Source organism: Candidatus Ponderosibacter sp. Uisw_141_02 (assembly GCF_048087665.1).
In the GTDB taxonomy this organism is placed as follows: Bacteria; Pseudomonadota; Alphaproteobacteria; order Puniceispirillales; family Puniceispirillaceae; genus UBA3439.
Genome location: NZ_CP159807.1, coordinates 572,521 through 1,033,893, shown reverse-complemented (window position 1 = coordinate 1,033,893; position 461,373 = coordinate 572,521). Strand labels below are relative to the sequence as shown.

The following is a 461,373-nucleotide window of genomic DNA, read 5'->3' as shown; positions in this document are numbered from 1 at the left end:
AAATTACCGTGGCTATAAAGGGCCGGTTGACGGCATTGCCGCTGATCCACAATATCTGGACATCACCCTTCCCCCACGTTGTTTCAAACGGTTTCCGTTTGATACGCGGCGACAGGGCTTTGCCTATATTTTTGAAGGTAGCGCGCGCTTCAAAGATGCATCAAACCCGTTTGGCATCAAAGTCGAGAAAGAATTTCAGGGTGAAGAGCTGGAAATTCGTGATTTATCGGGCAACCGTACATTGGTGGTTTTTGGAGCCGGTGATGAAGTTGCCGTCACCTCGGGCGATGAAGGCGTTCGATTCCTATTGATTTCGGGAGCGCCACTTCGCGAGCCTGTTGCCTGGCACGGGCCGATTGTGATGAACACACAGGCCGAGTTACAAACTGCCATGCGCGAGTTAAACAATGGTACCTTTATCAAAACCGGTGCCGCTGGCTGGTAAGCCAGCGCGGTTTGAAAACGGGTCATGCAAGATCATTCACCGCATTAAACAGATATAAAAGATCGGGCAATTTCGATGCGTAAAATTCAATCCCAAGGGGTTCATCACATCACTTTAGTTGGTGCAGACCGCCAGACATCCATTGATTTTTGGGATGGCGTTCTTGGGATGGCTTTTGTGTTTGAACAGCCAAATCTAGATAACCCAAACGAAGGCCATCTGTATTTTGATCCGGGTGATGGCCGATTAATCACCATTTTCACTGATGAGACCCGCACCACGAAAATGATCCGCCTTCCCCAGAATCCGGGTCAGGTGCATCACATAGCCTTTGCCGTGTCTCAGGCAAGTTTCTGGCAAGCGGTTGACCGGCTTGACCAACGCAAGGTCAAACATTCGGGGCCAAAAGATCGTGGTTTTATGGATTCAATCTATTTTCGCGACCCGCTTGGCCTGTTGATTGAATTGGCATCATACCGGTTTGAACCGCCAGCCGGTGCGACCCATACCGATGTCTTGACCGCAGCGCATCATATCCGCGTTGCCGCTGGTGCTGCAACGATTGACCAAAATCATATTGCCGATGCAATTGAACAAATTGCCCATGCCAAGGCGCAATCATTGTCATCAGACCGCAGCGCCAAAAACCCATTTTAGGCATTTTGGATGCCCTACACCGCGCCATGAGTCGGGTTATCAATGGTCAGGTTTATCTTTGGCCGGTTTTTGCTGTGCCGATCTATTATGGGCACGCGCAAATTGACGGCCCGTGCGAAGCGCCTCAATCCCCATTTTGCCATGGAGTTGATCAACCGCCGCTTCAAGCCGGTTGCGCTTGTCATCATCACCACCTTCAAGATCAAAAAGCCGCGCCTCAGAAGGTTCGCCAAGATTATCAACACCAATTCCTATTAATCTGTATGAATTCGATTTTTTAACTTCAGGACGCAAAAGTTCACGTCCAATATCAAACAGATGATAAGCCTTGTCGATCCGGCTTGGCACGGTCCGGCTTCGGCTGATAATTCGGTGGTTTGACCGCTTTAATTTAAGCGTCACCGTACTGCCTGCCAGCTGCTTTGCTTTCAACCGTGCCGACAGTTTCTGGCATAGAAATTCAAGTTCGGTTTCCAGCGCAGCAAGATCGGACAAATCTTTGGCAAAGGTGGTTTCATTCGAAATTGATTTTGTTTCGCGTTCGCTTACGACGGGGCGCGGATCAATGCCTTTGGCGAGATTCATCACTGTTATTGTCTGGCTGCCAAGCGCCGTTGAAAGCGCCTTTGGATCGCCCTCGGCCAGATCATGGCAGGTAAAAACACCAATCGCATCCAGTCGTGCAATTGCCGATTTGCCAACCCCATACAAAACCGAAACTGGCTGCGGTGCAAGCCATGCCGCTGCTTCCCGCGTGCCAATGACAAAAAACCCATCAGGCTTATCACGATCAGATGCCATTTTGGCAAGCGATTTGGTGCCACTCAGCCCAACCGAAACCGAAATGCCAATATCACGTTTAATTTCCTGTTGAAGCCGGTGCAGCGCCTCGGCCGGACTGGCACGATGCAGCTTTTGCGTACCAGCAAGATCAAGAAAAGCCTCATCAATTGACAATGGCTGCACCAAGGGTGTTAAAGACAGCATTTTGTCGCGCACCTGCTGGCCAATATCAACGTAACGGCTCATTCTTGGCCGGATCACCACCGCATCAGGGCATTTTTTCAAGGCTTGCCATGCTGGCATTGCCGAACGCACACCGAATTGACGGGCGATATAGCATGCCGCTGCAACAACCCCGCGATCACCGCCACCAACAATCACTGGCCGATCAGCAAGCGCCGGATTATCCAGCTTTTCAACTGACGCAAAAAACGCATCACAATCAATATGCGCAATGGTCAGGGTAAATAGATCAGGATGGGTGCGAATATGGTTTGACTGGCAAGACGGACAGGCGGTTAATGGCACCGCGCTGCCAACATGCCCAGCAGTTCCGCAATTGCGGCACAACATGGCATAGGCTGCGGTTTCCTGAAGACCGGCCATGACGCCAGCACCCCTCCTTTTGCCAGAATTAGTTTTCTATTCTGGCATGTTTTAACCAATCACCAGCGCCAAGCCACCCCCCGGACGAGGCCAATCACGATCACAAGGCCGATGCCCAGCTATTCTCTAGCTAAAGGTCACGGCGCGTGCATATTGATCTGGCACTGATGATGTGCTGCGAAGCGCCTTTGCCGCGCGCCATGTCCAATGCGGATCTCGCAAAAACTCACGCGCCAAGGCAACCATATCAGCCTGTCCAGTGCGGATAATCGTTTCAGCCTGAACGGGGTCGGTAATCATCCCAACTGCAATGATTGGCATTGCCACCTCATCACGAATTTGTTTGGCAAGATCGGCCTGATACCCATAGCCAATATTGATTTTCTGCGCCAATGAATTGCCACCGCTCGACACATGAAGCGCGGCACAGCCAACCGCATCAAGTGCCTTGGCAAATTCGATGGTCTGTTCAACATCCCAGCCGCCATCAACCCAATCAGAGGCCGACACACGAACCAGAACCGGCATATCGGCAGGAACAGCCGCTTTGACAGCGTCAAATATTTCCAGCGGATAACGCAGTCTGTTTTCCAGTAAACCACCATAGGCATCATCGCGTTGGTTGCTGATCGGTGACAGGAATTGATGAAGAAGGTAACCATGGGCAGCATGCAGTTCAATCGCGTCAATGCCAAGCTTGACTGCGCGTTTTGCCGAATCAACAAAGGCCTGTTTGATCCGTGCCAAACCTGCATCATCAAGCGCCTCAGGCGTATGCCAGCCATCGGCAAAAGGAATCGCTGATGGGGCATAGGTTTGCCAAACATCCTGTGACAAGGCATTGCCGCCTTCCCATGGCCGCTGTGACGAGGCTTTACGGCCAGCATGGCCAAGCTGGATACCGATCTTGCTTTGACCAACTGATTTGCAAAAATCAACAACCCGCTTTATCGCGGCTTCATTTTCATCTGAATAAAGCCCTGAACAGCCATGCGTGATGCGCCCTGCTGCCTCAACACCAGTCGCCTCGATAATGATCAGCCCCGGGCCACTCATCGCAAACTGGCCAAGATTTGCCAGATGCCAGTCATTAATCGTTCCCTCATTTGCCGAATATTGGCACATTGGCGCGACCACAACCCGGTTGGCAAGCGCCAGACCGGATAGTTCAATCGGGGTAAATAAACAGCTAGACATAAATTTGCTCCTAGAAATAACAGTAACCGGACAGATAATCAGACCAGTTTAGCATGAAACGCAACGGCGCTTTGGTACGAGGATTCCTTTGAATTGACTAAGCAGATTGCCAGTCGAATAGATAGTCAGATCGTCAACGATATCATATCGCCGTGAGCCCGATTGTAGCGGCGTCACAAGCATAATACCACTAAATCCGGCGCATATTTTGGGCATAGACAATGGCTAATTGACACTACGCTGCTGATGCTCACGATAAAATGAATAAAGACCGCTTAGAACAACAAGGATTGTGCCAAATCCGGTCCAGCCATCTGGCCATTCGCCGAATAGCAACGCCCCCAATAAAACCGCCCAAACCAGCCCGATATATCGAAATGGCGCGACAAAGCTTAGATCGCCAAACCGCATGGTCATCACCTGAAAGAAATATCCCGCAGCAACGCTAAGCCCGCAGAATGACAAGATCAGCCAGTTAAAGGCAGAAATTGTCTGCCACGGTATGGTCGCGGTCATCGCGCCACTAAACAGGCAGACGCCGATTGCCGTAAACAGCGCCGCAAACAGGGCTGGCACACGATCCTGCAAATGGCGCGTCACCGCATCATTGACTGTGGCAAAGGCCACCGCCCCAACGGCAAGCGTTGAATAGCTATTGAAATCATCGGTTCCCGGGCGGATCACCATCAACACCCCGCAAAACCCAATCACAACCGCGCTCCAGCGCCGCCATCCAACCACTTCACCCAGAAACAGGGCCGCCACCACAATCAGCGATAATGGTACGATCTGCATAATGGCTGAAACATTGGCAATTGGCATATGGGCAAGTGCCGTCAAAAAACAGCTGGCCATACCAATTTGTGCCGCAGCGCGGATCGACAAAAGGCCAAAATCAACCATACTTGGTCGAACCAATAGGCAATTGCGATACCATGCTAGGCCAGCAATGATTGGCACTGCCACCGTGCCGCGCAAAAACATCGCCTGAAACACCGACATATCAACAAACAGAAATTTCATAAAAACGTCATTCGTGACAAATGCAAAACGCGCAATTGTCATCAAAATGGCGCCCTTAATGTTGGCAGATACCATCAAAAGACCCAGTTACCTCGTTAACGCGGCTCATTAAGCCGTGCAATCGGCGTTAGGGCAATAGCTTTTCGATATAGCGCGGCAGGCTGAAAGCGGCTTTATGAACCGATGCGTGTAATAGTCAAGATCAAGACCAGCCGCTTCAAGACACTTGGTTAGAACGGCAACATCAACATCCCTTGCTTTGCTGCTATCACTGCCCCAGCCAAAGGCCATTGGACCACCTGCATAGGTTGGTATGCTGGCAATATAGGATCCCCAATCGGCAAAAAGCTGTTGAAAGGCGCACATCGTGCCGGTCAATTCGCTTGGCTGCATGAACTGAATGCAATATTGTTGATATTTTTTATAATGGAATTTCACCAGTGCGATTCTATCTGTCCCGATCGCCTGATTACGGCGCCTTTCGCAAAAGAGACTTGACCCCAAAGGCTGGATATGGAAAAGCCTGAGGCCAACGATGTATTCGCCTTGGTTTATGGCTATTGTCATGGGTACCGCCCGACATGGTTGAACATTGCAGAACGAGGATAAGATGGAAAATTTGAAAGCGCTTGGTCAAGCCGCCAAACAGCCAAACAGCCCAGAAGAGGCCGAACTGGAACGCGTTCCCAATCCTCATCCTGACAGCAATTTTGTTGCCCGTTTTACCCAGCCCGAATTCACCTCGCTTTGTCCGGTGACAGCGCAGCCAGATTTCGCGCATCTGGTGATTGATTATATTCCCGATCAATGGATGGTCGAATCAAAATCGCTGAAACTTTATCTTGGCAGCTTTCGCAACCATCAGGCGTTTCACGAAGCCTGCACCGTTGATATAGCGAAAGAACTGATCGCACTTTTATCGCCAAGGTGGATTAGGATTGGTGGCTATTGGTATCCGCGTGGCGGCATTCCGATTGATGTGTTTTGGCAGCATGGCACCATTCCTGAGGGGACTTGGGTGCCTGATCAAGGTGTGGCTGGCTATCGCGGACGCGGCTAGGCCTGTTGACGCCGCACCACATAGCTGCACAGCCGGTCAACCGACGTATGCAGCAACAGGGTCAAAACCGCCAAGACGATCAATGCGGCAAACATTAAATCAATTTTGGCGCGGCCATTTGCCAATAGCATTAGATAGCCAAGCCCCTGTGACGCGCCAACCCATTCGCCAATGATTGCGCCAATCGGCGCATAAACCGCAGCCAACCGTAATCCCGATGCCAATGCCGGAATGGCGGCTGGAATACGGATATAACGCATAATCTGCCATGGCCGCGCCTGCATGACCTTTGCCTGATCAAGCATGCCGCGCGGCGTTTGCATCAAACCGTCAAAAAAGGCCGACGTCACCGGAAAATATATAATCAGCAAGGCCATGATGATTTTAGGCCATAAGCCATAGCCAAGCCATAGCGTTAAAACCGGTGCCAAGGCAAAAACCGGCAAAGCCTGACTAAGAACCATCATCGGCCGCACAACAACGCGGGCGATCGGCGACTGCGCCAGGCTGATCGCCGTTGCCACCCCAAGAACCGCACCAAGAAGCAAGCCGATCATCACTTCGGCCATGGTGACGCTGGCGTGATGCGCAATCAATCCAAGATTGCCAGCCAAAGCCATGCCAACGCGTGCCGGAGATGGCAGGATAAAGGCAGGCAAGCCCGTCAAAACAACAAGAAGATGCCATAAAGACAGAATGAACATAGTCACCCCGATGATGCGAAGCGCGCGCATCATGACGTCTCACGAAGCAGCCGCAAAAGCTGACCCTGACAGGCCAGAACATCCGGCGCATCATAGGGGCGTATCACCGGCGATGATGGCGGGGTAACGCTGTGTAATCCGGTTGCATTCATCACGAAAATCACATCACCAAGCCGTGCCGCCTCTCCGGGGTCATGCGTAATCAAACATACGGTTTTGCCAGCAAACAAACCTGCGGCCAATTCCTGCATTTCCGCACGAATTTTGGCGTCAAGCGCCGAGAAAGGCTCGTCAAGCAAGACAATCGGCCTGCCTTCCATCAAGGTGCGCGCCAAGGCCACCCTTTGACGCTGGCCACCCGATAACGCATTTGGCTTTTTATGTCGGTGCGCGGCAAGGCCAACCTGCACGATCAGCCTTTCAGCCCGATCACCATTAACCGCATCCCCACGAAGCCGACTGCCAATCACGATATTTTCGAAAACATCAAGCCACGGCATCAGATTATCGGTTTGCGCCATCAAGCTTATGCGGCCAGTAAGCGGTTGACCATCGCTTGTCTTGATAGATCCAACATGATCAATATTATCGCCCAGCCCTGCCAGCAGGCGCAAAATAGTTGTTTTGCCAACGCCAGACGCGCCAAGAAGGCAGGTCCATTTCCCCGCGGCAACATCAAGATCAAGTGGGTCAAAAACAGACGTTCCGGCAATTGCGGCACTGCCATGAAAATGCAACGCCGGGCTGTTGGACATGAATGCCCCCTGCCCCATTTTTTGCATCTCGGCCAATTTTGCCCTGCTGCCTGTCACCTGTTAAGCCCCATTTGCCAAAAGCCGGCCTCAAGCCTTGTGGCTGTGGCAAAACGCTGGCAAAGCCCAGCCCAACGCGGACTTTTTGTCGGTTGATCACCAAGCCGGCGTAAAACCGCATTATCAATCAATGTTCCTACATCGCGGCAAACCTGCTGATAATCCTCGCCACCATAGGTTTTGATCCAATCAGCATAGGTGGCGTCATGATGTGCGGCCAGCAGCCTTGCGCCAATTTCACCATAACCAAGAACGCAAGGTGCCAAGGCAGCCATCAGATCCAGAAAATCACCTGAATGGCCAGCATCAAGAACATAGCGCGTATAGGCCAGATTGGCGGTTTCTTCGGTGGCGGAAAATAATGTGGCCTCGTCAATGCCTGCCGCGGCGCAAATGCGGATATGCAAACCGATCTCGTCATTGACAAGCGCATTCACTGTCGCCGCGCAGGCGCGCATTTCAGCAACATCATCGGCCTTGGTAACGGCAAGCGCCCATGCCCGAGAAAAATGGATCAAAAACAGATAATCTTGAACCAGATAATGCAGAAAGGCCGATTTGGGCAGCCTGCCACTGCCCAAATCAGTTACAAATTCATGGCAAACATAATCGTGCCATGCTGTCCTTGTTGCCTTACGCCAAGCGGCAAAGCTATGACCATATTCCGTCATTGTGCCCCCAGATCAATCGCCAGTTCCGATACAGGACGAATATCCTTTAACAGACCCGCCTCTTTCAAAAAGCTTTCAAAGCGGCTGTAACGGCCTTCATCCAATGCCTCGGGACGCAAGGCAAAGCGTGGCAGAGTGTCTTTCCATGCGCGGGCATTCAATTCATCGTCCAATTCCTTGGCGGTGCCTTTGAAAATTTCCCAGCTTTCCTGCGGATGATTAACGATGAATTGCGTTGCAAGCTCGGTTGCCTGCAAGAAACGGCGGACAACATCCTTATTCATACGATCGGGATTGGCGACATAGATCAATTCGTCATATGCCGGAAGACCTTCTTCTTCAAGATAGAAACAACGTCCCGGAACCCCTTCGATATCCATCTGATTTAATTCAAAATTGCGAAAGGCGCCGATCACTGCATCAACCTGTCCTGACATTAATGATGGCGACAAGGACCAGTTCACATTCACCAGTTCAATATCCGTCATCGACAGGCCGTTCCGTGCCAAAATCGTTGTCAACAGGGCTTCTTCAACACCAGCAACGGAAAATCCAACCTTTTTTCCTTTTAGATCAGCAATGGATTTGATCTTGCCGTCTTTTAGCACTAGCAGACAATTTAGCGGTGTCGCTACCAAGGTTCCAACCCGAACAAGGGGCATGCCCTCGGCAACTTGAAGATGCAATTGCGGCTGATAGGAAACGGCTAGATCAGCCTTTCCAGCTGCCACCATTTTTGGCGGATCAGCTGGATCGGCCGGCGCGATCACCTCAACCTCAAGGCCGGCATCGGCAAAATAACCCTTTTCCTGAGCAATGATAATTGGCCCATGATCAGGGTTGATAAACCAATCCAGCAAAAGCGTTATCCGATTTTGCGCCTGCAACGGTGTGCTTAGCAATAAACAAAATAAAACAATAAGATACTTTTTCATCTTCAACCTCTTTTTTGCATGAAATTTGGATCGCCAGCCGCGATCAGTGAAATGGATCCAGACCAGAATCCGGAAAGCTTTTCTGCCGCGGCCCATGCACGTTGGCCAGACCGACAGCAAAAGACAACATGTCCAACGCCCGTAAGCGGTAAATCGGGTGTGATCTGATCAAGGCCAAGCCGCTGCGCATCAGCCGTAATCAAATCAGCCTCACCCGCGGCGCGCAAATCAATGACAAGATCACCACTTTTTATTTGTTGCGAGCTGATAAATGCCAGCGAGGCATCGGGTTCTTCGACCTCATCAAAGCGGAACCCACCAAACCGGTTTCCAATGGCCTCATAAGTCACAAGCTGGCCAAGTGGTGATGAGAGTTGTTTCGTGATCACAGCAAGCGTCATTTGCGCCTGAAGCGATCCTATAATGCCAACAATTGGCCCCAAAACACCATCTTCAGCACAGCTTCCAAACCGTTGTGGCAGATCAGGGAAAACCGCACGAAGGCTTGGCGCCTTATAACAAAACCCGCCAACATAGCCTGCCGTTCCGACAACTGATGCATGGATCAGTGGTAACCGGTTTAAGCAATAATCGGAAAGACTATAGCTAACGGCAAAGCTATCGGCACAATCCAGCACCAGATCGACATCACTGGCATATGTTGCAATATTATCAGGCGTCAACGGCTCGATAATCGGCGTAATCTGGCAATCAGGATTCAAGCCGCGCATATTTGTTGCAGCCGCAACAGCCTTAGCCAGCCCCAGATCATCCGTACGGAAAATCGTTTGCCGGTGCATGTTGTTCACACTGACAATATCGTAATCCATTACATTTATATGACCAAGGCCAGCGCCTGCCAGATATTGCAAAACAGGGCTTGCTAGCCCCCCAGCCCCAACAACAAGAATTTTGGCCGTAGCCAGTTTTTTCTGACCATCAACCCCAAATTCAGCAACGCTGATCTGTCGGTCATACCGGTTCATCTTGTTGCCTTTACCCAGCCTTTTAGGCGGTCTTCAGGATTTTCATTCAATGTGATATCGGTCACAACCGACACGATATCAGCACCAGCTGCATAAACCCCTGCGGCGCGATCAATCGTCATGCCGCCAATGCCGACAAGCGGCAAATCACCAATATGGTTTTTCCATTGCTGAACCCGATCCAGCCCCTGTTCAACCCATTTCATTTTCTTCAAAATTGTTGGATAAACCGGCCCAAGCGCAACATAATTAGGCTGTTCGGCCAAGGCACGGTCAAGTTCTTCCTTATCATGCGTGCTGATGCCTATTTTCAAGCCAGCACGCCGGATTGCCGCCATATCAGCATCGGCAAGATCTTCTTGACCAAGGTGGATCCAGTCACAATCAAGATCAATCGCCATTTCCCAAAAATCATTCACCACCATGATGGCACCCGCCGCATCGCATAATTGCTTTGATCGTTGTAAGGCCGCGCGGGTTTCATCTGCTGGCAAATCCTTGATCCGCATTTGCACAAGCTTGACCCCTAATGGCAACATACGCTCCAGCCAGTCAGGATGATCAAAAATGGGGTAGAACCGATCAAGATTCATTGTAAAAACGCCTTTCCAATTAGCGGGGTAGATGGCGCGGCCATATCGCGCGGATCCATCGGGTCGGCGTTTCTGGCAAGCTTGCCAGCCTCAATCGCCTTGGCAAACGCAATGGCCATCGCCACCGGATCACCAGCCTTGGCGACTGCGGTATTCAGCAGCACCGCATCAAACCCCATTTCCATTGCCTGCGCCGCCTGTGACGGCAGGCCAAGTCCCGCATCAATAACCATTGGCACATCAGGATATTGCGCGCGCAAGCTTCGTAATCCGTAGGGGTTAACCAGCCCCAATCCGGTCCCAATTGGCGCACCCCACGGCATCAGCACCTCGCAGCCAGCATCAAGAAGCCGGTCAGCAAGAACCAGATCTTCGGTCGTATACGGAAACACTTTAAACCCGTCACGGCAAAGGCTGGCCGCCGCTTCGACAAGGCCAAACGGGTCGGGCTGCAAGCTATCGCTATGGCCGATGACTTCAAGCTTGATCCAGTCGGTTTCAAATAATTCGCGTGCCATTTTTGCCGTGGTGATCGCCTCGCTTGGCGAATGACAACCGGCGGTATTGGGCAATACATGCACGCCAAGATCGCGAATAAGCCGCCAGAACCCCTCGCCTGCCTGTGCACCAGCAGCCTCGCGCCGAACCGAAACCGTCGCAACTGATGCCGCCGACTCGCCAAATGCCGCGCCAAGAATTGCTGGCGATGGATATTGCGCCGTCCCAAGCATGAAGGCGGTTGGCAATTCAACTCCGTAAAATGCTGTCACATCACCCTCCTTGCCGCGGCGCGACAATTTCCAACTGATCACCAGCCTCGATCGGGCATGATTCACGCTGGCCAACCGGAACAAATTGGCCATTCACCGCGGTCGCCACACGCGCATCACCATAGCCAGCCTCATGCAAAACGGCCGCTAGATTGGTGCTGGTGACGTCTTTTGCCACGCCGTTAATTGAGATTTTCATCCATAACCTCTGGAATCTGTCCTGAAAGAAGATAATCGGCTGCCATCCGCGCCATCGCTGGTGCCAGCAAAAACCCATGCCGAAACAGACCATTGACATAAAGCCGGTCGCCACGGCGTCTGATACGCGGTAAATTATCGGGAAAGGCAGGCCGCGCATCGACGCCAATTTCCAATATCTCGGCCTCGCCAAAAGCCGGGTGAAGCGCATAGGCAGCGCTTAGCAATTCAAGAACCGAACGCACGCTTGCCGCATGCCGGTTCCCCGACTCAATTTGCGTTGCGCCAAGCATGAAAACACCATCGCCGCGCGGCACAAGATAGATCGGAATTCGCGGATGAAGCAACCGCACCGGCCGTGATAAACGAATATCAGCTGACCGGATTACCAGCATTTCACCTTTGACCCCTCGCAAATCATGCATGGCATCCGATGCTGACAGGCCGCGACAATCAATTTTACGAACCTCGGTTGGTAGCGCTGCTTGATTATCATTATCTGGAAAATCCAGACCATCGGCAGTTTCAATCGTGATATTGCGGCTTTCTAATTCACCAACAAGACAGGCCAAAGCATCACGCGGTGATAAATGCGCTTCGGTTGGAAAGAACAGGCCGCGCCGCGCCCGGCCAGCCAAATCAGCCTCTAGGGCCGCCACATCATCAGCATCAACCCATTCATGCTGGTCGGTTCGGCGGGCAAAGCGATCCAATTCGCCACCATCACGGCTAAGCGCCAGCACCAACGAGCCATTGCGCTGAACATTCACATTATGACGCTGCCACCATCCAGCGGCTTCTTGACCAAGCCTGACAACCGGCTCTTCAGCCGCCTCGCTTTCACAAAACGGTGCCAACATGCCACCAGCCCACCATGAACAGCCATGTTCGGCAGGGCGGCCATAGCGGTCAAAAATCCGCAAAGAAACACCGCGTTCTGCCAATTCAGCAGCAAGGCAAAGTCCGGCAACCCCGCCACCAACAATGGTAATCTGTGGTTCCGTCACGCGCTATCTCCAGAATTGGTGAAAATGATGCACCGGCCCATGACCTTGCCCAATGCCAAGCTCATCGGCAGCCTTGATTGCGCCATGAAGCCATTGATGCGCTGTGCCAATGGCGTCATCAAGTGCTAAATTTTTAGCAAGACCCGCGGCAATCGCCGATGACAGCGAACATCCCGTGCCATGCGTATTGCCGGTATTAATGCGCGGCGCGTTGAAACCGATGATTTGCGACTCAGTCACCAAATAATCATGGCAAACCGCGCCATCGGCATGGCCGCCTTTCATTAAAATCGCCGCGGGCCCCAGCGCCAAAAGCGCTTTGCCCTGGTTTTGTGGCGTCAAATCACCCTTGCCCGACAAAAGCCGATGTGCTTCGGGGATATTGGGGGTTAGCAGGCTGGCACGCGGCAGCAACCTGTCAATCAGGCAGGATACGGCATCATCTTGCAGCAATGCATCGCCTGATTTTGCCACCATGACCGGATCAAGGACAATCGGCCCACGAAAATCGGCAAGACCATCGGCAACAGCGTTAATTACCGCAGGCGTTGCCAACATCCCAATTTTAATAGCGTCAATCCGGATATCCGACAGCACCGCGTCAATCTGCGCCCTGATCATCGCTGGTGAAATCGCTTCGACCTTTGTGACCAATCGGGTGTTTTGCGCCGTGACCGCAGTAACAACGCTTGCGCCATAAACGCAATGCGCGGAAAAGCTTTTCAAATCAGCCTGAATCCCCGCGCCGCCGCCACTGTCCGAACCGGCAATGGTCAATGCGGATGCAACTGGCTTTTGTTTGTCTGATTTCAACATGCGACGCGTCCCAAAAACAAATGACTTGCTTGGGAACAGGAGAGATAGCCGCTACGATCTGGTATGATCTCCGTTCCCTACGCCAGTTTTAACTGGATCAGGTTCTATGAGTTAGCTCTCGCTTCTCAGCCTTGGCATCACCTAACTGGTCAAACCAATGCACCCCAACAGATATCTCATCCTAGCCAGCCACAGCACCAATTTCAAGCACGAAGATCACTGCCGCGACGACGGCTCGATTAGGCATTGTCTCAAACCCCACATTTTCAAAAAATATTTCCTAAATTTTCAATCGACGAGCATTTATTTTCTGTATGAGCGGATTATGACTTTCCAAAAGAATAAAAAATGCTATCTGGAGTGCCTTACAGCTTTTGACTGAGGTGCGGTGTGGAAACAATTTTCGAATGGCGCGACATTTATGGTGTCACGACGCTTGTTCTCGCAGCAAGTCTGCTTGTTGGCGGTCTGTTTGGTTGGCTTGCCGAACGAAGTGATTATTGCGCTCGCTCGGCCTATGACGAGATATTTTCATTGGCCAGCCGCCAAGGACGCGGCCAGCTCAACCAGCTTTGGCAAGTTGCTATTGCTGGCATATCGGCGATTATTGCAATTTTGATCGCACGCCAGCTCGAATTGTTTGACATTGAGCAGGCGCGGCAATTTAAAGCGCCCCTAAATCTGGTTGGTTTGTTTTTTGGAACATTGCTTTTCGGGGTTGGTATGGGGCTTAGCCGTGGTTGCGTGTCGCGGCTGATCATCTTATCGGCCCGCGGAAATATCCGCGCCTTGATCACATTGGTGTTTTTATCGCTTTTCGCATGGTCGGCAATCAGCGGCGTTTTGGCAGTGCCGCGGATCACCCTTGCCAGCCTTGGGCAGATTGAATACAGCTCGGCTTTCTCCCACAGCCTGTTTGCAATCTGGGTTCTGTTATTGCTTGCAGCTATTGTTTTGGTCGTGCGGCGCGATGGTGCCGACCAGCTAGTAAAACGCGCCCTCATGGCAGCCTCTATTGGCCTACTGGTGCCAGCTTGTTTCTTTATCACTGCCGTTATTGGTGCCGATGAATTTGATCCGGTTCCGGTCGAGGGCCTGCGGTTTATCCTGCCTGTCGCTGATAGTCTTGGCTATTTTGTCTATTCAACCGCCCTCACCCCGAAATTTGGTCTCGGGCTGGTTGGCGGTGCCTTTATCGGCGCGATTTTATCGGCAAAATTATCTAGCCGCATTGTTATTGAAGGCTTTAACAATGCACCACACCCGCTTCGCTATATCCTTGGTGCATTTTTCATGGCCTTTGGCGGGGTGATTGCTAGCGGTTGCACGGTTGGTTGGCTTCTAACCGGCGGCAGTGTTTTGAATGGCGGCGTACTAATTGCCTTTGTTGGTTTTGGCCTTGGCAATTTGTCATTGCGTTTGCCCTTTATTAGTGGCTTTCTTAACAGCAAGACGGTGACCAGTAGCGTTTAATCTGATTTTAATTCAACATCAGTTTGATCGGCGCAAGTGACCGCCACCAGTTACCAGATGCTTGAGACTAATCATGATTAAAGCTGTTCTATTCGATACATTTGGCACCATTGTTGACTGGCGCTCGTCAATTGCACGCGAAGGCGCGGCTGTTGCCCTACAAAAGGGCCTTTCCGAGTTTGATGGTGATGGATTTGCACGTGCCTGGCGTGCCGGATATCGGCCGGGTATGGCGCGCGTAACAGCTGGCGAGCGGTCATGGGTTTCTATTGACTTCATTCATCGTGAACGGCTGGATGAAATCTTGCCTCAATTTGGTTTGCCGATGCTCGATGAAGCAGAACGCGACCATCTAAACCGCGCATGGCACCGCCTAACCCCATGGCCTGACAGTGTCCCCGGTTTAAAGCGGATCAAATCAAAATTCCTAATCTCACCTCTATCGAACGGATCGGTCGTTCTGTTGTCGACCATAGCAAAACGTGCTGGGATTCCATGGGATTTTATTTTCTCAAGCGATATGCATCGCGCCTTCAAACGCAATCCGGCTGTTTATCAAAACGCCATCCGTCTTTTGGGCATGGCACCTGATGAAATCATGATGGCAGCAGCGCATAATGATGATCTAGAGGCCGCGCGCAAAGAGGGTATGCGCACCGCCTATATCAATCGGCCAACCGAATATGGCATTGACCAAAAAGTCGATTTTGAAGCCGCCAGTGACTGGGATATTATCGCTGATACGGTTGAAGGCGTCGCTGATGAACTGGATTGTCCAAAAATTTGACACGTGCCAAGGACGGTTATAATGAACGCAGATAAACCCGCCTATATTCTGGTCGACACGAAAATAACTGACCCTGTTGCCTATGAAGATTATAAAGCTGCGGCCAAACCGATTGCCGAACATTATGGCGGTGTCTACCTGACCCGCGGTGGTAAAATGGATATTATACAGACTGAATTATGGGATCCTGCCCGCATCGTATTGGTAAAATTTCCATCGATGGCAGCAGCCCATGCCTTTTTAGACAGCCCCGAATATGCGCCCGTTAAATCAATCCGGCTGGCAAATTCCAAAGCGACATTGCTGGTTCTGGAGGGACTCTAGCTTGTAGAAGCTTTTACCAGATTCTTTTGGGCAATCTGGCAATGGGCAAGCTTGGCAAAACGGTAATTGGCAAAACGATTATAAACCATCGCGGCAATCTGGTGGATAATGGGCAAACCAACCAGAACTGCCAAAAACCGCCAGTACCGAAGCTGCTGCCAAATGACCAAAAAGGCCGCGGCACCAATATGCCAATTACCTCCTGAATCGCGAACATGAAGATGGCGCAAAGCATCGGCTTGCGAGATTTGATGCGCTGCCAGCGGTGATGCGTCAGTCGCAATATCCATCCATGCAAAAATGCCTGATGGCGCAATACTCTGGTAATAGGCAATCTCTTTACTGCAAAGCCCACATTTACCATCAAAAAATACTTCAATCATCAAAATCACCCAATCGCTGGCCGCCTGACTCCCCATGGGGTAAATGGGCATGATCAGGGCCTTTGGCAAGCCCCACAGACGCTTTGCTGGTAAATTGCAGCCATCACATGCAGGGCATGGCGTATCTTCGATTAGAAAGCTGCAATTTGCGACTATTTAGGCTTGGTAATCAATGCACAACATGCTTAGCCTTACCTTAGACGGCATCGCACAGGACAAGGTTTCCAAAATGCAGTTAAATGACGAAGAAAAGGCTATGCTGAACGGCGATTTTGGCAAGGCAAAACAATGGGCAATTGATCACCAGATCAAGGTTGGCAATTTTTTTGATGCGCCCGATATGGTGGCGGTTAGTCAGGCACATATGATGGCCGACCCTGAATCGATTGGTGAGGCCGGCGCGGGTTTTATGGAATCGATCGCCAATGATGGTGGCCAGGTTGTAATCCCGATGATCACAGACCCGCGCGGGGTTGATCTAAATCATTACCGCCCACTTGGCCAAACCGAAGAAATGGCCAATATAGAGCGAAGATTTATAGCTGCTTGCGAGGCGATTGGCATAATGATGACTAACACTTGCGTTAACTATCAAACCATCATGCCGCCATTGCTAGGCGATCATGTTGCCTATGGCGATACTGGCGTTGTAATCTATTCAAACAGCGTTTGTGGCGCACGGTCTAATTTTGAAGGTGGCCCATCTGCATTGGCGGCCGGACTTACCGGACGCACGCCGCGCTATGGTTTGCATCTTGACCAGAATCGCCAAGCAACACGCCGCTTTCAGGTAACGGTTCAACCTGCCGAATTGACCGATTGGGGGGTTCTTGGCGCGGTGATCGGCCGGATGGCTGGATCCTATTGGGAAGTGCCGGTGATTGAAGGCATCGAGCGCGTGCCAACATCGGATGAGATCAAGCATTTTGGCGCGGCGATGGCCAGCTATGGATCAACCCCGCTTTTTCATATGATTGGCATTACCCCCGAAGCGCCAAATCTGGCAGCGGTTGGCGGCACCAACCTGCCCGTCACGCAAATAGCCGATTTCGACCTTGCGTCCTTGAGAAGCAATTTTGCCGGCCAAGGCGAACGGCCGGATGTAGTGGTTTTTGCCGCCCCACAATTATCGATTGTCGAAATGGAACAGGTTGCCAGCCTAGTTGATGGTCATAAATTGCAATTGCCGCTAATTGTTTGTACGTCGCCGCAAACCTATGGTGATGCTGGGCGGATGGGCTTTATCAACAAGATCGAAACGGCTGGCGGCACCGTGCTTGAAGGCACTTGTTTCTATAATCAATACGCCCGCGAAATTGGCGAAGCAAATGGCTGGGTTCACCTGCTCAGCAATTCGACAAAAATTGTCAATATTTTAGGTGGTTATGGCTATAAACCAGTGCTTGCCAGCATGCAGGATTGTGTTGCAGCAGCCATTCACGGAGAGATGATCTGATGAAACGATTGAAATGTCATAAAGGCGTTGGGCCAAAGGTTAGCGGCGAGGCGCTTGTTGCCGATGATAATTTTTCCGCACGCTATGACCTTGACCGGATAAAGGGAATTTTTTCACGCCCACAGCACAAGCTTGCCGGACAATCATATGATCAGAAAATTCTTGTGTTCAACACGGCAAAAGGAGGCGTTGCAACCGCGTGGATGCTGCATGAAATGACCGCTAGAGGCATCACGCCAAAAGGAATTTTGTTTAATGAGGCAAACACCATTCTGGTGCAAGGGGCGGCATTGGCCAATATGGCCATGTGTGACCGATTTGAAGATGGCGATGTGACCAGCCTTATCAAATCAGGACAAATCATTGAAATTGACCCTGCCGCGGGCGAGGTCATAATTCACGATTAAATCAGGCGCACACGGTGATGTCGCAGATCCGTTGGCTAAAGCGGGCCAAAGGCAAATTCAGCAGAGCCAACAGGCTGGTCCTGCTTGCGCTTGTCAGTATGCCATTTTGCCTGATCGAAATCATGATGATATTTTTCAGTCAGCTGGGTCGCGATTGTCATCACATCCGGTGAAACCTGCACCGCAATCTGACTGAGCATCACTTGCAATGCCTCATCGCGGGTTAATCCGGTATCAACCAACACCCGAATGGTGGCCTCGATCACATCGACAATTATATCCGAACTCAATTTTGCTGCCATAACGCATTCCTTCCTGATCTTTTGTCACCCAAGATGAACGCAAAATTCATGCCAGAGTCAGCTTTGAGCAGGTATGGGCAGTGCCGCACCAATATATCGGGCGCGTTTTTTCGGCTTTAGCTGGCGGATATCGACAAGCACCAATCCATCAACACAATGATTAAAGGCCGGATCAATGCTAAAGCCGCAAAACCGCACTCCACCCGGGGTGCAAACATCGGCATATTGTTTGAATAATGTTGGAATTTTCAGCCCCATAAACCCAAGCTGGCTGCGGAGCCATTCATGATCCATGTCAAAATCCAGACCGGGCATCTGCTGACGCAAATCCGCCAAATTATCAGCATCAATCACATAGGGGATGGCAGGAAGCGCAAAATGATCGGGATCGGCAAAATGGGTTTCATAGAAATGCACCAACATATCACGCGCCGGTTTTGGCATATTATTTGACAAGCTGACCGGGCCAAACAGATATCTGACTTGCGGATGCGGTGCGAGATAGGCACCAATCCCCTGCCATAGATAATCAAGACTGCGAAGCCCCCAATATTGAGGCTGGACAAAGCTTCGCCCAAGTTCCAAACCTTGCGCGAACAGGGGCTGAATTGACGGCTGATAGTCAAAAAGCGAATGTGAATAAAGCTTTGTTTTTGGCTGTCCCTGCCAGCGCCATATCTCGCCAAGGCGATAGGCACCTGCAATTTCCAGCCGATCATCATCCCACAATAATAGATGGCGGTAATAATGATCGAACTGGTCAATATCCTTGCTTTTCCCTGTACCCTCACCGACAGACCGAAAGGTCAGTTCGCGCAACCGGCCAATTTCATCCATAACCGCGTTGTTCTCGGCATAATCAACCAGCAAAATATGCTTGTTATCCGCGGTAACGCCAAGCTTTTCAGCCGATTTCAACTCGTCGCGAAGGGTTTTTCGTGACACCGGATGAATAATGCCTTTTGGCGTTTTAAAGACGGGGGGTTTTCCGCGCCCAAGACGCCGCAAATGCCGGTTCACAAGCTGCGCCTTTTCACGCCGCCCCATCGGCAGTGACTCGAAATCACCAATGGGAATCAGCTGGCCGATGGTCAGGCTGATCTTGCCCTTAAATCCGGTCATTTCACGCGGCAGCATCAGCATGGATAATGTCGCGCTTAGCCTCGCAACAAGATAAAAAAGAACCGAATTTCGCGCTCGAATATGGATTGGCAATATGGGCGCTGATGTCTTTTCGGCAATGCGTAAAAACCCCGATAGCCATTTGCCATCACGAATGCCTTTTGGCCCCGCCCGCGACACCGCACCAGCGGGAAAAATAATAACCGCACGATCCTGATTTAACGCCGTGATGATCCGCTCTAAATCGGCTTTATGCGTTTCCCCACCAAATGCATTAACCGGTAGAAACATGCTGTTTAGCGAATTGATATTACATAATAATTCATTCACAACAATCGACACGTCACGGCGTGTTTTCCCAATGAGGCGAAGCAATGCCAACCCATCCAGTCCGCCAAGCGGATGATTGGCAACAATCAGCACCCGCCCGGTAACGGGGATGTTTTTGATCTCGTCATGGCGAACCAGATAATCAAGCTGCAATTCGTCAAAAACCTGATCAATAAGATCAAATCCATTGAGATAGCCATGTTTTTGCAAAAATTGATTAATGCGGTCTTCATTCACAAGGGTGCGAAGACACCAGATCAAAAACCGGACAAGCACCGCCGGATAATGCTTTAAGGATGGCAGACGAGCCAGTAAAACCGCGCCAACATCAATCAATTTTGTCGTTGTGTCAGGCATATCCAACATCACAGCCTCGCTAGTTTGCACGGCATAATCGCCAATTGATGTTACGATTTTATGACAATTGATAAATCTGTCCAAATTTTGTTAGCAAACCGGCAAAGCCGGCTAGGGCTTTGGCGGGAAGGCAATTGATTGTCCATCAGGACTCCATTGCGGATATTTCTGCATCACCAGCCGGAAACTAGCCGAGTCAAGAAAACCGCCAAGCCATGCGTGAAGATGCGGCCAGGATTGATTGTCAAACCAGTCAGGGTCGGCAATACGGAATTGGCGCACAAAAGGCAGGCTGGCGAAATCCAATAGGCCAAGCTGCGCCCCTGACAGCGCGCCTGTTTGCTGTAAATCTTGGTCAATCTCGGCCAAAAATGCGCCGCCGTTATCGCGATGAGCCGAACCGGCGTCACGATCATAACGGTTGGCATATTTATACCGGTCAAGATCATGTTTAAACCCGCCATCCAGCCGATTCAAAAAGGCCATGGTCAAAGCCGGATTTTGCCGCCAAACAGCAAGCCAGTTTTCAGGATCATTCTGTCCAAGCGCCCAGAACATGATATCGCGGCTTTCGTCAATCACCTGCCCATTTTCAAGCTTTAGGACTGGTACTGTGCCTTTTGGCGATGTGGCCAGAAAATTGGCCGGTTTGTCACGAAGCAGAATTTCGCGCAATTCAACTTTTTGACCACTTGCCGCAATCGCAAGCCGCGCCCGCATGGCATAGGGGCAACGCCGAAAACTCCAGAAAATCGGGGGATGGTCGACATGCGCCATGTTGTTAGGCTTTGCTGATATGGGCGACAATCGTAAAATCAGAACCGGTAACGGTAAAGGCCTTGGCAAAACCCAACACCAAAACACCATCACGCGGCACTAGCTGGAACATATGAAAATCGCCAAAATTGCGGATCAAATCCATCGTAGGCCCATGCGCTGCAGAAAAATCGTCACAAAGCCCGCCGAATTTGGCATCGTCACGCGCAATTTCAACCGCATCCACGGCAAATTTCAATCGGTTACGCGCCCAAATATTTTGGCTTTTGGCCTCATCAGCACAAAGCATACAGGTTGCCGCGCCTTGCGCCATCAAATCGCGAACATGCTGCGAGAGATGGCTGGTAAAAATATATAATCCGTCATCACGCCGGATAAAGGGCGACACGCCCATTTCAGGACTATCTTGCTGGCTGTTTACCGATATATAAAGAGTACGAAGTTGCATAAGCGCATCACGCGCTTGCTCAATCTTTTCGCGCGACATTCCGGACGAATCTTCAAAGGCGGCGTTTTCCTGCATCTGCATTATCCTAAATCATCAAAACCAAATAGCATTGCAAACCAATGCGCAATATCTAACATGGCATTATCTAACATGGTTGCGAAGGTTGACAAAATCAACTGCCTTGGCACAGCGCAACAATCATGCCTTGCCAAGCCAATCACAATGCGCTTCGATGGGGTCGGGCTACCAACAAGGGCGAAGGCACATGACGCAATCTGTTGATGTTGAAATCTACGCCGATATCATTTGCCCTTGGTGTTATATTGGCAAAAAGCGGCTTGATGCCGCCTTTGCCGCCCGCCCCCATGTAACCCCGCGCTATATCTGGCGGTGTTTTTTGCTTAATCCCACAATGCCCTCGACTGGCATGGATCGTCAGGCTTATCTAATTGGCAAATTCGGTAATGCCGCCAAGGCCGTTTATGGCCGTATTGCCGACGCCGGTCTTGAAAGCGGAATTGCCTTTAATTTTGACGGAATCAAGTGCACCCCCGATAGTCGCAAAACCCATCGCTATCTGCTTGCCGCCGCTGCCAAAGGCCATGATTTAAGCGACGCGTTTTTCAAAGCCTATTTCATTGATGGCCGCGATATTGGCGATGATGATGAACTTGCCAAAATAGCCCATGAAAACGGCTTTACCATTGATCCGGCCAGCCTTGCCGATCCAGCCCTTGACCGGCAAATTGCCAATGATATCGAAATGTCGCGCCAGCTTCGGGTCGATGGCGTTCCGTTTATGATTTTTGCGGGGCAATATGCCATTGCCGGTGCGCATATGCCCGAACATCTGATCCCCGCCATTGATGGCTGTCTTGTCAAACCGGCAGAATAGGCCGTTCCGGCGGTAAATGCCTGAATTTTTGATTCGCAAGCCGCTATAGCAGCGCGACAAGGTCTTGCAAGACGGTTTTGCAGGCTGCTGGCTGCATCTCAGGCTTTGGAATTGGCGTTGCCACCACCAGACGATGATCGGCACGAAGCTGCACCCGCCCGCCCTGTTCGGCAATCCAGCCGATCAGCGCATCCGGACGAGCAAAATGATTATCGCGAAATGCCAATGACAATCCTTTTGGTCCTGCATCAATTTTTTCGATATTTGCCAATCGGCATAATTGTTTTAATTCGATCACCAAAAACAGGTTTTTAACCGGATCGGGCAAAACACCAAAACGGTCAACAAGCTCGGCGATCAATATATCGGTTACCTGTGGATCAGCAAGATCGGCAATCCGGCGATAAAGCGACAGACGCACGGTTAGATCGGGTACATAGGATTCAGGCAGCCGGATTTCCAGCCCAAGATTGATTTGCGGTGTCCATGCCGGTTTTGCATCTTCTTCACTTTCACCGCCACGCCCAGATTTGGCGGTATCAACAGCTTGTCGCAACATCTCTTGATAAAGCTCGACCCCAACCTCACGAACATGGCCGGATTGTTCATCACCAAGCAGATTTCCGGCACCGCGAATATCCATATCATAAGATGCAAGCGTAAATCCGGCACCAAGCGTATCGAGCGTTTGCATAACCTCAAGACGGCGGCGCGCCTGCGGGCTTAACAGCCGTTGCGGATCAGATGTTAAATAGGCATAGGCGCGCTGGCGACCCCGCCCAACACGGCCACGAAGCTGGTAAAGCTGCGACAGGCCAAACATATCGGCGCGATGAATAATCATCGTATTGGCCGACGGGATATCAATTCCCGATTCAACAATATTGGTCGATAGCAGAATATCGGCTTCACCATCAGCAAATTTGGTCATGACCTGATCAAGCTCGTTGGCTGGCATGCGCCCATGCGCTGAAATCACCCGTGCTTCGGGTGCCAGCTTGGTAATACGGTCATAAACCCGCTGCATATCATCAATGCGGGGACAAACCATAAACACCTGCCCGCCACGGAACATTTCCCGCTGGATCGCCTCGCGAAGAACAACGCCATCCCATGGACCAACGAAGGTGCGAACCGCCAACCGGTCTACTGGCGGTGTTGCAATCAATGACATTTCGCGAACACCTGACAGCGCCATTTGCAGCGTGCGCGGGATCGGCGTTGCAGACAGAGTTAACACATGAATATCACCGCGAAGCTCTTTTAACCGTTCCTTTTGGCCAACGCCAAAATGCTGTTCTTCATCAATGATCAAAAGACCAAGGTTATTAAACGCGATCGATTTTGCCAGAAGCGCATGCGTACCAATGGCAATTTGGATTTCGCCGCTGGCAATATTTTCACGAATGATTTTCGCATCGGCTGTTGACGTCATTCGAGACAACACGCCAATTTTGACCGGAAAACCGGCAAATCGTTCGACAAAAACCTTGCCATGCTGGCGCGCCAACAATGTTGTTGGCGCGACCAAAGCCACCTGATAACCCGCCATCGCCGCAATAAAGGCCGCGCGCAACGCCACTTCGGTTTTGCCAAAACCAACATCGCCGCAAATCAGGCGGTCACTGGCTTTACCCGACGCCAAATCATCAACAACATCATTGATTGCATTTAACTGATCTTCAGTTTCGGTAAAGGCAAAGCGCGCGCAAAATTCGCCAAAACTGCCATCTTCTGCAATCAAAGGTTCGGCACGCGCACGATAACGCGCCGCCGCAATCTTGATAAGCTGTTCGGCCATAATCCGAACGCGGCCTTTGATGCGGGCAACACGCGCCTGCCATGCAACACCACCTAGCTTGTCAAGCTGGGCTTCGCCACCGGCGTTGCCATAGCGCGACAACAGCTCGATATTTTCCACCGGCAAATATAATTTATCGCCGCCAGAATAAACAAGATGAAGACAATCATGGTCGCCGCCAGCGCTATTAATGATGATCAGCCCTTCATAGCGGCCAATACCATGTTCGGCATGAACCACGAGATCGCCTGTTTCAAGAACGCTGACCTCGCGCAGAAAATCATCACCTCTGGCACGTTTTGATTGCGGCCGTGATAAACGCTGGCCAAAGATATCTGGCTCGGAGACCACCACCAGATGATCGGTTTGAAACCCCGCTTCAAGCGGCCATTGCATCACATAAAAACCGCCAGAAGCCGCATCTTCGATCGCGGTAAGCGGTTGCAGCGCACCCGCGTCAAGATGCCCGTCCAACAAATCGGCTAACCGGCTTGCCGCCCCGGGCGAACTACAGGCAACAATGATCGGGCGTTTGGCGGCGCTACGCTCGGCCGTGACAAAGGCAGCCAATTCCGGAACCGCACTTTTGCCTTCGACTTTGATCAGCCGGATTGCCGCCCGCCCACCAGCATCTTGCATTTGAGGCTGGTCGGCTTTGGCTAAATCTTTTGCGCCATCTCGCCCACCATCCTGCATAGGGGCAAAGGCAAACAGGCGACAGGCCATGCCCTGTTCGAATAAGTGATCGGTTTCAGTTTGCGATAGATACAGCTTTTCTGGCGCCAATGGCCGGTACGGGCTTGCCGTATCATCACTTCCATGCACCAGACGTGCCTCGTGGAAATCATGAATTTGCGCATAACGTGCGGCAATGGCGGCATCGCTTTCGTGATCCAACACAATTGGCCACCCCGAACAATAATCCGTCAAACAGGCCAAATCGCCATGAAATAGCGGTAACCAATGTTCAATTCCCGGATGGCTTCGCCCTGCTGACACCGACTCATAAAGCGCATCACGGCTGGCCTTTGCGCCAAATAGCGACAGATAGCTAGTACGAAATTGCGCAATCGTCGCATCATTCATCATAAATTCTGCGACTGGGCGCAAAATTAGGCGTTCGAGCTTGCCAATGCTTCGCTGGGTCGCCGGATCAAAACTGCGGATCGTTTCAACATCATCACCAAAAAAATCGAGCCGTGCTGGTGCTGTTTGCCCGGGTGGAAACACATCCAAAATGCCGCCTCGAACCGCAAATTCACCGGTTTCCCGCACCGTATCAGTTCGCAAATAAGCCTGACCGGCAAGGTAATCCGCCAAGGCAGCAAGCCCTAGCGTTTGCCTATTTGTCAAATCCTTGGTTGGCTGACCCGCGGTAATCACCAGACTGCTGTCGGTAAAATAGGTTTTTGGCGGCACGCGCTGCAAAATCGCATTAATTGTTGTCAGCAAAATGCGTGGTCGTGTACCCGCATCACTGGCAAGCTGGGCAAGCGTTTCAATCCGCCTTCCAACCAATCCGCCTTGCGGTGACAGCCGGTCAAATGGCAAACAATCCCATGCCGGAAATTTAAGGAGGCGCAAATCGGGCGCTAACCGCCGCAGACTGTCGCCCATTGCCGTCATGCGAACATCATCGCGTGCCACATAGACAAAGGGTTTTCCGGCCGAAGCGATCTGCAACAGCGCCAAAGAGGTCACCCCATCAGGCGCACCCCAAATATCATTTTTTAAATTAATTTTATTAATATTTTTCATGTAATTAATGTTGTTTTTTAAACTCTTTAATTAAATGAAAAACAGGCGTGTCATAGGCTTCGGGCAGCGGCGCATTGCCCATCACCCATGCATAAATCGCAGGATCACCCGCCTCAAGCAAATTTTCAAAATCGGTCAGATCGGATTCATTGAGATGCGGCAAATGCATTTTGGCAAAATGCCCAAGCAAAAGGTCGGTTTCCTTCATGCCGGTATAGCTGGCCTTATAAATCAACCGGCGAACGCGGTTTGACAATTCAGGCATAACAGGCGGTACAGCTGACGATGACATAAACAACTTCCTTTTTAAATCCGGTTTTTTAAAAATCTGTGGCTTAGCCTTTTTCAAAAACTGGCTTGCTGGCAAATGACACCAACAAATGGCTGGCATGAGATAACAGATATGGGCGATAATGCCTAGACACAAGCGTGCTTGTGTCCGATCATTTCGTCGGTGACAGGCAGTGAGCGGCCGCCGCCTGATAAGGAGACAAGCATCGTGCACCCAAAGCGCCCCGCCGAGATATTTCAGCTTTTTGCGTCAACCACCAGCCTTGCCGGTGTTGGTGCCAAGCTGGCATCGGTGCTGGAAAAGCGTGTTGGACAGCATGTGATTGATGTTTTGCGGCATTTGCCGATTGGCCTGATTGACCGCAGCCAGCGCCCATCGCTTGCCAATGTTGATGATGGTGCGATTGCCACTTTTGATTGTCTTGTGATTAAACATGACCGCCCGCCGCGTGGTGTTCGCCGTCCCTATCGGGTATTTTGCGAAAATGAAACTGGCACACTGGAGCTGGTTTTTTTCCATGCGCATGATGATTATGTCGCCAAGCAATTGCCCATTGGCGAGCGCCGGCTGATCAGCGGACGCGTCGAGCTGTTTCAAGGCCGAGTGCAAATGGCACATCCCGATCATATTTTACCGCCCTCTCAAGCCAGTAAAATGCCAATTTTTGAACCAATCTATCCATTAACAGCGGGCTTAACGCCGAAAATTCTGCGCCGCACCATTGCCGATGCCTTGACCCGCATTCCCGATTTACCCGAATGGATTCCCCCCGCCATCATACAGCAGTATGGCTGGCCCGATTTTGCCACAGCGATGTGCGCAGTTCATGCCCCGCAAAACCCGCCTGACCTGTTGCCGACCAGTCCGGTGCGGGCGCGTCTTGCCTTTGACGAATTGCTGGCAAACCAGCTGGCGATGCGCATGGTACGCCGTAGCGCCGCCGAGGCAACACCGGGCCGCGCCTATTGCGGCGATGGCCATATCACCAGCAAGCTTCGCGCCAGCCTTCCCTATGAAATGACCGGCGCCCAAAACCGCGCCATTGACGAAATTACGAGTGATCAAGCCAAACCCAAACGCATGCTTCGTATGTTACAAGGCGATGTTGGCTCGGGAAAAACGCTTGTCGCATTATGGGCGATGCTCAATGCGATGGAAGCGGGGGCGCAAGCCGCGCTTTTGGCACCAACCGAGGTTTTGGCGCGCCAGCATCATGCCAGCATCCAAGCGATGCTTGCCCCGCTTGATATCGAAATTGGCCTTTTACTTGGCCAAGGGCGCGGTACGGCAAATGCAAAAACCGGAACCACCACCATGCCTGTTCTAAGCCGGAAAGACACGCTTGAAAAACTGGCCGATGGCAGCCTGTCACTCGTGGTTGGAACGCATGCGCTATTATCGGAAACTGTTGCTTTTCACGATCTTGGCTTGGCGGTTGTTGACGAACAGCATCGGTTTGGCGTGCGACAGCGGATTCTTCTTGGCGAAAAAGGGGCGCACGTCGATGTTATGGTGATGACCGCAACGCCAATTCCGCGAAGCCTTGCCATGACCGCCTATGGCGATCTTGATCATTCCCGCCTTGACGAAAAACCGCTTGGCCGTTTGCCAATCGACACGCGCGTTCTGCCAAGTGATCGTTTAGGCGATGTGATATCCAGCCTTGGCCGCGCGCTTGGCAAGGGAAAACGCGCCTATTGGATTTGCCCGCTTGTTGAAGAATCTGACAAGTTGGACATTGCCGCCGCCGAAGACAGGTTTACCGCTTTGGCACGCGCGCTTCCCGATATCACGGTTGCGCTGGCGCATGGCAAAATGAAAGCTGGTGAGCGCGACAGCGCGATGCAGGCATTCCGCAATGGTATGGCGCAATTGTTGGTCGCGACGACAGTAGTCGAAGTTGGCGTTGATGTGCCTGAAGCCAGCATTATAATTATCGAACATGCTGAACGGTTTGGCCTTGCACAATTGCACCAGCTACGCGGCCGTGTTGGCCGAAGTGACCAGCAAAGTAGTTGTCTTTTGGTCTATCACGTTGCGTTAAGCGAAACCGCGGCAAAACGACTTAGCGTCATGCGCGACACGAATGACGGTTTTGTGATTGCCGAAGAAGATTTGGAATTGCGCGGGCCGGGTGAATTTCTGGGACAACGGCAATCCGGCATGCCCGAATTTGTGCTTGCTGATCTTGCAGCGCATCGTGACCTGCTCAGCCTTGCCCGAAGCGAGGCTGGCCGGATATTAGAGCAGAATGACCAAAAGAATATGAATTTGCTGCTCAGCCTGTTTGAACGCGATAGTGCGGTCAAATTCCTAGCGTCCGGCTAGATGTGCGATTAACCCGCTTTTTTAGCGGCTTTTTTTTACCCCGGTTTCTTTTCTAAAGACTTTTAAGCAGCGGGCTTTTTCGCTACAGCCTTTTTTGCGGCAGGCTTTTTCGCTACAGCCTTTTTCGCGGCAGGCTTTTTCGCGGCTTTACCCGCATTGATCGCTCTATCAGGCGGCGATACGATACCGCCCGACACGACCAGCTTGACCGCTTCTTCATTCGTCATATCGAGACGGATGATATCTTTTACCGGACAAAACAGCAAAAAGCCTGATGTTGGGTTTGGCGTTGTCGGGATAAACACATTCACATTTGACCCCGGAACCAGACGGGCGACCTCGCCCTTTGTCGAGCCAGTTACAAAGCCGATGACCCACAAGCCACGGCGTGGATATTCAACAAGAACCACCTCGCGAAACGCATCGGACTGGGCGGAAATCACAGTTTCCAAAATCTGCTTTGTGGCACCATAGATCGTGCGAACCACTGGCATACGATTTAGTAAAGATTCGCCAAGCCGGATAATCCAGCGTCCCAAGAAACCGGCAGCAACCGCACCAATCAGCGTGATCATCACGCCGCCAACAACAAGCCCTGCTCCCGGAATATCGCCAATGTTCCAGGTTGAAAAAGCTGGAATAAGCTTATTCACCTGACCATCGATCAATTTAATCGCGGCCCAAGTGATATAGACGGTCAATAAAACCGGTGCCGTGACAAGAAGGCCGGTAAAGAACCACCCGCGCACCCGCGCGAAAATACCGGGCTTTACAATTTCTGATTCATTATCGCTGATATTCATGCCAATTCCCGTTATCAAACATCAAAACATGTCAAAAGGCGCATGCCTTGGCCGACCCAAAGCTGCGCCTCCATTATTTGCGCTTTTTACACCGATTTAGCAAATGGTTTCAATTCCCCCCCTGCATGATCGGTGATTTACCCAAATCCCAAACAATATATCATATGGATGCTGCTTTTCATTGTTAAAGACATCATCACTTTGATAGGCTGGCGCGCATGACAAATCATCTAAATGAACTTGACCGGCTGTATCAGATTATGATCCGACTTCGTGATCCAGAAACCGGCTGTCCGTGGGATGTCGCGCAAGATTTTGCTAGCATCGCCCCCTATACAATTGAAGAAGCCTATGAGGTGGCTGATGCCATTCAAATTGGCAACCGCACCGCCATTCGTGACGAGCTTGGCGATCTTTTGCTACAAGTTGTCTTTCACGCACGCATTGCCGAAGAGGAAGGCAGTTTTGCGCTTGAAGATGTCGCCAAAAGCATTTCCGACAAAATGGTGGCCCGCCATCCGCATGTATTTGGCGATGATGATCGGCCATCGGTTGAATCGCAAAACGGGCTTTGGGAAGATATCAAGGCGCGCGAACGGGCTCAAAAAGGCGAAACCAAACTTCTTGACGGCATTGCCCGCGGCCTGCCGCCGATGCTGCGCGCGTTGAAATTGCAAAAAAGAGCCGCACGAGTTGGGTTTGACTGGCCCGAAATTGATCAGATTCTGGATAAAATGAGAGAAGAGGCCGAAGAATTAGCCGTTGAGCTTGCCCGTGAAAATAAAGACCAATCCCGCATTCAAGATGAGGTTGGTGATCTGCTTTTTGTTGCAATTAATCTGGCAAGAAAAGCTGGGGTTGATCCGGAAATAGCCCTTCAGAACTGCAATATAAAGTTTGAAAATAGATTTAACTATGTCGAGGAAAATATTGTTTCTAAACATAAAAACTTTACTGGTGTATCGCTTGATGTGATGGAAGGCTATTGGCAGGATGCCAAGGCCTATGATCGCAAACAGACATCTGACTAATCGCGCCAAACCGCGTCACGCAAACGGTTCCAACCAGCCTGGCTCGATACGGCCATAAAGGGTGCTTTCATGGCGACATGGAACCGGCTTTCATCGCGAAGCATCGCCGCATAGCCGCCCGCCTCACGGCATAGCAGATCAACGGGCGCATGATCCCATGGTGTTGAATTCCCGTGAATGAGGAAATCTTCATCACCGCTAGCGATCAAACAAGCCTGAATGCCGGCACTGCCGGTAAAGCGACGCCCAGCCAACAATCGTAACCGCGCTTGAAAGGCGCTTTTTTGCGGCTCGATCAGCCCAAGACTATTGCCCGAACCAAACATCAGATCGACATCATCTGAACGGTTTTTAAGACGAAGGCTGGACGCACCGTTTTTATCAATGCGAACCGCACCCTGCCCTTCGGCAGCGTAAAACAGCGTTTGGGTCAGCGGCTGCCAGATCCAGCTTTGCACTGGCTGACCATTCCACAGCAAAGCCACCATGCTGCAAAAGGCCGGTTTGCCTTTGACAAAATTCTTGGTGCCGTCAAGCGGGTCAATCGTCCAGCCATAACCAACCGGGATTTGATCACAAATGGCCGGTGTCAGCGATGCGGCTTCTTCGCCAATCACAAATCCGGGCTGTAAAACTGATAATTTAGGCGCAAGCCATGCTTCGGCCTGTTGGTCAGCGATGGTAACGAAATCCGTATCGCTGGTTTTGGTGGCGATGTCTTGCGATTGTAAATTTTGAAAGCGCGGAACGATGAAACGATCAGCCGCCTCGCGCAACAGATCGGTAATGACGGCTTTTAGCGTTGGATTGGCGGATGGTCTCTCAAGCACCGGCTCAATCGCTGCGTCACTCACCTTCGATATCCATGTCCTTTTCATCAAAGTCCTGAAGCTGAACCCGCGCCACAGGCATGATTGTCGAAATTGCATGTTTATAGACAAGCTGCACATGCTGATCGCGCTTCAAGAGAATCGAAAAATTATCAAACCAAGTGATAACGCCCTGCAGCTTGACGCCGTTTACGAGAAACACCGTAACAGCGGCATGGGACTTACGAACATTATTTAGGAAAATCTCTTGCAAATTGCGGCTCTTTTCACTGGCCATCTTATTATCCCCCTTAAGAGAGACAAAGCTTAACGGTAAAAATGAAAATAAACAATGCCTCGTCACCGGCTTTTTCCGCTGCGGTCACGACTGGTCATCTGAAATCAAATGAGCGTGGTTTTTGAAATTTGATTTTCGGCATGAACTTTGTTGGACAGGTTTGTGCCTAGAAAAAATCCAGCCGAACCGATAACAGTTTCTCCACCTGCGCAATCTTGCCGCGCACAACAAAGATAATCACTGTATCGCCAGCTTCGATCACGGTATCCCCACGAATCGCAATTGCCTTGCCATCGCGGTAAACGCCGCCAATTGCCAAGCCTTTCGGGATTTTGGCCGCCCGCAAAGGTTTGCCAACAAGCAAGGATGATGGCAGGGCTTCAGCTTCAAGAACCTCGCCAAGATCTTCAACAATGGGATGAACATCACGAATACGGCCACGGCGCACATGTTCCAGAATCGATGAAACGGTGATCTGCGATGGGTTGATCACTGCATCAACACCAAGCGTGCTGACAAGCGGGATAAAGCCTGGGATATTCACCAAGGCCACCGCGTGTTTGGCACCAGTTCGTTTGGCAAGCAAGGCTGACAGGATATTCACCTCGTCATCTTCGGTTACCGCAACAAAGGTTTCGGTCTTGTGAACACCGGCCTCACGAAGAATGGCACTGTCCAGTGCATCACCATTGATAATACCGGTTCCCTGCAATTCCTCGGCAAGCGATTTTGCCCGACCAGCGTGAAGTTCGATGATCTGGTTATGCGTATTTTGGAAATTGGCTTCGATTTCCCGTGACAACATCAGCCCGATACTGCCACCACCAGCAATGACCACCGACCGCGCCTCGCCTTCTTCATGGCCAAAACTGGCCATAGCGCGATCAAGATGCGTGCTGTCACAGACAAAGTAAACGCGGTCGCCAGTCTCCATTGATTCAACGCCTGACCGCGGTAAAATCACCTTGCCATCGCGGATAATCGCCAAAACAGTGAGGCTAAGATCAGGGAATAAGCTTGTGAGATGGCGAAGTGACGTTCCCAAAATAGGGCTGTTTTCTGTACATTGGACGCCAACAAGGTTCATTTTGCCGTCACATAGATTCTGCACATCAAATGCCCCTGGCACGCGAAGCTGGTTGCTAATCGCTGCCGACACTTCCGCCTCAGGCGAGATGATATGATCAATGGGTAGGTTTTCCGGACCGTAAAGGCTGGCAAAGGCTGGATCAAGATAGGCAGTACTGCGAATACGGGCAAGTTTTACCGGCGTATTGAAAATCGTATGGCTAACCTGACAGGCAACCATATTCACCTCATCAGACTCGGTGACCGCAATCAATAATTCGGCATCACGAACGCCAGCTTCGGAAAGCCGGTCAGGATGCGATGCAACCCCAACAACACCATGCACATCATATTGATCGGTAATACGCTGAATATTCTCGGCCGAGGCATCAATCACTGTTACGTCATTTTGTTCTTCGCAAAGGTGGCTTGCGATGGCACTGCCAACAAGTCCGGCGCCGCAGATGACAATTTTCATGTCTTTTTACCCTCTTCTTGAAGATCCGTTGCGATATCAAGCGATTTCATTTTGCGATGCAAGGCAGATCGTTCCATTCCGATAAACGCCGCCATACGCGAGATATTTCCATTGAATTTATGCAATTGTGTTTCCAAATATTCGCGTTCAAATTCTTCACGCGCGCCGCGCAATGGCAAGGCCATCAATTGTTCCATATCAGAATTGGTACCTTGACGCGACATATTCTGAATTTCAGCCGGAAGCAAATCAAGCCCCACAGGCTGGTTGCGGTCATCAGGTGCCATGATCAGCAAGGTTTCAATTACATTACGCATTTGCCGCACATTGCCCGGCCAATCATAGCCCTGCATCGCAGCAAAAATCTCATCACTAAGATGAATGGGCTTTACCCCAACATGTTTGGCAATGCGATTGGTGAAATATTTTGCCAGAACCGGAATATCTTCACGCCGATCGGCAAGTGACGGCATTGATAATGGCACCACGCCAAGCCGGTAATATAAATCTTCGCGAAGACGGCCAGCGCTAGTCTCCGACAACAGATCACGGCTTGACGCCGAAATAACCCGCACATCAACCACAACCTCGCTATTGCCACCAACACGCCGAAACCGCTGTTGATTGACGGCGCGCACAATCTTGCCTTGCGTTTCCAGTGGCAAATCGCAAATTTCATCAAAATACAATGTTCCGCGATGCGCCTGTTCAAACAAGCCAACAATACGGCGATGGCTTTGCAGGCTTTCCGCACCAAATAGTTCAGCATCAACGCGTTCGGTTGATAATCTGGCACAATTGGCGACAACAAATTGTTCTTGACGGCGATCTGACTGGCTGTGAATCGTGCGCGCAGCCAATTCTTTGCCGCTTCCGCTTGGCCCATTGATCAAAACACGGCTGGCGGTTGGCGCGATTTTTTCGATTGATTGACGGATTGTCCGCATCACCGCCGAATTACCAATTAATTCAGGGGTTTCCCCATCATCAATTCGCGCCCGCAATTCGATATTTTCGCGTGCAAGCCGCGCATTATCAAGCGCCCGCTCAACCATCATCAACAGGCGAGCTTCTTTGAACGGTTTTTCGATAAAGTCATAAGCCCCAAGCCGAATGGCCTGAACCGCGGTTTCAATTGTTCCATGCCCTGAAATCATCAGTACTGGCAATGACGGATAGATGGATTTCACCCATTCAAGCAATTCGATGCCGTCCATATCGGAATCGCGCATCCATATATCAAGAATAGCCAGCTTCGGCGGCTGCGCCAGCAATGCTGATCTTGCCTCATCAGCATTAGCCGCTTGCAGGGTGGCATATCCTTCATCTTCAAGCGTCATGCTTAACAACGAGCGAATGTCTTTTTCATCATCAACAATCAGAATATCATCAGCCATTATATGATTTGTCCATTACGCGTTGTTGTGTGGATTGGAAATTTCAAACAAACCAATGCGCCGCCGCCATCAGCCTTGCCAAGCTGCATGTTACCGCCATGATCCTCCATAATTTTACTGACAATGGCAAGACCAAGTCCGGTGCCCTTTTGCCGCGTTGTTACGTAGGGTTCAAGCAGCTTGCCAAGATCCATTTCGGGGAATCCCGGGCCATTATCGACAAGGGTGATGGCAATCATATCATCTTCGCTTGCCATTGAAATGCGAATGGCTGGCGCGGCGACATGATGCTCTTGCAAACTATCTTTGGCATTTTGCAGCAGATTGGTTAGCGCTTGGCGAACCAACCCAGCATCACAAATGGTAATATAATCCTGCTTGGCATCATCAATTTCAACATCAAGCGACAGATCCTTGCTGGCAAAAAGTGAAATCTGCCCATTGACAATTTCCAGCAAAGAATGGCGATCCATTTCGGGTTGCGGCATGCGGGCAAAGGCCGAAAATTCATCAACCATGCGGCCAATATCATCGACCTGACGCATGATGATGCGAACATATTCCTCGAATTGATCAGCCGCCTTTTGATCATCTGGACGGTATTTTTTCAACAAGCGGTCGGAGGCAAGCTGGATTGGCGTTAATGGATTCTTGATTTCATGCGCAATTCGCCGCGCAATATCAGACCAAGCAGCCTTGCGCTGCGCACTTAGCAGGCTGGTGACATCGTCAAAGGTCACAACATAACCAATGACCCGCCCTTCAATCACCTCGCTGACGATACGCGCCCGTAGGATTAAATGACCGTTTTGCCGCTGAAGAATAATCTGTTCTTCACCAAAGCGGCGTTTTTTCTGATTGGTGATCGCCAGCAAGCCTTTGAATTCAGGAATAACATCAGCCAGCTTTCGGCCAATCAGGTCGGTATCTTTTTTGCCAAGCAATTCGCGCGCTGTTGCATTCGGCAACGTAACCTTGCCATCCCGATCGAGACCAACAACACCTGATGACACCCCGCCAAGAACCGCCTCGGTAAATTCACGGCGCTGATCAATCTGGGTATTGGCCTGCACAAGCTGTTCGCGGCTTCGCGCCAACTCGTCAAGCATGCGGTTAAAGGCCGACCCAAGACGCGAAATTTCCTCAAGCTGCAAATCTTCGGGCACGCGCTGCGACAAATTACCGGCACGCACCTGTTCAGCAACATGGATAACCGAGCCGAGCGGCCCAACAATTGCCGTTGCCAAATTCAAGCCAATCCACAGGGACGTAATCAGAATCAGCAGAAGAATAATCCCAAACAACACCGCAAAGCTGATTTGAAGGTCAAGCTGTTGGAATCCTAGCTGTTGATAATCTGATGCGGCAAGGCGCGTCTGATCCATCGCTAGCAGAACCTTTGAGTCGATAAAACGGCCAACAAGAAGATACGCATCGACATAGCTGTTTAATTTTACCACGGCGCGCAATTTATTGGTTTCATCGGCGCGAAGCACAACCACCTCGCCCTTGCGGGCCTTTTCGACCCAGCTTGATTCAAGATTGGTAAAAGTAATTGCAAAGGCAAACTGCGATTTTGCCAAAACCTGTCCGGTACCATCAAAAATAATCGCATCCGACAAATTGCGAAGTGCGGCCTGATCGCTAAGATAGCGGTCCATCAGATTGCCCTTGCCAACCAGCCGATAGGCCTCGCGGTTGATATCATTGGCCATTGTTAGCACTTCACCCGAAATCGAACGTGCATGTTCGTCAAAATAGGATTCAGCAACACGAACAGATTCATTTACCGCGGTTGAGATGCGCTCAGCAAACCAGCCTCGCAGTGAATAATCGACAACAAAAAGCGCAAATAGCGTCACAATAATCGCTGGAAACGTAGTCACCCCACCAAACAGAACCGCCATCCGCCAATGCAGCTGATGACCGGCAAGCCGTTGGCGGCGTTCCGACCATAAGCGCCAGATTTGGCGCCCCACAAGCGTGCCAAGCACAAGCAATGCCAGCGCATCAATCATGATCAGCCACATCACGAAATCAGTATCGTTTGACAGATAGTCAACACGGGTCAAGGCATAGGCCGTGGCCGCCCCCATTCCAAGGGTGAACAGGATCGAAATATAGGCTAGCCGATCTTCGCTAAACCAGCTTTTCTTATTCGTCATGGATGTGTTTTGATCATTCGATTTCAACATTTTAGCGACCTGCCTTTATGTTCAGATCCTTGATCTTTTTGCGCAAGGTATTCCGGTTTAGCCCCAAAATATCGGCGGCGCGAACCTGGTTACCACGGGTTACCTCTAACGTGGCGAGAATAAGCGGATGCTCGACCTCGCGCAAAATACGGCCGTAAAGCCCCGGGGCGGGCATGCCGCCTTTCAACGCCTCAAAATAACGCCGGATATGCGCGTCAACTGACTCGGACAGGCTTTCGGCATCTTCATTCAAATCGGCTTGGGTGGCTGGAAATTCATGTTCAACCGCCGCCGCATCAATGCTGTTATCGGCGTGAAGCACCAGCATGCGCCTGACCAGATTTTCCAATTCGCGCACATTGCCCGGCCAATGCCAAGATTTCAGCGCACGCAATGCTTCTGGGGTAAAGGTTTTTGACGGCAGCCCCTCCTTGACCGCAAGAATCTGGAAATGCGCAACAAGCGGGCCGATATCTTCAACGCGTTCACGTAATGACGGCAACCGTAATGGCACCACATTCAACCGGTAAAACAAATCTTCACGAAACAGGCCTTGATGCATGAGATGATGCAAATTCTGGTTTGTTGCGGCAATGACCCTGATATTTGTTTTGACTGGTCGCTGCGCACCAACGGGCAGATATTCACCATCCTGTAACACCCGCAAAAGCCTTGTTTGTGCCTCGGGTGGCATATCGCCGACTTCATCAAGAAACAGCGTTCCGCCTTCAGCCTGTTCAAACCGGCCCTGATGATGCTTTGCCGGACTAGACCCATCATCCTTGGCCCGCCCGAATAATTCGGCTTCGACAAGGTCACGCGGTATCGCGGCAAGATTGATCGCGACAAAAGGGCCAGCGCGGCGGCTTCCAAGATCATGCAGCGCACGCGCAACCAATTCCTTGCCCGTCCCGCTTTCACCCGTCACAAGGACGGTTAAATCGGTGCTAACAACCCGCGCCATCGCTTTGAAAATATCCTGCATTGGGCGCGACCGGCCAATTAACGGGCCGCCCTCTTCGATTGAGGCTGTCTTGGTACTTGACCGGCTTGGCGTGCCGATGGTTTCAACCGCGCGCTGCGTCACCTCGATCAAACTGCGCAGTTCAAATGGTTTTGGCAGATATTCAAAAACGCCAACCTGCTGGGCTTTTACGGCGGTCAGCAATGTTGAACGCGCGCTCATCACAATGACCGGTAAATCGGGGCGGCGTTCTTGAATGCGGGGCAGCAGATCAAGCGCATCACCATCCGGCAAGGCAACATCGGTAATCAAAACATCGCCTTTGCCGGATTCGATCAATTTCCACAAACCCGCCGCCGTGCCGCTTGATTGCACAGCATAGCCCTGACGGGCAAGCGCCTGCTGCACGACAAGCCTGACCGATTTATCATCCTCAGCAACAAGAATAAGCGGTGGCTTTGCATTCATTCGGCTGATCCTTTTGCCGGTTTCGGTGGCGAAGACGCCGGTTTACCCGACTCGGCAACCGGAAAATTCATCCGAAAGGCGGTTCGACCCGCCGTTGAATCCACCTCAATCATACCGCCATGATCAGCAACAACGCTGGCAACCATCGTCAAGCCAAGCCCACTGCCACCATTGCGCCCCGATACAAACGGGTCAAAAATATGGTTGCGGATATCTTCGGGAATGCCGCGCCCATTATCGATAATATCAACCTGAACCGGCACATGCGATCCGCCATCGCTTGCCGCCAATGACAGGCGGCGACCGCGTGAATAGGATGTTTTTATCACAAGTTCTGCATTTTTATCAGTTGCTTCTGATGCGTTTTTGATAATATTAATGAAGGATTGAATCAACAGGTCACGATGCCCATTCACCAATGGCAAGGACGGATCATATTGCCGGCGGATCACCAGATGCGCACCATAAGATGCCGCTGCCAGCCCAAGACAATGATCTAAAACCTCGTGAATATTCACCGGGCTAAGAACAAGGCGCGCACCACCGGCAAAGCCTTCCATACGATCAAGAAGCGCGGCAACCCGGTCACTTTCCTCGACAATCATGCGGGTCAAGACGCGGTCTTCATCGCCAAGCCCGGACTCCAATAGCTGGGCAGCGCCTTTAATGCCGGCAAGCGGGTTTTTGACCTCATGCGCCAGCAGAGCCGCCATTGCCGAGATAGACCTTGCCGCACCGCGAAATAGTGACTGGCCGCGAAGCCGTTCAGCAAGCGCGCGCTCTTGGATTGACACCAGCAGGCGCGGCGTGTCACCAAACGGCGTGATTTGTACATTGACAAGCTTTAGCCCCAGCTTTGGCCCTGCCAGTTCCAGCCCTTGATCACCTACCGACACATGCTGATCGCGGGCGCGCTGCAACATCGAAAACAAGCTACCATCAGCCGGAATAAATCCATCTAGCGGCATGCCAGACAGGATCATCTGGCTTGATTGAAAAAACATCTCAGCCGCTTGATTGAGATAGATAAAGCAATTATCCGCATCCAAAACAAAGATCGGGTTAGGCAGGCTGGCCAGAATCTGCGCCATGCTAACGCCCGAATGGTGATCGAGATCATGGTCATGGTGCAGATATGCGGTTTGATCGGTCGCATCTGACCTGTCTGACGGTATTGATTTTGACGGCGAACGCATCACGCCGCCACATCGCTTGGGTCAAGCGCTTCAAAAAATTCATCGACCGCCGCGAACACCATTGCGGCATCGGTATTGTTATTGGCAATATCACGCAATTCGGCAGCACCGGGAAGACCATGCGCATACCACGCGATATGTTTGCGTGCCAACCGCATCGCCGCGGTTCCATAATGGCTAAGCATATCGTCAAGATGCGCCCGCATCAGATGATGCCGCATACCGATTGACGGGGTTGGGCGAACCGCCTGTCCCGCCAGAAAATCACCAGCCTGCGCCAAAAGCCACGGACGCCCTTGCGCCCCGCGCCCGATCATCACACCAGCTGCCCCGCTTTGTTCAATCGCCTTTTGCATTGTGTCAAGACAGGTAATATCCCCATTCGCCACCACCGGAATATCAACCGCCGCCACTACATCCGCAATTTTTGCCCAATCGGCCGCGCCATTATACATCTGACAGCGTGTTCTGCCGTGGATGGCCAGCATCTTGATTCCGGCATTTTCAGCCATCTTGGCAAGTTGCGGCGCATTCAGGCTGTCATCATCCCAACCAAGCCGCATTTTCAACGTAACCGGCACATCAACAGCATCAACCACAGCCGCCATAATGGCACCGGCAAGATGCGGATCTCGCATCAAGGCCGAGCCTGACAATTTGCCAGTAACCTTTTTGGCAGGGCAGCCCATATTGATATCGATAAAGCTTGCACCAAGATCAGCACAGATTTTCGCCGCTTCGGCCATAACCGGCGGTTCCCAGCCCGCAAGCTGGATTGATAGCGGTGCTTCGGCAATCGCTTCGGTTCGCAATTTCCGCATTTCGCTTTTCACATCGCGCAGGACGGCGGCGCTGGCAATCATTTCGGTCACCACCAAACCGCCGCCACAGCGGCGTACAGCGCGGCGAAACGGCCAGTCGGTTACCCCTGACATCGGCGCCAAAATGGCCGCATGGGGCAAGATGTTTCCATCAATAGCAAGAGACATAAAAGACCCCGAAACAGACCCGAAAAGACAAGCACCGATAATGAACATCGATAAAACGCCCACATAATAGGCAATTAATGCACAAAAATCCATCACTTAACGTCAATTGCCGCCAAAGCACCAACAATATGATCAAATTGGCGAACCGCCCTGATGGTACGCGCTTGCCAAGCTGAATATCCATTGGACAAAGCGCCAGACATTGGGGATAAGAAGGACTGTCATGCACGAAAAAATTATCTCACGCCCAGATCAATCCGGCAGCAATTCATGCGCGGCGATTATTGTCGCCGCCGGATCAGGCGTGCGCGCGGCCAGCACAAGCAAATTCGCCTCGCGCCAAGATAGCCCCTTGGGGCATGATGACTTTGGGCATGATGACTTTGGGCATGATGACTTTGGGCATGATGACTTTGGGCATGATGACTTTGGGCATGATAATTTTGCGATAAATAATTTCGGGAATGACCTGCCAAAGCAATTCTGGCGATTAGGTGACAAACCGGTTATCGCCCATGCGTTTGATTATTTTCATCACCATCGGGCGATTGCTGCCATCATTCTGGTCGTGGCCGAGCCTTTTATCCCCCATATGGCCGATATTTTACCCGAAACGCAGAAACCCGTTCATCTTGTCGCTGGCGGGGCCACGCGCCAGGACTCGGTTCACGCTGGTTTGACTGCCCTTGCTGGCCTAAAAAATTGCCAAAATATCGACTATGTTGCCATTCACGATGCTGCCCGTCCCTTGATACCAGCCGATCTTTTGGGCGGTTTAATCGCCGCAATAGACAATAGCAATGACGGCAAGCAGATAAACGAAATCATTGGCGCGGTTCCGGTTTTGCCGCTTGCCGACAGCATCAAAACCATCGACAAGGACAATAGCCACGACAACCCGACAAGCCGCCGCGGCCTTATTAGTGGTGGCCTTATCACTGGTGGTATTGACCGAAGCCAGCTTGCCGCGGCGCAAACACCGCAATTATTCCGCCGCGATATCATCACCAAGCTGCATGATGATTTTGCCGGCAAAGGCGGCTTTACCGATGATTGCAGCCTTGCCGAAGCAGCCGGTTTCAAAATTACCATGATCGATGGTGCCAAACAGCTTATGAAGCTGACCGATGCTGATGATTTTGCTATGTTATCGCATCTTGTCGCGGCCGACAGCGCGATGCCAAATTACCAGCAGCAAACGGATGATAGCAGCATGACAGAAACACGCTTTGGCACCGGCTTTGATGTTCATAAATTCAGTGATAAAGCTGGCCCCATCTGGCTTGGCGGCATCAAGCTGGATAGCGACCGCCGCATGTTGGCACATTCGGATGGTGATGTTGGATTACACGCCTTGTGTGACGCGATTTTTGGCGCGCTTGCTGATGGCGATATTGGCGCCCATTTCCCGCCATCTGATCCGCAATGGCAAAATGCCGATAGCACGATATTTCTGGATTTTGCCACCAAACGTGTTTTGGCACGCGGCGGCCGGATTATGAATCTTGATCTTACCTTTATTTGCGAGACGCCAAAAATTGGCCCGCATCGCGATGCCATTCGCAGCCGCATTGCCGAAATATGCGGCATTTCAATCGACCGTGTTAGCGTCAAGGCCACAACATCCGAAGGGCTTGGCTTTACCGGTCGGGGCGAAGGGATCGCCGCACAAGCAAGCGCCAGCATCACCTTGCCGGCATCACCTGACCAAAACTTGCCAGATGACACGGCAAAGTGATGGTTATTCGCGGCTCACTTCGATCATCGCTTGCTTATCTTGCCACGCTTGGCCCGATTGGGCATTTACGCCCTGCCCCGGGCACAATCGGATCGGTTGTCGGGGTCGTAAGCGGCTATATGATTGCCGGCTATGGCGCCGGAATATTGGCCGCGGCAACTTTGCTTGTTACGATTATCGGCGTTTTCGCGGCTGATGCTTATGGCCAAACCACCGGCCGCAAGGACGCACCAGAGGTCATCATTGATGAAGTGGCAGGGCAATGGATCGCCCTGATCATTCTGCCGCTTGATCTTTGGTGGTTTGCCGCTGCCTTTGTTTTGTTCCGGTTTTTTGACATTACCAAGATTGGCCCTGTTGGCATGGCCGAGCAGCTTTCGGGCGGTGTTGGCGTTATGGCCGATGATATTGTCGCCGGCCTATTGGCCGCACTTTGCCTGTGGGGCGCAGGACAAATATTTTTCGGCTTTTAGATTTAACTTCGGTGGCGAGGCGCAATGACTGATAACGCAACCATGACAATATCTGAACTGGCCAAGGCCATTATCACGCTTGCCAGTGAAAAAAACGTGATGCTTGTTCTTGCCGAATCCTGCACCGGCGGCATGATTGCCGCTGCATTGACCGATATTGCCGGTTCATCGGCGGTTCTTGATCGTGGCCTTGTGACCTATAGTAATCAGGCAAAACAAGACCTTCTTGGCGTCAGTGACGATATCTTGGCCAGCTATGGCGCGGTTTCGGCCGAGACGGCCATTGCCATGACCACTGGCGCGCTATTGAAAACGCCTGCCGCCCAATTGGCAGCATCGGTTACCGGCATTGCCGGGCCGGGTGGCGGCAGCCAAGATAAACCTGTTGGGCTGGTGCATTTTAGCTGTCAATGGCGCGGCAAACCGGCGGTTCATGATCATCACATCTTTACTGGCGATCGTGATTCAGTTCGCAAGAAATCCCTATATAATTCATTAACAATGATTTATAATGAATTGAAATAATTTATTATTTATTGATCAATCTTTTGCCGTACAGTGAATCGGCGCGGGTCTCAAATGCCCGCACCATGCGCTTAACCGCCTCGGTAAATAGCGTCTCAATGACCGATTGCAACAGCCGCGAATTAAATTCAAAATCGACATAGAAATCAATTTCACAGCCATCAGGGTGATCAAGAAACCGCCAGTGATTGGTCAAATGTTTGAACGGCCCTTCGGCATATTTCACAGTGATTTCCAGCGTTGCAGGATCAAGCTCGACATAGGATGTGAATTTTTCGCGAAACATATTAAAGCCGATGATCAAATCAGCGGTCAAAGCATCGGTTGATTCCTGCCGGATGCGTGACGCCAGACACCATGGCAGAAATTCAGGATATGACCGCACATCGGCAACAAGCGCATAAAGGTCTTGTGGCCGGTGATGGATCACCCGTTTTTCCTTATGGATTGTCATTCTTGCGCGCTCCGATACCTATGCGCCAAGATACACAGCGTTTCGGGCCGCTTGCAATGCGGCAAAATCGGCATCGGCATGATAGCTGGATCGGGTCAAAGGCGTTGACGACATCAGCAAAAACCCTTTGCCAGCGCCTATGTTCGCAAATTGTGCGAAAATAGCAGGCTCGACAAACCGGTCGACAACCGCATGTTTTGGCGTTGGTTGCAGATATTGACCAATCGTCATGAAATCAACATCGGCGCTTCGCAGGTCATCCATCAATTGCCCAACCTCGCCATCGGTTTCACCAAGGCCAACCATAATGCCCGATTTGGTAAAGATGGTTGGATCAAGTTCTTTGACTTTTTGCAAGATGGATAGCGAGTGGAAATAGCGCGCACCGGGCCTAATTGTCGGATAGAGGCGCGGTACGGTTTCCATATTATGGTTAAAAACATCAGGCCGCGCCGCGACAACAATTTCAACAGCGCCTTCTTTACGCAGGAAATCTGGCGTCAAAACCTCAATTGTGGTGCCAGGTGACAATTGGCGGATGGCCAGAATTGTATCGGCAAAATGCTGTGCGCCGCCATCATCCAGATCATCACGGTCAACCGAGGTTATCACCACATGACGAAGCCCAAGCTTTGCCACTGCTTTGCCAACATTTTCCGGCTCATGCGGATCCAAAAGATCAGGTCTCCCCGTGGCAACATTGCAAAAGGCGCAAGCCCGCGTGCAAACCGATCCCAAAATCATCATGGTGGCGTGTTTTTGTGCCCAGCATTCACCAATATTCGGGCAAGCCGCCTCTTCACATACGGTCACAAGATTCAGATCACGCATCAATGATCTTGTTTCAGCATAGGCAGCGGAAACCGGCGCTTTTACGCGCAACCATTCAGGACGGCGCGGCTGCGGCCGATCCGGATTTTTGCGTTTTTCGGGGTGGCGTTCCGCCCCTTTGCTTGTGTTCATCTGTGGCATGGTTTTTTCTTAGCAGACTAACCAGATAAAGAACAACCGATTAACGGCTGGCAAAAAGGCTTTTGCCAAAAAACAGATAATGCAAAGACAAGACAGCCAGCATCATCAGCCTTACAATTTTAGAAATGAATGGCGCGATCATAGGCATCAAGAACCGATTCATGCATTGCCTCAGACAGGGTTGGATGCGGGAAAATCGTTGCCATTAATTCGGCTTCGGTTGCTTCTAATGTCCGCGCAATTGCATAGCCTTGAATCAATTCGGTGACTTCAGGCCCAACCATATGCGCCCCCAGCAATTCGCCGGTTTTCGCATCGAAAATCGTTTTGACAAAGCCGCCATCATCGCCAAGGGCAATCGCCTTGCCATTGCCAGCAAAGGGGAACTGGCCAATTTTCAGATCATGGCCAGCCTGTTTTGCCGCCGCTTCGGTCATGCCAACTGATGCGACTTGTGGGCGGCAATAGGTGCATCCGGGCACAGCCCCCGCGCCAATCGCATGAACATCTTTTTGACCGGTGATTTTTTCGACACAGATAATGCCTTCATGGCTGGCTTTATGCGCCAGCCAAGGCGGGCCGGTTACATCGCCAATGGCATAGATGCCAGCCTCGCCGGTCGCCCCCCATTGATCGGTCACGATATGGCCGCGATCGACTTTGATTTTGGTCGCCTCAAGGCCAAGATTTTCGGTGTTGCCGGTAATGCCAACCGCAAGAATCATCCGGCTTGCCTGCAATGGCTTGTCTTGGCCTTCAATGCTGGCCTGAACGCCGTTTGCATCGCTTGTCACCGCCTGCAATTTGACGCCGGTCATAATCTTGATGCCGCGCTTTTCGAATGATTTTTGAACAAAAGCAGACACATCTTCATCTTCAACCGGCAAAATACGGTCAAGCGCCTCGAACAGCGTCACCTTGACACCCATATCATGATAGAATGAGGCAAATTCACTTCCAATCGCCCCGGAACCAACAATGATAAGCGATTCCGGCATGGTTTCGGGAACCATTGCTTCGCGGTAGGTCAGGATGGTTTTGCCATTAGCCTCGATATTGGGCAGAGCGCGGGCGCGGGCACCCGTGGCGATGATCACATGCTTGGCTGATACCATATCCCCATTTGACAGATTGATCTGGCGCAAACCGTCTTTTGCTGCGCCAAGCTTGGCTTCGGCCGCAATCACCGTCACCTTGTTCTTTTTCAGCAGATGCTTAACCCCCATCGACAGGCGGCCGGCAACCTTGCGTGACCGTTTCACCACAGCCGCAAGATCGACTTTCACCTCGCCAACCGTGATGCCGAAATCGGCCATTTCATCAATTGAATGACGTAATTCGGCAGCGCGCAGCAAGGCTTTGGTTGGAATACAGCCCCAATTCAGGCAGATACCGCCAAGATTCTCACGCTCGATCACCACCGGCTTTAGCCCAAGCTGGGCTGCCCGAATGGCCGCAACATAGCCACCAGGCCCGCCACCAATCACGGCAATGTCAAATTGGGTATCGGTCATTCTAGTCTCCTAATCGGCGAACTGGTCGGCTTGCAATTGGTCAATCGCACGGCGCATTACAACAGCATCGTGCCTTACAAAAACATCGCGCCTTACAAAAGCATGGTAACGGGATTTTCAACAAACCCCTTAAAGGCCTGAAGCCATCTAGCACCAACCGCCCCGTCAACAGCGCGATGATCGGCCGAAAGGGTAACGCTCATCACTGTTGCCACGGCAAGATTGCCATCAATGACAATTGGCCGCTGTTCACCGGCACCAACCGCTAGAATACCACCATGCGGCGGGTTAATGACCGCGGCAAATTCACGAACACCAAACATGCCAAGATTGGAAATTGTAAAGCTGCCACCGGTATATTCGTTGGCGGCTAATTTCCCATCACGCGCGCGGGCAGCCAGATCGGTAGTCACCTGCGATAGGGCGGCAAGCCCCTTTTGTTCTGCGGCCCAAACGATTGGCGTGATTAACCCGCCATCAATGGCCACTGCCATCGCAATATCGGCATGGCGGAACAGCCGTGTATTCTCGCCTTCCCATGACGCATTGGCTTCAGGAACAGCAATCAATGCCATCGCCGCGGCGCGGATAATCATGTCATTGACCGAGATTTTGATCCCTTCGGCTGCCTTGGCATTCAATGATTTGCGCGCTTCGAGCAAATTGTCGATTACACAATCAACGGTCAGATAGAAATGTGGCGCTTGCTGCTTTGAGTCCTGAAGCCGGCTAGCAATGGCCTTGCGCATCTGGCTATTGGCAACAAGATAGCTGTCGCCTTGCTGGGTCGCCCCTGCTAATGCTGCGGTTGTCTGCGCGATTGGGGCGGTGGCGGCAGATTCAACATCACGGCGTAAAATCCGGCCATAGGGGCCGCTTCCGGTAATGCCCTCAAGCGCAATATTCCGATCAGCCGCAATCCGGCGCGCCAGCGGGCTGGCAAATATTCGCGGCTTGTCGCTGCTTTTGGTTTTGGGGGCCGGTACTGCTTTTACTGGTGCGGCGGTTACTGGTGCTGGTTCGGCTCGCTCTTTTGCTTCGGCTGCGACTGACGTTACAGGCACTGGCGATGATGGTTCCTGAAGGCCGGCTTTGGCAACATCACTTGCGGTTTCACCATCTTCTGCCAGAACTGCGATCACCGCGCCAACAGCGACGTTTTCGGTACCAGCATCAACGAAAATTTTGGCCATAACGCCATCATCGACCGATTCAACTTCCATTGTTGCCTTATCGGTTTCGATTTCGGCAATCACATCCCCCGAATTGACGCGGTCGCCCTCGCCAACAAGCCATTTTGCCAAGGTTCCGGTTGTCATGGTTGGTGACAAGGCCGGCATTTTAATTTCAATCGCCATCAGCCCTACCCCTTAAACCCATCACAAGTGGTGCGCGCCGCGGCAACAATGTCGTCGATTTGCGGCAATGCCAACGCTTCGAGATTGGCTGCATACGGCATTGGAACATCCTTGCCGGTCACACGCGTAATTGGCGCATCAAGCCAGTCAAAGGCCTGTTCCATAACCTGCATGGCAATCTCAGCGCCAATACCAGCAAACGGAAAGCCCTCTTCACAAGTAACCAGACGCGAGGTCTTTTTGACCGATTCAACAATGGTTGCACTGTCAAGTGGGCGAATTGACCGTAAATCAATGACTTCGGCGCTAATGCCCTGTTCGGCAAGACGGTCAGCCGCCTCAAGTGCGCGGCCAACCATGATCGAAAAGGCAACGATGGTGACATCGCTTCCGCTTCGCAAAATATTGGCCTTGCCAATTGGCACGATCCAATCATCATCATCCGGCACGTCAAAGCTTTGGCCATATAAGACTTCATGCTCAAGGAAAATGACCGGATTTGGGTCACGAATGGCGGCTTTTAACAAGCCCTTGGCATCAGCGGCCGAATAAGGCGCAACAACCTTTAATCCCGGACAATGCGCATACCAGCTGGCAAAACATTGCGAATGCTGCGCTGCCACACGGCTTGCCGCGCCATTTGGCCCCCGAAACACAATCGGACAGCCCATTTGACCACCCGACATATACAGGGTTTTAGCGGCTGAATTGATAATCTGATCGATCGCCTGCATGGCAAAATTGAACGTCATGAACTCGACAATCGGCCGCAATTCGCCAAAGGCCGCGCCAACGCCAAGACCGGCAAAGCCCTGTTCAGTAATTGGCGTATCAATCACCCGTTTTGAGCCAAATTCGTCAAGAAGCCCCTGTGTTACCTTATAGGCACCCTGATATTCGGCAACTTCTTCACCCATGATAAAGACATTTTCATCGCGGCGCATTTCTTCGGCCATCGCATCACGAAGTGACTCGCGAACAGTAAGCGACGTCGAACTGCCTGACCATTCGGTTTCTGCCATCGGGGTTGCCACTGTTTCCGCCATTGGTGCTGTTTCGGCAGACGGGTTCGTATCATCGGCAACAGGCGCTGCCACCGGTTCAGCAGGCGCATCAGGCGCATCAGGCGTTGGTAATTTCATGTCACTGGCGCTTTCGCCATCTTCCAGCAACATGGCAATCACCGCATTCACCTTTACATGCTGGGTTCCGGCAGGCACCAAAATCTGGCCGATTTTACCATCTTCAATGGCTTCGACTTCCATTGTTGCCTTATCGGTTTCGATTTCGGCTATCACATCGCCCGAACGCACGTCATCGCCATCAGCAACAAGCCATTTTGCAAGCGTGCCTTCTTCCATGGTTGGCGACAAAGCCGGCATTTTAATTTCAATGGCCATGATTACACCTTTGCAACAAGTTTGTTGTCGGTCAGCGGCAACAGAATATCGGTAAAAAGCTCAGATGGATCTGGCTCAGGGCTGGTTTGGGCAAATTCGGTTGCTTTGGTCACGGTTGCCTTAACGGCTGAGTCAATTTCCTTTAGCCGCGCATCGTCAACATGCTGGTTTTTCAAAAGATCGCGAATTTGGTCAATTGGATCATGCTGCTTGCGCATGGCATCGACCTCTTCGCGGGTGCGGTATTTTGCCGGATCTGACATTGAATGACCGCGATAGCGATAGGTTTTCATTTCCAGGATATAAGGCCCATTCCCATCACGGCAATGTGCCAAGGCTTCAAGCGCGGCAGTGCGAACCGCCAAAACATCCATGCCATCAACCTGTTTGCCAGGGATACCATAGGCCATGCCGCGATCGGCAAGCGCCCGCCCAGCGGCCGCACGCGTCACTTTGGTTCCCATGCCATATTGGTTATTTTCAATCACAAACACGACTGGAAGACCCCACAATGCCGCCATGTTAAAGCTTTCATAGACCTGGCCTTGATTCACCGCGCCATCACCAAGATAGGTCATGCAGACATTTGGCTCATTCTTATATTTATGGGAAAATGCAAGCCCGACACCGATTGGCACCTGCGCGCCGACAATACCGTGACCGCCAAAGAAATTCTTTTCGCGGCTGAACATATGCATCGAACCGCCCTTGCCGCGCGAATAACCACCTTCGCGGCCCGTCAATTCAGCCATCACACCATCAGCATCCATGCCGCAAGCCAGCATATGGCCATGGTCACGATATGATGTCACAACAGTGTCACCCGGTTTTGAGGCTGACTGAAGCCCAATGACAACGGCTTCTTGCCCGATATAGAGATGACAAAATCCACCAATTTGACCCATGCCATATAGTTGGCCGGCCTTTTCTTCAAACCTGCGGATCAGCAGCATGTCTTTATACATGGCAACCAAATCTTCGGTTGGCGGCATGTCATTCACGCCTGATCCGACTGTCTTTGGCGGCCGTCCCGGGCCACGTTTGCGCTTGGTTTCTGCTTTCGCCGTCATTTGTCTCACCTTTTTGTGACCGCGGCAGACAGCGCTTTATCGCCAGCCCATCCATGGTCTGTTTGAACCGGACATTTTGGTGAAACACAGACAAAGTTGCCAATTCACCAAATCCCCGTCCGATGTGCCAGCCTCCAAAGGCAAAACACCCGCATGACATGATCACAAGACGAGAATTCAGCGAATTTCGTATTTTTGCAACAATTTTATTATTCTGTTTTTATTGAGTTTTTTAAGTATAAACTGAAAATCAGTTAACAGACCATATGCCACTTGTGATATTAAAATTTCAAATCTGACAGATCAATTGAAACAATCACATCATTTGGTGCGTAAAGCCCCAACTCGGCACGCGCCGTTTCGGCAAGAATATCGGCATCAACACCGCCCTTATGCATCAAACCAATCCGGTGAGTCAAAAATGTCTGATGCTTTTCCAGCAAGGCAAGCTGTTCTTCGGCAAGCATGATTTTGCGTTCAAGCTGCGGGCGCGCCAGCATGCCACGCTCACCAGCCACTGTATGAACCCCGAAAAACACGATCATCGTTCCAAGCAGAAAGAAGCTGCCAGCAAACGCCAATGTTTTCCGCATTACAAACATGAACCCGTCCCCGCTAATTTCCTGTCTCGCAATCCTCCTCATGGCTGATCACAACACCACTGAATCAGAGCTGATTCATCTCGTCAAGCAAAAAGCGAATCGCCGTGTTTCCTTATTTTTTTAAGAATTACCAACCTAGCCGCGTAAGATTGAGCGGCCAGCATAAAGACCGGTGCGGTCCAGTTCTTCTTCGATGCGAAGCAGTTGGTTATATTTCGACAACCGATCCGATCTTGATAACGAACCGGTTTTGATCTGGCCGGCATTTGTCGCAACCGCCAGATCAGCAATAAAGCTATCTTCGGTTTCGCCTGAACGGTGCGAAATGATAACTCCAAATCCTGCTTTTTGCGCCATATCAATAGCTTGCATGGTTTCGGTTAGCGTGCCGATCTGGTTCACCTTAATCAAGATAGCATTGCCAGCAGCCTCGGTGATACCACGGCTAAGACGATCGGGGTTGGTCACAAAAAGATCATCGCCAACAATCTGAACATTGCCGCCAATGGCATTGGTCAGGTTTTGAAACCCGCTCCAATCATCTTCATGCAATGGGTCTTCAATCGACACGATCGGATAGCGGCCGGTCAATTCCTGCCACATTGCATTCATTTCATCGCTGCCAAGGATGCGCCCCTCGCCTGCCAGATTATATTGAAAATCAGTGCGAAACTCGCTTGCGGCGGCATCTAATGCAATCATCACATCATCGCCAGGCTTGTAACCGGCAGCCTCAATCGACTTGGTGATATAGCCAAGCGCTTCGTCAGTTGAATTAATGGCTGGCGCAAAGCCGCCCTCATCACCAACCGCGGTTGATAATGACGCATCCGACAACAGCTTTTTCAACGCGTGAAAGATTTCTGCGCCCATGCGCAAGCCGTCGGCAAAATGACTTGCCCCCACAGGCATCACCATGAATTCTTGGACATCCAGCGCATTATCAGCATGCGCGCCGCCATTGATGATATTCATCATTGGCACTGGCAACAGATGCGCATGCACGCCGCCAAGATAGCGCCATAGCGGCATTTCAGCCGAATCCGCCGACGCGCGCGCCACCGCCATCGACACACCCAAAATGGCATTGGCACCAAGCCGCGCCTTGTTTGGCGTGCCATCAAGCTCGATCAAATCCTGATCAAGACCCGCCTGATCAAAAGCATCGGCACCGGTCAGGGCGTCAAAAATTTCAAAATTAACCACATCAACGGCTTTCAACACGCCTTTACCGCCATAACGATCCGCATCGCCATCGCGCATTTCAACCGCCTCATAAGCACCGGTAGACGCGCCTGACGGTACAGCCGCACGGCCAACCGCGCCATCTTCAAGAATAACATCCACTTCGACAGTCGGGTTTCCACGGGAATCAAGAATTTCACGCGCCTGAATATCTACGATCGTTGACATGGGCTTGGCTCTTTTCGGTCTTTAAGGGTTGAGATGAGCGATCAATAGCGAAAATAGCCGATTAGCGCAACTGATCTTGAGGCGCTAGATTGGCTTGCTAGGCGCGGCGCGCCTGATCAATCTGCATCAATTTTGCAAGCACGGATGGCATTTCAGATAATGGCACCATATTTGGCCCGTCAGATGGCGCCTGATCAGGGTTTTCATGTGATTCCATAAACAAACCCTGCACCCCAACAGCAACCGCTGCCCGCGCCAAAACTGGTACAAATTCACGTTGACCACCAGAACTGCCCCCAAGGCCGCCCGGTTGCTGCACCGAATGTGTTGCATCAAAAATCACCGGATGCCCAAAGGCCGCCATTGTTGGCAATGACCGCATATCTGATACCAGCGTATTATAGCCAAATGAAGTGCCGCGCTCGGTCAATAACAGCTTTTGATTGCCAGCATTGGTAACTTTTTCGGCAACATGTTTCATATCCCACGGTGCCAGAAACTGCCCTTTTTTGATATTAATCACGCGTCCAGTTTTTGCCGCTGCAACCAACAAATCGGTTTGCCGGCATAAAAAAGCAGGAATCTGAATGATGTCCAGCACCTCGGCAGCCGCGGCGCATTGCTCGGGAAGATGAACATCGCTTAACACCGGAACACCAATTTGCGCCTTTACCTTGGCCAGTATTTCCAACCCCTCATCCATGCCAACGCCGCGTTCAGCACCAGCCGATGTTCGGTTTGCCTTGTCATATGATGATTTATAGACAAATCCCATTCCGGCATCTGCGGCCATTTTCGCAAGGGATTCAGTACAAGACAGCGCATGATCCAGCCCTTCAATCTGACAGGGGCCAGCGATTAACAGCAATGGCGACTCGCCGCCGCATTGCACATTTCCAATGGTTACAATCTGCACGGCATCATCTCCCCAATCACGTTAAAACCGCTACGGCCAGCCGCACATCACATGAAATGCAAGCCCCATTCAACACCGGCCAAAAACGATAAAGGCCTATTTCGATATCGCGATCATCACGCGGCGGCGCAGATTAAACCAGACGCGATTTTTCCATTGATGCAGCGACAAAACCGGTAAATAGCGGGTGCGGGTCGAATGGTTTTGATTTTAATTCTGGATGGAATTGAACCGCCACAAAAAATGGATGATCAGCCCGCTCGACAATTTCTGGCAAACTGCCATCTGGCGACAGACCAGAAATGACCATGCCAGCCGCCTCAAGCTGGTCACGATAAGCGATATTCACCTCATAACGGTGACGGTGACGCTCAGAAATCACCTGCTCGCCATAAAGACGGCTTGCGGTTGATCCCGGGGTCAGGTGACATTCATACGCACCAAGGCGCATGGTACCGCCAAGATCATCATCGGCACTGCGCTGCAAGGTTTCATTGCCAACGGTCCATTCGGTCATCAAACCAACAAGTGACAATTTCGTATCGCCAAATTCGCTTGATCCAGCATCAGGCATATCAGCCAGATTACGCGCCGTCTCCAAAACCGCCATTTGCATACCAAAGCAAATGCCGAAATAGGGAATATTCTGTTCACGCGCAAACCGGACAGCGCGGATTTTGCCTTCTGATCCACGCTCGCCAAAACCACCTGGTACCAGAATCCCGCCAACATGCTGCAAGCTTTGAATGGCGGCGTCTTCTTGTTCAAACAATTCCGAGTCAATCCAGTCGATATTGACCTTAACCCCATTGGCAATGCCGCCATGAACAAGCGCTTCACCCAATGATTTATAGGAGTCCTGCAAGCTGGTATATTTTCCAACAATGGCGATATTCACCTCGCCCTCAGGATTGGCAACAACATGGCAAATTCGTTTCCAGTGCGACAGATCCGGCGTCGTATCGGCAAGCCCGAAATGGCGAACAACTTCGCTATCCAGCCCTTCATCGTGATAGGCAAGCGGCACTTCATAAATATTGCTAACGTCACGCGCCAACACCACGGCCGATTGCCGGATATTACAGAAAAGGCCGATTTTGGCGCGCTGTTCGGCTGGCAATGGATGTTCGGTACGGCACAACAGAATATCGGGCTGGATGCCAACCGATTGCAGTTCTTTGACCGAATGCTGGGTTGGTTTGGTTTTCAATTCACCCGCAGCGGCGATATAGGGAATCAATGTGACATGCAAATAACAGGTTGATTCGCGGCCAAGCTCATTGCCAATTTGCCGGATGGCCTCAAGAAAGGGTAATGATTCAATATCACCAACCGTTCCACCGATTTCACAAAGGATGAAATCTTCATCATCATGGTTGGATAGAACAAATGCCTTGATCGCATCGGTGACATGCGGAATGACCTGAATGGTGGCGCCAAGATAGTCGCCGCGCCGCTCTTTGGCCAGAACATCTGAATAGATACGTCCGGTCGTCACATTATCGGTGCGTTTGGCATGGACACCGGTAAAACGTTCATAATGACCAAGATCAAGATCGGTCTCCGCCCCGTCATCAGTGACAAACACTTCACCATGCTGTGTTGGCGACATGGTGCCGGGATCGACATTCAAATAGGGATCGAGTTTACGAAGGCGAACCGAGTATCCGCGCGCTTGCAATAATGATGCGAGCGCTGCTGCACCAAGACCTTTACCAAGCGAGGAAACCACGCCACCAGTGATGAAAATATAACGAGGCATGGACAAATTTAATAGCCTATTGCCGCGCACTTGATAAGGCACAAAATGCAACGAAATGCAAAATAGTGAAAATTCTTAGGATTGACAAAGGGCCGCGTTCCGGCCTTGGCCTATTGCCCTGTTGGAACGACCGGCCCAGATGTGTTGGCAGGGGCTTCCTTGATCACATCGTCAACGATCGAGACCGGCTCTTTACCCGCGCCAGCCATGATCGCAAGCGTAACCGTTGTGGTAAAAAAGCCAACAGCCAAGATCGTTGTCAAACGGGTTAACAGATTGGCTGTTCCGCGAGCAGTCATAAAACCGCCACCGCCACCGCCGCCGCCAATGCCAAGACCGCCGCCTTCACTACGTTGCAGCAAAACGGTGATGACCAGCCCAAGGGCGATCAGAATGTGAATGGTCAGAACCAGCGTTTCCATGATCTGTTATTTTCCTGCAAATAAAGTCGTTGCGCCGCTTATATGGTTTTTTGGACTATTTTTCAACCAAAATACCGCACCAAAATGCCGCAAAAGACAGCTTTGACAGCCGATCGGGCGCATTTTTCCGAAAAGTTAGGATTTTGACATTTGTAAAACCGCCAACTCGCAGATCGAATCAAACGCCGTCGCATCAAGGCTGGCCCCACCAACAAGCGCCCCGCCAACATGGTCAATGGCGAAAATTGCCTTTGCATTATCGGCATTCACCGACCCGCCATAAAGAATGGGCAATGGTGCTTTATGGCCGTTCTGGCTTTTTGGCAATTCGCTGGCAATGGCCTGATGCATCGCTGCAATATCGTCAACCGATGCCACTTCGCCAGTGCCAATCGCCCAGACGGGTTCATAGGCAATCATCACCCGGCCATGAAGGCTATCGTCGCCATCTGGCAGATTCGTTGGCAATGACGCATGTAATTGGTCAATCACAATCTGTTCGGCCAGTCCGGCGCGGCGCTCGTCCAAAGTTTCACCAAGACAGATCATCACATCAAGATCATGCGCCAATGCCTGCGCTGCCTTTGCGGCGATCAATGCGCTTGTCTCACCATGATTGGCGCGGCGTTCTGAATGGCCTAAAAGAACCACCGACGCGCCACAATCGCGAAGCATCGCCGCCGACACATCACCTGTATGCGCGCCCGACAAATCTTGATGGCAATCCTGACCACCAAGCCGGACATCACTTCCCCCAAGCCGAACCGAGATTGGCACCAAATAAGGATGCGGTGCGAACAGGATGCGGGTAACAGGTTCAAAGCTGCGCACCGTCAATGCATTCGCCAGCTGGCCAGCCAACGCGAGCGATGGGTTCATTTTCCAATTTCCAGCAATAATCATTGATTAAATCCCGCTATCATTGGCAGATGTTACGTCAAAGCGACCATCGCGGCGCTCTTTGATTGAGTTCAGATGGCACAACATTACCCGCTCGAACGTCATCATGCCAGCCTTCTGATCAACCCCTTTTGGCAATTTGATCAAAAAACCCTGCTTTTTCGCCCAGAAACTCATTATTTTCCGATATTGAAGTTGCCCCACTTGTCGGCAATCTTTATTACCAATATGAAAGATTTTGATCTTCAGGCTTAACCGCCTGACCAACAAAGAAATGGACGACACAAAAATGCTACAGGCAATGCGCAGCGGTGCCAAATCTCCAATCATGAAGTTTTTTCTCCTGTTTTTGGCAGGTGGCTTTGCGTTATGGGGTATTGGTGATGGCACAACCGGCCTCATTGGTGGCAGCGATAAAGCCGTCTCGGCTGGTGAGGAATCCGTGTCACCGCGCGAAGTTGCAATGGAATTTGAGCGCACGCGCCGCAATTATCTGCCAAACAGTAGTGTTGGCGAGGCGCTTCAAGGCGGTTTGTTAAATGACATCATGGGCGCAATGTCGCGCGATGTCTTGTTTCGTGCCGAAAATCGTTCGCTTGGCCTAACCGTTACCCGCGACATGCAGCGCGACGCCATTGTCAATGAAGGCTCGTTCAAGGATGAGCTTGGTAATTTTTCCGAAGGCCGCTTCATGCAGACCCTTGCCAATGCTGGCATGTCTGAAGGTGAATATCTGCAGCGTGTTGATGGCGTATTGATGCGTGATCAGCTTGTTGGCGCTTTGGCATCTGGATCACGCTTTGATGAGGCCAGCGCCCGTATTGTGGCAGCTTACGACCTTGAGCGTCGCCGTGTGCGCCTGACCAGCTTTCCGGTCACGCCCGAAACAATCGAAGCGCCAACCGAAAGCGCACTTGCTGCCTATTTTGCCGAAAATAAATCGGTCTATGACGCGCCCGAGCTGCGCAGTGCAACAATCGCCAGCATTTCGGCTGATTTGATTGCCAGCAGCATCGACATTACTGATGCCGAAATTCAAGCCGCATTTGAAAATCGCATTGACGAGTTCAGCACCCCGGAAACACGCCAGATCCGGCAAATGGTTTTTGACGATAAGGCAACCGCTGACACCGCCCTGTCCCGCCTTACGGCAGGTGAAGAGTTTGCTGCGGTTGCGGCCGATATGCTGAATTGGACCGAAACTGACACTGATCTTGGCACTGTGACAAAATCGGCGCTTGATCCGGCGCTTGCTGATGTTGCGTTTGCAACCGCAGCTGGCACGCCTGCCGGCCCTGTTGAGACTGCCTTTGGCCAGCATATTTTGGTCGTTGACGCAATTACCGAAGGCGGCGCGGCCGAGCTTGATGATGTGAAGGACAAGATTGTCGACGCGCTTCGTGCGGAACAATCAATCGGCATTCTTTATGACAAAGCCAATGAATTTGAGGATGCGCTTGGGTCGGGGGCAACTTTGGCTGAAGCTGCGGCCAAGGTTGGCGGCACGCTTGCCGAAATCAATAATGTCAGCCGTAATGGTCTCGACATTGATGGCAATCCGGTGAATGGCGATGGTGCCGACCTTATTCAGGATAGCGCCGTTCTTGATCTGATTTGGACAAGCGCCGTGAATGAAACAAGCGTTATCCAAGAAGGTGGTGACGATATGTTCTTTGCGGTTCGAGTCAATTCGCAAAGCCCACAAACCGAACGAAGCTTGAATGATGTGAAAAGCCGCGCCATTGCCGATTGGAAATTGGTGCAGGCAATCAAAAAGGCCAAAGCCAGCGCCGAAGCTGCGGCCAAAGCCAATGATGATAATGGAACAATCACCGAGCCTTTCCGCCGCAACGGTCTTGGCCTTGATCATCAGGCTGCGGGTCTGATCGCTAATAAAGCCTTTTCGCAGGCAACTGGTGCAAGCAGCATTGTCGAAACCGGCAGTGAAGCCATCGCTGTCAAAACCATCGAGATTGTCGCGGCGAAAGATGCCGAAATTGACGAAACCAGCAAAATCGTTATCGAAGTGATGAATAATGCCCTGCAAGAAGACATGTTGAATATGGTGTTATTATCCTTGTCGGAAAAACATGACCTGCAGCTGAATGTTGCGCCGGTTCAACAATTGTTGGTTGGAAGCCAGCAATAATGCTTGCAAGCAGTGAAAATTTCGACAGATTTGCGGCGCAATTTCAGGCTGGCAATCGCCAGCTTGTCTCGCGGGTTCTTGTTGCTGATACTCAAACGCCAGTGTCGGCCTACCTAAAGCTGGCTGGTGACAAGCCAAATTGCTTTTTGCTGGAATCGGTCGAAGGCGGCGAAGTTCGCGGCCGTTTTTCGGTGATTGGTCTTGCCCCTGATTTGATCTGGCGTTGCCGTGATGGCCGCGCTGAAATCAACATCACACCAGCCGATGATGCTGGCTTCCAGACGCAATCACTAACGCCGCTTGAATCGCTTCGCGATTTGATGCGTCAATCTGAAATGCCTGATACTGGCGATCTGCCGCCAATGGCTGCCGGATTATTTGGCTATTTCGGTTATGATATGATCCGGTTGATCGAAGACATTCCCAACGCCAATCAAGCGGCGGTTGAGATGGATGATTCATTGCTGTTACGGCCATCGCTCATCGCCATTTTTGACCGGTTAAAAGACAATATCACCTTGGTGACGCAAATTCGCCCGAACGACTGGGACGATGCAAAATCGGCATGGGATGACGCGCAATCACGGCTTGCCGCAGCGATCGAGGATTTGGACCGGCCATTGCCACATACCGAAATGGGCGATGCCAATACCCCGCTTCCCGAGCCTGAAACCAATATGGAAAAATCGACCTTTTTGGAAATGGTCGCCAAAGCCAAGGATTATATCCGTTCGGGCGATGTGTTCCAGATTGTGCTATCCCAACGTTTCAGCATTCCGTTTCACCTTCCCTCGATCAATCTTTACCGGTCATTGCGGCGGTTGAATCCATCGCCCTTTTTGTTTCATTTCAATTTTGGCAAAATGTCGATTGTTGGGTCTAGCCCTGAAATTCTGGTGCGGTTGCGCGGCAAGGATGTCACCATTCGGCCGGTTGCCGGCACCCGAAAACGTGGCGAAACGCCTGATGAAGATGCCGCAAATGCTGCCGATCTGATGGCCGATATCAAAGAACGCGCCGAACATTTGATGCTTCTTGACCTTGGCCGCAATGATGTTGGCCGCGTGTCAAAGCCCGGAACCGTCAGGGTGAAATCAAATTACGATGTCGAATATTACAGCCATGTGATGCATATCGCCTCGCAGGTTGAAGGCGAAATCCGTGATGATCTGGATGCGGTTGATGCGCTCATTGCCGGTTTTCCTGCTGGCACCGTATCTGGCGCCCCGAAAATTCGCGCAATGGAATTAATTGACGCGCTTGAGCCCGACCGCCGGGGTGCCTATTCAGGTGCGATTGGCTATATTTCGGTGGCCGGTGATCTTGATACCTGTATCGCCCTTCGCACGGCTGTGGTGAAGGATCAAACCATGTATGTTCAGGCCGGTGCTGGCATTGTCTATGACAGTGACCCTGATTCCGAATATGAAGAAACCCGCAATAAAGCGCGCGCCTTGATCCGCGCCGCTGGCGAAGCGCTTCGTTTCACCCATTAAGCCCGAAACTAATAAAGCAAATAAGCTTGGCGTGACTTCAATTCTAAACGCCCCCTATACTGCCGACATATTAGATGTTTCTAAACTTATTCTCATCATCAGCCAATTTGCTGAAGGAGGTAGGATGCAATCTCTGTGTCATCGATTTGTGGTTTGTTTTACAATTATAATCTGGTCATTCGGTGTTGCCGCCGCGTAGCATGATGCGCCGCCGCAAAAACATAATATCAAAGCGGCTGAAAATGCGGCAATTTGTGCTGCCTTTGCCAAAATCATGGGAATGCAAACCAGCCTATATCCCAAAGCCGCGAAACGATGGCATGGCCGCCAGCATCATGCCACCAATCAGATGCGCGACATTGCCATCCAAAATGGCCGCCAAGGTATCGATCAACAGAATATCGACTTGATTACCGCCCGTTATGCTAGCTGGATTCTTAGCCGGCTAACCAATGATGACCGCCAGATTAACCCGAACGCTTTTCAAAAAACGGGAAAATTAATTGGCGAGGCGTGCACGAAAATTTTCTATCACGCTGATCTGTCAAGCGTTAAACAGGCCGCGGCAAACCCGAACACCGATAAGGATGCCAGCAATATCCGTCCCAAAACGCCGAGCAATGATCATATGGTCGCGACAATGGCAAGAACATCAATGCCGCCGATAAATCAGCAAATGATCACCCCACGATCCAGCGGGTCCGGATATCATGTCGATCTTGGCACATTTCGCACCCTGTTCGCCGCCAAACGCGCTTCACGACAGTTGCAACATTGGCTCGGCCAGAATGCGATCAATCTATGGCTCTATATCACGCCGGTAACGGTTGATGGGCGTGCGCGCTTGCGGCTGCATAGCGACACGCTGCAGCTTGATGAATCAAAACGGCTTTGCACCATCGCATGGGCGGCACAGCAAGCTTGTGTTCTAACGCCATCTGATCCGCCGCCTCTTATTCCGGCTTGGCATTAGGCGTTACCTGCCCCACGCCTTACCTGCAGCCCCACCTTACCTGCCGCAAGCCCCTCTTTTGCCCACGGATCGCTTGCCAAGCATTCACCGCTTTGCCTAGAGTGATGGTTGATGTCATGGCTTGGTCATATCCAATGGCGTGATAAACTTCAGCGTGGTTATTCTGGCCTTATGGATTTACCAACCCTTTTATCATTTAGTCTTTTTGCCTTTGTTGCCGCTTTTACGCCCGGGCCAAATAATGTGATGTTGGCGGCGTCGGGTGCCAATTTTGGCTTTCGTGCCAGCCTGCCGCATATTCTAGGCGTTTTTAGCGGCTTTACGATCCTTGTCGTGGCGGCCGGATTTGGCCTTGCCAGCCTGTTTACCGCGCTTCCCGCACTTTATGATATTTTAAAGATCATCAGCATTTTATTTCTGCTCTATCTTGCGTGGAAAATTGCCCGCGCGGGCCGCGCTGAAACGCGCCATGATAACCAGCCTTTGCGGTTTTGGCAGGCCGCCATGTTTCAACTGGTTAATCCAAAGGGCATTACAGTCATCATTTCATCGGTTACGGCCTATACCAGCAGCGCTGCCAATCTTGCTAGTGAAGTGCTGGCAATCTTCATCGTCTTAGCGCTGGTCACAATTGGGTCGACCTGTACTTGGACGCTATTTGGCATTCTGATTGGACAATTTTTAAAAACAGAAACCCGATTGCGCCTGTTCAACATCTTAATGGCATCACTGTTATTGGTCAGTCTTTTGCCGGTTTTGCTTGGCTGAACACCAGCCTGATTTGCCTTTTTTCCGGCTTTCTGGCACGGTTAAACGATGCGATCGGGGAACAAGCATGCTGAATTGCTGTTTTTGCGAATTTTGGCAACCAATTGGTGATGACCGTATTGCGGCAACCAATGAATATTGCCGCTTTAACGCCCCTGCAGCCATTCTGCCACATCAGCTAAGCCGCAAAGATTTATCCGAGCGCGATAAATTTGAACTTGGCGAACGTGCTGTGCCGCCCCGCGCCTTTCAGCCAATTCATCCGATCACAAATTCACTATGGAGCTGCGCGCAGGCAAAACGCCTCAAAACCAAACGCTAAATTCCGATCAATCGCATTGCATTTGCCCGATTTTTCGATAGGCTTATCACCAGACAATAACCATCCTAAAGACAGCAAAGCATGAGTGCGACCACAAAAAAGGCCGATATGTCTCGTTATGTCACCAAAGCCAATCTTGCCGGTGCTTTTTTTGAAAATGCGGCTATGCTTGGCGCGAAGCCGCTGTTGTTCCATAAGAGCAAAGGCAGATGGACGGGTAAAAACTGGAACGAGGTTGCAGACTCTGTCAGGCGGCTGGCAGGTGCCTTGGTTGCCGCGGGCATAAAGCCGCGCGACCGTGTTTTGATTAGCGCAGAAAACCGCCCCGAATGGGCAATTGCCGATTTGGCTGTTATGTCTATCGGTGCCATTGTTGTGCCAGCCTACACAACCAATACCGAAGATGATCATGTCTATATCATGGAACATTCTGGCGCGTTGATTGCCATTACATCGGGCGGCCTTCTTGCCAGCCGTGTCGCCCTTGCCGCATCACGCGTTCAGCATATGCGCATGCTGATCACCATGGATCCTGATACCAAACTTCCCGATCTTGGCAGACGAGCCGTTCATAGTTGGCAGGATTTGCTGGCCAAAACCGAACCTTTAGTCGATATCGACAGCCGGATCGCGGCACAAGACAGTGATGATACTTGTTGTTTTGTCTATACATCCGGCACTGGCGGACGCCCCAAAGGGGTGATGCTGACACATCGGTCGATTCAGGCTTGCATTAACGCCTCAATCGAAATTCTAAGCGAAGGCGGTGTTGAGGAAGACCAACGGTTTCTATCACTTTTGCCCCTATCGCATTCCTATGAACATACCGCAGGCATGCATTTGCCAATCCAGACCAAATCAGAGGTTTGGTATTGCGAGTCTGCCGAACAGATTGGTGCCAATCTGCAAGAAGTATCGCCAAGCCTGATGACAGCGGTACCGCGGCTCTATGACGTGCTTCATGAACGAATCATGCGCAGCATCCGCACCAAGGGCGGCTTTTCCGAAACCCTGTTCATGGAAACAATCCGCCTTGGTCGCAAACGGCTTAAAGGCCGAACGTTTCTACCGCATGAATTTTTCCTTGATTTGCTTCTTGAAAGATTGATCCGCCAGAAAATACAGGCGCGATTGGGCGGCAAGCTGAAATATTTCATTTCCGGCGGAGCAGCGTTAAACCCCGAAATTGGCAGTTTTTTCATGGCGCTTGGGGTCAAGCTGCTGCAAGGCTATGGCCAAACCGAAGCATCGCCAGTGATATCGGCAAATCGCCCGGGAAAGATCAAGATCGAAACTGTCGGCCCGCCAGTTGCTGGCGTTGAGGTTCGCTTTGCCGATGATGGGGAGATTTTGGTTCGCGGTGATTTGCTGATGAAAGGTTATTGGCGCGATGATCACAGCACCGCCGCCACCATTCGTGACGGTTGGCTTTACACTGGTGATATTGGCAGTTGTGATGATGATGGCTATATCACCATTACTGGCCGCAAAAAGGAAATCATTGTCAATTCAGGCGGCGAAAACATCGTTCCAAGCCGGGTTGAAGCCCTGTTGACCATCGAACCTGAAATTGAACAGGCGCTTGTTGATGGCGACCGGCGGCCATGGCTGGCAGCGGTGATTGTGCCAAGCGCTGAAGCGCGTGCTGCAGCCGCATCAGATGAGGCGTTGAAATTGCTGATTGCCGAGACGGTTGAGCGCGCCAATAGCCGCCTTTCGCAAATTGAAAGAGTGCGAAGATTTATTATTGCTGATGAAGGATTTACAACTGAAAACAGTCAATTAACAGCCACATTAAAAGTAAGGCGCCATGTTGTAAAGGCCCAATATCAAGATCGACTCGCCGCCCTTTATGCACGCGGCAAGCAAAATTAAATCACCCGCATTTCGCCAAGACAGTTTTGCAGCGCGCCATCATTGCTGGCTGTTTATGACGGCTTGATCGCGGTTGCTTATTTCACCCAAGTTGAGCTGCGTTTCGGCCCTAAATCATCGCGCATCATCTCGCTAAAAGCCTCGGCAAAACTGCGGTTTGCTTCGCGGTTCTTTTTGAGAATAGCATCAAGTGGTATCACGATATCACCATCTTTACGCAGCCGCGGCGGGTCATAATTACCAAATCTGGCAACCAATGTTTGCAAGGCTGCCATTAATTCTTTTTCCTGCTCATCATAGGCCATTGCCAACTCCTCTTGAACCTCAACATATATTCACTGTGACCGGCAATCAGATTAACGGCGCAGATTGGCAAACTTCAAGTCACATTGCGGCGGTGATGTGACCAAAACGGCAAGAACTGAGCAAAATACTTTATCGCCGACTGTTCGCTATCGGCTATCTTTCAGCCGTATTCTGAACATTTCATTTGGGGTAACCGGCGTTAGCTATTATCAAGGATATTCCAACTGCGTGCCAGACGAGGCCAAGATGAAAAACCAAGCACAAGTCGTAGTCATTGGAGGCGGCGTTGTTGGCGCCTCAATTTTATACCATCTCAGCAAACTTGGATGCCATGATGCGATCATGCTTGAACGGTCGGAATTGACGTCAGGTTCGACATGGCATGCCGCGGGTGGCATGCACACCATCAATGGCGATCCCAATGTTGCTAAATTACAGCAATATACAATCAAGCTTTATCAGGAAATCGAGGAATTATCGGGTCAGAATATCGGCCTTCACATGACCGGCGGGATTATGCTTGCCGCCACAAATGAGCGGTTTGACTGGCTGAAATCGGTCTATGCCAAAGGTAAATATCTTGGCATGGATGATCTTGAGATCATCACCCCTGAACGCGCGCATGAGCTTATGCCGCTGATCGACCCTTCGCAATTTGTTGGTGCCATGTATGATCCGATTGAAGGTCACTGCGACCCTTACGGCGTTACCCATGCCTATGCCAAGGCGGCGCGCAAAAAAGGCGCGGATTTTGAAACCCATGTCAAGGTTAAGGCGCTTAGTCAGCAGGCCGATGGCCAATGGGTCGTCACAACCAATAAAGGCGTCATTATCGCCGAACATGTGGTGAATGCCGCTGGTCTTTGGGCGCGTGAAGTTGGCCGCATGGTAGGGCTTGAACTGCCGGTTTTGGCAATGGAACATATGTATCTGTTGACCGAAGACATGCCCGAAGTTGCCGAAATCAATCAAAAAACCGGTGCCGAAGTTTTGCATGCAGTTGATTTTGATGGTGAAATCTATCTTCGCCAAGAACGTGGCGGTATGTTGATGGGCACCTATGAGCGCGCCTGCAAACCATGGTCGGAAACCGAAACGCCGTGGGATTTTGGCCATCAGCTGCTCGACCCTGACATTGACCGGATTGCGCCATCGCTTGAAGTCGGGTTCCGCCATTTTCCGGCGTTTGAAAATGCTGGCATCAAACAAATCATCAATGGCCCCTTCACGTTTGCACCCGATGGAAACCCGCTTGTTGGGCCGGTAAAGGGCATGACCAATTACTGGTCTGCTTCTGCGGTAATGGCTGGCTTTAGTCAGGGTGGCGGTGTCGGGCTGGCATTAGCCAATTGGATTGTGAATGGTGATCCCGGATTTGATGTCTGGGCGATGGATGTATCACGGTTTGGTGATTATGCCAGCATGGCCTATACCAATGCCCGTGTCAGAGAGAATTATTCGCGGCGGTTCTCGATCCGGTACCCGAATGAAGAGTTACAAGCCGCCCGCCCCTTATTAACCACCAGCATCTATGACAGACAGAAACAGGCTGGCGCGCAGTTTGGCGCTGCGTTTGGGCTTGAGGTACCGCAATGGTTCGCACCTGATGGAACTGCCGATGTTTTCTCATGGCGTCGATCGGTTGATTTTGTCCATGTTGGCAATGAGGCAAAGGCTGTCAGAAACGCGGTTGGGCTTGGTGATATATCAAGCTTTGCCAAATATGAGGTCAGTGGCAGCGGCGCGGCGGCATGGCTTGATCAGCTTCTCGCCGCAGCGATACCGCCAATTGGCCGCATGACTTTGGCACCAATGCTAAAGGATGATGGTAAAATCATTGGCGATTTGTCGCTTGCCCGCCTCGGTACTACACGGTTCCTGATTATTGGATCAGGCATTGCCGAAAGCTATCACATGCGCTGGTTCCTGTCACATTTGCCCGATGATGGCTCGGTTCACGTCAAAAGCCTTGGTCTTGATCTTGTTGGGCTTACGATTGCGGGGCCAAAGGCGCGTGAGGTTCTGCAAAAATGCTGCAAAACCGATATTTCGCATGACACAATGGGCTTTATGGCGGTTCGGGAAATGGATGTTGGCATGACACCGGCAATTGTTGGCAGGGTCAGCTATAGCGGTGATCTTGGTTATGAAATCTGGGTAAAGCCGGCAAGCCTTGTACGGCTCTATGATGATTTGATGGCGGCGGGTAGCGATTTTGACATCCGCCCGTTTGGTTCGCGCGCACTCAACGCCCTGCGACTGGAAAAAAATTATGGGTCGTGGGGGCGGGAATATCGCCCACTTTACGGCCCTGTCGAGGTTGGACTAGACCGGTTTGTGGCCTACGATAAAGCAGCTGATTTCATTGGCAAGGCAGCGGCATTGGCCGAACGCGATAATGGCGGCAGCAAACGGCTTATCAGCCTTGCCGTTGCTGCGGTTGACGCTGATGTTATCGGTGATGAGCCAGTCTCAATTGACGGGGCTGTGGTTGGCTGGGTTACATCTGGCGGGTTTGCGCATGCCTCCAAAACATCGGTTGCGCTGGCGATGGTGCCAAAGGAATTTGCCCTTCGCAATGATGGCTGGACTGTTGAACTTCTGGGTCAAAGCCTGAAAGCCAGCTTGATAAATGAGCCGCTATTTGACGCAAATGCCAGCCGGATGCGAAGCTAGGAAAAAGCGTGAAACAGCAACATTTACCTTTTTTTCAATCGCCAACAGGTGATCGGCCATTTTTGGCAATGGGTTTGTTGCTTGTCGGCGTTTTCACGCTGGCGCTTCAGGATGCGACGGTCAAGCTGATTGCCCCTGAAACTTCGTTCTGGCAATTCCAGACAATTCGCGCCACCGGCAATGCGTCTTTTATCGTGATGCTTGCCATGATCAGTGGTGGCTATCACCTGCTTGTGTCGCAAAACTGGCGTCCGGTCTATTTTCGGGCTGTTATGCTTAGCATCTGCATGTTTTGCTTTTTTTCTGGGGCGCCTTACCTGACCGTCGCGCAGATGGCTGCCGGATTATATACCTATCCGCTTTTTGTTTCGCTTCTTGCCGGGCCAATTCTTGGCGAAAAAGTTGGCCCTTGGCGCATTGCCGCGCTGATGATCGGTGCCGTGGGTGCGCTGTTTATTCTTGATCCGTTTGATGCGCGTTTCTCGCCAATCCAGCTTCTTCCGGTTGCCGCAGGTTTTTTCTATGCTTGCAACATTCTGACCCTTCGCCATTCCTGCCGGCATGAAAACCCATTATCACTTACCATTGCGGTTGCAGTTTTATTTTTTCTGACTGGCCTTGCTGGCATCGTGGTTTTGACGCTGTTTCCTGTGCCAGCGGATATCTCGGCGGCAATGCCTTTTGTCGCGATTGGCTGGCCAGAATTGACCTGGCTTATATTTGGCGTTGCGATCGCCTGTTCGGTGCTGAATCTATCGGGCAATATCTGCCTTGCGCGCGCCTATCAGACGGCTGATAGCAGCTGGCTTGCACCGATTGATTTCACCTATCTATTATTTGCCGCCTTTTGGGGGCGGGTTATTTTCGACGCATGGCCGCCGCAACAAGCGCTTCTTGGCATGAGCTTAATTGCCTTTGCTGGTATCTTGACCGCATGGCGCGAACAAAAACGGCAGGCCAACTAGAAACCAGAAGCTAAAACCAGAAGCTAAAACCACAAGTAAAAACCATAACTAAAAACCAAAGCCTCAAGTGGTTCGGCCTTTGCCATTTCAACAGGCTTGAAATCCTTTGAAATTCATCGGATCTTCGGTAAGGTAATATTCTTGATCTTTGTCCTGTTTGGGCAGATTGCTGTTACGTTTGGAGCCTGTTTTATGAGTGAAATTCTGTCAAACCTAGCCCAAGATTGTCACCGGATTCTTAGTGAGGCACCGGGCCCGGATGGGCGGAAAAAAATTGCCGACTTGTTGCAAAACCTGCTTTCAGATCCAGCCAATGTCGAAACGCTGGTTCCGCTAACAACAGGTGAGCGCGATTTGCTTTATCAAGATGCCGAGCTTGGCTTTTGTATTTTGGCGCATAATTATGACAGCCCAAAAACATCACCACCGCATGATCATGGGCCATCATGGGCGATTTATGCCCAAGCGCGCGGCGAAACCGAAATGCGCGATTATAACAAAATCGAAGATGCCAGCGCCAAAAAAGTAGGTAAGGTTCAGGTATCACGCACCTATCGCCTGACCCCGGGGGTTGCCCATGTCTATAATGAAGGCGATCTGCATTCACCAACCCGCGAAGGGCCAACCAGCCTTGTCCGGATTGAAGGCACTGATATGAGCAAAGTGAAACGGTTCCGTTATGAACTAGCCTAGCCGCCCGTTCAATCTTTTGGCGCAGCCTTTTGCCCAACCTTTTACTCCAACCATTTGCCCAATCTTGCGTCTTACCCGCGCCAATGCCTATTAGGAAAATGATATGAGTTACGGATTATTCGCCGCGCTATATGACGCTGGAACATGCTTTGCCCTGATCGACAGCCGCGAACGGCGCGACTATGTCGCCGGTCACTGGTTTGGCAGCACCAATATACCGCTTTCGCTTTTTTCAACGCGGCTTGGCTATCTTTTTCAAGACCTTGATTTTCCGATTCATTTTCTGGACTGGCAGGACAAGGCAAGCGCTGAGGCCATCCATCAATTAAAAGCGATTGGATTTAGAAATATAACCATTCACAACACCCAAAAGCCAGCGATGATGGGGCGTGGCTTTGTGAAAGGCGAATATGTCTGGTCAAAAGCGTTTGGCGAAGTAGTTGCGCATGAAATTGATCTTCCTGAAGTTACGTCAGAACAATATCTCGCCGATTATCAGGATGCACAGCTTTTCGATGTGCGCCCAACGGCCGAATATCAAGATTTCACCCTGCCAAAGTCGCAAAGCCTGCCAAACAGCCTTTTGCTTGCCAATGTTCAGGCCTTGAAAGACACTGGCAAAATGTCGCTTTTGCATTGCGCCGGGCGAACAAGATCGATCATTGGTGCCTTTACCTTGATGGCATCAGGCTATGAGGGCCCCTTTGCAGTATTTCGCGGCGGCACGCAAGCTTGGCAGCTTGATGGCTATGAACGCGAGCATGATGCCAACCGTCTGTTTGCAGCAGACCATGAAGCCTCTGACGCGGTTGCCAATTTCCTGCGCCGTTGGCAAATCCCCGCAACGCGTGTTACGGCCGATGGGCTTGGCGCCTTTGTTGCTGACCATAAAACCGAGCTATTATTCGATGTGTCGGATGACGCCGCGACTGGCCAGCCGCTGGCGCATGGTATTATCAAAATTTCGGGAACCAATCTTATCCAGCAGACTGACCGGTCGATTGGACGCTACCATGTTCCGGTTGTCCTGTTTGACCAAGAATCGGGAAGCCGTGCTGCCTTTGCCGCTTTCTGGCTGCGCTGCATGGGGTTCGGCGTAACGATTGTCTATCGTGATGCGCCCATTGCCGCAATTGAAACCATCACAAACACTGTAACGAGCAATATTGCCAACAATATTGCCAGTAATGATGCCGGTAAAGATACGAGGGTGGTCACGCCTTTTGCCGCGACCCAGCTGGATATCTGGCAAAAGGACAAAATTGCGTTATATGATTTCAGGCCGTCAAAGGCCTTCAAATCGGGTCATATCGCCAACAGCCATTGGCAAAATATCGGTGCCATTTTAGGTCAAACACCAGCCGATAGACCAATTGCCATCATCGCCGACAATGCTGACCAAGGCCACATGATTGCCGATTGTCTTATCCGGCATGGCTGGCAAATTGCCGGTGTTTATCTTTGGCATGACGCTGATTTTGACATGGCGACGCTGGCAAGTGGCGGGCTTGATTTACCGCTTGATGAACCGGCGCTTTTTGCCGGACGGCATCACGGTGTGCTGCAAGATGCCCGCGATTATCTGGCATGGGAAGAAGATCTTCCAAGCGAGATTGATGAACCAATTCATGATTTATGGTGTCAGGAATTGGCGACTTCGCCAAAATTGGACTAGTAAATTAGGCTATTGCGGCGGATCAGTCTGAATCCGTGCTTGACGCCAGATGATAAGTAAACCACCGGCAATGATCGCCAGAACGCCTGGAAACAAGCGGTCTAACGGGGCTTCGGCAAAAAACCACCAGCCCAAAAACATCGAAAATGGAATGCCAAAATATTCAAACGGGGCAAGCAGGCTTGGCTGGGACATGCGGTAAGCCACAACAAGCCCAAGAACCCCTGCCCCACCAAGCAAGCCAAGCGCAAGAAATAGGCCAAGATCAAATGCCGATGCAATCGGTACCATTTCGCCAAAGCTAAGCCATAGCAACAGGGAAAACCCCACCGAAAAAATTTGCGAACGGAACTGGATCACGCCTGACAAGCGATCAGCCGAAAAGATTTTCACAAGCGTACTCGACATCGCATAGCACAGCGCGGCCAGCACCGGCAAAATCGAAAATAGCGAAAAGATGCTTGCACCTGGCTGCATGATCATAACGACCCCGCAAAAACCTAAAATCACCGCCGACCACCGCCAAAACCCAACCACGGCTCCAAGCAGCGGAACCGATAAGGCGGTGACAAAAAACGGCCCTGAAAACGCCAAGGTAGCAACAGTGGCAAATTCCAATTTGCTATAGGCCATGAACAAACATAATTGCGCCAGACTGACACTGCCGCCGCGCAATGCGCAAATCATCCATTCTTGCCGGTTAAATGGGGTTTTTAACGCCCCCATCTGTTTACTATAGGCAAGAAGCAGTAAAATCGGCAGAAAGCCAAAAAAATTACGCGTAAATGAAATCTGGAAAATCGAATAATCAGCGGTCAATATGCGGACAGCGACGCCCATCAATGAGAATGAAAAAATCGCCGCTATAATCGTCAAAATCGCCCGCGTCACATAAAATATCCCTATAGCACTAAATGCGGCTTATGATTGATTGCCCGATCGCTTGCCCGAACAGCGCCGCCAAAGTCCCGCAAAAGATAAACCGGTAAGACCTATGCTGTATTAGGACTAGCTTGCGGTGATTGGATCAACGTCAAATGCCTTGATGGTCATTGAAATCAGCGCGTAATAGCCCAAAACACCAACAAGATCGACCGTTCCCTCCTCACCAAGAATGGTGATTGTACGCGCATATAACGCATCAGACACGCCGCGCGTCAGGTTCAGTTCGCGCGAGAATTGATAGACAAGCTGTTCATCATCATTGGAAAAATCTGGATCATGATCGGCCGCCAGCGCGTCAACAACAGCTTGGTCAATGCCCGCCGCCAACGCATGCGGCACATGCGCCTGCCATTCAAACGCCGCATCCCATATCCGCGCTGTTGTCAGGATCGCCAATTCGGACAAACGCGGCGATAGCGATGAATCATACCGGCAATAACGACCCAATTGCTGTGCCTTATCGGCCAATTCGGCGCGATATAGCCAAACCGCCAATGGCCCGCGCACATTGCCGCGTGGGCCAAAGACGATATCGTCATAAATCTCTTTTTGTCGTTTATTCATTTTAGCTTGGTCAAGCGCTAACAATCGAGCCATCTAAATACCTCATCAAATATTGGCTTGGTCAAAACACCGGAATGAGGGGCAAAAAGCACGGTGATGCGATCAATTACCCTCGATTATTACCCCGACATCACTATAGTCATGCGCCAGCGAATTGACCTAGCATTTTCAACCACCCCGCGCCAAAATCATGTATAGGGTAGAGATGAATTTTGTTACGGGGCTATCATGTCAAACCAAACAGCCATTCCCTTCACCCAGATGCGTGGCGGCAGTTCAAAAGGAATTTACTTTCACCTTGCCGATTTGCCGCAAGATAAATCAACCCGTGACAATTTGCTGAAATGGGTCATGGGTGCCTATGGTGACCCGCGTCAGATTGATGGCCTTGGCGGGGCTGATCCGCTTAGCTCAAAAATCGCAATTGTTGCGCCGTCTCAACGCGATGACAGCGATATTGATTACAGCTTTGTGCAGGCGCTTGTCGGCGAAGATGGGCTGGATGACACCCCCAATTGCGGCAATATTCTATCTGGCATTGGGGCCTTTGCGGTTGAAACCGGTCTGATAAAACCCTTTGGTGATCAGGCCAGCATCCGCGTCTATATGACCAATAGCGGCAATCGCTGCCGGCTGCAGTTTCCGCTGGAAAACGGATTTCCCATCTATCATGGTGAGGCGCGCATTGACGGGGTATTTGGTTCATCAGCACCTGTTATGTGTCATTATCAAGATTTGGAAGGATCAGCCTGCGGCAGCCTGTTTCCAACTAGCAAACATTGTGATGAATTTGATAATGTGCGCGTGACCTGCATTGATAATGGAATGCCTGTTGTTTGCTTGCGCGGTGAAGATTTTGGTCTGAATGGTGATGAAACCCCTGACCAGCTTAACCGTGATGAGATTTTGAAATCGCGCCTTGAGTCGATCCGTCTTCAGGCCGGTCTGGCAATGGGGCTTGGTGATGTATCAGGCAAAGCTGTGCCGAAAATGAGCCTGATTTCAAAACCGCGTTCCGGTGGTGCGGTCAATACACGAACCTTTATCCCTAAATATTGCCACAAGGCCATTGGCGTTCTTGGCGCGGTTTCAGTGGCTAGTGCCGCGCTTTATGAAGATAGCGCGGTTCATGATCTTGCTGCACTTCCCGATGGCATGGTGAAAGATATGATCATCGAGCATCCATCAGGTAAATTTGATGTTCAGCTTTGTCTTGAAAACCGTGATGGTGCTCTGCAGATCGAACGCGCTGGCCTGCTGCGAACAACACGCCTGCTGGCGCGTGGTGAAGTCTTTGTGCCCGTCTCGGTTTGGGATGGCAAACAAGTGTAAATTCTCGATCAGACGAAGGTATGTCCGGTCTTGGCATCTGGCAGAACAAGCCGCCCCGACAGGGCAATAATCGCCAAACAAGCGGGTATCAGGCATACAATGCCAATATTCCAGCTATGGGTCGTTTCAACAACCCAGCTAATCAAAGCCGGCCCCACTAGCATGCCAAGCCCTTGGATTTGAAACACCCAAGCGACAAAAACAGGCATATTTTGCGGATCATCATTTGCGCGACTGACAAGATAGAAAAAAATTGGCGCTGACCCGCCTGACACCAAGCCGGTCAAAATCAAAACCAGAACCAGCAAAAATGGTGATTGGTTGAACAAAACCAGCAAAATCAGCAAAATTGGCACAATAGAAAAGACTAGCCTGACAATATGCGCCGGCTTTTTTCCAGTTTGTAACGCCTGTCCGGCAATCAAATTACCAATGAAATTAACCGCACAAAAAAGTCCCGTGATCATCGCCCCCTCGGCAAGGCTGAACCCGCCAAGCGATTGCGATATTAATGGCATAAATTGAATAAGTGTCTGATAAACCAATGAATGAAGAGCAAAACTAAGCCCGATAATGGCCAGCAATGGCAAGGCAATCGCCACCTTGAGCGCAACCAAATCAAATTGCCTTTTTATCGGTGATCGATCATCAGGAATGAACAGCCAGCCAAGACCACAAACAAAAACTGAAAAGCCAAACCCAACTTGCCAGACCAGATGCCAGCCCCCTTGTTCGATAAGATAGGGCGCGGCGATAATCGCAAGCCCGTTGCCAAGTGGCATAAACCCGCCCCATGTTCCCATCACCCAGCCCCGATTTGCCGGATCGGTATGTTGGGCTAGCAGGCTTGGCGCGGTCAAAGTCAGGGCAATCAGGCTAACCCCCTCGATGGCGCGTCCAATAAATAGGCCTGTCACCGAACTGCCCATAAGGCTGATAGCATTGCCAATACAGGCAATGATCAGGGCTGCCATTAAAATACGTTTTGTGCCGGCGCCGCGCACAATGCCGCCAATCAATACCCCCGCCACGACCATGATAAGGGTGAAAACAGACGCTAACAGCCCGATCTGCGACAGGCTGAGGCCAAAACTGATCGATAATTCATTTATCGAAGGTGCCAATTTGGCAATATTGATACCGCTTAAGCTGCCACAAAATAAAATGGTGATCGTCAGCCGCAAATCACGCGCAAAAGATGAAGACGGCATTGCCATGATCTGTCTCAAATCCCTTTAGGTTGGCATTATTTGCGGTGGCTGATAACCGCGAGTAACAGATCGTCATTTTTGCCGGATATCGGGCAAAGCAGCAAGCGTATTCCCACAAAGCCACTCGCAAAATCGCGCTGCCATTGGCACTTTATCACACCCCTCATACAGCGCGTGTAACCGCCCGCCAGCCCGGTGACACTACAAACACAAAAAAGGCAATAACAAAGGCCGCTGACACAAATATATGCATCATTTCAGGCGCAATAAACGCAAGGCTGGCGCCTGTTGCCAGCGGGCCAGCCGCCGCGCCAACATCACGCCATGTCTGGTTGCGCGCCAATGCCTTGACCTTATTATCGGGATAAATTCGCGCCACGGCGGCCGGAAACAGGGTTCCCAAGGCACCACGCGCCAACACCAATGCAACCGACCCTTGAACCAAAAGTCCGGCACCAATCATCGCAAAACCGGCAATGGCCAACGCAATCATCAGGGTTAACGGCAGGCGAATGCCAAATCTATCAGCAATTATGCCCGAACATGGCGCCACCAGCATCTCGCTTAGACGGCGTGCGGCAAGAATACTACCGCCAAATAAAATCGCCATTTCAGTTGAAACATATTGCGCCCACATCAGCGATATCGAAACGGTAAAGACGCCGTCAATCCCTGCCCCCATCCAGAAAATCAGCATATCCAAACTATCGGGTCGCGGAAAAATGCGATCGCGGGCAACCGGCTTTTTGACTCTGGCGGGTTGTGCAGAATCATCAAGACCGAAGGCCAGCATGACAGAAACAGCCGTTGCCAGCGAAAGATATAAAAACACATCTCTTGGCCCAACAATGGTGGCAAGCCATGCCCCTACTGTCATCGCCAAAAGCGGGCCAACCTGTTCAACCGACCGGCTGAGCCCGATGCGGGTGCCAGTTTTGGCCGGATTCACCGCAGCATAGGTCAAAGTGACCAGCAAAAGCGCCGCAAACGATAAACCCCATACCATGCGCGACAAGGATAACAGAATTTCACCTTCAAACAAGCCATAGCCCGCGGTTGATAATGTCGCCGTGACCGCCGCAATAAGACACAGGTTTTTCACCCCAATCCGTTCGGCCAATTCAACAATTAACCCATAGGCAAAGGTGCGAATTATCCGGTTTACCGCCAGTAAAAACCCAACCATCAGCATGCTAACACCGAACGCATCGGCATGAACCGGCAGAATCACATAGATCAACGCATCACCAAAAAGAGATAGTGATAAAACCCATGATGAAACCCAGACATTGCGCAAAACGAGCCGGTCAAGCATGATGAGAACCCCGTATCAAAATAACCTCTGAAATTCCTGAATTGGCAGGGTAAAAACAATCAATCCATGCTGACTCTCTTGTCACCACATCGCAAGACAATTATCGCCATCACCAAGATGCGTGACAATCAAAACCAAAAGACAAACCGCTCGAATCAAACGCCTTTTTTAATAAGGATAACATGATGAAAACCGTTGCCGTTCGTACAATCAAGCGCGCCGATGCCGACACCACAAAGGCCTTGGGCGAAGCTGGCGTTTCAACCGTCCATGAGGCGCAAGGGCGCATTGGTCTGATGAAACCCTATATGCGCCCAATTTATGCTGGTGCAAGGGTCAGCGGGACGGCAATCACCGTTTTGGCGCAACCGGGCGATAATTGGATGTTGCATGTTGCGATCGAACTTTGCCAGCCAGGCGATATGCTTGTCGTTGCCTGCACCACCGATAATGGCGACGGGTTCTTTGGCGATCTTTTAGCCACATCAGCCCGCGCACGCGGCGTTGTTGGGCTGGTGATTGATGGCGGCACCCGCGATGTTGCTGATTTAAAGCAAATGGAATTTCCAGTCTGGTCACGCGCCATTTCATCAAAAGGCACGGTTAAAAACACCCCCGGTGCGGTTAATGTGCCAATTATCTGCGCCGGACAAATCATCTTTCCGGGCGATGTGATCATTGCCGATGATGACGGCATTTGTGTTGTTGCCCGAAAAGACGCCCCAGCCGCGCGCCAAGCCGCCGATGAACGCATTGCCAATGAAGATGCCAAACGTGTCAAACTGGCTGCGGGCGAGCTTGGGATCGATATCTATAATATGCGCCCCGCTTTGACAGAAGCCGGCTTTCACTATGTCGAGACGCTCGATGATCTTGGCGAATTTAACGGCATTGATTGCCGTAACCGCGATTAGGGCAATGACATCTCAAAACAGGCGGTCTAAAATCCAACGAAAGAATGATTATCTGCAAAAAACGGGGGCAGCCTATGCGGCAGCGCTGATTTATGGCAGTTTGTTAGAGTAACACGCCGCTAGATCGCAATATGATTTTACCGAGGCCAGATTTGACCCAAGACAAGCCTGAATCTGCTGCAGCATCAGCTTTGGCGGTTATGGATCGCCATCTTCACGCCTTGAATGGCCTGCAGGAAAATGACCTTGCCGATACGCTGCATTTTCCGCATTTCAGATTGGTCGGCACAACATTAGATTGTTGGCCGTCGGCTGAAACTTATTTGTCAGATTTCAGAGCAAGAGCTGGCGATGATTGGGCAAGAACCGCATGGCAAGCGATCGATGTTCAGCGTGAAAGCGCCGATAAGGTTCATCTAGCGGTGCGAATCAACCGGTTTGATATCAATAATCAATTGATTGCCGATTTTGACTCGCTTTGGGTTATCACTTTTAAAAATGGCAAATGGGCAGCGCAATTCAGATCCAGTTTCGCCGCCTCTTAGGAACAGATATGAAACACACTCTCACGCTTTTGACATTTTGCGGTTTTAAAACCATGCTGATCATCGCCTTTGCCACATGCGCTGCCTTGGCACAGGAAACGACACCAAGCTTTGAGATTGCCAGCCCGCCAGCTTGCCAGAACAATAAAGGCGAGCCGGTTCGGTTTGAAAACCAGATATCGCCAAAAGCCAAGTCCGCCGCTGGCATGGCAAGACGCGATGATAAGGGCGTGCCGGTCATTTACCGGTTTGCCTATGCAAAATCACCGCAATCATTGCAAAAATTTATTGATCGCCATGAATGTGCGCATCATCAAACCGGCGATATTGATCGGCCACATCCGCCACGCAACAGTCCCGATCACATGATGAATGAAAGCATTGCCGATTGTATCGCAATATTGCGCATGCGTGACGAAACCACCGACAGCCAAGGCCAAATCAAAAATGTGACAATTGCGTTAACCGAGGCGATGGATGCGGTCGGGTTTCCGCCAAGCACAATTGATAGCCGGATATCAAATATTGATAACTGCGCTCAAAAAGACACTATTGCCGCTGAATTCATCAAGGCTGTTATGGATCACCGCGCCGCAAATTAGCCGCCCATAAGCATGGTTGCAAAAAAGGTTAGGCCTTTTTGAATGGTGTCATGGTGGCGCTTGCTGGTCCTTCCGCAACCCATGATGAATCAGCAATCTCGCCAACCCACTCAACCGCAGATTTGCCAAAAATATGTTTGGCAGGAACAAGCTCATGATGCTGATCAAGACAGCCAGTGCGAATCATGAACAGCGTTTTGGCAGGATCAGCTGCATAAAGATGACTGCCGCATTTGCCGCAAAAACCCTGCAACCGCTTATTACCACTTTCGGCAATTTTCAAAAATTCAGTTACGGTACCAGAAATTTTCACAGCATCCGCCGCGATAACCGCAACAGCGCGATATGGCGCGCCGCTGAATTTCTGGCAATCGGTGCAATGACAGGCCATGATCTTATCTGATGATACTTCGCCCGTAATCGTGATGTCGCCGCAATAGCAACCACCATTAATCTTAATCGCGTCAGCCATGCTTCAATGATCCCCTATCTGATCACCCTTCCAAGACTAACCACGATTGAAAAAGGGTCAATTCGAAATTGCCGCTTACGGTATTTTTGAACCAAAACTGAGGGGTTGCGTGCTTAAAACTGAAGCTTGAACCCTTCATGCGAAGGCACGAAACCAAGCTCTTGATAAAACCGTTGGGCGTCTTTGCGGGTTTTATCGCTTGTCAGTTGCACCAATGAACACCCCTGTTCGCGGCATTTTTCAATTGCCCACACCATCATAAGCGTTCCATAGCCGTTGCCACGAACATTTGCAGCAACCCGCACCGATTCGATCTGGCCACGCAAGGCACCACGGCGCGACAGCCCCGGAATGAATGAAATTTGCAAACAGCCAATGATGTTATCGTCCTTTTCAAACACCGCCATATATTGATTAGGATCAGCATCAATGGCGGTAAAGGCGCGCCGATAATCATCATGCGGAGTCACTTGCAGCGTTTCGCGCAATTGCCCCAATGCATCATCCGCCAATAATTGCAAAATGCGGGGTAAATCGGCGTTTTGCATTTTGCGTACATGAACATCACGCATATTTAATGTCATTTCATGCCTCATAAACAACAACCCGCATCCAATAAACGGCACCCAATAACCAGTAAACAGGACATTTTGCCTGCTGGCCTATCAATCAACAATCATTTAAATGAAAAATGGTCGGAGCGGCGGGATTTGAACCCACGACCCCTACACCCCCAGTATAGTGCGCTACCAGGCTGCGCTACGGACTATTCCAATAAAAATCAATACAATACCCTAACGTTATTAATACATAACATTATACGTATTTTCAGGGTTTTTCAAGCTAAAACGGCATTAATTGAGACCATTTGTGACAGATTGTGACAGCGGGTTGAAGCGCCCTACCCGCATGGCCCACCCCGCCCTACGGCGTTACGTGTGCACAAGCTCAACCCATGATTATGGTCAAACGTCCTTATACCATGCACTACGTCCACGTTGGTTAGCCACCCCGATAAAGACACCACGAAAACATATGCGGTGGCCGCCGCAGATAGATGGGGTTTAATGGCAGTTTAAGAATCAATGGCATGGTTTAAGGCTGTGCTGGCTATATCGAGCAGCCTGCTTGGTCAGGGCTGCTGTATGGCTCTTAAATCGCTGTTTCTGATTTTGGGGGCTTAACGTTACCAGTACCCGTTTGCCTTAAGCGACAGGCGAAAGAAATTCATATAGGGCAAATAAATGATAGTACGTATTTGAACCAATCACAGCCATCGCAAAACAGAAAGCTAGTGAGCGCTTTATTAGACCTTTTGGGCAAATAATCGCAACAAAGGGGGCAGAAACTAAAATCATTAAATCAGAAATATTGGTCATGGAATAAATTGAAGCTCCCGGAACCTTAAACCCAAGCCAATCACAAACGCTTCCATAAGCGAAAATATCAAGGGTTAATCCACCTACACCACCGAGCAGGATGGCTGCAAAAAAATGCCTGGTAGACCGTCCTTTTATCTGTCAGGTAACGACAGAGTGTTATCGAGGCCCAAACTAGAAACATTACCGATGGCAGCCGGTATATTGTTGGCTCGCTTCCATCAACAAAAAACCCACCAAAATTAAAAACAGGTTCACCAATGAAAAACCAGCTTACATCGACAGGTTCTGGAAAAACGGAATGCACTGCATTCACATTGAAATAATATGAAAGATAAAGGTTAGAGGCTGCGGTTAACAGACCAAATAAAAGAAACACATTCATAAACAACACTCGTAATGATGTGGATATAGGGGCTGCATCTATAACAGCCTTAATGGAGTGATATAAAAAAGGGCCAACGCAAACGCTGGCCCATTGCTATTAGACTAATTTTATCGGCTCACTCTCAAAACTGTCATCTGAATTAAAAGTGCCAAAGCGCCTTTTAAGCCTGGTTATTCTAACCCCATCAGAAGTCTGCTGAATAGTGACGAGCTCTTGCTTAATTACACCGTCTGGTGCTGGGTTAGTTTTATCATTATATAAGGAAACGTGGTGTGTGGTCATAACACAATACTCCGCTTTAGTGCTTTAGGCGGGGTGCCAAGGCGCACAATTTGGTTATTAACAGCCTTCATTCGGATAACAAAAGTGCTCTGGTTTTACAATTTAAAATTGTTAACCCCTACCACAAACCAACAACCAAAATCATTGTAACAAGTATAAAATGAGCTAAAGCCAGTTCAGTAAGTGTTCTCGGCAATTTGAAACCCCAGTAATTTGTTTTTTCCAATCAGCATTTACAGGTTTTTTGCCACAACTTGCTCATATTCAACGCCTTCAAGAAGGTTAGGGCCATTTTCTTTCAGGTGATTACTCAATGCAGTTTTAATAGCAAAATCACTCAGATAAGGCATCAATAACGTAATGTCCAATTTATCCACTGAATAATTTTTTACCCGCCACTCTAGGTTTACATCAGGCATTTCTGGTTCAGGCTCTTCCTCAAAATCCTCTTCAAAGCTTGGTTGAGATGTAGGCATTGCAACTGATACAACAGGGTCTCCTTGAAGAGTAATCCCAACAGGTCGCCTCGGGAGTGCTTCAGGGGCCTGAGTACCCTCAATCGAAATACGCTCTCGCTCCGCGTTCCGTTGTCGCACTGCTTCCGCTTCGCTAGCTAATCTGGCCGTATAATCTGATAATATATCAGACAATCGGTTATCAAGAGCCTTTAGCCTGTCTTCAGTTTTTCCAAACCACTCTTTTATAACCTTAGTGGCCTCAGAAAACGGTCGCCCATCTGAAAGGCGCGCTTTGCTAACCTCTCGCATTTGACTACGAATATTAGTAACCAAAGTTTTTAACTTTTCTGCTTCATTGTTTGAGGTTATTGGCCCCTGAAAGACTGAACCCTCGTCAAGAATGTTTTCTGCTTTCGATACTATTTGAGCGTTTGCTTCTTGGAGCACTGTTTCAATATAATCAAAATCTATTGAAAAAAGATTGCTATCAGCTTGAGCGCGTCGACGTCGCGGCATTCTTAACTCCTTGTATCATATCAAATTTTTAAATCTTTAATCTTTTCAATTCCTTCAGTTTTTTAAATAATACAAAATTAAATATCAATTGGACCAAGATTAATGATGGGCAAAGAATAACAAATAACCAAATATTGATTTCTTCGTATGTAATTCCAAGCCAGCCAGCAACTTCATACAAAAGCCTGACGCACCAGTTAAATGTAACATCAACCCAATAAATCCCAGAATTTGCCATTCAAACCACCCCAGCTAAATGGTGACTATAATCACAACAATACGGTGAAATATTAATTGGGCAAGTTTAAGGCAGTAGTAGGTAAACTTTTTTCAGTCCCAGCCACTGGAAAAATACATTTTTCACCTGGCCTTTTTTAAAAATTAACCCTAGCGTTACTAACTCGTGGATTAATACACACCATTTTTTTGCAGTTACACGCTCCAGTGACATTGATAGTTAAATGCTGAACATTTAGATATTATGCCAGTCTACACGCTTTTAAATGATGACGGTCGCGAAATAGACGCAACCTTCGAGCTTGAGCATAACCACATAATCTTTCACTCGCGAGGCGGAACTAAAGGCACTCCCTCCGCACGAAACTCGGACTACGCTGAAGGTTTGAGATACATTTTCTCGCGCTTAGAGCACTCTGAACACCCTATCGAGCGCGTTCTTGTTGATAGCAAAAAAGTACAGAATCTCAATTTAAATGAACGAACAGTGTTCACCTCGAATGGCGGACCAAAGTCGGTAGCTGAGATGTTTACCCAAGTAACCAGGACTATGGCCAAGGTTGGTCAATCAACTGGTTCAAGCGGGGGAAATCAAACAAAAAGGCTTAAACTGGAATTAGCTGGAAACACTTCGGTCGAGCCTTTATTGGCCTTGCTTCGAGGCGTGAGGGTGAAAGCACAGTCACGCTTATCCGCAACTGACCAAAACAGGGTAACCGCTGAACACATCTGGCGAGCTATCCAAAAATTAGAAGATAAACCAACAAATAGTAACGTTGAGCCTGACGGTCATTTTTATGTTGTTTCAGAGGGGAACAAAAAATTGTCTCCAAAAGCCGTTTTCTCTGAAGCGCTGAAGCTGGCTCTCAACAAAGAGGTAGGTCATAGAGATTTTTCTGTAGGTATTGATTCTATTTGCTTTCAGACAATTAAGGCCTCTGGGTATGATATTATTGCAAAGGATGAAAAAGCACCCCCAAACAAAGTGCCTTTGGCTCCAGAAGATAAAATGTGGGCTGAAGGAAATCAAAAACGGGTTTCACATTTAAAACGAGAAAGGCAAAGCGGGCTGTCGCCAGCGAAACGCGCAGCATTCATTGCTCAGCATGGCAAGCTGTTTTGCGAGCGTTGCAACCTTGACCCTGTTGAAGCTTTTGGTGAATTGGGGACGGCCTGCATCGAAGTCCATCACATTGTGCCATTATCAACAGTTGATAAAATATCGAATACCAAGCTTGATGACTTGGTCTGCTTGTGCGCCAACTGCCATCGAATTATCCATCGAGAGTTGCGCGCATAGGCATAGAATGATGGAAAATTGAATTGAACGAAACTTACCTAACCCCACACGCAGCTCAGAGGCTGGGTGAAAGAACATCCTTGTCACCGTCAGAGCTCGTTAGAATTTTATCCACTGATAACCTAGTGTCGCTGGGTGTTGAGCTTGGAACCAGCCGCGAGTCAAAGCTATTTTTCTCAAAGTTTGATGACAAATTTTTTGTTGCAATACAAGATACTTGTGACGGATACGTTGTTACTGTTTTAACTCTTGAATACTGGCATAATCTTAGTGAAAAACACTTTTTTGAAAAGCGGATAGTTTCCAAACAAGAGTTGCTAAATGCAATCATGGTAAGTGACCCAGAAAATCTGATATGCCAACATCCTCCTATATTAGGCAACAAGACTCTTGCAATTTCTTTAATCTTGCAAAGCCAGAGGGTTTTGAATGCAGGGTCAATCGATATTGAAGCGCTCCTATCCAGTTCAATCTTAGATTTGACCAAGACTTTGAAAAATCAGTTTGGTCAGAAACTTCAAGCGAGAGAACTTCATAAAGAGAGAATTACTGGAGCTTTATGGAGACTTAAAAATGAAGAAAATCCTCATGGCATTCGTTTTGGGCACGACGTTGAATATGAGAACTTTATCGGCGCCATGAAACAAGATTTGCTAAAAAGAAAAGCCCTATTTAAAAAATATGAAGATTTCTCGGAAGTTTTAAATAGGCGAAAAGAAATGAATTACTATACGGATAGGGATAGCTAAATGAGCGGCAAAGACAGCAAAAGTAAAATTATAAAAGTTGACTTCAAAACAAATAATCTAGCCAAAGCTCAGCAAACAAACACTAAAGACCCCCTAACCTCAGAAAAGGTTCGATTTGAGGATGCACTAGTTGCAGCAAAATCCTCAATGGTAAGAGGAATAATTATAGGAGAAAATGAAAATGGTGATACCCAACTAATCACGTCCATAGAAGACCCTGAGCAAGGCTTAATGCTAGTTGATGAAGCTAAATCCTTTTTGGAAAGCTACGGTGAAACACCAATTAAAGACGATACGGATTAGAATATGGCACGAGCGCGCTATTATGACCCGATGTCCAGCGAACCGTTTCAATTATCCAGAACCGGTTTGGAACAGTTTTTACGCTGTCCAAGGTGTTTTTATCAACAACGGCGTCTTGGTTTAGCACAACCAAGAATGGTTCCGTTGACGCTTGCTGTCGCAACGGATGCGTTGTTGAAGAATGAGTTTGATGAAATAAGGGGGACCGACGCCACGCATCCTGTTTGGCAGAAATATGACTTAAAAATGAGTGCTTACGCTCATGAAGATATGGATAACTGGCGAAATAACTTCCGTGGAATAAGAATACGGCACGAAAAAACGAATATAGAAATCTTTGGTGCAGTGGATGATGTTTGGCAAAATACCGAGACAAAAAAGCTTCACATCGTTGATTATAAATCGACTTCTAAAAAGGGTGAGCCTTCAATAGAAGGCGGCGGATTTGCTGACGGATACAAACGGCAGATGGAAATATATCAGTGGATATTTGGGAAAGCTGGACATGACATCAGCAACACCGGATATTTTCTTTATGTGAACGGCCAGAAGACTAATGGCTTTTATTTTGATGATTTTGAAGGCCGAATGATTTTTGACACCACATTAATTCAATATGACGGCAAAATTGACTGGGTAGAGCAAACGATTTTTGATGCAAAAGACTGTCTTCATGCAGAAAATCTTCCCGATAGCAAGGATGATTGCGATAATTGTCGGTATTTCACACAACGAAATACCATTGAAAAACAATATGATGATTAATTTTTCAAAAAATATTTAAATCACAATGTAATATTTTTATGCCTCCTACGTCACTTGAGTGTGACTTTTTTTAATGGAGGAATTAATGCGTATATTTGCAGAACAATTTACTGACCTATCACTAGGACAAACTCAGTTTTTCAACAAGCTTGCCGTAATACCAATCCACGCGAAAGCAAGCTTTCAACGTCATGACATCAAAACATTCGACGAACTCAGTGCACTTAATTTAGCCGAAGCCTCAGAGATATCGGAGGATGGCTCCGTCGGTACCATCCGTGTTTTAAACAAAAGCGAGTCATACCTCGCAATCTTTGACAATGACATAATCGTTGGCGCCAAACAAAACCGTGTCGCCAAATCAACAGTAATCATCCCACCCTTTGAGGCGGTAAACTTACCTGTTTACTGCGTCGAGCGAGGAAGATGGCGTTACGAAAACAGCCATAAATTCAAAAGAAGTCAGCACTCTCTTAGTCCTCAAATACGTGAAAAAAAAATCATGATGATGAAGTCGGGCAACACTCGTAATATTCAGCATGAGGTTTGGAATGATGTTGACGAATTGTCTTACAAGCTCAATGCCTTCAGCTCGACCTCAAATTTTACAGATGTAGTTGGAGCCCAAGAATATAAATGCGAGGCCCAGCTTAGGGATTTTGTCAAAAACACCAAATCAAGAGGCTATGTGATTGCAACCGGCAAAAAGCTATTTTGTGAGCTCTTTTTTAATGAACAAGCCTGTAGGTCTCAATCACTTAAATCCATTAAATCCTGGCTGGCTGATGTAACAGAAGAAAAAAGCTATCCGCTTAAAAGCCAAATGAAAATTAAAGAGGATTTAATCAATTCAACGTGGCACCCTGTTAACTCTATCGGTGTGGAAACAGCTTTCGAAGCATCTGGCTCAAGGCAGGGGCAATCTGCTTTGCTTCAAGATAACTTCATCCATGGCCTGCTGTACCTTTAGGAGAAATTTTATGTGTGTCGGTTGCCCAGAATTCATCAGAGAAAAAACGGCAGTTATTGAGTCTCCTGCCAAGTTGCAGCATCACCGCTTATTACCATTGCTCAGCGACTATGAGGATTTGTGTCAGAGCGCTTATATGCGGATTATCGAGGCAAAAGAAAGTGTTCCTGACCTCATCAATAAGCCAAACGCTTATCTCCATAAGTTAGTTGCAAATTTAAATATTGATGCATGGAGGCAGGAACGGCGTGCTAGTAGAGTTGCAGAGCATGCAGAATTGATTGAACATCATGTGCAATCAAGGTCTTCCCAAAATCCAGACCGAATGATGGATATCAAGCGACTTTTTGATGCTGCAACGACAGAAGATGAACGAAGGGCCCTGCTTTCGGTCGCAAATGATGAGAGCTTAGACGATTATTCGGACGCAATCTCCGAGACAAAAGGTAACGCGTCAGTAAAACGAATGCGATTAATTTCAAGAATTGCAAAACGATTGAATGAAGGAGGCAGGTGATGGGCATTACTTTTTTTGAAGATAATGAATTAATCACCTTTGCTCAAAACGCTATGCGGGGCGTGATTTTGCAGGATGACGCCCCTCGCCCAAGAGTTAGCAGAAACATAAGCATGCTTATGAGCACAGAGGACCAGAACCCCCGCTCCACGAGTGCCAGGAGTAGCAAAACCCGAAGCAAGTCTATGAAGGAAAGTGTGGATTTTTTGAAACAGCAGGTATTTCGTGAAAGTTCTCAACAACAAGAACCCAAACCAGCTTTAATTAAACATATCCACGATAGCTTTCAAATTGGTTTTGAAGCAAAGAAAACACGGAGCCTTTCTCAATCAAATATAATGAGTTTTGCCAATGATAACTCTACGGAGCTATATCGCTACTTTCGGTATTTTCTCGAACGTGAAGAAAACAGCTGGATGGATGCCGAGCTTTTTGAAAAAGCGTTAATAGGATGGGTTCCGCCGTCAAACCTAAAAACTGAGGCTTTGGAAAGACTTGAAAAAGCCTACGCTAGCTTTAACGCTGAAACAAACCACCTTAGCCATAGATACAATGAAAGAGCGCATCAAATTAACAGGCGTTTTGAAAGTGAGTTTGAGCAGCTTGAAGACCTTATTACTAAACAAAACAAATCCACCGGTAGGCAGTCCACAGACGAAATAGCAAATCTTTTGAAAAGCATCGATGTTGGATTACCTGAACTGCTTAACGAGCAGCAGGAAATTCTTAGAGAAGTGATTGATAGAAACCAGATAGCTGCCGAAAAGTTCAAAAGTTACTTATCTGAAACTTCAAAGACCATAATGGAGCAGTCAAAGATTGATGAAGAAAAGCACTCATTACAAAATAATACTTTTGCTCTGAGACGTATTCAAGAACATGCAAAATCAATCTCAACCGCTAAGCAAGCCGTAAGAAAAGCGTTCGATTAGGAGGAATTTATGAGCCTTAAGGATATTCAATGCACATGTCCAGATTGTGGGGCTGAGTTTTCAATAGATAAGGCTATTGGTGAACAGACGCTGGCTAGAGTTCAGGCTGAAGTTGCGCAACTGAGTGACCAGGAAATAGAGCTTAAGATTTTATCTGCTAAAGAATTGGCACTGGAACAGGGAAAAGAGCTAGCCAAAGAGCAAATGCGTGAGGAAGTTTTGAAACAATCAAAAGAAGTTTCTTCAATGAAGCAAAAACTTGACGCTCTTGAACTCGAAAAACTTCGAATTGAAAATGAAAAAACGCGGTTGCACGATGCCCAAGAGACAGCCGTTGCCCTTGCACTTCAAAAACAAGAGTTATTACTGAATTCAGCCAGTGCAAAAGAAAAACGCCGTTTAGAACTCCAGGTAGAAACCTTGAAAGCAGATGTCCTAAAAGCTTCTGAAAGGGCGGAGCAAGGCTCAATGCAAGCTCAAGGTGAAGCAAGTGAATTATTGATTGAGGACACTCTCAGGAATATTTTTCCAAGGGATGAAGTGAGTGAGATAAAAAAAGGGCAGCGAGGCGCAGACTGTGTTTTGACCGTCCGAAATTCTGCTGGCCGACCAGTTGGCAAAATAAATATAGAATCTAAACAAACAAAAAATTTCTCTAACGAGTGGTTAAAGAAACTAAAAGATGACTCTTTATCAATTGGTGCTCACTTCTCAGTTCTCGTGACCAGCACATTTCCTAACGATAATAAAAACGCCCACCTTAGAGATGGTGTCTGGGTATGTGGCTTTGGTGACTACCAAATTCTATTACGTGCTCTAAGAAACTCATTAATTGATTTATCAAACGCTGTAGCCTCTGAGAGTGTTCGAGAGGAAAAAGCCCAAATAATGTTTGATTTCCTTACCAGCCAAGAATTTGCTGGAACGATTGAAAGAATGGTGTCGCCCATACTCAGGATGCAAGAGCAGCTAAACAAGGAAAAAAGTGCCTTAACTAGGATTTGGAAAGAACGTGAGGCACTAATTGAGGGCTCAATTACTGGCGCAGAGAACTTATATTACAAGATACAGGGCATAGCCCAAGTAAACCTCCCTAAAATATCTGGATTAGAAACCGTTGACGCCCTAGGTTTTGAAATTTTAGATGAAAAAAATGAGAGGTAGCTTAACTAAATCTTGAAAATTATTTTTAAAACAATATACTGACCGGTTTTTTGAAGGAGTAAAAAATGTATCGGTCAAAAAAAGAAATTATTTTCGCAAATGAAGTCAGAAAGCATTTTGGACTTTTTGAAACCAACCCTAAAAGGGTCTTTGGAACACCTGACCTTTATTTCAAGGAATGCAAACTAGCGGTATTTTTCAACGGGTGCTTTTGGCACAGCCACCACTGTCAAACTAAGCAACTTTCGGACGTTTGGAAGGAGAAGCTATCAAAAATTGCAGACAATGACAGGAATGTTATTCAACAATTGGCTAAAGAGGACGTGGCTTCCTTGACCATTTGGGAGTGTAACTGGGACCAAAATTCACAAAGGGAGATGGGCCGCCTGTTTGACTACCAAAATTTGTTACTCAATTATATCATCAGGCTACGGAACAAGACTTCCAAATCATCCTCAGCCATAGTCGAATAGAGACGTCGGCCACCACTCAAGTTAATTCGTCGAAACCAAGCTCTATATTTTTCTCGTTCCATTATCTCGGGCTTTGATGTTTTACCATATTCATCGATAACTATATTTGTGATGGCATTAAAAACTCCACTAACGCGTGCACTCGTGGGTCTTCCTGTCAACGAAGACCTAAAATCCGTTAACGTTAACACCACTTTTAACACGTCTGAAAGCGGATGCCTCTCATTTTTACTGCAGACGTAAGCATACCACCATAATGAGGCAAGAGCGTTGTTTCGGTGAAGGCCACGTTGCCCCCCCCGAGCAAAGAAATGGTATTTGATGCTATTCACTTTCTCTTCGGGTGACATTCTCGATGTAACCCAACGATTAAATGAGAACGCAGGTGCGACCTGATGAGTTAGCGCAACCCATACACGTTCATCTGCCGCAAGATACGGCGTCATGCCTTCGAACGCGTTAAATACCAAATTTGCATTGAATGCGTCTGCCGCGCCAGTTGCTTCAGTTTTCAGGCTTGCAAAAGCGTTTTCATCGACTTTGACTGTTTCAACGGTTCTCTGATGCTCCAAACATTCAGGCTTTTGCAGAAAAGTGCTGATGTCACAATTCTCATAACTAGAGAGATTATCTTCCACGCTTTTGTGAAGGAGTTCGACAAGGCTTCTTTTATATATTGGCAAATCAATCATGAGCTTAAAAACGCCTTTTTAGAAAATTCGCTAAGGGGATTACGCAACAACTTCTGAGCGTTTTGAATGCTCTTCAATTCATCGGACCATTCTAATTTCAACGCATCAGCTTTAGCCCTAATTATCGATGCCCATCGCAAAGTGTCAGCCTTTTCTCCATCTTTCGCCAGCTCCAGCAAAAGCTCGGCAATTATAGGAATATAAAAACTTGATAACAAACCTAATTGCGCATCTTGAATGTTTTCAGCTGCCCGACATTGCGAGACAAAATCTGGGTGAGCATAGACAACTACATAATCATTCTCAGTGCCTAAAATGTACTCGCCATATTTGATTTCAGGATTAGGGTGAAAATCAATAATAGAACGAACAGTTCGATACTGTTCTTTCTCTATTGAAAAAGGCATTGGAGGGTGCCACGCAATGATACTTCCCTTTTTGAGAAGGAAACTGTCAAATCCAAAATCAGGATGAATTGATTTCGATGAAAACGTAAAGTCTTCTGTCGCCACAACGTAAGGGTGAACTTCAATTACATCGCGTAGGTTGGTCAGGTCGATTTCGATAACACCATCAAAGCCAACGTCATATTGTTTTGCAAAAAAGGTTCTTCCACATCGGATGTCCACTTTAATAGATAGTTTTTGTGAACGAATCTCGTCTTCCATTTCAGGAACAGAAACTGTGAATTCATATTCTAATTCAGCAACGTTTGGGTTTTCAACAGACCGCTTCAAATCAAAAACTGGTTCAAATTGTGCACGCGGAAAATCCATATTTTTGATTTTTTCATCTTCAAAAACTGGGCGCAATACTGGATACCCAAAAGATTTGTCTCTATCAAACTGCATTATAATGACCCTCGGACTAGCAGCTTAATGCCACCAACAACTTCCTTTTCACACTCAAATTTAAGTTTAACAGGCTTGCCAGCCTCAAATTCAATCAGAACACCTTTATCTGTAACGCTTCCCTCATTGCAATTTTTAATTGATAAATCCTCAGAAAAGTCAGCTCCTACTTCTTGTAATGTTATTAGAGCTTTAGCTGCTTTTTCAACTGTGATGATGGCTGTAACCGTTTCACTCTCAATTCCAATCACACGTTTGTTTGAGAGCTTTATATTGTCCTTATTCTTTTCTGGGTCTCTAGACCCCTTGTTCCCTGTTCCGCCTGTTCCATCACCTTCGCCATCACCATGACCATCAACACCGCCGCCGCCGCCGCCACCGTCCGTGCCTGAGCCTCCGTCAGTGCCATGACCTTCTTCTTCGGCGATGATTTCCTCTTCATCCTCTTCTTGGTCATCAATACTGATTACAGGCGGTGGAGCAAACTTTGGGGGTCGGGAGCTTATCTTGAACAAACCCGTGGGGTTAATATCTTCATTCTCTATATTGTCGGCACCTTCCCCACCCTCATCAGAGAAAAATTCTTTCAATATTTCAATTGGACCCGTATCAACATCACCGCCAATTTTCATATTTTCTTTAACAATATCCTTTAGTTTTTGACCAAGCGCCCTCAGACTAGATTTTCCTCCCCGCCTCTCTGTGACAGGCAACCAATCAGCATTTAATTCTGTATGGCTTGGGTTTTCCATGCGTCGTAAAAGCTGATAGCCTGTCTCATTTTCAACTTCAAAAACACCCGCATAATTACTAAATTGCTGACTTTTTTGTTTGAAAAACGTTGGTATTTGGTCTGTGATAAAAATATTATTTCTTATGAATGCAATTCTTTGCGGGGCGTCATCATCTTTCAGCAACGATACGCGCGATGCATTTATGCCAGGATTTATCTGCGTTTTGTGTTCTGTAACACCTTCGTCTTCGAGGCACCTTAGGTAGAATAGCGAATTGACAAATTGTTCTCCATAACCCTGTCCAGCCTGGTCCAAAACGGATTTTATATTTTGACTCGTCGTTGTACCGACAAAAAAGTCCCTAAAGTCCCCGTCACCCCCAACACTAACCTCTTTAGTGTTTGCTCTTCTTACTGAAATAATGAGTTTTTTGCGTTGAAACGCAGCGAAGTAACTTATCAAGGCATGACCAATTACAGACATTTCCCATCTTTCCGGGGAGTCCCACCCGACAAGAAATAATGAAGTACCTGTTGTTGTCCTTTCCATCCAGCTAAATTCTTCTGGTATTTTTTCTAGCGGTTGAAAATCAGGCCCACCCAGATAACCTTTTTGCCCGAGGGTTTTGCCATCTGGCATCTCTCTCCCAAGCATAAAGCTTAACCCTTGAAAAAGGCTTTTCTCAGCACCGTCTTCTTCCCACTTAGTACTAACAAAAATAGTTCTCAACTCTGTGTTTACCAATGGTGCAAATTTTCCAAGCCCGTGAGACCCTCCTCGGCTTGTATCAGCCGTGCTATCTCCACTAGTTTTCAGATAGTTATGAAAAGGCTGGCGCCTTATCGCAGGCCCTGGCATTCCGGTTGTATGATAGTCGGCGATTTCTAAAACTTTTATTTTCTGGCTTTGTGCAAGTTCCAGCGCGGACTTTATGCCTTTACGAACCTCTTCATTTGAGGCGTCAACTTGCTTTAAACAGTCTTTTAATGTCTTTTGCAGGTCATCTATTCCAGGCACATTCTCACGGTCAACACTGTGCTCTAAAAACTGGACAATAATTGGTGTTTCATCCCCATTATCTGGGTGGGGATTATCAAGACTGTTTTGCAAAGTTTCTCGGACGAGATTAGAAAGTGCGCCTGACCGAAATTGAGCTAACCCAGGGTGGTTCCACCCCTCAATACTGCCACTGTTGAGTTCATCAAACTGCCATTCCATCAGGCGCTCCTCATTTTAAATTCATCTTGAGACGCAAGCTCTCCCAAAATAACGCCTGCTATTTTCTCTGAAACAACTGGACTGACTGAGTTTCCAATCATCCGATATTTTGCATTGCCCGGCAAATCTGGAAAATTGAAATTTTCGGGGAAACCTTGCATCCGCAAGCATTCCCGTTCAGTCATTTTGCGTAATTTTCCATTTTGAATCAAAAATGGAACATTATGCCCACCAAGCCCCATATTTGCAGTTAGCGTCGGGCAAATGTTCTCTTTTTGAGGACGGACCATATGTTGTCTAAGCTGGATAAGTTGGCCAGGTTGCATTTTCGCCCCCTCTGATAAAATCCATTTGCCATATCTGTTATTATCCGAAAGATAGTAAGATGGTTCATGTTCAATGTCTAAATCAAGCATTTCTACATTTTTTTTATATTTTTTTATGGTCGGTATTTCGCCAAAGGGATTAAACCCAATAAATGATTTCAAAGTCGCAAAAAGAAACAGTCTCTCTCTCTTTTGCGGCAAGCCCGCATGTTCATGTGTCGAGACCATAACGGCATTTTGTTCGTCAAACCAATAACCAGCTTTTTTAATTCGATACTTAATATGCCGGAACCAATCGCCGTTACCTCCAGATTTTAGGTGTGTTGAATTCTCGAAAAGTAGAACCTTTGGCTTCCAATTTGATTTACTAATTTTGTCCATCATTACATTGAACAATTGTCCTCGAGGGTCATCAAATCCCAGCCTATTACCGGCCTGAGAGAAGCTCTGACATGGAAACCCAGCATGGAGAACGTCCACTGGTTCCAGATTGTCAAAATCAAGTTCACAAATATCTTGCTGAATAAATTTTATATTTGGAAAATTATGGGCATAAGTCCTTGCAACCTGGTCGTCGAAATCATTGACCCACAAAGTATTGAAACCCTGCCGCTCAAAACCAATACAAAAACCACCGATTCCTGCGAATAAACCTCCACACGTGTAGGTGTTTCTAATCATCCCAAATCACACTCTCTATAATCTTATTAATTTTTGTCTCAAATTTTACAATCTGTTTGTCCATTATTTTTTTATGCCTTTTGTACCTCCAATTTATCTCTTCATCCAAAAGTGCGCTGGTTACATCGCGATACTTATTTTTTATAATAATTGAGACGAAGGGTTTCTGCAAAATATTACACGCTACACCGTACCACTCGGCATCTTCACCAAATTCATCATCTATGGTTTTTCGAAAATTTTCTAGTTTCTGTCGGAGCACCGCTGCAGTGATAGCTGACGGAACTTGAACTCTGATATCTTCGTGTTCCTCTCCGTTATTTTCGTGTTCATCGTCCTCTTTTATGAGTTCCGGCTCCAAGGCCACCGGACGGTTTGGAATATTATTTACCAAATCAAAAAGCTTTGTATCAAGAGATGCGATAGAGTTTTTTATCACACTTATTTCATCAAGAATTTGATTGTTGTGAATTTCATCAATCTTATCGCTTGGACTGCTATCGTCATCTTCTTTGGCTAAATTTGCATTCCCATTTTCAAGAAAAGAAACTATTGCGTCCTTTATTTCTTCTTTCTGTTTCTCAATTTTCTCTTCAAACTTGCTTGGGATTACAGCAACCTCTAACACCCGCATGTACGCTGAAAAGACAGTTAAATTCCAACCAATCTCAGGTCTATCAGAAAAGTCATGTGCCGCAGCGTTGCGTGCATCACGAAGAATTCTCAAAAGACTAATTAACTCTCGAAACCTAAAAATCAAAAAATGCAATTTTGGATTTTGATTGAAACGTCCTAATTTACTGATATTTCGTAAAAAAACATTTAATCTTATGGTCTGGCTGGCGATTGTGCTCGTAGCTGAAGTGTTTACCTCAAGATAAAATACGGTTTGCAATGCCGTTATGTCAGAATTTTGAAATGTAGAAAGTTGAGCTATCAATCTTTTGCATTCGACTTCAGATATGGCGTCCCGTTCTTTGAGTTGGCGCAAAACCCCTTCAACTGTCAGAAGAACCAAAGCTGTTAGCAAACGCTGAAAGCGCAAAGTTTGGACAATGTCACGCCAAGTTATCATTTTTTTTACTTCCAAAAGCGGTTGAGCGCCTCAACTTTACGGACTGCATTTGAGAGTTCTAAGATACACACGACAGAACCCAAAATACAAACTCTAGCTGCTATCAAATTTTTGTTAATTTAGGTCTTGATTTTGAACAAAGGAGCAGCAAAATATTGTTTAGGCATTTAATTACCAACTTGTGCGCCTTGGCAGTCCGCCAAAAGCACTAAAGCGGAGGCATACAATGACTAATATTGTCGACTTTCCCAAAAAAGAGAAACGTTCCAAGCCACTGCCACGGCAGAGGGTATTCTACATCGGCTATTGGTATGTAGGGCCAACCCTATGCCAAGAAGTTCAGAGCCTTTATCTTAAGCGTAAAGGCATGAAAAATGGATTTCGTTATTGGTCTGTCATTACTTACGGCAAGTATGATGAGAGTGATACGAGGACATATTCAATTGAAATTGAGCAGTGTGAGGAGAACGATGTTCCAGACATGCTTGAGGCTTTTGATTTAGGTAACGAGGTGACCTTCTCAGAACTTGCAGACATGGGCTGGCGGGGGCGGGTTATGTATTCAGCTCCTGTTAAAAGCATTTTTCATAGGTGTTATGATGGACTGAGGTTTCCAGATTTTGTGATTCCACTCAAAGGCTGTCAGTTTGACGGCCGGAAGATGGGTGTCCAATCAGGAGCCGCTAAGACCCGTCTAGACGGAAAACCTGTACACACCTACACTTTCTTTGGAAGCAATAATCATAGCTGGGTTTGGATGAATTTAGAAACTTTTGATGGACGGGAAATAAAGGCAGTGCCGGTAAAGCTTAAGACTGATATTCCTGAAACACTTCAAAAGAATCTTCTGCTTCAAAAGCAGACATAAGGTTTGATATTTAGCTTGAACTACAGCTGTCTAAATGTTTCCCCAGGGAAGTTTTTAGGCAGCTATTTCTGTCACTGAGTGACAAAAATGATGCCGGTAAATTAACGCGTTTTACCTAAGCATTTTTCAAAGGAAAATTGTGCTACCATTTGTGTACCCCTAGGCATGGGCCACCCCACCCCACAGGGTTACTTGTGCACGAGCCCCACCCCTTATTATGTACGAATGTCCTTATACCACTCACCGGGTCTGTATCTGGCAATTACCAGTATAGAGAAACTACAGAAACATATGCAGTGGCCGCCGCATATACATATGGCTTTAATGGCGTTTTAAGAATCAACGGCATGGTTTAAGACTGCGCAAGCTACCTTGGGCAGCTTGCTTTGTTAGAGCTGCTGTGTGAGTCAGTATGGGCGATTAATTGGAGGTGGTGTTTCACTGATAATGACACAGCAAAGTTTAAACTGCAGGAAACCTAGCTTTGCGAGGTCTTCTTTTTATGGCAAGTTTATAAAATGGAATTTGTTTTATTATATCTAGTTTTCTTTATCATTTGACCCGGTGAGGAGAACCCCCACAAATGAGCCGATATTCAGTATTCTGGCAAGTGTTGTTTGCTGGTGTGTTGTTGATGTTTATTTACTGGTTATTCGTAAGTGGCGTTGCAAAGACCATGCTAGATATCGTTTTATCCTTCTTCGGTATTTTGGTCAGTGGGGCCAGCAAAGTTTTTGCTTCAGGAGTGGAGAAAGTTAGAAATGCAGATGGATTTATAGAAACAGTATTTGCGATTATTTTTTATTTCTTCTTCTTCCCCTGCATGGTTGTTGGGTTTGTTTGCGGTATCACCGTCCTATTGGTGACAGTCGTTACGCAACCTATCAAGTCAATTGAATTTGCTTTAATCAAGCTTAAAGAATTTTTTGGTGCTGCATTTATGTTATTATTGAAATTCAGTTTATTATGGTTTGTTGCTATCGGCATCCCCATTGTTGTTAATGGGCAACTACTTGGATTAGGGTATCATTTCATTTTTGCATATTGGGGACTGCTAGCGGCTTTTTTATTTTGGTGGTTTTTTGTTAGTAAATGAAACACCGCCAAAAATATTTAATATCGAGAAAGCAAAAAGAAATCTCCCAGTGCTGCAAAGTGATAGTACGTACTCGAACTAACAATAGCTATCGCAGTACAAAAACCTAATGAGCGTGCAATCAATCCTTTTACGCAAATCAACGCTGCAATTGGTGCAGAAACTAAAATCATTAAATCTGAGATGTTTGTCATCGAATAAATAGTCGCTTCAGGGACTTTAAAGCCAAGCCAGTCGCAAACGCTTCCGTAAGCCAGAATATCAAGAGTTAGTCCGCCTACACCGCCAAGAAGGATGGCTGCAAAAAGTGATTGGGCAACTGTCCTCGTGTGCATCAAGTAACGAAAAAGGGCTATACTCAAGATTATAAGAAAGATTGTTGATGGAAGCCGATAAATTGTCGGCTCATTGCTGCTAACAAAGAAGCCGCCATAGTTGAATGCGGGTTCGCCCAAAAAGAACCAGTTGGTATCTAAAGGTTTCGACAATACGAGGTCTTCGGCATTGACATTGAAGTAATAGGACAGGGATAAGTTAAGGGTTGCTGCGAGCAAACCAAATGGAAGAAATACGTTTTTGCCTGCTTTCATAATGACGATGCTATCCGGAGATGTGTGGGGGTGTTAAGTAATATGCCTAATGTCGTTATTCCATTCTTCTGCTGTGTGGACATCACCTAACCCAGCATCAACGAATTTTATTTCTAACGTGCCTTTATCAACATCAACGGATGATGCTTTCAGCCGTTGTTCTAAACTCATCTCACGAAACAGTCTTTCAGCTTCAAAACCGTTTTTAGCTTCTATTTCCACCTGTCGGTGAGCAGCATCTTTCCAGTCGAATTTATATGTCATGTGATTGTTACCTTTGAGTTGAAATCAAATGTTGGCCTAGCTGGACTACCTTTGACGGTTCCAAGCGGAAGTTTGTCAATCTCAAATAGAGACATCGTTTCCATTAAGGAGGCATTCCAAATAAGCCAATCGGGATAAGCAGGGGCCAAATTCATCTGCTCGTATGGGTTGTATTCCATCGCATAAATAAAGTAGTCGCGGTACTGATAAGTGGTATCATTTATCTTAGGGGGTAAAAGCCCAAGCTTCTGAATTTTTCTTTCTGTCCCAGCGATGTCATGCCCACTCATTGCAGATATGCGTGATAATTCACCATCATCTTCCATTGAAAACTTTTTCAACCAAGCCGCCCACCCTCCTTTGAACCTCAGTTCAAGAATTTGACGACAGACAATAATGGTTTCAAATTCAGTTATTATGGTCATATGGCTCTGACTTATCTAGAAACTGGCAAAGGTTATGTTTTGATGCTCAGTTCAGTCCCCACAAAACTAGCCTGACAATAAAGTCTTCCCTCATCACTGAAGCAATCCCCAATTATTTCATTTGATTCAGACGTTGTACGCGTCACCAATGTTGCCTCACCCCTTTGAAATCTCATTGCTTGTTCGCCAACATCTAAGCAAGGCGTATTGTATATTCTTTCCCGCCATTCTCCATCCCGAAGCATACAAATTTCGTCAGGTTGTGAGTCAGATTCTTCTAAACTGTCTTTTAAAATTACTTCCGGCCTGCCAACATAACCAACATGACCAATAGGCCTAACCTTAATTTTATTATTAATTGCTGGAACAGTTTTAACCTTAATTTCATTTTCAATCGCGGGGATAACAACGAATTTTTGTTTTGTTATCATGGATTCCAAAACCCACACGGATACAGTTGCACAAGCGAGAACTGTAAGAGTTAAGCCAGCTAATAGTATTTGGGATAGGGTTTTCATATTTAGAATGTAATCTGGTTTTGGCAATTCGGTAAAGTGATGCGTACCAAACCAGTTTTAAGCGAAAACACAGGGTTTATATTTAGTTGATAAAAACAGCAGCCAAAATATCGTTACAGCATATGCAAAAATTGTTTGATGCTATCAAAGCTAGAGCAAACGATTTATCTGCCAACACTAGGTGGACAGGTAGCCAAGTGGCAAAATTTCTTAACGCATCATTGGCCACTACAGCTGCGACAGATGTAGACCGGTACTTACGGGGTGTTTTTGAGACGAGTTCAACAGCTTATGACAAAGCAATGGACCATGGTCGCAACTTAATGAATGAGTTTGGAGGTGACCACAGACTTTTTGATGGTGGACACTCAGTAAATGGAGCCTGGGAGGCTGTAAAATCTGCTTTGCCAGATGATACCTTAGGCGAAGAAGCAATGGGCTTTTTACAGGCTTATTGGAAAGACCTCGTTACCCCAATGGGAATGCCCGTCACCACTTTAAATCGAGAGGGTTTTGAGGCTGTGGCAAAGATGGCGGGTAATCTAGATATAGAAAAAGAGTGGTTATTGGACCTTGTTTCATTTACGGCGACAGAATCTGTGGGGGCATTTGCGGCAGTCCTTGGTGCTAGTTTAAATTGGGGAAAATCGGAAACTAGAGAGTTTTCAAAACTTGCGGCATCAGTCTCCACCAGTGCTGTTCTTGCTGCCAACCCACTGGCAATGACAGTTGCATTACTTCTTGTCGCTCGGTCAGTGCATAGAGGCCGTAAAGAAAACAAATTGAAAAATGTTTTCAAGGCATTTGGTTGGGGAGCAGCTAAATCTGGGGCGTTTATCGGAGCAGCAAGCATCGTCGGTGGCGGAGCTTGGATTGGTATTGGATGTGGTCTGATGGCTGCTTTCATAGTCCATAAATATGAAAACCGGCTGAGTGACAGTGATGGAAAATATGACCCCAGCCACATGTCGAGAGTGATGACCCCTCTTTTACAAAGTCAATTGGTACCGTTGCTAGAGCACAAGCAATGACGATTGCCTAATACTGATAAAGCTCCTTAACGTTACCAGTACCCGTTTCAATATGTATTGCTAAAATACAAATAATCATTATAATTCAATTGATTAAATAGTAATAAATTTTATTGGATAAGCATGATAAGAAAAATAACTGAAGATATTTCTAAAGAGTTGTTAAGCAAGGGTAGCCGTCAAAGAAAACTTCAAGGAAATAGGCTTAATAACCTAATTATGTCAGTTGAAAAGCTGATTAGGGATAGCGTTTCCATACGCTTTTCGCGTTCCCGAATGAATTTGGCGTCAATTAGAAAGCGCCCCGGCGCGTATACTAAAAGCCGTTACAACAGCCGTCTTTCATACCGTATCCATGTACAGCTAGCATATGGGGGGATGTGCAGGTTGGGATACCTGGAAGAGGTAAAAGCTGGCGTATCACATGGTGCTATAGGGCTCTATCTCACGCGATATAAGGCCACCGCAAAGCTCATTCGATGCTTTAAAGAGGTTGAACTTGCCACTTTACCAGTGATTGCAGGCCCCGAGCCCATTGTTGAAACCATCAGAGTTCAAATCAAAGAGCTAGAATGGAATGCTAAACTTAGCAAGATGGGCACAAGAAAGCGGCTTATTGAATATACTGATACTGATGAGACACAGGTTATGCGGAATAATCTGTCGAGGATAAATCAGGCTATATCGTCAAGATGGATAGACCTTGAGCTATCTGATGATGGCTTTGTAGCCCTGCAAGCCAGAATGCGGGCGCGGGACTATAGTTTTGATGAAAATGACAAGCAGCTGGATTTAACACGTACCCAGCTTTACCGCGTATTCAATGATACCGGGTTTAGAACAGGTGGCCGCTTTTACGGCGGTTGGTGGCAGAATATACCAAAAGAATACCGTTCAATGATTATCATTAACGGCAGTCGTACAGTAGAAGCTGACTTCAGTAGCCTTCACCCTGCAATCATATATGCAAAAAAAGGCCTCGAGCCCCCTGTTGATGCCTACAGCAATATATTACCTGATTTACCCAGAAAGGTTGCAAAGCAGGCCTTCAATGCAATGGTGAACGCGCACAAATTCATGCAATCCCAGCCTCGGGGCATGAAGCTATCTACTTATGGTTACAAATGGGCTGATGTTGTTGAAGCAATGGCGCAAAGACACAAAACCATCAAAGAAGCCTTTTTTTCAGGTACCGGAGGCCATTTGCAGCGCCTTGATAGCGAGTTGGCCGAGCGAGTGATGCTCAGCTTCATCACCTATCCATCACCAGTTGCAATCCTGCCAATGCATGACAGCTTCATCATACATCGTGGTTACGAAGCCGAACTTAAAGAGTTTATGGAACTCCATTTTGCCGAGATGTTTGGCCAGACCATCAATATTGATGTCGAATACATTAGTCATGGAGCAAATTCAACCACACCGGTCACAACAGATTTGGATGAGCTTTTGGCGATGCAAGCTGGTCATGATAAGCGATTGGATAAATTCCGCTCAATCAGCCAGTAAGCAACAGTTTTAAAATAGCTAAGCGCTTATTACGCGAATGATTTTCAAAGCTATATTTACAAGCGTGGATGATGAAAAATATATTGCCAACGGCAACACAATGGCTGTCACACGTAATGAATACTTAATAGCCTTTGGTTCAGGCCTTGTAAAAATCCATGTCGTAATGGCGCCAGCCAGAATAGACAGCCAGGCAAGTACAAATAGCCCCATATAGGTAACCACAAACTCGTGGATAGCCTCTTGCCAATAGACTTCAACATGCGGCTGCCGCTTTAGAATGATATTCGTAATCAGATAAAAAAGAACGCAGTACAACGTGCCCAAATAAAGGCCATAATAGAAAATGATAAGCTTTCTGAGCCGTGAATTTAGGCCTTTAAAGATTTCTACTAATTGCGTCATCTTAGCTCCATTTTAAAACGCATTTTTTTGATGCCGCGTAACACATTGAATCAATTACTAAAAAAACTCAGACGTCTGGAAAAAATATTCATTAAATCAATAGCTTAAATATAATTATATGATTTTATTGTATTTTTTAACATCGCTGGATAAAGGGTTCTAGGTCGACACAAATAACCAGAATTCAATCGTAACACACGGAAGTTTAAATGCTGGCTTCACATAATCCTTGCCTGCGTTTGTCAGCCCCGCATGGGTTGAATATTACATAAATGTTTACATGCACCTGTATGACAGTAACCTTATACTTAGAAACAGCCGCCGAGCATTTAGCTCAAATTGATAGTTAGGATAGCTCATGGAGAGCCGTAAAAAACTGCTAACTTTGTTTGCAGGATTATTTGTTTTTAACACAGAAATTTCTGCGGCCCAAACAAGCGGTAATTCTCCAATTGCCAATGCCGAGCTTTACTCTGTTCGAACTAAATCTTCTATCCGTTACTCATTTTATGAAGATGACGCTGGCTCAAGTAATGGCGCAGGTTTCTTAGTAGACCGTTCGATGGGCTGGATTTTAACCAATGCTCATGTTTCAGGGCGTGGAACTGGTGACATTGAGGTATCATTCAAAAGTGAGCCCTTTATCGCAGCTAAATTAGTATATGTGGACACCGAATTAGATGCGGCAATCATAAAAGTTGACCAAAAGGATATACCAGAAAACGCGACCGAGGCTCCTCTGCAATGCGAGACAAGTGAATTAAGCGGTCAAGAAGTTGCAGCATTTGGTCACCCACACGGCCTTAGCTATTCAGCCAGCCGTGGCATTGTATCAAAAGTCCGCTATTACAATGGTAGGGACTGGATACAAATTGATGCCGCAATAAATCCCGGAAACTCAGGTGGACCGCTCATTAATTTGAGTAACGGCAAGGTTATTGGCATTAATGCTATGGCTCTCAAAGATACAGAAGGACTGAACTTTGCTGTTCCTATTATACCCATCTGTAAAATATTAGACTTACTGAAGCAGGGTAAAAACCCCTCACCGCCCAAACTATTAATTAACTTCACAAAAAACTCGCAAAGCGAAGAGTATTTAATTATTGGCCCTGCAGCGCATTTTGAAAAACTACCTGACGGTCTCAGGATTGGTGACCGCTTAACCCATATTGATGGCCAGGAAGTGGCCACCCCAACCGAGGTGAACACAATCTTGCGCGGATTGAACCAAGAAGTTGAAATCACCATTAAACGCGACGAGAAGACGATAAAGAAGTCAATATACGTGTCACCACAAGAGCTTGTCACAAAACGTAAATATGTGCTTGCTGATGGCGCGCTAATATCATTTGACCCCTTCCCGGAAAGACGGCGTGAGAGTGGTTTCCTGACTGTACATTCAGTTCGAGCGGGTTCTTACGCGGAGCGCACAGGTTGGGAGCAATACAGCGTTTTAATAGCCATCGATGGCATTGAACCAAAATCATTGGAACAGGTAAAAGAAATGCTGTCCGGTGATGAAACAAAGAAAGTAACGCTCAGAACCTGGTCAAACAGAGACACCACGCTTTATGATTATGACGAAATTGACTACTGGCCGTATAATGTTGAGATAAAAACAAACAGCCAAGAAGTATCCGACTGAACAAAGCTTCAATCAATTTATTTGAAGGCTTCAACATTCGAAAAGAAACAAGGTGTTCAATGACCCCCAAAAATTTAAAATTGTTTTTAGATACGTTAGAAAAAAGCCTGACTGAACTGAGCGTCAAGCTTGAGCGTGATGGTGGGCAAATGAGTTTGCTTAAAGAATATGACGCTCTTTTTGCTGATATTGTTGGAGCAGTGCTACATACGCGCAACACGGCAGCATCCAAAAGAGGCAGAGAACTCAACAAAAGTGCTGGAAATTTGCATGAAAGAATCATTTCAGCCATCCCGCTAAACAAACTAGAGAGCGCAGCAAAAGACGGTGATAATGAAGCAGCGTGGCTCCTTGCCTCAAAATTTGACAAAAAATTAGGCGTTACTGATGACTGGCTTGAAGAAAATCAGGACAACTATTTTAAATGGTCTGAGCAAGCTCTTATTGGCTGTGAACAAAAAGGACTTTCTTGGCGAAAGTGGAACCTCGCATACGATTATATTGAGGTTGAAAACTTTAAACGCGCAAAAGAATTGCTGCTTCAAGCCTTAGATGAAGGTGAAGTGCACGCGGCAACAATGCTCGGCGAGCTTTACTCAACTGGTAATAGCGAGATGGAAGCTGATGGCCAAAAGGCACAGCATTATTACGAGCTAGCCATAGCTGAAGGCGATGAAATCGCGATGAATGCACTCGCTCGCATGTATTTTACCGGTCACTTACTCGAGGAAGACGAGCGCCAAGCCTTTTTGCTGACAAATAGAGCAGCAAAACTCGGCAATGAAGAAGCCAAAGAATTTTTAAGTAGCTGTTATTTTTATGGCTGGGGCACCAGAGCAAACACTCCAAAAGCTGTAAAACTGATGTTAGAGCTGGGACCAGATTACAGTATTGAGAACAACAATTTTTTAGCAAACGCATATCTACATGGAGAAGGCGTTAAACAAGATATCAAAAGGGGACTTAATCTTCTAAAACGCGCATCAGCAGAAGATTCTGGGGCTGCAAAAGAACGGTTAGCCATTATTTACAGCGATGGTGATATTGTAAGGCAAAATAAAAAATTATCTTTTCAGTATTTCCAAGAAGCGTCGAGTTTAGATGGGGCCAGCTCTCAAACATACTTGGGTCTGGGAATTGCTTATTTGTACGGTTATGGATGCAAAAAAGACGACAAGATGGCCGAGCATTGGTTCAAAATGGCCTATAACGAGCCTACAATAGAGAGCCATAAAATGGAGGCACTGGTCTATCTAGAGGACTATATGGGGATTGCAATGGAAGTTCAGGATGGCGACGAATAAATTTCAATGCCAAAACTGCCGGATACTTAAATCTGGGAGCGCATTTTTCACGACAAAGCGCCTCGGACTTGAAAAAGGATTAGTCTGCAGAACCTGCCACTCTATTGTTTTTGAATTTCAAAACAAACCAAATCTTGAAGATGAGTTAACACTCAGACTAGAGCTATTTAATATAGAGAACTCGTTTTCTTTGAACGTCACTCCAGTCAACAGAGAGCTCTCAAAGTTCCTTTCTGAATACAGGTCAGGTCACTGGGAGCCGGCGCTCCTTTATATTGGCAGAGCCACTGAAGCCTTAACGTTTTCACTAGCCAAGCACCTCCAACTTGGGATTTGCCGCCCAAGAATTAAAAGTCTCAATAAAATTGAAAGCGCACATAAAGCCATTATGGAGAGCGCAAAGACCATGCTCGCCTCAATGGAAGCTAATGATAGCCTCAAAAAAAAAATCACAGAACAAACTAAAAATCTGGCGATAGCCGCCCATGACATCCAATCTGAGCTTGAGCATATCCTCAAAACTAAAACCGTCATTGAACACGACAATCAAGATTTTAGTTATGCGCTAAAACAATTAGAGACATATTTTGCAAAAACAAAGGGTGGCGATACATATATTAAATTCTGCAATCAAGTATCTAAGCCCAGCAGAAGCATAATGGACGCCAGAGCCAAGGCAGCTCACAGTAATAGAAATGGCGAACGTAGAACCATTCGTAAGAGCGCTATTAAAAAAGCCCACGGCTCCCTCAAAGAAGTTATTCAAGCGCTACCAAACTTCCTCACAATCAAATCTAAAGATGCGTGACTGTAGCGCATCAGCATAGATAGCGTTCTGTGCCCACTAATCGATGCAACTTCCGGTGGAGTAAGACCAAATTCAAAGAACCGGCTAATTGCTTCGTGCCTGAAGTCATGAAACCTGATGTGAGTGAGCCCGGCACGCGCTCTACACCTCTCAAAGCTCATCCTTACTGCATTTGGCGTCATATCCAGCAAACTATTGTCAGAACTAAGCTGAGCTAGCGCCATAGCGGCAGCTTTTGCATCAGCTGTCATGGGAACCACTCTAGGAAAGCCAGTCTTGGTGGCTTCAATGTTTATTATTCCTCTATCAAAACAAACTGAGCGCTTATCGAGCGAGCAAAGCTCCCCCCTTCTCATACCTGTTTCGCGTGCAAGGGTTATCAAGTGGCTCATTTTTGCTGTTTTACACTGAGCACACGCCTCGATTAGCCGGATAAACTCATCATTGCTAATTCTACGAGGGATTTTTATAGCATTGACGCGTGCGCGGCGGATTTTCAGGAACCTGTCATCAAATTCCCAAAGCCACTCATCCCTGGCAACAGCACAGGCGACTTTGAGCACACTGAACTGGCGATTAAAACTCGAAGGTTTGATGCTGCGAAGTCGGCGGTCTCTATATTCCGCAATATGTGAGGTTGAAAGGCGCTGGATTGGCATTAGAGCCCAGTTTTCTTTCAGCATCAGTCCAATTATGTATTTTTCAACCACATGCCCCTGATTCTGGCGCGATTCGCCATTGAGATAGCGTTGTAATATTTCAGCGACACAATCGGGCTTATACATAAGTCTTGTATCTTCGCTGCCGATGAGGTCGGCCTCAATTAGTGTCGCCCATTTATTAGCGTCAGCGCGTGATAGGAAGGTTGCAGATTTTGTTTTACCAAGCATTCTGACTTGTGCTTGAAAACGTCCATTTCGGTGTCTAATGGATGCCATTTTAGCGCCTCCTGTGACAAATTGTGACAGAAAGGGCAGAAAGAGCCGAATGGCTATTCCTTTATCATATTGATTTTTATAAATGAAAAATGGTCGGAGCGGCGGGATTCGAACCCACGACCCCTACACCCCCAGTATAGTGCGCACAATTTTTTATATCAAATTAAATATAATTTTATCATACCTTATTCTAAATTCACTATTTCACTTTCTATCTATGTCCACACTATGTCTACATTGTAATGATATTCGAACAAACTCAAGTGAAGTTAGAAAACACTACAAAATCCCTGAAAATATTCTGTTTTCAGGTCAATCAACAGACCTTTTGAGCTGCAATTGCTCATTAACCACCCTCAAAACGTCCAAATAGCTGCCCTCAGCGCCTGTAACAACCTCAACCCTCGCCTTGCCCCAACCGCGGTCTAGCAGCGCCTGAGCCGCGGTTCCACGTACGCGCTCGTCCTTGCCTTCACGCATTAGCTCAACCAGCGTGTCTATAGCCTCAACCGTCTAGGAGCGAGCTAGTTCAGCGACGCGGTGTTCGTCCTTTGGGCGGCCTCCGGGGTTGCCGGATTGACCGGGAGCGAATTGGCCTGATCTAAGTCGAGCTTTTTGGATGGATTGCATATGGGGGATTTTAGCATTAGTGGATGTAGGGAGCTAGGCCACCTAATAAACCACAAAACTTCTACTCCAGCAAAAAACCGTCACAATGCGGGTGCAAGATTATTTTTGAATCTGACGTATTTTTTCCCTAGACTCGGCCGGCTAATGATTGAAAGAATGTAAACGTTTCAAAAATGGCAAATTTTTTTTCGAGAACTGATTTTGACTGAACTTGTATCTTTAGCTCTGATTTATTTTGCGGTCATTGATCCAATCGGAACAATACCAATATTTTTATCGATTACAGAGCGATTTGACTACAAACAAAAGCAACGAGTTGCCCTCCGAGGGTGTGCCATTGCTTTCTTTGTGTTGGTGTTTTTCGGATTTTTTGGCGATTTGATTTTATCACATTTGAAGATTTCTTCGGCAACCTTTAACATTGCTGGTGGGGCCATACTTTTTCTTATTTCTATGGAAATGGTAAATGGGAGGAGGCAAGCAAGAAAAAGTAAAGCTGCAGAGAATGATCAGGTTGCTGCAGAGGAGTTGATAAGGATTTCTTCCAGCCCGCTTGGTGTTCCGCTTCTTGCAGGGCCAGGTGCGATTACATCTATTATGGTTTTTGGAGATTTTACGTCAGTAGATAAATTAGTAATAAATTTATCTTCAATCTTTATAGCTTTAGCCGCTTCCGCTTTATTACTTTATTTTGCTGCCTGGGGCTCGAGGTTTATCAATTTAACCATTTCAACCGTTATGTCTCGCTTAGTTGGAATTCTCCTGGCTGCGATTGCTATTCAAATCATACTCAACGGATTTAATGAACTTGGTATAATATCGATTTAGTTCTTAAATGTGTCTTTACCCTACGTAAGTCTCAAGAAATTGAATGGGTATATGAAATTGCCTTTTAGTTCGTAACTTGTCACCCGCTGCGTGATGTTTCCGGCCTGATTGCAGCCTTGCTTTTTGGATGGATAGCATAGGGAGATTGTAGCATTAGCAAGTGGAGGGAGTAAGGCCACCTACTTAGCCTCACAAACACCCCAGTCCAGCCATAAACCCGTCACAATATCAGCGCAGCCTCAATGCTGAACCTAACGCATTCCCTCCCTAAACTCGGCCAGCCTTTGCGCTGGCCTTTTCTTTGTGGCAGGGTTTTAACTAGGAGGATCACTCAATGAAAAAGCTATCAGTCATACGTTTTAAACCAAACCCTGAGCATTATGACGAGTTTACACGGACTCTTCGTGAATTTCTTGACCAACGTACCCGCGAAGGGGTCGAGCATTTTTACGTTATGACAAAAGATGACGAGGTATTTAGCGTAGGCATCCGAGATACAGAATTTTTGCAGCAAAGCGCCAAAGAGAGCGTTGAGTGGCTCGATGGCGTAAGGCATATGCTACAAGAGTATAATCCAATAGATCGCCACACTATTCCTATTACTGGGGACCTTTTTGAGGGTTAGATTCTATGACCCGCACCCTACTTACCGTTCTATTTCAAACCGTTTTAAGCCAACTGGCTTGGGGAGCTAAGAATGATTGTTGCTAATACAATTAACGATTTAGTTGGCAACACACCTATTCTTCGACTTAACCGACTTTTCAAAAAATCCTCTTGCTCCATATTTGCAAAACTGGAGATGCAAAACCCGACATCACTTAAGGACAGAGCTGTTCTTGGAATGGTAACGGATGCAATTGAGGCTGGCAAAATACTGCCGGGCACAGAAGTTGTTGAAGCCACCAGTGGCAACACTGGTATAGCCCTTGCCGCTTTGGCGCCTGCGTTAGGGTTTAAAGCAAGACTATATATGAGCGAACTTTGCAGCATTGAGCGACAAAAAATTATGGCCGCTTTTGGCGCTACGGTTGTTCTGACCCCAGCAGCAGAACATACCAGAGGGGCTCGGGAAAGAGCTTTGGACTATATCGCCAGAAACCTAAGTAGCACCTATTTTTTGAACCAACACTCAAATCCAGCGAATGGTGACTTCCATTACAAATCCACTGGCCCGGAAATCTGGGAGCAATTGAACGGTAGGGTAGACGCAATTGTTCTAGGTTTAGGCACCTGTGGCACTTTTGAAGGTACATCAAAATATTTAAAAGAGAACAATCCGGATGTTAAAGTTTTTGGTGTAGAGCCCTTTGCTAGTCCTGTTTATTCAGGTGGTGTCGCAGGAACACATCACATAACCGGTATCGGACCCGGGTTTATAACAGAAAACTTTAAACGCGGCGCTGAACGACTGGATGAAATTATTCTTGTAGAAGATGCAAAAGCATTTGAATGGGCAAGAAAGATCGCACAAACTGAGGGAATACTTGTTGGGCCATCATCTGGCGCCAATTTGTTTGCAGTTGACCAAATCATTCACCGCCCTGAATTTATTGGTAAGCGTATCGCCTGTATATTGTGCGACACTGGCGAGAGATATCTATCAGAAGATGGCTTCGTAGATGTTTCCAGCATTATTGCCTTCCAAACTCCCGAGGCTGTGCCTTGATGCCCCCGCTGTTGCATTGGAAGCGTGATACTGGAGAGGTCTCTCCGCGTAAAATTTTCAAGAGGCAAGATTCCAAACAATGGAAGCACCTCTCTATTGAAGAAAACTCGGTGCTTGTTTCGCGTACTTTCCGCTAGGGTCAGCAATTTTGTTTCAGCATATATCTCGAAAGCATCCGAAAAGGATTTGCTCGCTTTGGCCGCAGATTGCTTTTGAAGATAGTTCGGGTCAGAGAACTCTACTGCTAATTTTCTGGCAGCATCCCTCGCCTGCTCAACGCTCCACTCACCGCAGCGCCCTATTGTTATCTGTTTAACCTGTGACGCACCCTTTGGACGCTTCTCAAAAACAAAGGACTTAATACCTTTATTGGTGATTCGCACTGCAAAACCAGACACCTCAGTGTCCCGCACCCACGCCTGCTCTTTTTCAGTTGGGCATCGAAGCTTGGCAACTACAGATGCTGTTATTTTCTGTTTCATCACACCCCGTCGATTATTAAAGTGGGGGGCTGCCAAGCAGCCGTGTCTACACTATGTCTACAATAAATCGATATTTTAACGGTATTAGATGAAATCAAGACAAACAAGAAAAAACCACAGAGACATAATATCCCTATGGTTTTGTTGTATTTTCTTGAAAAAAAATGGTCGGAGCGGCGGGATTTGAACCCACGACCCCTACACCCCCAGTATAGTGCGCTACCAGGCTGCGCTACGCTCCGGCCAGTGCTGGTTATAGCCGCGCCAAGATATCTAGGCAATCGGCTTTTCAGCAAAAATGATACGGCTTAGTGGTTAAGCTGCTGTTTTAGCGCTGCAAGGCGGGTTTTCACATCATTAAGCATCGCCATTGCCGCGGCAAGATCTTTGCCTGATAAGCTGCTTGCTGTGGCGGGGGCACTTGGTTTGGTCGCTGCTTTTTTGCTTCTTACCAGCTTTTGCGCACCCTTAATGGTAAAGCCATCAACATATAAAAGCTGTCTAATTCGGCGTAAAACGGCAACATCGTCAGGCCGGTAATAACGCCGCCCACCGCTTCGCTTTAATGGGCGAAGGCTGGAAAATTTGCTTTCCCAAAAGCGCAAAACATGTTGTGGCACGTCAAGCAGTGCAGAGACTTCAGAAATTGTTTTGAAAGCGTCGTTAGCTTTATCGTTCATTGCGAACCGTCTACACGATCCTTGAGGATATGCGACGGACGAAACGACAAAACGCGGCGTGATGTGATGACCGCTTCGATCCCTGTTTTCGGGTTACGGCCAACGCGCTCGCTTTTCGACTGAACTGAAAAAGTGCCAAAAGAGGACAGTTTTACTTCTTCACCAGCCTCAAGACAGGCGCAAATTTCCTCAAGAACCGCCTCGACAAGATCGGAGGATTCATTTCTTGACAACCCTATATTCCGGTACACGGATTCGGTTAAATCTGCGCGTGTAAGTGTTCCCATAGCCTCGAAACGGTACCCACTTTTGAACCTGTGGTCAATTCAGAAAATTATTACAAATGATGGATTAGGGCGAAAAGCCCAAAAAAATTGATATTTGCGTCATTCAGCCAAAATCAACGGGCAAAAGTCATAATGGGCGACCGAATTTTACCAAGGCTGCGCCCCAAGCAAGACCGCCACCAATCGCTTCCATCGCCAAAACATCACCATTTTTGATTCGGCCATCATCGACTGCCGCACTAAGCGCCAGCGGAATTGATGCTGCCGATGTATTGGCATGCTGTTCGACCGTGCGCACAACCCGATCAGATGGCAAATCCATTTTTTTCTGCATGGCATCAATAATGCGCACATTGGCCTGATGCGGAACCAGCCAGTCAATATCGCCCGCTTGCATATTGGCAGCGCTCAAGGCTTCATCCATAACCGATGCAAGCTTTTCAACGGCATGGCGAAACACTTCTTTGCCTTCCATGCGCACATGACCAACCGCAGCATTGCTTGATGGGCCACCATCGACATAGAGAATATCACGATAGGCACCATCAGAATGAAGTACCGACGAGCGAATGCCCCAATCACCAGCATCATCACCGGCATCATCGGCAAGCTCAAGCACCACAGCACCAGCGCCATCACCAAACAAAACGCAGGTTGCCCGGTCTTCCCAATCAAGCAATTTTGAAAAGCTTTCCGCCCCAACAACAAGCGCGCGGCGTCCACGCCCCGATCGCAACATGGCATCAGCAACATCAAGTGCATAGACGAAACCGGCGCAAACCGCTTGGATGTCAAAGGCAATCGCGCCTTTGGCGTCAATCATATGCTGTAACTTTGTGGCGGTTGAGGGAAAGGTATTATCAGGGGTTGTAGTGGCAATAATGATAAGGTCAATATCGCCGCCGGCCAGCCCAGCATTGGCAAGCGCCTTTGTGGCAGCATGATAAGCCAGATCGGAAGTGGTTTCACCATCAGCAACAAGATGGCGTTGGGCAATGCCAGTACGCCTCCTGATCCAGGCATCATCCGTATCAACAAAGCTGGAAAGCGCTTCATTCGTGACGACATTGGCTGGCAAGTAAGACCCGACAGCGGTCATCAAAACCCGTTGATTAGTCATTCACAATCTTTCTTTGTTCGCGGATCAACCCCGCCTTTTCAATGGCAGCACTGACATCAGGAATAAATCCATGATCAACAAGATTGGCCGCAACATCAATAGCATTTGAAAACCCAAGTGAGTCGGTTCCGCCATGCGACTTTACCGCAATTCCGTTCAACCCCAGAAAAACCGCACCATTATAACGTCTTGGATCCATCTTGGTTTGGAAATTCTTGAGCGATTTGCGGGCAAATAAATAGCCAATACGCGCAAAAACCGAAGCCCGAAACGAGCGGCGCAGCATCAAGGCAAATAATCCAGCAACGCCTTCCGCGGTTTTCAGCGCAATATTGCCAGAAAATCCATCCGTCACGACAATATCAACGCTGCCCTTGACCAGATCAGACCCTTCAACAAAGCCACGATAATTCACCCCTAAATCGGGGTTTGACAATTCTTGGGCTGCCAAACGCAAATATTCATGGCCCTTTTGCTCTTCTTCACCAACATTCAACAAACCGACGGTTGGATTATCTTTTCCCATCAATGACAGATAAAATGCCTGCCCCATCAGGGCGAATTGCACCAAATTTTCCTCGTCACATTCAAGATTGGCACCAAGATCGAGCATGCACATGGGGTCATGTTCGGTTGGGAAAAAGCCGGCAATGGCTGGGCGGGTGATGCCAGGCATGGTGCGAAGTTGTAATTTCGCCATCGCCATCAACGCGCCAGTATTGCCAGCCGACACAATGGCATCAGCCCGCTTGGCCGCAACTTCGGCAATGGCAAGCCACATCGAGCTTTCACGCCCGCGGCGCACCGCCTGCGAGGCTGTTTCCTTTGACGAAACCGCAAATTCGGTGTGAGTCACGTCGGCGTCTTTGAGATACTTTGATTTGGCCAGCAACGGACGAATCACCGTTTCGTCACCAACGAACAGAATCTCGATATGCGGCGATTTTGCCTTGGCAATATCGGCGCCATCAATGACTGATGCTGGCGCGTTATCGCCACCCATCGCATCAAGCGCAATCTTAATTACTCCAGACAGGGTATATCCTCCCAACCTGCTTTACATTATTTGGGGGGCTGGCGTTTTAACGCAGCAAGCCCAGCAAATGGATAATCCGACGATTCCTCGCCAATTGTGAATGTTTCCGGTGCTTCAGGCGCACGCGGCCACGGGGTAACTGCAACCGCAAGCGATTGCGCCAACATTTCGCCAATCTTGATTGCGCCATTTTCAAGAGGTTCTGCCTCATCAAGATGGACTTCAACCTCGTCAGGGTCGCCGGCGGTGCGAACATAGCGTTCTTCGAGCAGAAAATCTATAGTCTCGCTGACTGGGACGCCAGTTGCACCACAAGCCTGAACAATCTCACCCTGTAACTGACCTGAAACATCCCAGCAACCGCGCGCTGCTTTGCGAACGCGAAGCTCGGCCGATAACGATTTAACCTCAATAAAATCAAACCGCGCCGCTAACAGCTGGCATTCGGCGTCAGTGGCAACAAATTTATAGAAACTGCCCGTATCCGGCCGGACGCGTTCAACATTGATTTCGGAATCCAAATTTATCAGAGGCATTTTTTTATTCACCAAGCTATTTTGCGGCCAAAAGTGACTGTTCCATCCAGCTTTACTGGTTCAAGTTGATTGACCCTAAATAACCAGCGAAACACCATCCGCCAAACATAAGCGCAAAGCAAAACGGTGAGTAGAACGAGAAACAGTGCTGGCCTATTTAATGTCAAGCATGCCCACGAGAACCTGTTCAGCCGGAAGATTATCGATTTCCTTGACCAGCGCAAACAGATAATCGACAAGGCCATTCGCCAAGGGATCAATTGTTTCGTTGCCGCGAAATAAATTACGGTTCAAGGCTGCCGAAAAAGATTTCTTATCATTATTATCAATGGCATCAACATAGGATTCAAGACGGCCCATAAAGGCTTCGGCCATGGCGCGAACGCGTTTTGAAACGCCAATATCGCCTGCGCCCATTTCCCGAAGCGACAAATCCATGTCAGCAAACATCGAATCGAACAATTGCTGGCTTAATGCTTTGCCATCATCATCCAATGTTTTCAGCTTTCGCATCACCAAAGCCACAATCAAGCTAAGCGCATCAAAACGCCCATCAACATCATCGGCAACACCATATCTGTCGAAAAAGGCTGGATTTCGAGCTAAACGAACCGCCTCCGCATATAGCTTTTCCGCATTATTAGCCTGCCGGCGCTGCCCCCAGCCAAGTAAATTGCCCAGCCATGCTTGTGCTTTTTTGTTCATTGTTGCAACATCCCGCATTATTGACCTAATTTATTGGCGTGACCAAAATGGCCGCGTGGCCCTTTCTATATCGCAGGAACCCCATAATGACCAGTGTCTCTTTGACTCGACTATCTATCCTACGCCAAATCAAACAAGGCTTTGGCACGCTTGGCATTGGCATTTTCTGCCTTGGCTTTCTATCCGGATGCGGCGAAAGGATTAGCGAACATGGCCATGTTATCAATCAGGCCGAGATGGACATAATCAAAATTGGCCAAACCAATCGCGCCGATATCATCGGCATGCTTGGCAGGCCAAGCTTTGAGGGCGCTTTTGATAGTCACAAAATCTATTATGCCAGTCAAATTATGGAACAGCCGGTTGGCGGCATTAACAAAACCAAATCGCGGGTGATTTACGCCTTTACATTTGATGAAAGCAACAGCTTGCAAGAAATTGATTTAGTTGATGAAAAAAGTGGTCTTAATGTCGCGCATATCGATTCTAAAACACCAACATCTGGTGATACATTCGGCGTCATCGAGCAGCTTTTCTCAAATTTGAAACGCCAGCAAGCAACCGAATAAACGGCCAAGCCTAACCGCCAAAACCTATTTCCCCATCTCAACAATGCGGGCGTTGTGCGCCATGCGATCAAGAACGGCATTCACAAACCCGACATCGCATCCGCATGCATCACTCAAAGCGGCATATTCGCTGACCGCTGCACGGGCGGGGATATGCGGCATTGAGCGCAATTCATAAGCTCCACATCGCAATAAAGATAATTCGATCCGAGCTAGACGATCAAGCGACCATCCCTCGGCAAGCTGGGCGGCAATTGCCGCATCAATTTCAACAACACCATGTTCAACACCAGCATAAAGCGCATTGAGATGCCCTTCATCCAGATCTTTGACCTTGAATAATTTTGCCGCATCACCAGCATAATGCGCTAAAAATTGCGGTGCAAAATTAATTGCAGACTGACCGGTAATCAATGTTTGATAGATAATCTGAACGGCTGCAAGCCGCGCCGCAGACCGACGACGAACCGGAACCGCTTTTAATGTTTGTTTGTCATCACTCATCAGATTAACCACAAAATTCCCGTTTTAACGCTGCCATGGCCAGCGCCGCACGAGCGGCACCACCGCCCTTATCCTTGCGCGCTGCATCAGCACGCGCCCAAGCCTGATCTTCATTTTCAACGGTCAAAATGCCATTGCCAATCGCCAATCCATCAGCCAGCGACAGATCCATCAATCCGCGTGCTGATTCATTGCAAACCGTATCATAATGGCTGGTTTCGCCGCGAATAACGCAGCCAAGCGCAACATAGCCATCAAAATGCCGGTCGCCAATCGACGCCATAGCGATCGCCGCAGGTATTTCGAGCGCACCAGGTACCGAAACACGCTCATAGCTTGCCCCTGCTGCCTCGAGCGCGGCAACGGCGCCTGCGGCCTGTACATCGGCGATCTCGCCATAGAAACGCGCCTCAACGATCAAAAAATGCCCGGCCATTATATTTGCTCCTGATGAATGCGCTGCCAATCGGTGATTTCAAGGTCATATCCTTCAAGGCTCACCACATTTGGACGTGTGTCGGATAACAAGATCATTTTGCTAATACCAAGATCGGTTAGAATTTGCGCACCAACGCCATAATCGCGCAAATCGCGATTGCCGCCTGTATCACTTGTCATATTCAATTTCTGGCTCACCATTGATGAAAGGCTAGAAGCGATGGATTCACGCAATACAACGATAACGCCGCATCCGGCTTTGGCAATTGCCGCCATTGCTGTTGCCAATTCGTCACCTGCCCGCTTTTCCGACACTGCGCCAAGAAGATCGGCCATCAGATCAAGCGCATGCATACGCACCAAAATAGGATCACCAGCGCTGATATCACCCTTTACCAAGGCAATATGTTCGATGTTCGATACCGTATTGGCATAGATCACCATACGCCAGTCACCACCAATGCGTGTTGTGATTGCGCTTTCAACGGTGCGTTGAACAAGCGATTCATTGCGCCGCCGCCATGCGATCAGATCGGCAATTGATGCAATTTTCAGATCATGTTCTTTGGAAAAACCAATCAAATCGGGAAGACGTGCCATTTCGCCATCATCTTTCATGATTTCACAAATCACGCCAGACGGATGATCTGACCCGCAGGCACGCGCAATATCGACAACAGCTTCGGTGTGGCCAGCGCGAACCAAAGTTCCACCATCGCGGGCAATCAATGGAAAGATATGACCCGGGGTGGTGATATCGCGTTCGCCACAATTTGGATCAATCGCAGTTTTGATAGTCAGGGCACGATCTGCGGCCGAAATGCCAGTTGTTACGCCCTCACGCGCCTCAATTGAGATGGTAAAAGCGGTTTCATGCCGCGACTCATTGCGGCGTTCCATCATTGTCAGGCCAAGCTGTTCGGTGCGAATACGCGTCAAAGCAAGACAGATTAATCCGCGGCCATATTTAGCCATGAAATTGATCGCATCTGCCGTCGCATATTCACCAATGACACATAGATCGCCTTCATTTTCGCGGTCCTCGTCATCAACAAGGATGAAAAGCTTGCCTGCCTTGGCATCGGCAATCACCTCTTCGATTGTTGACAAACCATTGCGGCTTGGTGGGGTCATTGCATTAATCCTTATCAAACGCTGCAAGGCGGGCAACATAGCGCGCCAGCATATCAATTTCCATATTCATCTTTTGCCCGACGACAGCCTGTCCCCAGCCGGTTACTTCCCAGCTATGCTGGATGATATTCAGGCTGAACGCATTGCCCTTGACCGCATTGACCGTCAAGGACACGCCATCAAGCGCAACTGACCCCTTTGGGGCAACAAATTTGGCCAAGGCCTGCGGTGCCTCTAGCCAGACAACATGGCTGTCGCCAGCCGGCGTGATTGACGTAATCACGGCCAAACCGTCAACATGACCCGATACGATATGCCCGCCAAGCTCGTCGCCAAGGCAAAGGGCGCGTTCAAGATTTATGCGATTTCCCTGCTGCCAATTGCCAAGCGTTGTCACGGCCATGGTTTCGGCTGAAGCGGCGACTTCAAACCAATGATCCTGTCGGTCAATCACGGTTAAGCAAATCCCCGAACAGGCGATTGACGCACCAAGATCAATGGCGGCGCAATCCCAATCGCAGGAAATGCGCAATCGCCGATCGCCTGTATCGGTGATCGCCTCGAGGCGGCCAATGGCTGTAATAATACCGGTAAACATGGTTTATGCCTGTGTTATGCCAGTGTTGGCGTTGGGTTTTTGCAAGATGATCAGGCGGTCACCGCCGATTGCCTGATAATGCGTCTGGATATATCGGTTTTCGGCAAAGATTGCCACCGCATTGATTGTTTGAGACGCAAATTGCCCAACTGCTGGCAAGGCGTCCCCCCCTAAAATATGATCTGATTGTGTCCAGTAAAGGCAATCAGCGGCATCGGCCGCCAAAAAGCTGGTCACAAGACCGGTACCGGCCTCGACAAGCGCATGATTGACTCCCCTCATGCCCATATAGCGCAATGCCGCACCAATATCAGGCCGCCCTTCAGCATCACCGGGCAAAGGCACAATCACACATCCGGCATCACTAAGCGCTTGGCGGCGTGGTTCAGATGCTGCCTCACTGCAAAACAACGTCAACGGATGGGGGCTTTGCAAAATTGCTGCGGCGGTGGGAATCCGCAAAAGCCGATCAAAAATGAAAATAGGCGGGCTGTCATTTTCCAGCCCTTCATTGCGACAATTCAACTGCGGATCATCGGCAAGAACAGTGCCGATACCGGTGATAATGGCATCGGCCTGACTGCGCAACAAATGCACATAGCGGCGCATTTCTGGGCCGGTTAACCAGCGCTTTTTGCGGTCAGAAAGCGCAATTCTACCATCAATTGACGCTGCAATTTTAAGTGAGCAGTAAGGTTTATCATTATGAATTTTATGAATAAAATATTTTAACGATTCAGATGCCAGCGCAGCCTCAACACCAAGGCAAACAATGATGCCTTCATTGGCAATTTGCGCCAAACCATTGCCATTTACCCGCGGATCAGGATCTTGAAGCGCAACAACAAGACGCGCAATGCCAGCGGCGATGAGCGCATCGGCGCATGGCGGGGTTTTCCCGTGATGGGCGCAAGGTTCAAGCGTGACATAGGCAGTGCCGCCTTGAAGTGAAATACGTCCAGCATCATCAAGATTTGCCAGCGCCGCAGACTCGGCATGGGGAACGCCGCCTGCCCCTGTATGGCCAGATGCCAGCAATTGCCCATTAGCACCAATCAGAACACAACCAACCGGCGGGTTAACCCCGCTACGGCCAATGCCGCGCTTTGCCGCCATGACGGCAGCCCGCATCCATCTTGTATCTTCGGGGAAAAGTGGATTTGACTGGAAATCCTGCGTCTTAGCCGCTTTACTCACCAAGCTCTTTTTCGACAAAGGCTTCAAAATCCTTGGCCTCTCGGAAGTTACGATATACCGACGCGTAGCGGACATAGGCGACTTGATCCAGCTTGTACAATGCTGCCATCACCAATTCACCAACACGCGCACTTGGCACGTCACCATCGGCATGGCTTTCTAGCTGGCGGACGATATCATTGATCGCCATGCCAACAGCCTCGGCGTCAACATCGCGTTTGCGAAGGGCAATATCGAATGACCGTTCCAGCTTTTCACGGTCAAAAACGGATTTACGACCATCACGTTTAACCAACGCAATCTCGCGGATTTGCACCCGTTCAAAGGTGGTAAATCTGGCGTCACATTTCCCACATAAGCGCCGGCGTCGGATCGCCCCGCCATCTTCGGCAGGGCGTGAATCCTTTACCTGTGTATCTTCGTTCCCGCAAAACGGACAAATCATCGTATCACACTACCCTAATTCGGAAATGGCAAACAACATTTGGTGTCTGCGGTGAGTGTATACCCTATTGATAGATTGGGAAAGCCCGACATAATGCGCGCACTTCTTCGCGCACACGCGCCTCAACCGCCTTGTTATCCTCGGCATTTTGCGCCAAACCATCAAGAACATCACCAATCAGATGGCCAATTTTGACAAATTCGTCATTACCAAAACCGCGTGTTGTTCCAGCAGGTGTGCCAAGACGAACACCCGATGTCACTGTCGGCGGCTGCGGATCAAACGGAATACCGTTTTTGTTACAGGTGATCCCCGCATGTTCAAGCGATAGCTCGGTCACGTTACCGGTCAAACCCTTTGGCCGAAGATCAACAAGAACAACATGGGTATCTGTGCCGCCTGAAACGATAGACACACCGCGCGAAATCAATGTTTCGGCAAGAATGCGCGCATTGCTGACAACCATATTTGTATAGGCCTTGAATTCAGGGCGAAGCGCCTCGCCAAAGGCAACCGCTTTACCAGCGATGGCATGCATCAATGGGCCGCCTTGCAAGCCGGGAAAAACGGCTGAATTGAATTTTTTGGCAAGCGCCTCATCATTGGTTAGGATCAAGCCGCCGCGTGACGCCCGCAAGGTTTTATGCGTGGTCGAGGTGACAACATGCGCATGCTCAATCGGGCTTGGATGCGCACCAGCAGCAACCAGACCCGAAATATGCGCCATATCAACCATGAAATAGGCACCAACCGAGTTTGCAATCTTACGGAATGCGGCAAAATCCAATGTCCGTGGATAGGCGGATCCACCAGCAAGGATCATTTTCGGCTTATGCTCGAGGGCGAGCCGCTGTAATTCGTCAAAATCCACCTGTGCGGTGGCTTCATCCACGCCATATTGGATTGCGTTGAACCATTTACCAGACAGGTTTGGTGCGGCACCATGCGTTAGATGGCCGCCGGCTGCCAATGACATGCCAAGAATGGTATCGCCTGGCTTTAACAGGCTTAGGAAAACAGCCTGGTTTGCCTGCGCGCCCGAATGCGGCTGCACGTTGACGAAATTACAATTGAACAATCTTTTCGCGCGCTCGATCGCCAATGTTTCGATCACATCAACATATTCGCAACCGCCGTAATAGCGACGACCTGAATAGCCTTCGGCATATTTATTGGTTAGGACCGACCCTTGGGCTTCCATTACCGCGGTGCTGACAATGTTTTCTGAGGCAATCATTTCGATCTGATCTTGCTGACGCACCAATTCATCACCAATCGCAGCAGCCACTTCAGGATCACTTTGTGCCAGTGTATTGCTGAAAAAACCGTCCATTTTCATTGCAGCTTGCGCATTACCGAATTCATCCATCTTTCGTCTCCTCAAAAACATGCCTTACCGCAGTCAAAACCATGACTTAAGCGGCATCAGTCTAATTTATAAACGCGGAAAACCTGCAATCAATATTGCAAGCCTATTCGAATTCCAAACGACCATTACCAATCGCGGTTAATTTATCTACCCGCCGCTGATGACGACCACCTTCAAAGGCAGTGTCTAAAAACGCCTCAACACATGTAAGCGCTAATGCCCGATCAATCAACCGTTCGCCCAAAGCTAAAACATTCGCATCATTGTGCTGGCGCGACAGGCTGGCCGCTTCGGCCGTGCTAACAAGCGCCGCCCGTACCCAAGAAAACCGGTTTACCGCAATCGAAATGCCAATACCGCTTCCACAAATTACAATACCGCGCGCGGCTGTGTCATCCCTTAGCGCCATCGCCAGTTTGACACCATAATCAGGATAATCAACCGACTCGCCTTTATACGGCCCAAGATCAACAATTTGATACCCAGCAGCAGCAAGATGCGCACAAACAGCAGCTTTCAGCTCGCATCCAGCATGGTCTGATGCCAGATAAATTGTTTCTTTTTGCATTATTTTGTTGTCCCTTGTGCCAACAGGCCAGCCGATATAGTCAGCGTCTTAACCATAATCGTCTGATAACATGGTTTTTTGGCCAAACACAAAGATAAACGAACCTCTGGCAAAGGCTGCGTCACTTAGCGCAGTTGGTTACCGATTTTATTGCTGGCAAGCGAATTAGGCAATTTTTTGTCTGATTTGTTAGATTTTCGTAAATTTTATGTCGACAAGCCGATGAAAGTTTCCTAACGTTTTTTGACAGGTTGCCAAAACCGAGTTTAGGGAGAGCGAACACTGGCACTAAGATCAGTGATTGAAAAAGGCAAGGCGTAAGCCTTGCTTTTCTTTTGGAAAAAAATTGGCGCTTTATGTCAATCAGTCGGCAAGCACTCTAGCCCTACCATGCCCCCGCCGCCTGAATAGCGGCAAAGACCTAAAGCTGATCAAGCGACAGCAGACCCGAATCAATCACCCAAAACACGATGGCAAATAGGACCGACGCAATCATCGTGGCAATCATCGCTTTGCGCCAAAGCATTGGTTTTTCCGGCGCTGATGTGGCATGGCCAACCTCAACCGAGTCAGGCGTCTTCACGCCAAATGGCAAGGTCATAAAGAACACCCACCACCATAGCAGAATAAAAACCACGATTCCTGAAACAATATCCATCTAATGCGCCCCACCTTCGGTAACCTGTTCTAATTCAATAAGCGTGCCGTTGAAATCTTTTGGATGCAAAAACAGCACCGGATTGCCATGTGCGCCCATTTTCACACTGCCGTCACCTAGCACCCGCGCGCCCTTTGCTTCTAGCTTGGCGCGTGCTTGGTCAATATTGGCAACCTCATAACAGATATGATGCATGCCACCATCAGGGTTACGCTTTAAGAATCCGGCAATGGGCGAGGCTTCGCCAAAAGGCTCCATCAATTCAACCTGACCATTGGCCGAACGCACAAACACAATTCGCACGCCATGTTCAGGCAATGTTTGCGCTTGGCTAACTTCGGCACCAAGCATGTCGCGCCAATGTGCAGCGGCCGCGTCAAGATCGGGAACGACAATCGCAATATGATTTATATTTCCAATCATGCTCGTAAATCCTCTTCGCCGACCCGCATGATATGAACCTGCGCGATTGGTCGCAAGCCGAACATTGACCGCGCAACCCGCCGCACGGCCTGAGAGACAACATCTTCAACCGATGCATCATTGCACCGTGCTGTTTTACCCAGAATTTCAATTGCATCTTCAACCGCAATCGAGGCTGCCGCAACATAGTCGCTTGCAGCATCGCCATCACCAAGGCCGCTTTGCGCGACGCTTGGCACGGTGCAAAGCGCCCCTGCCTTGTTCAAGATCACCGAAACGGTAACAACGCCATTCCATAGCATCCGTCGCCTTGCCCGCATCATATCGGCCTGCAATTCGATAATATTGCCCTTTTCGGCAGTCAAAGCCCCGGTATGAACATGATCAATGATTCCAGCCCTATCACCATTCAGCCGGATCACCACACCATTATCAGGAAGGATTGTTTGCGAGACCTGACAGGAATCGGCCAATGCCGCATGCGCCAGCAAATGCCGCGCGGTGCCATGAACCGGAATGGCAATTTTCGGCCGGATCAGACCATACATTTCGATCATTTCACCGCGTGACGGATGCCCCGACACATGAACCGGCGCGTCCTGATCGGTCACAAGATGAATTTTTCGCCGGATCAACATATCTTGAACCCGCGCAATGGCATTTTCATTGCCCGGAATTTGCCGTGATGAATAGATAACGGTATCACCTGCCTCAAGGCTGATCGTTTCATGCGCCGCAGCGGCAATACGCGCCATGGCTGCCCGCGGCTCGCCTTGGGTACCGGTACAAACAATCACAATCGAATCGCGTGGTAATAAATCAACATCGCCTTCGGGTACCAGATCTGGCAAATCGGCAAGATAACCAATCTCACGCGCGGCCGAAATCGCCCGATTAAGCGCCCGCCCGACAATTGCCACTGACCGGCCATTGGCTTTGGCCGCCTTGCAGATCGAGTCGATCCGCGCGACATTGCTGGCAAAACAGGTGATGGCCACCCGTCCGGTTGCTTTGGCAATGGCGGCTGTTAACCCGGCCTTGGCATCACTTTCAGATCCGGTACGCCCCTCGACCATGGCATTGGTCGAGTCCCCGACAAGTGCTAAAACCCCCTCATCACCAATGGCGGCAAGACGCGGTGCGTCAGTGTCGGTACCAAGAACCGGCGTTTTGTCGAATTTCCAGTCGCCTGTATGAAAGACGGTGCCAGCGTCAGTGCGGATGGCAAGCGCTGCCGGATCGGGAATCGAATGGTTTAATGCCACCATTTCAATTTCAAACGCACCAAGCTTAAACGGAGCATTCATACCAATTTCATGAAGTTTTATGTCAAAATCACCGCGTGACTCGGCAAGCTTGCGCCGTAACAGTGCGAGGGTAAAGGCGCTGCCATAGATTGGACAACCAAGTTGGCTCCATAGATAGGGAATTGCGCCCAGATGATCCTCATGGCCATGGGTCAGAACCAGACCGGCCAATTTATCGCGCCGATCCGCAATGAATTTCAAATCGGGAAGAATGACATCAACACCTGGGGTGCTTTCATCGGGAAAGGAAATGCCAAGATCAACCATGATCCAGCTGTCTTGATAATGGTAAAGATTGACATTCATGCCAATCTCGCCAGATCCACCTAAGGGCGCAAACAGCAGATCATCTTTTGCATAATTCATAAACAAGGCCTTACTTTTATGTAACAGATTTGGTTTCAGTTCAGTTTTATTTGGGTTCAGTCTTATTTTGGGCGTGGATGCGCACCAAACCTTTCAGGGTAAGATCGGAATCAACGATTGAGATTGCTTTGACATGTTCGGCGAATAATGGTGCGAGACCGCCAGTGGCAATGGCAAGAAGATCTTTACCATGATCACGGCGCAATCGCTCGATTAATCCTTCAACCATGCTGACATATCCCCAAAAAATGCCTGAATGCATGGCACTAACCGTATCTTTTCCCAACACCGGCATATCAGATGCCCAAGGTTCAACCGCAAGGCGCGGCAACCGCGCCGCCGCCATATAGAGCGCCTCAACCGACAAATTGACTCCGGGCGCGATAATGCCGCCTTGATAGGCACCGCCCTTGCCGATCAGGTCAAATGTTGTTGCCGTGCCGAAATCGAGAATAATCGCTGGCAAATCATGAAAGTCACGCGCCGCCACGGCATTGACAAGACGATCAGCACCAGCCTGATCGGGCCGATCAATTTGAATATCAATGCCAAGGTCAATGCCACTGCCACCAACGACCTGCGGCACGATACCAAAGCCACGCGATGCCAGATTGATCAATTTTGGCTGTACCTCGGGCACAACGCTGGCAATGATCATGTCGGTTACATCATCAACTGCCAGTGAGTTGAGACTCATCAGCTGGGTTAACCAGACAAGATATTCATCCGCGCTGCGCTTGGGATCGGTACTAATCCGCCAGTTTGCCCGCTGGATATCGCCATCATAAAGGGCAAATACAATATTCGTATTGCCGCAATCTACTGCCAAAAGCATTGGTTAACTGCCCAAAAGTTTTACATCACCTGTAGTGATATGGCGTGTCTGACCTAAATCATCAAGCAAAAGCATCGTGCCGTCCATGCCAAGATCGTGAAAAATCCCTGAAAGCGCTTTTGTTCCGCACTGAACGGCAACGCGCTTGCCCAAAAACAGCGCATTTTCCAACCACGCATCGCGAATTGGGCCAAAACCTGATTGGCAGAACCGATCATACCAGAATGCCAACCGGTCAAGATAGGCGGTAGCAAGATCATAAGGTTGCGGCAAAGCACCAGCACCATCAGGCCATACATCGGCAAGCGCAATAGGTGCGATATTCTGCGATTCCATCTGACCGACTGGCGCGATGTTAATCCCGCTTCCGACAATCAACGCCTTGCCGTCAACCTCAAGCAGGATACCCGAAATCTTGCCGCCCGAGACAATCACATCATTTGGCCATTTCAAACCGGTTTGCGGCATTTCAAGCGGCGATAAATGCGCGGCAAGCTGGCCACACACCGCCTCTAAAACAGCCAGAGAAGCGGCAAATGACAAAGCAAACCACTGATCAATTGGCACGCTGGGGCGAAGCAGAGCCGATAAATACATACCGCCTTTTTGCGAGTCCCAATGACGGCCATGCCGCCCACGCCCTGCAGTCTGTTCAATGGCCAGAAACGCATGCCCCGACTGCGCGCCATCGGCCGCCGCCCGTTTGGCAAGATCAGATGTTGATGTTGCGCTTTGTTCTGTTGTAATCAACCAATTGATAGGTTCTGTCATAAGAGCCTAAAGCTGGGTCATCAGGGCTGTTGCCGCCACATTTGCTGCTTCAAGCAAAGGGCTAAGCCCGAGGAAAAACAGCAAAATAACGCCAATCGACACACCAAGTACCATTTTATTGGCAGTCGGCATATCGGTATCAAGCGGCTCGTCGGTTTCTTCGAAATACATGATCTTGATGATCCGCAAATAATAGAAGGCACCAACCACGCTCATCACAACACCAACAATGGCAAGCGGAACAAGCCCGGCATTTACCGCCGCCAAAAACACATACCATTTCCCAAAGAAACCAGCCAAAGGCGGAATACCAGCCATTGAAAACATCATGATCATCAGGCCAAGCGCCAACATCGGATGGGTTCGTGACAGACCCTGCAAATCAGCAATCCGCGTTGCCGATTGCCCATCACGCCGCATCAGCAGAATAATCGCAAAACTGCCAGCGCCCATAAAGATATAACCGGTCATGTAAATCATCACGCCTAGCGCACCTTGATGGCTGCCAGCAGCCAATCCGGCAAGCGCATATCCCATATGGGCAATCGATGAATAGGCCATCATGCGTTTGATATCGCGCTGCATAATCGCGCCAAGCGCACCAACAACCATTGAGGCAATCGACAAGGCAACCAAAACCTGTGACCATTCGACCTCAATCGCGCCAAAGGCACCATAGGTCAGCCGCATCATCAGCGCCATTGCAGCCACTTTTGGTGCAATCGCAAACAATGCTGTTACGGGACTTGGCGAGCCTTCGTAAACATCAGGTGTCCACATATGGAATGGCGCAGCAGAAATCTTAAATGCGATGCCCGACACCATAAAGACCATGCCAATGATAAAGGCCACTGGCAATTGATCGGCCGATACTGCCGCGGCAATGCCGGAAAAGCTGGTGGTGCCAGCAAAGCCATAGACCAGCGACGCGCCATAAAGAAGCATGCCTGATGACAAGGCGCCAAGCAGAAAATATTTCAATCCAGCCTCGGATGAGCGCAATGAATTGGTGCGCATCGCCGCCACCACATAAAGCGGCAGCGACTGTAACTCAACCGCCATGTAAAGCGACATCAGGTCATTCGCTGAAATCATCAGCATCATGCCAACAAGTGCCAGCACAACAAGAAGCGCAAATTCAGGCTTGTTGATATCATCCTTGGCAAGCGGCGTGATCGACATATACAGCGCGCCAAAAGTGCCAAGAAGAACCAGAATTTTCATATAGCTGGCAAAGCTGTCAGCCTTGAACATGCCACCAAAGGCAGTTTCATCAGCCGCCGTTCCCGACCAAATCAATATCAATGCCAGTACAATACCGCCAAGGGCGATGCGTGTGACACGTTTTGCATTTTCGGCACCCTCGCCGCCATATGCCACGATAAGAACCAGAACAAGCGCCAAGGTCGCCAGAATCATTTCAGGCAAGGCAGGCAGGATATCAGCTAGATCAAAAATCATTTTATGTCCTCAGAAACCCTTAATTTGCTGCCAGTAAAGACAAACCACTTGCCGACAGACCATCCAGCACAAACTGGATCGACACGGCCATCACATCGAGAAGTGCCATCGGATAAACCCCGAACAACAACACCAGAAAGGTCAATGGCAGAAAAATCGAAAATTCGCGCATCTGCATTGGCTCCATCGCCTTGACCTGGTCATTGACAATGGCACCAAACATAACGCGCCGATAAAGCCACAACATATAGGTGGCGCCAAGAACAAGACCGGTTGCGGTAAAGAAGGCAACCCAACTGCTGGCATGCCATGCGCCAACCAGCACCAGCATTTCGCCAACAAACCCACTGGTTCCGGGCAGGCCAACCGATGCCAGCATCATAAACATGAAAAACACGGCATAGCGCGGCATCACTGCTGCCACACCGCCATAGGCGCTGATTTCACGCGTATGAAGCCGGTCATAGACAACGCCAACGCAAAAGAACAAGGCGGCTGAAACCAAACCATGGCTGATCATCTGGAACATAGCACCGGCAATGCCTTGTTCGGTCATGGTGAAAATGCCAATGGTCACAAATCCCATATGCGCAACCGATGAATAGGCAATCATCTTTTTCATATCCGACTGCGCCAACGCCACCAGCGATGTGTAAATCACCGCAATGATTGATAGCGTAAAGATCAAAGGTGCGAAAAATTCCGACGCCAGCGGGAACATCGGCAATGAAAAGCGCAAAAACCCATAGCCACCCATTTTCAACAAAACACCCGCCAGAATCATTGATCCTGCTGTTGGTGCCTCGACATGCGCATCGGGAAGCCATGTATGCACCGGCCACATTGGCACCTTTACCGCGAATGATGCCAGGAAGCCAAGGAACAGCCATGTCTGCATTGACTCGGCAAATTCATGCGCGGTCAAGGCCGGAATGTCGGTGGTGCCAGCATCGATATACATCACCAGCATACAAACCAGCATCAGCACCGAACCAAGAAGCGTATATAGGAAGAATTTGAACGCGGCATAAACGCGGCGTGGCCCGCCCCAGATACCAATGATCAGAAACATCGGGATCAGAACCGCCTCGAAAAACAGATAGAACATCAACATGTCGAGCGAAACAAACATGCCGACCATCATGGTTTCCAGCACCAAAAACGCGATCATATATTCACGAACACGATGCGTAATGGCACGCCAGCTTGCCAAAATCGACAAGGGTGTCAAAAGCGTGCTTAACAAAACAAACGGCATTGAAATACCGTCAACACCCATATGATAGCCAATGCCAGTCCCCGCAAGCCAAACGGCTTTTTCTTCGAATTGATAGCCGGTTACGCTGCTATCAAACCCGATCAGCAATGGCAATGAGACCAAAAAGGTGAAACCCGAAACCCACATCGCAACAAAACGCGAATTCTGCGCCAACGCCTTTTCATCGCCCTTGATCATTAACAAGAACAACACACCAGCCAACGGCAGGAAGGTGACAATAGATAAGATAGGCCAATTATCAATCATCACCTAAGCCCCTTTAAAGCGTAAATAGTACCAGCTCACCAGCACGACAACGCCAATCAGCATGGCAAAAGCGTAATGGAACACAAAGCCGGTTTGCACCCTCGAACACATTCCCGACAGGCGGTAAATGAATGCTGACATGCCGTCAGGACCAAAGCCGTCAATCGTGTCACGATCACCGCGCTTCCATAAATAGGCACCAAACCGCACCGCAGGGCTAACAAAGATCGCGTCATATAGCTCGTCAAAATACCATTTATTGTAAAACAGCAAATAGACCGGACGGAAGATCGCCGCAATCCGCGCTGGCATCGAAGTCCAGTAAGCATATAACAGAACCGCAAGCGCAACCCCGCTTGATGCCAGAACAATTGGCAAAAGCTTAACCCATGATGGCACATGATGCGCATCTTCCATTGCCGTATTTGTTGGCAGAATGAAAATTGACGCGCCCCAGAATTGTTTCATGTCATGGCCGACAAATAATTCATAGCCAAGCCAACCAGCAAACACCGCACCAATCGCCAAAACCAGCAATGGCAGTGTCATTACTTTTGGTGACTCATGCACATGTGACATCACTTGCGCACTGGCACGCGGCGCACCATGAAACGCCATAATCAGCAAACGCCAGCTATAGAAGGCCGTCAAAAAGGCGGCAAGACAGCCAAGCCAAAATGCCATGCTGCCAACCCCGCTTTGCGCGGCATAGGCGGCTTCAAGGATCATGTCTTTTGAATAGTAACCGGCAAAGAACGGAAAGCCAGCCAACGCCAATGAGCCAATCCACATCATCGCATAGGTAACCGGCACTTTTTTCCAGATCCCGCCCATATTGCGAAGATCTTGCTCATCTGACAGGGCATGAATAACCGAACCCGCGCCAAGAAACAGCAACGCCTTGAAAAACGCATGTGTTGTTAGATGGAACATCGCTGCCGGATAGGCCGAAACGCCAGCCGCAAAAAACATATAACCAAGCTGCGAGCAGGTTGAATAGGCAATGACACGTTTGATATCAAATTGAGTCATGCCAACCGTTGCCGCAAAAATAGCGGTCAAGGCACCGATCACGGTAATCACATCGAGCGCGAATGGCGCATATTCTAGCATTGGCGACAAACGGCAGATCATAAAGACGCCAGCCGTCACCATCGTTGCCGCATGTATCAGCGCCGAAACCGGTGTTGGCCCCTCCATTGCATCAGGAAGCCATGTATGAAGGCCAAGCTGGGCTGATTTGCCCATCGCGCCGATGAATAACAAAATACCAGCAACTTCAAGCGCTGGAAGGCGATAGCCAAGGAAATTGATATCGGTTGCGGCAATCACGCTTGATTGCGCAAAAATCACATCAAACTGAACCGAACCAAACAGCGCATAAACTGCCAAAATGCCAAGCGCAAAGCCAAAGTCACCAACACGGTTCACAACAAAGGCTTTCATTGCCGCGCTATGGGCAGAATCCTTTTTATACCAAAAACCGATCAGCAAATAAGAGGCAACACCAACACCTTCCCAGCCAAAGAACATCTGGACAAGATTATCAGCCGTTACCAGCATCAGCATGGCAAAGGTGAATAGGCTGAGATACGCCATAAAGCGTGCCCGCGCATTATCATGCGACATATAGCCAATCGAATAAATATGCACCATTGAGGAAACGCCGGTCACAACGATCAGCATGACCGCGGTCAGCGTGTCAAACCGCAGGCTCCAATTGGCAACAAAGCTGCCGGATGAAATCCACCGCGCCAAATTGACTGTTTCTGGCTGCCCACCAATCGCGACATTCGCAAAAGCGATAATCGAAAACAGCAAAGACAGCAAAAGGCCTGAAACCGTGACGATTTCGGCTGCGCGATCGCGATTGCTAAGGCTTAGCAAACCTGCAATCACGGCCCCTAGCAGGGGAAGGAAAACGATGAGCGAATACATGAACTGCCCTAACCCTTCAAAATATTCACATCTTCAACCGCGATGGAACCACGGTTGCGGAAAAACACGACCAGAATAGCAAGGCCAATCGCCGCTTCGGCCGCGGCAACAGTTAAAATAAACAGCGAGAAAATCTGGCCTTCGAGGTTGCCACTATAGGCCGAGAAAGCGACCATATTGATATTGACCGCCAACAGCATCAATTCGATTGACATCAAAATGGTGATCACGTTTTTCCGGTTTAGAAAAATACCGAAAATACCAAGCGCAAACAGCATGGCTGATACAGCCAGATAATGATTTAGCGTTAATTCCAACATTGCGCCGACCCCCTATTTATCATCAACACTGCCAGCGGCAGCATCGTCTTTGGCTTTGGTCTTATCCGATGGCATTTTGACAATTTCCATCACATCTTCGCGGCGGCGGCTGTTCTGGTCGGCAATCGACTGCCGCCGAACCCCAACGCGTTTGCGCATGGTCAATGAAATTGCGCCAATCATCGCCACCAGCAGGATCAGGCCTGAAATCTGGAACAAAAAGGCATATTTTGTGTAAAGCACGCCGCCAAGCTGGGTGGTGTTGGGAATTTCTGAGGCGACTGGCAGGCTGGCCTTTGAAAAGGCATCGCCATACATTGCTGCAACCAATTCAAAAACCAAAATACCGCCAACAATCAAACCAAGGGGAAGATATTTTTGAAAACCAGCGCGCATTTCAGCAAAATTGATATCCAGCATCATCACGACAAACAGGAATAAAACCGCCACCGCACCGACATAGACAACAACAAGCAGCATCGCCAAAAATTCGGCGCCAATCAGCACAAACATGCCTGCCGCATTGAAAAAGGCAAGGATCAGAAACAACACTGAATAAACAGGGTTACGCGACACCACCACCATAAAGCCACTGGCAAGCATCACCCCGGCAAACAGGTAAAAGAACAAAGCTTCAATCATTGTATGGCTGTCTTTCTTTTGTCATCGATGCGCCGTGTCGTTCCGCCTAACGCCATTTCGCGTCTGCAGCAAGGTTACGGGCAATTTCGGTTTCCCAACGGTCGCCATTCGCCAAAAGCTTGTCTTTGTCATAATACAGCTCTTCGCGGGTTTCGGTGGCAAATTCAAAATTCGGGCCTTCGACAATCGCATCGACCGGACAGGCTTCCTGACAAAAGCCGCAATAGATACATTTGGTCATGTCGATATCATAACGTGTGGTACGCCGGCTGCCATCATCGCGGGGTTCGGCTTCGATGGTGATGGCCTGCGCCGGACAAACCGCTTCGCATAGCTTACAAGCGATACAGCGTTCCTCGCCATTCGGATAGCGGCGCAACGCGTGCTCACCACGGAAACGCGGTGACAGGCTGCCTTTTTCATAAGGATAATTGATCGTGACCTTCGGCTTGAAGAAATATTTCAAGGTCAAGAACATGCCCTTGCCAAGCTCAAGAAGCAAAAACGAGCGAACTGCATTTACCAAAGCGGACATTCGTATTTCTCCTTAACCCAAAGCCACAGATGGCAGACGATCAGTCACCAACAGGAAACCGGCCGTCAACACAACATAGGTCAGCGAGAATGGTAAAAAGATTTTCCATCCAAGACGCATAAGCTGGTCATAGCGGTAACGCGGCGTTGTTGCCCGCACCCACAAGAACACAAACAATACCAGCATGATCTTGATGATAAACCAAAGCGGGCCGGGAATAATATTCAGCGGCCAGATATCAAATGGTGGCAACCATCCACCAAGGAACAAAACAACAGTCATGCTGCTCATCAGGATCATATTTGCATATTCACCAAGGAAGAACAGCGCAAATGACATTGATGAATATTCGACAAAATAACCTGCGACCAATTCAGATTCGCCTTCCGGCAAATCAAATGGCGCGCGGTTGGTTTCGGCAAGTGTCGAGATAAAGAACACAATAAACATCGGCAATAATGGCAAGGCAAACCACATGCCGCGCTGCGCCTCGACAATCGCGCTCAAATTCAATGATCCGGCGCATAAAAGAACATTGATGATGACCAGCCCCATCGAGACTTCATACGACACCATCTGTGCGGCTGACCGCAAAGCGCCCAAAAACGCATATTTGGAATTACTGGCCCATCCCGCCATGATCACGCCGTAAACGCCAAGCGATGAAATGGCAAACAGGTATAAAATACCAACATTAATATCCGCAATCACCAGATCTTCGCCAAAAGGAATCACCGCCCATGCGACCAAAGATAGAATAAAGGTCAACATCGGCGCGATCATAAAGACCACTTTATTGGCACCAGCAGGCATGATGGTTTCTTTTGCCATCAGCTTTAGCGCATCGGCAAAAGGCTGGAACAGACCAAACGGGCCAACCACATTCGGCCCTTTGCGAAGCTGCATAAAGCCAATAACGCGGCGTTCGGCAAGCGTAAGATAGGAAACAGCAATCAATAATGGCCCAATAACAACCATGATCTTGGCAACAATCCAACCAAGTTCCAAAATCCAGTCCTGTGTCAAAAATTCAATCATGGCCGTCACTCCGCTGCAACCGCGGCACCGTGATCACCGCTGCTGGCGCGGACACATTCCGCCATTGTTTCTGACGCACGGCTAATCGCGCAGGTCATGTAGAAATTATCAAATGCCTGTCCAACCGGCTCGGCTGACAATTTCGCCCGTCCGCCAAATGAAGCCCATTTCGCCGGCGCAATTTCATCAGCATCGGCAAAATGCGGATGATCGGCGCATAAGGCTTCGCGCAATTCGGCAAGCGTATCAAATCCGATTGACTTTCCAACAGCGCCCGAAACAGCACGGATGATGGTCCAATCTTCACGCGCGTCACCCGGCGGGAACGCGGCGCGGGTTGCATATTGAACACGGCCTTCGGTATTGACATAAATACCGTCTTTTTCGGTATAGGCCGCTCCCGGAAGCACCAGATCGGCATGATGGGCACCAGCATCACCATGATGCCCCTGATACACAACAAAACTAGACGTAAATGGCTCAAAATCAATCTCATCGGCGCCAAGCAACCATAAAAGATCAAGCTTGCCAGCCTTGGCCGCCTTGCCCATCGCCGCAATATCCATGCCGCCACGCGCCGGTACAAAGCCAAGATCAAGACCGCCAACACGTGCTGCGGCGTTATGCAAAATGTTAAAGCCGTTCCATTCCTTTGTGACAACACCATAGCTTTCGGCAATTTGACGTGCCTTGCCAAGCATTGCCGCGCCATCAGCCCGCGCCAAAGCCCCCATGCCAATGATAATCATTGGCCGTTTGGCTTTTTTCAATTTGGCGGCAAATTTATGGCTTCCATCGACAAGCGCATCCAGAATTGCCGGATCTTGACCAAGAAAATCAGCATCATAAGTCAAATCGACCTTTGGCCCAACAACCGCGACCGGCATCCGGCTAGACAGCCAGTTGCGGCGGATACGCGCATTCAGAACGGCCGCTTCAATGCGGGGATTGCTGCCAATAATCAACAGAACGTCAGCATCATCAATGCCAGCGATTGTCGAATTGAACAAATAGCCAGCGCGGTTCCCGCCAATTTTGGCACCATCTTGACGGCAATCAAGATTTGGACTGCCAAGGCGTGTCATCAGGCTTTTCAGCGCATAAAGTGATTCAGCATCGGCCTGATTACCGGCAATCGCACCAATCGCATTTGGTTTGGCCTTGCGAAGCGCGGTTGCAATGCTTTTCAATGCCTCATCCCAGCTTACCGGATGCAACCTGCCATCACGGCCACGCGCATAGGGCTTGTCGAGACGTTGCCGACGAAGACCATCAATGGCATAGCGGGTTTTATCGGAAATCCATTCTTCATTGATATCTTCGTTCAGCCGCGGCAATACCCGCATGACCTGCGCGCCGCGCGCATCAACCCGGATATTGCTGCCAAGCGCATCCATCACATCAATGGTTTCGACCTTGTTCAATTCCCACGGCCGCGCCGCAAAGGCATAAGGGCGTGATGTCAAAGCGCCAACCGGACAAAGATCAATGACATTGGCCGATAATTCAGATGCCAGTGTCTTTTCAAGATAGGTGGTGATTTCCATCGACTCGCCGCGGCCAATCGCGCCAAGTTCGGGCACACCAGCAACCTCGGTCGCAAAACGGACACAGCGTGTGCAATGGATACAGCGGGTCATCACTGTGCTGATCAATGGCCCCATATGTTTATTATCAACAGCGCGTTTATTCTCAGAAAAGCGTGATCCATCAAGGCCATAGCCCATTGCCTGATCCTGCAAATCACATTCGCCACCCTGATCACAGATCGGGCAATCCAGCGGGTGATTGATCAAAAGAAACTCCATCACCCCTTCACGCGCCTTTTTCACCCGATCGGTATCGGTGCGGATAACCATGCCGTCACCGGCAGGCATGGCGCAGGACGCAATCGGCTTTGGTGCGCGTTCCATATCGACAAGACACATCCGGCAATTGCCGGCGATCGACAAACGGTCGTGATAGCAAAAGCGCGGGATTTCAACACCGGCCGACTCGCACGCATGAAGCACGGTTGACCCGTCTTCAACTTCCACTTCAACATCATTTACCGTCAGTTTTGGCATGGTGCTGTCCGCTTCCTATTCTGCCGCATTCACAGCATCAACCGCATGGCGCGCTGCAATCCGTCGTTCGATTTCGGGCCGGAAATGTTTGATAAGCCCCTGAATTGGCCATGCCGCAGCATCACCAAGCGCACAAATTGTATGACCTTCGATTTGGCGCGTTACCTGTTCAAGCGTGTCAATTTCATGGCTTTCCGCCTCACCGCGAACAAGTCGTTCCATCATCCGCCACATCCAGCCAGTGCCTTCACGGCATGGTGTGCATTGGCCGCAAGATTCATGCTTGTAAAAATAAGATAGCCGCGAAATCGCCTTAACCACATCGGTGCTTTTATCCATCACGATGATGCCAGCAGTGCCAAGCCCTGTTCCGGCGTTGCGAAGCGCGTCAAAATCCATGGTGATATCGGCGCATACATCTTTTGGCATCAATGGTGTTGATGATCCACCCGGAATGACCGCAAGCAGATTATCCCAGCCACCGCGAACCCCGCCAGCATGCTTTTCCAGCAATTCACGAAGCGGAATGCCCATTTCTTCTTCGACATTACACGGGTTATTCACATGACCCGAAATGCAGAATAATTTTGTGCCTGTGTTATTTTCTTTGCCAAGACCGGCAAACCAATCGGCACCACGACGCAAAATAGTTGGGGCAACAGCAATCGACTCAACATTATTCACCGTTGTCGGACAGCCATAAAGACCAACACCGGCTGGGAATGGCGGTTTTAGACGTGGTTGGCCTTTCCGGCCTTCCAATGACTCCAATAGCGCGGTTTCTTCGCCGCAGATGTAAGCCCCTGCACCGCGATGCAGATAAATATCAAATGCCCAGCCTGATTTTGCCGCATCTTTGCCAAGCAGGCCAGCGTCATAAGCCTCGTCAATCGCGGCTTGAAGGCGGCGAGCCTCATTCACAAATTCGCCGCGGATATAGATATAGGCCGCATGTGCCCGCATCGCAAAACCGGCGACAACACACCCCTCAAGCAATTTATGCGGCTCGTGACGGATGATATCACGATCCTTGCATGTGCCTGGCTCAGACTCATCAGCATTCACCACCAGATAATGCGGACGGTCTTTCACCTCTTTTGGCATGAATGACCATTTCAGTCCGGTTGGAAATCCCGCGCCGCCGCGCCCCCGGAGGCCCGATGCCTTCATTCGCTCAACAATCTCATCATGGCCAAGCGCCAACAGCGTGGCGGTTTTATCCCAGTCCCCGCGTGCCTTTGCACCCTTTAAACCAGCGTCACCCCAGCCATAGATATTGGTAAAAATACGGTCTGAATCATTAAGCATTGGCCTGACTCCGCTTTTTGGTTGCGCCAGTTGCCGCCTTGCCCGGTTTTCCGGCTGCTAGCGTTGTTGCACCGGTTGTCGGCTCGGATCCAGATCGGCCAAGAACCGATCCAACCGCCAATGGCGCATCCGCCTCAAGCGAGTCGAAAAGTGCGCCAGTGGATTGATAGTCAAGATCTTCGTAAAAATCGTCATTCACTTGCAGGATTGGCGCGTTCACGCACGCCCCAAGACATTCAACCTCAAGAAGCGAGAACCGCCCACAAGCCGAGGTTTGCCCTGATGAAATTTGATAACGGTCTTTGATGGCTCGCATCATTTCATCTGATCCGCGCAACCAACAAGGCGTTGTTGTGCAGGCCTGCAGGAAAAATTTTCCAACCGGCTTTAGATTGAACATGGTGTAGAAAGTTGCCACTTCAAGAACGCGAATCTCTGCCATATCCAGCTTGGTCGCGATCAGTTCAATCGCCTTCATTGGAATCCAATTTTCATGCTGGCGTTGCGCCAGATCAAGAAGCGGCATCACCGCACTGGCCTGACGACCTTTTGGATATTTTGCAATAATCCGCTTGATTTCAGCTTCATTTTCCTTGGAAAAGGCAAAGCTGTCAGGCTGATCACTGGCAATGCGGTCTTCAATACTCATCGGTCAATCTCACCAAAAACAATATCAAGCGATCCAATAATCGCCACTGAATCGGCCAGCATATGACCGCGCGACAAATGATCTACCGCTGCCATGAAATAAAACCCCGGCGCGCGGATTTTGCACCGATAGGGCTTATTTGTGCCATCCGACACCAAAAACACGCCAAATTCACCCTTTGGCGCTTCAACAGCGGTATAGCTTTCGCCCTCAGGAACATGGAACCCTTCGGTGTAAAGCTTGAAATGATGAATCAAGGCTTCCATCGATTGTTTCATCTCACCACGTTGTGGCGGCGTCACCTTATGATCGGGTGCCATTACCGGCCCGCCTGGCATATTGGCAATCGCCTGCTCGATGATACGCAGTGACTGGCGCATTTCCTCGACACGAATCAAATAACGCGCATAGCAATCACCGGTTTTGCCGATGGGAATGTCGAAATCCATTTCATCATAGGCATCATAAGGCTGATTTTTACGCAAATCCCACGCCACGCCCGATCCGCGAAGACAAGGGCCGGTCATGCCAAGCGACAAGGCGTCTTCTTCACTGATTACGCCAATATCAACCGTACGCTGTTTAAAGATGCGGTTTTCGCTGAGCAGGGTTTCCATATCCTGAATGAAGGCCGGAAATGTTTTGGTCCAGTTATTGATGTCGCGAAGCAAATCATCGGGCAAATCTTGATGCACACCGCCAGGGCGGAAATAGGCAGCGTGAAGCCGCGCCCCGCATGCGCGCTCGTAAAACCCCATCAAATGTTCGCGTTCTTCAAAGCCCCACAAAAGCGGCGTCATCGCCCCAACATCAATGGCAAAGGTGGTCAGATTCAAAAGATGATTCAAAATCCGGCCAATTTCGCAATAAAGAACACGGATATATTGCGCCCGCTTTGGCACCTTGATGCCAAGCGCCTTTTCAACCGCCAACGCCCAGGCATGTTCCTGATTCATTGGCGACACATAATCCAGACGATCAAAATAGGGCAAAGCCTGAAGATAAGTTTTGTGCTCGATCAGCTTTTCCGTACCGCGATGCAAAAGACCGATATGCGGATCGGCGCGCTCGATCACTTCGCCATCCATTTCCAGCACAAGCCGCAAAACACCATGCGCTGCCGGATGCTGCGGGCCAAAATTCATCGTAATCGGTTTGATTTGCATCTCTGCCATGTTTGTCTCTTTACGCCCTATTTTGCCGTTTTGTCGGGGTCAGCTTTGGCAGCATTGCCACCAAGCTCGTTATGCATCCCTTCCCACGGGCTAAGGAAATCAAAATCGCGGAATTCTTGAACCAGATGCACCGGCTCGTTAATGACGCGGCGCTGCGTATCATCATAACGAACCTCGACATGGCCGGTCAGCGGGAAATCCTTGCGAAGCGGATGCCCCTCAAAACCATAATCGGTCAAAAGGCGACGCAGATCAGGATGGCCGGAAAAGAAAATGCCAAACATGTCCCAAACTTCGCGTTCAGCCCAATTAGCCGCCATGAACACGCCGGTTACTGACGGAACGGTCTGGCCTTCACTCACCGTCGCAACAATGCGAAGCCGCATGTTATTGCTCATCGACAGCATTTGATAAACAACATCAAACCGGTCTTTGCGCTCGGGATAGTCAACCGCTGTCAAATCAATAAGCTGGGTAAAGGCGGCCTGCCGGTCATCGCGCACCAACAACAATAATTGCGCCACATTGCCAGCATCCACCTGCAATTCAATTTCACCTTGGACAATACCCGATGACAGTACAATCCCCTGCCCGATTTCGCGCAAATGATCGGCCATTATCTGCAAAGGCGACTCGCTGGTGCTGCCAGCTTCGTCAATCAGGTCATTTTCATTCATTGCAGCGCCCTCTCAAGGCTAGCTTACATAAGGAAACGGCGGGTTGTTGGTCTAGCTGCGGGCAATCGTCGCGGTACGACGGATTTTCTTCTGCAACTGCAAAAGACCATAAATCAACGCTTCGGCCGTTGGTGGACAACCCGGCACATAAACATCAACAGGAACAATACGATCACAACCGCGAACAACAGCATAGGAATAATGATAATAGCCGCCACCATTGGCACATGACCCCATCGACAGAACCCAACGCGGCTCTGGCATCTGGTCATAAACACGGCGCAAAGCAGGTGCCATCTTATTGGTCAGGGTACCAGCAACAATCATCACATCTGACTGGCGCGGGCTCGGCCGGAACAGCATGCCGTAACGATCCATGTCATACCGGCTGGCGGCTGAATGCATCATTTCAACAGCGCAACAAGCCAAACCAAAGGTCATTGGCCATAGCGAGCCTGATCGCGCCCAATTGAACAATTTATCAGCCTTGGCGATGACAAAACCGCGATTGGTGATTTCGTCACCAACAGCGCGCAAAATAGCGTCCTGATCGGCGCCCGGTGGTATTGGCGGTGCCAATGATGGATCCATCACTCCCATTCCAGCGCTCCCTTTTTCCATTCATAGATAAAGCCGATGGTCAAAACGGCAAGAAACAGCATCATTGACCAGAAACCGAACAACCCGATGCCACCAAGCGCAACTGCCCAAGGGAATAGAAATGCCACCTCAAGGTCAAAAATAATAAACAGAATGGCGACAAGGTAAAACCGAACGTCAAATTGACGGCGCGAGTCATCAAACGCGTCAAATCCACATTCATAGGCGGTCATTTTTTCGCTATCAGGTCGCTGATTGCCAAACACAAATGCGGTCAGCACAAAGGCAATAGACAGCCCAATCGCAATGGCAAAAAAGACCGCAATTGGCAGATATTCACCGAGAAACAAATCCAATGGGGGCTCCTGAACAGCAGGTCGGAAACATACCTCAATTGGAATAATTCAGCGACGCCCTAATTGCAAGCTACAAAGCGGAAAAATATCGGATAAAAGCCAAAATTCTGGGAACTAAGAAGCTTGGCCGGACGCAGGCCTTGTGATGGATAGTTGCATCTTACATTGAAGATTGCCTAGATTACTTTTAACCACACTGGCAGGCCACGCCGAAAGACTAACTTTTATCTGATCGCCAAAAAGGATCGAGTGATGAACCAACAAGCCCCGCACAGCCAAATTCCGGACATGCCTTCCCTGCTTGGTTGGGGCGGTCTTATTCCCTTTGGGCTCGCCGCGCTTGGCACACATAGCGGCGTTGACGCGCTGGTGCTTTATGGATTCATTGGCGGCACCACCTATGGTGCAATTATCCTCAGCTTTCTTGGCGCGGTTCACTGGGGATTGGCCATGCAGGACGATCGCAGCCCCTATTGGTATGTCTGGTCGATCACACCGGCACTTATGGGGTTTGCCAGCCTGTTGATTTTTGATGCTAATCTGCGGCTTCTTGCCTTGATGCCGTTATTTGCCCTGACCTGGTCGGTGGATCGCCAAGCCGCCACTCGCGGGCTTATTCCCGCTTGGTATATGCAGCTTCGCACCATTTTGACCATCGGCGCGGTGACCAGCCTAGCGACGATGTTACTTGCCTAGAAAATCACTCATCTAGCGGGCGCGGATCATGATGATATTGCCAGCCACAACAAGCCCTAATCCGGCAATACCAAGCAAGGTCCAATGGTAATTTTCAAATCCGGTTGAAATCAGCAGGGCAAACACCGGAAATACCACAGTCGCATAGCCTGCGCGGCTGGCACCAATCTTGCCAATCAGCATCAAATAACAACTAAATGTCAGAACTGACGAAATAATCGTCAACCACATCAGCGAGCCAACATAAAGCGGGGTTCGTTCGATCATAAATTCATAGCCCATGACATATGACACCAGCCCAAGATAGCAGGCCCCATAGGTCATGCCCCAAGCCGTCGACGCAAAAACCGGAATGCCGCGACGCTGGCTGGCGGCCGAAACCATATTGCCACTGCAAAAAAACAATGTGCCAACAAGGCAAAGTATCAGGCTTGGCAATGCTGTTTCGGATAGCTTTAATTCAGGCCAATATAACAGCGCAACCCCGCTGATCCCAACAAAGGCGGCAAGCAGATGCCGTATTGGCGGACGCTGACGTCCAAGCGCTGCCCCCATAAGAACATTAACCAATGAAGCGGTTGAAAAAACCACCGCCAAAAGCCCTGACGCCACCCCGTTGGCAGCGTGATAAAATAGCGTGAAATTACCTGAGAAAATAAACAGGCCAAGCGCGGCAAACCGCCAATGAACCCGCCAATCAAACCGCAGTGACTGGCCAGACATGCTCGCCAAAAGCGCCATCATCGGTGCTGCCATCAAAAACCGCCAGAATAAAGAGATTTCAGGCGCGACAACCCCAAGCTGCCATTTTAACGGCAGCCAGCTTGTTGACCAGCCAAACACCACGCCAGCATAAAGCAGCATGTCAAACGGCGCCATATCGCCTCCTTACGGGCAGGCTCGAAACGCTAGGCCGACACCCAGTCCTTGGGATCGATATCAAGATAGGCCTCGACCGCAGCGGTGGCGATTACAGATTTGGTATTATGAACATTATCAACAACATCTAGGCCGCCCTTGACGACTTGGACTGTCGCATTTCCGCGCGGAAGCTTGGCGGCAACAATGGCTTGGTCAACCTTTTCTGGATCCTGCACGGCGATGGTCACACGCACATCCATATCGGCATGATCAAACCCAAGTGACCGGAACAGAATCAAAGAACTATGGTGAAGCGCGTCATCAACAGCCCGGCACGCCGCCTTTGTATAATCTTCACCATAAAGATCATTGCCGGTACCCATTTCAAGAATGATACGTTTCATCATGCGGCTCCTGCAGGCTCAAGATTGAGATAAACCACCACCGCCGCATTGGCGATAACGGTAACGCCGCCATCAGGTTTTGGCACGTCAAGACCGCCATGAACCGCGCGAACCGACCCCTGCCCATAAGGCAAGATTGCGGCAACCTTGTCCGTATCCACCTTTTCTGGCTGCTGGACGCCAATTTCCACTTCGATGATCATTGCCGAACGATCAAGGCCAAAGGCATCAGCAATTGATAAAGAATTATGCCAGAGCGCGTCTTCAACCGCGCGGCATGCCGCCCGCGTATAATCTTGCTGGCGAAGCGAGCTGCCCATGCCAAGCTCCATCACCATCCGTTTTTTTGCCATGATCAAAACACCTTCATGCATCAAAGGAAATGCGGCCAACCGCATTATTTACCTGCAGAGTTATAATCATTTGTTTTGGCAAAACCAACCCAAACAAATGCGCCCCCCAATCAGGCAAGCCCAAGCGCCGTTTGCACTTCGGCTGTCCAGCCAACAAAACTATTGTCACCTCTTTCAATGACCGGCCGTTTGATCAAAGTTGGGTTCGCCCCAAGCAACGCCAGAACAGGCTGTTGGCGCGCCTGATCATCAAGTCCGCGCCATGTTGTTGATTTACGGTTTACCAGAACCGCATCACCATGTTCATCAAGCCATTTTTGCAATTGCTCAGCCGCAACTGGCACTGCCCGAAGATCAATAAATTCAACTGATTGTCCAGCAGATTGCAACGCCTTTAGCGCCTTTTTGCAACTATCACAATTTTTCAGCCCATAAAGTTTCACAATCCGCCTCCTGTTTGATCGAAGCCAAGCTTACCGCCCCATAACAGCCCTGCCAAGCGCGGTTTTGATGATGTCTAAACAGGCATAAACCCAGAAATAGCCCTAGAAACAGCCCAACTCACAACAGCGCTTGCCACGCCTGATCGAAACGCGCAAATTCAATGGCTGACTGTCTTGAGTCAGTGCCTGTTCTAAATGAATAAATGACCAAAATCATTGGTGGGCTTGATAAAATGATTTTGGGCACCGTCACAATCCACGCCGCACCTTTTGGAGGCAGTTTTGCTTCGCCGTTTCATCTATGCCAACCATGAACGCCAGCTCAACCGAACCTATCGCAACCGGCTTGCCAATCGCGGCAACACCGCCCAAGGCGTTTTCTGGCGTTCACAAACAAGCCAGATTGCGCGTTTTGATGCTTTGCTATCGCTTGTGCATCAAATAGCACCACAAAAGCCAGTCACAATTGCCGATATTGGCTGCGGCTATGGTGCCATGCTGGCATTTATCAACAAGACACCAGCCTATGCCCAAACGATCTATCATGGGGTTGATATCAATCGGGCAATGATCGCCGCCTGCCACCAGACATTTCCTGCCGAAAATGCGCTTTTCACAATCGGCAATACGCCGCCAAAACTGGTGGATTTTTGTCTGTTTTCCGGCACATTCAACCTAACCCATAGTGATGATCCTGACCTATGGATGGATTATATCTTTGCCTGTCTTGACCGTTGTATGGCACGGGCGCGTTATGGGCTGGTGCTTAATCTTTTATGTGCGCCAAAGGCCAAGATCGAAAGCCAGATATTTTATGCAGATCGTGCAGCCTTTATCCGCCGTGCCGAAGCCATGATTGGCCCAACCCATGCACAATCAACAAAATATGTTTCGGGTGACGTCAGTTTTGTGATCACCCAAAAAACCTGATCAAGAATGTCAGAATTCGATGACCATACCGTCATGCCCAACCGAACAGCGTCCGTCAAAGCTGCGGCCGGTTTCTGCCTGCCAATCGGCATCACTGCAAATATCGCGTTCAGGGGGAATCAGGTGATTTAACACCAGATGCCCAACATTGGCCGAAGCAGCAATCTGCCCTACCTGTTCAGCAAAGCTATGCGCTGCAAGAAAATGGTTTTTAAGCCGGTCATCACTAGTTTTGGTTTTTGCCAGCACATGACTAAGCCCCTTTGCCAGCATCGCCTCATGCACCAGAACATCACTATTTTTAGCAAAGCCGGCCAAAGACGGCAAATAACGTGTGTCGCCGGAAAATGTTATTGATTTTTCATCTGCATCAAAACGCAAAGCATAGGAATCAACAATCGGCGGGTGATCATTACGCATCGCCGATACGGTCAGGCCATCTTCATCGACAAGCCGAATTGGATCGGACGTTTTCGCATCAATGATGTTGATCTGCGCCATTGCGGCAAATGGCACGCGGCCTTCATCGGCCATTCGGATGGTGATATCAAACCGCATCATCTCGCAAAATTGGCGCCAGATGGCGGCAATTTCAGGCGGGCCAAACACCGACACGGGCCGATCAAGACCAGCTGTCCATGCGGTATGCAGCAACGCGCCAAATTCAAGAATATGATCCGAATGGCAATGGGTAATGAAAATATCGGTCAGGCCGGTCAATGAATAGCCTGCTTTGACCATGCTGGCGGTAACGCCAAGGCCGCAATCAATGATGATCGACCGGCCGGCAATTGCCAAATGCGACGAAGTTGGCAAAAAAGACGCACCTTCGCCGCGAAGTGACGGGCCGCCCTTAGTGCCAAGTAAAACCAGCTTTGCCATGTTACCTGCTTTGTTCCTATTCCCCAGCAACCGACTCTACACTTATCGGTTTTGCCCAAACCAGCGATAGGCAGTTTGCAGCAGATCGACCAAATTGCCAATGGATTGGTCGAGGCTGACACGATCAGCAGTAGAAAAAAAGTTTAGCTAACCGTCAGATGGGATTCGCAAGCCGCAAATACATCTTTGGACAAAGCCCGTTATTTGGCTGCAAAGATCAGGGTGGTCTTGTTGACGCCTAAACAAACGAAACTGAAAGGCAGATTTTGCCGTTCACCGCGATAAATGATGTTTTGACAAGAAATGGCGGGAGTGACGGGACTCGAACCCGCGGCCTCCGGCGTGACAGGCCGGCGCTCTAACCAACTGAGCTACACCCCCTTAAAACAAGGGCTTGTTATTGGGCGTTTGTAGCATGGTTTTTCCATCGGACAACCCTAAAAATGCGTTTCATCAGGCAAGAATTTAAAAAAATTGATCCAACTTTGCTATTGCGTCAAACCAGCGGACAGCAGACAGTATCAACAGCGCCCAGCAACAAGCACCGCCTTTTGCAGATGATATATATTTTGGGGAAATATGCGGGAATGGTGGGTGGTGAGGGGTTCGAACCCCCGACCTACTCGGTGTAAACGAGTTGCTCTCCCAGCTGAGCTAACCACCCTATTCATTCCGGCGTTACTGTTCACCTAAGCGACAATAGTTAACGCCGACCCTTATATCGAGCCGGCGTTAAAAAAGATAGACTAAAATTAGCTATTCACTGCATCTTTTAAAGGAGCGCCAGCTTTAAATTTAGGCTGCTTTGATGCCTTGATCTGGATCGTTTCACCAGTTCTTGGATTGCGGCCAGTTGTTGCTGCGCGGCTTGCAACAGAAAATGTACCAAAACCAACAATACGCACATCGCCACCTGACTTCAACGCACCTGCAATGCTGTCAAAAACACCATCAACAGCGCGACCAGCATCGGCCTTTGTCAGACCAGCAGCATCAGCAACTGCAGAAACGAGATCATTCTTATTCATAGGAACCCCCTATTTGTAGGTTACGTTTAAAAAGTAAACATTGATAGAAAGTTACACCCCTTTTCCACTACTGGCAAAGGGTTTTCTCAAGAAAAAGCGCCATAAAATGACGGTTTAAATCTCAAAATACTACGAAAGGATTAATGCGCGACAATATCACTGTTATTTTCGGTTTTTTCACCAACCGGAACCGCGGCACCATCATCGCCTATTGTTTCAAGCGCGGCAGGAACCGGCTCACGCACCAATGCCGCCGACAACGCCTCATCAACCATGCCCACGGGCACAATTTCAAGCGCGCCTTTGACATTGTCCGGAACATCAGCAAGGTCTTTTTCGTTTTCTTTTGGGATCAGAACGGTTTTTAACCCGCCGCGTTGCGCTGCAAGCAGCTTTTCTTTTAACCCACCAATCGGCAAAACACGGCCACGAAGCGTAATTTCGCCAGTCATTGCCACATCACGACGAATGGCGATGCCGGTAATGGCTGAAATGATTGATGTTGCCATTGCCACACCCGCCGATGGGCCGTCTTTTGGTGTTGCGCCCTCAGGGACGTGGACATGAACATCATGTTTGGCAAGATCGGCCAGATCAATGCCATAGATTTGTGCGCGCGATTTGATAAAGAATTCAGCAGCCTGAATTGATTCTTTCATCACATCGCCAAGCTTGCCAGTCGCGCTAACCTTGCCTTTTCCAGGTACTTTTACCGCTTCGATATTCAGCAATTCACCGCCAACTTCGGTCCATGCAAGCCCAGTGCTGACACCGATCTGGTCATTATCTTCCATTTCGCCAAAGCGGAATCGGATGACGCCCAGATAATCTTCGATATTATCAGGTGTGACTGTAATTGTTGACTCTTTGCCAGATACGATCGCTGTTACGGTTTTGCGGGCAATCTTGGCAATTTCGCGCTCAAGATTACGAACCCCCGCCTCACGCGTATAGAGCTGGATTATCGAACGAACCGCATCATCAGTGATGGTTAATTCGCCGTCTTTCAAACCATGATCATCAAGCTGCTTTTTCATCAGATGGCGTTTGGCGATTTCCAGCTTTTCATCTTCCGTATAGCCAGACAGACGGATAATTTCCATCCGATCCATCAGAGGCTGCGGCATATTCAATGTATTGGCCGTTGTGACAAACATTACATTCGACAGGTCGAAATCGACTTCCATGTAATGGTCCTGAAACGCGTTATTTTGCGCTGGATCAAGCACTTCAAGAAGCGCCGATGTCGGGTCACCGCGCCAATCAGCACCAAGCTTGTCAACCTCATCAAGAAGGAATAGCGGATTGTTCATTCCAGCTTTTTTCATACCTTGCAGCACTTTGCCGGGCATTGACCCGATGTAGGTGCGGCGATGGCCACGAATTTCGGCTTCATCACGAACGCCGCCAAGTGCCATACGCACATATTGACGGCCGGTTGCTTTGGCAATTGACTTGCCAAGCGATGTTTTACCAACACCTGGCGGGCCAACAAGGCAAAGAATAGGGCCGCGCATGGCTTTGGTTCGCTGCTGAACAGCCAGAAACTCAACGATGCGGTCTTTGACTTTATCAAGTCCATAGTGATCGGCATCAAGAACCGCGCGCGCCGCAACAATATCTTTTTTCAGGCGGCTGGCTTTTTTCCACGGCAGCGCAAGAATCCACTCAAGATAGTTCCGAACAACCGTTGCTTCGGCGCTCATCGGCCCCATATTGCGCAGTTTTTTCAATTCGGCTGTGGCTTTTTCGCGAACTGGCTTTGGCAGTTTCATGTCATTCAGCTGAGCTTCGATCTCATCAAGCTCATTCATGCCATCCTCGCCCTCACCAAGCTCTTTCTGGATGGCCTTCATCTGCTCGTTTAAATAATATTCGCGCTGGGTCTTTTCCATCTGCCGCTTTACGCGGTTACGCACTCTTTTTTCGACCTGAAGCGCGCCAATTTCGCCTTCCATCACGCCCAAAATCTTTTCAAGGCGTTCATGCACATCAAGCGTTTCGAGCAAACCCTGCTTTTCGGCGATTTTCACGGCCAGATGCGAGGCAATCATATCGGCAATTTTATCTGCCTCATCGACCTGCTCAACCGCACTTAACACTTCTGACGCGATCTTTTTATTCAGCTTGATATATTGTTCAAACTGCTGAACCGTTGCGCGGCTCAGCGCAGCTGTATCGGCGCCACGATCACCCGTTTGTTCCGCCGGCTCGGCCTCGACAAACAAATAGCCTTTGTCATCGGTCAATGTATCAAGACGCAAACGCAAACGCTCGCCGCCTTCAACAAGCACCTTTACCGCACCATCAGGCAGTTTCAATAGCTGCAAAATCGAGCCAACAGTACCCGTGGTGTAAAGACCATCACCATCAGGATCTTCAATGCCAGCTTCAGTTTGGGTTGCAAGGATGATTTGCTTGTCTTCAGCCATAACAGCCTCAAGCGCCTTGATCGATTTTTCGCGGCCGACAAAAAGCGGCACGATCATATGCGGAAACACCACAATATCGCGAAGCGGAAGAACAGGAAGCGCAGGTACAGACGAAACAGCCATTGAAAACAACCCTTAACTAGACAAAAAGGAATAACGGCGCAATCCGACGCCTACTATTGATATGGGGCTTGTACGGTCAGCTTTCAACCGCCCAAATGCACAAACCAACAGGGCAATTATGCGCCCTGTTCTGCCCCTTGTGGCCGTTTGGCATGAACAACCAGTGGTGCGGCGCCATTATCAACGACGTCAGCATTGATCACAACCTCTTCGATATCACCCGTCGTTGGAATATCAAACATTGGCTCCATCAAAATATTTTCCATGATTGACCGAAGCCCCCGCGCGCCTGTTTTCCGCTCAATCGCCTTTTTGGCAACGGCTTTCAACGCGTCATCACGGAATTCAAGATTGACGTCATCCATTTCAAACAGCTTTTGATATTGCTTCAAAAGCGCATTTTTCGGCTCGGTCAAAATCTGAATCAGCGCGTCTTCATCAAGGTCTTCAAGCGTCGCCACAACTGGCAAACGGCCAACAAATTCAGGGATCAGACCAAATTTGATCAAATCTTCCGGCTCAAGTTCGGCAAGGAGCTCACCAATTTTGCGGTCATCTGGATCGCGAACATCAGCACCAAAACCAATACCAGCACCCGTATGGCGACCAGCGATCAACTTGTCGAGACCGGCAAAGGCTCCTCCACAGATGAACAGAATATTGGTGGTATCAACCTGCAAAAATTCTTGCTGGGGATGCTTGCGCCCCCCTTGCGGTGGCACGGATGCAACGGTGCCTTCCATGATCTTTAACAAAGCCTGCTGCACGCCCTCGCCCGATACATCGCGCGTGATTGACGGATTATCAGATTTGCGGGAAATTTTATCGACCTCGTCAATATAGACAATGCCGCGTTGCGCACGCTCAACATTGTAATCGGCGGCCTGCAGCAATTTCAGGATAATGTTTTCGACATCTTCACCAACATAGCCAGCCTCGGTCAATGTGGTGGCATCGGCCATGGTGAACGGTACATCAAGCATCCGCGCCAACGTTTGCGCCAGCAATGTTTTGCCACAACCGGTAGGACCAACAAGAAGGATGTTCGATTTGGAAATTTCCACATCACCCGTACGGCTAGCATTTGCCAGACGCTTGTAATGATTATGAACAGCGACCGCCAAAACGCGTTTGGCCCGTGCCTGACCGATTACATATTCATCAAGCACCTGCTTGATATCGGCCGGTGTTGGCACACCGTCATGGCTTTTTGATAGCTGGGTTTTATGCTCTTCACGGATGATATCCATGCAAAGTTCAACACATTCATCGCAGATAAAGACAGTTGGCCCTGCAATGAGCTTGCGCACCTCATGCTGGCTCTTTCCACAAAAAGAGCAGAACAAAGTTCCCTTATCAGCATCATCTTTTTTTGCCATTTTACGGCTCCTGCGCTTGATCATATGGGCGGCTTTGATGCCGTCCGGTCGGTATATTGCAGCCCCAGTTTAGAGCGCGTCCATAGTTACTTACAAACAAAATCTGTGCCAAAGTCAAAATCGACAGATCAGGTATCTGTCAAAAGCGTGGCTTTAGCCTTCAGTCTTTGGGACCGGGCGCTTTTCAACCACCTCGTCAATCAGGCCAAAATCTTTTGCATCTTCGGCTGTCATGAAGGTATCACGATCCATGATTTTTTCGATTTGTTTGATTGTTTTGCCGGAATGTTTTTCGTAAATGCCGTTCAAACGCTGGCGTAAATCGAGAATTTCCTTGGCATGAATTTCGATATCGGTTGCTTGGCCTTGAAACCCGCCAGATGGCTGATGTGTCATGATGCGGGCATTTGGCAGGCTGAAACGCTTGCCAGCGGCGCCTGCAGTCAGCAAAAGCGAGCCCATTGAGGCGGCTTGCCCCATACAAACGGTCGAAACATCGGGGCGGATATATTCCATCGTGTCATAAATCGCCAAACCAGACGTCACAATTCCGCCGGGTGAATTGATATACATTGAGATGTCTTTGGTCGGGTTTTCGGACTCTAAAAACAGCAATTGCGAACAAACAAGTGACGCAACACCGTCATCAATCGGCCCATTCAGGAAAATAATCCGTTCTTTCAGCAGCCGCGAAAAAATATCATAGGCGCGTTCGCCGCGATTGGTTTGCTCGACCACCATCGGCACCAGATTTGCCTGAATTGGATCTTGAATCCGGTCTTGCACGCTAAAAGGAAAATTTCCGGTATTTTGGCTCATTCACTGTCTCCTGGGACATATCGCAAGACCGCAATGTGCAGCCCGTTTCATTCTAAATCACGCATCCACCAAAACAGCAGCGTTAAGCCTGCAATCAGACTCATACCATGACCGGCGATCCGCTTTGTTACTATATGGGCATCGGCAAAAACGGTTCAAGCAAAAGATCAAGAAACCTTGCCGGTTTTCCCGGATTTTCCAAAAAACCAGCACGAACACCGACCCATCGAAGGAAACGGAGCCTAGCCAAGCCACATAAGCCCACCCGCCCGATCAACACCGCCTTCAAGAAAACTCTGCCACAAAAATATGGCCAGCATTATACGGCCAACAAAAAGGGCCGCCAAATCCGGCAGCCCTTCTGGTTTCGGTAGCAGGCAGGCTGGATATAAAGCCTGCCCATTTCACCTGTTAGACAGCCAGTTTGACTGTTTATTTCTTGACGGCTTATTTCTTGGCGGCTGGCTTTTTCGCAGCGGCTTTCTTAGCAGCTGGCTTTTTCGCCGCAGCTTTCTTGGCAACTGGCTTTTTCGCCGCGGCTTTCTTGGCTGGTGCTGCCTCTTCGGGTGCGGCGTACAGAGTATCTGTGTCGATTGTGACATCAGTTACCTTGGCCATTTCAAGAATGAAATCAATGACCTTATCTTCAAAGATCGGGCCAGCAATTTGCTGCGTCGCTTGTGGGTTTTTCTGGAAATATTCCAGCACCATCTGTTCTTGACCCGGATAACGGCGTGCTTCTTCAAATACCGCACGGCGGGTATCTTCTTCGGTCACTTCAATATTGTTTTCACGGCCAATTTCGGTGATCAGCAGCCCAAGCCGAACGCGGCGTGTGGCAACTGCTTCAGCTTCAGCTTTGGCATCATCATCCATGCCCTCATCGACAGCGGGATGGTCATGGCCATGATCATGGTCATGGTCATGACCATGGTCATGGTCATGGTCGTGATCCTGCTCAGCCGCTTTCGGATTCATCGCCCGTGCCACTGACTCATATTCCTGCTTGAACAATGATGGCGGCACGTCAAAGGCATCGCCTTCAGCAAGCGCATCAAGAACATTTTTCTTGGTCATTTGACGCAAGGCTGTTTGATGCTGGCCATTGATCTGCTCGGCGATTGCGCCTTTCAGACCATCAAGATTTTCAAATCCAAGGCGTGTTGCCAATTCATCATCAATGCTGGCATCGGCCTTTTCATGAAGCTCGTTTAGTTTCACTTCGAAAACAGCCAATTTACCAGCCAGATGGGCAGCTTGATAATCTTCTGGGAAGGTTACTGGCACATCGATTGTTGTCCCTGGCTTTGCACCAACAATTCCGTCTTCAAAACCCGGGATAAAGCTGTTTGAACCAAGTTCAAGCGAATGGCCTTCGGCCGTACCGCCGTCAAAATCCTCGCCATCGATACGACCAATGAAATCGATCATCGCAACATCGCCTGATTTGGCAGCGCGTGCCTTAGCAATTGGGGCTGTTGGGCGGTTTTCATCGGCAATGCGCCCCAACGTCTCTTCAACTTCTTTTGGATCGCTGTCAATTTTCGGACGATCAACACTAACTTTGCCAAGATCAGGGATCGTAATTGCTGGCATGACTTCACATGCAAGCGATGCTTCGAGGTCTTTGCCATCTTCATAAGATTTGATATCGACCTGTGGCTGGCTTGCAAGACGAAGATCATTACCTTCGATCGCCTGACGAGCGCCTTCATCAAGTGCTGCCTTGATCGCATCGCCGCGAACCTGATCGCTAAAGCGTGATTTCACAACCGACATTGGCACTTTACCCGGGCGGAAACCCGGCATTTTGACTGTTGTCGCAATTTCTTCCAGCTTTTTGGAAACTTCGGCGTCAATCTCGGCTGCGGTGATTACGATTTGATATTCACGCAACAAGCCTTCTGATTTGGTCTCAGACACATTCATCGAACCATTTATCCTTTATCTTGCCATGACCGGTCATCCGGCCGATTTGTGATATGACGGCACAGCCATATCGGGTTTTCCCAGACCGGCTTGATCTTAAACGATCTAGGCAAAACTATTTGTTGCCCGTACCGGCCTAACCTAAACGCTGGGACAGACGGCACCGCCCGATCGGCATTCACCCTGTCACCTTAAACCTGAACCGCAGATGCGGCAAAAATCCTTGCAATCAGATGGTGCGGGCGGAGGGACTCGAACCCCCACGACTTTCGCCACTGGTACCTAAAACCAGCGCGTCTACCAATTCCGCCACGCCCGCACATCGTCATCTGCTTCTTTTGCCAACGTCTTTCATCCGCTTTGACAGCGCGGCCACAGACGCCGGTTTCCCCATCAATTGTCAGGAGAAATGGGGCGAGTGACCGGTTTTGAACCGGCGACCTCCAGTGCCACAAACTGGCGCTCTAACCAACTGAGCTACACCCGCCATCAGCAACGCACCCAGCCTTCTCCGTAAATCAAAGAATACCCAGGCCGAAACTGGACGCGAACATAATCCAAGCCTTGCCAGCATGCAAGGGGCTTTTACAGGTCTTTTTCCCATGCAAATGAAAGGCCGGTGCCGCTTTTGCGAATGCGGCTTGATCGCACCGTGACAACCTAGCCTTTCAGCGGCCGTCCGGGTTTAAAGACACCGCTTGCCGACGCGATCACCCGGCCATCGGGAGCCAGAACCTCGCCCTCGGCAAAAAACACTGACTTACCGCCGCCTGTTCGCCGCGCCTTGGCAAGGGCAAAACCATCTTCTAGCTGCAGTGGCGCGATATATTGCGTCGTCAAAGACAAGGTCAGCCCGGGATACAGCCCGTCAGGTGCAGGCCGGTAACTGCCGGACATTGCCAATGCCACATCCAGCATGCTGGCATAAAGCCCGCCATGGACAAGCCCAAGCGGGTTAAGATGATCATGCGTCAAATCAACCTGAAGCAATGCCAAACCGTCCTGCCAGTCAAGAATCATGATTCCATTACAATGATTGAACCCGCCGGCTTGGTTCAATTGGTTGATCCGCTGATCTGCATGCGCCTTGATCATGATCCGGCAACCGGAAAATCGCGGCCAAGAGTGTAAAATTCAGCATTTGGGCGCATCGAAGTCAGGCTCGCCATCCGGTTCGACAGCGCAAATAGGCCGGTAATGGCGGCAATATCCCAGATGTCATCATCGCTGAAACCATGCTGGTGAAGCATGGCGAAATCATCGTCACCTATGTCTTGGGACCGATTACAGGTTTTGATGGCAAAATCCAGCATCGCCTTTTGCCGGTCCGTAATATCGGCTTTCTTATAATTGGTCGCGATGGCATCAGCGATGGTTGCCGATTTTTCATAGATCCGCAGAATGGCACCATGCGCCACAACGCAGTAAAGACAGTTGTTTTCTGCCGAGGTGGCAACAACGATCATTTCGCGCTCACCTTTGCTAAGGCCGGAATCGCGTAGCATCAATGCTTCATGATAGGCCCAAAAGGCACGCAATTCATCGGGTCGATGCGCCAATGCCCAAAACACATTTGGCACAAAGCCCGCCTTTTTCGAGACATCGTGAAATAGCTTTTGCAGATCGGCTGGCAAAGCCGCAAAATCCGGAACCGGAAACCGGCTGATGGCATGTGTTGTCATTATGTCCTCATATTCAAGAATAACCGGCAAATGATCCGCGTTGTAACGCGGCAATTTAGACGAGAACAACCCTTCAGAGTCTTGCCCTTTTCTTTTCCTACGCGTGTCTTAGTCACCATATCTTTGTCTTTCCCCGATCGCAACTATGCCTAAAATTTAGGCAATATGCTTATCGTAAGGGCAGATTTGCCAAAATAGGCATCGAAGCCCGTCACCCACATCTGGCCGGTCTTGCCTTAACCCTGTCGATTGGACAGAAGAAGGTTAAGATTCGCGGCCATGCGGCGGCTGGTTGGCGTTGCCTCGTCTAAAGACGGTCGCTCTTTTTGAAATGTAGTCTCAGGCCCTAACAGAAAAGTGACAGCTTATGAAAAAAATTGAAGCCATTATTAAACCCTTCAAATTGGATGAAGTGAAAGAAGCTTTGCATGATGTAGGGATTTAAGGAATCACCGTACTCGAAGCCAAGGGTTTCGGCCGCCAGAAAGGCCATACCGAGCTTTATCGCGGTGCTGAATATGTCGTCGATTTCCTGCCAAAGGTTAAAATTGAGGTCGTAATTGACGATGCCATGACCGACCGGGTGGTTGACGCCATTCAAAACGCGGCGCAAACAGGCCGCATTGGTGATGGAAAGATTTTTATCTCGACAATTGACGAAGCGATCCGCATCCGCACGGGCGAACGCGGCAGTGACGCGGTTTAAGCACTGGTCTCGACCGTGCCGAACCCAGACTAAACAGAGTTTAACGATTAAGTTTTAAATGACCGATAACGGAAGGATCCCTAAAATGTCTGACGCAAAAAAAATCATGGAAATGATCAAAGAACACGACATCACTTACGTCGATCTGCGTTTCACCGATACGCTTGGTAAAATGCAGCATGTAACCCAGCATATCGACACGATTGATGAAGATGCGCTGAACGAAGGCTTTATGTTTGACGGCTCGTCAATTGCTGGTTGGAAAGCCATCAATGACTCAGACATGACATTGATGCCTGATCTGTATCGTGCTTACATCGACCCGTTCTTTGCCCAGCCAACATTGGCATTGTTCTGCGACGTTCTTGAGCCATCAAGCGGCGAAGCTTACGATCGCGACCCGCGCGGCACAGCCAAGGCAGCTCTTGCGCATATCGAAACTTTGGGCATTGCTGATACAGCCTTTTTCGGTCCTGAAGCCGAATTCTTCATTTTTGAAGATGTCAAAATCGACGTATCAATGAACCGTGGCCTATACTCGGTCGATAGTGTCGAAGGTCCCTACAACAGCGCCCGCAAATATGGCGAAGGCAACCTTGGCCACCGTCCGGGTGTCAAAGGCGGCTATTTCCCGGTGCCACCAGTCGATTCGGGGCAGGACATCCGGTCTGAAATGGTATCGGTTATGGCCGATATGGGCGTTGCTGTTGAAAAGCATCACCATGAAGTTGCCCCATCGCAGCATGAGCTTGGCATCAAATTTGGCACCTTGCTGGAAACTGCTGACAACATGCAGCTTTATAAATATTGCGTTCATCAGGTTGCCCATGCTTATGGCGTAACCGCGACTTTCATGCCGAAGCCAATTTCTGGTGATAACGGATCAGGCATGCATGTTCACCAGTCGCTTTGGTCAGATGGCAAGCCGCTCTTCGCTGGCAACCAATATGCCGATCTGTCTGAAACTGCGCTTTACTACATTGGCGGCATCATTAAACACGCCAAGTCACTGAACGCTTTCACCAACCCATCTACCAACAGCTACAAGCGGTTGATCCCGGGTTATGAAGCCCCTGTTCTGTTGGCTTACTCATCACGCAACCGGTCAGCATCATGCCGTATTCCGCATGTGAATTCACCGGCTGGCAAGCGTGTTGAAGTGCGTTTTCCAGATGCAACAGCAAACCCATATCTGTCATTCTCGGCAATGCTGATGGCCGGTGTTGACGGTATTCGCAACAAGATTCACCCCGGTGATGCGATGGATAAGGATCTTTATGATCTGCCACCTGAAGAACTGTCACAAATCCCGACCGTTTGTGGATCACTTCGCGAGGCACTTGAGGCATTGAATGAAGACCGCGCCTATCTGACTCAGGGCAATGTGTTCACCGACGATCAGATCGACGCCTTTATCGAGCTAAAAATGCAAGATGTGATCCGTCTGGAGCACACACCTGCACCTGTCGAATTTGATATGTATTATTCATATTAAGCGATCGCAAAAGATAATCTGAAAAGGCGGGGCTGGTTCCCGCCTTTTTCTTTTCCGTCTCAAATCTGCTGTTTCTGGTATCGGCTGTTTCTGGTATCAGCTGTTTCTGGTATCAGCTGTTTCTGGTATCAGCTGTTTCTGGTATCAGCTGTTTCTGGTATCAGCTGTTTTTGGGGCATTCTTGGGTATTTTGCCAGTCAATCACAATATATTGGCGTTTGAGCAACAGATCGTTGCTAGATACGGTAGACAGACGCTATCCAAGGCCGATATAGTGGCGCAACGCCGCATTCTGCTGGCGACCGCCTTTAAACCCGATGAGTGATTGATGGCTGATCTTTTTGGCAATGCCGCAAAAACCGATGATTATGATGCATCCAATATCGAGGTATTGGAAGGGCTAGAGCCTGTTCGCCATCGTCCGGGAATGTATATTGGCGGCACTGACGACCGCGCCTTGCATCATCTGGCTGCTGAAATTCTCGACAATTCGATGGATGAAGCTGTTGCTGGCCATGCCAACCGGATTGATATTCATCTCGAATCTGCCGACCGATTAACCATTCGAGATAACGGACGCGGCATGCCAACGGGCAAACATCCAAAATTTCCCGATCAATCCGCCGTTGAAGTCATTATGACAACGCTTCATGCTGGCGGTAAATTTTCGGGCAAGGCCTATGCAACCTCAGGCGGTCTGCATGGTGTTGGCGCGTCAGTCGTGAATGCGTTATCAAGCGATTTAATGGTTGAGATCGCGCGTGACAAAATTCTGTTTCAACAGCGATTTTCGCGCGGCAAGCCGCTTGGCCCGCTGGTTGAAGTTGGCGCTGCCCCTAATCGCCGCGGCACATCGGTTAGCTTTACGCCCGATACTGAGATTTTTGGTGCTGGCGCAAAATTCCGCCCTGCCACCCTGTACCGGATGGCACGATCCAAGGCCTATCTATTTGCCGGTGTTGAAATTCGTTGGCGGTGCGATCCGGCATTGCTTGGCAATGATGATCCCATTCCGGCCGAGGCCAGCCTGCATTACCCGGGCGGCCTTGCCGATTATCTTACCGATGCGACCACTGACAAAGCATTGATGATTTCCACCCCTTTTGCCGAAGCGGTAGAGCTTGACGGGCAGAAATTTGAATGGGCCATCACTTGGCTTGGTCCGGGTGAAGATGGCTTTTTCCACAGCTATTGCAACACGGTGCCAACACCATCAGGTGGAACACACGAAACCGGCTTTCGCCAGGCCATCGTTCGCGGCCTTCGCAGCTTTGGCGATTTGGTTGGCAATAAAAAAGCCGCCGACATCACCGCTGATGATGCGCTTGCTGGCGGCGGCATCATGCTGTCAGTGTTTTTGCGCGATCCGCAATTTCAGGGGCAGACCAAAGACCGGCTTGTCTCAACCGATGCAACTCGCCAAACCGAACAGGCCGTTCGTGACCGGTTTGATCAATGGCTATCAGCCGATGCCGGACGAGCAACATTTTTGCTGGATGCCGCGATTGAGCGCGCGGATGACCGCAAACGCCGCAAAAAGGAAAAAGAAGTTGCGCGGAAATCGGCGACAAGACGTTTGCGCCTTCCGGGTAAACTGGCTGATTGTTCGTCAAGCGATCATGAAGCAACCGAATTATTCTTGGTCGAGGGTGATTCGGCTGGCGGATCGGCAAAACAGGCACGCGATCGGAAAATTCAAGCGGTGTTACCCCTTCGCGGTAAAATCTTGAATGTCGCAAGCGCATCGACCGAAAAATTAAGCGCCAATCAAGAATTATCGGACCTGTCTTTGGCATTGGGCGTCAAACCGGGAAAGGATTTCCGGCTTGATGACCTTCGCTATGGCCGGATTATCATCATGACCGATGCCGATGTTGATGGTGCGCATATCGCGGCATTGCTAATGACCTATTTTTACCGCGAAATGCCCCAGCTTGTTGAGGCTGGACGGCTTTATCTGGCGCAGCCGCCGCTGTACCGGCTGACGCAAGGCGGCAAAACAGTCTATGCGCTTGATGAAGAACAGCGCGAAGCCAGCATGAAAAACATCTTTGATGGGCGCGGTAAGGTTGAAATCAGCCGCTTTAAGGGGCTTGGTGAAATGCCACCATCACAATTGAAAGAGACAACGATGAATCCGGCAAGCCGCCGCTTGTTGCAGGTTTCATTGCCGCTTCGCGACTCGGTTGGCGCCGATTTGCGGCGTCACACTGACCAGCTGGTCAATACATTGATGGGCAAAAAGGCCGAATTGCGATTTGGTTATATTCGCGATCATGCCGAAGATGCGCTGGCTAATCTTGATGTATAGCGTTCCCCAGATTTTGAGGTTTTCATGCGTCCACAACTAGCACTTCGACTGATCGGTAGCGGGCTGGTTTTGCAAGGGCTGCTGTTTTACGGCTTTGCAACACCGCTGACGATCCAGATTTTCCCAGGTGCCAGCGATGAAGCGGTTCATGTTGGTATAATCATGCGGCGCGGCCTTGCGGCAATGTCTTTTCTGGCGGGTCTGGTCATTTTTCTGGTTCGCAACGATGGATATCGAACAACAAAACGCGTGTTATTCGGCTGTGGCATCGGATTTGCCGCCATTACCTTGTCACTGATTAAGATCCTTGCTGAACAGGCTGCGGTTATCCCACTGCCCGCAATCGCGTTTTATGGCTTTGTCGCGGTCTATGCGCTGTATATTTCGGTTCGCAAGCAGAAAACAGCCTAGCCGCTAATCGGCAGCGCGCTCGAATAATGACTCAATCGCGTTGGTGACGGCCTCGGGCGCCTCGATTGATGACAGATGTCCAATACCATTTAGCAGGCATAATTCGGCCTGCGGCGCAAGACCGGCCATTTCAACCGACAGATTTGGCGGCGTCAAAACATCCATATTGCCACATAAAACAAGAATCGGCGCGACAAAGCTGGCCAGCGTGTCACGCTGGGCGCGCCGCCCCATAATTGCCGTTTGCTGTTGGACAAAGCCAATGCGCCCAATTTCGGCTGCCATGGCCAGAACATCGGCAACAACCGCCTCATCTTGCAGTGCCGCCTCAGATAATAGGCGCGGCATCAAACGGCGTGTGACGCCTTGAAAGCCTTTTTGTTTGGCAAGAGCGATTGCCTGCTGGCGTTGGCGTTGGCTTTCGGCGCTATCATCGCGGCAATTGGTGCTAAGCAATGCCATCGCTGCCATCCGTTGCGGTGCCAGCCGCGCCATTTCCAAAGCCACATAACCACCCATTGACAGGCCAATCGGCACCAAGGGGCCTTCACAAAGATCAAGTGCTGCCTGCGCCATGTCATGAATTGAGTCATGACGCGTTGTATCAGCGATATAACCCTGATTTGGCAGGCTGGCGCGCTGTTTGGCAAAAAGCAATTCGGTACAAAGAAGACCGGGAATAAAAATTGGTGTGAATGACGGCATCAAGGGCTCGGTGGGAGTGATAGAATGAAAGATTGACCTCGGCAGCATTACTCTGTATCACCAGCAACGTTGAAAGCCCATAAAAACTTATGGAATTTACGGTAAATTGCCCGTTTGTGGTGCGAAGACATTTCCAGTCAATATCAATAGGGAACTTATCTTTGAACTTTTCAGATCTCGGCCTCAGTGACGAGCTAAGCAGGGCGGTAGCCGATCTAGGTTATACCAGCCCAACACCCATCCAAGAAAAATCCATCCCTATTGTATTGATGGGCCGTGATATTCTTGGCTCGGCGCAGACCGGCACTGGCAAAACTGCCTCATTCACCTTGCCGATGATTGATATTCTGGCCTCTGGCCGCGCCAAGGCACGCCTGCCCCGATCGCTAATTCTTGCGCCAACGCGCGAATTGGCGGCACAGGTCGCCGATTCTTTCGAAAAATTCAGCTCATACCATAAATTAAGCATGGCATTATTAATCGGCGGGGTCAGCTTTACCGAACAGAATGCAGCGCTCAGCAAGGGTGTTGATGTTCTGATCGCTACGCCGGGTCGGTTGCTCGATCATTTCGAACGCGGCAAAGTTCTGTTGAATGATGTGAAAATTCTGGTAATCGACGAAGCCGACCGGATGCTGGATATGGGCTTTATCCCCGATGTTGAGCGGATCGCTAGCCTGTTACCGCGGATGCGCCAAACGCTGTTTTTCTCAGCAACATTGTCTGATGATATTCAAAAGCTTGGCGCAAAATTTGTGATGAATCCAAAGGTCATCGAAGTGGCTCCACCTGCGGCAACAGCCGATACAGTTGCCCAGCATTTAATTTGGACTGATACCAGGAAAAAACGCCAGATATTGCGCGATATTCTGCGCCATGAAGCCGTCAAAAATGCGGTTATTTTCTGCAATCGCAAACGCGATATCGCTGAATTGATCAAATCGCTGACGCGGCATGGCTTTTCGGCTGTTGCGCTTCATGGAGACATGACCCAATCAGCGCGCCTTGAAGCTCTGCAACGTTTCAAAGATGGCGCAGTGCCGCTTATGATCGCCTCGGATGTGGCTGCACGCGGGCTTGATATTGCCGGTCTTAGCCATGTTTTCAATTTTGATGTGCCAACCCATGCCGAAGATTATGTTCATCGCATTGGCCGGACTGGCCGCGCTGGCAAGTCAGGGCGTGCCTTTACCATCGCTGCCAGCGCAGATGACATCAAATATATTGGCTTTATTGAAAAGCTAATTGGCAAACCTGTTCCGCAAATCACAGTTGTTGATGGCAAGGTTGTTGAGTCAAGGGCAAAATCATCAGCGTCAAAACCCGCAATCTGTGATGATCAAGACATTACCAAAACCGATGATGGCCAGTCAAATGTGACCGGCGCATCGACAAAAGAGACTGTTGAAAAACCAGCGTCAAAGGGCCGTGGTCGCGGCGGGAATGACAAGAAAACAGCGGAAAAGCCCGCCAGAACGGATGCATCAAATAGTAATGCGGCGCAAAATGACCTGGTGAAAATTGATGCGGCCAGCGAAAAACCCGCTAAACCGGCAAAGGCAAAATCGGCTGGTGGTTCGGCTGGCAGTTCTTCATCAGCGCTAGCCGCAAAACCAGCACCCAAAACAGCCACAAAAACCAAAAACCGGAATCGCGATGATGAATTGCCATCACCGCCGGATTGTTCGGGCAATACTTTGGGTGAAACAGGTCATATTCCGGCATTTTTGCGCCGCTAGCATCACAGCAAAACCACGATTGATCATCGCCTGATTATTGCCGTCGGTCATCGCCAGTGATGATTGTCTAATCAAATCTATGCCATGTGGCACCATGACCCGCCTTTTACGCGGGTGACGGCCTATCGCCAAGCGCCTTATCAAGGACCTCACGAAGATCATTTGATTGCGCCTGTTTTTGTATCTTTTCCAACACCGCGCCCATCTTTGCACGCCGTTCGGGGGCATATTGCGCCATTCGGGTCAAAGGCAAGGCCATCCTTGCCGCCAATTGCGGATTACGCGCATCGATATCAATCAGGCAGTCGCCGATAAAATCAAACCCTGATCCATCATCAGCATAGAAATGCACCGGATTACCAGTCATAAAAGCACCAAGAACCGACCGTAATTTATTTGGATTATTCGCATCAAATGCCGGATGCGCCATTAATTCGCCAAGCCGCGCAACCGTGCCAGAGACAAGCGACATCGATTCCATCATGAACCATTTTTCCATGACAAGCGGGCTGTCCTGCCACCGATCATGAAACGCCTGCAAAGCAATGGCACGCGCTGGATGATCACAATGGTTCAAGGCCATTAATGCGCCTTGTGACAGGGTCATATTCTGGTCATGCACCTGGTTTGCAGCGCGTTCAATCGCGGCATTGTCACCGGCCGCAATGGCCAATCCCAACAGCCGGTTTAACAGGGCACGCCCACCATTTGTTTTGGTCATGATGGCCACATTTTCATCTGTCAGCGCAGATTTGATTTGCGGTGCTAGCATTCGCCCAAGAGCCGCCTCAACCACCCGTCTTGTATGAAATAACGCCACTGGATCGGCTGGCGTCATACGGCTTTCCAGAACCGAAATGGCGGGAAGCGTTAAAAGACCCGATTTAAACATATCCAGTAAATCTGGATTGGCGAGACTGTTGGCATAGGCTTTGGCAAGTGCTGCAATTGCGGTTTCATCAACGCCATGATTCGGATCATCTGCAATTGCCAGAATTTGATCGGCAAGAAGCGTTTGTGCCGCATCCCAACGATTGAACATATCGGCATCATGCGCCATTAAATGCAGCCGTTCAGATGATGATAAATCATCTTTCAAAATAACCGGTGCTGAAAAATTGCGAAGCAAACTTGGCACGACTTTTCCGGATGATGCGGGGAAAATCGGTTGGAGATGCGTTTTGCCAGTGACCAGAGTCACCTGTTCATCAAGATAGGGCGCATCGGCCGACAGCCGGAATGGTACAATCGCCCCATCATCGCCAACAAGTCCAATGCGAACCGGTATCGGCAGCGGCAAGCGGGGTGTCTTTGCCATGGTTTCAGGAATAGTCTGGGTAAATTCGATGGCAAACGCCTGATTTTCATCAATCGCCACGCGGCTGGCGGTCAATTCAGGCGTTCCGGCCTGCGAATACCAACCAGCAAACTCTGACAGATCAACGCCATTCGCATCGGCGAGTGCCGCCACAAAATCATCACACGTTACCGCCGCCCCATCATGGCGCTCAAAATAAAGATCGGTGCCGCGCCGAAACCCATCCTTGCCAAGATAGCTAGCAAGCATGCGAATGACCTCAGCACCTTTTTCATATACCGTCGCCGTGTAAAAATTATTGATCTCGCGATAGCTTTCAGGCCGGATCGGGTGCGCTGTCGGGCTGCGATCTTCGGGGAATTGCGCCGCGCGAAGCATCGACACATCATCGGCGCGTTGCAGACCAGCATCATGCATATCGGCTGAAAAACACTGATCGCGAAAAACCGTCAGCCCCTCTTTCAGAGTTAATTGAAACCAGTCACGGCAGGTCACACGATTGCCAGTCCAATTATGGAAATATTCATGGGCAATAATCGATTCGACACGATGTAGGTCAGTATCAGTTGCGGTTTTCGGATCGGCCAGCACAAATTTGCTGTTGAAAATATTCAGGCCTTTATTTTCCATCGCGCCCATATTAAAATGGCTAACCGCAACGATCTGGAACAGATCAAGGTCATATTCAAGGCCATAAACCTCTTCATCCCAGCGCATTGACCGTTTCAGCGAATCCATCGCATGGTGGGTCAAACCAACATTGCCCTTTTCTACATAAATATGAAGATTAACCTTGCGCCCCGACATGGTTTGAAAGCTGTCAACTGCGCAATCAAGATCACCAACGACCGCCGCGAATAGATAGCTTGGTTTTGGATGCGGGTCATGCCAGATAGCAAAATGCCGGTCAGTACCACAATGGCCGGTTTCGATCAGATTTCCATTCGACAGCAATTGCGGGTAGGCGCGCGCGGCTTCTAACCGAACGGTGAAAATGCTCATCACATCGGGGCGATCAGGGTAAAACCCGATCCGGCGAAACCCTTCAGGCTCGCATTGCGTGCAATACATGCCGCCCGATAGATACAGCCCTTCGAGTGCGGTATTGGTTTCAGGGTGGCATTCGGCGATTGTTTCAACAACACAAGCACCATTCAGGCCGGTAATCTGCAATCCTGATTCATCATGGCTATAGTCAGTATCGGCCAAGGGTTTGCCATCAATCGAAATTGCTTGAAGCTCAAGCCCACGCCCATCAAGATGCAAGATCCCCGCCCCACCAGCCGCAGGGTTCGGCGTGACGGCCAATTTGGTTGTGACAATGCTGCTAAGTTCATGAATATCGATGTTCAGATCGACTGACGTTACCAGAAAAGCGGGCGGCGTATAGTCCTCGCGACGTTTTAGCATCGGCGTTAGCTTGAGTCGCGTGATGTTGTATAGGCTTCTTGGCAGTGTGTCAGGCAATAGGGCTTGCCAGGTACAATCGCATCACCGCAAAAGACAAAGCCATTTTTCTTGGGATCACCAGTTGGCCAGCAACATTTACTTCTGGACCATTCCAATTGGCGCAATTCAAGGCGCAACGGCAAATTTTCAGTCACCTCAGGCACGGCGACTTTTGGCTTTTCAACCTTTGGCCGGCTAATTGGAGATGGACGCTTTGGCAGGCCCATCCGGTGGGCTTTGCCAGCAATCGCGTTGCGCGATACGCCAAGTGCCTCGCCAATTTGCGAAATGGACAAGCCTTGTGTCCATAACTCTTTCAGCTTTTCAAGACGTTCATCAGTCCAAACATTTGCTGTATCGGTCATTCACTTCCTCATTTTCCAACGATTGCGCCAACAACTACGCCAGTGCAGCACCGCCCATTTATAGCTGTCTGGCCAAACGAACTCAATGACCGAATCGGCCATTTGGCTATAACGCCCCGATAAATTTACCGATCAGGTCGATTTGGTAATCCAGCATATGCCGCCCATAATGCACCCGAAGCCCTGCTTTTTGTGCCGCAGCAAGCCATTCGGTCTCAGCAGGAACCATGATGATATCGGCAATCACCGTATCAGGGCGCACCGCATCCAGTACCAGAGGCAAGGCATCGCCCGGTTTCAGACCAAGGCTAGTGCTGTTAATGATCATATCAGCGTCACCGCCATCACAATCAGCAAGCGCGGCGGCGTGAACATTGGCAAAGCCGGTTTTGCTGACAAGCAGGCTGGCAAGTTCTTCAGCCTTGCTAAGGCTGCGATTGGCGATGGTCAATTTACCAATTTTTGCCTCAACCAGCGCCGCCGCAATCGCACGGGCAGCACCGCCTGCCCCAATCAGCAAAATCGTTTTATCGGCAACATCATATCCATTGCCAATCGCGCCAGCGACAAAACCGGCACCATCAAAATTATCGCCATGCATTGTGCCATCATCATCAAACCGCACCGCATTAACCGCACAGGTCAATTGGGCGGCGGTGCCAAGGCTGTCACAAAGATCGGCAAGCGGCATTTTATGGGGGATCGTCACCGCAAGCCCGCCAAAATTTGGCATGGCGCGAAGCGCGTTGATGATGCGTTCCAGCTTTTCTGAGGGCGCATTGATTGGCACCATGATATGGGGCAAACCCGCCGCCGCAAAACGCGGGTTAAACACCATTGGTGCCCGAACATGATCAACCGGATGAGCGATCACACCAAAGACGCGTGTTGCCCCGTCAACCCATGGCATCGGGTTTGATAATTCAGTTTCAGGCGGCAAAGACATCTACCCATTTCCCTTTATCATGACCAGCATGGCCGGTCTTGTCAGCCTGCTGCGCCTTTTGTTGTCGTCAAGCTATGCCCACGATGGGGTAAAAGCAAGTCATGCCTGCCAAAATCATGGCAAATCATTGCCAAATTATTGCCCAATTATAGCCAATTTATTACCACGAAAAGATCACAGCCGCGCCCCTTTTCCGCCCCTATTTAACAGGATTATAGCGATGTGGCACCGGTATGCTGGAATTCATCACCCACTGTTTGTTCGGCTCCAGTGTCAATTTTCGTAAATGCGTTAAAAAAGCGCCCCAAAAACAGCAACCAAAGGAAAAGCCTATGAAACAGCGTTATTTCCCCGTTCTGATCGGTGCCGGTCTTCTGGTATCGGGAAGCATCATCACCGGACTTGCCAATGCCGATATGGACGATGCGTCACATAAGCGCGACAAGTTCATGGCCAAAAAACTCGACATTAATAATGATGGTATGCTCAGCCTTGAAGAACTCACCAGCCGCCAAGATAAACGGTTTCAAATGCTTGATCTTAACGCCGACGGCATGATCGACAAAACCGAGTTTAACGGTCGTATCGTCGCCATGTTCGAGAAGATGGACAGCAATGATGATGGCAACTTGGATGATAAAGAAATCCGCAAGATGAAGCGCCATAACTACGGCAAGATATAAAACGCAACAGGCGGATATTCCAATTCGCTCGCCTTCACCGGCCTTTGCCCATCACCTCCTCCTATTCGTCGCTCACAAAATCCAGTGCCGCCGAATTGATGCAATAGCGAAGGCCGGTGGGTTGCGGCCCATCAGGAAACACATGGCCAAGATGTGCGTCACAACGGTCACAATGAACCTCGGTGCGGCGCATAAAAAAGCTTTCATCAACCGTTTTGCCGATATTTGCCTCTTCAACCAGCGCAAAAAAGCTTGGCCAGCCCGATCCTGAGTCAAATTTGGTCTCGGATGAAAATAACGGTGTTGCACAGCAGATACAAAGATAGGTGCCAGCGTCATAATGTTTATCAAGACGGCCTGAAAAAGCCCGCTCGGTGCCATGTTTGCGTGTTACATGATATTGCTCTTCAGTCAGTTGTTCACGCCATTCTTCATCAGTTTTGTTAATTTTATCACTCACCCTACTCTCCTTTATGCATCGGCGAATTGGCGGCTTTGGCCTTCATCGCATGAAAAATGGCCAGCGGCGTTGCCGGCATATCAATATGGGTAATGTCCAGCGCATCACAAATGGCCGAAATCACCGCTTGCGGCGCACCAATAGCGCCAGCTTCTCCCGACCCTTTGATGCCAAGTGCATTATTGGCACAAGCCGTATTGCGTGTGCTGATCTGAAACCCAGGAAAATGATCGGCGCGCGGCAAGGCGTAATCCATCAATGATCCGGCCAAAAGCTGACCCGAATCATCATAAACAACATGTTCCAAAAGCGCCTGACCAACACCTTGCGCAATGCCGCCATGAATTTGCCCCTCAAGGGTTAACGGGTTGATAACAAGCCCAAAATCATCAACAACATGATAGCTGGCAATCTCAACAGCACAGGTCTGCCGGTCAATTTCAAGCTCAATGATATGGCATCCATAAGGATAGGTTGCACCATCGGTTTCATAAGGCTGCGACCAATTCAGCCGGTGCTTTTCGCCGGAAATGGCAAGCTGGCGGACAAGGTCTTCAATCGCGATTGACCGGTTGGTGTCCTGCCGCAAAAACAGGCCATCGGTAAAATTCAGATCATCTTCGTCACATTCCAGCGTTTCGGCAGCAAAAGGCTTGGCAAGATCAATAATCTTTGCCGCTGCCACTGTGGTTGCCGACCCTAGAACCGCGGTCATTCGCGCGCCGCCGGTTGTGCCACGCGGGCTGCGGTTGGAATCGCCTTGTTTGACTGTAATCAGATCAGCATCATAGCCAAGACGGTCAGACAAGATTTGCGTTACCGTGGTTTGATGCCCTTGCCCGTTACATTGCTGCGAGCCATGAAGGATAATCCGCCCATCGTCCTGAAATTCAATATCAACACCTTCATCAGCGCCATTGCCGCATTGCTCGAGATACATACCAAAGCCGATGCCGCGAAGCTTGCCATTTTCAGCCGATTCCGCCTTGCGTTTGGCAAATCCAGCAACATCAGCCGTGGCGAGCGCCATATCAAATAGTTCGGTCATTTCACCTGAATCAATTGTGCCGCCACAAACCATCGCATAGGGAATTTGACTTGGCTTGATCATATTGACGCGGCGAACATCAATCCGACTATGGCCGGTTTCAGCGGCGATATGATCCATCAGCCGTTCCATCAGATAATTGGCCTCAGGCCGTCCTGCACCTCGATAGGCATCAACCGCTGGTGTATTGGTCATCACACCGATCACCCGCAGGCTTGCCGCCTGAATATCATAATTGGTGGTCAGGGTGCGGCTTCCCGAAAGCGTTGGAATATAGGTCGAAAAATTTGACAGCCATGCTCCCATATTGGCATGGGCGGTAACTTGAAGCGCCAGAATACGCCCTGTTTTGTCAATTGCCGCACGCGCCCGAGACCGGTTATCACGACCATGTAAATCCGACAGGAATCCATCAGATCGTCCCTGCTGCCACCGCACCATTTGCCCAAGGCGGCGCGCCGCCCATGCAATGCAGATTTGTTCAGGATGCAGAAAGATCTTAAAGCCAAAACTGCCGCCAACATCGCCGGTTTGAACCCTTACATCAACGCGTTCCATTGATAGCGCCTTGGCAATCTGTTCGGCAATGCCAACCACGCCCTGTGTTCCACACCAGATATCCAATGTGCCGTCTTTGGCACCAGGGGCAGCGACCATCGGGCGGGTTTCCATCGAATTGATCACAACGCGGCTATTCACCACATCGATCTCGATAATCTGATGGCCATCGGCAATCGCGGCGTCCATGGCGCGTTCAGTCTCGTCAAATTTGCCAGCCCCCCATTCAAAGGCAATGTTATTGGGGTAACAATCATAAAGCTGCGGCGCGCCATCTTTCATCGCTTCGTAGATATCAGTAACTGCTGGCATTGGTTCAAATTCAGCGTTGATTGATTCGATCGCGGAATCGGCAGTTTCCTGCCGATCAGCAACAACCATCGCCACAATATCGCCCGCATGACGATTGATATCCCGAACCATCGCCGGCTTGCTTACAAGCTGCATTTTACCGCCGCCAATTAGGGGCGGTCGATATTGGCAAAGAACATCACCAATATGATCGGCATCAAGATCAGCCTGTGTTGCGACAAGATGAACCCCGTCTATCTGCCGCGCTGCCTCTAGATCAATTTTCAGCAGGTGCGCATGCGCATAGGGCGCACGCAAAAACGCGACATGCAAGCCCTGTCCGGGCGCAATATCATCACTATAACGGCCAACGCCGATCAGCAGCCGCCGGTCTTCGACCCGCGCGGTAGATTGTCCAATTCCAAATTTCATTTATCCTGCGCTCCTTAAAGACCAAAACCGCTCCATTTGATCGTGAAGACGAAACCAAGCCTCTAGTCATTGAATTGGCGATATGCTGCGTAGATGCGGGTGCCAGTTGTCACCCAACATAAAATGCCAAAGATGATTGCCATAACACTGAAATGGTCAGGCCAGACCAGGATTGCAAGGATCAGCAAGATCGTTTCTGTCCCTTCGGTCAAACCGCCAAGATAATAAAATGCCTTTTTGCCGCGGATTTGGGTGGTGACATGATGTTTTTCGGCAAGAATGGCAAAGCCAAGAAAACTGGTGGCGGTGCCGATAAAGCTGAAAATCAGGAACGCTGCCGCAAGCGCGGTTTCTGGCCGCGCCACGGCAAAGGCCAGTGGAATCGCACTGTAAAAAATAAAATCGCTAACAATATCAAGATAGCCGCCAAAATCGCTTGACCAGCTGGCGCGCGCCACCGCACCATCCAGCCCGTCAATGACACGGTTTGCAATGACAAACCACAAGGCCGGATAAAACAGGCCGGCGACAACTAACCCCGCCGCAATCAAGCCAAAAGCAGCGCCAATAATCGTCACTTGGTTGGCAGTGACACCAAGCGTCACAAGCCCTCGCCCAATCGGGTTTAACAACCGGTCACTCACGGGGCGAAGCTGAGCGTCTAACATTGGTTCTAGCTCCGTTTTGTGCTTGGACTGCGGGCAAATTGTGCAATGCCGGTTTCGCCAGCGATCACATGCTGGCCCGTTTCGATCAGCAATTTGCATCCCGCCGGCACGAAAACATCAACAACACCGGCAATGCGCGCCATGCCAATCGGCGCACCAGCTTGAACAAATTTTCCTTCGGCCAGACGGCAAATCAATTGACGCGCGGTTTTGCTGCCAAGTTGCACAAGCATGATTTCACGGTCATAGGCATCACGAATACGGATTTCGCGGCGTTCATTTGACCCGCGCGCCGCCTGCCAGCTAGTGCGATCAAATCCCCATTTGCGAAACAAACCGGGTAACAGCAAATTTTCGACAATATGGCCGGTGATCGGACTTGTTTGCAATTGCGTATCAGTCAAACGCGTTTGAATGGTGATGCGTTTGGTGGGCGAGGCATCATCACCGGCAAGACTATCAGGGAATTGATCAGTTTCAATATCAAGAACAACACCATCTGCCGGTGCATAAATGATCTGGTCATCGGCTTTGGTTTGCCGGTTTGGCAGCCGAAGCCCATGCGCAAGCCACATCATAATGCCAAGGAAAAAACAGCCAAGCGGCAAAAAGATCATGCTTGTCAGGATGGTCACAATACCAGCAAGTGCCAGCACCGGCCAACCATCATCGGCAATTTTCCAGTCAGGTATGAAAGTCATGTCTTGGCCTCATTTCCGATAACAGCGCCATTGCTACGCATAGCAAAGCTGTATTACCGGTCATCTAATTTTTATCAGACGCCGCGGTAGATGATTGCGGCACGGCAAAAATCTGTTTCGGGAAAATCAGATCAGGATCGACAATATCTTGCTTGTTGCGCCGAACAATATCGACATATTTAACCCCCTCGCCCAACTGGTGATAGGCAATGCGCCACAACATATCGCCCTTATTAACCACGACCAGCGGCGATCCGTCTTGTCCCTTGGCCAGATCACGCGCTTTGACCGGCAGGTCATAACGGGCAATGATCTGATTGGCGTCATCGAATAACGCAAAGCGCAAATGATTCACCGCAATATCCATATCAAGACCGCCGGCCACCTGCCATGCGCCATCTGCTAAAACCAGCGCCTCACCAAATTGCCCTTTGGCATCATTAACCGCAACCCGAACGCCGCCTCTTGCTGTGCCGGATATCAGAATACGGCTTGCATCGCGCCAGACAATCGCACTTGGTGCCAATGCCGCAATTTGGCTGTTGGCTTGGAGTTTTGCTGGGGCTGCCTCGGCCGTTTCGGGCATCGCCGCATCAGGCGACTGGATTAGCACCGGCACCTCGGTCGCGGTTTCCGGCAAGAGCGCAACGAGTGGTTTGGTTTCGGTATCTTGATAAATTTCAATAGCCAGACTGCGATCGGCCATTTCGGTTGTTCCGTCGCTGCGTTCCATAGCAACCGAGATCAAATGCTGGCCAGCCGCAAGTGATTTTTCAAGCACAATCACCCATTCACCATTTGCATTGGCAATTGTTTCGCCAAGCAGAATGTCGCCTTCAAAAATACGGATTTTTGCATTCGGCGCCGCCGTGCCAGCAAATACCGCTGCGCCATCGGGCTTGACGCGTGCAAGATCAATCATCAAAGGAGCTGCAGGCGTGGCATCGGTTGGCCGCAAGCTCGTGCCACTATCCTCGCTGGCATCCAATGTTTCAGCCTTATCAGCTGCCGGTTTCGACAACTCAATTGACGGGCTTTGTGGATTAACCTGTTGGTCACCCTCATCATCAAGAAGCACCATCGACAAGGCGATCGCAACAAGCACCCCGCCTACCGCAAACAGAATATAAAGTATCGATCGCACTGATGTGGTTTCCTGTTTGTTGATGAATGACTGTTAACAGAGTAATACTAATTGCGTTAGGGTTCAATGTTAGTTAACTGCAGCCTTGGCATCAAAAGGGATTTCGATGAAAAAAATTTGTGTTTTTACCGGCGCCGCCTCAGGCATAAACCCCCTATATAAAGACGCTGCCTATCAGATGGGACAAATGATCGGGTCACGCGGTCTTGGGCTTGTTTATGGTGGCGGCAAAATGGGTTTGATGGGCGCGGTCGCCGATGGGGTGCTTGCTGCCAATGGCCGCGTTACCGGCATTATTCCGCAATTTCTTGATAATGTTGAGGTTGGGCATAAGGGCGTTACCGATCTTCACATCATCGATTCGATGCATGAACGAAAAGCCATGATGTATGATATTTCAGACGCCTTTGTCATTTTTCCCGGTGGCCTTGGCACACTTGATGAAACCATGGAAATCATCACATGGCGCCAACTTGGATTGCATAACAAGCCGATTATAATCGTTAATTTAAACGGTTATTGGGATTCGATGTTGATCATGTTTCAGAATATTATTGAGCAGGGCTTTATGCATCATGGGCATGCAGGTCATTTTCATCAGGTAGATGATCTTGACGGTCTGATGGACAAGCTCGATCAGCTGTTCCAGTCCGACCATTTACAGGCCTAGCAAAGAAGGCCTGGCAAGCGCGCCAAGCAATGGGGACAAGGCTTATTTTTTAGACGCGCCAATAAGCGCGTTATCATCACATGAAAATCCCCGATAATGATGGTCACATGGAACATCACTATCGGGGGTTATTTTCGATTTGGCGAGGTAATTTACCGCCAAAAATATTTGCCCAAAAAATTTGGGCAATTAGCCGATGATGCTATTCAGCGTCGCGCTTGGGCGCATCACCAATGCCACCTTGTCACTGGCAGCATGATAATAGCCGCCAAGATCGCATGGTGTGCCTTGGGTTGACGCCAATTCGGCAGTGATTGTCTTTTCATTATCAGCAAGCTCCGTCGCCAATGCGGCAAAATCATTGGCCAGATCCTGATCTTCGGTTTGAGCGGCAAGGGCCTGCGCCCAATAAAGCGCAAAATAATAATGGCTATCACGCGTGTCGGTCTGGCCAACACGGCGTGACGGCGATTTATCATTTGCCAACAGCAATTGCGTTGCGGCATCAACCGCTTTGCCAAGCAGGCCAGCCTTTCTGTTACCAGTCGATTCAGCAACAAAATTCAAAGATTCACCAAGCGCACAAAATTCACCAAGCGAGTCCCAGCGCAAATGGCCTTCTTCGACCAATTGCTGAACATGTTTTGGGGCTGATCCGCCGGCGCCTGTTTCAAACAGACCGCCGCCATTCATCAGCTTGACCACAGACAGCATTTTTGCCGATGTGCCAAGCTCAAGAATAGGAAATAAATCAGTTAGATAGTCACGAAGTACATTGCCGGTGATTGAAATGCAATCTTTGCCAGCGGTGATGGTTTCAAGTGAAAACCGGGTCGCCTCATGCGGCGCCATGATTTTGACCGACGCTTCATCAACGCCAAGCTTGGCAAGCATTGCTTTCACATAAACAATGATTTCCGCATCATGTGGGCGTGCCGCATTCAGCCAGAACACGGCCTCGGCACCGGTTGCCTTTTGACGGGCAAGACCAAGCTTAACCCAATCTTCAATCGGTGCCTGATTGGTGCTAGATGATCGCCAGATATCGCCTTTTTGCACCTGATGCTCATGCAAAACTTCGCCATTTTCGAGAACATAGCGAACCACACCATCTTCTGCCATTTGAAATGTTGTTGGATGTGATCCATATTCTTCGGCCTTTTGCGCCATCAGGCCAACATTGGATACTGATCCGGCTGTTGTTGGGTCAAGCGCGCCATTTTCTTTAAAGAAATTAATCGCTTCCTCATAAACAGGCGCATAGGAATTATCCGGAATGACGCATTTGCAATCTTGTTCGCTGCCATCTGGCCCCCAGCCCTTGCCGCCAGCGCGGATTAAAGCTGGCATTGACGCATCAATAATCACATCTGATGAGACATGGAAATTGCTAAGCCCTTTATCCGAATTCACCATGTAAAGCGGTGGATTGGCGGCAAAGCAAGCCGCAAGATCGGTTTTAAGTTCAGCGCGTTTTGGAGCCGGAAGCGCGGCAATTCGCGCCTCAAGATCGCTAAGCCCCAAATTATAATCCATACCCAATTCGCGCAAAACATCATCATGTTTGGCGACAAAATCTTCAAGCAGCACGCCAACAGCCTGACCAAAGATAATCGGGTCAGAGACTTTCATCATCGTTGCTTTTAGATGAACCGAAAATAAAACAGATTTTGTTTTGGCATCGGCCAGCTCGTCGCGCAAAAAGGCGCGTAAAGCAGCCAAGGACATGAATGAGGCGTCAACAACGGTTCCCGCCTTTAGCGTCAGGCCTTCTTTTAAAACAGTGACCGCGCCAGCCTTGTTTTGAAATTCGATTTTTGCCTTACCAGCCTGATCAGCGCTCAAAGTTGCCGATTTTTCATTCGAGAAGAAATCACCTGATGACATTGATGATACATGGGTTTTTGAATCAGCCGCCCAAACGCCCATTGAATGCGGATTGTTCTGAGCATAGATCTTGACCGCCTGCGCACTACGCCGGTCAGAATTGCCTTCACGCAGAACCGGATTAACCGCACTACCCTTGACCGCATCATAACGCGCTGCAATGGCGCGTTCTTCATCATTTGCTGGTGCTACCGGATAATCGGGAAGATTATAGCCTTGCGCCTGCAATTCGCTGATCGCGCCAACAAGCTGGGGAATTGATGCTGAAATATTTGGCAGCTTGATCACATTGGCAGCCGGTGTTTTCACCCATTTTCCCAATTCAGCTAAATCATCCGACTGGCGCTGGGCATCGGTCAGAACTTCGGGAAATACGGCAATCACACGGCCGGCAAGCGAGATATCACGTCGCCCAATCGTTAACCCAGCAGGCTTTACAAAACGATTGATAATCGGCAGGAGCGAGGCACTTGCCAATTCTGGGGCTTCGTCCACTTTTGTATAGATTAAATCTGGGTTGGCTGTATCTGACATATTCTTTGCCTTTTCATATGATGACCAAAACACACCCCGTGATTGGGGAAAACGTAACTGGACTTTTTGGCCAGTTTTATAGGGCGGCTGAGACCGCTTTTAATGCTTCGGCTGCTTTGCTGGCATCAGGGCCACCGGCCTGCGCCATATCAAGCCGTCCACCGCCGCCGCCGCCGCCAAGCGCCGCCGACCCAATCTTAACCAGATCAACCGCGCTTTTTTGACCAGCAAGATCCGCCGTAACGGCGACAACAATCGACGCTTTGCCAGCATCAGTCGCAACAAGACAGATCACCGCATTTTCAACCGATGATTTGATTTCATCGGCCAGTGATTTCAATTCGCGTGCCGGCGTGTCTTCGAGCAACCGCCCAACAAAATTGACGCCATTGACAATATTACTGCCATTGTCTGCACCGCCACCGCCGCCAGCGGCCAATTTACGCCGCAGCTGACTGATATCACGTTCAGCCTTTCTACGGTCTTCAACAAGTTGGGCAACACGATCGGCAAGCTGGTCGGGCGCAATCTTCAACAGATCAGCACTCTTGGTCAAAATGGCATCACGCGCATCAATCCACGCCAGCGCGCCTTCATGCGTTACCGCCTCAATGCGGCGCACCCCGCCAGCAACAGCCGATTCCGAAATGATTTTCAATAGGCTGATATCGCCAGTTCGGCCAACATGGGTGCCGCCACATAATTCAACCGACCATGCCTTGCTTGGATCATCATCGGCCGCACCGCCCATTTGCACAACGCGAACTTCTTCGCCGTATTTTTCGCCAAACAGCGCCAATGCGCCAAGTTCAATCGCAGCGTCAGGCGTCATAATGCGGGTTGTGACATCCGAATTCATCCGAATCCGTGCATTGACGATCTGCTGAACCTGATGCAATTCATCAGGCGAAACCGCCTTTTGATGGGAAAAATCAAACCGCAGCCGGTTAGGGCTGACAAGCGAGCCCTTTTGCGCCACATGATCGCCGAGCACAAGCCGAAGCGATTCATGAAGAAGATGCGTTGCCGAATGATTGGCGCGAAGCCGCAAACGGCGCGATACGTCAATCTGCAACCGAACCTCTTGCCCCTTGGCAAGCGTGCCAGAGATATTTTCGACATGATGGATAAACAAGCCTGACGGGGTTTTCTGGGTATCGGTGACGCGGGCGGTGCCATTGTCCCAGCTAATCGTGCCAATATCACCAACCTGACCACCCAATTCGCCATAAAACGGGGTTTGATTGACAATCATCCGCCCTTTGCCAGCTGTGCCAATTTCTTCAATTTCGTCATTACCATCAACAAGCGCGGTAACAATGGCTTCGGCTGAGTCTGACGTGTAGCCCAAAAATTCTGTCGGTTCTAGATTTTGCGCCAGATCAAGCCAGATGGTTTCAGTGGCGCTGTCGCCCGATCCGCTCCATGCACGGCGGGCATTGGCCTTTTGTGCATCCATTGCGGCGTTAAAGCCATCAAGATCAACCTGCCAGCCATAACCCCGCATGAAATCTTGGGTCAGATCAAGCGGAAAGCCAAAAGTATCATAAAGCTTAAAGGCGGTTGCGCCATCAAGCGTGCCACCGGCAGTCTTACCTGCCAGCTCGTCATTCAAAATGCGAAGGCCGCGACCAAGCGTTTCTTTAAAACGGGTTTCTTCCAGCTTTAGCGTTTCGGTAATCAGCGATTGCGCACGGCCTAACTCACCATATTGCGCGCCCATTTCGGCAACAAGGGTTGGCACAAGCCGGTACATGGTCGGCTCAGCGCACCCCATTTGGTGAATATGGCGCATCGCACGCCGCATAATCCGGCGCAAAACATAGCCGCGCCCCTCATTTGACGGCAAAACACCATCGGCAATCAAAAAGGATGACGCCCGCAAATGATCTGCCACAACCCGATGCGATATATTATGGCTTCCATCGGCATCAATATCCGAAACATCTGCCGACGCCTCAATCAATGCCCGCATAAGGTCAATGTCATAATTATCATGCTTGCCCTGAAGTACCGCCGCGATACGTTCTAGCCCCATGCCTGTATCAATTGACGGCTTTGGCAAAGCGATACGTTTGCCTGGCGTCTGCTCAAATTGCATAAAGACCAGATTCCAGATTTCGATAAAGCGATCACCATCTTCATCAGGTGAGCCTGGCGGACCGCCCGGGATATGGTCGCCATGATCATAAAATATTTCCGAACAAGGCCCACAAGGACCGGTATCGCCCATCGCCCAGAAATTGTCGGATGTGGCAATGCGGATGATGCGGTCATCTTTCAGACCGGCGATTTTAGTCCACAGATTGGCCGCTTCATCATCTTCATGGTAGACCGTGACAAGCAGTTTTGACGCATCAAGTCCATATTCCTTGGTGATCAAATTCCACGCCAATTCAATGGCATTTTCCTTAAAATAATCACCAAATGAGAAATTACCAAGCATTTCAAAAAATGTATGGTGACGCGCCGTGTAGCCGACATTTTCCAGATCATTATGCTTGCCACCAGCACGAACACATTTCTGCGCTGTTGTTGCCCGAACATAATCGCGGGTTTCGACACCGGTAAACAGATTTTTAAATTGCACCATGCCCGAATTGGCAAACATCAAGGTTGGATCATTCTGAGGCACAAGCGGGCTTGATGCGACAATTTCATGCCCGTTTTTGCCAAAATAATCCAGAAAAGTGGCGCGGATATCATTCACACTCGACATAAGACTGCCCCCAGCACAGCGTTTGGCTTGTCACGTTTGGTTTGCAGCGGCCCTGCCATCACGGCAAGCAGTCATTTATGGCGCCGCACAACGCCCAATCAATAGCGGTTATTATCTACCCGCCACAGGGGGTGTCTGTCTAGATTAACTTGATGCAAGCTTGACGCTTTTTAGCAAAGACGGCGATGGCGGCAAAAGCCCTAATTCTGGCAATCGCATCACAAAGACAAATGGCCAGCTCCAAACCGGAACTGACCATTTCACACAATTAACGATCTGACCAAGCCTATCCCCATAAAGTTGATGGGTTATCGGCGATAAAACCTTATTTTGGCATTGTCGGTGTATCGGGCAGATCAGGCGTGTCTGGCACTTGTGCTTCTTCGCTTGACGCGATTGATGTATCAAGCATCTGATCACCAACAAGACCGGCATTTTGCCGAATGGCCGCTTCGATTTCGGCTGCCAGTTCGGTATGTTCACGAAGGAACGTTTTGGCATTCTCGCGACCTTGGCCAATGCGCTGTCCCTTGTAGGAAATCCAAGCCCCAGATTTATCAACAATTCCAGCAGCGACGCCAAGATCGAGCAATTCGCCCATTTTGGAAATGCCTTCGCCATACATAATGTCAAATTCGATGGTGCGGAACGGCGCGGCAACCTTGTTTTTCACCACTTTGACGCGGGTCTGGTTACCAACAACCTCATCACGATCTTTAATCGCACCAATCCGGCGAATATCCAACCTGACCGAAGCATAGAATTTCAGCGCATTACCGCCTGTGGTGGTTTCCGGATTGCCAAACATCACACCAATTTTCAAACGAATCTGGTTGATGAAAATTACCAAGCAATTTGAACGCGCAATTGACGAAGTGAGTTTGCGAAGTGCCTGGCTCATCAAACGTGCATGAAGCCCGACATGATGATCGCCCATTTCGCCTTCAAGTTCGGCACGCGGCACCAAGGCGGCGACCGAGTCAACAACAAGAACATCAACCGCACCTGAACGAACCAGCGTATCGGTAATTTCCAGCGCCTGTTCACCAGCGTCAGGCTGCGAGATCAACAGATCATCAATATTGACGCCAAGTTTGCGTGCATAAGACGGGTCAAGCGCGTGTTCAGCGTCAACAAAGGCACAAGTGCCACCTTCTTTTTGCGCCTCGGCAACAGCATGAAGTGCCAGCGTTGTTTTGCCTGATGATTCTGGGCCGTAGATTTCAATAATCCGGCCTTTCGGAAAACCACCAATGCCAAGGCCAATATCAAGCCCAAGCGATCCGGTTGAAATTGACTGAACATCGACCGCAGATTCGCGTTGGCCGAGTTTCATCACCGACCCCTTGCCAAACGCCTTTTCAATCTGGCCAATGGCCGCTTCAAGCGCCTTGTTCTTGTCGTCACTTTTCATTTTCATATCCACTACAACCCCAGCCATTTATGCCTCCTTAGTTGCACAACCACCGCCCCCCTGTCCATTCACTTTATAGTCCATACACTTTATATTCATGCATTTATATCGATGCTCATAATCACGCCAATTGCGGCTAATGAATTTGAGCCTTTACACTTTGGCGTGACGAAACGCCTGAAATGCCGGACTGGGGCTTTTTAAAATTTGCACCATATTTGGTAACAAGACCCTATTATGTACTTGTTTTGTTCTAATTGCAAGGATATTTTCACCTTTTGTTCTATTTTATCCGTTTTCCAAAAGAAACGCCCATACCATTTCAAGATACGGGCGTAGGGTCGGTTTCAAAATTTTGGCAAATGCCCTAATCGTCGCGATGGACACGTTCCATGCGTTCATGGCGTTCTTGCGCATGAAGACTTAACGAGGCAATGGGCCGCGCTTCGAGGCGGCGAAGATTGATTGGCTCGTCAGTTTCAACGCAATAGCCATAGCTGCCATCATCAATGCGGCGCAGGGCCGCTTCTATTTTCTGCAATAATTTGCGTTCACGGTCGCGGGTTCTAAGGTCAAGCGCAGCATTGCTTTCAATTTGCGCGCGATCCATCTGGTCTGGCTGATGCAGATTTTCCTGCGACAGGCCGGTAATGGTGCCGCTGGCATCATCCAATAATTCGGCTTTCCAGGATTCCAACTTTTTCTGGAAATATAAAAGCTGAAGCGGATTCATGAAATCTTCATCTTCGCTTGGCTGGTAATCATCGGGAAGCATATTTTGGGCAATCGACCCAGCGCCAGCTTTTGTCTTTGGTGCCACTTTGGCGCCATTTGTCGTTGTCGCCTTGCCATTTTTGGGCTCGGCAATCTCTGCTGTACCGGAATTCAGCTTCTTGTTCTTCATTTCATCACCTTCGCAATCAAATTGAAGTTGGCGACCAAAATGGTGCCCCTAAAAAGAGGGCTGTGAATTACACCAATTCAACCTGAACTGCAAGGGGATTTTGGTCAAAAGGACCTATCTGAATTCGCCTAACCATGAAAAAACATTATTAAAAAGTTAATCACGCATATGTAATTTGTTATCACTCTCTTACCCGCCTACCCTTTTGATAGCCACAATTAAGCGCGATATTTTGAGGGTTTTTTGATGCGTGGCAATGGTTCGGTTTCGTTCGCGCATGAGAAAATGAAATGACGTATTAACCGTTTAAAAGAGAGAGTTTTCAAAATGCATGTACTCATAGTTGAAGATGATCCAATTGTTGCAGATGTTCTTGGCATGACATTAGAAGAAGCTGGGCATTTCAAAACGACGGCAAACACCATCGAAACGGCCCTATCTGAGTTAAAGCATAATCGAATCGATGCAATTCTGCTCGATCTTAACCTGCCTAATGGCGATGGCACACGACTAGCGCGGCTTGTTCGCAAAAATCACATCCTTGTCCCGATATTGGTTATTTCCGGCAACAGCAGCATTGATGAGAAAATCACCGCACTTGGCGCCGGCGCCGATGGTTATTTGACTAAACCATTTGACCGATATGAATTGATGGCAAATCTCGATGCCATCATGCGGCGGTCACGTGATCACGGTGCTGCAACGATTTCGGTCGGCAATCTAGTTGTTGATCCAAGCCGCAATTACGCCAAGGCTGGCGAAACGCGACTTGAGCTAACCGCCAAAGAATTTCAGATCAATGAGTTTTTGGCGCTGCGAAAAGGTGCTGTTCTTAGCAAAAATGCATTTTTGAACCATCTTTATGGTTGCATTGATGAACCGGAACGAAAGATCATCGACGTGTTTATATGAAAGCTGCGGCACAAACTTGTTGAAAATGGCGCCGAAGGCATAAGCGTTGATAAGGTTTGGGGGCACGGTTACATCCTTCGCGAAACGCGATTATCAAATGCTTGAAAAAGCAGGCTAGCCGTCGCCCCTTGTTTGTTGAGGCTGTGCCTGTCCCCCTCCAATTCATCTCCCGTTTGGACCGAGTTAGCACACAGCCTCACAGTTACCCACCAGCCTAGCGATCTCTTAAAACGAGATTAACCCTCCTATGCTACCTCTATTTGCAATTGGAGCGGCTTGGGGTTTTTTGTGTCAAATGGGCTTGCCAGCCGCCACCCAATCATGGCAGGAAAGCCTCGGTGCCTTTGAGCGCTTTTCGTGAAAAAACCCATAGGATATCCGCAATTGCTTTATTTCAGCCTTGGTGATTTTGTGATCCATCCGGATCGGCCCGATTGGGGCATTGGTCAGGTTCAATCTATCGTTGGGATGAATGTAACAGTTAATTTCGAACATGCGGGTAAACAGATGATTAATTGCAACATTATTGCTTTGAACGCTGCACCGCGCCCGACCAAATAAATATCTAGTTGTCGCCCTCTGCTGCATAATACCAATCCATCTTTTGGCAGGACCCAATGTCGCATGGTATGATATGCCATAATGCTGTAATGAAACGCCTCAAGTTTTATATGGATTTTTCTGGCCATTAATTGTAGCAACCGCATCGCCGAATGCACGCGCGCCGCAGGAGATATATTCGTGGATTATCGCGAAGTTTTGAAAAGCAAGCTAAACCAGCTAAAAGGCGAAAGCCGCTACCGGACCTTTATTGAGCTGGAGCGTCAAACCGGCTGGCATCCGCATGCGCTGTGGAACAGCCCTAACGGGCCAAAAGATGTCGTTATCTGGTGTTCAAACGATTATCTTGGCATGGGGCAGAACTCGGATGTCGTCAAAGCATTGACCAGTGCCATTGATGTTCATGGTACTGGCGCTGGCGGCACCCGCAATATTTCCGGCACCAGCGCCGCCATTGTTGCGCTTGAGAGAACTTGCCGATCTTCATGGCAAGGAACGTGCCCTTGTGCTGACAAGCGGCTATGTTGCCAATGAAGCCAGCATCAGTGCCATTGCCGGTTTATTCGATAATGTGCTGACTCTATCCGACGCGATGAATCATGCCTCGATCATCTCCGGCATTCGCTATGCGCGCTGTGACAAGGAAATTTTCCGCCATAATGATTTGGCACATCTTGAAGAATTGCTTGCTGCCCAGCCAATTGACCGGCCAAAGCTTATTGTTTTTGAGTCGGTCTATTCGATGGATGGAGACACTGGCCCGATTGTTGAAATTGTCGAACTTGCCGAAAAATATAATGCGCTGACCTATCTTGATGAAGTTCATGCGGTTGGTATGTATGGCAATGAAGGCGGGGGCATTGCGCAAATGCGCGGTGTTCAAGATCGCGTTGATATCATCCAAGGCACTCTTGGAAAGGCCTTTGGCGTTGTGGGCGGCTATATTGCAGCTGATGATGTGATTTGCGATGCGGTTCGCAGCTTTGGATCAGGTTTTATTTTCACCACTGCCCTGCCACCAGCCTTGGCCAGCGGGGCATTGGCTTCGGTTCAGCATTTGCGCCGCAACTCGCATGAGCGTTTGGCACAGCAGCGTCAGGCTAACAAATTGAAAGCAAAATTGCACGAAGTTGGTTTGCCCATTCTGGAAGGCGACACGCATATCATTCCAGTCATGGTCAAAGACGCGGCAAAATGCAGCCAGATCTGTCAGATTCTGTTAAATGATTTCGGCATTTATGTGCAGCCGATTAATTATCCGACCGTACCGGTGGGTACCGAACGGTTAAGGCTTACCCCAGGCCCGCTGCATACCGATGCGATGATTGATCATCTTGTGGACTCACTGCAAAAGGCATTTGCCATCGCAGGCGATACCGATGCCCAGCAAACTGGTTAAGCAAACTGGCCCAACCGAGCCGGCTCAAGCAAATTGGCCCAAGCAACTCAGCCCAACAAAATGGGTTAGTCCACCCATTGCCGCCAGAGGTTTTTGCGAAAAAACCAATGTGCATTATTAGCAAGGCTGGATTTCGCCACCCATAGCCCCTACATTAGAGGCAGTCAGGCGTTTTTGCCTAGTTTTGATGTTATGGTCGCTGTTCGGTGAACAGCGCTCTGGCGTTTTTAGTGCCTTTGCGGCTGTTGATGGAACGTGATTATGCCAATTACCCCTACCCCTTCCGATCACCCTCATTTCCCCGGCCGCGGCAAAACCGGCCTGCTTTTGGTCAATCTTGGCACGCCCGATGGCACCGACACGCCATCAATGCGGCGCTATCTAAAGCAGTTTTTATCCGACCGCCGCGTGATCGAGGTGCCGCGCCTGTTGTGGTGGCTGATTCTGAACGGCATTATTTTGAATATCCGCCCCCGCAAATCAGGTGATGCTTATGCACGGATTTGGCTGAAAAACGATCCAGATGGATCACCGCTTCGCCGCATCACCCGCCTTCAGGCCGAACATGTCGCCAACAGCTTTCAAAGTGATGAACTGATCACTGACTACGCCATGCGTTATGGCAAGCCGTCAATTCAATCGCAAATGCAAAAGCTGCAAAATGCCGGATGCAGCCAGATTCTGGTGATGCCGCTTTATCCGCAATATGCCGCATCAACGACCGCAACGGTCAATGACGAAGTGTTTAAATGGGCGCTTGATCTGCGATGGCAACCGGCCATTCGCACCGCACCGCCATGGCATGACCACCCTGTCTATATCAAGGCTTTGGCAGATTCGGTTCGGCAATCGGTCAAGAAAAACGGCATGCCTGATGATCTGGTGATTTCATTTCACGGCATTCCCAAAAGCTATTTCTTGGCGGGTGATCCCTATCATTGCCAATGTTTGAAAACAGCCCGCCTTCTTCGTGAAGAACTTGATTGGGACAAAGATCATTTTCACGCGACCTTCCAATCGCGGTTTGGGTCGGAACCTTGGCTTCAGCCCTATACCGACAAAAGCGTTGTGGCACTCGCCAAAAATGGATCGAAACATGTTGCCATCATGGCACCCGGTTTTGTTGCTGATTGTCTGGAAACATTGGACGAGTTGGATATCGAACTGCATGAAGAATTTTTGGAACATGGCGGCGAGACATTTAGCTATATTCCCTGTTTGAATGACAGTCCGGCTGGCATGAAGGTGATTGAGCAAATTGCCACTGAAAATCTGGCCGGTTGGGTGGACACACCGAAAAAAGGCACAGTGAAAAAAGCGGTTGCGAAAAAACCAGCCGCAAAGAAAGCTGTTGCGAAAAAGCGGGTCGCAAAGAAAGCCGCTGCAAAAAAGCGCCGCTAAACCAAATCTGGTCGGGCTTGAAAAAGTCGCTGGCTAGATTTTGCTTTTTAGATTGGGCTGAGGGCTCTGCCCAATAGCGCGGCTATGGCAAGATTTAATCTGACGGGAATTTTGGCCTGTTGCCAACGCAAAAATGGTCTTTTGTCGATACTCATCGCTAGCCGCTGCCCCTGCCAGATGTAAATTTTCATGTGATCGCCATCACCGCTTTGCCGCACTCGTGAAACTTTTACGGCTTTCAAAAACAAATTCTGTTCATTGTGTCTTTTCATGCAAGTAATTGTAAGCTCGTACAGCAAAGCCTTTTCATTCTGAATCAAGGATGTTATACAGTCGGTCTCGAGCGAGAGCTGCGACGACACGGCTCTGGGTCAGGATGGTAACAGGCATATTCTAGTGTCTCAAAAGCGCTATCAGCTGTTGGTGAATTGGTAAAAAACCGCAAAAATTACCAGCAATGATGTTTTATTGAGAAATATTCCTCTACTATTCAGTGCCTTAAGATCGCTCAACTGCGGCGTTTGTGTAGTGGTAAGACCTTAGCCTTCCAAGCTAAAGACGCGGGTTCGATTCCCGCACGCCGCTCCAACTACACTCATAAAAAGTCCTTGGTCCTATATACAAGTATCTGTTTCTAAACGATTAGCGTTCTGGAGCAGGAGTTTTTTGTCTTATGGTGTTGGTAAGATTGCCGGTATACTTTTACAAAAGAAAAGCTACTTTTTATTTCTTTCGGTCAATTCCATCTGACCTTCAACATCGCTTCAAAAAGCGAAAAATTGAAGTATCCCTCCAAACAAAATCCGAATCAAAAGCAGCCAAGCCTGCTGCAGCATTATCCAATAGGCTTGAACGCTATTGGGACAGTTTACGAATGGAAATAATCTACTGCCTAAAAGTCCTGCAAGACACAAAAAGACCCAACGGTAATCATTGCAGTTTGTCGGACGCGCCAGCGCTCTATCATCGCGTAAAAGGTAAAGGTAAAAACCAACTGTTCTATGACTTATCAAACAGAAGTAACCGCTATCTGGAGGAGGGTTTAGGACATGAAAATCTATCAGACTTGAAAATTTCTGATGCAGGACGGTTCAGAGACTATTTATTTGCTCGCGACATGTCATCCTCATCAGGCAAAAGAGTGTTGTCTTCGGTAAAATCAATCTTCAATTTAGCAATTAAAGAACAAGGACTGGCTATAACCAACGTTTTAGCGGCACATTCATTCCAAGTGATGGTGCAAAACAACGCAGAAATCCTATTCCATCAGACGTGCTTCGACGTTTACGGCTAGAGTGCCAAAACCCTGATGACGAGGTTCGAGGACCAACTCCCAACCAAAAAAAGTCCATGGTCCACATTGGGATTAATCACCATTTTGACGGCATAAAGATGTTTCTAAAGCGTTCGTGCCACGGCACTTGGCCAACAGTCAGCCATACGTTCTCTTGAAGAGCGCTATTCTGAAAATCAATTAAGGGCGCAACTAAATTTTGAAACACACTGCGCTGTCCAATAATAATAGAACAATCAACCAGTAGCCCTGGATAAAGATAAAATTGAGTATCAGCAGAATTAAACATTAATTCGTCCGTGGTTAAACGGACAATGTAGGCAGCCCCATCATCCTCTGTTTTAACTGTATCTGGGCTGATTACCGATACTTTGGCTTTTATTGGCTTAAATAAGCTACTGTTGGGCCCAGAAAGTCTTATAAGCGCTTCCTGGCCTGTCGACACAAAACCAATGTCACTTACCAGCAACTGCGCTTCAATCTCCAGCTTTTCCTCTGATGGTACGATTTCTGCAATACTCATACCGGCACCTACTACGCCCCCGACAGTGGTCACAAAAAGCTGTTTTACTGTTCCATCAACTGGAGATTTTACCTCACGTCGCCCCAGTTCATCTTCAAACCTTTGAAGGCGGCTTGAATATTTTTGTTCTTCTTCAGTATAGTCCTGTATTTTGGCCTTGAGTTCGTTATCAAATCTGTTTTTGAGAAGCTGAATTTTCAATGCGTTATCATCAATTCTAGATTGGAAAGTATGAATTTTTTGTTTGGCTTCTGTGATTTCAGAATTTATTTCTTGCCTCGATCGAAGCAAGTCCAGATGTGCCAACTCGCTCGTCAACTGCTCAGATAGAATGTCTTTGCTTATCTTGATTTGTTGGTCAAGGAGCTTCCCAATCTTTTGCTTTTCAGCAATTTTACTCTTCATTATATTTATCGATCGCCGGAGGTTATCTTGGTCACTGACTTGCTGCTCAATTTCCGAGTTCAACAAAACTGCCATTGAAGCCGCATTTTCCTCGCTTGCTTTTACAATATTTGCGTAATTTTTTTGATACTCTTCGGGATAATTAGGGATTTGGCTTTTTGAAAGGCTAGTCATTGAAATGATTTCCGTTTTCAGAAAAACAATGCGCGTCAAAAGTTCCTCAACCTCAGACTTTGACGCAAGCTTTTCTAATTCAATAATAACATCACCACTACGCACCAAATCTCCCTGCTTCACATTAATTTTTTTAACGATACCGCCTTCCAAATTTTGAAGGGTTTTAGTCTTACCGAAAGGCACCACAGTGCCCGAAGCGTGCGTGACAATATCAATTTTACTGAAATACGAAACCCAGACAGCTCCAAATACAAGAAGAAGGGTTAGGTAAACGCAAATACGTAGAGCCACCATTAAGGCTTCTCCTGCTTTGGCAATTTTGACGAAGCCTTCTCTAGTCGCGACGAGGTATTTTTTAGCCCAGGCTTTAAACCGCCCTGATCATCAATGACAATATTGTGCCCGACGCCTTTTATAATAATCGGGTCAGAGGTAGCAATGATTAAGGTTCGCTGGTCTGCAATCATCCTGTTTATAAAATTATAGAAAATAAGCGCTGTCTGAGGATCAAGGCCAGCAGTGGGTTCATCCAACACAATCAGCGACGGCTGCTTAGCAATAATTCCAGCAAGGCCTATTCGTTTTCGAATTTTAAGGCTGGTCAGACTACGATCACGAAGTGGAGTATTGACGCCTCGCGGCAGATGATCCACCAGTGATTTCAAACCAGACTGCACTAAGGCCATGGAAATACTGTCATCATCTCCGCCCCACTGTCCGAGATAAGCATGGAGCGTTTCCTCTAAAAAATAAGGTTCTTCTGAAAGGTAGCCATAATGCGCCTTCCACCAATCTGGCGAGATTTGCTGCATTTCTACGCCATCGATTAAAACTTGGCCTGATTGTGGGGCTAGTTTTCCAGTGATTATTCTTAGGAAAGTAGATTTGCCAGCGCCAAGGTTTCCTGAGACTGCAGTTGTTGTTCCAGCCTCGAAATGATATGAACAATTAGATAAGGAAACACTATTTGGGTGGTTATCAGTAAAACAAAAGTCGACAGCCCGAGATGTCACATTACCGTTGAAGTTGACTAATTTACTAGTTCCCGCCGACTTTTTTGCAATTGCAAGTAATTTCCCAATTTCATTTAGATTTTTATCGCCACGATACACGTTCAATAAAGTTGGTAACTGCATCAGTTGACTGAAGCTTCTTGCCACTAATATGTTCAAAGCAATCAAGCCACCGATTTGCAATTCACCGTTAAAAACCAAAATCACTGAGGAGAAAATGATGCAGACCATTAAGAAATTTGATAAAAATTGCTCTGAGAATCGTCGGTTTTGTTGATTGGAAGACAGCTTTAGCCTTCGGTGCGCAATAAACGAATCATTCGCCTTGAATTCATCAATCCATCTGGCTTGAGAGATTGGCGACGCATCATCAAAAGCTCTGGAGAGCAGGTCTTGCTCAGCATAATTTGTGGTATAACCCTGAGCGGTCATCTCAGAACGCATTTTGTTCTCAGTCATTGAGAAGTAGATTTGGATACTGCAGCCCAATATTACAAAAACTAAAAATGTAATGAAAGCAATGGGTGATATTACGTATATAAACACCAAGAAAATTGCCACGAACAGCATATCATACATATTGAGCACCGCATCTATATTTTGATGCGATTTATTTTGCCGCATGCGCTGTATACGGGATGCAAGGTTTGGAATAGACAGCAATGTCGGGTTTGACAGATTCAATTGCATTAAATCACCAAAGAATGATGATTTTTCATGACTGCCTTGCAACATCAAAAACACCGATTGTTTGCGATATTGCCTAAGTAGAAACTCAGCGCTCAAGCTCAACAGAACAATTGCGGTCAATGAATATAAAGTGGCATCAACACCAGAATTTAAATAGCGTGTTAATGCTTGGATAACATAGATAGGCAATGCCAATGACAGCAAGTTTATTACAAATGAAATGATCCAAAGATCAATTTTCTTAAGAAGCGATGAGAGCATTTACGCTACCAATGCTCACAATCCAACTTCACGAGAATGTAAACGCGTCGCTAGCTGCATCATAGGTTGCTTGCGTAATGCTGTCGTCGACGTCGAAAAATATATCATTATTTGCTGATCCATTTCCATCCACATCAATTCCAAACACGATATTTCCAGACATTCCGCCAAGGTTTCCAGCGTCAAACAAGCATACATCACCCAAAACGCCGCCGCCTGATCCATCACCAGTAAATTTGTTATCAGCTGAATTCAAAGAAATCAACTCAGAGCCGTTAGCCACATTCAAATTGGTATTTCCATATTTCAAAGTGATGTTTTCAAATCTTAATTTGTCGGTATTTCCCAGTCCCATACTTACACCGGTCGTGAACTGCGAAGGGTTACCAAAATCCATCCATCCGTAATTGATCTTGTCACCGAACGCTTCGTTAGTTAGAGAAGCCAAGTCAGAACTATTGTAGTTGAAAACAACATTTGGCAAACCACCCGAATAGAGCATATCACCCATTTCGGCGCCGGTAATAATGTCGCCTGCAAACCGCGCGGTTATGTCGTCGGACGAAGAAGTGCCAATAATTTCACTGGCTGTAAAATTCAACGGTGGAGGTGCGTAGGCATTGACCGGGGCAGCACCCACCACCGGGTCGATATAGCCGGCCGGATAAGGATCGACATAGCCAGCCGGTCCATAAGGGTCACCATAGCCAAACGGTCCATAAGGGTCACCATAGCCACCCGGTGCATAAGGGTCGCCATAGCCACCGGCCATTGGGCCGCCAAAGCCGCCATCCATTGGCCCGCCATAGCCACCGGCCATTGGGCCGCCAAAGCCGCCATCCATTGGCCCGCCATAGCCACCGGCCATTGGGCCGCCAAAGCCGCCATCCATTGGCCCGCCATAGCCACCCGGTGCATAAGGGTCGCCATAGCCTCCAGCCATTGGACCGCCATAGCCACCATCCATTGGCCCGCCATAGCCACCCGGTGCATAAGGGTCGCCATAGCCACCGGCCGCCGGATCTGCATACCCAGGCATCGCACCGCCTGGCGGAGCGTAACCACCAGTAGCCGCAAGATGGGCTGCGTAATCAAATCCAGGATTAGCCGCAGCACCACCAGTTTCAGCCATCAACGCCCCAAAGCCTGCAGGATCCATACCCTGCATTCCAGGCATTGCACCACCTGGCGGCGTGTACCCCCCCGGCATTCCGGCCATGCCTGGGTTCATACCCGGCATTCCGGGATCCATACCCGGCATTCCTGGCATTCCTGGGTTCATACCCATCATTCCGGGATCCATACCTGGCATTCCTGGCATTCCTGGCATTCCTGGGTTCATACCCATCATTCCGGGATCCATACCTGGCATTCCAGCCATGCCTGAGTTCATACCCATCATTCCAGGATCCATACCTGGCATTCCTGGCATTCCTGGGTTCATACCCATCATTCCGGGATCCATACCTGGCATTCCAGCCATGCCTGGGTTCATACCCATCATTCCAGGATCCATACCTGGCATTCCAGCCATGCCTGAGTTCATACCCATCATTCCAGGATCCATACCTGGCATTCCAGGCATTCCTGGCATTCCTGGGTTCATACCCATCATTCCGGGATCCATACCTGGCATTCCAGCCATGCCTGGGTTCATACCCATCATTCCAGGATCCATACCTGGCATTCCAGCCATGCCTGGGTTCATACCCATCATTCCAGGATCCATACCTGGCATTCCAGCCATGCCTGGGTTCATACCCATCATTCCGGGATCCATACCTGGCATTCCAGGCATTCCTGGGTTCATACCCATCATCCCAGGATCCATACCTGGCATTCCTGGCATTGCGCCACCTGGGGGCGCATAACCACCAGTAGCCGCAAGATGCGCCGCGTAATCAAATCCAGGAAGCGCCGCAGCGCCACCAGTTTCAGCCATCAACGACCCAAAGGCTGAAGGATCCATACCCATCATTCCGGGATCCATACCTGGCATTCCTGGCATTCCTGGGTTCATACCCATCATTCCGGGATCCATACCCATCATCCCAGGATCCATACCCGGCATTCCGGGATCCATACCTGGCATTCCAGGCATTCCTGGCATTCCGGCCATGCCTGGGTTCATACCCATCATTCCAGGATCCATACCCGGCATTCCGGCCATGCCTGGGTTCATACCCATCATTCCAGGATCCATACCTGGCATTCCTGGCATTCCTGGGTTCATACCCATCATTCCGGGATCCATACCTGGCATTCCGGGCATTCCTGGCATTCCGGCCATGCCTGGGTTCATACCCATCATTCCAGAATCCATACCTGGCATTCCTGGGTTCATACCCATCATTCCAGGATCCATACCTGGCATTCCGGCCATGCCTGGGTTCATACCCATCATTCCGGGATCCATACCTGGCATTCCAGGCATTCCTGGCATTCCGGCCATGCCTGGGTTCATACCCATCATTCCAGAATCCATACCTGGCATTCCTGGGTTCATACCCATCATTCCAGGATCCATACCTGGCATTCCGGGATCCATACCTGGCATTCCAGGCATTCCAGGCATTCCGGCCATGCCTGGGTTCATACCCATCATTCCGGGATCCATACCCGGCATTCCAGCCATGCCTGGGTTCATCCCAGGGTTACTGGGGTCCATACCTGGCATTCCGGGCATTCCAGCCATGCCTGGATTCATCCCAGGGTTACTGGGATCCATACCTGGCATTCCGGGCATTCCAGCCATGCCTGGACTCATCCCAGGGTTACTGGGATCCATACCCGGCGTTCCAGGCATTTCGGCCATACCTGGGTTCATCCCAGGGTTGCTAGGATCCATAACCGGGCTATCCAGGCCATCGCCCGAAGTCGCGTTTTGCCCATCACCCGATACTGCTAAATCCCCACTAGCCTCCATTATCTGGTTACCGTTTTCATCCAGTAAGAAATTTCCATCGGCATCTAACTTTGGACGCAGACCAGCGCCTTTAGCCAAATTTTGCGGGCCCGCATTCGCTTGGCCCTCTGAAGGAGACGATTTGGCGGCCGTTGCACGTGCATCGTCTGCCGGAGCCGCAGCTGTTGCAGCTGGTGCATCGCCTGGAACTGGGACTGGCGCTCCGTCTGCCGGAGCAGCGGCTGTTGCTGCTGGTGCATCGCCTGGTACCGGAGCTGGCGCTCCGTCTGCCGGAGCTGCGGCTGTTGCTGCTGGCGCATCGCCTGGTACTGGAACTGGTGCTCCGTCTGCCGGAGCAGCGGCTGTTGCTGCTGGCGCATCGCCTGGTACCGGAGCTGGCGCTCCGTCTGCCGGAGCAGCGGCTGTTGCTGCTGGTGCATCACCTGGTACTGGAACTGGCGCTCCGTCTGCCGGAGCTGCGGCTGTTGCTGCTGGTGCATCACCTGGTACTGGAACTGGCGCTCCGTCTGCCGGAGCAGCGGCTGTTGCTGCTGGTGCATCACCTGGTACCGGAGCTGGCGCTCCGTCTGCCGGAGCAGCGGCTGTTGCTGCTGGCGCATCGCCTGGTACTGGAGCTGGCGCTCCGTCTGCCGGAGCAGCGGCTGTTGCTGCTGGTGCATCACCTGGTACTGGAACTGGCGCTCCGTCTGCCGGAGCAGCGGCTGTTGCTGCTGGTGCATCACCTGGTACCGGAGCTGGCGCTCCGTCTGCCGGAGCAGCGGCTGTTGCTGCTGGCGCATCGCCTGGTACTAGAGCTGGCGCTCCGTCTGCCGGAGCTGCGGCTGTTGCTGCTGGCGCATCGCCTGGTACTGGAACTGGTGCTCCGTCTGCCGGAGCAGCGGCTGTTGCTGCTGGCGCATCGCCTGGTACTGGAGCTGGCGCTCCGTCTGCCGGAGCAGCGGCTGTTGCTGCTGGCGCATCGCCTGGTACTGGAACTGGTGCTCCGTCTGCCGGAGCAGCGGCTGTTGCTGCTGGCGCAACGCCTGGTACTGGAACTGGTGCTCCGTCTGCCGGAGCAGCGGCTGTTGCTGCTGGTGCATCACCTGGTACCGGAGCTGGCGCTCCGTCTGCCGGAGCAGCGGCTGTTGCTGCTGGCGCATCGCCTGGTACTGGAGCTGGCGCTCCGTCTGCCGGAGCAGCGGCTGTTGCTGCTGGCGCATCGCCTGGTACCGGAGCTGGCGCTCCGTCTGCCGGAGCAGCGGCTGTTGCTGCTGGTGCATCACCTGGTACTGGAACTGGCGCTCCGTCTGCCGGAGCAGCGGCTGTTGCTGCTGGTGCATCACCTGGTACTGGAACTGGTGCTCCGTCTGCCGGAGCAGCGGCTGTTGCTGCTGGCGCATCGCCTGGTACTGGAGCTGGCGCTCCGTCTGCCGGAGCAGCGGCTGTTGCTGCTGGTGCATCACCTGGTACCGGAGCTGGCGCTCCGTCTGCCGGAGCTGCGGCTGTTGCTGCTGGTGCATCACCTGGTACTGGAACTGGTGCTCCGTCTGCCGGAGCAGCGGCTGTTGCTGCTGGCGCATCGCCTGGTACTGGAGCTGGCGCTCCGTCTGCCGGAGCAGCGGCTGTTGCTGCTGGTGCATCACCTGGTACCGGAGCTGGCGCTCCGTCTGCCGGAGCTGCGGCTGTTGCTGCTGGCGCATCGCCTGGTACTGGAACTGGTGCTCCGTCTGCCGGAGCAGCGGCTGTTGCTGCTGGCGCATCGCCTGGTACCGGAGCTGGCGCTCCGTCTGCCGGAGCAGCGGCTGTTGCTGCTGGTGCATCACCTGGTACTGGAACTGGCGCTCCGTCTGCCGGAGCAGCGGCTGTTGCTGCTGGTGCATCACCTGGTACCGGAGCTGGCGCTCCGTCTGCCGGAGCTGCGGCTGTTGCTGCTGGCGCATCGCCTGGTACTGGAACTGGTGCTCCGTCTGCCGGAGCAGCGGCTGTTGCTGCTGGCGCATCGCCTGGTACTGGAGCTGGCGCTCCGTCTGCCGGAGCAGCGGCTGTTGCTGCTGGTGCATCACCTGGTACTGGAACTGGCGCTCCGTCTGCCGGAGCAGCGGCTGTTGCTGCTGGCGTATCTCCCGGGAGCAGAATGATTGGATTTCCATCTGCATCGAGCTGTGGCGCATCGCCTGCTGGGGCCGCAGCGGTATCAGCTGGTGCCGTCGTGTTGATCACAGTATTTGTATTCACAGTATTTGTATTGTAGTTCTCAGTATTTATTGCGTTGTTAGTTTGTGAATTTGTTGTTGCGTTGTTAGTTTGTGAACTTGATTGAGACCCAGAGAAAATAGACGGAGCAGCGGCTGTTGCAGCTTGCGCATCACCTGGAAGCACATTTATTGGACTACCATCTGCCTCTTCCAAGAACTGCGGCGCAGCACTCGAGGCACTTGATTGCGGCGTTGTAGCTATTGGTGCGTCTATCGGTGGGGTGCCGGTTGGGTTATTTGATTGTGATGATTGTGCCAAGACAATATCTGGGTTCTCAGTTTGACTATCACTAACTCTTTTGAATTCGTCTGCAAATTTAGTCATATCAAACTCCCCCTAATTACTACTGGTAGAATTGGTCTCGGGCTTGGCTTCTTGTTCGCTTTTGATATCTTTCCGGAATTCTTCAACTCGGCGCTTATAATCTTCAATAGCCGCTGCTCTAGCTTCATCTTCCTGAACCGCAGACTTTTGCAACGCATCAACGGAGAGTAACCCCTGCTGAGCTAACAAGTTATAAACTTGGACTGCATAGTCGCCAGTATTGTTTTCAAATGCTTTTTGGGCATTTACCAAAGCGTTTTGTGCATTTACAACCAAAAGCATCTGGCCCCTGCCTTGCTTTACCTCCATCTGTGCAAGACGCAGGAATTGTTTAGCAATTTCAACTTGATTTTGAATATTAGATCTTGAACCAGAGGCGGTTTGAAAAGCGATCCAAGAATTAGAGATCGAATTTTCGATGTCACGTTGCGCCTTGGCTAACGCCAGAGTTGCTCCTTCAAACTTATATTCAGACGAACGATAGCTGTTTAGCTGAGTTCCAAATAATTCGATCGGCCATGTAAGTTCGACTTTGCCAATATATTCAGTTTTTCCGCCTAAAGTTCCGCCAGCGTCACCCTTATAATTGGCCTCAGCAGTAGCCTTAAACTCAGGTAGGAAAGAGGCCGCAAATGACTTTTCTGAATTAACCCTCGCTCTGTCAAACGCCAGCCTAGCCATTTTCAACTGATCGCCACTACTCAAAACCCCCTCTCTAAACGCCGCTCTGGATTGAGGAACAAGCGTATTTGGCACACGTATTGGAAGCAGCAACGCTGCATTCTCCGGTGTTGCACCAAAGCGTGTTTTAAAATCATTCATAGCACGTTCAAAACCGCCTTGCGCCGCAACTCTTGCAGTTACTGCTCCAGCCAAAGCATTCTTTGCCTGCAAGACGTCTGTACCAACGGCAGCGCCTCGGCTTAGACGGAAGTCTTGCTGACCAGTTTGCTGCTTCAACGTGGCTTCAGTTTCTAAGGCCAACCGATATTGAGCATGCGCCCTTTTCAAGCCAATATAGGCCTGAGCGGCAAGCTTAATGGCGTTGTTACGGGCTGAAACAACCCCAAGGTCTGCCTGCTCCACACCGAGCTGGCCAGTCTTTATACCCGCCTGTGCTTCCCCAAAATCCCATAGCTTTTGAGTGATTTTCAATTTAGCTTCAGTGGGGTTGTATCGTTTGTTAGCACCAGTAGGAACGACGTCAGATTGCTGAGCTGAATTTAACGTGATATCAGCCTTTGGGTACCAGACACTCCAGGCTGCTTTTGCAGATTCTTGAGCAGACAAAAGATCAAGCTTCGCTTGTCTCAAACTTTCATCTTTTTTAATAGCGTTAGGCAAAATATCCAGAAAATTAATGTACTCAAGTTGAGGCTGTTCAGTTTTGGCAGGCGTTGGTCGTTCAGTTTGAGCGTTGGACATGCCTGGCATGCCCAGACCAATAAAAACCGCTACAACGGCAAGGTTTAAGTAACAGTAACGCTTCATCAGCCTACACCCCATTATATTAAGAAACACTAAACCATTAAACCAATCCGACTCAGGACAAATGTTATCTGAGTATTGCTTTAGCGTCCAATGTATGAACTCCAAAAATGGCTACGAAACTTTGATCGTAGAGCCCAACTTTTATTTAGTCCAGTCTGTTTTAACTTTCTATTTGCAACTTATTTGAGCGCTTTGGCTTTGGCTACCATCGAGCAATGTTGCTATATTTGGGTTGCGCCCCCGCGGCTTGGCGCCTAGCAAAGCACTAATGGATGTCAGCTGACCCTGGAGCGCCGCCCTATGAGCCGGGTGCAACCCAACTAAATTTGTGATGGTAATTTGTTTGTTTTCTTGATTTTTATTTTGCTCTTTCGCCAGACTTGCAACTAATTTTGACTTTGAGGTGCATGTTTTATAAAAAGGTGCGCTGAGAACACTACTTTTTACAGGTACGGTAGCCGCCGCCATCATCAATGAGGATTCGTTTAGCTGGGACACTCCATGAGCAACTCTTTGGTATTTTTTGGCATTAGCCTTTTTTGTTTCAAATATCTTGGTCGCACTGTGCGCAGGACCCTCTGGAACTCGAGCAGCCACAGCCCTGACGGACTCGCGGGCAGGCTTTGGAAAAACCTTTGGTTTGGACACCAAGCGGACGTGTTCACGCAGTGACTTTGAAACAATTTGTTTCTCTGCCTCGATTGGCTTTAACGGGATGTTGTCTTTTTCAACTGGGGCTCGGGTGGCCGCAACCTTGACAGACCCTTGATCAGGTTTTGAACGAAACTTTGGTTTGGACACCAAGCGGACTTGTCCACGCAGTGATTTTGAAGCAATTTGTTTCTCTGCCTCGATTGGCTTTAACGGGATGTTACCTTTTTCAACTGGGGCTTCATAAACAAAACCTACAACAAACACATCATCATATATTTTTTCTCGTAAATCTGGACGCATTAAATCAGGTTTTAGGTATAGAAAAGCAGCAAAAAAACCCAAATGGAATAGAACAGATAACGTCCAAAATCGCATGTCCATCACACCATTACAAAAACAACAAATTATGTTAATATATTTTGACTGCTCATCAGCAGTTTGATCAAGTGACACCCAACACCACAACTTTACAAAAATTACCACACAATGGCTAGCCATTTCGTTACAAGTGGCTCAACGTCTATTACACCAATAAGTGGTGCTCAGCGTGAAAATCTGAAGCAAATATGTCGATTCACGCAGTTCATAGATAAAATCAATTCAGTGAGGTATTATTAGTCCTCGAAACTTAGCTTTGGCACTGCTGTGTCTCGGGCTTTATCAGTGGGCCATATGAGGTGGTTCACTACGATATTGTTTTGAATATATTTATTTGCGGATTGGCGCTTCGGATAGGCTTAGAACTGCGCGCACGCCGCTCCAACTAAACATCATTCCACTTTGGGTGTGCCTGCCCTATATTCGGCAGGCTTTGCTGTTTCATTATGGAAAATGGCAGCCTCGTCCTCCATCTCAAGCATCATCACATCATTGAATTTATTGAAAAAGGTGCAAAGGGTGATGCGTAGCGTCAGCTCGACAATTTGGGTTTCGCTGAAATGCGCACGCAGCCCGTCAAACTGGCGATCACCAACGCGGTTATGGTCGCGCGTCACCTGCGCCGCATAATCACGAACCATGCGATCTACCGGATCAAGCCCCGGGCAATCCTCATCCAGAATTCGGTCAATAACAATCCGCGGCAATCCAAAATCCAACAAACGCGAGCCATGATGGGCAACACAATAATCACAACGATTGATTGCCGATACGGTAACGATGGCAATTTCAAGATGGCGTTTGTCAAGAATGGGGTTGTCGGCCATTTCAAGAAGCATGCCCATCAGATGGCGAAGCGCAATCGGCCGATGGGCAAATATTTTCACCTGATTTAAAAACGGACCATATTCATCGGCAAATCGCTGATAAACCGGCTTGGCATCTTCGGGCACTTCATCAATGCCAACATCACGAACACGGGCCATGATCTATCTCCCCCCATCGCCATTCGGTGCCGGCTATCATCACCGGCTTTGCCTTTTCTGTTCCAGCCTAGGGGGGAAATGCCCACGCTTGCAACCCTGTTCACATCCCGATGCCAGTAATATCTACCGCCCCTTTGACACTATTATATTCAAATATTTGATTAATTTTTAGGCATCAAATGCAAATATTGCCTTAAATTTTACCAAAATAGCGAACATTGATTAAATTTTTGGCATTTTTATTGATTTGGCATCGCGGATGGTCAGACTGCGCCGGTAATCATGCGTCAAATTTTGGCGTTTGCCCCAGAATTATGGAGTACAGTTGATGCAGTTTCCTTTTTCGGCCATCCAGCGGCTTGGTACCGGCCTTATTGCCGCCAGCCTTGTTGCCAGCCCTGTCTTTGCGGCCGACAGTGCCATTGATAGCGGCGACACCGCATGGATATTGACCGCAACCGCGCTGGTTCTTTTGATGACCTTACCCGGATTGGCACTTTTTTACGCTGGCCTTGTGCAGTCCAAAAACATCGTTTCGGTTTTGATGCATCATTTTGCCATTGCGGCACTGATGTCAATTTTGTGGGTGATTGCAGGTTACTCGCTTGCCTTTTCAGGTGATGGTGCTTGGTTTGGCGATCTTGCCAATAGCTTCATGAGCAATATCTCACTCGACTCGGCGAGTGGCACGATCCCTGAATCAGTCTTTGCGGCATTCCAAATGACCTTTGCGATCATCACCCCCGCGCTGATCATTGGTGCTTATGTCGAGCGGATGAAATTTGCCGCGATACTGCTGTTTTCGGCAGTTTGGCTTTTGGCCGTCTATGCACCGGTCACGCATTGGGTTTGGGGCGGCGGCATCATGGCCGAGTGGGGTGTTCTGGATTTTGCTGGCGGCATTGTCGTCCACGCAACCGCCGGTACAGCCGCGCTCGTATGTGCGCTTGTTGTTGGCAAACGCCGCGGCTTTCCAACTTCAGTCCAGCCACCGCATAGCCCGGTTTTGACCATGATTGGTGCCAGCATGCTGTGGATTGGCTGGTTTGGCTTTAATGGTGGTTCGGCTTTGGGTGCTGGCAACAGCGCAGGCATGGCGCTTTTGGTAACGCATATTGCCGCCGCAACAGCTTCACTTGTTTGGATGTTTATCGAATGGTTCCGCTTTGGCCGGCCATCGCTTGTTGGCATCGTAACCGGTATGGTTGCCGGCTTGGCAACCGTAACGCCGGCATCGGGCTTTATCGGCGTTCCTGGCGGTCTGATCCTTGGCCTTGCTGGCGGCGTTGCCTGTTATGTTGCCGTTGATCTGATCCGGGTGCGGCTAAAGATTGATGACTCACTTGATGTGTTTGCCGTTCACGGTGTTGGTGGCATTCTTGGTAGCCTTCTTGTTGCCTATCTTGCACTGCCAGCCTTTGGCGGACTTGGACTTACCGATGGCGTGACAGCTGGAAGCCAGTTTATGGTTCAATTGGCATCGGTTGCCATTACGGTTCTTTGGACAGGCATTGGCAGCTATGTGATTTTGAAAGTCATTGGTGCGTTGATTGGGCTTCGCGTTGATCAGCAGGACGAGATCGAGGGTCTTGATCTCAGCCAGCATGGCGAGCGCGGCTATCACAACGGCTAATCAGCCTCAAAATGAAATAATCAACCAGCGGCTTTTCCCTAAAGTCGCTGTTTTTTTTGTGGGTAATCATTGGATGATGCGCAGAATGGAGCTAGTTATCTTGCCATTCGCGGCGCACCGATTGATCGCGTTCATCGGGCAAATAAACGTGGCGCAACCCTTGCCAGATATCATCATCAGCTAGCTGGCGAAGCGCCCAGATTGCCATAGCCCGCAGCAAAGCCGACGAATGATCCAGAAACGGCGTAACCATGGGCATCAAACCAGTATCGCCACTATTTCCAGCCGCAATAAGCACATTTCGCAAAAACCTTTCATAACCGGCACGGCGCACCGGCGTCCCCGCAAAAAACTGACGGAAACCAGCATTATCAAGTCTCAGCAAATCAGCAAGTGGCGGCAAATCAGTTCCGGCCTTGGCGGCTAGTTTTTGCTCTTTGGCAAGACTGGCAAATTTATTCCAAGGACAGATTGCCAAACAATCATCACAGCCAAAAATGCGATTGCCGATGGCGTGACGAAAACTGCGGTCAATCACCCCCTTATGCTCGATTGTCAGATAGGAAATACATCGCCGTGCATCCAGCCGGTAAGGCGCGGGAAACGCATTGGTCGGGCAGATATCAAGACATTGACGGCAACCACCGCAATGATCGGTTTCAGGCGTATCGTAAGGTAAAACAGCATCGGTCAGGATCACCCCTAAAAATAGCCATGATCCAGCCTTGCGCGAGACAAGATTTGTATGTTTGCCCTGCCAGCCAATGCCTGCGGTTTGCGCTAATGGCTTTTCCATCAAGGGCGCCGTATCGACAAATACTTTTACCTCATGGCCAGTCTGCGCAGCAAATTGGCCTGCCAGCTGTTTTAGCTTGCCCTTGACCAGATCGTGATAATCACGCCCCCGCGCATAAACCGAAATATTACCTGCTGACTTTGCCGCCAAATTATCCATCGGGTTATGCGCGGGGCCGTAATTCATCCCAAGAACAATCGCTGTTTTAGCATCTGGCCACATCGCCTGCGGCTGGTGGCGTTTTGCCGCGGTATCGCGAAGCCAGCCCATATCGCCTTCAAAGGCATCATCCAGAAACGCCGCCAGCCCTGCCCTGTTTACCGAGCCGATATCTGCCGGACCAATGCCAGCCAGCAAAAACCCCTCATGCGCGGCGGCCTCGATTAACCAGCCGCGCGGGTCTTTATAGGCATTTGGCTTTGGATGCTGAATTGTCTTGCTCACAATGGGTCAATATCTCCCATTGCTTGCATCGCGTGAAAATTCGCTTCATAGTCGGCAAAAGTACCAGCTTCGATCGCAAGCCGCATATCGGCCATCAGATCTTGATAATAGTGAATATTATGCCAGCTAAGCAGCATCAGTGACAAAACTTCTTCCGCCTTGAACAGATGATGAAGATAGGCACGGCTATAGCGCGAACAGGCCGGACAGCCGCAGGCTTCATCAAGTGGGCGTGAATCCTCGGCATGGCGGGCATTTTTCAAATTCACCGGCCCGCGGCGGGTAAATCCCTGTCCGGTGCGCCCGGATCTTGTTGGCAAAACGCAATCAAACATATCAATACCGCGCGCCACCCCGCCAACAAGATCGGAAGGCTTGCCAACCCCCATCAGATAGCGCGGCTTGTCCTGCCGCATCAGCGGCGTTGTAACCTCAAGCGTTTCAAACATCGCTTGCTGCCCCTCGCCAACGGCAAGACCGCCAACGGCATAGCCTTCGAAATCAATGTCTTCAAGCACAGCAACAGACTCGGCCCGCAAATCAGGAAACACCGACCCTTGGACAATGCCAAACTGGCCATAACCGGTTCGTGCCTGAAACGCGCTGCGTGACCGTTTGGCCCATCGCATCGACAATGCCATTGATTCAGCGGCAACCGGCTTGGTTGCCGGAAATGGCGTACATTCATCAAAGGCCATTGTAATGGTTGCATCAAGAAGATGCTGGATCTCGGTAGACCGTTCGGCTGTAAGCCGGTGCTTGCTGCCATCAAGATGCGATTTGAAAGTCACCCCATCTTCATCAAGCTTGCGAAGCGGGCCAAGCGACATCACCTGAAACCCACCTGAATCTGTCAATAGCGGGCCATCCCATCCCATCATTTTGCGAACCCCGCCAAGCCGTGCAACACGTTCGGCCCCGGGACGAAGCATAAGATGATAGGTATTTGCCAGAATGATGCTAGCACCGGTTGATTTTACCGAATCCGGCATCATGCCCTTTACAGTGGCGGCGGTGCCAACCGGCATAAAAACCGGCGTTTCAACTGCGCCCCATGCGGTGGTCAAACGACCCCGACGCGCCATGCCATCAGTGGCTTTCAGGGTAAAACCAAATTTTTCAGTTTGTTGAGACATGGCAAAATCCTTAGATTGATTTGAAAGCAGCTATTGATCAGCAATGGCGGCGATGCTGGCGATGATATCAGGAGATGGGTTGCGTGTCATAAAACAGGCATCGCCATAAGAGAAAAAGCGGTAATCATTGGCAATGGCATGGCGGTAGGCTAGGGCAATTTTCTGCATGCCGGTAAAGGCGCTGACAAGCATCAGCAAGGTTGATTTTGGCAGGTGAAAATTCGTCAATAATGCGTCAATGACGCCGAACTCATATCCGGGTGTGATGAAAATATCGGTTTCACCGGCAAATTCGATCACCGCACCATGTTGCTGGTAGCAGGCCTCAAGAATTCGCAGGCTCGTCGTACCAACTGCAATGACCCGCCCACCTTTGGCACACGCCTCGGCAATGGCGGTTGCGGTTTCGGCGCTGATCTGGCCCCATTCACTATGCATCTTGTGATCTTTGACATCATCAGCTGTCACCGGCAGGAAAGTGCCCGCGCCAACATGCAGCGTGACTGGCAGAATGCGTGCGCCGGTGGCGGCAATGGCTTTGGCCAGATTATCGGTGAAATGCAGTCCGGCTGTTGGTGCCGCCACCGCCCCGCGATGGCGTGCAAACATGGTTTGGTAGTCTTGCCGGTCGGCTGGTTCGGCACCATCTGGACGGGCGATATAGGGCGGCAAAGGCATGCTGCCATAGCGATCAAGACAGGCGTCAAGTTCAAGCCTTGTCAAACAAGCCGCAGTTGCCGGATTGATAAAGCCAAGCGCGACATCACCGCCCTCGCCGCGACCAAGCACCGTTGCGGCAAAATCATCGGCAAAAATAATCACATCATCAATGCGGCATTTCTTGGCCGGTTTGGCGAAAACGCGCCAAATATGATCCGATTCATGTTTATGAAGCGTCACGCTGATTTTCGCCTGCCCGCGCCGCCCCTCAAGGCGGGCGGGAATCACTTGGGTATTATTGACAATCAAGACATCATCCGCACGAAGCAATGCTGGCATATCGCCAATATGGCGGTCGGCAATGCCATCACCTGACAGGTCGAGCAAACGGGCGGATTCGCGTGGATCAGCCGGTTTTGTGGCAATTTTTTCAGCGGGAAGGCTATAGTCAAAGGCGTCGAGCTTCATAATATTTACCCGCCCAAAAACAAAGGCTAGTAGAGAAAAATTGTATTAAAACCGGATGATATCACCGTGAAAAACGGCCTATATGTCTATTCATAAATCTGGATCACACCATCGACATGGCCAGTCTCGGCAATCACCACAAGACATTGCACTCTCGATTCCAGCATTTTTGTCTCAGCCACCCCCACCATCTCGTCAGGGCCAATCGTTAAAGGTACCGGGCTGGCAACATCACAAACCTTGGTGCTTTTCAAATCGGCGCCATTGACCAGCAAGCGGCGTAAGTCGCCATCGGTAATCACGCCGGATAATTTGTCACGGCTGCCAACCAATGTAAGTCCAAGACGGCCTTCAGTCATCACCAACAGCGCATCTTGAACCGACGCCGTTGCATCGACAAAAGGCAGGTTCTCGGACCGCATCTTATCACGAACACGCGTCAATAACCGGCGACCAAGCGCACCGCCAGGGTGGGTGTTGGCAAAGTCGCTTTCTTGAAAGCCGCGTGCCTCCATCAGAGCGACAGCAATTGCATCACCAAGAACAAGCGAATTCAGACTGGATGTTGTTGGCGCCAGATTCAACGGGCAAGCTTCGCGATCAACCGAAATATCAAGGCTGATTTCGGCGCTTGTTGCGATCATGCTTGACGGATTACCAGTCATCGCAATCAACCGCGCATCCAGTCTTTTGAACGCCGGCAGCAGCCGCACAATTTCTTCGGTACTGCCCGAATAGGATATTAACAGCACGATATCGCCGCGGCGCACCATGCCAAGATCGCCATGAATGGCCTCGGCCGGATGTAAAAACAGTGATGGTGTTCCTGTTGATGCCAATGTTGCTGAAATTTTTCGGCCAATAATGCCCGATTTCCCCATGCCGCAAACAACAACATGGCCAGTGCTGGCCCTCATTAAATCAACGGTTTTGGAAAAATCTGACCCAAGACCGGCCTCAAGGCCTGTCAAGGCTTCGCGATAAGCAGAAAATAATGTCTTTGCCGATGCAATTACCTGATTGGTCATGCGCGTGCGGCTCCTCTTGCCCTGACAGGTCGAACAACAATCTAATAACCGGTTTTAAGACGAAAAGCCAGATCAGCGTCAGTTTTATGATGGGTTACCTATCTTGTGATGGCTTGGTCAAAAATTCAATCGCCAGATCAAAATCATCAGGCCGGTTCAAATTCATAAAGGGATCGGGCGTTCCCACAAATTCAACCGTTACGCAATGATAGCGCGCGGTAAAATCATCGATTTTGCGTAATCCGTCATCAATTACCGCCTTGCGAAGGGCGTCAGCCAGTGCCACCGGCCAGATGGCAAAAACCGGATGGCGACGCGTATATGACATGGCCTGAGCGATATCAGCCCCATCATCAAGCCCCGATCCAAGCCGCGCAATCAAATCAATTGGTAAAAAAGGTGCATCGGTGGCAAGGCTAACCATATGGGTGCAATCAGCCTGATTTGCCGCGACCCATTCAAGGCCGGTCAAAATGCCCGCCAACGGCCCTGCATAACCGTCAATCACATCAGCGCAGACCGGCAGGCCAAAATCGGCATAGCGAGCCGGATCACCATTCGCATTCAGCATGATCGGCCGGTTGGCAAAATCAACACGGTCAAGAACATGGCGCAAAACCGGTTTACCGGCCAATTCAATCAGGTTTTTATCGCCGCCACCCATGCGCCGCGCCTGCCCACCGGCAAGCAATATGATTGCTGATTTTCGGGTCATTAGCGTTCATCCTGCTGGGCGGCGCGTTGACGTGACGGGCTGTCGGCCACATCAGCCGCATCGCCGCTGTCAAAAATGATCCGTTCAATGCCCGACAAAGCGATGAATCTTTTGCCCTTTGCGCGGCCAATTAGCGTTAATCCCGCCTGCCGTGCCAGATCAACCGCCGCGGCGGTAAAGCCCGAGCGCGACACCAAAACCGGGATCTGCATTTGCACGGTTTTGATCACCATTTCCGTGGTTAAGCGTCCGGTCGTATAAAACACCTTGTCATGCGGTGATGCGTCATTCAAAAACATCCAGCCAGCAATTTTATCAACCGCATTATGCCGCCCGATATCTTCCATATAGACAAGCGGCCGGTTTTTCTGACACAGCACGCAGCCATGAATGGCTCCTGCACTCAAATACAGGCTTGGCGCGGTATTGATTGCCTTTGAAAGTTCGATCAGCCAGCTGGCATTGAAACGGGCATCCTTATCAAGCGCAATATCGTCAAAACGTTCCATCATATCGCCATAGGCAGTGCCCTCAGCACAGCCACTAGTCCGGATTTTCCGTTTCATCTTGGCTTCAAAATCGGTTTCGCGCGCAGTACGTACAATCACCACACCAAGATCATCATCAACATCAATGCCGGTGATTTCATCATCGCGCTGAAGCATGTTCTGGTTCAAGAAATAGCCAACTGCCAGTTCCGGCACCCAGTCACCAAGCGTCATTGAGGTCACAATTTCTTGCCGGTTCAAAAACAAGGTGATGGGTTTTTCCGTCACCACGGGCAAAGTAACTGGCTGACCGGTTTCATTGACCCCCTCAACCGGCTGTGACAGGCCGGGGGTATCTGGATTTGGCTGAATTAGAAATGGGGAATTGCTCATCCGGTGAAGATGGCCGATATCGGTGCCAATTGGCAAGTGGTTTTGCCTTTGAGCGGCAAAAACTCTATGATAAGCCATGCATTGAGATTATCCCAACCATTGATCCTATGATAGCAGGTGGTCATGAAACTCCATTTTAGCGCTTCTGAACATGATGAGGCCAAACTTCGCCTTACGCAGCTGACCGAACTTTATGGTCAGACCAAAATCGAGGACGCGACCCATATTGTTGCGCTTGGCGGTGATGGGCATATGTTACATGTGTTGCAGGATTCATTGTCATATGGCTTGCCTGTTTTTGGCATGAATTGCGGGCGACTTGGGTTTTTGATGAACAATTACGAAAATGATGATTTGCCTGATCGAGTTGCCGCTGCCGAAACCGCACCTTTGCATCCGTTGCGGATGACCGCAACAGCACGCGATGGAGACACGCATGACGCATTGGCAATCAATGAAGTATCTTTATTACGGCAAACGCATAATGCGGCGCATATCGCCATTTCGGTGAATGATAAACAGCAAATGGAATGCCTTGTTTGTGACGGTATCCTTGTTGCAACCCCAGCCGGATCAACCGCCTATAATTTATCAGCACAAGGTCCGGTCATTCCGCTTGGCGGTGGGTTAATGGCGTTAACGCCAATTTCGGCCTTTCGGCCACGGCGCTGGCGGGGTGCATTATTGCCCGATGACTCGAGAGTGGTCCTTGATGTTCTTGAACATGAATTCCGTCCGGTAAGCGCCAGCGCTGACAGTGCCGAAATTCGGCATGTGACCCGCGTTGCTGTTGAGCAGGCTACTGATATCACGCTTAATCTTTTATATGATCCAGGCTTTTCGCTGTCCGAGCGCGCGACAAGAGAACAATTCTTAACCTGATCCGTAATCCTCTTGATCCAGGATATTTATGCAAATTTAATCAAATTTAAAGACGCTTTAGATATCCTAACCATGCTGTTTTTCAAAGCATGGTGATGGTCATGACAAAGGCAAAGCATCTCGACGTTACGCAGGCAAGGCGCACGCTTAGCCTGAAACAGGCCAGCAGCGACGAAAACACCACGCCATTCAGCATCTTATTCACGCATGGCAGCCTTGTTGTCGAAGTGTATCAAACCATGACATCCGATCATCAAAAACCGCATGATCACGACGAATGCTATGTCATCATTGAAGGTGATGGAAACTTCGAAATGGGTGATGAAATTATATCATTTGGCCCGGGTGATTTCTTGTTTGTACCAGCTCGCCTGCCGCATCGCTTTACCGATTTCAGCGACACAATGTCGACATGGGTGATGTTTTATGGCCCTGAGGGTGGCGAAAACGCTAATAGCACTAAAAAAACCGGCTAATTATCGTCAATCTCATAGCTATAGGCGGTGTCCAGCCGCGCTAAAAAAAGATCAACATGATGCCATAAAGCGTCGGTTACTTCGGGCAATTCGCGGGTTAATTCATGCCGCGCACCATCAAAGACAATACGCTCAAGATTCCTGATATGGGGAAGATTGCTATCGGTTGCCGGCGCAAAGACAACGCGCTCATCGCCAGGGACAAAAGCCAGAACCGGCACATCAAGCGCGGCTAACCAGTCGGGATTTAACGTGTAGAGCGCACAAGATTGATAGGCCGCGCTAACCCAGCCAATGGTTGGCCCGCTGCGGCGCAATTCGGGCGCATCATCGAACCAGACAAATTGATCCTCATATCCTTTCGGATACCGCGTCAGCACATTTTCTGGCCGATAATGCCGCACCCAATCCAAAGACAGCACGCGGTGAAATGGTGGATGCGATCGGGCAAGGCCAAGACCACCAAGAAGATAGCTGGCTAACCGGATTAACCAGACCGGCATGACTGGCGGAGCCATCATTGGTGCCGACAAGATTACCGACGCGACCCTATAGGAGCGCCATGCGGCATAGCGAAGCGCAAGATGCCCGCCCATCGAATGACCAAATAGCACGAGTTCATGCTCGTCCAGACCAACAGCCGAAACCACCGCATCAAGCGCCGATAGATGATGATCAAAATCGGTACAATGAACCGCAAGCGGATGTCGGCCAAAATGGCCTGACTGACCTTGCCCGGGCCAATCAATGATCAAAACATGATAGCCCTTTTCATGGAAATGCAGGACTTCGGCACTGTATTTTTCGCAAAATTCGGTAAATCCGGGAAGGATGACAATGGTTTTATGCGCGGTTGACGGGGCAGGCGCAGTGGCATCAACAGCATATTTTTCATCCGGATTCCGCGCTGCCTGACCAGCTGGCCAGAAATGCGCCCGAACCGAGGCGTCACGATGATAAACATATAAATCATGGCCACCAAGCATGGGCAACCCCGCCGAACGCGCCCAATCAAACATTAAAGCTGAACCCCCTGCAAACCGGCTTTGTTATGCATAATATCAGAAGCCCGTTCATCATCTTGAAACCCTGATGATTGGCGTTCCCACATCTGCGCATATAACCCTTTTTGCGACAGAAGCTGGCGATGGGTTCCGCGTTCGACAATTTCGCCTTCGGCAAGAACAAGAATTTCATCAGCATTCACAATTGTCGATAGGCGATGCGCAATTACCACGGTGGTTTGGCTTTTCGATACCGTATCAAGCGCATGCTGGATTTCTTTTTCAGTGCGGCTATCCAGTGCCGAGGTTGCCTCATCAAACAAAAAGATTGACGGTTTTTTCAAAATGGCACGAGCAATCGCAACACGCTGTTTTTCACCACCGGATAATTTCAGCCCGCGTTCCCCAACCATCGTGTCATAACCATCAGGCAAACCAGCAATGAACTGGTCAATCGAGGCCATCTTTGACGCTGCGGCAATATCATCTTGGTTCGCGCCATTGCGCCCATAGCCAATATTATAGCCAATCGTTGAATTGAACATCACCGTATCTTGCGGCACCACACCAATGGCCGCACGAACGCTGGCCTGCGTTACATCACGAAGATCCTGCCCATCAAGACGAACCGCGCCCGATACCGGATCATAAAACCGGAATAACAGCCGTGAAATGGTGGTTTTTCCCGACCCGCTTGGCCCGACAATCGCAACACGTTTACCCGGCTTAACGGTAAAGCTGACGCCTTTTAAAATTGGCCGGTCACCATAGGCAAAATGCACATTATCAAAAACCACTTCACCGCCATCAATCTTGATCGGTTTTGCCGCTGGCTTGTCGGCAATGCCCGGTTCTTCATCAAGCAGACCAAACATCCGTTCCATATCAACAAGCGCCTGGCGCAATTCACGATAAACCCAACCAAGGAAATTAAGCGGCAGATAAAGCTGCAAAAGATAGGTATTCACCGCAACAAAATCGCCAACGGTCAAATTGCCCTTTTGAATATCAGAACCCGCCATTGCCATAACCGCCATCAGGCCAAATGCAATGATGGTTCCCTGCCCGATATTGACGACTGACAAAGATGTGCGGGACCGAACCGCCATCACCTCATAATTGGCCATCGCTGTATCATAGCGCGCTGCCTCAACACCTTCAGCATTGAAATATTTGACGGTTTCGTAATTGAGCAAGGAATCAACCGCGCGAGTGGCGGCGGCTTCATCAGCCGTGTTCATTTCACGGCGAAACCTGATCCGCCATTCGGTGACGCGAATGGTGAAATAGACATAGGCTGCAACGGTTAAAAAGGTAACACCTGCGTAAAACCCGCCAAATAAATGCCACATGATGATGCTGACAAAGGCCACTTCGACAAAAAGCGGCAAAACCTCGAAAAAGGCGATCGTCAGTAGGAATTCAATCCCCTTGGCACCGCGATCAATCGCGCGCGTCATGCCGCCAGTTTGACGATCCATATGGAATTGAAGCGATAATTTGTGGAGATAGCGAAAGGCGTTCAATGCCGCGCCACGAACAGCGCGTTGTGCCACCTTGGCAAAAAGATATTGTTTGGCCTCGCTAAACACCTGCTGGCCAAGTCGCGCCAACGCATAGCCACCAACAAGAAACATCAAAGCCGACATCGCAAAGCCGGAATCGCCATTCACCAGATCAACCGCCGTCCCATACAAAAGCGGAGTGACCATGTTCGAGCTTTTCGCCGCGACAAGACAGGCAAAGGCTGCACCAATTCGCACACGGATTTTATTATCGCCACGCGGGGCGGTGTAATGCATCAGCGCACGAAGGAGCGACGCCGTTTTGCGCAAATTGGACGAAGCCATAGCTGCCTTACAATCGTTAAAACGCGCCAGGGTTTATGATGGTGTTGAAACCGAAAAGCTCTCACCACAGCCGCAGCGGGCAATTTCATTGGGATTACTAAAAACAAATTTGGCGGAAAATTTATCTTCCTGCCAATCCATTTGCGAGCCAATCAAAAACATCACGGCGGTTGGGTCAATAAATAAGGTCACACCGTCCTGTTCGATTTTATCTTCAAATGGCTTTTGCTCGGTGGCAAATTGAACATCATATTGCATGCCCGAACAGCCCGCCGTTTTCACCCCGACACGAAGACCAATTACATTATTATCAGCCCGCGCCATCAAACGGTGAACATGGCTAGTCGCAGCTTCGGTCAAGGTGACAATTGGTTTTGTTGGGTCAAACATGTTTTTAAAGCTCCAAATAGCCGGTCTTTCGCAAACCGCTCAATTAAAAATCCAAAGCAAGGCGCGCATCATCACTCATACGCTCGGGCGTCCAAGGCGGGCTCCAGACCAATTCGACCGAAACTTCGCCAACGCCGTCAACCGCAGCCAATGCCCGTGCTACCTGCCCTGGCATTTCACCAGCAACAGGGCAGCCAGGCGCTGTCAGTGACATGGTAACATAAACATCACCATTTTGCCGTCGTTCAACATCATAGATCAGACCAAGATCATAAATATTCACCGGAATTTCCGGATCATGAACCGATTTCAGCGCATCTTCAACGGCCACCGGATCAGCCTGTCCAGCCGGATTTTCAAGCGCAGCACCAGCCTTGGCAATATAGCCATTACTGGTATCGGGCAGAAAATCGGCAAGACCCGGACCATCAAGACCCGGACCGTCATTATCAAGACCAGCATCATCTGGCGCGACTGTTTTGGAATTGTGATCTTGTGTCATCACCCCGCCCCTATGTGAAAATCCGGTTCACTTTTTCCAGCGAAATTGCCAGAGCGTCAAATTCTTCACGCGTGGTGTAGATGCCGACCGATGCCCGCGCGGTTGATGGAAGATCATAGAAATCCATCAAAGGCTGGGCGCAATGATGGCCAGCACGAATGGCCACACCATCATTATCAATGATTGTTGAAATATCATGCGGGTGGGCGCAATCCATCGTAAAGGATACAACACCCGATTTTCCAACGGCCGTACCAATCAGGCGCAAGCCATCAACCGCGGAAAGCCGCTGATGCGCATAGCCCAGAATATCTTGTTCATGCGACCGAATGGCTTCCATACCAATCGATTGCACATAATCAACCGCCGCCCCAAGGGCGATGGTTTCGGCAATGGCCGGTGTTCCCGCCTCAAAACGATGCGGCGGCAAAGCATAGGTGGATTTTTCGATGGTCACGCGGTCAATCATATCGCCGCCGCCCAAAAATGGCGGTAATTCGGCCAGAATTTCAGCCTTGGCCCACAGAATACCAACACCATTCGGCCCATAGAGCTTATGTGCGGAAAAAACATAAAAATCAGCACCCAAGGCCTGAACATCAACAGGCATATGAACGACGCCCTGACAACCATCAACAACCATTAGCGCATTGGCGTCGTGTGCGATCTTGGCCATTTCAGTAACCGGAAATACGGTGCCAAGCACATTTGAGACATGCGGTACCGACACAATTTTGGTTCGGGCTGTGACCATGTCGGTAAAGGCCGTCATATTGAAACTGCCATCTTCATCAACCGGAAAGGCACGAAGAACCGCACCGGTCTTTTCGGCCACCATTTGCCACGGCACGATATTCGCGTGATGTTCGGCAATGCTGATCAAAATCTCGTCACCTGCCTTTAATCTTGGCAAGGCCCAGCATTGTGCAATCATGTTCAACGCCATTGTTGCACCAGCGGTCAGCACGATTTCATCACCTGATTTTGCGCCAATGAAATGCGCAACCTTGCCACGCACCGCCTCATAGGCATCGGTTGACGCCTCAGACAGGAAATGCAGGCCACGATGGACATTTGAATATGTATCGCAATAGGCCGAAACCAACGCATCAATCACCACTTTTGGTTTTTGCGCCGATGCCGCAGAATCAAGGTAAACCAATGGCTTGCCGTGAATTTTACGCGACAAGATTGGAAAATCAGACCGGATTTTTTCGATATCATATCCGCCAGTCATATTGGTAGTCATGCTGGTATCTGCGGCATTTGCATCCATTATTTATCTCCGGTTTCAGAACGGTTTGATGCCGTCATCCATGCGGTCGTCACCGGCCGCAACATGTCTGCCAATGCGGGATGGCTGATGCTGTCAATGGCATCATCGAGAAATGCCGAGATCAACATTCCACGCGCCGTTTCACGGTCAATACCGCGGCTTGTCAGATAGAAAAGCTGGGTTTCATCAAGTTCGCCAACCGTTGCCCCATGCGCGCACAAAACATCATCCGCATAGATTTCCAATTCGGGCTTGGCGTCGGCTTCGGCTTTGCGCGACAAAAGCAAGGCACGGCTCATTTGCTGGCCATCGGTCTTTTGTGCATCGGGTGCGACATGCACCTTGCCTTGAAACACACCACGCGCCGAATCATCAAGAACCCCGCGGATAATCTGGTTCGACAGACAATGCCCTTTGGCATGGTTCATATTGGTGGTGATATCATGGTGCTGATTTGCCCGACCAAGATAGATTGCCGATAAGGTGCAATCAGCATTTTCACCCGACAAGGTGATATGCGTTTCAAGGCGCGCCAATTGACCGCCAACGGAAATCTGGAACCCCTCGAAAACCGAACCTTCACCAAGCGTCAAGCCAGTTGCCGCCAGATGCGCGCTTTGTGCTGAGTCATGCTGTACCTTGGCATAATCAAGCCGCGCCTTGTCACCAACCTCGATTGCCATCAACGGTGCTGACAAACCAACAGCCGACTGATGCCACTCAGCCAGAACCGCCGACGCGCCTTCAGCAAGCTTGACCGACACAACCGGATGCGAAGACACCCCATTGTCATCACCGGTAAAGACCAAAATGATCGGCACATCAACCTTGCCCACAATCTCTAAATGCAGACCGGTTGTCATCACGGCCAGCGACAGGTCGCTAACCGGATGCGACGCTGGCACCGATGCGGCAAGCGCGGCAAGGGCCGTGTCATTCTCGCTTAAAAAGCTGGCGGTTACGCCATCGGGCAAAGCGGCAAGATTGGCAACATCCAAAACACCATTGCTAAAGGACAGGGTCACGGCATTTTCCGGCAAGTCAGCCGAAATGGCCACGGTTTCCGCCGCTGCAGCAGCCGAAGCTGGATGAAGGTCCATTTTTTCAAGGCTTGCCAAGCGGGTAAACCGCCATTGTTCGACCCGGCTATGTGGCCAGCCTGTTTCCTGCCAGCGTGTTAACGCCCCTGCACGAACGCCGGTCAATCCCGCAAGCTGGTCCAAATTAGGCTGCATCGTCGATGCCGACATAACCCGACTCCTCTACTTCAAGTGCGAGTTCTTTACCGCCAGTGCGGCGGATTTTGCCACCGGCCAAAATATGAACATAGTCAGGCACAATATGGTTTAGCAAACGCTGGTAATGAGTGATCACAAGCATGCTTCGGGCTGGATCACGCAATAGATTCACGCCGTCAGAGACAATTTTCAATGCGTCAACATCAAGCCCTGAATCGGTTTCATCAAGAACCGAAAGAACCGGCTCGAGAAGTGCCATTTGCAAAATCTCATAGCGTTTCTTCTCGCCACCAGAAAAGCCGACATTCACCGCCCGCTTTAGCATATCATCATTGATGCTTAGATGTTTTGCTTTGGCGCGAACCAGCTTTACAAATTCCAGCTGGTCGATTTCATCTTTGCCAGCTTCAATCCGGCGGGCATTAACCGCGGCGCGCAAAAAGCTCATGCCGCCAACACCCGGTAATTCTACCGGATATTGAAAGGCCAGAAACATGCCGGCACGGGCGCGTTCATCTGATTCCATTTCCAGCATGGAAACGCCATTCATCAGAATGTCACCGCCAGTGACCTCATAGCCGTCACGGCCAGCAAGCACATAAGACATGGTGCTTTTGCCCGATCCATTCGGCCCCATGATGGCGTGAATTTCACCAGCATTGATCGTTAAGTTGATGCCTTTCAGGATTGGTGTATCACCAACCGAGGCGTGGAGGTCTCTAATTTCAAGTAAAGGTGCCATAAGTCTTTTCCAATTATATCTAGTTATTTTCTGGTTTGGTTTTAGCCAACCGAACCTTCAAGGCTGATGCCAATAAGCTTTTGGGCTTCCACCGCAAATTCCATTGGCAGTTCTTTCATCACTTCCTTGCAAAATCCATTGACGATCAGCGACACCGAATCTTCAGTTGAGATGCCGCGTTGCTGACAATAGAAAAGCTGGTCTTCGGAAATGCGCGAGGTGGTGGCCTCATGTTCAATTTTGGCGCTTGGGTTGCGCGAAACGATATAGGGAACCGTATGCGCCCCACATTTATCGCCAACAAGAAGCGAGTCACATTGGGTGAAATTACGCGCATTTTCAGCGCCAGGCTGAATGCGAACAAGACCGCGATAGCAATTTTGCGACCGGCCCGCCGAAATACCTTTCGAAATAATCGTTGACCGGCTGCCTTCGCCAATATGAATCATTTTGGTGCCAGTATCGGCCTGCTGGAGATTATTGGTCAGCGCAACCGAATAAAACTCGCCAACCGAATCCTTCCCTTGCAGAATACAAGATGGATATTTCCAAGTGATCGCTGATCCGGTTTCAACCTGTGTCCATGAGATTTTGGACCGGTCACCACGGCATGCACCGCGCTTGGTCACAAAATTATAAATACCGCCACGGCCGTTTTCATCACCCGGATACCAGTTCTGTACGGTTGAATATTTGATTTCGGCATCATCCATCGCCACCAGTTCGACAACGGCGGCATGAAGCTGGTTTTCATCGCGTTGCGGTGCCGTACAACCTTCGAGATAGCTGACATAGGCTTCATCTTCGGCAATGATCAAAGTCCGTTCAAACTGGCCTGTATTGGCCTCGTTGATGCGGAAATAGGTCGATAATTCCATCGGGCAGCGAACCCCCTTTGGAATATAGACGAATGATCCGTCGGTAAAGACGGCCGAATTCAAAGCCGAGAAATAATTATCGGCAACCGGCACAACCGAACCGATATATTTCTTCACCAGATCAGGATAGTCACGAATAGCCTCGGAGATCGGGCAGAAAATCACCCCGACCTTGGCCAATTCACCGCGGAATGTCGTGGCAACCGACACTGAGTCAAAAACCGCATCAACCGCAACAACACCAGCAAGAATTTTTTGCTCATCAAGCGGAATGCCAAGCTTGGCATAGGTTTTAAGCAATTCCGGATCAACTTCATCCAGTGACGCCGGCCCCTCACCACTTTTTGGTGCCGCATAATAATGGATATCCTGATAATCAATCGGCTCGATATCCAGCTTGGCCCAATCAGGTGTTTCCATCTTTTGCCATGTCGCAAACGCTTTCAAGCGCCAATCAAGCATCCATTGTGGTTCGTCCTTCTTGGCAGAGATGAACCGAATAATATCCTCGTTCAGGCCTTTGGGTGCCTTGTCCGATTCAATATCAGTCACAAACCCGTATTTATATTTACCGGTTGCTTCTTCAAGCGTGTCGATGGTTTCTTGCGTTGCGACCATAAGGCTGGTTCCTTTTTATAGTAACGTTATGCCGACTATTGTCGGGACAACTGACTGTCGTCTTCGGTTATTGGCGGTGATACCGGCAAGGGAAACAATTGTGCCGGATCAGTTAAATCTTCAAGGCTGACATCATTCAAGGCATTGCGAATGGCAAGATTGACATGGTTCCAATGACTGCTCATGAAACAGCAATTGCTAACCGCGCATGGATCTTGCGCTCCATCGACGCAATCAGTCACCGCAATCGGGCCTTCCATTGCTTCGACAATATCAACAAGCGAGATCGCCGCCGGTGCTTTTGTCAATCTATAGCCCCCACGCACCCCGCGCTGGGTTTCAACCAAATCGGCGGCCAACAGGATTTTCGAAACTTTCGCCACGGTTGGTTGGGCCAATCCGGTTAATTCAGCCAGATGCGCCGTAGCCAAAACATCGCCATGCCGATGCGCAAGCGCGCCAAGCACAACAATGGCATAATCGGTCATCCGGTTTAAGCGAAGCATATTAGCCTGTCTATCCTATCAAGCCGGTCAATTCAAAAAGCGGAAAACCCTTTCAAAACCGGCGTTTTGCGAATGATTATCATAATCAAGACCAATTTAGTCCTGATTACCAGTAGATAGACTGATCAGCCCATTTTTTCAAGGCAACGGGCGGCAGTTTTTTAAAAAAAAGCAGAATTTCCAATAAAAACCGGCAAATTGCCGGTTGGGAGAAAATCAACAAACGAAATGCCTGCCAATGGGGCAGATTGCCGCAATGGCAAAAGCCTAGTTAAATGCCTCGGGGTGAAGCACATAGCGCTCGCCATCAAGCCCGTCAAACATATCGTCGACGTCAGGATGGCTTACCGGGCCATTTTCGCCATCGGGAAGCAAATTCTGCTGACTGACATAGGCTGTGTAATAGCTGTCCGAATTTTCCGCGAGAAGATGATAGAAGGGCTGTTCTTTATTGGGGCGCACTTCGGCAGGAATGGCTTCATACCATTCATCGGTATTGTCAAATTCTGGATCAACATCAACAACGACGCCACGGAACGGATAGACGCGATGACGTACAATCGCTCCAATACCAAATTTTGCGTTTTTATCGTTCATAAAGTGATGATGCCTGTCAGCGGTGCCAGAGTGAAAGCCAGAATTAAGCGCGCCCTGCTCAGCAAGACGCAGCTGTAACTAGATACGCTCTTTAACTTTAAGGACTTGCTTGCCGCGATACATACCAGTTTTAAGATCGATATGATGCGGGCGATGCAATTCACCGGTGACCTTATCTTCAACATAGGCATCAGAAGACAATGCGTCGTGTGCCCGCCGCATATTGCGCTTGGACTTGGTGATCTTACTCTTTGGAACAGCCATTTTCTTGCTCTTTCTAATGACCTGGCGGTGCTGATGGGCCAGCGCTGCGCCAGATTTTGCGACCGATCGATTTGGTGATCGTTTCAACCGCTGATAATTGATGCCTGATGCGTAGCGGCTGACAAACTCACGCCGTCTACAAACCGGAGTGTGGTTTAGGCGAAACACCAAAGATTGTCAAGAGATGGAACAGCAAAAGCATGATGTCAATTTCTGTCAAAAAAACGTGCTGCATTAACAGTTTCTAAATTATTTATCTCTATTGTTGAAAGCAAGGGAGAGGTTCACCTGCCGGTCGGCGATGCTGTCGCCCCACTGGCTTGTTCAAGGAGGCGTTTCAAATGCCTTATCTAATTTCAATCCTTAGCCAGTTCGAGATCCCCTTAGCCAGTTCGAGACCCGTTACAAAATGGTGTTGATTTTGACGCTTGGCTTCATCATGCTTGTGCTTGGAAGTCCAAGTAAGCTTCATGCCGACGAGCATCACAAAGCGCAGATTCAATATATGATCGGCCTCAAGCTGTCAAAAGATCAAAGCCAAAATGCTGCATCCAATCATGCCAAAGCTAATATCTGATTTACCATGGCCGCCTTTGAAGGGCATGAAGCGGCATTGTTTCATCTCGGGGTTTCCTATGAAAATGGCCGTGGCGTGCAGAAGGGTTTACGGCTGGCAGCGCATTTTTACCGTCTGGCCGCCGCACGGCATCATGTCGCCGCGCAATATAATCTGGCGGTAATGACGGCACATGGAAAAGGCGTCAAACGCGATCTGGAAAAAGCTCTCGCCCTAATTTTGATTGCCAAACAAAATACCGACCTTAACCCCAATGTCCGATTGCGGCTAAATCAGTTTCAAACCGCTGTTGAGACAATGCTGAGCAATGCCCAAATCAACCGCACCGAATGGCAGGTGGTAAAATTATTTGGCACGCGCATCTAGCGGGGCTTGAAATCAAATTTGCAATCCCTAAATCAAACAGGTGACGCCGTTACGGGTCACGATTTGTTCCAAAGCTGCTGTCTTGCTGAACAGGAGATGGCAGATAACTCGCTTTTAAAAGGAGATGAATATGACGTTTTTTAGCACCCCTATGGCACGCCAGTTTGTTGGCTTTGACTCACTGTTTGACGAGTTAAACTCGCTGGCAGACCGTAAAGAATCAAACTATCCGGCCTATAATATTGCCAAAGATGATGATGAGCATTACCGGATCGAACTGGCACTTGCCGGGTTCAGCAGTGATGAAATCACCATCCAGACCGAAAAGGGCATTTTGACAATCGAGGCCAATAAAGCCGAAGAGCGCGGCAATTATATCCATCAGGGCATTGCCAAGCGCGGATTTTCCAAGATGTTCCGGCTCGCCGAATATATGAAGGTCGATGACGCCCAATTTGTCGATGGCATTTTGACGGTGTTTTTACATCGCGAAGTGCCCGAAGCCGACCGGCCACAGCAGATTAGCATCAATGCCAACCCAAAAAAGCTGGTCAAGGCTGCCTAGCGGCTCGAAACCGACCTTAAACCACCCAAACAACAAAAGCGGGCCATAAATGGCCCGCTTTTTCGTCGTGATAATCCATGGCCTTTAGCGTGTCACTTTCCCATCAGGCTGCGAAAGGCGCTTTGAAACCGGTCTTTGTCCACATGATGCGCGGTTTTGACGGTTGCAAGCTTGTCATCAACGGTTTGATCGGCTGTCGCAAGAAGGTTTTTAATCGCTTTTTGAAGTTGGTCTTTTTCAACCGCTGGCGCTGATTGCGGTTCTGGCGTACCACGCTTTGTGGCCGTCACCGCAACCGATGCGGCAGGGTCAGCGCGGTCACCGGTCACAATATGTCACATATCATCATGTCACTCATCATCTTCAGTGACTTTTGGCACAAGCAGTTCCTGCCAAACATCTTTATAGGCGCGGTCATTGATACGCTTATAGAGCGCCTCTTCATCCGGCCCATCAAAGGTCAAACCGCCACCGATCAATTGTTTGCGCCTAATCAGGCCAAGAACACCCGCATGTTGGCTCGCCTGAATTATCAAATCATCCAGTTGCAATGTCGCTGTCTTCGACTCTTTTGGCTCAATATATTCAGCTTTAATTGCTGCTTGAACTCGTTGTAAAGCGTCTGATTTGATCGATGCAAGCTTTGAAAGCGATGATTTGGTGACCCGTTTGATCTCATTTTCCAGATCATCTTCTTGCTGTACGGTTAGCCGCGGCTTGACCACTTTTAACTCACGCTGTGAACTAGTGTCGATATTGATAAATTTATTTTCTTTCAAAACGGCCACAGCACCACTAATGGCGATCGGGTTATGAACAATTACTTTAAAAGTCCCAGCCATCGGGTCGGGGCCGAGATCAACTTCGACAAAATCGCGTAAACGGCGTTTTTTCCCCTCAACTTCGATATCGGCGCGCCGGAAAAGATTGAGAACGGCAAGTGCTGAGCCAACCTCATTAAGACGCAAAACCAATCCGTCTAACTCAATAGCCATTCGTTCTTTTGCGGCCATTGAATAGGAGTCTTCAGACTTTTTCATATCCAGTTGCATGGCGACCTCCCATAGTTTGACAATGTTGAACCTAAAGCACTAAAGACAGTGTACCAATAAATGGAATAATTGAAAGCGTCGTGGGAGGGTAATTATTTTTAATGATTTCGACGACTATGTTGGCGCACCTTTCAATTGCTGACCGCTCAAAAAGACGGTGCAGACACCAAGCACACAAAAACCACCAGCCATAATGTGGCAGGCGGATACTTAATCTAGGTGTGATTTGAGGGAATTTGGTGGAGCCAGACGGGATCGAACCGACGACCTCCTGCTTGCAAAGCAGGCGCTCTCCCAGCTGAGCTATGGCCCCTAAATCTGCACGGGTTTTGTACATGCGCGATCCGGCAACGCGCCAGAACAGGCCGCTTTATCTGCCAATGTGCGACGCTGGTCAACCCTTTTTTACCTATATTGACGGTTTTTTCTGCTGCCGGTTAATTATCTGGCAAAAACCATGCTGATTCAGACCAATTACGGCGCGACTACCGCTGGCAAATCTCACCTGCTCACGTGCCAACGTCATTACCGGCAGAGCCAAAGCTGGATCATTGACAAAATTTATGAATGACTGGTCAGGGACCATTTTTTACAAAAAGGGGCGGCAAAGCGCCGCCCGTTATCATGCGTTTCATTTCATATTTGACGTGTTGCCGCTAGGCAGACAGTTCTTCACCAATCGCATCCAGAACCGCCGGATAGACAATCTTGCCACCAGCCACATTCAAACCATTTGCCAGATGCGGATTGTCATCAAGCGCGGCAACACCATTGTCAGCCAATGCTAGCACATGCGGCAAGGTTGCGTTGTTTAGGGCTTCGGATGAAGTGCGCGGCACTGAACCTGGCATATTAGCAACGCAATAATGAACGATACCATCAACCATATAGGTTGGCTCATCATGCGTTGTGGCGCGTGATGTCTCAAAACAACCACCTTGGTCAATCGCCACATCGACAAGAACCGCGCCTTGACGCATCGTTGCCAATTGCGCGCGTGAAATCAGCTTTGGCGCAGCTGCACCCGGGATCAACACAGCACCGATAACCATATCGGCAGATTTAATGGCTTCGGCAATCACCGCATTGCTTGAATAGCGCGTTGTGATGCTATTGCCGAAAATATCGGACAAATAACGAAGCCGCGGCACTGACCGGTCAAAAACCGTGACGCGCGCGCCAAGACCAACGGCCATTTTCGCTGCATTCACCCCGACAACACCGCCGCCAATCACCAAAACATCAGCCGGCGCGGTTCCCGGAACACCCGAAATCAGCACACCACGACCACCAGCATTGGCTTTGAGATGTGATGCCCCTTCGATAACGGCAAGCCTGCCAGCGACTTCGCTCATTGGCGCCAGCAAAGGCAAACCACCCTGATCATCGGTGATGGTCTCATAGGCAATGGCGGTACAACCCGATTTGGCAAGGCCATATGCCTGCGGTGCATCAGCTGCAAGATGAAGATAGGTAAATAGAATCTGGTTTGGTGATAGCTGCACCCATTCATCGGGCTGCGGCTCTTTGACTTTGACGATCATATCTGCCTTGGCAAAAACATCACCAGCCGTTGCCGCAATGTCAGCACCAGCCGCACGATATTCATCATCACTGGCACCAATGCCAATGCCAGCATTGGTTTCAACAAGAACCTGATGGCCACGATGCACAAGCTCGGCAACCAAACTTGGCACAAGCCCAACCCGAAATTCCCGCGTCTTAATTTCTTTTGGAACACCTACAAGCATTTTAATTCTCCCCGTAATGCGAAATAGCTCTGTCACTGCCCCAATCGAGCCAGTCCGCATCGTCACAAACACCCCTGAAACCGTTACGCCATGGCAGCAGGCCCAACTTCCAGATATATGACGGCATATTATGCGAAACATAAGGGTATTTCATTGCTTTATCTTGTTAATAATCCAGTAATTTTCACATTTTATTTGAATTTTTATCGAAACAGCGCAATATTATTCACATATTAATCTTAGGGTAAGAGAGAGGCATCATGGATCGGATTGATCGGTCGATTTTAACGGCATTGCAGGATAATGCGCGGATTTCGAATGTTGATCTTGCCGCGCATGTTGGCCTGTCACCATCGGCCTGTTTGCGACGCGTTGCCCTGCTTGAGCAGAATGGGGTCATTAACGGCTATCACGCCGATTTGAACGCTGCCAAAATGGGGCATGATGTGCTTGTTCTGCTGCATATCACCCTGCATGGCCAATCAGCCGAAATGATGGCCGAATTTGAAGCCGCTGTTGCCAATATCCCGCAGGTTTTAGCCTGTTTTCTGATCGCAGGCGAAAATGACTATATTTTGCGCGTCGCAGCGCGTGATGTGAATGATTTCGGCCGCGTCCATTCAACCTATCTGTCGTCCCTGCCCCATGTTTTACGCATGGAAAGTAGCTTTGTACTTCGCGAAGTGATGAATCGCGGCATAACGCCAAGCCAGATTTAGGCTTTAGTCCCGCCAATAATGCTTGGCATTGGCACCGCCAAATCACCACCATAGGCATAGCGCATCTGATGAATGGCGGTAATTTTATCGGATAGTAATGACCAATCATCACTTGCCGCAATTGGTGCCCAAATGGCTTCAACCTCATCAATTGTCATCGACACGGCTTTTGCCGATTGGAAATGCGGATGGTCAAGCGCAGTTGGATTTCGCGGCTTTGCCGCCTGCAAGGTCTCAAGAACTGGCCTCCAGCAATCATCATCATAGCCATCAACCCGCGCTTTACCGCCATAAAGATCGTGAAACATCTGATCAAAACCGCACTGGCTTTGTTTTGCGGCACCAAAGATATCACGCGCCAGCGCCGCGTCACGCACCGGATCGTCTTCGTCAAAAACAACACCCAAACGCCATTGCATCTGTTTCGCCAGCCGCGCCTCCAGAAGTGGATAAAAAGTGGCAAGCCTGTCTTCAAGGTCTTTTTGCGGCACCAGCTTCACAAAACAATCAGCAAGCCGGCACACCGCCCAAAGTGCCGCATCTGATTGCCGCCCATAGGCATAGCGACCGGCCTGGTCAAAATAGGCCGCAGTCAGCCCCAGCTCAAAGCTTGGTAAAAATCTCCATGGCCCGTAATCAAAGCTTTCACCAGTTATGTTGAAATTATCCGTGTTCAAAACACCATGCACAAATCCGGCAGCCAGCCAGCGGCCAGCCGTATCGGCAATGGCAGCGGCAACATGACTTAGCAGCGCGGGCAAAAGCTCGCTCAAAGGCGCATCGGCATCAAGTCGGTCACTATCTTTGTGCAGTCCGGTTTGGGTCGCCCCGCCAAAATAATGCCGCGCCACATGCCGCGCCAGCATTTCAATAGCATCCATATCATCCATATAGGCAAGCCGTTGAAAACTGCCGATGCGGATATGACTATGCGACAGGCGCACCAGAACAGCCGAGCGCGTTGGCGATGGCTCATCATTGCGCTCAAGCTGTTCACCCGTTTCAATCACCGAAAAGCTTTGTGAAGTCGTAACATCAAGCGCAGTCAACATTTCGGTTGCCAAAATTTCGCGAACCGCCCCTTTCAGCGTTAGCCGGCCATCGGCAGATCGTGAAAACGGCGTTGTTCCCGACCCTTTGGTGCCAAGATCCATTAACCGGTTTTGGTGGTCTCGCATCTGGGCATACAAAAACCCCCGCCCATCACCCAGATCAGGATTATAATGGCCAAATTGATGACCATGATAGCAAAGCGCCAACGGCGCGGGAAAACTGCCATTCAAGGGCTGAAAATGGCCAAAATGCCGAACCCATGACGCGCCATCTAAATCATCTAGCCCAACGCTTTTGGCCGCCGCATGATTGCGATAACGCAGCTGATGTTGGGGGAATTGCGCTGCCTCAACCTGCCGGTAAAACCGCTGATCCAATTGTTGATGGATGATTTCAGGACGAAACAAGATCGGCGCGGAAGACATTCAGTTCACTTTCCATAGTTTAAACGCGACGCCAAATGCCGCAGTCAAGACAGACAGGAAATCCTTTATGAGTGGAAACAGGATAGTAATGCAATATTTATCGCCTTATCGGCCTTGTCAGGTTGAGGAGACCAAAAATGCTTGATCTTACCAAAGTAAAAGCACCAATTGAAACGGCCAATGGCCTGCCGAATGGTTGCTATGTTGACGCTGATCTGTATCAGCATGAACAAAACACTTTATTCCGCGACAATTGGGCGGCAATCGGCTTTGGCAAAGATGTGCCAAAATCGGGCTCCGTGAAACCAATTGAATTTGCAGGTTTACCGCTGTTGTTGGTGCGTAATCAGGATAATGAAATCAAAGTCTTTGAAAATGTTTGCCGTCATCGTGGTATGATTTTGGTCAGCGAGGCACAACAGCTTCGCGGGCCAATCACCTGCCCCTATCACGCGTGGGCTTATGATTTAAACGGCCAACTTCGCAAAACCCCGCATATTGGCGGGCCGGATGTGCATGAGCATGATACCGTCAATCATTGCGATTATCCGCTGAACGAGGTGCGCTCGCACCAATGGCGCGATATTGTTTTCGTGAATATTGGCGGACAGGCCGCGCCATTCGAGACCTATGCAAACGATTTGATTGCGCGCTGGCAGGAATTTGATCAGCCCGTCTATCATAGCGGGCCAGATTCATCCTTCAGCCTGACGGTCAATTGCAATTGGAAACTTGCGGTCGAAAATTACTGTGAGGCCTATCATCTGCCCTTTATCCATCCGGGGCTAAACAGCTATTCACGGCTTGAGGATCATTATAATATCATGCCGGTTCCCGCCTATGCCGGTCAGGGTTCAACCGTTTATGCACCGCAAATCAGCGATGATGGCCGCGCCTTTCCAAATTTTGACGGCCTGTCGCAACAATGGTCATCAGGTGCGGAATATGTTGCACTATTTCCAAATCTGCTTTTTGGCGTTCATCGCGACCATTGCTATGGCATTATTTTGGTGCCTGATGGGCCAAATCGCACCATCGAGCATGTTGAGATCTATTACGCGCAAGACGCGGCAACAAAGCCGGCCTTTGCCGATATGCGTGCCACCAATACCGCCATGTGGCGTGATATTTTTGTCGAAGATGTGTTTGTTGTGGAAGGCATGCAAAAAGGCCGTCATTCCAGCAAATATGATGGCGGCAAATTCTCGGCGGTGATGGATGCGCCAACGCATCATTTTCATAAATGGGTTGCCACGGCGTTATGCGGGTAAATCAAAGCGGCGTTAATTGGCCGTTTCGGCATAGATCCGGTCAAGCTCGCCGCTGATAACATATTCAACCAGAAATTCGCCAAGCCGTTCAATTTCGCGGTGAAACCGCGTGCCTTCGATACCGTCAAGGCCAGAAAAACCTGGTGTGGCGTTTCGTGCTGCTGATAATTCAGAGAGGGGCGGCGCCAGAATAGCATTGACTTCGGATAACGCATCGCTGATTGGCTGGAAATTACGCTGATGCGGCGACACCCGGTTGGGGACAACAACAACATGCGGCGTGACTGATCGCAAATCGGCCTTTCGCTCATCAATTTCCTTGATAAAATCAATCGTTGGCCTCAAATCAGCCCACGACATTGAGGTTGGCACCAAAAGCGTGTTGCATAAAAAAGCCAATTGCCAAAAATTACCAAGCTTGCCAGCTCCGGTATCAACGACTGCCATATTTTCATTTTGCGCAAGCAAGCGACGAAGCACGCCGTCAAGCGTGGACATATTGACGCCATCGTAACGGTCACCAACTGGCAAAAATCGTACGTCACCACTCTTGCTTTTTGGTTCCATCAGCTCAAATGAAGTACCTTGCGGGTCAGTATCAATCAACGTCACCGACTGACGTTTAAATCGGCGGCGCAAATATTCTGTCAGGTAAACGCTAAGCGTGCTTTTCCCAACACCCCCTTTGATATTCCCAACAAAGATTGCTTTGGCGATTTGCGGTGCCATTTCACTCATTTCTCACTTACAGTCAGGTGAACGCTGATCTAATCATCAAGTTCAGAAACGCTGTCACAATTTATTGGATTATGCAAAGGGTTAACGGCGAGTGACAAATTTCTGTTATTGAGCAGTCTAAGCAAGCTCAATGCCAAACCTTACCAATTATCGATTGCCAACCGTTTTTATTTTCCACAAAACAGGTGATGAAGTGGTTTTACTCGAACGACAAAATCAATTGCTACTTTAATAACGAGCGCGTTGTGGCAAGGAAAATTCGATAAGGTTACTTATGATCGATCCGTTTGGCTTCTTAATGCTTTTGCTTTCCCGTAAAGACGGCGCGTTTCGACCACATAGACATCTTTTAAGATATGACCATCAGCAAATAGCTGTTTAACAGCAAGCATTTCCTGCTCGATTGCTGACAACGCTAGATCGTCGTCGCATTGCACTGTTTCTTCACCCGTGCGTTTAAAAAACTGGAACCCGTCTTTGGATAAGGCCTCTGACGAATGGCTGTCACCAAGGTTAACTGGATCATCGCTTAAATTCGAGCCAAGTTTTGTTTGCTTGTCTAACAGAGCCTGGACAACACGAAGTGAAATCCAAAGACAAATGAAACTAACAACAAGAGCTAGGCCAGCTAGAACAAAGCGGCCATTTGGATTCGCCAGCAAAACGCTAAGAAAAGGAAAATCAACAAAGATTTGCGAAGGAATCCACAGCAAAAGCTGATCTATGAGTGTTTCAATTATTTGTTGCAATTCTGTCATGTTAGTTTTTTGCTCAACTAAAAAGTCAACACCATTACGACGACACCTTGGCAATAGATACATTCTAAACTAGGGTTTGGAAACAGCTAACGGTTGCAATGATTAATAAACTTTCAAAGACCTTTCGGCTGTCCGGCAACCCCGGTGACTATATTTTATCAACCAAGCTTGATCAGAGACCATTCACAACAAGAGGCACTATCATAATTATACCAGCCCATCTTTGCCGCAAATCATACATTCTTATAGCCTTAAATGGTTGATTCAAAATGGCAAAACACCCGATGGTGCAGCTATGATATCAATCAATTTGGAGGAGCAAAACCATGCAACATGTCAGCTTTATCCGCATGGACGAAGGCACCGCGGAAGATTATGCCTTTTTGAATGCACTCGAAGATGAATTTGCTGTGGCTTTGCCCGACCGTTTGCTTGCTGCCCTTACCAGCCTTGAGGGCTCGCTTACCGGTTATCAGATCAACCGGCTTGAACATTCATTGCAATCTGCGACGCGTGCCGAGGCTGATGGGGCTGATATCGAGCTGATTGTTAGCGCATTGATTCACGATCTTGGTGATGATCTGGCACCGCTTAACCATTCCCAGCTCGCCGCCGCAATCATTCGCCCCTATGTTCGTGCCGAAGTCGCATGGATTATCGAACATCATGGCGTTTTCCAGATGTATTATTATGGCGATGCGATGGGCGTTGATAAAAACGCCCGTGATATTTACCGCGACCATGTCTGGTTTGGTAGCTGCGAGCGATTTTGCCGTGATTGGGATCAGATGGCCTTTGATCCCAATTACCCAACCAAGCCATTGGCGCATTTTGAACCAATGCTTCGCGAAATCTTTACCCGTCCGCCTTTTGATCCGGCGATTATCAATCCGGCCGGCTAGCCAGCATCTGCAAAAAGCAATTCATCTTTTCACCATTTAGCGATAAGGGCCTAACCCATGTCAAAAACCCTGTTGATCACTGGTGCCAATCGCGGCATCGGCTTTGAAATGACAAAACAGGCAGCCGAACGCGGCGATCAGGTCATTGCCTGCGCCCGAAATATTATGGAGGCCCCTGATTTGGTTGCGCTTGCCCGTGACAATCCGGCAATCAGCCTTCTTGGGCTTGATGTAACCGCCGAGGCTGATATGAAACAAATCGCCGCTGGTATGACCCGCAAAATCGACATTCTGGTTTGTAATGCGGGGGTGCTTAATGGCTATGGCGGCCTTGAAGATCCGGCACATCACAGCCGCGCCATTGAGTCGGTTCTGATGACCAATATTGCCGGTGTATTTTTCACCACACGATCATTTTTACCGCATTTGCTGGAACCCGCTGATGGCGATAATCACCCATCTGGCATGACCGGTAAAATTGCGGTCATTTCGTCAATTATGGGCAGTCAGGAACGTGCCAGCAGCAATGCGCCTATCTATCGTGCCTCCAAAGCTGGCGCAACCAATATTGCCCGAACGCTTGCTGCTGAACTGGCACCGCGCGGGGTTGCTGTTGGTGCCTATCACCCGGGATGGGTGCGAACCGATATGGGCGGGGCTGCCGCCGATGTTGCGCCAGCGGATAGCGCGGCCGGACTTCTGGCACGTTTCGATGCGCTTGATCTTGCGACAACCGGCATTTACGAAAGCTATCGCGGCGAGCCATTGCCATTCTAATCGCTTTGGCGGTCGCTAAATAAGCTGAATCGCCACAGCAAATGCGCTAATGCCGCAAAGCAGCGAAAAGATCAGGCGCTTGCTAATGAACATTGCCAGCAATCCGCCACCTAGCCCAATCAGGCGGTGATCAAGGCCGGTGGTTGCCAATACGCCAGTTGGATGAACCAATATCAGCAATAAAACCGCCGAAACCATGGCATAGGCCATCGTGTTGACCCATCCCATCACCGGCCCATCAGCCGGAATGCGCGACGCCAGAACAACACCGGCAATCCGCCAGATGATCGTTCCAACAATGGCGCAAAATACCGCTGCCCAAGATTGGAAAAAACCATAATCTTCCATTAAATCACCTGCCGCATCATCATCACCCTATTGCACTGGATCGAGATGCCATTTGGCAATGAACCGGCTGTAAAGGCTGGCCAAACTGCCGCCAAGAATGCCAGCGATCAGAATGGCCCATTCACCGGAAAATGGAAAAAATACTGGGCTGAGAACCCCACCAATTAAGACGGCAAGCCGGTTCGCCTTTTGCCGCGCATTGATGATTAAAAGCAAAATATAAATTGGCGTGATAAAGATCACCACGCGCAAAATATCCGGAGGCAATAGATCACTTAAGAAGAACCCAAAGATCGTGCCAAGAATGCCAAAGGCAAAAATTGTCAGGGCAAAACCCTGATAATATGGCAATAAAAGATGTGAGGGGTATTTTTGCTGCGCCAGTCCTAAATTTGCCCATGCCGTAATTGCCAGAAACTGCATCCAGAAGATCCGTTTCCAAAGAGGCAAATCATGCGATTTCAGATGCATCATATCAGCCGCTGAAATGACCATCAGCAACATCCGCATATTCGCCAGCGATACCGCAACAAAAATGATAAATAAAGATGCGCCTGCCGAATAAAGGCTGGCAAAGGCCACCTGCCCAGGCATCCCCCAAACGCCAAGCGAGGTCACAAGCGCCATCCAGAAATCAAAACCAGATTCGCGGGCGATTGTGGAAAATCCGGCCATCGTAATGCCAAGCGCATAACAAGGCGCGCGCAACGCATCAATCGCGGCGTTACGGCGGGTCTGACTGGCATTTAGCGCGTAAAATTCAGGATTGGCCATGCGGTCTCATAATTGGGCGAGTGCCGAATAATCGTCGGTCTAATGATTGGAGCAAAAATCACGGGGTCAAAAATCATGCATTTTGTGACCGATCGGCAAACCAGCCAGCCACCATAGGTGTAAGGTAAAGCGGTAATTGATAGGCCGCAACAAAAAGCGCAAATAGCGGATCGGCGGGTAATGCGGCGAAATATAGTCCAAGATTGCGATTGCCAGCGACGACCGCAACCGAACGGGTGCCTTCGGGAAACGGCATGGCTTTGCCCGATGCAGCGCGTTCAAACTGGCCAAAACGGCCAAGCAATCGGCCACCGGCAAAAACCAATGCCTGCGAGCCGAAATTCAGCCCAAAAACAAGTCCAAGACAGGCCAGCGCCAAAATTGGCACGGCCATGACCATCGCGCCAATACCATCAAAAACTGGAAGAAGAAAAGCAAGCATCGACAAGGTGGAGACCCCATCAAGCCGGTGCCGGTTGGCCTCAATCCGCTCTTCACCGAGAACCTTTTTGGCAAGTAACGCCAATAATAACCCACCACCAAGAATGATGCCTAGCCGCAAACAGAGCATTGCCGATGATATCGGCACCGCGGCGCCAAGAAGATATTCACCAAGATAAGGGCCGGTGAAAGGTGCCAGCAAATTTGTCAGAACAACGATTTCCATCGCAATCGGCGCGGTAAAACCCAAAAAGATACACATCCAGATCGTTGTACCAATTGGCGGTGCCACCGCATACCAAGTCACCAATGGCAAGAAATGATCGGGAAGGCCAAACCATTTTGCCACGTTGAAAAAAACCACTGGCACAATGATTAAAAGACCAAGCGAAATGGCAAAATTGCGAATTAATCTTTGTGGCTGAAGCGCGGCTTTTAAAACCGCGCCGATATCAAGCCGTACCAGAGCTGCGCCAATCAGAACCGCAAGGATATAGGGCGCGGCCGGTTTGAAAAAGGCACCGCTGCTTGGCAATAGTAAGGCCAGCACCACCCCAAGCGGCAACAAAATACGGGCATGCCGCCCGCTTGCCGCGAGAAGCCAAAGAAACAGATGAAAGTTCATACGGCTATTGTTTACCGCCCTGAACGATCCGGTCAAGGATCATTGCACAAAACAAAACAGTATAGCCTGTCAGAATGCCTTGACCAAAATTGGCATATTGAGGCGCTTCAAGGACATCTTCACCAAGCCCCCTCGCCCCAATCAACGATGCCACAACAATCATCGCAAGGCTTAACATAATCGTTTGATTGACACTGGCACGAATTGATGGGCTGGCAAGTGGCAGATTAGTCATGTGGGTTCTGGCTTCGCGTTTCCAAAATACTGCAGAAAAAATACATGCAACGCTAACTCAGCCAGTGCTGCGCTAAACAAATGGTTAAAGCCCCTGTGTGCCTAAGACGTGCGTAATCCATTCTTTTAGGCATAGTGTTCGTGACAGGCTAAGAACTGTTGAATGCCCAACAGACATAATTGATGCAATTGGCGGATGGTCAACCGAAGGTGTTGGACAACACTATGGCGTGGGTTTTGACCTCAAACTAAAGTCAAAATGGATGAAAAGAATTAACCTATAATTGACCAAACAGAGAGGCCGACCACGGCTAAAAGGCAGATAGCCATAAAAACGTTTATGTTTCTTTGAACTTTCTCGGGTAGTTTCAATTGATTGATTTCGACGCCTAAATAAAGCCAAAGGAAATGGATAAATATCCAAATCACATTTGCTATTAAAAGTTTAATCGCTGTTTCAATAAAAAAGTCGTTTGGATAGAAAGCGAAGCCACTGAAAAGTGTTATGTGAACGGCATAGGCTTTGGGATTGATAAGTTGAATTGTTGTACCAGTTACCAAACCGGGTTTAGGCATCTGGATAAATGCAATTTTAGCGTCTGAAAAAGCAATCCTGAATGCGAGATAACCCAAATACGTTGCCGATATAATCAGTAGAGTCATACGAATTGAAGGATTTGCTAAAAGCACAGTGGCAAGCCCAGAAATCACAGCAATGCAAACGAGATTGTTACCGATAAACAAACCAGATAGATAGCTTATCCCCTGCCGCCAGCCAAAAGCTGCGCCAACACCAGCCAGAGACAAGACACCCGGACCCGGCGTAATAAGCAATAAAAGAACTGCTAGAGCAAAAGCAATCATCTAAAGAACCAACTAATAACTATTAAAAAAACTAGACCCAAGGAAACAGTCACTTGTATCGGGCTCCTGTCAAAAACCCGCAGAAAATTCAGCGTTTCGGCTTATTCGCTTAATCGTGGGTCTACAACCTTCTCCATCCAAGCGGCTAAAATATCCAGCTTGTATCCATCGCCACCACGTTGGCCTGAAACATCAATGATTCTGCAACCTACTGACGCGCGCGGCAAGTCGAATATGCAACCATTCGTGCGACCGTAGCGCCTGATCCGCTGATATCCCCCATCGAATTTATGCTTGAAGGTGGTTTGTGTGATTCGTGAGCGGGTCAGAACAGCCAAACAACGCAACATAATAGAGCCGTCCATGTACTGTTATATAACAGATATAAACCTTGTTATGAGAGTGGACGGCCTAGAATAGGTCGGTGTCAGTTGATGTTTTACGAGGTTCGTCATAAAACTACATCAATCAGGTTTAACGTGAGGTGTCACTATGCTTGCTGATAGCTACGGAAATAAGAATTCGACAAATTCTGCTGATGCTATTGCGTCATATAACCAAGGCGTCCATCAATTTCTTGGCGCCGAGCCGGGCGTTGAGGCCAGTTTCAGGACCGCAATAAGCGCTGACCCTAACTTTACCTTGGGTCATATTGGACTTGCTCGGGAAATGCAATTGCGTGGTCGTTCGGATGATGTGAAACAATCCCTCAATACGGCCTTTGAAACCAGCCAAAATCTCTCGGCTCGAGAACAATCCCACTTAAATGTGTCGAGCTTACTACTTAGGGGAAAGTCTGCTGAAGCTCGCGCGGCTGTATATGAACATGTGAAAGAATGGCCTCGCGACGTACTCATCGCGCAGATGTGTACCAGTGTCTTTGGCCTGATTGGTTTCTCTGGTTTGCCCGGTAGGGAGGCTGAACAGCTGTCTTTCATGACAAACCTTGCCCCCAATTATGGTGATGACTGGTGGTGCAAAGCTCAGTTGGCATTTGCGCAGCTTGAAGTTGGGCGATTGGATGAGGCTGGCATTAACATTGAAGAGGCACTCATATCAAACCCGAATAGCGCACATTCAAAGCATATTAGAGCGCACCTTTATTACGAAAATCTGCAGGACGAGGACGGCTTGAACTACCTCCAAAGGCATTGGGCAAATTATGATCCGTCGGGTGCGCTTTACAACCATATCTCCTGGCATGTGGGTTTATGGTCTCTTGAGGCTGGAAATTTCGAGCAAATGTGGGACGTTTTGGACAAGCACATTTCCCCTGATAATAGTCAAGGGCCTCCATTGAATATTTTGACTGACAGTGCAGCTCTCCTTTTCAGAGCTGAGCTTGCAGGGGTTGAAGTTACACCCGAAAGGTGGAAAGGCCTCAGTGCATACGCTATGACTAAATTTGCTAACCCGGGCCTTGGCTTTGCTGATCTTCATGCTGCAATCACGCATGCCAGAGCAGGTAATATCGAAGCATTAGAAAATATAATTGCTAATGCAAAAGGGCCGGTTTCCACCCTGACCAAAAAAGTTGCAAAGGCGTATCGTCACATGCAGGAAGGGGAGTGGTTATCAGCGTCTGAACTATTTATAAGCGTGGTTCGTGAGCACGCTCGTTTTGGCGGATCCAACGCCCAAAGAGATTTGTTGGACTTTTCTTTGGCCGCATGTTTGATCCATCAAGGCAGAACGCGGGAAGCAAAAACAATTCTTGCAATCACTAGACCGCGGGCTTTGCAAAAAGATATTATCTCAGGATTACATTGAGCGCAGATTGTGTCGATTTTGGAGATAGTAAATGCCACATTGGTGGCAGAAGATCGACGCAGACTTATTCGTCTCACCAATAGAGAGGACAAACTCAATGGACAAAGATCGACTATATGGAAATTGTCACTGTGGGACGGTGCAGTTCTCAATCCCGCGCAATATTGATATGAGTGCCGTACGACGCTGTGACTGCAGCCTCTGCAAGCGTCGCGGTGCGGTTATGTTGGCATGCCCAATTGAGGATGTGAAAATTGAAGCCGGTGCTGAACATCTAGTCCATTATAAGTGGAATACAAAAGTTGCCACGCACCACTTTTGCTCAAAGTGTGGGATTATGACCCATCATCAAAGGCGAACTACGCCAGAAATTTTTGGCATCAATATCGGCTGCATTGATGAAATTGACTATCGCAGTTTTCAGGACGTGCCAATGAACAATGGCGTCGATTTAACATTAGCAGAAAAGTAACCAAACACTGGCTTTGCACTCTAGCTTTACCCTTAATTTTGCGTTTCATTGCGCTTGGAGAGCATGATTTCATTTACCAACCTCAAAACGTCGAAATAGCTGTTCTCAGCGCCTGTGAAAACCTTAATTTTCTCTGCCCCAACCGCGGTTTAGGGGTGCCTGAGCCGCGATCCCACGCACACGTTCATCCTTGCCACCACGCATTAGCTCAAGCAACGTGTTAATGGCCTCAACCCGATACAAGCGATCTAAATCAGCGATATAGTGTTCGTCTGTGCGCAAAGTGCACACGATTTTCTATGGAAGTTCCTGTAGGCCGGCATATAGCTTAATGCCGACTCATAACCAACCAATTAAAGTATCGTTTCTTTTTTAAAAACATAATCGACGAAACAGGACAAACCCTTGACTCTTAGCTATGTAGACTTAACGTGAATTGACAAAAAAACCACAGGGACGCTTTGGATTTAATCCTGAAGGGTCCGATTAGGGAGACATCTAAATGAAAAAAGTATTAGCATCTATATTGATGGCAGGGTCGCTCTTGCTTGGCGGTGCTGCAGCTCACGCCGACAAATCTGGCGGGACGCTCTCATTCCTCGTTCAGCCTGAGCCACCAACCTTGGCATCATATGTATCAACATCGGGGCCGATTGGCCTTGTGATGCCAAAAGTCTATGAAGGGCTTTTCGATTATAATAACGACGGTACCATGGTACCAATTCTAGCTGAAAGTTATTCGGCTAGCGCTGATGGTAAAACCGTCACTTTCAATCTCCGCAAAGGTGTAAAATGGCATGATGGCAAGCCCTTTACCTCGGCTGATGTGCAATTCACTGTCATGGAGGTGCTGAAAAAAGTGCACCCTCGTGGACCAAACTCGTTCCGCGAAGTAACCAGCATTGACACGCCCAATGATCACACGGCTGTTTTCAATTTAAAAAAGCCTGCACCTTATATGATGCGCTCATTCTCGGCATATGAGTCGCCGATGGTTCCAAAACATCTTTTGGAAGGCAAAGATATCAAATCTGCACCATTGGCAAACAACCCTGTAGGCACTGGTCCGTTTAAATTTGTCGAGTGGAAAAAAGGTCAGTACATCCGCTTAGATAAGAACAAAGATTATTGGCAAAAGGGTTTGCCACATCTAGATCGGATTGTTGGTCGCTTCATTCCTGATGCGTCAACACGGACAGCTGCAATGGAAAATGGCGAAGTTCTGTATGCTGCCTATAACGCCATCCCAAATATCGATGCTGTTCGCCTGAAAGAGCGTGATGACATTGACGTAACCACCGAGGGTTATTCAATGATCAATCCGATGGCGCTGATCGAATTCAACACCAAAGAAGGCCCGTTTGTAGACCCGGCTATTCGTCGCGCCATTTCGGTTGCGATTGACCGCCGGTTTATGATCGACACGATTTTCTTTGGCTATGGAAAACCAGCCACAAGCGCGTTGAGCAGTAACTTCAAGGCAACAAACCTACATGCTGAAATGCCAAATTACCCTGAAAAAGGCGATAAGGCCGCAGCAAACGCAATTCTTGACAAAGCTGGTTACAAGCGTGACGGCAACGGCGTTCGCTTGAAAGCTGTTCTAGACCTTATCCCTTATGGTGAAGACTGGCGCCGCGCTGGTGAATATCTAAAGCAAGCACTTGGTGATATCGGTATCCAGCTAGAGCTGCGTTATGAAGATGTACCAACATGGTTGAAGCGTGTTTACCACCGCTATGACTTCCAGATGAATGTGAACTATTTTTACCAGCTGCCGGATCCGGTTCTGGGTGTCCATCGTCACTATGGTACTGACCAAATCCGTAAAGGCACACATTTTGTGAACTCATCACGCTATAGCAACCCCAAATTGGATGCGTTACTTGATGCGGGTGCTGGCGAGCCAGATGCTGCAAAGCGGACAGCTGCCTATAAAGAGATCCAGCAGATTTTGGCAGATGACATGCCTGTCGTGAATTTGTTCGAGCTTGAATTCCTGGTCGTTTATAACACCAAGCTGAAAGGCGCTTACGGCTCTGCAATGGGTGCCTATGGCTCATTCAGAGAAGCCTACATTGACGATTAAGGCGTAACATTTATTGGGCCAGAATTTAATGTCTGGCCCAATATACTTATTTATTCATTCATCTACCTTTATATCCAGAATTTCCGGATAGGCTCATCACATGACAAGATCCACAAAAATTTTCAAATATGTTGGCAAACGATTATTGCAAGGAATACCGATTATTCTTGCTATCGTGATCATCAATTTCTTTCTTTTGAATCTGGCTGAAGGCGATGCGGTTGACGTATTGGCTGGCGAGGCAGGCTCGGCCACCCCCGAATATATGGCGCAGTTGCGCAAGAAGTTTGGTTTGGATCAGCCGTTACCCGTCCAGTTGATGGTTTATCTGAAAAATGTTCTAAGCCTTGATCTTGGATATTCTTTTAGACATGACATGCCCGTCAATGAATTAATCTTTGACCGGTTTGCCGCCACCGGCTTGCTGATGACAAGCACAATTATTCTGGCTGTTGGTTTTGGCATATTGTTAGGTCTTTTGGCTGCAATGCGGCTGAACACATGGAAAGATGCCGTGATTACCATATTTGCCCTGATCACTTATGCAACGCCACTATTCTGGGTGGGGTTAATGATGATCGTGGTCTTTTCGCTAAATCTTGGATGGTTTCCCACAAGTGGTATGACCAATATTGCAGCCTTTTATGAAGGTTGGGACTATGTTGTGGATGTGTCTCGCCATCTCGTTCTTCCAACGATTACATTGTCGCTTTTCTATCTGGCGTTATATACGCGAATGATGCGGGCCTCGATGCTAGAACAATATGGACAGGATTACGTTGTGACGGCACGGGCAAAGGGTCTGACCGAAAGGCGTATCACCTATGTCCATGTTTTACGTAACGCGCTTTTACCTGTTGTAACGATGGCTGGAGTTCAGGTTGGTGCATTGATTGGTGGGTCGGTGATTGTCGAGTCCGTCTTTGCCTGGCCAGGATTGGGAATGCTTGCGTTTGAATCGCTGTTTGCGCGCGATCTAAACCTGCTTCTTGGCATTTTCCTTTTATCGTCAATGCTCGTTGTCGTGGTGAATTTAATTGTCGACATTATTTACTGCTTCCTCGATCCACGAATTGAGGTGAATTGAAATGGAAAATTTTTGGTCTCGCTACAAACGAAATCATGCTGCTGTTTTTGGGTTATTCGTTGTTGTATTGATTATTGTGATGGCGATAACAGCAAGTTTTCTTTATCCAGAAGATCCTTTCCGTTTGGTTGGCAAGCCACTATCAAAACCGCTAACCAATGGCTTTTTACTTGGTAGTGACTCGCTTGGGCGTGATGTGGCTTCAGGCATTGTCCATGGTGCCAAAACATCATTGCTGATTGGATTTGTAGCCACGCTTGTTTCAGTGTTTATTGGGATTTTCTTTGGTGCTTTTGCCGGTTATTTTGGCGGCATTATTGATGATATTCTGATGCGTGTGACCGAAATTTTTCAAACAATCCCGTCCTTTATCTTCGCCATTTTGCTGGTGGCTATTATGAAACCGTCAATGAGCAGTATTGTTATTGCGATTGCGGTTGTTTCATGGCCAGGCGTTGCAAGGCTTGTGCGCGGTGAATTTTTGGCAGTCAAGAATCGTGAATTTGTGCAAGCATGCCACACGCTGGGGATGAGTGACTTTCGCATCATGTTGCGGGAAATCCTGCCGAACTGCCTTAGCCCGATTATTGTCGTTGGCTCTTTGATGGTGGCAACCGCAATTCTGATTGAAAGTGGGCTCGCCTTTCTTGGTCTTGGTGATCCAAATATCATGAGCTGGGGTTTTCTTATTGGCGCGGGCCGCACCATGTTGCGATCGGCTTGGTGGGTTTGCACATTTCCTGGTGTTGCAATTTTGATAACAGTGCTGGCAATTAACCTGATTGGTGAGGGGCTGAATGATGCGCTGAACCCTCGTTTGAAAGAACGTCAATGACAAAAAAGCTTCTCTCGATAAATGATCTTTCTATTTTGCTGCCAACTGGCGCTGACCGGCAATATGCGGTTGAAGACATTGACCTTGAACTGAATGCAGGTGAAACCGTTTGTGTTGTTGGTGAAAGTGGGTCAGGAAAATCACTAACGGCCCGCGCTGTTATGGGTTTGTTACCAGCGCCACATGTGCGTGTTGGCAAGGGTGAAATTATCTTTGGTGGGGAAGATCTAACCGAAGTCACCTATGAACGCCTTCGTGAATTGCGTGGCAGTGAAATTTCGATGATTTTCCAAGAACCCATGACTGCCTTGAATCCAGTTATGACAATTGGCGATCAAATTGATGAAATTTTTCGCTATCATGTATCAATGTCACCGAGGGAACGAGCCGAAAAGGCGTTAAGCCTATTGGTTGATGTCAATTTGCCCGACCCTGAAAAGATCATTGATGCCTATCCGCATGAGCTTTCTGGTGGTCAAAGACAGCGCTCAATGATCGCTATGGCACTTGCACTTGGCCCAAAGATCCTAATTGCTGATGAGCCAACAACTGCTCTTGATGTAACAACACAAGCGCAGATTCTCGAATTGATTAACGATATGCAAAAACGGCTTGATACCGGCGTATTATTCATTACCCATGATTTCGGTGTCGTCGCGGATATAGCTGATCGCGTTATTGTAATGCAGCATGGCAAGATTGTTGAAACCGGAACCACCAAGCAAGTTCTGCAAAGTCCAAAACATCCCTATACTAAATCTTTGATTGCTGCCATCCCGCGGCTAAAGCCACGCAAAGCAAGATCAAGGGCGGCTGAAGTCGTGTTGAAAACCGAAGGTGTTTGCAAATCATTTGGTGGCGGTAAAAGCTTTTTTGGATTAGGAAAGCCAAACCGCGAGGTCAAAGCCGTTCAAAATGTGCAAATCGAATTGCGCCGCGGCGAAACCCTTGGCGTGGTTGGCGAGAGTGGATCGGGAAAATCCACATTGGCACGTTGTGTAATCAGGCTCATTGATAGCGACGAAGGCCAGATCAAACTTGGTGATGTTGATATTACCAAATTAAGTCGCAAGGAATTACGCCCATACAGAAAGCGCATACAGATGGTGTTTCAAGACCCATTTGCGTCATTGAATCCACGCATCCGGGTTGGCGATATCATTTCGCAAGGTCCAATTCTACAGGGCGAAGATAAGGAAGACGCGTCCAAACGCGCCTATGAACTTCTAGATATTGTTGGCCTTGATCGCAGGTCATTTGATCGCTTCCCGCATGAATTTTCTGGTGGACAGCGCCAGCGCATCGGAATTGCAAGAGCACTATCGCTAAAGCCAGATATCTTGGTTGCCGATGAACCAGTTTCGGCATTGGATGTTTCAATTCAGGCACAGATTCTTGAACTGCTGGATGACATTCGCGAGCAAATGGATTTATCCATGCTGTTCATCACGCATGATTTGCGTGTCGCAGCGCAGGTCTGTGATTACGTTGCCGTCATGCAATATGGCAAAATTGTTGAAATGGGGCCAACGGCTGAATTATTCAAAGATCCAAAAGATGCTTACACGAAATCACTTCTTGCTGCGGTTCCGGGAAAAGACTGGCATTTTGGAAAATTGAAGTCATAGACGCTATGCACCAATAGCCTGTACCTTATACTTTGACCCTTGCCATTATGCATTTGAGATATTTGTGATGTCGAACCCCAAAACCCTTGATCCTTTGAACACAATTCATGGGCTTTATCGCAGCTACCAGAGCAACAGCACCAAGCCAAGCATCGTTATTCAGGCCTACCTGGATGAAATAGAACGGCTAAACCCCCACCTTGGCGCCTATCAAGATACATGGGCTGATACCGCATTGGAAATGGCGACGGCGGCAGATAAATCGTTGGCTTCGGGATTTGCTGCAGGGCCATTTTACGGGATGCCTTATGCCTTGAAAGATATTTTCCATGTCGAGGGTAAGGTAACAACCTGCGGGTCGGCGGCGATGCTTGATAAGACTGCCAGCACCACCGCAACAATGGTTCAGCGGCTCACAGCAGCTGGTGGGATTATTCTTGGTAAAACCAAAACGGTTGAATGCGCCTTTGGCGGCTGGGGAACCAATCAGAAAATGGGAACCCCAATGAACCCGTGGGATATGGAAACGCACCGGATACCGGGCGGGTCTTCATCGGGAACGGCGGTGGCGGTGGCGGCAGGCATGGCGCCATGCGGCATTGGCAGTGATACAGGTGGGTCAATTCGTTTGCCAGCTGCCTATTGTGGGCTTGTTGGCCTAAAGGTGACGGCAGGGCGCTTGCCCTTGCATGGGATCATGCCGCTATCACAATCGCTTGATACACCCGGGCCAATTGCCCAGACTGTGCTTGACTGCCTGATCATGTTTGATGTGCTGGATGGCTGCGAAGGGTGGAAAATTGCCCAGGATATGGATAATGGCAATGGTTTATATGCGGTATTAAATAAGGGCGTCTATGGATTGCGCCTTGGCAGCCTTGCCGATAGCGAGCGCCAACAATGTTCCGAAGATATGCTTGCATCCTATGACATGGCTTTGGGTCGTTTGCGCGCGATGGGGGCTGAAATTATACCATTTGAAAATCCTGTATCCTACGGCGATATGGCCGATGATAACGGGATGATCACCGCGGTTGAGGCATTTCATAATCATGGCCGTTTCTACAAAGACCCTGATTTGCCAATGGATGAAGATGTGCGCACGCGAATGCTGCTGGGAGAGCATTATCATGCCCATGATTATTTCCGTGTTTTGCAACAGCGCAAAAAAACCATTGCCACCTTTGGTAATGCGATGCGCGGTTTTGATGCGCTTGTGATGCCAACTAGCACGAGCACTGCCCCAGCGCTGGCCAATGTCGATCAGGCGGTATCACCGGGCTATTTCACCAGGCCCTTTAATTTTCTGGAAATGTGCGGTCTATCGCTGCCAATTAACCTTGCAAGTGACGGCATGCCAACCAGCATACAAATCGTCGGTAAAGCGCATGATGAAGCGATGTGCCTTCGTGTTGGCGCCACCCTTGAGCAGGATTTACCGCCAATTGGTCGGCCGGATTTGTCCTAGGACCCAACAAATTTACGTACAACATTTCTAAGCAACGTTGAAATATTGTTATCATAATTGTTCCAAGGCAATGACCCGCAAAAGGTGATTGAACCAACTGCAAATACTTGTCCGCCTTTATCTGTTTTAAAATAGACCATATCAGCCCGTTTTGCATCAGCCTCGGGGCTACCTGACAGGTTTGTTAGATGCGTTAACATTTCTTCTGGAACAAGAATGAACCGGTTACCCTCGTCATAAGATTGCGCAAGAGTGATGATATCCTCGCCCTCATCAAGCTTTTCATCGCGCCGATCAAGTTCAAACCCGGCCGCTCCATGTCCGCTAAAGCCGAAATCGCCAAGCAACTCGCCATTAATGCCGTCAAAAACCCAGTCCATGTTTTTGTCGTAGTTAACACGCTTATAGGGCATGCCAACAAAATTTCCCTGTGCGGTAAAGCCAATTCCAACAAGCTTTTGTGGAGGGCGTCCATTGCGTCGCCAGAGGCCGCCATAACTGCCGTCAAAGGCATTATAATATTCCCCTGGTTCAGACGCCCATGCGCGCAATCCATCTTCAGACCGCCTGATTTCAAGCAAGGTAGGATCTTCAGAATGGCGCACAATCCGCCAGTAAAATCCATTGCCGCCAAGATAAATAAGTCCTCCACCGTTATCCCGATAATCTCTCAACGCATCCAGTGTTGCGCTGGTGTGATATTCAGGATGGCTTCCGGTTAAGACAGCTTTATAGCCTGAGATGGCGGCAACACCATCACGATCAAGCTCATCGTCGGTGACAATGTCATATGCAATGTCCTGATTATGCAACCATGAGATCAAATGGCTATCTGCCTGAAAATGGCGAAGGCCAGAACAACTTGCTTCGCCAAAGGTCAGATACCCAGGTCGAAGATTGAAAAGAACGCGTTTATGTGAGGCGTGGCAAATGCCCGAGCCGTCGGTATGATTATTATAGGTCGACAGCCCATAATGCCGGTATTCAGACGGGTTATTCGGGTAAGCATTCCATGCACTGATCTTTTCAAGCCATGATGGCGCAAAGTCGGGGCGGGCATGATTCCCATAGATCGTGTAGGTAAAAGTTGAGACCAGAACACATAAATCTGCACGGCGCTTACCAAGTGGTGGGCAAACAAAAAACGGCATGGCATCATAATGCCCTTCAGCCTCGATGCGCATAATATATATGCCGGAAGGCATATCATCTGGAACCACAAATTCAAAATCTCTGTCCCACTCAAAATCATAAATATCATCATCATGAAACAATATTGCAGCATAATGTTCTGGTTTGTGTCGCCAGCAAAATTCGGTTGCGTCCCACTTGCAACCCGTGACTCCCCTGGTGGGGGCGTTCCTCAACAAAAGATCAGGCCCGGTATGAGCTTTTACCGATAGCGATGATATGGATTGAGCAAAATCCCATTTTGCAATTAAAGCGCCGTCAACCAGAATTTCCGGCGCCTCAATTTTCCCATTAAAGCAACAAGGGGCGTCACCAAAGCCAGCCGCGATGCGAACCGGTGTGGTCACTGAAAGTGGAAACATCCGGGCAATGCTCAATTCTGTGTGGCTACTTTTTGCAACCCCAATATTTGATTTTTTCGTTATCATATATTTTACATCAAGCGTTATCGTACCCGATGCTAAAACCGTCAGCTCGAGGCTGTGCCATTGGTTGCACTTTACTTCAACGGTTGTAGAAATAGATATGCCACCCGGTAATTTGGCAGTGATTATACCCTGTGAATCAAGGACAAGCGAAACATGCCCCCAAGCGATTAACGTTTGATCTGCAGACACCAGAACCGTCGGCAGAAACCATAATTTTATCAAAAGGTCAGTGTTGATTTCGGCTCGCAGATCTGTTGTGCTTTGGGCAAATGAGCCAGGTGTAAACCCCTGATAGCGAGACGTAAAAGACGATGATCTGAAATAAATGCTAGCGTCCTCTTCGACAATGCCAGGCCCATCCGGATTCGGATCTGCCGAAATCGAGCGATGCAATGTTGCCTTAAAATCCGAAACCGCACGGCTGGACACAAAAAATCTGATAGTATCGCTTGGCCTTGCCGACAGTTTATCTGAATATCCCGCTATAAATACATCTTGCATGACTGCTCAATCCTGTTCGATCGAAAATAGGTTGATTAGGCTGCGTGTCGATAGCCCTTGCTCATACTGAAACACGCGCTTGTAAAATGATCAAGATCGGCAGTTATAAGATTAAAGCGCTAGAAAACCGCTACTGATTAGGGTTAGATAAAATTGTGGTATCGGATTATTTCACTGGCCTCGAGCTTGCAACAAAAGCATAGCCAAACACAAAAGTCGACTCAAATGCTAGGCGGATAGTTAGCTATAATCATATAAAATTGGAGCCGGTGAAGGGGGGCGGTGCCTGTCGGCGGCAAAGCGCCTGCATCAGAGGGGCGGCACTCACGGCCAGCCTTTGCGCTGGCCTTGTTTTGTGGCAGAGTACGTGAATATTTTAATGGGAGTTTGAAGATGTATATCAGGGTTGTTTCTATTACTGCGCAATCTAAGTTACAGTTTGATATGACAGTGACTTATTTTGAAAATATTTGGTCACCAAAAGTCATACGCTTAGGAGCAATTTCTGCTGAATTTATTCAAAGCACTGATAACTCTGGAATGTATATTATTCACTACCCAGATAAAAAAACTGCAATTTCAGTATTCGATAAAATCAAACCTGAAGTTGAGGAAGTTCGTATCCAAAATCGTATTAACATTACCGAAGGCGAGAGGCTCTTCAGGGTCGACAGCTGACACATGGGATGAAAAGCAAAGGTTTTGGTGTCAAAAGACTTATCAGTTCATAACAGATGGGCTTTTCAATTACAGGCCAGTAACGCTCTAGGGCAGCACAAACATAATGCAAGGCGACTAGTAATAACGGAAAGGTAACAAATAATGACTGATAAAAACGATTGGGAATTTGTTCATAGCGTCGCAGATGAGGCCGAATGGAAGCCCGGTCTTCGAAAAATATTTGACTACCGTGACCTCGGCGTTAAGGGTGGAACTGACGGTGATTTCATAGCGCATGTAATTCGCCGCAATGATACCAAAGGCACTGACGGCGTACAGTCTTGGCATGTCCATGACTGTCAGTTCCAAATGGTTTATGTATTAAACGGTTGGGCCACATTTGAATATGATGGTCAAGGAGAGCGCACAATCCGAAAAGGTGATGCGGTTCTCCAAGTTCCAATGATTAAGCATCGTGAGATTGCATGCTCAGATGACTTTGAAGTTTTGGAAATTGTTTCACCAGCAAATTTTGATACGAATGTTGTCGACCCACCTGTCTAAATATATAGCATGTGCAAAATTAATATAGCATCGGAATTGTCTCCACTTGGGCAGTATAACAAAGACAAAACCCCAGCCATAAACCCGTCACGATATCAGCGTAGCGTCGAAACTGAACCTAACCCATTCCTTTCCAAACTCGTCCAGCCTTTGCGTTGTACAATATATGTTACAGGATAACTTATGAGGAGGTTCGCTAATGAAGCCAATAAGCTTAAAAAACTTTGCCAAAATGGCAGTTAAGGCAGGAAATGTAATTTACAGCGTCAACGATGCCAGTGATAGCGTCTATTTAGTACATAGTGGCTCAGTTCAGATAGAAAGCAAACAGGGAATGGTCCTCGGCGTTTTAAACGAAGGTGAATTATTTGGCGAAGTTGGCCTGATCACCTCAGAACCAAGAACCGTGACTGTGAGAGCAAAGACTAACGCGATGCTCATCAAGCTGGATGAGCCGGTATTTCGGGCAAAAATGGCTCAAGCTGACCCAATATGCAATGCAATCATTCGAGGACTTGCGTTGAGGATTAGTGACGCAAATGCACTTGCAGAAAAATATTGGAGGGAATTGAATATTTATAAGTCTATCGACAATAGCTAGCTAATTTTAGTCAACCAAAAGTCTCTACGCACAAATCATAACTTCTGTCTCGTTTGTCTCGTTGACTTTCCCCTGCCTTTTGAACAACCTGTCAATGGTTCGTTCAGGAGGATTCGGTGTCCCATTTAACAAAAGAACAAATCGACTTGTACAATCGTGACGGCTTCATTGCTCCGATTGATATCTATTCACGGGAAGAGGCTGCAGCAATCAGGCAAGAACTTGAAGTTTTGGAAGCATCGTATCCAGAAGCAGTAACCGGTCGCAACCGCAACAATGTTCATTATGTAACTTCACTTTTTGACAAAATAGTTCACAATCCCGACATTCTTGATGTTGTCGAAACCCTTATCGGTAAAGATTTTTTAGTTGGCGGAACTACATTGTTCATCAAAGAACCAGAGCAGCGAGGGTTCATAAGCTGGCATCAAGATGCACGTTACATAGGATTGGAACCAGAAAATTGGGTAACTGCTTGGCTGGCATTGTCCGATGTCACAACCGAAAACGGTTGTATGTATATGTGGCCTGGCAGTCATTTAGAAGGCGCCCGCGAACACTTGGATACTTTTGACGAGGAGAATCTTCTTACTCGCGGACAAACTGTTCAAAATGTTCCAAAAAACGATACAATTCCAGTTGCACTCAAAGCAGGTCAATTATCCCTACACCACCCGTGGGTTGTCCACGGCTCTGGCCATAATAGCTCCAAAAGCCGTCGAATTGGCTTCGCTATTCAGTCATACATCGGGACAAACGTAGATTCTGTGCACGGAAAAATATTTGTCCAACAAGCACGAGGCTCAGACACGTATAGATACCATCAGCATACCCCCCGGCCATCGTCCGTTATGGCCGAGCAAGATGTCGCATTTCGCGACAAAGCAAATGAGGCGCTAAAAGCAATATTTTATCGTGGCGCCAAGAAAATAGGGAAATATTAGGTTTCTTGAATTGCCTTACCGACTGCTAAACTGAACCTAACCCTCTCCTCCCAAACTCGGCCAGCCTTTGCGCTGGCCTTATTTTGTGGCAAAATTTTCAGACTAAACAAGGAGAGAAAGATGAAGTTTTTATTTTTAGGAAAATACTCCAATGCTGGCCTTGCTGGGTTTTTGAAAAATCCAGAAGATGACAGGCGTGCTGCAATTTCTGCCATGGTAGAAAAGTCGGGTGGTAATTTTATTGACCTGCAATTCCTGAGAGGAAAGTACGATATAGCGGTTGTTGCAGAGGTTTCGAGCTTCGAAGATGCAGCAGCTGTGAAAGTTTTGGTGGCTGCATCAGGGGCTTTAAACGAATTGGAGATGCTCGAATATATTGATATGAACGACATAGCCGGTCGAGCAAACAAAATAACCGGTGCATATCGCGCACCTGGTGCTTAAATGATGAACTAACGTTGTTATAGTAAAGCCAGCCTTTGCGCTGGCCTTACTTGACAGCAGATTTTTTTGAAAAAAAATACTGGCAGATACGTAGTTGAAATCTGAAAAATCTAATTTTTATTGTGATGTATTAGTGGTTGGCGGTGGCCTTGCCGCACTCTCTGCCGCAATCAGCGCGGCAGATAATGGAGCCACTGTCCTTCTAATCAACAAGGGGATTACCGGAAATTCTGGCTCTTCGGCCAAGGCTGATGGGTTTGGTCTAAACGCATTATCCATTTGCCGCATGTTCTGCCAATTGGTTGCCATAGGCAAATAATGCGGCTGCGCCACCAGTATGCAAGAAGATGACATCTTTGTCAGACTCGAAAAAATTCTGACCAGCAAGTCCAATCATGCCTGCAAGCCCTTTGCCCGAATAAACCGGATCAAAAAGCAGTCCCTCACGCCGTGCGATCAGGTTAATTGCGTCAAGCGTGCCTTGGGTTGGTTGACCATAACCAGCGCCAACGTAACCATCATCGACAATCACTTTTTCAACACCAAGCGGCGTATCGGTCAATTGTGCAGCAGTTAAAACTGCCAGTTTGTGAACCGCGGCAATTTGCTTGTCCTCAGGCTGGCGAACGCTTACTCCCATAACTGGAATTGTTGACCCAGCTGCATGCAGACCAGCCAGCATACCAGCATGCGTTCCCGCACTTCCCGTTGCTAGAACAATCCAGCCAACATCAAGTTTATTCGCTTTGATCTGCTCAAGCAGTTCATAGGCGCAGGAAACATATCCAAGCGCACCAATCTCGTTTGAACCACCGCCCGGAATAAAATAGGCCTTGCGGCCAGCCGCAGCCAGCTTCTCGGTCACCGCCATCGCTTCGGCATTCATATCCAGACCCGCTGGCCGAAATTCGAGGCTTGTACCAAACATCTGATCGAAAAGAACATTGCCTGTAGTTTCGTAATCATTTGCCCGATCCGGCACACGCCGTTCCAAAAGCGCATGGCAATCAAGGCCAAATTTGCAGGCGGCGGCGGCCGTCTGACGGACATGATTTGATTGAACCGCGCCCTGTGTCACCACCATATCAGCGCCTTTTTCAATCGCATCAGCAATCAAAAATTCCAGCTTGCGCGTCTTGTTACCGCCGGTGGCAAGGCCGGTACAATCATCGCGTTTGATCCATAGCCTTGGTCCGCCAAGCGATTCACTCATCCGCGGCATAAATTCCAACGGCGTTGGTTGGTGGCAAAGGGGAACTGAAGGAAATTCACTTAGCTTTTTAGCCATTCTGTGGCATCCGTTCTTTTGTCTGAGTTACATCAAACACGCCGTTTGCAGCGCATCATGATATGATAAACCTTGACGCGCTTTAGTCATTAATGCCAATGTTTATTTTGCATTCACATGATGCGTTTTTTGCATGGAGCAATCATAGTCATGGATTTTCAATGGTTTGATGACCTGGCAGCCGTTCAGGAAACTGGCCATTTCTCATTGGCAGCACAAAAATCGCATATCAGCCAGCCCGCCTTGAGCCGACGCATCAAGGCTTTGGAAGATTGGGCCGGATTTTCGCTTGTTGACCGCCGTTCGCGCCCTGTCAGGCTGACACCAGCTGGCGAGCAGATCCTTGATGTGGCTTTATCATCTTTCAAACGGCTTGCTGATGAACGGAATATTTTGCAACAAAGCAACCTGATGGCCGATCACTATGTTGTCCGTTTTGCCGCCCAGCATTCGGTGGCTTGGCGGTTCTTTCCTGATTGGCTGCAAGGCTTTGAAAATAGCTTCGGGCCAATTATGTCGCGCCTTCGGGTTGATGATCTTCCCGATTGCATAAGCAGTTTTCTGGTTGGCGATGTTGATTTTCTAATTGCCTATAACAATCCACTTATTGACGGACGCGCGAGCGGTGCCATCAGCGAGGCCATCGAGATCGGAACCGACAGGCTGGTGCCGGTTTGCAAACCCGATGAAAATAGCCACCCCCTATATTCATTGGATGATGATACCAGCGCCTCGCTTCCCCATATCGGCTTTTCACCCGGATCATCACTTGGCAAGCTGTTTTCACGCCATATGGCTGGCCGCATTGACCGCGACCGGTTAAAACCAGTTTATCAAAATTCGATGGTTGGCGCGCTTCGGGTTCGTGCCTGGAACGGTTCGGGGGTGTCGTGGCTTCCGCACAGCCTGATTGCCGCTGACATTCAGACCGGCGTTCTGTGCCGGGCTGGTGCCAATCAATGGGATATTGGCCTTACCATTAATCTTATGCGCCTAAAACGCAAACAGGACAGCCAGCTTGATCATATCTGGCAGCATTTAAAAACAACCACATCAGCCAAACAACAGCTCCTAACGTAACGACCAAAATCTGCGGCCAAAACCAAAGGACAGCCAGAGATGGATTTCACCACCGACTTTATCAGCAACACAAATATCCATGATGGGGTTGGCATTCATTTTCGTATGGCCGGAACGGGGCCGCCGCTGTTACTGCTTCATGGTTATCCGCAGACCGGTTATATGTGGCATAAGATTGTCCCTGCCCTTGCCAGCCAGTTCAGCGTCGTGATCCCCGACCTTCGCGGCTATGGCGATAGCGACAAGCCAGAAACCGATGCCAATCACAGCCCCTACTCAAAGCGTGCCATGGCGGCAGATATGATGGCGCTAATGACCGCGTTGGGACATGATCATTTCGCCGTTGCTGGCCATGATCGCGGCGGGCGTGTTGCCCATCGTTTGGCGCGTGATAACCCGGATGCGGTGACCCATCTTGCAGTGCTTGATATCACGCCAACCGAGGCAATGTATGGCACAACCGACAAGGCATTTGCCACCGCCTATTACCATTGGTTCTTTTTGATTCAACCAGCCCCCTTTCCCGAAACTTTGATCGGCCATGATCCAGAATTTTTTCTGCATCATAAGACCGGTCATTGGGGTCGCACCAAAGGCGCCATTACCGATCAGGCCTTTGCCGAATATTTGCGCTGTTTTAAAAATCCGGCCACCATTCATGCCAGTTGCGAGGATTATCGTGCCGCAGCCAGCATCGATCTAGACCATGATGCTGCCGATAATGGCAAAAAACTGAAAATGCCTGTTCTGGCGCTATGGGGCGATATCGGATTTGTTGGCAAACATTATGATGTGATTGCCGAATGGCAAAAATATGCCGGCCATGTTGAGGGTCAGTCGATCAATAGTGGGCATTTTCTGGCCGAAGAAGCACCCAATCAAACCTTGGCCGCCCTTATCCGTTTTTTCACCAAAACAGACCCGTCATGCCAATGACCACCCCACCCCCGCTATCGCCGCCATCTGATTGGATTATGCAGCAGGCGCAAAACTGGCCAGATGGCGCCAGAATTCTTGATTTTGCGGCGGGCGGTGGGCGGCATTGCTGCGCGCTGGATCATGCTTTTCCCGGCCGGTTTTCATTCGTGGCAATTGACCGCGATCATGCTGCATTGGCGGCGTTAAAGACCAGATGTCCGCAAATTGAAATCTGCCAATTTGATCTGGAAGATATGAATATATGGGGCTTTGCTGATGATGGGTTCGATATTGTGATTGTCGCCAATTACCTTTACCGGCCACGGCTTGATGATTTATTCGGGCTTGTGCGGCCGGGCGGCTATCTTGCCTATGAAACCTTTTCCACCGGCAATGAATCCTTTGGCCGCCCAAGCAATCCTGACTTTCTGTTACAGGACGGCGAGCTGGCTGCAAGACTGCCTGATGATTTTACCATTCTTGATTATTTTCACGGCAGAATTGACCAGCCAAAACCCGCCATCATCCAACGGCTGGCAGCCAAACGCCAACCTAAAAATTTTTGAGCCAAAAACTGTTAAGCCAGCATATGATTAGGCATGATAAACATCAACGCATAATAAAGGGGTTCGCCGCTGTGGTTTGCTGGGCAATCCAGACCGATTTAACCTGCAGGAATTCCTTGATTGATTCCTTGCCACTTTCACGCCCTTCACCGCTGCGCTTATAGCCACCAAATGGCGAGGTAAAGCTAACCGCGCGATAGGTATTCACCCAGACCGTTCCCGCCTTTAGTTTTTCCGACATGCGCAAAGCACGGCCAATATCACTTGTCCAGACCCCCGCAGCCAGCCCGTAAACAATGTCATTGCCAATGGCAATTGCCTCATCTTCAGTATCAAACGGGATCACTGACAGAACCGGCCCAAATACTTCTTCTTGGGCGATGCGCATTTGGTTATGAACGCCGGTAAAGATCGTTGGCTGGACAAATTGTTTGCCCTTTGCCTCCGCACCGCGATAAGCATCGCCGCCAAGAACGCAAACAGCCCCTTCGGATTTTGCAATATTGATATAATCCATGATTTTTTCATATTGCGGCATCGTTGTGACCGGCCCCACATGCGTTTCGGTCGACATTGGATCACCAATTTTCGCCACGCCGGCAACCTCGACAAGGCGTTTTACAAATTTATCATGGATCGAACGCTGCACAAGAAGCCGTGATCCGGCGATGCAGGTTTGTCCTGTTGCTGCAAAAATTCCCGAAATCGCACCCATGACGGCGGCTTCAAAATCGGCATCTTCAAAAACGATATTGGGGGATTTACCGCCAAGTTCTAGCGTGACCGGCATGATTTTCTTGGCCGCTGCCTCATAGATTTTCTGCCCCGACACATCCGAGCCAGTAAAGGCAATCTTATCAACATGGGGGTGATCGACCAAAGGCGCGCCAACCTCCATACCAAAACCGGTAATTGCATTCACCACACCCGCGGGAAAGCCTGCTTCTTCGATAAGTGCCATAAATTCCAATGTTGATGCTGAGGTATATTCGGATGGTTTTACCACGGCGGTATTTCCCGCCGCCAAAGCCGGTGCCAATTTCCATGACAGCAACAGCAAAGGCGAATTCCACGCCGTAATCATGCCAATAACGCCAAGCGGCTCATAACGGGTGAAATTGAAAATACCAGGCTTGTCAGAGGGGATGACCGCGCCTTCAATCTTGTCGGCAAGCCCGCCAAAATACCGGTACCATTCAGCCAGATATTTGGTTTGCGCGCCCATTTCGGCAATCAGCTTGCCATTGTCACGAACTTCGATCTCGCCAAGCCGTACGGCCTCGCGCTCGATAATTTCGGCCAGCTTGACCATCAGCTTGCCGCGGGCGGTTGGGCCAGTTGCACCCCATTCACCGTCAAAGGTGGCTTTTGCCGCTGTCACCGCACGATCCACATCTTCAGCATTGCCACGGGCTATTTTCGCCCATACTTCACCCGTATAGGGATTTTCACTGTCAAACCATTCACCCGAAGCTGGATCACATAACGCCCCATTAATATAATGTTGATAGGTCTTCATCATGCATATCTCCTTGCAAAAGGGCTTGGCCTTCGGTTATTTCGAATCATTTCCCAACGGCCAAACGGCCAGCACTCACAACAGTGCCAGCAAAAAACGTCGCTGCCAATGCTGATCCAAATGCGTCGTTGGAAATATTTTCCCGCCACCAGCATTTGTCAGTTGCCTTGGCCGCGCTTTCTTATCTATCGTAAATTATCGAAGCGATCATTTTCTTGGTCGCCACAAATCTATACAGCATCGCAATCGTCTGCGGCATTCAAATGAAACGTGATAATTGAGAGAAAGCAAATGGCTGTTTCCACACCCCATATTTGGGAAGATGATATTTATAACGCTTTCAAGAAAGCTGACATCAGCCAGGTTCCCTATGTTCCCGATGCCGGTCATGCGCATTTAATCCGGCGGGTACATGATGACCCTGATATGACGCCAATTGTGCTGACCACCGAAGAGGAAGGCATTGCATCATCTTGCGGTGCATGGCTTGGCGGCAAGAAATCGGCGCTTTTGATGCAATCAAGCGGCGTTGGCAATTGCGTCAACATGCTTAGCCTTGTCACTAATTGCAATTTTCCTTTTGTGACGATTGTCAGCATGCGCGGCGAATATGGCGAATTTAATTCATGGCAGGTGCCAATGGCGCGCGCCACGCCAACCAGCTTTGAAATGATGGGTATCGAAGTGATGCGTTGTAACAGCCCTGACGAAGTTGGGCCGACGGTAGACGCCGCCCTTTACGCCGCTTTTGCCAGTGAACAGAAAATCGCAATTCTATTATCGCAGCGCCTTATTGGCCGCAAGGAGTGGTAGAGATGTCAGAAATAGTAACCATTGAACGCCGTGCGGCGGTAGAACATTTGCTGCAAAATCGTGATGATATGCTTGTGGTTTGCGGCCTTGGCTCGTCAACCTATGATGTCTATGCCGCTGGCGACCATCATGCCAATTTCTATTTATGGGGTGCGATGGGCGGTGCTGTTATGATCGGTCTTGGCCTTGCCATTGCCGAACCTGACCGGCAAGTGATGGTCATCACCGGCGATGGTGAGGCCTTAATGGGGATTGGCGCGCTTGCCACGGTTGCGGCGCAAAAGCCAAATAATCTTAGCATTGTTGTTCTGGACAATGGGCATTTTGGCGAAACCGGCATGCAGAAAAGCCATACATCACATGGTGTCGACCTTGCCGAGATTGCCACTGGGTGTGGGTTTGTTGGTTGTCAGACCATCTATGATTATGATGTTCTTGATGCTTTCACCAATAAACCGAACGATCCAACTGGCCCGCGTTTGGCCGTGGTGAAGATTACCACCGACAATCCGCCGCGCGCCTTGCCAAATGTTGACGGAATCTATGTCAAGACACGGCTTCGGCAATGGCTTGGCCACCAGCCCTGCTAGGCAGCAAATAAACTTGCCTCTGGCATGGCCTGATCAGATCAAATTTGCTATGGCTGCTCCGTTGTCAGTTTAAACATTGCCCTTGCCGTTGCTTACGGCTGGCTGTGTTTTTGCTGGCATGGCAATATAAGACTGACAATATTTCTAAGATTACAGTGCAAGGCGAGATCATGAAAAAGACCCAGCTAAAGCAATCCAATCGCTATATCAATGATTTGCGCCGGATGAATTATCAACAGGGCCAAGTCAAAAATGCCCGATCAGGGCTTTTGCCCTTTGTGATTGCGGCCATCTTTTTAATTATTGCTGGCATTTATGGCAGCCTAAGCCTTGATGTCGCCAGTGAAAATATCGTCATGCTGGTTGCCGCGGCGATTATCGGCGGCTACATGGCGCTGAATATTGGCGCAAATGATGTTGCCAATAACATGGGGCCGGCAGTTGGCGGCAAGGTGTTGACGGTTACCGCTGCCGTTGTGATTGCTGCAGTTTGTGAGAGCGCTGGTGCAATTCTGGCTGGCGGCGATGTTGTACAAACAGTGGCCAAAGGTATTATCAACCCCGGCGATGGCGTGACGGCGACCGATTTTCGAAATCTGATGCTAAGCGCCCTATTCGCCGCCGCGCTATGGATTAATCTAGCAACCTTTTTAAATGCGCCGGTTTCAACCACCCATTCGATTGTTGGCGGGGTTATGGGCGCGGGAATCGCCGGGGCTGGCTTTGGCTTGGTCAATTGGATAACCATGTCGAAAATCGCCGCAAGCTGGGTTATTTCGCCTGTTTTTGGCGGTATTGTCGCCGCGGCGCTGTTGTTATTGATCAAGGTCAAGATTTTGAATGCCGAAGACCGCAAACAGGCAGCGCGCCGCTGGGTGCCGGTTTTAATCGGTTTGATGGCAAGCGCCTTTACGGCCTATATGGCAATGAAGGGGCTAAAAAAAATTTGGAAACCATCGACGATCGAGATTTACGCCTATTCAATTGCCGCGTTTTTTATCGCATGGCTTTTGTCGGTCCCCTATATCGCCAAACGCGCTAAATCAATCACCAACCGCAAAAAGCAAATCTACACGCTGTTTGACCTGCCTTTGGTGATTGGTGTTTCGCTGTTATGTTTTGCCCATGGCGCGAATGATGTGGCCAATGCCGTTGGCCCTTTGGCCGCGATTGTGTCGACCTTTAGTTCGGGCGGTGTTGCCGCAAAGGTCGCCATTCCGCTTTGGGTGATGATCATTGGCGCGGCTGGTCTGGTACTTGGCCTGTTATTATTCGGGCCGAAATTGATCAATACCGTTGGGGAAAAAATCACCCGCTTGAACGCGCCGCGTGCTTATTGCGTTGCGCTAGCCTCAGCTGTAACTGTGTTGATTGCCACGACATTGGGTTTGCCGGTTAGTTCAACCCATATTGCGATTGGTGCCATTTTTGGCGTTGGGTTTCTTCGTGAATTTATTGAAAACCCCGACAAAAAGCGCCTAAAGCCAAGTCACAAGCTGAACGCCACCGCGCTTGACGCTTTTAAAAACGTCAACATCAGACTGCGGCGCAAGCTGGTAAGGCGACAATTTATGCTGTCGATTGGGGCGGCATGGGTTATCACCGTGCCAGCATCGGCCACGCTAGCCGCTATGCTTTTTTATGTTTTGCAGTTTTTAGTATCAGCGGTTTAATCGCGGCAAATTGGTTAATCACCAGTCGGAAATCTTCACGATCAGTCACCCGTGGCGCATCGTCTAGCAACGCCCAATGGCGTTCGCGTTTTAGCTGTTCGGGCCATTCGTCAAATTGCTTTGACACCAACATCGGATAATAGGTCACCGCAACCTGACTAACGGCACCATTATTGGATTTGGTCACCACATGGGTCATCGGAAAATCGGTCAGGATACGACCTTTGATTCCCGCCTCTTCAAAGGCTTCACGCTTGCACCCCTTTTTATGGCTTTCATCTGGCTTTAGGTTGCCCTTTGGCAAAATCCAGCGCCCACGCCGCTGGGATGTAACAAACATGATGGCAATGTTATCGCCGCTAATATCAAACGGTATGACACCAATTTTATGATCCATAGATTGTTTCCCTGTTTCGGTAATGTAACGGCGCACAATTGAACGGCATCATGGCACATTGGCCTGACATCAATTAGCTAGATGGTCCAACCATAAAACTAATTGCCAAAATTAAACAACGCGAGTTTTCATCACGGCGCGTAATTGAACCACCGATCAGGATCGCATAAACACATCATAACGAACCGTTTTGCCAATGATCTGATGTGATGCTGGTGCGATATCGGCCATTGGTGCGGCCTTGGCTGGCCATTTTAAAACAACACGCCGCAACGCATGCGCCAACGCGGTTTGCATCAGGCGGGTCTGATCATTATCAATGCCGACAATCGCACGAATTTGGCGCATCTCCGCCTTGACCAAAGCCGATTTATTGCGCGGCGGGTGCATCGGGTCAACAAGCACGATTTCCGGCGATAGGCTGGGTAAAAGCTGGATAGCATCGCCATGGATCAGCGTCATCCGGCTAATGATTTCGGCAGTCACCCCGCCCGCATCAAGCGCCCGCGCCATGCCATCGAGCAATAATGCATGCATATCTGCAGAACGTTCGATCATTGTAACCGTGGCACCGAGCGAGGCCAGCAAAAAAGCATCACGGCCAAGCCCCGCCGTCGCATCGATAATATGCGGGTTAACGCTCGGCTTGAAACCCACCGCCTTTGGCAAATCCTGTCCTCGCCCACCACCAAAGTGCAAACGATGCCGCACCGCGCCACCCACAAAATCACAACGAAGCGCCCTGCCCATCGGCAAATTGTTATCATCATGTGCCGGATTGGCTGGTAGGTTATTTTTGTCTTTATCACGCATGTGACATGCGATTCCTTATTCGTCTATTTGGCCTTATTGGCCGTATCAGCTTTTTGCCAAAATTATTTTCGACATGTTTTTGAACAATTCCTTGTTGTCACAGCATGGCAACAGCGTAACAGCAAGCCTGGCAGCGACAGTTACAATTCTATCGCGGCATAGCCGGTTCAGGCAATGGGTTTGCCAGCATTTTTACCGCCTGTTTTCATGCCGTCCCGGTGCTTTGCGTTATGCAGCCCTGCCTGTACCGTTAGGGCTGGTGGATGCACGAAAATAGACGCATAATATTTTGGGATTTCAATCGAAATACCATCATTGAGTGCAAAAGGAACATTGGCGCATGGAACAACGGAAATTTGGCAATACCGGCCTTGCGGTGTCGCGACTGACCTTTGGATGTGGTGCCGTTGGCGGGTTGATGACCAAAGGCGATGCGCGCGATCAGGATCGTGCCATTGGCTGGGCTCGTGATCATGGCATTAATTTTTTTGATACGGCGGCAAGCTATGGCAATGGCGTTTCCGAGGAAAATCTTGGGCGTGCACTGAATGGCAATAGCGACGGTTTGGTGATCAGCACGAAAGTCGGGCTAAGCAATGATGATTTATCCGACGTTTATGGTGCCATCACCCGTTCGCTTGATGCCAGCCTCGCCCGGCTAAGGCTTGAACATGTTGATATTTTCCAGCTTCACAACACGTTAGGCCGAACCGATTTTCGCGGCACATTGACGATTGGCCAGATTATGGATGCGGTTGTGCCGGCCTTTGACAAGCTTCGCGACACCGGCAAGGCTCGGTTTCTTGGCTTTACGGCAAAAGGCGAAGCCGATGATGTTCACAAGCTGGTTTCCTGCGGCGTGTTTGCCAGCGCGCAGGTGTTTTACAACTTGCTTGTCCCCTCGGCCGGCGAACCAATCGATGCCAATTATCCGTCAGACGATTATAAATTGCTTCTTGAAACCGCCAAGGATCATGGCGTTGGGGCGATTGGTGTTCGCGTTCTGGCTGGTGGTGCATTGTCCGGCAGCGCGGCGCGTCACCCGCTTGGCATGAGCAATGTTACGCCGATTGGATCTGAAACTGATTACGCAACCGATGTAAAACGCGGGCTTGCATTCATGCCGCTGGTCGAAGCCGGTCATGCTGGATCATTGATTGAATTGGCAATCCGTTATGTAATTTCGAATTCGGCCTTGCCAACAACCGAAATTGGCATTGCAACGCTTGAAGAGCTGCAACAGGCAACGGCCGCGGTGAATAAAGGGCCGCTTTCCATCAATGCGTTAGCCGCGATTAAAAAGGTGCAAGCTGGATTTGTTATTTAGCCTTTTGGCAAACACCAAAAGGGATATTAAGTCACCAATGGAATGACGGTCAAAATAAACAGTCGTAGCGACATATAAGTGCCGCCTCATTTTTTCCTTAGCGCAAATGCAGTCAACCATCTGATGATTGCGATGCTATTGGCCGTACTTCACTGGCATTAGGCACAGATATTTGAAAGGTTATGACCCAGTTATATAGTCCTACTGGACGAAGATGCCAGAGGAATGTGACGTAGAATCATGGCTTCAATCGGCTTACAGTTGATTTTGCAACACCTCTATTAGCATACAGTTTGCAAAAATTATGATCTGTAATCAGTACTTTGGTGTCCAGAGTAAAAAAAAAATTAAAATAACTAAAACTTTTTAAGTTTGCGTCGTTAGGGTTTTTGCGAAGCCTTTTTCATCGGAGGTCATAATGGCTATAAATATTAATACAAAACCTGGATTTATATTTGGGGCAAATGCCTCAAGCAAAAATCAAAACTTTTATGAAAAGACAATTGAAAAATTATCCAGTGGCAAAAGCATTAACAGCGCCGCTGATGATGCAGCTGGAATAGCGGTGCTGTCCAAATTAGAAGCGGCCTTATCCGGAAAGGAACAAGCAATCAGGAATGCTGCAGATGGGCAAGGCCTGTTGCAAACAGCTGATTCAGGCGCCGCTAAAATCTCAAATATCCTAAACAGAATGAAAGAACTTGCAGTACAAGCTGCCAATGGGACTAACAGTATTGCACAACGTGAGGCGTTGCAAAGCGAGGCTGATCAATTAACTGCCGAAATAAGCCGCATAGCCGATAGCACATCGTTCAATGGTCGAACTCCACTTTCAGGCGAAGATATAAATCTGCAAGTCGGTTCGTCAACTGAAGACCAAATAAATGTCACAATGGAGGCGGTGAATTCGAGTGACCTACAGCTTGATTCTGGGCGTGTTTCATTTGATACTTCTTCCGATGCGCGTGATGCCATGTCAACCATTGATGCGGCAATTGAAAAAGTAAACTCGGTTAGAGGTGATATCGGCGCCAATGTGAACAGGATCTCAAGTACTATTGAAAATTTAAGTAACACACAAAAAAGCACCAAAGTTGCGGCTGGCCGAGTTTCAGATGCCGACATCGCGGGTGAAGCTACGCGTCGTGCCAAGTCACAACTTTTGCAACAATCTGGGGTCGCCATGTTAACGCACGGAAACGCATCGAAAGGGGCAATGCTTCGACTCCTTTCCTGATGTATTGAATAGATATTGGCTGCCTTGATTGAGTGTTACAGCGATTTAGGTGAAATACTATCACTCGGGGCTAGGCACCCGCTTTTCCTAAATAAGTTTGTAGGCATTTTCGTGATCCATTAATCTGCATCCAAAAAGGCAACTGATAGGGTTTACCGGGGTCAAAGCCTGAGTTGTGGTTTTGTTTTGGTATACAAATGCAGCAGGCGGCGGGATCATGCCCACCCTTAAGTGTTATTTCCAAGGTTTCAGGTGTGACTTTCTAAGCTTAAGTTCTAACTGCCTAGAGTCTGCAGCCCATGGCCCTAAGGTTTACATAGGCCTCAGCACCCTTTCTGAGGCTGCTGCGCTCTAGTGATTTCAGACATCCATGTTACCGGCTCCATTCTAATTGCATCAATCAACGAGGGAACTTTGTGGCAGCTAAAAATCATCAGGCATAAAGGCGTTCTTTTAGTTGGCATTTCACTCTGGCGCATGAAGCTCATTAATGCGCCTTTTTTCTCACATTTTTGTGCTTAATGACGTTAACGAAGTCAGGCTATCCACAATGCGTTGGGAAGATGACGGTAATTAACACAAATACATCTGCGTTAAAGGCACGACTTGCTGGGCAAATTGCTAACAGCGAAGTCGACACTGCTGCGCTTCGTCTTTCATCTGGCAAAAGGTTAAACTTTGGCGCCGATGATGCCGCTGGCGCTGCCGTTTTTATGAAAATGAATGCTCAACTGATGGGCCAAAAAGCGTCGATCAAAACTGCGGCTGACGCACTATCACTTTTAAACGTGCAAGAAGTTGCAGTGGAGCAGTTTGCGAATATAACGCACCGCATTAAAGAGCTCGGTGTTCAGATGGCGAACGGTACTTACTCTGATGCTGATAGAGCTCTCGCACAGCTTGAAGCAGATCAATTAGTTTCCCAATTTCAGATGGTTGCGGCAAATACGCGGTTTAATGAGCTTCAAGTAGTCAATGGAACAGTTGGCGGAACGCCATATACAATCCAAGTTGGCCCAAATGCCTCAGATACATTTACTCTTGCCATTACCCCCGGAGCTACCCTATCGACAACGTTGCCCACATTTGTCGATTTGACAACTCAGGCCAACGCGACGCAAACATTTGACACCACGTTGTCGATTTTACAGACAATGAACGAACAAAGATCTATTATAGGGGCATCCATCAACAGAATGATGGCATCAATCAATAATTTGAGCTCAGCCGCTGTAAAAACGGAAGTTGCCATTGGACGAATTATTGACGCCGATTTTGCACTTGAGTCAGCCAAACTTGCAAAGCACCAAATATTATCACAGTCATCCAATCAAATGCTATCAATCGCCAATCAGTCAAAAAATCTTTTGACGCAGCTATTACAATAAGTGGTGGCTAAATGTTAGTAAGGTCAAAAAAGCGCTAAATTCCCCTCAGCATTTATGGCTTACACAGCAAACGCCAACTCAAATAAAATTTATTAAGTGATTACGTTTTTTTATTGTAAGTCGACTGGTACTTTTTGCACGTCAGTTTTTGCACCAGTTGCTGGCAACTAGCTACGCCTAAACTGGCAGAGACGTTTGATGATAGATGTTATTTGGTGTCTGTAGGAAGAAACCCCAGCCTCTCGAGTGCGCCATTGCGATATCACCGGAGGCATTACAACGCCAGCCTGTGCGTTAGCCTCATTATATGGCACCGTTTACTTGTCAAATGTATGCAACTCCAAGAGTTGCAAGAACAATAAAAATCAACACCCATACCCAGAACCAGGCAGGCTCCCCGGCATCGCGTGAAAGGAGGTTGTGTTTTTTTCTTAACGTCTTACCTGTGAGTTTAACCCTCTTAAAGGTTTCAAATTCTTTACTCGAAAGCCTTTTCAAAGCCAAGCGCCTAGCTGTTATTGGTAACGCCCTGAGACTTCTACTGAGCAACGCAGTATTCTTCTCGTTTTCATTAAATAATCTTAAAAGAGCATTGTCATACCTATCAGACATTTGCTGATTAGAAAAATCTACTTTTTCGATCAAAGCAGAAAAATCTTCCAGGCCCGAATTACGGATATAAGTGTATTTGAATTGCTCTAAAAATATTCGTTTAACTGAAAAATTATCAATTTTAACGATTATCTCCAGCGCTTTTTCATAATCATTTGCGGTCAATGAAAATAAAGCGATCAATAGTGGCTGGGCAATCTCACTAGCTCTTTCCCTACCAAACACCAACGAGGCTGAGAGAGAAAGCACGGCCTTGTCAGACCATTGTTGAAGATGCTCGGCTTGTTTGACGTCAGCATTTTTGTTCATCGTCAATGCTTTCAACTTGATTTTATTAGGTAGTAAACTTGAAGCAGCTGCTCAACAGCATGTTACACTAATTTTGCAGTTTTTGTCAGATATGGTTTGCTAAATTATTTACCAGGCGCGTTCCACGCTTGACTTGACCAGCATTTATTTTCAGTCACTTTATGCGACAGGGTAGCCTCTGGGGAGGAAAGCTAATGAAGCCGATAAATTTAAAAAATTTTGCCAAAATAGCAGTTAAGGGAGGTGATATTATTTACAATGTCAATGATGCAAGTCATAGCTTCTATTTAGTGCATAGTGGCTCTGTCCAAATAGAGAGTAAACAAGGAATGGTCCTGGGTGTTCTAAGCGAGGGTGAATTGTTTGGCGAAGTTGGCCTCATCACCTCAGAACCAAGGACTATGACTGTTAGAGCAAAGACCAACGCGATGCTCATCAAGCTGGATGAGCCGGTGTTTCGCGCAAAAATGGCTCAAGCTGATCCAAGATGCAATGCAATCATTGGAGGGCTTGCTTTGAGGATAAGCGACGCAAATTCACTCGCAGAAAAATACTGGAGAGAGCCAAATATTTAAAAGTCCATCGACAATAGCTAACTGATATCAGGCAAACTTGAGCCAAAATCCCAACCGTCAATTTGTCGCCAGTTAGTGACGATGGGACAGACATATCAGCGTTACTTGCGAACAGCATTTGCGCCAGTCATTTTCTTAAGTTGGGAGGGTCACACTCAAATTGAGTGCCTTGTTCGTTTTAAAACGCAAAATTGGCAATAAAGTTGCGAGCGATGCACCGGCTATCCGCCGACACCACTGCGTGCGTCATCAATAATTTTTGGTGACGCACGCTTTTAGTTTCTGATTTGAAAACGATTTTAGAATTTGGCAGAGGGACGCAATGACCAACTACAACAGTACGGGCTCACTGACCGCACAAATCGATAAATTACACAAAGAAGTCAGCGCCTTAAAAAGTGAGAGAAAGGTGCTATTTTTTATCGCCTCATGCGGTATTTCTAATGCGGTGCTCCAATTCTCCCTTCTAGCCGCCGTCATTTTAATTGTTGTTTCTTTCTCGTTTTGCTTCCTTGAAGACATTATTAAAGGCGAATAGCAGTTAAAAAATTAGCTCGTTTTCCTTGGGAGCACGAGATAAATTTTGGAACGCCCATAAAAACTAAAATAGCCAATAATTTTTCCAACTTAATCAATTCCTTGACTGGATGCGAAACACGCCCCAGTAGGCGTTTTTCTAGAGAAATTCAAGATACACAAGCCGGAAAACAAAAAAGCGCCAAGACTGACGCTCTGCTGCAAAAATCTCTTGAAGGAAATGGTGGGAGTGACAGGGATTGAACCTGTGACCCCTTCATGTCAACGAAGTGCTTCCCGCTGAAATATATAATTAACTTACTGTTTTTAATATTTTTATTTATATTTCTTTGCTAATGATGTAGTTGGCGTGTCTACACTATGACCACATTATCCAGCAAAAACCCTGCTCTGAGGACTACCTGAACCTGCAAGTTGCACGTTCCCTACCACCGGGCTGAGATTCTTTCCAAGTTTGGCCTAGCTTAGCGTAACGATAACGCCTATTCCAAGACGGCTGAGCAAAATTGATTACTGTCTCGCCCCAAGCAAGTTTGCTTCCTAACCGAGTACCAGAAAATTTACAAATCGCAGTATCACGGCCAAATGACGGCTTTTGTGAGTCAGTCTCCGGACACCAATCAACAAATTGGCCAGAACTGTTCTTGACAAAAACACTAGATGAAAAGAAACCGCTTTCAAGACGAAAAACTTTCTGTCCAGAACCTTTTACTCTGCAGATGATTTCCTCGTCAGCAAAAGACAGTTGAGCTTGAAATGAAAACAGTAAGACAAAGCCTATAAAAAATCTGATCACTCTCATTTTCAACCTTCAATACATCAAGAGGCAATAAATGAACGATGCTCGCGCATCTCGATAACGCGTCCGCCTTTGTTCGTTAGATTGCCAAGCTAGTTGCAATTTGACAAATGAGCAACGCCCATTGAAATCATAGGAAGCATTTAAACACTAAAACTGACGCTCGGCTTCAAAAATATATTGTAGGAAATGGTGGGAGTGACAGGGATTGAACCTGTGACCCCTTCGATGTCAACGAAGTGCTCTCCCGCTGAGCTACACCCCCACACTATTTCATATGGTCGGCCAATCAAACCAGCATAACAATCATGTTGATGCTGGCTTTGTGCCAACCGGCGAGCCATGTGCGCGGTAACGCTGGCCACCGGCTATATCTGCACCAACCGGCCGGTCATATCAAGCCTTTTTTCGGCCAATGCCGGTCAGATATCACAAAACCTGCCGTCAAATTGGGGCAAATGCCAAGGCGGCGCAAAACTTGGCTATTGTCGCCATCACAATCGCAAGTTAGACTGCACCAATGAGCATAGTAACCGCGCCAAAGTCAGATGCCCATATTGCGGTTAATCCTGCCAACAATACCGCGATCGATCCCGCGATCGATCCCGAAATCACCCCCACCCATAATCCCGCGCCGATTGCGTCAACAGCCGCATCAAGACGCGATGATTTGGGGCCGGTAATCCTGCCGCTGGTCGCGCTTGCCGCGCCGCATTTTACCGCTGCCGAAATCTTGACCCCTCCATCGCATTGCCAACCAAGCGCGGTGGTCTTGTCATCGCCGCATGCGGGACGGGTTTATCCGGCCGAATTTATCGCTGCCAGCATTGCCGACGTAAATGCCCTTCGCGGGCTTGAAGATTTTGCTGTTGATCAATTGATTGGCAGCGTTCGCGATCATGGCATCACCTGTATCAATAACCAGATTTCGCGTGCCTATATCGATGTAAACCGGCCGGTTGATGCGCTTGATACTGCCATGTTTACCTCGCCGCCAGCCGCGGCCAATACCGCCGCCGCCGCATCACGCCATGTTCGGGCTGGTTATGGGCTGTTGCCGCGCCTAACCGCCGCGCGTGAGGTGATCCATCGGCAATTACTGCCGTCGGATGAGGTGGAAAGCCGCATCGCGCTTGTCCATAAACCCTATCATCAGGCGGTGCAAGCCGCATTAGCCACCGCCCATAGCCATTTTGGCCGGTCTCTACTGATTGATTGCCATTCAATGCCATCGCATGACCAGCATGACAAACCGCTTGCCGATTTCGTGCTTGGCGATCTGCATCACAGCACGCTTGATCCGGCAATTGGCGATCTTTTGGCAAAAATCATTACCGAGGCTGGCTATAGCCTTGCCTGGAACCACCCTTATGCCGGCGGCTATATCACCAAAAATTACGGCCGCGCCGCCACATGCCAGCAATCAATCCAGATCGAGATCAACCGCCGCCTCTATATGACGCGCAAATATACGCTTGATCAGCAGGGAAGCGAAAATATCGCCGCCCTTCTGGCGCGTATCGGGGCGGTATTATCAGATAAATTGGCCAAAGCCTAGCTTGGCGCAAACGGGTTTTCGCGCTTGCGCATCACCATGCGGATTGGCACGCCGCGCAATCCGAAATCAGCCCGCAGCCCGCTTGTCAGATAGCGAAGATAGCTTTCCGGCAGATCAGCCGGACGACTGACAAATAATGCAAATGTCGGCGGGCGGGTTTTAATCTGGGTCATATAGCGAATGCGAAGCCGGCGCCCCTCGACCAATGGCGGCGGATGCGCTTCGAGCATCGTATCAAGCCACCGATTCAACCGGCCGGTGGAAATGCGCGTATTCCAAATGCTATACATTTCATCAGCCGCGTCAAGCAGCTTGCTAAGACCCTTTTTATGCAGCCCTGACATTTGCACAACCGGAACGCCGCGCAATTGCGCAAGCGAGGTTTGCAGCCGATCCGAAATCTGGCCGCTTGCCGCCTGTTTATCGCGAACCGCATCCCATTTATTCGCCCCGATAACAATCGCTCGGCCTTCATCCTCGATCAGGCGGGCAATGGTTAGATCCTGTTTGTGAATTTCTTCGTTAGCATCAATCAATAAAACACAAAGATGGGCATATTGAACCGCGCGCAACGCATCATCGACCATCAGCTTTTCAACCTTGTCGGCAATCCGCGCCCGCCGACGCATTCCGGCCGTATCAACAAGCTTGTAAGGCTTGCCATGCCATTGAAATGGCACTTCGATGGAATCGCGCGTAATTCCCGCCTCAGGGCCGGTCAATAAACGGTCTTCGTCAATCAAGCTGTTGATCAGCGTTGATTTTCCCATGTTTGGGCGGCCAACAATGGCAATACGCATTGGCTGGTTGACCTGTTCATCCTGCCAAACATCAATGGGATTGCCATCGGCATCCAGCTTTTCATCAAGCCCATCAGCATCGGTGAATAAATGGTCATCAGAATCATCATCAGCATCGCCGGTCAGAACATCGCCAAGCCCAATGGCCTGCGCTGCCGCCAGCATGGCATCATGCAAATCGACAAGCCCCTCGCCATGCGCTGCTGAAATTGGCACTGGCTCACCAAGCCCAAGCGCCCATGCCTCCGACAGGCCAGCAGCGCCCGCCTTGCCCTCGCATTTATTCGCCAACAGCACGACCCGCGCGCCCGATTTTCTGATTTCGCTGGCAAAAAATTTATCAACCGGCGTGACCCCAGCTTTGGCATCGACAACCATCAAAGTGATATTGGCATCGCGAATGGCCATTTCGGTTTGACGGCGCATCCGCGCCTCAAGCGAGCCGTCATCAGCCTCTTCAAGACCGGCCGTGTCAATAACGGCAAAGGCCAAGCTGGCAAGATATCCCTGTCCTTCGCGGCGATCACGCGTCACCCCTGGCTGGTCGTCAACAATCGCGTGCTGACGGCCAATCAACCGGTTAAACAGCGTTGATTTCCCAACATTTGGGCGGCCAACAATGGCAAAAGTAACAGTCATAAAATAATAACGATCCTATTCAAAAGCCGTAAGCGTGCCATTGCCGCTTAGGACAAACATCATGCCGCTTGCCAATTGAGGTGCGGTCACAACATCGGTTCCAACATCAATGGTCTTGCCGCCATCACCGGTATCAGCATCAAAGGCAAAAAGGCTTCCCGATTTTGAAATGACCATAACCTTACCATCAACAACGACCGGCCCGACATAACGCGAAATGTCTTCGGATGCGACAACACCATTTGGCAAGGCGCCGGGCAAATCGGCAATCCAGCGCACCGCGCCATCAGTACGGCGCAAAGCATAAAGCCGTCCTTCAATGGTTTGTAGAAACAGTGATTTGCCTGCGACCCACGGCATTTCAATACCGCCAATCGGCTGATCCCAAATCAACAAGCCTGACCGCGCATTAAACGCCGCGATTTGCCCTGCTTGCGAGACCGCAAAAACAAGGCCGCCATCAAAAACAGGATGCGCCCGAATGTCGCCAAGCCGCTGAAGCGGAGTACGCGGGCTGAATGCAGCCAATGTGTCAGACCAGATAATCTGTCCTGAATTGGCTTCGAGAAGGCTGATATCACCACCATAACCCGCCACCGCCAATTGATCATTGGCAAAGGCTGGTGACGGCGCACCATAAACAACCGTATTCACTGGCAAGCCGGCGCGTTCCCAGAAAAGCGAACCATCATTGGTTGAATAGGCGAAAACATTACCGTCAAGATCGGTTACGGCAATTGCTTCTTGTCCGATTATTGTTGGCCCGCCGCGAACCGGAAAACGCAGTGATATTGACCATATTGTTAACCCGTCCTGTACCGACAGCGCCGCCAGACTGCGCCCACCAGCATGAACAAATAATGTCTCATCACGAACCGCCAGCCCGCCAGCAATCCCCGGCAATGGATCATCGGTAAATTCTTCAATACTCACCTGCCAGTTAGTTTTGCCATTTTTAATGTCAAAAGCTGTGACTGTGCCATTTGGCGCAACGGTAAAGACCTGCTCACCCGCCACCATTGGCTGGGCAAGCTCGGTCAAGTCATTGCCAGATCCACCAATTGACGCGCGCCAAGCCCGCTTGAACGGCAAGGCTGCTTTGACATTACCGCCAGTATGACCAGCACTTAGCCCGGGATGGCCTGCATTCAGGATATCAATCGCATCAGGCAAGCCTGCGCCTTCGGCGAGTGCCGCCGAATCAGCGGCGATCATATCGCTTGCCGTAATGATGGCAACACGATCACCATCAAGGATCAATTCAGACTCTGAACAGGCTGATAATGCAATCAGCACAAATCCGGCTGATAGCGATTTGCCAAGCACCAACGATAATGGACGCAGCAAAGACCGACCATTCATCAAGATTCCCCTTGCCGTCATGACAACTCCCTTAGCATGCGTTTGAAACCGACTTTGTTTCGCCAGATTCATGCTTTTTAAATAAATGCCTAGCGCCATGCACCACGCATTACCCTTTTAGAATTTGCACCATCTGACGCGCTCGTTGACGCACCCCAGCCGGAATATCCGACAAACCTACCAATGATTCATATTTGGCCATTGCCGCTTTGCGATCACCCGACCGCAGGGCCAACCCTGCTGCCTGTTCAAGCGCCATTGACTGCCAAGGGCCAGCCTGACTTTCAAGATAGGTCAATCGTGCGGCCAATTCATCATGTTTGCGGCTTTCTGGTGCGTTCATGACCGACAGCAAAATTGCCGCTTGCTGATAAAGAAGCTTTACATCAGGGTCTGTCGAAAGCGCAAGATAGCTTGCCTCGGCGGCATCAAAATCTTTGTTTTCGGCCTGTTTTGCAGCGATACGGAACTGCGCCAGCATCGCATAGCCCGGGCTTAGCGTATCGAGCTGCGCTGTGAGGGCAGCCGCACTGTCATCGGCTTTCAACGCCTGATGGTAAATCGCGGCGGCTTCGGTTGCCTGACGATCCTGCCACGCCGTATAGCCTTGACGTGCGCCAACACCAATAACCACCAGCGCAACTGCAATGATTACATATTTACCATAGCGCGACCATAATTCCTGCATTTGGTCACGTTTCAGATCTTCATTAATCTCATCAAAAATATCAGCCATTCGCCCAACAATCACTTCCGGTCAAAACAGCATTTCACTGCTGAATACCTAAGGTTTATCCACAGCCCGATTGGTCAATTTATCCGGCACCGTAATAGCAATTCTTTTTACCGAAATGCCAGTGCTTTATTGACCTTAACCGAAAGCTGTCTCAACATAACTTGGAATAGGAAAAACAGCCACCACTAAAAGCTAGGTAACAGCAAACCATATGCAGCGTATATCCAACCCGAAAAAGCTTCGCAAACCATTATTCTTTAACCGAAGCGAACTTGGACAGATTCTAGCAACCTATAGCACCCGCGTTGCCAGCGGGGAATGGCGCGATTACGCCATTGATCATTTACCGGGCAGCGCCGCCTTTTCGATTTTCCGGCATACGCATGAAACCCCGCTTTATGTTGTTGAAAAACAACAACGCTTTCCAACTGAAGCGCCGAAATTCACCCTTCGCGATCGCAATAAAATTCTATGCAAAGGCAGCTCGATGCAGGAAATTGTCAGTTATTTCAACCGCCTGCCACGCCTGATCACTGGCTAGCCACCAGCTGGCTCAAGCTTAGGTCTTTTCCCGCAGAAAACCATATCGATTCATTTCGTCTATTGCGCATATCTAATATATAAGATATTTCTAAATTAGAACAAAACATGAACAAATATCAGAAGGTCGCGATGCCCATGCCAAAGGCACTGCCTGACCGCTTGTGAAAGGTTGTCTAAAATGGGTTGGCATAAACGGCAACATACCGCATTGGACGAACCAAAGAATCCAACCACGCTTGCCGATATGATTCATGAAGGATTGTCAGTTTTTTGCTGGTGCAACCGCTGCGGCCATAACAGCACCATTGATCCGGTGCCGCTGGCAACGGCACTTGGGTCGCTATTTCCAGTTCCCGAACTTGGCGGACGCATGCGTTGCAGCCTTTGTCAGGCTCGTGATATCGCCACCCGCCCTGCCTGGCCAAGCCATGGCGGCGGGCAAATTGCCAGACATATCTAGACCCACCCTTTGCCCATTTACGGCAAAACCACGCGTCAATGCAAATGAAACATCCCCTTGGGCTTGCCTGATAAGGCATGATCAGGTAGTCGTGTACAAGATACAAATTTATGGCAATCCGGCTCACTTTTTCAGCAGAGCCAAATCAAAATAAGAGGCATGTCCGATGAACGCCAGTGATACCGCAAAAGTCCAACGCTATTTACGCCAGCGTTTTGGCAATCATAAATTAACGCTTGCGCGTCGTGAAAATAAGGATGATTCCGCCGAATTGATGCTGGAAGATGAATTTATCGGTGTAGTGTTTCAAGATACTGAAGACGGCGAGATCTGTTACCATGTCCAGATTTCCATTCTTGAAGAAGATCTGAATGATTAATCTTGAACTTGGGCGGTAAGATCCCCGCCCAATTAGATCCGCTGACTCAGACCCAGCCGCCAGCACGCAACATGGCCAGCGCCAGCGTAAACATTATCAGCGCAATGACTGAATTTAATAGCCGCCATGATCTTGGGTGCCGCATAAAGCCCGACAGCAAATAGCCGCAATAACCAAGAATGACAAAAAACACCAGACTGGCCGTCATGGCACCAGCGGCGAAGGCTATTTTTGCCATGCCGTCAAATTGCAATGATACAGTGCCAATCAACACTACTGTATCAAGATAGACATGCGGATTGCCAAAGGTCAAAATGGCGGCCATGCCAAGACTTGTGGCAAGGCTGCCAACAGGCTGGTCATCAGCGGTCAATGCTTGATTGCTAAACGCGTCGCGCATGCGCAAAACCCCATATCCGGCAAGCCAGATTGCCGCGCCACCAAATAGCCATGGCGCAAGTTGGTCAACAAAATCAGCAATTAAAAGCGATAATCCACCAACCCCAACCATAATCAACAGCGCATCTGAGACCGCACAAAACAGCACAATGGCACCAATATGCTGGCGAAGAATCGCTTGACGCAAGACAAAGGCATTTTGCGAACCAATGGCCAAAATCAATGAAAAACTAAGGGCAAAGCCTGTCAAATAGGCAAAGAGTATCAACACCTCTGATCTCCACAATGGTTGTCAACATCCACCAAATCACGGGGCCATCATTCAAATTTTCAGACTGGCATCAACAGTCAGTCCAGTGCCGATGGCACAAGATGCTTTTCCATAAACAGGCTTAGCGGATCATCAAGATAGCTGCCAAATGGCTGGATATGACAAATAACCCAAAGATTCTTAAAGGCCAATCGCTGCCTTTTGTAAAACCCCTGTTTCAAGCCGCACCATGGCAATGCCTTCAGCAATGGTAGCCTGTTCAATTTTAGCCATTAACTTGCTGGCAATGGCCTTGCCGCGATAGGCCGGATCAACATAAAGCCGTTTGATTTATCCTCAAGCATTTGACTTGGTGATTTTTAATCTACTCCCACTCAGTAGTAACGTTAATATTTTCTTGTTTAATATCATGTATTTACTACCTATCAATAATTAATGTACAACTGGTGTGTAACTCACTATCCACTTTGCACGTTTTATCTACGCTTGTGTCACTATTGCAATTCAATAGTTTACGCAATCGCTTGTTGCACATCGTAAGACGAAGAACGTGCTTAAACCACACGTTCTTCTGTTCTTTCTGTTCACTTGTTCTTTTGTGTCATTCGTCTGCCAAACTGCGCTTGCTTCTCTATCAGTGCATCTAACTCACCAAGCTCTGCAGCTTCACGCACCTTAGCTAGCACATCCGCCACCTCTGCCTCACTGCCTAGTTCGATAGCATTCTTACCTTTGGCAAACTCTAATGGCTTGCTGCCATAGCGCACTACAAGATTTATCTTTCCATCAACACTAGCAGTCCACCAACGCTTAACTCGTTTAGCAACTTCTACTTTGCGTTGGTTACCATGTTCGTCAGTAACCCACTTGTGTTGCGTAGGTGTGTAATCTTTATTTGCTGCAAGTTGGATTTGTTCATCAATCTTTGCTATCAACTTACGACGACGAATAGCGATAGGGTTATTGTTTTTAAGTGGATTAAACGCAACGAAATTCAGTGTATCGAGTACAGTCATAACAGCCTCCTTGTTAGCTAAAAGCATTATGCTTTCAGAGTTAGAAGGCTGTCATCCGAAGATTAGTCGTCAGTGCTAAGAAACTTATCGAGCGGAGAAGTTGTAGGCTTAGATGCTGGCGCTGTGTCTCTACCAATGTTGTGCATTGCACGTTCAACCACAGCCAACTTTACGTTCTGCTTGCTTGTAAGTCTGCTGTCATCACTCAGCTTTTCATGACTCCAGAAGTTACTAAGCGTGGCAGTGAAACTATGTCTGCGCTCAAGTCGCCACCTACTTCAAAGTCGATATCTCTATCAAACCAAATGCGAAGACTGCTGTTATAGTGCAGAATTTCTTGCAGTATCTCTAACGCATTTTCGCAAAGGCTTTCACTCTTGTTGTAGAACTTCTTAGCAGTAGAGTGCTTGCCTTTACTGCTATATCCTTCTGCACGATTGTAGTCAAAGGTAGCTTGCTTCAGCTTCTCTTCGTAACGTTTCAAGTCGCTGGGTTTGTCTTTAAATTCTTCACGTAGCTCAAGTTGCTCTTGCCACTCACACTCAAGCTGTTCGTATTCTTCTTCGCTTAACCACGTTTTTAGCTGACGATTTTGCACGTTTTCTCCACGCTTAAGTCTGTCAGCTATCGCTTCTAACTTTGCTAGGCGTTTAGTTTCTTCTGCAGTCAGTTCGCTGCGTGGATTAGCTTTACCAACTCGTTCTTGCAGCAACCTACGCAAGTTACTACTTGGAATCTTTTGATTGTCGTGCCACTCAATCATTGGGTAAAACCAATTCAAACTTTTGACTACATCTTTATTGCAGATCTCCCAGTATAATCAGTCACGTTGAATAATGGCTTATACTCCATCGTTGAAAAGTACTCATCTACAGCTTTCCGTGCCCCTTCCCAATGTCCATAGTCGTCAATAATCAAAACTCCTCCAACACTCAAAACCGGATACAAGATTTCCAGCTCAGTCTTGGTTGATTCATACCAATCAGTATCAAGCCTTAAAACAGAAATCTCACGTGGAAGATTTTGTTTTTCCAACAAGGTTTTATTTACATCACCCTTTATGAATTTGAAGTCTTCGACTCTCAATCCTGATTTTCTACAATTATCTTGCACATCCTCTAGTGATGCGAAACACCATTCATTATGCGTATCTAATTGCCTTCTTTTATACTTACCAAGTGCGTGCTTTTTTGATTTAGCTGCTACATCAAATTCGGTTGGTTCCGTCATTCCCTCAAAGGTATCAAACATCCAAACGTGTCTCTGAGAATCTAATTCGTCAAATAATTTCTTGGCTAAAATCCCATTACCACCACGCCATACGCCAGCTTCAACAAAATCACCAGGTATCTTATTTTCAACTACGTATCTGCAGGACTTTAAGGTGTTAACAAGCCTAAGCACACTTGTCATAGTATATCCGCTATCGAGTACGTACTTAATCAAATCAACATCATTGTCATCAAGTTCTACAGCAATATTGTGGTGCTGAGTGAGAATTGGTTGAATTGTATACCCCAAGCTTTGTACGAATTTTACGATGTTTCGCTTCACTAACTTCTTCATTTTTCACCTCGCCCTTTAGCAAGCGCACCCTTAAGCATCCCAGCAGTAAAGCCAAACTCTTTACACAGACGCTTTACTTCTTTCAGTGCGTTAGCACGTTCGTTCTTCTTAGCTTCAACCATCTGCTGCTGAATTGCTTCCATTTCAGCTTTCAATTCGTCGTAAGATTTCATCTCACACCTCCGTAGGTTAAGTATCAGTCTTATATTATAGATTTGTTGAGAGCATGAACAGCACGTTTTTTCTACGCTTACTGTAGAGCATTTATTTTAGCGAGAAGTATTTGCATAGCGGCTCACTATGCCAGTCAGTCAGTGTGTCAATCAAATAGTCAAACAGCTACGAACCATGCACTTTTGACTGGTTTTCTAACGTTTTTCTCTGTTGTCTTGTTGATTTGGTAACGGTGGTTGTGGACGAATAGGTGTGAAGTCTATTCGTTCTGGGTCTTTTGATGTCGTCTGCTGCTGTGGTTTCTGCGTAACTATCTTTGTCTTTGGAACAGCTACAGTGCGTGTGACTGTCTTTGTTTCTGGTTTTACCATCTTCTTAGCGAGTGCTACTACACTGCGGCTTGTGCCTAGCATTAACTCAAGTGCTGCCCACTTTGTCTCGTCATCAACCCGTTCTATCTCGCTTCGTATCGAGTTCAATGCTTGTTGTATGTCTTGTAAGGCACTCTTGTTCATATTGTTATTTAGCAACTAGCAGAAATGGGTGATGCAAAATCACCACCTAACTATGAAAAGTACTCCACCGCTGAAAACTGCTGCACGAAATTTTCACGCTTAAAACCCAATTTTGGATGACGAGGTTGTTGATGTGAAGCTAGAGTGCTAGTTGTCAAACCCTCACCTCGTCTTACCACCACCCCACAGCATCCGTATTAATCTGCTTGTGGCACTGTTCGCTAAGTTCGATAAAACGTTTACCAAGCTGCGTATGCTGTTCTGTTGCCGTCATACAGCGTCCGTAGTGCTGTAGTTTGCTTGCACATATAGCTAACGTACCTACGCTTGGTTTAACACGCTTAAAACGCAGCGTACGCATGTAGCACTCGCTTCTGCATAGCCAATCTTTGCTGAATTCGCTTTCGCTGCTCACAGCACCTATCTGCTGCAATAACTCAAATACGTCGTTTAGTACCGTTTTCTGCATCCATTTCTTCCTCAGTTGATAAATAACAATATGCACAGCTTGTTAATGTTGCTGTGTATTTATCTGCACATAGTGCTTTGTTAATGATAAAGAGTTTGCCAGCGAAAGCTGTAGCCATCGGATTTTGTCAGCACACGTAGCGTTTTAGCAGAGACGCACAACAGCGGTAGCTTCGTAATCGCTATATAAAACAAGAAGCGCACTAAGCCTACGGATGATGAAACTGTAGGGGCTGCGTAGCACACTGTGTATTGCTGCGTAGTTGCGTTGGTACTTAGGCAAGTAAACGGTGACAGCCCAACTGCACCGAAACTTAGGTAAAACTAAGAAGGCTTGATACACAGTGGCTGATAAGCAACTCAAATGAGACGCTGTTAGGCTGTAGGAAGGCTGCTTAAGCCTTCTTATGGCTAAACACAATCTAAATGAGCCACATCAATAACGTTAAGAAGATTAATACGCTGTGTTGTTTGAGATTGAGCGAATGCGAAAGAACAAACGGCACAAGTAGTGTTAGCGAAGCTGACACTTAAACAGCACTTAGAATATATAAGAAAACTACAATTATCTTACATTTCCACGTAAGTCACTGAGATACATATGGATTTATATAAGCAGATTTCGATTGCCCAAATAGAACATCAGAAAATACGCTATATGCACGAAAAAATTACATTTAGGTGGTGGCGTATGGCACAAGCAAAGACTCTCAACAAAACAGAACTCAAGCAGCTACTAGACGTAACAAATTCGTGCAGTCGTTATCCACTACGTGACAGTACGATGCTGCTATTTACGCACTTGTGTGGTTTACGTGTTGGAGAAGTGGCTGCACTGCGCTTTGATGACGTACTAGATGCAAACGACACAGTACGAGACGAAATGACACTAGATGCAGCACGTACCAAGTCAAAACGAGCACGTAAGATATTTCTTCCAAAGCAGATGCAACGTCAACTACAAGCATACGTTAGCAGCGTTACAAAGCGTCCACAGCACGGTTATTTGTTCTCTACACAGAAGCAAGCACACTTTAGTGCAAATACAGCTACACAGCACCTAAAACGCTTGTACGCACGTGCTGGGATTAGTGGTGCTACGTCACACAGTGGACGACGCACTTGGCTTACTGCACTTAGTCAGAGAGGGGTTAGTGTGTTTGTGCTAGCTGATATGGCTGGACATAGAAGCATTCAAACAACACAGCGTTACGTAACAGTTAACGATGAGATGAAGCGTAATGCAGCTGAGTTGATTTAATTACATCTCAGTAATGTACTCAGCTAATGCCTTCATGAATGTCTCTGCAATCTCTTCAAGTTCATTCCTGTTGTTCTCATACTCTTCCTCATCAACATCGGTTAGCGAGAGGATATGGGTATAATCTAAATAAAAAGTTGCTGATTTCTCGTCTCTATCCCATCCATCGAAGTCAAATCCGTGTTTATTCATTTCATCAACAGACGCATCTATGTCACGTGGGTAAAGTACTTTGACGCTTATTACACCTTCATCATCAATCGAGTATTTCATTACAACACCTCTATCGTTCCATCTTCTCTACGTCTGTAGTCAGCTACAGCGTTGGTTAAACGTATTTCATCATTCAAGTGGTAATACGTCTTTTCTATCTGCGCCACGCTTGTGCCACACATATCAGCTATCTGCCTAAACGTTAAGCCACTCATAATACGTTGCGTAATCATAAAGTGACGCAAGCTGTAAGGTACTAAGTCACGCACATCCCTATCTGCAATGTCTGCTAACTCAATCATCTTGTGCCAGTGGTATAGCAGCGTACGTTTGCTTAGTTCGTTAGCGTTATCCACTGTAAAGATTAACTCATCAGCACTTTTAGACTTAGATATCTCTTGTAAGCGTTCAAAGTACTGTCCATTGCGACACAAGAAAGTACGGCTTGTACGCACTTTACTTGTTTCAGCGCGAACGTGGATACGTGCTAGCTTTTGTTCTTCGCCATTCACTTTGTGCTGTTCTATCTGCACATCACTCCAACGTAACTGTCGCTGTTCGCCAACTCGTAAACCACTGTTAGCTGCGATTAGAACGTAGTGCTGCACGATTTTTCGCACTCTAAGTTCAGCATCATCTAGCTTGTTGTGTTTGGCAGTGTAGGTACGCATAGCGCGATAGAGTGTTTCGTATTCATCGTTAGTTAGTGTTGCACGACGAATAGCTTCATTGCCTTTATCTAAGCGTGGCAGTTTCTTAAATTCAAAGCTGTCAATATGAGTCTCGCCGTTCTTATTCAGCCACTTCATCAGTGCATTAATTGTGCTTTGTTCGTTTTGAACTGTGACTTGTTTGACGTTGCCGTTGGTGCTTTTGTGGCGATGGTAGAAGTAGTTTTCGCAGTCAGTGCGTTCTAGTTCTTTGAGCTTAGTGTCTTTGCCAATGAAGCTTAGAAAGTGCTGTAAATGCGTTGCGATTGTTGTGTGCCGTCCCTTAACGATGTGTCCAAGTTCAACGTCACGCATACGAAACGACAAGTACTTCTCCACACCTTCTTTTGTGGTTATGGAAAAGTAGGATTTGCCTTGCTGCAAGTTGCCATAAATCTCTAAGTAAGCTGCTTTACCACGCTCTACAGCAGTGCTTTCGCTGCGTGTGCGTAGGCTTTTACGTGCGTACTTGTTCTCTTTAGGCAACCACAAGCGAAACTGCCAATACTCGCCACGCTTGTACACACAAGCTTCATCAAATATTGCTATTTCGCCTTCAGCAAAGTTTTGTTTTTTAAGTGCCAAGTTTGCTCGCAGAGTTACTATGATTTTCAGTAGTCACACGTTTGTGCAACATTCTGTGTAACTGTATGAGAAAACTTCAATTAAATCAACGATTGATTTTATATGTGAAACTTATGTGTAAGTTAATAATCGTTTAATATCAATAACTTACAATAGAATAACTACTCCCACTCAATCGTTCCTGGGGGTTTTGATGTCACGTCATAGACCACGCGGTTTACCCCACGCACTTCGTTAACAATGCGGGTTGCCGCGCGGCTTAAAAACGCATGGCTAAACGCATAGCTATCAGCGGTCATCCCGTCGCTAGACGTCACCGCCCGAAGCGCACAGACATATTCATATGAACGTGCATCACCCATCACACCAACGGATTTGACTGGCAATAAAACAGCAAAGGCCTGCCAGATATCATCATAAAGACCGGCTTTACGAATTTCATCAAGATAAACCGCATCAGCCGCCCGCAGAATATCCAGCTTTTCAACCGTAATATCGCCCGGAATGCGAATGGCAAGCCCCGGTCCCGGAAATGGGTGGCGTCCAACAAGGCTTTCGGGAAGGCCAAGTTCGCGGCCAAGCTCGCGCACCTCATCCTTAAATAGCTCGCGAAGCGGCTCGACAAGATCAAGCGCCATGTCATCAGGCAAGCCGCCAACATTATGATGCGATTTAATGGTTACGGCGCTGCCACCGGCGGCTGAAATGCTTTCGATCACATCCGGATAGAGTGTGCCTTGTGCCAAAAACTGTACATCCTTGATCTTGCTGGCTTCATCATCAAAGACTTCGATAAAGCTGGCACCAATAATTTTGCGCTTTTCTTCTGGGTCGCTGACCCCTTGCAAACGACCCAAAAACAAATCTGAAGCGTCTTTATGGATAAGCGGAATATTGTAGTGATCACCAAACAGGCGCACCACCTCTTCGGCCTCACCGGCGCGAAGCAAGCCATGATCGACAAAAACACAGGTCAATTGCGCACCGATCGCCTCATGGATCAGCACCGCCGCAACTGATGAATCAACCCCGCCAGACAGGCCACAAATCACCTTCGCATCACCAACCTGCTGGCGGATTGCGCCAATGGCGCGGCTGCGATAGGAAGCCATTGACCAGCTGCCCGTACAGCCACAGATGCCAAGCGCAAATCGTGCCAATAAATCGGCACCATTCTGGGTATGCACAACCTCGGGGTGAAACTGCACACCGTAATAATGGCGTGACTCATCGGCTACTGCGGCAAAAGGCGCACCGGCTGATGTGGCAACAACGGTAAATCCATCGGGCAATTTGGCAACATGATCACCATGGCTCATCCACACCGTATGCTGGCCACCAACCTGCCAAAACCCCTCAAACAGCGAACAGGGCGCGGCGATATTAAGTGCCGCCCGCCCAAATTCGCGGCTTGTTCCCGGTTCAACCCGCCCGCCAAGCTGGGCACACATGGTTTGCTGGCCATAGCAAATGCCAAGAACTGGAACGCCAAGATCAAAAACAATTTGTGGCGCGCGCGGTGTATCGGCAAGCGCAACCGAATTTGGCCCACCTGATAAAATGATGCCATTTGGCGCGGCAGCGCTGATTTTTTCAACATCGGTGGTACAAGGCAGAATCTCGGTATAGACACCAGCTTCACGAAGGCGGCGCGCAATCAATTGCGTGACCTGCGAGCCAAAATCAATAATTAGAATTGAGTCAGACATTGTTTATTCCTTTACCACCAGCCGCATGATGCGACCCTATTCGATCATTATAATAGATTGCTGTTAACGCAATCTTGCCTGAAGAACCGCAATGAAAAATCCGTCGGTGCCATCACGTCCGGGCAAAAGCTGCAACAGCCCATCATTGGTTGGCGGGCAAGCCCCACCCCCAATTTTGCCAATCGTATCACCCCAGATATCGGTGATATCGGCAAGTTCAATTTCGGGTGCATTGGCCAAAAACTGTTTGATCAAGTCAGCGCCTTCACTGGCAAGAACCGAACAGGTGATATAGATAATGCGCCCACCTGGAACCACCATCGCCCGCGCTTTTTCCAGCAAAATTGCCTGTGTGTCTTTGATCTTGTCCAGTTTTTCCGACGTGAGCTGCCATCGGGCATCAACCTGACGGCGCCATGTGCCCGACCCCGAACAGGGCGCATCGATCACAACACGGTCAAATTTACCGCGCCATGAACGGTTTGACCATTTTTCGGCAACCAGCTTGCGCTCGACATTATGAATGGCAGCGCGGCGCAGTCTCTCACCACTTTTTTCCAGCCGTTCGGCATCTGGATCAAGCGCCAGAATTCGGCCCTTATTTTCCATTTTTGCGGCCATCACAAGTGATTTACCACCAGCACCAGCGCAGATATCGGCAACCTGCATCCCCGGCCTCGCATCGCAGAGCAGCGCCGCAAGTTGGGAGCCTTCATCCTGAACGTCGAAAAGACCGGCTTTCCACTCTTGCAAATCTTCAAGCCTTGTTCGCTTTTCAAGCCGAACACCAAGCGGTGACAGGCGCGTTGGATGCCCTTTGATACCACGACCGGCAAGCTGGTCACGAAGGCGGCGGCGATCAGGTTGTTTTAGCGGGTTAATCCGCACATCGGTTGGTGCCTCGGTCATCAATGCCGCCAATTCACGCATCAACCCATCACCAAGACCAGCCTTGGCATCAGCCATTAACCATTCAGGCCATTCAAGCGCAATATGCTCAGGCATAGCAGGGTCGATAAAATCGCGCGTTTCAAGCATGGCAACAAGCGCCGCTTCGCGATCATCAAGCGGTGCTGGCGCATGTGCTATTTCGGCAGAAAATAATTGGGGCAGAGCAGCTGATTTCTGTTCCATTAACACCAGGGCTGCAAGCGTGATATTGCGCGGATTTTCTGGCGCATTAATCGATGCCAAATGCCACCCAAGTCGCGCCCGTCCACGTTGAATTTTCCAGAACAGATCACCAACCGCCGCGCGGTCGCCCGATCCGGCGTAACGACGGCGCTGCAATCCAGCCCGAAGCCATTGCCCGGCCTGCCTGCCAAGCAAGGTTCCGGCCGCGCTGGCCAACTGCATATCGGCAAGGATTTCAATCACGGCAGCAATTCTAGCGGCTGGCGTCATGATGAATTTTTCCACATCTGGCCCATTGCAGGCCGCAAACAAGATTACAAAACAAATCAGCCACACCAATAAGGCAAGGCCATCTTGCGCCTACATGCCTGGTCGGTAATTCGGTGCTTCGCGCGTGATCGTGACATCATGCACATGCGATTCCGCCAATCCGGCGCCGGTAATCCGCAAGAATTTGACATTGGCCTGTAATTTGGCAATTGATTCATTGCCGGTATAGCCCATTGCCGCGCGCAAACCGCCAAGCAGTTGATGCAAAACATTTTCCACCGGCCCCTTATAGGGAACCTGACCTTCAATCCCTTCGGGGACAAGCTTTAGCGGCTGCGAAATTTCCGCCTGAAAATAGCGGTCAGCCGACCCACGTGCCATTGCACCAGTTGATCCCATACCACGATAGGCCTTGTAGGAACGCCCCTGATAAAGATACACCTCACCCGGGGTTTCATTAGTTCCGGCAAGCAATGAACCAATCATCGCCACATCACCACCAGCGGCAATCGCCTTGGCAAGGTCGCCTGAATATTTGATGCCGCCATCGGCGATCACCGGAATATTTTGTTTGTGACACACATCAGCCGCATCCATGATCGCGGTCAATTGCGGCACTCCAACACCAGCAACCATGCGCGTGGTGCAGATTGATCCAGGCCCAATCCCCACTTTGACAGCATCAGCACCGGCATCGATCAATGCCTTGGCACCATCTGCCGTGGCAACATTACCACCAATGATCTGCACATGATTGGCAAGTTTACGAACCGCGGTGACTGATTCCAAAACACCTTCGGAATGGCCATGCGCCGTATCAACAACAATCACATCAGCACCCGCCGCAATCAAGGCTTCGGCGCGGAGAATGCCATCTGGCCCTGCCCCGGTTGCTGCCGCCACCAAAAGCCGCCCCCGATCATCTTTTGATGCCAGTGGATGATTTTGCGCCTTTTCCATATCCTTGACCGTAATCAGTCCGATACAGGCACCGGCATCATCTACAACGACCAGCTTTTCAATGCGATGTTCATGCAACAACCGCCGCGCCTCATCAGGTGCGGTGCCATCACAAACCGTTACAACATTGCGGGTCATCAGATCGGCAACACTTTGACCCGGATCAGTGGCAAACCGCACATCGCGATTGGTTAAAATACCAACAAGCCGCTGATTGCCCTCAACCACCGGAATACCGCTGATGCGGTTCTGTTCCATCATTTCAAGCGCTTCGCGAAGCGGCTGATTCGGCGCGATGGTCAGCGGATTGACAACCATACCGGCTTCGAATTTTTTCACCATGGTAATTTCAAGTGCCTGTTCTTCGATGGTGAAATTCTTGTGCACAACACCAATACCCCCAGCCTGCGCCATGGCAATGGCCAGCCTATGCTCAGTCACCGTATCCATTGCCGCCGACATAAGCGGAACACGAAGATTGATTTTCTGGGTCAAGCGCGTGCTGATATCCGTATTGGCTGGCAATACGGCCGAGCGCGCAGGCTCTAAAAGCACATCGTCAAAGGTAAAAGCGTCGCGAATTTTCATAGGGTGCCTTCCGTTCATCCGGTGGCACCGGAATATACCTAAACCGATCGCATATTGATAGTGCAAAACCGCACGTGATTACATGATTAATGCACCATCAGCATCACGTCTTCCGGCTGCAATATCGGCGGCAATATCCTCGGCGTGCCCGCTGCCGTGAAAACCCGTTGCAAGAACATAGCTTTCGACCGACTCAGCGCGGCTAGCAGCTGGCTTGACATGCCGAACCGTCTTGAAATTACGCTGCATCACATCAAGCAAGCTTCTTTCGGCACCACCACGAAAACATTTCGCCAGAAAAAACCCATCTTTATTCAAAACATCAATGGCAAAATCCAACGCTGCCTCAAGCAAAGCGGTTGTTCGCAAATGATCGGTTGCACGATGACCGGTTGTATCTGCCGCCATATCACTCAAAACGCCATCTGCCGCCCCGCCAGTGGCAAGCCGCACTTTTTCCAACATTTCGGGATCGGTCATATCGCCGGTGAAAATATCGGCTCCAACAACGCCTTCGGTTTCGAGCAGATCAATTCCAACAAGCCGCGCCTCGCCATGACCAAGCTTGGTGCGGATTGACGAAACCTGCAACCAGCCACCAGGTGCACAACCAAGATCAATAATGGCCATGCCCGGCTGCAAAAGATGATAGCGATCATCCATCTGTTCCAGCTTTAACGCTGCACGCGACCGAAAGCCGCGCGATTTGGCCTCGGCAACAAAGGGATCATTCAATTGGCGCGTCAACCAACGCTGCGACGAGACTTTGCGTCCGCGCATCTTTTTGGGCTGGCGCGTCAAGCCTGTCGCATTGCGATAGCTGCGCCCCGATGGGCCTTTTTTGCCCGCTTTACCGTTACCTGATTGATCTACCATGTCTGCTTATCGCCAAACTTGCCGGATTTTACAACCGCCAATTCACAAAGCCGGGCTTCTGCTGTTTTTGATAATGGTCAAAACTACGTCAATTTGGCATTGCAAAAAGGGCTTTTTCACCATGATGATTTGGGCTAGCCGTGCTGACCATTTCGGATAGACTAACGCTTATGACACACCCTATCTATTTTGACCAAATCTGCCCGAATTTGCCAATCGCTGATCCAGCCAATCAGGTGGTTCGTGATGATTTTGTCACGACATTCACACAGAAATGGCCGGAAAACACACTTTTCCAAAGCGGCTATGGCGCAGATGATCTGGCGGCAATGCTGGTGACAAGTCAATATCTCCAAAGGCTTGCTTTGCGCCATGGCGACGATGTCGGCCCCTGCCTAAACGGCCAAGCGGCAAGCCAGATCAATATTGCAAAAACCCAATTTATCGCGTCAATGCAATCGGCTGGCGATGAAAAAACCGCGTTACGAGCAATCCGCGTCTGGCGGGAAAGAACCGCGCTTATGGTGGCGCTATCCGATCTTGCTGGACGCGAAGACATGCCACAGCAAATGCAATGGCTAAGCGAGGCGGCACAAACGGTCTTGTCAGCAACAATCCAATATCTATTCCGCCAAGCCGCGCAACGCGGCAAGATCAAAAATTTTGATGCCGATTTATCAGGATGTGGTTGGACCGTTCTGGCGCTTGGCAAGTTGGGTGCTGGCGAACTTAATTTCTCATCCGATATTGATTTGATCATGCTTCATGACACGCATCACGCCCCTTTTGACAATCACGATGCTGTTCAGCCCTTTTTTGTCGCCATGACGCGTGATCTGATCCGCCTTCTTGGCAGCGCCACAAGTGACGGCATTGGCTGGCGTGTTGATTTGCGGCTTCGACCCGACCCGGGCGCAACCGCGGTAAGCATCGATCTGACAGCCGCGATCAGCTATTATGAATCGATTGCCCGCACATGGGAACGCGCCGCCTTTATTCGCGCGCGACCCGTGGCAGGCGATCTTGCGCTTGGCAACAGCTTTCTTGAACAAATACAGCCTTTTATTTGGCGCAAAACGCTTGATTACACGGTGATGGAAGATATGAAAACCATGCTTCGCCGCCCACCACAGGGCAATGGCTGGCGTGGTTATAACCTGAAGACCGGTAAAAATGGCATTCGGCAAATCGAGTTTTTTACGCATGTGTTACAGCTTGTGGCTGGTGGACGCGATAAAGAGCTGCGGCATCGCAATAGCCTTGCTGCGCTTGGTGCGCTTGCCGCAGCCACATGGATTACCAATGAACAGGCGGCCGCGCTTGGCACTGCATATCACCAGCTACGCCGGATCGAACATAGGCTGCAAATGATTGCCGATAATCAGACCCACAGCCTGCCGCGCGGCGAAGAAGATTTAGAAAAATTCGCGCATTTCATGGGGCATCGAACCGCTGCTGATTTCTGCAATAAATTGGACAATTTGCTTGATCAAGTTGGCGCGAACGCCAAGCATGGTTTGCTGAACCCTGCCGATAGCAACATATCTGCGGCAGATGGTATGAAAGATATCCTGCTTGATGATTATGATGCGCTTGTTGGATGGCTTGGCAATCATGGTTTTGAACGGCCGAAAATCATTGCCGATACTCTGTCCGGCTGGATGGCAGGGCGCATTTCGGCAACACGCAGTGAACGGGCGCGCGCCCTGTTAAACCGGTTAATGCCTGAAATTTTGATGTCTTTTACCGCCGCGGATGCACCTGATGACAAATTTGCCGCGCTTGCGCAATTTATCGAAGGCCTGCCAGCAAGCGTGCAGATTTTCTCACTTCTTGATTATAACCGGCATCTGACCCGCCTGTTATGCGATATTCTGTTACTATCGCCGCAGCTTGGCAATCATTTACGCCAATATCCAACTTTGTTTGATCTATTGCTTTATCAAAGCTTTTTCAAACCATTGCCCGATGCAACTATAATGACCGCGCAATTGCAGCAAATATGTGATGGACGCAATATCGAGGACGCGCTTGATCAGATCAAAATAAAAACACGCGAATGGAAATTTCAGGTTGAAATCCAAGCCCTGAGCCAAACCATTGACAGCACGACCCTTGCCACCGGCCTTAGCGCAATTGCCACAGCGACGGTTAGGCTGATCCTTGATCTGGCGCGCGCCGATATGACCCGCCGCCACGGCCAGATTGACGGCAGCGTGACGATCCTTGCGCTTGGCAGGCTTGGCACTGGGCAAATGACGGTCAGTTCTGATCTTGATCTTTTGTTTGTTTATGACGCGCCTGAAACGGCGCTATCTGACAGCAAACGCCCCATCAATGCGCCAACCTATTTTGCCCGCCTTGCGCAGACGATGGTCAGCTGGCTTAGCACTGCAACCGCCGAAGGCGTGCTTTATCCGGTTGATTTACGGTTACGTCCCGAGGGTGAAGCTGGTGCCATCGCCACATCGCTTGATCGGCTGAAAACCTATTTTGCGGCTGACGCATGGATTTGGGAAAAGCTGGCACTTGCCAAAGCACGGCCAATTGCCGGTGACGCTGATTTAACCAAAAAACTGCATCTCGCGACTCACGCGATTGTTAATCAGCCGCATGATCATAGCCTGATCGGGCCAGCCATTGACAATATGTTGGTGCGGATCCGCAAAGTCCGCAAAGGCAAATCAAAATGGTATTTGCGTGCGCGTGATGGTGGCCTTGTCGAGCTTGATCTTTTAATCCAAGGCATGCGCCTTCAACATGGCGATCTGTTTGACCAAACCGGACAATCAGTTGCGGCCATTCTGGCACAATTGAAAACCAGCGGTAACATCGATGCCAACCATGCTGAAGCACTGCAAGATGCTGACCGGCTGTTCAGCGAAATCCATCAATGTTTACGCCTGACCTTTGGCAATACCGCTTCGGTTCCTGATCAGCTGCCACCGCCATTGCAACAATTCATGCTTGCCCGTATGGATCTTGCAGACGAACAGCAACTCACCCTGTTATTGGAGACAGCATTAGAAACGGTCTTTGCGATTTTAAATCAATATCTCGCAAATGATCCGGCCATTTCAGCATGAAGTATCAACAATGTTGTTAAAACGACCGTCAAACAACGCTTTTGGAACAGACTGCATATGCTTGTAAGACTTATCTAACCCCATGCAGTAGCGCGTTATATGACGCCGTACCCTGCTACTACGAGCAGGGTTTTGCCATATGTTCAATTACAGTGAAGCAACGTCATATTACGTTTGAAAGGCGTGCCTAATGCTAAAGGCCATCGTATCAACATGGACTTTGTTTTTTGGTCTTTTGCTCATTTCTGCGGGCAATGGCCTGCAGGTGGTTTTGCTTGGTACGCGCGCGCCCGAGGCCGGTTTTAGCAATATTGCAACCGGCATTGTTATGTCAGGCTATTTTGCCGGTATCTTTGCCGGTTCAATCATTGTTCCGCATATTTTGGCGCGCGTTGGCCATGTCCGGGTTTTTGGCGCCATGTCTGCCATTGCGTCGGCAGCGGTGTTGCTACATGTGGTGTTTCTTGATCCTTTCGTTTGGACCGGCATGCGCTTTACCAGCGGGTTTAGTTTTGCTGGCATGTATATCGTTTGCGAAAGCTGGTTGAATGAAAAAGCCACCAATGAAACCCGCGGCCAGCTTTTATCGCTTTATATGATCACCAATATGGCTGGCATGGCCGCCGGACAATTGATGATTTCGCTTGGCGAGGATGGCAGCGCGGGATTGTTTCTATTGGCATCGGTTATGGTGTCGATTGCGGTTGTGCCGATTTTGATTACCGCCAGCGCGGCTCCCAGCTTTGAGGCCCCCGAGCGTATTAGTTTTCGCCGGCTGGTTCAGGTTTCGCCCTTGGCCGTTGTCGGCATGGTATTTGTTGGGATCGTGATCTCGATGGTGTTTGGTATGGGCGCTGTTTATGGACGCAATATCGAGCTGGACAATACCCAAGTCGGCTATTTCATGACTTCAATTACACTTGGCACCTTGGCACTTCAATATCCGGTTGGCCGCCTTTCTGATAAATTTGACCGACGGGTTGTTATTTTTGGCGTGACGGTGACTGGCGGCATTGCGATTGGCATCGCCAGCCTTTTCGGTGCGGATCAATTTGGCTTGCTTTTGATCATGATGTTGATTTTTGGCGGGCTTGTTTTTTCGCTTTATTCGCTTTTCATCGCACATGCCAATGACTATCTGGCACCAAGCCAGATGGTGGCCATGTCGTCAGGCCTGTTGATGGTCAATGGCGCTGGCGCGGTGATCGGGTCGCCACTTGCCGCATCGGTTATCGAAATTGTTGGCACCCGCGGATTCATGCCAACAATTGCCGGTTTTCTATTCTTACTGGCGGGGTTTGTCCTGTACCGGATGAAAATGCGTAGCGCGGTACCAGCCGAAGCACAAGGAGCGTTTGTTGCCATTCCTGATGCATCATCCGGCGTTGCGGTGAATTTGAGCCCTGAGGTGGAGTGGGTGATGGATCAGGACGAGGATGATGACGAAAATGATCCGTTCAAAAACAACCCTTATGTCAATTAGGTTTGACCCTTTTTGACGACCCTGACCAATCCAAAACATCTGGCATAGCGAATCATTGGGCTTTTGCGTTTTGCGCCGTGTTTTCATCAGCCGGCAGGTTTTTCCAGCCTCGCTCGGCGGCCTTCGCCTTTCGCGTTCTACAGCATTTGCGCACCCGACCGGTCAATCACGGTTCTTCTTTGTTTTAAAGATAAATAATATTATTATAGCTAATGCAAATTTTTCTACGGTTTTTCCATTACGCTGTTTTCCTGTCTATCCTTGGATTTGGCAGCATCCACGCCCCAAAAGCCACGGCAAATGACAGCCAGTTGCCGGAAAATTTTGCCATTTCTGGAAGCGTTACCATCACCCGCATTAGCGACGGCGACTCGCTTCGAAGTGGCAAATTGCGGATCCGGCTTTTTGGCATTGATGCCCCTGAAAAGAAACAGCAATGCACCGATGCCGATGGTGCAAAATGGGATTGCGGTACGGCGGCGCAAAAGGCACTCACTGCATTGGTGTCAAGCGCGCCTCAATTGCAATGTGATTTGATTGATGTTGATCGCTATGGCCGCGTTGTAATGCGGTGTTTTGCCGGAAAAACCGATCTAGGCGCGGCGCTTGTTCAAGCTGGGCTGGCGCTGGCTTATCGGCAATATTCGTCCATCTATAGCGCCGATGAAGAGAGTGCCAAAATCGCCAAATTGGGCATGTGGGCAGGCGCCTTTACCGCGCCATGGGCATGGCGCCGGTTACAATAGTCCCTAAAAAGCTTGAGGCCGCCCAAAAGCCTAAAATTCCATAAAGCTTGGGAAACAATCGCATAATCGCTCTCACCCGGAATGATTGCCGAAAATCAACCACGCAACATGGTATAAAACAGGGTTGGCACGCATTGGGGGTGGCGCAAATTGGCGCTAGTCAGGATTGGGGTTTAAAAAATACCAAGATTGCGCAATTCGGCGGCCAGTTCGGCAGGCATATCACCCGTATCATCCGTGCCGATATCAGGCGGCGCATCTTTTGCTTCAAGATAACGCCAGCCCTGAAAAATACGCATTTTGGTTGGGGCAACTTGAATGATTTCAGGTGACAACACAATGCCGCAGGCCGGTGTTCCATCGGCGCGTTGCGCCTCAGCAAGGTCAATAATAGCCTGACGCGCGGTGACCACACCCTTGATGATCCAATAGATTGATCCCCCATCAAGCAGTTCTTCAGCACGGCGCGGCCGATTGCGCGTGACATGAACCAATCTGCCGCCTTGCGCCAGACGAAGCGCCTGCCAATCACGAAGATTACCAAGCGATTGCGAGCCAACTGATAATTTTTTTAAATGAACCGTCATGAAAACACCAAATTCAACCCGTGCCATATCGGTATGGTTTACCTTTTTACAACAAACCGCGCCGATCACCTCGGTCTTTTGATGCCGCCTACATCAAATAGAGTGCGGCAAGCCCAAGGAATACAAAAAACCCAACAACATCCGTTATCGTTGTCACAAAAACGCTTGATGCCACCGCCGGATCGACCCCCGCACGAAGCAGCCCAATCGGCACCAAGGTGCCGCTAAGACCCGCAATCAACAAATTCGCAAACATGGCAACCGCCATCACCGTGGCAATTTCCGGATCACCAAACCACACAAAAGATACTGCGGCGGCCAAAACCGCAAAAAGTAATCCATTCAGCAATGCCACCAAGCCTTCGCGAATAACGAAATTGCGCGTCGAAACCGCATCTAATTGACGCAAGGCAATCGCCCGCACCGCAACGGTCACTGTTTGAGTACCAGCATTGCCGCCCATTGACGCAACAATCGGCATCAACACCGCCAAGGCAACCAATTGTTCGATAGTCGCATCAAACACCCCAATCACAACCGACGCCAAAATCGCGGTTAGCAAGTTGACCAAAAGCCAGGTTGTCCGCCCCTGCAAAGTCTCGCGGATACTCGATCGCAAACTGGCCTCGCCAACACCGGCAAGCGCCATCAAATCCTCTTCGGCTTCTTCATCAATCACATCAATTACATCATCAATGGTGATCATGCCTACAAGCCGCTCGCCAAGATCGACAACACCGGCACTGACCATGCCGTAACGCCGAAACAGAACCGCCACTTCTTCTTGATCCATATCAACCGGAATCGAACGAAAATCAGATTCCATAATTTCGGAAATACGCCGCGGACGCTGCGCGCACAAAAGTTTACTCAGCGGCACTTCGCCAAGCGGTTTGCGCGCCGGATCGACAACAAAAATCAGATAGAAATCTTCGGTTGCCGATTTGCCGCCCCGCAAATAGTCAATTGTCTGGCCAACTGTCCAGAAAGACGGCACCGTGACAATCTCGCGCTGCATAAGACGGCCCGCCGAATCTTCCGGGAAAGACAGGCCCTCTTCGACAAGAACCCGGTCTTCGGCCGAAAGCGCCGCCAACACATCGGCAAGCGCGTCATCTTCAAGCTCTTCAATAATATCAATGGCATCATCGGTTGACAGATCATGAAGCTGGCGCGCCAAAGCCTTTGCGCCCATCACTTCGACAATAGCTTCACGTGTGTTTTCATCAAGATAAGTCAGCGTTTCAGCATCAAGATGATCGCCAAGAAACCGCACAAGTGATGCGGCCGTCCGCGCTGGCATGCGCTCTAAAAGATCGGCTTGATCGGCTGGATGAAGCGGCGCAACAAGCGTGCGAAGACGGCGAACGGCACCCGCCTGAACAGCCTCAATAATTGCCGTTTCAACCTTTGGAGTCAGACCGTAAAGCGCCGCAAGCCGGTCACTGCCGTCATCCTTGCGTTCAATCTGTTCATTATCTTGCATCATTGCCTATACGCCATCTTGGTGACTGTTCCGTCAGATTTTATAGCATCGATGCCCGCTCTAGCCTGGTTCAACTCTTGTGCCATAGGCTAGCAGATCACGGCTGGTTTTAAAACAACGCATGGCAATAAACCAAGGCAAATTTTGCTTTGTAATTTTATTTCAAAAAGCTGAAATCGTCATTTTTGTAATAATATTTCAAAATTTGGCGCTTGCTTGCCATCCGCAAAAACTGCACCACCGACAAGCCAAGCAAGTGACGTTTTTCCCAAAAAATTGTTGTGGGTTATTTGCTGGTTGTGCCTTTGGTCCCAAGGTCATAAAGACCGATCCGGCGCATCGGCCCGTCAAAGCGCAATTCATGGCCAATCGGCGGGTGCGCTCTTTGGGTGCAATCCATGCGCTCGCAAACCGAACAGCCAACGCCAATCTGGTCAAGCCGTGCCGATTTGGAAATATCAATCTGATCGGCATAGATCATATCACGGGCATGGTGCAATTCGCATCCAAGCGTAACAGCAAATTCCGGTGATTGCGCCAAGGTTGGCGACCATAATGGCGGCGCGGTGCGGGCAAGCATGAAATATTTCTGTCCATTCGGCAATTCGGCCGCCTGTGCCAGAATCTTTTCCGGTGTCCGAAAGGCCTTATGCATCGTCCATTTCGGACAAGTGCCACCATGTGTGGCAAATTGCATACCGGCAGCGGCAAGCCGTTTGGAAATATTGCCAGCATCATCGACCCGAATGAAGAAAAACGGAATCCCACGCGCATTTGGTGCATTTAATGTTGTCAGGCGGTGACAGACCTGTTCAAAGCTGCACCCAAACCGGCGCCCCAAAAGATCGAGATCATAACGAAGGCTTTTGGCCGAATCCAGAAAGGCCGAATAGGGCATCATCACCGCACCGGCAAAGTAACCGGCAAGCGTGATTTTCAACAGCGATTGCGCCTGCGTATCCTGAACCGCCTGATCTTGGCAGATTTTGTCCAAGATCGCCTGCTGGCTTAGAAGCGCGATTTGAATCAGAAGGTGAAACTGCCGTTGTGGGCGGCGTAATGCCTCGCTTAGCAAAATTTCGCGGCGATGCAGATCATAGCGGCGAAGCTGGTTCTGCATCACCTCTACCGGCATGATTCTGACCCGAAGGCCAAGCGTGACTTTCACATGGGCGGCAAGGCTGGCAAGCGTATTATCGCCCGTCAGACCGAAATCACTGATCGCTTCAATTTTAGCCGCGCGGCGCAATTCATCTGCCGCGTCTTCAAGGGTCGGAAAGTAATTATTCGACTGCTGCAATGTGGCGCGCACTTTTTCAACAGGATTACTCATCTGCCGAACGCCGCCATCCCCCGCGGTTGCTTCCAATTCATCACGCACTTTGCGATAGGCCTGAAACAGCGTCACCAATCCGCGCGCCGCCCCCGGCGCGGCAGTGATCATGTCCTGAATTTCACGACGTGGCACCTGCTCATCGGCAAGCAATGGATCGGCAAAAATTTCAGACATGCCCGTTGACAGGCTGGCCGCGTCATCTTCGGCAAAATCCTTGAGATCAATATCAAAGCTATTGCCAAGGCGAAGAAGCAACCCAACGGTCAAAGGACGCTGATTATGTTCTAGAAGATTCAGATAAGATGGGCTAATTTCCAGCGCTTCCGCCATCGCTGTTTGTGACAGGCCAATGGATTTGCGAAACCGCCGCAATTTATGCCCAACAAGAATTTTCTCCTGCATCGTGCCTTTTCCCTGATCTTGGCTGCTGTTTCGCTCTGCTTACAAATTCAGCATAACCTGTAAATAGAAAATGTAAATATTTTACAATTTTCAAATTTGCTTTTTTTTCCTTGCCCGTAACCTCGCAAAAAAGGCACAAGGAAAGGGCAGAACAGACGTATCAATCGCAGATGATCTGCACGAATTTAGCCGGCGATTTTAGACGGCAATTATAGAGCTTTGCGATATAGGTTGCGGCAGACGAAGCCAGCTTGGGGGAGTTTGTTTGGTTTACCAATCCTATCCGCAAATCAGGGTCGGTCAGGACTTTATGTCTTGCCCGACCCTTTTCTTATTCAGCTCATCTATTATCTGACTCATTTTTGGCAGAAAATCATTCTGGACGGCATTGCGCCCTCGGCAAAAACATCAATCTTGCGCAATAATCAAAACCAGGTCGGCAAGGTTGGTGCCCGTTGCCCCGACCATCAAAAGCTGATCATGCGCTTTTAGGTAATCATAGCTGTTATGCGATAACAGCGCAGCACGCGCCGCGGTTTGATCAAAATTTTGTGACGCGGCCATAATGCCACCAGCCGCATCGGTTGGCCCATCACGGCCATCGGTGCCGCCAGCCAAAATCACCCAGTTTTTAGGGGCGCTTGATCTAGCTGCTGTCATTGCCGCTGCAAAAGCAAGCGCCAGTTCCTGCGACCGCCCACCCTTGCCGGGATTAGCCATATCAAGGGTTACGGTTGTTTCGCCACCAGCCACCAATGCGCACGGCTTGTCAGCATGGCGCTGGCTGATGACCTGCGCCGCCAAATGCGCTGCCATCTGACTGGCCTCGCCATCAAGGGCTGGCGCATCGAGAAACTGCATTTTGGGCATCGCTTGGCGGATATAACCTGCGGCCGCATCACGGCATTGTGCATTGCTTGCCAAAATTCTGGTTTGCACCTTATCAAGAACCAGATCACCCGATCGCACTGGCCCATCGGCGGTTCCGTTCTGGATTGCCTGCAAATGCGGCATGACAAAATCAAGCCGATCGAGACCATGTTTTTGAATGAGCTGAAGCGCATCATCAAACGGCACCGGATCGGCAACGGCAGGGCCGCTGGCGATTGACTCAGGCAAATCACCCGGCACATCAGATAACAGAAATTGCGTTACCTTGGCAGGTGCTGCCAATCGCGCCAGCCGTCCGCCTTTCAGCCGCGAAAATAACCGCCGAACCACATTCATCGCGTGGATATCAAGACCGCTTGCCAGCAATGCATCATTCAGCGCAATTTTCTGGGCAAGGCTGATGCCACTTGAGGGTGCTGGCAATAAGGCCGAGCCGCCACCGCTGATCAGCAACAGCAAATGATCTGCCTGACCAAGGGATTTGACCTGATTTTCGACCGCAATTGCGGCGGCAAGACCACGTTCATCGGGAACCGGATGCGCACTGGCAAAACAATCAAAACCATCAATCTGGCGGTGATTTTCATCGGTGGTAATCACAAGACCCGAACCATCATAGCCGCCATTGCGAACCGCCGCTGCCATCGCCCCAGCCGCTTTGCCAAGCGCAATCACCGCTGTTGGTTTCTGGTCAAGCGCTGCATAGGCTGATCGGGTGATGCGATCCGGCTGGCCTGCGGCAAGCGCCGCGGCAAAGCTGTTGCGAGCCAACGCTTCGAATGAAGCATCAAAATGCATGCGATCTACCTCAAACCGGATCAATCAAAGGCTGGCCAGCAAAAAAGGCACACGCATTTTCAACAACCTTTAGCCCCATCGCGGTTCGCGTTTCGATTGTTGCCGACCCCAAATGTGGCAATAAAACGGTATTTGGCGCCGCCAGCAATACCGGATCAATCACCGGCTCACCTTGAAACACATCAAGCCCCGCCCCGCCAAGCTGTTTGGCCGAAAGCGCCGCCGCCAATGCGGTTTCATCAATAACATCACCGCGCGCTGTATTAATAACATAAGCATCAGGCTTCATCATCGCCAACCGCTCAGCATTCAAAATATGGAATGTATCGGCACTTGCCGCGCAATGAAGCGACAGACAATCAGCGATTTGGCAAACGCTTTCAACATCATCAAGCTGGCGTGCCGGATAGGCCGATATATCGTCAATCCGTGACCGGTTATAAAACACAATCTTCATGCCAAAGCCCAATGCCGCCCGCTGCGCCACCGCTTTGCCAATGCGCCCCATTCCGATAATGCCAAGCGTTTTGCCCTGCAAGGCACGCCCCATCAAATGGGTTGGCCGCCAGCCTTGCCATTCACCGGCGCGCAATTCACGCTCACCTTCGCCAGCACGGCGCGACAGCATCAAAATCAACGTCAAGGCCAGATCAGCCGTGGCATCGGTTAACACACCGGGCGTGTTGCTAACCGCGATACCAGCCGCGGCAGCGGCACCGAGGTCAATATGATTTACACCAACGCCAAAATTGGCAATCAGCCGCCCCTTTCCATTGGCACCGGCCGTAATGATATCAGCGCCAATCTTGTCAGATACGGTTGGCGCAATGGCATCATGGCTGGCAAAACCAGCGGCCATTTCAGCGGCAGAAAGCGGCCGATCATCCAAATTAAAGGTTGGAATAAAATATTGAGAAAGCTCAGCTTCAGCATCGGCTGGCCAGCGGCGCGTCACGAAAATACTGGGCTTGCCAGCACTGGATTGATCTGTATTTATCATGGCCATAGTCTGCGCAGAAACAGCCGGAAAATACAGCCTTTTTTGACCGCGCATATACTGTTTTAAAGGATTTTTAATATAGCGGCAGAAAACAGCATCAAAAAAGGGACATCCCGTTTGAGACACCCCTTTTCCTGTTTTTCAATCGTCAGGCTAGCGCATTAGCCCGGGATTTTGCCCGAAATACCATCGACGTAATAATCAAGCGTTTGGAACAGCTCACCGTCATTCAAGGTCTTGCCAGCAGGAACACGAATCTTGCCAGAATTGTCTTTGATTGGACCAGTGAAGATCTTGTTTTTGCCTGATTTGATATCGGCAGCAGCCTTGGCCGCAGCGGCGGCAACATCCGAAGGCATGTTCTCAAATGGTGACAACACCAGATAATCATCTGCCATACCAACCCACGTGTTACCAGCCCAGTGATCAGGGCCCTCGCCAGTTGACCATTTTCCATCCATCATCTGTTGAATTTTTGAAATATAGTAGGGTCCCCAGTTATTCACAGAGCTAAACAATTGTGCCTTTGGCGCAAAAGCTTTCATATCACTTGACTGGCCAAAGCCATGAACACCAGCTTTTTGTGCAGTCTGCAGCATAGCAGGGCTGTCTGTGTGCTGAGCAAGAATGTCCGCACCTTCGGCAATATGAACTTTAGCTGCATCAGCTTCTTTAACCGGATCATACCAAGAGTTCACCCAGATAACTGAAACTTCGGCCTTTGGGTTCACCGAGCGAAGACCAATGCCAAATGCATTTATACCCTGAATTACCTCGGGGATTGGGAAAGATGCCAAATAACCAATTTTGTTTGATTTGGTCATCAGACCAGCAACAACACCTTGGACATAACGGCCTTCGTAAAACCGGATATTACCGGTAGCCACATTTGGAGACCGCTTATAGCCCGTTATATGCTCAAATTTCACGTTTGGAAATTCTTTAGCGACCTTGATCGTATGATCCATGTAGCCAAAAGAGGTGGTGAAAATGATTTCATTTCCTTGTTTTGCCAATTCGCGGATGACGCGTGCTGAGTCAGGGCCCTCTGGAACATTTTCAACAAAGGTTGTTACAACCTTATCGCCAAAATGCTTTTCAACATCCTGACGAGCAACTTCGTGCGCATAAGTCCAGCCATGGTCACCCGGTGTTGTCAGATAGACAAAGCCAACCTTGACTTTATCAGCTGCATTCGCCGTAGTCACCGTTGTCAAACCAACCAAGGCCGACAAGGCCAAGCTGGCAACAGCAACAACTGCACCAAATGAAAGGGTATTTTTTGTTTTCATTGTTTCCTCCTGAAACATTAAATGCCTAATGCCATAAAAGATTTGATGCCTGATGACATCTATTTGTTACCGATAAACAAACGCCCCAAACAGGCTGGGGAATTTGCCAAAGCGAAATCACGGTTACGCGCAATCACCACCAAAACAATGATTGTCGCAATATAAGGCAGCATCGACAGCATCTGTGACGGCACGGTCCATCCCCGCGCCTGTCCGGCCAGCTGCATAATTGTAATTCCGCCGAATAATAACGCGCCAACAAGAATACGCGAAGGAATCCAAGATGCAAAGACCACAAGCGCAAGTGCAATCCAGCCACGCCCCGCGGTCATGCCCTCAGACCAATGTGGCGTTAGCACAAGCGGCAAATATGCCCCGCCAAGTCCAGCCATCATACCGCCAAATGACACCGCACCAAACCGCACCAAAAGCACCCGATAACCAAGCGCATGCGCCGAATCGTGGCTATTGCCAACCGCCCGCAATACCAAACCGGCCCGCGTCCGGTTCAAAAACCACGCCACAAACACAAGAAAGCCAATCGATAAATAGACCATGATGTCGTGGTTAAACAGCAAATCGCCAATAACCGGAATATCAGCAAGAAGCGGAATGGCAAGATTGGGCAAACCATCAACCGTGCCGCCGACAAAGGGTGCGCCAACAAGTCCTGACAAGCCTGATCCAAAAATGGTTAGGGCAAGACCTGTTGCGACCTGATTGGTGGCAAGACCCAAGGCAAATAGCGAAAATACGGCGGCGGTCATCGCCCCAGCAACCGCACCAGCCAGAATGCCCATATAAGGATTTCCGAGGATTGATGTTGCCGCAAAGGCCGACACAGCCCCCATCAGCATCATGCCTTCAACCCCCAGATTCAACACCCCGCTTCGTTCGGCAACCAATTCACCCGTTGCCGCAAAAATCAACGGCACCGACGTCAATAGAACGGTTAGAATCAAAGCTTCCATTCTATTGCTCCTTTGAAACCGGTAACACGGCCGGACGCCGCCAAGTGATGTGATAACGGTTAAATGTCTCGCCTGCCAACAGCATGAACAGTAAGATTCCCTTGAAAACACCTGTCACCACCTTTGGCATGCCAAGCGCGATCTGCGCATAATCGCCTCCAAGTTCGGCAAGGGCGACAATCAAGCCGGCAAAAATCACCCCAATCGGGTTTAACCGTGCCAGAAACGCAACAATGATGGCGGTAAATCCATAGCCAAAAGACACATTCGGCTGCAGCTGACCCATGCTAGCAGACACTTCAACCATTCCCGCAAGCCCGGCTGCACCCCCAGCAATTGCCATCACGCCAATCGTAACCAGATGCGTCTTAAAGCCAGCAAACCGACCGGCTCGCGGCGCATCGCCCATGACCTTGATCTGAAATCCTAAAATCGTGCGCGACAGCACGAAACTGCCCGCAATCGCCAATAGCAACGCACCGACAACCCCCCAATGCAACTGCCCCAAACTGCCAACAAATGGCACATCAATCCGGTGGATCAGACCAGCATCGCTATACATTTTCGTCAGCGGAAACCCGAATGACATCGGATCACGCCATGGGCCACGCACCAGCCAGTCGATAAACAGCGCCGCAACATAAGTCAGCATCAACGACACCAATATTTCATTGGTGTTAAACCTGACCTTTAACAAGGCCGGTATCATCGCCCAGCATATACCGCCAATAATGCTTGCCAAGACCATTGCCGGCATCAGGGTTATTGCTGGCCATTCCGGAAAACTCAGCGCCACCCAACCCGAAAAGATGGCGCCAAAAACCAACTGACCTTCAGCGCCGATATTCCAAACATTCGCTCGAAAACAGAATACCAGCCCAGTAGCGGTAATGATTAGCGGACAGGCCTTGACAAAAAGATCACCGATTTGATCAGGGCGCGAAATTGGCGCGACAAAAAAAGTATAAAGTGACCCAAGCGGGCTAAAGCCAAGAAGACCAAAAATACCGGCACCAACAGCCAAGGTCAGGAAAATGGCAACCGCTGGCGTCAGTAGCGTTAGCGACAGCGGAATATGTTTGCGCGGAGTCATGCTTATCATGCGCTTGCTCCTTGAACTGCTTCTTTTGCCGCATCTTTTGGGGCATCACTGCCGCCCATTAAAAGCCCAACCTCTTCAGCCGTCAATTTTGTGGCCAATTCAGCCGACGATAAAACACCTTCATGCAATACGGCAATGCGATGCGAAATCGCAAAAATTTCTTCGAGATCCTGCGATATCATCACAACTGCTGATCCTTTGGCCGCAAGATCAAGCATTGCCGCACGGATAAACACCGCCGCCCCGATATCAACACCCCATGTTGGTTGCGATACGATAAGCACGCGTGGCACTTTGATAATTTCGCGCCCAACGACAAATTTCTGCAAATTACCACCCGATAAAGATGATGCCAGCGGGTTAGGTTCGGGAAGGCGAACATCAAAATCCGCTGCAATCGCTGCGGCTTTGGTGCGCATGCCGACGAGATCAAGCACCCCACCACGCACCACACCGGCAAGCGAATGATTGGTTAGCAACGCATTGTCGGCAAGACTCATTGACGGCACTGCCGCATGGCCATTGCGCTCTTCAGGAATAAACCCCATGCCCGCAAGGCGGCGTTCGGCTGGCCCTTGCGATGAAATATCACCGCCATCAAGCGTGATGACTCCCGATTGATTGCCAAGCCATTCACCCGTTAGCGCCGCCATTAATTCATCTTGGCCGTTACCGGCGATGCCGGCGATCCCGAAAATCTCACCGGCGCGCGCCTCAATGGTAATATCGCGAAGCGTCACCGAGAACGCATTTTGCTTTGGCCGGTTTAAGTTGTTGACGGAAAATAATATCTTGCTTTTGGCTGGCGCTTTTTGGCGCGCCACATCCTTGACCTTGGTGCCAATCATCAATTCGGCAAGCTGGCGGTTTGATTGGCCTTTGGTATTTACCGAGCCAACATTCTGTCCGCGCCGCAATACGGTTGCACGGCTTGTCAAAGCCCGAATTTCATCCAGCTTGTGCGAAATAAACAACACCGCAAGCCCATTTTCGGCAAACCGGCGAAGCACTTCAAAAAGCTGTTCGGTTTCCTGCGGGGTTAAAACCGATGTTGGCTCATCCATGATCAGCAATTTCGGGTCTTGCAGCAAACAGCGAACAATCTCAACACGCTGCTGCTGACCAACGGACAGATTGTGAATACGCGCCACCGGATCAACCTCGATGCCATATTCTTTTGAAATGCTGGCAATGCGACCCGATAGGGACGCAATCGTTTCACCCGGAGGCATTGCCAATTGGATATTTTCGGCGACGGTCAATGCGTCAAACAGCGAAAAATGTTGGAACACCATGCCAATGCCGTGCTGGCGTGCCTGTTGGGGGCCGGGAATGGAAACTGGCTCGCCATTCCAAAATAGCTGGCCAGCATCAGGCTGTAATAGCCCATAAGCAATTTTTACAAAGGTCGATTTGCCAGCACCATTTTCACCTAAAAGCGCGTGAATTTCGCCAACATCAATCCGAAAAGACACATCGTCATTAGCGATGAAATCGCCGAATCTCTTGGTCACGCCAACAGCTTCAAAAAGTGGTTTGGTGCTCGAACGACCTTCGTTTAATGTTTGCGACATTACTCTCTCAGCTCTATTGCGCACCGCTAGTTTTCGACAAAAATCATCGGGGATAATTAGGTGCTAGAATAGGAGAAAAAAACCGCCGCTGTAAAGCTTCTAAAATTGAGTGAAAACAATACTCTTTCAGAATTTATTGTTCTTTTTTTTCCTAATGAATAGCCAGCCCCGATAAAACCGGCGCTGGCTAACTTTATTTTGCTGCAACTTTGATTTTGCGAATTATCTAGCGTGAAAACTCGGGATAGGCATCCATACCAAGTTCAGCACTATCCAAACCTGCCAGCTCGTCTTCTTCACTGACCCGAATACCCATGATTTTATCAATGGCAAACCAGACAATTAATGAGACCACAAAAGTGAACACACCAACAATGAGAATTGACGTTAGCTGGGTTACAAAGCTGGCATCACCATTGGTCAAAGGCACGGCAAGCGTTCCCCAGATACCGGCCATCAGGTGAACCGGAATGGCACCAACAACATCGTCAATTTTGATTTTGTCGAGGAAAGGCACCGCAAAGACCACAATCACGCCGCCAAAGCCACCAATTAATGTCGCTGCGCCCAAAGTCGGGGTCAGCGGTTCTGCAGTAATCGACACAAGGCCCGCAAGCGCACCGTTTAACACCATTGTCAAATCAACCTTGCCGTAGAAAATCTGGGTCAGTGCCAGCGCGACAAGCGCACCACCAGCCGCAGCGGCATTGGTATTGGCAAAGATACGCGAGATATCAGCAACATCGCCAATGCTTCCCATCGCCAATTGCGACCCACCGTTAAACCCAAACCAGCCCATCCATAAAATGAAGGTTCCAAGCGTTGCCAGCGGCAAATTCGCACCAGGCATCGGCACAACACGGCCGTCTTTATATTTTCCAATTCTAGGGCCAAGGATCAATACACCGGCAAGCGCCGCCCAGCCACCGACTGAGTGAACAACCGTTGAACCGGCAAAATCGAGAAAGCCCATGCTGTCAAGAAAACCACCGCCCCATTTCCAGCTTGCCTGCAGCGGATAGATTACCGCGGTCAGGGCAAAAGTGAAAAGCAGAAACGGCCATAGTTTGATCCGCTCAGCAAGTACGCCCGACACAATCGAGGCTGTTGCAGCGCAGAACATCAACTGGAAAAAGAAATCTGATCCGGTTGACGCGTAACTAATGTCGTCAACCTTATCTGGCGCCACCCCAACCGCTTCGAGTACAGCCACCGCTGGAGTGACCCCTGACAAAACGCCTTCGACTGACCATGTCCCCAACGGGTACATTAGGTTATAGCCAACAAGGTAATAGCCAATTGCCGCCAGCGAGAACAACGCCACATTTTTGGTCAATTGCATTGTTGTGTTTTTCGCCCGCACAAGACCGGCCTCAAGCATGCAAAAACCGCAAGCCATGAACATAACCAAAAACCCTGACATCAAAAACAGCAATGAGTTCAGAATGAAAACGCTGTGCGCTGGTGCCTCTTGCGCAAAAGCCGGGCTAGCCATCAAACTAGCCGCGCCAGCAAGACACGAATATTTTAAAATTGTTTTAACCATTGGTAACTCCTAAATGATGCCTTTAAAGGGCGCTGTCGCCAGTTTCGTTGGTACGAATCCGAACCGCTTCTTGAAGATCGAAAATGAAAATCTTGCCATCGCCAATTTTGCCGCTTGAGCTAGCGGTTTTGATTACATCAATCGCCTTTGCAAACATTTTTGCTGGCAAGGCGAGCTCAATCTTAACTTTTGGCAAGAAATGAACTGTATATTCGGCACCGCGATAAATCTCGCTTTTGCCCTTTTGCCGTCCATAGCCCTGCACTTCGGTAACGGTCATGCCGGTGATGCCAATTTCCAGCAGCGCATCATGCACCGCAGTCAATTTTGCCGGCTGGATGATTGCGATTATATATTTCATGTCTCGTCCTTCCTTGACGTCTGTCCGGCAAATCTGATGCCGTCCTGAGTAAGCCCGATGCCAGCCCCGTTCTGGGTCGCCTATATTCGGGCGGTAATTCGTGACGGTCTTTTGGAGGAATAGGGCGCCGTCGATCCCGCGGTTTTGAGCCGATGGCACGGTACTAACAGCTGTTTGATTAAAAAAATTCTGCTAGTTTTGCATAATTGTGATGCAGTTTTTGCATCACATAGCTAAGCTGGCGTCATAATTTTTGTGTTTTCGCCAGTTTTTGGGGTGTTTTCTGATATGCGCTTTATGACGTCATTACGCTTTATCGACGCGGTTGCCCGCGAAAAATCAATTCGCAAAGCCGCCGAAAAGCTAGCCATCACCTCAACCGCGTTGAATCGGCGGATTCTGCAAATTGAAGACGAAATCGGCCAACCCCTGTTCGAACGTTTGGCATCGGGGGTCAGGCTGAACACCGCGGGTGAATTATTTGTCCAGCATATCCGCACCCAAACCGCCGAATTGGCGCGGGTACAATCGCAAATTGCCGATCTATCGGGAATTCGGCGTGGTCATGTCCGCATTGCCAGCGGCGCTGATACGATGCGCTATTTTCTGCCTGAAACCGTTGCCCACTATCGCGGCGAACATCCGGCGGTTACTTTTGATCTGGTCCGCCAGTCAGGGGATTCGGCCGAACAGGCGCTTCGCACGTTAGAGGCTGATCTGGCTTTGATCTTTGAACCGATCAAAAGCGCTGATTTCCAGACAATGGCCACCGCCCGTCAACAGCTTTATTGTATGATGTCAGCCGATCACCCTTTGGCCAAAAAACCGATGATCCGGCTTCGCGATTGCGTTGGGCAACCCGCCATTCTACCGCGTGCCGATGCCGGATTACGGCAATTGCTCAATGTTGGCCTTATCCGGCGCAATGTCGAACTTGGAACGGTAATCGAATCAAACAGTCAGGAATTTTTGCAAAATTATCTGACCCATGAAATGGTGATTTCCTTTCAAATTCCAATCGCCATGCCAAGCGACCTGATCACCGCTCCCACACCTAACAGCGCGATCGTAACAAGGCCGGTTGATCTTGCCGATGTGCCAGCTGGTATTTTGCATATTGGCCAGCTAAAAGGGCGCGTTCTACCTGTTGCAGCGGCCAAATTTCTGGACAGTGTCATCACCGAACTTGGCGCACGCTATGGCGATGATATCGATCAGTAAAACAGTCTATTATCCCGCAATAAGCTGGATTTCAGTGATCAGATCCGCTATCGTCCCGCCCAAGCTTGGCAATCTTTATAAGATAAATTACATAACCTGATCGGAGCAGACTGACATGGCGGCAACGCAACTTCCCAGCTATCTGGCACAACGTTATCTTGGCTGGAAAGCGACAAAATTTCAGGAAAATAAAGCCTGGTTCCGGCATCTTGCCGATATGGGCCAGCATCCGCGTGCCATGGTGATTTCTTGTTGTGACAGCCGGGTTCATGTAACGGCGATTTTTGGCTCGGATACAGGTGAATTTTTCATCCACCGTAATATTGCCAATCTGGTGCCACCCTATCAGCCCGATGGCGATCATCACGGCACCTCAGCTGCGGTTGAATATGCGGTTACAACGCTTAAAGTCGCGCATATTGTGGTTCTTGGCCATTCCAATTGCGGCGGGGTGAATGGCTGTTATGAAATGTGTTCAGGTGCAGCGCCTGAACTTGAGCAATCCTCCAGCTTTGTTGGCCGCTGGATGGACATCCTTCGCCCCGGCTATGAACGCGTCAAGAATCTCGGCTCACGCGAAGAACAGCTTGTTGCTCTTGAACGTGAAGGGGTGCTGGTATCGTTGGAAAATCTTATGAGCTTTCCGTTTGTCCGCGAAGCCGTCGAGGGCGAAACCATTTCAATTCACGGACTTTGGAACGATATTGGCGATGGCAGCCTGCTCTATTTTGACCCCGAGCATGCTGATTGGCGGCCGGTCGAATAGCGATTAGTGAATCGTCATTATGGCATGGCCATTATGAACGGTGGCGATTAAACGGTTCCTGTCACATAGCCGCCTGTTATATGGCCATCATGGGGCTAGGCATTTTGTCCGGCAACAAAGCCAGATGACCATGCCCATTGGAAATTATAGCCGCCCAAATGACCGGTTACATCAACCACCTCGCCAATGAAATACAGACCAGACACGGTTTTGGCTTCCATCGTTTTTGATGACAGGCCATTGGTATCAACCCCGCCAAGTGTCACTTCGGCGGTGCGATAGCCTTCAGTGCCGTTCGGAGTCAATTGCCAATCATTCACCATTTTGCCCAAATAGCGAAGATGTTTGTCACTGCGGTCGGCAAGACGTCCAACAACGCCAACAAGATCACAGATTTCCGCGGCCAGCCGTTTTGGCAGTAAATCAGCAAGGCAATTTGCCACATCCGCCTTTGGCTGTCTGGCCTTGCCACCAAGAAGATGCGCCGCCGCGTCATGCTGGGGTGCCAAATTTACCGAAACCGGCATTGCCTCATGCCAATAGGATGAAATTTGCAGAATTGACGGGCCGCTTAGGCCGCGATGCGTGAATAACAACCCTTCGGCAAAAGCCGTTGACCGATAACCAACCTCAGCCTCAACCGACAGGCCGGACAGGGACTTGCATCTTGTCAGTACATCTTGATCAAATGTCAGCGGCACAAGGCCAGGTCGTTGCGCAAGAGTCTGCAATCCGAATTGTTTGGCAAGCTGATAGCCGAAACCCGTTGCGCCAATTTTCGGGATCGACAGGCCGCCGGTTGCCACCACCAGTGATTGCGCCCGAACAACTCCTGTATCAAGGGTGATGTGAAAACCATCTTCGCGCCTATCAACATTGTTGATTTTGCGCCCCATTTGCAGATCAACACCCGCCTGCTGGCATTCAAGAACCAGCATATCGATGATATTTTGCGCCGAATCATCGCAGAACAACTGGCCAAGTTTTTTTTCGTGATAGGCAATCTTATGACGGTCAACAAGCGCGATAAAATCATGCTGGTCATATTGCCGAAGCGCCGATTTGCAGAAATGCGGGTTGGCTGACAAAAACGCCTCTGGCGCTGTATAAAGATTGGTGAAATTACACCGCCCTCCGCCTGAGATACGAATCTTTTCGGCAAGTTTCGTTGCATGATCAACAAGCAGGACACGCCGACCACGTTTGCCAGCGGTGTTGGCACACATCAAACCGGCCGCCCCTGCCCCGATGACCATAACATCAATATCGGTTGCCATCATCACTTTGCCCGAACCATTCTCAAACCCAAAATCCCAAAAACCCTGTTCGGTGCATCCACTGTACCGCTTATCGCGCCAGCCACGCTAGCATGCTGGTAAATATCGCCCTGTCCGCTATGCTATAGCCAAACCATGTGATGGGTGATGCGTTTATGGACTGGCTTGTTTACATCGTTGAATGCCGTGACGGCAGTCTTTATACCGGCATCACCAATGATCTGCAAAAACGAATTGAGTCACATAATGCCGGAACTGGTGCCAAATATACAGCGGCGCGACGACCGGTACGGCTGGTCTACCGCGAAGATGCCGCCAGCCGATCAGCCGCCAGCAAACGTGAAATCACCATCAAACGGCTGACCCGAAAGGCGAAACAGGCGCTTTGTCTTAAGCCATAACCTGATCAAGCGCCGCTTCGAAATTGCGCACGGTGCGATCAATGTGATGAAGTTTATCAAGCCCAAACAGGCCAATACGAAAGCTTTTATAATCTGGCCCCTCACCGCATTCCAGCGGAACACCAGCGGCAATTTGAACACCGGCGGCAGCAAATTTACTGCCGTTCTTGATCAGATCATCATCGGTAAAGCTAACCACCACACTTGGCGCTTGAAAGCCTTCGGCCGCAACTGACCGGAAACCACGGCTTTCCAGCAATTTGCGGATGGCCGCGCCAAGCGCAATTTGCTCGTCACGCACTTTTTCAAAGCCATATTCCTGTGTTTCAATCAGCGTATCACGGAAAACCGCCAAAGCATCGGTTGGCATGGTGGCATGATAGGCATGGCCGCCATTTTCATAAGCCTGCATAATGCCATGCCATTTTTTCACATCGCAAACATAACTATTGGATTCGGTTTCGCCAACGCGTGCCACCGCCGCCGCCGACAGCATCACAAGCCCGCTGCAAGGTGATGCGCTCCAGCCCTTTTGCGGGGCGCTCAGCAACACATCGACACCCAGCGCCTTCATATCAACCCAAAGCGTGCCTGATGCAACGCAATCAAGAACAAACAAACCGCCAACGGCATGAACCGCTGCCGCAACCTGTTTGATATAATCATCGGGAAGAATCATCCCGGCCGACGTTTCGACATGCGGGGCAAACACAACTGCAGGCTTGTCGGCCGCAATACGGGACGTAACTTCATCAATCGGCACCGGCGCAAAAGGCTCTTGCTGATTACTGCCCGAAGCCCCCGCCTGACGACGCGCACTCAGCACTTTTGTGCTGGCAGCAATTTTTCCTTTTTTAAGAATTTCCGACCACCGAAAGCTGAACCAGCCATTGCGGATGACCATCACATGCTGATCTCCGGCAAATTGGCGCGCAATTGATTCCATTCCATAGGTGCCGCCACCCGGAATCACCACTACCGCATCAGCATTATAAGCCGTCTTTAACGCAGCCGAAATGTCATTCATCACGCCCTGAAACGACTTTGACATTGAATTAAGCGACCGGTCAGTAAACACCACCGAATATTCAAGCAATCCATCCGGATCAATATGGGGAAGCAATGATGACATGATATTCTCCTGAAAGGCACGGCATCGAACCGGCCAAATTACAGACTAAATATAGACCTCGTACCGGTTGATTGCAATTAAGCAAAAACCATCTTTGGCAAAAATGGCTTTGCCAATTTACAACATGCCCAAAAAATCATCTGGCAATGTGAAGGGAACGCCATATATCCAGCCCTCTTGCCGTGCTGCGAGTTTGATATCAGCCGAAAGGCAAAAGCTTGATCCCGTGCTAAAATGCCGCAAAGCCGCGGCCGCGATGATGGCATCAGCTTCATCCGCATCATGCCCCATCGCCCGAAAATCGGCTGATACGCCATCACTGCCATAACCGGCAAGCGCCTGATTTAGAAAAGCCGGATCGGCAGCAGCCTTTTTTGCTGGCACCATGCCAAGCCGGTAAAAATAAAAGCTGGGAAAAATTTCCACCAGAACCAGATTAGTCTGACCCGCAACAATCGCGTCAAAAGGCCAAACCGAAAGCCGCGCGCCCAATTGCTGTTTTAATTGGTTAAGCAACCGCATTCCGGCAAGTGAACCTGTTGACACATTGTCAGCACCAACCGCCTTGAAGGTTGGCGAGGGGCTTCGCCCCGCTGCCCGCGCTGCAATTTCAGTGACACGGCGGCGGCTGGCATAATGCCGCGCCTGATAATGTGGCGGTGCTAAATAGTACTCGCCCCATATCGCATGCCGAAACATTGCCCCACCATAAAGATCAGGCTGGCCAGCATTTACCTGATCAATCATGGCCCATAGCGAAACGACATCGGCAGGTGACAAATCAGTTTCCGGAAAATAGCTGTGCTTATCGGCAAACGGATGGGCAAAGGCAAAATCAATTCCCACCAAAACCGGATCTTTTCCTTTGGCATTTTCAGCTATTTCAACAAGATAATCAAAAACCTGCTGGCGTGACCAATATTTTGACAAAGGTGGCGATATCCGCAATGGCACCCCCGTTCCGGGGATGGCATGTGCAAGCTGTAATCCGGCATGGCTTTTTGCCTTGGCACCTGACCAATCGATTCCCAGAAAGGCGGAAAAGCCTGATGAGTCCGCAATTCGGCTTTTCATATGAGACCGCAAAAATCTATGATATCACCAAGCATGAAAAGTCCTTTTGCAACTGCCATCTAAATAATTTGCCTGCGGGCAAAGCTAGCCCAGTTGGTGGGTGCTGTTAAGTTATTTGATTTTAGGTATATCTGCCGTGACCACATCACAAAATCCAGCATCTTCTCCAACCAAAGCCGCAGCCGATCCGGCCTTGTTTGACCTTCTTGTTCTTGGCAGCGGCATTGCCGGACTTGCCACGGCCCGATTGGCCGAAGATGACGGCAAAAGGGTTTTGCTGATCGACAAGGGGCGACGGCTTGGCGGGCGGGTATCCACACGGCGGCAAGATGGCTTTGTTTTCAATCATGGTGCCCAATTTGTAACAGCAAAGGGCGCCGAATTTGCCAGCCTTTTGGCCAAGGCAACAGCAGCTGGAAACATCAAAGACTGGCAAATCAGTGATGATAAGAACGTTCAGATCGGCACCCCGTCAATGCGTGATTTGCCGCAATTCATGGCAACCGGATTGATGATCCGCCAACAAACCGAAATTACCCAAATTGCCCACCATGGCGGCCATATTGGTTTTTTTGACGAGGGTGGTCTGGTGGCCACTGGCCGCCGAGCGATTATTACCGCGCCAGCAGCGCAAACCGGCAAGCTTTTGTCCGATATCTATCCAGATCTTGCTGCCACCGCTGGCCTTGCCAGATATGATCCTTGCTGGACAATCATGCTTGGGCTTGAAGATGATCGTGGTCTTGGCACCGAACCATTGCGTGACGAGGCGGCTGGCATCGCGCTTGGAGTGCCCGAATTCACCCGATCAAATCAACAATCCGGCCTTGACGCGCCCGCCCTCACCATTCAGGCAACTGGCGTATGGAGCCAGCAGCATCTGCAAAATGACCCGCAAATGGTAATCGAAAGCTTGTGTCAAATCTGGCAAAATCTAAGAGGTGAAACACTTGGCAAAATCATCACTTCCGCCGCACATCGTTGGCTTTATGCCAAAGTCACAACAGCCGCGCCAAGCGATGCGCCGCGTCTTAGCCATGATGGAAAATTGGCGATTGCCGGCGATTGGCTTGGCGGGCCGAGGGTTGAGCAGGCCTTTGATAGCGGCCAGCAAGCCTATCATCATTTGCGCTGATGATGCCCAAACAAGGCACCAGCATATAATATAGGCTGGCAAAGCCTCTAGCCCATAGCCGCACCCGCACCCGCCATGCTATAGACACCAAAACCGCCACAACGAAAATTGTTTCCATGATTGACGTCCTAAATATTTCGATCCCGTTCTTTGCGCTTATCTTTCTTGGGTTTGGCGCGCATGCAATCGGGTTTATCGACGCGGCTGGCGCGCGCACGATGTCTAGATTTGCATTTTATGTCACGCTGCCGCCCTATATGTTTTTGAAAGTATCGGCAAGCGAGCCATCAAGCATTCTGAACTGGGGTTTTGTCTGGCGCTATGAAAGCGGCACGATCATCATGTATCTGACCGCCGCCGCGATCGGTTATTGGCTGTTTTGTCTCAAGCGTCTGGAAAGCGGTATTTTCGGGTTGAATGTGGCCTATCCGAATTATGGTTATATGGGCATTCCCCTTGCCATTCTTGCCTTTGGTGATGCCGCCGCCTTGCCAATGGCATTGATCCTATTTGCCGATACAATCGTGCTTTTGGCGCTGACCTCTTGTTTTGTTGCTGGCAATGATGGCGGCGTTACCGAGTCGGTGAAACGGATTGCCATCACAATGGTCAGCAACCCGCTGGTGCTGGCGGTTTTGGCGGGGTTGTTATTTTCCGCATCGGGTTTGCCCTTGCCAAAGATTCCCCAGCAATTTGGCAGTCTTTTAGCCGGTGCCGCAGCACCTGTTGCCCTATTTGCCCTTGGTGCCACGCTATTTGGCCAGCCGGTTCGGGCGGCGGCGGGCGAAGTGACCGCCATTTCCATGTTGAAGCTGATTGTTCATCCGCTTCTGGTCGCTTCTTCTTTTTGGCGATACCGGGTCAAGACCCACTTTGGATCAAGGTTGCTATCTTATCGAGTTGCCTGCCGGTTGCCGCAAATGTGTTTATGCTTGCCAATCACTATGGCGCCTATACGGGGCGTACAGCATCGGCCATTCTGGTCAGCACGGTTTTTGCCAGCACCACCGTGCCGGTCTTTTTATATTGGTTGTTTTATGGGCAAGGCTAACCTGCCAAACAAAAGCCTAGCCGCCATGCAGCGGGTGTGCGACATATCGTCTTGCCGGTCGGGTTCATGCCTGCCAGCATTTTGCCAGACGCAATCTTATGATAGAGTGCGTCCGTAGATTTGATCGTTCGGATGCGCATTATCTTTTAACCGAAAGCTGTTTGATGTCATGATTGCCGAACTTGGACATTTTGCCCTTATCACCGCGTTTATTCTAAGCGTTGCACAAGGTGTTTTGCCGCTTTTTGGGGCTGCGCGTGGCAATAGCGCCATGATGCTGATTGCGCCGGCAGCAGCGATCAGCGTTGCGCTTGCCGTGGCCTTTTCGTTTGGCGCGCTCGTCTGGGGCTTTATCACGTCAGATTTCTCGCTTGCGCTTGTTGCCAATCATTCACATTCGACCAAGCCGATGATCTATAAGATTTCCGGTACATGGGGCAATCATGAAGGCTCTTTGCTGCTATGGATTTTGATCCTTGCCATTTATGGCGGGGTTCTGGCGCTTGGCGGCAGCGCCATACCAATGACGTTAAAAGCGCGAATTCTGGCGGTTCAAGGCATGGTCACGACCGGCTTTTTGGCCTTTAGTCTATTTACGTCAAATCCGTTTCTGCGGCTTGCCAATATACCGCTTGATGGCAAGGGGCTGAACCCGATTTTGCAAGATCCGGGTTTGGCCATTCATCCGCCAATGCTGTATCTTGGCTATGTTGGCCTGTCGATGGCCTTTGCCTTTGCCGTTGCGGCGTTGATTACCGGCGAAGTTGATCGTCTATGGGCAAAATGGTTGCGCCCATGGATCATGGCGGCATGGTGTGCGCTGACCTGCGGCATCGCGCTTGGCAGCTGGTGGGCCTATTATGAACTTGGCTGGGGCGGCTGGTGGTTTTGGGATCCGGTCGAAAATGCATCATTGATGCCGTGGCTTGCTGCGACTGCCTTGTTGCATTCGGCAATTGTTGTTGAAAAACGTGGCCAGTTAAAAAGCTGGACCGTGCTTCTTGCCATTATGGCCTTTTCGCTATCGCTTGTTGGCACCTTCATTGTGCGGTCAGGCTTATTGACCTCAGTTCACAGCTTCGCGTCTGATCCGGCGCGCGGCGTTTTCGTGCTTGCGATTTTGCTTTTTGCCGTTGGCATTCCTTTGGCGCTTTACGCATGGCGTGGCCCGCAATTGGTAACAACTGCCGATTTCACCCTGACAAGCCGCGAAGGTGGTTTGATTGCCAATAATATGCTTCTTGTTGTGGCAACGGCGATTGTGCTTCTTGGTACCTTCTATCCGCTTGGGCTTGAAATGGTGACTGGGGCGCGCATTACCGTTGGCCCGCCCTTTTTTGACGCCACTTTCAATCCGGTCATGGCGCTTTTGATGGTCTTTATGGCAATCGGGCCGGTCATGGCATGGCGGCGGGGCCAAACAGCGCGGTTGCGGCCAGTGCTGACCTGCGCTGCGGTTGGTGCTGGCATTATTGCGTTGGCAGGGTCAAGCTTTGCCTTAGGCTTTGGCATTGGACCTTTGGCAGCGTTGGGACTAATCGGATGGCTTGGCGCAGGCATTGGCGCCGATATCTGGCAACAGCTAAAACCAAATGGCACAGCCGGCATCGGCGCACGCGCAAAGCGCATCCCGAATGATGCGATTGGCATGTGGGTGGCGCATTTTGGCGTTGTGATTTTCATGCTTGGTGCCGTTGGCGATAATCTTTTCAATAGCGAACAGGTGGTGCGGGCAAAACCGGGTGATGTTATCCAGATTGCCGACCGCAATGTAACCTTTACCGGGGTAAAGCAGGTCGAAGGGCCAAATTACCAAGCGCTTGCCGCGCAGCTCGAATATCGCGATGAAGATGGCCGATTATTCGCCCTTCTGACCCCTGAAAAACGCGTCTATAACGCCGAACGCCAGACCACCACCGAGGCGGCTATCCGGCCAACCTTGCGCGGTGATGATTATGCCGTTCTTGGCGATGGTGACAGTAAAATCGGTTATACTTTGCGCCTCTATTACAAGCCGCTTGTCAGCTGGATTTGGGGCGGTGCAGTGATTATGGCACTTGGTGGGTTGATTGCCGCATTTGGACGTCAACGCGCCGCAACCAAACAGGCAAGCCTGCAGCAAAATGCAGCAAGCGCCCTATCCACGCCGGATGGTGGTGCCTGATGAGCCAGCTGCGCCTGTCATTCCTGTTGCCGCTTGTGGCATTTGGCATTCTGGCCTTGGTTGGCGGGATGGCGCTTTACGGCACATTATCGGGCAGTCGTGACCCTACCCAATTGCCATCGGTGTTTATTGATAAACCAGCACCGCAAACCAATTTACCGCGGCTTGTTCAAACCGGATCAGCAACCGGCAATAACGTGTCAGTGACCATGTTTCAGGGCAAACCGGTTTTGGTGAATTTCTTTGCGTCATGGTGTGCGCCTTGCCGCGCCGAAGCACCCGCGCTTGAAATGCTGTCAAAACGCGTTGCTATTTTTGGCATTGCCTATAAAGATCGCGGCGAAGACACAACCGCCTTTCTACAGCAATATGGTAATCCGTTTCAGGCGATTGGTATGGATGCTGATGGCCGAACCGGCATTGAATGGGGCGTTTATGGCGTGCCGGAAACCTATCTTCTTGATGCAAATGGTGTGGTAAAGCTGCGTCACGCGGGGCCATTGACCCGCGGTGTTCTTGAAAGCACGGTTTTTCCGGCATTAGAGGCGCTTGGATCATGATGACGGCATCGGGTTTATGGCGGACGCCTATCCTCATCGGGATTGCCCTTTTGAATATGGCCATTGGCCTTGTGTTGATCAGCGCCACAACCACACCGGCATACGCCATTACCGCCGAAGAAATGCTGGCCAATCCGGTGCTTGAAGAGCGAGCACGCAATCTATCAAAACAATTGCGCTGTCTTGTTTGTCAAAATCAATCAATTGATGACAGCGATGCCGATCTTGCTCGCGATCTTCGCCGCGAAGTTCGGAGCCAAATTGCCGCCGGCACCAGCGATGACGCAATCATTGACCAGCTTCGCGCAAAATATGGGGATTATGTGCTGCTTAACCCGCCGCTGGATCGGGCGACATTGTTTTTGTGGCTTTCCCCGCTTGGGTTTATTCTTCTTGGTGGGCTAATTGTGATGATGGCACGGCGTCAGCGCGGTGCCACCATTGCCACTGAATTAGACGCCGCCGAACGCGCGCGTATCCAAAAAATGCTGGCAAGGCGTGACAGTGAAAACAGGCCAAAAACATGACCGCGCAAATTTTGAATAATCTGTCACTTGCCAGCCTGCCGGTGATTATCGTTGCGATTGTCATCGGGCTTGGTTTAACCGGGCTGTTACTGTGGATCATCAGCCGTGGCTGCCCACATCAATCAACCGATATACAAACCGCCGCGCTATTCAGCAAAATTGATCTTCTACAGGCCGAACGCCAGCGTTGTGATGCCGATCACGCCAATGGCAATATCAACGCCGAAGAACACGCTAGCGCCTGCCGCGACATTGACCGGCGGCTGCTTGGGCTTAGCACCGAGATGGATCGGCTGGGGCAAAGCGGAACGTCAATTTTAACGCCGCGCAACATTTCGACCAGCCTTTTGATGCCGGCATTGTCATTGGTAATCTATCTTGGCATTGGCAACCCACAAAGCCCCGACCGCCCTTTTGCCAGCCGTAGCGCGGAAATCACCGCAGCCAAGGCAGGTGCCAGTCAAAACCAGAATGCGGCGGCAACCGCGCTTCGTGATGCAATCAAGGCAACCGAGGCATCACCAAATAACGTTGAGGCATGGCTTTTACTGGCTCAGGCAGCGGCCAATGTGAATGATAATGAAACCGAAATCCGCGCGCTTCGAACCGCCATCGACATCACCAAAGGCGATATTGCCATCACCTCGATGCTTGCCGAAGCATTGAGCCGTGCCGCCGACGGACAGGTCACAATCCCTGCCCGCGCGTTGATTAAAACCGTTCTTGAGACTGATCCGGCCGAACCGCGAGCGCTGTTCCTTGACGGTTTAGCGGCATTTCAAGATGGTGATTATGCCATTGCCATTGGCCAGTGGCAGGCATTGCTTGCCGTCTCAAACCCTGATGCGCCATGGGTGACGCTTGTTCGTGAAAATATGCAACGTGCCGCCGAGGCTGGTAATATCACATTACCGCCAGAACAAGCCACCGCCGCCGCACCAGCCGGACCCGATGCCCAAGCGATGGCCGATGCCGCCAATATGACCGAGGCTGAGCGCGATGAGATGATTGCCAGCATGGTAAAGCGGCTTGAAGACCGGCTTGTCGAAACGCCTGATGATACCGATGGCTGGGTTCGGCTTGCCCGCGCCTATGATGTTCTTGGCCAAAACGAAAAGGCGCTTGAAGCGCTTGCCAATGCTGCCCGATCAGCGCCTGATGATCTTGACGTCCAGCTAAGCTTTCTTGAATTGATCCTTGCGTCTGGAACCACATCTGCCGATATCACACGGGCCACAGCCGCGCTTGCCGCCGCCAAGAAGATTGCCCCAAACAATCCGCAAACGCTGTTTTTTGAAGGGCATATTGCCCGCCTTGCCGGCGATAATGCGACCGCGCGTGCTGCATGGTCGGCATTGCTAAAACTAATGACGCCAGGTTCAAGGCCAGCAAAGGCGCTTGAAGCCGAAATCAACAAGCTGAATTAGCCACCACCTCTTTGGATTAAAGCGCCTTTTTCAATTTTGCAGCATCTTGTTTGACAGCGTCAAATTCGGCACGCAAACGGGCAATCTCAGCCTTTGATAAAAGCGCAATATTGGAATAATCTTTTTTCCAGTTAGCCGCCCCCGTCCATTGAAGCGGTGACTGCTTGATCGTACGCGGCGCGGTTGCATCAACCAGCAAATCAACCGCCAATTTCGCGGCAAGATCCTGCGAAGGCTGGTCATGCGGTAGACCCGCGCCATTACCAAGCGGTAGATCATTAAACAAAAGGCGCGGTGCACCAACATAGGCAATGATATCACGCGCACAGCCCATGATCACCGTTGCAATGCCCGCCGCTTCAAGATGCGCCGCCGCCAAAGCCGTTGATTGATGGCATACCGGGCAATTTGGCACCATAACAACCGCATCGACCGCATCAGCCTGACATAAGGATAATAATTTTGGGCAATCGGTTTGGGTGGTGACGCGCTGCGAACGATTGGTTGGCAATCCATAGAAATTTGGTGATACCGATCCGATATATCTGGCATCGGCAAGCCGCAATAATGCAGCAAGCGGGAAATAGCTTGCCGTATCGCTTGCGGTTGTATGCGCCCGATCAATGGCAATATGCGCCACTCTTACATCGGGAAAAGGGGCGATCGGTTCGGCATAGCTGGTGAAAAATTTGGCCTTGCCATTATAGGGCGCACCCGGCCCCTGCTCGCCATTTGCCGGATTGAAAAGCGACGCTGTTGTGACAATGCCAATGCGCGCCGCCGAAAGTGGTTTTTGCAAATTGGCAAACGGCACATCATCAAGCTTGGCCCATTCATAGGGTTTGCCATAGCCAAGACCGACATAATAGCTTTTGATCCGCGGTAAATAATCAAGCGGGGCGTCAAAATCGATATCCATTATCCGTCCTTCAACAAGTTTAGCGCCCTTAAATGGCTAGCAGACTAAGTCAGGCGGCGCATCACAATTCGGCCAACCAGAAGGCCCGCGATCATAAGACCAAAAAACGGCAGCATAGCTTGGCCATTCAAAAGTAGGCTTGCCACCACCGGCCCTGGACACAGACCAGCAAGTCCCCAACCCACCCCAAAAATGGCACTGCCAATCACCAATGGCTTGTCAATATTGGTTGAGGTTGGCATTGAAAATGTGGCGCATTGAACTGGCGCTTTGCGTTTCATCACAAGGCGGTGGCCAATAGCATTCACCAAAACACCGCCTCCCATCACAAATGCCAATGACGGATCCCAATCCCCAAAAATATCAAGAAACCCAACAACCTTAATGGGATTCAACATGCCAGCAATGGCAAGGCCGGTACCAAAAATCGTGCCGATGATCAAAGCTGTTATCAAGCGTGTCATGATCTGTCTCCGCCGCTAAATATAATTGACGATGGCAACAGTTGCCACCGCGCTTGTCATAAAGGTCATCACCGCAATCAATGACCGTGGCGAAAGTCGGGCAAGGCCGGAAATGCCATGTCCCGATGTACAGCCCGACCCGATTGCCGTGCCAAGCCCAACCAAAAAGGCTGCGATATAGAATTGTGGCCCGCTGGCAACCGCCTGCCAGATGATGGGTGCTTTGGTAATCATCTGCCAGATAATCGGGCCAGCCACCGCACCTAGCAAAAACGCCAATCGCCAGCCCCGCTCGGCCGGTGATGCGGTTCCGAGCAGCCCACCAATAATGCCGCTAACGCCCATAATGCGGCCTTGAAACACCATCAGCAGTAATGCTGCCAGCCCGATTAAACAGCCGCCCAGAAAGGCGCTAATCGGGGTAAAACTTGCCCATGCAATCGTCATCGATTTTCCTTTGGTAACAATAATCTTTCTGATTGATCTTGATGGCGCGACCTTGGCCAGCCAATCACGTCAGAACCAGTAAAATTAAGAAGATTTTTTGGATTTTAATCCCGAAATAGGAACCTTTAGATAGGTATCGCCATCCGGCTCGGCAGCGGGCATATGGCCTGCCCGCATATTCACCTGAATTGACGGCATAATCAGGGTTGGCATGGCAAGCGTCGCATCACGTTTCAACCGCATTGCCACGAAATCGGCCTCGCTTGCGCCTTTGCCAATATGAATATTTTTGGCGCGTTCTTCGGCAACCGTTGTTTGCCAAGCAATAGAACGTCCGTCAGGGCCATAATCATGGCAGACAAAAATCCGCATTGCGTCATCTAGTGCCAAAATCTTCTGAATGGACTGATATAACTGGGCGGCATCACCACCCGGGAAATCGGCGCGTGCAGTGCCGCCATCAGGCATGAATAGCGTATCACCAACAAAAATGGCATCGCCAATCACATGCGTCATACAAGCAGGGGTATGGCCGGGAGTATGCATCACATAGGCCGGCATTTCGCCGATCAAATAGCGACTTCCATCTTGGAACAAAACATCAAACTGGCTGCCATCACGCTGGAATTCGGTACCAGCATTGAACATTTTGCCAAAGACTTCCTGCACCTCGACAATTTGTTTTGCAATGCCGATTTTTCCACCGTGTTCCTGCTGGATATAAGGGGCAGCCGATAAATGATCAGCATGAACATGCGTTTCGATAAGCCATTCAACCGATAATTGATGTTTTTCAACATAATCAATGATCATATCGGCATGCGTATAGGCAATTTTGCCAGCGGCGTAATCAAGATCAAGAACGCTGTCAATGATCGCACAGGCATTGCTTTGCGGGTCTTTTACCACATAGCTGATGGTGTTGCTTGCCGCGTGAAAAAAGCCTTCAACATGAGGAATAATCTGGCTTGATTGGGGATCGGGTGGCATTTTTTAAGTCTTACTTTCCTCAAATCGAAATGAAATTAAAAATCATGGTACTAGCTTGCAAGGTCACACCATCGGCACGCGCAAAAGAAACGACTGATCGCATCAGCTATTAGAAATATATAGTATCAAAAACCGCAGGGCAGGCAAATATTTTCCAGTTGTAATTCGCCAAATCGCCTGCCAGACTTTTTTCATCTTCACTGAACACCTTGGTAACAGGGATGTTCTTTTTTGATCCAGATCTGGTTTCGATCCCGCAAAACCCAGAATTTGGCTTTTTAACGACTGCGGGCAAAACGGAATGTAAAATGCGCAAAGCTTATTGGATTAGCACTTATCAAAAAGTCATTGATGACACAAAACTAGCCGCCTATGCGGCCTTGGCTGGGCCGGCTATTTCGGCTGGTGGTGGCCGGTTTCTGGCTCGTGGCACACCGGCAAAAGTCTATGAGGCTGGCGTTCTTGAACGTACGGTTTTGATTGAATTTGACTCGCTTGATGCGGCAATCAGCACACATGATGGCGCTGCCTATGGCGCGGCGCTTGATGCGCTTGATGGCGGTGCAATCCGTGAAATTCGCATTGTCGAAGCTGCCGAATAAAACCGTCAATTGAACCGCCACATCAGCGGCCTTTTTGTAAATGGGGTATCTATTATGGATTATGAAATCAGGCCGTTAACGCAAGGTTTTGGTGCCGAGATATTCGGCCTTGATCTGGCTTCGGGCTTTAGTGACAATTTGGCACAAGATCTGGTTGGGGCGTGGGTTGACGCTGGCGGCCTGATGGTGATCCATAATCAAACCCTATCAAGCGAACAGCATATTGCCTTGTCGCGGCATTTCGGCCCCTTATTCGGCGATCCAAATGAAAGCCCGCTGCAAGACACGGTTAGCCGCTATATCCATCCCGATCATCCGGAAATTTACCGTGTATCAAATCAGGTGAGTACAGATGGTAAACCCAAAGGGCGAAAAGGGGCTGGCACTTACTGGCATTCGGATGTGTCATTTCGTGACCGCCCAGCCCAAGCATCTTTGCTTCATGCCAAAACCATCCCGCCAGTGGGAGGTGATACAATCTTTGCCGATCAGGCTGCTGCCTATGAAGCTTTAAGTGATGGCATGAAGGCAATCCTTGACCCACTTTACGCATGGCATGATTTTGAAGTGGCAGCCCGCACCCAATATGCCAAGCCGGTCATTGCCGAAAATGATATGGATGGCGCCAATCGCGCGCGCCACCCTCTGGTTCGCACCAAGCCTGAAAATAACAGCAAAAGCCTATTTGTGAATCCGGGTTTTACCTCGCATATTGACGGGCTTGATGCTGCTGAAAGCCAGGCCATTCTTGATTTTCTGTATCAACATTCAATCCAGCCACAATTTTTATACCGGCACAGGTGGAATGAGGGTGATTTGTTGATTTGGGATAATCGTTCCTTGATGCATTTTGCCGTTATGGATTATCCCGATGATGAACCACGCTATATGGAACGTTGCACAGTCATTGGCGAAACCCCCGCCTAAATCATTAGAATTTTAGCGTTAACAGGAGTGTCAAATGCCAAAGGCCTATTGGATCACAACCTATCACAGCATTTCTGACATCAGCAAAGTCGAAGCCTATGCCAAGCTGGCAGGACCAGCGGTTGAAGCCTGCGGTGGGCAATATCTGGCGCGCGGCGTTGCCCAAGCGGTTTATGAAGCAGGCATTGCCGAGCGCACCGTTCTAAGTGTCTTTCCAAGTCTTGACGCCGCCATTAAAGCGCATGACAGCCAAGGTTATGGCGCAGCACTCGAGGCACTTGGTGACGGCGCTGTTCGCGAAATCCGGATTATCGAAGGGTTGGAATAGCGATTGAACTGACCGCAAGCAACCACATGGGAAGCAACCGCTTGTTCACCTTGCCTTATTGACCTTCAATCATCAAGGCGGCGCATTTTGCGCGGGTGGGCGCGTCAATCGCCAGCGGACGCTGGTCAGCAGTGGCAACATTCACATGCACAAAAACACCCGTTGCCGCGGTGATATCAGCATCGGCCAGAAACAGGCCAACATCATAAGTAACCGAGCTTTTGCCAATGCGGCGCACCGCAAGCCCAACATCAACATCACATGGATAGGCCACATCGGTAAAATAATCGCAGCCCGATGACGCCACCAGAAACTGGGTTTTATCTCCGGCAAGCGCCAAGATACCTGAATCAATCAGGAATTTATTGACCGCCGAGTCAAATAATTCGTAATAGACCGCATTATTCATGTGCCCATATTGATCATTGTCACGCCAGCGCGTGGCAAAGGCGGTGAAATGGCGATAGGCCTCGCGCCCTTTAGGGCGAGGCCTTGTATTTTGTTCAGCCATCAAAGATCAGCCCTACCGATTACGGCCGGACATAGGCATAGCCCTGTTCCTGCAATTCGACCAACCGAACAACCCCCGATGGCACTATGCCAACACCGTCAATCAGCGCAACATCCTTGCCAGCCTTTTCGCTCATCTTGCGATGCGTATTGCCGCATGCTGAAAATTGCAGATCATCAATCGACATCGACATAACCGAAATCCGCTCTTCATCCGGGCTTTTGCCTTTGACAAACATATTCATCCCCGGCCCATAGGCAACAAGCTCAATAATGACTTTTTCGCCCTTGCCAGCATAGTAATTTGAGACATTCTGCACATTGTTCAGTGCCATATTCATGACTTTTGGATCACTCTCATCAACATGAAACGCAGTTTTATGCGTTTTCACATCGGCAAATGCCATCGTTGTCGTCACTAGCAACAGGCCGATCATAATTGAAATTCTTTTAAAAATTGTCATTACCATCTCCGTTGAATTCACCATTCAAACCTGACAAGGAATCACCACCTTTGCAAGGGGCTAATCAAATTGGCAATCTTTGATATTTGACGTTTCATCCCTTGCCATTATCAGGCCAAATGGGTTTCCAAAAACGCCATGCTCCGCCCCCAAGCCAGCGCTGCTGCATCGGCATCATACTGGCCGCGATGATCGCAGTTAAAACCGTGTCCAGCATCATAAAAATGCGTTTCAACCGAGGGCTGCGCCGCGGCAAAGCTGCGCGCGCCCGCTTCGGGGATTGAGGCGTCATGAATGCCAAAATGCGCCATGACCGGATAGGCCGCATCACGCCCTGCAAGCGATGGCAATTCACCGCCATAATAGCTAATCGCCGCAGCAAGGCCGCTTGTTTTGTCACAGGCCATGCGCCATGCAAGTGACCCACCCCAGCAAAAACCAACAACACCAACCGCCCCAGCAGATGCCACATGGTCAATCGCCGCCTTGACATCAAATTCGCTATTTGCATCTGCCTGTTCTTTCAGGCCACGCCCTTCGGCAACACCATCATCATAGGCAAGCGTGATATCGGGCGCAATCCGGTCAAACAGCGCAGGCGCAATGGCAAGATATCCAGCCGCCGCAAACCGGTCAGCAACCTCTTTAATATGGGCATTCACCCCAAAAATTTCCTGAATGACAACCACCGCAGCCTTTGGCGTTCCGGCAGGTGTGGCAAGATAAGCCTTGAACGAATGTCCGTCCGCTGCTGTCAGGTTAATGCTGTTTTTCATAACAACCTCATTCTATCGTGACGACTTGGGACCTCGCCCAATTCGAATAAACCATCTTGTCACTGTGGCCCAACAAGCCCGCCATGACAATGACTGTTCACCTCACCAACATCTGTCTATCAATCTTTCCCCGTCATCATCCAAGGGCAGTTATCACTTGAAGCGGGATTGCTGGCATGAAATACTGGGGCTCCTATCATGGAACGGCAGACGATAGCGCCTTTGGCGATCCATGCCGCCGCCAAATCAGATCAAGACCACGCCGCGATCCAAGCTTATTTCAGGAGATTTCATGCATCAAAGAAAGCTCGGCAAATCAGGCCCTAAGTTATCCGCTATTGGCATTGGCGCTATGTCTTTTACCGATTTTTACGGCGCAACATCCGAAGCGGAATCACATGCGGTTTTGACCCATGCGCTTGATCTCGGGGTCAATCACATCGACACCGCCAATGTTTATGGCGGCGGGTTGAGCGAAAGTGTAATTGGCCTCTTTCTGGCCAAGCAGGGCGCGCAAAAGACCAAGCTTTTTCATATTGCCACCAAGGCGGGCATCGCCGTTGATAAGGAAACAGGACGCCGCTATTTCGACAATAGCCCTGCCTATCTTCAGGCCGAACTTGACGCCTCGCTTGCGCGGCTGGGACTGGATTATGTCGATCTTTACTATATTCACCGCCGCGACAGTGAAACACCGATTGAAGAAGTGACCGAAACGCTGGCGGCAATGGTCAAGGCCGGCAAGATTGGCGGTTTTGGGTTTTCCGAAATCGCCCCAACATCGCTGTATCGGGCCGCCGCCATTCACGAAATCGCCGCCGTTCAATCCGAATATTCGCTATCGGTTCGTAGCCCGGAAATGGGATTGGTACAGGCAACGTCTGCGCTTGACGTGTCATTGGTGGCCTTTTCGCCATTGGGCCGGTCATTGCTGACCGACAAGCCGCATTCGCGCGCCACGGCGGTGGCAAGTGGCTGGTTGAAATCAAACCCGCGATTTGTCGAACCAAATCTGACCGCCAATATCGAAGCTGTAGCGCGTTTCCGCGCACTGGCCGCCGAAATGGGGATGAGCGCGGCGGCGCTTGCGATTGCATGGCTACTGCATAAAGCGCCGCATATCCTGCCAATTCCGGGAACAAGATCGGTTGATCATCTTCGCGAACATTGTGACGGCGCGACAAAAGCATTGTCATCTGATGATATGGATCGCATTGAGGCAGCTTTGCCAATTGGTTGGGCGCATGGCGACCGTTATGCCGATGCGCAATGGGTTGGCCCCGAGCGTTACTGCTAGGCAAAGATAGCATTTTTGATCAAAGGCACATTCGATCAACGGGGCATTTGATTGCCCTTTTTTCCACTTTTGATATGATTGTGCGAGTATTTGTCTCAAAAGAGGGTTTGCAAAATGCCAAGTTTTGACATTGTCAGTAAAATTGACACAACCGCGGTTGATAACGCGCTTGCTGGCGTCACCAAGGAAATGGATGTGCGCTATGATTTCAAGGGCAGCCATTGCGAAGTCTCGCGAACTGAAGACGCCATCCTGATCAAGGCCGATGACGAATTAAAGCGCCGTCAGGTTGAAGAATTGATCGTCACCCATCTTACCCGTAAAGGCGTTGACACCAAGGCCTTGGAATTTGAAAAGCCCGAACAGGCTGGCGGCAACAGCGTTCGGCAGACGGTGCAAGTGCGGCAGGGCGTGCATCGCGAAGTCGCGCAGAAAATTGTCAAAGCCATCAAAGGTGCCAAGCTGAAAACACAAGCCGCGATCCAAGGCGAGGAAATTCGTGTTTCCGGCAAAAAACGTGATGATTTGCAGGCAACAATGGCGATGATTAAGGCCTTGGATATTGATCTGCCGCTGCAATATGAAAATTTCCGCGACTAGGGGTTTGACGATTTGTTTTGGGCGTCTGATTTTGCCGTATAATCCGCTTGGCCAAATCCAGAAAGATGAATAATCGCACCTCCCGATGGTGATGCGCTGGCATTGATCCGGAAGATCACTAACCCGGAAGGTAGTGACAAATCTAGTTATGAAGAAATAGATTTTCGGACACTCAATTAGCGTGTTGGAGCAAACTGCCCTTTTGAGGCAGATAAGCTACTGATAGCCAAACACAGGCAAGAATGCCCATTAGATATTGTTGAGGATCAATTTTTACCAAATTCTATTTGGAATGATGATACATTATCAAGTCCAGTTTGAAGATACCACGCAAGCAACGAGTTGAAAAAGCAGAACTTTGTTGACCATCTCGAGCAAAATCAGCCGTCAATGGCGACCACCTTTCATCCGCTCATGAACAGCTGTCATTCCTCTCTAAGTCATATCAGTAACTTCTACCGCATGTTTTTTGAGCAGGTTTACAACAGCCGCGTTCGAAGAAGTCTGGGTTACTTTTACACCCTTGCCGGTCTTTTCAATCTCCGCATCAATCTTCTCATAAACACCAAACAATGCGTCCAATGTTGGCGATTGTATGATAACGGCTGGGTTTTTCCCTCTTGAAGACGTGTAACCATTATTGAAACATGAGATACGATTGCGTCGCGTAATTCAACATCCTGAGCTTCAGTTATTGTGATGATACCGTTTGGTAATTTCTCAACCGATCTTACTATGCCTTCGTGAGAGCGAAATATTTTCTTAAGATCGTCTATCTCTTGTTCAGCAATGTCTTCGCCCTGCAACCCTGGCATGTTTATCTCATCATGTTGGTGCTGGCTCGAGCGAGCTTCTTTTTGTGACGCCTGATTACCATGATGCGAATGGTGCTTCGTAAAATAATTGTGATTGTTGAATTTAAAGCACATGAATGCAAAAGCTGCAGCGGCTCCAATGCAAAGCATAAGCAGATATTTCACAGTGGTATTCATTCCACTATTTTTTCATCGAGCATTTTCAGATATTTCGCAATAAGATTTCTATCTTCTGTAGTAAGTTTTGCTGTGTTATCAATTACTGCTGCCATCTTACCCCCGGCAACATCAAAATCAGGCGTCATACCTGAGAGTAAATATTCAGAAACCTCTTCAACGGTCCATTTCAAATCATTGGGGTGAATGCTAGGGATCCTACCCTTACCACTCGGATTCTTTGCTCCTTTCATCCACTGGCTTCTTATCGAGGCTCCAAAAACATCTCGCGGTGAGTGACACTCTGCGCAATGGCCAAGTGCCTCAACCAAATATGTACCTCGCTCATGCGGGTTTGCAATAAATGAGGAATCGAAGAATAGTTTTTTCCAGATACCAACACTCATTCGAATGTTGAAAGGAAAATCCAACTCATGATCTTTGCTCGGCGTTTCGACGCTCGGCAGTGTTTTCCAATACTCCCAAAGGTCAGCAATATCCTGATTAGTCATTTTGGAATATGAGGTGAATGGGAAAGCTGGGTAATAATGGTTATTCTGCGGGCTTTGACCAAATTTTAATGCGGTATAAAAATCGCCAAATGACCACCCGCCAATTCCATGAGTTTTGCTCATCGAGACATTAGGCGCGTAGAAGGTGCCAAATGGCGTCACAAATTGCTCACCACCACCTAAATACAATTTTTGATCTTTGCTTTGGCCCAGGTGGCAACTATTACAACCGGCTGCAGCAAAGATGTATTCGCCACTGGCTTTGCTTCCAGTCAGGTTCAAAACACTAGTTTTGATTTTCTGACCGGGCTGTGCCAACGCGTAAAGAAAAAAGATCAGGCATATAATAATGCCGGAGATGAAATAGACTTGCGTTCTGTAAGATCGAAAAATAACACCCAATTTTATTTCTTTTCTCGGTAGCTTGTATGGCAAGTTTTGCAAGACTTGGACAACTGCCCCAAAGCAGGTTTTAAATTTTCGAAGCTTTGAAAAGAGGCGGCCAGACTATTTGCATCTGTCGCTAATTTCAGTGAAATCTCAGTGAAATTATCAAACTCTGCCCAGATGTTGGGCTTAGCCTCTGATTTAGGATCAGTAGCATTCTTTTTAAAGGCACCAGGCGTTTCAGTCGCCAAACGTGAAATTTCTTTAATCGCGTTGACTGCTTTTTCTTGCTCAAAAGGAATCTTCTGTTTGAGCATCATACCAATCACTTTCATATTATCAGCCATCAAAGACATCAACTTCATTCTTGCCATCACATCTTTGTCTTTGACATCGCTGTGAGCTAACGCAGCACTAACGGTTAAGAAATTGAAAACAATAATTACTTTTAAACTTTTTGTGACCATTTCAACTCTCCCTTTGCAAACAAAACAATCGTACCAACCAAAAACACTGGTGAGAGCGTTCAAGGCGCCGCTATATCAAGTTCATGATCCCGCTTTTTTCTCCATTTCCTTGTTCAGCTTATAATCAGCATTTACCTTGTTATGGATTTCAACAATGTCCGCGGGCCATCTGGATTTGATATAAGACAAAGCAGCAATTATTTCATCGTCTTTGAGTACACCCTCATAAACAGGCATACTAACTTTGTATTTGCTGCCTATCATTGCTTCAAACCCATATTTAGTAAGGTTAAACAACAATTCATCAGGATGATGCCATGTATGCCCTGAGCGATCATGGGGGGAGCTAATCTCATCCCATCAACCATTTTGTCACGCCAACCTTCTTGGCCCTCAAGGTTTACACCATGGCAACTTGCACATTGATCCACATAGATATTTTTACCTAGCTTAACGTAAACAGGGTCATTTGGACGCAACTCCACCACGCCAGCAATTGCAACATTCGATGCAAATACACACCCTAAAACAGTGTTGAATACAAAGATTGAGGCTTTCATGGCTCAACTGCTCCTATGTTTTTAGTGACACGCCTTGCCTAACGCCTTTAAACGCCAGTAATTATACGGTAATGGAGTTACAAACCCAGCGACCAACATCAAAGGCACTGCCCACCAAGTGAGCATGGCCCCGCCGGTGAGAAGGAAGTCTGTTAAGTTCATCGCTGCTTCCATTGAAACCATTGATATCAATGACATCCCCAAGGCAGTTTTAAACGCTAATTGCAACACCATTTGTCGCGCTAGAATAATTGTTTCAAGAATTATTGATGTCAGCAAACCATTGAATATTGCCAGTGACATTATCCAAAGCACTGGCCACTCAATTCCAGTGACTTGGAAATACAATATCGTACCCATATCTCCAATTGAACATCCTAATAGACACCAGCTTGTATTGTAACTTGCTCGTCTCCAAGTATGCTTGCACTGCCAGTGGATATTTAGTGCACTAATAGCAATAGCAATAGCCATACCCGTCTCCTTTTTTTAATCGATAAGGCTTCCCCTAAGGGTAAAGTCAATACAGTAAGGAGAGTTGACTTATGAAAATTGGTCAAGCAGCCAAAAAGTCAAGTTTAACGACAAAGACCGTTCGCTACTACGCGAATATTGGTCTATTTTATCCTGAGGTTGACCCATCAACTGGATATCGAAAATACAAACAAGCTGATGTTGCAAAACTGCAGTTTGTTGGCACAGCAAGCCAGCCACCTATCTGGTCAATCATGTCTGATGGACACTTACAGGGCCAAAAATCGCCACATTCTCCACAAATTGAGAACAAATACCTTGCATATAAACCCCTCAGTCAATTAAGGGTTATAATATGAACAAGATACTTTTAGCAGCCGCACTCCTCTCTCTTGGCGGGTGTAATGCTGCTTACAATGAAGCAGTCAACAAGCAGTTAGCAGAAGGGTACAGATGGGTTGAGATACCTTGCCGCCCTGCTAACCCTGATTTGCCAGCGATCACTATTGATGCCCCTAACGGACAGAAGTTAGTTTGCAACGTTCTAAGGAAGTAGGGGTCATGAAAGAAATCATTCAAAGCAATCTCAAGCCATCAACCGCCACAGTCCTCTTGAGAGAGTTGCTCGTATTTGTATGTTTTGCAATAGGCGTTGAATTTGAAAACATAGTGTTGGAAAGAAACGCACAGCAAACATTACAGGTGCAATGGAGAGTATGGATATGATGATAAAATAAGTGGTTAGTGTGGTTGGTTATTTTTTGTAATAGATAGCTTGCGTGTGGCGATTTAAGGGGCGCAAACATCCAAATATTATTCAAAGGTCGGTGAAATGATTTTTCAGGTGTTTTTCTATGGTGATTTCACAAACTGCTGCTGACAGCGTGGCTGCTTTGGAAGAGTTAGAATAAACTTCAGGATTATTTCCTATGACGTCGTTTGCCCTTTTTTGAGCTTTTACAATTATGTCTGTTTGAAATGCCTCACGATTCAAAATTCCATATGCTGAAGTAAGGACGAGTGCCGCATCATTTTTTCCCTTAGAGTATTGTCCGCCTTCATCCCAAATACCCTCCTTAATTGGGTCACCTATCACCCTTAAAAATTCATGAATGCTATTCATTGGAATGCCAAGCTCTTGCCAACATTCAATAAGAAACTCTATTCGTTTTTTCTTCTTCCACAAAGCTCCCTTAAAGACCATATCTATCGACATAGCTGACATATAAATAACAAAACCCTTTACATATGGGTCATTTATGGCGGCAGTCAGCAACTTGTTTTTTTTGTTAGTTGGGCAAGCAGCTATTCCCTTTAGTAAAGTTTTTTTGATAGCCCTACCGATTTTAGCGCCTTGTTTTTTGTGTTCAGAAAAAATCAAAATAAACCAACCATTTCCCGAAAACTGGTTTTGATTGCAATTATGCTATCAGGAAATTAAGACGGTGGAAAGAGATGCAAAAATCTTCAGGTAAAGGAATAAACCTATATATCCTTATCGTTATCAGTGCAGAGCAAGTGACCAGCTAAGTGATATCTGAGTTTCTACTGAGTACAGGGTAAGTGGGTGTGTAGGTGATATTCATCTAAACCCTGAATAACACTTATCTGTATCACCTAGACTGCATCAGCAATCTTCATAAGGAATGTATCTATCTTATCATATACACCTTCATTCCATTAACCGAAGATTTCTATTCACTGTGAAAGAAACTGTGAAAGATTACGTGCCGGTTGACAGTGAGTCAGTGACACATAATATGTGAATATTGCTGATGTTCAGGTCAGTGATGGTGCATAGATAAGGCATAACACTGTGTCTCGGCCGCACCATTCTCCTTAGCAAAACCGCGGAAACCCTAGTGTTTAGCCAGTTATTTTGTTATAACAGGTGTCACAAGGGTATCACAAATGCGAGTTTGGCTCGACTTGAAGTATGTTCTGCGAAAGCCGTCTGGTCGGTATTATTACAGAAGACGCATCCCTGATGACTTAAAAGGTCACCATGATGGACTGTCGTTCTTCGTTCAATCCCTAAAGACACATGAGGCTGCTAAGGCTGAGGCTGCGGCAATTCGTATTACACAGCAATTAGACACGCTGTGGGCTTATTTTCGTAATCCTGATGACCGTTCTATTCCATTAACCTTGCGTCAAAGAGCAACAGCCTTCCTTGAGAGCCATGGATTCGAGCCAGGGGAAGCCAAGAAGCCTTTGAGCAAGATTGACCATGAGGCACCCTTTACAGCCATCGACCTTATGCTTGAGTTGTACGAGGGTAAGCTAGATGACGTTCGTCATGGCTCAAAAGAAGAGACTGAAGAGACTGCTATCATCAGAGAAGCTTTAACTCAGTTGAACTATGGGAAGGCTTGGCATTGGGAAGATGCTCTTTCTCTTCATCACCAGATGAATGGTGATGGTAAGTCCAAGAATGACCTTAACCACATCGAGCGACCGATTAGGCGATTGTTGTCAGTATTAGGCGACAAGCCTTTGTCTGAGTACACCAGACAAGATGCACAAAAATTCAAAGACTGGCTGTACGATGAGACAGACCAAGCACTTAACAAGTCACCTTTGTCTACTTCCAGCGTCAAACGCTCTATGGATTCTGTAAATTCGGTCTTTAATCTGGCTAATCAGGAGCATTCACTAAAGCTAGACAACCCCTTTTCTGGTCTTCGTTACAGGAAGCAAGAGCCAAAAGAGAGACCAGCGATACCAGTCGAACACATCGCTCAGGTACAGGTGCTGTGCCAAAAGTTTGATGATGATATGCGTTGGTTAATAGCCTTAATTAGCGACACTGGCCTCAGGCTTGGAGAGGCTGCTGGATTAGAGCGAAGCCACGTTGACCTTAGTGCTGAAGTTCCTCACGTTATCGTTCAAGAGACCGACAACAGGCGTCTTAAGACAAAGACAAGCAAGAGACGTGTTCCTCTTGTTGGAGTGGCTCTATGGGCCGCTAGGAGGGCTGTAGAAGCCTCTTTGCGAAACAATACGCCCTTCTTATTCCCGAGGTACAACAAGCAAGCCAGCACCAACAGTAACTCTGCTAGCAATGGTCTTAACAAATGGATGAAGGAGCATATCCCGCCTCAGTATGTTCTTCACGGTTTTCGACACGCGATGAGGGACAGGCTACGCGAGGTCGATTGTCCTGCAGATGTTATGGATGAGATAGGTGGATGGTCAAAATCCAGCATCGGTCAAACCTATGGCCAGGGGTCGTCTCTGGAGAGGCTTCATAGGTACATGAAGCAGGTCGTTATTTAACTGCAGTTTTGAGAAATTTATTCGGATAAGGGGTTGACTTTTATAAAGAAATGTGGTTCTTATCCTATCGTCAGCTTAGATGATTAAGCGTCAGCGACAACACACCTAATCCCCACAATCTAGGATGCCTTTTAACGGCGATTTGAGAGTCACTGAGCGGGGTTGAATGGTCGAGACATACTTGCCTAGCAAACACCCCCTAAAGAGGCTTCAGTGAGTCTTAAATCGCGATTTAGAAAACACTGACCTCCGCACCTTTGGTTCACCAATGTCAGACAGCCTCAATTAAGACGACAACAACAACATCATCATCTCCCCCTAAAGTAACTATAGGTAACCATAATGTCCTTAGTTAAGGTTCTTACTAGGGTGTTGGTCATGTTAGATACTAGGGTAACCTCTAGTACCTTAGTACCTTAGTACCTTAGTACCTTAGTCTCGTCTTACGGTTACTAGTACACCCAGGTCACCTTCAGTTTCGATGTTGGTCTTTAGGTGGTAACCATTATGATTGTTACTTATCGCAAACACCTAAGGGCAGTCTTATGGGTAACCTAAGGTAACCTAGAGAGGGTGTTCTTATGCGTACTAGTGTACTCCGGTCCACCCTGCCTGACTATTGGCAGTAGGTGGAAGGTGTCGTAGTTGGTAACAACCATGATTAACAATCAAGACTGAACCTTAGGCTCTAGGTTCCATATGCCAGTGTAACCTCATACCAAAGTAACCTTAGTTCCCCAGTCCAAACAAAAAGGTGTAGCGGGTGTAGGGGTAAACTATAGGTTCTATCGAACAATGGTTCTGTAGAATTAAGGTTTTGAGCCTCCACCTCCTACACCACCATCAAAGAGATAAGGCCAAGGAAAACCAAAAGCCACCTCTAAACGTCAACTGCAAGTCTGCAAACTCTTCGTTGACAAGCATCTGAACCAATGCCTACGGTTGTGGCTTAAATTTGCGGAGACGGTAATCATGAGAAGAATAACCTTACTTTTGACTGCATCAACTCTTGCCATTTCAGGCTGTTCTTCGATTGGCAGTGGGTGGGATAACACCGTCGATTTTATATTCGGCCCGGATGATGGCGCAGGTCAACGTCAAGAAGCCGCTGCAAAGATGGCTTCGGATGCTGCAGGTAGTGCCAATCCAGAACAGGCGTTAGTCGATAACGTTGTGAAGAAAAGCGTTGATAAAGCCGCAATGTCAACGGCGGCTGCCATCGATAACTCCATGACCCATTCCAAAACCGATATCAGCATAACTGGCATCAAAAGCAAAAAGACACGTTATGCGGTTACCAATGTCAAAGGCTTTGAGCCAAGTGACAATGGTCATGCGCAAACGTTCATGCAATCATCGCTTACGAACGCCAATTCAAGAGCTATTTTGAACTTAGGTTTAGGACGCCGTTACCTTAGTGATGATGAAAGCGTTATTACAGGCTTTAACGCATTTTTGGACTACGACCCAAAATATGGCCACCAACGGGTCAGTATTGGGGCAGAGTTGAAAGCCTCAGCGTTTGAATTTACTGCAAATAGCTACAAGGCGCTAACCAAATGGAAAAAAGGTAAAAACAGTAATCAAGAACGGGCATTAGACGGGCATGACATTGAGTTGGGCGCACAAATCCCCTACATGCCGGCTGCAAAGCTTTATGTGAAGAATTGGAAATGGAAGGGTGAAGATGGCGTTGGCGATACCAAAGGTAACACCTACAGCATAGCGTTCTCGCAGTTGATAAATGGCGTTCAGGTCGAACTTGGCCGTAGAGACTATGATGGTCTGACAAAAGATGAAAATTTTGGCCAACTGACTTACACTATTCCGATGGGTGGTGCGCCTGCCCAGTCAAGCAAACCGTTATTCTCTGGCGAGATGTTTGAGAACTCTTCGATGAAAGACAAAATGCTTGATAAAGTTCGGCGTAACAATGCAATCGTAATTCAGACACAGTTTAGCTCAGGAGTCAGCGGTGTATAAATATGTTCTAGCGACAGTAACAGCGTGTGTTCTAATATTTACTGGCCACTTGTCTACCAATGTGTCGATGGCTGCTGCTACTAATGTCTCGCCTGGTGCTGCTTCCCCAACTTGTGATACGAGCTCTCCTTTCACATCCGGTGGTGACTGCACTGTTACTCCTAGCTCTTACAAAGTTACAATTTATGAGATGGGGCTTTGCAAAAGCCATCCATATGGCACCGCAAAAACAGATGAAGAGTTTGATGCATCGAGTTGTGTGGTAACTTATAGAGATGCCGCGCCAACAACAGTTGACGTCGCGACGATTTTAACCGGCGGGTCGATCTCTATGCCCGGCGCTAGCTCGGCTCCGACTGAAGGAAGCTACGGGTACCCTTATATCATCATGGGCTCAACCTTTGTCACTTCAGCAGTTCATACTAACTCCGTAGACACTTATTACAGCAAGTCCGATTGTACTGTAACCACTACTGAAGCTGATTTTGGGGAATGCACTGATAGCTTAACCCAATTTGGTAATGGCGGTGGTGGTGGTACCGATTGTGACTCAGGCTACGTTGGGGCAGTTGTGAGTGGTGGAACGATAGATGCTTTTGTGACCAATACTAGCCTTTCGCGTAGTCAAAAAACTAACGGTGCCTCTAGTGGTGTGTGCATAAAATCTGGCCGTTTAGTTGGTGTCATGAACGTGCCCACTCCAGTGACTGTTACAGCAAATACTATTTCTGTTGTGTTTAACTTTGTATTGACCAACTACGGCGCTCAGTTTTACGAGAATGATGGTGGTGGTAATACAGTAGCTGACGAAACTGGGAGCGGACCGTTCTCTGGGTATTTTGTGGTTACCGAAGCTGATTAAGTTACGTCAAGCACTACTCGGCTTAAAAGGTTAAATATTTAACTAAACAACAGCCAAACACAGCCTAACCTTCAACCCCCTTTTTGAAGTCATGAGATTTCGATGGGTACTAGGGTATGATTTTGGACGTAAGATTCCTAAAATCCTTAGCCTTAAAAAGGTATCACAAAGGGTATCACAAGCCTCTTGCCAAGAGTTAAAACTGTCTATAATATTCAATTAGTTAGACACTATTAGTTCCGCACCACATTGCGTCTCGGCCGCACCATCTTCTTATCTAAACACCTGATATGTCAGCACATTATGTGCAACAGATTAGGCGCGTGAAATAGACAATCACGAAATCTTTATTCAATCAAATCTAGATAAAATTGGTGAGTAAATTGGAATTTCTACTTCTTTGGGTTCTTGGTGGTAATATTTTGGATAGTGGTCTCCGTTATGAAAATGCTGGCAGTTGTTACGCTGCTGCTCAGAACAGTGGCAAAGACCTTCAGGAGGTGGGCTTAGCACCACCAAAGTTCACCTGCGTTCCAGTCGCTGAAAACAAGGAACTGAAACTTCTAGTTCCTGAACAACAAGGCTCACGTTTCCCATTCTAAGGTGATTAGATTTTCTTCATCCACCTTTCTAAGACCTGCAATGGATACCCATTTCCATAGCCATGAACTACTCCACTGGTCTTCCATCCTCCTATTGCATCAACAATATCACTGGGACATTCCACTGCTCTTAACCTATCTCTGAGGCTGCGTCTGAAGCTATGGATGACACAGTTATCAGGCACATACTGATGCAACCATTTATTCAAGCCTCCACTCGCTGAGTTAGCTTTGCAGCCTGTTTCATCGCAGTATCTGGGAAACGCAAATATACTATCATTATTGGCCTCTATAAGCCTCTTAGAAGCCCATAGAGCCTCTTTGGTTAATGGAATGAGTCTTTTGACTGCCTCTAGTTTTTAGACTCCTCCACGGATGAGGTTTGAGGTCTATATGAGGAATAGGTTCACTCACCTTTATATCCTCTTTCAACAGCCCAGCAGCTTCTCCTAATCTCATGCCAGTGTCACTGATTAGAGCAATCAACCATCTAATCTCATCGTCAATGTCTTTGCACAGAGATTGCACCTTCCGAATGTCCGGAATGGATATTGGTTGACTTGCTTGGGCATTGTCATCATCAGAGAAGTAGGGCTTGGCAATGACGTCTTCTCGGCCGCACCATTCTCCTTACAAAGGTTAAGATATCCTATTGATCTTAAATGATTCTTTTGAATTGCCGTGAGGGTGGGTAGTACAGCGTTTATTCTTGGTGCCGCCGTGATGCCACAAAGAGTGACAAAACACACAAGGCTGAAAAAAAAATCAGAATGAATAATGGAACGTCTGCTTGTCCCGAAAGTTTTACCTGTAAGAGAGCTGTGACCATCAAAAGGAAACCGATTGCAGATGAAAACAACAACCTTTGTGCCGTCGATTTCGGACTAGACTGGCACGAAAACAATATTACGCCAATAAAGGCACAGCCTGCCCCCATATTTTTCCGCAATGCCACACCGACGTCGATTGCTTGCTGGTTCTCAGCAAAATCTGGAAACATTAACAGGGTGAAGAATTCTGGAAACATCCAAAAGGCTCCTCCAAGAATTATCATTAAGGTTCCATTGAGTGCTAAAATAGCCCGTGAACTATGCAACATTTGATCTCTCCAATCCTCAGCTTTCATCGCCCTTCAATTTCATGTTGACACTAGGGTTAGATTACGTGATTTACTCAGCAAATCAAACCCCTCACCATAACTCTGCCCAACACCAGCAGTAGTTCAACCACCTATCTGATCAATCATATCTGATGGACACTGAACAGCCCTCAGTCTGTCTCTGAGGCTGTGTCTAAAGCTTTGGATTACACATCCTTCTGGCAGTCTAGGCTTCAGCCACTTGTTGATTGCTGCTGATGCAGAGTTGGCGTTAATCCCTTCAGCTGATGTGTATCTAGGAAAGGCATATGGACTAGCAGTATGGTTAGCTTTAACCCTCTTAGCAGCCCATAGAGAAGCTCCTACAAGTGGTATTTGTCTCTGACTGCCTTTTGACAATCAAAGCAAAATTATAAATGCAATGATAAAAGAGCAACAACCGACCCCTTAGCCCCTTTTTTGAAGTCGTAAGATTACGATGGGTACTGGGGGGCGTCTTCAGTCAACAGGAGTCACACTGGTGTGTAACACTGTGTATAACAAATGTACGTGTTGACACTGCCCAGTGATTGGATAACCTGTTGTTATTGCTCAAGAGGAACTTGAGTTGACGTAGGTTTCGTAGGTGCGATGGATAGGAAAATGGTGCGGCCGAGAAGGGTTAGCACCACTGCGATAGCCCAATAACTCCAGAGATTCTGCCACCTAAGATTGAGCGCGGCAAGTCGAATGTACGACCATTTGTACGACCGTAGCGCTTGATCCGCCGATACCCCCCCATCGAAATAACGGGCTGGGGTGGCTTATGCGATATGCACGTCTCTTTTTCCTCCTGCCAACCGCTCGTTAACGGCTCGCAAGACGTCCAAATAGCTGCCCTCAGCGCCTGTAACCACTTCTACCTTCGCCTTGCCCCAACCGCGGTCTAGGAGCGCCTGAGCCGCGGTTCCGCGAATACGTTCGTCCTTCCCATCACGCATTAATTCAACCAGCGTGTCTATGGCCTCAAGCGTGTAGGAGCGCGATAGTTCAGCGACGCGATGTTCGTCCTTTGGACGGCCTCCGGGGTTACCCGATTGGCCGGGAGCGAATTGGCCGGATCTAAGCCGAGCTTTTTGGATGGTTTGCATAGGGAGATTATAGCATTGGTGGGCGAAGGGGGTAAGGGGGCTATGTCCGCCTCATCGCTTCTTGCGTTGGAGCGTGGTAAACCTTGAATAGCAATCAAGAGTAATGCCTCAAAAAAACTCTGATGTAGACCAAAATAAAGTCTGTTATTTTTTTGTTTTAATTTCAACTGTCACCCGTTTTGTGATCTACATCTGCCTTTCAAGACAAGTCCATTATTGAAATCTCACCAAAACCGCGTCTGCATTTCCTTGTATTTGGGGCGTTTGGCTACCTGCTGAATATCTGTCCACGTTTTTCTGAACATATTTGTGAAGCTCTCCAGCAGTGATCTTTTTATCACTGTTACCATCGGCATCACCCTCTAAACCACGCATTACAAAATAACTAAACATACCGTGCTTGACCTCTTCCAGAGGCTTAGCTGTTTGATCATTTCCTGCAGCTGTAATTACGGTGAATTTTTTAGGAATTGATTGTGGCTTGGCCTTTATGCTGACTGGCCTTGCAGAGACAAGCTGCTCCTCTGAACGCGATGTGCCGGAATAACATGTATCCAAGAATACAGTCACAGATCGAGGGTTTGTCGCATCAATATCACCAAATAAGACATCCCTGCGAATTGCCGACTCTTCTAGAAGTTCAGGGGCCCCATCATAGGGCAGCAAAAACATATTATTTCCGTTATCGGATGCCATTCCGTGACCAGCAAAAAATACAAACACATCTGATTGCCGAGGAGAAACCATCCTTTTGAGCCAATTCTTACTCGCAATTTTCAGCTCAACTAAATCCGCCTTCTCATTAGTCAGTTCCAAAATTTTATTTTCAGGCACGCCAAGTTTGAGGGTTGCGTAATCATAAAAATATTTAGCATCGTCGTCTGCGTATGCCGCTCTTGCAGATGTCCGCTCGTAGTCAGCGATGCCAACGATCAGAGCTATGGCATTTTTGTTTTTCTTAGCGTCTCTTTTTACAGGATTTAATTCAGCAAACATAACCCGCGTAGTTTTGTCTATTTTTCCACGCTCTAAAAATAAATCAAAAGTTGAGCTGTTGCCAGCAGCATCTTCAGCAGTGATTTTCACCAATTTTCCATTTCGTGGAATGTAGACCTCTTGCCTGAATTTTCCCTCATCATCTATATTGAGAGTTTCTTTTCCTGCACGCGCAAATTTTATTGTCACATTATCGGTTATTACGCCCTCAACAATAGCTTTTGCTCCTTCTGCTTTTATGATTTCAGCAAGTATTTTGGGAGGTATTTTGTCTGTACTGGTCGTCGCCAGCTTTTGTTGTTCTGCTTCCTTTTTCGCAGCATCGGCTGCAGCTATCCCGGCCTCTTCTTCTGCTTTCTTTCTGGCAGCCTCAGCTGCAGCTAAACGAGCCTCTTCTTCTGCTTTCTTTCTAGCTGCTTCTGCTGCAGCTAAACGAGCCTCTTCTTCGGCTTTCTTTTTGGCTGCTTCTGCTGCCGCTAACCGAGCCTCTTCTTCTGCTTTCTTTCTAGCTGCTTCTGCTGCAGCTAAACGAGCCTCTTCTTCGGCTTTCTTTTTGGCTGCTTCTGCTGCCGCTAACCGAGCCTCTTCTTCTGCTTTCTTTCTAGCTGCTTCTGCTGCCGCTAACCGAGCCTCTTCTTCGGCTTTTTTCTGCAACTTTTCTAAAGCTAAAAGCTTAGATTTTTCAGCTTTTTGCTTTCTCGCAAGCTCAATCTCAGCTTGACGTTTTTCTTCTTCTGCTTTTTTTCTGGCGGCCTCAGCTGCAGCTAAACGAGCCTCTTCTTCTGCTTTTTTTCTGGTGGCCTCAACTGCTGCCAAGCGTACGACTTCCTCTGCTTTTCGGCGGGCTTCTTCAACAGCCTTCAAACGAGCAATTTCCTCAGCTTTCTTTTTAGCGGTCTCAGCTGCTGCTAGCCGTTCCTCCTCTGCTTTCTTTTTTTGGGCCCCGGTTGTGGCCAGATTTTGTTTATGGTTTAAAGTAAGAGTTCGTTCCTTTTGACTGCCAGATTTAGCTTCTGCTAGGAGGCTTTCTTTTGCCCCAGAAAAGTCGTATTTAAACCCAAAATTCAAACCCAATTTACCCATCTTTTTCAGAACATATTCTTGGTTTTGTGCCAGGACGGTTAATTGGGCGGCACGCGCATTGATTGAAATGTTAATTTCGTCAGGCTGGTAAATAAACATCGAGCATTTACGCCAAAATGAGCCTGAACTGTACTCTCCAATCACCTTTTTTGATAAAAGTGCTTCAGTTAAATTTTTGCCGCGAATGTTAAATGTCATCCAGTCAAGATTATCCCGCCACTTACTCGACGCCTCAGAGACCCTAATCTCAAAGCGGTCTCGAGAAACACGGCGGCCCCGGTACATTTTAAAGCCAGAAGATGAGATGCTTCCAAATGATCCATAAAACATCTCGTTGTCGAAAAACCCCTTGAAGCCAAGTTGAAACTTTTTCTGATTACTATCTTCACATTTCAGAAAAACTCTGGTGACAACGTTTGGAAATGTGGTTGGCACACGCCGAATTGGCATATCCGCAATTTTGGTGGGGTCGTCAGTGTTCCAATTTTTGCCATAAGATGGAACGTCATAAAACAGGCCAAGGCACAATAAGACGTATATAATTTTGGATGAATTATTCATTAAAATACAACACTGATTGATTTTCCTGAGCCACTCAGAAACATTTTAATGAACAATACTCGCGGCTGATCTTCCATAGCTTTCATGATTATTTGTTGACCGCCATCAATTACTGAAACCTAACCAAAACTGCGTCTGCATTTCCCTGTATTTGGGGCGTTTGGCTACCTGCTGAATATCTGTCCACGTTTTTCTGAACATATTTGTGAAGCTCTCCAGCAGTGATCTTTTTATCACTGTTACCATCGGCATCACCCTCTAAACCACGCATTACAAAATAACTAAACATACCGTGCTTGACCTCTTCCAGAGGCTTAGCTGTTTGATCATTTCCTGCAGCTGTAATTACGGTGAATTTTTTAGGAATTGATTGTGGCTTGGCCTTTATGCTGACTGGCCTTGCAGAGACAAGCTGCTCCTCTGAACGCGATGTGCCGGAATAACATGTATCCAAGAATACAGTCACAGATCGAGGGTTTGTCGCATCAATATCACCAAATAAGACATCCCTGCGAATTGCCGACTCTTCTAGAAGTTCAGGGGCCCCATCATAGGGCAGCAAAAACATATTATTTCCGTTATCGGATGCCATTCCGTGACCAGCAAAAAATACAAACACATCTGATTGCCGAGGAGAAACTGCTTTTTTTAACCAACTCTTTGTAGCAATTTTCAATTCAGTTCTGTCAGCTCTATCATTAATAAGCTCCAAAACATTTTCTTCAGGCACACCAAGTTTGAGGGTTGCATAGTCATAAAAATATTTAGCGTCGTCGTCTGCATATGCTGCCCTTGCAGATGTCCGCTCGTAGTCAGCGATGCCTATTATCATTGCAATTGCATTTTTGTTTGAGGCTGCTTTTCTTTTTACAGGGTTCAAAGCTGCAAATTTTTGGCGGGTTGGTCTAGATGTTTTACCACGCACTAACTCGAGCTTGAACTCAGTTTTTTTGCCCGCATCATCGGATGCGATAAAGGTAAGAGTTTTGCCACTTCGGGGAATGTAAACAACAGAAGTAAAAGATCCGTCAGCAGCAAGCTTTAATGCCTCTCCATCAACATTTGCGAATTTTACTCCGACATCATCAGAAATCGTGCCCTCAACAACCGCTTCAGGGCCTTCGGCTTGAGTGATCTCTGCAAAGATCTTTGGAGGCGATTTATCCAACTCAGATGCAGTGAGGCTTGCTTCATCATCAGCTTTTTTCAAGGCTAATTCGGCAGCTTCAGCAAGCTTAAGCTGTTCATCAGCCATTTTCTTTGCTTCAGCAATTTCTAATAGTTGTTTTTGCTGCTCAGCTTTCTTTCTGGCGGCCTCAGATGCCGCTAACCGGGCCTCTTCTTCTGCTTTCTTTCTGGCGGCTTCAGCTGCCGCTAAACGAGCCTCTTCTTCTGCTTTCTTTCTAGCGGCCTCAGCTGCCGCTAAACGAGCCTCTTCTTCTGCTTTCTTTCTGGCGGCCTCAGCTGCCGCTAAACGAGCCTCTTCTTCTGCTTTCTTTCTGGCGGCCTCAGCTGCCGCTAAACGAGCCTCTTCTTCTGCTTTTTTCTGCAACTTTTCTAAAGCTAAAAGCTGAGATTTTTCAGCTTTTCGCTTTCTCGCAAGCTCAATCTCAGCCTGACGTTTTTCTTCTTCTGCTTTCTTTCTGGCGGCTTCAGCTGCTGCCAAGCGCGCCTCTTCTTTTGCTTTCTTTCTGGCGGCCTCAGCTGCCGCTATCCGTGCCTCTTCTTCTGCTTTCTTTTTAGCTGCTTCTGCTGCCGCTAAACGAGCCTCTTCCGCTGATTTTCGGCGGCCTTCTTCAACAGCCTTCAAACGAGCAATTTCCGCAGCTTTCTTTTTAGCTAACAACGCCTCAGCTTGCTTTAACTCCTCATTGACCTGCTTTTGAGCGGTTTCTGATTCAGCTATGCGTTCATCTTGTTTTTTCTTCAACCGCAATGCGGCCTCTTTTTGAAGTTTTGCTAAACGAGCCTCTTCCTTCGAGCGCTTTATAGCCAGCTCAGCTTCAGCTTTGCGGCGTTCTTCAGCCGCTGCAACTTCAAGCTTGTTCGCCAAACCCACAAAATCATACTTTTCATCTTTAAGCCAGCCATGCCCAAAGAACTCATGTAATACGCCCGCTTGACTGAGCTCCATTGCTTCCAGTGCGCGAGTTTGTGCAAGAAAAGGGCGGTTATTGTTTTTGTAACTATCGACATCACGAAGCTGGGAAAGTTTAAGGGTGCATTCTCTCCAATAGCCACCGCCACTCTCGTACCGCCCTGTAACCCCTTTTAGAAGAGCATCAACAACATTTTTTCCCTTTAAGCGGTATTGGATCCAAACAGGTTTGTCTCTCCACTTCGTGGAGGCCTCTGAAACAGTGATGACAAAGAGATTTCTATTGGCTCTTTTGCCTGTATATAACCTGGATTGGTTACGACCTATCGCACCGCTCCAAAAGAAATCATTACTGACATATGCGTATAGCCTGTCGCTCCACTTACTACCTTTTTGGGTTTTGCAGTTTTGATCAAGTGTAAAGCTATACTCTGGAAAAGACCTGGGGACGCTTCTCGTCTGGATTTTGGTATAATCAAAAGTCTTACCGCTACTTTTGCCAACATTCCAATTTCCTGCAGTGGCCTTGATGGGAAATAAAACAAACCCGCCAAGAGCAAGCAAAAAAAATCCTGTCAAGGCTGCAAATGAGCCTGCCTCAAATAACGTTATATTTTTTTTGAAGCCCAGCGACATTGAGTTTCTCACAATATCCTTGTGCACAACCCCTTATCAAAAGGCGAGGCGCCTATGAGTTCTAATTAGCCGCAGCTATATACTTTACCTTGGCGAGAAACAATTCGCTTCCGTTTGAATATTTAGCAGTGCTTTGAGATTTCAATTCCTCACTAGTGAGCGACCTCGATGCGTAAAATGTCTCTTTGTAACCAGCATAAAAATCTCTTAATGCCATAAACTCTCCACTGACGACCGCAAAATCACCCGAAGATAATTTTGAGACTTCTCTATATTCTCTGCTGTCATAATTGATCGTTGCACCCCAAACATCTTCGCCATCTGGGACCTTCAACTGACCGGTGCCAATTTGCGTACCACACCACAATTCCAGCACAATGGCTGCATCTCCGTCTACCGATGTATTTTTAGGAGCAACGACCTGCTTCACGGAAACAACTTTTACGATCCAATCATTGAACGCACCCTCTGGCAAGAGACCATCCAAATCAAGCTGCCTTTTCTTCTTAGTCATATTTACTTTAATTTCATTACGCGATTCTGTCGCTTCAGCGAGCTCAGCTATATGACGGTTTGTCAAATCACAAAATTGCCTTTGTTGGATAGGAGCATATTTCTCAGCATCACCCCATGAATTTGGCCCTGCATATACTTTGTCGATAGCAACGTTGGAGCAAGCAATTAGAGTTAAGGCAGCTAAAACCGGCGAGGCTTTCATAATAAAATCTCCAAAATAAACATTTTTCATGCCCCTACCTTCCAACTTTTTTTAGCAAGATATCAAGCAATTTATCTAATTTGCTCTGTCTGTAGTAACATTTTTAGAGAGGATTACGACCTCGTCTATTGCAGCACGCGTTGCCTTGCTATTTCTTTTTCCAATTCAAATATCGCAGCCCCTAATTCGTCCTTGGTGTCGTCCGAACCAATTTCAGACTTCATTTCATCGACTATGGTCTGACTTATCAATAATTTAGGATACTCAATTAGAACAACATAGGTGTGCTTTGCCTGCGCTCTGATCAAATGTTTCTGAACAATTTTATAACCCGATAGCTTTGTTTTCTTAATCGCTGAGTTCGTGATTACCTCAATCTTAGATGTGGTTTCCTCGTTTTCATTGCTCAATATCGAGGTAACAATTTCTTCCATAGTTGACGAAATCACCCCATTAACTTGATCAGCTATTTGTCGTTTTGCGTCCATTGTAGCTCGCGAGCGCGCCATTGATAAGCTTTTGCTCTCTGCAATACCACAAGCTTTGATTAAATGGTCGTCTTCAATGAAATTAAGACACCAATCTGGAATTTGATTTGATTGAATTTTCAAAACCCAAACGTTGTGAGACGCCGACATACCGGCAGGGATCTGGAACGCAAACAAATTGCTGGCGAAAGAAATAAAAATTGAAAAACAAGACAACCCCAAAAAAAATGAACAATTCATTAATGCGAACTCCAAAATCAATTTTTCAAAACATTGTAACCCATTTTTATCATCTGCCAATTATCACGGCCAAGCGAGTTCAGCCTTTGATAAAGGCTGGCAGAATTTTCAATCTCCAGCAAATCAAACGGCCTTTTTGTTGCTAGCAGAATCAGAACCTCAAATTGAACATTTTCATCTAAATTCATATCAGGTTCTGCATAAAAACCATATTGTGACTGACCCTCCAAAGAAGGGATGGCAAATTTTCCACTAACATTTTCAAATTTTTCAAAGGTATTTGGTGAAAGTTTATAATATTTATCATCGCTTATGTTGGGGTACCAAGCCATTAAAAAAAGGTTTGTTTTCTGGTTCGTCTCGCCTTCCACTAAGATTTCATCTCCCTTTAACTTTGTCCTTTTTCCCTTCAAGCTTGCAGATAAGGCAAAATTTGGATCAGGCAATTGACTATAACGTTGCACGTCAGCTTCAATCTCAATGATGCACTCTCTTTGCCCACCAGAAGCAGTTTCTGATTTATTTAAAATATTAAATGATGAGATATATCCTCCATCAAAATAGCTCAACGTTTCCTGATGAAGCTCGCAATTTGCGATGGAGCTGGTCTCAACACAAACCTCCATCGAGGAAGAGGTAAGCCCCTCTAAGCCAAACTTACTCATTGCAGATTTTTTAGCATCTAAAAGAGCTTCGCCAAAACACTTATCTAGGCTAATGCTTGAGGGAAAAGGGTGCATACCCTTTGAAATAACGCTATCTGCACCAGAGAAAGTTGGCAAAGTCCAGAAAAGAGTTACACTGATTGCGAGAAGTGTTTTTTGCATCATCGGAATTCAAGCTCATTCTAGTCAAATTTAAGATCAATATTTTAAGAATAACCTAAAGATTGTTTTTCAACCAATTCAAGTTGCAGAAATCGTCAATTTGTGACCTAGTTAAAACGCTTCACCTAGATCTCGCAGATTTAAAGGGCTTTATTAGCATTTACATAAAATAGAGTTATTGTTTTACAAGCTCTTTGTTATCCAATGGACGCTGTCATGAATTTTTTGCGGAAGCTGAATAATCATAATTTTCTTTTGGTTTTCTTTTTGTCTTTGAGTTTGGCCGCCTTCTCTCAAACAAACATCGAAGCAAAAGCAACTGAAACCGGCAATCAGGCTGTCGAGCTCTTGCAAAAAGAGAATAAAAAACTCAAAACCCAACTTGACCTGATGATCAAGAAACTTTTAGCACAAGAAAAAGAACTTGTCAGTTTGCGCGAAACTTTGGAAAAGCAAAAGTTGTTTAAGGATAAAACAACCCTAAAAACTTCAGGTGATAACACCAAAAAGTCCAACGACTGGGCAAATTTTCAGCAGAACCTATCTATCCAGCAAGTCCAGTTTTGCGCACTTGCGGGACGGTTTTTTAAACAGCTTGAAGAGGCGAGAGCAAGCGGCAACGAAATAAAGGTCAACCTTGTGTTGAAAAGCCGGCAGGATGACCTCGATGCGCTTATCCCAAAAGGTGTTTTTGAAAATTGGATTTTTGAGGCGGTAAAAATCGAACAAGTCGAAGATGGCTCCGCAGCAGTAATCATGAAATCACAATGCGGCACTCTTGTCGGGTCAGGGCAAATAGAAACAACTGGATTATTTGGCAAGAGGGAGTGGCGTGCAACCATTCCATACAAAGATCGTCGGTTTCGTGAGCTAGCAAAACTAAACGCAGGGCAATTTGTTACCGCCTCTGGTAACTTTGAGGAGGTAAAGGCATACAAGCCGGGGCAACCTGAGACCTTTTATGCGAGCATGCCCATCGGCGAGCACCCTCTGATAAAAGATATGGATATTGGCGAGGAACTTTTCATTGCAGATTTTAGCTATATCGCCTCGCTAACCCAATAAACTTCCAAATTGAAATTAAGCACATGTGGGGTTGGTGGGTACCCTATAGGGGGTACCCACCCCACCCACATTTTGTGCCGGAATTTAGTGCTCTGCATCCATATCAGGGGCGTCGGCATTGCTGGCAAGGCTGGATGGCGATGAGGCGACGAGGATAAAGCGGTCAAAGCCACTCAATGCAGATCAAAAAACAGCCCTTGAGGCGCTGAGAAATGCGATGATAGATCGTTCAATTGACCGCGTTGCGATGACAATTTGGAGCGAAGACCATAGGGCAAAATGTCCGGATTTAGACCGCAAAAGGGCGCAAGAGGCACGTCATTCGCTAATTGAGGCCAGAATTGTGGGGTCGGACAAACATACGGCTTAGGTAATCAATGAAAACAGATAGTTATCAAAAAATGTCCGGTGTCCGCCGGACGTGTCCGGTGTTTTGCGGACGTGTCCGTCCTGTCCGGTTTCCCTTAGGGAACCGGACGGACACTATCCGGACGGACGGACAGGAAAAGGGGTAAGATAATGGCGACTAAAAAGACAACGAGGCCGAGGCCAAAACCTAGTAAGGTTTATTATCAGGCTGCTCAGTCAGCGATGAGGCGGACATAGCCCCCTTACCCCCTTCGCCCACCAATGCTATAATCTCCCTATGCAAACCATCCAAAAAGCTCGGTCTCGCGTCCTCAACGATTTTTGAATGGAATTTGCCCCATAATGCGGCACAAGATCCGTTGGAATGCGTTTTTGGAGGTAGTAAATACCGCGTTTGCGGTACAAGTAAGGAGCTGAAACTTTCGTCATAAAGTACGACCATTTGTACGACCCTTGGGGCATAAAATGGGAATATCGCTATATTTTCTGCGGGTTTCAGAAGGAGAATGGTGCGGCCGAGACGCAATGTGGTGCGGAATCAATAGTGTCTAACTAATTGAATCTTATAGACAGTCATAACTATTTGCAAGCGGCTTGTGATACCGATTGTGACACCTTTTTAAGGCTAAGGATTTTAGGAATCCTACGCCTAAAATCCTACCCCAGTACCAATCGTAATCTCACGACTTCAAAAAAAGAGGCTAAAGGGTCGGTTGTTGTTCGTGTTTTTGTCATCTAACCTATCGTTATTGACTGACATTGCCTTTGTACCAATTTGCATGAGTTTCAGTAATGGATTTTGTCTACCGATAGTTCTAAAAGTTTGATTTGAACTGCAGACCATATTCATGCTTTGGTCCGCTGTTCAGGTTTTCATAACTGAAGTAAAACTTGCCTGTGATTCCTTTTTCGTCATTCTTCTTTCCTATTTGGAAATAGACACCAGTGTTGCAAGCATCAATTTTGTTTCCTGACTTCATGTTCTCACAGGCGTAAGATGGATTTACGCTCACAAAATCTTTTATCCCATTCTGGTTGGCAAAACTTTCATACAGGAACTCTGGCTCTACTGTTATTCTAAACACGGTTGGCATCGGCAAGGCTGCCTCAACTACTGCGCTACCAAGACTGGTTGTCGAGACAAATCTTTTCCTGATCAGATATTCACGGCTGTAAGATAGAGCCAAGGTTGGCTTTATCCAAAGCTCCGGATAAATCCCGTATTGGCCAGTAAGTTGTGCTCCACCTGAGACTGAATAGGTTCGCATTTTCCCAATCACATTCGTGTAAGTGCTCCGGAAAGATGATTTTGTCTGAGTGTAAATCAAATCACCGAAGATACCCCCAAAGACTTTTTCGTTGAAACTGTGCGATAGACTTGCACCCACTCGATATGCTCTTGCCTTGCTGAAGGATTTGATTGGGTGGTTCCCTTTACCGTCGCTTTGTTTAAAGCCAAACCGATACTGTGAAGAGGTTTTTTCAGAAATGCCAACGTCAAAAAGGGAGAGGGCAGAGACAACTTGAGTGACGCTCTCGTTTCTTGAGTGAACCCGCTTTGCGTCAATCATAATCCGCCTTCTGAATTGATCGCCAACAATATCAGTCTGGTGATATTTTCCGTCACCAACCATTCCAAAAGAGTTGCCGTTGAGATTGAAATTATAATCTACAAAGCTAGTGGTCGCTGTTGATGGTTCTGCCCGCATCATTTCTCCGTGAAATACCATCTTTTCACGCATAATAAATTCGGCAGTTTTAACCTGCTCGACTGAATTGGAGATTAAACCATTTTTTGTGATGCTCTCAATTTCAGTTTTTATAGCCTCAAAAGCAACAACTGGATCATTAGATGGGCTCGGCAAGTTAATTAAGGTTTCATCAATAAACCAGTCTTCAAATACAGAACCACAACTCGTAGCCGGAACACAACTGTATGTAAATGTGATAGAGGTGACATTTGAGTACGTTAACAATGTGGTGATCTGAAAGCTTCCGTCTGAGTTGGCGCTTGAATATGTGAGAGAATTTCCAGCAGTAGACGACGTGCTGCTTGTGTCAGTGATAGTTGCGCCTGACCCAGAGACAGTGATCACTGCACCTTCTGGGATCCCTGCGTCACCAAAATAAGTTATTTTTGCTATTGAGCCGCTGATGGGAGTGTTCATTGAGAACGTCACATTTCCCGTTACACCTGTGTTGGGGTTGTTGTCTGATCTTATGAGAAAATCAGTGCCCGCACCGAGCACAAAATACGCCTCATTGCCTAACTCTGCAGCTGTTGAGGTTGAAGTCACAGTGGCGGTCACTCCACTTATACCTCCAAATCCAGCAATCGTCTTTGATCCACCGTTCCATACATCGGATGGCACAAGGGTTGCACTGCCACGCACGCCATCAATATCGCTAAAATCAAGTATGGCTGCCTCCGCCTTGTTGTCGTCGACAGCGAGTGATTCAAAAAAAAATAAAACTAACAGAATGATTTTCAGCATTAATGATTTACTACGGGATCAGCACAACTTCAAAAGAGCAAAAGGAAAATAGGGTGAGCTTGCGGGTCATTCAAACCCCTCGATTACTCTGACGTCACGCTTAACACCATCTAGTAGTGCAAATGCGGCCTGATACACGTCACTGGTGAAAGCGGCTTGGGCTTCATCTGTACTTCCAAACTCAACGATAACTGCCCGCTGATTCATGCCATTTTCATATGTAGCTACTGGCATTCCTCTGGCTATGAATTTGCCCCCAGCATTTTTAATAGCTTCCATGGCTTTTGGAGCGTAGTTGCTAAGGTTCTCGTCTGTTGGCAACTCCAGATAGGAAACCATTATGTAGCCTTTTGGCATTTTATCCTCCATTTTTCTTTTTAGTTCGTCCGTAGGATCATAATGGTCGTCTGGTTCTTTGTCGTCCTCTTTTTTAGCGTGAGGATCGCCCAGAATGAGCGTCTTGACGAAAAAAGTTCACGCCGATTTCTCAGTGAGGCATCTCGTTTGCTTAAGAAAGGAATGACACCATTCCGTCAACCTCGTTTAAAGGCCAATCAGGCCAACGGTTTGATGTCACAAGTGTTTAGCTACATGATTTAGCCCAAAGCTAATGCTTGTTGTCTTGTCTCGTCATTTTGTCTGATCCACCCTCGCCCACACGTTTCAGGATTTCTAACCTGTGGCTAGGTTGAATATTAGTAAAAACAAAACTGTAATCCCTAGCGATACTGCAGTGGCAAGTGGAGGCATCGTGACGTTTTTAAACTCTATATTGTGTTCGTTAGTTATAAAGCAGACAACATGTAGTAATTTTAGGTGCCGACGTCAAAAACAAAATTTACCATTTTCAGCTCAAAGCTAACGCCTGTTTTCTTGTCTCATTATTCCGTCTAAGCAACTCACCCCTAATCATACATCCATTCTTCAAACAACCTACGCATCCTAGGTGACGGAAGGTAAAGAGTGATTGGCTCCCCTCTCCTGACCCTAGAACGCCATACCCACTGTATTAGCTCAGTGAGAGCATAGGAGTCTTTGAAATCTTGCGAACTGTTTCCCAACCAACGTGCCAATATGGGATTGATGTTTTGGTCGTAGAGGTAAATTAGATGCGAACAATGGATGTAGTCGTTGGTGCCTCTGGTCGTGTTAGCGATCCAATTCACATCCTTCATTCTTGAGCCTTTAGCAAAGACACCCGGTTTGATGTTTTTCTTTGGTCCTTCATCTTCGTCTTCAATGTCTGGGTTGTTGTCGTTAGCCGCTTTGATCCAAGCGTCCTTCTTGCTGGTGAGGAGAATGTTGTTGATGTCGACACCAACCAGCTTCCTCTCCTTCAGATTCTTCAGTGACTGGGCTACCTTGGTCGCATAAGACGGGGACGACATCCCCTTCTCTTGACCGGTGAAACTAAAGTTGGTCTTGGACAATGCAGGAATGTTCTCAATCGTGATCAACTCAGCAGCCTTTGACCTGAAGTCTTTCTCCAGTTTATTGTCGTTGCTGACTTCGTAAGACAACCCAAGTTTGCGAAGGTAAGCCAAAAGCATTGAGCCGTCGGACTTGTATGTCATCACAGTTACCGACCTACCGCCAGTTAGGATGCACTGAGGCAAAGCCCAGATAAACATCTTCCCTTCTTGAAGGTAAAGACAACCAGTCTCAGCAAAGTTGAGTATCTTTGGGCTAAGGGTGTCGGAGACTTCGTCTCTGTTATGCCACCACTTCATTGTTGGTCTTACGCGACCAGTAGTAGCATCGACATCCATATAGCCAGCATCCAAGTAAAACTCTTGAATCGAAGTCTTGGACTTAGACGTTACCATCTCCACTACCTTTGGCACCTCATCAATGATGATGTCGTAATCATCCAAGAGACCAGCTTTGACCATAGGCACCAGTCGTTCGTACATCTCATGAGTGGTCGCTATGTTGCTGCCGAGCAAGAGATGTGACTCTAGACTGCTGGTCTTGGTTCCTTGGTCATTGTCATTTGCATGAGGTTGGACAAACTCAATGTCCTTTGACCCCTCGATAACACGGTCAACTTCAGACAACAAAGGTAGGATGACAAGGTACTTTTGGTCTTCCTTGAAGTTTTCAATCACTCTTGTCGTTTTGCCACTACCGCAAGGGTAGTCTTCAATCTTAATTACTTTGTTCATTCTTGTTTATTCTCCTTGTTTCAAACAAAAGAAAACCCTGAGGCACAAAAAGCGCCTCAAGGCTATCATTAGCTATTGATTTTAAACGATTATTCGACCTACCCCTTAAAGGAAAGACTACAGTCTAACCAAGTGGTTTGGTCGTTAAGTTGTGAGTTGTTTTGGTTGTCAGCAACCTAGTTCGCCACCACCTCAACCAACCTTGTCTTCATGAGACCAAGGAAGCATGAAGTTAACTAAGGTAGCCGATAGGTTTTTAGATGTGTTGTGTGTCTAACCAAAAAACCCAATACCAGTGAACCACTCGCACTAGTCCATCTTAGGAGAGGGGTAACTTCTGCATGGGTTGAACTAGTCGCCCCGTGCATAGGCAACACCTCTGACCAGAGTTGCTTAGGGAAGCTGGCGCAAGTTTGAGCAAATGGAGTGAAAATTCTAAAGAAGTGCAACGCAATGTCGTTATTATTTGTGGAAGCAATAAGAGGACACTGCGTTACGTTCCTCCCTTAGCAAAAGCCATGCCTCACAGAGTAATCTGTGGGGCTTTTTTACTTTTGGCACACGAAATGCTACTTTTAACCATGAGGTGGTTGGATTCGCTCCTTCCCTTACAGAAAACTAGTTGAACCGAGCGGTTGCGAATGTCGCCACCTCACGTCTCCCACGGTTGGCTTCTGAACCTCCTGCGCTTACAACATTTGCTTTATGGCTTCGTGCATAAGCGACACCCCTGCCTTGAACACCGATTAAACTAGGTTATCAATGGTGCCTCGAGGCAGCAGAAGACAAGTTACTTGTCTTTTATTTCATAAGTGTCCAGGTTTGAGGTGACCGGAGGTTCCCATTCTTTGATAAAAGCCAACGGCTCCATCCAGACAAAAATCTGATGAAGAAGACTAGATAGCGACCTGTTTCATGTACCTATGAAGTCTCTCCAAAGACGACCCCTGGCCATAGGTTTGACCAACGCTGGATTTTGACCATCCACCTATCTCATCCATAACATCTGCAGGACAATCGACCTCGCGTAGCCTGTCCCTCATTGCGTGTCTAAAGCCGTGAAGAACATACTGAGGCGGGATATGCTCCTTCATCCATTTGTTAAGACCATTGCTAGCAGAGTTACTGTTGGTGCTGGCTTGCTTGTTGTACCTCGGGAATAAGAAGGGCGTATTGTTTCGCAAAGAGGCTTCTACAGCCCTCCTAGCGGCCCATAGAGCCACTCCAACAAGAGGAACACGTCTCTTGCTTGTCTTTGTCTTAAGACGCCTGTTGTCGGTCTCTTGAACGATAACGTGAGGAACTTCAGCACTAAGGTCAACGTGGCTTCGCTCTAATCCAGCAGCCTCTCCAAGCCTGAGGCCAGTGTCGCTAATTAAGGCTATTAACCAACGCATATCATCATCAAACTTTTGGCACAGCACCTGTACCTGAGCGATGTGTTCGACTGGTATCGCTGGTCTCTCTTTTGGCTCTTGCTTCCTGTAACGAAGACCAGAAAAGGGGTTGTCTAGCTTTAGTGAATGCTCCTGATTAGCCAGATTAAAGACCGAATTTACAGAATCCATAGAGCGTTTGACGCTGGAAGTAGACAAAGGTGACTTGTTAAGTGCTTGGTCTGTCTCATCGTACAGCCAGTCTTTGAATTTTTGTGCATCTTGTCTGGTGTACTCAGACAAAGGCTTGTCGCCTAATACTGACAACAATCGCCTAATCGGTCGCTCGATGTGGTTAAGGTCATTCTTGGACTTACCATCACCATTCATCTGGTGATGAAGAGAAAGAGCATCTTCCCAATGCCAAGCCTTCCCATAGTTCAACTGAGTTAAAGCTTCTCTGATGATAGCAGTCTCTTCAGTCTCTTCTTTTGAGCCATGACGAACGTCATCTAGCTTACCCTCGTACAACTCAAGCATAAGGTCGATGGCTGTAAAGGGTGCCTCATGGTCAATCTTGCTCAAAGGCTTCTTGGCTTCCCCTGGCTCGAATCCATGGCTCTCAAGGAAGGCTGTTGCTCTTTGACGCAAGGTTAATGGAATAGAACGGTCATCAGGATTACGAAAATAAGCCCACAGCGTGTCTAATTGCTGCGTAATACGAATTGCCGCAGCCTCAGCTTTAGCAGCCTCATGTGTCTTTAAAGATTGAACAAAGAATGACAGCCCATCATGGTGACCCTTGAGGTCATCAGGGATGCGCCTTCTGTAATAATACCGACCAGACGGCTTTCGCAGAACATACTTCAAGTCGAGCCAAACTCGCATTTGTGATACCTTTGTGATACCTGTTATAACAAAATAACTGGCTAAACACTAGGGTTTCCGCGGTTTTACTAAGGAGAATGGTGCGGCCGAGAAGACTCGAACTTCCACGGGGGTTAGCCCACAGCGACCTCAACGCTGCGCGTCTACCAATTCCGCCACGGCCGCACGTCTGAGGTGCCCTTTATATGTCACCTTCATTCTCATTTATCAAGCCTGTTTCGCTGCCTTTGGTGAAAAAGACAAAAGCCAGCCCATCAGCCGCTTTCACGCGTCAGCCCGCTTTCGCGCATCACAAACCCAAGGCCGCATGACCAAACCGCATAACCGGCGCGAAAACATAGCCAGCCAGTAAAACACAAGCTATGCTATGGCCAGTAACCATGATGGCTTTTGCAAACCGGATCATAACCATGCCGCCAGCAGCCCCGCCTGAAAATGCAAATCAAGACGCCGCACTATCGCCCGTGCCTAGCTTGCCGCTGGCATGGCGTTATTTTGCCGGTTTACAGCCCTATGAGCCGCTTTTGGCCGAAATGCAGGAATATGCAACCGCCATTCGCCAAAACGCCGCTGCCGAGGCTGTGTGGCTTCTTGAACATGAGGCGGTTTACACCGGCGGCACATCGGCAAAACCGCATGATCTTTTGACACCCGGAAATGTGCCCATTTCGCATGTCGGGCGCGGCGGCCAATGGACCTGGCACGGGCCGGGCCAGCGTGTTGCCTATGTTATGCTTGACCTCAGTCGCCGCGGTCAGGATGTGCGCGCCCTTGTTCATGGGCTGGAAAGCTGGATCATTGCCAGCCTTGCCGTCTTTGGCATTGCCGGTCAACGGCGCGACGGCTTGCCTGGAATCTGGGTTAAAAATGGCAAAAGCGACAGCGGGCTTGATAAAATTGCGGCGATTGGTATCCGCATCAGCCGCTGGGTCAGCTGGCATGGCATTGCGATTAATCTTAATCCCGATCTGGCCGCTTTTGATGCCATTGTGCCATGCGGCGTCCATGATGGCGGGGTGACATCATTTGTCGATCTTGGCGTGAGCGCCAGCATGGATGATCTTGACCATGGTCTACGAGCGCAATTTCCGGTGTTTTTCCCAAACCCGTAACATAATCCACCGCACCATAACCCACCGCAACAGCGTAAAACCAGCGGGCAAAAGCCAATCGGCAAAGGTTAGCCGGCCAAAGCTAATCAGTAAGCCGCAAATCATCCAAAAAATCCAAAAGCGCAATCACCGCCCGTTCGGCATCACCGGCAAGCCAGCGGCCAGCATCCGCCTCGCCCATCAAACCATCGCTTGGCCCTTCATGGTGAAGCAGGTAATTGCGCCGCCCGCGAAGCCAGCCAAGATTAGCCGTGCTGCCAGCATAGGCAAATGCCGCCCCATCAAGATAGCCAGCAGGGCCAGCCTGTTCATTCTGAACAATATCAACAATGGCGGCGGCAAGAATGATCGTGCTTGCTGGCAATCTGGCGGATGCGCTGGCAATCAATTCACGGTAAAGCAGGCTGGCATGTGGCCCCAAATCAGCGATATCAAAACCCGACAGGCGGCCAAGCAAAGACGCGCTTAGCGCCGCATGCCCCATTGCCCGTTTCATATCTTTGCTTTTTCTGGCAAAGATTGGTCGGCCAGTAACGCCAAAAACCGCGCCGCATCCTGTAATTCAGCGCGCAAAAACCCATGCCGGTCGGCGGTTTCGAAATCGGTTCCCCATGTTTCGTTCTGCCAAAGCTCATCAAGAAAGGCGAGATCAAACATCGCGTCACTGTCAATCATCATCGACACAAACCCAAGCCCCAGCACCAGCGATCCCGACAGGCTGGTAGCGCGGTACAAAATGCCAAGCTGCCAATCATCGTGTGCGGTAATCAGCGCGCCAAATTTTTTCGCATCGCTTTGCCCAATTGGCATGATGCCAGTAACAATCTGAAGATGGATATCATGTTCGGCGGCCAACCGGTCCAGCCAAGGCTGCCACTGATCATGCTGGCGGCTGGCAAGATCAGTTTGCGCATCGCGATAACAAAGCAGATCATTCCCGCCATAGGCAGCGAGTTCGGCCATCACCATATCACGTTGCGGCGTCACCCGATCGGTCACCGTGACAGCAAGGCTGAATAGAGGCATTGTTGCCGGATCAATATCATCGCCCTGCGCCCGCCATTCATCGGCAATCGCCGATGCCAAAGCCATTGTTGGCAGGCGCAACAGGCTTCCCGCTGGTGAGCGTAAATTCCGCCCATCAAGCTGGATCGACAGGCCATCATCGGCCAGCAAGACTGATTTATAAAATCGTTTTTTTGCCGCCATCACACCTGACAATCCCTATCCAACATAAAAACTTTAAATTCAGAATTTTGCGCCGGTTTTGGCCTGCGCCGATTTTGGCCATTGCCTAATAATCTTGAAACCGCCAGCCTGCTGCCGGTAAATCCATACCAAGATCGGCAAGGCTTGCTTTTAGGTGCGGGCTTGGCGGTGCGGTAATCACTTTGCCATCGGTCAGTCTTAACTGCCACGCATGAAGATGCAGCCGGCGTGCAATCAACCCGCCCGGATGCGCGTCATCACCAGCATATTTCCCATCACCGCAAATCGGGTGGCCAATATGCGCCATATGAACGCGCAATTGATGCGTTCTTCCGGTTAAGGGGCGCAGCGCCACCAACGCCATTTTCCGACCAGCATGATCAAGCCGGCGATACAGGGTTTGCGCCGATTGCCCATCTTCGTGAACCTGCATTTTTTCGCCAGCCTTGCCGCCAAGCTTTAAAATTGGATCACGGATACTGCCCGATTCAGGCGGCAGTCCCATGACCAGCGCAAGATAGGTTTTTTCCAGCCGGTGTTTTTGAAACGCATCGGTCAGGCTGCGCGCCGCCTCGATCGTTTTGGCCAACAAAAGAACGCCGCTTGTATCTTTATCAATCCGATGAACCAGCCGTAACCGGCTGCCAGCATCATCACTCATGGCCCGCATCATGCCGTCAATATGGTGATGCGTGCCCGAGCCGCCCTGAACCGCCAGCCCGCTTGGCTTGTTCAACGCCAGCCAGCCCTTGCCTTCGGCAAGGAACATATCGTCAAATTGCTGGCGAAGTGAACTGCTGGCCACAATCCGCGGTACCGCCGGTTTGCTGGCGGCAGGGGTTTCGGCAATCACCGGCGGAAGACGCAGCGTCTGGCCACTGGCAAGCCGTGTCGCCGCCTTGGCCTTGGCACCATCAAGCCGGATCAGACCATTGCGCAGCATTCGTTCAATCTGCCCTTGGCCAAGCCCGGGAAATAGCCGCCGTAAAAACCGGTCAAGCCGCGTGCCGTCCTCATGGTTGGGAACCGCCTCAAAGCGCCATTTATTGCCGGTTGCCGCAGGCCTTTTGGCCACAATATCTTTACTCATTGCCATATTCCACCGTGCCTAACCGCCCAAAAACCCGCGCCAAATGCCAAAAGCGACAATAGCACTGATGCCACAACATAAGCACCGGTCATTACCATACCCTGTTTCTGCCATAAATGACCCGCATCAAGCGCAAAGCTGGAAAAGGTGGTCAGCGCGCCAAGCAAGCCAATGGCAAAAAAGCCTCGCCATGCCTCGGGCAAAACCATGCCAGCGGCAACTGCACCAGCAAGACAGCCCATCAAACCCGAACCGGCAATATTCACCAGCAATGTTGCTAATGGCCCGGCAATGCCAAATAGGCCAGCACCAACGCTAAGGCTAACCCCATAGCGCAAAACAGCACCAATCGCCCCTCCCGCCGCAATGGCGGCAATCATTGTTGCACTTGCCATCTAGCCCTCGTCAGTCTTTTCGCCGGCTTCAAGCACCGGTTGTTTGCTTGCCCGTAAACGATCCCAATAGGCAAGACGTTTGGCAATTTCGCGCTCATAGCCGCGTTCAACCGGATGATAGAAAACCTGCCGACCCATCCCATCGGGAAAACAGTTCTGTCCGGAAAATCCGTCCGGATCGTCATGGTCATACGCATAATCAGCACCATAGCCAAGCTGTTTCATCAATTTGGTTGGCGCATTCAAAATATGCGCTGGCGGGCTAAGCGATCCAGTTTGAGCAGCCGCCTTTGTTGCGACCTTAAACGCCTTATAGGTGGCGTTTGATTTTGGCGCTGTTGCCAGATAAATTACCAATCCGGCAATGGCAAGATCACCTTCAGGGCTGCCAAGCCTTTCATAGGCCTGCCATGCGGCCAAGGCACGCGGCTGTGCTTCAGGTTCGGCAAGCCCGATATCCTCGGTGGCAAAACGGGTTAGACGCCGCAAAATATAATGTGGATCCTCACCGCCAGCCAACATACGAGCAAGCCAGTAAAGCCCAGCATCAGCATCCGATGACCGCAAGGTTTTATGCAAGGCCGACATCAAATTATAATGTTGATCCCCTGCCCGATCAAAGGCGGGGGCGCGCCCTGCTACCAATTCGGCAAGACCGCGACTATCCAGACTTTTCGTTGCTGGCATTTCAACAAGCAGACTTGCCATATTCAGCAAATAACGCCCATCGCCATCAGCCATGCCAAGAAGCGCGGTGCGGGCGTCATCATCAATTGGCAAATCACGCCCGATATGCGCCTCAAGACGGCTCAAAATCGCCTCAAGCGCGGCACGATCCAACCGGTCAAGAACCAGCACTTGCGCCCGCGACAGCAATGCACCATTCAAGGCAAAGGAAGGGTTTTCCGTGGTTGCCCCAACAAGCGTCACTGTGCCATCTTCGACACGCGGCAATAGGCCATCCTGCTGCGCCTTATTAAACCGGTGGACTTCATCAACAAATAAAAGCGTGCGCTGTCCCTGCAAGCGGCGTTGGGCGGCGCGGTCAAAAACCTTACGCAATTCACCAACCCCATCAAATACCGCCGATATTGGTTCAAACGCCATATCAGCCGCATCTGCCAGCAGCCGCGCAATCGTTGTTTTACCAGTACCGGGTGGCCCCCAAAAGATAATCGAGCCAAGTGACCCATGCGCAAGCATCAAACGAAGTCGACCCTGCGGGCCAAACAATTGCGCCTGACCGACAACATCATCAAGCGTTTTTGGACGCAATATCTCGGCCAGCGGTGCCGCTGGTGCGGCCTCAAGATCAAGTTCATTCATAGGCTCTATATTCACCCAACCATCATATTGGTGCAAAGAAAAAAGGGCCACCTGAAGGCAGCCCTTTCATCAATTCACAATTTTACCCTGCGTTTCACGCCAGCGATTACGCTGCGGCTCCGGCTTCAACTTCGGTTGACTCATCCATTTCAACAGGGCCTGAATCCTTGCCGCGTGCATCTTCGTCACGATCGACAAGCTCAATAACTGCCATTGGTGCAGAGTCGCCATAACGGAAACCAGCTTTCAGCACCCGTGTATAGCCGCCTGCACGTTCTTGATAACGTGGGCCAAGAACATCAAACAGCTTTTTGGTCATGGCTTCGCAACGGATCCGTGCAAAGGCCAAACGGCGGGCATGAAGATCGCCGCGCTTGCCAAGCGTGATAAGACGTTCAACGACAGGGCGCAATTCCTTTGCCTTCGGCAAGGTTGTCACGATTTGTTCATGTTTGATCAAAGCCTGAGCCATGTTGCGGAACAACATTTGGCGATGCTGCGAGGTGCGGTTCAGTTTCCGGCCGGCATTACGATGACGCATTGTATTTCTCCTTAGTTCCTCTGGGGTGAGGCTGGTGTTCCGTTAAAACGGCTCATCCAAGCGTCGCGCCAATTCTTCAACGTTTTCCGGTGGCCAGTTGGTGATATCCATCCCAAGCTCAAGATTCATGCCTTTCAGCACTTCCTTGATCTCGTTCAGCGATTTCCGGCCAAAATTAGGTGTCCGAAGCATTTCATGCTCGGTTTTCAGAACCAGATCGCCAATATAGACGATATTGTCATTCTTCAGGCAATTTGCTGAACGAACAGACAGCTCAAGCTCATCAACCTTGCGAAGCAGGTTGCGGCTAAATGGCAACTCAGGCTCGGTTGGGGCTGGCTCACCTTTTGGCTCTTCAAAGTTAATGAAGGTCTGAAGCTGTTCCTGCAAAATACGCGCCGCATAAGCAACCGCATCTTCCGGTGTGATTGATCCATCAGTTTCGATGGTCAAAAGCAGCTTGTCATAATCGGTGATCTGGCCAACGCGGGCATTTTCCACTTTATAGGCAACCTGCAGAACTGGGCTGAAAATCGCATCAATCGGGATCAGGCCGATCGGTGAATCTTCGGAACGGTGAACGCTGGCAGGGACATAGCCTTTGCCAGTATCGACAGTCAGTTCCATTGCCAATTTCGCGCCCTTGTCCAAATGACAAAGAACATGGTCAGGATTCATAATGTCAACATTGGCTGTCTCGGTGATCATGCCGGCGGTCACGGTTGCCGGACCGTCAACATTCAAACGAAGCCGCTTTGGTCCCTCTTCGCCCATGCGAACCGCAACACCTTTGAGGTTTAGCACGAGGTCGGTTACGTCTTCACGAACGCCGGGGACCGACGAAAACTCATGGACAACGCCTTGGATCTGGACTGAAGTGACCGCAGCACCCTGCAGCGAAGACAACAGAACACGCCGCAATGCGTTACCAATGGTAACACCAAAGCCGCGCTCAAACGGGCCAACAGCAACAACGGCCTGACTAGGGTTATATTCGGAAACCTTGATTTCCATTTCGTCCGGCTTTTTGAGGTCTAGCCAATTCTTTTCAATCATGGCGATATCCTTTAATTCGAGATGAACCTGCAATCTGCCATACAGCAAATGCCGGTATTAAATTCAACAATAATGGCGGAATTAAACCCGGCGCCGTTTCCGCGGGCGACAACCATTATGTGGAATTGGGGTTACGTCACGGATTGATGTGACATTGAACCCAACTGACTGCAATGCACGAAGCGCAGACTCGCGCCCAGAACCCGGGCCGCGTACCTGAACATCAAGCGACTTCATGCCATGTTCAGCTGCCTTCTTGCCAGCATCTTCAGCCGCAAGCTGTGCGGCAAATGGTGTTGATTTCCGTGAGCCTTTAAAGCCCATGCCACCGGCCGACGCCCAAGCAATTGTATTGCCCTGAACATCAGTGATCGTAACCATTGTGTTGTTAAAGGTGGAATTCACATGCGCAACGCCACTGGTGATATTTTTCCGCTCGCGACGACGAACACGGCCTTGGCTTGGTTGTTTTGCCATTTGATTGGTCTCCTAAGTTCGCGTTGCTATTTCTTCTTACCGGCAATGGCCTTCGCAGGGCCTTTGCGGGTACGCGCATTTGTATGGGTACGCTGGCCACGGACCGGCAGATTGCGACGATGGCGAAGCCCACGCAAACAACCAAGATCAAGATAGCGCTTGATATTCATTGAAGTCTGACGACGAAGATCACCTTCAACAAGATGGTCGGCGTCAATAATATCGCGAAGACGAGTTAATTCCTCTTCCGACAGGTCATTGACGCGGCGTTCGTCTGGAACACTCGCCTTTGCACAGATATTTTTGGCACTGGTTGTCCCAATACCATGAATGTAAGTCAGTGCGATCTCGACCCGTTTTTTGGTCGGAATATTTACACCAGCAATTCGTGCCACAGCCTGGCTCCTTTTCAACTCACGACTATCTTCATCGGTCTTCCGCGACGCGGAACCCATTTCGCCAGATTCATCGGGCTTTCCCTTTGAAGGCGGCGAATTATAGGCCTAAACCTGAAACAGTCAACCTTAACGCAAACGCGTTATCCTAAAATTCGATCTATTTGTGACGCGACTTCATCAATTGAATTCATCCCGTCAACAGTCTTCAACACCCCTTTACCCGCATAATACGGAAGCAACGGTGCTGTATTCTCATGATATACCGCCAAACGCTTGCGCAATGTGTCGGCATTGTCATCACTTCTGGCACCGCCAGTTTCGGCAGCGCGGTTTTCGATGCGCGCAAAGAGCGCAGCTTCGTCAACCTTAATTTCAATTACACAATCAAGGGCAAGACCCTTGCTGTCCAGCATCTCGTCAAGCGCATGCGCCTGTGCCACTGTGCGCGGAAACCCGTCCAGAATAACGCCATTGGCGCAATCATCATCATCCATACGCGCCGCGATCATCCCAAGGATAATATCGTCAGATACAAGATCGCCCCGATCCATAATGTCTTTGGCGCGAAGCCCAAGATCGGTTCCGGCAGCAATCGCCGCGCGAAGCATATCACCAGTTGACAATTGAACAAGCCCGCGACCCGCAACAAGCCTCTCCGCCTGCGTACCCTTACCAGCACCCGGTGCGCCAAACATAATAATATTCATCTATCTGCGCCCTTTCAAACGAGACTTCTTCACTAGACCTTCATATTGATGTGCCAGCAAATGCGACTGGATCTGACCAACCGTATCTAATGTTACCGTTACAACGATCAGCAAGGATGTACCACCAAAATAAAAAGGGACGGCATATTTACTAATCAGCAGTTCTGGCAGGATACAAATCGCCGATAGATAGGCAGCGCCAAGAACAGTCAAACGGGTCAGCACAAAATCAAGATAGTCCGCGGTCGATTTCCCTGGACGGATGCCCGGGATATAGCCGCCATACTTCCGCAAATTCTCGGCTGTGTCTTCAGGATTGAACACAATCGCTGTGTAGAAGAATGCAAAGAACACGATCATCGATACATAGATCAGCAGATAAAGTGGCTGTCCGCGACCCAACATTGCATTCAAGGCAACAAGCCAATCAGCACCGCCAGCCTGTCCGCCGGTTAGATTAATGATCGATACTGGCATCAGCAAAAGCGATGAGGCAAAAATCGGCGGGATCACACCCGGAACATTGATCTTTAGCGGCAGGAACGACTGATCACCGCCAAACACTTTATTGCCATGTTGGCGCTTTGGATATTGCACAAGGATCTTGCGTACCGACCGTTCGATAAACACGATAAAGGCAATCACCGCAGCCGCCATCACAAATAGCAACACAATCAACAATGAAGACAAAGCACCAGTGCGGCCGAGTTCAAGAGTACCGGCAAGCGCGGTTGGCAGATTGGCTACAATGCCGGCAAAAATGATAAGCGAGATACCATTGCCAACGCCGCGGCTGGTGATTTGTTCGCCAAGCCACATCAAGAACAGCGTTCCACCAACGAGCGTGACAACCGTGGTCACACGGAAAAACAATCCCGGATCATCGACAACGCCGCTGGCTGATTCAAGACCAACCGCAATGCCATAGCCCTGAACAGTGGCCAATAACACGGTTAAATAGCGGGTATATTGATTGATCATCTTACGACCAGCTTCGCCATCCTTTTTCAAGGCTTCAAGCGAAGGCACAATCGCGGTCATGAGCTGCATGATAATCGATGCCGTAATATAGGGCATGATATTAAGCGCAAAAATGGTCATCCGGCTAAGCGCGCCACCTGAGAACATGTCAAACATGCCCAAAATGCCGCTTGATTGCTGCGAAAAGATATCGGCAAGCGCGCCCGGATCAATACCTGGCAAAGGCAAATAGGTGCCAAGCCGGTAAATGATCAGCGCACCAACAGTAAACCAGAGACGCTTTTTCAGCTCGTCGGCTTTTGCCAACGCGCCAAACCCTGCGCCTGCTGCCATGCGGTCTGTTGATGATGCCATATGCTTTGTCTACCTAACTATTCGGCTGAAACGGCAGGGACAATGATCTTGCCACCAGCTTTTTCGACGGCTTCAACAGCTGCTTTAGACGCACCAGCTGCGTGAATCTCAACCTTTTTCGCGGTCAATTCGCCTTTAGCTAGGATCCGAACACCGTCCCGCATCTTTGAGATGACGCCGGCGCTTACCAATGTTGCGGCATCAACCGGCTTGCTGGCATCCAGCTTGCCTGAATCGATTGCGGCTTGCAGACGGCCAAGGTTAACCTCGACATAATTCTTGCGGAAAATATTATTGAAACCGCGCTTTGGCAAACGGCGATGGATCGGCATCTGGCCACCCTCAAAACCGTTGATTGACACACCTGAGCGTGCCTTCTGGCCCTTATGGCCACTGCCTGATGTCTTGCCGGTTCCCGAACCAATACCACGGCCAACCCGCTTGGCGTTCTTTGTTGCGCCTGGATTGTCTCTGACTTCGTTCAATTTCATTTGTCACTCCTGCCAGTGCGCCACTCAAAAGCGCTCTGCTGATAAAAACCGTTTACTGTTGTTCAACCCGAACCAGATGTTTGACCTTGTTGATCATACCGCGGACCGATGCTGTGTCTTCCAGCTCGCGGGTACGGCCAATTTTGTTCAGCCCAAGCCCAATCAGGGTCAAGCGCTGGTCAGCCTTACGGCCAATTGCGCTTTTTGTCTGGGTGACAATCACTGTTGCTTTGGCAGCCATCTTACTCTCTCCTGTTAGGATGCAGCGGCGTCGTCGCCGGTCGCAGCCTTATCTTCACGTTTCACAAGAATGTCGCCAACGCGCTTGCCGCGCTTTTGCGCCACAGCCCGTGGTGCCTGGATATGGTTCAATGCTGAAAAAGTCGCTTTGATCATATTATGTGGGTTCGAGCTGCCGATTGACTTGGCAACGATATCCTGAATGCCAAGCACCTCAAAAACAGCTCGCATTGGGCCACCGGCGATAATTCCAGTACCAGCAGGTGCCGCACGAAGCAGAACCTTGCCTGCGCCGTAATTGCCCTTGTTGTCATGGTGCAATGTGCGACCATCACGAAGGGGAATACGAACCATATTGCGCTTGGCGCCTTCAGTTGCCTTGCGGATTGCTTCAGGAACCTCACGGGCCTTGCCTGTGCCGAAGCCAGCGCGGCCTTTGCCGTCACCAACCACAACCAATGCTGCGAAACCAAACCGGCGACCACCCTTGACAACTTTAGCCACACGGTTAATGCCAACCAACTTTTCGAGCAACTCGGGCTCTTCGCGCTCCTGGCCACGGTCCCGTCTGTCGTTATTGCGTGCCATCAATCGTGCTCCCTAGAATTTCAAACCGGCTTCGCGCGCGGCTTCAGCCAACGCCTTGACCCGGCCGTGGAAAATGTAACCGCCGCGGTCGAAAACCACTGCGTCAATGCCTTTTGCCTTGGCGCGCTCGGCGACCAATTTGCCAACCACGCTTGCTGCGGCGACATCGGCTGTCTTGCTTGATGCTGACTTGAAATCGGCGTCAAGTGTCGAAGCTGCTGCCAAAGTGATACCGGCAGTGTCATCAATAACCTGAGCATAGATATGCTTTGATGAACGATGCACAGACAAACGAAGCTGTCCTTTGCAGGTCTGGCGTAGCTTGGAACGGGTCCGCTGACGGCGGCGTTCAAATAATTCTTTAGATGTAAACATGACCTGCCCCTACTTCTTCTTGCCTTCTTTGCGGACAATATGCTCTTCAGCATATTTCACACCCTTGCCCTTGAATGGCTCAGGTGGACGCTTGGACCGAATTTCAGATGCGAACTGACCAAGCAATTGCTTGTCAGCACCGGTGATTGTGATTGACGTGTTGTTTTCAACAACCGCAGTCAAACCGGCAGGAACATCCATCTCAACAGGGTGGCTAAACCCAAGACTAAGCACAATTTTATTGCCCTGCATTGCCGCACGATAACCAACACCGTTGATTTCCAATTTGCGGGTAAAGCCACTACCAACACCGACAACCATATTGCTGATTGACGCACGCATTGTACCCCATAGCGATAGGGCAAGCTTGGTTTTGCGCTTTGGCTTTAAGGTGGCAATATTATCGGCAATGCTTAACTCGACCTCACTGTGAAGTGGGGCGCTGAGCTCACCGTTTTTTCCTTTGGCGACGATCATACCGTCCTGCTGTGACAAGGTCACATCAGCCGGGATGACAATCGCACTATTTCCGATACGAGACATGCGAACAGCTCCTTAAAATACGTGGCAGAGGACTTCGCCGCCAACTTTCGCTGTGCGGGCCTCATTGTCAGACAGGACACCACGCGGAGTAGACAAGATGGCAATGCCAAGACCATTGTACACCCGCGGCAAGTCGCGAAGACCGAAATATACGCGACGACCCGGACGGGATACGCGCTTGATTTCAGAAATCACTGGCTGACCTTCATGATATTTCAGCTCGATCTTTAGCTCTTTCAGGCCCGGACGGATATCAACGCTTGAATAATTGCGGATATAGCCTTCGCGTTTCAGAACTTCTAGAACATTGCTGCGGAACCGTGATGCCGGGCTAGAGACGACGCTTTTGCGTGCGTTCTGACCGTTACGGATGCGTGTTAGCATATCGCCAAGAGGATCACTCATAGACATTTGCTTTATCTCCTCTTTACCAGCTTGACTTCACAACGCCCGGAACCTGACCCATTGAGGCCAAATCACGAAGGGCGATACGAGACATTCTAAGTTTACGGTCATAACCACGTGGACGGCCTGAGACCTCACACCGGTTACGAATACGAATTTTTGCACTATCGCGTGGCTCATCAGCCAGCTTGAGAACAGCCTGGAAACGATCTTCCATTGACACATTCTTGTCGGCGATGATTGCCTTTAATGCAGCGCGACGAGCACCACGGGCGGCAACGATACGCTTGCGCTTGTTATTTTTTTCAACGGCGCTTTTCTTAGCCATGATTAAACCCCTTTGCTCTTACGCTTTAACGAACGGGAACTGAAAACCTACGAGTAATTCGCGGGCCTCATCGTCCGTCGTTGCTGATGTCACCACAATGATATCCATTCCGCGGATCTCATCTACCTGGTCATAATCGACCTCGGGGAAAATGATCTGCTCTTTTACACCCATGGCATAATTGCCACGACCATCAAAGCTCTTACCATTCAAACCGCGGAAGTCACGAACCCGAGGAAGGGCAATATTTACCAGCCGATCGAGAAATTCATACATATGCTCGCGGCGCAATGTGACCTTACAGCCAATTGGCATCCCTTCGCGCAATTTGAAAGCCGCATTAGCCTTCTTTGAACGAGTGATAACCGGCTTCTGGCCAGTAATTGCAGCGAGCTCACGGGCAGCATGTTCGACTTTTTTCGAGTCGCGAACCGCTTCACCAACACCCATATTAATGACAATCTTCTCGAGCTTTGGCGCCTGCATAGCATTGGCATAACCAAATTTCTCAATCAGAGCCGGGCGAACTGCCGTCAGATAATGTTCTTCTAAACGCGTCTTCATCTCAGCTTTTTCACTCCTTACCCTTGGACTTACGCCAGGGCTTTTCCGGAACGGCGAGCGATCCGGACTTTTGTACCATCTTTTACCTCATAACCGACACGCGTTGCTGTGCCGCTATCAGGATCGATATGTGCAACATTCGAAATATGCAAAGGCGCTTCCATCGAAATAATGCCACCTGTGTCTGTCTGGGTTGCGCGGCGATGGCGCTTGACCATATTGATCCCCTGAACACGAACACGCGACTCGGCTCGAAGCACTTCAAGCACCTCACCCTTTTTGCCTTTGTCACGACCGGTAGTGACAATTACCTGATCGCCTTTTTTGATTTTAAACTTCTCAGCCATTACAGCACCTCCGGTGCCAGAGAAATGATCTTCATGAACTTGCGGCCACGCAACTCGCGGGTCACAGGGCCAAAAATACGTGTGCCAATCGGCTCGTCCTGTTTGTTCAGCAAAACAGCGGCGTTCCGGTCAAAACGAATGGCACTGCCGTCCGCCCGGCGGATTTCTTTGGCTGTCCGTACGATCACCGCACGATGAACATCACCTTTTTTCACCTTGCCGCGGGGAATGGCTTCTTTGACCGAAACAACGATCACATCACCAACGCCAGCGACCTTACGGCCTGAACCACCAAGCACCTTGATACACTGGACGCGACGCGCACCAGAATTATCGGCAACTTCAAGATTTGACTGCATTTGAATCATGTCAGTCTCTCCTAGTTTTTCGCTGCATCGTCATAGACCACTTCATGGGTCTTAGACTTTGAAACAGGTGGGCATTCACGAATGCGAACAGAATCACCTTCTTTAAAGCGGTTTTCAGCGTCATGGGCTGCAAACTTCTTCGATTTGGTAATAATCTTTTTATACACCGGATGCATGATGCGACGCTCGACGCGGACGGTTACCGTCTTATCGCCTTTATCGCTCACAACAGTGCCTTGCATGGTACGCTTTGGCATAACTAGACTTCCCTATTTTGCTGCATTTTCTGAACTGGCTTTTTGGCCAAGCACAGTTTTGATGCGGGCGATCTCACGGCGCACAATCTTGGCCCGTGTTGGATTTTCGACCTGACCACCAGCGGCCTGAAAGCGCAGATTGAACTGCTCTTTTTTCAGATCAATAAGCTGTGTCTTCAGCTCATCTGGGGTCTTTGCGCGAAGCGCTTCAGCTTTAACAATTGCCATCGGTGCTTCCCTTCTTAATCAGTATCGCCAAGGCGACGAACAATCCGCGTGTCCAGCGGTAATTTTGCGGCTGCTAGGGTAAATGCCTCTTTCGCCAAATTCCAAGGAACACCGTCAATCTCAAACATGATGCGGCCAGGCTTTACGCGGGCCACCCAAAATTCTGGTGAGCCTTTACCTTTACCCATCCGTACTTCGGCAGGCTTGCTCGATACAGGCACATCAGGAAAAATCCGAATCCAGACACGACCGGCACGACGCAGGTGACGTGTAATGGCACGACGTGCAGCCTCGATTTGACGTGCTGTTACACGCTCAGGCGTTACGGCCTTAAGACCGTAAGAACCAAAATTCAGCTGCGTTCCACCCTTTGCAAGACCGTGAATCCGGCCTTTATGGGCTTTGCGAAATTTTGTACGCTTTGGCGAAAGCATCTACTTATCTCCTAAGACTTAACCGTTGCCGCGTGGTGCTGGGCCAGACTGCTGCTCGGCCATCCGCTTATCCTGGGCCATTGGGTCATGAGCCATGACCTCACCCTTAAATATCCAAACCTTGATGCCGCAGGCACCATAGGTTGTGAATGCTGTTGCTTCACCGTAATCAACTTCGGCGCGCAATGTATGAAGGGGAACGCGGCCTTCGCGATACCATTCAGTACGCGCGATCTCGGCACCACCGAGACGACCAGCGCAGTTGATCCGAACACCCAACGCACCAAGACGCATTGCCGATTGAACGGCGCGCTTCATCGCACGGCGGAAACCGACCCGGCGCTCAAGCTGCTGTGCAATGTTCTCGGCAACCAATTTGGCATCAATCTCAGGCTTGCGAACCTCAACAATGTTCAGGCTAACCTCGCCACCGATGCGGCTTGACAGATCAAGGCGCAACTTTTCGATGTCCTGACCCTTTTTACCAATGATCAGACCCGGACGGCCAGCATGAATGGTCACGCGGGCACGGCCAGCTGGACGCTCGATCACAACGCGGCTGATAGCTGCCTGCTTGAGGCGATCCATCAAATATGCGCGAAGCTTAATGTCTTCGTGAAGCAACTGCCCATAGTTACGGCCAGCATACCAGCGCGAATCCCATGTCCGGTTAATACCGACACGCAGGCCGATTGGCTTGACTTTCTGACCCATCCTACTGCTCTCCTCTTTCACCGACGATGATCGTCAGGTGTGAAAATGGCTTTAAAATCCGTGCCCCGCGGCCCTTGGCCCGTGCGCGGAAACGCTTCATAACAAGACCCTTGCCAACATGCGCTTCTTTCACAAACAAACGGTCAACATCCAATGAATGGTTGTTTTCTGCATTGGCAATAGCTGATTGCAGCGCTTTTTTCACATCGCCAGAGATACGGCGGCGCGAGAATGACAAAGCGGCAATCGCTTTATTCACATCCATGCCCCGGATCATTGTCGCAACAAGATTCAGCTTTTGTGGGCTGACGCGCAGATTGCGAACGACAGATTTTGCTTCACTGTCGGCCAAGCTGCGTGGATTTGATTGCTTACCCATAACCTACCCCTAACGCTTTGATTTCTTGTCGGCGGCATGGCCGTAATAAGTGCGGGTAGGCGAAAATTCACCAAGCTTGTGTCCAACCATTTCTTCCGAAACAGACACAGGGATGAATTTATTGCCGTTATGCACACCAAATGTAAGCCCCACAAACTGCGGCATAATCGTTGAACGACGTGACCATGTTTTGATCACTTCGTTTCGACCAGACTCGCGAACCTTGTCCGCTTTCTTCAACAAATGCCCATCAACAAACGGGCCTTTCCAAACTGAACGTGCCATGATTAAGAATGACCCTTATGGCTTGCGACGCCGCACAATCAGGCGGTCAGTCTTCTTGTTAGAACGAGTACGCTTGCCCTTGGTTGGCTTACCCCAAGGTGTTACCGGATGACGGCCACCTGACGTACGACCCTCTCCACCACCATGCGGGTGATCAACAGGGTTCATAACCACGCCGCGTACATGCGGGCGACGGCCAAGCCAGCGGTTACGGCCAGCCTTACCAATTTTGATGTTCTGCTGGTCAGGGTTTGATACAGCACCGATAGATGCCATACACTCCGACCGAACTAAACGAACTTCACCAGATGTCAGGCGCAAAATCGCGTAACCGCGGTCACGACCAACAAGCTGGATATAGGTTCCGGCTGAACGTGCCAGCTGACCACCCTTTCCCGGCTTCAATTCGACATTATGGATCAACGTTCCAACTGGAATATTGGCCAACGGCAGGGCGTTGCCCGGCTTGATGTCCGACCCAATGCCTGCGCGAACCTTATCACCAACTGACAACCGCTGTGGTGCAAGAATATAGCTTTGTTCGCCATCTTCATAAGTGATGAGTGCGATGAATGCGGTCCGGTTCGGATCATATTCAATCCGCTCAACAGCCGCAAACATGCCAGTTTTGGTGCGCTTGAAATCGATCAGGCGATAACGGCGCTTATGGCCACCACCTTTTTGCCATGCAGTCACGTGACCCGAATTATTACGGCCACCTGTCTTTGACAGACCCTCAGTCAACTTTTTAACCGGACCACCCTTGTAAAGGGCAGATTTGTCAACAAGGACAAGATTCCGCTGGCTTGGGGTTGTTGGATTAAATTTCTTTAACGCCATCTGATTAAACTCCCATCAGGTCAATATTCTGACCCTCAGCCAATGTGACCATTGCCTTTTTCATGTCAGAGCGACGACCCGGCCGACCTTTAAAGGTTTTGGCCTTGCCCTTTTGGACAATCGTATTCACCGCAGTGACCTTGACATTAAACAGCATTTCAACTGCTGCCTTGATTTGTGGCTTGGTTGCTGTAATCGCAACCGCAAAGGTTACCTGACCGTGCTCATTCGCCATCGTCGCCTTTTCGGTGATGATTGGACGAAGGATCGTGTCATAGGCAGCCGCCTTTGTGACCACAGTTGTTACTGGCTTGCGCGCACGAACACTCATTTCAGGCGCTCCTCAAGATGGGCCGCAGCATCCTTGGACAGAACCAGAACATCGCGACGCAGGATATCATATACATTAATGCCCTGCTGTGGCAGCACATCAACCAACGGAATGTTACGCGCAGCCTTAACAAAGCCTGCATCCAACTCAGCGCCACCAATAATCAGCGCGTTTTCAGCACCAAGCTTAACCAGCTGCTCGCGAAGCTTTGCTGTCTTACCAGCAGATTTGCCAGTTGACGCCAAACTATCAAGAACCAGCAATTTGCCTTCAGCGGCCTTTGTCGACAAAGCCGAACGCAGACCAAGCTGGCGCACCTTCTTTGGCAGAGCGTGACCATGATCACGGACAACCGGGCCATGAACAACACCACCACCACGGAACTGGACAACAGCGGCAGAACCGTGACGTGCGCGGCCAGTGCCCTTCTGTTTGAACATTTTGGCTGTAGTAATTGCCACTTCAGCGCGCGACTTCACCTTATGTGTGCCAGCGCGACGTTTGGCAAGCTGCCACTTCACCACCCGCGCAACAATATCGGCACGTGGTGCGACCCCAAAGACTGCATCGGCAAGCGTAATGTCGCCAGCGGCCTTGTTGTCGATTGTTTTCACATCAATCTTCATGACCCTTATTCCTTCTCGGCTTCGGCATCAGCAGCGGCTGGTGCCTCGGCAACAGCCTCGTCAGATGAAACCGCATCAACAGCAGACTCTTCAGCCGCAACATCCTCGGCCGGTGCTTCATCGCTAGAAGGAGCCAGATCTGACAGCAGACCCGCCGGGAATGGCGCAGCATCAGGACGTGCCACCTTGATAGCATCACTGATCAAAACCCAACCATTCTTTGGCCCCGGAACCGAACCGCAAAGCAGGACGACACCTTCGTCATTATCAACAGCAACAACTTCGATATTTTGCGTGGTGTTGCGCGACGCACCCATATGGCCAGCCATCTTCTTGCCTTTAAACACCTTGCCCGGATCCTGACACTGGCCAGTTGAACCGTGCGAGCGATGCGAAACCGACACACCATGCGATGCGCGAAGACCAGCAAAATTGTGACGCTTCATCGCACCGGCAAAACCCTTACCCTGCGTTGTGCCAACAACATCAACTTTCTGACCAGCAACAAAATGCGATGGTACTAAAGTCGAGCCGATTTCGAGAACCGCATCATCGCCAACCCGAAATTCGGCCAGCTTTGCCTTTGGCAATACATTGGCTTTTGCAAAATGGCCACGCATCGGCTTTGATACGTTCTTTGCCTTGGCAACACCCGCGCCAAGCTGAACAGCTGTATAGCCATCCCGGTCCTTGCTACGAACTGCCACCACTTGGACATCGTCGAGTTTCAGAACGGTAACCGGCACATGGTGGCCAGCATCGTTAAACACGCGTGTCATTCCCAATTTACGGGCGATAATGCCGCTACGCATAACTCTGGTCCCTTCCCTAGAGCTTAATCTCGACATCGACACCGGCCGCAAGATCGAGCTTCATCAGCGCGTCAACGGTCTGTGGTGTTGGGTCGATAATATCCAATAGACGCTTATGCGTACGAATTTCGAACTGCTCGCGGCTTTTCTTGTCGATATGCGGCGAGCGAAGCACGGTCATGCGGCGCATGTTGGTCGGCAGCGGGATAGGCCCACGCACTTCAGCACCTGTACGCTTGGCCGTGTTCACGATCTCTGCCGTGGACTGGTCAAGAATACGGTGATCAAATGCCTTCAATCGGATTCTGATATTCTGGGTTTCCATAACTGCCTTACCTCGTTTGGATAAACAAAGAAGGGCGAAAATACGCCCCTCTTAACTATAGCCTAATTATTTAATAACCGTTGCGACGACGCCGGCACCAACGGTGCGGCCACCTTCGCGGATCGCAAAGCGAAGACCTTCATCCATCGCGATTGGCGCAATCAATGTCACAGTCATGGCAATGTTATCACCAGGCATAACCATCTCGGTACCTTCCGGCAATTCCACAGATCCGGTCACATCAGTTGTGCGGAAATAGAATTGTGGACGATAGTTCGAGAAAAACGGTGTATGACGACCGCCCTCATCCTTGGTCAGAACATAGGCCTCACATTTGAATTCAGTATGTGGCGCAATTGAACCCGGCTTACACAGTACCTGACCACGCTCAACATCTTCACGCTTGGTACCACGAAGAAGCACACCAACATTATCGCCAGCTTCGCCCTGATCCAAAAGCTTGCGGAACATCTCAACACCAGTACAGGTTGTCTTGACGGTGTCCTTCAGACCAACAATCTCGATCTCTTCACCAACATTCACAATGCCGCGCTCAATACGACCAGTCACAACCGTACCACGACCCGAAATTGAAAACACATCCTCAATCGGCATCAAGAATGGCTGATCCTTCGGACGCTCTGGCTGCGGAATGTAACTATCAACAGCTTCCATCAATGCCTTGATCGCCTCACGACCAATGGTCTCATTGCTATCTTCCAATGCTGCCAAGGCTGAACCACGAACGATCGGAATATCATCGCCAGGGAAATCATATGATGACAACAGCTCGCGAATTTCCATCTCAACAAGCTCAAGCAACTCTTCATCGTCAACCTGATCAACCTTGTTCATGAATACGCACAATGCCGGAACACCAACCTGACGCGCCAACAAGATATGCTCCCGGGTCTGCGGCATTGGCCCATCAGCTGCTGATACAACCAAAATCGCACCATCCATCTGCGCCGCACCAGTGATCATGTTCTTCACATAATCGGCGTGACCCGGACAATCCACATGCGCATAGTGACGGTTTGCTGTCTCATACTCAACATGCGCTGTTGAAATTGTGATACCGCGGGCGCGCTCTTCAGGCGCCTTGTCAATCTGGTCATAAGCTGAATATTCAGCGCCGCCAGACTCAGCCAGAATCTTTGTGATCGCTGCGGTCAGTGAAGTCTTGCCATGATCAACATGGCCAATTGTGCCAATGTTGCAATGCGGCTTGGAACGGTCAAACTTTTCCTTGGACATCTTATCTGCTCTCCTGCTCTTTGGTTCGGTTAGGCCATCTTGGCGCGGACTTCATCCGCAACCGCTTGAGGCACTTGTTCGTAATGGTCAAAAGTCATTGAATATTGGGCGCGGCCTTGGCTCATTGAGCGCAAAGTGTTGATATAGCCAAACATATTGGCAAGCGGCACCATCGCATCGATTGCCCGCGCGTTGCCCCGCTGGTTCATGCCCCCAACATTGCCACGACGGCTGTTCAGATCGCCGATGATATCACCCATATATTCTTCAGGGGTCAGAACCTCGACCTTCATGACTGGCTCAAGCAATTTCGGGCTTGCCTTGTTCATGGCTTCACGGAAAGCAGCGCGACCTGCAATCTCAAAGGCCAGAACAGACGAGTCAACGTCATGACTTGCGCCGTCAATAAGCTCGGCCTCGAAGTCAATCACAGGGAAACCAGCGATTGTGCCTGAATCCTTTGCCTGATTGATGCCTTTTTCAACACCCGGTACATATTCTTTTGGAACCGATCCACCAACAACTGAATTGCTGAACTGGAAACCGCCCTCGGCCAAAGGCGCAAACCGGATTTTAACCCGTGCGAACTGACCTGAACCACCAGACTGCTTCTTGTGGGTATAATCAACTTCAACTTCTTTGGTGATGGTCTCGCGATAAGCAACCTGCGGCGCGCCAATATTGGCTTCGACCTTAAATTCACGCTTCAGGCGATCGACCAAGATATCGAGGTGCAATTCACCCATACCACGCATAATGGTCTGGCCCGATTCAAAATCAGTGCTGACCTGGAAAGAAGGATCTTCGGCAGCCAAACGCGCAAGACCTGCACCCATTTTTTCCTGGTCGTTCTTTGTCTTTGGCTCAATCGCGATCTCGATAACCGGATCAGGGAAGGTCATTGTTTCAAGAACAACTGGCTTCAACGGGTCACACAAAGTGTTACCTGTCGTGCTATCCTTCATGCCAGCAAGCGCGACAATGTCACCTGCGAAGGCTTCTTCGATTTCTTCACGGTTGTTTGAGTGCATCATCATCATCCGGCCAACGCGCTCGCGCTTGCCTTTTGTTGAATTCAGCAGGCTGTCGCCTTTTTTCAAAACACCTGAATAGATGCGAACAAAGGTCAATGAACCAACAAATGGGTCATTCATGATCTTAAAAGCAAGGCCAGAGAACGGCTCAGCATCATTTGCACGCCGCTCAATGTTCCGAGTCTCAGTTGCATCATCTGGCGAAAAGCCAGTGTAGGCAGCAACGTCCAATGGGCCAGGCAAATAATCGATAACGCCGTTCAGCAAAGGCTGGACACCCTTGTTTTTGAAAGCCGATCCACACAAGACCGGAACAAAAGACATGTTCAATGTGCCTTTACGGATCAAACGCTGGATTGTCTCGACATCTGGCTCTTCGCCTTCAAGAAACTTCTCCATGACGTCATCGTCCTGCTCGATGATCAACTCGATCAACTCGGCGCGCATTTCAGCGGCTTTGTCGGCAAGCTCCGGACGGATATCATTCAAACGCCAAGTCGCGCCCAGATCTTCCGAATCCCAAACCCATTCCTGCATCGTCACAAGGTTGATAAGACCAGCGAATTCATTCTCAGCGCCGATTGGCAAATGCACAGGCAAAGGCTGCGCGCCAGTACGGTCTTTGATCATGTTGACACAGTTAAAGAAATCAGCGCCGATCTTGTCCATTTTATTGACGAAAACGATCCGCGGAACCTTGTACCGGTCAGCCTGACGCCAGACTGTCTCTGTTTGTGGCTCGACACCGGCATTCGCATCAAGAACGCAAACGGCGCCATCAAGAACCGCCAGTGAGCGCTCAACTTCAATCGTAAAGTCAACGTGGCCTGGTGTGTCGATGATGTTAAAGCGGAATTTTGCCGCCTCAGGATCATCACCATGCTCACCCGATGGATCGGTGCCGTTTTCGGTGCGGTACCAAAAACAGGTTGTCGCAGCAGAGGTAATGGTAATTCCACGCTCTTGCTCTTGCTCCATCCAATCCATGGTCGCATTGCCGTCATGCACTTCACCGATCTTGTGCGACCGGCCTGTGTAATAAAGAATCCGCTCAGTCGCAGTGGTCTTGCCAGCATCAATATGCGCCATGATGCCGAAATTGCGATAACGATCTAAAGTATATTCGCGTGCCATGATCTAGCTCCTACTAACTCAATTACCAGCGGTAATGTGAGAAAGCCCGATTTGCCTCGGCCATTTTATGGGTGTCTTCACGTTTTTTAACCGCGTTACCGCGATTATTGGCCGCATCCATCAACTCGCCTGATAGACGGTCAACCATTGTGGTCTCACCGCGTTTGCGCGAACTGTCAATCAACCAGCGGATTGCAAGAGCCTGTGCCCGCTCAGAGCGAACTTCGACCGGCACCTGATAGGTTGCCCCACCAACACGCCGCGAGCGAACCTCAAGATTAGGGCGCACATTTTCAAGCGCATCGTGAAAGATTTTAACTGGCTCATTGCCTGACTTTTCCTGAATACGGTCAAACGCACCGTAAACGATCTTTTCAGCCACTGAACGCTTGCCATCAAACATCAGGCAAGACATGAATTTTGAAACAACAGTGTCCTTGAACTTCGCATCAGGAAGAACTGGGCGTTTTACTGCTCTATGACGACGTGACATATCTGCCTCTTCTTACTTAGGACGCTTGGCGCCATATTTCGAACGACGCTGGCGACGATCACCGACGCCCTGTGTGTCCAAAGTACCGCGAATGATGTGGTAACGCACACCCGGAAGGTCTTTTACACGACCGCCGCAAATCATCACCACTGAGTGTTCCTGCAGATTATGCCCTTCACCAGGGATATAGCTGGAGACTTCAAACCCATTGGTAAGACGCACACGGGCGACCTTACGAAGCGCCGAGTTCGGCTTCTTCGGTGTTGTTGTGTACACTCTGGTGCATACGCCACGCTTTTGTGGACATGCTTCCATAGCCGGAACTTTGGTACGTGCTACCGGACGCTTGCGCCCGTGACGGATCAACTGGTTAATCGTTGGCATTCCTGCCCCTTTTTCTCGACCTAAACGCACAAAACGTGCAACAGGGCGGTTCTGCTCTAATTAGATATGAGCAGAACACCCATCCTTCTCCGCTGGCGGAGCCTCATTTTCGACACCTAATATTCTGACCTAGCGTCTAGATCGACCACTGTTTTGCAGCAGGGTGATCCACCACCTAAGTCCAAAAGGTTGCCGGATACTATTTTTTGCAGGGCGAGCGGTCAAGCGGTTTTTACGCCTTCCCCTCGGTTATCCGCATTTTTTTTCATTCGCCGCCAAATTCACGGTATCTGGCGGCGAATTCTTATATATTTGCCTCGACTTCGGTCAATTCTGTCTCAATTCGGTTACTTCAAGCGCCGGCGCGGCAGCTGCACGCTGTGCCATGATCGATTTATCACGATCTGCGGCGATCCGGCGAAGCCGATTCATGACCGACCCGGTTCCCGCGGGAATCAGGCGGCCAACGATCACATTTTCCTTCAAACCATCAAGCGTGTCTTCTTTTCCGCTTACCGCAGCTTCGGTTAACACTCTTGTTGTCTCTTGAAATGACGCAGCTGAAATAAAGCTGTTTGTCTGCAATGATGCCTTGGTGATACCAAGCAGGACGGGATGCGCTGTGGCTGGCCGCAGACCTTCAGCTTCAAGAGATGAATTGGCACGGGCAAACTCTTCACGATCAACCTGCTCACCATTCAAGAAGGTGCTATCAGCAGCGTCTTCAACCTCGACCTTTTGCAGCATCTGGCGAACGATCACTTCAATATGCTTGTCATCGATTTTCACACCTTGCAATCGGTACACATCCTGAACTTCCTTGACCAGATATTCAGCAAGCGCTTCGACACCAAGGATGCTAAGGATGTCATGCGGCACCGGGCTGCCATCTAGAAGCAAGTCACCCTTACGAACGACATCGCCCTCATTGACAGCAAGCGTACGGCCCTTTGGCAGCAGATATTCAACTGCATCAAGATCGCCATTTGTTGGCACAACCCGAATACGCCGCTTGGCTTTATAGTCATTGCCAAACTCGACCCGTCCCTCGCCTTCGGAAATAACAGCAAAATCCTTTGGACGACGTGCTTCAAACAATTCAGCAACGCGCGGAAGACCACCGGTAATGTCACGCGTCTTTGATGACTCGCGCGGGATACGCGCCAAAACATCACCCGCCTGTACCTTGGCACCATTCTCAACTGAAAGAATCGAACCAGCTGACAAGAAGTAACGTGCCTCAAGACCGTTTGTCAGGGTCAACACCTCACCTTTTTCATCACGAAGCGTGATGCGCGGGCGAAGATTGGCGCCACCAGCAGCCTGTTTCCAGTCAACCACTTCATTGCTCGAAATGCCCGTTGCGTCATCAGTGACTTCACGAACAGACACGCCCTCGGTCAAATCAACGAAATTGGCAACACCGTTCATTTCGGTAATGATTGGCATCGTGTATGGATCCCATTCAATCAAAATGGCACCAGCCGTAACTTCCTGACCGTCTTTGACCAGCAATTTACCACCATAAGGCAAACGGAAGCGTGAACGCTCACGCTCTTGCTCATCAAGAATCAGCAATTCGGTATTCCGGCTCATCACAATATTGCTGCCTGTCTTATCAACAACGAGTGATGCATCTTCCAGCTTCACAACACCGCCGATATTAGCTTCGATATTTGACTGTTCGGCACCACGCTGCGCCGCACCACCAACGTGGAAGGTACGCATCGTCAACTGTGTTCCCGGCTCGCCGATTGACTGGGCAGCAATAACACCGACCGCTTCACCGATATTCACATCCGTACCGCGGGCAAGGTCACGACCATAGCAATTGCCACAAATGCCTTTTTCGGCTTCACACAGCAGTGCCGAGCGAATCAATGCCTGATCAACACCTGATGACCCGATTGCCTCGGCATGTTCTTCAGTGACCATCTGGCCAGCGGCGACAAGGACATTGCCTGACTTCAAATCAATCAGATCTTCGGCAAGAACGCGGCCCAAGATACGATCATAAAGCGGATCAACAACATCACTGCCATTCATAACAGGGCGGATGGTGAGACCTTTATTCGTGCCACAATCGACCTCATGAACAATACAATCCTGCGCCACGTCAACAAGACGGCGGGTTAGATAACCCGAATTGGCTGTTTTCAGGGCAGTATCGGCAAGACCTTTTCGCGCACCATGAGTCGAGTTGAAATATTCCAGAACATTTAGGCCTTCTTTAAAGGACGAAATGATCGGCGTTTCAATAATCTCGCCAGACGGCTTTGCCATCAAACCACGCATACCGGCCAGCTGTTTAATCTGCGCGGCTGAACCACGCGCACCTGAATGCGCCATCATCCAAACCGAGTTGATTGGCTCGCCATCCTTGGTGGTAGAAATGCCCTTCATCATCTCGTCAGCAACAAGATCAGAACAACGCGACCAAACATCAACCACCTTGTTATATTTCTCGCCTTGTGTGATCAGGCCATCAAGATATTGCTGTTCAAAGGTTTTGACCTCTGTTTCAGCTTCAGAAACGTATTTTTCTTTCAATTCGGGTGTTGTCAGATCGGCAATACCAAATGAAATACCGGCGTCACACGCCTGACCAAAGCCAAGACTCATTAGACGGTCACAGAAAATCACCGTGTCTTTCTGACCACAATGGCGATAGACATGATCGATCACATCACTGACCTCTTTTTTGGTCATCAACTTGTTTACCAGCTCAAATGAACAGGCCGGATTGTCAGGCAACAAATCAGCCAGCTGCGCACGACCCGGTGTTGTTTCGATCACTTTCAGAACACGCGTTCCATCTTCGCTGTCGCGCGTTGGGACACGAGCTTTCACCTTGGCATGCAGGCTTACCGAGCCATTGCCAAGCGCAAGCAGGATTTCCTGAACATTCGAGAACATCATGCCCTCGCCCTTTTCATTGTCGCGTTCCATCGACATATAATAAAGGCCAAGAATGATATCCTGCGACGGCACAATGATTGGCTTACCGTTTGCAGGGCTCAAAATGTTGTTTGTCGACATCATCAGCACGCGGGCTTCAAGCTGAGCCTCAAGCGACAAAGGCACATGAACCGCCATCTGGTCACCGTCAAAGTCAGCATTAAACGCGGTACAAACAAGCGGGTGCAACTGGATTGCCTTGCCTTCGACAAGAACCGGCTCAAAGGCCTGAATGCCAAGACGGTGCAAAGTTGGCGCACGGTTCAGCATGACTGGATGTTCACGAATGACTTCTTCAAGAATATCCCACACTTCAGGACGTTCCTTTTCGACCATGCGTTTGGCCATTTTGACTGTGCTGGCAAGCGAATATAGCTCGAGCTTTGAATAGATAAACGGCTTGAACAGTTCGAGTGCCATTTTCTTTGGCAAGCCACACTGGTGCAGCTTTAACTCTGGGCCAACAACAATAACCGAACGACCTGAATAATCGACGCGCTTACCGAGCAGGTTCTGCCGGAAACGGCCCTGTTTGCCTTTCAGCATGTCAGATAGTGATTTCAGCGGACGCTTGTTAACACCGCTGATCACCCGGCCACGACGACCATTGTCAAACAGCGCATCAACTGATTCCTGCAACATCCGCTTTTCGTTACGAACGATGATATCAGGCGCACGAAGCTCGATCAGACGCTTTAGACGGTTATTCCGGTTAATCACGCGGCGATAAAGATCGTTCAGATCAGATGTGGCAAACCGGCCACCGTCAAGCGGCACCAATGGGCGCAGCTCGGGCGGAATTACCGGAACAACATCCATGATCATCCACTCAGGACGACAGCCTGATTCACGGAATGCATCAACAAGTTTTAGGCGCTTGACCAGCTTTTTACGCTTGGCTTCAGAACCGGTTTCGGCAAGATCGGTACAAATCTTGACACGCTCGACATCAAGATCAAGCTCTTCAAGAATTTTCTTGATCGCCTCGGCACCGATGCTGGCTTCAAAAGCGTCGTCGCCATACTCGTCCTGCGCATCATAGAATTCTTCCTCAGACAAAAGCTGGCCTTTAACCAGTGACGTCATGCCGGGTTCGATGACCACAAAATTTTCGAAATACAGAACCCGCTCAAGATCCTTTAGCGTCATATCAACAAGCAAACCAATGCGGCTCGGCAATGATTTCAAGAACCAGATATGGGCAACAGGCGCTGCCAATTCGATATGACCCATGCGCTCGCGCCGTACCTTTGACAAGGTCACTTCAACGCCGCATTTCTCGCAGATAATACCGCGATACTTCATGCGCTTATATTTACCGCACAAACATTCGTAATCTCGGACAGGGCCAAAGATACGGGCGCAGAAAAGACCGTCTTTTTCTGGCTTAAAGGTACGATAATTGATGGTTTCAGGCTTTTTAATCTCACCAAATGACCATGAACGTATACGCTCAGGTGCGGCGATTGAGATTCTGATCTTGTCAAAGCTTTGTGGGCCTTGGGACTGCCCGAAAGGGTTCATCAAATCATTCATCTATTTATCTCCCCAACATTAGTTGGTGTCGTGTGAGTCAATTGCGTTTAGGTCAGCCAGACCAGCCCTGATAACAAGGCTGGTCAGATGCCGGTTTAATATTCAGCCTCATGGAGATCCACATTCAAGCCAAGCGAGCGAAGCTCTTTGACAAGAACATTAAAGGATTCCGGAATGCCGGACTCAAAATCATCATCGCCGCGAACGATCGCTTCATAAACCTTGGTTCGGCCTGAAACATCATCCGATTTGACAGTAAGCATTTCCTGCAAGGTGTAGGCGGCGCCATAGGCTTCAAGCGCCCAGACTTCCATCTCACCAAAGCGCTGGCCACCGAATTGCGCTTTACCACCAAGCGGCTGCTGGGTAACAAGCGAGTAAGGACCAATCGAACGCGCATGGATCTTGTCATCGACAAGGTGATGCAGCTTTAACATATAGATGTAGCCAACGGTCACTTGCCGGTCAAAGACCTCACCTGTACGGCCATCGGTCAACCATTCCTGTCCGGTATGGCTAAGATTTGCCATGCCAAGAAGCGAAATGACATCGGCTTCACGCGCACCGTCAAACACTGGCGTACCCATTGGAACGCCGCGTGCCAAAATACCTGCCTGTTCGATGATTTGATCATCATCCATGACAGCCAATTCAGCATCATATTGTTCTTTGCTGTAGATATCGGCCAGCATTTTGCGGATTGGCTTGGTGTCGAGACTGGCGCGTGCCGCTTCGGCGGCAGCACCAACCTGTTTGCCAAGGCCGCGCGCGGCCCAGCCAAGATGCGTTTCCAGAATCTGTCCGACATTCATTCGTGATGGCACGCCAAGCGGGTTCAACACGATATCAACCGGTGTTCCGTCATCCAGATATGGCATATCTTCCATTGGCACGATCCGTGAAATCACACCCTTGTTACCATGACGGCCAGCCATTTTATCACCTGGCTGAAGCTTGCGCTTAATCGCCACAAAGACTTTGACCATCTTCATAACGCCGGGCAGCAATTCATCACCGCCCTGCAGCTTGTCTACCTTATCGGTAAAGCGCGCCTGCAACGCCGCAACGGCTGTTTCAAAGTTGGCAATCTGTGCTTCGACCAGCTTTTGAACCGCATCATCCTTGACCGCGATCTGCTGCCATTGTGATTTTGGTAATTCGTCAAGAATCTCCTGGCTTAGCTTGGTACCAGCTTTCATGCCTTTTGGTCCGCTTGCAAGGGTTTGCCCTTCGAAAAGCTCACTCATCCGGCCTTGGAAACCACGCTCTAGAATTGCCCGCTCGTCATCACGGTCTTTTCCAAGGCGGTCAATTTCAGCGCGGTCAATGGCCAAGGCGCGTTCGTCTTTTTCCACGCCGCGGCGCGAGAAGACCCGAACCTCAACAATGGTACCCGACCCGCCCGGTGGCAGTTTAAGTGATGTGTCACGGACGTCAGATGCTTTTTCACCAAAGATGGCACGAAGCAGCTTTTCTTCCGGTGTCATTGGTGACTCGCCCTTTGGCGTGACTTTACCAACAAGAATATCACCTGGTCCAACTTCTGCGCCGACATAAACAATGCCGGCCTCATCCAGATTTTTCAGGGCTTCTTCACCAACATTCGGAATATCGCGGGTGATTTCTTCCTGACCAAGCTTGGTATCACGCGCCATGACCTCATATTCCTCAATGTGGATCGAAGTAAAGACGTCATCACGAACGATACGCTCAGAAATCAGGATTGAGTCCTCAAAATTGTAACCATTCCATGGCATGAAGGCCACAAGCACGTTACGACCAAGCGCCAATTCACCATCTTCGGTTGATGGGCCATCAGCAATGATATCACCGCGGCGAACCGTATCACCCACTTTGACAAGCGGACGCTGGTTTACCGTTGTGTTCTGGTTTGAACGCTGGAATTTCAGCAGGCTGTAGATATCGACAGGCGAGACATTGCCTTCGGTATCTTCACTGGCACGAACCACGACGCGCGTTGCGTCAACCTGATCAATCACACCGGCGCGGCGGGCCACGATTGTCACGCCTGAATCACGGGCAACCCGCGCTTCCATGCCAGTACCAACGATTGGTGCCTCGGCGCGCAAAAGTGGAACTGCCTGACGCTGCATGTTCGATCCCATCAGGGCGCGGTTCGCATCGTCATTCTCAAGGAACGGGATCAAGGCGGCGGCAACTGAAACCAACTGTTTCGGCGACACATCCATCAATTCAATATCGGTTGGACGGGCAAGCCCAATGTCGCCTGACCGGCGAACGGGGATCAATTCACCAACAAATTTATTGTCACCATCCAATTCGGCATTTGCCTGCGCGATTGTATAGCGGCCTTCTTCCATTGCCGAAATATAACGCACTTCGGCGGTAACCTTACCCTCAACAACCTTGCGATAAGGTGTTTCGATAAAGCCATAGCGGTTGATCTTGGCAAAAGTAGCCAATGAGTTGATCAAACCAATATTCGGGCCTTCAGGTGTTTCAATTGGGCAGATACGGCCATAATGGGTTGGATGCACATCGCGCACCTCAAAGCCCGCACGTTCACGGGTCAAACCACCCGGCCCAAGAGCCGAAACACGACGCTTGTGGGTGATTTCAGACAAAGGATTGGTCTGATCCATAAATTGCGACAATTGTGATGAGCCGAAAAATTCACGAACCGCAGCGGCGGCCGGCTTGGCATTAATCAGATCGGCAGGCATAACCGTATCGATCTCGACCGAGCCCATCCGTTCGCGAATTGCCCGCTCCATACGAAGCAAGCCGATGCGATACTGGTTTTCCATCAATTCACCGACCGAGCGCACGCGGCGGTTGCCAAGATGGTCGATATCGTCAATGTCGCCCTGACCGTCTTTCAAGCTGACAAGGACTTTCAGAATGGCCATCACATCCTGCTTACGCAGAACACGAAGATTGTCGTCGGTTTCCATTTCAAGGCGTGAATTCATCTTCACGCGGCCAACCGATGACAAATCATAACGGTCGGAATTGAAGAACAGGCTCTGGAACAGGCCGTGTGAGCTTTCCAATGTTGGCGGCTCACCCGGACGCATGACACGGTAAATATCGACCAGCGCTTCTTCACGACAGGTATTGCGGTCGGCGGCAAGCGTATTGCGAAGATGCGGGCCGTAATTCACATTGTCGATGAATAGGATGCTGATTTCTTTGGTACCATTCGCCTCAAACTTGGCCAACAGATCTTCGGTAATCTCGTCACCAGCTTCGGCAAAGACTTCGCCGGTGGTCATGTTAACAACATCTTCAGCGGCAAACCGGCCAAGAAGATCAGAATCGCCAACAAGAACCGCCTTCACACCGGCTTCAGCCAGCTTGTTCAGCGAGCGCGGGGTCATTTTCGTGCCAGCACTGGCGATGACCTTTTTGGTTTTGGCATCAACCAAATCACGGATTAGCTTGCTGCCTTTAAGTGACTCAACATCAAAATCATAGGCCCAGCCGTCACCCTGACGACGATAGGTTACTGATTTGTAGAAATGGCCGAGAATTTCTTCACGGCTCATGCCAACAATCTTGCTTGGATCAACGGTATCGCCGCTTTCCGCACAGCCATCAAGATAGACAAGCGATTTATCATCGGGGAGTGCCATCATGAAGGTTGTTGCCGGCAGCTTGCGCTTGCGGTCAATCCTTACATTCAAAATGTCTTTGGCATCAAATTCAAAATCCAGCCAAGACCCGCGATAAGGGATAACGCGCGCGGCAAATAGCAATTTACCAGATGCATGAGTTTTGCCACGGTCATGGTCGAAAAACACGCCCGGAGAACGGTGCATCTGCGATACGATAACACGCTCGGTGCCATTAACGATAAAGGTACCGTTCGATGTCATCAAAGGCATATCGCCCATATAGACATCCTGTTCCTTGATATCGCGGATCGAGCGTGAACCCGTGTCTTCGTTTTCTTCCCAGACAACAAGCCGAAGCGTTACGCGCAGCGGCGACGCATAGGTCAAACCGCGCTGCTGGCATTCTTCAACATCATATTTTGGGGTCTCAAGGTCATAAGAGACAAATTCAAGAATTGACCGTCCGGCAAAATCCTCGATCGGAAAGACCGATTTGAACGTTTCCTGCAAACCAAGCCCATCACGCTCGTGCGAGGCCACATCCATCTGCAAGAAGGTATCGTAGCTGGAACGCTGAACATCAATAAGATTGGGCATTGGGGTCACTTCTTCAAGTTGACCGAAAGTGCGACGTACCCGTTTGCGGCTGTCCAGAGTGCTTACATGCGATGCCATCAGTGATCCCTCGTCAAAATTCCAGCTGCCAGTGACCAAATTTGATAGCCATCCGCGCTTTTTAAATGGGTTTCGGACCGGTTATAAAACCGCCAATTATTAAACGAACTTGCACCGGACAGCCGAAACCACCCGGTGCAAAATATTTTAGACAGCTAAGAAATCAGCTGTGCTGCCAAGTTATTTAACTTCGACAGTTGCGCCAGCTTCTTCAAGCTTTGCTTTGATCTGCTCGGCTTCGTCCTTAGACACGCCTTCTTTGACAGCCTTTGGTGCGTCTTCAACCAGATCTTTAGCTTCTTTCAAGCCAAGACCGGTGACGGTGCGGACTTCTTTAATGACGTTGATCTTTGAAGCCCCTGCGGCCGCCAAGATTACATCAAATTCAGTCTTTTCTTCTGCTGCGCCACCGGCGTCACCACCAGCAGGCATTGCAACAGCCATAGGAGCAGCAGCGGCAGAAACGCCCCACTTCTCTTCTAGCATGGTTGCTAATTCAGCAGCTTCAAGAACTGTCAGGTTAGAAAGGTCTTCTGCGATTTTTGCGATATCAGCCATGATATACTCCATAAAGGCTTGAACTTCTGATTGAGGGCATTATGCCCCTTGCTGCAATTGGTCTTCACGTGCCTTGATCACACGGGCAACTTTGCCGGCCGGAGCCTGCGTAACCCGAGCAATTTTGACTGCCGGAGCTTGGATAAGCCCGACAAGCTTGCCACGCAATTCGTCAAGAGAAGGCATTGTGGCCAGTGCTTCAACGCCAGCTTTGTCGAGAGTTTTCCCGTCCATGCTGCCGCCAACAATGGTCAGCTTTTTGTTTCCCTTGGCATAATCGACGAGGATTTTGGCAGCTGAAACTGGGTCTTGCGACATACCAACGGCTGTTGGTCCAGTGAACAGGCTGTCAAGATCTTCGAAGCGCGTACCTTTAAGCGCTAGCTTGGCAATCCGATTTTTGGTTACCTTGAAGCCAGCTTCGGCGTCCCGCATTTTTTTGCGCAGGTCACCGCTTTCCGCAACGGTCATACCAGCCTGATGCGCCACAACAATTGTTGATGACTCATTGAAGGCTGATTGCAGCGTTTCGATCAGTTCGGCTTTTTCTGTTCTATTCACCGATCGTCTCCGCTCTCGTTTGGGCAGTGTGGGCCAACCACGACCTGCCTTGTTGCAAAATGGACTAACGATTATCGCCAGTCCGCTGGCCTGCCCATAAGAAGTTCAAGCGGTATAATCCACTCTTGCTCCCCGTCTATTACGGGTGATTAAGTCCTGCCGATGGCAGCACCCCCGTAGTCTTGGACAGGTGCGGGGCATTTGCGATTCTTGCATTTGCCCCTAATTTTCAGCCACACCGAATGGCAGCGGCTGAAAAATCTGTGTTTCGGCCTTATTGTGCGGCCGCATCCTCAACGAACACACCAGCGCTCATTGTTGATGAGATAGTAATCTTTTTTACATACTGGCCTTTGGCACCTGATGGGCGCGCTTTGCGAACCGCGTCGATAAAGGCTGTTGCATTCTCAACGATTTTGGCTTCGTCAAAGCTTGCCTTGCCAATACCAGCATGAACAACACCTGCCTTTTCAGCGCGATACTGAACTTCACCAGCTTTGGCAGCATTCACCGCCGCAGTCACATCGGCAGTTACTGTTCCCAATTTCGGGTTTGGCATCAAACCGCGTGGGCCAAGCACCTTACCAAGACGACCAACAACACCCATCATATCAGGGGTTGCAATCACCCGGTCAAAGCCTGACTCGCCATTCTGGATGGCTTCGGCCAGATCTTCAGCACCAACGAGGTCAGCACCCGCTGCTTTGGCTTCATCAGCCTTGGCATCTTTGGCAAATACGGCAACGCGCATGGTCTTGCCGGTGCCGTTTGGCATGGCAACAACACCGCGAACCATCTGATCTGCGTGGCGCGGGTCAACGCCAAGATTCATCGCAATTTCGATGGTCTCATCAAATTTTGCTTTTGCATTGCCTTTTACCAGAGACACCGCTTCGGCAAGTCCATAGGCTTTGTTCCGGTCGATTGCTGCATAGGCTGCTTTTAAATTTTTGCTATTTCTTGCCATGTTCTTAGCCCTCCACGACTTCGAGGCCCATGGCACGGGCAGATCCCAAAACCATTTGCATTGCGCCTTCGACGTCAACTGCATTCATATCGCCCATCTTCTGATCGGCAATTTCGCGCACCTGCGCCATTGTGACTTTACCAGCGACCGAACGGCCTGGCTCTTTTGATCCGCTTTTCAGACCAGCCGCTTTTTTCAAGAAATAGCTAACTGGTGCAGTTTTTGTGACAAAAGAAAACGACTTGTCCTGAAACACGGTGATGACCACCGGTACTGGCATGTTCTTTTCCAGTGAATTTGTTGCCGCGTTAAACGCCTTACAAAATTCCATGATGTTGACACCACGCTGGCCCAATGCCGGTCCAACTGGAGGCGACGGGTTGGCCGCGCCTGCCGGAATATTTAGCTTGATGTAACCTTGGATCTTCTTTGCCATCTTAATGCTTCCCTGACATCGATACCGCCTGCCACCTGCAGGCGTTTTGTTCATTTACCGCCCAAAAGGTACGGCATGTTAAAACTTTATATTTTTTCGACCTGACTATATTCCAGCTCAACCGGCGTTGACCGACCAAAGATCGACACTGCCACCTTCAACCGCGCCTTATCATCATCGGCTTCTTCAACAAAGCCGTTGAATGACGCAAATGGCCCATCAGCCACCCGCACCTGCTCGCCGATATCAAAGGTAATTGTCGTGCGCGGACGCTCGACCCCCTCGCTAACCTGACGGATCAGACGCTCAGCCTCTTTGTCGGTGATAGGAATTGGACGGCCTTTTCCACCAAGGAAACCGGTTACGCGCGGCTGGCTTGTAACCATTTGCCACGCTTCGTCACTTAATTCCAATTTCACCAGAATGTAACCCGGGAAAAATTTACGCTCGCCTTCAACGCGGACACCGCGCTTGACCTCAACCACATTCTCGGTCGGAACCATGACGTCTTCTACCTGACCTTCTAGTCCATGCGTGACGGCTTGCTCACGGATAGACTGTGCGACCTTTTTCTCAGATCCTGAGAAGACATGAAGGACATACCAACGCTTGGCCATTACCATTCTTTCCCGATGCGATTCGCCGGAACGAAACAACAAAAAGCCACTTCGTTCTTAACCACCAAGGCCAAGAACAAATTGGACACCATTCGACAAAACCCAATCAACCAACAGAAAAAACAATGCGGCGATGGTTGTCATTATAAACACAGTCAATGTAGCAGTGCCGGTTTCACGCCTAGACGCCCAAGAAATCCGGTTGATTTCCTGACGGACCTGTCTAACAAATTGTGCGGGCGACACTTTAGCCATCGATATCTGCCAATTCAAGTTCTAATTAACCACGACATAACAAACAGCACCCTACGTTTTCCGTGGGTTTTCGATCAGGCTAACGGCCAGCATCTTTAAAATCGATACTAGCAATTTCTACCGTGAAAGGCTGGACGCACATCCTTGGATGAGGGCTTCTATCAAAACCATCGCACGAAGGCAACCATTTATCGTGAATTTGGCGCCAGAAAAGATGACAAGGCAGCACATAGCGCCATGATGAGCAAACCGGTTGCCGTTACGCTAAAATGATCGGCACCGCCAAGCGCAATGATTGCGCTTCCCGCAACCCCGCCAAACAGCATCTGCATTGCGCCCAAAAGACCAGTACCCGCACCGCTATTGCGGCCGGCGGCGCGCATGCTGCAAATCATTGCATTCGCAATGACAAGCCCGTTGCAGACACCAAAACAGAAACATAAAAACGACAGCCATAAAGGCGTCAACAAGCCGGTCAAACCCCCAGCCAGCATCAGCATTGGCACCAGCGCCGTTAGCAGGCTGCCAAGATAGGCCATGTGGACAACGCCAACTCGCCCAACCAGCAAACCATTGATAAAATTACCGAGAATATAGCCAACCGAGGTCATGGCAAAGAACAGCCCATATTCCAGCGGGCCGATCCCCATCCGGTCAAATTCATAGGGCATTGCCCCGCCCATCGCGAAAAACATACCCACCGCAAGACCGCTTGTTAGACCATGAAGCATGACACCCGGTGTTTTAAGCAAAGCCAGATAAGCGGCAATCAATGATGCCGATCGAAACAGCACCGGATCACCGCGCCGCGATTCGTCAATAAAAAGATAAGACATGACCGCAATCAACAGTGCGCCCATCACCATGATGCCAATACTACCCCGCCAGCCAATAAATTCGGCAATCACCCCGCCAAAGGCAAATCCAAGCGCTGGCACAATGGCCTGCGCGCTGCTGACAATTGATAATTTGCGCGCCGCCTCACTGTCCTGATAGACATCATTCACGATCACCCGCCCCATCGTCATGCAGGCCGCAGCACCCGCGCCTTGCAAAATCCGAAAGCCGATCAACATATCAATTGTTGTCGATAATAGCGCGCCAATGCCGCCAATGATGAAAATCACCGAACCGCCAAGCAAAACCTTTTTGCGGCCAAACCGGTCAGACAGTGACCCGCTGATTAATTGGCTGATCGCAACCGACAGCATAAAAGCACTTAGCACAAGCTGTGCCCGATCGGCCGAGGCTGAAAAATCATCACGCAAAATGGTGATAACGGGTGACAAAATGGCCAGACCAAGATTAGCGCTCGATGCCGCAAGAGTCAGCACCCCAATGGGCGGCACCTTTACGGGCAACATAGCCGGTGATGACATCGATACTCCGGGATAGTCTCAAAAGGTCAGGCCAATAACAGCCAGCATAAAACGGATCAATCAGAACGGCCAATCAAAGCAACAAATCAAACCCGCAATTCATCATAGGACACCATCACATGCAACCGGTAAGCCGGCCGCTGGCATAGCAGTTCGTAATAGCGCCGCACATGCGGCAAATCACGCCGCACGACATCAATATCGTAATAGCGATATAAACAATAGCCCAAGGCGATATCAGCAAGCGTGAAATCATCACCGGCAAGATAGGTGCTTTTGGCAAGCTTGGCATCGGCTATCGCCAGGATGTCTTCAACCGTCACCAACGCCGCGGCAACAGCGGCATGGTCAATTTCATCAACCGGCGTGCGAACCAATTTCCAAAATAGATTCATAATGAAAATATGACCGAAATTCCATTTTGCCCATTCGGCCCATTTATCAATCTGCGCCCGCGCGGCCGCATCTTTTGGCCAAAAAACATCGTCACCATATAGGTTGGCAAGATAGCGCAATATCGAAGCCGATTCAAAAATCGGCTGGCCATCACCATCAATCAAGACCGGCACACGGCCATTAGGATTCATTGCCTTGAACGCATCTGTATCAACCACACCGTAAACAAAGCCGGCATCAACTCGCTGATAAGTAAGATTTAGCTCATCAAGCGTCCAGAGAACCAGTTGAACATTGACCGAGGATTTACGCCCCCAGACGCGGATGTCACCCATGAAACTATCCCTACGGCTTGATGAAATTATACGGCAAGCGTGGTTTTGAAGACCGGCTGTCAAATCCGCAAACAACGGTTTTCCATATTGGTGACAAGCATCATGAAGGTCAAGCCACAGCAGCCCCAAAGAACAAAAGCCCCAAATATATGGCCCGCAATATTTGAATTTTCCCCGATTACCGTAATGGCTCAATCCGCCACTATCAGCCAAAGCTGCAAAACAGCATTTACCAGCGCTATCAAAATGGGCTAGCGTTTTGGCATCGAATATCTCTCATTAAAAATCATCTGCCACCATGACCATCGGCAAAGGGAACTATTTCACATGAAATCAATTGGGTTTGTTGGGTTGGGCGCAATGGGGTCTGTTATGGCGCCTTTGCCCGTTGAAGCAGGTTTCACCGTCACCGGATTTGATCCGGTGGCACGCCTTGATGCATCATGCGGCGTTGTCATGGCTGCAAATTTGCATGATCTTGCCAGTTGCGACGCCATCGTTTTGATGCTTCCCGATGGCACCGTGGTCACCAAGGTTGCGACCAGCCTTGTCCAAGTCGGTTTTGCCGGTCTGTTAATTGATATGTCATCCAGCCAACCCGACGGCACAATCGCGCTTGGCAAACAGCTTGGCGAAAGCGGTATTCGCCTGATTGACGCGCCGGTTTCAGGTGGACGCAAAAAAGCCGCGCTTGGCACATTGATGGTGATGACCGGCGGTAGCGCGGACGATCTGAAAGCTGCTGGCACACTATTGGCCTGTTTTGGTACGGTTGCCCATGTCGGGCCACTGGCCGCAGGCCATGCAATGAAGGCGCTAAATAATTATGTTTCAGCAGCCGGCTTGCTGGCCAGCATGCAGGCCTTGGCAACGGCGGAGTCATTCGGCATCGCGCCTGAAACCTTTACCAAGGTCATTAACGGATCGACCGGCCGCAACAACACGACCGAGGTCAAGTTGGAACCTTTCATCATTTCACGCCACTATGATTCAGGCTTTTTCCTGCGTTTGATGGCAAAAGATGTCGGTATTGCCAGCGACTTGATCAAAAATGCCGGATTTGACGCGCCCATCACCACGGCCTTGAATGAATATCTGGAAAGCGCGGTTGATCATCTTGGGGCGGATGCCGACCATACCGGCCTTTACGAAATGGTCAACCCAGCAAAACCATAAACGCATAACATCTAGCGATAGCCAGCACCCATTGCCTGCAAGGCCTTTTCGCCGTAATCCATCAATTCATATTTCAGCGATATCGCCGCCATTTTTGCCGCGGCCGCATCGGGGGTTTTCGGCAAGGGTGGATTCGGCGAAAAGAAACCATAGGCAAAGCGTGGGGCAACATTCGTTGGCGTGCCAATCATCACAAGCAATTTGTCGATATGCTTGTTCAATTCGGTATCAATATGCTGAACGTCATGCGCTAGGCTTTGTACTGGCGCGCTTGCTGATCCTCGCATCTTGGCAAGCTCGGCGCGCAATTCATCAAGATAGCGCGGCACATCATGGCGCGAAAACGCCATGCCGGTTCGACGCTCAACAAGTTCCATCGCGGCAAATTCGACACGAAGCTTTCGCACAAAATAATAGTCGCGGCTTTGCCGTGCCTTGACCCGATTTGCCACCACGCCAAACCCATTTGACGCTGATCGCGAATGATCGTCGCCTCCTGACTGATTGCCGATGGCGGCGCTACCTTCCCCCGCCCCAGCACTTGAACCGGCACTTGAAGAGCCACCTGAATTGGTCGAAGCGTCATTACCACTGCCGCCGCTTGGCGCATCATCGTCACCCGCGCTTACCGATGCTGGTTCGGCATCACTGCTAAACCCCGGATATTGTGCAAAGGCAAGATCAGGCCGGCCGAACAGAACCGCCATGACAACCAACATAGACAGGCCGCCATAATGCCGCGGCCATGACAATGACAATGACCGGCAAGAACCGGCAGCCGCTTGATCAATCACCATGGGTGCGCGCATCGATTGAGTTTCCTTTTGTTGCCAGCCAGATATTTAGCTAGCCATCAAACTAATTAACGTCGCATATGGCGCGGTATTTAGAAAAAGAAAAACCCTTCCGACCGGAACGGCCGAAAGGGTTTTTATTTGGCAGGAGTGGAGGGGCTCGAACCCCCAGCCCCCGGTTTTGGAGACCGGTGCTCTACCAATTGAGCTACACTCCTAAATGACCGGCAATCCAAGGATTGCCGGTCATCATTATTATTTAATAACCGTTGCGACGACGCCGGCACCAACGGTGCGGCCACCTTCGCGGATCGCAAAGCGAAGACCTTCATCCATCGCGATTGGCGCAATCAATGTCACAGTCATGGCAATGTTATCACCAGGCATAACCATCTCGGTACCTTCCGGCAATTCCACAGATCCGGTCACATCAGTTGTGCGGAAATAGAATTGTGGACGATAGTTCGAGAAAAACGGTGTATGACGACCGCCCTCATCCTTGGTCAGAACATAGGCCTCACATTTGAATTCAGTATGTGGCGCAATTGAACCCGGCTTACACAGTACCTGACCACGCTCAACATCTTCACGCTTGGTACCACGAAGAAGCACACCAACATTATCGCCAGCTTCGCCCTGATCCAAAAGCTTGCGGAACATCTCAACACCAGTACAGGTTGTCTTGACGGTGTCCTTCAGACCAACAATCTCGATCTCTTCACCAACATTCACAATGCCGCGCTCAATACGACCAGTCACAACCGTACCACGACCCGAAATTGAAAACACATCCTCAATCGGCATCAAGAATGGCTGATCCTTCGGACGCTCTGGCTGCGGAATGTAACTATCAACAGCTTCCATCAATGCCTTGATCGCCTCACGACCAATGGTCTCATTGCTATCTTCCAATGCTGCCAAGGCTGAACCACGAACGATCGGAATATCATCGCCAGGGAAATCATATGATGACAACAGCTCGCGAATTTCCATCTCAACAAGCTCAAGCAACTCTTCATCGTCAACCTGATCAACCTTGTTCATGAATACGCACAATGCCGGAACACCAACCTGACGCGCCAACAAGATATGCTCCCGGGTCTGCGGCATTGGCCCATCAGCTGCTGATACAACCAAAATCGCACCATCCATCTGCGCCGCACCAGTGATCATGTTCTTCACATAATCGGCGTGACCCGGACAATCCACATGCGCATAGTGACGGTTTGCTGTCTCATACTCAACATGCGCTGTTGAAATTGTGATACCGCGGGCGCGCTCTTCAGGCGCCTTGTCAATCTGGTCATAAGCTGAATATTCAGCGCCGCCAGACTCAGCCAGAATCTTTGTGATCGCTGCGGTCAGTGAAGTCTTGCCATGATCAACATGGCCAATTGTGCCAATGTTGCAATGCGGCTTGGAACGGTCAAACTTTTCCTTGGACATCTTGCTTTCGCCCTTTTTTTCGATTTAAAGGCCAACGTCACGCGACGTCATTGCGGCCCGTTTGATTTCAACCCGAAACGATGGCGGCTTGCCAACGTTACCCAGCGCAAATACGCTTTCCTCTTTTTGGCAATGGTGGTGGGGGTAGGATTCGAACCTACGTACGCTACGCGGGCAGATTTACAGTCTGCTGCCTTTAACCACTCGGCCACCCCACCGGTTTGCCATTTTCATCGAACACTCTTTCCTTGCAAAGCTACGACGATCCTGCGAGATAAAAAGGCACAGCTAATTTGTCAACAAAGAAGTCGTCTTATGACCCCAAAAAGCGCGAAAAAACAACATTCGGCGAAAAACCCGCACCGAAATCGGCAAAAGCCAATTCCCAATCGTGCTGACGTTAACGCTGGCGGCGGACGCCATAATGCCAATAAGCGACCCTCGCATCACGGGCAAGACGGCACCCCAACTGGCAAGACCGCCCCAAAACCCCCACAAAATGGCTATTTCATCTGGGGACGCCATGCGGTTTTTGCCGCGCTTGCGAATCCGGATCGCCGGGTTCAACAGCTTTATGTCGCCGCCGACAGCGCCGACGCGCTGGAAACCGAAATTGGCCATCTTGACCAGCAGCGTCAAAATGATACCCCCACGCCGCAAATGATTGAACGCGCGCGGCTCGATGGCATTGGCGGGGCTGGAGAAAAGGCTGTTCATCAAGGCATGGCCGCCGCGGTCTGGCCGCTTGACCCCCCACATCTTGACGATTTTCTGGCGGGGCTTGTCGTCAGTCAAGACATGGCAGCAAACCCAGACAGCGTGTCACCAGTGCGGCTATTGCTTCTTGATCAGCTATCCGACCCGCGCAATGTCGGGGCGATAATGCGCTCGGCACGCGCCTTTGGTGTTGCCGGCTTGATCACCACATTTCGCAATGCCGCCGAAGAAAATGGCGTGCTGGCCCGCACAGCATCAGGAGCGCTTGATCATGTGCCGTTGATCCGCGTGGTGAATCTGGCGCGTGCCATTGAACAATTGCAGAATAACGGGTTTTTGGTTGCTGGCCTTGCCGGCGAAGGTGATGTCGAGGTTGGCGCACTCGCCGCCCATCAACAGCTTGCCATCATGCTTGGCGCTGAGGGCAGCGGTTTGCGCCGCCTGAGCCGCGATCATTGCGACATGCTTGTCCGAATCAATATCAATGATGATGCTGAAAGCCTGAATGTGTCGAATGCGGCCGCTATCGCGCTTTACGCCGCCAGCCTGTACAGAGCCGATTAACCGCCAGAACGCATGAACGCCCGATATTGGCAACCCTTTGCCAAAATCTGTTGAATTCAGCACGAGGTTGGCCAGTTCAAGAGAGGTGGCCGCAAACTACCCCGCGAACTAGCCCACGAACTAGCCCAGCGCAATTTTCAGGCGATCGGCACCCTATGATGGCCGTGATCAGCGTGTTTTCGGCAAAAGATAATTTTAACGCCGCGCGAATGATCGCCAGAACAGCTTGTCCCGCTTCGGCATTTGCCGCTGCAGCTTTTGCCATTGGCGCTGGCCTATGAACAGCGTTGCATCTTTCGCAAACATGCAACCGACAGTCTTGACGCCGAAAATATCCCATGGGATCTCGCTTTTGTTACGGCAGGCTGTGTTGATTGTATCCCCTATATCAGCGCTGGCCTTGCAATTGTCGCCGTTTTAAAGGGAACCGAGCCGGAAGATTGGCAAGAAATCCCCGCCAGTGCAGGCCTTCCCAAATTATCCGAATTCATGATTTATCTTTATATCACTGACGGGCCAGCAAGCCTTTTGGCACATCACCTTGCTAGTATCGTCCGTGATGCCTTTTTGCATTAGGCCAATTACCAGTCATGAAATGGAATAGATTTTGCCAAAAGACATTTTTTTCACCTGACATCTATTGACCACGCAGAAATCTCTGTTAAAAAGCCGGTAATAGCTGGCGTGGCTCAATTGGTAGAGCACCCGATTTGTAATCGGGCGGTTGGGAGTTCAAGTCTCTCCGCCAGCACCATCCTCCCCATTGCATCATGTGTTAACATATTGAATTTGAAGCGTTGCTGTTCGGTTCACTTGTTCTTAAAATAATCCCGGTTTAGTGGCTTGGCTGCTATTACCGTTAAAAGCCAAACAATTGTGAATAATGCTAAAATTCCATATTCCCAGTCAGACACTTCAATTTTGTACAGAATTATCCCGCCTGATATAACAAGGTAGAACAGAAATTGACTGAGAAAGTGGATTGGTAAATATTCCTGATTTTTCCCAAGAAGGTGAAGCACTCCATAATGAGCAAAGGTCAGAAGGATGGCTATTCTGAGGCTTTGCAGTCGGTGTAAAGGTATTTCATCAACTCCAGCGATTACCCACGGGAAATGTATGGTGACCCCAATAAATTCTGCGACTGACACCGCTAATGTCCAAAGTACAAAAAAAGCGATAACACCATTTGCCACTAGTCTGAGCATTTACAGCTTAACCTCATCGTTTTAAAAATATCAGCCTAATTAGCCGCCACAATCCTCTAAACAGGATTGCCCTTAGGAATGGGTTTTGCAATAGCCGTTGAATAAAAAAACGCAGCTTTGGCATTAAGCGCATTGCGAACATTACTAGTGCAACAGCAAATATGGATATGATGATTATCTTAATCATTTAAGGTGTTTCTATCTTCCCACTGACTGTATTCAGGTGGCCCATGAATTTGTTCTTCAAATGATAGTTCGTCCCAATCTTTGCCGTCAAATGAAGACGGAAGCATCGCACCTATCTCTTCTTTGACTTTAATGTCCTTTTTAAAGTGACCATAAAATGCTCTTCGCATGTCTTCTTCTAGTTCCCCCAACTCCCCATGCCCGTAATGCATGATGAAACTGTCATGCACTGGCAAAACTGGGGCATAATCAGATTTCACAAATTTTAGCATGATGTCTTCAGCCATAACACTGTCGACAAATTGCAAGTGATTCCCATGTCCTTGAAAAAACATGTCAGCTATTGGCTTGTGAGCATCGAGGATGGATTGTCTCAGATGCTTCCAATCAAAATCAACCTCACTCAAATCGATATCTTTTGGCTCTTTAATCAGCGGCGTTGATGATTGTATCATTGCATTGAAAGCCTCTTTAACGAGGTCACGATGCTCACCATCAAATACCCTGCTGTAAGCATCCTCACTGCCAATTGCTTTGCCTCGAAGAAAGTAGACCATGTGCGGGTTCAACTGGGAGTAGTCATATTCATTTGTTCTTTTACCATCGATTGTGATGTATTTCCGGTACTCGCTGGGAACATTCTCCCACCACCCTCTGTAAAAGCGTCCACCGTGGTCAAATCTTCCGTTAGAAAAAATTCTAACAAGTGAACATCTGGTTAAATCGATTGGCCGTTTCTTGGGGTCAGTCATTATTCTTTGTTGAAGAGGTATCCAATCCTCATCTCTAATTCGGATATCGGGGTAGTGGCTCGCTAGACAGCGATTGATTAACATTAAGTTGTCACGCATTTCGGTGACAGCAGGTGTTTCCAGATATGGAACTTGCTTTTTCTTTCCATCAATTTCATCACGCATAATGATGCACTGCGCATCCAAGTTGGGCTTTATGGCCACAAATGGGTCTTCTTTTATTTCAGATAACAGGGACAGCAAATCATCGGTGGCGATAAATCGAGTGATGCTTCCCTCAAGTGTTTCACGATTAAAGTAACCACGTTGTGTTTCTTCAATGAGGCCAAGGGCAATCAACCCGTTGTAAGCAGCAATAGTTTGTTTGAATGTGAGGTTTGGGTCTCTGTATTGCGGATACTCTGAGTACCATCCTGAACGCTTGTTTATGCTGCCCTCATAACCATCGTGGATTTGGGTACCTTTCCACAGCTGGATAACTAAATATTGTATCCCGTGAAGAAAATGATGTTGGTCTGTTGTTTTTCCTCGGCGGTCACGACCTTCCGCTGATGTGATTTCAGCTGCAAGTCGATTAACAAGGTCTAACAAAAACTCGTTCACTCTTACCATCCTGCCACTGTAAATTATTAATCGTTACTCAACCATTATGCACAAGTGTGAACCGTTTACAGAAGATTAGTAAACATACCCCCCTTTAACCCATTACTTTGTAAGGGGTTAAAGGGGGGTATTTGGCGGCCACGAATCGGCCCCTTCTTAATGTGCATGTGCACTCCCCACAATCTTTCCTCTGCAGCCTTTCACCTGCCGCATCGGCACAACAGCGCGGCATTCGTTCCACAATCCATAATGATGCCTCGGTCACCCCAACAAGGCCGCTTCATCTGGCGCATTGCGCTGTTGAAAGACGAACTTATGGCAGAAGGATATTGGGCGAAGCCCAAAAAATCAGTAGACTATCCGCTTTCCGTGCCATGACCATTGATGCAGCATGGCAAGTATTTAAAGACAGCAAACGAGGCTCAATCGAAAATGGTAAATTAGCAGATTTGGTAATTTTATCAGAAAACCCACTAGAAACATCAAAGTCACTAAATGACATTCGCGTTATGCAAACAATCCGCCGTGGCACAATTGCCTATCATTTGTAGGGCTGGTTCACGCGCCGCGCCCATTTCGCGGGTAGGCTTTGCAGCATCATAATCTTCTTGGATCAAGCAGATGATCAGGTTAGGTTTACTGGCTTTTTAAGATCGTCATTTTCAGCAAGGTTACGAATCATTGCAACAATTTGGAACTTTCGCGCCGACAGGTGTTAGCCGCCTTATCCTTGGGCTGGCAAAAATGGGGCTTGGACGCGGCCGGTTAAAGTTGCTGTTCTCGCAGCTTTGGAACCGGATCAATGGCGACAAGCCTGTTGACCTGATTTACCAGAATTTGAAATTGCGGCTTCAACCGCGCCAAAACACCATCGAATCTAAAATCATGTTTAGTGCAAAACAGCGCGAAGCCACCGAATTAGCGCTGATCAAGCGTCATTTGACCGATGGCGGCGTTTTTGTCGATATTGGATCCAATATTGGATATTACGCGTTGAATGTTGCGCTGATGGGCGCTGGAAAGGTCATCGCAATTGAGCCAAACCCGCCCGTTCTGGCGCGGCTGCGCGACAATATGGCGCTCAATGATTTGCAATCAAAAATTACCGTTCATGATGTTGCCATTGGGGCCACAAAAGGCATCGCGCATCTCACCATTTCAGATAATGATTTTGGCAGCAGCTCAATCGTCAATCAGCGCGTTGGCAAAACGCATATTGATGTTGAGGTTTTACCGCTTGTTGAAATCTTGAAAATCAATGACATTGCCCGCGCCGATGTGATCAAGATCGACATTGAAGGTATGGAAGATCGCGCGCTTTTTCCCTTTTTTGAAAATATTGCCAAAACGCAATATCCGAAATTAATTGTGATGGAAGATGGCATTAACGAACAATGGGAACGCGATATTCTAAGCTGGCTATTGGCCAATGGCTATCATGCTGCGGCGCGCACCCGTGGCAATGTCATGCTTGAACGCAATGGCTAGCCACATAATTTAAACCAAATTTAAGCCAAACTCCCACTCCGATCAGACGCGCCACTTAAAGACGCCACTCAATCACGCAGGGCGGGCAGGCCAACACCGGTTGAGTCAAAGCCGCCATCAACCGCCAATGTCTGGCCCGTAATATAGCTGGCCTTTTCCGAACCAAGAAACACAATCGCCTCGGCAATTTCGGTCTCACTGCCATAGCGGTTCAGCGGGATCGCATCATGATAAGCACCAATAATCGCCTGACTATGAACCGCAATTGCCAATTTCGTACGCACCGGACCGGGTGCCACGCAATTCACCCGAATGCCAAATTCACCCATTTCGGCGGCAAATTGCTGGGTTAGATGGATCACACCCGCCTTTGACGTGCCATAGGCAACGCGCAATGTTGATGCGCGCAATCCGGAAATCGAAGCAATATTGACAATGCTGCCACGGCTTTGCTTCAGCGCGGCAAGAACCGCCCGCGAACATAGATAAACACCGTCAAGATTGGTTGCCATAACAGTGCGCCAACGCGCAAAGCTGGTATCTTCAATCGGGCAGAAATCAGCAACACCCGCATTATTGACAAGACAATCAATCCGCCCTGAACCCGCCAGAACCGCAGCAACCATTTCGTCAACAGCTGCCGGGTCAGACACATCACAAACAAAGGCCGTGCCGCCAGCAAGTGACGCCGCCGCCGCATCAAGCGCGTCTTCATCGCGATCAACCATCGCCACCTGATAGCCCTGATCGACAAAAAGCCGGGCCGTGGCAAGTCCAATGCCGCGGGCTGCACCTGTTACAATTGCCATTTTCATCAGCTCTATCTCCATAGGTTATATTGGCCCGTTGGCGATCTCCGAAAAGATTAGTTTTACCAAAGGCCAATGGCGGCGAATTATCGGTAAAAATATCAGCCAATTCACTGTCTCTGATTGACGCCAGCTTGACAAGCTGGATTGATAGAGAACCGGCAAATCGCAGAAACGAGGATAAAATGAAGTTAAAGCTGCATCATATAAATCTATCAACCAATAATGTTGCTGGTATGGATCATTTCTACCGCGATGTTTTGGGGCTAAAAACCGAAACCGAAGGATTGCCGGTTCTCGAAAAGAAAAAGGGCTATGATGGCGATGTTGCCTTTGTTTCAGATGGCCATATCCAAACCCATCTAGCGCAAAAGGATTTGCAAGTTGGATTTCGCACCGGCCATATCGTCAACCCGCTTGACCGTGGTCACATTGCCTATCGCACCGATGATTTAGCCGCTTTCAAAGCGCATCTTGAGGAAAAGGGCATTGCCTATTCTGATTGGGGCGAAACAGCGGTTGCGGGCTGGCAACAGATCTTCTTTTATGACCCTGATGGTAACATTATCGAAGTGCATGAAATCACGCGCTAAAGGCACAATGCTGCACCGCTGAAAGGACATGATCATGCCCCGCCTTCACGCCCCGAAACAAGATGGTTTGACGATTTTGCCATTGGCGAAACTTTCTATATCCCATCACGAACAATGACGGATGCGCTGTTTGCGGCATTCCAATTGGCATCGGGCGACAATGACCCAATCCATTATGATGTCGAATTCTGCAAGGAGCGTGGCCATCCAGCACTGTTGGCGCATGGCCTGCAGGTTTTTATCCAGACTGCCGCCGGTGCTGACAATTTCCCCAGCAAACAGCCGATAGCCTTGTTGCGCTTTTATCTTTTTCCGGCGAAATGCATCACCCGCTTTATGCTGTTGATACCGCCTATCCGGGGCTGGAAATCGTCAAATTAACGCCGCAGCGCACCACCGGCATTATCGAAATACGGGCAATTGTTTTGAACCAGCATGCCCAGCTTATCATGGAAGGAACGCATCGCTATCTGGTAAAAAAATCCAGCCGGTTGATAATGAATCATTGTAAGGGAAATCTGCGCCAAGCGCCCCTAGCCAGCGAAAACCGCAAAGCCGAGCCCAATCGACACGCCAAAAAGCGAATGCATCATCAAGGCTAATGCGCAAACCAATGGCGGGTTTGGAGCTAAACGCGCTAACATACCTTTGCCAAGACAAGGTAGAAAAAAGAACCACGGCACCGCCACGCTTATCACGCCAAAAATCAAGCCATCAATCAACCCTGCCTGCAAAATAGTGGCATGCATAAGCCACGCATAAACGGCCGCATACCCAATCGCGACGCTGTAATGAACAAGCCAGCCAACCGCTAGTTCATTTTTTCGATCAGCTTGAGATTCAAGATCACGGGCGATTAATTGACCACCGGTCATTAAGCCAAGGCTCCATCGCCCCACCATCGCCCAGTTGCTTGGCGGAATCGCTGTCATCTTTTGAAACACACGCTGCCAGAGATCGAAAATGGCACAGGCAACAATGCCAACAATTAGAATTTGAACAACAAGCATTTCAGATATGCCTCACTGACGAAAACAATAAATCGCGCCATCGCCAGACCGGCCAGAACACGATAAGGGATTGATGTTTGTCCAGAACATGGCTTGCGTCAATCGCTGATCAATCATCATCGCTGCCCCACAAATCCATTGCCGCAAATTTACCGCTAAGGGTTGATCGGCATCCTTGGCTCGGGTTAGGCTTGGGATATCGATTTTTACTCGGCAGGTCGCTTTTCGCAAGTCGCTTTGCCCTTTCATCCCACCGAGGCCCATTATCATGCCACACAGAACTATTTTCCACGAAAATGAGGAAGACACCACCCTTGGCGGGCGCATTTCAATGGCACGCGAAGCATCGGGATTAAGTGTTGCCGATGTTGTCAAACGCCTTGGCGTGCGAGCAAACACCTATGAAGCATGGGAAGCAGACCGATCTGAACCACGGGCAAACAAGCTTGTTGCGCTTGCTGGTATTTTGAATATTTCACCGCCTTATTTGCTAAGCGGGCTTGGCAAACAGCCGCCAAAATCAGCCCTGCCTGAACGCCAGATCGCCCAGTTAAAAACCCAGGTTGAACAGCTGGAACAAAGCCTGAAAACAGCTACCGCCAGCCTTCGCCAAATCAAAAAGATGGTTAACAAAATGAAATAACCATTTTGCCATGATTGCGCGCAGCGGCGATGATACATCCGCCAATTTCAAATGAAAGCCGCTATATTACGGGTAAGTTGGCGCAACAAATTCGTCAAAAGCACTGATAGGCGGCATTATCATATTGCTGGTGACGGGCAAAATGCTCTAGCTTGGCGTCTTCAGATTTACTGTTGATTATAAAGGATCGAAAGACATTATGGATATTGCAGGTAAAAAAGCCATCGTTCTTGGCGGCACATCAGGTATTGGCCTTGCGACAAGTCTTATGCTTGTTGAAAAAGGCGCAGATGTTGTTGCGGTAAGCCGTGACCCAAGCAAAGCTGGTAATGTTCCGGCTGGCATTCGCCTTGCCGCGCTAGACAGCCGTGACAGTGAGGCGGTCGAAGCCTTTTTCAATGCTGAAGGTGATATCGACATTCTGGTCAATTCAGCCACCGGCGGTTCACGTGCCTTTGGCCCATTCATGGAAATGGATATGAAAGGCTTTCAAGGCTCGTTTGACAAGCTATGGGGCTATGCCAATGTTCTGCGCTATGGCGCATCGCATGTTTGCGATCATGGAAGCATCGTTCTTGTTAGCGGCAGTCCTGCCCGCAAACCAAAGCCCGGGCAGATTGCCCTATCGGCTGTTGGTGGCGCTGTTGAAGCCTTGGCGCGTGCCATCGCCGCCGAAATCGCACCAAAGCGGGTGAATGTGGTTTCACCGGGCATTATCGACACGCCAATGGTGGCGTTGAGTGGTGAAGATCGCGCCAAACATTACCAGAATGTCACAAAAACCCATCTGGTAGACCGCGCTGGCCATCCTGCCGAAGTGGCACAAGCCATTATCTTTGCGATCGAGAATGATTTTATCACTGGCACCACAATTGACGTCGATGGTGGCTGGCTCGTCGCACAATAGGACAGCACAAACCGAACAAACATTGTTCCAACACCGCGCACCATTAAAGCAAGAAGATCATTCATCATGGATAGGCAAAAATGGCTTGAATGGACAGGTGTTGGAACAGCAATTCTATATTCAATGCTGATTGCGTTAAATATCGGCGCGGAATTTATCGGCTTCCTGCTTTTGTTTCTGTCGGCAGGTTTGATTGGCCTGTGGGCTCATTTCGGCAAGCACCGTGGCATCATGCTTCTTCAGCTATTTTACGCTTCAGCAGGGCTAATTGGCATGTTTCGTTGGTTTTAATTGAATAAATCAGGCCAAGCGCCCTTGGCTTGCCGCGATCAGACCATTACAATTAATCTAATGTTAATAGCCCGAGATTGGCCGGCACCGTTGCGTGTATTTTCCGGCATTTTATCTAATTTTACTTCAGTATGAGATTTATAAAGACCCCATGAACCCGCATTTTTCAAAATTCTTCTCGCATTGGTTTGTGCTTATTTTTCTTGCTTATCTTGGCTTGGCTGCGTTTCAAATTCTGATCATCATGCCGATTGAAACGGTGATGGTGGAACGCAATGTTGCTGTCGTCAGCCTTTTGTACCTACCCCATGCGGTAAGGGTGCTAGGAGCATGGATGGTTGGGCCAAAATCGATTTTGGCGCTTATTCCCGCCTCGATCTGCGTCTATTTTGTGACGCGCCCCGAAACTGGCTCATTGACACAGGCAGATTTTATCATTCCGATGGTTGGTGCATTATGCGCACCGGTTGCGTTCGAGTTGATGCGTTTTGTCCGGATTGATGTTTACCCGAGATTAACTGGCGTGATTAGCTGGCGAACGCTGGTTTTTGCCGGACTTTTAAGTTCGATTATCAACTCCTTTTTCTCAACCCTATTTCTTGAAGGTCGGTTTCCGATTGAGGATACTTTTAATGTGCTAACGCGTTTCATTATTGGTGATGTTATGGGACTTGTGGTAGTATTGTTCGTATTAGTCGGGTTGTTAAAAGTGTTTAGGAGATTTGCAAGTGTCTAGCCGCCTCGTGTTTGCACGATTGCTTGAAACCATTACCGACATGGAAAAAGACGTTGGCTTGGCTGATTTTACCGCAAATGAACAGCAAGTCTATGCAGCTGTTGTACTACTATCAAATGATACTAACGAACCAGTATCAATCCATGATATCCGATCGCATTATCTGGTTCGTAACATTCCGATGCCAACGGTTTACCGGTCATTCAACCGGCTGATTAGCGCAGAAAAGATCATCCATATTGGTGGTGAGCGGTCAGGGCTTTATGCCATTACCGCCTAGCGGAATGTAACAGCTTTTATCGGGTCATAACCCAAATAGATCATCATTTGGTCATTGGATGACCACGTCAAAATCACAAAATGCCAATCGTTAAAATAGCACCGACAGTCGCACCCGCCATGATCCACATCGCGATCAATGGCATCCTTCCCTTTAGGGTCGGCGACTTGGTAAATAATGCCTGATCGGTAAAAGCCTTAATTTCGGCTTCATTCAGCGATGTTGATTGTCGCATCAAATATCCCCATGAGCATTATATGGCCGATAGGGTGCTTTCCGCCCCATTCAATTTGCAGAATGGGGCCGGTTAATTCTTTTATCCAAATCAGTGCAGTAGAATTGCCAGATAAGTGCGCCGTGAAATTCTATCTTAGCCTTGCGTTTCTATCCCGGATTGAACATCGGATAGATCAGTCAATTGGCGTCACGACATAACCGACAACCGGAAAATGCACAGCAATATCACCAACCTGTTCATGGTTATGATCAATCGAAATGCGCATGCCATCACAATAGCGAAGCGTGCCAACAACATCAGGATCGGCGGTTTCACCCTTTGGCCGAATCATCACTCTCTGGCCAATGGCAAGGCTGCTGGCACCGTCAATAATGCCGATTGGCGATTGCGGCTTGGCAGCCTTGGCAATGGCAAGCGCGGCCTCGGCGTCCAAATCTTGCGGCTGACCATCACCAAGCTGGTCAAGCGCAGCCTCAAGCACGCACAAAGCCGGGTAATTCGCCAGCAACGCCGCACCGCCATCCCATCGTCCACGCAGGAACCAGCAAATATAGCCAATCGCCGCATCGCCATAACAAGGCTGATGCCCCGCAAGATAAACGCCCTCTGTTGCGCCAAGATGCGCCTCAACAAAGCCAAGTGACGCCCGCAATTCATGCATCACCGATGGTAGAGTTGCCCGCAGGCTGGCTTCGGTCCAGTTCGACTCAAAATACAGCGATCCGCGATCACGGATAAACTCTTCAGGCACCTTGCCAAGCGCATGCGTTAGGACAAGCCTTACCGACAGATCAAAAAGCGTGGTTTCGGCCCAATTGCTGATCATCATAGCCAAGCCATAAGTTTGATCGGGAAACAGACAACACGGCGCGCCTGATTGATCAATGGCATGCGCAATATTCTGGCTGTCACAATAAATATCAGCTCCAATCTGCAACACTGGCGTACGCCGATAACCGGCGGTCAGCGGCACCAAAAGCGGCTTTGGCGGCAAACGTGGAATTTCTACCGACTGCCAGCTTGCACCGGTAATGCGAAGCGCCATTCGCACCTTATGGGCAACCGGCGATTGCGGGTAATGATGAAGGATCAGTGATGTCATGTCGGCATATCCCTTTCGGGTTAGATATGTGATGGCAGAAACCTGCCCTTCGATCGGTCAAAACTAGCGCAAAGTCTCAAGAAATACATCTTTTTAGACCGCCTGTCGCAAAGCAAAAATTTGCGCTTTGTATTGCCGAAACTTTATGTTTTACTCCGCCTAATCGGAAGATATCTCCAGTCCTAAAAATCAAATTTGCGGTGCCCCTACAGCAACGTCTTAGTGAAAATGAGCCAGAAAGAGTGCTGCTCCCATGTCGATAAACCAAAAAATTGTTAATGATTTTATTAAGAATAGAATCGAATTTGTGACCACTGTGCCATGTAAACAGCTCGCTGGCGTCATTGACGAGATCGAAGCTTCGAAAGACATTTATCATATTCCGTCAAACAAGGAAGATGAAGGGATGGGGCTTTGCGCTGGTGCCTATATGGGCGGCAAGCGCTCGGCAATCATTATGCAGAATACAGCGATTGGTGTCACCATTAACACGCTTGTGACTTTGATCCAATATTACAATATTCCGCTGCCGATGCTGATCAGCTATCGCGGTGAAATTGGCGAGCCGGTTGCCTGTCAGGTCGAAATGGCGGTTCATACAAAGGCATTGTTGAACCAGTTGAATATTCCAACCTACCATTTCCATACACAAAGCGACGCTGACGAGCTGAACGCTATTCTAAACCACAGCTTTATGGCGAAAAAGCCTGTTGCCATTCTTACCGATGCCAGCTTTTGGCAGGGAGCATAACCGATGATTAGAAGCGACGTCTTAAAAACACTGATCCCGATGATTTCTGATCAATTGGTTGTCTCTAACATCGGCTTGCCATCCCAAGAATTGCATCTGCTTGATGACCAGCCAACCAATTTCTACATGCTTGGCACAATGGGTCTTTCCTCATCAATCGGCCTTGGCCTTGCCCTCGCGCAAAAAGCCAAGGTGATTGCGATTGATGGCGATGGTTCGGTTCTGACCAATTTTGGGACATTGCCAACAATTGCCAATAATCCGGCTGATAATTTTATCCTGCTGATTATCGATAATGGCAGCTATGGCTCAACTGGTGATCAACCAACCTATGCTGGCATGAAAACATCGCTTGCCAAAGTTGCTGAGGCTTGCGGTTGTGAAAATGTTGTTGAATGTTCGGCCGAAGATACCGCAGCGGCGGTTCAAAAGGCGCTTGACGGTGACAAGATGACCATCATTGTCAGCAAATGCGAGTCAGGCAATATCAAGGTACCTGTCATTGACATGGATGCACCGGTTATCCGCCATCGCTTTATGGCCGAAGTCAGCCGGCGTAACGCATAAATATGACCGATCAGCCCGCCAGCATAAAATGCCAATCAAAGCTGTCTTTGCGCCACTGTTTCATGGTGATTTTGCGGTTTGGAAAGCTGGCGGCGCTTTTATCTATTTTGCTTTTGGCGGTCAATCTGCCAGTGCGGGCTGATGATGGCCGGTTTGACGGCACGGTCATTTTCCTGCGTCATGCCTTGGCACCTGGCAATGGCGATCCAGCCAATTTCAATCTGAAAGATTGCCAGACCCAGCGCAATCTTGACGAAACCGGACGCATGCAGGCACGCGGCATTGGCAAACGAATCGCCGCTGCCAATCTTAATCTAGCGGGTGTTTATTCCAGCGAATGGTGCCGCTGTCTTGAAACCGCGCTTTTGCTGGATCTAGGCCCTGTCACCCCGTTTAGCGGGCTGAATTCATTTTATGAAAACCATGCCCCGCGCGATGCAACCTTGGCCAAGCTTCAAGCCAAACTGGACAGTCTGCCCCGTGACGGCGCGCCGGTTATTATGGTAACGCATTATGTAACCATTCAGGCCATCGCCAATATCGCGGTACCGTCAGGCGGTGCGGTGCTGTTTGATCTTGCCACAGGCTATGCACGCGAGTTGTCATTATTGGCTTTTTCCCCTGCCCACTAGCACTCACCAACTAATATCTGCCAATAAGCCCGCGCCTAGCTGGCTGAGCGATCTGTCGCGCCAGCGGCAATATCTTTGACCCGCCGGATGGTGGCCCAGACTAAAAAGGCAATCACCGGCACCGACACGGCCTTGATATAGGTCAGTGACAATCCCCATTCGGCAATTGGCAGGCTGACAGCAACATAGCCAACAAGCCCAACCCCGTAATAGGTAACCGCAGCAATCGACAGGCGTTCAACCATCTGCTGAAGCCGAAGCTGATGCTTGGCGCGTTCATCCATTGATTTCAGCAAATCTCGATTTTGGCGTTGAATGACCAATTCAGTTTGGGTGCGCAGCAATTCACCAGCGCGGCTGATCCGCCGCGACAGGCTCGCAAGCCGTTCAGAAAATGCCGAACAGCTTTGCATCGCGGGTGCCATTCGCCGATCGAGAAAGCCGCGAACGCCCTGAAAACCCGGTAGGCGCGTCATCTGCATCCGGTCAAGGCGCGACGCCAGAATATTTAGATAGGCCGTTGTCGCCGCCAATCGGTATGAAGTTTTGGAATAGATGTCTTCGACTTCGGCGGCCTGCGACGACAAAACCGACAACAAGGCCTGAACCTTGCCGTCGGGAAGCTTGATCTGCTCGGCAAGGTCATTGGTCAATGTGCTGACAACATCTTCGATTAGGCCAAGACGGCCCGAATATTCCTTGACCGTTGCCAATCCAAGCAATGCGAGCAACCGGTAGGTTTCAACCTCGACAACGCGTTGCACAACACGCCCCATCCGGGTCGCCTCAATCGAATGGTTAAAAATCACCACCCGCGAAAAACCGGCATCATCAATATCAAACGCAAAATGTACCTGTGCCGCATTATCACTGAACTGGTTTGCCGCCACCACGCGGCTTTGCAAAATCTCCAGCATGCGTGCCTGATCTAGACCGCGCAGTGGCTTGCCGCCAACCTCGACCCAGATTGCATGAAACAGCGGGGCTGGCGCATTTCGCGCCCAAGAAAAGGGCATATGTTCAAGCGCTGTTTCATCAAACGCATTCGTGGCTAGACCATTTTTTGCTCGCAAGCTTTTTTCGACAAAGCTGATTGACAGAAATTCAGTGTGGCGTTCAATGCGAAGTGCATAGCCAGCCATGTCATGGCGACGGAATTTTTCGCCTGCATCAATCGGGGCTAGGCCCTCGGCAGATAGGAATTTATTGATATAGGCAAGAATTTTGCTGTCATCACCGCCAACCAGAAAAACAAAGCGGATAAATCGGCCTGCACCATCAAAATCGTGAAACGCACGCGCATGTAATTCGTCTGATAAAACGCGGCGAAGGGCATATTCCTGCATACGAAAAAATCCTAAAAACTAACTTCCCTGTTCCAGACTGCGTTTTTCGGCGCAAACTGTCCAGCCCCAAAGCCCGAACCTGCGGCGAAATGCGCCAACGCTATCAGGCCATCCGCAAAACAATAACTCCGCTGAAAATCGTCAAGATGATGCCGGCTTTAAACCATGTCATTTTTTCTTTCAAGAACAGAACTCCAAGTGCCAACGCAAACAGAACCGAGGTCTCGCGAAGCGATGACACCACGGCAACAGGCGCCGACAGACAAGCCCAAAGCACCGCAACATAAGCAAAATAAGACGCCGCCCCGCCAATCACAAAAGTGCGTGGCGCATCGCGATACATGCGCGTCAAAACCGTTGGATGAAACCGTGCCAGATACAATCCTAATAAAACCGCATTGGACGTGGTCGATGCGCCATAATAGCTGATTGCACTTTGCGTCAAGCGCGTGCCAGCTGCATCAACAATCGAATAGCTGGCAATAAAACAGCCCGTGATTACCGCCAAAACAATTCCGGTAACGCCAACCGCCTTGTTGCGATGTTGAACAATGCCAAAGGTCATGATCGCCCCCGACACCATGATCACGCCAATCACCTCCATTGGATTTAAAACACCCGGAACAGTGATCATGGTAAACAGGGTAATCAACAGCGGCGATGCCCCGCGAGCAACCGGATAAATCTGCGTCAGCTCGCCAAAACGATAGGCATTTAACAAAAATACCTGATAGCCAAGATGCAACACCGCACTTGCCATCACATAAGGCCATGCGCCTTCGGGCGGCAGGCCAGTATAGAAAAGGCCAATAAAAGCCAGCGGCAGATGGCCAAACATAACCGCCGCCATGCCAAGCGCCTTGTCATGCGTACCACGAACCAGAAAATTCCAAAAGGCGTGCAAAAAGGCCGCGCCAAGCACCACAAGAACAATGCTGATGTCCATAAACAGCCCAACCCTCTGCCTTTTGCGGCTTTTGCGCCCGCGCCCATTATTGGAATAACAACGCGTCAAACACCATCACGCCGGAAATATCAGCGTAAATCTAGCACATAAAGTCAGCGGGAAGAACGAAATAGGTCGGTCAGATGATCACTTGGCAAGCGCAGTTTCAATGGCCTTGCGAAGACGACCACTTTTTGGGCCAGTAGTCGAGGTAAACCAATCAACCAAATCGCCATTACCATCAATCACATGTTTGTGGAAATTCCAGCGCGGCACGGCAAGACCGCCATGCGCATCGGCAACCCATTTATAATAGGGATGTGCGTTTGGGCCTTTGACATGAACAATATCGGCCATTGGGAAATCAATACCGTAATTCAACGTGCAGAATTCCTTGACCTGTTTGGCATCATCCAATTCTTGGCCGCCAAAATCATCGCTTGGCACACCAAGAACGACAAGCCCCTTATCCTTATATTCCGTCCACAGGCTTTGCAGCCCTTCATATTGGCCGGTAAAGCCACACATCGACGCGGTATTAACCAGCAAAACCACTTTGCCACGATATGTTGCCAAGGGCAGATCACCGCCATCAATGCTAGTAAAACTAAAATCATGGGCAGTAGCAGCAGCGGCAGGCATGATGCCACCTTTCAGCATAAATAGGGCAAGAAGCAATAAAAAACGATGGATAAGTTTGCGTGTCATGGAGCGATAAATGGTGATCATATTTCCCAAGTGCAAGCCCCTCGGCATCATCATCCCGCAAAAACCTAGTGACAGGCGATGATTTTGTTCCTAGGCTTATTCCCATAGTTGCAACAAATTGAAAAGGAGGTGATCTGATGTCTAGTGATAAACGGTTTGGTTCGAAGGACTTGGTTTCTGTTTGGCGGGCTGAGGAGCAGCCTTCTGGGTCCGCATAGATCAGAAATTGACGGGCATTTCCCCGTAGAACAGGTCTTTTGATGACCTATCACGAAAAGGGGGGCCAAAACCCCCCTTTTTTTCTGCCTTCGCGTTGTGCCAACAGATTTTGATTATTGGCTTTTCGGACGCTCGCCCAAAGCCTTAGGCTTCAGACTTGCCACCAGCGGCAATCCAATCGGAAATGCCGCCAACATTACACACATTCTGATATCCCATTTCCTTTAGCGTCTTGCCAGCCAGCGCGGCCTGTCCACCAGCACCGCAAACAAGAACGATATCGGCATCTTTGCTGAGGCTTGCATTGAAATAGGGCAGGTTTTCATCAGCCGCAAATTCCAGAAATCCGCGTGGAATCCGAAGCGCACCAGCGATCGTGCCGCTTTTGGCAATATCGCCGCTATCGCGAACATCAATGAACAGGCTGTTACCAGCACCATGTTTGGCAATGCCATCAGCGGCGGAGATACGCGGAACGACGGCATTGGCTTCTTGGAGGAATTGTTTGGCATCTTTCATGGGTCGGCCTTTCAGTTTCAATTGTTTCAGGTTTGTTTCTCGCAAAATTATAAGCTTTGTCTGGTTGGTCTGGCAAATCGCAAAAAAACACTGCCAATGGCAATATGCTAGCCAATTAGACGGGTTTTCACCTCGCGCAAATGATCGGGCGAGATACCGCAACAGCCGCCAATAATATCAGCGCCCGATGCCGCCCATTTCACCGCATAATCAGCATAGGAAGACGGCGTTATATCTCCGCGAAGATCATGCAGGGTGGCATTTGCCCCGCTATATGTTTTTTCGATCAAAGGAAAGGCATTGGCCAAAACTCCGACAAGCGGCGGCATGACCTTACCAGCAAAATGCGTAACCACGGTCCGTATTGCATCATCCATCACTTCAGGCTGGCTGCAATTAAACAAAACAGCCGATGGCGGCGCCTCATCAATCGCTGCCAATAAATCGGTCAATGGCTCGCCTGACCGCAATTGCGGCGTTCCAGCAACCGGGTTGGCATCCTCCAATGTGAGTGACAGCCAAACAGGCTTGTCACAATCAGCAAATACCGCCAGAAAACATATAGCTTCGGCAATCGAGCTATGGGTTTCAGCCATAAAAAAATCGGCATAGGGGTCAAGCTTTTGGCGAAACAGTCCAATCATCTCGGTGGCGCGGCCAGCGTCAAATTTATCGGGCTGATATGATCCAAACATTGGCGGCACACCGGCGGCGACCTGTACCGGATGCGGTGCGGCATCGGCGGCATCACGCGCCAATTGGCCAGCCAAATCTAGCAAGGCACCAGCCTGATCGCGAAACAAATCCTCGCCAATATGAAATGGCACAACAGCATAGCTGTTGGTGGTGATGATTGTGGCACCGGACTCAATAAAGGCATCATGCGCGGCGCGCACAAATTCCGGCCCATCCATCAGCGCCAACGCCGACCATTCCGGCTGGCGAAACGGCGCGCCCATTGCCTTTAGTTGGCGACCGAGCCCCCCATCAAGAATAATCATATGCGTACCTTTTCTTAACAATGATAGGCTAGCCACAACGTGATCTTTGCTATGACAAGTGATCGACAAGAATAACCTAACGCTAATCGATCGATCCGTCATGATGTTTTCGTGCCACTGCTGGCCGTTACATCATATCGGAATAATGATCGCCAATTTGTTTTGGAGCAACCCAAATTATCTCGGGATTACTAAGTATGACCGCGGCCAAGCCACCCGATTACATGAACTGACGGCAACGCTTTTCGACCTTGAAGAAACCTGATTGTTTGGCGGGTTGTCCTATATGATGCATGGCCAGATCTGCTTTGCCTTATGGGATGATTATCTGGTCATCCGTATTGGCAATGAAAGCGCCAGCATGCTTGTCGCGGGTGATCCCCATGCGCGCCTGTTTGATCTGAATGGTAAAACCATGAAGGGGTGGGTGATGATTGCCACTGATGCGCTTAGTGAAGATGAAGATTTACAGAATTATATCGATATGGCGATGTTATCCACCTGCACATTGCCTCCAAAAACCGCAAAACAGACACCAAAAAGAACGCGGCGCAAAGCTGATTAATTTAGGGTAAACCCGCACATTGCCGCAATCTGGCGAACAGTCTCGCTATTGCGAACCGCAAAAGGCAAAATCGCCACCGCCAACAGCACCATGCCAAGCCAAATCAACCATACCGAACGATCGGCGGGACGAACCAGCTTTTGGTCATTATTCTGCTGATCAATTTGGGTCATCAAAATCCTTATCTCGGCTTGTTGCTAGCTTTGCATGACAAATTCAAGGCCCGATTGGCTGCCAACATAAAGGCCCGGTTTTTTCATATAAAGCGAGATCAGCAAACCGCCTTGATCAAGCGCAACATCGACACGGTTGCCCTGAATCCGCACAATTTTGCCCTTGGCCACCTTATCGGTTTCGATACAGGTCAAATCCACTTGTTTGTCTAAGCTTAACATGGGCTGTTATCCTTTTCCATTTGTGAAATCTGACCCGCCGGAATTCCCGATTAATTCAAGTCAATTGCATGCGCTTTCAAATCATCAAGCTGGCACACGGCAAGTGTTACCTGATTGGTGGCGGCAAGCCGAACCTTTGGTGCCTTGCCATCGGCCCGCGCCTGTTCCCACCGCGCCGCGCATAAACACCATTGATCACCCGCTTTCAAACCGGGGAACCCGAATTCGGGATGCGGCGTTGACAGATCATTGCCAGCGGCTTTGCTGTATTCAAGAAACGCATCGGTCATAATTGCGCATACGGTATGTAGCCCGCGGTCAGATGGCCCTGTATTGCAACAGCCATCGCGGAAATATCCGGTAACCGGATCATGCGAGCAGCTGGTTAGAGGGCTGCCAAGAACATTCATTTGCCCTTGCGGGCGACCGGCTGATCCATCCATTTTTATGCCTTTTCCTGATTTTTTATAAATGGCGCATCAAGAATTTCCATACGATCCTCAATACGCTGTTTAAGGGTTGCCATAAAGCTTTTTCGGTCAAGCCCGGGGTCAATTGGATCGAGAAATTCAACCGTTACAAGCCCCGGATATTTCATCCAGCTATTGCGCGGCCAAACATGACCCGAACTCAAGGCCACTGGCACAACCGGCAATCCGGTTGCCTCATATAGCGCGAAAACACCAATCTCGTATGGTTGATCAACACCGGGTGCAATGCGGGTTCCTTGCGGGAAAATCAGCATTGACCGGCCTTTGGCGGCAAGCGTCTTACCGGCAAGGCGCATATCGCGAAGTGCCTTCATGCCAGCCGAACGATCAACCGGAATACAGCCGGTTTTCAAAAAGAACCAGCCAATAATCGGCAAGCGCAACAATTCCCGTTTTAGCACAAAGGCTGGTGCTGATAACAGCCAGCTTAGAATGATCGTTTCCCATGCCGATTGATGCTTGACCGCATATAGAACCTGCCGATCAAGATGGCGGTTGCCATGAACCGATTGTTTGATGCCAATCATCGCCAGCAACAAGTAAGTCATATAGCCCCAAAAACGGGCAACAGCCCGCGCAAAGCGCGATGGCAACAGCAGCACCGGCCCCATGACAATCACCAAGATACCGGTGCCAACATAGAACAAGCTGTTAAAAACAAGAGATTTCAGATAAACCATGGGCGGATGTTAGGCACAAACCGGTCTGGCTTCAATAGCCAAAACACCGAAAAAACCGCAAAATAATCCAGCCTGAACTGCTGGTTTTGATTGATCATGGATTTGGCCGCATAGGAGGCCGACCTGCCAAAAAGGAACGCATTTGATGTCGCCGCCAACAAATCAGGATCATGTCTGGCAAAACCGCGCCGAAATGGTGCTTGCCTCAGCCACAAGCCTAGGCCGGATTGTAACCTATGCCGAAATGGCCGACGCGGCTGATATTCCGGCACCACAACGTATTCATAAATTGACCCTATGGCTTGAGGCGACCATGCGGCAAGATCATGCCGCTGGCCAGCCACTGCGGGCGGCATTGGTCATATCACGCAATCGAAACGGACTTCCCGCACCCGGGTTTTTTCTTCTTTGTCAGGAACTTGGGCTTTATCAAGGCGGCGAAACCGGTGCTGATGCGGCGCAGTTTCATCAAACCATACTTGCCGCGCTGATGCCGCGCTAGGCTGATCGGCTGCTAGGCAAGTGCCTTGGCGATACGCATGGTAAACACACCGTCCTTTGCCACGCTTTCCAGCAGGTCATGCCCACCAGTTTGGCAAAAATGATCAAAATCCAATGGCGCAGCTGGATCATCGGCAATCACCACCAAAATACCACCGGCAGGCATCTGGCCGATTTGACGGCGCGCCTTTAGCACCGGCAACGGACATTTCAGGCCGGTCAGGTCCATGGTGATCAATCCGGCATCATCACCGCTAATTGGCATCTCTTGCGTGTTTTTTGTGTCATCCATAGGCGCACCATAAATCCAGCCAAAGCGAATTGCCAGCCCCATTTTTGCGAATTCGCCTTGTTGGGTTTTCCCAGCAGAATCACGTGATAAATCTTGCCTTTCGCACCCGTTGCCAGCTAGATAAGGCCATGAGCATTTGGGGCATCATTATTGGCGGCACTGCGGGGTTTGCCCTTGGCGGGCCGATTGGCGGATTGCTTGGCGCGGCGGCTGGTCATGCGGTCGAGTCCAAATTTGTGCCATCGCGCCCTGACCCGCAAGCCACAAAGCGTGTTGCCTTTACCGTTGCGGTGATCGCGCTTTCGGCAAAAATGGCCAAGGCCGATGGCATTGTGACACGTGATGAAATTACCGCTTTTCGCGCGCGTGTCCATATCCCGCCATCCGAAGTAAAACAAGTTGGCCGTTTTTGGGATTTGGCGCGCCAGACACCTGACGGGTTTGAAGATTACGCCAAACAAGTGGCACGGCTGTTTGTGCCGCACGCGCCAGTGCTGGAACAATTGCTTGATCTATTGTTTCACATTGCCAAGTCAGATGGTGACATCACCGGCCCCGAATTATCCTATCTGGCAACGGTTGCTAGGATTTTCGGCTTTGATGACGCCGATTTTGACCGGCTTTTAGCGCTGCATCAGTCAAATGGCCCCTCGCCCTATGAAATTTTAGGGGTAACAAGTGACATTGATGATCAGGCACTTCGCCAACATTGGAAACATCTGGCACGAACCCATCACCCCGACACTTTGACCGCCGATGGCATGCCCGAAGAATTCATCGCCGCCGCGAATGACCGGCTGGCCAATATCAATGCGGCCTATGATGCCATTGCCCGCCAGCGCGGCCTGTAACCGGTCAGGATAGATATTATGGCACCCCCTCTTTTGACCATTGCCGATGCTGGCGTCAATCTTGGCGACCGATGGCTGCTTCGTGGTGCCGATCTATCACTTCATGCTGGCGACCGGCTGGCGCTTGTTGGGCCGAATGGTGCCGGAAAATCAACCTTGATGAAACTTCTTGCTGGCCAAGGCGAGATGGATGAAGGCACGCTATGGATGTCGCCTGGTGCCGAAATTGCCTATTTGCCACAAGCCCCGCAAATTCCGCCGGGTATGAGCCTTCGCGCGCTTGTCACCGCCGGCATGGAAGATACTAAAATTGGTCATAAAGCCGATGCCATGTTAATGCGCATGGGGCTTGATCCGCTGCGGATGAGTGACGGACTGTCAGGCGGCGAGACGCGGCGCGTATCTTTGGCACGCGCGCTTTACACCAAGCCCGATATCCTGCTTCTTGATGAGCCGACCAACCATATGGATTTGCCAACCATTGAATGGATGGAAGATATGCTTCGCCAGCATCGCGGGGCGCTTTTGGTGGTCAGTCACGACCGCGCCTTTTTGCGCAATCTTGGCACTGGCATCATCTGGCTTCATGGCAGCAAGCTGCGCCGCCGTGATGGGCATTTTGACGAATTTGAGGCATGGTCAGATGGCATTCTTGCGGATGAGGCGGTGGTGCTTCACAAGATGGATCGCCGTATCGCCAGCGAAACTAAATGGTCGCGCGAAGGCATTTCGGCAAGACGCAAACGCAATCAAGGGCGGCTTCGCGAACTTGCTTGCATGCGCGCTGAACGCGCCAAGGCTGGCGGGCTTACGCAACGCAGCATGCGCATGGAAACCGGCCCTGCTGATGGCGGCGGTCAATTGGTTCTAGAAGCGATTGACCTTTGCGCCAGCGTGCCAATCACCCAGCATAGTGCCAACAAAGATGAAACCAGTACCATACCCGAACAACGCCGGCAATTGCTGCAACATTTCAATTTGCTAGTACGGCGAACCGACCGGATTGGCATTGTCGGGCCGAATGGCGTTGGCAAATCAACGCTGGTGCGATTGCTGCTGGATATCACCAAACCCGATAGTGGGCGCGTGCGCCAAGGGTTTGGCCTGATACCTGCCTATTTTGACCAACGCCGCGAAGCGCTCGACCGCGATCAATCGCCATGGACAATCCTTAGTGAAGGCGGAAGCGATATGATCGAAGTTGCCGGTCAAAGCAAACATGTTACCAGCTATCTTCGTGATTTCATGTTTGATGATGTGAAAATGACCCAGCGTGTTTCCACCCTGTCAGGCGGCGAGCAAAACCGGCTGTTGCTTGCCAAGCTATTTGCCCAGACCCATAATTTTTTGGTTCTTGATGAGCCAACGAATGATCTGGACATTGAAACGCTGGAATTGCTGCAAGAAGTGATTGCCGATTATGACGGTACGGTTTTGATCGTTAGCCATGACCGCGATTTTCTGGATCGCACCGTCACCGGCATTCTGGCTTTTGAAGGCGACGCAAAGATTGTTGCCCATGCCGGCGGCTATTCCGATTATCTGGCGCGCAAAAAAGCCGCTGAAGCACGCCAGATAGAAAAATCAGACCGCAAGAAACCAAAAAAATCAGCATCCGAAAACCCCAAAACCAACCGGCCTGCCCGCCTGAGTTTCCGGGACAAGCACCGGCTTGATACTTTGCCTGATGAAATTGCCGCGATTGACGCCGAAATCGCCACGATTGAAACCAAACTGGCGGTGCCTGACCTTTTTCAAAATGATCCCGACCTTTTTAACCGGCTGGTGGACATGCTTGCCGCGCAAAAAGACAGCAAGGATCAGAAGGAAATGGAATGGCTGGAAGCAGCCGAAAAGGCCGAGGCCTTGGAACAAGGCGGCCATCAAGACTAGGCCATCAAGACTCGGCAGGGCAGCGCGAGAGGCGGTTTTTGCCATGTGATGATTCTCGCCGAAACCACCGATCAAATGGCCTACAAAAGATGATTGGGTCTAGCCATTTTGATGCGCCAAAGCCTGCTCACCAAGATGGATCAGGAAAAAACCGCTGGCGGTGATAAATAGCCCTACAAATCCAATCAGCAAACTGCGCTGGTGAGGCCAATGCCATTCAGATCGCAAGCTGAAATAGGCCCCAACAAGCAGTACCGCAATCGCATAACGGAAAAACAGCAACGTAAAAGTACCCGATAGCGGCAAACAATAATTCATCTGCGCCGATGATCCGCCTTGTGCGCGCCGCCGGGTGCATATTTGCCTTCTCCCCAATTTACTGTTTCAAGACAAACATCATTAATCATGCTGACAAAGGCGAAATGGCACGGCCGGTGCGGAAAGCGATATTCTGCGTCATATATTCACGCCAAGCCCCATATTGACGTCATGCCCCGCCGCGCCCTATAGTCCGGCGCTGTCAGATGGTCGGGTGACTGCTGCCCCAGTTCGCAAGAGATGGGGGAGAGGAAAGTCCGGGCTCCACAGGATCAGGATGCCGGGTAACGCCCGGCGGGGGCAACCCTAGGGAAAGTGCCACAGAAAAGATACCGCCATGGCGTGCCATGGTAAGGGTGAAATGGTGCGGTAAGAGCGCACCGCCGGTCTGGCAACAGAACGGGCATGGTAAACCCCATCCGGAGCAAAACCATATAGGGACATGGGAACGGCTTGTTCGTTCAGATGCGGTCCTGCATCATGTCCGGGTAGGTTGCTTGAAGTGGCTGGTAACAGCCGTTCTAGATGAATAGTCGCCAATGCTGGTAACAGCATTACAGAACCCGGCTTACAGACCATCTGACAGTTTTTCGCAACATTCAATGCCACTTCGACACTCATTGAAGCAAATGGCCCAAAGCCATGCTGACGGTTATTTTATGCCATTATGTGCCGGTAAATCCCACTAAATGCCGGACTCTCATTTAATATGTCACTCTATATTTAGCGTGTGATTCCCAGAATCACCTTACAGCCATCGGGTTGAGACATGCTTTCCAGAAAACAGAACAAAAGCAGAACATAATTATATCAAAATGATATATATTGTTATGATTCAGTGGGTTGCTGAATATTCCTTATTTTTAATATTAACTCACTGAAAAGATTAGCTTTTCCCAAAAAGAACAGGTTAAAACCCATTGACGTCCATTAATTCCCATGATATCCCATAATATCCCAGTTTTGGATTTCCTTGCGGGTTTTGGCGTCTCTCCCTAGCCAAACCCGCTGAAACTCTCAGAAAAACTGGGCCGGGCGGTTTTGGCAACCTTGGTCCCGGATTGGTCGGCACGGGGATGAATAGGAGCTTTGGGTATCGTGGATTTATTTCTATCCACATTTGAGCATCGTATAGATAAGAAGGGGCGCCTGTCCGTGCCGGCTCCTTTTCGGTCTGTGCTTGAGCGCCGCCGTGACCCGCTTTATCTGTTTAAGTCACTCACCGAACCATGCCTTGAGGGCTGTGGGCCCGAGCGCATTGGCCAGATCGTTGACGCGATCGATTCAATGGACAGCCTGTCAGCCGAAGTCGCCACATTGCAAACCATGCTGTCAAGCGCGCAGGAAATGAAGCTTGATTCCGAAGGTCGCATCATGCTGAACGCTGATTTCATGGCCTTTGCCGAATTGAATGATGCCGCGCTTTATGCCGGTATTGGCCGGTCTTTTCAAATTTGGCTACCTGATCGCTATCGCGGTCGTGAAGCCGAAGCGCGCGCCCGCGCCAAAACCAATGGCTTGCCAAGCCTTCGCCTCAGCCGAACCAACCCAAACCCCTCTAACAGCGGGGGTAGCTGATGTCTGGACAGATGCTTCACCAATCTGTTCTGTTAAACGAGGTGGTGGATGCGCTTGGCCCGCAAAATGGCGGTTGCTACCTTGATGCAACCTTTGGCAATGGCGGCTATAGCCGCGCCATTCTTGACACTGCTAGCTGCACCCTTCTTGCCATTGATCGTGATCCCGATGCGATTGCCCGTGGCGCGCCAATGCTTGCCGAATATGACGGCCGGTTTCATCTTGCCGAAGGTTGTTTTTCGGATATGACCACACTGTTGCAGGCGCAATTAACCGACTTTGACGGGCTGGATGGTGCTGCCTTTGATCTTGGCGTTTGCTCAACCCAGCTTGACCAGCCCGAGCGCGGCTTTTCATTTCGCGCCGATGGCCCGCTTGACATGCGCATGTCAAAATCAGGGCAAAGTGCCGCCGATATTGTCATGCAAACCGACGAAGCCGATCTGGCACGCATCTTCTGGGAATATGGCGAAGAAAAAGCATCACGCCGCATCGCCAAGGCCATTTGCCGTGTCCGCGAAGAAACCGACATTACCAGCACCAGTCAATTGGCCGCCATTATCCATAGCGTTATGCCAGCCAAACGACCCGGCCAGATTGATCCGGCAACGCGCAGTTTTCAGGCCTTGCGGATTTTCGTCAATCGCGAACTTTACGAATTGACGGCTGGGCTTGAGGCGGTTGAACGCCTTCTGCGCCCAGGCGGTATTTTGGCGGTGGTTTCTTTTCATTCGCTTGAAGACCGTATCGTCAAACGCTTTTTGGCAAGCCGCGGCCAGCACGCATCGAGGCCATCACGGCACAGGCCGGTGATTGACGGCCCTGCGCCCAGCTTCGAAATTCTGAGCCGCAAGGCCATTCTGCCAATTGAAGATGAACGTAATCAAAACAGCCGCGCACGGTCAGCCAAATTACGCATTGCGCGCCGCACCGTCGCGCCGCCTCTTGGCATGGCCGCCGCGCCCACTTCGACTGCAAACCAAGCCATAAGATCCCAAAAGGAGACATCGCAATGCGGCTAATTCTGCTAAGCGCGCTAATCTTGGTTGGATTGGGAACCACCCTCTATCAGGTCAAAACCGGCATTGACGAACGTCAGGATTGGTTGCAGCAGCTTGAGCTTCGCATTGCCAACACCAAACGCGATATCGCCGTTCTCGAGGCCGAATGGGCCTATCTGTCACGCCCCGAACGGGTGATGACGCTTTCGGGCGATCTGTTGCAGATGACGCCAATCGGACAAGACCGGATTTTGCCGCTTGATGCCATTCCGATGCGCATTGAATTTGACCAAACCGGCCTCAAGAAAATCATTTTTGACCCTGCAATTCAGCCTCAAAAGAAAGATCAGGCCGAATGACTGCGCCGCTGCAGAAATTACGGCAGCTGATTTTGCCGCCACGACCCGATCCGGCACGGTCGCGCCGTATCGCTGAAGGGCGTTTGATGATTGGCTGTCTTGTTGCCTTTGGGATTTTCATCACCATTGGCGTGCGGATCGTTGGTCTTGCGGATGCCAGCGCCAGCACCCGTCTTGCCCAAAGCGCCGCCGCCATCACCACCGAACGCGGCCGCATCCTTGACCGCAAGGGCCGGCTACTGGCTGGTAATCTGCCAATTACCGTTCTTCACGCTGACCCCAGCGAAATTATGGATGCGCGCGATGCGGCTGCCAAATTGGCCCCCTTGTTGAACCAGCATGACCGTGCCAGCCTGATCAAATTACTGACCAAGAAAACGCGCTATGTCGAGCTTGACCGGCAATTGCCGCCAAAGCGTCATGCGCAAATTCTACAACTGGGGATTCCGGGAGTTTATTTCGCCAAGGGCGCGGTTCGCGTCTATCCGCGCGAACATGCTGCGGCGCATATTCTTGGTCATGTCGATACTGACAATATTGGCATTGCCGGAATCGAAAAGTCACTGAACGCCAAGCTGGCAGCAGGCGAAGATGTCACCTTGTCAATTGATCTTGGCTTGCAGGCGGTGATCCGGCGCGAAATTCAACAGCAGATTGACAAGTTCGAAGCCATTGGCGGTGCGGGTATTTTGCTTGATATCAAAAGCGGTGAAATGCTGGCGGTCGCATCACTTCCCGATTTCAATCCTAATCAATTTGCGCTTGCCAGCGATGATATGCGTTTCAATCGCGCCACCAAAGGCCTGTATGAAATGGGGTCTACCTTCAAAGTGCTGAATACGGCCATCGCGCTCGAGTCTGGCGCGGCGACAACCAACCAGCGTTTTGAAGTGTCAAAACCAATGCGGGTCTCGCGCTTTACCATCACCGATTACCACCCGCATAACAAACCATTGAACGTGCCTGAAATTCTGATCTATTCGTCAAATATCGGATCAGCGAGAATGGCCGAGGCTATTGGCGCCGAAACCCAGCGTGCCTTTATGGACAAGCTTGGGCTGCTTGATCGGCTAGAGCTTGAACTGCCCGAAATCTCACGCCCACTCTCGCCAAAACGCTGGCACCGCACAACGACAGTTACCCTTTCCTATGGGCATGGCATTTCAATTTCACCAGCCCATCTTGCCAGCGCGGTTGCCGCCGCATCAGGCAATGGTCACTGGATTCAGCCAACCTTGCTAAAACGCCAGACCGGTGACAGCCCCTTGCGCCTGCGCGTCTTTTCCGAGCAAACAGCGCTTGCCGTGCGGTCAATGATGCGGCTGGTTATCTCGCATGAGGATGGTACCGGCAATTTTGCCGAAGCCCGCGGATATATGGTTGGCGGCAAAACCGGTACAGCCGAAAAAATTCAGGTTGGCGGCTATAATAAAAAGGCCAATCTTGCCACATTTGTTGCCACCTTCCCCGTGCATGACCCGCGCTATGTGATTGTCACTCTTGTTGACGAACCCAAAGGACAGAAGCATTCGCACGGTTATGCAACCGCTGGTTGGGTTGTCGCACCGGCCATTCGCCGGATTGTCGAACAGATTGCACCAATGCTTGGGGTTCTTCCTGTTGACGAAAAATCGCCGCTAATTCGCCAAAAACTGCTGCTTGACTTCACGATTGGTAATGAGGAGGCTACACTTGCATCTTACTGATCTATGTCATGGTCTGATCGACATCCCCGATCAAACCGGTGCCATTATGGTGACCGGTCTTGCGGTTGATTCAAAGCGCGTTTCTGCTGGCAATCTGTTTTTTGCGTTTGCTGGCAGCCATCGTGATGGTCGTGACTTTATTGGTGATGCAATCAAGGCTGGCGCGGCGGCGATTGTAACCGGCATGGCACCACTGGCAAATGACATTGCCAAGCTGGCGCAACAGGCGGCAATCCCAATCCTGCAATACGAAAACCCACGCCGCATCATGGCCAAAATGGCCGCCATTCACTGGCCATCACAACCTGGCATGGTTGCCGCTGTTACCGGCACAAATGGCAAAACATCGACCACCGAATTTTTGCGCCAGCTATGGCAGCGCGCCACATGGCAAGCCATTGCGGTTGGCACGCTTGGCATCACCGGCACCGATATGATCAAATCGGATGGGGCGCTGTTAAGCCTGCCACCCCTGACCACACCGGACAGCATCAGCCTTCACGCAACATTGGCACCCCTGACCAAGGCCGGTGTCACGCATCTCGCACTTGAGGCAAGCAGTCACGGCCTTGAACAGCATCGTCTGGATGGGCTGAATATCCATATTGCCGCCTTTACCAATCTTAGCCGTGACCATCTTGACCATCATATTGATATGGGTCGTTATTTTGCCGCAAAACGCCGGCTATTTACCGATCTTCTTAGCGAAGGCGGCGCGGCCATCATCAATCTTGACGATCATCATAGCGCGGCCATCATCGACAGTTTGCAAGACCGTGCCATTGTTATCAAAACCTTTGGCTATGCTGAAGATGCTGATTTCCGCATCCTATCCATCACCCCATCGGGTGATGGTCTTGATATGAAGGTCGTCTATCAAGATCAGACATGGGATATTCCGCTGGCACTTTCCGGCACGTTTCAGGCGATCAATGCCCTGACTGCCGCGGTTATGGCGCATTTTGGTGGTTTGCCGCTTCATGATGCGCTTGGTGCTTTGCCATATCTAAAAGCCGCACCGGGCCGCATGCAAACAATTCATGGTCATCCCGCAGGGGCGCGTGTCGTTGTTGATTATGCGCATACGCCTGATGCGCTTGCAGCAGCGCTTAGCGCTTTGCGCCCCGAGGCTAGTGGCAAGCTTGTTGTGCTTTTTGGCTGTGGCGGCGACCGTGATCCGGGCAAGCGCGCAATGATGGGCAAGGTTGCCTGTAAAATTGCTGATGAGATCATCATCACCGATGACAATCCACGAAGCGAAGATCCTGCCAGCATTCGTAGTGCCATTTTGCAATCTTGTGATAAGGCCACCGAAATTGTGCCGCGCGACAAAGCAATTGCCAGCGCGCTAGGCAATCTTGTTGCTGGCGATGTTTTGCTGATTGCTGGCAAGGGTCATGAAACCGGCCAATTGATTGGCAATGAAACCTTGCCATTTGACGATGCGTCAGTTGCAAATAACAAAATCCGAACCATGCGGGAGGCCTTGCAATGACGGCACCGCTGTGGATTTGTGACGATTTGCTTGCCGGGTGCAGCGGCGCATTATTTGACCCGGCTTTTGCGTGCAGTTTGGTTTCAAACATTGAAATTGATAGCCGTCATTGCAAATCGGGTGATTTGTTCGTCGCGCTTGTTGGTGACAAGCAAGATGGGCATGATTTTATCACCAAGGCCGCCGATGCTGGCGCGGCGGCGTGTCTTGTTAGTCGTCCAAACGCTGATGCCCCGATTGCGCAGATCATTGTCGATGATCCGCTTGACGCGCTGGCGCGTCTTGGGCGGGCTGGCCGAAACCGCTTTGCCGGCAAAATGATTGGCATCACGGGTTCGGTTGGCAAAACCGGCAGCAAAGATATGTTGGCGCATGCTCTTGCCGCTTTTGGAAAAACCCATGCTAGCCAGCGCAGCTTTAACAACCATATTGGCGTGCCAATCACCCTTGCCACACTTGCCGCTGATTGCGATTTTGCCGTTCAGGAAATGGGCATGAATTCAGCCGGCGAAATTGCCGCCTTGGCCGCGCTGGCGCGCCCCGACATTGCGTTGATTACGCGGATTGCCAGCACGCATGGCGGCTTTTTTGACAGCCTTGATGATATCGCCAAAGCCAAGGCCGAAATTTTCCAAGGCTTGCAAGCTGGCGGAACAGCCATCTTGAATATTGACGATCCGTTTTATGACCAGCTTGCCAGCGCGGCAACCACAGCAGGCGCAGGGCGCATTATCAGTTTTGGCCGCAAGGATGATGCCGAATTTTGTCTTCTTGAGGCACGCCAGCATGACGATGGCATGACAGTCCATGCCGAAATTGCGGGGCGTGAATTGCGCTTTGAAATGCAAATGCATGGCATCCATTGGGCGCAAAATGCGCTTGGCGTTCTGGCCTGTATCGACGCGCTTGGCTTGTCGGTTGATGACGCGGCGGTGCGGCTTGCCAGCTGTCCAACACCAAAGGGGCGCGGCGGGCGTTTATCTGGCCGCTATCATGATTGCAAAATCACGCTGATTGATGACAGCTATAATGCCAGCCCAGCATCGATGGCCGCTGCCTTTGCCAGCATGACAGCAACAGCGCCAACAGTCATGATTCTCAGCGAAATGCGCGAATTGGGCGATGCCACCGCAACCGAACATGCTGCGCTGATGCCGCAAATCAATGGCCTGTCGCCACGGCTTGTCATTGCCTTGGGATCGGTCATGCATGATGCGCTTGGTGGACTGGATGACGCCATTTCCGCCATCGCCGCACCTGATACCAAATCCGCAGTGCAGATACTCGAAAATGCCGTTGAAGATGGTGACATCATCTTTATCAAAGGATCATTTGGGTCGGGATCATGGCGCGTTCGCGATGCCATTCTTGCAAATTTCGAAACCGCATCATCACCCGATACATCATCCAAGAATGGAGGGAACAGCCATGCTGCCTGACCTGCTTGTTCCTCTATCTGATCATTTTCAGCCCTTTAACCTGTTCCGCTATATTACCTTCCGGACAGGTGGGGCGACAATTACAGCCCTGTTGATTGCCCTGATCTGCGGGCCGGCCTTTATCCGCTGGCTTAAAACGCATCAGGCCGAGGGTCAGCCAATCCGTGATGATGGGCCACAATCACATCTTCTTACCAAAATTGGCACGCCAACAATGGGCGGGTTGCTGATCCTAATTGCCTTTGCCGTTTCGACACTTTTATGGATGCCGCTATCCAACCCCTATTTATGGCCGGTTCTTCTAATCGCGCTCAGCTTTGGTGCGATTGGCAGCCTTGATGATTGGATGAAACTGCGCAAACGGTCGCATAATGGCATGTCGGCACGCATGAAAATGCTGTTACAGCTTGTGATCGCCTTTTTCGCCACTTTAATTTTCATCGAATTATCCCCAGAACAGCTTCGTTATGGCGTTGCCGTTCCATTTTTCAAAGACACGTTGTTCACCATGGGGATGTTTTATGTGCCGTTTGCAATGATGGTTATCGTTGGCGCGTCAAATGCGGTGAATCTCACCGATGGTTTGGATGGGCTTGCCATTGTGCCGGTGATGATCGTCGCGGGCTGTTTTGCGCTGATCGCCTATCTTGCCGGAAATTATAATTTCGCCACCTATCTTCAGATCAATTTTGTTCCCGGTACGGGAGATCTGGCGGTGATGTGCGGTGCTTTGATCGGTGCCGGTCTTGGCTTTTTATGGTTTAACGCCCCGCCTGCCCGGGTATTTATGGGCGATACCGGATCGCTTGCGCTTGGCGGCACGTTGGGCGCGATTGCGGTGGCGACCCGTCACGAGTTGGTGCTGGCCATTACGGGCGGCCTTTTCGTTGTTGAAACCTTGTCGGTTATCTTGCAGGTGGCCTCGTTCAAATTGACCGGCAAGCGGATTTTCCTGATGGCACCGCTGCATCATCATTTTGAGAAAAAAGGCTGGGCCGAGCCAACAATCGTCATTCGTTTCTGGATCATTGCAGTGGTACTGGCTGTGGCTGGCCTGTCATCGCTAAAGCTGCGTTAGGGGAATGGCCTGAATGCTGGTTCCACATGACATGAACGGACAGACAGTCGGGGTCTTAGGCCTTGGCGGATCCGGTGTTGCCGCAGTTGCCGCATTGCGGGCAGCCGGCGCGCATGTCGTTGCCTTTGATGATGGAAAATGCCAGCAAGATCTTCCGGCAATTCAAATGACCGATTGGCGCGAGTGGCCGTGGCAGGATATGGCGGCAATGGTGATCAGCCCGGGCATCCCGCATCTTCATCCAAAGCCGCATCCTGCAGCAGCCCATGCCAACAGCCTTCAAATTGACGTGATCAGCGAAGTCGAACTCGCCTTGCGGGCAAAACCAAAAGCCCAGCTTGTTGTGGTCACTGGCACCAACGGTAAATCAACAACAACAGCGCTGATCGGCCATTGCCTTGCAACCGCCGGACGCGCCCATGCGATTGGCGGTAATCTAGGTGAGCCAGCCTGCTCGCTTGATGATCCGGGCAAAGATGGCGTTCTTGTTCTTGAACTATCCTCTTATCAGCTGGAAACCACCCCATCATTGGCACCCGACATTTCGATCCTGCTGAATATCAGCCCCGATCACCTTGACCGGCATGGCGGCATGAATGGTTATATCGCGGCCAAGGCCGTGGTTCTTGACCAGCTTGGGGCAGATTGCCTAGCGATTATCGGCGATGGTGATGAGCATGTAAAAGCGCTTGCCGCCGCAACCCGCAAGCGCGGAATCAAAACCATGATTGCCAGCCCCGATGACGCCCCGGATGCACAGTGTCATTCAGCATCGCTTGCCGGATTGCATAATGCCGAAAACGCCGCTGCCGCAGCCTTTGCGCTTGCCGCGCTTGGGCTTGATATGGCGATGATCAATCGCGGCGTCAAAAGCTATTCCAGCCTGCCGCATCGTCTGCAAACCGTTGCCCGCTGTGGTAAAATCCAGTTTGTGAATGACTCAAAAGCCACCAACGGCGTTGCCGCGGCAAAGGCATTGTCGGCCTTTGATGATATTTATTGGGTGGCTGGCGGTCTTGCCAAACAGGACGGGCTGGCACCGGCGATGCAATATCTTGGCGCTGTCAAAAAAGCCTATCTAATTGGCACGGCTGCCGCCGAATTTGCCAAAAGCATTGATGGACAATGCCCAGCAGCGATTTGTGGTGATCTGGAAAAAGCCACACGCGCCGCATTTGATGATGCCAGCGCAGCAATTGATGGTGGCACCATTCTTTTGGCACCGGCGGCAGCATCATTTGATCAATTTACCAGCTTTGGTGCGCGCGGCGATGCCTTTGCCGCGCTTGCCCAAAATCTTTGCGCCAACACCGCAGGAGGCAATCATGCTTGATCGCACCGATCGTTCGCTTGTTGGCATCTGGTGGTGGACTGTTGATAAATGGCTTTTGGCCAGTGTCTTGCTGTTAATGACCCTTGGCGTGATTTTGGTAATGGCCGCCAGCCCCGCGGTTGCCAGCCTGATCAATCTATCATCTCAACATTTCATCGTGCGCCAGCTTATCTATCTTGCACCGGCATTGCTGATCATGCTGTCGGTTTCAATGCTTGAACCGCGCCCCATTCGCGCCTTGTCGCTTGTCGGGCTTGTTCTGGTGATTGGGTTGATGATCCTTGCCATTGTTGCTGGCAGTGAAATCAAGGGCGCCACAAGATGGATATCAGTTGCAGGCTTTACCTTACAGCCATCTGAATTGGCGAAACCTTTATTTGCAATTGTTTCGGCATGGTTGCTGACGCTTTGGCGGGAGGGGCAGGATTTCCCGGGCTGGGCCTATGCGTCAGGTCTGGCCGCAATCATTGTTGGCATTCTTGTCGCTCAGCCCGATATCGGCATGACCGCTTTGATCTTGATGACATGGGGCTTTCAGATGTTCCTTGCTGGCATGCCAATGTTGTTTGTCATTGGTGCTGCCGGTTTGGCACCCGTTGGGTTCTATCTTGCCTATTTGAACCTGTCGCATGTTCAGCTTCGTGTTGATAAATTCTTTGAAGGTGGGTCATGGCAGGTTGAACGCGCCAAAGAAAGCTTTGCCGAAGGCGGCTATTTTGGCGTTGGACCGGGTGATGGCGTGGTCAAGCTGCATCTACCTGACGCCCATTCCGATTTCATCTTTGCCGTTGCTGCCGAAGAATATGGCGCCATCGCTTGTCTGGCGCTTTTGGGGCTATATGGATTTGTGATCATTCGCGGTTTTGCCCGCGCCCTGTCGGGTGAAGGACTTTTCTGTCTGATCGCCACAGCCAGTCTGGTCATGCAATTTGGCGTTCAGGCCAGCATTCATATGGCATCATCGGTCAATCTGATCCCGACCAAAGGCATGACCCTACCCTTTATCAGCTATGGCGGCTCATCCTTGCTGGCAAGCAGTCTAACCATGGGGCTGATCCTTGCCCTGACCCGCAAACGCACCACGATTGATCACTTTGCCGATGGAGGCCAGTCATGAGCGCGGGCATCATCTATCTTGCCGCAGGGGGCACAGGCGGCCATATTTTTCCGGCACTTGCCGTTGCCGAAGCGATGAACGCCAAGGGCTATCAAACCTGTCTGTTTACCGATAAACGCGGCGCGGCACTTTTGGCCGATATCAAAAAACTGCCAGTTCGTCTTCATGTGATCAGCGCAGCCTCACCGTTTCAATCGGGCATTTTCCGCCGGATCATGGCGCTTACCAAACTTGGCATGGGGGCGTTATCCTGCCTGTGGCATATTGGGCTTCGCCCACCAATGGTGATGGTCGGCTTTGGCGGCTATCCATCTTTTGCACCGCTTTTGATTGCGCGCCTTTTCGGCATACCGGTAATGGTGCATGAACAAAATGCCTATCTTGGACGCGCCAATCACGCCCTTGCCACCCGGGCGCGGCTCATCGCGCTTAGCTGGCCACAAACAAAAAATCTACCTGATGGTGTGGCAACCCATATTACCGGCATGCCGGTTCGTACCGCCTTTTTTGCCAAACGGCGGCCAAGCTGTGCTGGTGATAAGCTGGTTCTTAGCGTTCTTGGTGGATCACAAGGTGCAACCATTCTTGGCACGCTTATGCCGGATGCGCTGGAAATGATTGACCCGCCATTGCGCGATAATATCAAAATCTATCAGCAAGCCCGCCCCGAACAGATTGACAATCTAAAAGCGCGTTATCGTGCCTTGGGAATCACAGCATCGATCAAACCATTTTTCACCAATATGCCAGATCTTTTGGCCAAAAGTGATCTTGTGATCAGCCGATCAGGGGCATCTTCAATTGCCGAAATTGCCGCAACCGGGCGCGCCTCATTGATGCTGCCGTTGCCAAGCGCGATGGATGACCACCAAAAAGCTAACGCCCTGCAAATGGAACAGGCAGGCGGCGGCTATTGCCTTGACGAAGCCACGATCAGTCCTGCCTTTTTGGCAACACGCATCATGCAGCTTTTTGAAGCCCCTGCCGAGCTTGGCAAGATGGCCGCCAATGCCACCAGCTTGGCAAGCCCACAAGCCGCCAGTGATATTGCCGATCTTGCCGAAGGGCTGATCACCAAACGCAACGCACCAAATTTAGGAGCTGTCGCATGAGTGAATTGCCTCTATCCATCGGCACCATGCATTTCACCGGCATTGGCGGCATCGGCATGAGCGGGATCGCCGAGATTCTGTTCGAGCTTGGCTATGCTGTTCAAGGAAGTGACATGTCAGATAATGCCAATGTCAGACGGCTGCGCGACAAGGGCATTCCGGTTATTACCGGCCAAGCTGCGGAAAATATCGATAATGCGGCCTTGGTGGTGATTTCAACCGCGATCAAACCTGACAATCCCGAAGTGGTTGCCGCCCGTGCCAAATTCCTGCCAGTCGTGCATCGCGCCGAAATGCTTAGTGAATTGATGCGGCTTCGCTGGTCTATCGCCGTTGCCGGAACGCATGGCAAAACCACAACGACCAGCCTTGTTGCTACCTTGTTAAACAGCGCCGAGATTGACCCGACCGTTATCAATGGCGGCATCATCACCGGATGGGGCAGCAATGCGCGTCTTGGCAAAGGAAGCTGGATGGTGGTCGAAGCCGATGAAAGCGACGGATCTTTTGCCAAGCTGAAACCAACCGTTGCCGTGGTCACCAATATTGACCCCGAGCATCTTGATCATCATGGCAGTTTTGAAGCGCTGGAAATCGCCTTTTTGAATTTTGTGGCCTCGATCCCCTTTTACGGCTTTGCCACCCTCTGCATCGATCACCCGTCGGTTCAGCGCCTTTTGTCAGGCATCAAAGACCGCCGGATCATCACCTATGGCATGAGCGCCAATGCCGATGTGCAGGCCATCAATCTTCGGGTTGATCAGGGCGCCATGCTGTTTGATGTCCAGCTATCTGACCGTATTCAGGGCGATAGTGCCGCCCTGCAAAATGTTCGGTTCCCGATGCTTGGCGATCATAATGTGCAAAACTGCCTTGCGGCCATTGGTGTGGCGTTGGAAATGAATATTGATGCATCACGCATTCTTGGCGCATTAGCCGCATTTGGCGGGGTTGGCCGCAGATTTGAAACCAAAGGCGTCAGCAATGGCGTCACCATCATTGATGATTACGGCCATCATCCGGTTGAAATAAAGGCCGCATTAAAAGCGGGAAGAATGCTTAGTGGTAATCACAAGCTGATCGCCGTTGTTCAACCGCACCGCTATAGTCGCCTTGCCGATCTATTTGCCGATTTCTGCAGTTGTTTCAATGATGCTGACGAAGTCTTGGTGGCCGATATCTATGCTGCTGGCGAAGCCCCAATTGACGGCGCTGACAAGGCATCCTTGGTTGCCGGATTGCGCGATCATGGGCATAAGGCCGCTGCCGGCCTTGATGGGCCAGAAACGCTGGCCACCGAAATTGCCGCACGCACATCACAGGGTGATGTGGTGATGTGTCTCGGCGCTGGCGATATCACCGCATGGGCCGCCGCCTTGCCGCATCAATTAGATAAATTGGCAGGAGAGAGCGCATGACCTCGATCCTTGACCGGCTTCCAAAAGTGCGCGGAAGCTATACGCCAAATGATTTGATGGCACGCCATACTTGGTTTGGCGTTGGCGGGCCTGCCGATATTCTGTTCAGCCCGATTGATGAGCAGGATCTTGCCGCTTTTCTGGCCGATTGCCCCGATGATATTCCGCTAATCGCCGTTGGCGCCGGATCGAATTTGCTGGTTCGTGATGGCGGTGTTGCTGGTGTCGTGATCAAGCTTGGCACCCATCTGAATGCCATCCGCCATGACGGTACGCGCATCACTGCCCAAACCGGCGCAACCGATGCCGATGTGGCGCGCTATGCGCAAAAGGCTGGCATTGCTGGTCTGGAGTTCCTGATTGGCATTCCGGGAACGATTGGCGGCGGCCTGCGAATGAATGCTGGTGCCTATGGAAGCGAATTTAAAGATGTAACAAGTCTTGCGCATGGGTTTGACCGTGCTGGCAAGCCTGTCACCGCCACGCCAAGCGCGATGGGCATGGCCTATCGCCACAACGACGCACCAGCTGATTGGATTTTCACCTCTGCCGAATTACAGGGGCATGATGGTGATCCGGCTGCCATCAAGGCGCGGATGAAAGACATCATTGCCAGTCGCGGCGAAGCGCAACCACGCGGCGTCCGAACCGGCGGCAGTACCTTTGCCAATCCTGATGGCGGCAAAGCATGGCAGGAAATCGAAAAGGCAGGCTGTCGCGGGCTTCGCATTGGCGGTGCCCAAGTGTCGGAAAAACATTGCAATTTCCTGATCAATACAGGCACCGCCACCGCCGACGATATCGAAACGCTGGGCGAGACGGTTCGCGGGCGTGTGCTTGCCGGCGGCGGGCCATCATTAAGATGGGAAATTCGCCGCATTGGACGCAACCAGACCGAGGGGGCAACCGAATGACCGATAATCGTGACCGCGTCGCCGTTTTGATGGGCGGATGGACATCTGAAGCCGCGGTTAGCCGCGTTTCGGCAAGCTTTTGCGGGCAAGCCGCACGCAATGCCGGCTGGGATGCGATCGAAGTTGAGGTTGACCGCGACATTGCTACCAAACTGAAAGAGCTGAACCCGTCACGCGCCTTTAATGCGCTTCATGGACAGATTGGCGAGGATGGTAATATTCAGGGTCTGCTGAATATCATGAATATCCCCTATACCCATAGCGGCCTGACCGCATCGGCCATTGCCATGGACAAGCTTTTGGCGAAAACACTTCTTGCCGGTGCCGGTATTTTGGTGCCGCCAACCTTGGCCTTGATCGAAGATAGCCATGTCTATCCTGAAGGCAGCATCGGTGCGCATGTGATCAAACCGCGCAATGACGGATCGAGTTTTGGCGTGGTAATTGTACCGGATGCCAAAGCGCGGCCACCTGCCCGCAACACATGGCCTGCGCATACGCAACTGATTTGCGAGCCTTATATCCACGGCCGCGAATTAACCGTTTCGGTTCTTGATGGCACCGCACTTTGCGTTACCGAAATCACTTCCGAGCGCGAATTTTACGATTTTGATGCAAAATATGCCGTTGGCGGATCAAAACATATTCTGCCTGCCGATATTCCGGAGCCAGTTAGCCTAAAAGCCTGTCTTTGGGCCGAACATGCTTATCGCCAGCTTGGGTGCCGCGGCATCATCCGCGTCGATTATCGCTGGGATGATAAAAATGACCAGCTATTCATGCTTGAGGTGAATACCCAGCCGGGCATGACCGCAACATCGCTTGTGCCTGAACAGGCACGCTTTGTCGGCATGTCGGGTGAAGAGCTGGTGAATCATCTATTGGAGATTGCACAATGCGACGACTGATTGGATGGATCAAACCACAACCGCACAGCCTGTCGCCGCAGACCAGCTTGTGGCGCAGGGTCAAGATTGGCTTTGTATCGCTTTTTGCCGTTGCAACAGCAAGCACGATTGGCATGGCGATGCTGGATCGTAAAAAGCTGAGCAATGATCTTTTGACAATCAGCGGGAATGCCGGATTGGTGGTGACCGATATTCAGGTACGTGGCCGCGCCCACACGCCACAATCGCGCCTGTTGGCAGCGTTGAATTTGCAAATCGGCGCGCCAATCCTTGGCATTGATCTGCAAAATCTGCACCGCAATATCAGCCAGATTGGCTGGGTTGAGGATGCCATTGTTGAGCGCCGCCTTCCCGGCACGATTCGTATCACCCTTCTCGAGCGTGTGCCAATCGCTCTGTTGCAAAACAATGATAAACATAAATTGATTGATCGAAGCGGTGCCATTATTAATGGCGCTGATCCAAGCCAATTCACCCATCTGACAGTTGTTGCCGGTGACAGCGCCGCGCCGCATGCTGCCGCCATTTTATCGATTTTGAAAACCGAACCGGAATTATTCAGCGAAGTATGGGCGGTAAGCTATCGCTCAAAACGGCGCTGGGATGTTCATCTGAAAAACGGCATGGAAGTGCGGCTTCCCGAAATTGATCCCGTATCAGCATGGTCACGCCTTGCAATGATTGATCGCAAAAAAGCCATCACCCATCGCGATCTGGCCGTCATTGATATGCGCGTTCCACAACAATTGATTGTCGAGCCAAATATTCCGGTAAGAGGAAGGGGAAGCAAAACATGATCCTCAGCAAAACCAAAGCCATTACACGGCGTCCCTTTGCCGTTCTGGATATCGGATCATCAAAAATCTGCTGCATGATTGGCGAGGCCGATGGCGCGGGCGGGGTGCGGCTTCTTGGTCATGGAACGCATGCCTCAGCTGGCATCCGCGGCGGCGAAGTCAGCGAATTAGAAGCACTAAGCACGGTGATTGGCAAAACCGTTCAAGCGGCCGAGCGCGATGCCGGTATTTCGGTTACATCAGTCACGGCTGTTGCCCCGGGCGGGACACCGTTTTCAAGCATCTGCAAAAAATCGGTCAAGCTAAGTGATGCGGTAGTTCGGCGGCGTGATATCGACCGGCTAATGGCGCGCAGTGACAATGGCAATATTCCAGAAAACTATCAGCCAATGCATCTTCAAACCCTGCAATACGGGCTTGACGATGTGCGCGGCATTGCCGACCCGCGCGGCATGCGCGGCACCAATCTTTCGGTTGATTACACGCTTGTTTGCGGCCTTCGCACCTCGCTTGCCAATTTGAGTGAAGCCCTGGCGTTAAACCATCTTGAAACTGATCGGTTTCTGCATTCAGCCTATGCAAGCGGTCTTGCCTGTCTTAGTGCCGAAGAGCGCGATCTTGGCAGTGTCATTGTCGATATGGGCGGCGGCACAACGTCAATTGCCATCTTTATGGAAGGCAAGCTTGTTTATGTCGACACGATCAAAATTGGCGGCAACCGCGTCACCACCGACATTGCACGCATTCTATCAACCCCGCTTGCCGATGCTGAAAGGCTAAAGGCGATTGACGGATCGGTCATGCCAACCGACATAACCGGCGTTGCCCCGGACTCACTTCGCGAAGTCGTTCGGCTTGGCCGCAGTGACAATATTACCATTCCCGCGCTTGGCACGACCACCGAAGTGGCCGGTCAAACCATTGAACGCAATTTGCTAAGCGCGATTATCCGGCCGCGCATCGAAGAAATTCTGGAATTATTGCATGGCCGTATGGAACGCGCCCGCATGGAACATACCGCTGGCAGCCGTTATGTGCTGACCGGCGGTGCCAGCCAGCTTACCGGCCTTGCCGATCTATTTGCCAAACAGGCAAAGAAATCGGTCGGGCTTGGCAGACCTATCGGTATTGCCGGTCTTGACGAGGATAGCAGCGGCCCCGGCTTTGCCGCCAGCATTGGCGCGCTGATCCATGTCAGCCGGATTGAGGAAAATGACCCAACAGACAGGCAGACCCGCACCCTGCCGCATGGGCCATTTGAACGTATAGGTGCGTGGCTTCGTGACAATCTGTAAGCGAGGAGACGATTGATGATCATATGTTCAAACCCAATTTTCCGCTGGCGACCCGCCCAGCACCATCTAGGACTCCAGCAGATTTGCCCTGCCGGCTCCGCCAGCCTATTGCGCCCAAGCAAGTCTATTTCAACGCAGAATATCTCAATCCTTAATGAAGGGAGTCAGTCATGACCATCAACCTTACCGTTCCACAAACAATGCAAGAGCTTCGTCCCCGCATCACCGTTGTTGGTGTTGGTGGCGCTGGCTGTAATGCCGTGAATAATATGATCAACGCCAATCTTGAGGGTGTTGATTTTCTGGTCGCCAATACCGACGGTCAAGCGCTTGCCCATTCGCTTTCAAGCCGGAAAATCCAGCTCGGCAGTGCCATCACACAAGGTCTTGGTGCAGGATCAAAGCCCGAGATTGGCCGGTTGGCCGCTGAAGAAAGCCTGCAAGATGTGATGGCTGAATTGGCTGATTGCAACATGGTGTTTATCACCGCAGGCATGGGTGGCGGCACCGGCACAGGCGCCGCACCAGTTATTGCCCGCGCTGCTCGTGAACGCGGCATTCTGACCGTTGGCGTTATTACCAAGCCATTTGAATTTGAGGGCCAGCGCCGGATGAAACAGGCCGAAGAAGGCATTGAAGAATTGCAGGCCTATGTTGACACGCTGATCGTTATTCCAAACCAGAATCTGTTCAGACTGGCGAATGAGCGTACCACCTTTGCCGATGCGTTCCATATGGCAGATGCGGTTCTGCACCAAGGCGTTTGCGGTGTCACCGATCTGATGATCAAGCCGGGTCAAATCAATCTTGATTTCGCCGATATTCGCGCCGTTATGGGCGAAATGGGCAAGGCAATGATGGGAACTGGCGAGGCATCAGGCGACGCGCGTGCAACGCAGGCCGCCGAAGCCGCAATCAATAACCCGCTTCTGGACGACACCACAATGAAAGGGGCCAATGCGGTTCTGATTAACATTACCGGCGGTCTTGATATGACCCTGTTTGAAGTTGACGAAGCTGCCAACCGTATCCGCAAAGAAGTTGATCCGGATGCAACCATCATCTTTGGTTCGGCCTTTGACGATAAATTGGAAGGCGTGATGCGTGTATCGGTTGTTGCAACCGGTATTAGCGGTGCGAGCCAGATCAATAGCCGCCCAAGCATGATGCCGCAAAAAACCGAGGCCGTTGAGCCGCGGGTAAGCACAATTCTGCCAAACCCGCTCAGCAGCTTCTTAAGCCCAGCGCGTGAAGCAGATGCCCAACCAGCCGCTGAAACAATGGCTGCAACAAAGGCTGAAACAATGTTTGACGATCAGAAAATGGTTACAAACAGCGATCTTGCAACCGCCCCAACAATGGCCGGTGACACTGCTGATACGCTCGACAGCCAGCTTAGCAACGAGCTTGCCAGCGAAGCGATTGCAGAAGTAATCAACACGGCTGACGATACCAACCAGCAGATGGATATCGATGATGCCATCAATGCCGCCTCAAAAGATGCGGCACCGGCTGATCTTGACACGCCAGCATCAATTGACAATGGCACGCCATCGGCATTGGGGGATGCGCCAACAATGCCGTTAACCATTGCCAATGACGAAGCGGCAACAGCACGGGCAAAGTTTATTCCGGCAGCACCAACAAACATGCCGGACGAAGAAAGCGTCGATGTGGCAGCCCAGACACCGGTCACACGCCCATCAAGCCTGATCAATAGAATTTCCGGATTATGGTCAAGCAAGCCGCAAAGCCAACCTGCCGGATCAAGCGATCAAAGCCGCAGTGAGCCTGCCTTGGACGAAGCTGCAGCCAAAGAGCAGATTGCGGTTTCAATCCTTGATTTGTCACGGTCTGACATGGTTGGAAAAGGGTCAGACACAACCCCCGCAAAGGCACCAAATGCTGACGAAGATGATCTTGATATTCCGGCATTTTTACGCCGTCAGGCCAATTAACAATGTAGCAATGGCAACCACTTGCCATTGCTACAAACTGTAACCAAATGTGATTTGGAATGACCTGAGGAAAAGGGTAGTATTTTTTCAGGTTTTCATATGGCTCATTACTTTATGGCTAGGTCGGTCAAACCTTAGCCAGTCAAGATCAGCCTTTGAATTGAAAAAGATGTATTTCCGCGATCGGGTTATCCCCCTCGTGATGGCAACAGATGAGAGAGTTACCGCCGCCCCATGCCTGATACGCTTTCCTACAATATGTTTGTTGAACAGCTGTTTCAAACAACGGTTCGCCAGATCGCGCACCTTGAAGGCATCGGTCTGCATTCGGGGCGGTTTGTCCGCATGGCCATTTGCCCTGCCCCTGCCAATAGCGGCATAAAATTTCGCCGCATTGATATTGATGGTCAGCTACAAACGGTGATTGCCCATGCCAGCTATGCCGAACGCGCACGTTTATGCACACGCATTGTGAATAGCGAAGGCATCACGCTTGAAACCATCGAACATCTGATGGCCGCCTTTGCCGGTGTTGGGCTTGATAATGCCATCATCGAAATTGACGCATCTGAAGCGCCCATTCTGGATGGCAGCAGCCAGCCTGTTCTGGACGCGCTGACCAATGCTGGTCTCGAAATTCTGCCAGCGCGGCGCAAATATATGATCGTCACCAAACCGCTTGAGGTTCAGCTTGATTGCGGCGCATGGGCGCGGCTTGAGCCAGCCGACCAATTGCAAATTGATGTTAAAATTGAATTTGATGATAGCGCCATAGGCAATCAAAGCTTTAGCTATAGCCATAGCGATGGCAGTTTTGCTGCCGAATTGGCAACCGCACGGACATTCTGCCAATTGCGGGATGTTGAATTGATGCAGAATGCCGGACTAGCGCTTGGCGGGTCATTGAACAACGCCATCGTTGTTGATAATGGCCAAATATTAAATGAAGGCGGTTTGCGTATTGAACGTGAATTCGTGCGTCACAAGGTGCTTGACTGTCTTGGCGATCTGTTTTTGATCGGTATGCCGGTCAAAGCGAAAATGACCGCATCACGCCCAGGCCATGCGCTTAGCACCAAATTGGTGCAAACATTATTGAATGACCCAACCGCTCATAAGGTGATCGAGGCTGGTAGTCAACATAGCCGGTCAGATAGCTTTGCCATGCCCGATCTTGCCGCCGCCGCAATGGCCTAGGCAAAGGCCGGTTGATATCTGGCAAAACAGCCTAAAACCCATGCAAATTTTCGTGAATATGCTACCATGCGCAACGCGCTCTTTTCAGTAAGCTTTTATCGGGCTATTGTGGGGCTATCGGGATTTATCTATCCCTTTTATCTTTATCGTAAGCCGCCAGCGGAGCCGGATGTGACCAGTCAAAAGAAAATCCTGATGTTTGCCGCCTGCTGTCTTGTCGCCGCATGTTCAACCAGCCCCGAAATTGTTGAACAGGTCGAACAGCCGGTTGATGTTTTATATCGTGACGCCCTGAATACGGCCATCGGTGGTGATCCAAAAGCAGCTGCGCCCAAATTTGAAGAAGTTGAACGCCAGCACCCCTATTCCGATTTGGCCACCCACGCCCAGATCATGGCGGCATGGTCATTTTACGAGGCTAATCAATATGCACGCGCCATTTCAGCACTTGATCGGTTTGTCGAGCTAAACCCAGCCGACCTGATGGTTGAATATGCCTATTACCTGAAGGCCTTGAGCTATTACGAACAGATTGTCGATGTTGAGCGCGATGCGGAAATGACCAAATTGTCATTTGCCGCCTTTGAAGAACTGGTTCGCCGCTTTCCCGAGGGCACCTATGCCCGTGACGGCCAGTTGAAAATCGACCTGACAAAGTCGCATCTCGCTGGCAAGGAAATGGCGGTTGGCCGGTTTTATCTGGAACGCGAGCAATATACCGCCGCGATCCGCCGCTTTAATATCGTTATCAAGGCCTATGATACCACCAATCAGGTGCCTGAAGCCTTGTACCGGACTGCCGAAGCCTATTATGCGCTTGGCCTTTCCGATCAATCCGAGCGTCTTTATCAGGTTGCCCAATATAACTATCCGGAATCCATCTGGACGGAACGGCTGGCCAATTTGCGTGCCGACCCAGAACAACCCCCAGAAAAGGGTATGTTTGAGCGATCCATTGACGTGATTACCGATATTTTTAACTGACCATGCTGCAAAGCCTTACTGTTTCCAACATTGTCCTGATCGAGCAATTAACTTTGCAATTCGCACCGGGGCTGACGGTACTGACTGGCGAGACCGGTGCTGGCAAATCGATTCTGCTTGATGCGTTGGGGCTGGCGCTGGGCAGCCGCGCCGATTTTGGACTGATCCGGCAAGGGCATGACCAAGCCCATGTAAGTGCCAGCTTTGCGCTTCCGGCAAATCATCCAGCATGGCAGCTTGTCGAAGAGGCAGGCATCATGCAAGAAGATGAGATGATCCTGCGCCGCCGCCTGAAAAGTGATGGCAAATCATCAGCCAGCATTAATGACATCGCCGTATCGGTTGGTCTATTGCGACAGGTCGGTGATTTATTGGTTGAGATTCAAGGCCAGTTTGAAGGGCGCGGCCTTTTGGATATTTCGACACATATGACGCTTCTTGATCGCGCCGCGGGACATCGTGATTTACTGGCCAAAACCAAAGAAGGCTGGCAGCAATGGGATATCGCCCGCAAGGCACTGGAGGCAGCGCGTGATGCGCTTGTCAAAGCCAAGGCCGAAGAAGACTGGCTTCGTGACGCGGTTGACGCGCTTGATCGGCTTGCCCCCGAAATTGGCGAAGAAGACAGCCTGATCGCCCAGCGCACCCTTTTGGCTAATGTGTCAAAAATCGGTGAAAGCCTGTCTTTGGCTGAAGAGGCTGTTTTTGGCGAGCTTGGCGCACAAGCAGGGCTTGGCCGTGCCCTAGCCGCATTGGAAAAAGTCGCACCGCTTGCTGGTGGCAAGCTAGATCAGGCGCTTGACGCATTGGCACGCGCTGATGCCGAACTTAGCGAGGCGAACAGCGCCATTCAATCTGCCGGACATGCGCTTGAGGCCAATCCTAACCTGCTGCAACAGCTCGATGACCGGCTTCATGAATTGCGTCAACAGGCGCGCAAACATAATTGCGGCCTTGATGATTTGCCAGCAATCCACCAAACATTGGCAAGCAGGCTTGCCGCTATTGAAGATGAATCCGGCATGCTTGGCAAGCTTGGTGAGACAGCACAAAAATGGCAGGATTACTATCTGGATATGTCACGCCAGCTTGATGCCAGCCGGAAAAAGGCGGCCATCAATCTTGATAAGGCCGTGCTTGCCGAATTGCCGCCACTCAAACTTGATGGTGCGCGATTTACCACCGCCATCACCCCACTTCATGATGCGCAATGGGGGCCGCGCGGCACCACCGCCGTCCGCTTTGAAGCCAGCACCAATGAAGGCATGAATGCAGGGCCAATTGACCGCATTGCCTCAGGTGGTGAATTAGCCCGCTTCTTGCTTGCGCTCAAAGTCTGTTTGGAAGAAAGCAGTCATCCGCGAAGCCTGATTTTCGATGAGGTCGATTCAGGTGTTGGCGGCGCTGTTGCCGCTGCGGTCGGTGATCGGTTATCCCGCCTTGGTGCCAGCACACAAACCCTTGTCATCACGCATTCACCGCAAGTGGCTGCCCGCGCCAACCAGCATTTGCGCATTGCCAAAACCGCCACTGATAGCGGCGTTGTTAGTGCCACACGCGCGTTAAGTGACGATGAAAGAACCGAAGAAATCGCGCGTATGCTGGCCGGCGAAACAGTCACCGCCGAAGCTCGAGCCGCCGCCGCCGCGCTGCTGGAGGGTTAGGCAATGACAAAACCCGCTTTCAGCCTTGGCACCGACGATCCAGCAAAGATGGATTCGGGCTCGGCCGCCACTGAACTGGCCGGCCTTGCCGCCGAAATTGCCCGCCATGACAAGCTGTATCATGGTCAGGATGCCCCCGAAATATCCGATGCAGACTATGACCGGCTGGTGGCGCGCAATCGCGCCATTGAGGCAGCCTTTCCGCTGCTTGTCCGGCCCGACAGCCCAAGCAGGCGCGTTGGCACTGATCTACCAGCCCAAGGCCAGTTTGGCAAAATTCGCCATGCCCGCCCAATGCTGTCGCTTAGCAATGGCTTTAGCGATGAAGATATCAAAGATTTTGTCACAAGGGTTCGCAAATTTCTGTCTTTGTCCGACGCTGATCCTGCGCAATTTGTTGCCGAACCCAAAATTGACGGCCTGTCGCTAAGCCTTCGTTACGAAAATGGCAAGCTGGTTCAAGCAGCAACGCGCGGCGACGGTGCCGAAGGCGAAGATGTCACCGCCAATGTCATTCAGATTGCCAGCCTGCCAAAACAGCTTTCCGGGTCACCACCGGCAATTTTCGAGGTGCGCGGCGAAATGTTTATGGATCGGCATGATTTTCTAGCGCTCAACACAGCACAGGAAACGAATGAGAAAAAGATTTTTGCCAATCCGCGCAATGCGGCCGCAGGATCACTTCGGCAAAAAGATGCCGGTATCACCGGCAAGCGCAATTTGCAATTTTTTGCCTATTCGATTGGCGAGACAAGCGCCCCCATTGCCGGAACCCATTGGGGAGTTCTGGCGGCGCTTCGTAATTTCGGATTTTCGGTAAATGATTTATCACACCGATGCGATGATGTTGCCGATTTGCTGGCCACCTATCAAATGATTGGTCGTCAACGCGTTGATTTGCCATATGATATTGACGGTGTGGTTTATAAAATTGACCGGCATGATTATCAGCAACGGCTTGGTCAAGTTGCCCGCGCCCCGCGCTGGGCAATGGCGCATAAATTCCCCGCTGAACAGGCCGAAACCGTGATTGATGCCATTGATATTCAGGTTGGCCGCACGGGCGCGCTTACGCCCGTGGCACGGCTTGCCCCCATTTCGGTTGGCGGGGTCATTGTCTCAAACGCAACTTTGCATAATGAAGATGAAATCGCGCGCAAAGATATCCGGATTGGCGACCGCGTCATAATCCAGCGGGCTGGTGATGTGATTCCGCAAATTGTCAGGGCGCTAAGTGACGCCCGCACAGGAAATGAGACCATCTTTGATTTTCCTGAATCATGTCCGGTTTGCCATGCTGCCGCAATCCGGCCCGAGGGCGAAGCGGTGCGGCGATGCAGTGGCGGGCTGAATTGCGCCGCCCAGCTGTTTGAAGGGCTAAAACATTTTGTTGCGCGTGATGCCCTTGATATCGAAGGCCTTGGCGCCCGCCAGATCGAACAATTTATTGACCTTGGCTGGGTTCAAACACCAGCTGATATCTTCCGGCTTGGCGACAAATCAGCGGCCATGGCCGCGCTTGACGGATATGGCGATTTATCAATCAAGAAATTGCTATCAGCCATTGCTGTTCGGCGCGAAATTGGCCTTGAACGCTTTATCTATGCGCTTGGAATAAGACAGGTTGGACAGGCAACGGCGCGTCTGTTGGCGCTTCATTACGGATCTGTCGAGGCAATGATGGCAGCGCTGAATCCCGATGCCGATCTTGACGCGGCGCATCAGGCGCTTGTTGAAATCGACCAGATTGGCGCGGCAATGGCTAATGACGTCACCGCCTTTTTCGGCAATCCTGACTTGTATCAATTGATTGTTGATCTTGTTGTAGAATTGACCATTTTACCGCCTGAGCGCCCTGCCGAAAACAGCGCGATTAGCGGCAAAACAATCGTGTTTACCGGCACCTTGACCCGCATGTCACGCGCCGAGGCCAAAGCCAAAGCCGAATCTCTTGGTGCCAAAGTATCAGGCACTGTTTCAGCAAAAACCGATTTTTTGGTCGCGGGTGCGGATGCCGGATCAAAAGCTCGCAAGGCAGCCGATCTTGGCATTACCGTTCTTGATGAAGATGGCTATTCGGCGCTGCTTGGCAACCAATAGCATCTTGCCACTATCGCCCTGCCAGTATCGTTTAAATCTATATCGGGCGGCAGGCGGCCTCTAACCATGATTTGGCCATTGGCGATAGATGTGCGTGTAATTGTTCATAAACCGCGCGATGATAGCGGTCAATCCAGTCTATCTCGCCAGCATCAAGACGCGTTTTATCAATCAGACGGCGATCAAGCGGGCAAAGAGTGATTGTTTCAAATTCCAGAAACCCGGTTTGTTTTACTGATGTCACGACGATCAGATTTTCAATCCGAATGCCCCAATCACCTGTCTGGTAATAACCCGGCTCATTCGATAAAACCATGCCCGCTTCAAGCGCCACGTCACCCCGTTTGGAAATGCTGGCAGGCCCTTCATGAACCGATAAAACATGACCAACACCATGACCGGTGCCATGCGCAAAATCCAGCCCCGCCGCCCATAGCGGCGCGCGTGCAATCGCATCTAGCTGTTTGCCATTCGTGCCTTCGGGAAATTTCGCCACGGCGAGGTGAATAAGGCTTTGCAGAACATGGCTATAGGCCGCAACCGCGCCTTTGGGCGGGGTTCCAATCGCGATGGTACGGGTGATATCTGTTGTGCCATCACGGTAATGGCCGCCCGAATCCAACAACAAAAGATCATCGCTTGCCAGTTCGCGATCTGCCCCCGCAATGGCCCGATAATGCACAATGGCGCCATTCGGGCCTGATCCGGCAATGGTGTTAAAGCTTGGTGCTAGAAACCCGTCTTGCTGTTGGCGAAACGCCAGTAATTTATCGGCAAGATCACTTTCGGTAATGCTAGAAGACGGAGTGGATACTGCCTGATCAAGCCAGCATAAAAATTCAACCATCGCCGCACCATCACGCTGATGCGCGGCGCGAAACCCGCGCAATTCAGCCGGTGTCTTGCAGGCTTTTTCGATGGTCAGCGGACAATCGGCCTCAAATGTTTGCACACCGCTTGCCACAATCTGTTCAAACAGCATTTTGGGAAGGCTTGCGGCTTCAATCATCAAACGGCCATCACCCATATCACCAAGCATTCCTGGCAATTGGGTCAAAGGCGCAACGGTGATATCGGGCGTTAAAACCGACTGAAGGCGCGATTGATCACCTAAAATGCACAGACCGGCTTCGCGGTGATACAGCGCAAAACAGAGATTGACCGGCGTACAGGGCAAATCCCCGCCCCGCATATTCACCAGCCAATTCACCGAATCCACCCGCGTTAGCAGAACCGCAGCGCAATCTTTGGCATCAAGATAGGCGGCAAGATCATCGCTCTTTTCGGCAAGTGACTTACCGGCATTTTCAATCGGCATCTGCCAGCTTGCCGCTGGCGGCAAAGTCGGCCGATCATGCCATTGCTGATCAAGCAGGTTTGCGTGGTGACAAACAAGTGTTCCACCTGCCGCAAGAACCGATTTTTCAAAGCGTCTAAAGCCTGAAACCGTGACCAGCCTTCCATCAATGGCGATGATTGAACCACTGGCTAACCCCGCTGTTTTCAGCCAATCTTCGAATGTCACATCGGGGATTGTGTTGCAATCCCAATCTGCCGAATTGGTTTGTGCGGGCATTTGCAAACTATAGCGGCCATCACTAAACAGCCCCGCCCGATCGCCAAGCACCACCGCAAAGCCAGCCGATCCAGTAAATCCGGACAAATAGGCAAGCCGCTCATCACCGGCCGGCACTTCTTCGCCCTGATACATATCTTCGCGGCCAATAATCCAGCCATCAAATCTAGCCGCAGCTATTGCGCTGCGCAGCGTTTCTAACCGCTTGGCGCGGGTTTGATCCTGCTGGCTCACCGTCCACTCCATAATTGCGGCATTGTGCCTGCCGCCGATGGCCGCATGATGATTGTTGTCCAATCGCCAATACGAATTCGGTGCCACACACGAAGCCGCTGCTGCCGATAGGCCGCCTCAACTGTGGTTGCCTGCCCATTTAGAATACCCGACAAAATAAGCCACCCACCCTTGGCCAATCGCGGTGCAAGATCGGGTGCCATCCGGCATAGCGGCCCCGCCAGAATATTGGCAAGCACCAAATCATACGGCGCATGATTGCAAACAATGCGGCTGCCAAATCCTTGCGAAACGGCAAACCGCATTTTTGCCGGCGCAATGGCGTTCAGCGCCCGATTATGCGCCGCAACCCGAACCGCAACCGGATCATTATCAGCCGCAATTGTCTGACAGGATGGCCAAAGCCGCGATGCCGCCATTGCCAGAATTGCCGACCCACAGCCCATATCGAGAACCCGCCGTGGGGCAATCCGCCGGATCATCTGCATTGCGCGCAAACAGCCCTCGGTTGTCGGATGCGTTCCCGAGCCAAAGGCCAAGGCAGCATCAATCAACAAAGGCAGGCTCGCCACCGGACGGGGCGTGGTGACATGACTTCCGTAAACCCAGAAACGGCCAATATGCAATGGCGGAAAGGCAGCACGATTTTCGGCAAGCCAGTCGCGCTGTTCAACCGGTGATATGGTGATTGGCACTGGGGTAATCGATTTATGCTGATAAAGCGGTGCCAGCATCTGATCAATCTTGGCCACATCAGGGGTGAAGGTGAACAGGGCTTCGATCTGCCAATCACCAGTATCATCGCGCTGGAAAGATGTGGCGGCGCTGTCCAAAAGCTCGCTAAAAACACCTTCAAAGGCAGCTATTGCCCGATCATCAAGCCGCGCCGGCAAGGTTAAAACGACAGATTGAAGCGCGGTCATGGCTTGCTCACAAATCCTGAAACGACCTTTTTATGGCCTGCTTTATCAAACGCAATCAATAGCTTGTCTCCATCAATTGTCAAAATATTGCCCATGCCAAATTTCTGGTGAAACACACGGTCGCCGATTGTAAATTCGGTCTTGTTATTGGCTGGTTCCCAATTGCCATCAGCCGGTTCGGCGCGCCGTGCCGCCATCCGTCGCCACCCCGCACCATAGCCGCCATTCGCGCCAAAGCCATTCGTACCCGACGCATCACCAAGGCGCGCCGCGGTCACACGGCCAAGCCTCATGCCTTGTTCTATATCTTCAATAATATTTTCAGGCGGCAATTCCTGAACAAAGCGTGATGGAATTGACGATTGCCACTGGCCATGAATCCGCCGGCTATTGGCAAAGCTAATGAAAAGATCGCGCCGCGCTCGGGTGATACCAACATAGGCCAAGCGGCGTTCTTCTTCGAGACCAACAGCGCCATTTTCATCCATTGTGCGCTGGCTTGGGAAAACCCCTTCTTCCCAGCCGGGTAAAAAAACCGCATCAAATTCTAGCCCTTTTGCCGCATGAAGCGTCATTAGCGTCACCTCGCCATGCTCAGGGTCGGCATCACCATCGGTAACAAGCGCGATATGTTCCAAAAACCCCTGAAGCGAGTCAAAATCCTGCATTGCATTGATCAATTCGGTCAGATTCTCCAGCCGGCCCTCAGCATCGGGTGATTTATCAAGCTGCCACATTTGTGTATAGCCCGATTCATCAAGCACCATTTTGGCAAGATCCGCCTGATGCGTTGATCCGGCAAGATCGCGCCAACGTTTGATATCCTGCACAAAACTGCCAAGCGCGTTACGTGCCGCAGGACGCAATTCTTCGGTTTGCACAAGATCAATCGCCGCCGTCAAAAGCGGCTTGTCCGACGACCGCGCCTGAATATGAACCACCTGCAAACTGGCCGTACCAAGGCCACGCTTTGGCGTATTGATAATCCGCTCAAACGCCAGATCATCGGCGGGTTGGGCGATAAGCCGCAAATAGGCAATGGCATCGCGAATTTCTGCGCGTTCATAAAACCGCGCACCAACCACCCGATAAGGAAGGCCAATCGCAATAAACCGTTCTTCAAATTCACGGGTTTGAAATCCGGCACGAACCAGAACGGCGATTTGCGAGAGATGAACACCATCTTTCATCATTGTTTCAATCTGGCTGGCGATATTTCGCGCCTCGTCAGGCCCATCCCAATAGCCATTGACCCGCAGTTTTTCGCCGTCATCTGCCGATGTATATAAGGTTTTGCCAAGCCGCGTTTCGTTATGCGCGATGATTTTGGACGCCGCTGCCAGAATATGGCCGGTTGACCGGTAATTTTCTTCAAGCCGAACCGTCTTGGCACCGATGAAATCGCTTTCAAAGCGCAAAATATTGCCAACTTCGGCACCACGCCAGCCATAGATCGACTGATCATCATCGCCAACACAGCAAAGATTGTTCCGGTTGCCGGTCAATAGCCGCAACCATAGATATTGCGCAACATTCGTATCTTGATATTCATCAACCATAATATGGGTGATGCGGTTTTGATAATCGGCCAAAACATCGGCATGGGTGGTGAAAATGCTTAGCATGTGAAGCAGCAAATCACCAAAATCGACAGCATTCAGTGTAATGAGGCGGGTTTGATAACGTTCATAAAGCACCCGAACACGCCCATTGGCAATATCACCAGCCTCGGCGAGCCCCACTTTTTCTGGCGGCAGCCCACGGTCTTTCCACCGCGAAATCACCCCGCCAAGCATTCGCGCTGGCCAGCGTTTGGAATCAATATCTTCGGCTTCCATCAATTGTTTCAGCAGTCTGATCTGATCATCAGTGTCGAGAATGGTAAAATCAGACCGCAAACCAACAAGATCGGCATGGCGGCGCAACATTTTGGCAGCAAGCGCATGAAACGTGCCAAGCCATACTTGCTCGACCATCGGCCCAACCAGACCAGCAACGCGCAATTTCATCTCACGTGCAGCCTTGTTGGTAAAGGTCACCGCCAAAATATTCCACGGCTTTGCGGTGCCGCTGGCAACCAATTCAGCAAGGCGCGAGGTCAACACACGCGTTTTACCGGTACCGGCACCCGACAAAACCAACAATGGCCCATCAAGGGTTTTCACAGCTTCGCTTTGTGCCGTATTAAGCCCATCAAGCCATGGGCTGGCTGGCGTTTTTACAAGTTCGTTCATGATGTGTTCAAACTCGCAAATGCAGATGGGTGGGTCAATCGCAATGCGATGTCTTGGGTCACTTATTTTTTCATAATTTTGCCTAATTGCTATTCGCATAATGCCGAATAATTTTTGCATTCAGCCTTTATTGCGATATGTTGCATATAAAGTTCTGTAACCCATGAATGGATAGCTATGTTTGCCTTATCAAAACGTCGCAGGAATCGCATTTCAGCCGCCCCCTTTGCGGCTATCTTGCTTTTGGCGGCATGCAGTTCTGTTCCCGACGCCGAAAGAACGGATGCGCGCGACCCATATGAAGGATCGAATTGCAAAGCCTTTGCCTTTAACATGGGTCTTGATACGCATGTTTTGGAACCAGCCGCCAATGGTTATCGCAATGTCATGCCGCCAGCCGGCCGCCGCGCGATTGATAACCATATTGACTGGACAGGGCTTCCGGCCACCACATTCAATTCAACATTGCAGGGGCGTTTTGAAAATGCGGGTCTGTCGACAGTGCATTTTATCGTCAACAGCCTGACACTGGGACTGGTTGATCTGACCGAGGATCCAAAAGCGGTCAAAAGCCAGGATTTTGGCCAGACCTTGGCATCGTTTGATGTGCCTGAAGGCAATTATCTGATGGTGCCAGTTCTTGGCCCAAATACCAGCCGAAGCCTAACCGGCCGGGTTGTTGATTCGGTAACCAACCCGATGTCGTTTCTAAAAGCTGGTGATGCCGTCCAGACAATGCAAACATTGCGCGCACCAGTCGCGGCTGTATCAACGCGGGCTAATCTGTTTGAAGTCTTTAACGATGTGAAATATAATTCGCTTGACCCTTACGCCCGCACCCGCTCGCTGTATTATCAGGGGCGGGCTGGCCGCATTAATGCCACGGTTGGAAAACCAACCGATAATCGCACCGCTGATGACCAGTTTGAATCATTCCTTGAGGACCCTAAATGACACGCAAACGCCAAATTGGAATTTTGATCTTTGATTTGCGTAGCTGGCTTCGCAGCAGCTTTGTTTGTCTATGTCTGATACCGCTGTTGTTGAGCGCTTTGCCAGCGCGTGCCAGCGATCAGATTACCGCTGCCAATGATGTTATCACAAGCATGATCAGCCAAGTTGAAGCCTATCTGAAAACAGATTCCGGCAATATTGAAAAACGAACCGAAAATATTACAAAAATTCTTGATACACATTTTGATTTACCAGCGATTGCCCGCTTTTCTGCTGGGCCTTATTGGCGCGCCGCCAATCAACAAGAACGCATTGATTATGTCCAAACCATGCGAGATGTTGTGGTTGAGACCGTTGTTCGCAATTTCGATCAATTATCGGGTTTGCGCTTTACCGCAATTGATAGTCAGGCCAAGGGTGACAAGATGGTTCTAGTTCGCGGTGTCTTTAATGACTCAACGGGTAAGCGCCCATCTGTTTCGGTTGGCTGGCGCGTCATTACACCAGCGATGGCACCGGCAAAGGTTTTGGATGTTGAAATTGAGAATATTTCAATGCTTGTGACTCAAAAACAGGAAAACGTCACCATCATTCGCCAGAATGAAGGCCGGTTTTCAGCGTTGATTGAGGCAATGCGCAAACGCCAGCAAGCACCATAAATCTGCCCAAAAATCCGCCATCCAAAAAGCCGGAACATTCCGGCTTTTTGGATGGCGTGATCTGCTATTTTTTTAAATCACCGGCCTAGCGCGAGATTGGCTTATATTTAATGCGGGTTGGCCGATCAGCATCGGCACCAAGACGCCGCTTTTTATCCGCCTCATAGGCTTCATAATTGCCTTCAAACCATTCAACATGGCTGTCGCCCTCAAAAGCCAGAATATGAGTTGCAATCCGGTCAAGGAACCAACGGTCGTGGCTGACCACAACCGCACAGCCAGCAAATTCCAAAAGCGCCTCTTCAAGGGCGCGAAGCGTATCGACATCAAGATCATTTGTCGGCTCATCGAGAAGCAGCAGATTGGCCCCTGATTTCAACATACGCGCCAGATGCACCCTGTTGCGCTCACCGCCTGATAACTGGCCAACGGTTTTTTGCTGATCGCCGCCCTTGAAATTAAACTGTCCGACATAGGCACGCGATTGCATGGTGCGTTTGCCAAGCTCGATTTCTTCCATACCGTCTGAAATGACCTGCCAAACCGTCTGCTTATCATCCAACGCATCGCGCGATTGGTCGACATAGCCAAGCTTGACCGTATCACCAACAAAAAAATCACCTTCATCAGCCGCTTCATCGCCGGTAATCATGCGAAATAGCGTGGTTTTACCCGCGCCGTTCGGGCCAATCACTCCAACAATACCACCTGGCGGCAGGCGGAAAGACAAATCATCAATCAACAGCCGATCGCCAAAACCTTTGCGAAGCCCATTGGCGTTAATCACCACATCGCCAAGCCGTGGGCCAGCCGGAATCGAAATCCGCGCCACATCAACCTGTTTTTGCTGGTCATCGGCAAGCAGCTTTTCATAGGCATTGATCCGTGCCTTGGATTTGGCCTGACGTGCCTTTGGTGCAGCGCGCACCCATTCCAATTCGCGAGACAATGATTTTACCCGCGCATCGTCGGCACGGCCTTCTTGTTCAAGCCGCTTTTGCTTTTGTTCAAGCCAGCCCGAATAATTCCCCTCATAAGGGATACCAGCTCCGCGATCGAGTTCAAGAATCCAGCCAGCAACATCATCAAGGAAATAACGATCATGCGTAATGGTGACAACGGTGCCCGGGAAATCATGAAGGAATTTTTGCAGCCATGCGACTGATTCGGCATCCAAATGGTTTGTCGGCTCGTCAAGAAGCAGCATGTCAGGCGCACTTAGCAATAGCTGGCAAAGCGCAACACGGCGCTTTTCACCACCTGATAATTTCGTGACATCGGCATCGCCCGGCGGCACGCGAAGCGCATCCATCGCAATTTCGGCTTTGCGTTCTAGATCCCATGCGTCAATGGCATCAATTTCTTCTTGCAGTTCGGCCTGTTCGGCAATGACGGCATTCATTTCGTCATCGCTCATTTCTTCGGCAAATTTCGCACTCACTTCGTTAAACCGGTCAACAAGCTGTTTGGCACGACCCATGCCAGCAAGAACATTGCTAGTCACATCCAATGACGGGTCTAATTCGGGTTCTTGCGCCAGATAACCAACTTTGATGCCATCGGCAGCCCATGCTTCACCCTGAAATTCGGTTTCAATTCCAGCCATGATTTTCAGCAAGGTTGATTTACCCGATCCATTCAGACCCAAAACGCCAATTTTGGCACCTGGCAGAAATGACAGGCTGATATTTTTCAGAACTTCCTTACCACCGGGCCATGCCTTGCTTAAGCGGTTCATTACATAAACATATTGATGGCTAGCCATGATTTTTCCAGTTCTCTTTCGGGCCGCGTCAGGATTTTTGATACAGCATTTTCAAGGATGCGTAGCGCGTCAAAACGGGCAAATCCAGCCCAGCAATGACAAACCGGCACTCACATCGTCCTTATGTATCTTTTTTTGACGCAATATGCCAGCCCCCGATCAATTCGGGTTGCCGCTTTTCATCATGCGGGCGCAGGATCTTGGGCTTGCATCGCGCGCTGTATTCGGTTTTTATGGAGGCAGATACAGCCCCCTTTATGATCACGATCTGGAACCATTTGCATGATTACAACCACCCCTCCGATCGGCATTTTGATTGATCTGCCTTTTGGTTTGCTGATGTGGACCAGCTTTGTGCATTTTCTGCTGATCATTGTGATGAATGAAGATAGTGGCTTTTCACTGTTACGGCTGTTGCGTGGGCTAAACGCCCCGATCTATGCGGTGATAAACTTGATCAAACCAGCCTTTATCATCAGCCGCCTATTGCCGCTTTACGCTGCGGGCATCCTGTTTATCGTTCGGTATTATGTTTTGCCGCTGGCGGTCGGGTTTGATGTGTGGAGCTTTAGCGACATGCCGCTGGAACGGCTGCTTTTATCGGCTAAATCCGATTTGGGTCTTTAGGCAACACGGGCGCGATTGGCGAATTTTACCGCTGGGGCGCGATGCGGGTTTTGCGCTGAATTTTACCTGACGCGTCGAGCTGCCATAATTGCTGGCCGGTTTTATCTTCGACAATGACAAGCATTTGCCCCTTAGCGCCAAGGCTGGCACCAGTAATCCGGCTATCAGCAGGAATTACAAGCTCATTTTGCTGAATTGTCTTGGCCGAATTGGCGGCGGTAAGCCGGCTATAGATTGTCACGATAATGACCGCCAATGCCGCCACGATCAAAATTGCCATGATGATGGCCATAGCCTTAATCAGCCCAAGATTTCGGACAATAGCCGACGGCGCTTCGGTGTTTGTTTCAGATGATTGTGGGGCTGTTGTATTTGACGCTTTTGCTTTATTGTCCTGACCCATGATCCATTCCTCTGACGATCCAACAACCCGTCTTGTTCACCTTGCCGCTGACGATATACCTGCCGACCGCGTTGACCGGTTTCTGGCGGCCCATTTTGGCACGCCAAGCCAGCCTTTGTCACGCAGCCGGATTAAAGCGCTGATCCTTGATGGGCAGCTAAGCGAAGATGGACGCACCCTAACCGATCCCTCAGCACCGGTCAAACCCGGTGCAAGCTATGCGCTGATTTTGCCGCCGCCGGTTGATGCCGTGCCAAAAGCCGAAAATATCGCGCTTGATATTCTATTTGAAGATGCGCATTTGATTGTCCTGAATAAACCGGCAGGGCTGGTTGTGCATCCGGCACCGGGGTCGTTAACCGGCACTTTGGTGAATGCGCTGATTGCCCATTGCGGACCATCGCTTACCGGCATTGGCGGAGTCATGCGGCCGGGTATTGTTCACCGTCTGGATAAAGACACATCTGGCACGATGGTAGTCGCCAAAACAGATGCGGCGCATCACGGCCTGACCGGAATGTTTGCCGCACATGATATTGACCGGCGCTATCACGCGCTTGTTTGGGGAACAAGTGTTGAACGTGATGGCACGATTGACGAACCAATCGGCCGCGCCAGCTATGATCGCAAACGCCAAGCCATCACCACCAAAGGCCGTAACGCGGTAACGCATTGGCAATTGCTGCGCCGTTTCCCGCCTTTTGGTTCGCATGTTGAATGCCGTCTTGAAACTGGTAGAACACATCAGATCCGTGTTCATATGGCGCATATCAATCATGGGGTGATCGGCGACCCATTATATGGACGGGCACCGCGTTCGGGACAAATGCCGGATAATTTGGCGCGTACCGGCCTGTCACAGATGCGCGATTTTGGCCGTCAGGCACTGCATGCAGCGCGGCTTGGCTTTGCCCATCCGATTACCGGCGAGGCTCTGCATTTTGAAACACCGCTTCCCGACGATATGGCGGGTCTCCTCGCATTGATGGAACGCACTGTTTCCGACCGTGCGACTGGGAAAACCCATCCTTCTGGCTAGAATTGATTTTTGCGATTACTGCGCGTAATTTTCGGGTTTTGACCGTCTATATGTGCGAAAATTAGAATTATTGAAAAAGAGTTTTGCAAAAAATAGCCTTAATCTAGCCCCGATTAAATGGTTTTATCTACTTGTAGAAAGGTCGGCAAAGCGCGGTAGCATCGCGCCAAAGTGACGCAAAATGCCTCACGATATGAGTTCGATCTCGAGGAGAAATGAAAATGGCTGCTAAATCTATGCTTCCTGCGCTTAGCCCAGATGGAAATCTGTCGCGCTACCTTGAGCAAATTCGCACCTTTCCAATGCTAGAGCCGGGCGAGGAATATATGCTGGCAAAATCATGGAAAGACAAAGGCGACATCAAAGCAGCGCATAAGCTCGTGACCAGTCATTTGCGGCTTGTCGCCAAAATCGCAATGGGATATCGCGGTTACGGCCTTCCGGTTGCCGACCTGATCTCTGAGGGCAATCTTGGCATGATGCATGCGGTCAAAAAATTTGAACCTGAAAAAGGCTTTCGGCTTGCCACCTATGCCATGTGGTGGATTAAAGCGGCAATTCAGGAATATATATTGCGGTCATGGTCGCTGGTCAAAATCGGCACCACCGCCGGGCAAAAGAAATTGTTTTTCAATCTACGCCGCATCAAAGGACAGATCCAAGCGATTGAAGATGGCGATCTAAAGCCCGAACAGGTTACGCAGATTGCCACTCAGCTTGATGTGTCCGAAACTGAAGTGATTTCAATGAATCAGCGCATGGCTGGCAATGACAGATCTTTGAATATACCGCTTAGCCGCGATGGCGAGGGCAGTGGCGAATGGCAGGATTGGCTGGAAGATGACAGCGTTGATCAGGAAACCAATTTTGCCGAAGAGGAAGAGTATGGCGCGCGCCGCAATTTGATGGTTGATGCGATGCAGGGGCTAAACCCGCGCGAACAACGTATTCTCGAGGCGCGACGGCTTGCCGAACCGCCGCTAACACTCGAAGATCTGGCCGCCGAATTCAGCGTCAGCCGCGAACGAATTCGCCAGATTGAAGTGCGCGCCTTTGAGAAGCTGCAAAAGGCCGTTCGTGACAAGGCCGAAGAAATGCAGCTATTGCCGCATCACAGCGAAGCTGAGGCCTAGCGTTCAAACGGGTCGCGAACCAGAATCGTATCATCGCGTTCGGGGCTTGTTGATAGCAGCGTAACCGGCAATTTGGTCATTTCTTCAACACGGCGAATATATTTGACCGCATTAGCAGGTAATTCAGCCCAGCTACGCGCGCCATAGGTGCTGTCTGACCAGCCGGGCATTTCTTCGTAGATTGGCTTGCAAGCGGCCTGTGCGCCAGCATCGGACGGGAAATAATCCAAAACCTTGTCGCTGCCGTCAATTTGATAGCCAACACATATCTTTAAAACATCAAACCCATCGAGAACATCAAGCTTGGTCAAAGCCATGCCGGTGATGCCCGCAACATGACCTGCCTGGCGAACCATAACCGAATCAAACCAGCCACAACGCCGCTTGCGTCCTGTGACCGTGCCAAATTCGCGGCCTCGTTCGCCCATACGTTCGCCATCGGCACCAAAATCCTCGGTTGGGAATGGGCCACTGCCAACGCGGGTTGTATAGGCCTTGGTAATGCCAAGGACAAATCCGATATCGGTTGGGCCGGTTCCCGCACCCGTTGCGGCCTGACCCGCCACAGTATTGCTTGAGGTCACAAAAGGATAAGTGCCGTGATCAATATCAAGCATCACCCCTTGGGCACCTTCAAACAAAACCCGCTTATTTGCCGCGCGCGCATCGGCAAGGCAACGCCAGCTTTGGCCAGCATAGGTCAGCAATTCGTCACGCATCGCCAAAAGATCGGCCTTCATCTTGTCAGCATCGGCAAGCGGCTGTTCGGCAGCAGCAAGCCAGACATTGTGATGCGCCACCAGCGCCGCCAGCTTTTCCGTTAGCACATCTTCGGATGCCAAATCGCCAAGGCGAACCGCGCGGCGGGCAATTTTATCTTCATAGGCAGGGCCAATGCCGCGGCCGGTTGTGCCGATTTTACCAGCACCGCGCAACGCTTCGCGCGCCGCATCAACCGCCTGATGAACCGGCAAGATCAAAGCCGCAGATTCGGATACCAAAAGACTTGCCGGACTGATTGCCGCGCCCTGACTTCGCAGAATGCCAATTTCCTTGAGCAAATGCGCCGGATCAATCACAACACCATTGCCAATGACCGATAATTTTCTCGGCCGTACAATGCCTGATGGCAAAAGCGATAATTTATATTCAACGCCGTCAATGACAAGCGTATGACCCGCATTATGGCCACCTTGAAACCTGACAACAATATCGGCGCGGCTTGACAACCAATCGACAATCTTGCCTTTGCCCTCATCACCCCATTGCGCACCAATTACAGCTACATTTGCCATGAAAAAACCTTTGTCCCACCAAGGGGATCGACATCAAGATCGAAAGACAGGAAAGACGCCATGCCGCTGCGATATTGCAACGGGTCAAGTTCGCCTACCTTGAAACCATAGATCATGCCGTCGGGCCGCATGAACCGCCGCCGTTTATAGCAGAGTTCACGCGGCAAAGGCAACGGTGCCATGCCAATGGCAGAGGTTAATTGATCAGCATTCCATGCCACGCATGACCACAGCCGAAACGCGGCCTATCGGCCGGCAACAATCGGCAATTAAATATCAAGCGCGAAATGCAGTGCGTCTGCCCGCACCACCTGATCCAGCGCGCGGATTTCAGGCAACATGGTTTTGGGCAAGCCACCATCAATCTCGACAAGGGCAATCGCCTCGCCGCCAGCTTCACGCCGCCCAAGATGGAAAGTCGCAATATTGATCCCATGTTTGCCACAAAGGCTGCCAAGATCACCAATAAAACCCGGCTTGTCATAATTGCGAAGATACAGAAGATATGGCGGGAAATCTGATTCGACAGCGATATGCTGCACCTCGACAATCCGCGGCTTATTCCCACCAACCAAGGTTCCGGCGATCGTCCGATCACCTGTTTTATGCGAGATTGTTACCCGAAGCAGAGTTTCATAGTCGCATTGGCGATCATGGCGAACTGTCGATACGGCAATCCCATTTGACGAGGCGACCGCAGCGGCATTGACCATATTGACCGATTCCATTGCCGGTCCAAGAAGCCCTGCCAAAGTTGTTGCCACTACTGATTCTGGGTTTAGCGCGGCTGCCTTGCCGTCAAATTCGGTTACCACTGCGGTGATGCCATCGGCTTCGACCTGCCCCAAAAAGCTGCCAAGCAAGCCGCCAAGCACCATGTAAGGCTTAAGAATCGGGGCTTCTTCGGCTGAAACAGATGCCATGTTCAAGGCGTTGGTGACCGCCCCTTTCATCAGATAATCAGCCATTTGTTCAGCCACCTGAAGTGCCACTTTTTCCTGCGCTTCGGTTGTGCTGGCACCAAGATGCGGCGTGGCAATGACATTATCAAAACCAAAAAGCACATTATCGGTAGCGGGCTCTACCTCAAACACATCAAAGGCGGCACCAGCGACATGGCCACTTTTCAATGCTGCCGCCATCGCCAGCTCGTCAACAAGACCGCCACGCGCGCAATTGACAATCCGAACCCCCTTTTTGGTTTTGTTCAACGCATCGGCGCTAATTATATTACGCGTTGCATCGGTCAATGGCGTGTGAAGCGTGATAAAATCTGCCCGCGCCAATAATTCATCAAGCTCAAGCTTTTCAATGCCAAGCCGGGTCGCATTTTCAGGGCTAAGATACGGGTCATAACCAATAACCCGCATTTTCAGGCCTTGCGCGCGTTCAGCAACAATCGTTCCGATATTGCCACAGCCAATCAGACCTAATGTTTTGCCGGTAATTTCGGTTCCCATAAAGCGTGATTTTTCCCATTTACCAGCTTTGGTGGATTTATTGGCATCGGGAATTTGCCGCGCCAAGGACAGCATCAAGGTAATGGCATGTTCGGCAGTTGTAACCGCATTGCCATTCGGGGTATTCATCACGATCACACCGCGTTTGGTTGCCGCCGCAATATCGACATTATCCACCCCGATCCCAGCACGGCCAACGACTTTCAGATTTGTGGCGGCGTTCAAAATATCAGCCGTAACCTTGGTCGCCGAACGGATCGCCAGCCCATCATAATCGGCAATAATGGCCTTTAGCTCATCAGGTGAAAGCCCCGGTTTGACATCAACATCAATGCCATGTTCTTCAAAAATTGCCGCTGCCCGCGGGCTTAATTTGTCACTAATCAATACTTTTGGCATGGCTTCATCTCATTCATTAACTGGCCCCAGAAACAGGGCAATTCATGGCAATCAAAATTCATATCGATACAGAATTACCAGTACCGCAGGATTGCGGTCATCGATATCGCAGATTAGGCAGCAGCCAACTCGGCTTGCCGGATTTCGGCATAGGCCCAATCCAGCCACGGCAATAGCGCCTCGACATCACTTGGCTCAACCGTTGGGCCAGCCCAGATGCGTAAGCCGGGAGGCGCATCACGATATGATGCGGCGTCAAGCGCAACCCCTTCTTTTGCCAAGGTTTTTTCAAGCCCCGAAGCAACTGCCTTTTTTGCCGCATCATCTAACGCGACAAACCAAGGATCAGTGATCGACAGGGTGATGCCGGTGTTTGAAATTGTTGCTGGATCTTGTGCCAAAAAGCCAAAATATGGCGTTTTCGCAACCCATGATTTCACCGCATCAAGGCTGGCATTTGACCGCGCGATTAACGCTGGCAACCCGCCAATTGACTTTGCCCAATTCAACGCGTCAATTGCATCTTCGACGACCAGCAATGACGGGGTGTTGATCGTCGCAGCATCAAAAATGCCTTCATTCAATTTGCCCTTAGAGGTCAAGCGGAACAATTTTGGAATTGGCCATGACGGGGTATAGCTCTCCAGCCGTTCAACAGCCCGCGGAGACAGAATCAGCACGCCATGTCCACCCTCACCGCCAAGCGATTTCTGGAAACTAAAGGTCACAACATCAAGCTTTTGCCATGGCAAATCCATCGCAAAACAGGCAGATGTTGAATCAGCAATGGTCAAACCGGCACGATTATCGGGAATCCAATCGCCATTTGGTACTTTGACGCCAGCCGCGGTGCCGTTCCAAGTGAAAATAACATCATTATTGAAATTGACTGCATTCAGATCAGGCAATTGCCCATAAGGGGCAACATGTGTCACCGGATCAATTTTCAACTGGCTTACCGCATCGGTAACCCAATCTTTACCAAAGGCCTCCCACGCCAAAAGTTCAACGCCACGCGCGCCAAGCATTGACCACATTGCCATCTCAACCGCGCCCGTATCAGAGCCCGGAACGATGCCGATGCGATAATCATCAGGCAGACCCAGAATTTCACTGGCGAGGGTCATCGCTGTTTGGATTTTATTTTTTGCAGGTGCTGAACGATGCGACCGACCGGTGCAAGCATCTTCAAGTGCAGTCGGAGACCATCCCGGACGTTTCTTTGTTGGTCCAGAAGAAAAATACGGCATAACCGGACGGATTGCCGGTTTGGCATATGTTGACATAACACATTCTCGCGCTCAGATTTGGCTATCCGTTGGGGGATAGCGGCCCGCAAAAGAAGTCGCATAAAATGATGTCGCAAGTCAACATGCTGTCTGACCGGTAGAGGGAAATAAATTCCTAACCAGCAAGCATCTGTTTTTGATATATTTTATTAAGCCTCAGCGGTAATGCGCAAAATTAACGCATCCATTGCCTCGGTTACAAGCGCGTCAGTTTCGGCTTCGACCATCACGCGAACCAAAGCTTCGGTTCCAGATGGGCGTACCAGAACACGCCCCTTTCCGTTTAGATTAGTCTCAATATTAGCAAGGTCGGATTGCAGTTTTTTATCCTGAAGAACCGCCGGATCAATTCCGCGCAGATTTTCTAGCCTTTGGGGATTTGGCGAAAAGCTGTTGAACAGCGCGCTGGATTTTTTGCCGCTTGTCTTGAGCAGGGTTAGCATCTGCAATGCCGTTAGCAAGCCATCACCCGACCGCGCAAAATCGGTCATCAGCATATGGCCTGACGGTTCGCCACCAAGATTCAGCCCATCTTGCCGCATCTTTTCAAGAATATAGCGATCACCAACAGCAACGCGGTGCAAATCAATCCCTGCCTTGCCAAGTCTGGCCTCAAGGCCGCGATTGGTCATCACCGTGCCAACAACCGCGTTGTTGGCAAGCGTTCCGCGTTCCTGCATGACAAGCGCAAGGCAACCCAAAATCTGATCACCATCAATAATTTTGCCAGTTTCATCAGCCATGATCAGCCGGTCGGCATCACCATCAAGGCAAATCCCCACATCAGCACCATGCGCCACCACCGCCGCTGCCATCACCTGCGGATGAACCGCACCGCAATTTTCGTTAATATTGAAACCGTCAGGTGATACCGCCAATGGCACAATTTCAGCACCAAGTTCATAAAGCGTGTCCGGCGCGGTGCGATAGGCAGCGCCATTCGCACAATCAACAACCAGCTTTAGCCCATCAAGACGCGTGCGCCCAGGCAAGGTGGATTTGGCAAATTCAACATAGCGACCAACCGAATCAAGCATGCGGCGCGCACGGCCAAGATCAGGCGCGTCAGCAAGCGCAATTGAACCGGCAGCCAATGCCGAAATTTCAACTTCGATTTTGTCATCAAGCTTAAACCCATCGGGGCCAAACAGCTTGATGCCATTATCATGATGCGGGTTATGGCTAGCCGAGATCATCACGCCCAATTCCGCCCGAAGCGAGCGCGTTAAATGCGCCACCGCTGGCGTTGGGATCGGACCAAGCAAACGGCAATCAAGTCCGATTGAGGTAAAGCCTGCAACCAATGCCGATTCCAACATATAGCCTGAAAGACGCGTATCCTTGCCAATGACAACAATCGGGCGTGCATGGGTAGACCGGTCATTATAATCGGCAAACCAACGCCCCGCGGCCAATGCCAGCCTTACAACGGCTTCGGCAGTCATCGGCCCCGTATTGATGCGCGCGCGAACGCCGTCAGTACCGAATAATCCTGCCATGATGTTTCCTTTGTCACTCTGTCGATCACATTTCGGTAATCGCATTTGCGGCCAAATGGCTGCTTGGGTTTAGGATAGAATAGCTTGCCCCTATTTCACAAGCACTCAAAACAATCCAAAATTAGCTGTCGGTGGCACGCAAGGCTGCCTCGACCGCCAGCGCTTGCGCCGTTTCGGCAACATCGTGAACGCGAATAATCTGCGCGCCCTGCCGCCATGCCGCTGCAGCCAATGCCAATGATCCAGCAAGCCGCGCTTCAGCCGGTTCGCCAGCCGATATTTTCGCAATTGACGATTTACGGCTGGCCCCAAACAGAACAACGACACCAAGCCCGTGAAATAGTGACAACCAATTCACCAATTGCAAATTATGGGTCACTGTCTTGCCAAAGCCAAAACCGGGATCAATGGCAATTGATGATGCCGGAATGCCAGCGGCAATCGCCGCCGCAACGCGCTGTTTCAAAAATTCGTAGATTTCTACCGGCGCAAAATCATAAACCGGATCCTGCTGCATGGTTTCGGGCGTCCCCTTCATATGCATCATGACCACTGGCGCACCGCTTGCCGCGGCGGCCGTCATCGCATCTTCGCCCTGCAATGCCTGAACATCATTAATGATTGCTGCCCCAGCCGCTGTTGCCCGTGTCATCACCGCAGCATGGCGGGTATCAACCGAGATCAGCATCTCAGCCCGCGCTAATGCGGTAATCGGCGGCAGAATACGCGCCAGTTCCTGATTACGGCTAACCGGCTCGGCGCCCGGACGGGTGGATTCGCCGCCAATATCAATGATTGACGCGCCTTCCACCGCCATCGCCTTGCCAGCGGCAATTGCCTTGGCTAGGCCATGATTAACCCCGCCATCTGAAAAGCTGTCAGGGGTTACATTCAGCACCCCCATCAAATGCGACCAGCTCATATCAAGACCGGCAAAATGCGGCCGCGCAATGGTTAAATCATCAATGGCCTTGCTTGCCATATTCCGATCATCGGCAAGGGCAAAAAGCTGGTCGCAATCCATCCGGCTTGCCACATATCCATCAATGCCGTCAGCCATGACAACGTCAAGCTGGCAAAAGCTGGTAGGTCCGCCTGCCAATTTATACTGGCCGCCAGATGTGATGATGGGGCGAAGCCATGTTGGTTGGCAAAAAGGCGGCACTTTTGGCACCGCCTCATAGGCTAGTTTAGATGTCGCGTCTGTATTCATCAAAATACAGGCTTAGGCAGGTTCGCTGCCAGGCTTTTTCGACCGACCAGTACCAGGAAGGCCGGTCCGCGATTTGCGCTTTGGCTTTTGATTGATTGGCGTGTCCTCGGCATCTTTGCGAACAAGCGTGCCCCCTTCAACGATAATCTTGATTTCATTGCCATCAAGCGTTTCATATTCAAGCAAGCCCTGCGCCAAGCGTTCCAGCTCAACATCGTTCTTTTTAAGGATTTTGGTCGCGTCTTTATAGGCCTCGTCAACAATCCGGCGCACTTCATCATCAATGATCGACGCGGTTGCATCAGCAACATTCTTTTGTTGCGACACTGACCGACCAAGGAAAACTTCCTGCTCATCGGCGCTATAGGCCAAAAAGCCCAACTTGTCGGACATGCCCCATTCAGTCACCATTCGGCGCGCCATATCGGTAACCATGCGGATATCAGATGACGCACCAGTGGTAATCTTGTCATGGCCAAAGATCAGATCTTCGGCAATCCGGCCACCACAGGCCACCCGCAAATCGGCGTGAATTTTGTCACGCGCCAGTGAAATACGATCGCCTTCTGGAAGCCGCATCACCATGCCAAGCGCACGTCCACGCGGAATGATGGTGGCTTTATGAATTGGATCAGATGCAGAGCAATGCAATGCCACAACAGCATGTCCGGCCTCGTGATAGGCTGTCAGGCGCTTTTCCTCGTCGGTCATCACCATCGACCGGCGTTCGGCACCAAGCATAACCTTATCCTTGGCCTCTTCAAATTCGGCCATTGAGACCGTGCGGCGACCTTTACGCGCTGCCAGCAATGCTGCCTCATTCACCAGATTGGCAAGGTCGGCACCCGAAAAACCGGGGGTGCCACGCGCGATCACGCGCGGCTCAACACCTTCTGACAGTGGTGTTTTACGCATGTGAACTTTCAGAATTTTTTCGCGACCAATCACATCGGGATTTGGCACAACAACCTGCCGGTCAAAACGACCCGGGCGAAGCAACGCCGGATCAAGCACGTCAGGACGGTTGGTTGCGGCGATCAGGATCACCCCTTCATTCGCCTCAAAACCATCCATTTCAACAAGCATCTGGTTCAGAGTCTGTTCGCGTTCGTCATTGCCGCCACCAAGACCGGCACCACGATGCCGTCCAACCGCGTCAATCTCGTCAATGAAGATGATACAAGGCGCATTTTTCTTGCCCTGTTCAAACATATCGCGAACACGGCTGGCACCAACACCAACAAACATTTCGACAAAATCAGAACCTGATATAGTAAAGAAAGGCACATTGGCTTCGCCAGCAATCGCCTTGGCAAGCAAGGTTTTACCGGTACCCGGAGGGCCAACAAGCAAAACGCCTTTTGGAATTTTGCCACCAAGACGCTGAAACTTGCCCGGATCCTTGAGGAATTCGACAACTTCTTCCAATTCGGTTTTGGCTTCATCAATACCAGCCACATCTTCAAAAGTGACGCGACCTTGATGTTCGGTCAGCAATTTCGCCCGCGATTTGCCAAAGCCCATCGCGCCGCGTGAACCGCCCTGCATTTGCCGCATGAAGAAAATCCAGATGCCAATAAACAGCAGCATTGGGAACCATGACAGTAAAATCGAGAAGAAGCTTGGCATGCCACTATCTTCGGGGGTTGCAACGATGCGAACATCATTTTCATCCAGTATTTTTACAACATCGGTTGATGGCGGCATCACAGTTGTGATTACCCGTCCGGCGCTGGATTTACCGCGCAAATTGCGACCATCGATCAATACTTCTTCGATCTGGTTGGTTTTGACCTTCCCCACAAAATCGGAATAGGCCACCTGATCGGCTGGTGTTCCGGTTGACGGGGTTTGGAACATATTGAACAGCCCCATAAGCGCCGCGCCAAAAATGAGCCAGATGATAATATTGCGTGCCAGATTATTCACCAGATCTATCCTATCAATGTATCTGCAAGAAACGTTGGACGTCTTGCCATCCCTAGAAACCGCGCCGCCATAGTGGCTGGCAGCTGAGTGCTATTATACCCTTTTAATTGGGGATAAATCGACCCGCCGTCAAGGGTTGTTAACACAGGAATTGCCTGTCTTGCGCGATGCGGCAGCAAATGCCACCCATCCGGCATGGATTTGACATGCAAAGCAGCGCCGGAATCACCCTGTATTCTGGGCGTATCGGAAAATCCATGCAGCATGCCCGCCTGCGCGCTTTTGACCAACCAACAACCGGCAAAGACCAGTTCTTGGCCAGCGGCAATCGGCGTGGCAGTTACCTTGCGGCCCGTTTCGCGAAACAGATGATAATTAGCCCCTGATGCGTGGCGTGATGACGGCGTGGTAATTGGGCTAAAATGACAGCCGCCAATCGTTGCCGAAACACCATCATCACAACGCTGGCGAAGCTGATCCAGAGCCATTCTTGCCGCCCCATATTGCCCACCGCCGACCGCCATAATGAGCCGGCGCATGATAAGCGCCCAAAATGATTGCGGCAGATCGGCAAAGGCGGCCATGGTCACGCTGGCATAACCCGCCGGATGCAAGTCAACCGCTTGCTCAATAATCCGATCACAAGCCTTGTCAGCCGCCGCGCCTAGCCGCGCTGCGCCAACACCAAGACGGCGCAATTGCCATGAAGACAGCGCTATATCACCTGTTGCGGCATCTTGGCGATCAAGATCAGCCAGAAATTTTCGGATACGAACGCGTTCAAACTGGTGATTTTGGTTACTAGGATCAATTTCAAAATCGCAATCAAGATGACGGCAAACCGCCTTCAACTGATCGGGCATCCAGCCCAAAACCGGCCGCGCAACGACAACATCATGCTGCAATCGGTGGCAAGCAATCCCGCCAAGACCGTTTAAACCCGATGATTTCAACAAGCGCATTGCCACGGTTTCAGCCTGATCGCTGGCATGATGCGCAAATAGCAAAGCGGCCTTTTTTTGCCGTGCCACTGCTAATAGCGCGTGATGCCGGTTGATCCGCGCCCATTCCTGTGATCCGGCTGTCGGGCGCGGTTCGGTAATCTGGATAATATCGCTGCCAATGCCAAAGCGGCGCAAACGCGTTTGCACCCTTTCTGCCTCATCACCCGAGCCTTCACGCAAACCATGATCGACAATCACCGCATGATGATGCTTGCCGGTTACATTGGCATAACGCTGCGTCAATAAAGTCAGCGCGGTACTATCTGGCCCACCCGACAATGCTGTGACATAGCCTTTGCATTGATCAAGCCCCAGCCCCGCCATGACAGCGGCGAAACGGGCGTCAAAAGCCACAATCGAGTTAGCTTTTACACTTGGCAGCATCACTAAGGGCGGCAAGCTGGGCCATGAAAGCTTCAGGCGGCGTATCAAGAAGCTTTGGCAAGGATGCGTAGATTTCGCAGGCTTGTTCTGCTGGTGCGAAATGCGAGACTGACTCGGCGATCCACATGGTTGTATCAACAAGCCGTGCATCATTTGCATAGGTGCTGTTAAATTCGGAAAATGTCATGGCGGCTTTTTCATATTCACCGCGCATGAACTGCACCCGCCCCAGCCAGAAAGTGGCATCGGCCTGACGTTGGTGATCTTTGTTGAAGACCCGAAATTCGGCAAAGGCCAATTCGGCTGTTTCCAAATCATTCTGCAAGGCTCGCCCAAGCGCAAAGCGATATTGCTCTTCGGGGCTAACCGCAGGCAAAACCTCAGGTTCGGCAGGTTGCGCAGGAACGACAGGTACATCATTTACCGCAACATCGGCGTTCAGGGTGCCTACATCGCCAGAAACCGCATTATCAGCAGTTGATGCGCTGTCACCGGCCTTCTCAACACCATCTTTGGTGGCGGCGTCGGGTGCACTGGCCGTATCCAATGTCTCTAGCTCGCGGTTAAGCGCGCCTTCTTCAACCGACCATTTGGTGACACCACTATTGCTTTCGCGGGTCATTTGTACATTGGCTGGCGCATCGGCAGCGGTTGTTTCCTGCTGTGCTGCCGCACTGGCAAGATCACTGCCGCCAAGCGAGATCAGCGTTTGCACCCGCTTTTCCAGCCGCAGCAAACGAAATTCGGTATCAGATGTGATTTCAAGTGTGCGTTCCATCCGGCGACTGGTCATTGCCAATGTATCATTCAGCTTTTCCATCTCATTGTGAAGCGCATTCAGATCAGCCACCTGCGCAGTGCCAGCCTGT

General features: G+C 49.6%; 463 protein-coding genes, 12 tRNA genes, 1 other RNA gene, 5 pseudogenes and 1 riboswitch (2 of these 482 cut by a window edge). Of the genes and pseudogenes, 175 read left to right on the top strand and 306 right to left on the bottom strand.

Annotated features, from left to right (window positions below; genetic code table 11):
* On the top strand, positions 1-445 hold the 3' end of the coding sequence (locus ABXT40_RS05270; protein ID WP_443646785.1) for a pirin family protein. 476 nt of this gene lie to the left of the window's left edge; only the last 445 of its 921 coding nucleotides appear in the window; the start codon falls outside the window, past its left edge; its stop codon occupies positions 443-445.
* 75 nt (positions 446-520) lie between these two features.
* Complete coding sequence (locus tag ABXT40_RS05265; protein WP_443646784.1) at positions 521-1,102, top strand: VOC family protein; 582 nt, start codon at positions 521-523, stop codon at positions 1,100-1,102.
* Between the two features lie 39 nt (positions 1,103-1,141).
* On the opposite strand, the gene ABXT40_RS05260 is transcribed toward ABXT40_RS05265, so the two are convergent.
* The 4 genes from ABXT40_RS05260 to ABXT40_RS05245 all read right to left on the bottom strand — a co-directional run bounded on the left by ABXT40_RS05260 (position 1,142) and on the right by ABXT40_RS05245 (position 5,104).
* Positions 1,142-2,491: a DNA polymerase IV gene (locus ABXT40_RS05260; protein WP_443646783.1), complete on the bottom strand. Its 1,350-nt coding sequence runs from the start codon at positions 2,489-2,491 to the stop codon at positions 1,142-1,144.
* A 126-nt stretch (positions 2,492-2,617) separates the two neighbouring features.
* Positions 2,618-3,688: an NADH:flavin oxidoreductase/NADH oxidase gene (locus ABXT40_RS05255; RefSeq protein ID WP_443646782.1), complete on the bottom strand. Its 1,071-nt coding sequence runs from the start codon at positions 3,686-3,688 to the stop codon at positions 2,618-2,620.
* A 225-nt stretch (positions 3,689-3,913) separates the two neighbouring features.
* Entirely contained in the window at positions 3,914-4,786 is an 873-nt protein-coding gene (locus ABXT40_RS05250) for a DMT family transporter (protein ID WP_443646781.1), read from the bottom strand.
* Positions 4,787-4,819: 33 nt separating this feature from the next.
* Complete coding sequence (locus tag ABXT40_RS05245) at positions 4,820-5,104, bottom strand: hypothetical protein (RefSeq protein WP_443646780.1); 285 nt, start codon at positions 5,102-5,104, stop codon at positions 4,820-4,822.
* 217 nt (positions 5,105-5,321) lie between these two features.
* On the opposite strand from ABXT40_RS05245, the gene queF reads away from it, so the two are divergent.
* Complete coding sequence (queF, locus tag ABXT40_RS05240; protein WP_443646779.1) at positions 5,322-5,771, top strand: preQ(1) synthase; 450 nt, start codon at positions 5,322-5,324, stop codon at positions 5,769-5,771.
* Here the strand turns inward: queF and ABXT40_RS05235 are convergent.
* Genes ABXT40_RS05235 through thiD form a run of 10 tightly spaced genes read right to left on the bottom strand, consistent with a single transcriptional unit; the run spans position 5,768 to position 13,263 of the window.
* Positions 5,768-6,508 (bottom strand): ABC transporter permease, encoded by a 741-nt coding sequence (locus ABXT40_RS05235; RefSeq protein ID WP_443646778.1) that lies wholly within the window; start codon positions 6,506-6,508, stop codon positions 5,768-5,770. The genes queF and ABXT40_RS05235 overlap by 4 nt on opposite strands.
* Positions 6,505-7,230, bottom strand: coding sequence for an ABC transporter ATP-binding protein (locus ABXT40_RS05230; RefSeq protein ID WP_443646777.1), 726 nt, complete (start codon positions 7,228-7,230; stop codon positions 6,505-6,507). Before ABXT40_RS05230 ends, ABXT40_RS05235 begins: the two co-directional genes overlap by 4 nt.
* A gap of 53 nt (positions 7,231-7,283) precedes the next feature.
* On the bottom strand, positions 7,284-7,958 hold the full coding sequence (gene tenA, locus ABXT40_RS05225) for a thiaminase II (protein WP_443646776.1): 675 nt from the start codon (positions 7,956-7,958) through the stop codon (positions 7,284-7,286).
* Complete coding sequence (locus ABXT40_RS05220) at positions 7,955-8,893, bottom strand: ABC transporter substrate-binding protein (RefSeq protein WP_443646775.1); 939 nt, start codon at positions 8,891-8,893, stop codon at positions 7,955-7,957. The genes tenA and ABXT40_RS05220 overlap by 4 nt, the downstream gene beginning before the upstream one ends.
* Positions 8,894-8,895: 2 nt before the next feature.
* Positions 8,896-9,879, bottom strand: coding sequence for a HesA/MoeB/ThiF family protein (locus ABXT40_RS05215; RefSeq protein WP_443646774.1), 984 nt, complete (start codon positions 9,877-9,879; stop codon positions 8,896-8,898).
* Positions 9,876-10,472: a thiamine phosphate synthase gene (locus ABXT40_RS05210; protein ID WP_443646773.1), complete on the bottom strand. Its 597-nt coding sequence runs from the start codon at positions 10,470-10,472 to the stop codon at positions 9,876-9,878. The genes ABXT40_RS05215 and ABXT40_RS05210 overlap by 4 nt, the downstream gene beginning before the upstream one ends.
* A complete protein-coding gene (locus ABXT40_RS05205) occupies positions 10,469-11,242 on the bottom strand; it encodes a thiazole synthase (protein WP_443646772.1) in 774 nt (257 codons plus the stop codon). Before ABXT40_RS05205 ends, ABXT40_RS05210 begins: the two co-directional genes overlap by 4 nt.
* Position 11,243: 1 nt before the next feature.
* The gene (gene thiS, locus ABXT40_RS05200; protein WP_443646771.1) at positions 11,244-11,441 is read right to left on the bottom strand and encodes a sulfur carrier protein ThiS; all 198 of its coding nucleotides are present in this window, start codon (positions 11,439-11,441) and stop codon (positions 11,244-11,246) included.
* Positions 11,425-12,447, bottom strand: a complete 1,023-nt coding sequence (locus ABXT40_RS05195) for an FAD-dependent oxidoreductase (RefSeq protein ID WP_443646770.1) — start codon at positions 12,445-12,447, stop codon at positions 11,425-11,427. The genes thiS and ABXT40_RS05195 overlap by 17 nt, the downstream gene beginning before the upstream one ends.
* Before the next feature lie 3 nt (positions 12,448-12,450).
* Positions 12,451-13,263 carry a bifunctional hydroxymethylpyrimidine kinase/phosphomethylpyrimidine kinase gene (gene thiD / locus ABXT40_RS05190; protein ID WP_443646769.1) on the bottom strand — a complete coding sequence of 271 codons (813 nt, stop codon included), beginning with the start codon at positions 13,261-13,263 and terminating at the stop codon, positions 12,451-12,453.
* A 57-nt stretch (positions 13,264-13,320) separates the two neighbouring features.
* Positions 13,321-13,440, bottom strand: a riboswitch (TPP riboswitch).
* A 213-nt stretch (positions 13,441-13,653) separates the two neighbouring features.
* Between thiD and ABXT40_RS05185 the strand changes: the two genes are divergently transcribed.
* The 3 genes from ABXT40_RS05185 to ABXT40_RS05175 all read left to right on the top strand — a co-directional run bounded on the left by ABXT40_RS05185 (position 13,654) and on the right by ABXT40_RS05175 (position 15,847).
* Positions 13,654-14,736, top strand: a complete 1,083-nt coding sequence (locus tag ABXT40_RS05185; protein WP_443646768.1) for a YeeE/YedE thiosulfate transporter family protein — start codon at positions 13,654-13,656, stop codon at positions 14,734-14,736.
* Positions 14,737-14,809: 73 nt separating this feature from the next.
* A complete protein-coding gene (locus tag ABXT40_RS05180) occupies positions 14,810-15,523 on the top strand; it encodes a haloacid dehalogenase type II (RefSeq protein WP_443646767.1) in 714 nt (237 codons plus the stop codon).
* Between the two features lie 21 nt (positions 15,524-15,544).
* Entirely contained in the window at positions 15,545-15,847 is a 303-nt protein-coding gene (locus tag ABXT40_RS05175) for a DUF1330 domain-containing protein (protein ID WP_443646766.1), read from the top strand.
* Here ABXT40_RS05175 and ABXT40_RS05170 read toward each other — a convergent pair.
* Positions 15,844-16,281 carry a thiol-disulfide oxidoreductase DCC family protein gene (locus tag ABXT40_RS05170; protein WP_443646765.1) on the bottom strand — a complete coding sequence of 146 codons (438 nt, stop codon included), beginning with the start codon at positions 16,279-16,281 and terminating at the stop codon, positions 15,844-15,846. The genes ABXT40_RS05175 and ABXT40_RS05170 overlap by 4 nt on opposite strands.
* A gap of 178 nt (positions 16,282-16,459) precedes the next feature.
* Between ABXT40_RS05170 and ABXT40_RS05165 the strand changes: the two genes are divergently transcribed.
* A complete protein-coding gene (locus ABXT40_RS05165) occupies positions 16,460-17,686 on the top strand; it encodes an aconitase X (RefSeq protein WP_443646764.1) in 1,227 nt (408 codons plus the stop codon).
* Positions 17,686-18,093 carry an aconitase X swivel domain-containing protein gene (locus ABXT40_RS05160; protein ID WP_443646763.1) on the top strand — a complete coding sequence of 136 codons (408 nt, stop codon included), beginning with the start codon at positions 17,686-17,688 and terminating at the stop codon, positions 18,091-18,093. Before ABXT40_RS05165 ends, ABXT40_RS05160 begins: the two co-directional genes overlap by 1 nt.
* A gap of 35 nt (positions 18,094-18,128) precedes the next feature.
* Here ABXT40_RS05160 and ABXT40_RS05155 read toward each other — a convergent pair whose 3' ends face one another.
* The 4 genes from ABXT40_RS05155 to ABXT40_RS05140 form a co-directional block, all read right to left on the bottom strand.
* Positions 18,129-18,395, bottom strand: coding sequence for a hypothetical protein (locus ABXT40_RS05155; RefSeq protein ID WP_443646762.1), 267 nt, complete (start codon positions 18,393-18,395; stop codon positions 18,129-18,131).
* A gap of 57 nt (positions 18,396-18,452) precedes the next feature.
* Complete coding sequence (locus ABXT40_RS05150) at positions 18,453-20,213, bottom strand: lysophospholipid acyltransferase family protein (protein WP_443646761.1); 1,761 nt, start codon at positions 20,211-20,213, stop codon at positions 18,453-18,455.
* 102 nt (positions 20,214-20,315) lie between these two features.
* A complete protein-coding gene (locus ABXT40_RS05145; protein WP_443646760.1) occupies positions 20,316-20,981 on the bottom strand; it encodes a glutathione S-transferase N-terminal domain-containing protein in 666 nt (221 codons plus the stop codon).
* A gap of 4 nt (positions 20,982-20,985) precedes the next feature.
* Positions 20,986-21,504: a hypothetical protein gene (locus ABXT40_RS05140; RefSeq protein WP_443646759.1), complete on the bottom strand. Its 519-nt coding sequence runs from the start codon at positions 21,502-21,504 to the stop codon at positions 20,986-20,988.
* A gap of 190 nt (positions 21,505-21,694) precedes the next feature.
* On the opposite strand from ABXT40_RS05140, the gene ABXT40_RS05135 reads away from it, so the two are divergent.
* Positions 21,695-22,324 carry a DsbA family oxidoreductase gene (locus tag ABXT40_RS05135; protein ID WP_443646758.1) on the top strand — a complete coding sequence of 210 codons (630 nt, stop codon included), beginning with the start codon at positions 21,695-21,697 and terminating at the stop codon, positions 22,322-22,324.
* Between the two features lie 43 nt (positions 22,325-22,367).
* On the opposite strand, the gene mfd is transcribed toward ABXT40_RS05135, so the two are convergent.
* Together mfd and ABXT40_RS05125 are read right to left on the bottom strand one after the other, a co-directional pair.
* Positions 22,368-25,883 carry a transcription-repair coupling factor gene (mfd, locus tag ABXT40_RS05130; RefSeq protein ID WP_443646757.1) on the bottom strand — a complete coding sequence of 1,172 codons (3,516 nt, stop codon included), beginning with the start codon at positions 25,881-25,883 and terminating at the stop codon, positions 22,368-22,370.
* Between the two features lie 4 nt (positions 25,884-25,887).
* A complete protein-coding gene (locus tag ABXT40_RS05125; RefSeq protein ID WP_443646756.1) occupies positions 25,888-26,175 on the bottom strand; it encodes an FAD assembly factor SdhE in 288 nt (95 codons plus the stop codon).
* Between the two features lie 207 nt (positions 26,176-26,382).
* On the opposite strand from ABXT40_RS05125, the gene recG reads away from it, so the two are divergent.
* Complete coding sequence (gene recG, locus ABXT40_RS05120) at positions 26,383-28,503, top strand: ATP-dependent DNA helicase RecG (RefSeq protein ID WP_443646755.1); 2,121 nt, start codon at positions 26,383-26,385, stop codon at positions 28,501-28,503.
* A gap of 62 nt (positions 28,504-28,565) precedes the next feature.
* Here the strand turns inward: recG and ABXT40_RS05115 are convergent, their stop codons facing one another.
* The gene (locus tag ABXT40_RS05115) at positions 28,566-29,306 is read right to left on the bottom strand and encodes a DUF502 domain-containing protein (protein WP_443646754.1); all 741 of its coding nucleotides are present in this window, start codon (positions 29,304-29,306) and stop codon (positions 28,566-28,568) included.
* A 218-nt stretch (positions 29,307-29,524) separates the two neighbouring features.
* Here ABXT40_RS05115 and mazG point away from each other — a divergent pair, with 218 nt between their 5' ends.
* Positions 29,525-30,337, top strand: coding sequence for a nucleoside triphosphate pyrophosphohydrolase (gene mazG / locus ABXT40_RS05110; protein ID WP_443646753.1), 813 nt, complete (start codon positions 29,525-29,527; stop codon positions 30,335-30,337).
* Here the strand turns inward: mazG and ABXT40_RS05105 are convergent.
* From ABXT40_RS05105 to dusB, 8 genes are all read right to left on the bottom strand, one after another.
* Positions 30,334-31,191 carry an inositol monophosphatase family protein gene (locus tag ABXT40_RS05105; RefSeq protein WP_443646752.1) on the bottom strand — a complete coding sequence of 286 codons (858 nt, stop codon included), beginning with the start codon at positions 31,189-31,191 and terminating at the stop codon, positions 30,334-30,336. The two genes, mazG and ABXT40_RS05105, sit on opposite strands and share 4 nt — an antisense overlap.
* Positions 31,184-31,444 (bottom strand): RNA chaperone Hfq, encoded by a 261-nt coding sequence (gene hfq, locus ABXT40_RS05100; RefSeq protein ID WP_443646751.1) that lies wholly within the window; start codon positions 31,442-31,444, stop codon positions 31,184-31,186. The genes ABXT40_RS05105 and hfq overlap by 8 nt, the downstream gene beginning before the upstream one ends.
* 166 nt (positions 31,445-31,610) lie before the next feature.
* Positions 31,611-32,990 (bottom strand): Trk system potassium transporter TrkA, encoded by a 1,380-nt coding sequence (trkA, locus tag ABXT40_RS05095; protein WP_443646750.1) that lies wholly within the window; start codon positions 32,988-32,990, stop codon positions 31,611-31,613.
* Positions 32,987-34,387: a nitrogen assimilation response regulator NtrX gene (gene ntrX, locus ABXT40_RS05090; protein WP_443646749.1), complete on the bottom strand. Its 1,401-nt coding sequence runs from the start codon at positions 34,385-34,387 to the stop codon at positions 32,987-32,989. The genes trkA and ntrX overlap by 4 nt, the downstream gene beginning before the upstream one ends.
* Positions 34,387-36,582: an ATP-binding protein gene (locus tag ABXT40_RS05085; protein ID WP_443646748.1), complete on the bottom strand. Its 2,196-nt coding sequence runs from the start codon at positions 36,580-36,582 to the stop codon at positions 34,387-34,389. Before ABXT40_RS05085 ends, ntrX begins: the two co-directional genes overlap by 1 nt.
* A 1-nt stretch (position 36,583) precedes the next feature.
* Positions 36,584-38,014, bottom strand: coding sequence for a nitrogen regulation protein NR(I) (gene ntrC, locus ABXT40_RS05080; RefSeq protein WP_443646747.1), 1,431 nt, complete (start codon positions 38,012-38,014; stop codon positions 36,584-36,586).
* Positions 38,011-39,210, bottom strand: coding sequence for a two-component system sensor histidine kinase NtrB (locus tag ABXT40_RS05075; RefSeq protein ID WP_443646746.1), 1,200 nt, complete (start codon positions 39,208-39,210; stop codon positions 38,011-38,013). Before ABXT40_RS05075 ends, ntrC begins: the two co-directional genes overlap by 4 nt.
* A complete protein-coding gene (gene dusB, locus ABXT40_RS05070; RefSeq protein ID WP_443646745.1) occupies positions 39,210-40,199 on the bottom strand; it encodes a tRNA dihydrouridine synthase DusB in 990 nt (329 codons plus the stop codon). The genes ABXT40_RS05075 and dusB overlap by 1 nt, the downstream gene beginning before the upstream one ends.
* A 223-nt stretch (positions 40,200-40,422) precedes the next feature.
* Between dusB and ispF the strand changes: the two genes are divergently transcribed.
* From ispF to ABXT40_RS05055, 3 genes are read left to right on the top strand one after another with little or no spacing between them, the layout of a single operon-like run.
* On the top strand, positions 40,423-41,937 hold the full coding sequence (ispF, locus tag ABXT40_RS05065; RefSeq protein ID WP_443646744.1) for a 2-C-methyl-D-erythritol 2,4-cyclodiphosphate synthase: 1,515 nt from the start codon (positions 40,423-40,425) through the stop codon (positions 41,935-41,937).
* Positions 41,937-42,410 carry a phosphatidylglycerophosphatase A family protein gene (locus ABXT40_RS05060; RefSeq protein ID WP_443646743.1) on the top strand — a complete coding sequence of 158 codons (474 nt, stop codon included), beginning with the start codon at positions 41,937-41,939 and terminating at the stop codon, positions 42,408-42,410. The genes ispF and ABXT40_RS05060 overlap by 1 nt, the downstream gene beginning before the upstream one ends.
* A gap of 24 nt (positions 42,411-42,434) precedes the next feature.
* On the top strand, positions 42,435-42,935 hold the full coding sequence (locus tag ABXT40_RS05055) for a CinA family protein (protein WP_443646742.1): 501 nt from the start codon (positions 42,435-42,437) through the stop codon (positions 42,933-42,935).
* Between the two features lie 4 nt (positions 42,936-42,939).
* Here the strand turns inward: ABXT40_RS05055 and ABXT40_RS05050 are convergent, their stop codons facing one another.
* The 12 genes from ABXT40_RS05050 to tpiA all read right to left on the bottom strand — a co-directional run bounded on the left by ABXT40_RS05050 (position 42,940) and on the right by tpiA (position 55,721).
* A complete protein-coding gene (locus ABXT40_RS05050) occupies positions 42,940-43,389 on the bottom strand; it encodes a type II toxin-antitoxin system RatA family toxin (protein ID WP_443646741.1) in 450 nt (149 codons plus the stop codon).
* A gap of 18 nt (positions 43,390-43,407) precedes the next feature.
* Positions 43,408-44,361 (bottom strand): lipoyl synthase, encoded by a 954-nt coding sequence (gene lipA, locus ABXT40_RS05045; RefSeq protein ID WP_443646740.1) that lies wholly within the window; start codon positions 44,359-44,361, stop codon positions 43,408-43,410.
* Positions 44,362-44,480: 119 nt separating this feature from the next.
* On the bottom strand, positions 44,481-45,875 hold the full coding sequence (lpdA, locus tag ABXT40_RS05040; RefSeq protein WP_443646739.1) for a dihydrolipoyl dehydrogenase: 1,395 nt from the start codon (positions 45,873-45,875) through the stop codon (positions 44,481-44,483).
* A 92-nt stretch (positions 45,876-45,967) separates the two neighbouring features.
* Entirely contained in the window at positions 45,968-47,233 is a 1,266-nt protein-coding gene (locus tag ABXT40_RS05035) for a pyruvate dehydrogenase complex dihydrolipoamide acetyltransferase (RefSeq protein ID WP_443646738.1), read from the bottom strand.
* Positions 47,234-47,238: 5 nt separating this feature from the next.
* Positions 47,239-48,633, bottom strand: a complete 1,395-nt coding sequence (locus ABXT40_RS05030) for a pyruvate dehydrogenase complex E1 component subunit beta (RefSeq protein WP_443646737.1) — start codon at positions 48,631-48,633, stop codon at positions 47,239-47,241.
* Positions 48,634-48,635: 2 nt separating this feature from the next.
* Positions 48,636-49,703: a pyruvate dehydrogenase (acetyl-transferring) E1 component subunit alpha gene (pdhA, locus tag ABXT40_RS05025; RefSeq protein ID WP_443646736.1), complete on the bottom strand. Its 1,068-nt coding sequence runs from the start codon at positions 49,701-49,703 to the stop codon at positions 48,636-48,638.
* 281 nt (positions 49,704-49,984) lie between these two features.
* Positions 49,985-50,305 carry an FtsB family cell division protein gene (locus tag ABXT40_RS05020; protein ID WP_443646735.1) on the bottom strand — a complete coding sequence of 107 codons (321 nt, stop codon included), beginning with the start codon at positions 50,303-50,305 and terminating at the stop codon, positions 49,985-49,987.
* Positions 50,306-50,440: 135 nt separating this feature from the next.
* Positions 50,441-51,718 (bottom strand): phosphopyruvate hydratase, encoded by a 1,278-nt coding sequence (gene eno, locus ABXT40_RS05015; protein ID WP_443646734.1) that lies wholly within the window; start codon positions 51,716-51,718, stop codon positions 50,441-50,443.
* Between the two features lie 97 nt (positions 51,719-51,815).
* Positions 51,816-52,634, bottom strand: coding sequence for a 3-deoxy-8-phosphooctulonate synthase (kdsA, locus tag ABXT40_RS05010; RefSeq protein WP_443646733.1), 819 nt, complete (start codon positions 52,632-52,634; stop codon positions 51,816-51,818).
* 133 nt (positions 52,635-52,767) lie between these two features.
* Complete coding sequence (locus tag ABXT40_RS05005) at positions 52,768-54,396, bottom strand: CTP synthase (RefSeq protein ID WP_443646732.1); 1,629 nt, start codon at positions 54,394-54,396, stop codon at positions 52,768-52,770.
* Between the two features lie 110 nt (positions 54,397-54,506).
* Complete coding sequence (gene secG / locus ABXT40_RS05000) at positions 54,507-54,818, bottom strand: preprotein translocase subunit SecG (RefSeq protein WP_443646731.1); 312 nt, start codon at positions 54,816-54,818, stop codon at positions 54,507-54,509.
* Between the two features lie 135 nt (positions 54,819-54,953).
* Entirely contained in the window at positions 54,954-55,721 is a 768-nt protein-coding gene (gene tpiA / locus ABXT40_RS04995) for a triose-phosphate isomerase (protein ID WP_443646730.1), read from the bottom strand.
* A gap of 72 nt (positions 55,722-55,793) precedes the next feature.
* Here tpiA and ABXT40_RS04990 point away from each other — a divergent pair, with 72 nt between their 5' ends.
* The 7 genes from ABXT40_RS04990 to ABXT40_RS04960 all read left to right on the top strand — a co-directional run bounded on the left by ABXT40_RS04990 (position 55,794) and on the right by ABXT40_RS04960 (position 63,301).
* Entirely contained in the window at positions 55,794-55,973 is a 180-nt protein-coding gene (locus ABXT40_RS04990; RefSeq protein WP_443646729.1) for a hypothetical protein, read from the top strand.
* A 19-nt stretch (positions 55,974-55,992) separates the two neighbouring features.
* Positions 55,993-57,867, top strand: a complete 1,875-nt coding sequence (locus ABXT40_RS04985; RefSeq protein ID WP_443646728.1) for a peptidyl-prolyl cis-trans isomerase — start codon at positions 55,993-55,995, stop codon at positions 57,865-57,867.
* Entirely contained in the window at positions 57,867-59,363 is a 1,497-nt protein-coding gene (gene trpE, locus ABXT40_RS04980; protein WP_443646727.1) for an anthranilate synthase component I, read from the top strand. Before ABXT40_RS04985 ends, trpE begins: the two co-directional genes overlap by 1 nt.
* A 274-nt stretch (positions 59,364-59,637) precedes the next feature.
* Complete coding sequence (locus tag ABXT40_RS04975) at positions 59,638-60,336, top strand: hypothetical protein (protein WP_443646726.1); 699 nt, start codon at positions 59,638-59,640, stop codon at positions 60,334-60,336.
* A gap of 111 nt (positions 60,337-60,447) precedes the next feature.
* A complete protein-coding gene (locus tag ABXT40_RS04970) occupies positions 60,448-61,104 on the top strand; it encodes a LysE family translocator (RefSeq protein WP_443646725.1) in 657 nt (218 codons plus the stop codon).
* A gap of 67 nt (positions 61,105-61,171) precedes the next feature.
* Complete coding sequence (locus tag ABXT40_RS04965; RefSeq protein ID WP_443646724.1) at positions 61,172-61,426, top strand: hypothetical protein; 255 nt, start codon at positions 61,172-61,174, stop codon at positions 61,424-61,426.
* Positions 61,427-61,507: 81 nt separating this feature from the next.
* The gene (locus ABXT40_RS04960; RefSeq protein ID WP_443646723.1) at positions 61,508-63,301 is read left to right on the top strand and encodes an AMP-dependent synthetase/ligase; all 1,794 of its coding nucleotides are present in this window, start codon (positions 61,508-61,510) and stop codon (positions 63,299-63,301) included.
* Positions 63,302-63,378: 77 nt separating this feature from the next.
* On the opposite strand, the gene ABXT40_RS04955 is transcribed toward ABXT40_RS04960, so the two are convergent.
* Positions 63,379-63,606 (bottom strand): hypothetical protein, encoded by a 228-nt coding sequence (locus ABXT40_RS04955; protein WP_443646722.1) that lies wholly within the window; start codon positions 63,604-63,606, stop codon positions 63,379-63,381.
* 247 nt (positions 63,607-63,853) lie between these two features.
* On the opposite strand from ABXT40_RS04955, the gene ABXT40_RS04950 reads away from it, so the two are divergent.
* The 4 genes from ABXT40_RS04950 to ABXT40_RS04935 all read left to right on the top strand — a co-directional run bounded on the left by ABXT40_RS04950 (position 63,854) and on the right by ABXT40_RS04935 (position 69,616).
* Positions 63,854-66,283 carry a GcvT family protein gene (locus ABXT40_RS04950; RefSeq protein WP_443646721.1) on the top strand — a complete coding sequence of 810 codons (2,430 nt, stop codon included), beginning with the start codon at positions 63,854-63,856 and terminating at the stop codon, positions 66,281-66,283.
* An 8-nt stretch (positions 66,284-66,291) separates the two neighbouring features.
* On the top strand, positions 66,292-67,248 hold the full coding sequence (locus tag ABXT40_RS04945; RefSeq protein WP_443646720.1) for a DMT family transporter: 957 nt from the start codon (positions 66,292-66,294) through the stop codon (positions 67,246-67,248).
* A gap of 192 nt (positions 67,249-67,440) precedes the next feature.
* On the top strand, positions 67,441-67,941 hold the full coding sequence (locus ABXT40_RS04940) for a hypothetical protein (protein ID WP_443646719.1): 501 nt from the start codon (positions 67,441-67,443) through the stop codon (positions 67,939-67,941).
* A gap of 103 nt (positions 67,942-68,044) precedes the next feature.
* On the top strand, positions 68,045-69,616 hold the full coding sequence (locus ABXT40_RS04935) for a rhodanese-like domain-containing protein (RefSeq protein WP_443646718.1): 1,572 nt from the start codon (positions 68,045-68,047) through the stop codon (positions 69,614-69,616).
* 9 nt (positions 69,617-69,625) lie between these two features.
* Here ABXT40_RS04935 and ABXT40_RS04930 read toward each other — a convergent pair whose 3' ends face one another.
* Positions 69,626-70,507, bottom strand: coding sequence for a DMT family transporter (locus tag ABXT40_RS04930; protein WP_443646717.1), 882 nt, complete (start codon positions 70,505-70,507; stop codon positions 69,626-69,628).
* 117 nt (positions 70,508-70,624) lie between these two features.
* On the bottom strand, positions 70,625-71,158 hold the full coding sequence (locus tag ABXT40_RS04925) for a carboxymuconolactone decarboxylase family protein (RefSeq protein ID WP_443646716.1): 534 nt from the start codon (positions 71,156-71,158) through the stop codon (positions 70,625-70,627).
* Positions 71,159-71,353: 195 nt separating this feature from the next.
* Here ABXT40_RS04925 and ABXT40_RS04920 point away from each other — a divergent pair, with 195 nt between their 5' ends.
* Positions 71,354-72,457 (top strand): 4-oxalomesaconate tautomerase, encoded by a 1,104-nt coding sequence (locus ABXT40_RS04920; RefSeq protein WP_443646715.1) that lies wholly within the window; start codon positions 71,354-71,356, stop codon positions 72,455-72,457.
* An 8-nt stretch (positions 72,458-72,465) separates the two neighbouring features.
* Here the strand turns inward: ABXT40_RS04920 and ABXT40_RS04915 are convergent, their stop codons facing one another.
* On the bottom strand, positions 72,466-73,674 hold the full coding sequence (locus ABXT40_RS04915) for an MFS transporter (protein WP_443646714.1): 1,209 nt from the start codon (positions 73,672-73,674) through the stop codon (positions 72,466-72,468).
* A gap of 157 nt (positions 73,675-73,831) precedes the next feature.
* A complete protein-coding gene (locus tag ABXT40_RS04910; RefSeq protein ID WP_443646713.1) occupies positions 73,832-74,983 on the bottom strand; it encodes an MFS transporter in 1,152 nt (383 codons plus the stop codon).
* A 185-nt stretch (positions 74,984-75,168) separates the two neighbouring features.
* Here ABXT40_RS04910 and ABXT40_RS04905 point away from each other — a divergent pair, with 185 nt between their 5' ends.
* The 3 genes from ABXT40_RS04905 to ABXT40_RS04895 all read left to right on the top strand — a co-directional run bounded on the left by ABXT40_RS04905 (position 75,169) and on the right by ABXT40_RS04895 (position 77,044).
* Positions 75,169-75,897, top strand: a complete 729-nt coding sequence (locus ABXT40_RS04905; protein WP_443646712.1) for a 4-carboxy-4-hydroxy-2-oxoadipate aldolase/oxaloacetate decarboxylase — start codon at positions 75,169-75,171, stop codon at positions 75,895-75,897.
* A 152-nt stretch (positions 75,898-76,049) separates the two neighbouring features.
* Entirely contained in the window at positions 76,050-76,442 is a 393-nt protein-coding gene (locus ABXT40_RS04900; protein ID WP_443646711.1) for a hypothetical protein, read from the top strand.
* Between the two features lie 8 nt (positions 76,443-76,450).
* Positions 76,451-77,044: a hypothetical protein gene (locus tag ABXT40_RS04895; protein ID WP_443646710.1), complete on the top strand. Its 594-nt coding sequence runs from the start codon at positions 76,451-76,453 to the stop codon at positions 77,042-77,044.
* A 28-nt stretch (positions 77,045-77,072) separates the two neighbouring features.
* On the opposite strand, the gene ABXT40_RS04890 is transcribed toward ABXT40_RS04895, so the two are convergent.
* The 3 genes from ABXT40_RS04890 to ABXT40_RS04880 all read right to left on the bottom strand — a co-directional run bounded on the left by ABXT40_RS04890 (position 77,073) and on the right by ABXT40_RS04880 (position 80,539).
* Entirely contained in the window at positions 77,073-77,516 is a 444-nt protein-coding gene (locus ABXT40_RS04890; RefSeq protein WP_443646709.1) for a GFA family protein, read from the bottom strand.
* A gap of 113 nt (positions 77,517-77,629) precedes the next feature.
* Positions 77,630-78,100, bottom strand: coding sequence for a GNAT family N-acetyltransferase (locus ABXT40_RS04885; protein ID WP_443646708.1), 471 nt, complete (start codon positions 78,098-78,100; stop codon positions 77,630-77,632).
* Positions 78,101-79,798: 1,698 nt separating this feature from the next.
* Positions 79,799-80,539 carry a hypothetical protein gene (locus ABXT40_RS04880; RefSeq protein ID WP_443646707.1) on the bottom strand — a complete coding sequence of 247 codons (741 nt, stop codon included), beginning with the start codon at positions 80,537-80,539 and terminating at the stop codon, positions 79,799-79,801.
* Positions 80,540-81,020: 481 nt separating this feature from the next.
* Between ABXT40_RS04880 and ABXT40_RS04875 the strand changes: the two genes are divergently transcribed.
* The 9 genes from ABXT40_RS04875 to ABXT40_RS04835 all read left to right on the top strand — a co-directional run bounded on the left by ABXT40_RS04875 (position 81,021) and on the right by ABXT40_RS04835 (position 87,949).
* Entirely contained in the window at positions 81,021-82,076 is a 1,056-nt protein-coding gene (locus ABXT40_RS04875; protein WP_443646706.1) for an HNH endonuclease, read from the top strand.
* A gap of 23 nt (positions 82,077-82,099) precedes the next feature.
* Positions 82,100-82,825 carry a hypothetical protein gene (locus ABXT40_RS04870; RefSeq protein WP_443646705.1) on the top strand — a complete coding sequence of 242 codons (726 nt, stop codon included), beginning with the start codon at positions 82,100-82,102 and terminating at the stop codon, positions 82,823-82,825.
* Positions 82,826-83,128 carry a hypothetical protein gene (locus tag ABXT40_RS04865; protein WP_443646704.1) on the top strand — a complete coding sequence of 101 codons (303 nt, stop codon included), beginning with the start codon at positions 82,826-82,828 and terminating at the stop codon, positions 83,126-83,128.
* Positions 83,129-83,131: 3 nt separating this feature from the next.
* Positions 83,132-83,893, top strand: a complete 762-nt coding sequence (locus ABXT40_RS04860) for a PD-(D/E)XK nuclease family protein (protein WP_443646703.1) — start codon at positions 83,132-83,134, stop codon at positions 83,891-83,893.
* An 85-nt stretch (positions 83,894-83,978) separates the two neighbouring features.
* Complete coding sequence (locus ABXT40_RS04855; RefSeq protein ID WP_443646702.1) at positions 83,979-84,863, top strand: ARPP-1 family domain-containing protein; 885 nt, start codon at positions 83,979-83,981, stop codon at positions 84,861-84,863.
* 10 nt (positions 84,864-84,873) lie between these two features.
* Positions 84,874-85,380 (top strand): sigma factor, encoded by a 507-nt coding sequence (locus tag ABXT40_RS04850; protein WP_443646701.1) that lies wholly within the window; start codon positions 84,874-84,876, stop codon positions 85,378-85,380.
* Positions 85,380-86,312 (top strand): hypothetical protein, encoded by a 933-nt coding sequence (locus tag ABXT40_RS04845; protein WP_443646700.1) that lies wholly within the window; start codon positions 85,380-85,382, stop codon positions 86,310-86,312. The genes ABXT40_RS04850 and ABXT40_RS04845 overlap by 1 nt, the downstream gene beginning before the upstream one ends.
* 9 nt (positions 86,313-86,321) lie before the next feature.
* The gene (locus tag ABXT40_RS04840) at positions 86,322-87,476 is read left to right on the top strand and encodes a DUF2130 domain-containing protein (protein WP_443646699.1); all 1,155 of its coding nucleotides are present in this window, start codon (positions 86,322-86,324) and stop codon (positions 87,474-87,476) included.
* Positions 87,477-87,541: 65 nt separating this feature from the next.
* Positions 87,542-87,949 (top strand): hypothetical protein, encoded by a 408-nt coding sequence (locus tag ABXT40_RS04835; protein ID WP_443646698.1) that lies wholly within the window; start codon positions 87,542-87,544, stop codon positions 87,947-87,949.
* Here ABXT40_RS04835 and ABXT40_RS04830 read toward each other — a convergent pair.
* The 5 genes from ABXT40_RS04830 to ABXT40_RS04810 are packed head-to-tail and all read right to left on the bottom strand — an operon-like array spanning position 87,892 to position 93,541.
* Positions 87,892-88,641, bottom strand: coding sequence for a DUF6339 family protein (locus ABXT40_RS04830; protein WP_443646697.1), 750 nt, complete (start codon positions 88,639-88,641; stop codon positions 87,892-87,894). The genes ABXT40_RS04835 and ABXT40_RS04830 overlap by 58 nt on opposite strands.
* Positions 88,638-89,492 carry a hypothetical protein gene (locus tag ABXT40_RS04825; protein WP_443646696.1) on the bottom strand — a complete coding sequence of 285 codons (855 nt, stop codon included), beginning with the start codon at positions 89,490-89,492 and terminating at the stop codon, positions 88,638-88,640. The genes ABXT40_RS04830 and ABXT40_RS04825 overlap by 4 nt, the downstream gene beginning before the upstream one ends.
* Positions 89,492-91,444, bottom strand: a complete 1,953-nt coding sequence (locus tag ABXT40_RS04820; RefSeq protein WP_443646695.1) for a hypothetical protein — start codon at positions 91,442-91,444, stop codon at positions 89,492-89,494. The genes ABXT40_RS04825 and ABXT40_RS04820 overlap by 1 nt, the downstream gene beginning before the upstream one ends.
* Positions 91,444-92,451, bottom strand: coding sequence for a DNA cytosine methyltransferase (locus ABXT40_RS04815; protein WP_443646694.1), 1,008 nt, complete (start codon positions 92,449-92,451; stop codon positions 91,444-91,446). The genes ABXT40_RS04820 and ABXT40_RS04815 overlap by 1 nt, the downstream gene beginning before the upstream one ends.
* Entirely contained in the window at positions 92,444-93,541 is a 1,098-nt protein-coding gene (locus ABXT40_RS04810) for a hypothetical protein (protein WP_443646693.1), read from the bottom strand. The genes ABXT40_RS04815 and ABXT40_RS04810 overlap by 8 nt, the downstream gene beginning before the upstream one ends.
* A gap of 211 nt (positions 93,542-93,752) precedes the next feature.
* Between ABXT40_RS04810 and ABXT40_RS04805 the strand changes: the two genes are divergently transcribed.
* The gene (locus ABXT40_RS04805) at positions 93,753-94,394 is read left to right on the top strand and encodes a hypothetical protein (RefSeq protein WP_443646692.1); all 642 of its coding nucleotides are present in this window, start codon (positions 93,753-93,755) and stop codon (positions 94,392-94,394) included.
* Between the two features lie 583 nt (positions 94,395-94,977).
* Positions 94,978-95,490 (top strand): hypothetical protein, encoded by a 513-nt coding sequence (locus tag ABXT40_RS04800; protein ID WP_443646691.1) that lies wholly within the window; start codon positions 94,978-94,980, stop codon positions 95,488-95,490.
* 17 nt (positions 95,491-95,507) lie between these two features.
* Here ABXT40_RS04800 and ABXT40_RS04795 read toward each other — a convergent pair whose 3' ends face one another.
* The 4 genes from ABXT40_RS04795 to ABXT40_RS04780 are packed head-to-tail and all read right to left on the bottom strand — an operon-like array spanning position 95,508 to position 97,200.
* Entirely contained in the window at positions 95,508-96,080 is a 573-nt protein-coding gene (locus tag ABXT40_RS04795; RefSeq protein WP_443646690.1) for a signal peptidase II, read from the bottom strand.
* A gap of 33 nt (positions 96,081-96,113) precedes the next feature.
* Positions 96,114-96,344 (bottom strand): hypothetical protein, encoded by a 231-nt coding sequence (locus ABXT40_RS04790; protein ID WP_443646689.1) that lies wholly within the window; start codon positions 96,342-96,344, stop codon positions 96,114-96,116.
* Positions 96,341-96,769: a hypothetical protein gene (locus ABXT40_RS04785; protein WP_443646688.1), complete on the bottom strand. Its 429-nt coding sequence runs from the start codon at positions 96,767-96,769 to the stop codon at positions 96,341-96,343. The genes ABXT40_RS04790 and ABXT40_RS04785 overlap by 4 nt, the downstream gene beginning before the upstream one ends.
* Before the next feature lie 32 nt (positions 96,770-96,801).
* Positions 96,802-97,200, bottom strand: coding sequence for a hypothetical protein (locus ABXT40_RS04780; RefSeq protein ID WP_443646687.1), 399 nt, complete (start codon positions 97,198-97,200; stop codon positions 96,802-96,804).
* 173 nt (positions 97,201-97,373) lie between these two features.
* Between ABXT40_RS04780 and ABXT40_RS04775 the strand changes: the two genes are divergently transcribed.
* Positions 97,374-98,318: a hypothetical protein gene (locus ABXT40_RS04775; RefSeq protein WP_443646686.1), complete on the top strand. Its 945-nt coding sequence runs from the start codon at positions 97,374-97,376 to the stop codon at positions 98,316-98,318.
* A 123-nt stretch (positions 98,319-98,441) separates the two neighbouring features.
* Entirely contained in the window at positions 98,442-99,827 is a 1,386-nt protein-coding gene (locus tag ABXT40_RS04770; protein ID WP_443646685.1) for a hypothetical protein, read from the top strand.
* 18 nt (positions 99,828-99,845) lie between these two features.
* On the opposite strand, the gene ABXT40_RS04765 is transcribed toward ABXT40_RS04770, so the two are convergent.
* Entirely contained in the window at positions 99,846-100,232 is a 387-nt protein-coding gene (locus tag ABXT40_RS04765) for a hypothetical protein (protein ID WP_443646684.1), read from the bottom strand.
* Between the two features lie 358 nt (positions 100,233-100,590).
* Here ABXT40_RS04765 and ABXT40_RS04760 point away from each other — a divergent pair, with 358 nt between their 5' ends.
* The 3 genes from ABXT40_RS04760 to ABXT40_RS04750 are packed head-to-tail and all read left to right on the top strand — an operon-like array spanning position 100,591 to position 103,992.
* Positions 100,591-101,880 carry a trypsin-like peptidase domain-containing protein gene (locus ABXT40_RS04760; protein WP_443646683.1) on the top strand — a complete coding sequence of 430 codons (1,290 nt, stop codon included), beginning with the start codon at positions 100,591-100,593 and terminating at the stop codon, positions 101,878-101,880.
* A gap of 59 nt (positions 101,881-101,939) precedes the next feature.
* Positions 101,940-103,184, top strand: coding sequence for a tetratricopeptide repeat protein (locus ABXT40_RS04755; protein ID WP_443646682.1), 1,245 nt, complete (start codon positions 101,940-101,942; stop codon positions 103,182-103,184).
* A complete protein-coding gene (locus ABXT40_RS04750; RefSeq protein WP_443646681.1) occupies positions 103,171-103,992 on the top strand; it encodes a hypothetical protein in 822 nt (273 codons plus the stop codon). Before ABXT40_RS04755 ends, ABXT40_RS04750 begins: the two co-directional genes overlap by 14 nt.
* On the opposite strand, the gene ABXT40_RS04745 is transcribed toward ABXT40_RS04750, so the two are convergent.
* Both ABXT40_RS04745 and ABXT40_RS04740 read right to left on the bottom strand, forming a co-directional pair.
* Positions 103,947-104,930, bottom strand: a complete 984-nt coding sequence (locus ABXT40_RS04745) for a tyrosine-type recombinase/integrase (protein WP_443646680.1) — start codon at positions 104,928-104,930, stop codon at positions 103,947-103,949. The two genes, ABXT40_RS04750 and ABXT40_RS04745, sit on opposite strands and share 46 nt — an antisense overlap.
* A gap of 513 nt (positions 104,931-105,443) precedes the next feature.
* On the bottom strand, positions 105,444-105,560 hold the full coding sequence (locus tag ABXT40_RS04740; RefSeq protein ID WP_443646679.1) for a DUF5681 domain-containing protein: 117 nt from the start codon (positions 105,558-105,560) through the stop codon (positions 105,444-105,446).
* Positions 105,561-105,761: 201 nt separating this feature from the next.
* Between ABXT40_RS04740 and ABXT40_RS04735 the strand changes: the two genes are divergently transcribed.
* The 3 genes from ABXT40_RS04735 (at position 105,762) to ABXT40_RS04725 (ending at position 108,057) form a co-directional block, all read left to right on the top strand.
* Positions 105,762-106,388 carry a MarC family protein gene (locus ABXT40_RS04735; protein ID WP_443646678.1) on the top strand — a complete coding sequence of 209 codons (627 nt, stop codon included), beginning with the start codon at positions 105,762-105,764 and terminating at the stop codon, positions 106,386-106,388.
* Between the two features lie 334 nt (positions 106,389-106,722).
* Positions 106,723-107,013 (top strand): hypothetical protein, encoded by a 291-nt coding sequence (locus ABXT40_RS04730; RefSeq protein WP_443646677.1) that lies wholly within the window; start codon positions 106,723-106,725, stop codon positions 107,011-107,013.
* Between the two features lie 72 nt (positions 107,014-107,085).
* Positions 107,086-108,057, top strand: coding sequence for a PLP-dependent cysteine synthase family protein (locus tag ABXT40_RS04725; RefSeq protein ID WP_443646676.1), 972 nt, complete (start codon positions 107,086-107,088; stop codon positions 108,055-108,057).
* 47 nt (positions 108,058-108,104) lie between these two features.
* On the opposite strand, the pseudogene ABXT40_RS04720 reads toward ABXT40_RS04725, so the two are convergent.
* The 8 genes and pseudogenes from ABXT40_RS04720 to ABXT40_RS04685 all read right to left on the bottom strand — a co-directional run.
* Positions 108,105-108,539: pseudogene (locus ABXT40_RS04720) on the bottom strand (Arm DNA-binding domain-containing protein); the annotation flags it as partial.
* A gap of 165 nt (positions 108,540-108,704) precedes the next feature.
* Positions 108,705-108,781, bottom strand: a tRNA-Pro gene (locus ABXT40_RS04715).
* A 66-nt stretch (positions 108,782-108,847) separates the two neighbouring features.
* Positions 108,848-109,219, bottom strand: coding sequence for a MerR family transcriptional regulator (locus ABXT40_RS04710; RefSeq protein WP_443646675.1), 372 nt, complete (start codon positions 109,217-109,219; stop codon positions 108,848-108,850).
* Entirely contained in the window at positions 109,216-109,506 is a 291-nt protein-coding gene (locus ABXT40_RS04705; protein ID WP_443646674.1) for an integration host factor subunit alpha, read from the bottom strand. The genes ABXT40_RS04710 and ABXT40_RS04705 overlap by 4 nt, the downstream gene beginning before the upstream one ends.
* A 127-nt stretch (positions 109,507-109,633) precedes the next feature.
* Positions 109,634-110,626: a beta-ketoacyl-ACP synthase III gene (locus ABXT40_RS04700; protein ID WP_443646673.1), complete on the bottom strand. Its 993-nt coding sequence runs from the start codon at positions 110,624-110,626 to the stop codon at positions 109,634-109,636.
* Positions 110,619-111,677 (bottom strand): phosphate acyltransferase PlsX, encoded by a 1,059-nt coding sequence (gene plsX, locus ABXT40_RS04695; protein WP_443646672.1) that lies wholly within the window; start codon positions 111,675-111,677, stop codon positions 110,619-110,621. Before plsX ends, ABXT40_RS04700 begins: the two co-directional genes overlap by 8 nt.
* 11 nt (positions 111,678-111,688) lie before the next feature.
* Positions 111,689-112,198 (bottom strand): DUF177 domain-containing protein, encoded by a 510-nt coding sequence (locus ABXT40_RS04690; RefSeq protein ID WP_443646671.1) that lies wholly within the window; start codon positions 112,196-112,198, stop codon positions 111,689-111,691.
* A 153-nt stretch (positions 112,199-112,351) separates the two neighbouring features.
* Positions 112,352-112,903 (bottom strand): ubiquinol-cytochrome C chaperone family protein, encoded by a 552-nt coding sequence (locus tag ABXT40_RS04685; protein ID WP_443646670.1) that lies wholly within the window; start codon positions 112,901-112,903, stop codon positions 112,352-112,354.
* 86 nt (positions 112,904-112,989) lie between these two features.
* Between ABXT40_RS04685 and ABXT40_RS04680 the strand changes: the two genes are divergently transcribed.
* Positions 112,990-113,472, top strand: coding sequence for an outer membrane protein assembly factor BamE (locus ABXT40_RS04680; RefSeq protein ID WP_443646669.1), 483 nt, complete (start codon positions 112,990-112,992; stop codon positions 113,470-113,472).
* A gap of 24 nt (positions 113,473-113,496) precedes the next feature.
* Here the strand turns inward: ABXT40_RS04680 and ABXT40_RS04675 are convergent, their stop codons facing one another.
* The 27 genes from ABXT40_RS04675 to ABXT40_RS04545 all read right to left on the bottom strand — a co-directional run bounded on the left by ABXT40_RS04675 (position 113,497) and on the right by ABXT40_RS04545 (position 138,375).
* Positions 113,497-113,976 carry a transcription antitermination protein NusB gene (locus tag ABXT40_RS04675; RefSeq protein WP_443646668.1) on the bottom strand — a complete coding sequence of 160 codons (480 nt, stop codon included), beginning with the start codon at positions 113,974-113,976 and terminating at the stop codon, positions 113,497-113,499.
* A gap of 4 nt (positions 113,977-113,980) precedes the next feature.
* Positions 113,981-114,412: a 6,7-dimethyl-8-ribityllumazine synthase gene (locus ABXT40_RS04670; RefSeq protein ID WP_443646667.1), complete on the bottom strand. Its 432-nt coding sequence runs from the start codon at positions 114,410-114,412 to the stop codon at positions 113,981-113,983.
* Positions 114,412-115,548 (bottom strand): 3,4-dihydroxy-2-butanone-4-phosphate synthase, encoded by a 1,137-nt coding sequence (ribB, locus tag ABXT40_RS04665; protein WP_443646666.1) that lies wholly within the window; start codon positions 115,546-115,548, stop codon positions 114,412-114,414. The genes ABXT40_RS04670 and ribB overlap by 1 nt, the downstream gene beginning before the upstream one ends.
* Positions 115,549-115,552: 4 nt before the next feature.
* Positions 115,553-116,146 (bottom strand): riboflavin synthase, encoded by a 594-nt coding sequence (locus ABXT40_RS04660; protein WP_443646665.1) that lies wholly within the window; start codon positions 116,144-116,146, stop codon positions 115,553-115,555.
* A gap of 3 nt (positions 116,147-116,149) precedes the next feature.
* Entirely contained in the window at positions 116,150-117,343 is a 1,194-nt protein-coding gene (gene ribD, locus ABXT40_RS04655) for a bifunctional diaminohydroxyphosphoribosylaminopyrimidine deaminase/5-amino-6-(5-phosphoribosylamino)uracil reductase RibD (protein ID WP_443646664.1), read from the bottom strand.
* On the bottom strand, positions 117,336-117,788 hold the full coding sequence (gene nrdR / locus ABXT40_RS04650; RefSeq protein ID WP_443646663.1) for a transcriptional regulator NrdR: 453 nt from the start codon (positions 117,786-117,788) through the stop codon (positions 117,336-117,338). The genes ribD and nrdR overlap by 8 nt, the downstream gene beginning before the upstream one ends.
* Positions 117,789-117,852: 64 nt before the next feature.
* Positions 117,853-119,127 carry a serine hydroxymethyltransferase gene (gene glyA, locus ABXT40_RS04645; protein WP_443646961.1) on the bottom strand — a complete coding sequence of 425 codons (1,275 nt, stop codon included), beginning with the start codon at positions 119,125-119,127 and terminating at the stop codon, positions 117,853-117,855.
* Between the two features lie 133 nt (positions 119,128-119,260).
* Entirely contained in the window at positions 119,261-119,725 is a 465-nt protein-coding gene (gene rpiB / locus ABXT40_RS04640) for a ribose 5-phosphate isomerase B (RefSeq protein WP_443646662.1), read from the bottom strand.
* A 421-nt stretch (positions 119,726-120,146) separates the two neighbouring features.
* The gene (locus ABXT40_RS04635) at positions 120,147-120,383 is read right to left on the bottom strand and encodes a DUF1467 family protein (protein ID WP_443646661.1); all 237 of its coding nucleotides are present in this window, start codon (positions 120,381-120,383) and stop codon (positions 120,147-120,149) included.
* Complete coding sequence (gene mce / locus ABXT40_RS04630; RefSeq protein WP_443646660.1) at positions 120,384-120,806, bottom strand: methylmalonyl-CoA epimerase; 423 nt, start codon at positions 120,804-120,806, stop codon at positions 120,384-120,386. It abuts the gene before it with no gap.
* Positions 120,803-122,479 (bottom strand): ribonuclease J, encoded by a 1,677-nt coding sequence (locus tag ABXT40_RS04625; RefSeq protein WP_443646659.1) that lies wholly within the window; start codon positions 122,477-122,479, stop codon positions 120,803-120,805. Before ABXT40_RS04625 ends, mce begins: the two co-directional genes overlap by 4 nt.
* A 46-nt stretch (positions 122,480-122,525) precedes the next feature.
* Entirely contained in the window at positions 122,526-123,314 is a 789-nt protein-coding gene (locus tag ABXT40_RS04620; RefSeq protein ID WP_443646658.1) for a type III pantothenate kinase, read from the bottom strand.
* Positions 123,315-123,317: 3 nt separating this feature from the next.
* Entirely contained in the window at positions 123,318-124,085 is a 768-nt protein-coding gene (locus ABXT40_RS04615; protein WP_443646657.1) for a biotin--[acetyl-CoA-carboxylase] ligase, read from the bottom strand.
* 6 nt (positions 124,086-124,091) lie between these two features.
* A complete protein-coding gene (gene nuoN / locus ABXT40_RS04610; protein WP_443646656.1) occupies positions 124,092-125,546 on the bottom strand; it encodes an NADH-quinone oxidoreductase subunit NuoN in 1,455 nt (484 codons plus the stop codon).
* A gap of 19 nt (positions 125,547-125,565) precedes the next feature.
* Positions 125,566-127,071 carry an NADH-quinone oxidoreductase subunit M gene (locus tag ABXT40_RS04605; RefSeq protein ID WP_443646655.1) on the bottom strand — a complete coding sequence of 502 codons (1,506 nt, stop codon included), beginning with the start codon at positions 127,069-127,071 and terminating at the stop codon, positions 125,566-125,568.
* 3 nt (positions 127,072-127,074) lie between these two features.
* Positions 127,075-129,009, bottom strand: coding sequence for an NADH-quinone oxidoreductase subunit L (gene nuoL, locus ABXT40_RS04600; RefSeq protein WP_443646654.1), 1,935 nt, complete (start codon positions 129,007-129,009; stop codon positions 127,075-127,077).
* Between the two features lie 8 nt (positions 129,010-129,017).
* Positions 129,018-129,329 (bottom strand): NADH-quinone oxidoreductase subunit NuoK, encoded by a 312-nt coding sequence (nuoK, locus tag ABXT40_RS04595; RefSeq protein WP_443646653.1) that lies wholly within the window; start codon positions 129,327-129,329, stop codon positions 129,018-129,020.
* A gap of 12 nt (positions 129,330-129,341) precedes the next feature.
* Positions 129,342-129,971 carry an NADH-quinone oxidoreductase subunit J gene (locus ABXT40_RS04590; protein WP_443646652.1) on the bottom strand — a complete coding sequence of 210 codons (630 nt, stop codon included), beginning with the start codon at positions 129,969-129,971 and terminating at the stop codon, positions 129,342-129,344.
* 46 nt (positions 129,972-130,017) lie between these two features.
* Entirely contained in the window at positions 130,018-130,506 is a 489-nt protein-coding gene (gene nuoI, locus ABXT40_RS04585) for an NADH-quinone oxidoreductase subunit NuoI (RefSeq protein WP_443646651.1), read from the bottom strand.
* Between the two features lie 12 nt (positions 130,507-130,518).
* Positions 130,519-131,544, bottom strand: coding sequence for an NADH-quinone oxidoreductase subunit NuoH (gene nuoH, locus ABXT40_RS04580; RefSeq protein WP_443646650.1), 1,026 nt, complete (start codon positions 131,542-131,544; stop codon positions 130,519-130,521).
* 5 nt (positions 131,545-131,549) lie between these two features.
* Positions 131,550-133,610 (bottom strand): NADH-quinone oxidoreductase subunit NuoG, encoded by a 2,061-nt coding sequence (gene nuoG / locus ABXT40_RS04575; RefSeq protein WP_443646649.1) that lies wholly within the window; start codon positions 133,608-133,610, stop codon positions 131,550-131,552.
* Positions 133,611-133,625: 15 nt separating this feature from the next.
* Positions 133,626-134,918, bottom strand: a complete 1,293-nt coding sequence (nuoF, locus tag ABXT40_RS04570; RefSeq protein ID WP_443646648.1) for an NADH-quinone oxidoreductase subunit NuoF — start codon at positions 134,916-134,918, stop codon at positions 133,626-133,628.
* Positions 134,911-135,567, bottom strand: a complete 657-nt coding sequence (gene nuoE / locus ABXT40_RS04565) for an NADH-quinone oxidoreductase subunit NuoE (protein ID WP_443646647.1) — start codon at positions 135,565-135,567, stop codon at positions 134,911-134,913. Before nuoE ends, nuoF begins: the two co-directional genes overlap by 8 nt.
* On the bottom strand, positions 135,564-136,742 hold the full coding sequence (locus ABXT40_RS04560; protein WP_443646646.1) for an NADH-quinone oxidoreductase subunit D: 1,179 nt from the start codon (positions 136,740-136,742) through the stop codon (positions 135,564-135,566). Before ABXT40_RS04560 ends, nuoE begins: the two co-directional genes overlap by 4 nt.
* A gap of 17 nt (positions 136,743-136,759) precedes the next feature.
* The gene (locus tag ABXT40_RS04555; protein WP_443646645.1) at positions 136,760-137,419 is read right to left on the bottom strand and encodes an NADH-quinone oxidoreductase subunit C; all 660 of its coding nucleotides are present in this window, start codon (positions 137,417-137,419) and stop codon (positions 136,760-136,762) included.
* 51 nt (positions 137,420-137,470) lie between these two features.
* Positions 137,471-138,019: a NuoB/complex I 20 kDa subunit family protein gene (locus ABXT40_RS04550; RefSeq protein WP_443646644.1), complete on the bottom strand. Its 549-nt coding sequence runs from the start codon at positions 138,017-138,019 to the stop codon at positions 137,471-137,473.
* On the bottom strand, positions 138,010-138,375 hold the full coding sequence (locus ABXT40_RS04545; RefSeq protein WP_443646643.1) for an NADH-quinone oxidoreductase subunit A: 366 nt from the start codon (positions 138,373-138,375) through the stop codon (positions 138,010-138,012). Before ABXT40_RS04545 ends, ABXT40_RS04550 begins: the two co-directional genes overlap by 10 nt.
* Positions 138,376-138,627: 252 nt before the next feature.
* On the opposite strand from ABXT40_RS04545, the gene ABXT40_RS04540 reads away from it, so the two are divergent.
* On the top strand, positions 138,628-139,071 hold the full coding sequence (locus ABXT40_RS04540; RefSeq protein WP_443646642.1) for a DUF3429 domain-containing protein: 444 nt from the start codon (positions 138,628-138,630) through the stop codon (positions 139,069-139,071).
* Positions 139,072-139,083: 12 nt separating this feature from the next.
* Here the strand turns inward: ABXT40_RS04540 and ABXT40_RS04535 are convergent, their stop codons facing one another.
* From ABXT40_RS04535 to ABXT40_RS04520, 4 genes are all read right to left on the bottom strand, one after another.
* Entirely contained in the window at positions 139,084-139,950 is an 867-nt protein-coding gene (locus tag ABXT40_RS04535; RefSeq protein WP_443646641.1) for a DMT family transporter, read from the bottom strand.
* A 29-nt stretch (positions 139,951-139,979) separates the two neighbouring features.
* A complete protein-coding gene (locus ABXT40_RS04530; RefSeq protein WP_443646640.1) occupies positions 139,980-140,336 on the bottom strand; it encodes a Lin0512 family protein in 357 nt (118 codons plus the stop codon).
* The gene (locus ABXT40_RS04525; RefSeq protein WP_443646639.1) at positions 140,336-140,689 is read right to left on the bottom strand and encodes a Lin0512 family protein; all 354 of its coding nucleotides are present in this window, start codon (positions 140,687-140,689) and stop codon (positions 140,336-140,338) included. Before ABXT40_RS04525 ends, ABXT40_RS04530 begins: the two co-directional genes overlap by 1 nt.
* A 110-nt stretch (positions 140,690-140,799) precedes the next feature.
* Positions 140,800-141,132 (bottom strand): ArsC/Spx/MgsR family protein, encoded by a 333-nt coding sequence (locus ABXT40_RS04520; RefSeq protein WP_443646638.1) that lies wholly within the window; start codon positions 141,130-141,132, stop codon positions 140,800-140,802.
* 282 nt (positions 141,133-141,414) lie between these two features.
* Between ABXT40_RS04520 and ABXT40_RS04515 the strand changes: the two genes are divergently transcribed.
* Positions 141,415-142,062 (top strand): class I SAM-dependent methyltransferase, encoded by a 648-nt coding sequence (locus ABXT40_RS04515; RefSeq protein WP_443646637.1) that lies wholly within the window; start codon positions 141,415-141,417, stop codon positions 142,060-142,062.
* 9 nt (positions 142,063-142,071) lie between these two features.
* On the opposite strand, the gene ABXT40_RS04510 is transcribed toward ABXT40_RS04515, so the two are convergent.
* The 7 genes from ABXT40_RS04510 to clpP all read right to left on the bottom strand — a co-directional run bounded on the left by ABXT40_RS04510 (position 142,072) and on the right by clpP (position 148,680).
* Positions 142,072-142,944: an MBL fold metallo-hydrolase gene (locus ABXT40_RS04510; RefSeq protein ID WP_443646636.1), complete on the bottom strand. Its 873-nt coding sequence runs from the start codon at positions 142,942-142,944 to the stop codon at positions 142,072-142,074.
* Positions 142,945-143,248: 304 nt separating this feature from the next.
* A tRNA-Asp gene (locus tag ABXT40_RS04505) sits at positions 143,249-143,325 on the bottom strand.
* 207 nt (positions 143,326-143,532) lie between these two features.
* Positions 143,533-143,608 (bottom strand) — tRNA-Val (locus tag ABXT40_RS04500).
* An 88-nt stretch (positions 143,609-143,696) separates the two neighbouring features.
* Positions 143,697-143,972, bottom strand: a complete 276-nt coding sequence (locus ABXT40_RS04495; RefSeq protein WP_443646635.1) for an HU family DNA-binding protein — start codon at positions 143,970-143,972, stop codon at positions 143,697-143,699.
* A gap of 140 nt (positions 143,973-144,112) precedes the next feature.
* Positions 144,113-146,527, bottom strand: coding sequence for an endopeptidase La (gene lon, locus ABXT40_RS04490; protein WP_443646634.1), 2,415 nt, complete (start codon positions 146,525-146,527; stop codon positions 144,113-144,115).
* A 116-nt stretch (positions 146,528-146,643) separates the two neighbouring features.
* Positions 146,644-147,906: an ATP-dependent Clp protease ATP-binding subunit ClpX gene (gene clpX / locus ABXT40_RS04485; RefSeq protein WP_443646633.1), complete on the bottom strand. Its 1,263-nt coding sequence runs from the start codon at positions 147,904-147,906 to the stop codon at positions 146,644-146,646.
* Positions 147,907-148,059: 153 nt separating this feature from the next.
* Complete coding sequence (gene clpP / locus ABXT40_RS04480; protein ID WP_443646960.1) at positions 148,060-148,680, bottom strand: ATP-dependent Clp endopeptidase proteolytic subunit ClpP; 621 nt, start codon at positions 148,678-148,680, stop codon at positions 148,060-148,062.
* A gap of 152 nt (positions 148,681-148,832) precedes the next feature.
* Here clpP and ABXT40_RS04475 point away from each other — a divergent pair, with 152 nt between their 5' ends.
* Positions 148,833-149,099, top strand: a complete 267-nt coding sequence (locus tag ABXT40_RS04475) for a hypothetical protein (RefSeq protein WP_443646632.1) — start codon at positions 148,833-148,835, stop codon at positions 149,097-149,099.
* Between the two features lie 73 nt (positions 149,100-149,172).
* On the opposite strand, the gene tig is transcribed toward ABXT40_RS04475, so the two are convergent.
* From tig to ABXT40_RS04450, 5 genes are all read right to left on the bottom strand, one after another.
* Positions 149,173-150,654 (bottom strand): trigger factor, encoded by a 1,482-nt coding sequence (gene tig, locus ABXT40_RS04470; protein ID WP_443646631.1) that lies wholly within the window; start codon positions 150,652-150,654, stop codon positions 149,173-149,175.
* A 234-nt stretch (positions 150,655-150,888) separates the two neighbouring features.
* Positions 150,889-150,973 (bottom strand) — tRNA-Leu (locus ABXT40_RS04465).
* A 91-nt stretch (positions 150,974-151,064) separates the two neighbouring features.
* Positions 151,065-151,141: transfer RNA gene (locus tag ABXT40_RS04460), tRNA-His, on the bottom strand.
* Between the two features lie 173 nt (positions 151,142-151,314).
* The gene (locus ABXT40_RS04455) at positions 151,315-151,749 is read right to left on the bottom strand and encodes a PaaI family thioesterase (RefSeq protein WP_443646630.1); all 435 of its coding nucleotides are present in this window, start codon (positions 151,747-151,749) and stop codon (positions 151,315-151,317) included.
* The gene (locus tag ABXT40_RS04450) at positions 151,746-152,336 is read right to left on the bottom strand and encodes a peroxidase-related enzyme (RefSeq protein ID WP_443646629.1); all 591 of its coding nucleotides are present in this window, start codon (positions 152,334-152,336) and stop codon (positions 151,746-151,748) included. The genes ABXT40_RS04455 and ABXT40_RS04450 overlap by 4 nt, the downstream gene beginning before the upstream one ends.
* A gap of 367 nt (positions 152,337-152,703) precedes the next feature.
* On the opposite strand from ABXT40_RS04450, the pseudogene ABXT40_RS04445 reads away from it, so the two are divergent.
* From ABXT40_RS04445 to ABXT40_RS04430, 4 genes and pseudogenes are all read left to right on the top strand, one after another.
* A pseudogene (locus tag ABXT40_RS04445) lies at positions 152,704-153,042 on the top strand (P-II family nitrogen regulator).
* 85 nt (positions 153,043-153,127) lie between these two features.
* Positions 153,128-154,537: a type I glutamate--ammonia ligase gene (gene glnA, locus ABXT40_RS04440; protein WP_443646628.1), complete on the top strand. Its 1,410-nt coding sequence runs from the start codon at positions 153,128-153,130 to the stop codon at positions 154,535-154,537.
* 328 nt (positions 154,538-154,865) lie between these two features.
* Positions 154,866-156,848, top strand: a complete 1,983-nt coding sequence (gene parE / locus ABXT40_RS04435) for a DNA topoisomerase IV subunit B (protein WP_443646627.1) — start codon at positions 154,866-154,868, stop codon at positions 156,846-156,848.
* A gap of 24 nt (positions 156,849-156,872) precedes the next feature.
* Positions 156,873-157,259: a hypothetical protein gene (locus ABXT40_RS04430; protein WP_443646626.1), complete on the top strand. Its 387-nt coding sequence runs from the start codon at positions 156,873-156,875 to the stop codon at positions 157,257-157,259.
* A gap of 3 nt (positions 157,260-157,262) precedes the next feature.
* Here the strand turns inward: ABXT40_RS04430 and ABXT40_RS04425 are convergent, their stop codons facing one another.
* On the bottom strand, positions 157,263-157,964 hold the full coding sequence (locus tag ABXT40_RS04425; RefSeq protein ID WP_443646625.1) for an alpha/beta fold hydrolase: 702 nt from the start codon (positions 157,962-157,964) through the stop codon (positions 157,263-157,265).
* 161 nt (positions 157,965-158,125) lie between these two features.
* Here ABXT40_RS04425 and ABXT40_RS04420 point away from each other — a divergent pair, with 161 nt between their 5' ends.
* Positions 158,126-159,703 (top strand): DEAD/DEAH box helicase, encoded by a 1,578-nt coding sequence (locus ABXT40_RS04420; protein WP_443646624.1) that lies wholly within the window; start codon positions 158,126-158,128, stop codon positions 159,701-159,703.
* Positions 159,704-159,809: 106 nt separating this feature from the next.
* On the opposite strand, the gene pepN is transcribed toward ABXT40_RS04420, so the two are convergent.
* The 3 genes from pepN to ABXT40_RS04405 form a co-directional block, all read right to left on the bottom strand.
* A complete protein-coding gene (pepN, locus tag ABXT40_RS04415) occupies positions 159,810-162,431 on the bottom strand; it encodes an aminopeptidase N (protein ID WP_443646623.1) in 2,622 nt (873 codons plus the stop codon).
* 5 nt (positions 162,432-162,436) lie between these two features.
* On the bottom strand, positions 162,437-162,835 hold the full coding sequence (locus ABXT40_RS04410) for a GcrA family cell cycle regulator (RefSeq protein ID WP_443646622.1): 399 nt from the start codon (positions 162,833-162,835) through the stop codon (positions 162,437-162,439).
* Positions 162,836-162,941: 106 nt separating this feature from the next.
* Positions 162,942-163,781, bottom strand: coding sequence for a shikimate dehydrogenase family protein (locus ABXT40_RS04405; protein WP_443646621.1), 840 nt, complete (start codon positions 163,779-163,781; stop codon positions 162,942-162,944).
* 332 nt (positions 163,782-164,113) lie between these two features.
* Here ABXT40_RS04405 and ABXT40_RS04400 point away from each other — a divergent pair, with 332 nt between their 5' ends.
* The gene (locus ABXT40_RS04400; protein ID WP_443646620.1) at positions 164,114-164,464 is read left to right on the top strand and encodes a hypothetical protein; all 351 of its coding nucleotides are present in this window, start codon (positions 164,114-164,116) and stop codon (positions 164,462-164,464) included.
* A gap of 61 nt (positions 164,465-164,525) precedes the next feature.
* Here the strand turns inward: ABXT40_RS04400 and msrB are convergent, their stop codons facing one another.
* From msrB to ABXT40_RS04375, 5 genes are all read right to left on the bottom strand, one after another.
* Complete coding sequence (msrB, locus tag ABXT40_RS04395; RefSeq protein ID WP_443646619.1) at positions 164,526-164,924, bottom strand: peptide-methionine (R)-S-oxide reductase MsrB; 399 nt, start codon at positions 164,922-164,924, stop codon at positions 164,526-164,528.
* A 1-nt stretch (position 164,925) separates the two neighbouring features.
* Complete coding sequence (locus ABXT40_RS04390; protein WP_443646618.1) at positions 164,926-167,253, bottom strand: xanthine dehydrogenase family protein molybdopterin-binding subunit; 2,328 nt, start codon at positions 167,251-167,253, stop codon at positions 164,926-164,928.
* Positions 167,254-167,315: 62 nt separating this feature from the next.
* Positions 167,316-167,921, bottom strand: coding sequence for a CDP-alcohol phosphatidyltransferase family protein (locus ABXT40_RS04385; protein ID WP_443646617.1), 606 nt, complete (start codon positions 167,919-167,921; stop codon positions 167,316-167,318).
* A 5-nt stretch (positions 167,922-167,926) separates the two neighbouring features.
* Positions 167,927-168,622: a phosphatidylserine decarboxylase gene (locus ABXT40_RS04380; protein ID WP_443646616.1), complete on the bottom strand. Its 696-nt coding sequence runs from the start codon at positions 168,620-168,622 to the stop codon at positions 167,927-167,929.
* A 64-nt stretch (positions 168,623-168,686) separates the two neighbouring features.
* A complete protein-coding gene (locus ABXT40_RS04375; RefSeq protein WP_443646615.1) occupies positions 168,687-169,766 on the bottom strand; it encodes an Ig-like domain-containing protein in 1,080 nt (359 codons plus the stop codon).
* 106 nt (positions 169,767-169,872) lie between these two features.
* On the opposite strand from ABXT40_RS04375, the gene ABXT40_RS04370 reads away from it, so the two are divergent.
* The gene (locus ABXT40_RS04370) at positions 169,873-170,436 is read left to right on the top strand and encodes a TIGR00730 family Rossman fold protein (protein WP_443646614.1); all 564 of its coding nucleotides are present in this window, start codon (positions 169,873-169,875) and stop codon (positions 170,434-170,436) included.
* Between the two features lie 189 nt (positions 170,437-170,625).
* Here ABXT40_RS04370 and ABXT40_RS04365 read toward each other — a convergent pair whose 3' ends face one another.
* The 4 genes from ABXT40_RS04365 to dksA form a co-directional block, all read right to left on the bottom strand.
* A complete protein-coding gene (locus ABXT40_RS04365; protein ID WP_443646613.1) occupies positions 170,626-172,857 on the bottom strand; it encodes an NADP-dependent isocitrate dehydrogenase in 2,232 nt (743 codons plus the stop codon).
* Between the two features lie 76 nt (positions 172,858-172,933).
* Positions 172,934-175,576, bottom strand: coding sequence for an alanine--tRNA ligase (gene alaS / locus ABXT40_RS04360; RefSeq protein WP_443646612.1), 2,643 nt, complete (start codon positions 175,574-175,576; stop codon positions 172,934-172,936).
* 325 nt (positions 175,577-175,901) lie between these two features.
* Entirely contained in the window at positions 175,902-177,017 is a 1,116-nt protein-coding gene (gene recA, locus ABXT40_RS04355) for a recombinase RecA (protein WP_443646611.1), read from the bottom strand.
* A gap of 340 nt (positions 177,018-177,357) precedes the next feature.
* Complete coding sequence (gene dksA / locus ABXT40_RS04350) at positions 177,358-177,765, bottom strand: RNA polymerase-binding protein DksA (protein WP_443646959.1); 408 nt, start codon at positions 177,763-177,765, stop codon at positions 177,358-177,360.
* A gap of 456 nt (positions 177,766-178,221) precedes the next feature.
* On the opposite strand from dksA, the gene ABXT40_RS04345 reads away from it, so the two are divergent.
* The 6 genes and pseudogenes from ABXT40_RS04345 (at position 178,222) to ABXT40_RS04320 (ending at position 183,461) form a co-directional block, all read left to right on the top strand.
* Entirely contained in the window at positions 178,222-178,806 is a 585-nt protein-coding gene (locus tag ABXT40_RS04345) for a response regulator transcription factor (RefSeq protein WP_443646610.1), read from the top strand.
* Positions 178,807-179,163: 357 nt separating this feature from the next.
* Positions 179,164-179,367 carry a DUF3553 domain-containing protein gene (locus ABXT40_RS04340; protein ID WP_443646609.1) on the top strand — a complete coding sequence of 68 codons (204 nt, stop codon included), beginning with the start codon at positions 179,164-179,166 and terminating at the stop codon, positions 179,365-179,367.
* 180 nt (positions 179,368-179,547) lie between these two features.
* Positions 179,548-180,766 (top strand): annotated as a pseudogene (gene hemA, locus ABXT40_RS04335) (5-aminolevulinate synthase).
* Positions 180,767-181,027: 261 nt separating this feature from the next.
* Positions 181,028-182,167, top strand: a complete 1,140-nt coding sequence (gene hemH, locus ABXT40_RS04330) for a ferrochelatase (protein WP_443646608.1) — start codon at positions 181,028-181,030, stop codon at positions 182,165-182,167.
* A 514-nt stretch (positions 182,168-182,681) separates the two neighbouring features.
* A tRNA-Gly gene (locus ABXT40_RS04325) sits at positions 182,682-182,755 on the top strand.
* 85 nt (positions 182,756-182,840) lie between these two features.
* The gene (locus ABXT40_RS04320; protein ID WP_443646607.1) at positions 182,841-183,461 is read left to right on the top strand and encodes a DUF6538 domain-containing protein; all 621 of its coding nucleotides are present in this window, start codon (positions 182,841-182,843) and stop codon (positions 183,459-183,461) included.
* A gap of 76 nt (positions 183,462-183,537) precedes the next feature.
* Here the strand turns inward: ABXT40_RS04320 and ABXT40_RS04315 are convergent, their stop codons facing one another.
* The 3 genes from ABXT40_RS04315 to ABXT40_RS04305 are packed head-to-tail and all read right to left on the bottom strand — an operon-like array spanning position 183,538 to position 189,378.
* The gene (locus tag ABXT40_RS04315) at positions 183,538-184,860 is read right to left on the bottom strand and encodes an HlyD family type I secretion periplasmic adaptor subunit (protein WP_443646606.1); all 1,323 of its coding nucleotides are present in this window, start codon (positions 184,858-184,860) and stop codon (positions 183,538-183,540) included.
* Positions 184,860-186,530, bottom strand: coding sequence for an ATP-binding cassette domain-containing protein (locus ABXT40_RS04310; RefSeq protein ID WP_443646605.1), 1,671 nt, complete (start codon positions 186,528-186,530; stop codon positions 184,860-184,862). The genes ABXT40_RS04315 and ABXT40_RS04310 overlap by 1 nt, the downstream gene beginning before the upstream one ends.
* A gap of 28 nt (positions 186,531-186,558) precedes the next feature.
* A complete protein-coding gene (locus ABXT40_RS04305; RefSeq protein ID WP_443646604.1) occupies positions 186,559-189,378 on the bottom strand; it encodes a hypothetical protein in 2,820 nt (939 codons plus the stop codon).
* Between the two features lie 215 nt (positions 189,379-189,593).
* On the opposite strand from ABXT40_RS04305, the gene ABXT40_RS04300 reads away from it, so the two are divergent.
* On the top strand, positions 189,594-191,573 hold the full coding sequence (locus ABXT40_RS04300; RefSeq protein ID WP_443646603.1) for a hypothetical protein: 1,980 nt from the start codon (positions 189,594-189,596) through the stop codon (positions 191,571-191,573).
* A 454-nt stretch (positions 191,574-192,027) separates the two neighbouring features.
* Here the strand turns inward: ABXT40_RS04300 and ABXT40_RS04295 are convergent, their stop codons facing one another.
* The 3 genes from ABXT40_RS04295 to ABXT40_RS04285 all read right to left on the bottom strand — a co-directional run bounded on the left by ABXT40_RS04295 (position 192,028) and on the right by ABXT40_RS04285 (position 195,524).
* Positions 192,028-193,506 carry a TolC family protein gene (locus ABXT40_RS04295; protein ID WP_443646602.1) on the bottom strand — a complete coding sequence of 493 codons (1,479 nt, stop codon included), beginning with the start codon at positions 193,504-193,506 and terminating at the stop codon, positions 192,028-192,030.
* A gap of 168 nt (positions 193,507-193,674) precedes the next feature.
* Entirely contained in the window at positions 193,675-194,613 is a 939-nt protein-coding gene (locus ABXT40_RS04290; protein WP_443646601.1) for a hypothetical protein, read from the bottom strand.
* A gap of 317 nt (positions 194,614-194,930) precedes the next feature.
* Positions 194,931-195,524 carry a carboxymuconolactone decarboxylase family protein gene (locus ABXT40_RS04285; protein ID WP_443646600.1) on the bottom strand — a complete coding sequence of 198 codons (594 nt, stop codon included), beginning with the start codon at positions 195,522-195,524 and terminating at the stop codon, positions 194,931-194,933.
* A 328-nt stretch (positions 195,525-195,852) separates the two neighbouring features.
* Here ABXT40_RS04285 and ABXT40_RS04280 point away from each other — a divergent pair, with 328 nt between their 5' ends.
* A complete protein-coding gene (locus ABXT40_RS04280) occupies positions 195,853-197,157 on the top strand; it encodes an ammonium transporter (RefSeq protein WP_443646599.1) in 1,305 nt (434 codons plus the stop codon).
* A gap of 91 nt (positions 197,158-197,248) precedes the next feature.
* Here ABXT40_RS04280 and queG read toward each other — a convergent pair whose 3' ends face one another.
* From queG to ABXT40_RS04250, 6 genes are all read right to left on the bottom strand, one after another.
* Positions 197,249-198,397 (bottom strand): tRNA epoxyqueuosine(34) reductase QueG, encoded by a 1,149-nt coding sequence (queG, locus tag ABXT40_RS04275; RefSeq protein ID WP_443646598.1) that lies wholly within the window; start codon positions 198,395-198,397, stop codon positions 197,249-197,251.
* Positions 198,394-199,533 carry a tRNA guanosine(34) transglycosylase Tgt gene (gene tgt / locus ABXT40_RS04270; RefSeq protein WP_443646597.1) on the bottom strand — a complete coding sequence of 380 codons (1,140 nt, stop codon included), beginning with the start codon at positions 199,531-199,533 and terminating at the stop codon, positions 198,394-198,396. The genes queG and tgt overlap by 4 nt, the downstream gene beginning before the upstream one ends.
* Positions 199,534-199,563: 30 nt before the next feature.
* The gene (gene queA, locus ABXT40_RS04265) at positions 199,564-200,661 is read right to left on the bottom strand and encodes a tRNA preQ1(34) S-adenosylmethionine ribosyltransferase-isomerase QueA (RefSeq protein WP_443646596.1); all 1,098 of its coding nucleotides are present in this window, start codon (positions 200,659-200,661) and stop codon (positions 199,564-199,566) included.
* A gap of 86 nt (positions 200,662-200,747) precedes the next feature.
* Entirely contained in the window at positions 200,748-201,689 is a 942-nt protein-coding gene (locus ABXT40_RS04260) for a KpsF/GutQ family sugar-phosphate isomerase (RefSeq protein ID WP_443646595.1), read from the bottom strand.
* A 94-nt stretch (positions 201,690-201,783) separates the two neighbouring features.
* Positions 201,784-202,404: a molybdenum cofactor guanylyltransferase MobA gene (mobA, locus tag ABXT40_RS04255; RefSeq protein WP_443646594.1), complete on the bottom strand. Its 621-nt coding sequence runs from the start codon at positions 202,402-202,404 to the stop codon at positions 201,784-201,786.
* Positions 202,404-203,285 carry a formate dehydrogenase accessory sulfurtransferase FdhD gene (locus ABXT40_RS04250; RefSeq protein ID WP_443646958.1) on the bottom strand — a complete coding sequence of 294 codons (882 nt, stop codon included), beginning with the start codon at positions 203,283-203,285 and terminating at the stop codon, positions 202,404-202,406. Before ABXT40_RS04250 ends, mobA begins: the two co-directional genes overlap by 1 nt.
* Positions 203,286-203,408: 123 nt before the next feature.
* Here ABXT40_RS04250 and ABXT40_RS04245 point away from each other — a divergent pair, with 123 nt between their 5' ends.
* Positions 203,409-204,167 (top strand): NAD kinase, encoded by a 759-nt coding sequence (locus ABXT40_RS04245; protein ID WP_443646593.1) that lies wholly within the window; start codon positions 203,409-203,411, stop codon positions 204,165-204,167.
* A 101-nt stretch (positions 204,168-204,268) separates the two neighbouring features.
* Positions 204,269-204,643 carry a cupin domain-containing protein gene (locus ABXT40_RS04240; protein ID WP_443646592.1) on the top strand — a complete coding sequence of 125 codons (375 nt, stop codon included), beginning with the start codon at positions 204,269-204,271 and terminating at the stop codon, positions 204,641-204,643.
* On the opposite strand, the gene ABXT40_RS04235 is transcribed toward ABXT40_RS04240, so the two are convergent.
* The 11 genes from ABXT40_RS04235 to rpmF form a co-directional block, all read right to left on the bottom strand.
* Positions 204,640-205,662 carry an alpha/beta fold hydrolase gene (locus ABXT40_RS04235; protein ID WP_443646591.1) on the bottom strand — a complete coding sequence of 341 codons (1,023 nt, stop codon included), beginning with the start codon at positions 205,660-205,662 and terminating at the stop codon, positions 204,640-204,642. The genes ABXT40_RS04240 and ABXT40_RS04235 overlap by 4 nt on opposite strands.
* A complete protein-coding gene (locus ABXT40_RS04230) occupies positions 205,662-207,497 on the bottom strand; it encodes an ABCB family ABC transporter ATP-binding protein/permease (RefSeq protein WP_443646590.1) in 1,836 nt (611 codons plus the stop codon). Before ABXT40_RS04230 ends, ABXT40_RS04235 begins: the two co-directional genes overlap by 1 nt.
* 33 nt (positions 207,498-207,530) lie before the next feature.
* Positions 207,531-207,887 carry a HesB/IscA family protein gene (locus tag ABXT40_RS04225; protein ID WP_443646589.1) on the bottom strand — a complete coding sequence of 119 codons (357 nt, stop codon included), beginning with the start codon at positions 207,885-207,887 and terminating at the stop codon, positions 207,531-207,533.
* Positions 207,888-207,930: 43 nt separating this feature from the next.
* Positions 207,931-208,389, bottom strand: coding sequence for a DUF59 domain-containing protein (locus tag ABXT40_RS04220; RefSeq protein ID WP_443646588.1), 459 nt, complete (start codon positions 208,387-208,389; stop codon positions 207,931-207,933).
* Positions 208,390-208,399: 10 nt separating this feature from the next.
* Positions 208,400-209,665 carry a cysteine desulfurase gene (locus ABXT40_RS04215; protein WP_443646587.1) on the bottom strand — a complete coding sequence of 422 codons (1,266 nt, stop codon included), beginning with the start codon at positions 209,663-209,665 and terminating at the stop codon, positions 208,400-208,402.
* Complete coding sequence (gene sufD / locus ABXT40_RS04210) at positions 209,665-210,915, bottom strand: Fe-S cluster assembly protein SufD (protein ID WP_443646586.1); 1,251 nt, start codon at positions 210,913-210,915, stop codon at positions 209,665-209,667. The genes ABXT40_RS04215 and sufD overlap by 1 nt, the downstream gene beginning before the upstream one ends.
* A complete protein-coding gene (sufC, locus tag ABXT40_RS04205) occupies positions 210,890-211,645 on the bottom strand; it encodes a Fe-S cluster assembly ATPase SufC (RefSeq protein WP_443646585.1) in 756 nt (251 codons plus the stop codon). The genes sufD and sufC overlap by 26 nt, the downstream gene beginning before the upstream one ends.
* Before the next feature lie 41 nt (positions 211,646-211,686).
* Positions 211,687-213,141: a Fe-S cluster assembly protein SufB gene (gene sufB / locus ABXT40_RS04200; protein WP_443646584.1), complete on the bottom strand. Its 1,455-nt coding sequence runs from the start codon at positions 213,139-213,141 to the stop codon at positions 211,687-211,689.
* Positions 213,142-213,176: 35 nt separating this feature from the next.
* Entirely contained in the window at positions 213,177-213,647 is a 471-nt protein-coding gene (locus tag ABXT40_RS04195; protein ID WP_443646583.1) for an SUF system Fe-S cluster assembly regulator, read from the bottom strand.
* Positions 213,648-213,914: 267 nt separating this feature from the next.
* Entirely contained in the window at positions 213,915-214,244 is a 330-nt protein-coding gene (gene hspQ / locus ABXT40_RS04190; protein ID WP_443646582.1) for a heat shock protein HspQ, read from the bottom strand.
* A 78-nt stretch (positions 214,245-214,322) separates the two neighbouring features.
* On the bottom strand, positions 214,323-214,508 hold the full coding sequence (gene rpmF / locus ABXT40_RS04185; RefSeq protein WP_443646581.1) for a 50S ribosomal protein L32: 186 nt from the start codon (positions 214,506-214,508) through the stop codon (positions 214,323-214,325).
* A gap of 583 nt (positions 214,509-215,091) precedes the next feature.
* Between rpmF and ABXT40_RS04180 the strand changes: the two genes are divergently transcribed.
* Entirely contained in the window at positions 215,092-215,451 is a 360-nt protein-coding gene (locus ABXT40_RS04180; protein WP_443646580.1) for a tetratricopeptide repeat protein, read from the top strand.
* Between the two features lie 130 nt (positions 215,452-215,581).
* Entirely contained in the window at positions 215,582-216,016 is a 435-nt protein-coding gene (locus tag ABXT40_RS04175) for an Hsp20 family protein (protein WP_443646579.1), read from the top strand.
* A 92-nt stretch (positions 216,017-216,108) separates the two neighbouring features.
* On the opposite strand, the gene ABXT40_RS04170 is transcribed toward ABXT40_RS04175, so the two are convergent.
* The 4 genes from ABXT40_RS04170 to ald all read right to left on the bottom strand — a co-directional run bounded on the left by ABXT40_RS04170 (position 216,109) and on the right by ald (position 218,819).
* Positions 216,109-216,345, bottom strand: coding sequence for a hypothetical protein (locus tag ABXT40_RS04170; RefSeq protein ID WP_443646578.1), 237 nt, complete (start codon positions 216,343-216,345; stop codon positions 216,109-216,111).
* A gap of 21 nt (positions 216,346-216,366) precedes the next feature.
* Positions 216,367-217,056: a hypothetical protein gene (locus ABXT40_RS04165; protein ID WP_443646577.1), complete on the bottom strand. Its 690-nt coding sequence runs from the start codon at positions 217,054-217,056 to the stop codon at positions 216,367-216,369.
* A 249-nt stretch (positions 217,057-217,305) separates the two neighbouring features.
* Positions 217,306-217,381, bottom strand: a tRNA-Ala gene (locus tag ABXT40_RS04160).
* A 343-nt stretch (positions 217,382-217,724) separates the two neighbouring features.
* Positions 217,725-218,819 (bottom strand): alanine dehydrogenase, encoded by a 1,095-nt coding sequence (gene ald / locus ABXT40_RS04155; protein WP_443646576.1) that lies wholly within the window; start codon positions 218,817-218,819, stop codon positions 217,725-217,727.
* Positions 218,820-219,079: 260 nt separating this feature from the next.
* Between ald and ABXT40_RS04150 the strand changes: the two genes are divergently transcribed.
* Positions 219,080-219,538, top strand: a complete 459-nt coding sequence (locus tag ABXT40_RS04150; RefSeq protein WP_443646575.1) for an Lrp/AsnC family transcriptional regulator — start codon at positions 219,080-219,082, stop codon at positions 219,536-219,538.
* Here ABXT40_RS04150 and ABXT40_RS04145 read toward each other — a convergent pair.
* Positions 219,535-221,016, bottom strand: coding sequence for a protein adenylyltransferase SelO family protein (locus ABXT40_RS04145; RefSeq protein WP_443646574.1), 1,482 nt, complete (start codon positions 221,014-221,016; stop codon positions 219,535-219,537). The genes ABXT40_RS04150 and ABXT40_RS04145 overlap by 4 nt on opposite strands.
* 137 nt (positions 221,017-221,153) lie before the next feature.
* On the opposite strand from ABXT40_RS04145, the gene ABXT40_RS04140 reads away from it, so the two are divergent.
* On the top strand, positions 221,154-222,287 hold the full coding sequence (locus ABXT40_RS04140) for an aromatic ring-hydroxylating oxygenase subunit alpha (RefSeq protein ID WP_443646573.1): 1,134 nt from the start codon (positions 221,154-221,156) through the stop codon (positions 222,285-222,287).
* 12 nt (positions 222,288-222,299) lie between these two features.
* Here the strand turns inward: ABXT40_RS04140 and ABXT40_RS04135 are convergent, their stop codons facing one another.
* Complete coding sequence (locus tag ABXT40_RS04135; RefSeq protein WP_443646572.1) at positions 222,300-223,016, bottom strand: ParA family protein; 717 nt, start codon at positions 223,014-223,016, stop codon at positions 222,300-222,302.
* A 281-nt stretch (positions 223,017-223,297) separates the two neighbouring features.
* Entirely contained in the window at positions 223,298-223,783 is a 486-nt protein-coding gene (locus ABXT40_RS04130) for a hypothetical protein (protein WP_443646571.1), read from the bottom strand.
* A 326-nt stretch (positions 223,784-224,109) separates the two neighbouring features.
* Between ABXT40_RS04130 and ABXT40_RS04125 the strand changes: the two genes are divergently transcribed.
* Both ABXT40_RS04125 and ABXT40_RS04120 read left to right on the top strand, forming a co-directional pair.
* Positions 224,110-224,685 carry an HD domain-containing protein gene (locus ABXT40_RS04125; RefSeq protein WP_443646570.1) on the top strand — a complete coding sequence of 192 codons (576 nt, stop codon included), beginning with the start codon at positions 224,110-224,112 and terminating at the stop codon, positions 224,683-224,685.
* Positions 224,686-224,742: 57 nt separating this feature from the next.
* Complete coding sequence (locus ABXT40_RS04120) at positions 224,743-225,462, top strand: SDR family NAD(P)-dependent oxidoreductase (protein WP_443646569.1); 720 nt, start codon at positions 224,743-224,745, stop codon at positions 225,460-225,462.
* A gap of 15 nt (positions 225,463-225,477) precedes the next feature.
* Here the strand turns inward: ABXT40_RS04120 and ABXT40_RS04115 are convergent, their stop codons facing one another.
* The 5 genes and pseudogenes from ABXT40_RS04115 to ABXT40_RS04095 form a co-directional block, all read right to left on the bottom strand.
* Positions 225,478-225,810: an AzlD domain-containing protein gene (locus ABXT40_RS04115; protein ID WP_443646568.1), complete on the bottom strand. Its 333-nt coding sequence runs from the start codon at positions 225,808-225,810 to the stop codon at positions 225,478-225,480.
* A gap of 27 nt (positions 225,811-225,837) precedes the next feature.
* Positions 225,838-226,584, bottom strand: a complete 747-nt coding sequence (locus ABXT40_RS04110) for an AzlC family ABC transporter permease (protein ID WP_443646567.1) — start codon at positions 226,582-226,584, stop codon at positions 225,838-225,840.
* 73 nt (positions 226,585-226,657) lie between these two features.
* A complete protein-coding gene (locus ABXT40_RS04105) occupies positions 226,658-227,650 on the bottom strand; it encodes a hypothetical protein (protein WP_443646566.1) in 993 nt (330 codons plus the stop codon).
* A 4-nt stretch (positions 227,651-227,654) separates the two neighbouring features.
* Positions 227,655-227,879, bottom strand: a pseudogene (locus ABXT40_RS04100) (glycine/betaine ABC transporter); the annotation flags it as partial.
* A gap of 278 nt (positions 227,880-228,157) precedes the next feature.
* Entirely contained in the window at positions 228,158-228,748 is a 591-nt protein-coding gene (locus ABXT40_RS04095; RefSeq protein WP_443646565.1) for a LysE family translocator, read from the bottom strand.
* A gap of 492 nt (positions 228,749-229,240) precedes the next feature.
* Here ABXT40_RS04095 and ABXT40_RS04090 point away from each other — a divergent pair, with 492 nt between their 5' ends.
* The 7 genes from ABXT40_RS04090 to ABXT40_RS04060 all read left to right on the top strand — a co-directional run bounded on the left by ABXT40_RS04090 (position 229,241) and on the right by ABXT40_RS04060 (position 238,097).
* On the top strand, positions 229,241-230,518 hold the full coding sequence (locus tag ABXT40_RS04090; protein WP_443646564.1) for a tetratricopeptide repeat protein: 1,278 nt from the start codon (positions 229,241-229,243) through the stop codon (positions 230,516-230,518).
* Between the two features lie 97 nt (positions 230,519-230,615).
* The gene (locus ABXT40_RS04085; protein ID WP_443646563.1) at positions 230,616-230,990 is read left to right on the top strand and encodes a GFA family protein; all 375 of its coding nucleotides are present in this window, start codon (positions 230,616-230,618) and stop codon (positions 230,988-230,990) included.
* A gap of 502 nt (positions 230,991-231,492) precedes the next feature.
* Complete coding sequence (locus tag ABXT40_RS04080) at positions 231,493-233,079, top strand: ABC transporter substrate-binding protein (RefSeq protein WP_443646562.1); 1,587 nt, start codon at positions 231,493-231,495, stop codon at positions 233,077-233,079.
* A gap of 100 nt (positions 233,080-233,179) precedes the next feature.
* On the top strand, positions 233,180-234,166 hold the full coding sequence (locus ABXT40_RS04075; RefSeq protein WP_443646561.1) for an ABC transporter permease: 987 nt from the start codon (positions 233,180-233,182) through the stop codon (positions 234,164-234,166).
* A 1-nt stretch (position 234,167) separates the two neighbouring features.
* The gene (locus ABXT40_RS04070) at positions 234,168-235,001 is read left to right on the top strand and encodes an ABC transporter permease (RefSeq protein WP_443646560.1); all 834 of its coding nucleotides are present in this window, start codon (positions 234,168-234,170) and stop codon (positions 234,999-235,001) included.
* Complete coding sequence (locus tag ABXT40_RS04065) at positions 234,998-236,629, top strand: ABC transporter ATP-binding protein (RefSeq protein ID WP_443646559.1); 1,632 nt, start codon at positions 234,998-235,000, stop codon at positions 236,627-236,629. Before ABXT40_RS04070 ends, ABXT40_RS04065 begins: the two co-directional genes overlap by 4 nt.
* 67 nt (positions 236,630-236,696) lie before the next feature.
* Entirely contained in the window at positions 236,697-238,097 is a 1,401-nt protein-coding gene (locus tag ABXT40_RS04060; protein ID WP_443646558.1) for an amidase, read from the top strand.
* On the opposite strand, the gene ABXT40_RS04055 is transcribed toward ABXT40_RS04060, so the two are convergent.
* Positions 238,094-240,217, bottom strand: a complete 2,124-nt coding sequence (locus ABXT40_RS04055) for a N,N-dimethylformamidase beta subunit family domain-containing protein (protein WP_443646557.1) — start codon at positions 240,215-240,217, stop codon at positions 238,094-238,096. The genes ABXT40_RS04060 and ABXT40_RS04055 overlap by 4 nt on opposite strands.
* Positions 240,218-240,499: 282 nt before the next feature.
* Between ABXT40_RS04055 and ABXT40_RS04050 the strand changes: the two genes are divergently transcribed.
* From ABXT40_RS04050 to ABXT40_RS04025, 6 genes are all read left to right on the top strand, one after another.
* Positions 240,500-240,895, top strand: coding sequence for a hypothetical protein (locus tag ABXT40_RS04050; protein WP_443646556.1), 396 nt, complete (start codon positions 240,500-240,502; stop codon positions 240,893-240,895).
* A gap of 144 nt (positions 240,896-241,039) precedes the next feature.
* Positions 241,040-241,441, top strand: a complete 402-nt coding sequence (locus tag ABXT40_RS04045; protein WP_443646555.1) for a cupin domain-containing protein — start codon at positions 241,040-241,042, stop codon at positions 241,439-241,441.
* Between the two features lie 199 nt (positions 241,442-241,640).
* On the top strand, positions 241,641-242,042 hold the full coding sequence (locus ABXT40_RS04040) for a cyclic nucleotide-binding domain-containing protein (RefSeq protein WP_443646554.1): 402 nt from the start codon (positions 241,641-241,643) through the stop codon (positions 242,040-242,042).
* Between the two features lie 116 nt (positions 242,043-242,158).
* Positions 242,159-242,986 (top strand): phytanoyl-CoA dioxygenase family protein, encoded by an 828-nt coding sequence (locus tag ABXT40_RS04035; protein ID WP_443646553.1) that lies wholly within the window; start codon positions 242,159-242,161, stop codon positions 242,984-242,986.
* Positions 242,987-243,106: 120 nt separating this feature from the next.
* Positions 243,107-243,430 carry a GYD domain-containing protein gene (locus ABXT40_RS04030; protein ID WP_443646552.1) on the top strand — a complete coding sequence of 108 codons (324 nt, stop codon included), beginning with the start codon at positions 243,107-243,109 and terminating at the stop codon, positions 243,428-243,430.
* Between the two features lie 133 nt (positions 243,431-243,563).
* Positions 243,564-243,749, top strand: a complete 186-nt coding sequence (locus ABXT40_RS04025) for an FAD-binding protein (RefSeq protein ID WP_443646957.1) — start codon at positions 243,564-243,566, stop codon at positions 243,747-243,749.
* Here the strand turns inward: ABXT40_RS04025 and ABXT40_RS04020 are convergent.
* Positions 243,702-244,718 (bottom strand): D-cysteine desulfhydrase, encoded by a 1,017-nt coding sequence (locus ABXT40_RS04020; RefSeq protein WP_443646551.1) that lies wholly within the window; start codon positions 244,716-244,718, stop codon positions 243,702-243,704. The genes ABXT40_RS04025 and ABXT40_RS04020 overlap by 48 nt on opposite strands.
* 150 nt (positions 244,719-244,868) lie before the next feature.
* Between ABXT40_RS04020 and ABXT40_RS04015 the strand changes: the two genes are divergently transcribed.
* The 3 genes from ABXT40_RS04015 to ABXT40_RS04005 are packed head-to-tail and all read left to right on the top strand — an operon-like array spanning position 244,869 to position 247,282.
* Positions 244,869-245,798, top strand: a complete 930-nt coding sequence (locus ABXT40_RS04015; protein WP_443646550.1) for a LysR family transcriptional regulator — start codon at positions 244,869-244,871, stop codon at positions 245,796-245,798.
* A gap of 39 nt (positions 245,799-245,837) precedes the next feature.
* Positions 245,838-246,734, top strand: a complete 897-nt coding sequence (locus ABXT40_RS04010; RefSeq protein WP_443646549.1) for an alpha/beta fold hydrolase — start codon at positions 245,838-245,840, stop codon at positions 246,732-246,734.
* Positions 246,725-247,282 (top strand): class I SAM-dependent methyltransferase, encoded by a 558-nt coding sequence (locus tag ABXT40_RS04005; protein WP_443646548.1) that lies wholly within the window; start codon positions 246,725-246,727, stop codon positions 247,280-247,282. The genes ABXT40_RS04010 and ABXT40_RS04005 overlap by 10 nt, the downstream gene beginning before the upstream one ends.
* 43 nt (positions 247,283-247,325) lie before the next feature.
* On the opposite strand, the gene ABXT40_RS04000 is transcribed toward ABXT40_RS04005, so the two are convergent.
* Positions 247,326-248,801 carry an aldehyde dehydrogenase gene (locus ABXT40_RS04000; RefSeq protein WP_443646956.1) on the bottom strand — a complete coding sequence of 492 codons (1,476 nt, stop codon included), beginning with the start codon at positions 248,799-248,801 and terminating at the stop codon, positions 247,326-247,328.
* Positions 248,802-249,092: 291 nt separating this feature from the next.
* On the opposite strand from ABXT40_RS04000, the gene ABXT40_RS03995 reads away from it, so the two are divergent.
* From ABXT40_RS03995 to ABXT40_RS03985, 3 genes are all read left to right on the top strand, one after another.
* A complete protein-coding gene (locus ABXT40_RS03995) occupies positions 249,093-249,614 on the top strand; it encodes a phosphonopyruvate decarboxylase (protein ID WP_443646547.1) in 522 nt (173 codons plus the stop codon).
* A gap of 2 nt (positions 249,615-249,616) precedes the next feature.
* A complete protein-coding gene (locus tag ABXT40_RS03990; protein WP_443646546.1) occupies positions 249,617-250,204 on the top strand; it encodes a thiamine pyrophosphate-dependent enzyme in 588 nt (195 codons plus the stop codon).
* Between the two features lie 170 nt (positions 250,205-250,374).
* Positions 250,375-251,877 carry an inorganic phosphate transporter gene (locus tag ABXT40_RS03985; protein ID WP_443646545.1) on the top strand — a complete coding sequence of 501 codons (1,503 nt, stop codon included), beginning with the start codon at positions 250,375-250,377 and terminating at the stop codon, positions 251,875-251,877.
* On the opposite strand, the gene ABXT40_RS03980 is transcribed toward ABXT40_RS03985, so the two are convergent.
* Together ABXT40_RS03980 and ABXT40_RS03975 are read right to left on the bottom strand one after the other, a co-directional pair.
* Positions 251,834-252,274 carry an NUDIX hydrolase gene (locus ABXT40_RS03980; protein WP_443646544.1) on the bottom strand — a complete coding sequence of 147 codons (441 nt, stop codon included), beginning with the start codon at positions 252,272-252,274 and terminating at the stop codon, positions 251,834-251,836. The genes ABXT40_RS03985 and ABXT40_RS03980 overlap by 44 nt on opposite strands.
* A gap of 156 nt (positions 252,275-252,430) precedes the next feature.
* On the bottom strand, positions 252,431-253,024 hold the full coding sequence (locus tag ABXT40_RS03975) for a class I SAM-dependent methyltransferase (RefSeq protein ID WP_443646955.1): 594 nt from the start codon (positions 253,022-253,024) through the stop codon (positions 252,431-252,433).
* Positions 253,025-253,427: 403 nt separating this feature from the next.
* Here ABXT40_RS03975 and ABXT40_RS03970 point away from each other — a divergent pair, with 403 nt between their 5' ends.
* The 3 genes from ABXT40_RS03970 to ABXT40_RS03960 all read left to right on the top strand — a co-directional run bounded on the left by ABXT40_RS03970 (position 253,428) and on the right by ABXT40_RS03960 (position 257,039).
* Entirely contained in the window at positions 253,428-254,414 is a 987-nt protein-coding gene (locus ABXT40_RS03970; RefSeq protein WP_443646543.1) for an aldo/keto reductase, read from the top strand.
* A 418-nt stretch (positions 254,415-254,832) separates the two neighbouring features.
* A complete protein-coding gene (locus ABXT40_RS03965) occupies positions 254,833-255,651 on the top strand; it encodes a flagellin N-terminal helical domain-containing protein (protein ID WP_443646542.1) in 819 nt (272 codons plus the stop codon).
* A gap of 563 nt (positions 255,652-256,214) precedes the next feature.
* A complete protein-coding gene (locus tag ABXT40_RS03960; protein ID WP_443646541.1) occupies positions 256,215-257,039 on the top strand; it encodes a flagellin N-terminal helical domain-containing protein in 825 nt (274 codons plus the stop codon).
* A gap of 324 nt (positions 257,040-257,363) precedes the next feature.
* Here the strand turns inward: ABXT40_RS03960 and ABXT40_RS03955 are convergent, their stop codons facing one another.
* Positions 257,364-257,960, bottom strand: coding sequence for a hypothetical protein (locus tag ABXT40_RS03955; RefSeq protein WP_443646540.1), 597 nt, complete (start codon positions 257,958-257,960; stop codon positions 257,364-257,366).
* Positions 257,961-258,154: 194 nt separating this feature from the next.
* Between ABXT40_RS03955 and ABXT40_RS03950 the strand changes: the two genes are divergently transcribed.
* Both ABXT40_RS03950 and ABXT40_RS03945 read left to right on the top strand, forming a co-directional pair.
* Positions 258,155-258,535 carry a cyclic nucleotide-binding domain-containing protein gene (locus ABXT40_RS03950; protein ID WP_443646539.1) on the top strand — a complete coding sequence of 127 codons (381 nt, stop codon included), beginning with the start codon at positions 258,155-258,157 and terminating at the stop codon, positions 258,533-258,535.
* A gap of 322 nt (positions 258,536-258,857) precedes the next feature.
* The gene (locus ABXT40_RS03945; protein WP_443646538.1) at positions 258,858-259,073 is read left to right on the top strand and encodes a hypothetical protein; all 216 of its coding nucleotides are present in this window, start codon (positions 258,858-258,860) and stop codon (positions 259,071-259,073) included.
* Between the two features lie 988 nt (positions 259,074-260,061).
* Here ABXT40_RS03945 and ABXT40_RS03940 read toward each other — a convergent pair.
* A tRNA-Val gene (locus ABXT40_RS03940) sits at positions 260,062-260,136 on the bottom strand.
* A gap of 255 nt (positions 260,137-260,391) precedes the next feature.
* On the opposite strand from ABXT40_RS03940, the gene ABXT40_RS03935 reads away from it, so the two are divergent.
* Positions 260,392-261,429, top strand: a complete 1,038-nt coding sequence (locus ABXT40_RS03935; protein WP_443646537.1) for an N-formylglutamate amidohydrolase — start codon at positions 260,392-260,394, stop codon at positions 261,427-261,429.
* On the opposite strand, the gene der is transcribed toward ABXT40_RS03935, so the two are convergent.
* From der to ABXT40_RS03920, 3 genes are all read right to left on the bottom strand, one after another.
* Positions 261,426-262,868, bottom strand: a complete 1,443-nt coding sequence (gene der, locus ABXT40_RS03930) for a ribosome biogenesis GTPase Der (protein WP_443646536.1) — start codon at positions 262,866-262,868, stop codon at positions 261,426-261,428. The two genes, ABXT40_RS03935 and der, sit on opposite strands and share 4 nt — an antisense overlap.
* A gap of 15 nt (positions 262,869-262,883) precedes the next feature.
* A complete protein-coding gene (locus ABXT40_RS03925; RefSeq protein ID WP_443646535.1) occupies positions 262,884-264,230 on the bottom strand; it encodes an outer membrane protein assembly factor BamB family protein in 1,347 nt (448 codons plus the stop codon).
* A gap of 109 nt (positions 264,231-264,339) precedes the next feature.
* Complete coding sequence (locus ABXT40_RS03920) at positions 264,340-264,966, bottom strand: tetratricopeptide repeat protein (protein ID WP_443646534.1); 627 nt, start codon at positions 264,964-264,966, stop codon at positions 264,340-264,342.
* A 211-nt stretch (positions 264,967-265,177) separates the two neighbouring features.
* Between ABXT40_RS03920 and ABXT40_RS03915 the strand changes: the two genes are divergently transcribed.
* From ABXT40_RS03915 to ABXT40_RS03905, 3 genes are all read left to right on the top strand, one after another.
* Complete coding sequence (locus ABXT40_RS03915; protein ID WP_443646533.1) at positions 265,178-265,507, top strand: DUF2794 domain-containing protein; 330 nt, start codon at positions 265,178-265,180, stop codon at positions 265,505-265,507.
* Positions 265,508-265,687: 180 nt separating this feature from the next.
* Positions 265,688-265,969: a hypothetical protein gene (locus tag ABXT40_RS03910; RefSeq protein WP_443646532.1), complete on the top strand. Its 282-nt coding sequence runs from the start codon at positions 265,688-265,690 to the stop codon at positions 265,967-265,969.
* Between the two features lie 166 nt (positions 265,970-266,135).
* Entirely contained in the window at positions 266,136-266,348 is a 213-nt protein-coding gene (locus ABXT40_RS03905; RefSeq protein WP_443646531.1) for a DUF3126 family protein, read from the top strand.
* A 46-nt stretch (positions 266,349-266,394) separates the two neighbouring features.
* On the opposite strand, the gene ABXT40_RS03900 is transcribed toward ABXT40_RS03905, so the two are convergent.
* The 7 genes from ABXT40_RS03900 to ABXT40_RS03870 form a co-directional block, all read right to left on the bottom strand.
* Positions 266,395-267,018, bottom strand: coding sequence for a LysE/ArgO family amino acid transporter (locus ABXT40_RS03900; RefSeq protein WP_443646530.1), 624 nt, complete (start codon positions 267,016-267,018; stop codon positions 266,395-266,397).
* Positions 267,019-267,198: 180 nt separating this feature from the next.
* The gene (locus ABXT40_RS03895; protein WP_443646954.1) at positions 267,199-267,348 is read right to left on the bottom strand and encodes a GNAT family N-acetyltransferase; all 150 of its coding nucleotides are present in this window, start codon (positions 267,346-267,348) and stop codon (positions 267,199-267,201) included.
* A 254-nt stretch (positions 267,349-267,602) separates the two neighbouring features.
* Positions 267,603-268,061, bottom strand: coding sequence for a DUF6641 family protein (locus ABXT40_RS03890; protein WP_443646529.1), 459 nt, complete (start codon positions 268,059-268,061; stop codon positions 267,603-267,605).
* 178 nt (positions 268,062-268,239) lie between these two features.
* Positions 268,240-268,797, bottom strand: coding sequence for a hypothetical protein (locus ABXT40_RS03885; RefSeq protein WP_443646528.1), 558 nt, complete (start codon positions 268,795-268,797; stop codon positions 268,240-268,242).
* Between the two features lie 26 nt (positions 268,798-268,823).
* On the bottom strand, positions 268,824-269,600 hold the full coding sequence (locus ABXT40_RS03880; protein WP_443646527.1) for a TylF/MycF/NovP-related O-methyltransferase: 777 nt from the start codon (positions 269,598-269,600) through the stop codon (positions 268,824-268,826).
* Entirely contained in the window at positions 269,597-269,773 is a 177-nt protein-coding gene (locus tag ABXT40_RS03875) for a hypothetical protein (protein ID WP_443646526.1), read from the bottom strand. The genes ABXT40_RS03880 and ABXT40_RS03875 overlap by 4 nt, the downstream gene beginning before the upstream one ends.
* A gap of 688 nt (positions 269,774-270,461) precedes the next feature.
* On the bottom strand, positions 270,462-270,758 hold the full coding sequence (locus ABXT40_RS03870) for a DUF6626 family protein (protein WP_443646525.1): 297 nt from the start codon (positions 270,756-270,758) through the stop codon (positions 270,462-270,464).
* Between the two features lie 600 nt (positions 270,759-271,358).
* Here ABXT40_RS03870 and ABXT40_RS03865 point away from each other — a divergent pair.
* Positions 271,359-272,018 (top strand): tyrosine-type recombinase/integrase, encoded by a 660-nt coding sequence (locus ABXT40_RS03865; protein ID WP_443646524.1) that lies wholly within the window; start codon positions 271,359-271,361, stop codon positions 272,016-272,018.
* Here the strand turns inward: ABXT40_RS03865 and ABXT40_RS03860 are convergent, their stop codons facing one another.
* The 6 genes from ABXT40_RS03860 to ABXT40_RS03835 all read right to left on the bottom strand — a co-directional run bounded on the left by ABXT40_RS03860 (position 272,019) and on the right by ABXT40_RS03835 (position 279,063).
* Positions 272,019-272,291, bottom strand: a complete 273-nt coding sequence (locus tag ABXT40_RS03860; RefSeq protein WP_443646523.1) for a hypothetical protein — start codon at positions 272,289-272,291, stop codon at positions 272,019-272,021.
* Complete coding sequence (locus tag ABXT40_RS03855) at positions 272,291-273,526, bottom strand: tyrosine-type recombinase/integrase (RefSeq protein WP_443646522.1); 1,236 nt, start codon at positions 273,524-273,526, stop codon at positions 272,291-272,293. Before ABXT40_RS03855 ends, ABXT40_RS03860 begins: the two co-directional genes overlap by 1 nt.
* A gap of 161 nt (positions 273,527-273,687) precedes the next feature.
* A complete protein-coding gene (gene guaA / locus ABXT40_RS03850; RefSeq protein ID WP_443646521.1) occupies positions 273,688-275,235 on the bottom strand; it encodes a glutamine-hydrolyzing GMP synthase in 1,548 nt (515 codons plus the stop codon).
* Between the two features lie 63 nt (positions 275,236-275,298).
* On the bottom strand, positions 275,299-276,654 hold the full coding sequence (locus tag ABXT40_RS03845) for an RsmB/NOP family class I SAM-dependent RNA methyltransferase (protein ID WP_443646520.1): 1,356 nt from the start codon (positions 276,652-276,654) through the stop codon (positions 275,299-275,301).
* Positions 276,655-276,729: 75 nt separating this feature from the next.
* Positions 276,730-278,187, bottom strand: coding sequence for an IMP dehydrogenase (gene guaB / locus ABXT40_RS03840; RefSeq protein WP_443646519.1), 1,458 nt, complete (start codon positions 278,185-278,187; stop codon positions 276,730-276,732).
* Between the two features lie 78 nt (positions 278,188-278,265).
* Entirely contained in the window at positions 278,266-279,063 is a 798-nt protein-coding gene (locus ABXT40_RS03835; RefSeq protein WP_443646518.1) for an RlmE family RNA methyltransferase, read from the bottom strand.
* Between the two features lie 170 nt (positions 279,064-279,233).
* Here ABXT40_RS03835 and ABXT40_RS03830 point away from each other — a divergent pair, with 170 nt between their 5' ends.
* The 3 genes from ABXT40_RS03830 (at position 279,234) to ABXT40_RS03820 (ending at position 284,378) form a co-directional block, all read left to right on the top strand.
* On the top strand, positions 279,234-282,149 hold the full coding sequence (locus ABXT40_RS03830) for a bifunctional [glutamine synthetase] adenylyltransferase/[glutamine synthetase]-adenylyl-L-tyrosine phosphorylase (protein WP_443646517.1): 2,916 nt from the start codon (positions 279,234-279,236) through the stop codon (positions 282,147-282,149).
* 190 nt (positions 282,150-282,339) lie between these two features.
* Positions 282,340-283,632, top strand: coding sequence for an MFS transporter (locus tag ABXT40_RS03825; RefSeq protein WP_443646516.1), 1,293 nt, complete (start codon positions 282,340-282,342; stop codon positions 283,630-283,632).
* A 212-nt stretch (positions 283,633-283,844) separates the two neighbouring features.
* A complete protein-coding gene (locus tag ABXT40_RS03820; RefSeq protein WP_443646515.1) occupies positions 283,845-284,378 on the top strand; it encodes a thermonuclease family protein in 534 nt (177 codons plus the stop codon).
* Positions 284,379-284,551: 173 nt separating this feature from the next.
* Here ABXT40_RS03820 and ABXT40_RS03815 read toward each other — a convergent pair whose 3' ends face one another.
* From ABXT40_RS03815 to ABXT40_RS03765, 11 genes are all read right to left on the bottom strand, one after another.
* On the bottom strand, positions 284,552-284,965 hold the full coding sequence (locus ABXT40_RS03815; RefSeq protein WP_443646514.1) for a DUF1489 family protein: 414 nt from the start codon (positions 284,963-284,965) through the stop codon (positions 284,552-284,554).
* 88 nt (positions 284,966-285,053) lie between these two features.
* Entirely contained in the window at positions 285,054-286,454 is a 1,401-nt protein-coding gene (gene mgtE / locus ABXT40_RS03810; RefSeq protein ID WP_443646513.1) for a magnesium transporter, read from the bottom strand.
* Positions 286,455-286,737: 283 nt separating this feature from the next.
* On the bottom strand, positions 286,738-288,189 hold the full coding sequence (locus ABXT40_RS03805) for a helix-turn-helix domain-containing protein (protein ID WP_443646512.1): 1,452 nt from the start codon (positions 288,187-288,189) through the stop codon (positions 286,738-286,740).
* Positions 288,190-288,597: 408 nt separating this feature from the next.
* Positions 288,598-289,878, bottom strand: coding sequence for a glycerate kinase type-2 family protein (locus ABXT40_RS03800; RefSeq protein WP_443646511.1), 1,281 nt, complete (start codon positions 289,876-289,878; stop codon positions 288,598-288,600).
* Between the two features lie 10 nt (positions 289,879-289,888).
* Positions 289,889-290,878 carry a 2-hydroxyacid dehydrogenase gene (locus ABXT40_RS03795; RefSeq protein WP_443646510.1) on the bottom strand — a complete coding sequence of 330 codons (990 nt, stop codon included), beginning with the start codon at positions 290,876-290,878 and terminating at the stop codon, positions 289,889-289,891.
* Between the two features lie 161 nt (positions 290,879-291,039).
* Positions 291,040-292,170, bottom strand: coding sequence for a BMP family ABC transporter substrate-binding protein (locus ABXT40_RS03790; protein WP_443646509.1), 1,131 nt, complete (start codon positions 292,168-292,170; stop codon positions 291,040-291,042).
* Between the two features lie 59 nt (positions 292,171-292,229).
* Positions 292,230-293,141: an ABC transporter permease gene (locus ABXT40_RS03785; protein ID WP_443646508.1), complete on the bottom strand. Its 912-nt coding sequence runs from the start codon at positions 293,139-293,141 to the stop codon at positions 292,230-292,232.
* A 1-nt stretch (position 293,142) separates the two neighbouring features.
* Complete coding sequence (locus ABXT40_RS03780) at positions 293,143-294,243, bottom strand: ABC transporter permease (protein WP_443646507.1); 1,101 nt, start codon at positions 294,241-294,243, stop codon at positions 293,143-293,145.
* Positions 294,240-295,817 carry an ABC transporter ATP-binding protein gene (locus ABXT40_RS03775; RefSeq protein ID WP_443646506.1) on the bottom strand — a complete coding sequence of 526 codons (1,578 nt, stop codon included), beginning with the start codon at positions 295,815-295,817 and terminating at the stop codon, positions 294,240-294,242. The genes ABXT40_RS03780 and ABXT40_RS03775 overlap by 4 nt, the downstream gene beginning before the upstream one ends.
* Positions 295,818-296,043: 226 nt before the next feature.
* Complete coding sequence (locus ABXT40_RS03770) at positions 296,044-297,312, bottom strand: ammonium transporter (protein WP_443646953.1); 1,269 nt, start codon at positions 297,310-297,312, stop codon at positions 296,044-296,046.
* Positions 297,313-297,385: 73 nt separating this feature from the next.
* Positions 297,386-297,724, bottom strand: coding sequence for a P-II family nitrogen regulator (locus ABXT40_RS03765; RefSeq protein ID WP_443646505.1), 339 nt, complete (start codon positions 297,722-297,724; stop codon positions 297,386-297,388).
* Between the two features lie 255 nt (positions 297,725-297,979).
* On the opposite strand from ABXT40_RS03765, the gene ABXT40_RS03760 reads away from it, so the two are divergent.
* Positions 297,980-298,945, top strand: coding sequence for a LysR family transcriptional regulator (locus tag ABXT40_RS03760; protein WP_443646504.1), 966 nt, complete (start codon positions 297,980-297,982; stop codon positions 298,943-298,945).
* 115 nt (positions 298,946-299,060) lie between these two features.
* A complete protein-coding gene (locus tag ABXT40_RS03755) occupies positions 299,061-299,711 on the top strand; it encodes a carbonic anhydrase (RefSeq protein WP_443646503.1) in 651 nt (216 codons plus the stop codon).
* Positions 299,712-299,806: 95 nt separating this feature from the next.
* Here the strand turns inward: ABXT40_RS03755 and ABXT40_RS03750 are convergent, their stop codons facing one another.
* Entirely contained in the window at positions 299,807-300,988 is a 1,182-nt protein-coding gene (locus tag ABXT40_RS03750; protein ID WP_443646952.1) for an NAD(P)/FAD-dependent oxidoreductase, read from the bottom strand.
* Between the two features lie 155 nt (positions 300,989-301,143).
* On the opposite strand from ABXT40_RS03750, the gene ABXT40_RS03745 reads away from it, so the two are divergent.
* Positions 301,144-301,389: a GIY-YIG nuclease family protein gene (locus ABXT40_RS03745; RefSeq protein ID WP_443646502.1), complete on the top strand. Its 246-nt coding sequence runs from the start codon at positions 301,144-301,146 to the stop codon at positions 301,387-301,389.
* Here ABXT40_RS03745 and ABXT40_RS03740 read toward each other — a convergent pair.
* Both ABXT40_RS03740 and ABXT40_RS03735 read right to left on the bottom strand, forming a co-directional pair.
* Positions 301,379-302,521, bottom strand: a complete 1,143-nt coding sequence (locus ABXT40_RS03740; protein WP_443646501.1) for an aminotransferase class V-fold PLP-dependent enzyme — start codon at positions 302,519-302,521, stop codon at positions 301,379-301,381. The genes ABXT40_RS03745 and ABXT40_RS03740 overlap by 11 nt on opposite strands.
* Positions 302,522-302,638: 117 nt before the next feature.
* A complete protein-coding gene (locus ABXT40_RS03735) occupies positions 302,639-303,595 on the bottom strand; it encodes a hypothetical protein (RefSeq protein ID WP_443646500.1) in 957 nt (318 codons plus the stop codon).
* Between the two features lie 136 nt (positions 303,596-303,731).
* On the opposite strand from ABXT40_RS03735, the gene ABXT40_RS03730 reads away from it, so the two are divergent.
* The 6 genes from ABXT40_RS03730 to ABXT40_RS03705 all read left to right on the top strand — a co-directional run bounded on the left by ABXT40_RS03730 (position 303,732) and on the right by ABXT40_RS03705 (position 310,459).
* A complete protein-coding gene (locus tag ABXT40_RS03730; RefSeq protein ID WP_443646499.1) occupies positions 303,732-304,730 on the top strand; it encodes an NAD(P)/FAD-dependent oxidoreductase in 999 nt (332 codons plus the stop codon).
* 116 nt (positions 304,731-304,846) lie between these two features.
* Entirely contained in the window at positions 304,847-305,899 is a 1,053-nt protein-coding gene (locus ABXT40_RS03725; protein ID WP_443646498.1) for an AEC family transporter, read from the top strand.
* A gap of 51 nt (positions 305,900-305,950) precedes the next feature.
* The gene (locus tag ABXT40_RS03720; protein ID WP_443646497.1) at positions 305,951-307,945 is read left to right on the top strand and encodes a heme lyase CcmF/NrfE family subunit; all 1,995 of its coding nucleotides are present in this window, start codon (positions 305,951-305,953) and stop codon (positions 307,943-307,945) included.
* Positions 307,945-308,505: a DsbE family thiol:disulfide interchange protein gene (locus ABXT40_RS03715; protein ID WP_443646496.1), complete on the top strand. Its 561-nt coding sequence runs from the start codon at positions 307,945-307,947 to the stop codon at positions 308,503-308,505. Before ABXT40_RS03720 ends, ABXT40_RS03715 begins: the two co-directional genes overlap by 1 nt.
* Entirely contained in the window at positions 308,502-309,032 is a 531-nt protein-coding gene (locus tag ABXT40_RS03710; protein WP_443646495.1) for a cytochrome c-type biogenesis protein, read from the top strand. Before ABXT40_RS03715 ends, ABXT40_RS03710 begins: the two co-directional genes overlap by 4 nt.
* Positions 309,029-310,459, top strand: coding sequence for a TPR domain-containing protein (locus ABXT40_RS03705; RefSeq protein WP_443646494.1), 1,431 nt, complete (start codon positions 309,029-309,031; stop codon positions 310,457-310,459). Before ABXT40_RS03710 ends, ABXT40_RS03705 begins: the two co-directional genes overlap by 4 nt.
* A gap of 16 nt (positions 310,460-310,475) precedes the next feature.
* On the opposite strand, the gene ABXT40_RS03700 is transcribed toward ABXT40_RS03705, so the two are convergent.
* From ABXT40_RS03700 to ABXT40_RS03685, 4 genes are all read right to left on the bottom strand, one after another.
* Positions 310,476-311,378 (bottom strand): glycine reductase, encoded by a 903-nt coding sequence (locus ABXT40_RS03700; RefSeq protein WP_443646493.1) that lies wholly within the window; start codon positions 311,376-311,378, stop codon positions 310,476-310,478.
* A 44-nt stretch (positions 311,379-311,422) separates the two neighbouring features.
* Positions 311,423-311,842 (bottom strand): DUF6691 family protein, encoded by a 420-nt coding sequence (locus ABXT40_RS03695; RefSeq protein WP_443646492.1) that lies wholly within the window; start codon positions 311,840-311,842, stop codon positions 311,423-311,425.
* A gap of 15 nt (positions 311,843-311,857) precedes the next feature.
* Complete coding sequence (locus ABXT40_RS03690; RefSeq protein WP_443646491.1) at positions 311,858-312,289, bottom strand: YeeE/YedE family protein; 432 nt, start codon at positions 312,287-312,289, stop codon at positions 311,858-311,860.
* 84 nt (positions 312,290-312,373) lie between these two features.
* Complete coding sequence (locus tag ABXT40_RS03685; protein ID WP_443646490.1) at positions 312,374-313,279, bottom strand: MBL fold metallo-hydrolase; 906 nt, start codon at positions 313,277-313,279, stop codon at positions 312,374-312,376.
* Positions 313,280-313,587: 308 nt separating this feature from the next.
* On the opposite strand from ABXT40_RS03685, the gene ABXT40_RS03680 reads away from it, so the two are divergent.
* From ABXT40_RS03680 to ABXT40_RS03670, 3 genes are read left to right on the top strand one after another with little or no spacing between them, the layout of a single operon-like run.
* A complete protein-coding gene (locus ABXT40_RS03680) occupies positions 313,588-313,881 on the top strand; it encodes a DUF1330 domain-containing protein (protein WP_443646489.1) in 294 nt (97 codons plus the stop codon).
* A 54-nt stretch (positions 313,882-313,935) separates the two neighbouring features.
* Entirely contained in the window at positions 313,936-314,808 is an 873-nt protein-coding gene (locus tag ABXT40_RS03675) for a TauD/TfdA dioxygenase family protein (protein WP_443646488.1), read from the top strand.
* A 34-nt stretch (positions 314,809-314,842) separates the two neighbouring features.
* Complete coding sequence (locus ABXT40_RS03670; RefSeq protein WP_443646487.1) at positions 314,843-315,136, top strand: DUF1330 domain-containing protein; 294 nt, start codon at positions 314,843-314,845, stop codon at positions 315,134-315,136.
* 55 nt (positions 315,137-315,191) lie between these two features.
* Here ABXT40_RS03670 and ABXT40_RS03665 read toward each other — a convergent pair whose 3' ends face one another.
* The 3 genes from ABXT40_RS03665 to ABXT40_RS03655 form a co-directional block, all read right to left on the bottom strand.
* Positions 315,192-315,647: an acyl-CoA thioesterase gene (locus tag ABXT40_RS03665; protein ID WP_443646486.1), complete on the bottom strand. Its 456-nt coding sequence runs from the start codon at positions 315,645-315,647 to the stop codon at positions 315,192-315,194.
* A 19-nt stretch (positions 315,648-315,666) separates the two neighbouring features.
* Positions 315,667-316,110, bottom strand: a complete 444-nt coding sequence (locus ABXT40_RS03660) for a DsrE family protein (protein ID WP_443646485.1) — start codon at positions 316,108-316,110, stop codon at positions 315,667-315,669.
* A 110-nt stretch (positions 316,111-316,220) separates the two neighbouring features.
* A complete protein-coding gene (locus ABXT40_RS03655; protein WP_443646484.1) occupies positions 316,221-316,886 on the bottom strand; it encodes a dienelactone hydrolase family protein in 666 nt (221 codons plus the stop codon).
* A 292-nt stretch (positions 316,887-317,178) separates the two neighbouring features.
* On the opposite strand from ABXT40_RS03655, the gene ABXT40_RS03650 reads away from it, so the two are divergent.
* Both ABXT40_RS03650 and ABXT40_RS03645 read left to right on the top strand, forming a co-directional pair.
* The gene (locus tag ABXT40_RS03650) at positions 317,179-318,183 is read left to right on the top strand and encodes an aldo/keto reductase (RefSeq protein ID WP_443646483.1); all 1,005 of its coding nucleotides are present in this window, start codon (positions 317,179-317,181) and stop codon (positions 318,181-318,183) included.
* A gap of 114 nt (positions 318,184-318,297) precedes the next feature.
* Positions 318,298-318,783, top strand: coding sequence for a YajQ family cyclic di-GMP-binding protein (locus ABXT40_RS03645; RefSeq protein WP_443646482.1), 486 nt, complete (start codon positions 318,298-318,300; stop codon positions 318,781-318,783).
* A gap of 515 nt (positions 318,784-319,298) precedes the next feature.
* Here ABXT40_RS03645 and ABXT40_RS03640 read toward each other — a convergent pair.
* From ABXT40_RS03640 to ABXT40_RS03620, 5 genes are all read right to left on the bottom strand, one after another.
* Complete coding sequence (locus ABXT40_RS03640; RefSeq protein WP_443646481.1) at positions 319,299-319,763, bottom strand: hypothetical protein; 465 nt, start codon at positions 319,761-319,763, stop codon at positions 319,299-319,301.
* An 8-nt stretch (positions 319,764-319,771) separates the two neighbouring features.
* Entirely contained in the window at positions 319,772-320,668 is an 897-nt protein-coding gene (locus ABXT40_RS03635; RefSeq protein ID WP_443646480.1) for a cytochrome c, read from the bottom strand.
* A gap of 2 nt (positions 320,669-320,670) precedes the next feature.
* Entirely contained in the window at positions 320,671-321,120 is a 450-nt protein-coding gene (locus ABXT40_RS03630) for a c-type cytochrome (protein WP_443646479.1), read from the bottom strand.
* Between the two features lie 260 nt (positions 321,121-321,380).
* On the bottom strand, positions 321,381-321,680 hold the full coding sequence (locus ABXT40_RS03625; RefSeq protein WP_443646478.1) for a c-type cytochrome: 300 nt from the start codon (positions 321,678-321,680) through the stop codon (positions 321,381-321,383).
* 21 nt (positions 321,681-321,701) lie between these two features.
* The gene (locus tag ABXT40_RS03620) at positions 321,702-322,154 is read right to left on the bottom strand and encodes a DUF4396 domain-containing protein (RefSeq protein WP_443646477.1); all 453 of its coding nucleotides are present in this window, start codon (positions 322,152-322,154) and stop codon (positions 321,702-321,704) included.
* 71 nt (positions 322,155-322,225) lie between these two features.
* Between ABXT40_RS03620 and ABXT40_RS03615 the strand changes: the two genes are divergently transcribed.
* Both ABXT40_RS03615 and ABXT40_RS03610 read left to right on the top strand, forming a co-directional pair.
* Positions 322,226-322,513, top strand: a complete 288-nt coding sequence (locus ABXT40_RS03615) for a MerR family transcriptional regulator (RefSeq protein ID WP_443646476.1) — start codon at positions 322,226-322,228, stop codon at positions 322,511-322,513.
* Between the two features lie 202 nt (positions 322,514-322,715).
* Positions 322,716-322,880, top strand: coding sequence for a hypothetical protein (locus ABXT40_RS03610; RefSeq protein ID WP_443646475.1), 165 nt, complete (start codon positions 322,716-322,718; stop codon positions 322,878-322,880).
* Positions 322,881-322,971: 91 nt separating this feature from the next.
* Here ABXT40_RS03610 and ABXT40_RS03605 read toward each other — a convergent pair whose 3' ends face one another.
* The gene (locus ABXT40_RS03605; protein WP_443646474.1) at positions 322,972-323,535 is read right to left on the bottom strand and encodes a hypothetical protein; all 564 of its coding nucleotides are present in this window, start codon (positions 323,533-323,535) and stop codon (positions 322,972-322,974) included.
* 530 nt (positions 323,536-324,065) lie between these two features.
* Here ABXT40_RS03605 and ABXT40_RS03600 point away from each other — a divergent pair.
* From ABXT40_RS03600 to ABXT40_RS03585, 4 genes are all read left to right on the top strand, one after another.
* A complete protein-coding gene (locus tag ABXT40_RS03600; protein WP_443646473.1) occupies positions 324,066-325,433 on the top strand; it encodes a DUF6538 domain-containing protein in 1,368 nt (455 codons plus the stop codon).
* 972 nt (positions 325,434-326,405) lie between these two features.
* The gene (locus tag ABXT40_RS03595; protein ID WP_443646472.1) at positions 326,406-327,416 is read left to right on the top strand and encodes an inverse autotransporter beta domain-containing protein; all 1,011 of its coding nucleotides are present in this window, start codon (positions 326,406-326,408) and stop codon (positions 327,414-327,416) included.
* A 67-nt stretch (positions 327,417-327,483) separates the two neighbouring features.
* Positions 327,484-328,278 carry a hypothetical protein gene (locus ABXT40_RS03590; protein ID WP_443646471.1) on the top strand — a complete coding sequence of 265 codons (795 nt, stop codon included), beginning with the start codon at positions 327,484-327,486 and terminating at the stop codon, positions 328,276-328,278.
* A 383-nt stretch (positions 328,279-328,661) separates the two neighbouring features.
* Positions 328,662-328,880 carry a hypothetical protein gene (locus ABXT40_RS03585; protein ID WP_443646470.1) on the top strand — a complete coding sequence of 73 codons (219 nt, stop codon included), beginning with the start codon at positions 328,662-328,664 and terminating at the stop codon, positions 328,878-328,880.
* 703 nt (positions 328,881-329,583) lie between these two features.
* Here ABXT40_RS03585 and ABXT40_RS03580 read toward each other — a convergent pair.
* The 7 genes from ABXT40_RS03580 to ABXT40_RS03550 all read right to left on the bottom strand — a co-directional run bounded on the left by ABXT40_RS03580 (position 329,584) and on the right by ABXT40_RS03550 (position 338,759).
* Entirely contained in the window at positions 329,584-329,979 is a 396-nt protein-coding gene (locus ABXT40_RS03580; protein ID WP_443646469.1) for a hypothetical protein, read from the bottom strand.
* Between the two features lie 803 nt (positions 329,980-330,782).
* The gene (locus ABXT40_RS03575; protein ID WP_443646468.1) at positions 330,783-331,109 is read right to left on the bottom strand and encodes a DUF5681 domain-containing protein; all 327 of its coding nucleotides are present in this window, start codon (positions 331,107-331,109) and stop codon (positions 330,783-330,785) included.
* Between the two features lie 213 nt (positions 331,110-331,322).
* Positions 331,323-333,749, bottom strand: a complete 2,427-nt coding sequence (locus ABXT40_RS03570; RefSeq protein ID WP_443646467.1) for a caspase family protein — start codon at positions 333,747-333,749, stop codon at positions 331,323-331,325.
* 109 nt (positions 333,750-333,858) lie between these two features.
* Positions 333,859-336,483, bottom strand: coding sequence for a caspase family protein (locus ABXT40_RS03565; RefSeq protein ID WP_443646466.1), 2,625 nt, complete (start codon positions 336,481-336,483; stop codon positions 333,859-333,861).
* A 61-nt stretch (positions 336,484-336,544) separates the two neighbouring features.
* The gene (locus ABXT40_RS03560) at positions 336,545-337,231 is read right to left on the bottom strand and encodes a hypothetical protein (RefSeq protein ID WP_443646465.1); all 687 of its coding nucleotides are present in this window, start codon (positions 337,229-337,231) and stop codon (positions 336,545-336,547) included.
* 95 nt (positions 337,232-337,326) lie between these two features.
* Positions 337,327-337,989 (bottom strand): LPP20 family lipoprotein, encoded by a 663-nt coding sequence (locus ABXT40_RS03555; RefSeq protein ID WP_443646464.1) that lies wholly within the window; start codon positions 337,987-337,989, stop codon positions 337,327-337,329.
* The gene (locus ABXT40_RS03550) at positions 337,947-338,759 is read right to left on the bottom strand and encodes a hypothetical protein (protein ID WP_443646463.1); all 813 of its coding nucleotides are present in this window, start codon (positions 338,757-338,759) and stop codon (positions 337,947-337,949) included. Before ABXT40_RS03550 ends, ABXT40_RS03555 begins: the two co-directional genes overlap by 43 nt.
* Before the next feature lie 213 nt (positions 338,760-338,972).
* On the opposite strand from ABXT40_RS03550, the gene ABXT40_RS03545 reads away from it, so the two are divergent.
* A complete protein-coding gene (locus ABXT40_RS03545) occupies positions 338,973-339,821 on the top strand; it encodes a hypothetical protein (protein WP_443646462.1) in 849 nt (282 codons plus the stop codon).
* Between the two features lie 633 nt (positions 339,822-340,454).
* Here ABXT40_RS03545 and ABXT40_RS03540 read toward each other — a convergent pair.
* The 6 genes from ABXT40_RS03540 to ABXT40_RS03515 form a co-directional block, all read right to left on the bottom strand.
* Positions 340,455-340,619: a DUF6538 domain-containing protein gene (locus ABXT40_RS03540; RefSeq protein WP_443646461.1), complete on the bottom strand. Its 165-nt coding sequence runs from the start codon at positions 340,617-340,619 to the stop codon at positions 340,455-340,457.
* 386 nt (positions 340,620-341,005) lie between these two features.
* On the bottom strand, positions 341,006-342,685 hold the full coding sequence (locus tag ABXT40_RS03535; protein WP_443646460.1) for a hypothetical protein: 1,680 nt from the start codon (positions 342,683-342,685) through the stop codon (positions 341,006-341,008).
* Between the two features lie 66 nt (positions 342,686-342,751).
* Entirely contained in the window at positions 342,752-343,042 is a 291-nt protein-coding gene (locus tag ABXT40_RS03530) for a DUF1330 domain-containing protein (RefSeq protein ID WP_443646459.1), read from the bottom strand.
* A gap of 548 nt (positions 343,043-343,590) precedes the next feature.
* Positions 343,591-344,850 (bottom strand): hypothetical protein, encoded by a 1,260-nt coding sequence (locus ABXT40_RS03525; RefSeq protein ID WP_443646458.1) that lies wholly within the window; start codon positions 344,848-344,850, stop codon positions 343,591-343,593.
* Positions 344,851-345,746: 896 nt separating this feature from the next.
* Entirely contained in the window at positions 345,747-347,114 is a 1,368-nt protein-coding gene (locus tag ABXT40_RS03520) for a DUF6538 domain-containing protein (protein WP_443646457.1), read from the bottom strand.
* 78 nt (positions 347,115-347,192) lie between these two features.
* Positions 347,193-347,279, bottom strand: a tRNA-Leu gene (locus ABXT40_RS03515).
* Positions 347,280-347,494: 215 nt separating this feature from the next.
* Between ABXT40_RS03515 and lipB the strand changes: the two genes are divergently transcribed.
* Complete coding sequence (gene lipB / locus ABXT40_RS03510; protein ID WP_443646456.1) at positions 347,495-348,226, top strand: lipoyl(octanoyl) transferase LipB; 732 nt, start codon at positions 347,495-347,497, stop codon at positions 348,224-348,226.
* A gap of 82 nt (positions 348,227-348,308) precedes the next feature.
* On the opposite strand, the gene ABXT40_RS03505 is transcribed toward lipB, so the two are convergent.
* From ABXT40_RS03505 to ABXT40_RS03280, 46 genes are all read right to left on the bottom strand, one after another.
* Positions 348,309-348,722: a hypothetical protein gene (locus ABXT40_RS03505; protein WP_443646455.1), complete on the bottom strand. Its 414-nt coding sequence runs from the start codon at positions 348,720-348,722 to the stop codon at positions 348,309-348,311.
* The gene (locus ABXT40_RS03500) at positions 348,719-349,435 is read right to left on the bottom strand and encodes an ATP12 family chaperone protein (protein WP_443646454.1); all 717 of its coding nucleotides are present in this window, start codon (positions 349,433-349,435) and stop codon (positions 348,719-348,721) included. Before ABXT40_RS03500 ends, ABXT40_RS03505 begins: the two co-directional genes overlap by 4 nt.
* An 85-nt stretch (positions 349,436-349,520) precedes the next feature.
* Positions 349,521-350,525, bottom strand: a complete 1,005-nt coding sequence (locus ABXT40_RS03495) for an RluA family pseudouridine synthase (protein ID WP_443646453.1) — start codon at positions 350,523-350,525, stop codon at positions 349,521-349,523.
* A complete protein-coding gene (locus ABXT40_RS03490; RefSeq protein WP_443646452.1) occupies positions 350,522-350,920 on the bottom strand; it encodes a fluoride efflux transporter FluC in 399 nt (132 codons plus the stop codon). The genes ABXT40_RS03495 and ABXT40_RS03490 overlap by 4 nt, the downstream gene beginning before the upstream one ends.
* On the bottom strand, positions 350,921-352,246 hold the full coding sequence (locus ABXT40_RS03485; protein WP_443646451.1) for a replication-associated recombination protein A: 1,326 nt from the start codon (positions 352,244-352,246) through the stop codon (positions 350,921-350,923).
* 106 nt (positions 352,247-352,352) lie between these two features.
* The gene (gene rplQ / locus ABXT40_RS03480) at positions 352,353-352,787 is read right to left on the bottom strand and encodes a 50S ribosomal protein L17 (RefSeq protein WP_443646450.1); all 435 of its coding nucleotides are present in this window, start codon (positions 352,785-352,787) and stop codon (positions 352,353-352,355) included.
* A gap of 42 nt (positions 352,788-352,829) precedes the next feature.
* The gene (locus ABXT40_RS03475) at positions 352,830-353,843 is read right to left on the bottom strand and encodes a DNA-directed RNA polymerase subunit alpha (RefSeq protein ID WP_443646449.1); all 1,014 of its coding nucleotides are present in this window, start codon (positions 353,841-353,843) and stop codon (positions 352,830-352,832) included.
* 81 nt (positions 353,844-353,924) lie between these two features.
* Positions 353,925-354,320, bottom strand: a complete 396-nt coding sequence (gene rpsK, locus ABXT40_RS03470; RefSeq protein WP_443646448.1) for a 30S ribosomal protein S11 — start codon at positions 354,318-354,320, stop codon at positions 353,925-353,927.
* A gap of 26 nt (positions 354,321-354,346) precedes the next feature.
* The gene (rpsM, locus tag ABXT40_RS03465; RefSeq protein WP_443646447.1) at positions 354,347-354,715 is read right to left on the bottom strand and encodes a 30S ribosomal protein S13; all 369 of its coding nucleotides are present in this window, start codon (positions 354,713-354,715) and stop codon (positions 354,347-354,349) included.
* 143 nt (positions 354,716-354,858) lie between these two features.
* A complete protein-coding gene (locus ABXT40_RS03460) occupies positions 354,859-355,425 on the bottom strand; it encodes an adenylate kinase (protein WP_443646446.1) in 567 nt (188 codons plus the stop codon).
* Positions 355,426-356,760 carry a preprotein translocase subunit SecY gene (secY, locus tag ABXT40_RS03455; protein WP_443646445.1) on the bottom strand — a complete coding sequence of 445 codons (1,335 nt, stop codon included), beginning with the start codon at positions 356,758-356,760 and terminating at the stop codon, positions 355,426-355,428.
* A gap of 17 nt (positions 356,761-356,777) precedes the next feature.
* Positions 356,778-357,251: a 50S ribosomal protein L15 gene (gene rplO / locus ABXT40_RS03450; protein ID WP_443646444.1), complete on the bottom strand. Its 474-nt coding sequence runs from the start codon at positions 357,249-357,251 to the stop codon at positions 356,778-356,780.
* 52 nt (positions 357,252-357,303) lie between these two features.
* Positions 357,304-357,492, bottom strand: a complete 189-nt coding sequence (rpmD, locus tag ABXT40_RS03445) for a 50S ribosomal protein L30 (RefSeq protein WP_443646443.1) — start codon at positions 357,490-357,492, stop codon at positions 357,304-357,306.
* Between the two features lie 14 nt (positions 357,493-357,506).
* A complete protein-coding gene (gene rpsE, locus ABXT40_RS03440) occupies positions 357,507-358,079 on the bottom strand; it encodes a 30S ribosomal protein S5 (protein WP_443646442.1) in 573 nt (190 codons plus the stop codon).
* A 12-nt stretch (positions 358,080-358,091) separates the two neighbouring features.
* Complete coding sequence (rplR, locus tag ABXT40_RS03435; protein WP_443646441.1) at positions 358,092-358,454, bottom strand: 50S ribosomal protein L18; 363 nt, start codon at positions 358,452-358,454, stop codon at positions 358,092-358,094.
* Between the two features lie 9 nt (positions 358,455-358,463).
* Complete coding sequence (rplF, locus tag ABXT40_RS03430; protein ID WP_443646440.1) at positions 358,464-358,997, bottom strand: 50S ribosomal protein L6; 534 nt, start codon at positions 358,995-358,997, stop codon at positions 358,464-358,466.
* A gap of 12 nt (positions 358,998-359,009) precedes the next feature.
* On the bottom strand, positions 359,010-359,408 hold the full coding sequence (gene rpsH / locus ABXT40_RS03425) for a 30S ribosomal protein S8 (protein WP_443646439.1): 399 nt from the start codon (positions 359,406-359,408) through the stop codon (positions 359,010-359,012).
* 16 nt (positions 359,409-359,424) lie between these two features.
* Positions 359,425-359,730, bottom strand: a complete 306-nt coding sequence (gene rpsN, locus ABXT40_RS03420) for a 30S ribosomal protein S14 (RefSeq protein ID WP_443646438.1) — start codon at positions 359,728-359,730, stop codon at positions 359,425-359,427.
* A gap of 18 nt (positions 359,731-359,748) precedes the next feature.
* Positions 359,749-360,294: a 50S ribosomal protein L5 gene (gene rplE / locus ABXT40_RS03415; protein WP_443646437.1), complete on the bottom strand. Its 546-nt coding sequence runs from the start codon at positions 360,292-360,294 to the stop codon at positions 359,749-359,751.
* 29 nt (positions 360,295-360,323) lie between these two features.
* A complete protein-coding gene (gene rplX / locus ABXT40_RS03410; RefSeq protein ID WP_443646436.1) occupies positions 360,324-360,641 on the bottom strand; it encodes a 50S ribosomal protein L24 in 318 nt (105 codons plus the stop codon).
* Entirely contained in the window at positions 360,641-361,009 is a 369-nt protein-coding gene (gene rplN / locus ABXT40_RS03405) for a 50S ribosomal protein L14 (protein WP_443646435.1), read from the bottom strand. The genes rplX and rplN overlap by 1 nt, the downstream gene beginning before the upstream one ends.
* A gap of 11 nt (positions 361,010-361,020) precedes the next feature.
* On the bottom strand, positions 361,021-361,266 hold the full coding sequence (rpsQ, locus tag ABXT40_RS03400; RefSeq protein ID WP_443646434.1) for a 30S ribosomal protein S17: 246 nt from the start codon (positions 361,264-361,266) through the stop codon (positions 361,021-361,023).
* A gap of 12 nt (positions 361,267-361,278) precedes the next feature.
* The gene (rpmC, locus tag ABXT40_RS03395) at positions 361,279-361,494 is read right to left on the bottom strand and encodes a 50S ribosomal protein L29 (RefSeq protein WP_443646433.1); all 216 of its coding nucleotides are present in this window, start codon (positions 361,492-361,494) and stop codon (positions 361,279-361,281) included.
* A gap of 14 nt (positions 361,495-361,508) precedes the next feature.
* Positions 361,509-361,928 carry a 50S ribosomal protein L16 gene (gene rplP / locus ABXT40_RS03390; protein WP_443646432.1) on the bottom strand — a complete coding sequence of 140 codons (420 nt, stop codon included), beginning with the start codon at positions 361,926-361,928 and terminating at the stop codon, positions 361,509-361,511.
* A gap of 18 nt (positions 361,929-361,946) precedes the next feature.
* Positions 361,947-362,642: a 30S ribosomal protein S3 gene (gene rpsC / locus ABXT40_RS03385; protein WP_443646431.1), complete on the bottom strand. Its 696-nt coding sequence runs from the start codon at positions 362,640-362,642 to the stop codon at positions 361,947-361,949.
* A 1-nt stretch (position 362,643) separates the two neighbouring features.
* On the bottom strand, positions 362,644-363,021 hold the full coding sequence (rplV, locus tag ABXT40_RS03380; protein ID WP_443646430.1) for a 50S ribosomal protein L22: 378 nt from the start codon (positions 363,019-363,021) through the stop codon (positions 362,644-362,646).
* A 9-nt stretch (positions 363,022-363,030) separates the two neighbouring features.
* Complete coding sequence (rpsS, locus tag ABXT40_RS03375; RefSeq protein ID WP_443646429.1) at positions 363,031-363,306, bottom strand: 30S ribosomal protein S19; 276 nt, start codon at positions 363,304-363,306, stop codon at positions 363,031-363,033.
* Positions 363,307-363,321: 15 nt separating this feature from the next.
* The gene (gene rplB, locus ABXT40_RS03370; protein ID WP_443646428.1) at positions 363,322-364,146 is read right to left on the bottom strand and encodes a 50S ribosomal protein L2; all 825 of its coding nucleotides are present in this window, start codon (positions 364,144-364,146) and stop codon (positions 363,322-363,324) included.
* Positions 364,147-364,150: 4 nt separating this feature from the next.
* A complete protein-coding gene (locus tag ABXT40_RS03365) occupies positions 364,151-364,477 on the bottom strand; it encodes a 50S ribosomal protein L23 (protein ID WP_443646427.1) in 327 nt (108 codons plus the stop codon).
* On the bottom strand, positions 364,474-365,103 hold the full coding sequence (gene rplD, locus ABXT40_RS03360; RefSeq protein ID WP_443646426.1) for a 50S ribosomal protein L4: 630 nt from the start codon (positions 365,101-365,103) through the stop codon (positions 364,474-364,476). The genes ABXT40_RS03365 and rplD overlap by 4 nt, the downstream gene beginning before the upstream one ends.
* Before the next feature lie 5 nt (positions 365,104-365,108).
* Entirely contained in the window at positions 365,109-365,915 is an 807-nt protein-coding gene (gene rplC, locus ABXT40_RS03355) for a 50S ribosomal protein L3 (protein WP_443646425.1), read from the bottom strand.
* A gap of 16 nt (positions 365,916-365,931) precedes the next feature.
* A complete protein-coding gene (gene rpsJ, locus ABXT40_RS03350; protein ID WP_443646424.1) occupies positions 365,932-366,240 on the bottom strand; it encodes a 30S ribosomal protein S10 in 309 nt (102 codons plus the stop codon).
* Positions 366,241-366,306: 66 nt separating this feature from the next.
* Complete coding sequence (tuf, locus tag ABXT40_RS03345; RefSeq protein WP_443646408.1) at positions 366,307-367,497, bottom strand: elongation factor Tu; 1,191 nt, start codon at positions 367,495-367,497, stop codon at positions 366,307-366,309.
* 29 nt (positions 367,498-367,526) lie between these two features.
* Entirely contained in the window at positions 367,527-369,665 is a 2,139-nt protein-coding gene (gene fusA / locus ABXT40_RS03340; RefSeq protein WP_443646423.1) for an elongation factor G, read from the bottom strand.
* A gap of 22 nt (positions 369,666-369,687) precedes the next feature.
* Positions 369,688-370,158, bottom strand: a complete 471-nt coding sequence (rpsG, locus tag ABXT40_RS03335; protein WP_443646422.1) for a 30S ribosomal protein S7 — start codon at positions 370,156-370,158, stop codon at positions 369,688-369,690.
* 12 nt (positions 370,159-370,170) lie between these two features.
* A complete protein-coding gene (rpsL, locus tag ABXT40_RS03330; RefSeq protein WP_443646421.1) occupies positions 370,171-370,542 on the bottom strand; it encodes a 30S ribosomal protein S12 in 372 nt (123 codons plus the stop codon).
* Between the two features lie 327 nt (positions 370,543-370,869).
* Positions 370,870-375,036 (bottom strand): DNA-directed RNA polymerase subunit beta', encoded by a 4,167-nt coding sequence (rpoC, locus tag ABXT40_RS03325; RefSeq protein ID WP_443646420.1) that lies wholly within the window; start codon positions 375,034-375,036, stop codon positions 370,870-370,872.
* Positions 375,037-375,131: 95 nt separating this feature from the next.
* A complete protein-coding gene (rpoB, locus tag ABXT40_RS03320; RefSeq protein WP_443646419.1) occupies positions 375,132-379,310 on the bottom strand; it encodes a DNA-directed RNA polymerase subunit beta in 4,179 nt (1,392 codons plus the stop codon).
* A gap of 180 nt (positions 379,311-379,490) precedes the next feature.
* On the bottom strand, positions 379,491-379,868 hold the full coding sequence (gene rplL / locus ABXT40_RS03315) for a 50S ribosomal protein L7/L12 (protein ID WP_443646418.1): 378 nt from the start codon (positions 379,866-379,868) through the stop codon (positions 379,491-379,493).
* A gap of 39 nt (positions 379,869-379,907) precedes the next feature.
* Complete coding sequence (gene rplJ, locus ABXT40_RS03310; RefSeq protein WP_443646417.1) at positions 379,908-380,429, bottom strand: 50S ribosomal protein L10; 522 nt, start codon at positions 380,427-380,429, stop codon at positions 379,908-379,910.
* A gap of 274 nt (positions 380,430-380,703) precedes the next feature.
* Positions 380,704-381,396, bottom strand: coding sequence for a 50S ribosomal protein L1 (gene rplA, locus ABXT40_RS03305; RefSeq protein ID WP_443646416.1), 693 nt, complete (start codon positions 381,394-381,396; stop codon positions 380,704-380,706).
* A 4-nt stretch (positions 381,397-381,400) separates the two neighbouring features.
* Positions 381,401-381,832: a 50S ribosomal protein L11 gene (rplK, locus tag ABXT40_RS03300; RefSeq protein ID WP_443646415.1), complete on the bottom strand. Its 432-nt coding sequence runs from the start codon at positions 381,830-381,832 to the stop codon at positions 381,401-381,403.
* Positions 381,833-381,918: 86 nt separating this feature from the next.
* Positions 381,919-382,449, bottom strand: coding sequence for a transcription termination/antitermination protein NusG (nusG, locus tag ABXT40_RS03295; protein WP_443646414.1), 531 nt, complete (start codon positions 382,447-382,449; stop codon positions 381,919-381,921).
* Between the two features lie 57 nt (positions 382,450-382,506).
* Positions 382,507-382,704, bottom strand: a complete 198-nt coding sequence (secE, locus tag ABXT40_RS03290; protein WP_443646413.1) for a preprotein translocase subunit SecE — start codon at positions 382,702-382,704, stop codon at positions 382,507-382,509.
* 188 nt (positions 382,705-382,892) lie between these two features.
* Positions 382,893-384,083, bottom strand: a complete 1,191-nt coding sequence (locus tag ABXT40_RS03285) for an MFS transporter (RefSeq protein ID WP_443646412.1) — start codon at positions 384,081-384,083, stop codon at positions 382,893-382,895.
* Positions 384,084-384,169: 86 nt separating this feature from the next.
* Complete coding sequence (locus ABXT40_RS03280; protein ID WP_443646411.1) at positions 384,170-384,814, bottom strand: glutathione S-transferase family protein; 645 nt, start codon at positions 384,812-384,814, stop codon at positions 384,170-384,172.
* Between the two features lie 327 nt (positions 384,815-385,141).
* Here ABXT40_RS03280 and ABXT40_RS03275 point away from each other — a divergent pair, with 327 nt between their 5' ends.
* On the top strand, positions 385,142-385,990 hold the full coding sequence (locus ABXT40_RS03275) for an NAD(P)-dependent oxidoreductase (protein WP_443646410.1): 849 nt from the start codon (positions 385,142-385,144) through the stop codon (positions 385,988-385,990).
* Between the two features lie 11 nt (positions 385,991-386,001).
* Here ABXT40_RS03275 and ABXT40_RS03270 read toward each other — a convergent pair whose 3' ends face one another.
* The 4 genes from ABXT40_RS03270 to ABXT40_RS03255 all read right to left on the bottom strand — a co-directional run bounded on the left by ABXT40_RS03270 (position 386,002) and on the right by ABXT40_RS03255 (position 388,448).
* The gene (locus tag ABXT40_RS03270) at positions 386,002-386,799 is read right to left on the bottom strand and encodes a hypothetical protein (RefSeq protein ID WP_443646409.1); all 798 of its coding nucleotides are present in this window, start codon (positions 386,797-386,799) and stop codon (positions 386,002-386,004) included.
* Positions 386,800-386,926: 127 nt separating this feature from the next.
* Positions 386,927-387,002 (bottom strand) — tRNA-Trp (locus ABXT40_RS03265).
* A gap of 37 nt (positions 387,003-387,039) precedes the next feature.
* On the bottom strand, positions 387,040-388,230 hold the full coding sequence (gene tuf, locus ABXT40_RS03260; RefSeq protein ID WP_443646408.1) for an elongation factor Tu: 1,191 nt from the start codon (positions 388,228-388,230) through the stop codon (positions 387,040-387,042).
* A gap of 133 nt (positions 388,231-388,363) precedes the next feature.
* Positions 388,364-388,448, bottom strand: a tRNA-Tyr gene (locus ABXT40_RS03255).
* A gap of 97 nt (positions 388,449-388,545) precedes the next feature.
* Between ABXT40_RS03255 and ABXT40_RS03250 the strand changes: the two genes are divergently transcribed.
* On the top strand, positions 388,546-389,511 hold the full coding sequence (locus ABXT40_RS03250) for a TrmH family RNA methyltransferase (protein ID WP_443646407.1): 966 nt from the start codon (positions 388,546-388,548) through the stop codon (positions 389,509-389,511).
* 76 nt (positions 389,512-389,587) lie between these two features.
* Here ABXT40_RS03250 and ABXT40_RS03245 read toward each other — a convergent pair whose 3' ends face one another.
* Entirely contained in the window at positions 389,588-389,776 is a 189-nt protein-coding gene (locus tag ABXT40_RS03245) for a hypothetical protein (RefSeq protein WP_443646406.1), read from the bottom strand.
* Here ABXT40_RS03245 and ABXT40_RS03240 point away from each other — a divergent pair.
* Positions 389,776-390,087, top strand: coding sequence for a hypothetical protein (locus tag ABXT40_RS03240; protein WP_443646405.1), 312 nt, complete (start codon positions 389,776-389,778; stop codon positions 390,085-390,087). The two genes, ABXT40_RS03245 and ABXT40_RS03240, sit on opposite strands and share 1 nt — an antisense overlap.
* A gap of 102 nt (positions 390,088-390,189) precedes the next feature.
* Positions 390,190-390,265: transfer RNA gene (locus ABXT40_RS03235), tRNA-Thr, on the top strand.
* A 55-nt stretch (positions 390,266-390,320) separates the two neighbouring features.
* Here ABXT40_RS03235 and ABXT40_RS03230 read toward each other — a convergent pair.
* Positions 390,321-390,707 (bottom strand): hypothetical protein, encoded by a 387-nt coding sequence (locus ABXT40_RS03230; protein WP_443646404.1) that lies wholly within the window; start codon positions 390,705-390,707, stop codon positions 390,321-390,323.
* Positions 390,708-390,898: 191 nt separating this feature from the next.
* Positions 390,899-392,260 carry a hypothetical protein gene (locus ABXT40_RS03225; protein ID WP_443646403.1) on the bottom strand — a complete coding sequence of 454 codons (1,362 nt, stop codon included), beginning with the start codon at positions 392,258-392,260 and terminating at the stop codon, positions 390,899-390,901.
* Between the two features lie 131 nt (positions 392,261-392,391).
* On the opposite strand from ABXT40_RS03225, the gene ABXT40_RS03220 reads away from it, so the two are divergent.
* Entirely contained in the window at positions 392,392-392,811 is a 420-nt protein-coding gene (locus ABXT40_RS03220; RefSeq protein ID WP_443646402.1) for an amidohydrolase family protein, read from the top strand.
* 130 nt (positions 392,812-392,941) lie between these two features.
* Positions 392,942-393,748, top strand: a complete 807-nt coding sequence (locus ABXT40_RS03215) for an FkbM family methyltransferase (protein WP_443646401.1) — start codon at positions 392,942-392,944, stop codon at positions 393,746-393,748.
* Positions 393,749-393,816: 68 nt separating this feature from the next.
* Here the strand turns inward: ABXT40_RS03215 and ABXT40_RS03210 are convergent, their stop codons facing one another.
* Positions 393,817-394,563: an SDR family NAD(P)-dependent oxidoreductase gene (locus ABXT40_RS03210; protein WP_443646400.1), complete on the bottom strand. Its 747-nt coding sequence runs from the start codon at positions 394,561-394,563 to the stop codon at positions 393,817-393,819.
* Between the two features lie 179 nt (positions 394,564-394,742).
* Here ABXT40_RS03210 and ABXT40_RS03205 point away from each other — a divergent pair, with 179 nt between their 5' ends.
* Both ABXT40_RS03205 and ABXT40_RS03200 read left to right on the top strand, forming a co-directional pair.
* Entirely contained in the window at positions 394,743-395,150 is a 408-nt protein-coding gene (locus tag ABXT40_RS03205; RefSeq protein WP_443646399.1) for a VOC family protein, read from the top strand.
* 18 nt (positions 395,151-395,168) lie between these two features.
* Positions 395,169-395,632 (top strand): annotated as a pseudogene (locus ABXT40_RS03200) (MaoC family dehydratase); the annotation flags it as partial.
* Positions 395,633-395,683: 51 nt separating this feature from the next.
* Here the strand turns inward: ABXT40_RS03200 and ABXT40_RS03195 are convergent.
* Positions 395,684-396,160, bottom strand: a complete 477-nt coding sequence (locus tag ABXT40_RS03195) for a DUF2938 family protein (protein WP_443646398.1) — start codon at positions 396,158-396,160, stop codon at positions 395,684-395,686.
* Positions 396,161-396,428: 268 nt separating this feature from the next.
* Between ABXT40_RS03195 and ABXT40_RS03190 the strand changes: the two genes are divergently transcribed.
* The 5 genes from ABXT40_RS03190 to ABXT40_RS03170 all read left to right on the top strand — a co-directional run bounded on the left by ABXT40_RS03190 (position 396,429) and on the right by ABXT40_RS03170 (position 399,017).
* Entirely contained in the window at positions 396,429-396,803 is a 375-nt protein-coding gene (locus tag ABXT40_RS03190) for a helix-turn-helix domain-containing protein (RefSeq protein WP_443646397.1), read from the top strand.
* Between the two features lie 199 nt (positions 396,804-397,002).
* Positions 397,003-397,710, top strand: coding sequence for an SDR family oxidoreductase (locus ABXT40_RS03185; RefSeq protein WP_443646396.1), 708 nt, complete (start codon positions 397,003-397,005; stop codon positions 397,708-397,710).
* A 66-nt stretch (positions 397,711-397,776) separates the two neighbouring features.
* Complete coding sequence (locus ABXT40_RS03180; protein ID WP_443646395.1) at positions 397,777-398,001, top strand: hypothetical protein; 225 nt, start codon at positions 397,777-397,779, stop codon at positions 397,999-398,001.
* A 190-nt stretch (positions 398,002-398,191) separates the two neighbouring features.
* Positions 398,192-398,737, top strand: coding sequence for a hypothetical protein (locus ABXT40_RS03175; RefSeq protein ID WP_443646394.1), 546 nt, complete (start codon positions 398,192-398,194; stop codon positions 398,735-398,737).
* On the top strand, positions 398,730-399,017 hold the full coding sequence (locus ABXT40_RS03170) for a hypothetical protein (RefSeq protein WP_443646393.1): 288 nt from the start codon (positions 398,730-398,732) through the stop codon (positions 399,015-399,017). The genes ABXT40_RS03175 and ABXT40_RS03170 overlap by 8 nt, the downstream gene beginning before the upstream one ends.
* 73 nt (positions 399,018-399,090) lie before the next feature.
* Here the strand turns inward: ABXT40_RS03170 and ABXT40_RS03165 are convergent, their stop codons facing one another.
* Both ABXT40_RS03165 and ABXT40_RS03160 read right to left on the bottom strand, forming a co-directional pair.
* The gene (locus ABXT40_RS03165; RefSeq protein WP_443646392.1) at positions 399,091-399,252 is read right to left on the bottom strand and encodes a hypothetical protein; all 162 of its coding nucleotides are present in this window, start codon (positions 399,250-399,252) and stop codon (positions 399,091-399,093) included.
* A gap of 175 nt (positions 399,253-399,427) precedes the next feature.
* Positions 399,428-400,357: a glutathione S-transferase family protein gene (locus tag ABXT40_RS03160; RefSeq protein ID WP_443646391.1), complete on the bottom strand. Its 930-nt coding sequence runs from the start codon at positions 400,355-400,357 to the stop codon at positions 399,428-399,430.
* Between the two features lie 253 nt (positions 400,358-400,610).
* On the opposite strand from ABXT40_RS03160, the gene comD reads away from it, so the two are divergent.
* The 3 genes from comD to ABXT40_RS03145 are packed head-to-tail and all read left to right on the top strand — an operon-like array spanning position 400,611 to position 402,307.
* Positions 400,611-401,108: a sulfopyruvate decarboxylase subunit alpha gene (gene comD, locus ABXT40_RS03155; RefSeq protein ID WP_443646390.1), complete on the top strand. Its 498-nt coding sequence runs from the start codon at positions 400,611-400,613 to the stop codon at positions 401,106-401,108.
* A 3-nt stretch (positions 401,109-401,111) separates the two neighbouring features.
* Positions 401,112-401,675, top strand: a complete 564-nt coding sequence (comE, locus tag ABXT40_RS03150) for a sulfopyruvate decarboxylase subunit beta (protein ID WP_443646389.1) — start codon at positions 401,112-401,114, stop codon at positions 401,673-401,675.
* A 2-nt stretch (positions 401,676-401,677) separates the two neighbouring features.
* Positions 401,678-402,307: a histidine phosphatase family protein gene (locus tag ABXT40_RS03145; RefSeq protein ID WP_443646388.1), complete on the top strand. Its 630-nt coding sequence runs from the start codon at positions 401,678-401,680 to the stop codon at positions 402,305-402,307.
* Between the two features lie 35 nt (positions 402,308-402,342).
* On the opposite strand, the gene ABXT40_RS03140 is transcribed toward ABXT40_RS03145, so the two are convergent.
* The 5 genes from ABXT40_RS03140 to ABXT40_RS03120 form a co-directional block, all read right to left on the bottom strand.
* On the bottom strand, positions 402,343-403,653 hold the full coding sequence (locus tag ABXT40_RS03140) for a DUF3422 family protein (RefSeq protein ID WP_443646387.1): 1,311 nt from the start codon (positions 403,651-403,653) through the stop codon (positions 402,343-402,345).
* 103 nt (positions 403,654-403,756) lie between these two features.
* Positions 403,757-404,599, bottom strand: coding sequence for an EamA family transporter (locus ABXT40_RS03135; RefSeq protein WP_443646386.1), 843 nt, complete (start codon positions 404,597-404,599; stop codon positions 403,757-403,759).
* Positions 404,600-404,746: 147 nt separating this feature from the next.
* Complete coding sequence (locus tag ABXT40_RS03130) at positions 404,747-405,307, bottom strand: glutathione peroxidase (RefSeq protein ID WP_443646385.1); 561 nt, start codon at positions 405,305-405,307, stop codon at positions 404,747-404,749.
* A gap of 363 nt (positions 405,308-405,670) precedes the next feature.
* Positions 405,671-406,045, bottom strand: a complete 375-nt coding sequence (locus tag ABXT40_RS03125; protein WP_443646384.1) for a rhodanese-like domain-containing protein — start codon at positions 406,043-406,045, stop codon at positions 405,671-405,673.
* Positions 406,046-406,152: 107 nt separating this feature from the next.
* Entirely contained in the window at positions 406,153-407,046 is an 894-nt protein-coding gene (locus ABXT40_RS03120; protein ID WP_443646383.1) for a homocysteine S-methyltransferase family protein, read from the bottom strand.
* Positions 407,047-407,332: 286 nt separating this feature from the next.
* Between ABXT40_RS03120 and ABXT40_RS03115 the strand changes: the two genes are divergently transcribed.
* Positions 407,333-407,611: a hypothetical protein gene (locus ABXT40_RS03115; protein ID WP_443646382.1), complete on the top strand. Its 279-nt coding sequence runs from the start codon at positions 407,333-407,335 to the stop codon at positions 407,609-407,611.
* Here the strand turns inward: ABXT40_RS03115 and ABXT40_RS03110 are convergent.
* Genes ABXT40_RS03110 through ABXT40_RS03095 form a run of 4 tightly spaced genes read right to left on the bottom strand, consistent with a single transcriptional unit; the run spans position 407,608 to position 409,177 of the window.
* On the bottom strand, positions 407,608-407,784 hold the full coding sequence (locus tag ABXT40_RS03110) for a hypothetical protein (protein ID WP_443646381.1): 177 nt from the start codon (positions 407,782-407,784) through the stop codon (positions 407,608-407,610). The genes ABXT40_RS03115 and ABXT40_RS03110 overlap by 4 nt on opposite strands.
* Positions 407,785-407,808: 24 nt before the next feature.
* Positions 407,809-408,006, bottom strand: a complete 198-nt coding sequence (locus tag ABXT40_RS03105) for a hypothetical protein (RefSeq protein ID WP_443646380.1) — start codon at positions 408,004-408,006, stop codon at positions 407,809-407,811.
* Positions 408,007-408,056: 50 nt separating this feature from the next.
* Complete coding sequence (locus ABXT40_RS03100) at positions 408,057-408,449, bottom strand: DUF2237 family protein (RefSeq protein ID WP_443646379.1); 393 nt, start codon at positions 408,447-408,449, stop codon at positions 408,057-408,059.
* A gap of 2 nt (positions 408,450-408,451) precedes the next feature.
* Entirely contained in the window at positions 408,452-409,177 is a 726-nt protein-coding gene (locus ABXT40_RS03095) for a lysophospholipid acyltransferase family protein (protein ID WP_443646378.1), read from the bottom strand.
* Positions 409,178-409,322: 145 nt separating this feature from the next.
* On the opposite strand from ABXT40_RS03095, the gene ABXT40_RS03090 reads away from it, so the two are divergent.
* Complete coding sequence (locus ABXT40_RS03090; RefSeq protein WP_443646377.1) at positions 409,323-409,679, top strand: hypothetical protein; 357 nt, start codon at positions 409,323-409,325, stop codon at positions 409,677-409,679.
* Between the two features lie 12 nt (positions 409,680-409,691).
* Here ABXT40_RS03090 and ABXT40_RS03085 read toward each other — a convergent pair whose 3' ends face one another.
* On the bottom strand, positions 409,692-410,012 hold the full coding sequence (locus tag ABXT40_RS03085) for a sulfurtransferase TusA family protein (protein ID WP_443646376.1): 321 nt from the start codon (positions 410,010-410,012) through the stop codon (positions 409,692-409,694).
* A gap of 41 nt (positions 410,013-410,053) precedes the next feature.
* On the opposite strand from ABXT40_RS03085, the gene ABXT40_RS03080 reads away from it, so the two are divergent.
* Complete coding sequence (locus tag ABXT40_RS03080; RefSeq protein WP_443646375.1) at positions 410,054-410,821, top strand: TerB family tellurite resistance protein; 768 nt, start codon at positions 410,054-410,056, stop codon at positions 410,819-410,821.
* 18 nt (positions 410,822-410,839) lie between these two features.
* On the top strand, positions 410,840-412,714 hold the full coding sequence (locus ABXT40_RS03075; protein ID WP_443646374.1) for an ABC-F family ATP-binding cassette domain-containing protein: 1,875 nt from the start codon (positions 410,840-410,842) through the stop codon (positions 412,712-412,714).
* 99 nt (positions 412,715-412,813) lie between these two features.
* On the opposite strand, the gene ABXT40_RS03070 is transcribed toward ABXT40_RS03075, so the two are convergent.
* Complete coding sequence (locus ABXT40_RS03070; RefSeq protein WP_443646373.1) at positions 412,814-413,032, bottom strand: hypothetical protein; 219 nt, start codon at positions 413,030-413,032, stop codon at positions 412,814-412,816.
* A gap of 202 nt (positions 413,033-413,234) precedes the next feature.
* Between ABXT40_RS03070 and rnpB the strand changes: the two genes are divergently transcribed.
* The 21 genes from rnpB to ligA all read left to right on the top strand — a co-directional run bounded on the left by rnpB (position 413,235) and on the right by ligA (position 438,485).
* Positions 413,235-413,619, top strand: an RNA gene (rnpB, locus tag ABXT40_RS03065) — RNase P RNA component class A.
* A gap of 511 nt (positions 413,620-414,130) precedes the next feature.
* Positions 414,131-414,610, top strand: coding sequence for a division/cell wall cluster transcriptional repressor MraZ (locus ABXT40_RS03060; RefSeq protein WP_443646372.1), 480 nt, complete (start codon positions 414,131-414,133; stop codon positions 414,608-414,610).
* On the top strand, positions 414,610-415,632 hold the full coding sequence (rsmH, locus tag ABXT40_RS03055) for a 16S rRNA (cytosine(1402)-N(4))-methyltransferase RsmH (RefSeq protein WP_443646371.1): 1,023 nt from the start codon (positions 414,610-414,612) through the stop codon (positions 415,630-415,632). Before ABXT40_RS03060 ends, rsmH begins: the two co-directional genes overlap by 1 nt.
* Positions 415,623-415,970, top strand: coding sequence for a cell division protein FtsL (gene ftsL, locus ABXT40_RS03050; protein WP_443646370.1), 348 nt, complete (start codon positions 415,623-415,625; stop codon positions 415,968-415,970). Before rsmH ends, ftsL begins: the two co-directional genes overlap by 10 nt.
* Entirely contained in the window at positions 415,967-417,676 is a 1,710-nt protein-coding gene (locus ABXT40_RS03045) for a peptidoglycan D,D-transpeptidase FtsI family protein (protein WP_443646369.1), read from the top strand. Before ftsL ends, ABXT40_RS03045 begins: the two co-directional genes overlap by 4 nt.
* A complete protein-coding gene (locus tag ABXT40_RS03040) occupies positions 417,663-419,171 on the top strand; it encodes a UDP-N-acetylmuramoyl-L-alanyl-D-glutamate--2,6-diaminopimelate ligase (protein ID WP_443646368.1) in 1,509 nt (502 codons plus the stop codon). Before ABXT40_RS03045 ends, ABXT40_RS03040 begins: the two co-directional genes overlap by 14 nt.
* On the top strand, positions 419,168-420,610 hold the full coding sequence (locus ABXT40_RS03035) for a UDP-N-acetylmuramoyl-tripeptide--D-alanyl-D-alanine ligase (protein WP_443646367.1): 1,443 nt from the start codon (positions 419,168-419,170) through the stop codon (positions 420,608-420,610). The genes ABXT40_RS03040 and ABXT40_RS03035 overlap by 4 nt, the downstream gene beginning before the upstream one ends.
* Complete coding sequence (gene mraY, locus ABXT40_RS03030; RefSeq protein ID WP_443646366.1) at positions 420,600-421,688, top strand: phospho-N-acetylmuramoyl-pentapeptide-transferase; 1,089 nt, start codon at positions 420,600-420,602, stop codon at positions 421,686-421,688. Before ABXT40_RS03035 ends, mraY begins: the two co-directional genes overlap by 11 nt.
* A gap of 13 nt (positions 421,689-421,701) precedes the next feature.
* Positions 421,702-423,021 (top strand): UDP-N-acetylmuramoyl-L-alanine--D-glutamate ligase, encoded by a 1,320-nt coding sequence (gene murD / locus ABXT40_RS03025; RefSeq protein WP_443646365.1) that lies wholly within the window; start codon positions 421,702-421,704, stop codon positions 423,019-423,021.
* Positions 423,014-424,138: an FtsW/RodA/SpoVE family cell cycle protein gene (locus tag ABXT40_RS03020; RefSeq protein ID WP_443646364.1), complete on the top strand. Its 1,125-nt coding sequence runs from the start codon at positions 423,014-423,016 to the stop codon at positions 424,136-424,138. Before murD ends, ABXT40_RS03020 begins: the two co-directional genes overlap by 8 nt.
* Complete coding sequence (locus ABXT40_RS03015; RefSeq protein WP_443646362.1) at positions 424,135-425,250, top strand: UDP-N-acetylglucosamine--N-acetylmuramyl-(pentapeptide) pyrophosphoryl-undecaprenol N-acetylglucosamine transferase; 1,116 nt, start codon at positions 424,135-424,137, stop codon at positions 425,248-425,250. The genes ABXT40_RS03020 and ABXT40_RS03015 overlap by 4 nt, the downstream gene beginning before the upstream one ends.
* A complete protein-coding gene (murC, locus tag ABXT40_RS03010) occupies positions 425,247-426,668 on the top strand; it encodes a UDP-N-acetylmuramate--L-alanine ligase (protein ID WP_443646361.1) in 1,422 nt (473 codons plus the stop codon). The genes ABXT40_RS03015 and murC overlap by 4 nt, the downstream gene beginning before the upstream one ends.
* Positions 426,665-427,582 (top strand): UDP-N-acetylmuramate dehydrogenase, encoded by a 918-nt coding sequence (gene murB, locus ABXT40_RS03005; RefSeq protein ID WP_443646360.1) that lies wholly within the window; start codon positions 426,665-426,667, stop codon positions 427,580-427,582. The genes murC and murB overlap by 4 nt, the downstream gene beginning before the upstream one ends.
* Positions 427,579-428,490, top strand: a complete 912-nt coding sequence (locus ABXT40_RS03000) for a D-alanine--D-alanine ligase (protein WP_443646359.1) — start codon at positions 427,579-427,581, stop codon at positions 428,488-428,490. Before murB ends, ABXT40_RS03000 begins: the two co-directional genes overlap by 4 nt.
* Entirely contained in the window at positions 428,478-429,287 is an 810-nt protein-coding gene (locus ABXT40_RS02995) for a cell division protein FtsQ/DivIB (RefSeq protein WP_443646358.1), read from the top strand. The genes ABXT40_RS03000 and ABXT40_RS02995 overlap by 13 nt, the downstream gene beginning before the upstream one ends.
* Positions 429,284-430,582 carry a cell division protein FtsA gene (gene ftsA / locus ABXT40_RS02990; protein ID WP_443646357.1) on the top strand — a complete coding sequence of 433 codons (1,299 nt, stop codon included), beginning with the start codon at positions 429,284-429,286 and terminating at the stop codon, positions 430,580-430,582. Before ABXT40_RS02995 ends, ftsA begins: the two co-directional genes overlap by 4 nt.
* Before the next feature lie 170 nt (positions 430,583-430,752).
* Complete coding sequence (gene ftsZ / locus ABXT40_RS02985; protein ID WP_443646356.1) at positions 430,753-432,540, top strand: cell division protein FtsZ; 1,788 nt, start codon at positions 430,753-430,755, stop codon at positions 432,538-432,540.
* A 234-nt stretch (positions 432,541-432,774) separates the two neighbouring features.
* Positions 432,775-433,737: a UDP-3-O-acyl-N-acetylglucosamine deacetylase gene (gene lpxC, locus ABXT40_RS02980; protein WP_443646355.1), complete on the top strand. Its 963-nt coding sequence runs from the start codon at positions 432,775-432,777 to the stop codon at positions 433,735-433,737.
* Between the two features lie 171 nt (positions 433,738-433,908).
* Positions 433,909-434,721, top strand: coding sequence for an outer membrane protein assembly factor BamD (locus tag ABXT40_RS02975; RefSeq protein WP_443646354.1), 813 nt, complete (start codon positions 433,909-433,911; stop codon positions 434,719-434,721).
* A 2-nt stretch (positions 434,722-434,723) separates the two neighbouring features.
* Positions 434,724-436,385 carry a DNA repair protein RecN gene (gene recN / locus ABXT40_RS02970; protein ID WP_443646353.1) on the top strand — a complete coding sequence of 554 codons (1,662 nt, stop codon included), beginning with the start codon at positions 434,724-434,726 and terminating at the stop codon, positions 436,383-436,385.
* A gap of 3 nt (positions 436,386-436,388) precedes the next feature.
* Positions 436,389-438,485 carry an NAD-dependent DNA ligase LigA gene (ligA, locus tag ABXT40_RS02965; protein WP_443646352.1) on the top strand — a complete coding sequence of 699 codons (2,097 nt, stop codon included), beginning with the start codon at positions 436,389-436,391 and terminating at the stop codon, positions 438,483-438,485.
* Positions 438,486-438,522: 37 nt separating this feature from the next.
* On the opposite strand, the gene ABXT40_RS02960 is transcribed toward ligA, so the two are convergent.
* From ABXT40_RS02960 to ABXT40_RS02950, 3 genes are read right to left on the bottom strand one after another with little or no spacing between them, the layout of a single operon-like run.
* Positions 438,523-440,295 (bottom strand): aminopeptidase P family protein, encoded by a 1,773-nt coding sequence (locus ABXT40_RS02960; RefSeq protein WP_443646351.1) that lies wholly within the window; start codon positions 440,293-440,295, stop codon positions 438,523-438,525.
* Positions 440,292-441,218, bottom strand: coding sequence for a 50S ribosomal protein L11 methyltransferase (locus ABXT40_RS02955; protein WP_443646350.1), 927 nt, complete (start codon positions 441,216-441,218; stop codon positions 440,292-440,294). The genes ABXT40_RS02960 and ABXT40_RS02955 overlap by 4 nt, the downstream gene beginning before the upstream one ends.
* Positions 441,215-443,452 carry an ATP-dependent helicase gene (locus ABXT40_RS02950; RefSeq protein WP_443646349.1) on the bottom strand — a complete coding sequence of 746 codons (2,238 nt, stop codon included), beginning with the start codon at positions 443,450-443,452 and terminating at the stop codon, positions 441,215-441,217. The genes ABXT40_RS02955 and ABXT40_RS02950 overlap by 4 nt, the downstream gene beginning before the upstream one ends.
* A 177-nt stretch (positions 443,453-443,629) precedes the next feature.
* Here ABXT40_RS02950 and ABXT40_RS02945 point away from each other — a divergent pair, with 177 nt between their 5' ends.
* Together ABXT40_RS02945 and ABXT40_RS02940 are read left to right on the top strand one after the other, a co-directional pair.
* Positions 443,630-444,406, top strand: a complete 777-nt coding sequence (locus ABXT40_RS02945; RefSeq protein WP_443646348.1) for an MlaA family lipoprotein — start codon at positions 443,630-443,632, stop codon at positions 444,404-444,406.
* Positions 444,403-445,065: an MlaC/ttg2D family ABC transporter substrate-binding protein gene (locus ABXT40_RS02940; protein ID WP_443646347.1), complete on the top strand. Its 663-nt coding sequence runs from the start codon at positions 444,403-444,405 to the stop codon at positions 445,063-445,065. Before ABXT40_RS02945 ends, ABXT40_RS02940 begins: the two co-directional genes overlap by 4 nt.
* An 85-nt stretch (positions 445,066-445,150) precedes the next feature.
* Here the strand turns inward: ABXT40_RS02940 and ettA are convergent, their stop codons facing one another.
* Positions 445,151-446,830 (bottom strand): energy-dependent translational throttle protein EttA, encoded by a 1,680-nt coding sequence (gene ettA / locus ABXT40_RS02935; protein ID WP_443646346.1) that lies wholly within the window; start codon positions 446,828-446,830, stop codon positions 445,151-445,153.
* 282 nt (positions 446,831-447,112) lie between these two features.
* Between ettA and ABXT40_RS02930 the strand changes: the two genes are divergently transcribed.
* The gene (locus tag ABXT40_RS02930; protein ID WP_443646345.1) at positions 447,113-447,457 is read left to right on the top strand and encodes a hypothetical protein; all 345 of its coding nucleotides are present in this window, start codon (positions 447,113-447,115) and stop codon (positions 447,455-447,457) included.
* 25 nt (positions 447,458-447,482) lie between these two features.
* Here ABXT40_RS02930 and ABXT40_RS02925 read toward each other — a convergent pair whose 3' ends face one another.
* The gene (locus tag ABXT40_RS02925; RefSeq protein WP_443646344.1) at positions 447,483-447,860 is read right to left on the bottom strand and encodes a hypothetical protein; all 378 of its coding nucleotides are present in this window, start codon (positions 447,858-447,860) and stop codon (positions 447,483-447,485) included.
* Between ABXT40_RS02925 and ABXT40_RS02920 the strand changes: the two genes are divergently transcribed.
* Both ABXT40_RS02920 and rpoH read left to right on the top strand, forming a co-directional pair.
* Positions 447,859-448,899, top strand: a complete 1,041-nt coding sequence (locus ABXT40_RS02920; RefSeq protein ID WP_443646343.1) for an RluA family pseudouridine synthase — start codon at positions 447,859-447,861, stop codon at positions 448,897-448,899. The genes ABXT40_RS02925 and ABXT40_RS02920 overlap by 2 nt on opposite strands.
* 221 nt (positions 448,900-449,120) lie before the next feature.
* A complete protein-coding gene (gene rpoH / locus ABXT40_RS02915) occupies positions 449,121-450,032 on the top strand; it encodes an RNA polymerase sigma factor RpoH (RefSeq protein ID WP_443646342.1) in 912 nt (303 codons plus the stop codon).
* Here rpoH and ABXT40_RS02910 read toward each other — a convergent pair.
* The 9 genes from ABXT40_RS02910 to ABXT40_RS02870 all read right to left on the bottom strand — a co-directional run.
* Positions 450,029-451,327, bottom strand: coding sequence for an adenylosuccinate synthase (locus ABXT40_RS02910; protein ID WP_443646341.1), 1,299 nt, complete (start codon positions 451,325-451,327; stop codon positions 450,029-450,031). The genes rpoH and ABXT40_RS02910 overlap by 4 nt on opposite strands.
* Positions 451,315-451,548, bottom strand: a complete 234-nt coding sequence (locus tag ABXT40_RS02905; protein WP_443646340.1) for a hypothetical protein — start codon at positions 451,546-451,548, stop codon at positions 451,315-451,317. Before ABXT40_RS02905 ends, ABXT40_RS02910 begins: the two co-directional genes overlap by 13 nt.
* 48 nt (positions 451,549-451,596) lie before the next feature.
* Positions 451,597-453,186 (bottom strand): phosphoglycerate dehydrogenase, encoded by a 1,590-nt coding sequence (gene serA, locus ABXT40_RS02900; RefSeq protein WP_443646339.1) that lies wholly within the window; start codon positions 453,184-453,186, stop codon positions 451,597-451,599.
* A 113-nt stretch (positions 453,187-453,299) separates the two neighbouring features.
* Complete coding sequence (locus tag ABXT40_RS02895; RefSeq protein ID WP_443646338.1) at positions 453,300-454,472, bottom strand: phosphoserine transaminase; 1,173 nt, start codon at positions 454,470-454,472, stop codon at positions 453,300-453,302.
* A 152-nt stretch (positions 454,473-454,624) separates the two neighbouring features.
* Positions 454,625-455,974, bottom strand: a complete 1,350-nt coding sequence (gene glmM, locus ABXT40_RS02890; RefSeq protein ID WP_443646337.1) for a phosphoglucosamine mutase — start codon at positions 455,972-455,974, stop codon at positions 454,625-454,627.
* Between the two features lie 121 nt (positions 455,975-456,095).
* The gene (folP, locus tag ABXT40_RS02885) at positions 456,096-457,187 is read right to left on the bottom strand and encodes a dihydropteroate synthase (RefSeq protein ID WP_443646336.1); all 1,092 of its coding nucleotides are present in this window, start codon (positions 457,185-457,187) and stop codon (positions 456,096-456,098) included.
* A 12-nt stretch (positions 457,188-457,199) separates the two neighbouring features.
* On the bottom strand, positions 457,200-459,116 hold the full coding sequence (gene ftsH, locus ABXT40_RS02880; RefSeq protein ID WP_443646335.1) for an ATP-dependent zinc metalloprotease FtsH: 1,917 nt from the start codon (positions 459,114-459,116) through the stop codon (positions 457,200-457,202).
* A gap of 5 nt (positions 459,117-459,121) precedes the next feature.
* Positions 459,122-460,504 (bottom strand): tRNA lysidine(34) synthetase TilS, encoded by a 1,383-nt coding sequence (tilS, locus tag ABXT40_RS02875; protein ID WP_443646334.1) that lies wholly within the window; start codon positions 460,502-460,504, stop codon positions 459,122-459,124.
* On the bottom strand, positions 460,482-461,373 hold the 3' portion of the coding sequence (locus ABXT40_RS02870; RefSeq protein WP_443646333.1) for a hypothetical protein. The gene runs 233 nt beyond the window's last position; the window shows 892 of its 1,125 coding nt (coding positions 234-1,125); its start codon lies off the right edge, out of view — the gene reads right to left on this strand; its stop codon occupies positions 460,482-460,484. Before ABXT40_RS02870 ends, tilS begins: the two co-directional genes overlap by 23 nt.

Excerpts from the sequence above, each read along its gene's own strand:
- ABXT40_RS03905 (WP_443646531.1), top strand. The coding sequence starts at position 266,136 with ATGAACGCCAGTGATACCGCAAAAGTCCAACGCTATTTACGCCAGCGT.
- nusG (WP_443646414.1), bottom strand. The coding sequence starts at position 382,449 with ATGGCCAAGCGTTGGTATGTCCTTCATGTCTTCTCAGGATCTGAGAAA.
- ligA (WP_443646352.1), top strand. The coding sequence starts at position 436,389 with ATGACAAAACCCGCTTTCAGCCTTGGCACCGACGATCCAGCAAAGATG.
- ABXT40_RS05160 (WP_443646763.1), top strand. The coding sequence starts at position 17,686 with ATGAAACGATTGAAATGTCATAAAGGCGTTGGGCCAAAGGTTAGCGGC.
- ABXT40_RS04010 (WP_443646549.1), top strand. The coding sequence starts at position 245,838 with ATGGATTTCACCACCGACTTTATCAGCAACACAAATATCCATGATGGG.
- ABXT40_RS03505 (WP_443646455.1), bottom strand. The coding sequence starts at position 348,722 with ATGAAACGGGCAATGGGGCATGCGGCGCTAAGCGCGTCTTTGCTTGGC.
- ABXT40_RS04660 (WP_443646665.1), bottom strand. The coding sequence starts at position 116,146 with ATGTTTACCGGTATTATTACAGCCATTGGCCGCCTCGAGGCGATCACC.
- ABXT40_RS04990 (WP_443646729.1), top strand. The coding sequence starts at position 55,794 with ATGGCACAACATTACCCGCTCGAACGTCATCATGCCAGCCTTCTGATC.
- ABXT40_RS03045 (WP_443646369.1), top strand. The coding sequence starts at position 415,967 with ATGACTGCGCCGCTGCAGAAATTACGGCAGCTGATTTTGCCGCCACGA.
- ABXT40_RS03560 (WP_443646465.1), bottom strand. The coding sequence starts at position 337,231 with ATGAAAAATGTTTATTTTGGAGATTTTATTATGAAAGCCTCGCCGGTT.
- rpoC (WP_443646420.1), bottom strand. The coding sequence starts at position 375,036 with ATGAATGATTTGATGAACCCTTTCGGGCAGTCCCAAGGCCCACAAAGC.
- ABXT40_RS04865 (WP_443646704.1), top strand. The coding sequence starts at position 82,826 with ATGAGCGGCAAAGACAGCAAAAGTAAAATTATAAAAGTTGACTTCAAA.
- ABXT40_RS04410 (WP_443646622.1), bottom strand. The coding sequence starts at position 162,835 with ATGACCGATACAGCAAATGTTTGGACTGATGAACGTCTTGAAAAGCTG.
- guaB (WP_443646519.1), bottom strand. The coding sequence starts at position 278,187 with ATGAAAATTCGCGACGCTTTTACCTTTGACGATGTGCTTTTAGAGCCT.
- ABXT40_RS04700 (WP_443646673.1), bottom strand. The coding sequence starts at position 110,626 with ATGACTAATCAACGGGTTTTGATGACCGCTGTCGGGTCTTACTTGCCA.
- ABXT40_RS04955 (WP_443646722.1), bottom strand. The coding sequence starts at position 63,606 with ATGGCCTATGATGAGCAGGAAAAAGAATTAATGGCAGCCTTGCAAACA.
- ntrX (WP_443646749.1), bottom strand. The coding sequence starts at position 34,387 with ATGGCTGATGATATTCTGATTGTTGATGATGAAAAAGACATTCGCTCG.
- ABXT40_RS05220 (WP_443646775.1), bottom strand. The coding sequence starts at position 8,893 with ATGAAAAAGTATCTTATTGTTTTATTTTGTTTATTGCTAAGCACACCG.
- ABXT40_RS04820 (WP_443646695.1), bottom strand. The coding sequence starts at position 91,444 with ATGGAATGGCAGTTTGATGAACTCAACAGTGGCAGTATTGAGGGGTGG.
- glmM (WP_443646337.1), bottom strand. The coding sequence starts at position 455,974 with ATGGCAGGATTATTCGGTACTGACGGCGTTCGCGCGCGCATCAATACG.
- ABXT40_RS04530 (WP_443646640.1), bottom strand. The coding sequence starts at position 140,336 with ATGAAACGTATCATTCTTGAAATGGGTACCGGCAATGATCTTTATGGT.
- der (WP_443646536.1), bottom strand. The coding sequence starts at position 262,868 with ATGACTGTTACTTTTGCCATTGTTGGCCGCCCAAATGTTGGGAAATCA.
- ABXT40_RS04450 (WP_443646629.1), bottom strand. The coding sequence starts at position 152,336 with ATGACAACACATGCCATCAGCCGGTTTCCGGTTCCGGATTTTGCGGCT.
- ABXT40_RS03195 (WP_443646398.1), bottom strand. The coding sequence starts at position 396,160 with ATGCTTGTTGTTCAAATTCTAATTGTTGGCATTGTTGCCTGTGCCATT.
- ABXT40_RS04310 (WP_443646605.1), bottom strand. The coding sequence starts at position 186,530 with ATGCTCTCATCGCTTCTTAAGAAAATTGATCTTTGGATCATTTCATTT.
- ABXT40_RS03615 (WP_443646476.1), top strand. The coding sequence starts at position 322,226 with ATGAAAATTGGTCAAGCAGCCAAAAAGTCAAGTTTAACGACAAAGACC.
- ABXT40_RS04385 (WP_443646617.1), bottom strand. The coding sequence starts at position 167,921 with ATGTTAGACGCTCAGCTTCGCCCCGTGAGTGACCGGTTGTTAAACCCG.
- nuoF (WP_443646648.1), bottom strand. The coding sequence starts at position 134,918 with ATGCTTAATGATTCAGACCGTATTTTTACCAATATCTATGGCTGGGGT.
- ABXT40_RS04710 (WP_443646675.1), bottom strand. The coding sequence starts at position 109,219 with ATGAACGATAAAGCTAACGACGCTTTCAAAACAATTTCTGAAGTCTCT.
- ABXT40_RS03995 (WP_443646547.1), top strand. The coding sequence starts at position 249,093 with ATGGCTGTTTCCACACCCCATATTTGGGAAGATGATATTTATAACGCT.
- ABXT40_RS04815 (WP_443646694.1), bottom strand. The coding sequence starts at position 92,451 with ATGATTAGAAACACCTACACGTGTGGAGGTTTATTCGCAGGAATCGGT.
- ABXT40_RS04880 (WP_443646707.1), bottom strand. The coding sequence starts at position 80,539 with ATGCCGCGACGTCGACGCGCTCAAGCTGATAGCAATCTTTTTTCAATA.
- rpsL (WP_443646421.1), bottom strand. The coding sequence starts at position 370,542 with ATGCCAACGATTAACCAGTTGATCCGTCACGGGCGCAAGCGTCCGGTA.
- ABXT40_RS03655 (WP_443646484.1), bottom strand. The coding sequence starts at position 316,886 with ATGAAAAACAGCATTAACCTGACAGCAGCGGACGGACATTCGTTCAAG.
- ABXT40_RS02910 (WP_443646341.1), bottom strand. The coding sequence starts at position 451,327 with ATGGCAAATGTAGCTGTAATTGGTGCGCAATGGGGTGATGAGGGCAAA.
- ABXT40_RS05255 (WP_443646782.1), bottom strand. The coding sequence starts at position 3,688 with ATGTCTAGCTGTTTATTTACCCCGATTGAACTATCCGGTCTGGCGCTT.
- sufB (WP_443646584.1), bottom strand. The coding sequence starts at position 213,141 with ATGGTCGCAACGCAAGAAACCATCGACACGCTTGAAGAAGCAACCGGT.
- ABXT40_RS03280 (WP_443646411.1), bottom strand. The coding sequence starts at position 384,814 with ATGGGTGACATCCGCGTCTGGGGGCGTAAATCCTCGGTCAATGTTCAA.
- tuf (WP_443646408.1), bottom strand. The coding sequence starts at position 367,497 with ATGTCCAAGGAAAAGTTTGACCGTTCCAAGCCGCATTGCAACATTGGC.
- ABXT40_RS03725 (WP_443646498.1), top strand. The coding sequence starts at position 304,847 with ATGATTGACGTCCTAAATATTTCGATCCCGTTCTTTGCGCTTATCTTT.
- ABXT40_RS03950 (WP_443646539.1), top strand. The coding sequence starts at position 258,155 with ATGAAGCCGATAAATTTAAAAAATTTTGCCAAAATAGCAGTTAAGGGA.
- murC (WP_443646361.1), top strand. The coding sequence starts at position 425,247 with ATGAGTGAATTGCCTCTATCCATCGGCACCATGCATTTCACCGGCATT.
- ABXT40_RS05155 (WP_443646762.1), bottom strand. The coding sequence starts at position 18,395 with ATGGCAGCAAAATTGAGTTCGGATATAATTGTCGATGTGATCGAGGCC.
- thiS (WP_443646771.1), bottom strand. The coding sequence starts at position 11,441 with ATGAAAATCTCAATTAACGGCGTGGCAAAAGACGTCACCAGCACCAAT.
- secG (WP_443646731.1), bottom strand. The coding sequence starts at position 54,818 with ATGGAAACGCTGGTTCTGACCATTCACATTCTGATCGCCCTTGGGCTG.
- ABXT40_RS04020 (WP_443646551.1), bottom strand. The coding sequence starts at position 244,718 with ATGGCTAAAAAGCTAAGTGAATTTCCTTCAGTTCCCCTTTGCCACCAA.
- ABXT40_RS03460 (WP_443646446.1), bottom strand. The coding sequence starts at position 355,425 with ATGAATATTATTATGTTTGGCGCACCGGGTGCTGGTAAGGGTACGCAG.
- secE (WP_443646413.1), bottom strand. The coding sequence starts at position 382,704 with ATGGCTAAAGTGTCGCCCGCACAATTTGTTAGACAGGTCCGTCAGGAA.
- nuoK (WP_443646653.1), bottom strand. The coding sequence starts at position 129,329 with ATGTTGGAATTAACGCTAAATCATTATCTGGCTGTATCAGCCATGCTG.
- ABXT40_RS04805 (WP_443646692.1), top strand. The coding sequence starts at position 93,753 with ATGACTAATATTGTCGACTTTCCCAAAAAAGAGAAACGTTCCAAGCCA.
- ABXT40_RS02920 (WP_443646343.1), top strand. The coding sequence starts at position 447,859 with ATGATCCATTCCTCTGACGATCCAACAACCCGTCTTGTTCACCTTGCC.
- alaS (WP_443646612.1), bottom strand. The coding sequence starts at position 175,576 with ATGTCGAGTGTGAATGATATCCGCGCCACTTTTCTGGATTATTTTGGC.
- trkA (WP_443646750.1), bottom strand. The coding sequence starts at position 32,990 with ATGAAAATTGTCATCTGCGGCGCCGGACTTGTTGGCAGTGCCATCGCA.
- ABXT40_RS04390 (WP_443646618.1), bottom strand. The coding sequence starts at position 167,253 with ATGAAATTTGGAATTGGACAATCTACCGCGCGGGTCGAAGACCGGCGG.
- ABXT40_RS04285 (WP_443646600.1), bottom strand. The coding sequence starts at position 195,524 with ATGGCCCGTGTTCGTGATGTTGGCATTGATGAAGTGCCCGAAGATGCC.
- guaA (WP_443646521.1), bottom strand. The coding sequence starts at position 275,235 with ATGTCTGACTCAATTCTAATTATTGATTTTGGCTCGCAGGTCACGCAA.
- ABXT40_RS04240 (WP_443646592.1), top strand. The coding sequence starts at position 204,269 with ATGACAAAGGCAAAGCATCTCGACGTTACGCAGGCAAGGCGCACGCTT.
- ABXT40_RS04260 (WP_443646595.1), bottom strand. The coding sequence starts at position 201,689 with ATGACCAATCAGGTAATTGCATCGGCAAAGACATTATTTTCTGCTTAT.
- ABXT40_RS03780 (WP_443646507.1), bottom strand. The coding sequence starts at position 294,243 with ATGATAAGCATGACTCCGCGCAAACATATTCCGCTGTCGCTAACGCTA.
- rplF (WP_443646440.1), bottom strand. The coding sequence starts at position 358,997 with ATGTCTCGTATCGGAAATAGTGCGATTGTCATCCCGGCTGATGTGACC.
- ABXT40_RS04005 (WP_443646548.1), top strand. The coding sequence starts at position 246,725 with ATGCCAATGACCACCCCACCCCCGCTATCGCCGCCATCTGATTGGATT.
- ABXT40_RS04915 (WP_443646714.1), bottom strand. The coding sequence starts at position 73,674 with ATGGCAATGCCGTCTTCATCTTTTGCGCGTGATTTGCGGCTGACGATC.
- rplL (WP_443646418.1), bottom strand. The coding sequence starts at position 379,868 with ATGGCTGATATCGCAAAAATCGCAGAAGACCTTTCTAACCTGACAGTT.
- ABXT40_RS04085 (WP_443646563.1), top strand. The coding sequence starts at position 230,616 with ATGGACAAAGATCGACTATATGGAAATTGTCACTGTGGGACGGTGCAG.
- ftsZ (WP_443646356.1), top strand. The coding sequence starts at position 430,753 with ATGACCATCAACCTTACCGTTCCACAAACAATGCAAGAGCTTCGTCCC.
- ABXT40_RS04230 (WP_443646590.1), bottom strand. The coding sequence starts at position 207,497 with ATGGCTTCGTCCAATTTGCGCAAAACGGCGTCGCTCCTTCGTGCGCTG.
- ABXT40_RS03550 (WP_443646463.1), bottom strand. The coding sequence starts at position 338,759 with ATGATGCAAAAAACACTTCTCGCAATCAGTGTAACTCTTTTCTGGACT.
- ABXT40_RS04830 (WP_443646697.1), bottom strand. The coding sequence starts at position 88,641 with ATGATTGATTTGCCAATATATAAAAGAAGCCTTGTCGAACTCCTTCAC.
- ABXT40_RS03680 (WP_443646489.1), top strand. The coding sequence starts at position 313,588 with ATGCGCAAAGCTTATTGGATTAGCACTTATCAAAAAGTCATTGATGAC.
- ABXT40_RS04250 (WP_443646958.1), bottom strand. The coding sequence starts at position 203,285 with ATGAGCAATTCCCCATTTCTAATTCAGCCAAATCCAGATACCCCCGGC.
- ABXT40_RS03590 (WP_443646471.1), top strand. The coding sequence starts at position 327,484 with ATGGCTGCTGCTACTAATGTCTCGCCTGGTGCTGCTTCCCCAACTTGT.
- ABXT40_RS04905 (WP_443646712.1), top strand. The coding sequence starts at position 75,169 with ATGAAAACCGTTGCCGTTCGTACAATCAAGCGCGCCGATGCCGACACC.
- ABXT40_RS04800 (WP_443646691.1), top strand. The coding sequence starts at position 94,978 with ATGAGCCGATATTCAGTATTCTGGCAAGTGTTGTTTGCTGGTGTGTTG.
- ABXT40_RS03965 (WP_443646542.1), top strand. The coding sequence starts at position 254,833 with ATGGCTATAAATATTAATACAAAACCTGGATTTATATTTGGGGCAAAT.
- ABXT40_RS03885 (WP_443646528.1), bottom strand. The coding sequence starts at position 268,797 with ATGATTGAGTGGCACGACAATCAAAAGATTCCAAGTAGTAACTTGCGT.
- ABXT40_RS04095 (WP_443646565.1), bottom strand. The coding sequence starts at position 228,748 with ATGATTGCTTTTGCTCTAGCAGTTCTTTTATTGCTTATTACGCCGGGT.
- ABXT40_RS03205 (WP_443646399.1), top strand. The coding sequence starts at position 394,743 with ATGAAGTTAAAGCTGCATCATATAAATCTATCAACCAATAATGTTGCT.
- ABXT40_RS03490 (WP_443646452.1), bottom strand. The coding sequence starts at position 350,920 with ATGGCAAGTGCAACAATGATTGCCGCCATTGCGGCGGGAGGGGCGATT.
- ABXT40_RS04730 (WP_443646677.1), top strand. The coding sequence starts at position 106,723 with ATGAAAAAGCTATCAGTCATACGTTTTAAACCAAACCCTGAGCATTAT.
- ABXT40_RS04920 (WP_443646715.1), top strand. The coding sequence starts at position 71,354 with ATGTCAAACCAAACAGCCATTCCCTTCACCCAGATGCGTGGCGGCAGT.
- ABXT40_RS03805 (WP_443646512.1), bottom strand. The coding sequence starts at position 288,189 with ATGCAGGAGAAAATTCTTGTTGGGCATAAATTGCGGCGGTTTCGCAAA.
- ABXT40_RS04925 (WP_443646716.1), bottom strand. The coding sequence starts at position 71,158 with ATGGCTCGATTGTTAGCGCTTGACCAAGCTAAAATGAATAAACGACAA.
- ABXT40_RS04110 (WP_443646567.1), bottom strand. The coding sequence starts at position 226,584 with ATGGCCAATCCTGAATTTTACGCGCTAAATGCCAGTCAGACCCGCCGT.
- ABXT40_RS03870 (WP_443646525.1), bottom strand. The coding sequence starts at position 270,758 with ATGCAGAAAACGGTACTAAACGACGTATTTGAGTTATTGCAGCAGATA.
- ftsL (WP_443646370.1), top strand. The coding sequence starts at position 415,623 with ATGCGGCTAATTCTGCTAAGCGCGCTAATCTTGGTTGGATTGGGAACC.
- dusB (WP_443646745.1), bottom strand. The coding sequence starts at position 40,199 with ATGTCTCTTGCTATTGATGGAAACATCTTGCCCCATGCGGCCATTTTG.
- ABXT40_RS04015 (WP_443646550.1), top strand. The coding sequence starts at position 244,869 with ATGGATTTTCAATGGTTTGATGACCTGGCAGCCGTTCAGGAAACTGGC.
- ABXT40_RS04845 (WP_443646700.1), top strand. The coding sequence starts at position 85,380 with ATGGGCATTACTTTTTTTGAAGATAATGAATTAATCACCTTTGCTCAA.
- ABXT40_RS04910 (WP_443646713.1), bottom strand. The coding sequence starts at position 74,983 with ATGCTTGACCGGCTCGTTTTGCGCAATGTCTGGGTTTCATCATGGGTT.
- ABXT40_RS04550 (WP_443646644.1), bottom strand. The coding sequence starts at position 138,019 with ATGGGAGTGATGGATCCATCATTGGCACCGCCAATACCACCGGGCGCC.
- ABXT40_RS04180 (WP_443646580.1), top strand. The coding sequence starts at position 215,092 with ATGGCCGCCTTTGAAGGGCATGAAGCGGCATTGTTTCATCTCGGGGTT.
- ABXT40_RS03710 (WP_443646495.1), top strand. The coding sequence starts at position 308,502 with ATGATGACGGCATCGGGTTTATGGCGGACGCCTATCCTCATCGGGATT.
- ABXT40_RS03980 (WP_443646544.1), bottom strand. The coding sequence starts at position 252,274 with ATGGATCATAAAATTGGTGTCATACCGTTTGATATTAGCGGCGATAAC.
- pepN (WP_443646623.1), bottom strand. The coding sequence starts at position 162,431 with ATGCTAAAACGTCGCGAGGACTATACGCCGCCCGCTTTTCTGGTAACG.
- ABXT40_RS04680 (WP_443646669.1), top strand. The coding sequence starts at position 112,990 with ATGACCAGTGTCTCTTTGACTCGACTATCTATCCTACGCCAAATCAAA.
- tilS (WP_443646334.1), bottom strand. The coding sequence starts at position 460,504 with ATGCTGCCAAGTGTAAAAGCTAACTCGATTGTGGCTTTTGACGCCCGT.
- ABXT40_RS04960 (WP_443646723.1), top strand. The coding sequence starts at position 61,508 with ATGAGTGCGACCACAAAAAAGGCCGATATGTCTCGTTATGTCACCAAA.
- ABXT40_RS04060 (WP_443646558.1), top strand. The coding sequence starts at position 236,697 with ATGTCGAACCCCAAAACCCTTGATCCTTTGAACACAATTCATGGGCTT.
- ABXT40_RS03790 (WP_443646509.1), bottom strand. The coding sequence starts at position 292,170 with ATGAAAACAAAAAATACCCTTTCATTTGGTGCAGTTGTTGCTGTTGCC.
- ABXT40_RS03985 (WP_443646545.1), top strand. The coding sequence starts at position 250,375 with ATGAAAAAGACCCAGCTAAAGCAATCCAATCGCTATATCAATGATTTG.
- ABXT40_RS04135 (WP_443646572.1), bottom strand. The coding sequence starts at position 223,016 with ATGGCACCGCAAATCGCCAAAGCAATCTTTGTTGGGAATATCAAAGGG.
- ABXT40_RS04615 (WP_443646657.1), bottom strand. The coding sequence starts at position 124,085 with ATGACAGAACCTATCAATTGGTTGATTACAACAGAACAAAGCGCAACA.
- ABXT40_RS05250 (WP_443646781.1), bottom strand. The coding sequence starts at position 4,786 with ATGGTATCTGCCAACATTAAGGGCGCCATTTTGATGACAATTGCGCGT.
- tenA (WP_443646776.1), bottom strand. The coding sequence starts at position 7,958 with ATGACGGAATATGGTCATAGCTTTGCCGCTTGGCGTAAGGCAACAAGG.
- rplC (WP_443646425.1), bottom strand. The coding sequence starts at position 365,915 with ATGCGTAGCGGCATTATCGCCCGTAAATTGGGAATGACACGCGTGTTT.
- sufD (WP_443646586.1), bottom strand. The coding sequence starts at position 210,915 with ATGTCGGCATCGACGATGCAGCCTAATTTGGACCAGCTTGCGGGATTG.
- ABXT40_RS05210 (WP_443646773.1), bottom strand. The coding sequence starts at position 10,472 with ATGAATCTTGATCGGTTCTACCCCATTTTTGATCATCCTGACTGGCTG.
- ABXT40_RS03365 (WP_443646427.1), bottom strand. The coding sequence starts at position 364,477 with ATGAGTGTTCGTGCGCGCAAGCCAGTAACAACTGTGGTCACAAAGGCG.
- ABXT40_RS03120 (WP_443646383.1), bottom strand. The coding sequence starts at position 407,046 with ATGATTATTCTTGATGGGGGGCTCGGTCGCCAACTAAAGGCAATGGGC.
- ABXT40_RS04555 (WP_443646645.1), bottom strand. The coding sequence starts at position 137,419 with ATGAATGAAAATGACCTGATTGACGAAGCTGGCAGCACCAGCGAGTCG.
- ABXT40_RS04825 (WP_443646696.1), bottom strand. The coding sequence starts at position 89,492 with ATGCAGTTTGATAGAGACAAATCTTTTGGGTATCCAGTATTGCGCCCA.
- folP (WP_443646336.1), bottom strand. The coding sequence starts at position 457,187 with ATGAATACAGACGCGACATCTAAACTAGCCTATGAGGCGGTGCCAAAA.
- glyA (WP_443646961.1), bottom strand. The coding sequence starts at position 119,127 with ATGAAAATGGACGGTTTTTTCAGCAATACACTGGCACAAAGTGATCCT.
- ABXT40_RS04090 (WP_443646564.1), top strand. The coding sequence starts at position 229,241 with ATGCTTGCTGATAGCTACGGAAATAAGAATTCGACAAATTCTGCTGAT.
- ABXT40_RS04940 (WP_443646719.1), top strand. The coding sequence starts at position 67,441 with ATGAGTGAAATTCTGTCAAACCTAGCCCAAGATTGTCACCGGATTCTT.
- ABXT40_RS03890 (WP_443646529.1), bottom strand. The coding sequence starts at position 268,061 with ATGCTTTTAGCTAACAAGGAGGCTGTTATGACTGTACTCGATACACTG.
- eno (WP_443646734.1), bottom strand. The coding sequence starts at position 51,718 with ATGTCAACGATCGTAGATATTCAGGCGCGTGAAATTCTTGATTCCCGT.
- murB (WP_443646360.1), top strand. The coding sequence starts at position 426,665 with ATGACCTCGATCCTTGACCGGCTTCCAAAAGTGCGCGGAAGCTATACG.
- ABXT40_RS04320 (WP_443646607.1), top strand. The coding sequence starts at position 182,841 with ATGGTGTTGGTAAGATTGCCGGTATACTTTTACAAAAGAAAAGCTACT.
- ABXT40_RS04765 (WP_443646684.1), bottom strand. The coding sequence starts at position 100,232 with ATGACGCAATTAGTAGAAATCTTTAAAGGCCTAAATTCACGGCTCAGA.
- ABXT40_RS03020 (WP_443646364.1), top strand. The coding sequence starts at position 423,014 with ATGCTTGATCGCACCGATCGTTCGCTTGTTGGCATCTGGTGGTGGACT.
- rplQ (WP_443646450.1), bottom strand. The coding sequence starts at position 352,787 with ATGCGTCATCGTAATGCCGGCCGGAAACTGAACCGCACCTCGCAGCAT.
- rpsJ (WP_443646424.1), bottom strand. The coding sequence starts at position 366,240 with ATGGAAACCCAGAATATCAGAATCCGATTGAAGGCATTTGATCACCGT.
- ntrC (WP_443646747.1), bottom strand. The coding sequence starts at position 38,014 with ATGAATGCAAAGCCACCGCTTATTCTTGTTGCTGAGGATGATAAATCG.
- ABXT40_RS03485 (WP_443646451.1), bottom strand. The coding sequence starts at position 352,246 with ATGAATGAACTTGATCTTGAGGCCGCACCAGCGGCACCGCTGGCCGAG.
- ABXT40_RS03530 (WP_443646459.1), bottom strand. The coding sequence starts at position 343,042 with ATGCCAAAAGGCTACATAATGGTTTCCTATCTGGAGTTGCCAACAGAC.
- ABXT40_RS05030 (WP_443646737.1), bottom strand. The coding sequence starts at position 48,633 with ATGGCCATTGAAATTAAAATGCCGGCTTTGTCGCCAACCATGGAAGAA.
- nuoE (WP_443646647.1), bottom strand. The coding sequence starts at position 135,567 with ATGAGTATTGAAGACCGCATTGCCAGTGATCAGCCTGACAGCTTTGCC.
- rpiB (WP_443646662.1), bottom strand. The coding sequence starts at position 119,725 with ATGCAAAAAGAAACAATTTATCTGGCATCAGACCATGCTGGATGCGAG.
- hemH (WP_443646608.1), top strand. The coding sequence starts at position 181,028 with ATGCCAATTACCCCTACCCCTTCCGATCACCCTCATTTCCCCGGCCGC.
- ABXT40_RS03645 (WP_443646482.1), top strand. The coding sequence starts at position 318,298 with ATGCCAAGTTTTGACATTGTCAGTAAAATTGACACAACCGCGGTTGAT.
- rplR (WP_443646441.1), bottom strand. The coding sequence starts at position 358,454 with ATGTTTACATCTAAAGAATTATTTGAACGCCGCCGTCAGCGGACCCGT.
- ABXT40_RS05060 (WP_443646743.1), top strand. The coding sequence starts at position 41,937 with ATGGTTATTCGCGGCTCACTTCGATCATCGCTTGCTTATCTTGCCACG.
- ABXT40_RS04120 (WP_443646569.1), top strand. The coding sequence starts at position 224,743 with ATGTCAAAAACCCTGTTGATCACTGGTGCCAATCGCGGCATCGGCTTT.
- ABXT40_RS04305 (WP_443646604.1), bottom strand. The coding sequence starts at position 189,378 with ATGGATCCTAGCAACCCTGGGATGAACCCAGGTATGGCCGAAATGCCT.
- ABXT40_RS04750 (WP_443646681.1), top strand. The coding sequence starts at position 103,171 with ATGGCGACGAATAAATTTCAATGCCAAAACTGCCGGATACTTAAATCT.
- queF (WP_443646779.1), top strand. The coding sequence starts at position 5,322 with ATGGAAAATTTGAAAGCGCTTGGTCAAGCCGCCAAACAGCCAAACAGC.
- ABXT40_RS04065 (WP_443646559.1), top strand. The coding sequence starts at position 234,998 with ATGACAAAAAAGCTTCTCTCGATAAATGATCTTTCTATTTTGCTGCCA.
- rpsC (WP_443646431.1), bottom strand. The coding sequence starts at position 362,642 with ATGGGTCAGAAAGTCAAGCCAATCGGCCTGCGTGTCGGTATTAACCGG.
- ABXT40_RS03085 (WP_443646376.1), bottom strand. The coding sequence starts at position 410,012 with ATGGGGCTGGCAATTCGCTTTGGCTGGATTTATGGTGCGCCTATGGAT.
- ABXT40_RS04740 (WP_443646679.1), bottom strand. The coding sequence starts at position 105,560 with ATGCAATCCATCCAAAAAGCTCGACTTAGATCAGGCCAATTCGCTCCC.
- rpmD (WP_443646443.1), bottom strand. The coding sequence starts at position 357,492 with ATGGCTGCCAAAGCAACAGTGATTGTCACCCAGACAAAAAGCGCAATT.
- ABXT40_RS03750 (WP_443646952.1), bottom strand. The coding sequence starts at position 300,988 with ATGGCAACCGATATTGATGTTATGGTCATCGGGGCAGGGGCGGCCGGT.
- ABXT40_RS02945 (WP_443646348.1), top strand. The coding sequence starts at position 443,630 with ATGTTTGCCTTATCAAAACGTCGCAGGAATCGCATTTCAGCCGCCCCC.
- ABXT40_RS04125 (WP_443646570.1), top strand. The coding sequence starts at position 224,110 with ATGCAACATGTCAGCTTTATCCGCATGGACGAAGGCACCGCGGAAGAT.
- nuoI (WP_443646651.1), bottom strand. The coding sequence starts at position 130,506 with ATGTCCGCTTTGGTAAATGCAGTTCGCTCGTTTTTGCTTCTTGAGCTT.
- ABXT40_RS04030 (WP_443646552.1), top strand. The coding sequence starts at position 243,107 with ATGAAGTTTTTATTTTTAGGAAAATACTCCAATGCTGGCCTTGCTGGG.
- ABXT40_RS03770 (WP_443646953.1), bottom strand. The coding sequence starts at position 297,312 with ATGGCTAGCCCGGCTTTTGCGCAAGAGGCACCAGCGCACAGCGTTTTC.
- ABXT40_RS04405 (WP_443646621.1), bottom strand. The coding sequence starts at position 163,781 with ATGTCTTTGCCGCCTGAAACTGAATTATCAAACCCGATGCCATGGGTT.
- nuoL (WP_443646654.1), bottom strand. The coding sequence starts at position 129,009 with ATGTATTCGCTCATCGTTTTCCTTCCCCTGCTAGGGGCCGTGATTGCA.
- ABXT40_RS05020 (WP_443646735.1), bottom strand. The coding sequence starts at position 50,305 with ATGTTTGTAATGCGGAAAACATTGGCGTTTGCTGGCAGCTTCTTTCTG.
- ABXT40_RS03685 (WP_443646490.1), bottom strand. The coding sequence starts at position 313,279 with ATGCCACCCGATCCCCAATCAAGCCAGATTATTCCTCATGTTGAAGGC.
- ABXT40_RS05170 (WP_443646765.1), bottom strand. The coding sequence starts at position 16,281 with ATGCCCATTTACCCCATGGGGAGTCAGGCGGCCAGCGATTGGGTGATT.
- ABXT40_RS03830 (WP_443646517.1), top strand. The coding sequence starts at position 279,234 with ATGACACACCCTATCTATTTTGACCAAATCTGCCCGAATTTGCCAATC.
- ABXT40_RS05085 (WP_443646748.1), bottom strand. The coding sequence starts at position 36,582 with ATGTTGAAATCGAATGATCAAAACACATCCATGACGAATAAGAAAAGC.
- ABXT40_RS02940 (WP_443646347.1), top strand. The coding sequence starts at position 444,403 with ATGACACGCAAACGCCAAATTGGAATTTTGATCTTTGATTTGCGTAGC.
- ABXT40_RS03130 (WP_443646385.1), bottom strand. The coding sequence starts at position 405,307 with ATGACACGCAAACTTATCCATCGTTTTTTATTGCTTCTTGCCCTATTT.
- ABXT40_RS03945 (WP_443646538.1), top strand. The coding sequence starts at position 258,858 with ATGACCAACTACAACAGTACGGGCTCACTGACCGCACAAATCGATAAA.
- ABXT40_RS04315 (WP_443646606.1), bottom strand. The coding sequence starts at position 184,860 with ATGGTGGCTCTACGTATTTGCGTTTACCTAACCCTTCTTCTTGTATTT.
- lipB (WP_443646456.1), top strand. The coding sequence starts at position 347,495 with ATGATGGCTTTTGCAAACCGGATCATAACCATGCCGCCAGCAGCCCCG.
- ABXT40_RS03185 (WP_443646396.1), top strand. The coding sequence starts at position 397,003 with ATGGATATTGCAGGTAAAAAAGCCATCGTTCTTGGCGGCACATCAGGT.
- ABXT40_RS04760 (WP_443646683.1), top strand. The coding sequence starts at position 100,591 with ATGGAGAGCCGTAAAAAACTGCTAACTTTGTTTGCAGGATTATTTGTT.
- ABXT40_RS03745 (WP_443646502.1), top strand. The coding sequence starts at position 301,144 with ATGGACTGGCTTGTTTACATCGTTGAATGCCGTGACGGCAGTCTTTAT.
- clpX (WP_443646633.1), bottom strand. The coding sequence starts at position 147,906 with ATGGCAAAAAAAGATGATGCTGATAAGGGAACTTTGTTCTGCTCTTTT.
- ABXT40_RS03095 (WP_443646378.1), bottom strand. The coding sequence starts at position 409,177 with ATGGTTTATCTGAAATCTCTTGTTTTTAACAGCTTGTTCTATGTTGGC.
- mfd (WP_443646757.1), bottom strand. The coding sequence starts at position 25,883 with ATGAAAAATATTAATAAAATTAATTTAAAAAATGATATTTGGGGTGCG.
- tig (WP_443646631.1), bottom strand. The coding sequence starts at position 150,654 with ATGAATGTGTCTGAGACCAAATCAGAAGGCTTGTTGCGTGAATATCAA.
- ABXT40_RS03545 (WP_443646462.1), top strand. The coding sequence starts at position 338,973 with ATGAATTTTTTGCGGAAGCTGAATAATCATAATTTTCTTTTGGTTTTC.
- ABXT40_RS05175 (WP_443646766.1), top strand. The coding sequence starts at position 15,545 with ATGAACGCAGATAAACCCGCCTATATTCTGGTCGACACGAAAATAACT.
- ABXT40_RS04130 (WP_443646571.1), bottom strand. The coding sequence starts at position 223,783 with ATGACAGAATTGCAACAAATAATTGAAACACTCATAGATCAGCTTTTG.
- ABXT40_RS04620 (WP_443646658.1), bottom strand. The coding sequence starts at position 123,314 with ATGCTTTTGGCAGTAGATTGCGGCAATACGAATATTGTATTTGCCCTT.
- rsmH (WP_443646371.1), top strand. The coding sequence starts at position 414,610 with ATGTCTGGACAGATGCTTCACCAATCTGTTCTGTTAAACGAGGTGGTG.
- ABXT40_RS03160 (WP_443646391.1), bottom strand. The coding sequence starts at position 400,357 with ATGACATCACTGATCCTTCATCATTACCCGCAATCGCCGGTTGCCCAT.
- ABXT40_RS04365 (WP_443646613.1), bottom strand. The coding sequence starts at position 172,857 with ATGTCAGATACAGCCAACCCAGATTTAATCTATACAAAAGTGGACGAA.
- ABXT40_RS04510 (WP_443646636.1), bottom strand. The coding sequence starts at position 142,944 with ATGGCAAAGCTGGTTTTACTTGGCACTAAGGGCGGCCCGTCACTTCGC.
- ABXT40_RS03675 (WP_443646488.1), top strand. The coding sequence starts at position 313,936 with ATGGATTATGAAATCAGGCCGTTAACGCAAGGTTTTGGTGCCGAGATA.
- ABXT40_RS05165 (WP_443646764.1), top strand. The coding sequence starts at position 16,460 with ATGCAGTTAAATGACGAAGAAAAGGCTATGCTGAACGGCGATTTTGGC.
- ABXT40_RS04165 (WP_443646577.1), bottom strand. The coding sequence starts at position 217,056 with ATGAAAAAGTCTGAAGACTCCTATTCAATGGCCGCAAAAGAACGAATG.
- ABXT40_RS04950 (WP_443646721.1), top strand. The coding sequence starts at position 63,854 with ATGAAAAACCAAGCACAAGTCGTAGTCATTGGAGGCGGCGTTGTTGGC.
- ABXT40_RS05135 (WP_443646758.1), top strand. The coding sequence starts at position 21,695 with ATGACGCAATCTGTTGATGTTGAAATCTACGCCGATATCATTTGCCCT.
- ABXT40_RS04670 (WP_443646667.1), bottom strand. The coding sequence starts at position 114,412 with ATGGCCGGGCATTTTTTGATCGTTGAGGCGCGTTTCTATGGCGAGATC.
- glnA (WP_443646628.1), top strand. The coding sequence starts at position 153,128 with ATGTCTGACGCAAAAAAAATCATGGAAATGATCAAAGAACACGACATC.
- ABXT40_RS03920 (WP_443646534.1), bottom strand. The coding sequence starts at position 264,966 with ATGGCTGATATTTTTGATGAGATTAATGAAGATCTGAAACGTGACCAA.
- ABXT40_RS04560 (WP_443646646.1), bottom strand. The coding sequence starts at position 136,742 with ATGGCAGAGATGCAAATCAAACCGATTACGATGAATTTTGGCCCGCAG.
- ABXT40_RS04795 (WP_443646690.1), bottom strand. The coding sequence starts at position 96,080 with ATGAAAGCAGGCAAAAACGTATTTCTTCCATTTGGTTTGCTCGCAGCA.
- ABXT40_RS03110 (WP_443646381.1), bottom strand. The coding sequence starts at position 407,784 with ATGACCCAAATTGATCAGCAGAATAATGACCAAAAGCTGGTTCGTCCC.
- ABXT40_RS03535 (WP_443646460.1), bottom strand. The coding sequence starts at position 342,685 with ATGCTGAAAATCATTCTGTTAGTTTTATTTTTTTTTGAATCACTCGCT.
- ABXT40_RS04890 (WP_443646709.1), bottom strand. The coding sequence starts at position 77,516 with ATGGCTGACGCGATTAAGATTAATGGTGGTTGCTATTGCGGCGACATC.
- ABXT40_RS05150 (WP_443646761.1), bottom strand. The coding sequence starts at position 20,213 with ATGTTGGATATGCCTGACACAACGACAAAATTGATTGATGTTGGCGCG.
- murD (WP_443646365.1), top strand. The coding sequence starts at position 421,702 with ATGCTGGTTCCACATGACATGAACGGACAGACAGTCGGGGTCTTAGGC.
- ABXT40_RS03660 (WP_443646485.1), bottom strand. The coding sequence starts at position 316,110 with ATGACAATTTTTAAAAGAATTTCAATTATGATCGGCCTGTTGCTAGTG.
- ABXT40_RS04220 (WP_443646588.1), bottom strand. The coding sequence starts at position 208,389 with ATGACACAAGATCACAATTCCAAAACAGTCGCGCCAGATGATGCTGGT.
- dksA (WP_443646959.1), bottom strand. The coding sequence starts at position 177,765 with ATGCTTCCCGATGATTACCAGCCAAGCGAAGATGAAGATTTCATGAAT.
- ABXT40_RS03650 (WP_443646483.1), top strand. The coding sequence starts at position 317,179 with ATGCATCAAAGAAAGCTCGGCAAATCAGGCCCTAAGTTATCCGCTATT.
- ABXT40_RS03785 (WP_443646508.1), bottom strand. The coding sequence starts at position 293,141 with ATGGAAGCTTTGATTCTAACCGTTCTATTGACGTCGGTGCCGTTGATT.
- rpmF (WP_443646581.1), bottom strand. The coding sequence starts at position 214,508 with ATGGCTGTTCCAAAGAGTAAGATCACCAAGTCCAAGCGCAATATGCGG.
- ABXT40_RS04115 (WP_443646568.1), bottom strand. The coding sequence starts at position 225,810 with ATGGAAGATTATGGTTTTTTCCAATCTTGGGCAGCGGTATTTTGCGCC.
- rplK (WP_443646415.1), bottom strand. The coding sequence starts at position 381,832 with ATGGCAAAGAAGATCCAAGGTTACATCAAGCTAAATATTCCGGCAGGC.
- ABXT40_RS05125 (WP_443646756.1), bottom strand. The coding sequence starts at position 26,175 with ATGTCATCGTCAGCTGTACCGCCTGTTATGCCTGAATTGTCAAACCGC.
- ABXT40_RS04895 (WP_443646710.1), top strand. The coding sequence starts at position 76,451 with ATGAAACACACTCTCACGCTTTTGACATTTTGCGGTTTTAAAACCATG.
- mraY (WP_443646366.1), top strand. The coding sequence starts at position 420,600 with ATGCTGCCTGACCTGCTTGTTCCTCTATCTGATCATTTTCAGCCCTTT.
- ABXT40_RS04455 (WP_443646630.1), bottom strand. The coding sequence starts at position 151,749 with ATGATCAAGGCGCATGCAGATCAGCGGATCAACCAATTGAACCAAGCC.
- ABXT40_RS04675 (WP_443646668.1), bottom strand. The coding sequence starts at position 113,976 with ATGAGTGATGACAAACAAACATTAAAAGCGGTTCCGGTTCGTCGTCGG.
- ABXT40_RS04070 (WP_443646560.1), top strand. The coding sequence starts at position 234,168 with ATGGAAAATTTTTGGTCTCGCTACAAACGAAATCATGCTGCTGTTTTT.
- lipA (WP_443646740.1), bottom strand. The coding sequence starts at position 44,361 with ATGCCACAGATGAACACAAGCAAAGGGGCGGAACGCCACCCCGAAAAA.
- ABXT40_RS04970 (WP_443646725.1), top strand. The coding sequence starts at position 60,448 with ATGTCATGGCTTGGTCATATCCAATGGCGTGATAAACTTCAGCGTGGT.
- ABXT40_RS04625 (WP_443646659.1), bottom strand. The coding sequence starts at position 122,479 with ATGAATTATGCAAAAGATGATCTGCTGTTTGCGCCCTTAGGTGGATCT.
- ABXT40_RS04055 (WP_443646557.1), bottom strand. The coding sequence starts at position 240,217 with ATGCAAGATGTATTTATAGCGGGATATTCAGATAAACTGTCGGCAAGG.
- ABXT40_RS03955 (WP_443646540.1), bottom strand. The coding sequence starts at position 257,960 with ATGAACAAAAATGCTGACGTCAAACAAGCCGAGCATCTTCAACAATGG.
- mce (WP_443646660.1), bottom strand. The coding sequence starts at position 120,806 with ATGATTGGAAATATAAATCATATTGCGATTGTCGTTCCCGATCTTGAC.
- ABXT40_RS02950 (WP_443646349.1), bottom strand. The coding sequence starts at position 443,452 with ATGAACGAACTTGTAAAAACGCCAGCCAGCCCATGGCTTGATGGGCTT.
- ABXT40_RS03180 (WP_443646395.1), top strand. The coding sequence starts at position 397,777 with ATGGATAGGCAAAAATGGCTTGAATGGACAGGTGTTGGAACAGCAATT.
- rplN (WP_443646435.1), bottom strand. The coding sequence starts at position 361,009 with ATGATTCAAATGCAGTCAAATCTTGAAGTTGCCGATAATTCTGGTGCG.
- ABXT40_RS04705 (WP_443646674.1), bottom strand. The coding sequence starts at position 109,506 with ATGGGAACACTTACACGCGCAGATTTAACCGAATCCGTGTACCGGAAT.
- ABXT40_RS02930 (WP_443646345.1), top strand. The coding sequence starts at position 447,113 with ATGATTACAACCACCCCTCCGATCGGCATTTTGATTGATCTGCCTTTT.
- rplD (WP_443646426.1), bottom strand. The coding sequence starts at position 365,103 with ATGAAGATTGATGTGAAAACAATCGACAACAAGGCCGCTGGCGACATT.
- ABXT40_RS03775 (WP_443646506.1), bottom strand. The coding sequence starts at position 295,817 with ATGTCGCAAACATTAAACGAAGGTCGTTCGAGCACCAAACCACTTTTT.
- tgt (WP_443646597.1), bottom strand. The coding sequence starts at position 199,533 with ATGTCTCAACAAACTGAAAAATTTGGTTTTACCCTGAAAGCCACTGAT.
- ABXT40_RS04000 (WP_443646956.1), bottom strand. The coding sequence starts at position 248,801 with ATGAAGACCTATCAACATTATATTAATGGGGCGTTATGTGATCCAGCT.
- ABXT40_RS03565 (WP_443646466.1), bottom strand. The coding sequence starts at position 336,483 with ATGTCGCTGGGCTTCAAAAAAAATATAACGTTATTTGAGGCAGGCTCA.
- ABXT40_RS04140 (WP_443646573.1), top strand. The coding sequence starts at position 221,154 with ATGCTTGATCTTACCAAAGTAAAAGCACCAATTGAAACGGCCAATGGC.
- fusA (WP_443646423.1), bottom strand. The coding sequence starts at position 369,665 with ATGGCACGCGAATATACTTTAGATCGTTATCGCAATTTCGGCATCATG.
- ABXT40_RS04685 (WP_443646670.1), bottom strand. The coding sequence starts at position 112,903 with ATGAACAAAAAAGCACAAGCATGGCTGGGCAATTTACTTGGCTGGGGG.
- rpsS (WP_443646429.1), bottom strand. The coding sequence starts at position 363,306 with ATGGCACGTTCAGTTTGGAAAGGCCCGTTTGTTGATGGGCATTTGTTG.
- tuf (WP_443646408.1), bottom strand. The coding sequence starts at position 388,230 with ATGTCCAAGGAAAAGTTTGACCGTTCCAAGCCGCATTGCAACATTGGC.
- ABXT40_RS04425 (WP_443646625.1), bottom strand. The coding sequence starts at position 157,964 with ATGCCGTCATTCACACCAATTTTTATTCCCGGTCTTCTTTGTACCGAA.
- ABXT40_RS03270 (WP_443646409.1), bottom strand. The coding sequence starts at position 386,799 with ATGCGCGCACCCATGGTGATTGATCAAGCGGCTGCCGGTTCTTGCCGG.
- rplE (WP_443646437.1), bottom strand. The coding sequence starts at position 360,294 with ATGAAGACGCGTTTAGAAGAACATTATCTGACGGCAGTTCGCCCGGCT.
- ABXT40_RS04785 (WP_443646688.1), bottom strand. The coding sequence starts at position 96,769 with ATGACCATAATAACTGAATTTGAAACCATTATTGTCTGTCGTCAAATT.
- ABXT40_RS03035 (WP_443646367.1), top strand. The coding sequence starts at position 419,168 with ATGACGGCACCGCTGTGGATTTGTGACGATTTGCTTGCCGGGTGCAGC.
- ettA (WP_443646346.1), bottom strand. The coding sequence starts at position 446,830 with ATGGCTAGCCATCAATATGTTTATGTAATGAACCGCTTAAGCAAGGCA.
- ABXT40_RS03125 (WP_443646384.1), bottom strand. The coding sequence starts at position 406,045 with ATGAAAGATGCCAAACAATTCCTCCAAGAAGCCAATGCCGTCGTTCCG.
- ABXT40_RS03880 (WP_443646527.1), bottom strand. The coding sequence starts at position 269,600 with ATGAAGAAGTTAGTGAAGCGAAACATCGTAAAATTCGTACAAAGCTTG.
- ABXT40_RS03610 (WP_443646475.1), top strand. The coding sequence starts at position 322,716 with ATGAAAGAAATCATTCAAAGCAATCTCAAGCCATCAACCGCCACAGTC.
- serA (WP_443646339.1), bottom strand. The coding sequence starts at position 453,186 with ATGCCAAAAGTATTGATTAGTGACAAATTAAGCCCGCGGGCAGCGGCA.
- recA (WP_443646611.1), bottom strand. The coding sequence starts at position 177,017 with ATGGCTGGGGTTGTAGTGGATATGAAAATGAAAAGTGACGACAAGAAC.
- ABXT40_RS03285 (WP_443646412.1), bottom strand. The coding sequence starts at position 384,083 with ATGTCATCACCGGCTATGTTGCCCGTAAAGGTGCCGCCCATTGGGGTG.
- ABXT40_RS05215 (WP_443646774.1), bottom strand. The coding sequence starts at position 9,879 with ATGAACCGGTATGACCGACAGATCAGCGTTGCTGAATTTGGGGTTGAT.
- ABXT40_RS03865 (WP_443646524.1), top strand. The coding sequence starts at position 271,359 with ATGGATTTATATAAGCAGATTTCGATTGCCCAAATAGAACATCAGAAA.
- ABXT40_RS04840 (WP_443646699.1), top strand. The coding sequence starts at position 86,322 with ATGAGCCTTAAGGATATTCAATGCACATGTCCAGATTGTGGGGCTGAG.
- rpsG (WP_443646422.1), bottom strand. The coding sequence starts at position 370,158 with ATGTCACGTCGTCATAGAGCAGTAAAACGCCCAGTTCTTCCTGATGCG.
- ABXT40_RS03210 (WP_443646400.1), bottom strand. The coding sequence starts at position 394,563 with ATGAAAATGGCAATTGTAACAGGTGCAGCCCGCGGCATTGGACTTGCC.
- ABXT40_RS04975 (WP_443646726.1), top strand. The coding sequence starts at position 59,638 with ATGGGAATGCAAACCAGCCTATATCCCAAAGCCGCGAAACGATGGCAT.
- ABXT40_RS05230 (WP_443646777.1), bottom strand. The coding sequence starts at position 7,230 with ATGTCCAACAGCCCGGCGTTGCATTTTCATGGCAGTGCCGCAATTGCC.
- comE (WP_443646389.1), top strand. The coding sequence starts at position 401,112 with ATGATTAGAAGCGACGTCTTAAAAACACTGATCCCGATGATTTCTGAT.
- ABXT40_RS05140 (WP_443646759.1), bottom strand. The coding sequence starts at position 21,504 with ATGCAGGAAAACGCCGCCTTTGAAGATTCGTCCGGAATGTCGCGCGAA.
- rpoB (WP_443646419.1), bottom strand. The coding sequence starts at position 379,310 with ATGGCATCGCATGTAAGCACTCTGGACAGCCGCAAACGGGTACGTCGC.
- ABXT40_RS04150 (WP_443646575.1), top strand. The coding sequence starts at position 219,080 with ATGGATCGGATTGATCGGTCGATTTTAACGGCATTGCAGGATAATGCG.
- ABXT40_RS03275 (WP_443646410.1), top strand. The coding sequence starts at position 385,142 with ATGAAATCAATTGGGTTTGTTGGGTTGGGCGCAATGGGGTCTGTTATG.
- rplV (WP_443646430.1), bottom strand. The coding sequence starts at position 363,021 with ATGGGTAAGCAATCAAATCCACGCAGCTTGGCCGACAGTGAAGCAAAA.
- queA (WP_443646596.1), bottom strand. The coding sequence starts at position 200,661 with ATGAAGCTCGACGCCTTTGACTATAGCCTTCCCGCTGAAAAAATTGCC.
- ABXT40_RS03695 (WP_443646492.1), bottom strand. The coding sequence starts at position 311,842 with ATGACACGCTTGATAACAGCTTTGATCATCGGCACGATTTTTGGTACC.
- tpiA (WP_443646730.1), bottom strand. The coding sequence starts at position 55,721 with ATGATTATTGCTGGAAATTGGAAAATGAACCCATCGCTCGCGTTGGCT.
- ABXT40_RS05115 (WP_443646754.1), bottom strand. The coding sequence starts at position 29,306 with ATGAATATCAGCGATAATGAATCAGAAATTGTAAAGCCCGGTATTTTC.
- ABXT40_RS03925 (WP_443646535.1), bottom strand. The coding sequence starts at position 264,230 with ATGAATGGTCGGTCTTTGCTGCGTCCATTATCGTTGGTGCTTGGCAAA.
- rpoH (WP_443646342.1), top strand. The coding sequence starts at position 449,121 with ATGGCTGCTAAATCTATGCTTCCTGCGCTTAGCCCAGATGGAAATCTG.
- comD (WP_443646390.1), top strand. The coding sequence starts at position 400,611 with ATGTCGATAAACCAAAAAATTGTTAATGATTTTATTAAGAATAGAATC.
- ABXT40_RS03960 (WP_443646541.1), top strand. The coding sequence starts at position 256,215 with ATGACGGTAATTAACACAAATACATCTGCGTTAAAGGCACGACTTGCT.
- ABXT40_RS03815 (WP_443646514.1), bottom strand. The coding sequence starts at position 284,965 with ATGACGGTTCATTTAAAAAAATTATCAGTTGGCTCGCAATCGCTTGGT.
- ABXT40_RS04755 (WP_443646682.1), top strand. The coding sequence starts at position 101,940 with ATGACCCCCAAAAATTTAAAATTGTTTTTAGATACGTTAGAAAAAAGC.
- ABXT40_RS04540 (WP_443646642.1), top strand. The coding sequence starts at position 138,628 with ATGAACCAACAAGCCCCGCACAGCCAAATTCCGGACATGCCTTCCCTG.
- ABXT40_RS04400 (WP_443646620.1), top strand. The coding sequence starts at position 164,114 with ATGAAACAGCGTTATTTCCCCGTTCTGATCGGTGCCGGTCTTCTGGTA.
- rpsH (WP_443646439.1), bottom strand. The coding sequence starts at position 359,408 with ATGTCTATGAGTGATCCTCTTGGCGATATGCTAACACGCATCCGTAAC.
- ald (WP_443646576.1), bottom strand. The coding sequence starts at position 218,819 with ATGCTTGTAGGTGTTCCAAAAGAAATTAAGACGCGGGAATTTCGGGTT.
- ABXT40_RS04635 (WP_443646661.1), bottom strand. The coding sequence starts at position 120,383 with ATGGATATTGTTTCAGGAATCGTGGTTTTTATTCTGCTATGGTGGTGG.
- ABXT40_RS05035 (WP_443646738.1), bottom strand. The coding sequence starts at position 47,233 with ATGGCGATTGAAATTAAAATGCCGGCCTTGTCACCAACCATGACAACC.
- ABXT40_RS03825 (WP_443646516.1), top strand. The coding sequence starts at position 282,340 with ATGCTAAAGGCCATCGTATCAACATGGACTTTGTTTTTTGGTCTTTTG.
- secY (WP_443646445.1), bottom strand. The coding sequence starts at position 356,760 with ATGGCATCATCAACAGACCGCATGGCAGCAGGCGCAGGGTTTGGCGCG.
- rpmC (WP_443646433.1), bottom strand. The coding sequence starts at position 361,494 with ATGGCAATTGTTAAAGCTGAAGCGCTTCGCGCAAAGACCCCAGATGAG.
- ABXT40_RS03580 (WP_443646469.1), bottom strand. The coding sequence starts at position 329,979 with ATGTTGCATAGTTCACGGGCTATTTTAGCACTCAATGGAACCTTAATG.
- mazG (WP_443646753.1), top strand. The coding sequence starts at position 29,525 with ATGACAAATCATCTAAATGAACTTGACCGGCTGTATCAGATTATGATC.
- ABXT40_RS04935 (WP_443646718.1), top strand. The coding sequence starts at position 68,045 with ATGAGTTACGGATTATTCGCCGCGCTATATGACGCTGGAACATGCTTT.
- ABXT40_RS05235 (WP_443646778.1), bottom strand. The coding sequence starts at position 6,508 with ATGATGCGCGCGCTTCGCATCATCGGGGTGACTATGTTCATTCTGTCT.
- hfq (WP_443646751.1), bottom strand. The coding sequence starts at position 31,444 with ATGGCCAGTGAAAAGAGCCGCAATTTGCAAGAGATTTTCCTAAATAAT.
- ABXT40_RS03090 (WP_443646377.1), top strand. The coding sequence starts at position 409,323 with ATGTCGCCGCCAACAAATCAGGATCATGTCTGGCAAAACCGCGCCGAA.
- ABXT40_RS03245 (WP_443646406.1), bottom strand. The coding sequence starts at position 389,776 with ATGGCAAAAGCTGCAGCGGCAAATGCCGAAGCGGGACAAGCTGTTCTG.
- ABXT40_RS04605 (WP_443646655.1), bottom strand. The coding sequence starts at position 127,071 with ATGATTGATAATTGGCCTATCTTATCTATTGTCACCTTCCTGCCGTTG.
- ABXT40_RS05180 (WP_443646767.1), top strand. The coding sequence starts at position 14,810 with ATGATTAAAGCTGTTCTATTCGATACATTTGGCACCATTGTTGACTGG.
- ABXT40_RS04535 (WP_443646641.1), bottom strand. The coding sequence starts at position 139,950 with ATGGCGCCGTTTGACATGCTGCTTTATGCTGGCGTGGTGTTTGGCTGG.
- ABXT40_RS05050 (WP_443646741.1), bottom strand. The coding sequence starts at position 43,389 with ATGACAATCCATAAGGAAAAACGGGTGATCCATCACCGGCCACAAGAC.
- ABXT40_RS03820 (WP_443646515.1), top strand. The coding sequence starts at position 283,845 with ATGCAAATTTTTCTACGGTTTTTCCATTACGCTGTTTTCCTGTCTATC.
- ABXT40_RS02925 (WP_443646344.1), bottom strand. The coding sequence starts at position 447,860 with ATGGGTCAGGACAATAAAGCAAAAGCGTCAAATACAACAGCCCCACAA.
- ABXT40_RS04495 (WP_443646635.1), bottom strand. The coding sequence starts at position 143,972 with ATGAATAAGAATGATCTCGTTTCTGCAGTTGCTGATGCTGCTGGTCTG.
- rplB (WP_443646428.1), bottom strand. The coding sequence starts at position 364,146 with ATGGCGTTAAAGAAATTTAATCCAACAACCCCAAGCCAGCGGAATCTT.
- ABXT40_RS03075 (WP_443646374.1), top strand. The coding sequence starts at position 410,840 with ATGGCACCCCCTCTTTTGACCATTGCCGATGCTGGCGTCAATCTTGGC.
- pdhA (WP_443646736.1), bottom strand. The coding sequence starts at position 49,703 with ATGACGGCGAAAGCAGAAACCAAGCGCAAACGTGGCCCGGGACGGCCG.
- rpsK (WP_443646448.1), bottom strand. The coding sequence starts at position 354,320 with ATGGCAAAACAACCAAGCCAAGGCCGTGTTCGTCGTCGCGAGCGGAAA.
- ABXT40_RS05265 (WP_443646784.1), top strand. The coding sequence starts at position 521 with ATGCGTAAAATTCAATCCCAAGGGGTTCATCACATCACTTTAGTTGGT.
- ABXT40_RS03520 (WP_443646457.1), bottom strand. The coding sequence starts at position 347,114 with ATGCGAGTTTGGCTCGACTTGAAGTATGTTCTGCGAAAGCCGTCTGGT.
- ABXT40_RS03975 (WP_443646955.1), bottom strand. The coding sequence starts at position 253,024 with ATGGGCAGGGCGCTTCGTTGTGATTTTGTGGGTGGCGCGGTGCGGCAT.
- ABXT40_RS03800 (WP_443646511.1), bottom strand. The coding sequence starts at position 289,878 with ATGCATTTTGATGCTTCATTCGAAGCGTTGGCTCGCAACAGCTTTGCC.
- hspQ (WP_443646582.1), bottom strand. The coding sequence starts at position 214,244 with ATGAACGATAAAAACGCAAAATTTGGTATTGGAGCGATTGTACGTCAT.
- ABXT40_RS03765 (WP_443646505.1), bottom strand. The coding sequence starts at position 297,724 with ATGAAATATATAATCGCAATCATCCAGCCGGCAAAATTGACTGCGGTG.
- rpsN (WP_443646438.1), bottom strand. The coding sequence starts at position 359,730 with ATGGCTAAGAAAAGCGCCGTTGAAAAAAATAACAAGCGCAAGCGTATC.
- ABXT40_RS04080 (WP_443646562.1), top strand. The coding sequence starts at position 231,493 with ATGAAAAAAGTATTAGCATCTATATTGATGGCAGGGTCGCTCTTGCTT.
- ABXT40_RS04235 (WP_443646591.1), bottom strand. The coding sequence starts at position 205,662 with ATGTTTGATTGGGCGCGTTCGGCGGGGTTGCCCATGCTTGGTGGCCAT.
- ABXT40_RS03015 (WP_443646362.1), top strand. The coding sequence starts at position 424,135 with ATGAGCGCGGGCATCATCTATCTTGCCGCAGGGGGCACAGGCGGCCAT.
- ABXT40_RS04835 (WP_443646698.1), top strand. The coding sequence starts at position 87,542 with ATGTATCGGTCAAAAAAAGAAATTATTTTCGCAAATGAAGTCAGAAAG.
- ABXT40_RS03835 (WP_443646518.1), bottom strand. The coding sequence starts at position 279,063 with ATGGTAGATCAATCAGGTAACGGTAAAGCGGGCAAAAAAGGCCCATCG.
- nuoN (WP_443646656.1), bottom strand. The coding sequence starts at position 125,546 with ATGATTTTTGATCTAGCTGATATCCTGCCTGCCTTGCCTGAAATGATT.
- ABXT40_RS04430 (WP_443646626.1), top strand. The coding sequence starts at position 156,873 with ATGCGTCCACAACTAGCACTTCGACTGATCGGTAGCGGGCTGGTTTTG.
- ABXT40_RS04770 (WP_443646685.1), top strand. The coding sequence starts at position 98,442 with ATGATAAGAAAAATAACTGAAGATATTTCTAAAGAGTTGTTAAGCAAG.
- ABXT40_RS02995 (WP_443646358.1), top strand. The coding sequence starts at position 428,478 with ATGCGACGACTGATTGGATGGATCAAACCACAACCGCACAGCCTGTCG.
- ABXT40_RS03000 (WP_443646359.1), top strand. The coding sequence starts at position 427,579 with ATGACCGATAATCGTGACCGCGTCGCCGTTTTGATGGGCGGATGGACA.
- ABXT40_RS03100 (WP_443646379.1), bottom strand. The coding sequence starts at position 408,449 with ATGGATGGATCAGCCGGTCGCCCGCAAGGGCAAATGAATGTTCTTGGC.
- ABXT40_RS04855 (WP_443646702.1), top strand. The coding sequence starts at position 83,979 with ATGCGTATATTTGCAGAACAATTTACTGACCTATCACTAGGACAAACT.
- ABXT40_RS03735 (WP_443646500.1), bottom strand. The coding sequence starts at position 303,595 with ATGAAAAGCCGAATTGCGGACTCATCAGGCTTTTCCGCCTTTCTGGGA.
- ABXT40_RS04590 (WP_443646652.1), bottom strand. The coding sequence starts at position 129,971 with ATGATTGAAGCTTTGTTCTTTTACCTGTTTGCCGGGGTGATGCTTGCC.
- ABXT40_RS04380 (WP_443646616.1), bottom strand. The coding sequence starts at position 168,622 with ATGACTTTCATACCTGACTGGAAAATTGCCGATGATGGTTGGCCGGTG.
- ribB (WP_443646666.1), bottom strand. The coding sequence starts at position 115,548 with ATGACCCCACCAAGCCGCAATGGTTTGTCAACAATCGAAGAGGTGATT.
- ABXT40_RS03740 (WP_443646501.1), bottom strand. The coding sequence starts at position 302,521 with ATGTCATCATTGCTTCCCCATATTGATCCGGATGGATTGCTTGAATAT.
- ABXT40_RS03250 (WP_443646407.1), top strand. The coding sequence starts at position 388,546 with ATGACCCCAAAAAGCGCGAAAAAACAACATTCGGCGAAAAACCCGCAC.
- ABXT40_RS04525 (WP_443646639.1), bottom strand. The coding sequence starts at position 140,689 with ATGGCAAAAAAACGGATGGTGATGGAGCTTGGCATGGGCAGCTCGCTT.
- ABXT40_RS03690 (WP_443646491.1), bottom strand. The coding sequence starts at position 312,289 with ATGACGATTGCATGGGCAAGTTTTACCCCGATTAGCGCCTTTCTGGGC.
- ABXT40_RS04745 (WP_443646680.1), bottom strand. The coding sequence starts at position 104,930 with ATGGCATCCATTAGACACCGAAATGGACGTTTTCAAGCACAAGTCAGA.
- ABXT40_RS04045 (WP_443646555.1), top strand. The coding sequence starts at position 241,040 with ATGACTGATAAAAACGATTGGGAATTTGTTCATAGCGTCGCAGATGAG.
- ABXT40_RS03600 (WP_443646473.1), top strand. The coding sequence starts at position 324,066 with ATGCGAGTTTGGCTCGACTTGAAGTATGTTCTGCGAAAGCCGTCTGGT.
- ABXT40_RS04040 (WP_443646554.1), top strand. The coding sequence starts at position 241,641 with ATGAAGCCAATAAGCTTAAAAAACTTTGCCAAAATGGCAGTTAAGGCA.
- ABXT40_RS03795 (WP_443646510.1), bottom strand. The coding sequence starts at position 290,878 with ATGATAAATACAGATCAATCCAGTGCTGGCAAGCCCAGTATTTTCGTG.
- rpsQ (WP_443646434.1), bottom strand. The coding sequence starts at position 361,266 with ATGCCAAAGCGTACCATGCAAGGCACTGTTGTGAGCGATAAAGGCGAT.
- rplA (WP_443646416.1), bottom strand. The coding sequence starts at position 381,396 with ATGGCAAGAAATAGCAAAAATTTAAAAGCAGCCTATGCAGCAATCGAC.
- recN (WP_443646353.1), top strand. The coding sequence starts at position 434,724 with ATGCTGCAAAGCCTTACTGTTTCCAACATTGTCCTGATCGAGCAATTA.
- thiD (WP_443646769.1), bottom strand. The coding sequence starts at position 13,263 with ATGTTGAAATCAGACAAACAAAAGCCAGTTGCATCCGCATTGACCATT.
- ABXT40_RS04790 (WP_443646689.1), bottom strand. The coding sequence starts at position 96,344 with ATGACATATAAATTCGACTGGAAAGATGCTGCTCACCGACAGGTGGAA.
- ABXT40_RS04690 (WP_443646671.1), bottom strand. The coding sequence starts at position 112,198 with ATGCCTCTGATAAATTTGGATTCCGAAATCAATGTTGAACGCGTCCGG.
- ispF (WP_443646744.1), top strand. The coding sequence starts at position 40,423 with ATGCACGAAAAAATTATCTCACGCCCAGATCAATCCGGCAGCAATTCA.
- ABXT40_RS03910 (WP_443646532.1), top strand. The coding sequence starts at position 265,688 with ATGGGTTGGCATAAACGGCAACATACCGCATTGGACGAACCAAAGAAT.
- ABXT40_RS05055 (WP_443646742.1), top strand. The coding sequence starts at position 42,435 with ATGACTGATAACGCAACCATGACAATATCTGAACTGGCCAAGGCCATT.
- ABXT40_RS04280 (WP_443646599.1), top strand. The coding sequence starts at position 195,853 with ATGCAGTTTCCTTTTTCGGCCATCCAGCGGCTTGGTACCGGCCTTATT.
- trpE (WP_443646727.1), top strand. The coding sequence starts at position 57,867 with ATGCTTGCAAGCAGTGAAAATTTCGACAGATTTGCGGCGCAATTTCAG.
- ABXT40_RS05260 (WP_443646783.1), bottom strand. The coding sequence starts at position 2,491 with ATGGCCGGTCTTCAGGAAACCGCAGCCTATGCCATGTTGTGCCGCAAT.
- ABXT40_RS04370 (WP_443646614.1), top strand. The coding sequence starts at position 169,873 with ATGAAAAAAATTTGTGTTTTTACCGGCGCCGCCTCAGGCATAAACCCC.
- rplX (WP_443646436.1), bottom strand. The coding sequence starts at position 360,641 with ATGGCTGAGAAGTTTAAAATCAAAAAAGGCGATCAGGTAATTGTCACT.
- ABXT40_RS03145 (WP_443646388.1), top strand. The coding sequence starts at position 401,678 with ATGACCGATCAGCCCGCCAGCATAAAATGCCAATCAAAGCTGTCTTTG.
- mgtE (WP_443646513.1), bottom strand. The coding sequence starts at position 286,454 with ATGATGCAAGATAATGAACAGATTGAACGCAAGGATGACGGCAGTGAC.
- ABXT40_RS04195 (WP_443646583.1), bottom strand. The coding sequence starts at position 213,647 with ATGCTTCGCTTAAACCGGATGACCGATTATGCCATTGTTGTGCTTGGC.
- ABXT40_RS04105 (WP_443646566.1), bottom strand. The coding sequence starts at position 227,650 with ATGAACTTTCATCTGTTTCTTTGGCTTCTCGCGGCAAGCGGGCGGCAT.
- mobA (WP_443646594.1), bottom strand. The coding sequence starts at position 202,404 with ATGACCCGAAAATCAGCAATCATATTGCTTGCCGGTGGGCAGGCGCGG.
- ABXT40_RS03495 (WP_443646453.1), bottom strand. The coding sequence starts at position 350,525 with ATGAGTAAAGATATTGTGGCCAAAAGGCCTGCGGCAACCGGCAATAAA.
- nuoH (WP_443646650.1), bottom strand. The coding sequence starts at position 131,544 with ATGATTGAATTTTTGACACAGGACTGGATTTTGGAACTTGGTTGGATT.
- ABXT40_RS04985 (WP_443646728.1), top strand. The coding sequence starts at position 55,993 with ATGGACGACACAAAAATGCTACAGGCAATGCGCAGCGGTGCCAAATCT.
- lpxC (WP_443646355.1), top strand. The coding sequence starts at position 432,775 with ATGCCTGATACGCTTTCCTACAATATGTTTGTTGAACAGCTGTTTCAA.
- ABXT40_RS04225 (WP_443646589.1), bottom strand. The coding sequence starts at position 207,887 with ATGTTTGACCCAACAAAACCAATTGTCACCTTGACCGAAGCTGCGACT.
- ABXT40_RS03630 (WP_443646479.1), bottom strand. The coding sequence starts at position 321,120 with ATGGTCACAAAAAGTTTAAAAGTAATTATTGTTTTCAATTTCTTAACC.
- ABXT40_RS03140 (WP_443646387.1), bottom strand. The coding sequence starts at position 403,653 with ATGCAGGAATATGCCCTTCGCCGCGTTTTATCAGACGAATTACATGCG.
- parE (WP_443646627.1), top strand. The coding sequence starts at position 154,866 with ATGGCTGATCTTTTTGGCAATGCCGCAAAAACCGATGATTATGATGCA.
- ABXT40_RS05005 (WP_443646732.1), bottom strand. The coding sequence starts at position 54,396 with ATGCCTCGTTATATTTTCATCACTGGTGGCGTGGTTTCCTCGCTTGGT.
- ABXT40_RS02955 (WP_443646350.1), bottom strand. The coding sequence starts at position 441,218 with ATGACCGCGCTTCAATCTGTCGTTTTAACCTTGCCGGCGCGGCTTGAT.
- ABXT40_RS04780 (WP_443646687.1), bottom strand. The coding sequence starts at position 97,200 with ATGATAACAAAACAAAAATTCGTTGTTATCCCCGCGATTGAAAATGAA.
- rplO (WP_443646444.1), bottom strand. The coding sequence starts at position 357,251 with ATGAAATTGAACGAAGTCAGAGACAATCCAGGCGCAACAAAGAACGCC.
- nuoG (WP_443646649.1), bottom strand. The coding sequence starts at position 133,610 with ATGCCAAAACTGACGGTAAATGATGTTGAAGTGGAAGTTGAAGACGGG.
- ABXT40_RS04145 (WP_443646574.1), bottom strand. The coding sequence starts at position 221,016 with ATGTCTTCCGCGCCGATCTTGTTTCGTCCTGAAATCATCCATCAACAA.
- ABXT40_RS04875 (WP_443646706.1), top strand. The coding sequence starts at position 81,021 with ATGCCAGTCTACACGCTTTTAAATGATGACGGTCGCGAAATAGACGCA.
- ABXT40_RS03070 (WP_443646373.1), bottom strand. The coding sequence starts at position 413,032 with ATGAATTATTGTTTGCCGCTATCGGGTACTTTTACGTTGCTGTTTTTC.
- ABXT40_RS04215 (WP_443646587.1), bottom strand. The coding sequence starts at position 209,665 with ATGGATGCAAATGCCGCAGATACCAGCATGACTACCAATATGACTGGC.
- ABXT40_RS03595 (WP_443646472.1), top strand. The coding sequence starts at position 326,406 with ATGAGAAGAATAACCTTACTTTTGACTGCATCAACTCTTGCCATTTCA.
- ABXT40_RS03935 (WP_443646537.1), top strand. The coding sequence starts at position 260,392 with ATGAGCATAGTAACCGCGCCAAAGTCAGATGCCCATATTGCGGTTAAT.
- nrdR (WP_443646663.1), bottom strand. The coding sequence starts at position 117,788 with ATGATTTGTCCGTTTTGCGGGAACGAAGATACACAGGTAAAGGATTCA.
- ABXT40_RS03670 (WP_443646487.1), top strand. The coding sequence starts at position 314,843 with ATGCCAAAGGCCTATTGGATCACAACCTATCACAGCATTTCTGACATC.
- ABXT40_RS03165 (WP_443646392.1), bottom strand. The coding sequence starts at position 399,252 with ATGCGACAATCAACATCGCTGAATGAAGCCGAAATTAAGGCTTTTACC.
- ABXT40_RS03720 (WP_443646497.1), top strand. The coding sequence starts at position 305,951 with ATGATTGCCGAACTTGGACATTTTGCCCTTATCACCGCGTTTATTCTA.
- ABXT40_RS04245 (WP_443646593.1), top strand. The coding sequence starts at position 203,409 with ATGAAACTCCATTTTAGCGCTTCTGAACATGATGAGGCCAAACTTCGC.
- ABXT40_RS03625 (WP_443646478.1), bottom strand. The coding sequence starts at position 321,680 with ATGAAAGCCTCAATCTTTGTATTCAACACTGTTTTAGGGTGTGTATTT.
- ABXT40_RS04295 (WP_443646602.1), bottom strand. The coding sequence starts at position 193,506 with ATGAAGCGTTACTGTTACTTAAACCTTGCCGTTGTAGCGGTTTTTATT.
- ABXT40_RS03860 (WP_443646523.1), bottom strand. The coding sequence starts at position 272,291 with ATGAAATACTCGATTGATGATGAAGGTGTAATAAGCGTCAAAGTACTT.
- ABXT40_RS03970 (WP_443646543.1), top strand. The coding sequence starts at position 253,428 with ATGGAACAACGGAAATTTGGCAATACCGGCCTTGCGGTGTCGCGACTG.
- ABXT40_RS04075 (WP_443646561.1), top strand. The coding sequence starts at position 233,180 with ATGACAAGATCCACAAAAATTTTCAAATATGTTGGCAAACGATTATTG.
- ABXT40_RS04175 (WP_443646579.1), top strand. The coding sequence starts at position 215,582 with ATGACGTTTTTTAGCACCCCTATGGCACGCCAGTTTGTTGGCTTTGAC.
- ABXT40_RS03525 (WP_443646458.1), bottom strand. The coding sequence starts at position 344,850 with ATGAACAAAGTAATTAAGATTGAAGACTACCCTTGCGGTAGTGGCAAA.
- sufC (WP_443646585.1), bottom strand. The coding sequence starts at position 211,645 with ATGGCACCTTTACTTGAAATTAGAGACCTCCACGCCTCGGTTGGTGAT.
- ABXT40_RS05075 (WP_443646746.1), bottom strand. The coding sequence starts at position 39,210 with ATGCGTTCGCCGTCAAAATCAATACCGTCAGACAGGTCAGATGCGACC.
- ABXT40_RS04725 (WP_443646676.1), top strand. The coding sequence starts at position 107,086 with ATGATTGTTGCTAATACAATTAACGATTTAGTTGGCAACACACCTATT.
- ABXT40_RS03115 (WP_443646382.1), top strand. The coding sequence starts at position 407,333 with ATGATGCATGGCCAGATCTGCTTTGCCTTATGGGATGATTATCTGGTC.
- ABXT40_RS05145 (WP_443646760.1), bottom strand. The coding sequence starts at position 20,981 with ATGGCGCATGTCGACCATCCCCCGATTTTCTGGAGTTTTCGGCGTTGC.
- lpdA (WP_443646739.1), bottom strand. The coding sequence starts at position 45,875 with ATGACCGATACCCAATTTGACATTGCCGTGATTGGTGGCGGGCCTGGT.
- ftsA (WP_443646357.1), top strand. The coding sequence starts at position 429,284 with ATGATCCTCAGCAAAACCAAAGCCATTACACGGCGTCCCTTTGCCGTT.
- ABXT40_RS03500 (WP_443646454.1), bottom strand. The coding sequence starts at position 349,435 with ATGGCGGCAAAAAAACGATTTTATAAATCAGTCTTGCTGGCCGATGAT.
- ABXT40_RS03575 (WP_443646468.1), bottom strand. The coding sequence starts at position 331,109 with ATGCAAACCATCCAAAAAGCTCGGCTTAGATCCGGCCAATTCGCTCCC.
- ABXT40_RS03755 (WP_443646503.1), top strand. The coding sequence starts at position 299,061 with ATGGCGGCAACGCAACTTCCCAGCTATCTGGCACAACGTTATCTTGGC.
- ABXT40_RS03105 (WP_443646380.1), bottom strand. The coding sequence starts at position 408,006 with ATGTTAAGCTTAGACAAACAAGTGGATTTGACCTGTATCGAAACCGAT.
- ABXT40_RS04475 (WP_443646632.1), top strand. The coding sequence starts at position 148,833 with ATGACCGGCGATCCGCTTTGTTACTATATGGGCATCGGCAAAAACGGT.
- ABXT40_RS03875 (WP_443646526.1), bottom strand. The coding sequence starts at position 269,773 with ATGAAATCTTACGACGAATTGAAAGCTGAAATGGAAGCAATTCAGCAG.
- ABXT40_RS04885 (WP_443646708.1), bottom strand. The coding sequence starts at position 78,100 with ATGACATTAAATATGCGTGATGTTCATGTACGCAAAATGCAAAACGCC.
- ABXT40_RS03135 (WP_443646386.1), bottom strand. The coding sequence starts at position 404,599 with ATGGACATCAGCATTGTTCTTGTGGTGCTTGGCGCGGCCTTTTTGCAC.
- ABXT40_RS03700 (WP_443646493.1), bottom strand. The coding sequence starts at position 311,378 with ATGGATATCGATTTTGACGCCCCGCTTGATTATTTACCGCGGATCAAA.
- rplP (WP_443646432.1), bottom strand. The coding sequence starts at position 361,928 with ATGCTTTCGCCAAAGCGTACAAAATTTCGCAAAGCCCATAAAGGCCGG.
- ABXT40_RS03990 (WP_443646546.1), top strand. The coding sequence starts at position 249,617 with ATGTCAGAAATAGTAACCATTGAACGCCGTGCGGCGGTAGAACATTTG.
- lon (WP_443646634.1), bottom strand. The coding sequence starts at position 146,527 with ATGGCTGTTTCGTCTGTACCTGCGCTTCCTGTTCTTCCGCTTCGCGAT.
- ABXT40_RS03715 (WP_443646496.1), top strand. The coding sequence starts at position 307,945 with ATGAGCCAGCTGCGCCTGTCATTCCTGTTGCCGCTTGTGGCATTTGGC.
- rpsE (WP_443646442.1), bottom strand. The coding sequence starts at position 358,079 with ATGGCACGCAATAACGACAGACGGGACCGTGGCCAGGAGCGCGAAGAG.
- ABXT40_RS02895 (WP_443646338.1), bottom strand. The coding sequence starts at position 454,472 with ATGTCAACATATGCCAAACCGGCAATCCGTCCGGTTATGCCGTATTTT.
- ABXT40_RS03705 (WP_443646494.1), top strand. The coding sequence starts at position 309,029 with ATGACCGCGCAAATTTTGAATAATCTGTCACTTGCCAGCCTGCCGGTG.
- ABXT40_RS03540 (WP_443646461.1), bottom strand. The coding sequence starts at position 340,619 with ATGACGAAAGTTTCAGCTCCTTACTTGTACCGCAAACGCGGTATTTAC.
- ABXT40_RS03620 (WP_443646477.1), bottom strand. The coding sequence starts at position 322,154 with ATGGCTATTGCTATTGCTATTAGTGCACTAAATATCCACTGGCAGTGC.
- ABXT40_RS05245 (WP_443646780.1), bottom strand. The coding sequence starts at position 5,104 with ATGCAGCCAAGCGAATTGACCGGCACGATGTGCGCCTTTCAACAGCTT.
- ABXT40_RS03665 (WP_443646486.1), bottom strand. The coding sequence starts at position 315,647 with ATGGCTGAACAAAATACAAGGCCTCGCCCTAAAGGGCGCGAGGCCTAT.
- ABXT40_RS03475 (WP_443646449.1), bottom strand. The coding sequence starts at position 353,843 with ATGATTGAAAAGAATTGGCTAGACCTCAAAAAGCCGGACGAAATGGAA.
- ABXT40_RS03570 (WP_443646467.1), bottom strand. The coding sequence starts at position 333,749 with ATGAATAATTCATCCAAAATTATATACGTCTTATTGTGCCTTGGCCTG.
- ABXT40_RS04850 (WP_443646701.1), top strand. The coding sequence starts at position 84,874 with ATGTGTGTCGGTTGCCCAGAATTCATCAGAGAAAAAACGGCAGTTATT.
- ABXT40_RS04965 (WP_443646724.1), top strand. The coding sequence starts at position 61,172 with ATGCTGAATTGCTGTTTTTGCGAATTTTGGCAACCAATTGGTGATGAC.
- ABXT40_RS03915 (WP_443646533.1), top strand. The coding sequence starts at position 265,178 with ATGCAGCGTATATCCAACCCGAAAAAGCTTCGCAAACCATTATTCTTT.
- ABXT40_RS03190 (WP_443646397.1), top strand. The coding sequence starts at position 396,429 with ATGCCACACAGAACTATTTTCCACGAAAATGAGGAAGACACCACCCTT.
- ABXT40_RS04345 (WP_443646610.1), top strand. The coding sequence starts at position 178,222 with ATGCATGTACTCATAGTTGAAGATGATCCAATTGTTGCAGATGTTCTT.
- ABXT40_RS04860 (WP_443646703.1), top strand. The coding sequence starts at position 83,132 with ATGGCACGAGCGCGCTATTATGACCCGATGTCCAGCGAACCGTTTCAA.